This window comes from Pseudomonas grandcourensis (genome assembly GCF_039909015.1).
GTDB lineage: Bacteria > Pseudomonadota > Gammaproteobacteria > Pseudomonadales > Pseudomonadaceae > Aquipseudomonas > Aquipseudomonas grandcourensis.
The window spans coordinates 1,481,973-1,937,227 of sequence record NZ_CP150919.1; the positions used below are offsets into that span (position 1 = coordinate 1,481,973).

Here is a 455,255-nt window from a genome sequence, read left to right on the forward strand (position 1 = left end):
CCAGCCGCCAGCCACCGACCCATCCGGCCGGGCATGTGTTGCTTGGCGGGTTGTTTGCGCAGTTCGAAGGGTTCAAGGCTGAGGTGAATGAGGCGCTGGCCGAGGGGCCGTCGGAGTGGGCGGCGATGTGGCAGCGGGATCAGGCGGTGATGGATTTGGCGGCCGGGGCGCGGGGCAAGCGGTTGGTGAAGGCACTGGCGGAATCTTCACTGCCTTGACTGGCCTCATCGCGAGCAAGCTCGCTCCCACAGGGATTTCGCTCACACCAAAGATCCTTTGTAGGAGCGAGCTTGCTCGCGATGGCGGCCTGATTGGCAACATGAACTTCTGAATTGTCATCAACCTCGACTAGGCTCAGCAGGTTCAATCTCCGAGCCCTCGCCATGCCCAAAGGCTTGTCCCTGATTTTCCTGCTATTGCTCAGCCTCACGGTCCAGGCCGAAAACTGGCCCGCCGAGCAATGGCCGACCGCCCCGACGCCGACGGGGCCGGCACTTCAAGCCCTGGAGGCCTATGCCTTCCCATCCCGCGATGAGACCACTCGCCAGGGCATTCGCACCGATGCCTTGCTGGTGATTCGCGACGGCCAATTGATCTACGAACGCTACGCCGGCCCGACGACGGCCGAGACGCCGCACCTGACCTGGTCGATCAGCAAGAGCCTGATGGCCACGGTCCTCGGCGTCGCCTACGGCGAAGGCTTGTTCAAACTTGGCGACCCTGTGGCGAAGTTTTATCCGCCCCTGCAAAAATACCCCGACATGACCATGGCCGACCTGCTGCACTGGGCCTCGGGCCTGGACTGGCAGGAAGACTACGAATACGCACCGCTCAAGTCATCGGTGGTGGCCATGCTCTACACCCGTGGTCATCACGACATGGCCGCGTTCACCGCGGCCCATGCGGAGTACGCAGCGCCCGGCCAGGCGTTTCGCTACTCCAGCGGTGACAGCAACCTGTTGTCCGCCGCGCTGAAAACCATCGTTGGTCCCAGTCGTTATCCCGACTATCCGTGGACTGCGCTGTTCGAGCCGCTGGGCATTCGCCATGCCGTGTGGGAAACCGATGCCACGGGCACTTTTGTTGCATCGTCCTATGCCTACCTCACTGCAAGGGACCTGGCCCGGGTCGGTCTGTTGATGGCCCGCGAGGGGCGCTGGGCAGACAAACAACTGTTGCCCAGGGACTGGGTGGCGTTCAACCGCGAGCCGTTTGCTCACTATCATGCCGATCAAGACGATGCCGTCCCCGGTGGCCAGTGGTGGCTCAATCGAGCCGTTGAGGGGGCATCACGACCCTGGCCCGATGCCCCCGCCGATACCTTCGCCGCACTGGGTCATTGGGGCCAGGCAATGTACGTGATCCCAAGTGAACAACTGGTGATCGTCCGCTACGGCGATGACCGCGACGGCAGTTACCGGCACAACCAATTGCTCCAGCTCGCGCTCAAGGCCTTTGCCGGGAAGGTGCAGCCATGAGCGGTTTCATTCGCCGTCGACCGGTCAGTTCCCTGTTGCTGATCCTGCTGATCGCCTTGCTCGGCTGGATCTGGCACGAGCGGGTGGCGCTGTGGGCGTTTCCTGACATCATCAGCGCCTACACCGCCAAGGAATACTGTTCGTGCCGCTACGTGATGAACAACGACGCCGAGTACTGCCATAGCTATGTGAAACAGTGGCTGCCCGCCAGCGGCTTTGTCGATGACCCGGCCGGCAAGCGTGTCACGGTCAGCGGCATGGGCCGCAGCAACAGCGCGGTGTGGATCGGCGAGCGCCAGGGCTGTCGCTTGCAGCCCTGACTGCGATGAAATTGTGAGGCCGTGCGAGGGCTCCCTCGCCACTAAGGCAGGTTTGGGGTAATAGACGGCTTGCAATGCGCTGAAGGCCGGTTAAGGTTCAGCACAGGTTTATCTGCCCCACGAGTCTCTATGTTCAAGCGCTCCACCGTCCAAACCCTCACTTTCCTGCTGCTGGCCGGCGCCGCATTGTCGGCCCGCGCCGACTGGTACCTCGATGGCGAATCTTCGCGCCTGTCGTTTGTCAGCACCAAGAATGCCAATGTTTCCGAAGTGCAGCGCTTCCTGGTGCTGCACGGCAAGGTCGACCCCGAGGGGCTTGCGCAGGTCGAAGTCGAACTGGAGTCGATCAACAGCGGCATCCCGTTGCGCGATGAACGCATGCGCAAGGAGCTGTTCCAGATCGACCGGTTTCCCGACGCCTTGATCACCACGAAAATCGATCTGCGCCCGATCAACGACCTCGCTCCCGGCGCACAGCTGGAGTTGCGCCTGCCGCTGACGGTCGACCTGCACGGCAAACAACATCAGTACCAGGCCGAGCTGCTGGCGACCCGTCTCGATGACCGGCGCTTTCAGGTGGTGAGCCTCGAACCGCTGGTGATCAACGCCGAGGATTTCGATTTGGCTCCAGGGTTGGAGGCGTTGCGCAAAATGGCCGGTCTGTCGGCGATCAGTCTTTCAGTGCCGGTGAGTGCGGTGCTGATTTTCACGGCGCGCTGACATGGCCGGAGCGATCTTTCCCTGGCGTGAAGGCAACCATTTCGAACTGCTGATCGACGGTCCGCAGTTTTTCCCGCGCATGCTGGTGGCGATTGCCCGGGCTGAAGAACAGGTCGAACTGGAGCTGTATCTGGTGGAGGCGGGCGCCTGCGCCGAAGCCATGGTCCAGGCCTTGGTGCAGGCCGCCGAGCGTGGGGTGCGGGTGCGCTGCCTGTTCGATGATTACGGCAGCCTCGCCTTCACCCTGACCTTGCGTCAGCGGCTGATGGCTGCCGGGGTGGAACTGCGTTTCTACAACCGGCTGAGCTGGCGGCGCTGGGTCGGCAACTTCTACCGCGATCATCGCAAGCTGTTACTGGTGGACCAGAGCCTGGCTGTGGTCGGCGGCACCGGAGTCACCGACGAGTTCTGGACACCGGGCGAAGACGTCAGCGAATGGCACGAAGTGATGGTGGAAATCACCGGGCCGCTGGTGCTCGACTGGCAACTGCTGTTCGACCGGCAATGGATCGCCAACCGCCATCGGCGTGCCTGGCGACCGGCCTCGCATTTCGGTCTGCCGCGCCTGCCACGGGTGCCGTCCATAGGCGAGGGCATGGGCCGGGTGGCCTATGCCGACGCCCGTCAACACCGGGACATTCTGCAATCGCTGGTGCGCGCCCTGAACAGCGGTCAGCGACGGATCTGGCTGGCCACGCCGTACTTTCTGCCGACCTGGAAAGTCCGCCGCTCCCTGCGTCGGGCGGCTGCCCGGGGCGTCGATGTGCGGTTGCTGTTGACCGGGCCCCGTACCGATCATCCATCCGTACGCTATGCCGGCCATCGCTACTATCCGCGACTGCTCAAGGCCGGGGTGAAGATTTACGAATACCAGCCGTGCTTCCTGCACTTGAAAATGGTCTTGATCGATGACTGGGTGAGCATCGGCTCGTGCAATTTCGATCACTGGAACCTGCGCTTCAACCTGGAAGCCAACCTGGAAGCCCTGGACCCCGGATTGACCCGCTCGGTGGCGGCGAGTTTCGAACGGGACTTCGGGTTGAGCGAGCAAGTCAGCCTGGAGGAATGGCAACGCCGGCCACTGTGGCGGCGGGTCAAGCAGCGGGTGTGGGGATGGGTGGATCGGGTGGTGGTGAATCTGCTGGATCGAAGGGGTTGAACCCGATTTTCTGAACACTGAAAACCACTGTGGGAGCGAGCTTGCTCGCGATGGCGGCCTGACAGCCAACAGAGATGTTGAATGTTATGGCCTCATCGCGAGCAAGCTCGCTCCCACAGGGTTATTGCGGTGTTTGATTAATTACAGCAACTCAAAACTCTGCTGCGTCACGCCCTCTGAATCCAGGCCGATCTGCACGTTGAACTTGCCCGGTTCCGCCGCGTACTTGAGCTGGGTGTTGTAGAACTTCAGGTCGTCCTCGGTGATGGTGAAGTGCACGACTTTCTGTTCGCCGGCCTTGACCATTACTTTCTGGAAGTTCTTCAGTTCCTTGATCGGGCGGATCATCGAGCCTGCCACGTCCTGGATGTACAACTGCACCACGGTTTCGCCGTCGCGTTTACCGGTGTTTTTCACCGTGACGCTGGCGTCGAGCTTGCCGGTCTTGTTCAGCGTGGTCGACGACAGCGCCATGTCGCTCAGGCTGAATTCGGTGTAGCTCAGGCCGTAACCGAACGGGTACAGGGGACCTGTGGTGTCATCGAAGTACTGCGAGGTGTAGTTGCCCGGCTTGCCCGGGGTGAACGGCCGGCCAATGGTCAAGTGGTTGTAGTAGGTCGGAATCTGGCCGACCGAACGCGGGATGCTGATCGGCAGTTTGCCCGACGGGTTGTAGTCGCCGAACAGCACATCGGCGATCGCGTTGCCGCCCTCGGTGCCGGTGAACCAGGTTTCCAGGATCGCGTCGGCCTGCTCTTTCTCTTCGAGAATCGACAGCGGACGACCATTCATCAATACCAGTACCAGCGGTTTGCCCGTGGCTTTCAGGGCACGGATCAGCTCGCGCTGGTTTTCCGAGATGTTCAGGTCGGTGCGGCTCGACGATTCGTGGGACATGCCACGGGACTCGCCGACGGCGGCAACGACCACATCAGCATCCTTGGCCGCTTTCACCGCTTCGTCGATCAGCACGTTTGCCGGGCGCGGATCATCCACTACTTCCGGGGCGTCGAAGTTGAGGAAGTTCAGGTAACCGAGGATTTTCGGGTCGCTGGTGATGTTGGCGCCACGGGCGTAGATCAGTGTCGATTTGTCGCCCAGGGCGTTGGTCATACCGTCGAACAGGGTCACCGATTGCGCCGGCTTACCGGCGGCGGCCCAGCTGCCCATCATGTCGATTGGCGCCTTGGCCAGCGGACCGACCAGGGCGATTTTCGCGGTCTTCTTCAGTGGCAGGGTGTCATTCTGGTTTTTCAGCAGCACCTGGCTGCGGCGTGCCACATCACGGGCCTCGGCGCGGTGCAGGCGGCTGTCGGCGTAGGTGTCGACCGGGTCATCCTCGGCCTTGCCGATGCGCAGGTACGGGTCCTTGAACAGGCCCATGTCGTACTTGGCGCCCAGTACCGCACGCACGGCGTTGTCGATGTCGCTCTGCTGGATCTCGCCGGCCTTCAGCAGCCCTGGCAGCTCTTTGCCGTACAGGGTGTCGTTCATGCTCATGTGGATGCCGGCCTTGATCGCCAGCTTCGCCGCTTCGCGACCGTCGGCGGCGACGCCGTGCTTGATCAGCTCGAAAATCGCCCCGTGGTCGCTGACCGCCAGCCCCTTGAAGCCCCACTCCTTGCGCAGCAGGTCGTTCATCAGCCAGGTGTTGGCCGTGGCCGGCACGCCGTTGATCGAGTTCAGCGCGACCATGACCCCGCCAGCGCCGGCATCGATGGCGGCGCGGTACGGTGGCAGATAGTCCTGGTACATCTTGATCGGGCTCATGTCGACCACGTTGTAGTCGCGGCCACCTTCGACCGCGCCGTACAGGGCGAAGTGCTTGACGCTGGCCATGATGCTGTCGGCGGCGTTGGCGCCTGTGCCCTGGAACGCCTTGACCATCACGCCGGCAATGCGCGACACCAGGTAGGTGTCTTCGCCGAAGCCTTCGGATGTACGGCCCCAGCGCGGATCGCGGGAGATGTCGACCATCGGCGCGAAGGTGATGTCGAGTCCGTCAGCCGCGGCTTCCTTGGCGGCGATGCGCCCGGACAGGCCGATGGCGTCCATGTCCCAGCTCGAGGCCAGGGCCAGCGGGATCGGGAAAATGGTGCGGTGGCCGTGGATCACGTCGTAGGCGAAGAACATCGGGATCTTCAGGCGGCTGCGCATCGCCGCGTCCTGCATCGGGCGGTTTTCCGGGCGGGTGATCGAGTTGAACGTACCGCCGATGTTGCCGGCCGCGATTTCCTTGCGGATCATTTCGCGGGGCATTTCCGGGCCGATGCTGATCAGGCGCAGCTGGCCGATTTTTTCATCGAGGGTCATTTGCTTCATCAGGTTGCTGACGAAGGCTTCCTTGTTCTCCAGGGGTGCGGGTGTCGTGGCGGCCAATACGTTATGACTGGCCAGGCTGACGAACAGGCCCAGCAAACACAGCTTCTTCATGAATAGTTTTCTCAAGGGCCCAAACGGCGATGTACACGCCGGCCAGCCAAAATTTAGGGAACGTCTATTGTTGTTCGGGTGCCGGCTCAAAAGACCAGAGCCAAAAAAACACAGCCAGATGGCGGATGCGTTTTCGCGCAGGGCCTCTTTTTAGCCCATCGGCCCGCTGCAATCCAGAGGCGCGGGCGATTATGCCCCAAGAGCCGGTCCAGAAGGTTTCACGGTCGGTTTTTTCATGAAATGCACAAGGGAGCATCATCCTGATGAATGTAAGTCCAACCTACCGTTCGCGTTTGCAGGTCGCCACGCTGCTGATGCTGGCCACGTTGCTGACCGCCTGCGGTATCAACAACATCCCCACCCTCGATGAACAGGCCAAGGCCGCCTGGGGCCAGGTGCAGAACCAGTATCAGCGCCGCGCCGACCTGATTCCCAACCTGGTGGAAACCGTCAAGGGCTATGCCAAACATGAAGAAGAGACGCTGACGGCGGTCATCGAGGCCCGGGCCAAGGCCACGTCGATCCAGGTGGATGCCTCGACCCTCGACAATCCGGAAAAGCTCAAGCAGTACCAACAGGCCCAGGACCAGCTCAGCGGTGCCTTGAGCCGTTTGATGGTGGTCTCCGAGCGTTATCCGGACCTCAAGGCCAACCAGAACTTCCTCGCCTTGCAATCGCAGCTTGAAGGCACCGAGAACCGCATCAGCGTGGCCCGGCGCGATTTCATCCTCGCGGTGCAGAAGTACAACACCGAGATCCGCACGTTCCCCGGTCGCCTGTGGCACACCGTGATGTACAGCGACCTGCCGATGCGCGAGACCTTCGAAGCCACACCGGGTTCTGAAAAGGCCCCCGAGGTCAAATTCTGAACAGCGGTCATCGGCGTCACCACGCAAGAGGTTGCCCATGCGCGTCCTGAAAACAGGCCTGTTGCTGTTGTTGTGGGTAGTGACGATCGCTGCCCGGGCCGAGCTGAGCTTCCCGGCGCTGACCGGGCGGGTGGTCGACGATGCGCAGATGATCGAGCCATCGGTGCGCCAGCAGCTCACCCAACAACTTCAGGCCCATGAACAAGCCACCGGCGAGCAGCTTGTGGTAGTGACTTTGCCGGATCTGCAAGGCACCGACATCGCCGACTTCGGTTACCAACTCGGCCGCCACTGGGGCATCGGGCAGAAGGACAAGAACAACGGCGCCTTGCTGATCATCGCCCGGGACGAGCGTCGGTTGCGCATCGAAGTCGGTTACGGTCTGGAGGATCGCCTGACCGATGCCCAGAGTTCGGTCATCATCAACCAGGTCATCACCCCGGCATTCAAGACCGGCAACTTCAGTAAGGGTATCAGTGACGGCGTGGCGGCGATGCTGGTGGTGCTGGGTGGCAACCCTCTGGACGAACCCTCCACGGCCTATGAATCCAGAGGTGATCCGGGGGACGATTTCATCGCGCGGCATCCCGGTTTGTTCGTGTTTTTGGTGATGTTGCTCATCCTGACTGTTTTTGTGTGCCAGATGCTCGGTATCCTTCCCGCCGGCCGGGGCGGCTCCGGTGGATCCGGGGGCGGCTTTGGCGGTGGTGGATTTGGCGGCGGCGGTGGAGGGGGAGGCTTCAGCGGCGGCGGGGGCAGTTTCGGCGGGGGCGGTTCGTCCGGCGGCTGGTGATAATAAAAATGAGCAGGCACTTCACGACATGGCATTACTGACTGAACACGAGCAACGCAAGGTGGCCGAGGCCATTGCCCGGGTCGAGCGCGAGACCGACGCAGAACTGGTGACCGTGCTCGCGGCCCGCGCCGACGACTACGCGTACATCCCGTTGCTGTGGGCCAGCCTGCTGGCGCTACTGGTGCCGGGCATCGTGCATTACTTCACCGGTTGGCTGACCCTGCACAGCCTGCTGCTGGTGCAATGGGCCATCTTCATCGTGCTGTGCCTGGTGTTCCGCCTGCCGAAAGTCACCACCCATCTGATCCCGCGTTCGGTGCGCCACTGGCGCGCCTCGAACCTGGCGCGCCGGCAGTTCCTGGAGCAGAACCTGCACCACACCGAGGGCAGCACCGGCGTGCTGATTTTCGTTTCCGAGGCTGAGCGTTACGTGGAGATCCTGGTGGATGAGGGGATTTCCAGTCGCCTGGACAACAAAAACTGGGACGCGATCGTCGCGACGTTCACCCAGCAGGTTAAACAGGGGCAGACGCTGCAGGGCTTTGTCAGTTGTGTCGAGGCCTGTGGAGAGTTGCTCAAGGTGCATGTGCCAGTGACCCATGTGCGCAACGAACTGCCGAATCGTCTGGTGGTGCTGGGTTAAGCCAGGGCTTCATCTGCTTTTGTAATGCGCCGCGACACAGTTCCGGAACGTTGTCCGCCGCGGAGCTTGTCTTCAACATCTCTCTCATGGTGCACGCCCTGCAATGGGCGTTCTGTGTAGAGGGAGTTCTTATGAAAACGCAACAATCGCTGGATACCTCGGTGGAGGATGCACCCGGTAACGCAATGTTTACTCCGCCGGTGCAACTGACAGCGAAAGAGACACAAGCCCTGGAGTGGTGCCTCAAAGGCAAAACGTCCTGGGAGATCGCGAGGATTCAGAGTTGCTCGGAATCCACCATCAACTTCCACTTCTCCAATATCCGCCGCAAGTTCGCCGTCAGATCTCGCAACGCTGCGGTGTTCAAGGCGCTGAAGTCGGGAGCCATCACTGTTGATCCATCGCAGTCGCGAGATATCCATGAGCCTGACTGATTCGACCTACAACAGTATCAGCGGGCTCATGGTGGGGTTGGGTATTGCGACGTTGCCGGTTATCGATGGAGAAGCCCTGTTCGGCGCGACGCTCGGCGCGTGGCTGGTCACGACCACTCGCGCCAACTTCAAGGCCTGGCAGCGCATCGGTTCCTGGCTGTTGTCAGCAGGTGTCGGTTACCTGTTCACCCCCGTCGCCCAGCCTCTGGCGCCTTTCCTGACAGCCGGTGTGACGGCCTTTCTGTGCGCGTTGCTGGTTATTCCCATCAGTATCAAGCTCATGCAGTGGATCGATGGCGCCGGGCTCGGTGACATCCTTCGTCATCTCAGAGGGCGAGGGCAATGACCTTTGAGATGGAGGCTCTGGTGTGGGTGACGGGGGTGGCTCACCTGATCAGTGCGTTCAGGCTGGCGTGTTACCAGCGCGACGAGCAACGTTACAGCTGGCGCGACAGGATATTGATCAGTTTGTGTGGCGTGGTGTTTTACGTTGCCGGCGTCGATGTATTGCTGACATTCCTGCCAGTGAGCCCATGGCATGCAGTGGTGAGTGTTTTTTCATGCGTAATGATTGTTCGCAGTAGTGGCAACATTATTGTTTTGTGGCATGCCTTCAAGCATTGAAACTTTGGATTTCAAGTCAGGTTTTGTTCGAGTGTCCAAGTGTTGCCAGGATAGCGGCCATTTCCGAAAGTTGTGTTTCCAGATCCCGCAGGCGTCGCTTTTCCTCCAATGCGCTTTGTATTGCGCAGCGGTCATCCTCATCAAGCAATCGCCACAGCGAAAGGATGGTGCTTTCCTGCGTTGTTGCAGTTTGCGCAGCATTTGCAGGGGTGTTGACTTGCGTTTGTCGCAGCATCGGCCCCTCGCCCAGCAGCAACCAGTCAAGGGATATGCCGTGTGTTTGTGCAATATCTACGCATAATGAGTATGGCGTGCTGTCGCGGCCTTTCCAGCTACTGAGTGTCTGCGGGCTGATCTGAAGCGCAGAAGACAGGGATGCGTCAGTTTTTGTGCCTGTAATTTGCTTCAGGCGGGCCAAAACAGCTTGTGATTTTTTGCTACGCAATTTGAGCCTCTTCCTTTTGACATATGCTTTTTGAGTGCTTAACGTATGCGTAATGAGTACTTTTTTTCTTGTAAGTAATCAATCATTAACTATGAATCAGAAGAATACGATGTCGAAACTTCCTAATGGTATCAGGGTGATTTCCTACGAGCTTGGCTCGTATCTATTACGTGTCCACCCGTTGCACTTCCTTTTGTCTGGCGGACGTTATTTGCAGCGCCGGTTTTTTACGAATTGTGTTTCAAACAGTATTGCGTTTGATCAATTCGATTACCACCGGATGGCCCAAGGGAAGCAGGTATGAGTACTTACAAGATGGTGTGCCCGCACTGCTTGAGCAGGATGCGCATACGTACCAGTGAAGGACGGCATATTTTCCTGCGGGTGGCGTACCTGCAATGTACGTCGGAGGCCTGTGGCTGGTCTGTGCGGGCCGAGTTCGAAATGACCCATGAGCTTTCCCCCAGTGGCATGCCAAATCCGGCCGTGCACTTGCCGTGCGCCGGACCAGACTTGCGTCGCGCCGCGCGGCCTGTCGCTGAGAGTGCTCCGGCGGCGCAAGCGCAACAGGAGTCTTGAGCATGAACGAGGTTGATGAACAGACCCATTTGAATGAGGAGTTGTTGACCATAGCGCAGGCGTTTCTGGCCCGTCATGAAGGCGAGGGTGTGATTGATGATCAAGTGCTGTTCTGCCGTGCGGTGAGGCATTTGCAGAGTCTGGATATGCCGATGCACCAGGCGGAGCGGCTGGTCAGCCACGCCTATGGATTACTCAAGTCCAGCAACGATCGCCGACGTCTGGATCTGGCTGCAAGTTCCGAAACTGTCGCCGTGGTCACTGATCCGGCCAACGGTCTGACGTGGGCGGTGCCGGTAGGGTTGATCGTCAAGTTCGTCATCAACTCGCCGACCAATCGCAAGCTTCGACTGGTGGAGCCATGAGGTAGCGACGGATGGATTCAGGTCCCGATCGGCGGGAACGGGACCTGGCGCAAAATTACCCCGTGCCCAAAACCCTCGTCCCCCCTAAAATACCCGGCATTCCCCGATTCGTATTGCCGAGGCCGTTTTTCCATGTCCGTCACCGCCACTCCCGCCAGCCTCGCGCCGGATCATCACGCCCAGTTCATCGACCTGCTGCAATCCAGCATCGAGCACAACGCGTTCATCAAACTGGTGCTGGCCAAGTACGTGGGCGATGAAACGGACCTGCAGCGGATCATCATTAAACCGGTGACGGTCAAGGCGCAGCCATGCCTGTCTTTTGTCTACCGCTACAAGACCCGCGATATCACCAAGAACCTGCCGCTGGTCGAAGGTGTGGAGAGCATTACCGGGCTGCTGCCGGCGTCGTTCAAAAATGCGCATTTGTTGTCGCTGACCGACGAAGCCCAGCTCGAATACAGCAAAAAGGGCAAGTCATCGCTGTTCAAGAGTCAACCTCAGCAATTGCGCGAAGTGCCATCAGCCGAGCACAACCGTGAGAAAAACCGTTTTCTTGACCTGAACCGGCCTTTTCTCGCCGACCTGGGTGTGACCAACAAGCAGCATGAGCTGATCCCGGCGATGTCGCGCAAGTGGAAGCAGATCAACAAGTTCATCGAAGTGTTCAGCCATGCGCTGACGTCGTCACCCCTGGCGCTGGACAAGCCGGTGCGGGTGGCGGACTTCGGTTCGGGCAAGGGCTACCTGACCTTCGCCATCCACGATTACCTGCGCAACACCTTGAAGGCCGAAGGCGAGGTAACCGGTGTCGAGCTGCGCGAAGACATGGTCACCCTGTGCAACGCCGCCGCCGCCAGGCTTGAACACCCCGGCCTGGTGTTCAAGTGCGGTGACGTGCGTAGCGTGGCGCCGAGCGAGCTGGACGTGATGATCGCCCTGCATGCCTGCGATATCGCCACCGACTATGCGATCCACACCGGCATCCGTTCCGGCGCTTCGATCATCATGTGCTCGCCGTGCTGCCACAAACAGATCCGCCTGCAAATCCAGAGCCCGGCGCTGCTCAAGCCGATGCTGCAATACGGCTTGCACCTGGGCCAGCAGGCCGAGATGGTCACCGACAGTTTGCGCGCGTTGTTCCTTGAGGCCTGCGGCTACGAGACCAAGGTGTTCGAGTTCATCTCGCTGGACCACACCAACAAGAACAAGATGATCCTGGCGGTCAAGCGCGCCGAGCCGGTGGACCCGGCCCGGTTGCTGGCGAAGATTCAGGAGCTGAAGGATTTCTATCACATCAGCGAGCATTGCCTGGAAACACTGTTGCGCGCTGACGGTTTCCTCGGCGCTAAGGCTTGAGCTGAACCCCTGTCGGTAAGGTGCCCGGTTGTGCCGGGCGCACTGCTGTCTTGCGTCCCAGCATCACCGTCACGATCACCCCGCCCGCGAACAGCCAGGTAATCGGCTCCACATGTTCACCGAAGAACAGCGCCGAGAAGGCGATGGTGAAGAAGATCTGCAGCAACTGGATCTGACTGACCCGGGCAATGCCGCCCATGGCCAGCCCGGCGTACCAGGCGAAGAAGCCGATGAACTGCGAAAACAGCGAGACGTAGCCGAAGGCCCACCAGGTCTTGGCGGAGATTTCGCCCTGATACTGCAGCGCCAGATACACCACCGGGCCGATCAGCAGCGGCGTCGACAGCACCAGCGCCCAGCAGATCACCTGCCAGCCGCCCATTTCCCTGGCCAGTCGGCCTCCCTCGGCGTAGCCCAATCCGCCCACTGCAATGGCGCCAAGCATCAGCAAGTCACCGGCCTGAATGCTGCCGGCACCGCTGATCAGTGCATAGCCGAGCACCAACGCACTGCCCAATGCGGCGCAGGCCCAGAAGGCTTTCGAAGGCCGCTCATGGGACAACCATGCGGCATACAGCGCCACGCACAGCGGCTGCAAGCCGTTGACCAGCGCCCCGTGGGACGCCGGCAAGGTTTGCATGGCCCAGGCCGACAACACCGGGAAACCGAGGATCACCCCGGCCATCACCAGCGTCAGGCCTTTGATCTGTTTCCAGGTCGGCCATTTTTCCCGGTGCCACAGCAACAGCAAGGCCGCCGGAACCGCCGCAAACAGTGCCCGGCCCAGGCCGTTGAGCAGCGGGTGCAGTTCCTGCACGACGATCCGCGTGAAGGGCAGGGTGAGGCTGAAGATCACAACGCCGAGCAGGCCCAGGGCCATGCCGGTGTTTTCGCGCGAGGACATGATGGCAACCAGAATCGTAGTAGGTGGATGATGTTGTTATCTAGCCATAAACCCGGTGTAAGTCGCTGTTACAGCTAGGTGTAGAGTTATCCGTACAGTTGCAAACAAACCCTCGCCACAAGGTAGTAGCCGGTTGTTACCCAGCCCACCGGATAAGGACTACCTTGAATACTCCTGCAAGCCCACTTCCAGAGGAGTCCTCCCCATGGCTGCGAAAAAAATTCTGATGCTGGTCGGCGATTACGTCGAAGACTATGAAGTGATGGTGCCGTTCCAGGCGTTGCTGATGGTTGGCCACACGGTGCACGCCGTTTGCCCGGACAAGGCTGCCGGCCAGACCGTGCGCACGGCGATCCATGACTTTGAAGGCGACCAGACCTACAGTGAAAAGCCCGGTCACCTGTTTGCCCTGAACTTCGATTTCGCCAAGGTCAACGCCGCCGATTATGACGCCGTGCTGATTCCGGGCGGCCGTGCGCCGGAGTACCTGCGCCTGAACGAAAAAGTCCTGGAGCTGGTGCGCGCATTCGACCAGGCCGGCAAGCCAATCGCTGCCGTGTGCCATGGCGCGCAGTTGCTGGCGGCCGCGGGGGTTCTCGAAGGTCGCGAATGCAGCGCTTATCCGGCCTGCGCTCCGGAAGTGCGACTGGCGGGCGGTACGTATATCGATATTCCGGTGACGGACGGCCATGTCCAGGGCAATCTGGCCACGGCTCCGGCCTGGCCTGCGCACCCGAACTGGCTGGCCGGTTTCCTGGGGTTGCTGGGTACCAAAATCACGCTGTAACGAGGGACACGTCCATGTGCGAGCTGTACGTCAAAGCCGACCCGATACTCTATGAATCGCGCTCCCGCTCGCTGCGCATCTGCGGGGTGGTCACCACCCTGCGGCTGGAGAATCAGTTCTGGGACATCCTCAGCGAAATTGCCGAAGTCGACGGCATGACCACCAATCAGTTGATCGCCAAACTGTATGAAGAGGTGATGGACTATCGCGGCGAGGTGGTCAATTTCGCTTCGTTCCTGCGGGTGAGTTGTACGCGGTATCTGAGCCAGCGGCGGAATTCGACGCCGGAGTTGTCGGTGGTGCGGGCAGTGGTGAAGTAAGGAAGATCGTGTTGACGCCATCGCGAGCTTGCTCGCGATGGCGATGGTGCAGGCGACAGAAATCCCGGCTTGGTCTTTACTGTGAAGCGCGCAACCTCTCAATCGCCAAGGAGAAAGAGCATGTCCGGATGGTATGAAGTGAGCAAAAGCAGCAATGGCCAGTTCAGGTTTGTCCTCAAGGCGGCCAACGCCGAGACCATTCTGACCAGCGAGCTGTACACCACCCACGCCGCCGCCGACAAAGGCATCGCCTCGGTCCAGGCGAACAGCCCGCTGGACGAGCGCTACGAGAAGAAAACCACCAAGGATGGCCACCCGTATTTCAACCTCAAGGCGGGCAACCACGAGATCATCGGCAGCAGCGAAGCCTATTCCTCTGATGCCGCCATGGAGAAAGGCATTGCCAGCGTGAAGGCTAATGGCACGAGCAAAGTGGTCAAGGACAAGACTTTGCCGGTGCTTTGAGTACAGCTTTCAAATCCAGCACAAATCCCTGTGGGAGCAGGCTCGCTCCCACAAGGGTAATGCACTCCAATGTGGGAGCGAGCCTGCTCGCGAAGGCGTCAGATCAGTCGCCGCTAAACCTCGACCGGAACCGCCAGCTTCGTGCCACCCAGTGCATGGCTCTTGGAATCAAAAAACCGCAACTCAACCCCCGTCCCCTCGAACACTTTCGCGTAATGCCGTTTCTGGTGCTGGATGAACGCCTTGCTGCGCGGGTAAATCGAGATCGCCAGCACCTGCGGTTTTGCCTGGCGCAAGGCATGGATGATGTGGCTGTCCTGCTCCCCCAGCGCATGGCCGAAGATGCACAGCGCCTGGCCGTGACCGAGTAGTTGCTCGTAGCAGAACGACAGGTAGTCCGAACTGCGGATGGTCTTGAGCTTGTCCGCACTCGGCCCTTCGTTGACGAACAGCGGCACGTCGTCGAGGGTCTTGATCGTGTTGTTGATGGCGAAACTGCCCAGCAACGTGCCCTCGGTCGACATCAGCTTGCGCGCCGTACCGTCCTGGTTGCGCACCAGATGCAGACCGCCGTGCAGGTACAGCAAACGGGTTTTATCGGTGTCCGTGTCGCTCAGGTCGAAACCGGGTTCGGCGCCCTGGAACAGATCGCTGATTGCCTCAGGCTGGTGTTGCACCGCCCAGTAGTTGAGCAAGTCGTAGTTGGTGGTGAACACCGTGCGATAGCTGGCCAGTTCCTGATTGATGGTAACCAGCGTCGAAGGCACCACCAGCCGCCACGGGATATGCACCGCATGCACGGTATTGATCAGCGCTTCCTTGATCGCGTAGTAGCGATTGCGCGGGGCGGCGGAGCTGACAGCCAGGGCCTTGTTGACCCGGCTGGTGGTTTTCAGGGCGCTCAGCACCTGCTCGAAACTGCGGGTCTGCATCGCATCGAACACGCTCAGCTCGGATTGGCTCAGGGGTTTTTCTTCAACGGTGCGGGCGTTTTCGAACAGTGACTCGTAGCCGAAATCGTCCCACACCGCGCGACTGGCCCCGTTGCCTACCAGCAAACCACTGAACGAAGCGGTGTTGCGCAAGGCGTTCCAGTCTTCAAGTTGAGCATCGACATCCTGGAAATCGGTCATTGCGGTCTTCGTCTCACGGCAAAAGGTCTGTGGGCGGCGACTTTATCACGACCGGGTGCCCGGACCACGGTACGACTGGGGTGAACAACGCTATGCTGCGGTTTCGCCTGAGCCGACTTCGCCGAGTACCCGATGCTGCAAAAAAGCCTGATCCGCCGTCTCGACCTGATCACTCTGCAACTGTTCGTCGCCGTGCATGAAGAAGGCACGCTGACCCGTGCCGCCTCGCGCGAAGCAATTGCCGTCTCGGCGGCGAGCAAGCGCTTGATGGAGCTGGAGGAGGCGCTGGGCATCAGCCTGTTCGTGCGTCAGGCCAAGGGCATGTCCCTGACGCCGGCCGGTGAAACCCTGCTGCACCACGCCCGGCAGATGTTGTTCAACGTCGAGAAAATGGGGCTTGAACTGGGGGAGCACAGCCACGGTGTGCGCGGCTATGTGCGGATGCTTGCCAACCTGTCGGCGATCATTCAGTTTTTGCCCGAGGACCTGCGGGATTTTTCCGAGCGTCACCCACAGGTCAAGACCGACCTCGAAGAGCGCCCCAGCGGCGGGGTGATTCAGGGCGTGCTCGACGGGGTGGCCGACCTCGGGATCTGCTCCATCGACAGTGACATCAAGGGGCTGCACAGCGTGCTGTATCGCCAGGACAAACTGGTGGTGTTGATGCCACCGCACCATCCATTGGCGAGTCGGTCGAGTGTGGCGTTCGCCGACACGCTGGACAGCGATTACGTTGGCTTGCATGCCGCCAGTTCGATCAACATGCGCACCCACGCGGCGGCGCGCGAGGCCGGCAAGGTGTTGCGGGTTCGTATTCATGTGCCGGGGTTTGATGCGATGTGCCGGATGGTCCAGGCCAACATGGGCATCGGCATCCTTCCGCAGCGCGCCTTTGAATTGTTTGGCCGGGCACTGGGATTGCACGCGGTGCCGTTGACGGACGAATGGTCCGATCGGGCGTTGATTTTGGTGGTGCGCGATGAGGCGTTACTGTCGCCGGTGAGCCGGATGTTGTTTGAGCATTTGCGGGGTCCAGCCTGATAGTTCTCGGCTGAATGGGCGGGGCCTCTTCGCGAGGCCACGACAATCTTCCAGAGCGTTCGCATTTCGCGAACGCTCGTTGCCAACTGAAGGTTGGATTCCCGAGCCCCCTGTCCTCTAGCCTTGGCGAACATTCCAAGAACAAGAGGTACCCCGCGATGACTGCCCCCTTGAGTGCGATCAAAGTGATCGAGATCGGCACGCTGATTGCCGCGCCGTTTGCGGCGCGCATGCTGGCCGAGTTCGGCGCCGAAGTGATCAAGATCGAAGCCATGGGGCAGGGCGATCCCCTGCGCAAATGGCGCAAGCTGCACGAAGGCACCTCGCTGTGGTGGTACCTGCAATCGCGCAACAAGAAGTCCCTGGCGCTGAACCTCAAATCTCCCGAAGGCATCGAACTGGTCAAGCAACTGGCGACCAGCGCCGATGTGCTGATCGAGAACCTGCGCCCCGGCGCCCTGGAAAAACTCGGCCTCGGTTGGGACGTGTTGCACGCGCTCAATCCCAACCTGACGCTGGTGCGGATTTCCGGTTACGGCCAGACCGGTCCGTACCGTGATCGTCCAGGTTTCGGTGCCATAGGCGAAGCCATGGGCGGGATTCGCTACACCACCGGCACCCCTGGTTCGCCACCGGCACGGGTCGGTGTCAGCCTTGGCGATTCCCTGGCGTCGCTGCACGCGGTGATCGGCGCGCTGATGTCGCTGCTAAGGGTCAAGACCGGGCAGGGCGGCGGGCAAATCGTTGATGTGTCCCTGGCCGAAAGCGTATTCAACGTCATGGAAAGCCTGGTGCCGGAATACGACATGCTGGGCCATGTGCGCGAACGCAGCGGCGGTGCCTTGCCGGGCATCGCGCCCTCCAACACCTACTTGACGGCCGACGGTGCCTACGTGGTGATTGCCGGCAACAGCGATCCGATCTACAAGCGCCTGATGCAAACCATCGGCCGCCCCGATCTGGCCGAGGCGGCGGAATTCGCCCACAACGACGGGCGTGCAGCCAAGAGCAATCTGCTCGACGCCGCCATTACCCACTGGACCAGCAGTTTGCCCATCGACGAGGTACTGGCCGCCCTGGAAACCGCCGAAGTCCCGGCCGGCCGCATCTACTCGGTGGCCGACATCGTCGCCGATCCGCACTATCAGGCGCGGGACATGCTGCTCAATGCCGAGCTGCCCGGTGGCGCCACGGTGAAGATGCCGGGCATCGTGCCGAAACTCTCCGAGACACCCGGAGGCGTGAACTGGTCCGGCCCCGGGTTGGGCCAGCACACCGACGGCATCCTCGCGCAATTGGGCCTGACCGCGATGGACATCGAACGCCTGAAAGTCGAAGGAGTGGTGCAATGATCAGCGATTATTCCGACAGCCTGATCGTGCAGGAAGTGTCCCCGCGCGACGGTTTGCAAATCGAGCCGAGCTGGGTTGAAACCGACGACAAGATAGCCCTGATCGATCAACTGTCGCAGGCCGGGTTCAGCCGTATCGAGGCCGGTTCGTTCGTGTCGCCCAAGGCCATTCCGGCACTGCGAGATGGCGAACTGGTGTTCAAGGGCATCGCCCGGCAACCGGGGGTGATCTACGTCGCGTTGATCCCCAACCTCAAAGGCGCGCAACGGGCGCTGGCGTGCCGTGCCGATGAGCTGAACCTGGTGATGTCCGCCAGCCAGACCCACAACCGGGCGAACATGCGCATGAGTTGCGAAGAATCATTGGCCGCGTTCGGCGAAATTGTGCAGTACGTCGGCGACAGTCCCGTGCGGCTCAACGCCAGCATCGCCACCACATTCGGCTGCCCGTTCGAAGGCAAGATCGATGAGGATCGCGTACTGCAAATCGTCGAGGCCTATCAGGAACTCGGCATCCGGGGCATCACCCTGGCCGACACCACCGGCATGGCTAATCCGCGTCAGGTCGACCGGCTGGTGCGCCAGGTGCTGCAGCGTGTGTCCTCGGCGGACCTGACCCTACACTTTCACAACACCCGCGGCCTTGGACTGTGCAATGTGCTGGCCGCTTACGAGGCCGGTGCCCGGCGCTTCGACGCGGCCCTCGGCGGCCTCGGCGGCTGCCCGTTTGCGCCGGGGGCATCGGGAAACATCTGCACCGAGGATCTGGTGAACCTGTGCGATGAAGTCGGCATTCATACCGGTATCGATTTGCCGCTGCTGCTGAAACTGTCCCGAGGACTACCGGCGCTGCTGGGTCATGAAGTGCCCGGACAACTGGCCAAGGCCGGGCGCAATTGCGACCTGCACCCGATCCCCACCTGACACCAATCCCCTGTAGGAGCGAGCCTGCTCGCGATAGCGGTGAGGCAGTCGACATCAATGTTGGATGTGACTCAGTCATCGCGAGCAGGCTCGCTCCTACAGTAAAAAGCACCTCAACCAGACAACAAAAACAATCGGACACCCACGGGAAGTCCGCCTGGAGAAACGCAATGAGCCTTAATGCACTGGAGGCCGGCGCGAGCCCGGCCGTTAGCCACGACGAAGAAAAAGCCCTGGTCAGCAAAGTCGCCTGGCGCCTGATGCCGCTGATCATGGTCTGCTACCTGTTCGCCTTTTTCGACCGCATCAACATCAGCTTCGCCAAGTTTCAGCTGCAGACCGACCTGAGCCTGAGCGACACCGCTTACGGCCTCGGTGCCGGGTTGTTCGTGGTTGGCTATGTGATTTTCGAAGTGCCGAGCAACATGATGCTGTACAAGGTCGGCGCCCGGCGCTGGATCGCCCGGATCATGATGTCCTGGGGCCTGGCCACGGCGGCCATGGTGTTCGTCAACAGCGAATGGCAGTTCTACGTGCTGCGCTTCGTAATCGGCGCGATGGAGGCGGGTTTTGCCCCGGGCGTGCTGTATTACCTGACCCTGTGGTTCCCGCAGCACTATCGCGGGCGCATCACCTCGATGCTGTTCCTGTCGTCGGCATTCGCCGGCCTGGTGGGCGCGCCGTTCTCCGGCCTGGTGTTGCAACACCTCGACGGTGTGCTGCAAATGCGTGGCTGGCACTGGCTGTTCCTGCTCGGTGGCGTGCCGTGCATCGGCCTCGGATTGCTGGTGCTGACACTGCTCAAGGACCGCATCGAAGACGCCCATTGGCTGACGCCTTCGGAGAAGACCCTGCTGGCCAGCCGCATCGCCCAGCATGAGCCGCACAAGAGCGGTGGTTCGCTGCTCGCCGCACTCAAGATTCCGGGTTTTCTGACCTTGGGCCTGATCTATTTCCTGATTCAGGTGGCGTCCTACGGCCTGAACTTCTGGGCGCCGCAACTGATCCGCAGCGCTGGCACTGAAAGTCCGGTGATGATCGGCTTGCTGACAGCCATCCCTTATATCTGCGGTGCCATCAGCATGGTGGTGATCGGACGCCTGTCCGATGCTTCCGGTGAGCGACGCAAGTTTGTCGCCGGTCTGGTGGCAGTTGGCGCGGTCGGGTTCTTTTGCGCGGGGATCTTCGCCAACCACACCACCTTCCTGATTGTTGCGCTGGGCCTGCTCGGTGCCGGGATCATCGCCTCCATCCCGAGCTTCTGGACCCTGCCGCCGAAACTGCTGGCCGGTGCCGGTGCAGGCGCTGCCGGCGGGATCGCGGTGATCAACACCCTGGGCCAGTTCGGCGGCATCGTCAGCCCGGTGATGGTCGGCCGGATCAAGGACCTGACCGGCAGCACCACACCGGCGCTGTATGTCATTGGTGTGTGTGCATTGATCGCGGTGGCGCTGTTGATGTGGGGACTGCCGCAGAAGCTGCGCACACTCGACAAGTTTTAAAAGATCGCAGCCTTCGGCAGCGCCTGCTCGGACCACGCATCCCGGTAGGAGCTTCCGGAGGCTGTGATCTTTTGATCTTCAAGAAGTCGCTGTCATCGCTTTTTGCGCCGCGTCACTGAACTGAATCAACACCACCCCGGCCATCAACAGCACCGCCCCAAATACCTTGGGCAAGGTGACCTGACGCTCCACCAACCCAAACCAGCCATAGTGATCCAGCAACAACGACGCCACCACTTGCCCCGCCAGCGCCAATGCCATGAACCCCGCGGCACCCAGCTTGGGCAGCAGCACCAATGCCAGGGAAATAAAGATCACCCCAAAAGCGCCACCGGCCCACATCCAGAGCGGCGCCTTGCTGATGAAGGCCAGTGACGGCAATGGCAAGCGCATCGCAACGATGATCGGCAACAGCACGATAACGCTCACCAGCAACGAGGCGAGCGTCGCCCACAACGGATTGCCCAACCCGCGCCCGAGGTTGACGTTGATCGCGCTCTGAAACGGCACCACCGCCCCGGCGATCATCGCCAGCCCCATCAGACCGGCCCAATGCAACGTACTCATGATCGATCTCCAACAGGTTTTGCTGGACTCTAGGGTATTCGTCGCGCAGATTTAAATTCCGTTTTGTTATCCAGAACATGCAGCGAATGAATGATCTACGACGCATCGACCTCAACTTGCTGGTAATCCTCGACGCCTTGCTCAGCGAGCAACACGTGACCCGGGCGGCCGAGCGTCTGCACTTGAGCCAGCCAGCGGTCAGCCATGCGCTGGCGCGGTTGCGTGACCTGCTCGGCGATCCGCTGCTGGTGCGCGCCGGTGCCGGCCTTGTACCGACTCCGCGAGCGCTGGAACTGGTGGCACCGTTGGCCGAAGCACTGGCCCAGGTGCAAGCGCTGCTGGCGCCGAACACCTTCGATCCCGCGACCACCCGGCGGACCTTCCGCCTGGCGATGTCCGACTACGGCGCCGCCATTGTCTTGCCGGGACTGATCCGCACCTTGCGCCGCGAAGCGCCGGGCATCGACCTGCAAATCAGCCATGGCAGCCGCGAAAGCATGCTCGAAGGGGTGCTCAACGGTGACATTGATGTCGCCGCCGGTGTGTTCCCGGAAATGCCCAATGAATTGCGCAGCAGCCCTCTGTTCGAAGAGCGCTACGCCTGCCTGGTTGACCGCAACAGCTTGTCCGCCGATGGTGTCCTCGACCTGCCCACCTATCTGGCACGCCCGCACGTCCTGTTGGAAATGCGCGGCAGCGGCACCCCGGAGATCGAGCGCGCGTTGACCGCCCTGCGCGAACGCCGGCGTGTCGCCATCAGCCTGCCGCACTGGAGCGCCGCCCCGCAGTTCATCAGCGGCACCGACCTGATCCTCACCGTCGCTTCTCGAGGTCTGCGCGATATCCATGAGTCGACATTGGTCGTCGTGCCGCCACCCTTTCAGATTCCGTCGTTCACCTTTGTACTGGTCTGGCACAAGCGTCGGGGCGGGGATCAGGCGTTGAACTGGTTGAATGAACGGATCGTGCAGGGGACCCACCGGTGAAGAATTTCTGTCGAGATCAGGCAGTCGACAGCTGAAGACCTGATATAGACTGGTGGCCATTCACCATGCCGTTCATAAGGACTTCCCATGACCCCATCGTTGCTAATGGCCGTGCTTGCCTCGGGCTTTATCTACGGCATCACCCCGGGGCCGGGTGTGCTGGCGGTGTTCGGCATTGGCGCGGCCCATGGGCGACGGGCCGGGGCGGGGTTTCTGTGCGGGCATTTGCTCGGTGATGTGGTGTGGTGCAGCACGGCGCTGATCGCGATTGTCGGTGCGCGGGAGATCGGCAGTACCGCGTTCGACGTGCTCGGAGTGCTCAGCGGCCTGTACCTGTTCTGGCTCGGCTGGCGTGCGGTGCGCGCCCGACGCAGCAGCGCTGATGCGCCCCAGGGCCCGGCGCGGCAGCCGTTCTGGCACGGTATTCTGTTTGGCTTGACCAATCCCAAGGCCTATCCGGTGGCGGTGGCGACGTTCACGGCACTGTTGTCGAGCCGCGCGGAACTGCTCAACTGGTCAATGCTGCCGGCGCTGATCGCCCTGAGTTTCGTTGGCGGGTTGCTCGCCTACGCTATTCTCATTGGCGTTGTCGGTGCGCGGCGGGTGCGCAGCTTGTACCAGCGTCATGAACTGGCAATCACCCGGTTGTGCGGGGTGATGTTCATCGGTTTCGCCATCAACGCGCTGGTACATGCGTTGCCGGGGCTGATGCCGAACAAGGCATGAATGTAATCACAAGGATGCAAGACTGACAGGGCATGGATGATTGATGAGCGCTGCATTATCGGGACACCCACCCTGAACCATGGAAAACCGGAATTCCGCGCCGCTGGCGAGCTATATCGATCTGTTGCTGGACGCCGTCTGTGCGGTGGATAAACAGGGCCGCTTCGTCTTTGTCAGCGCGGCGTGCGAGCGCATTTTCGGCTACAGCGCCGATGAGATGATCGGCGAGGCGATGATCGACATGGTGCACCCGGGCGATCGCCAGCGCACCCTCGACGCCGCCCGGGAAATCATGGGCGGCGAGCCCAAGCTCAACTTCGAAAACCGCTACCTGCGCAAGGATGGCAGCGTGGTGCATATCCTCTGGTCGGCACGCTGGTCCGAGGACGATCAGTTACGCATCGCGGTGGCTCGCGACATCACCGAACGCAAGCAGGCCGAATCCCGGCAGGCGGCGCTGTATGCGATTTCCGAAGCGGCCCATGCGGCAGAGGATCTGCTGGCGTTGTTCAAGCGCATCCACATGATCATCGGCGAATGGCTGCCGGCACTGAATTTTTCCGTGGCGCTGTACGACGAGCACTGCGCACAGCTGAATTTCCCTTATCACGTCGATGACCACGAGCCACAGCCCGAACAGCCCGGAACCATGACCGGGCGCCTGTGCGCCGAGGTTATCCGCACGGGGCAGCCGATCCTGTTGACCCCGGACCAGTGCTCACCTCCCGCCGGCTTCGAAATGCTGCAAACCGAGCAGAACGCACCCTGTTGGCTGGGTGTGCCGCTGAACTCGCAAAACGGCACCATCGGTGCGTTGATCGTCAAAAGCATTCCGGGCGGCGAGCGCTACACCGAGCAAGACAAGGAGCTGCTGCAATACGTCTGCGCCCAGGTGGCGACCGCCATCGAGCGCAAGCAATTGCACGCCCGCCTGCAACACATGGCCCAGTACGACCAACTGACCCAGTTACCCAACCGCGAGCTGCTGCGCGACCGGCTCAAGGTATCGATGCGAGCGGCCCGGGAGGACGGCGGGCGCATGGCGCTGTTGTACGTCGACCTCGACCGCTTCAAGCAAGTCAACGACACCCATGGCCACGCGGTCGGCGACATGCTGCTGCAAGCGGTGGCCAACCGGCTCAAGGGCTGTGTGCGGGAAACCGACACCGTGGCCCGCATCGGCGGCGATGAATTCGTGGTGTTGCTGCACAGCATTCACGCGGCGGACGATACTGACATCGTGGTCGAGAAAGTCCGTCAGGTACTGGCCCAGCCCCTGCGGCTGGACGGGCACAGCCTGAGCATCCAGCCAAGTATCGGCGTCGCCCGATACCCCGATCACGGCACCGAAGAGAAGCAATTGCTCCGGCATGCCGACGAGGCGATGTACTGCGCAAAACGCGAGCATCACCTGCGACTGGTCTGAAAACCCGGGCACCGTTCGTCGTGTTATCCACGTAATTTTCTAAACCTTTTGGGACGCGCAAATTCAGATTCTATGCGGGCCACAGCTCGCCGCGACTACCACCAAGAGGAAGAGAATCATGCCCAATTCAAGAAACTCGAACTCGGGGAACTTTACCAACGATCGAACGAAGGCTTCTGAAGCCGGTCGCAAGGGTGGGAAAACCACTACCACGACCGTCGATAAAGACCCGACGAAACCCGACATGGGTCGCAAAGGCGGTCAGAAATCCCGCTAAAGGATGCCGGTGGTTTTGATTGAGAGGCGGGGGCGAAAGCTCCCGTTTGAATTTAAAGAGGAGGGCGCGACCATGAACCGGATGGCCACCCGATTATGTAATACCAGTCTTGCCACGTTACTGGGCCTGTTTGCCAGCGGCGTCTTTGCCCAGTCGACTGCCGAATTCATCGACGAGGCCTCGGCAAAAGCGATCGCCGATATTGAAACGAGTCGCCTGGCGCACCAGAAGGCCGAGTCCAAAGAGGTCAAGGACTACACCATTATCGTCATCAACGACCGCACCACGGCGAACCAGCACCTGGCGAAAATCGCCAGACAACTGGATATACCGGTCGCCCCCCGGGAAGAAATTGTCGAAAAGGCCAAGGCCCTGATGCCACAAGTCATGGACGGGGCGACCTACGACGAGGCCTATACCGCCAGTCAGGTGAAGACCACCCAGGAAGCCATCGATCAGTTGCAGCAGGAGGCGCAAACCACCGACGTGCCGCAAATCAAGGCATTCGCCGAAGAAACCCTGCCTAAATTGCAAAATCATCTGCAAATGGCCAAGGCGTTGCAGGCCAAAAGTTGAGTGCAAGGTTTGAACACAAACGGCGCGGGGCTTCAGTCACGCGCCGTTTTTCTGTTCAGCACTGATCCAGGTGCGGCTTGGGGGTGTGAATGAAAATTCGACGTGACCGAAAAGGTGATCCTCTGAAACCTTTAGCGGTGCTCGCCGCGGTATCGTAGCGTCCCGAGGACAACGTACCGACAGGAGAACGCAATGAGTTGGTCCGCCAAACAGTACGTCGCTTTTGAAGATGAACGCACCCGTCCCGCCCGTGACCTGCTGGCGGCCGTCCCCGCCGGGGATGTGCGCTCGGCCATCGATATCGGTTGTGGGCCCGGCAACTCCACCGAGTTGCTGGTGGAGCGTTTTGCCGATGCCACGGTGCGTGGGCTGGACAGTTCCAGCGACATGATCGAAGCCGCTCGCAAGCGCTTGCCGCAGGTGCAGTTCGATGTTGCCGACATCGACACCTGGAATGACAGTGGCCCGTTCGACGTGATTTTTGCTAACGCGGTGTTGCAGTGGCTGCCTGATCACGCGACGTTGTTGCCTTCATTGGTGAGCAAACTATCGGCGGGTGGCAGCCTGGCCGTCCAGATGCCTGACAACCTGAATGAACACTCGCACCGCTTGATGCGTGAAGTCGCCGCTGATGGCCCATGGGTCGGCAAACTGGCGGGCGCCGCCGGGCAGAGGACCGAAATGGCCGATGCCAGTGGCTACTATTCGATACTCAAAGCCTGTTGCACCCGCGTCGATGTGTGGCGCACCACTTACCATCATCCGCTCGCGGGCGGTGCGTCTGGTGTGGTGGAGTGGTTCAAGGGCAGTGGCTTGCGGCCGTTTCTCGATCCGCTGGACGAGGCGGAACGGGCGCAGTATCTGAAGCAATATCAGACTGCTATCGAACGGGCGTATCCGGCCCTGGCCGATGGTTCGGTGCTGTTGCCATTCCCGCGACTGTTTATCGTCGCGACCCGCTGATGCGAAAAAGGGACAGATGATCTTGGGCGTCATCTGTCCTTTTTCTTGAGCACCAAAAAACATCACTGCGGCTTGTTCTTTCTCGAGCGCCGGGCACTCAGGTATTCAAAGGCAAACGAGGTAAAGCCGAACAACCCGATCATTGAAATGATCATGAGTCCCAACTCTGAGTTGTGCATGTTGATCTCGGGGCGAAGGGTGAGCCGGGAGCATAAGGGATCAATTGCCGGGCTCAACGCAGCTCGACGGTTTCTTTACTCGCTTGCGGTGATCTATACGCAAAAGATATGAGCGTCTGGGTGGCGACGTGTAATTGCAACCTGTGGCGAGGGAGCTTGCTCCCTCGCCACTATCGACCACGCTATCTCTTAGCTGGCCGCGTTTGGCCGATGTGACGTCAGGACGGTGCTGCGTCCATGCGTCGAGCGATTACATCCAGCACATCGCAACCGTCTCGCAATGGCACGCAGCACAGTAATGCGAAGTCACTGAGTACAACCGAGTCAGAGGTCAGGTCGCCGCGCATCGCGAGGTTTTCAAGAAGCTGCGTCACGGCGCGAATTCTGTAGCTGGCGGTGCTGAGCAGGGAGTGCAGGGGTTGGGTGGTGTTGACGTAGAGGGAGGGGAGGTCGTCGGCGTTGCTGGTTAAAGCCATGTATTCGTTCATGAGTGATTCCTTGAATTGAGGTGAACTACCACTCAGCGTCGCCAAACAAAGGGTGGTAGCTGTACGCAGGTTGGCGAACCGGGACAAGGCAAACCGGCAGACCCAAAGGTCTCCCACGCACAGCGACCATAAACAGGTAGCCAAGTGCGCTCAGAAACGCTCCGAGATTGCTCGGAGGTTCCTATGCTTTGCCATCAAGTCGCCAAACCCGATACGCCATTTGGGCGCGGTCGGACTATAGGTCTCATGACAAAGGCACAGCAATGCGCAAGTCTACGGACATTTCCCAGTGTCGTGTAGGACGTTGCTTTTTCTTGCGATGATCCCTGCTGGGCCCTTAAAAGTAGGGCATTAACGCTAGCGTTGGCAGGCGCATCACCAGATCCCGCGCACAAAAAATCCGGTCACCCGGACCGGTTTTCTCCTGAGTTGCAGATGTACGCTATCCAGTTCTACCGGAGATCACTCTTCACCGGCCCCCATCAATCGATCTTCAAACGCCGAACGCACTGCATCCACAACACGTTGCGCCATGCGCTCATCTTCAAGTATTGGGTACCCTTTTTTCAGCTTGCCGGAGACCTTCCAACCGTTTTCCTTGATCGAGCGGATGATGTGATTGGCATCCTGATCCGGCATTTCGATCACTTCTTTGAGTTGTTCCTGCGCTCGCTGAAAGATCACCAGTACTCTGGCCTCATCTGCCATCTCCGTACGAATCGTATGTTCGACAACGCGTGCGGTGTAGAGAACGTGCTCGGTCAGGTCCGGGTACCGCCAGGCAAAGCTTGCGTCTACGTATTCATCGAAGTTGAAATTGCTAAGCGTTCCGTCCTCGTAGGTCACGAGTTCGCCAAACCGATAGGCTGCCGCGTAACGGCGCATGAACGGTCGTGAGAATACTTCAAGCGTACGATCGTAGCCGGCCCTGAAATCGATAGAGCTGGTGATCGTGGCTGACACGGGCAGAATCACTCCGTCGGGCACTGCCTTATCCCGGATCAAGGTGTCATTGATTAGAAAGCGATGGATCCGACCGTTGCCGTCACGCATGGGATGGATGTACACGAATCCGAATGCAAGCACCGCGGCGCGTGCCACTGACTCGGCACCACGCGTTGCGACCTCGAACTCGTTGAGGCCTTCCAGTAGCGGGGTAAGTTCTTCAAAGTGCGGGGCAATGTAATGCACGATGTCTTCGCGCATTGTGGCTTGTCCCACGAAGACAGGGGAGCGTCGCAAGCCTAGTCCGATGGCATCGTGGCCCAGAATGCCGGCTTGCAGGGATCGAAGGGTGTCGTTGCTCAATGGGGCATCTATATGGCCGCAGTGCTGGGCAATGACATGCGCAAACCGCTGGATGCGATCGGCCTGGTCGGCTTCCTTTTCGATGAGAAAGCTCGCGCGCGATTCCTTGAACGTCAGCCAACTGGCCGTTCGCATCAGGATGTCGGAACCAAAGGCTTGATCCAACTCATCCAATGCCGCACGCAGATCGAATTGCAAGGCCTCCCGCACTGGCTCGGTACGACGAACCAAGGGGCAGAAGTCGGGTGTCCCCGGCAGATTGTTATTGATTCGCCAGCGCCGCGTTCGCAACGACTCACGACGAGTCAGGTAATTTTGTGGTGAAAGTACATCAACATAGGCGCCATTGGTCACATCAGGCACCTCCAGACGTTCCCCTGTCAGCCATTCGTAGAGGAATCCTGTGCGACGGGCATACTGGCCAAAAGGCTCCCGTCGACACCAGTCTTCAACAGGCTGCGGGCCTATGGCCGCAAACAGGCGAGCAAAGAACTCGAGATGAATCTCTTCGTATTTGAGACCGAACTCGAAATGCCCTGCGAAATCGTCTGCAGGGCGGTAGCGTGGCGGATACCTGTTCTCCACCTTTCCTGCACTTTCACGGCTGACACGTACGGTGCCGATCATCGACTGTACGCGCAGAGGCTGTGCCAATGCGATGTTGTAGCGATTCGCGAGGGTCTGGAAACCGACTTGCATTGACGAAATCCTTTACGGGGACAGGAAAAACGCTAACAGAACTTCCATATTATGGCGAAACGATAATTTCGTGGGTGGAAAAATACTAATGCTGGATGAAATTTGATACTGAATTCGTACTTTTGGAGAAAAACGCTAATAGCTTTCAGAGTAGTCGCCACAGCCGCGAAAGAAAGAATGTACTCTCCGATAACCGGAAAGTGACCGACCAAGCTATCCACAAATCCGACGCCATCAAATTACGCCCACAAAAAAACCGGCCACTTGGGCCGGTTTTTTCTGTCTCTACATCCCCCGTCAAAAACACCCTGACGTGAGATCAAAATTCGATTGGAGCGGGTGAAGGGAATCGAACCCTCGTTATCAGCTTGGGAAGCTGGAGTAATGCCATTATACGACACCCGCTCAGAGCGGTGACTTTGTACCAGATACGGCCGCGGATTTGAAGTTTTTCTTTACGTGGAGCGGGTTTAACGCAGATGTGACAAAAAAGCCCGGAGCGCATGACGGTCGATCGCGGGCAAGCCTCGCGCCTGCAGAATACGTTTAACGCAGCAGGGCGGGGCTTGCTCGCGATGACGCTACTTCAGCTTGCCAATGCATGGTGTTCCTGGACGTTGTGGTAACGCGGTCGGCTTTCGAGTTGCGCTGGTTTCAGGAAGCCCATCAGTGCGTTGCGGCTGTCTCGGCAGGCGGCTTTGTGCTCCATGTCGAGAAAGTGGCCGGTGGCCTGAAGGGTGCTGAACGTGCTGTGTTGCACGTGGCCGGCGAACAGCCGGGCGTCGTCAGCGGCGGTGTATTCGTCCCATTCGCCGTTGAGGAACAGCACCGGCACGTCGATTTTCTTCGCCGCGTGCAGGTAGCACTGGCGATCGCTGTGCAGCACGTCGCTGATGTGGAAGTGCATCTGCCCGTACTCATGTTCGGCCAGGGAGCTGACGTGGCGATAGTTGAAGCGCTTGAACAACGACGGCAGGTGTTTGCCGATGGTGTCGTTCACCAGGTGCCCGACCCGGTCGCGGTCCAGGTTGCCGAGGTGTTCGACGCCGCGCTCGAGGTAGTCGAGCATGTGCGCATTGACCACCGGGGAGAACGAGCTGATCACGGCTTTTTCGATGCGCCGTGGCCGTTGCGATAACGCCATCATGGTCGCCGCACCGCCCCAGGAAAACGACAGCACGTGTTCGGCGGCGAAGTGGTCGATCAGCTCCAGCAGGATCTGCCCTTCGATTTCCTTGGTGAGCATTTTTTCATGCAGGTTGTGGGCTTTTGACCGGCCCGCGTAGGGCTGGTCGTAGCAGACGACGTTGAACTGCGGATGGAGGTTTTTCACGGTTTGTGCAAACGACGCAGTCGTGGCCATCGAGCCGTTGACCAAGATAATGGTCTTCTCTGCGGCGTCTGCGCGATAGAACTCCGTGTAAACCCGATACTGACCCTGTATATCCAGCACAGCGATTTCTGGCCTCATGTCATAAGACTCCTGGCAAGCGGGTATGCGCGCAAATGAGATTGCACGAGCTTTGTGACAGGTAGGCATACGCCTGGAATTTGAGAGGCCCATGTCGATCCATTGCAGTCCGGTCGACGGGTATTGTTATTGGCGGGCAGTCTGCCGGATGAGGCCGGAACCCAAGGGTTCCTACCGGCAAAAAGTTTCTTAGAAGTATGGGGTGACTCGTCGGTCACATTTCGGCCGACGTCCTGATTCAAGCAGGGGTCACGTCATCGCGCAAGTGCCGTTGGTAAATTGTTCGACAACTTCTGCTGAGCGGTCGCTGGCTTAGATCGATCCGATCTCTTCAGCGCTCAGTGGGCGGTATTCGCCCGGTTTCAACGCGTCGTCGAGCTCCAGCGGCCCCATGCGTTCGCGGTGCAGGCGCATCACCTTGTTGTTGAAGTGGCCGAACATGCGCTTGACCTGGTGATAGCGGCCTTCGACGATGCTCAGGCGTGCGCATTTTGGCCCGAGCAGCTCTAGCCCGGCCGGTTGCGTGGTGAGGTCTTCGAAGGCGAAGTACAGCCCCTGGCTGAAGGTGATCGCGTATTCGGGGCCGATGTCCTGCTCGGTTTCGACGTAATAGACCTTGGGCAGCTTGGTCTGCGGTTGGGTCAGGCGCCGCGACCAGCTGCCGTCGTTGGTGATCAGCATCAGGCCGGTGGTGTTGAAGTCCAGGCGTCCGGCGATGTGCAGTTCGTCCTTGTCCGGTTCATGGATCAAGTCGAGCACGGTCGGGTGTTGCGGATCCCGTGTGGCGCTGACGCATCCGGCGGGCTTGTGCAGCATGAAGTGGCGCAGGGGTTTACCGACTTGCAGCACCTCGTTGTCGACTTCGACGCGGCTGAATTCGCGGACTTCGCTGTGTGGGTCGCTGACGACTTTTCCGTCAACCCTGACGCGTTTTTCCACCAGCAACAGGCGCACCTGCTTACGGTTGAAGCACGGCAGGTTGCTGAGGAAACGGTCGACACGCATGACTTAAAGATCGGTAAGGAAAGGGGCGCGCATCTTACTTGATCGACCCGGACGCTGCTTGCAACTGCGCCTCGACCTCGGCGCAGCGCGGGCACAGGCACGAGGCGTTGCGCAGTTCCGCCGGCAGCGCCTGAAGCACGACCGGGTCGATGCTGACGCCATAGCACCAGCAGGCGCGGTCCGCGGTTCGCGGATCGGCCAGGGTGCAGTCGTTGGGGGCGCCGCAGGCGGGGCAGAGGTCAGGCTGGTTCATGGACGGAGTGAGACATTTCCACGCAGGTTCGGTTACGGCCACTTTGCTTGGCCCGATACATCGCATGATCCGCCCGTGACAGCAGGCTGTGCAAGGTGTCATCAGGCTGCAGGGTGGTGAGGCCGATGCTTACGGTCAGTTGCAAGGCCTTGTCGTTGTAGGCATAGCGCTGTTGTTCCACGTGCTGACGAACTTTCTCGGCAATCATCAGACCGGTCCTGCCGTCTGTGTCCTTGAGCAGCACGATGAACTCTTCACCGCCCCAGCGGCAGACGATGTCGGAGTGCCGCAGGCAACTTTCCAGATCCCGGGCGAAACCGATCAGTACCTGGTCGCCGGCCAGGTGGCCGTAGGTGTCGTTCAACGCCTTGAAGTGGTCGAGGTCCAGCAGCAAAGCGGTCAGGGGCTTGGGCTCGCGCCGGGCTTCGTGCATGGCCTGTGCGGCCAGCAGGTCGAAGCCGCGACGGTTGGGCAGTTCGGTCAAGCTGTCGAGGATGGCCTGGGCCTGGATCTTGTCCTGATAGCGTTTGATCACCCGGTTGAGCAGGGCCAACACGATCAAGGTCACCAGCAGGCAGATCAGCAGGTTGAGGTACAGCGACTGGCGGATTTCACCAAGGGCGCTGTCTTCGCGTTTGTCGACGAACAGGTACCAGTTCAGCTCCGGGATAAACCGCACGTTGAGGAAATGCCCCTGGCCCTGCACGGAGTATTCATAGCTGCCGCTGTGGGGTTTTGGTAGCTGGCTGACCAGGTCTTTCATGCTGTCGAGTTCACTGAGTTTTTGCCCAATGTGCGCACCCTGCGGACCCCCTTCGGCGCCGGTGAGCACCAGGCGCCCGAAGTTGTCGACGAAAAACACACTGCGCTGATAGCGCTGCTGGTACTTGTCGATCAGCTTGATCACGGCGTCGACGGTCAGGCCAACCCCGGCCGCGCCGATGAATCGGCTGTTGTAGTCGTAAACCTTGTAGTTGATGAAGAAGGTCAGGTTGTCCTTGTTGGCGAGGTCCGGGTCGACATTGATCTCGTACGGATCCTTCATGTCCCGCACGCGAAAGTACCAGGCGTCGCGGGGCTCGGTGGCCTTGACCTGCTTGAGCACACCCTTGGCGTGGTAGTAGGTCAGGCTGGTGTTGGAGACGAAGAACGCGGTGTAGGCGCCGTAGTGGGTCATGACCTCGTTGAGGTAACGGGTCATCTGGTCGGAGTCTTTTTCACCATTGACCACCCAGTCGCGCATGAAGGTGTCGCGGGCCATCATCGAGGAAATCAGGATCGGCCTGACAAGGTCTTTCTGGATTTCCGAGTAGACCGTATCCGACGTCAGCGGCAGTTCGGTGTTGACGATGTTGTCGCGGATCGAGGCCCGGGAGGCGTAGTAACTGAGGAAGGAAGTGGCGAGGAAACCTGCGCCCAGCAACGCGACCAGCGTGAGCACCAACGAACGTTGAGAGTACAGCGGCGAGCGTAGCGGCATGGCAGTTCCATTGGCGGTCATCCGATGGTCGCATTCTAATGGCACTGCGGGGAAATAACTGCTTCATGTGTGCCGCGAATGGTCGTAAATTTTTCCTGGACCTTGTGGGAGCGAGCAAGCTCGCGATGGCGGCGTGTCTGCCACTTCAAGGCTGAATGTCACACCGCTATCGCGAGCAAGCTCGCTCCCACAGGTTCAGTGTTGCTCGTGAGCCTGGCGTTTATGCCAGTGTATTGAGATACGCACGCCACCCGCCCAAATCGCTGATGTTCACCGCGCCCTCCAGCCCATACGCCTCGCAGATAAAGCCGCTCTCCCAGCGACCGTCCGCCAGTTGCACCTTGCCCAACCCCAGTGGCGCCGGAATCCCGGTCAGGAACGAACCCAACTCGCTGCTCGGCAACTCCCAGACTTCCACTGCAATCGCTACGCCGCCATCCTTCACGCGGACCATTCCCGGACGAAACGGCGGGCCGCCGGCCAGGGCATGGAGTTGATAATCGGGTGAGCTGAATGTCGTTTCCACCAAACGGGCACCGCGCTGCTTGAGCTGCCAGTTCAACGCCAACCCGTCCAGATGCGCACCACAGACCACCAGTCGCGCCCGATCATGGCGGGCAACCGTCGCCGGTGCAGGCGCGGCCAGGCCTTGCTGACGCTGCAAGGCGTCCGCGACGCTCAACAGATACTGATCGGTAAAGGCCCGGCCAAACAGCGTCACGCCCCAGGGCATGCCGTTGTCCATGAACGCGTTGGGCACGGCGACAGCTGCGTAGTCGAGCAGGTTCATGAAGTTGGTGTAGTAGCCCAGTTCCGAATTGCGCAGCACCGGTTCGGCCTCGAGTTCCGCCAGCGTCACCGGGCGGCCGATGGTCGGCGTGACGACGCAATCCAGGCCTTCCAGCGCTGTGTCGCACAGGGCTTTGAGCGCTTGCAGGCGGTATTGGGCGCGGAAAGTTTGCACGCCATCGACGGCGGGTGCCTTGGCCAATACGGCGCGAATCACCGGCAACACGGCCTCGGGGTTTTGCGCCATCAACTCGCCGGCCACGCTGTAGCGCTCGGCCACCCACGGGCCTTCATAGAGCAAGTGTGCGGCCTCCAGAAACGGCGACAGGTCCAGTTCCACCGCTTCGCCGCCCAGGGCCTTGAGGCGGTCGATAGCATCACCGAACAACAGCGGGCCTTCAGGGCAACCGAAGAATTGCAGGTCCTGTGCACGGGGTACGCCGAAACGGAAGGGGCGTGGTGTGCCGAACGCCAAGCCGTCGTTCCACAGCGGGTTACTGCGGCTGTATTCGTCCCGTGGGTCGAGGCGCGCGGTGAGCGCCAGCAACTGGCTGGCTTCCCGCGCCGTGGCGGTGAAGGTGGTGACGCAATCCAGCGTACGACAGGCCGGAACCACGCCGGCCGTCGAGATCAGGCCTTTGGTGGCTTTCAGGCCGACCAGGTTGTTCAATGCCGCCGGCACGCGCCCGGAGCCGGCGGTGTCGGTGCCCAGCGCAAAACTCGCGACCCCGAGCGCCACCGCCAGCGACGATCCGGCGCTGGAACCGCCCGAGGGATACTCCGGCAATACGCTGTTGGGGCACGCGCCGTACGGTGAGCGGCTGCCGTTGAGCCCCGTGGCGAACTGGTCAAGATTGGTCTTGCCCAGCGGGATTGCGCCAAGGGCCAGCAGTTGTTCGACGATGGTCGCCGAACGCTCCGGCACGTAGGCAAATGCCGGGCACGCCGCCGTGGTCGGAATGCCCGCCAGGTCGATGTTGTCCTTGATCGCGAACGGCACGCCATACAGCGGCAGGCTGTCGAGGTCGCGACCGTCGAGGGCGGCGAGGTAGGGCTCCAGTTCATCGACACTGAGCAAGTGGATGAACAGGTGATAGTCCGGGTTCAGCGCGGCGGCTTTGTCCCGCAGTTGCAGCAGCAATTGCCGTGGCGTGGTGCGGCCGTCGCGATAAGCGCCGCGCACTGCGTCGAGTTGCAGATTGATATTCATGGCATGAGTCCTTTTCAACATGGGTTCAGTCAAGTTCCAGCACCACGACGCGCTGCCCGGCGCGCACCGCCGAACCCGGTTGCACACGAATCTCGCGCACCACGCCGGCCATTGGCGCAAGCACGGGGATTTCCATCTTCATCGACTCCAGGATCACCAGCACATCACCGGCCGCGACGCGGCTGCCGGCTTCGACCTGGACCTGCCAGAGGTTGCCGGCGATGTGGCTGTCGACGCTCTGTTGGCCGTTTTCCAGTGGTGCATCTTCGGTGGCCTCCGGGGCCAGTTCTTCACTGTCGAAATGGGCCTGACCACTGGCGATCCAGCGTTCGCGCTCGGCATTGAATGCGTTTTTTTGCTGATCGCGAAACGCGTCGATGGTCGCGGCTTCCCGGGCCAGGAACACCTGGTAATCCGCCAGGTTCAACTGACTGTGCTCGATGTTCAGGTCGAAGCGCCCGAGTGGGAAATCCCGGCGGATGCGCAGCAATTCATCGGCGCTGACCGGGTAGAAACGGATCTGGTCGAAAAACCGCAGCAACCAGGGTTTGCCATCGAACGCGGCGACTTCGCGGTAGCGGTTCCACATCTGCAACGTGCGCCCGACAAACTGATAGCCACCGGGGCCTTCCATGCCGTAGACGCACATGTAGGCGCCACCGATGCCCACCGAGTTTTCCGCGGTCCAGGTGCGCGCCGGGTTGTACTTGGTGGTCACCAGGCGATGGCGCGGATCGAGCGGGGTGGCGACCGGTGCGCCTAGGTAGACGTCGCCCAGGCCCATCACCAGATAGCTGGCGTCGAACACCGTGCGCTGTACTTCATCGAGGTTCGGCAGGTCGTTGATGCGGCGGATGAACTCCAGGTTGCTCGGGCACCACGGCGCGTCCTTGCGCACCGTAGTCATGTATTTTTCGATGGCCAACTGGCACGCCGGGTCGTCCCAGGACAGCGGCAGATGCACGATGCGCGAGGGTACTTGCAGGTCCTTGGCGGCGCACACGGCGTCCCATTCGCCAGCGACGATGCCGAGCAGGTCGGACAGCGGCAGTTGTTCGGGTCGGTAGTGGATTTGCAGGGAACGGATGCCAGGTGTCAGGTCGATCACGCCGTGCAGGTCTTTGCTTTCCAGCGCCTGCATCAGGGCGTGGGCGCGGAAGCGCAGGACCAGATCGAGTTCCGGGGCGCCGATTTCCAGCAGCAGGTGGGTGTCGCCGGAAAGGCGCGCCACCAACCGCGTATCGTCCTGCCCAATGTCCAATACAACAGGCGACACAATTCCCTGTAGGAGTGAGCTTGCTCGCGATTGCGGTGTTTCAGTCACAGAGATGTCGGATGTGATGCCGTCATCGCGAGCAGGCTCACTCCTACAGGAGGGATCCCATTTCAAGGCCAGGGTGCGGGCGGTCTTGAGGTCGACGGGGGAGAACTGCACCTTGTCCCCAGCCTTGAGCTGCCCCAACTGCCAAAGGTCCGCCTCGATCACCGTAACCGGGCACACGAACCCGCCAAGGCTCGGGCCATCCGGGCCGAGGATCACCGGCATGTCACCGGTAAAATCCACCGCGCCGATCGCATACGGATTGTCGTGGATGTTCGACGGATGCAAACCGGCTTCACCACCGTCGGCACGCACCCACTCAGGCTTCGGCCCGATCAGGCGAACGCCGGTGCGGCTGGAGTTGAAATGCACTTCCCACTGCGTGGCGAAGAAGGTGCCGATGTAGTTTTCCGTGAAGTATTCCGGCGCACCGTGGGGGCCGTAGATCACCCGAATCCGCCGAACTGCCGGCAACTCGGTAACCTGCTCTCCAGCCAGTTGCCGGCCGGCACTGCGGTCATTCAGGGCTGGCAGGTGCAACACATCGCCGGCTCGCAATGCGCGACCGCCGTGACCACCAAACTGGCCGAGGGTGAAGGTGCTTTTGCTGCCCAGATAGTCCGGCACTTGCAGGCCGCCACGCAGGCACAGATAGCTGCGGGCGCCCGCGCCGGCAATGGTGCCGAGGCTGAAGGTGGATCCTGCGGCGACCAACAGCGCAGTGTTCATCGGCACGGCTTCACCGTTGAGCAACAATGGAATCACCGCGCCAGTCACCGCCACCACCGCTTCGCAATTGAAGCGCAGCAACGGCCCGCTCATGGTGACTTCCAGCGCCGCCGCGCCTTCGTCATTGCCCAGCAAACGGTTACCCAGACGCAGCGCCTGACTGTCCATCGGCCCCGATGGTGGCACGCCGACCGCCCAGTAACCGAGACGTCCCGGATAATCCTGAACGCTGGTTTGCGTACCGGCGCTGAGTACCTCGAATGTGTTGGCCTGATAGACCAGTCCTTCCAGGCAACGGGTCCAAGGCTGGCCGCTGGCGAAAGGCGCATCGAGCAGAATTTGCCGCAGGTAATCGCGGTTGGTTTCCACGCCGTAGAGCAGACTGGCCCCCAGCGCCTGATGCAGATCCGCGGTAGCCTCTTCGCGAGTCGGCGCCCAACTGATGACCTTGGCGATCATCGGGTCGAAGTAGGGCGGGATCTCGCAGCCAGCCTCGACCCAGGTGTCGATGCGCAGCTCAATGCCATTGGCCACCGGGAAATCCACGGCGGTGAGCAAGCCCGGGCTCGGTTGAAAGTCGCGGCCCGGATCTTCGGCATACAACCGTGCCTGGATCGCATGGCCTTGCGGTTTCAAACCCTGTACCAGATCGCTCAGGGGCGGCAGATCGCCGGCCGCCAGTTGCACCATCCAGCGCACCAGATCGACGCCCCACACCTGTTCGGTGACACCGTGCTCCACCTGCAAACGGGTGTTCACTTCCAGGAAGTAGAAGCGCTGGGCCTTGCTGTCGAACACAAACTCCACGGTGCCGGCGCTGCGGTAATTCACAGCCTTGGCCAGTTTGACCGCCGCCGCGCACAACTCATCGGCCATGCCGTCGGGCAGGTTCGGCGCCGGGGTTTCTTCGAGGACTTTCTGGTTGCGTCGTTGCACCGAGCAATCACGCACGCCGAGGGCGATCACTTCACCGTGACCGTCGCCGAACACCTGCACTTCCAGGTGCCGGGCGCGCTGGATGTACTTCTCGATGAACACTCCGGCGTCGCTGAAATTGTTCTGGCCCAGGCGCTTGACCGCTTCGAAGGACTCGCTCAAATCGGCCGCGCTACGGCACACGCGCATGCCGATGCCGCCACCGCCGGCGGTGCTCTTGAGCATCACCGGGTAGCCGACTTGTTCACCGGCCAGCAGCGCGGTATCGAGGCTGTCGAGCAGTTCGGTGCCTTCGAGCATCGGCACGCCGTGTTGTTTGGCCAGGGCGCGTGCGGTGTGTTTGAGGCCGAACACCCGCAGTTGTTCGGGCGTCGGGCCGATGAAGGCAATGTTGGCGGCCTCGCAGGCTTCGGCGAATGCGGCGTTTTCCGAGAGAAAGCCGTAGCCGGGATGGATCGCGGTGGCGCCGGTGGACTTGGCGATGGCGAGGATCTTGTCCACCGCAAGATAAGTTCCAGACGCTGCACCTTCACCGAGGCTGTGGGCATCATCGGCTTGCAGGATGTGCAGGCTGGCGGCATCGGCTTCGGAGTACACGGCAACGCCCTGCACTTGCAGCTCCCGCAAGGTCCGCAGGATGCGGCAGGCAATGGCGCCACGGTTGGCAATCAGGACTTTTTCGAACATGGCATAACCCCCGGAGGCGATGGCGCATCAGCCTCGACTGGGATGCGGGCCGTCCCGCAGTTTTTCTTGATGCACCGGGGCCGTCCCCGGTGAAAAATCAGTTCACTTCGCAACACTGCCGATCGCCTGTAGGAGCGAGCCTGCTCGCGAAAGCGTCGGCACATTCAAAATGGATGTACCTGACCCTCCGCCATCGCGAGCAGGCTCGCTCCTACAGTTGGGATGCGGTGTATTTACTTCTTGAGGCACTGGCCGGAACGGGCCTGACACAGGGCAAACAACCAACGCCGCAACCGCGAAAGTTTCAGTTCCATACCAGTAGCTCCGCAGGAGTGGGGTTGTAGGCGTTGCAGGGGTTGTTCAGTTGTGGGCAGTTGGAGATCAGCACGATCACGTCCATCTCGGCCCGCAGGTCGACGTACTTGCCCGGTGCCGAAATGCCGTCTTCGAAAGTCAGCCCGCCGTCTGCGGTGACCGGTACGTTCATGAAGAAGTTGATGTTCGGCCCGATGTCGCCCTTGCCCAGGCGGCCATCGTGAGCACAGGCGCGCAGGTAGTTGTCGCGGCAGCTGTGCATGTAGCGTTTTTCCAGGGCGTAGCGCACGGTGTTGCTCTCTTGTGCGCAGGCGCCGCCCAGGGTGTCGTGACGCCCGCAGGTGTCGGCGACGATGGTCAGCATCGGCTTGCCGAGGTTGGAATACAGCACGCTGCCAGTGCTCAGGTACACGCTGTTCTGCCGACGCAGGGTGCGCTGCACGTCGTAGCGCTCCCTGGGGTTGGCAACGCTGTAGAACAAGGTGTCGACAGCCTGGTTGCCCTCAAGGTCGAGGATGCGCAGGGTCTGGCCGGCCTTGACCTCCATCAGCCAGGGTTCGCCGGCGGGGATGGTGGCGCGGTAGACGGCCGTTTCAGGCGACTGTGGAACGGTGGCGATTGCGAGTGACATGGCAGCGATCCTCAGGCAAACAAACGGTCGGTGTTGATGAAGCCGCGCTCGTTTTCCGGGCGCGAGGTGCGGCAGTGTTCGGCGACGCTGGCGTCGGCGTTCATCCAGCTGAGCTTCAGCGGTTTCGGTGCATATTCCGGCGCTGGGTCCATCGGGTGCTGCAGGGCTGTTAGCACCACCAGGGTGTCCATCGGCGCGTACAACTCGATGTAGTCGCCAGCCTTGGAATTGCCCTCGACGAAATGGAAGCGCCCGGCCTCATCGACGTTCACGCGGCTGAACAGGTTGAGGGTCATCAGCAGGTCGGACAGGCCCAGCCCCCACTTGCCCAGTTCCACCAACAGGTTGTCGGTACCGTTGCGGAAGAAGCCGTTGCGCAGTTCCTGATAGCGCCCCGCGCCGTACTTTTGCGCCACTTCTTCAGCGCAGAGCACGCCGCCCAGGCTGTCGCTCCAGCCGCAGGTGTCGGCGGTGATGGCGGCCAGCACGCGGCCCATGTCCGAGTACAGGCAGTGGCCGGTGGTGAGCTTGGCGGTGTGTTGGCATTTGAGGCTGTCGGGCAGGTTCAGGCGTTCGGTTTTTTCATTGGCGTTGAGCAACGTCAGGCTGACGTTGGCGCCGCCACGCAGATCGGTCAGGCGCAGCAATTGGCCGCGTTTGAGCACGAAGGAACGATGGCCGCCACCGGGGAGCATTTCCTCGGCGAAGGGCGGGAACAGTCGGGTCGAATCAGTCATGGGCAAAACCCTCTCAAGCGGTTCGAAGTGAGCCCGCCAATTGCACTGGCAGGGCGTCGACGGCGGCACGGTGGGTGCGGCGGTCGCTGTTCAAAGGGATGTCGTAGGTGATGCGTGCGCCATAGCGGCCGGGTGCATGCGGGTCGAGGCGGACCTTGTCGAACACCAGCAAGCGTGTGCCGAGGCTGAAGCCTTCGGACAGGTCATGGGTGACCATGAACACCGTCAGTCGGGTCTCGCGCCACAGGTCCAGGAGCAAGGCGTGCATGTCTTTGCGGATGCCCGGGTCGAGGGCGCCGAACGGTTCGTCGAGCAGCAACACCCGCGGCTTCATGATCAGCGCCTGGGCAATGGCCAGCCGTTGTTGCATGCCGCCGGAGAGCTGCGCCGGGTATTTGTCCAGTGAGTGGCCCAGGCCGACTTTGTGCAGCAGCACCGAAGCCTGTTCGCGGGCCTCTTTTTTCGCGCTGCCGAACAGACGTCCAAGCAAACGCGAACGGGGTAGTTCAAGGCCGAGGGCGACGTTGTCCAGCACGCTCAGATGGGGGAACACCGAGTAGCGCTGAAATACCACGCCACGGCTGGCGTCCGGTTCAGCGACCAGCGGTTGGCCGTCGAGCAGGATCTCGCCGCGACTGGCGCGTTCCTGGCCGAGCAGCAGGCGCAGGAAGGTCGATTTGCCGCAACCGGAGGCACCCACGAGGGTGCAGAACTCACCTTCGTTGACGGACAGGTTGAGGCCTTCGAGCACGACCTGATCGGCGTATTGCTGCCAGACGTTTTTCACCGTGATGAAGCTCATTTGGCCGCTCCTTCATACCAGGGGAACGCGTGGCGGGTCAGCTGCTTGAGCCCCCAATCCATCAGCCAGGCGAGCAGGGTGATCCACACCACGTAGGGCAAAATCACGTCCATCGCCAGGTAGCGGCGCACCAGGAAAATCCGGTAGCCGAGACCGTCGGTGGAGGCGATGGCTTCGGCGGCAATCAGGAACAGCCACGCCGAGCCGAGCAACAGTCGCAGCGAGATCAACAGGCGTGGCAGCAGTTGCGGCAATACCACCCGCAGCATCAGGGTCCAGGTAGACGCGCCGAGGGTCTGGGCCTTGATCAGCAGCTCCACGGGAATTTCCCGGGCACGCTGTTCCAGGTCACGGGCCAGCGCCGGAGTAATGCCGATCACGATCAGCATCACTTTCGACAACTCACCCAGGCCGAAGACGATGAACAGGATCGGCAGGATCGCCAGCGGTGGCACCATCGACAGCACGGTCAGCAAGGGTGACAACGGCGCACCGAACAACGGCAGGGTACCGGCGGCGATGCCCAGGCACAGCCCGGCCAGGGCGCTGATGCCCAGGCCAATGGCCAGACGCTGCAGGCTGGACGCCGTGTCCTGCCAGAGCAGGTATTCGCCGGTGCGGCTGTCGGCCACGAAGGCCAGGCGTTTCACCGCGTCGGTCATCTGCACGGCGCTGGGCAGCAGCTTGTCGTTGGGGTTGTCCGCCAGTCGCTCGGCCGAGCCCATGAAGTAGGCGAACAGCACCAAGGCGAACGGCAGGATCACCAGCAACAGGCGACTCGGGCGGTCCGGGTGACGGTTGATCAGGCGCATGGCCAGTTCTCCTGATTACAGCTTGGCGTCGGCGGCCATCTGCACGTAACTCGGGTCGAAGCGCAGCTTGAGGTTGCCCTTGTCGCCGCTGGTCACGCCGTTGGCGAAGGCCATGCCGACCGCGCTGGTGTCCTTGGCGCCTTCGCCTAACAAGCCGTGCTGGAAGGAGAACTCGGCGACCTTGCGCATGGTTTCCGGCAGTTGCTTGCTGGTGCTGAACGCCAGGGCTTCTTTCGGAGAGGCGAACAGCTTGGTGGTGTCCAGTTGCGCCTGGAAACCCGCCAGGTCGGTGCCAGAGGCTTTGGCCATGTGCTCCAGGGCGGCTTTGCTGGCGGCGTTTTTCGCGTTCATCAATTCGACGACCTCGAACCAGGCGCCGGTCAATGCTTTGCCCAGGGCCGGGTTGTCTTTGAGTGTGGCGCTGTTGACCACCATCATGTCCATGATTTCGCCGGGGATCTGGCTGGAGTTGAACACCTCGGTCACCGCAGGCTTGGCCTTGATGTCCGAGAGCATCGGGTTCCAGGTGGTGACGGCGTTGACCTGATCGGTGTTGAAGGCGGCCGAGATATCGGCGTCGGAGGTGTTGACCACTTTCAGGTCTTTCTCGGTGAGGTCCACCGAATCCAGGGCCCGTGCCAACAGGTAGTGGGAGACCGACAATTCCACGAGGTTGACGTCCATGCCCTTGAGGTCGGCGACCTTCTTGCCTTCACCCTTGAGCACGATGCCGTCATTGCCGTTGGAAAAATCGCTGACGATCAGCGCAGTGCTGTCAACGCCGCCAGCGGCCGGAATGGTCAACGCGTCCATGTTGGTCATGGTGCAACCGTCGAACTGGCCGGCGGTGTACTGGTTGATGGATTCGACATAGTCATTGAGCTGTACCACGTCGATCTTGATGCCGTACTTCTTCGCCCATTTGTCGACGATGCCTTGGCTGCCGGCGTATTCCCAGGGCATCCAGCCGGCGTAGATCGTCCAGCACACGCTGAAGTGGTCTTTTTGTGCAGCCTGGGACGAGAAGCTCACGAGGGCGGCGAATGCAGCAGCGAGCAGGGCGGGTAAACGAAGCTGGGACATGGTGGTTCTCCAGTTGATCAAGGACGGACAGGAAGGCAGCGGCACCGCTAACGGTGGCTTGTCTCCCGGGCTTTTGTCCCGCCGTGTAACCTCAACTGGAGGTCGCCAACTCTCGGACCAGTCACTCGCGATTGCGAGCCGGAACCCTAGTCAGCCATTGCAAATTGTGGTGCCGCGAACCTGTAGTGACTCCTGCACGGTTTTACTAAAGCGAGAGGCGTGCCAAGTTGGCCCGAGCGCTCTAGCGTGGGGGACAGGGAGGTCGACGGTGTTGATTGGAATGACGCACTGCCTTGTGATGGTGCGCTGGTGCACCGCATTGGAACCTGTCCGCCGCTGATCAGAAGGTGGGTGCAACGTCGCACTTGGCAGGGGATTTCCAGTCAAAACAGGTGTAAGTCGGTGTGTGCCGACTGCTGTCACAGGTCTTTACGGAGGCCGCCATGTTGCGTCGATTGTTGTTTGGTGCCGTGCTCGGTCTCGGATTGTCTGGCTGCTACTACTACGACGGTCCTGCCGACCCCTACGGGGGATCTTATTACTACCCCGGCTACTACTCGCCCTATTACTCCGGTTACTACGGTCCGCGTTATTACGGTGGCTATCGCTCCTATTACTACGGTGGGCACGGCTATCACGGTGGGGGGTATCACGGAGGTGGATATCACGGCGGTGGATATCGCGGTGGCCACCGTTAATCAGGGCGTGAATGAATGAAAAACCTTTCATCGGCCAGATGTTTCTACTTGTTTCAAGGACGCACCAGATTCCGAATTCGGTGTCTGATATTTCGACAGTCACCGAACATTTGACTGTCGCCTGCCAGCGTCGCTGGTGTGGTTTACCCGCGGTCCAGGAGGCCGCTATGTATCTCCGAATTCTTCTGCTAGCTGTGTTGGGATTGTCCCTGGGTGGATGCGTGCCTTATTACGACGAAGGAGGCAGTTACTACAGTTCCGAGGTCTATACCTCGCCATCGCCAGCCTATTACGCCGGGGGGAGTTCCTACTACTCCAATGGTGGCGGTTACTACACACCGCCGCCCCGGTACTACGCACCGCCAGCGCGGTATTACCAGCCGACACCGCGCTATTACTCGCAGCCGCGGATGTATCAACCGTCCCCACGCTATTACCAGCCATATCGGGGCGATTACCGAATGCATCAGAACCATGGCTGGGACGGCCGTAACCGCGGGGGCTGGAACAATGACAATCGCGATCACGACTGGCGCAACCATCGTGGCGGACGTGGCGATCACAACTGGCGGGGTAACCACCGCTAATCATTCAGTCAAATACAATGCCTGAGGGAGCGAGCAGGCTCGCTCCCTCATTTTTTATGCCCGGACTTTAGTACTCGGACAAATCCGCCAGCGGATGCCGACCTTCCCACGCCTTGTGAAAATGCGCCTCTACCACCGTGTCCGGCACGTTGTTGATGTCCGGCCAGTGCCAGTGCGGCTTCTGGTCCTTGTCGATCAGGCGGGCACGTACGCCTTCGCTGAATTCCGGATGCCGACAGCAGTTGAGGCTCAGGGTGTATTCCATCTGGAACACTTCGGCCAGCGACAGGTGGCGGGCCCGGATGATCTGCTCCCACACAAGATGAGCGGTCAGCGGCGCGCCTTCGCTCAGGGTCCTGGCTGCGCGGCTCAGCAACAGATCGGTGTGATCGCGCAAGGCGCTGATGGCCTTCCAGGCGCAACGCACGTCGCTGACATCCAGCAGTTCGTCGATCTGCTGTCGACGCGGCAGCCACTGGGCTTCGGGCATCTGTGCCACGGCTTCCTGCTGCAAGGCCTTGAGCAGGCTGTTGAGCTGCATGGGGGTCTGTTCCTGCCAGTTCAATTGCAACAGGCCTTCGATCAATTCCGGCTGCTGCTCATCGAGCAGGAAGCGATCGGCCAGGTCCAGGTCGATGGCATCGCGGCCGTTCATGTGCGCACCGGTCAGGCCCAGAAACAACCCCAGCTTGCCGGGCAGGCGCGACAGAAACCAACTGGCGCCAACGTCCGGGTACAGGCCGATGCTGATCTCCGGCATGGCCAAGCGGCTGCTCGGCGTGACGATGCGGATGCTTGCGCCTTGCAACACCCCCATGCCGCCGCCGAGCACATAGCCGTGACCCCAGCAGATCAGCGGTTTCGGGTAGGTATGTAGTTTGAAGTCCAGGCGATATTCCGCCGCAAAAAACTGCGCGGCCAGTGGCGGTACTTCGCCCGGGTGGACGCGACAGGCTTCCACCAGGCTGCGCACTTCGCCGCCGGCGCAAAAGGCCTTGGCGCCGTTGCCGCGCAACAGCACGCAGACGATCTGCGGGTCCTTGGCCCAGGCCTCCAGGCGGTCGCGCAGGGCGTTGATCATCGGCAGAGACAGGGCGTTCAGGGATTTTTCGGCATCCAGGCTGGCGATGCCGATGCGTGCGCCGTCGGTGCCGGTGAGTTCTTCGAAGTGCAGATTCATCGTGACCTCGATCGGGAATTTGAGGGTTAAGTATGATCGCTGTGTGGGAAAGTGCCGGATCTGCATCAGATCAATTGACAAGCGTGATGCGCTTTCCTAGGGTTCGCCCCATTGTTTTTGCCGGATGTAACCATGACTGCTGACGACCGTATCAAACTCGAACCGGGCTGGAAGGAGGCACTGCGTGCCGAATTCGACCAGCCTTACATGGCAGAGTTGCGAAACTTCCTGCAACAAGAGCGGGCGGCCGGCAAGGAGATCTATCCGCCGGGGCCAATGATCTTCAACGCGCTCAATTCCACGCCGCTGGACAAGGTCAAGGTGGTGATCCTCGGCCAGGACCCTTATCACGGCCCGGGCCAGGCCCATGGCCTGTGCTTCTCGGTGCAGCCGGGCGTGCCGGCGCCGCCGTCGCTGGTGAACATTTACAAAGAGCTCAAGCGCGACCTGAACATCGACATCCCCAACCATGGATACCTGCAGAGCTGGGCCGATCAGGGCGTGCTGATGCTCAACACCACCATGACCGTCGAGCGCGCCAACGCCAATGCGCACAAGGACAAAGGCTGGCAGTTTTTCACTGATCGAGTCATTGAAGTGGTCAGCCAGCAGCAACCGCACCTGGTGTTCATGCTGTGGGGCGCCCATGCCCAGAGCAAACAGAAACTGATCGATGCCACCAAGCATCTGGTGTTGACCTCGGTGCACCCGTCACCGCTGTCGGCCTATCGCGGCTTTCTCGGTTGCGGGCACTTCAGCCGGACCAACAAGTTTCTGGAGCAGAATGGCGAGACGCCGATCGAGTGGCGTCTTCCATCGGTTTGAAAAAAGCATCGCGAGCAGGCTCACTCCTACATTGAAATGCGTTCCCTGTAGGAGTGAGCCTGCTCGCGATGAAGTCGACTCGGTCTTTACTCTGGATCGCGGTTCCAATATTTGAACAACGGCTCCGCCAGAAACAGCACAAACAACAGCCGCATCACCTGCATCGCCGTCACCAGCGGCACCGACAGTTGCAGGGTTTCTGCTGTCAGGCTCATCTCGGCAATACCGCCCGGCATCATGCCCAGTGTCAGTGAGCGCAGATCCAGATGGGTCAGCGCACTCAAACCCAAGGCCGCTGCAGTCGCAATCAACATGGTCAACACCGTGCCGATCAGGGTGCGCCCCATGAACGATGGCGCACGCCGGAAAAACTGCCGGTTGAAGTGACAGCCCAGACCGCTACCGATCAACCATTGGCCAATCTGGCTGCCGCCATTGGGCAAACCGATGTGCAGATCCCAGCCGATGCTGACTGCTGCGCTGACCAGCAAGGGCCCGAACAGCCAGGGGTTGGGTTGACGCAGACGTTCCCAGATCCAGGCCGCCAACGCGCCAGCGGGAAACAACACTGCCAGCCAGCGCCAATCGATGCTGCCAACGTGGGAAATCGGCGCACCGTCGCCCAACAGATACTTGAAGGCTGCCGGTACGCATAGCACGACCACCAACACCCGCAAACTCTGCCCCGCCGCCACACGGCTGAGCACCGCACCGTTGCGGGCGCCGAGGTTGACCATCTCCCCGGAACCGCCGGGCATGCTGGAAAAGAATGCCGTGGCGCGATCTTCACCGGTACGGCGCATCAGCCACACGCCGACGATCGCCGACAGGCTGGTGACCAACGCACCGAAGAAGATCAGGCCGAAATGACTGAGTACCTGCTCCATCACCACTGGAGTGAAATGCAGGCCGATACCGATACCGACGATCCACTGGCCGCACTTGCGGCCGCCAGGGATTTCGGCCAATTGCCAGGGTGTCAGACAACGCACGAGGATGATCGCCAGCAACGAGCCGACCATCCACGGCAAAGGCCAGCCGACCTGGCTGGCGAGGAAACCGCCAAGCAGGCCGACCAGCGGGGTTCCCCACCAGAGTTTGAGGGGGGACCGATCAGACATCGGCGATAACGCGTTGCGCGGCCGAACGTTTGCGCCAGATGCGGATAAGCGGCATCAGCAGCATGATCGCCGTCAGGACCCAGCAACCGAAGGTGATCGGGCTCGACCAGAGGATTTCCAGCGCACCGTTGGAAATCGACAGGGCGCGGCGCAGGTTTTGTTCCATCAAGCCGCCGAGGATGAAGCCCAGCAATACCGGCGACAGCGGGAAGTCCAGCTTGCGCAGGATATAACCGAAGATGCCGATACCGATCATCAGGAACAGGTCGAACGTGGTGGCATGCACTGCGTAGACACCAATCCCCGTAATGATCGCGATCACCGGCACCAGTGCCCAGTTCGGCACGGCGAGGATGCGGGTGAAGATGCGGATCATCGGGATGTTGAGGATCACCAGCATCACGTTGGCGATGAACAACGAAGCGATCAGGCCCCAGACGATGTCCGGTTGCTGTTGGAACAGCAGCGGGCCCGGGGTGATGTTGTACAGCGACAGGGCGCCGATCATCACCGCCGTGGTGCCGGAACCTGGAACGCCGAGGGTCAGCATCGGCACCAGCGCACCGCAGGCCGCGCCACCGATGGCGGTTTCCGGCGCCGCGAGGCCGCGCATGTCGCCCTGGCCGAATGTACCCTTGGCACCGGCGATGCGTTTTTCGGTCATGTAGGCCACGGCACTGGCCAGGGTCGCACCGGCACCCGGCAACACGCCCATGATGAAACCCAGTACGCCGCAACGGATGTTCACCACGAACACCGACGCCGCTTCCTTGAAGTTGAACATCATCCGGCCGGTGGCTTTCACCGCTTCCTGGCCGTGGTGGGTTTTTTCCAGCAGCAGCAGGATTTCGCTGATGGAGAACAGGCCCAGCACCAGCACGACGAACTGGATGCCGTCGGTCAGGTGGATGTTGTCCCCGGTGAAGCGATACACACCGCTGTTGGCGTCGATGCCGACGGTTGACAGGAACAGACCGATCAGCGCCGCGATGAACGTCTTCAGCGGACGGTCACCGGCCATGCCGCCGAGGCAGACAATCGCAAACACCATCAGTACGAAATATTCCGCCGGGCCGAAGGCAATCGCCCATTTCGCCAGCAGCGGGGCGAACAGCACCATGCCGCAGGTCGCGATAAAGGCACCGATGAACGAGCTCCATGCCGACAGCGACAGCGCTACACCGGCCAGGCCTTTGCGGGCCATCGGGTAACCGTCGAGGGTGGTCATCACGGTGGACGCTTCGCCCGGAATGTTCAGCAGGATCGAGCTGATCCGGCCTCCGTATTCGCAACCCAGGTACACCGCCGCCAGCAGGATCAGCGCCGACTCCGGTGGCAGGCCGAGGGCGAATGCGATCGGGATCAACAGTGCCACGCCGTTGATCGGCCCCAGGCCCGGCAACAGGCCGACCACGGTGCCGATCAGGGTGCCGCACAGTGCGGTCACCAGGTTGTACGGGCTCAGCGCGACGCCGAAACCCTGACCCAAATAGCCAAGAGTATCCATATCAGTTCTCCAGAACGTCGAGCACGCCAAGCGGCAGCGGCACGTCCATCAACTTGTCGAACAGCAGGTAGAGGCCGACGGCCATCAGGCTGATGATCACGATGCTTGGTACCCAGCGACCGCCATACAGACGGGCCATGGGCACGCCGATCAGGATGCTGGCGACGATGAAACCCAGGGGCTCGAAAGTGCCGGCGAACACCAGCAACAGCACCACGCAGATGCCGATCTTGGTCAGGGTTTCGCGATCCAGCGGCGGCTCGTCAGCGCTGTGCTTGATGGGTGCCGGACGGAACACCATGTACAACAGTGCCGAGCCCATCAGGCCAAGCATCAACAGCGGAAAGGCCCGAGGCCCCACCGGTTCGTAGGAAAAAGCCGCTTGGTACGGCCATGCCATGAGCGCGAGGCCGAGGCAGACCAGCAACAGCACCGAAGCAAAAATGCGTTGTAAGAGCATGGGGAACTCCTGTGCCGCGACTCCGCCAAACGGAGCCGCGGCCGCTAGACAGAGGCGATCACTGGATCAGGCCGAACTCTTTGGCCAGCACTTTGTAGTCCGCAACCTGCTTCTTCACGTAGGTGTCCAGCTCCGGGCCGGTCATGGCGAACGGGAAGAGCTCGCGCTGATCGCGCAACTTGGCGAAGTCTTCGGAAGCCAGCAGTTTGTCGAAGGCTGCTTTCCACCAGGCATAGTCTTCGTCGCTGACTTTTGGCCCGAGGTAGAAGCCGCGCACCACCGGCCAGACGATGTCGTAGCCTTGCTCGCGTGCTGTCGGAATGTCCTTCATTTCCGGTTCGTCCAGACGCTTGTCGGAGAACACCGCCAGCAGGCGCATGTCGCCGCTCTGGATGTGCGGCATGGAGTCGGAAATGTCGGTGCTGCCGACCTGGATGTGGCCGCCGAGCAGGGCGGTGGCGATTTCGCCGCCACCTTCGAGGGCTACGTAACGCAGGTCACGGGGGTTGATCCCGGCGGCCTTGGCGATCAAGGCAGTCTGCATCCAGTCCTGGCTGCCGACGGTGCCGCCGGAACCGATTACCACTTTGCTAGGATCTTTTTTCAGTGCCTGCACGAGGTCGTCGAGGGTCTTGTAGGGTGAATCGCTCTTCACCGCGATGGCGCCGTAGCTGGTACCGACGGCGGCCAGCCAGCGCACGTTGGTTTCATCGAAACGACCGAACTTGCCTTGGGCCAGGTTCAGCAGCGAACCGCTGGACCAGGCCACCAGGGTGCCGGCATCGGCCGGACGCTGGGCGACCACCGCGTTGTACGCCACCGCGCCGACACCGCCGGGCATGTAGGTCACGCGCATCGGTTTGGTCAGCAGTTTTTCGTTGACCAGCGCGCTTTGCGCCAGTTTGCAGGTCAGGTCGAAACCACCACCGGGCGAAGCCGGGGCGATGCATTCCGGGCGTTTGGGTTCGGCAAGCGCTTGGCCGGTGATCAGCAGGACGCTGGCGGCGAGAGCTAGTTTACGCATTGACAGGTTCATTCAAGTCTCCTTGGGAGTTGTTGTTATTGACGTACTGAATTACCAAAGGGCAACGCTATAGCTCACCAGCAGACGCACTTCATCGGCATCGCGAGCGGAGTAGTTGGAACGGTAGGTGGCATTGCGCAGGCGCACGGCGACATCCTTGAGTGCGCCGCTTTGTACAACATATTTAATCTCGGAGTTACGTTCCCACTCTTTGCCTTCGTCACCGTTCTTGAGCTTGATGTTGTCACCGCTCACGTAACGGCTCATGAAGGTCAGGCCAGGGACACCAAGAGTGACGAAGTCGAAGTCATAACGCGCTTGCCAGGAGCGTTCTTCGGCCCCGGCAAAGTCGTTGATCTGCACGAAGTTCACCAGGTACGGGTCGGCGCCATCCACATACGGGAACGTGCTGTCGCCAGACATGTGCTGGTAGCCCGCGCTGAGCTTGTGCCCGCTCAGGGCGTAACTCACCAGGCCGTTGAGGGATTTGTTGTCGATATTGCCGCCACGGGCCTCGCCCTGGTCGTCACTGATGGCAAACCGCAGGTCGGTGCCAAAGGTGCCGGGGCCGAAGGGCTGCGAGGCGATCAACCCGAGAAAGTGCTGGTTGTAGACTTCACCGAGTTGCGCGAAGTGATAGCTGCCGGTGATCTTGTCGGTGAACTTGTAGTCCAGGCCGCCAAAGTCAAAGTGGTCGCCCGCCACGGTGCCAGCGAAACGGCCGTTCTTGTTGTTGAGGGCAATGTCCTCGAAGTCGGTGCTGTCGCGGTCCTTGGCTTTGTCCAGACGCCCGCCGGTGAAGGTCAGGTTCTTGATCTCCTTGGAGGTCAGCATGCCGCCTTCAAAGGTCTGCGGCAGGATGCGCCCGTCGTTGGGCTTGAGGATCGGCAGTTCCGGAATCAGGGTGCCGATTTTCAGCTCGCTGGCGGAGATCTTCATTTTGCCGGTCAGGCCGAGCTTGGAGTATTCGTCCACGGCGCGCCCATCGTCAGTCGGCAGCAGGCCGGTACCGGTACGGTCCGGGCTCGAATCGAGCTTGACCCCCAACATGCCCAGCGCATCGACACCGAACCCCACGGTGCCGTCGGTGTAGCCTGATTTCAGATTGAGCATGAACCCCTGGGCCCACTCGTCACGCTTGGACTGTTGGGCGCTGGTGCCGTCGCGAAAGTCGCGATTGAAGTACATGTTGCGGGTTTCGAAAGTGGCCGAGCTGTCTTCGAAGAATGCGGCCTGGCTCAAGGGTGAAAAGCCGGCAAGGGCGGCAGCGCTGGCAAGCGCAGTGTGGCTGAAACGGGAGAGGCGGGCAGGCGCGATAGCCTGGGTCTGCAGGGACTGCATGGATGACTTACTCCGTTTATTGTTCTTATTTGTCGAAAACGCTTCGAGGCGTTTTTCGTATCGCTGTGTGGCTGCAGCGACGGCAGTCGAAACTGTCCGTGGTCCGACTCTAACGGGCTAACCTTTCGCTAACCTTTCAGAAGGCTTTCACGATTTTTCGGGCTTCACAGCGACGGATGCCGCTGTAAACTCCGCGCCAAAGAATGGCGTCGACCATCCCTGAATGAGGTAAAGATCCATGCGTGTCCTGCTCGTCGAAGACCATTTGCAGCTCGCCGAAAGTGTCGCCCAGGCGCTCAAGAGCACCGGGCTGACGGTGGACGTTCTGCACGATGGCGTGGCAGCCGACCTGGCGCTGGGCAGCGAGGAATACGCCATGGCGATCCTCGATGTCGGATTGCCGCGCATGGATGGTTTCGAAGTGCTGGCGCGTTTGCGGGCCCGGGGCAAGAACCTGCCGGTGCTGATGCTGACCGCCCGCAGCGACGTCAAGGATCGGGTCCACGGCCTGAACCTCGGCGCCGACGACTACCTGGCCAAGCCGTTCGAACTGACCGAACTCGAAGCCCGGGTCAAAGCCTTGTTGCGCCGCAGTGTGCTGGGCGGTGAGCGCATTCAGCGTTGCGGTGTGCTGGCCTACGACCTGGAAACCCGGCGCTTCACCCTCGGTGAAGAATTGCTGACCCTGACCTCCCGCGAACAGGCCGTGCTCGAAGCCCTGATCGCGCGCCCCGGTCGGGTGATGAGCAAGGAGCAACTGGCATCGCAAGTGTTCGGTCTCGATGAAGAGGCCAGTCCCGATGCCATCGAAATCTACGTGCACCGCCTGCGCAAGAAACTCGACGGCCAGCCGGTCGCCATCGTGACCTTCCGCGGCCTCGGTTACTTGCTGGAAAGCCGTGATGCATAAGCCGAGCAGCCTGCGCTGGCGGTTGCTGTGGAACCTGGCGCTGCTGCTGGTGGTGTTGATGCTGGCCAGTGGCTTGAGCGCCTACTGGAACGGGCGCGAAGCTGCCGATACGGCCTATGACCGGACCTTGCTGGCATCTGCACGGACCATTGCCGCCGGTGTCTCCCAACGCGACGGTTCTCTGAGTGCCGATGTGCCCTACGTGGCCCTTGATACGTTTGCCTACGACAGTGCCGGGCGAATTTTCTACCTGGTCAATGACATCAATCAGAAGCTGATTTCCGGTTACGAAAACCTGCCGGCGCCACCGCCGGGAACGCCGCGCACCGATGATTATCCGGCGCTGGCGCGCTTCTATAACGCGACCTATCGCGGGCAGAACGTGCGCGTGGTGAGCCTGCTCAAACCTGTGAGCGAGCCGAACATGAACGGCATGGCGGAAATTCGCGTGGCCGAAACCGATGAGGCGCGGGTGAGCATGGCCCGCAGCCTGGCGACAGATACGTTGCTGCGTCTGGGCATGCTGGCGGGTGGGGCCTTGATGTTGGTGTGGTTCGCGGTGAGTGCCGCATTGCGCCCGCTGGAGCGCTTGCGCACGGCAGTGGAAGAGCGTCAGCCCGACGATCTGCGGCCCTTGCCGTTGGTGGAAGTGCAGCGCGAATTGTGGCCGCTGGTGCGCGCACTCAATCACTTTACCGAGCGCTTGCGCGGGCAGTTCGAGAAACAGGCGCAATTCATCGCCGATGCCGCCCACGAACTGCGCACGCCGCTGGCGGCACTCAAGGCGCGCCTGGAATTGGGCATGCGCTCATCTGAGCCTGAAACCTGGCGCAGCACGCTGGAGACTGCCGCTCAGGGCACTGATCGCTTGACCCATCTGGCCAATCAGTTGCTTTCCCTGGCACGGGTCGAAAATGGCGCCCGGGCGATTGCCGAGGGTGGCGCGCAGTTACTCGACCTGAGTCAGTTGGCCCGGGACCTGGGCATGGCCATGGCGCCGTTGGCCCACAAGCGTGGTATCGCGCTGGCACTGGAGGCGGATGAACCGGTCTGGCTGCGGGGTGAACCGACGCTATTGAACGAACTGCTGAGCAATCTGGTGGATAACGCACTGGCCCACACGCCGCCGGGTGGCAACGTGATTCTGCGGGTCTCGGTGCCCGCCGTGCTGGAAGTCGAAGATGATGGCCCCGGCATACCGCTTGAAGAGCGGGATCGGGTGTTCGAGCGCTTTTACCGACGCAATCAGCAAGTGGCCGGTTCCGGATTGGGTCTGGCGATTGTCGGTGAGATCTGCCGCGCGCATCTGGCGCAGATCAGCCTGCATGACGGTGAGCACGCGGGGTTGAAGGTGCGGGTGAGTTTTGTTGCGGGGGATTGAGGATCAGTAAAACATCGTGCGCGTTTCTTCCAGGTCGGCGCACATCGCCTTGTCGTCAAAGTCGATTCCGAGTGCCTTGTAGGCCGGTACATTCAACGCGTCGGCAAGGGCGAGCGGGTGATCGGTGTCCTGCAGGCAATACAGGCTGGCCACCTGCACCAGATCCACATAGTCGACCTGCGCAGACTGACGCTTGAAGTTCAGGTATAGCCGTGGCACTTGCACCAGCATGTCGGGAAAATCCCAGACCTTGAGCAGTTTTTCGCCAATCAGCGGATGAATCCGGTCGATCACATGATTGAGGCTGACCGGGTCGGACAGCAGTTCATAGTGATCTTCGGCGTAGGTCAGGATCGGCAGCACGCCGATCTGGTGCACCAGCCCGCCAAGGGCCGCCTGATCGGGCTTGAGTCGGGTGTAGCGGCGGCACAAGGCGTAGCTGACGCCGGCGATTTCCAGGCTTTTACGCCAGACATCGCGCATCTTCTGCTCCACCACGTCGGAACGGGCATGGAAAATCTGCTCCATGACCAGGCCGATCGCCAGGTTACAGCTGTAGTTGATGCCCAGGCGGGTGATCGCGGTATGCAGATCGGTCACTTCCTGGGCTGCGCGCAACAGTGGGCTGTTGACCACTTTAATCAGGCGTGCCGACAGCGCGGTATCACGGCCGATCACTTTGCTCAGGGTACTGACGCTGACTTCCGGGTTTTCCGCGGCCTTGCGAATCTGCAGGGCCACTTCCGGTAACGTTGGCAGAACCAGGTCATCGTTATTGATGGCCTCAACCAAATCCTGTTGGACCTTTTCCGCCAGCTTGCTCATTTAGTCTCTCTAGGTGTCGCGCCAAGTGCTGCCGTTACTGCTGGATTTCGCGGTCGCGGTCCAGTTCATAAGGCAGGTCGAGCAGCTGCAAGGACGGCCCTTCGAGCGCGCCCATGTGGATGTCTCCACTTTCTGCTGCTTCGGCTTGCAACACAGCCAGGAGTTCAATGTTCTGTCCGGCGCGGGCAGCCAGCACCACTTCGCCGATGGAGCTGCCGTGGGTCGGGGAAAACAACGGGGTACCCGGTTCAGGCAGTTCGCCGGCAGCCAGTTGCAGGCGATACAAGCGGCGCTTGAGTTTGCCCAGGTACTGCATTCGCGCGACGATTTCCTGCCCGGTGTAGCAACCTTTCTTGAAGCTCACGCCACCGATCGCTTGCAGGTTGAGCATCTGCGGGATGAACAACTCGCGGGTGCCGGGCATGACCTGGCCGATCCCAGCGCGGACCTGGCCCAGCAGCCATTGATTCAGATCGCCTTCGCTCAGTACTGCCGAAAGCTTGCCTTTGATCGCATCGACTTGACCGGCGGCGACCCACAGTTCGGCGCGTTCAGGCGAGACACGGATGGCAATCAGCCCATCGTTGCGCACGACGCTGTCGGTTTCTGCCGGCAGGTCCAGGCCGAGGCTGACCAGTGCGGCGTCGCCATGGTCAACTCCGAAGCGGACCCAAGCGGCACTTTCGTCGGTCAGTTTCGACTTGGAAAACACCGCGTATTTTTTCAGGTCCGCCAGTTGCGGTTCGAGCAATTCGGTGGCCATGGCCAGGACCACGCCGTCACCCTCGAGCAGGATGCGGAAACTCGACTGCATCCGGCCTTTTTGTGTGCAGCGGGCACCGAGGCTGGCCCGGGAATCACTCAGGTAGTTGAGGTTGCAGGTCAGTTGGCCTTGCAGGAATTTGCTGGCGTCCGCGCCGCGGACCGCGAGAACACCTTCATGAGAAAGGGTGCAGAAAAAAGCAGAATCGGCCATGGGTCATCGCAGGGTAAAAAGTCTGGTGGACATCATAAGGGGCCGCCTTCGAAATGGGTAGTTAACAAAGGCTCGCAGTGCCCGACCAAAGCCGACTGTTCGACCGGGCGCGGGCCTGTATACTTGCCGCCTATTTGAGGAGCGCTCCATGGTCGAAGATGTTGAACTGAATCGCCTCTACTGGCACAGCCGCCGTGGCATGCTTGAGCTTGACGTGTTGCTGGTGCCGTTCACGAAAGAGGTATACGCAACGCTCAACGAGGTGGATCGCGCGTTGTACGTCCGACTGCTGACGTGTGAGGATCAGGACATGTTCGGCTGGTTCATGGAGCGCAACGAATCGGAAGATCCTGAGCTGCAACGCATGGTTCGCATGATCCTGGATCGTGTCCAGCCCAAGTAATGGGTTCGAATGCCGCTGGCATGCCTCACGGCAGTTGCTGGCGGCGTATCTTCTGGCCCAGCTGTTCGCGTTGGGTTCTTTGTTTTTACTGTCGATTCCGCTCTGGGCCAGTTCGCTCGGCGTCGTGCTGTGCGTGGCTCACGGAGTCTGGCTGTTGCCCCGGCAAATCCTGCTGACCCACCCGCAGGCCTTTTGCGGCTTGCGGCGCGATGCCGATGGCTGGCAGTTGTGGAGTCGGGCCAGGGGTTGGCAGCCCGTGCAACTGAGACCGGACAGCCTGGCGCTGCCATTGGTGGTGGTACTGCGTTTTCGATTGCGTGGCGAGCGCCGGGTCAGGGCCATTTGCGTGCCCCGGGACGCGCAGGCGGCGGATGTGCACCGACGCCTGCGGGTCCGGCTCAAGTTCAGCCGACGTAGGTGGGCGGCACCAGAATAGTGTCCAGCGCGACCGGCAACATGTCCGGGTAGTCGAGGGTGTAATGCAGGCCACGGCTTTCCTTGCGCTCCATGGCTGACAGAATCATCAGCTCGGCCACTTGGGCCAGGTTGCGCAGCTCGATCAAGTCCCGGCTGACCTTGTAGTTGCTGTAGAACTCGTCGATTTCATCGAGCAACAGTTGCACGCGGTGTTGCGCCCGTTGCAGACGCTTGTTGGTGCGCACGATGCCAACGTAGTCCCACATGAATCGCCGCAGTTCATCCCAGTTGTGCGCAATGATCACGTCTTCATCGGAATCGGTGACCTGGCTCGCATCCCAGACGGGAAGGGGGGCCGGCATCGGCACCCGGGGCAGCTGTTCAAGAATGTCTGCCGCTGCGGAGCGGGCATAGACGAAACATTCCAGCAGCGAGTTGCTGGCCATGCGGTTCGCGCCGTGCAGGCCGGTGAAACTGGTTTCGCCGATGGCGTACAGCCCTGGCACATCGGTGCGGCCCTGTTGATCGACCATCACGCCGCCGCAGGTGTAGTGCGCCGCCGGAACCACCGGAATCGGCTGTTTGGTGATGTCGATGGAAAATTCCAGGCAGCGTTCGTACACCGTCGGGAAGTGCGCCTTGATGAAGGCTTCGGGTTTGTGGCTGATGTCCAGATAGACGCAATCAATACCCAGTCGCTTCATTTCATGGTCGATGGCCCGGGCGACGATGTCCCGTGGTGCCAGTTCGGCCCGTGGGTCGAAGCGTGGCATGAAGCGCTCGCCGTTGGGCAGCTTCAGGTGCGCACCTTCGCCTCGCAGGGCTTCGGTGACCAGGAAACTCTTGGCTTGCGGGTGATACAGGCAAGTAGGGTGGAACTGATTGAATTCCAGGTTCGCCACCCGGCAGCCCGAACGCCAGGCCATGGCGATGCCATCGCCGCAGGCGCCGTCAGGGTTGCTGGTGTAGAGGTAAACCTTGGCCGCACCACCGGAGGCGAGGATCACAAAACGCGCGCCGTAGGTGTCGACTTCGCCGGTGCCGCGATTGAGCACATAGGCGCCGAGGCAACGATCACCTTCGAGCCCCAGGCGTTTCTCGGTGATCAGGTCAACCGCAACCCGCTGCTCCAGCAGTTCGATGTTCGGTCGTTTCCTTGCCTGATCGAGCAGCGTGGTGAAAATGGCCGCGCCGGTGGCATCGGCGGCATGGATGATGCGCCGATGGCTGTGACCGCCCTCGCGAGTGAGGTGGAACTCGAACCCGCCATCTTCGTTACTCGACTGTTCATCGCGGGTAAAGGGCACGCCCTGGTCGATCAGCCATTGAATCGCTTCCCGGCTGTGCTCGACGGTAAAACGCACGGCGTCCTCATGGCACAGACCGCCGCCGGCATTGAGGGTGTCATCGACATGGGATTCAACGGTGTCGGTGTCGTCCAGCACGGCCGCAACGCCACCCTGGGCCCAGAACGTCGAGCCATTGGCGAGGTTGCCCTTGCTCAGTACGGCAATGCGCAAATGACCGGGCAAGGTCAGCGCAAGGCTCAAGCCGGCAGCACCGCTGCCAATTACCAGAACATCGTGTTGAAACTGTTGGCTCATTTCAGGATTCCGCTCAAAGCGACCCGGGTCGGGGTTGGCGCAGCTGGACTGTCGAGTCGATGCAGCCGCACAGCCCACTAGTATATAGAGGGGGGGAGCGGCACAATACCCGAGCTGGCATGGCATTGTGAAACTACCGTGACCCAAAACATCGGACGCTTCGTCGGATGTTTTTCTGCCCGTTGGGCGCCAGAATGACTGTATCGCCGATTTAACAGTCATTTTCCCTTCACGGTTGCACAATGTCGGGTTGGTACGGCTATAAATATTTGGAACTTTTGCCAAAGGGCCAAGATCAATAGGCGGTTGCCTGAAACAAGGGACAGTGTCGGTTTCAGTGAGGGATTGCAGTTCGATCCTTGCTGAAGAATCCGATGACAAGATTATCCGCGCAGCCGGGTCAACTCGTGCTGCGCTTTTCGTGCGTGCCAAATCAGAGCCCGCAGGAAACTTGCCTGGAGGGGGAGAACTTTTGCGAAAAGCACGAGTCTATGTTTGCAAGTCTGGTGGTTTACTTCTGCAAGCCTCCTCCGAGCTCATCGAGGAGTGTTCATGCTAACCCAGGAAGAGGATCAGCAACTGGTCGAACGCGTTCAGCGCGGCGACAAGCGTGCTTTCGATCTGCTAGTGCTGAAATACCAGCACAAAATTCTCGGGTTGATCGTGCGTTTCGTGCACGACACCCATGAAGCCCAGGATGTGGCACAAGAAGCCTTTATCAAGGCATACCGTGCACTTGGAAATTTTCGCGGAGACAGCGCGTTTTATACGTGGCTTTACCGCATCGCCATCAACACGGCGAAAAACTATCTGGTTTCACGCGGCCGTCGGCCGCCGGATAGCGATGTCAGTTCCGAGGATGCAGAGTTCTACGATGGCGATCATGGCCTCAAGGATCTCGAGTCGCCAGAGCGGGCCTTGCTGCGGGATGAGATCGAAGGCACCGTCCATCGAACCATTCAGCAACTGCCGGAAGATTTGCGTACGGCTTTAACTTTACGTGAGTTTGATGGTCTGAGTTACGAGGACATTGCGAGTGTCATGCAATGTCCGGTAGGCACCGTGCGCTCCCGGATCTTCCGCGCCCGGGAGGCCATCGACAAAGCCCTGCAGCCGTTGTTGCAGGAAAACTAAAGACAGCGGCGACAGCCAAGAGAGGAACGCCATGAGTCGTGAAGCCCTGCAGGAATCGCTGTCCGCAGTGATGGATAACGAAGCGGACGAATTGGAATTGCGTCGGGTATTGAATGCCTGTGACGATGTTGAAACCCGTGATACCTGGGCTCGTTATCAGATCGCTCGGGCAGTGATGCACAAGGATCTGCTGCTTCCACGCCTGGACATCGCCGCGGCTGTTTCTGCTGCCCTGGCTGACGAAGCCGTACCGGCAAAAGCCTCCCGTGGTCCATGGCGCAGCCTGGGTCGTCTGGCGGTCGCAGCTTCCGTGACCCTGGCGGTGCTGGCCGGTGTACGTCTGTACAACCAGGATGAGATCGCCGGTGTCGAATTGGCCCAGCAATCCACTCAACCCGGACTGGCAGTTCCTCAGGTAAAAGGCCCAGCCGTTCTGGCAGGCTACAATGAGAGTTCGGACGCTACTGGCCCAATGGCCAACGGCGTATTGCAAGGTCAGCCAGGCTGGCACGATCAGCGTCTGCCAGGTTACTTGCGTCAACACGCACAACAGGCTGCACTGAAAGGCACTGAGAGCGCTCTGCCGTACGCTCGTGCCGCAAGCCTGGAAAACCGTTAAGGAGGAGCATGCGCGCCATACCTCTACTTTCGCTTCTGCTCAGCGGCTGGTTCATTGTTCCAGCCCAAGCCGATGAAGCCCAGGACTGGTTGACCCGCCTGGGCCAGGCAGAGCAACAGCAAAGCTTTCAGGGTACTTTCGTCTACGAGCGTAACGGTAGTTTTTCTACCCATAACATCTGGCACCGCGTCCAGGATGGAAAGGTCCGCGAGCGATTGATCCAGCTCGACGGTTCCGCTCAGGAAGTCGTTCGCATTGATGGGCAAACCCAATGCGTCAGCGGCACACTGATAGCAGGGCTTGGGGACTCCCCGAACTCCGCTGCCCGTGCACTCGATCCTCAAAAGCTCAAGAATTGGTATGACCTCGCCGTCATCGGCAAGTCGCGTGTCGCCGGGCGTTCGGCGGTGATCGTATCGCTGACACCCCGCGATCAGCACCGCTACGGTTTTGAACTGCATCTGGATAAAGAGACCGGCCTGCCTTTGAAGTCCTTGCTACTGGACGACAAGGGGCGGTTGTTGGAGCGTTTCCAGTTCACGCAACTGGATACCGCTGACGTCCCTTCCGAAAAAGACCTGCAGGCCAGTAATGATTGCAAGCCGGTCAACCTCGAGAGTGACAAGGCTTCTGCCGTCAAGTCTGCTCAGGTCTGGCGTTCCGACTGGTTGCCGCCCGGCTTCGAGCTGACCAGCAGCACCGCTCGCAAGGATCCGGAGACCAAGACCCAGGTCAACAGCCTGATGTATGACGATGGCCTGACGCGCTTTTCGGTATTCCTCGAGCCGTTGAATGGCGCAACAGTCACTGACACCCGTACTCAGTTAGGCCCGACCGTTGCGGTATCCCGGCGCCTGGCCACGACACAGGGCGACATGATGGTGACCGTCGTCGGCGAGATACCGGTCGGTACTGCTGAACGGATAGCGCTTTCGATGCGCACCGACGCCGCTGCAACCAAGCAGTGAGCTGAATTCGAAATGTTTCGTGAGCATTTCAATTTGCAAAAGCCCCGTAAATTTCTTATAGGTCAGAGCCCCTCGGCTCTGGCCTTGTTTGTTGTTCCCGGAACAAAAATACCGGCGTATTGTTCCCGGTGTTCCTTGCTCCATATCGCTTAACCATGCTCGTCGTAACGGGAGCCGTATGTCGATACCTCGCTTGAAGTCCTACCTTTCCATTTTTGCCACCGTGCTGGTGCTCGGTCAGGCGGTCACCGCCCAAGCGGTCGAATTGCCTGATTTTACGCAACTGGTCGAACAGGCCTCGCCTGCGGTCGTGAACATCAGTACTACGCAAAAGCTGCCGGATCGCAAAGTCAGCCAGCAAATGCCCGACCTCGAAGGCTTGCCGCCGATGCTGCGCGAATTCTTCGAGCGGGGCATGCCGCCACAATCGCGCTCACCTCGTGACCGTCAGCGCGAGGCAACCTCCCTGGGCTCGGGATTCATCATCTCTACCGATGGCTATATCCTGACCAACAACCACGTGATCGCCGATGCTGACGAAATCCTCGTCCGCCTGGCTGATCGCAGCGAAATGAAAGCCAAGCTGATCGGCACCGATCCACGTTCCGACGTGGCGCTGCTGAAAATCGAAGGCAAGGATCTGCCCGTGCTCAAGCTCGGTAAATCCCAGGACCTGAAGGCCGGCCAATGGGTTGTCGCGATCGGTTCTCCATTCGGCTTTGACCACACCGTGACCCAAGGCATTGTCAGTGCCGTCGGTCGCAGCCTGCCGAACGAAAACTATGTGCCGTTCATCCAGACCGACGTGCCGATCAACCCGGGTAACTCCGGTGGCCCGCTGTTCAACCTGAACGGTGAAGTGGTCGGGATCAACTCACAGATCTATACCCGCTCCGGTGGCTTCATGGGCGTGTCGTTTGCAATCCCGATCGACGTGGCCATGGATGTTTCCAATCAGCTGAAGTCCGGTGGCAAGGTCAGCCGTGGCTGGCTGGGCGTCGTGATTCAGGAAGTGAGCAAGGACCTGGCCGAGTCGTTCGGCCTGGAGAAGCCGGCTGGTGCGCTGGTTGCCCAGATCCAGGATGATGGTCCGGCTGCCAAGGGTGGCCTGCAAGTGGGCGATGTGATCCTGAGCATGAACGGTCAGCCAATCGTCATGTCGGCCGACCTGCCGCACCTCGTTGGCGCGTTGAAGGCTGGCACCAAGGCCGATCTGGAAGTGATTCGTGACGGCAAGCGCAAGAATGTCGAATTGACGGTCGGCGCGATTCCGGAAGAAGGCAAGGAACTGGACGCGCTGCCAAAATCCGGCATCGAGCGCAGCAGCAATCGCCTCGGAGTTTCGGTGGTCGAGTTGACTGATGAGCAGAAGAAAACCTACGACCTCAAGGGTGGTGTGGTGATCAAGGAAGTGCAGGACGGTCCTGCCGCTCTGATCGGCTTGCAGCCGGGTGATGTGATCACCCACCTGAACAACCAGGCCATCGGCTCCACCAAGGAGTTCGCGGACATCGCCAAGGCGCTGCCAAAGAACCGCTCGGTGTCGATGCGGGTACTGCGTCAGGGGCGTGCGAGCTTCATCACCTTCAAGCTGGCTGAATAACCCGGTTTTTGGTTGAATAAAAAACCGCCTCGAAAGAGGCGGTTTTTTTGTGTCCGGACTTTTGTCGCCGGGGCGTCAGCCCATCATGTCCTTGATCATGCGCTCCTGTTCCATCAGCTCGCGTTGCCGTGCGTCGATCCGCGAAGACAGCGGGAAGTTGCTGCCAGCCCTGCGTTTGGCGAAGTCCAGTTGCTGAATGGCCTGTTTGTAGTCCCCGACCAGCGCAAAGTATTCGGCGCGAGCCTGATGCAGGCCGATGATATTGCCCGACAGGCCGCGCGTTTCGGCAATCTGATACCACACGTCCGGATCATCCGGGCGCGACTTGAGCAGGCCTTCGAGGGCTTTCTCCGCGTCCGCAGTACGGTTCTGCTTCAGCAACAGGTCGACGCGCACCTGATTCAGCGGGTAGTTGCCAGGGTACTGGGCCATCAACCGGTCAACCCGGGACTGGGCGTCCGCCAGGCGATTGTTGGTGATGTCCAGGTCGACCTGAGCCAGGTTGTAGATGATCTCGTTGGGTGACTTGACCAGCAACAGCTTGAGGTTTTCCCGTGCTTCGTTCAGTTGGCCGCCCTTGATCTGGGCAATCGCCAGGCCGTAGCGCGCCACGTCGTTTTTCGGGTTTTCGTCGAGCTGGGCACGGAAGCGCTTGGCACCGAGCCCCGGGGTTTCTTCATAGATCAACTGGACGCGCGCGCGGATCAGTTGATAGCGCATGCTGTCTTCGATGCCGCCCTGTGGTGCCTGTTCGGCGCGGTTGCGGGTGTCGGCGATACGCGATTCGGTGACCGGGTGAGTCAGCAGGAATTCCGGTGGCTTGGCATCGTAGCGGTACTGACGCCCCAGGCGCTCGAACATGGTGGGCATCGACCGTGGGTCATAACCGGCTTTTTGCAGATTGAGAATGCCGATGCGATCGGCTTCCTGTTCGTTCTGGCGGGAGAATCGCCGTTGTTCCTGAATGGCCGCAGCCTGTGTACCGGCAATGGCCGCGATCCCGGCGTTACCGCCGCCCGCGGCTGCAACCACGATACCGGCCAGCAATGCCGCCATCATGGGTACTTGCATGCGTTGCTGCGCTTCGACGCCCCGGGCAAAGTGGCGTTGCGACAAGTGAGCCAATTCGTGCGCCAGTACTGAAGCGTATTCGCCTTCGGTCTGGGCGCTGAGGAACAAGCCACCATTGACCCCGACGATCCCGCCCGGCGCCGCAAAGGCGTTGAGCTGCGGGCTGTTGATCAGGATGAACTCCAGGCGCCGGTCAGTGACCTGGCTGGTCTCGACCAGTCGGTAAACGCTGGATTCCACGTAATCCTTGAGTTGCGGGTCGTTGAGCTGTGAAACCTGACTGCGCAACATGGCCAGCCAGGCGCGGCCGAGCTGATATTCCTGTTGCGGTGAGACAATGGCAGAACTGGCGTCGCCGAGTGACGGCAGGTCGTCGGCGAAGCCCGGTGAGGCGAGCAGGCAAGCGAGCGTCAGCAGGGTAGGGCGCAAAAATGTCATGCACAAAGCCTTAGTCGACAAAGACCTTACTGTAGCCGGACACCAGCGTTGCGACCAGATATTCTAGGCCACTCAACCACCTGACCCGGAGTGATGCAATGACCGACGCTGTAGAGCATGACGTTGAACTGGACGCCAGTGGCCTGAATTGCCCGTTGCCGTTGCTCAAGGCCAAGATGGAGCTCAACCGACTGGCCAGTGGTGCGGTACTCAAGGTCATCGCCACCGATGCGGGTTCGCAGCGCGACTTTCGCACCTTTGCCCGTTTGGCCGGTCATACCCTGCTTCGTGAAGAAGATGACGCGGGTGTTTACCGCTACTGGTTGAAAAAGGCCTGAAATCGGCTGCGTTTGCTCCTAAGGATTATTGATGTTCAAAGTGTTACGCGACTGGATTCAGCGCTATTTTTCCGATGAAGAAGCGGTGGTTCTGGCTGTCCTGCTATTTCTGGCATTCACCGTCGTACTGACCCTGGGCGGTATGCTCGCGCCGGTGCTCGCCGGCATGGTGCTGGCGTACCTGATGCAGGGGCTGGTGGTGGCCCTTGAGCGCCTGCGCGTGCCGGGTTGGGCAGCGGTGGGGCTGGTCTTTGCGTTGTTCATGGGGTTGTTGCTGGTATTCATCGTGGTTGTCGTGCCCTTGCTATGGCACCAACTGATCACGTTGTTCAACGAGTTGCCCGGCATGCTTGCCAAGTGGCAGTCGCTGTTGCTGTTGTTGCCCGAGCGCTATCCGCACCTGGTATCCGACGAGCAAGTGTTGCGGGCCATCCAAGTGGCGCGGGGCGAAATCGGCAAGTTTGGCCAGTGGGCACTGACGTTCTCGCTGTCGAGCCTGCCATTGCTGGTGAACATCATGATCTACCTGGTGCTGGTGCCGATCCTGGTGTTCTTCTTTCTCAAGGACCGGGCCATGATCGGCCAGTGGGTGCGTGGTTACCTGCCCCGTGAGCGGGCGTTGATCACCCGGGTCGCCCATGAAATGAACCGGCAGATTGCCAACTACATTCGTGGCAAGGTCATCGAAATCTTCATTTGCGGAGGCGTGACCTACATCGCCTTTGTTGTTCTTGAACTCAACTACGCGGCGCTGCTGGCACTGCTGGTGGGGATTTCAGTGGTGGTGCCTTATGTTGGTGCCGTGGTGGTGACCGTGCCGGTGTTTCTGATTGCGCTGTTCCAGTGGGGCTGGAGCGATCAGTTCATATACTTGATGGCGGTCTACGGGATCATTCAGACGCTGGATGGCAACGTGCTGGTGCCATTGCTGTTCTCGGAGGCGGTCAACCTGCACCCGGTGGCGATCATCTGCGCAGTGCTGTTGTTTGGTGGGTTGTGGGGGTTCTGGGGGGTGTTCTTCGCGATTCCCCTGGCGACGCTGTTCAAGGCCGTGCTGGACGCCTGGCCGCGCAAGGAGCCGGAGGTGGCGCCGCTGCTTTAATTCACGAAGTGGATTTATGAGCTGTAGCGAAGGGCCTCATCGCGAGCAAGCACGCTCCCGCAGGTGGTTTGTGGTGGACACAAAACCATTGTGGGAGCGAGCTTGCTCGCGATGGCGTCCGAAAGGGCGCTCAAAAATCAGGCTTTGCTCAGGGCCTGAGCTGCTGCCAAAACGGCATCAACATGCCCCGGCACCTTCACGCCGCGCCATTCCTGACGCAGCACGCCGTTGGCGTCGATCAGGAACGTGCTGCGATCCACGCCCATGTATTCCTTGCCGTAGAGCTTTTTCAGCTTGATCACGTCGAACAGCTGGCAGATGGCTTCGTCTTTGTCGCTGATCAGCTCAAAGGGGAATTCCTGTTTGCACTTGAAGTTCTCGTGGGATTTCAGGCTGTCGCGAGACACGCCGAACACTTCAGTGTTGGCGGCCTTGAACGCAGCGTGCTGATCACGAAAGCCTTGCCCTTCGGTGGTGCAGCCCGGGGTGCTGTCCTTGGGGTAGAAGTAGATCACCACCTGCTTGCCTTTCAGGCCGGCGAGGCTGACGGTTTGCCCGCTGGTGGCGGGGGCTTCGAAATCGGCAACCGGTTGGTCGATGGCAACGGCCATGAAAGCTTCCTTACATTGGGTTCTGTGGGCGCCAGGGTTCGATCAGGGCATCGAGGTTCAATGCGTCGGCAAAATCCAGGAACTGATCGCGCAACCAGCTGATTTGCACGCCGGCCGGCAAGGTCACGGTAAACGTGGCGTTGAGCATGGTGCCGCCGGTCTGCGGAGCCTGGTAGGTGTCGCAGGTCAGGTTTTCCAGCTCGACATTGTGGTCCATGAAGAACTGGCACAGCTCGTTGATGATGTCCGAGCGGTAGGCCGAGCTGACATAAGCGACGTACGGCAGGGCCTGGGGGCGGTTTTCCAGGGCCGCGCTGCGTACCACGTTGACCGTGAACGCATGCCGCTTGGCCAGCACTGGCAGGCTGCCTTCCAGGCGCGCCAGGGCATCCCAGCTACCGGAGATTTCCAGCACCAGGGCACTGCATTCGCCATGGCGGGTCAGGCGAGAGGTGACAACGGCGCAGCGGTTTTCATGGCTGGCGCGGCACAGGACGTTGGTCAGCTCCATGGGGTTGGCGCCGAGGGCACTGATAACAAGGAATTGTTCGCGAACTGTGGGGGTGGACATGCAGCATTCCTAAAGCGATGAGCGGTCGGTACGTCCAGAGGGCGTTTTGCCGGGGGCGAGCCTGCGGATGCGAATTCAGAAAACCCCAAGCGGCAGGTTGCTGCGTGCTCCGGCTGGGCGGGAGCGAGAGGCGGCAACGCTGGATCAGGGCTTGTGATGCCGAAAATGGAGGCTGAAACCCGACGCACGAGCTTGTCTGTACCGATCAAAGTCTGAAGGGTAGCGAAAACCGGCGCCAAGGGGAATGGCGGCAGCACAGTACTTCGCTTGTGCAAGCATCTTGGCGCCAGTACCATTACGGCTCTCTTTTTCCGGCAGGAGCGGTTTCATGATTGCGGGCAGTATGGTGGCACTGGTCACACCCATGGATGCACAGGGGCGTCTTGACTGGGACAGCCTCAGCAAACTCGTGGACTTCCACCTTGAAAACGGCACCCATGCCATTGTCGCCGTCGGTACCACCGGCGAATCGGCAACCCTCGACGTCAACGAGCACATCGCAGTCATCCGCGCGGTGGTCAAGCAGGTCAATGGCCGTATTCCGGTGATCGCCGGTACCGGCGCCAATTCGACCCGCGAAGCCGTCGAATTGACCCGCAATGCCAAGGAAGCTGGCGCCGACGCCTGCCTGCTGGTCGTGCCGTACTACAACAAGCCGACCCAGGAAGGCCTGTACCTGCACTTCAAGCACATCGCCGAATCGGTCGACATCCCGCAGATTCTCTATAACGTTCCCGGCCGCACCTCCTGCGACATGCAGGCCGAAACCGTGATCCGCCTGTCCACCGTGCCGAACATCATCGGTATCAAGGAAGCGACCGGCGACCTCAAGCGCGCCAAGGCAATCCTCGACGGCGTAAGCAAGGACTTCATCGTCCTTTCCGGCGATGATCCGACCGCGGTCGAACTGATCCTTATGGGCGGCAAGGGCAACATCTCCGTCACCGCCAACGTCGCGCCGCGTGAAATGGCCGATCTGTGCGAGGCCGCCCTCAAGGGCGACGCCGAGACTGCACGGGCAATCAACGAAAAACTGATGCCACTGCACAAGGACCTGTTCATCGAAGCCAACCCGATTCCGGTGAAGTGGGCTTTGGTTGAAATGGGCCTGATGCACGAAGGCATTCGCCTGCCGTTGACCTGGCTGAGCACACCTTGTCACGAAACGCTGCGCACGGCCCTGCGCCAGTGCGGCGTCCTGGTTTAATTGAGGAAGTACAACGCATGAAGCGAATGGCCGGACTTTCCGCACTTGCCTTGATTATCTCCAGCACCAGTGGCTGTGGATGGGTCTGGGGCCCGGAAGGTTATTTCCGTGACCGTGGTAGCGATTACCTGGAAGCGCAACAGACTGCACCGATGCAAATACCGCAGGATGTCCGTACCGCCAAGCGTCTGGATCCGCTGTTGCCGATCCCGCGCAACGTGGCCGATGACACTGTCAAGGGCGAATACATCGTTCCTCGGCCGCAGCCGCTGACCGCGGGTGCCGACGCCAGTGCCTACTCCCTGCAGAAGAGCGGCGGCTCCAGCTCCATCCTGGCGCAGAATCCGCCGGCTGAAGTCTGGCCCGTGGCCGTTCAGTTCTTCCAGGACAACGGTTTCCGTCTGGATGAACAGCGTCCGCAAACCGGCGAATTCACCACGACCTGGCAGCATTCCGATGAACTGTCCGCGGCCATGGCCAAGCGCCTGAGCGCGGCCGGTATCAGCACGGACAGCGAAACCCGCGTGCGGGTGCGCATCGAGCCGGGCGTGCAGCGCAACACCAGTGAAGTCTATGTGGTCAGCGCCGAGCGTCCTGCCGGTAGCACCGCCGACGTGGCCTTCACCAACCGTTCGGTCAACACTGGCCTGGACGCGGCATTGGTCGACGACATGCTCGCGAGCATGAGCCGTATCTCCGAGAAGGGCGGTTCGGTCTCCATGCTGGCTTCGCGTGATTTCGACGCGCCTAGCCGTGTCAGCCTGAGTGAAGACGGCAGCGGCAACCCTGTGCTGAACGTCGGTACCGACCTGGATCGTGCCTGGTCGAGCGTCGGTCGTGCACTTGAACAAGGCGAGTGGCGTGTTGAAGACATCAACCGCAGCCTGGGCCTGTACTACATCAACCTGGCCGAAAAAGCCGAGAGCAAAGACGACAAGCCAGGCTTCTTCAGCAGCCTGTTCGGCAGCGCGCCGAGCAAGGAAGAGCTTGAGGCCCGCGCCGAGCGTTATCAGGTTCGCCTGAGCAAGGTTGGCGAGAACGTCCAGGTCACCGTCGAGAAAAACATCAATACCGTGGCGCCAGCAGATGTGGCGCGTAAAGTGTTGAGCAAGATTCAGGACAACCTGGGCTGATCCTATGCGTTTTGCCGTTCTCGGCAGCGGTAGTCAAGGGAACGGCACGCTGATAGCCAGCGCTGATACGTACGTATTGGTGGATTGTGGTTTTTCCCTGCGGGAAACCGAAAAACGCCTGCTGCGCCTGGGTGTGAACCCTGCGCAGCTGAGCGCGATACTCGTGACCCACGAACATGCCGACCATGTGCATGGCGTGGGTTTGCTGTCTCGGCGCTACAATCTGCCTGTCTACCTCAGTCGCGGGACCTTGCGCGGGATGCGCAAACCTATTGAACCCGCAGGCTTTCTGGCCGGCGGCGAGCAGCTGCAAATCGGCGACTTGAGCATCGGTGTCATTGCCGTGGCCCACGATGCGCAAGAACCGACGCAATATGTCTTCAGTGACGGTATACGGCGCTTCGGCCTGTTGACCGACCTGGGGTCGTATTGTGACAAGGTGCTGGACGGCTATCGGGACCTCGATGCATTGATGATCGAGTCCAATCACTGCCGTGACATGCTGGCTCGCGGTCATTACCCGTACTTTCTCAAGCAGCGGGTGGGCGGTGAACTGGGGCATTTGAATAACCACCAGGCGGCATTCCTGGTGGCCGAGCTGGGCTGGAAAGACCTGCAACATCTGGTCCTGGCCCATCTGAGCAGCAAGAACAACCTGCCGCGGCTGGCCCGGCAATGTTTTGTCGACACCCTCGGGTGCGACCCGGACTGGCTGCAACTGGCCGATCAAGATTCAGGGCTCGACTGGCGCCACATCGCCTAGCCCATCTACTTAGCAAGCGGAGCCCATCATGGAAAAACGTGAAGAACTCTACCGCGGCAAAGCCAAGTCGGTTTACAAGACCGACGACGCTAACCGTTTGATCCTGCTGTTTCGCAACGACACCTCGGCGTTCGACGGCAAGCGCATCGAGCAGCTCGACCGCAAAGGCATGGTGAACAACAAGTTCAATGCTTTCATCATGCAGAAGCTCGAAGCTGCTGGCGTGCCGACCCAATTCGACAAATTGCTGGGCGACAACGAATGCCTGGTGAAAAAACTCGACATGATCCCGGTCGAATGCGTCGTGCGTAACTACGCCGCCGGCAGCCTGGTCAAGCGTCTGGGTGTCGAAGAGGGAATGAAGCTCAATCCTTACACCTTCGAACTGTTCCTGAAGGACGACGCCAAGGGCGACCCGTTTATCAATGAATCCCACGTTGTGGCATTTGGCTGGGGCACCGCCGAGCAACTGGTTCGCATGAAAGAGCTGTCGCTCAAGGTCAACGAAGTCCTGAGCAAGCTGTTCGACGACGCCGGCCTGCTGCTGGTCGACTTCAAACTGGAATTCGGCGTGTTCCACGATGGCTCCATCGTGCTGGGCGACGAATTCAGCCCGGACGGCTGCCGTCTGTGGGACAAGGCCACCGGCAAGAAAATGGACAAGGACCGCTTCCGTCAGGGCCTCGGTGACGTCATCGAAGCCTATGAAGAAGTCGCCAATCGTCTGGGCGTACCGCTTTAACCGACGCAAGCATCTGATAGCACAGAAATATTTCGCTTAGGGGGTTCGCTTCCTGCGAAAGTGTTGTTATGATGCGCGCCGTTGGAGAGATGCCAGAGTGGCCGAATGGGACGGATTCGAAATCCGTTGTACCTTCACCGGTACCTAGGGTTCGAATCCCTATCTCTCCGCCATTATTGAATAAGACTAAGCCCCTGAAATGGTTAAACATTTCAGGGGCTTTTTCGTTTCTGTCATATTGGTCGGGGCGTTTCGTGCCCTGCATGTCGCGCTAGTCCGCTCCAGGCCCAAGCATTTTCGACGCGATACCAGTCATGCTCTCGGGATCCCTGGGTGTCCATATGCCGTAGTGTTTTCTCACCGTCGTTGTACCTGCATGTCCAGGCGAGGTGGTTTGGGTTCTCTGCTGCCTCGATGCCTTATATAGACGCTGGAGGTTTTCATGGTGGCAACCCGGGCGCTTTGGTAAGGAATAAGAATTTTTCAGGTGGGGGGTTGACCACGTATTTTAATACTGTACTATTCGCCTCCCGCTAACGAGCAGTTTGATGTTGCTCTTGGTTTAAGTAGTTGATTTTGTTGAAAAATCAGAAACTTTTAAGGTTGCAAATTGAAAAGATGCGCTGTAAGATGCGCACCTCGGTTGAGACGAAAGATCTTAACCAACCGCTCTTTAACAACTGAATCAAGCAATTCGTGTGGGTGCTTGTGGGGTCAGACTGCTAGTCAACAGATTATCAGCATCACAAGTTACTCTGCGAGAAATCAAAGATGTAACCAACGATTGCTGAGCCAAGTTTAGGGTTTTCTCAAAACCCAAAGATGTTTGAACTGAAGAGTTTGATCATGGCTCAGATTGAACGCTGGCGGCAGGCCTAACACATGCAAGTCGAGCGGATGACAGGAGCTTGCTCCTGAATTCAGCGGCGGACGGGTGAGTAATGCCTAGGAATCTGCCTGGTAGTGGGGGACAACGTTTCGAAAGGAACGCTAATACCGCATACGTCCTACGGGAGAAAGCAGGGGACCTTCGGGCCTTGCGCTATCAGATGAGCCTAGGTCGGATTAGCTAGTTGGTGAGGTAATGGCTCACCAAGGCGACGATCCGTAACTGGTCTGAGAGGATGATCAGTCACACTGGAACTGAGACACGGTCCAGACTCCTACGGGAGGCAGCAGTGGGGAATATTGGACAATGGGCGAAAGCCTGATCCAGCCATGCCGCGTGTGTGAAGAAGGTCTTCGGATTGTAAAGCACTTTAAGTTGGGAGGAAGGGCATTAACCTAATACGTTAGTGTTTTGACGTTACCGACAGAATAAGCACCGGCTAACTCTGTGCCAGCAGCCGCGGTAATACAGAGGGTGCAAGCGTTAATCGGAATTACTGGGCGTAAAGCGCGCGTAGGTGGTTCGTTAAGTTGGATGTGAAAGCCCCGGGCTCAACCTGGGAACTGCATTCAAAACTGACGAGCTAGAGTATGGTAGAGGGTGGTGGAATTTCCTGTGTAGCGGTGAAATGCGTAGATATAGGAAGGAACACCAGTGGCGAAGGCGACCACCTGGACTGATACTGACACTGAGGTGCGAAAGCGTGGGGAGCAAACAGGATTAGATACCCTGGTAGTCCACGCCGTAAACGATGTCAACTAGCCGTTGGGAGCCTTGAGCTCTTAGTGGCGCAGCTAACGCATTAAGTTGACCGCCTGGGGAGTACGGCCGCAAGGTTAAAACTCAAATGAATTGACGGGGGCCCGCACAAGCGGTGGAGCATGTGGTTTAATTCGAAGCAACGCGAAGAACCTTACCAGGCCTTGACATCCAATGAACTTTCCAGAGATGGATTGGTGCCTTCGGGAACATTGAGACAGGTGCTGCATGGCTGTCGTCAGCTCGTGTCGTGAGATGTTGGGTTAAGTCCCGTAACGAGCGCAACCCTTGTCCTTAGTTACCAGCACGTAATGGTGGGCACTCTAAGGAGACTGCCGGTGACAAACCGGAGGAAGGTGGGGATGACGTCAAGTCATCATGGCCCTTACGGCCTGGGCTACACACGTGCTACAATGGTCGGTACAGAGGGTTGCCAAGCCGCGAGGTGGAGCTAATCCCACAAAACCGATCGTAGTCCGGATCGCAGTCTGCAACTCGACTGCGTGAAGTCGGAATCGCTAGTAATCGCGAATCAGAATGTCGCGGTGAATACGTTCCCGGGCCTTGTACACACCGCCCGTCACACCATGGGAGTGGGTTGCACCAGAAGTAGCTAGTCTAACCTTCGGGAGGACGGTTACCACGGTGTGATTCATGACTGGGGTGAAGTCGTAACAAGGTAGCCGTAGGGGAACCTGCGGCTGGATCACCTCCTTAATCGACGACTCAGCTGCTCCATAAGTTCCCACACGAATTGCTTGATTCATTGAAGAAGACGAGATGCCAGCCTTTAAGGTGGTCTGCTTCGTTAGAGTTTAGAAATGAATATTCCAGCGTGAATATTGATTTCTAGTCTTTGACTAGTTCGTTCTTTAAAAATTTGGGTATGTGATAGAAAGATAGACTGAACGTTACTTTCACTGGTGACGGATCAGGCTAAGGTAAAATTTGTGAGTTGCTCTTAGGAGCTCAATCGAATTTTCGGCGAATGTCGTCTTCACAGTATAACCAGATTGCTTGGGGTTATATGGTCAAGTGAAGAAGCGCATACGGTGGATGCCTTGGCAGTCAGAGGCGATGAAAGACGTGGTAGCCTGCGAAAAGCTTCGGGGAGTCGGCAAACAGACTTTGATCCGGAGATGTCTGAATGGGGGAACCCAGCCATCATAAGATGGTTATCTTGTACTGAATACATAGGTGCAAGAGGCGAACCAGGGGAACTGAAACATCTAAGTACCCTGAGGAAAAGAAATCAACCGAGATTCCCTTAGTAGTGGCGAGCGAACGGGGACCAGCCCTTAAGTGGCTTTGAGATTAGCGGAACGCTCTGGAAAGTGCGGCCATAGTGGGTGATAGCCCTGTACGCGAAAATCTCTTAGTCATGAAATCGAGTAGGACGGAGCACGAGAAACTTTGTCTGAATATGGGGGGACCATCCTCCAAGGCTAAATACTACTGACTGACCGATAGTGAACTAGTACCGTGAGGGAAAGGCGAAAAGAACCCCGGAGAGGGGAGTGAAATAGATCCTGAAACCGTATGCGTACAAGCAGTGGGAGCCCACTTTGTTGGGTGACTGCGTACCTTTTGTATAATGGGTCAGCGACTTATTTTCAGTGGCGAGCTTAACCGAATAGGGGAGGCGTAGCGAAAGCGAGTCTTAATAGGGCGTCTAGTCGCTGGGAATAGACCCGAAACCGGGCGATCTATCCATGGGCAGGTTGAAGGTTGGGTAACACTAACTGGAGGACCGAACCGACTACCGTTGAAAAGTTAGCGGATGACCTGTGGATCGGAGTGAAAGGCTAATCAAGCTCGGAGATAGCTGGTTCTCCTCGAAAGCTATTTAGGTAGCGCCTCATGTATCACTGTAGGGGGTAGAGCACTGTTTCGGCTAGGGGGTCATCCCGACTTACCAAACCGATGCAAACTCCGAATACCTACAAGTGCCGAGCATGGGAGACACACGGCGGGTGCTAACGTCCGTCGTGAAAAGGGAAACAACCCAGACCGTCAGCTAAGGTCCCAAAGTTATGGTTAAGTGGGAAACGATGTGGGAAGGCTTAGACAGCTAGGAGGTTGGCTTAGAAGCAGCCACCCTTTAAAGAAAGCGTAATAGCTCACTAGTCGAGTCGGCCTGCGCGGAAGATGTAACGGGGCTCAAACCATACACCGAAGCTACGGGTATCATCTTCGGATGATGCGGTAGAGGAGCGTTCTGTAAGCCTGTGAAGGTGAGTTGAGAAGCTTGCTGGAGGTATCAGAAGTGCGAATGCTGACATGAGTAACGACAATGGGTGTGAAAAACACCCACGCCGAAAGACCAAGGTTTCCTGCGCAACGTTAATCGACGCAGGGTTAGTCGGTCCCTAAGGCGAGGCTGAAAAGCGTAGTCGATGGAAAACAGGTTAATATTCCTGTACTTCTGGTTATTGCGATGGAGGGACGGAGAAGGCTAGGCCAGCTTGGCGTTGGTTGTCCAAGTTTAAGGTGGTAGGCTGGAATCTTAGGTAAATCCGGGATTCTAAGGCCGAGAGCTGATGACGAGTGTTCTTTTAGAACACGAAGTGGTTGATGCCATGCTTCCAAGAAAAGCTTCTAAGCTTCAGGTAACCAGGAACCGTACCCCAAACCGACACAGGTGGTTGGGTAGAGAATACCAAGGCGCTTGAGAGAACTCGGGTGAAGGAACTAGGCAAAATGGCACCGTAACTTCGGGAGAAGGTGCGCCGGTGAGGGTGAAGGACTTGCTCCGTAAGCCCACGCCGGTCGAAGATACCAGGCCGCTGCGACTGTTTATTAAAAACACAGCACTCTGCAAACACGAAAGTGGACGTATAGGGTGTGACGCCTGCCCGGTGCCGGAAGGTTAATTGATGGGGTTAGCTAACGCGAAGCTCTTGATCGAAGCCCCGGTAAACGGCGGCCGTAACTATAACGGTCCTAAGGTAGCGAAATTCCTTGTCGGGTAAGTTCCGACCTGCACGAATGGCGTAACGATGGCGGCGCTGTCTCCACCCGAGACTCAGTGAAATTGAAATCGCTGTGAAGATGCAGTGTATCCGCGGCTAGACGGAAAGACCCCGTGAACCTTTACTATAGCTTTGCACTGGACTTTGAATTTGCTTGTGTAGGATAGGTGGGAGGCTTTGAAGCGTGGACGCCAGTTCGCGTGGAGCCAACCTTGAAATACCACCCTGGCAACTTTGAGGTTCTAACTCAGGTCCGTTATCCGGATCGAGGACAGTGTATGGTGGGTAGTTTGACTGGGGCGGTCTCCTCCTAAAGAGTAACGGAGGAGTACGAAGGTGCGCTCAGACCGGTCGGAAATCGGTCGTAGAGTATAAAGGCAAAAGCGCGCTTGACTGCGAGACAGACACGTCGAGCAGGTACGAAAGTAGGTCTTAGTGATCCGGTGGTTCTGTATGGAAGGGCCATCGCTCAACGGATAAAAGGTACTCCGGGGATAACAGGCTGATACCGCCCAAGAGTTCATATCGACGGCGGTGTTTGGCACCTCGATGTCGGCTCATCACATCCTGGGGCTGAAGCCGGTCCCAAGGGTATGGCTGTTCGCCATTTAAAGTGGTACGCGAGCTGGGTTTAGAACGTCGTGAGACAGTTCGGTCCCTATCTGCCGTGGACGTTTGAGATTTGAGAGGGGCTGCTCCTAGTACGAGAGGACCGGAGTGGACGAACCTCTGGTGTTCCGGTTGTCACGCCAGTGGCATTGCCGGGTAGCTATGTTCGGAAAAGATAACCGCTGAAAGCATCTAAGCGGGAAACTTGCCTCAAGATGAGATCTCACTGGGACCTTGAGTCCCCTGAAGGGCCGTCGAAGACTACGACGTTGATAGGTTGGGTGTGTAAGCGCTGTGAGGCGTTGAGCTAACCAATACTAATTGCCCGTGAGGCTTGACCATATAACACCCAAGCAATTTGCGCTTAAAAGCCAGATTGCGGTGTGTGAAGACGAAACGAACCGAAAGTTCGGCTGTACTCACAAAAGCAGCACAAAACACCGAAAGCTATCACATACCCAATTTGCTGAAGCGAGGCCAGCCGGCCACGACTCAGTACCCGAATTTCTTGACGACCATAGAGCGTTGGAACCACCTGATCCCATCCCGAACTCAGCAGTGAAACGATGCATCGCCGATGGTAGTGTGGGGTTTCCCCATGTGAGAGTAGGTCATCGTCAAGATTAAATTCCGAAACCCCTATCTGCGTATGCAGGTAGGGGTTTTGTTTTTGTCCGCAGGAAAGTTGGTACACGGTTATTCAGGGTCGTCAGTGCGAAATACCCCCTGACATTGAAAGTAATCGCCCTGGAAACTCCTCCTTTACTCTGGTTTCGCAGATCCACTGATCTGCAGTCACCAGCAATCGCAAGGAGCGAGCAATGTACTTTGAGATTTACAGACAATTCCGCGGCACTGTTCTGACTGGCAAGGGCCAATGGCGTTGGCGGTTGAGGGCAGGCAATCATGAAACGATTGCCAGCGGGGAGGCTTACGTCAATAAGGCTGATTGCCTGCATGCAATCAGTTTGATCAAGGGGACCGGCGACCAGACCCCGATCAAGGAAATCTAGTTTGAGGATGATGAAGTTGCTCGTTCAGGACAGCTTCGTTTCAACCCGTGTCAGGCAGTTGGACCTGAGTCGGATAGACGGCAGTCGCATCCCCTACCTAAACTGTCAGCAGATTTGGGGATCGGGGTGCAGTGGATGAATCGCAATGAACTTCGCAAGGCGGATATCAACCTGATGGTGGTGTTCGAAACGCTGATGCTCGAGCGCAATGTCACTCGGGTGGCGGAGAAGCTGTTTCTCGGCCAGCCGACCATCAGTTCGGCGCTCAACCGCTTGCGTGCGATGTTCAACGATCCGCTGTTCATACGCGTTGGCCATCGCATGGAGCCGACAGCGCGAGCCGAGGAGATCATCAGGCACCTGTCGCCGGCGCTGGACTCCTTGTCCGTGGCCTTGAGCCTGACCCATGATTTTGACCCGGCCAGCAGCACGATGTCGTTCCGCATCGGTTTGTCCGACGATGTCGAGTTCGGTCTGTTGCCGCCTTTGCTGCGAGCGCTGCGCCAGGAAGCGCCCAACGTGGTGTTTGTGGTGCAGCATGTCGATTACTGGCGAATTCCCGACTTGCTCGCGTCCGGCGATATCACTGTGGGTATCAGCCAGACCCGTGGCTTGCCGGCCAATGCCAAGCGCAAGTTGTTGCGGCATATCCAGCCCTGCATTTTGCGCGCCGATGCCTCCGACACACCGCTGACCCTCGATGAATATTGCGCGCGACCGCACGTGCTGGTGTCCCATACCGCCAACGTCAGTGGCTACGCCGACGAGTGGCTGGCGGACATCGGCCGCACGCGCCAGGTGGTGCTCTCGGTCCCGCAGTACAGTTCTTTGCCGGCCCTGCTTGCCGGGACGGACCTGATTGCCAGCCTGCCGGACTACACCGCCGAGGCGATGGCGGCATCGGGAGTGCTGTTCAAGGAACCCTTTCCCATCCAGACACCCACCCTGGACCTGTCCATGGTCTGGCTCAGTCATGTCGATTCCGACCCTGCCGAGCGCTGGTTGCGCTCGCGCCTGGAAGCGTTCATGAGTGAGCGTGCCGTTTTGCCACTGCCCGAATGAACAGGGCGGCGCTGTGCTATATGTACGACCTTTCCACCCACTTACAGGAACTGACTCATGCCTCACCTGCACATGGAGTACACCGCCAACCTGACTGACCTGAATGCCGATGTGGCATTGATGCGGTTGAACAATACATTGGTGGGTTCCGGTCAGTTTGCTGCCGAATTCGACATCAAGAGCCGCGCGGTCAAGGTCGAGACGTTCAAGGTCGGTACGGCACTGGCTGAACGGGCGTTCGTGCATGTGAAACTGGCGCTGTTGAGTGGTCGTTCCGCAGAGATCAAGAAACAGCTGTCTGAAAGCCTGCTGGCGGTGGTGCGGGAGCTGTGTGAATGGCCGAGTAGCATCGAGGTCCAGTTGTGCGTGGAAATTCTCGACATCGATCGCGATTCCTACAGCAAGACCGCCATCAACAACTGAACATCAGGTTGATTCCTGCTCGATGCAGGCCTGGATCACTTGCGTTCGCAACCAGGTGCTGGCGCTGTCCTGATCGGCACCCAGGCTCCACTGCATGTCGAGGGTGAAACCCGGCAAGCCTTCGGGCGCTTCACAGTGATTGAAGGTGTCTGCACTGGCCAGCAATCGCTGGATACGCCGGGGCAGGGTCAGGACATAGTCGGTGCCGGTAATCAGCTTCAGTGCTGCACTGTAGCTGTTGGCGCGTGCGACGATCTGGCGTTGTTGTGCCTGCTGCGCGAGCCAGCCGTCGACCATGTTGGTGGCGGACGTCCAGGGTGTCGGGAACACGTGTCGACGTTCGACATAGGTTTGCAGGCTCAAGCGTGGTTCTGCCGGCGTGGCGCATTTGTCGAAAACACACACAAGGTCATCTTCGAGCAGCGTCTGCGATTTGAAATCGACGTGACTGCGATGAAAGTCAGGGCCGAAGCACATCACCACGTCGAGGCTGCCTTCGCGCAACGCTTCGGCAGGGATATCGGATTCGAGTTTGAATACATTGACCATCACCGGAAGATCGGCGAGGTCGAAGGTTTTCAACAAGCGCGGCAGGATCAATTGCTCGAAGTATTCCGGTGCGCAGATGTTGAAGGTCACGGGCTGCAGGCCCGGGTCGAACGTGGGTAAACCGGCGTGACACAGGTTGATGCTTTCGAGGATTTTCAGCACATGAGGGTACATCGTGCTGGCCTTGCCGGTGGGCTGCATGCCGCCGGTACGGGTATTGATGAACAGTTCGTCTTCGAAACTGGTGCGCAGTTTTTTCAGGCAGTAACTCACCGTGGACTGGCTGACGCAGAGCGTCTCGGATACGACGGTGACGCTGTTCTGCTCATACACGGCGACGAACACCATGAGGTCCTGCATGTCGAGTTTTCTAAGCGAATTACTGTTCAGCATCCATTGCGTCTCGCTACGTCCCTTGCGCTGACCGTGTGCAAGGGTGAATGAATTATCCTAACGGAATGAGCGAGCAGGGAAAATGCCTTGCAGGACGTTTCGCCCAAGACCCTGTCAGCCCTGGACAATCGCCGACACGACGCGGCGGCTGGACATCATGAGCGCGAACATGCCGAGGCCCACCAGCACCGCGCCGGCCATTTCCAGTGGCAGCGGTATCTCGTGCCCCCAAAGCCAGTGAAACAAGGTGATGAACAGCGTGCTCAGGTAGATGTAGGAAATCACCGAGGACGGCGCGATCACGCCGATGGCCCGGTGCAGCAGCCAGAACGTCGCCAGGGTGGCGAATACCGCCAGGTACATCAGCCAATAGAAATCGTTGAGCGTCAGTAATGATGCCGAGCGCCAACCGCCACTGAATCCACAGAACACCAGCAGAAACAGCGCACCGAACAGCATATTCCAGAACGTCAAGGACACCGGCCCGCGTCCCTTGAGGCTATCGGCTTTCAGGCGCTGGCTGAGGGGGGCGTAGAGTGCCATCGCCAGGCAACCGATGCCGTACACCGTCAATGCATAGGGTGATGGCAACTCGCCGGGGCTGGTGCCTTTCATGATCAGTAACACTGCTCCGGCAGCGGCGAGCAGCATCGGCACAATCCGTTGTTTCAGACGGCCGTCAGGTGTCAGCACGGCTTCGAACCCCAGGGTCATCAGCGGCACCAGCGTGAACATCGTCCCGGTGTTGACGGCCGAGGTGTAGCGCAATGCTTCGAACAGCGAACCGAAGTACAGCGCCAGCAGCAGGCCGAGCGCTGCGTGACCCAGCAGCGCGCGGGCGGTCATGACGGCATCGGCTTTTAGCAGCAACAGCGGCAGAAACACCAAGGCGCAAAACAGCAGGCGCAAACCGGTCAGCAGGATCGGGTCGATGGCTTGGCTGACTTGTGCCGCCGCGGAAAATGATGCGGCGATCAACAAGGCCCAAAGCAGCATGCTGGCGTGAGCAACGGCGAAACCGGTGATTTTCATGGCAGGCTCCGGGTCAATGGATGTGGCGGGTGTAGTACCTTGGGTTGAAGCGCAAAACCATCAGCATCATCAGCGCCATGACTGCCGTCAGCGACCACCAGGCCCATTCAAAGCTGCCGAGCCGGTCGCGGATGATCCCCGCCAGCAGCGGCGACAGGCCGGCGATCAAGTAGCCGACGCCTTGCACGAATGCGGTCAGGCCACCGGCACGCGATGGATTGTCCAGGTGGTCCAGCGATACGATCAGGCTCATCGGGAACAGGCCGCCAATGCCCAGCCCCAGCAAGCATGGCCACATCAGGCTCAAATGCTGCGGGCTTAGAATCAGTCCGCAGAAACCGGCGATGATCAGTGCCAGCAATGCCATCAGTACGATGCGGCGGTCGAGGCTGCGATTGGCGATCACGGGCGTCAACAGACCCGAGAGGACTTCCATGGCGGTCAGAAACCCGAGCAGCAATCCGGCGTGCTGCTCGCTCCAGCCTTTTTCCACGTAATACGGCGCCAGCCAGGCCAGAACACAGGTGTAGGACGCAGTGCCCAGGCCAAAAAAAATAGCGAGTAACCACGCGCGGGAATTGGCGAAGTACGAATCTTTGCTGGATGCCTTCGAATCCAGTGTTGGCATCCCCGCGCTTTGGCTGCGCCAGAAGAGCAACGCCAGCACGGCGAGAACGGCCCAGATCGCCAGGCCCATACGCCAGCTGCCGGTACGCTCCATCACCAGCGGCGCAAAGGAAGCCCCCATGGCGGCACCGCCCATGATCGATGTGACATAGAGCCCCATGCACAGGGCCACGTGGTCGCTGAAGCGGGATTTGATCAGCGCCGGCATCAGGGCCTGGATCAGGGCGATCCCGATACCAGCCAGTACTGCGCTGAGGAGCAGCTCAGCGGCTGAATCAAGGAACAGCCGCGAAACCGTGGCCACGCCGATGATCAGCAACGAGAACACCACCGTGCGCTGCTCACCGAGTCGCTGGCTGACGCGCAGGCCGGCAAACATCGCCAGTCCCATGGCCGTCACCGGCAACATTGTCAGCAGTGAAGCTTGGCTGAAGCTCAGCGCAATGTCGTCGCGAATCGCCGAGAGCAGAGGCCCGATAGCGGCCATGGAAGGGCGCAGGTTCAGGGCAATCAGGACAATGCTGAACATGAGCCAGAGGGCAGGGCGGGACGTGGCTCGGGTGTTTTCCATGATCGGACCTTGAACAATAGGGTTCCGATTAGGCGCGCGAGGCCTGGAGGCGGCAAATCAGAAATTCCGGCAAAGTATTTAGAAATTAAATACAAGTCGTAGCCAAATGTTTAGCCAGACGACATCCAAGGTTCTTCAAATCCTGATTTAACGACTTAAGCCATCGTGTGACGCTGCGGGTCATCTGTTTTCTGCGGTTCTCTCTATGGACGGTTGGCCAGTCGCAATCCACTTCAAGGCATCCATCGACGTTCGGGCGTCGAGCCTTGGTCGTCGATTCACGCCCGCCACCGCGCCAAACCTCTCTGCACTTCCTTCTGAACTGGCTTTCTGGGCGCTGTGGCATTGCCGTCATGCGCGCCCGCCGGATTCCTGCTTTTTCCGCTGATTGTTCCTAAATATTCCGGTTGATGCCGGGATTAAAGTGCGGGTGCTTTTGCGTACCCGTCTGACACGGAAAAAGAGAGTTCCCATGAGTAGTGCCACGACCTCGTTTGCCACCCGGCAAGAAGCCCTGACCTTTCTGGAGCAGAACCCGGACATTGAAATGTTCGAGCTGTTCATCCTCGACAATAACGGTGTGCCACGGGGCAAGTTGCTGCATCGTGACGAGTTGCTGGCGGTGTATGAAAGCGGGCGGCCATTGCCGAGCACCATCCTCGGCCTGACCATCAACGGCGATGACGTCGAAAACTCCGGGCTGGTCTGGGACGTCGGTGATATCGACTGCCGGGCTTACCCTATCAGCGGCAGCCTCACGCGTATGCCGTGGCGCCTGATACCGACCGCCGCCGTGCAGGTCAGCATGCACCCGACGGAGGGAATGCCCGCTACCATTGCCGATCCCCGTCATTTGCTGGCCAAAGTCATCGAAGGTTTGCAGGCAGACGGTTATTACCCGGTCATGGCGGCGGAATTGGAGTTCTACCTGCTGGATCAGCAACGCGACAGCAATGGCCGGCCGCAACCGGCACGGGATGTCGATGGTGGGCGTCCGCACGGCACTCAGGTCTATGGTTTGCGCGAGCTTGAACAGATCGAGCCGTTCCTGGCCGATCTTTACAGTGCCTGCAAACTCCAGGGGATTCCTGCGCGCACGGCCATTTCCGAATACGCGCCGGGGCAAGTGGAAATCACCCTCGAGCACCGCTCCGACGCACTACAAGCGATGGATGAGGCGGTGCGCTACAAGCGTCTGGTCAAGGGCGTGGCGCACAAGCACGGCATGACAGCCTGCTTCATGGCCAAGCCTTTCGATGACCTGGCCGGCACCGGGATGCACATGCACGTGAGCCTGGCGGACAAGGACGGCAACAACCTCTTCGCCAGCGAAGCCCCGGATGGAACGCCACTGCTCAAGCAGGCCGTCGCCGGCATGCTCAGTACCTTGCTCGATTCGCTGTTGCTGTTCTGCCCCAACGCCAACTCCTACCGGCGATTCCAGGCCAACAGCTATGCACCCCTGGCGGCCACCTGGGGCGTGGACAATCGCACCGTGAGCCTGCGAGTGCCTGGCGGGCCGGCGTATTCCCGGCACATCGAACATCGAATCTGCGGCGCAGATGCCAACCCCTATCTGGCGGCAGCGGCGATTCTGGCCGGTATTCATCGCGGTATCCGCGAACAGCTCGACCCTGGTGCGCCGGTGGAAGGTAACGGCTACGCCCAGGCCACGACACTGTTGCCGACAGACTGGCTGACCACCTTGCGATCGCTGGAAGGTTCAAGTTGGGCCAGGGAAGCCTTCGGCGGCAAATTCCTCGGCGTCTACCTGGCGGTGAAACGCGCCGAGTATCGTCAATTCATGGGGGAGGTCGGCGATCAGGACTGGCGTTGGTATTTGCACCAGGCTTGAGTCGAGGCCGTACTGGAGCTGTACCGTTCTCAACCAGCCTGGAAGTTCCTGGCTGGTTTTATAAGCCAACTAATTGTTGGCTTCTTTTTCACAAAAAATTGATGGTTGACTACCTAAAATTAGAGATATCTCGGTAAATGAAATTTTCACATTTGCCGAAGACACCTTTTTTCAGGACCCGCCGAAACTCATGCTTAAGATTAAAGCCGTGCGCCCCGAATGGGTGACACTGATTGCCAGCGCATTTTTGTTGTTTGGCTTCAATTTTGTACTCTGGCAACACCTGTTCGAAATCACCGCATCCGACGGCAAGGGCATCGTCATGCGCGTGGCCTTTGGGGTGATGATTTTCGCGGCCTTCAACATTGTGCTGACCCTGCTGGCCTTCCGGCCGGTGCTCAAGCCGGTCCTGACCCTGCTGTTCATGATCAGCGCGGGCGTGGCGTATTTCATGAGCCAGTATGGTGTTCTGATCGACACCGGCATGTTGCGTAACTTCGCTGAAACCAATGCCACGGAAGTGCGTGACTTACTGTCGCTCAAGTTGTTTGTTTATATTTTGCTGCTCGGCGTTTTACCGTCCTTGCTGTTGTGGAAGACGCCGATTAATTATCGTCGTTGGCACCGTGAACTACTCAGTAAAGTTCTGGTGACTTTTGCCTCGGCAGCGGTCATTGGCGGTGTTGCACTGGTTAACTATCAAGGCCTGTCTTCGCTGTTTCGCAATCACCACGAGTTGCGCCTGATGGTGGTACCAAGCAACTACATTGGTGCCACGTCCGGTTTCTTGCGCGAGAAAGTGGCGACTGCGCGGCAACCCTTTGTCAAGATCGGTGAAGATGCCCAGCGCAATCCGGCCTGGCAAACTCACGGACGAAAATCCCTGACGGTGCTTGTCGTGGGTGAAAGTGCCCGGGCGGAGAACTTCGGCATCCTTGGTTATAGCCGCGACACCACTCCGAAACTGAGTAAGGAAGATGGCCTGATCGCTTTCACCGATGTGCATTCCTGCGGTACTGAAACCGCCGTATCAGTGCCCTGCATGTTCTCCAACATGGGGCGCAATGACTACAACGCCAGCAAGGCAAAGAACGAAGAAGGCCTGCTGGACGTACTCAAGCATGCGGGTATCGACGTGATCTGGCGTGACAACCAGTCAGGCTGCAAAGGTACCTGCGATCGCGTCACCATTCAGGACGTCAGCAACCTGAAAGATCCGGCGCTGTGCAACAACAGCGAATGCCGCGACGAAATCCTGTTGCAAGGCCTGCAACATTTCATCGATACCCTGGACAAGGACACTGTACTGGTATTGCACCAGATGGGCAGCCACGGTCCGGAGTACTTCAAGCGTTACCCGAAAGAATTCGAGCGCTTCACCCCGGTTTGCGAGAGTAATGCCCTGAACAATTGCAGCCGCGAAAGTATCGTCAATGGTTACGACAACACCCTGGTCTATACCGACCATGTGCTGTCGACCTTGATCGACCTGCTGCGCAGCAACCAGGGCAAAGTGGATACCGCGATGCTGTATCTGTCTGACCACGGCGAGTCCCTGGGTGAATACAACTTGTTCCTTCACGGCACGCCTTACATGCTGGCACCGGAGCAGCAAAAACATGTAGCCATGTTTGCCTGGTTCTCCGACAGCTATAAAAAGTCCTTTGCGGTAGATACCCACTGCCTGCAACAGGGCCGTGAAAAGCCCCTGAGCCAGGACAACCTGTTTCATTCGATGCTTGGGCTACTAGAGATCAACAGCAAGGTCTACAACCAGGATCTGGACATGTTTGCCGGATGTCGTGGTCCAGTGACCGACGGTGTGTTGGCCAAGGATTGAGTGCTCCGATTCTGTTTCACACGGCGGCCGCCGACCTGCGGCCTGTAGAACTTTTACCAAGAGCCATTGCACATGTCCGCTCAGCCTCCATCCGCCATCGAGCTTGAGATCGCCCGGCGCTACGACCAGGAGCACGCGCGCGTCTGCCTTCAGCCGCAAGCGCCGAGTCTGGCCGGGCGTCTGGCGCTCTGGCGTGAGGAGCGTCTGGTGCGCAATGCACTCAAGGTCGCTGGCGAGCCGGGTCTGATCCTTGATGTGGCTTGTGGTGTGGGGCGTTTCTGGCCAGTGCTGGCCGAGCACGCGAATCGGGTGATCCTCGCGACGGATCCGTCCCAGGACATCCTCGATCATGCCCGCACTCATCACCCGCAAAGCCTGTTGAAGCGGGTCAAGACCTTTCAAAGCTCCGCGTTCTCGATTGGCTTGTCGGAGAACGCGGTTGACTGCATTTTCTGCATGCAACTGTTTCAGCACCTCCATAACCCTGAACATCGTCTGGCGATGCTGGGCGAGTTTTACCGGGTCAGTCGCGATACGGTGATAGTTGCGGTACGCCTCGATGGCCTTTTCAAGAGGGCGCACTCAGGCGTGGAGGGCGTTGCGGACCGGCCGTTGCCTGGCAAGACCGAATTGGAAAGCGAGTTCAGGCAGGCGGGATTTCGTTTGCTTAGTCATCAGGACTTTTTCCCCGGTTGTGCGCAGATGCGGGTCTACGTGCTGGGTAAGACCAGCTAGCCCGACGTTGTCGGACTATTCTTTATGTCACGCAGTAATTTTCGCTAATGCTCTTGTTCAGTGGATGCGCGGAAATCGCCGGGGGCGATATATACTGCGCGCCATTCTTCAAGGGAGAGCCGTGTGGCCATCGATATTCACTGGATTCGCGACAACGATAGCCTCGGACGGTTGTGCGCCGAGTGGCAACAGTTGCCATTCGTTGCCCTCGATACCGAATTCATGCGGGTCGACACCTTCTACCCGATCGCTGGTCTGCTGCAGATCGGTGATGGCGTTCGCGCCTATTTGATCGACCCGCTGACCATCGACAACTGGCAGCCATTGGCCGCTTTGCTGGAAAACCCGGCGGTACTCAAAGTTGTCCACGCGTGCAGCGAAGACCTCGAAGTCCTGCTACGCCTGACCGGCAGCCTGCCGGCACCGCTGTTCGATACGCAGCTGGCTGCCGCTTACCTGAACCTTGGTTTTTCCATGGGCTATTCACGGCTGGTGCAGGAAGTGCTCGGCATCGACCTGCCCAAGGGTGAAACCCGTTCCGACTGGCTGCAACGTCCGCTTTCCGAAACCCAGATCAGCTATGCCGCCGAAGACGCCGTGCATTTGGCTGAAGTCTTCGTAAAGCTGCGTCCCAAGCTGTCTGACGACAAATACGTCTGGGTCCTGGAGGACGGCGCCGAACTGGTGGCCAACCTGCGCCGCGAGATCGATCCGTACGAGGTCTATCGCGATGCCAAGCTGGCCTGGAAGCTGTCCCGCGCCCAACTCGCCGTTTTGCGTGAGCTCTGCGCCTGGCGCGAAAAGGAAGCCCGGGCCCGCGACCTGCCGCGCAACCGGATTATCCGCGAGCATTCGTTGTGGCCGCTGGCGCGTACGCAACCGGACAACCTCGGCGCCTTGGCGAAAATCGAAGACATGCACCCGCGTACCGTGCGTCAGGACGGCGAGTTTCTGCTTGATCTGATCAAGCGCTCTGGCAGTGTGTCGCCTGACCAATGGCCGCCAGTCGTGCCGGAGCCGCTGCCGGTGGATGCCGCTGCGCTGCTCAAACAAATGAAGGCCATAGGCCAGGCCGAAGCCGAGCGCCTGAACATCGCGCCGGAACTGATGCTGCGCAAGAAAACCCTGGAAGCGCTGCTCAAGAGCGGCTTCCCCAATGGTCCCTACCAATTGCCTGATTCGTTGCGTGGCTGGCGCCGCGAATTGATGGGCCAGGCGCTGCTCGACAGCCTGGCCACCGCCGGAGAACAGCCTTGAAACGTATTTGTTCCATTTATCGCAGCTCGAAGAGAAACGAAATGTACCTGTATGTGCTCAAGAGCGATGCTCTGGAGCGCGTGCCGGAGCCCCTGATGACAGCCTTCGGCAAGGCCATCCATGCGTTCGACCTGGTGCTGAGCCCCGAGCGCAAGCTGTCGCGCGAGGACATCACGGTCGTGCTGGAAAACCTCGAAAAACAGGGCTATCACCTGCAAATGCCACCTGCCGAAGACGAGTACATCGAGCACCTGCCGGAAGAATTGTTGCGTCGCAACGATCCGATATGAGCGGCAGACAGGCTCTGTTCAGCGTGGTTATGAAACACTGATTGATTTTAGCGATGGCAGCATCGGCGGAGCATTGCTCCGTGGGCGGCCGTCTGCACCGTTTTTGAAAGGTTTGAAGCATGCGCGTCCTGATTGCTGAACACGACCACCCCGTGTACGCCCAACTGTTGCGCGAGGCGGCACCGGATCTGGAGGTGCTGACCAGCGGTGATTCCGCTGAACTGGCCAGTCAGGCCGCCGATTGCCCGGTGTGGCTCGGCCAGCCTGATTTGCTGGCGACCCTGTTGCGTCAGGGCCATCAACCGCAATGGCTGCAATCGACCTGGGCAGGCATCACGCCACTGCTGGCCGATGGCTTGCCGCGGCACTATCGGCTGACCCGTGCAGTCGGAATCTTCGGCCAGGTCATGGCCGAGTACGTGCTCACGTACATGCTCGGTCACGAACGTGAAGTACTGGCGCGACTGGTCAGCCAGGTCGAACGCAAGTGGGACAGTCGCCATGGCCAGAGCCTGGCGGGGCGCAAGGTGTTGATCGTCGGCACCGGTGATATCGGCCAAAGTGTCGCGCAGTTCCTCGTACCGTTCGGCGTCGAGTTGTATGGCGTGGCCAGCAGCGCGCGGGAGCAGGCACCGTTTATCGAAGTCGGTTCACTGGCGGATCTGCCGCGGCTGGTCGGTGAAGTCGATCACGTGGTCAATCTGCTGCCGAACACCGTGGAAACCCACGATATCTACGACGCGGCGCTGTTCAAGCAATTCAAGCCGACCGGGTTGTTCATCAACGCCGGGCGCGGTGTGGCGGTGGTCGATGCTGATCTGGTGGATGCCTTGAAGGAAGGGCATCTGGCGGGCGCAGTGATCGACGTGTGCCGTCAGGAACCCTTGCCCCAGCGTCATCCGTTCTGGACGGCCTGGGGTCTGCTGCTGACCGGCCACAGCTCGGCACCGACTTCGCCTTCGATGATGGTGAAGCTGTTTGTCGAGAACCTGCGGGCGTATCAGGCGGGAGAGGCATTGCGCGGGGAAGTGGATTTCGATCGCGGGTATTGAGGCGCAGCGAAAAAAGATCGCAGCCTGCGGCAGCTCCTACAGGGTGATGTGTACACCTGTAGGAGCTGCCGCAGGCTGCGATCTTTTGCTATTAGAGGGTGAAGTCACCCTCAGCCGCCAACTCGCTCAATGGACGACGCGGGCTTGGCTCTTCACGGGCTTGCAGGTAATCCGCCAGGCTCGCCTTGTCCCCCAGCTTGCCCACCGCGACGGCGGCGTGCAGGGCGTAACCTTCAGGAATGTTCAGCTCCTTGCGGGTGAGCTCCTGGTCGAAGCCGGCCATGCCGTGGGTGTGCCAGCCGCTCAGGCTCGCTTGCAAGGCCAGGTGGCCCCAGGCTGAACCGGTGTCGAAGGTGTGCCACAGGGCCGGGGTTTCTTCGGTGGCGCCAGGTGCGGTGAAGGTGGTTTTCGAAATCACGATCACCAGGGCAGAAGCATGTTGCGCCCAGCTGCGGTTGAATTCATTCAGCAGGCCCAGGTAACGCTCCCAGTTCGGCGTGTCGCGACGAGCGTAGAGGAAACGCCAGGGTTGCGAGTTGTAGGCCGAGGGTGCCCAACGGGCGGCTTCGAAGAAGCTCAGCAGGGTTTCCTCTGGAATCGTTTCGCCAGTGAAGGCGCGGGGCGACCAGCGATCGGTGAACTGAGGGTGAATGGCGTAATCGGCAACGCGTGGGTTGGCACTCATCAAGAGATTCCTGGCTACGTTTGAAAGTGGGAGCAACGCAAAACCCTACTTGGCAGCGCAAAAACTGACAAGCCCGTTCTACCGACAGTCGCCAATGCTTGGCCCGCAGGGCTACGGGCACTAGACTGGCGGCCTTTTCACCACCTGATGTCGATACTCGAACCATGGCCGCCAAAGTAGAACCGTTCTGGATACGCAAGACCCTCGATCAACTCGATCAAGAGGAATGGGAGTCGCTGTGCGACGGCTGTGGATTGTGCTGCCTGCAAAAGCTTGAAGACGAAGACGACAACAGCGTCTATTACACGCGCATCGCCTGCAAACTGCTGGACCTGAAAACCTGCCAGTGCAAGGACTATCCCAACCGCCGTGACTCCGTGCCGGACTGTATCCAGCTCACGCCGGGCAAGGCCGACGAATTCAAATGGCTGCCGCCGACCTGCGGCTATCGCCTGGTCAGCGAAGGCAAGGACCTGCCGTTGTGGCATCACCTGGTGTGCGGTGATCGCGATGCCGTTCATCACGAGCGGATTTCCCAGTCCGGGCGCATGCTCGCCGAAGGCAGCGTGCCGGAAGATGACTGGGAAGATCACCTGATTTTCCGCGCAGGCTGATTGCCAACGTTCAACGTTTCACGAAGGAGTGTGTATGGCTGTGGGATGGCGGCAGGCGTGGGTCGTTGGATTACTGGCCATGAATTCGCCCGCATGGGCTTCGAACAAGGTCAACCTGGACTATCACGTGCGCTTGTTACCCCAGAGCGATCAGGCCGAAGTGCGCCTGACGCTCGCCCAGGGTTCGGCGGTACGCAGCCTGGATTTCGACCTCGGCGACGGCAGCCACTACAGCGACTTCAAGGCTGACGGCCAATGGCAGCTGACCCCAGGCAATGCGGCGCGCGGTGTCTGGCATCCGGCTGCCGACAAGGCCAGCCTGACCTACCGCGTGAACATCAGTCACGGGCGCAAGAGCGGCAGTTTCGACACGCGCATGACGCCGAACTGGGCGTTGATGCGCGGCGACGATCTGGTACCGGCTGCCAGACTCGATCAACAGGACGGCATCGAACTGGTTGCACGCCTGGAGTTCGAACTGCCCGGTGGCTGGAAAAGCGTTGAAACCGCGTGGCCACGAATCGGCCCGAATAAATTCCGTATCGACAACCCTTCCCGACTGTTCGACCGGCCCACGGGCTGGATGCTCGCTGGCCAGCTCGGCAGCCGCCGTACTCGTCTGGGCGAGACCGAAGTCACCGTCGCCTCGCCGCTGGGGCAGGGCATGCGACGTATGGATGTGCTGACGCTGCTGACCTTCGTCTGGCCTCAAGTGCAGGCGCTGTATCCGCGACACCCGGGCAAACTGCTGATCGTCGGGGCCAATGATCCTATGTGGCGCGGCAGCCAGTCGGCGCACGAGTCGATCTACCTCAACAGTCGTCTGCCGTTGGTCAGCGAAAGCGGCACCAGTGCCCTGGTCCGCGAGTTGGCCCAGATGTTCGGGCGGATCAACGGCACGCAGCGCAGTGACTGGATCAGCGAAGGCTTTGCCGAGTATTACGCCATCGAACTGGTGCGCCGGGCCGGAGGCATGAGTGATGAGCGCTTTGAGAACCTGCACGGCAAGCTGGTCAAGAGCAGCCAGAAAGTCACCACGCTGCGCGGCGAGCAGATCAGCCCGGCGCAGGTGGCCAGGGCGGTGGTGTTGCTGCAGGAACTGGATCGCGAGATTCGACTGAAAACCCACAACAAGCGTTCGCTGGATGATGTGCTGCGCGGGGCGATGCGGGTGGGGGATATCGATACCCAGGCGTTTGTTCAGCTCAGCGAGAGTGTGATCGGTGGCTCTTCAAAGGTACTGAGTACCGAGTTGATTCAGTGAGTCCGTCATCGCGAGCAGGCTCGCGATAGGGCCATCAGCCCCGCCAGACGATCCGGATCAAACCCCGGCTTTCGGCGACTTTAACGAATCATTGCCGGTAACGGTGGCGGTTTTGGTTGCTGCCTCGGCATTGGCCTTCAACTGGCTCAGTTCTTCACCCGCCCGCTGGATTTTCGCCCGTACGTTGTTCATGTCCTGACGGCCTTTCTCCAGCAGGCTTTTCGCCGAACTGTGGCCGGTAATACCGCGCGCCAGGGCCGCGCCGCCGATGGCCACCTGGATCAGGCCAAAGATCCCGCCACGCCGCAGGCCCTTGCCCACCATCACCACGCCGCCGGCCAGGGAGCCGATGCGTTCCCAGCCCTGCACGTTCTGCTCGGAAGGGCTCTGGAACGGGGTGGATTCGATACGCTCGACACGTTTGAGTTCGCTCATGGTCTGTCTCCAGGCTTCAGGGATCGATAGTCAAGCTGACTGCCTGGGCGGGCAGCTCGTTCAATCGGATGTGCGGTGATTAGCGGAATTTTGGCCCGGAGCGGGTATTGAGCCCTTTGGACATGCGGTCGTAGAGCACGACGTTGACCGTGGCGGCCAGGTTCATGCAACCGGTGGTCGGAATGTAGACCACGTCTTCACACCAGTCGCGAATTTCTTTATCCAGCGATCCGTCTTCCGGGCCGAAGATGTAGAGCGCGCGATCCGGGTGGGTGTATTCCGGCAACGGGCGGGCGCCCTCGACCAGTTCCACGGCGACGGGCACACAATTGAGGGGCAGGATTTTCTTCAGGTCGTCGATGCCGATCAGCGGGATGTCGTAGTGCACGCGCTTGGTATCGGTGACGAAGTCGGCGGCGCGTTCATAGCGCTTGCCGGTGTAGAACACCGACGCCACGCCGTAACAGCCAGCGGCGCGCATCACCGAACCGACGTTCTCCGGTGATTTGGGGTTATACAAACCAATGCAGCTGTACCGTTTGTCTGCCACGAGCGGGGTGCCTTTCGGGAAAAAAGCGCAATTATACGGGGATTGGGGCAGGGGTGGTCAGTTTGAGATTGGTGGTGTCTGAGCGATTGCTATCGCGAGCAGGCTCGCTCCCACAGTTGACCGAGGTGTCCTGACGGACGCAGAACAATGTGGGAGCGAGCTTGCTCGCGATGAGGCCAGATCAGGCGCTGAAAATCTTCAGTCTTCTTTTTTCATGAGGCCCGCCAAGGCAGCAAACGGGTTATGCGTGGCCTTGGCGATTTTCGGCGTGCTCAGCGAGCCTTCGTCGAAATACTGCTGGTCGGTATAACGCGAGTGCTCGTTATCGTGGCAGTACAGGCACAACAGCTCCCAGTTCGAGCCGTCCTGTGGGTTGTTGTCATGGTTGTGATCGCGGTGGTGCACGGTCAGTTCGCTCAGGCGTTTGCCGGAGAACTCACGGGCGCAGCGGCCACAGACGTGCGGGTACATCTTCAGGGCTTTGTCGCGGTAGCCCATTTCCTTGTCGCGCTGGTTGTCGGCGAGGATGCGATCCAGCTTCGAAGTGTTGGTCGGGGTGGACGAACTCATGGGTTCACCTTTGTAGAAAGACTAATGACGGTTATAGGGTGAAGTTTAGCCTAGCCCTTGAGCTTCTCGGCAATCCAGATGGTGTGGCGGGTGCCCTTGTTGCCGTGGGCGAAGACCTGTACTTCCTCGGCCTTGAAACCGGCTTTCTTCAGTTTGTCGGAAAATTGCCGGTCAGCGCTGGCCGACCACACGGCCAGCACGCCTTTTGGTCTCAGGGCCTTGGCGCAGGCGCTCAGGCCGCCGGCAGAGTACAGCCAGCTGTTGGCTTTCTGGGTCAGGCCTTCGGGACCGTTGTCGACGTCGAGCATGATGGCATCGAAACCCTGGGGCTCGGCCTGCAGTACTTTGGCCACGTCTTCCATGCGAATCACGGTCCGCGGGTCTTGAAGCGGGTTTCCGGCTTTCTCGCCGAGTGGCCCGCGATTCCATTCCACAACGCCCGGCACCAATTCAGCCACCACCACTTCGGCGGTCTTGCCCAGGTGCTTGAGCGCCGAAGCGAGGGTGAAACCCATGCCCAAGCCGCCAATGAGTACTCGTGAATTTGGTCGGCCGGCGACCTTGCGACACGGGATCTCGGCCAAGGCATCTTCGGAGCCGTGCATGCGCGTGTTCATCAATTGTCCGCCGTCGCCGCCCTGGATCTTGATGACAAAATCCTCGCCGTATTCGAACAGGCACAGGGCGCCGCCGTTTTCAGGGATGGGGGTGGTGTCCAGCAGAACGAAACGTTTCATGGGGCTCACTTGAAGAAAATTGGCAGAACTCGGGAGGGCAAACAGACGCAGTTGGGAGTAGCCTGTTTATGACGACAAGGCCAACGGAGCCATTGATGAAGCGCACCATTCTAACGGTCATTGCCCTGGCCGCGCTCTCGATAACTGCAGTGCAGGCTCAACAGCTGCAATCGATTCCCGTCAGCCCCACGCCGATGCCCGGTTCGCCCGGCACCGCGACGCCCACGCCGTACCCGCAGATCAGCCCGGCGCCTTTGCCCAAAGTCGGCCCCGGCAGCAGCGGTCCGCCGTTGGTGCCGATCGAAATGCCGAGCCCGCCGACCAAGGACCAACCCGTGCCGGGCCTGGAGCCCAATCCGCCGAAAGCCAAGTCGCCGGGCGGCTAGACCTGCTGCGAAAGCAGTTGGCCGTCGGCCATGCGCAGGCGTTTGGAGAGGGACACGGCGAGGGCGCGGATGATCTTGGCGGCGATCTTCGGTGCGTCGTTGAGCATCTTCTCCAGCGAGTCCTTGCCCAGGTTGAGCAACTGGCAGTTGCTCGCGGCCACGCAACTGGCCGAGCGCCGTTCGCCATCAAGCACGGCCATTTCGCCGAACGAGCGGCCGCTGCGCAACGTGGCGATGGTGACTCGTTGCCCGTCAGCGTTGGTTTTCTGCACCGCCACCTGGCCGGTGTGGATGATGCACATGAAACTGCCGGCATCGCCCTCCTGAAAGATCTCCTCGCCCTGGGCAATGGTGCTGATACTGAAGTAGCCCGAAGCCGCGGCGAAGTCCGCCGGCAACAGCTGATTGAACAGGCCGCAATCCATCAGCCAGTCGCGAATTTCGTTGTTCAGAAAGGTTGGTTCAGACATGTCGTCACGGTCTTTTTGTAGTGTCTGTTGTTCCGGGTATTGATTGGCCTTTGTAGGAGCGAGCCTGCTCGCGATGAGGCCGGCACATTCGATATTGATGTTGAATGCGCCACCGCTATCGCGAGCAGGCTCGCTCCCACAAGGGATACGGGTTGTATCGGCCGCCGGTGCGTGGAGTTAAGACCGGCACACCGCGCCAGGTTCCTCAGGCAATACCCAATACCTTGAACAAAAATGCATATTCGAGTGCTACGTCACGCAATCCCTGATATCGACCACTCATCCCGCCATGCCCCGCGCCCAGTTCAGTCTTGAGCAGCAGCGGGTTGCTGTCGGTCTTGGTCGCGCGTAGTTTCGCCACCCACTTGGCTGCTTCCCAGTACTGCACGCGGCTGTCGTTGTAGCCGGCGATCACCAGGGTCGCCGGATAAGCTTGCGCGGTGACGTTTTCGTACGGGGCGTAGGCTTTGATCCGATCATGGACGTCCGGCGCTTCAGGGTTGCCCCACTCGTCGTATTCCGTCACGGTCAATGGCAGGTCAGGGTCGAGCATGGTGTTGAGTACGTCGACGAACGGCACTTCGGCGATGGCGGCGCCAAACAGGTCTGGCCGTTGATTGAGCACCGCACCGATCAGCAAGCCACCGGCGCTGCCGCCACTGATCGCCAACTGCGGTGCAGTGGTGAAGCCTTGGGCGATCAGGTGTTCGGCGCAGGCGATAAAGTCGGTGAAGGTGTTGTGCTTGTGCTCCTGCTTACCGGCGCGATACCAGGCTTCCCCCAGTTCGCCGCCGCCACGCACGTGGGCAATGGCAAAGGCCATGCCGCGATCGAGCAGGCTCAGGCGCGCATGGGAAAACCACGGGTCGAGGCTTTCGCCGTAGGCACCATAGCCATAGAGGTACAGTGGCACGGGTTTGCCCAGGTCTGCGCGTTTGATCACCAGGCTGATGGGCACTTGCGTGCCGTCCGGCGCAGTGGCCCACAGGCGCTGGCTGACGTAGGCGTCGGCATCGAACGGGCCGAGCACCGGGGTTTGCTTGAGGACTTTCTGCTCGCCGCTCGCCAGTTCAAGCTGGCGGATTTGCGCCGGACGGTTCAAGGCTTCATAGCGCAGGCGAATCCGGTCGCTTTCGAACTCCAGGCTGTTTTGCACGTGCAGGCTGTAGGCCGCATCCGGCAGTTGCACGCGATAAGGCGCCAGGCCTTGTGGGTGAACTTCAATAACCGGCAAGCCGCCAACCCGCAGGCTCAGGGTCATGACCCCGGTGTTCAGGCTGATGCCGTCGATCATCACCGTGTCGCTGTGGGGGATCAGGTTCTGCCAGTCAGCCTCGGTGGGCGCGGCGCCGGTATCGACGGCCGTGTACAAGGCGAAATTGATGCCGTCACGGTTGCTGCGAATGAACCAGGTCCTTTGGCCGTCGAGTACGCCGTGGTCGACGTCGTACTCATGATCCTCGACCCGTGGCGCGATGCAGGTAAAGGCTTGCTGCGGCTGGTTGGCGTCGAGGACCCAGGCTTCGCTGGTGGTCTTGCTGCCCACGGACAGCAGCAATTGCTGCTCGGAGCTTGAACGGTAGCAATGCATGAAGAAGCGCCCGTCCGGCTCATGGAACACTTCCTCGGCCGCCGTGCCGTCCAGGCGATAGCGATGCAGCTTGTGCGGGCGATGGGTGTCGTCCAGCTCGCCGAAGAACAGCGTCAGGCTGTCGTTGGCCCAGGTCATGCTGCCGTCGCAGTCCTGGAATTCCAGCTCGCTGACACGGCCGTCGGACAATTCCTTCACGAACAGCGTGTAAATCTCGTCGCCGCTGGAGTCGATGCTGTAGGCCAGACGCTGATGGTCCGGACTGATGCTGAACGCACCCAGGGAAAAGAAGCCGCCATTGGCCAGTTCGTTGGGGTCCAGCAGCAGTTGTTCGCGGCTTTCGTCGAGGGTCAGGCTGTCATCGGCCGGACGCGGGCAGCGGTAGTGCCGGGCGTACTCATCGCCCGCCGTGGTGCGGGTGTAGTACAGATAGGGTCCCCACGGCGAGGGCAGGGACAGATCGGTCTCGAGAATCCGTCCCTTGATCTCTTCGAACAGGGTTTCGCGCAATGCGGCCTGGTCGGCGGTTTGCGCTTGCTGATAGCTGTTTTCGGCTTTCAGGTAGTCGAGCACTGCCTCGGTGTCGCGCTCTTGCAGCCAGGCATACGGGTCGGAGCCTTCAGCCTTGTGGGCAATCGGAGCGTCATGAATGTTGGCGGATAGGGGCATGAAGGGCTCTCGAACAGTGTACGGAATAGGGGGCTGGCAACTTGGATAGCGCCCAACAGTCAGGCATTGATGCAGCCTGATGGGCGAAAAGCCGTTATCATAAGCGCCTCTTTGCCTGCCTTGCCATGGACACCATGACCGAGAACGACTATCTGATCGCTTGGGGCCTCTACGCCTTCGCCGCTTTGGGCTGCCTGTTGGTGTGGATGCGCTTGACCCGCTGGATGTGGCGTTGGCTGCGTGAGCCACTGCGCCTGGCGATGGCCGTGCTGCTGTTCAGCCCGACCATCATCGACCCGGTGAAGGACAAAGTCGCACCGGCTGTCGCCATTACCGCGCTCGATCTGCTGTTCAAGGTCGGCAACAACGCCTGGCGGGCTATTTCCGATTTGTTCATGTACGGCATGATTGCATTCGGCCTCTATCTGGTGCTGGTGGCGATCCGTTTCCCTATCGAACGCGCCTCTAAAGCCCGCAAGGAGCGTGAGGCCGCCACCAAAGCCGCCGTCCGTGCCAACGAGCCCGAGGACGATCAACCGTTCGGCGGTGCCGGCGATGATCGTTACGGTCGTCCGCCCGTGCCGAGCAGCCCTCAGCGGATGCGAGTCGAACCCCGTCTGTAACCTTGCCCCTGCGATTGAGCGAGAGTCCGAGCATGTGTGAGTTATTGGGCATGAGCGCCAATGTCCCGACCGATATCGTGTTCAGCTTCACCGGGCTGATGCAGCGCGGCGGACGCACCGGCCCGCACCGCGATGGCTGGGGCATTGCCTTCTATGAAGGCCGTGGGCTGCGGCTGTTCCAGGACCCGGCGGCGAGCTGCGAGTCGGAAGTCGCGAACCTGGTGCAGCGTTATCCGATCAAGAGCGAAGTGGTGATCGGGCACATCCGCCAGGCCAACGTCGGCAAGGTCTGTCTGTCCAACACGCATCCCTTCGTCCGTGAACTGTGGGGGCGCAACTGGTGTTTCGCCCATAACGGCCAGTTGGCGGACTTCCAGCCAGTGGCCAGTTTCTATCGCCCGGTCGGCGATACCGACAGCGAAGCGGCGTTCTGCGATTTGCTCAACCGCGTGCGTGCGGCGTTCCCCGAGCCGGTCGAGGTCGAAGCGTTGCTGCCGGATCTGGTGGCCGCTTGCGCCGAATACCGTAGCAAAGGCGTGTTCAATTGCCTGCTCAGCGACGGCGACTGGCTGTTCTGCTATTGCTCGACCAAGCTGGCGCAAATCACCCGTCGCGCACCGTTTGGCCCGGCGCGCTTGAAGGATGTCGACGTGATCGTCGATTTTCAGGCCGAAACCACGCCTAACGATGTGGTCACCGTCATCGCCACCGAACCCCTGACCGAAAACGAAACCTGGACCCGTTACGAACCGGGTCAATGGAGCCTGTGGCGACGCGGCGAATGCGTCAGCCAGGGCCAGACCTCATAAGGATTCAACCCCCATGTTGCTCAGTTATCTACGGCTGGTGTTGTTTGCGGCGGGCCTGTTGATCGGTGTCCAGGTGCCGGGCTTCATCAGCGATTACGCCAAGCGGGTCGAGGCGCATCTGATCGAGGCGCAGGCCAGCCTGAGCGGGTTCCAGAACACCGCCAATCAGTTCTTCAAGGGTGATATGCAGGCTCTGGTCGGGCATTACCGCGCCAGCGAAGACCCGATCTTTCGCAGCGACGCCGACAGCCTGAGCAACCTGTTGACCCGTCAGGTGGCCTTGGACAAACAGTTCCAGGCAATGCAAGGCCCGTGGTACATCCGCTTCCTGCAAGTGGTGCTGGCCGCCGATCCGGATATCCGCAAGGAAACCTGGAATGGCTACAGCTACCAGATCCTGTTGACGCCCGAAGCGATGGTCTGGGGCATGAGCGGCGCGTTGCTGCTGTCGTTCGGGATTGAGTGCCTGTTCCGTCTGATTGATTGGGTGGTGTTGGGCGGCAAGCGTCTGCGCCAGAGCCGGCCGATCGAAGAGCGTGATTTGCGCGGCTTGTAACACCCTTGAACGTCAAGGAGCCGGCAAGCCGGCTCCTTGCTGGATCACCAATCTATCGAATAGGTCATGCTCAAGGTCCGACCCTCGGCGTTGGGGTAGGGCGCTTTGGCGTTGGCTTGGGCGAACAGGTTGACGTACGTGCGATTGGTCAGGTTGTACACCCCGCCTTCCAGGCGACCGACCGGCAAGTACACGGAGCCGAGCAGGTCCACCAGCGTATAACCTTCGATGTCGCGCCCGTTGTTGTCCTTGGCGGCAGCGTCGTAGCTGGCCAGGTGCATGCCTTGCAGGCGCAGGGTGTAGTCGTCTTCGGTGTAGCCGACGAACAGCGTGGTCTTTGCCGGTGAAATGCGTGTCGCCGGCAGATCGATCCATTTCCCGTTCTGCTGGGTCTCGCCTTTGGCCCAGGCATAGGTGCCACCCACCGACCAGTGATCGGTCGCGCGGTAGGTCAGGCTGTTTTCGATGCCGCGAACCCGCTCTTTCTGGTTGATCAGCCGCAAGACACGGTTATTGGCATCGTAGAACTGGGTCACGTCCGAGGTGTTTTCATAGACGGTGACGTCGGCCTGCCACTGGTCCCAGTCACCACGCCAGCCCAGCTCGTAGCTGTCGACCTTGATGGCCTGGGCGTTGAGACTCTGGATGTCGAAGGTGCTGTTCACGTCCCGCAAGAAGCGCTGGATGTCCGGCAGCGAAAACCCCTGGCTGTAATTGGCGAAGACGTCCTGATGTTCACTCAGGTGATAGACCGCGCCCAGGTTATAGAGCGTGGCGTCGTATTTGAGGGTGTCACCGGGCAGGATGGCGCGCACGCCGGTCTGGACGATCTGACCGTAGGCGATGCTGTCGGAGACCTCGCTTTCGATCCATTCGCGGCGCACACCGCCACGCAAGGTCCAGTCACCGATGTCCCAGGACATCTGTCCGAACAGCGCCTTGGTGGTGGTTTCGATATCCGGGCCCATCTCGTAAGTGGTGCCAGTCTTGGTGTAGGTCAGCCCTTTGAGGGTGTATTGGTCACCGCGCTGGCGGGAGCGTTCGTGATCATAGTCGGCGCCCCAGACCAGGTTGCCCGTCGCGCTGCCGATGGCCGGCAACGGCGTGTCGATGGCCGCACGCAGGCCATACACATCCTGCACGCTGTTGTTGTCGGCGATCCCGGCCTTGCCCCGCGACAGGTCCGGGAAGAACAGCGCGTCGGCCCGGCGCCAGTAGCTTTCCAGTTGCAGGCCCTGGCCGTAGAAGTCGTTGTCGGTGTAGTTGAGGTTGGCCGCCTGGTTATGGGTGTAGGGCTGGTCGTCGAGTTTCAGTCCTTTGACCGCCACGGCCTCTTGCAGGTTTTTCGGGTCTTTTGTGTAGTCAGTGTCCTGCTGGTCTTTGTAGTCCTGCAGCGACAGGCTGAGTTTTTTATCGGCATCCAGTTCGTAACCGAAACGACCTTGCAGGTCATAGGTGTCGGTGTCCATGTTGCTGCCCTGGGACGTGTCCTGAGGGATGCGATTGCCGTTGCCGTCGTACTGATCGTTGCGCTGTGTCAGGTCGGCGGACACGTACCAGTCCAGGGCATCCTTGCGCCCGGTCGCACTCTGAAAGGCCTCGTAGGCGAAACCCTTGCTGTTGAGATTGTTGCCGGTGGTCAAACCCAGTTTGCTGCTGTAGGCAATGTCCTGACCCTGGTTGCGCTTGGTGATGATGTTGATGATGCCGCCCGAAGCACCGGCTCCATAGATGCTGCTGGCACCGGAAACCACCTCGATGCGTTCGATACTGGCCGGTGCGATGCTGTTGAGCTGGCGGAAGTTGTCTCGCGTGGCGTTCTGCGACACGCCGTCGATCAACACCAGCATGTTGCGCCCGCGCAGGGTCTGGCCGAAGTTGCTCATCCCTCCGCTGGATGGCGCCAGGCCGGGAACCAGTTGCCCCAGGATGTCGGAGACCCTGCGCCCGGCGCCACTCTGTTGGCGGATCTGTTGTTCGTCGATCACCTGGACCGAGCCTGGAATCGAGGCAATGGTCGCTTCGCTGCGCGTCGCGGAAACGACGGTGGCTTGCATGTTCAATGTGCCGGGTTGCTGGTCGGTGTCCTCGGCCCAGGCCTGGGCGCTGACGGAGCCGAGCAACGGAATCAACAGGGAAAGTTTGGTTCGGGTCATGAGGTGGTCTTTTTCTTAGTCGTGACAAGTGTGGGTAGAAAAGATTGCGGGGCGCACCCGGATCCTGAGGGCGGCCAGTGCGTAGGCGACGGGGAGCAGCGCGCCTTGCCAGATGCCCCAGAGCAACCGGCTGACGAGAAACCCCAGCCATTCGTTAGCCAGTGCCGTGGCCGCCAGCGTCAGGGCGCAGAGCCAGGCAGCGCCCTCGATGAGGCGCAAGGTGTAAGCCGGATCAGGGATTGGAAGCAGCGCTGCGCGGCGGGCGCCTGGGCATTGCTCAAAGGGTCGAGGGTGATGCGGCGGGACTGGAAGGCTGGAGTGCCGAGGGCTTCGCTCCAGTGTGAGAGCAGTTGCTGCTGTCTTTGCGTGAAAGCGCGCATCAAGTCCGATTCCTTCTGGACAGTGGTTTAGCTGAATGCGCGCAGAGAATACATTTTCAAAATATTAATGCAAATGATAGTAATTGCTTCTTGTGATATGGAAAGCTCCTTTTCAGAGTCTGGCCAGGGGTTTGCTCAAGACCATGTAGCGCTCTCCCACTTTCCGCGCATACTCCTCCAACACTTGCTGACACAACGCCACAATCTCCTCGGCCCACTCCACGCCCACTCGCCACGACACCACCACCTGCAAGTCGGGTGGTCGCTGATCAATGTCCAGCAGGGTCAACTCCCCCCGTGCCAGCTCTTCGGCCACCAGCACCGGCGGCAACGCGCCGATGCCAAAGCCGTCGCGCAGCAGCCGGGTAATCGCCGACACCGAGTTCACGCAGTTCAGACGTGGCGCCGTCACGCCATTGGCCTGCATCAGGGCGAGCACTTCCTGATGCGGGTGAGAGTTTTTCGAGTAGGTAATGATCCGCTCTTTCGCCAGATCGGCGACGCCTGAATACTCACGGTTGTACAGGGAGTTGCTGGCGACAATCCAGCCCATGGGGTGGCTGGCCAGTTCCAGGCTGCGCACGCTTTCCTGACGTAGCAGGTCGGTTTGCAGGATCACGTCGAGAAAGCCTTTTTGCAGCTGATCGCAGAGGTTGAGCGAGGTATCGGCCACCAGTTCGATTTCCACCAGCGGGTAGTGATCGGTCATCTGCGCCACCAGCGGGCTGAGCCAGGTATGGATCACCGTGTCCATCACGCCGATGCGCACCCGTCCGGCCTTGCTCGAGCGAGTCTCGATCGACTGCTTGAGTGCCTGCATGGTGTCCATCATCTGCTCGGCGTAATCGAGCACCTTGAGGCCTTCGGGCGTCAGGCTCACGCCGCGCGAATCCCGCAGAAACAGCTTTACCCCGAGCTCGCCTTCAAGCACTGCGATGCGGCTGGAGATCGAGGCCTGAGTGGTGAAGAGCTTGTCGGCGGTCAGGCGGAAACTCTTGAGTCGGGCGACCCAGACGAAGGTCTCGAGAAACTTCAGGTTCATGGGATAAAGATTTCTTATGTCTAAGGCGGGTTTTTATTAGTTGGACGCAGCTGGGGCGCGCGTCCAAAAATCGACGCATCCGGTTCCCACGATAGGCGTCGTCGGGGCTCAGAACAATACCAATAAAATCAGCGCGGAGATTTGCCATGAGTGCGCCCGACACCACCGCCATCTCGAAAGCCTCGGCCCGCCCGGGACCTTTCGACTGGTATCGCAACATCAATCAGCAGGAACGCCGCACCTTCTGGAGCTGCAAGATCGGCTATGGCCTGGATGGCATGGACACCCAGATGCTCAGCTTCGTGGTGCCGACCCTGATTGCCATGTGGGGCATCACCACCGGCCAGGCCGGGCTGATTCACACCAGCACGCTGATCGCTTCAGCCATCGGTGGTTGGGTGGCGGGGATTCTCTCTGACCGCATCGGTCGTGTGCGCACCTTGCAACTGACCGTGCTGTGGTTTGCCTTCTTCACCTTTCTCTGCGGCTTTGCCCAGAGCTACGAGCAACTGTTGATTGCACGGACCCTGATGGGCTTCGGTTTCGGCGGCGAGTGGACGGCCGGTGCGGTGCTGATGGGCGAGGTGATTCGTGCCCAGGACCGTGGCAAGGCTGTTGGCATGGTGCAGTCCGGCTGGGCGCTGGGTTGGGGGCTGACCGCGATTCTGTATGCGCTGCTGTTCTCGGTATTGCCACCGGAAGACGCCTGGCGCGCGCTGTTCATCCTCGGCATCGTGCCGGCGATTTTCGTGATCTTCGTTCGCCGGTTGGTGAAAGACCCGGAAATCTACCGTGAGGCCAAGGCTAAACAGGAGCCGAGCAATCCGTCGAAGTTCTACGAGATCTTCGCCCCCGGCATGCTGTTCACCACGATTCGCGCTTCGTTGCTGACCACCGGCGCGCTGGGCGGCTACTACGCGATCACGTCCTGGTTGCCGACTTTCCTGAAGAACGAACGCGGTTTGAGCGTACTCAATACCAGCGGTTATCTGGCGATGGTGATCGTCGGGTCCTACGTCGGTTATGTCATCAGCGCCTATTTGACCGACATCCTCGGACGTAAAAAGAACTTCATCCTGTTCGCCGTGGGCTCGTTCACCATTGTCTTGCTGTACACACAACTGCCGGTCAGCAACAGCGTGATGCTGTGGCTGGGCTTTCCGTTGGGCTTTTTCGCCTCGGGGATCTTCAGTGGCATGGGCGCATTCCTGACCGAATTGTTCCCCACACGGATTCGCGGTTCGGGCCAGGGTTTTTGCTACAACATCGGCCGGGCGCTGGCGGCGTTGTTCCCGCTGCTGATCGGCCTGCTCAGCCAGACCGTGCCGCTGAGTGTAGGCATCGGTGCCTTTGCGGCGGTTTCCTACGGCGTGGTGATCCTCGCGGCCCTGAGTTTGCCGGAAACCCGTGGCAAGCAACTCGACGCCCAGTAACTGATAATCTGCGGGGCTGTCTTACAGATATGTCCCGCAGCTGAAAAGAATAAAGCCTACAGGAGTGTTCAGCGTGAGCCGCCTGCTATTGAACTGCGACATCGGCGAGAGTTTCGGCAGCTGGACCATGGGTCTGGACGCAGAAATCATGCCCTTCATCGATTGCGCCAACATCGCCTGCGGTTTTCACGCCGGCGACCCGAGCATCATGCGCAAGACCGTCAGCCTCGCCCTCAGCCACGGTGTGCAAGTTGGCGCGCATCCGGCCTATCAGGACCTGGTGGGGTTCGGCCGTCGCTCCATGGGCTATGCCCCCCAGGAACTTCAGGACATTCTGCATTACCAGATCGGCGCCCTCGACGGCATATGCCGGGCCCAGGGTGGGCGAGTCAGTTACGTCAAACCCCATGGAGCGATGTACAACGACATGATGGCTAACCCGACTCTGCTGTGCGCTGTTTTGCAAGCAGTGGCGTCCTATGACCGCAACCTGCCGCTGATGTTGATGGCCACCCGCGACAACAGCGCGGCCCAACAAATGGGCGATGAATACGGCGTGACCCTGTGGTTCGAGGCCTTCGCCGATCGGGCTTACGACAGCGCCGGCAAGCTGGTCTCGCGACAACTGCCGGGAGCGGTGCATCACGACGCGGAAACAATCATCGGGCAGGCGCTGACCATTGCCCGTGGCGATCCGCTCACCGCCAGCGATGGCAGCGCCCTGCATTTGCAGGCCAACACCCTTTGCGTGCACGGCGACAACGCCAGTTCGGTCGCAGCCGTGCAACGCATCCGTGAAGCCTTGAACCGGCAGATCGCGTCATGAAGCTGTGGGTAGAAGTGGTGGCGCTGGATTGCCTGATGGTGCGCCTGTTCGATGAAATTGCCGAAGCCAACATGCCGTGGATGCTGGCGGCCAGTGAAAGTCTGCGCACGGCATTTGCCGGGCATCTGATCGATCTGGTGCCGTCCTACACCACCTTGATGGTGCATTACGACTTGACCGCGCTGAGTCCCGCCCAGGCACGGGAATTGATTGCCCAAGCGCTGATCGATCTGTCGCCCAACGCCCATGACCGCGGCAAATGTCATGTGTTGCCGGTGTGGTACGACTTGAGCGTCGGCCCGGAGCTGAGCCTGTTGTCGCAGCGCAGCGGGTTGGCGGTGGAGCAGGTGATCCGTCGTCACTGCGAGCGTGAATATCAGGTGTTTGCCCTGGGTTTTGCACCGGGCTTCGCCTTCATGGGACTGGTAGAAGAGGTGCTCGCCGCGCCGCGTCTGAACACGCCACGCAAGAAAGTCGCGGCCGGCAGTGTCGGCATCGCCGAACGGCAGACGGCGGCCTACCCGGTGGTGTCGCCGGGGGGCTGGAACCTGATTGGCCGCACGCCGGCCAAATTGTTCGATCGCAACCGTGACGGCTACAGCCTGATGCAACCGGGTGACACCGTACGATTCGAAGCGGTCGGCCATGCCGAATTCATTAACCTGGGCGGTGACGATACGCCACTGGAGGCCATGGCATGAGCCGGCTGGTGATTGAAGCGAGTACGCCACTGTGTCTGTTGCAGGATGCCGGTCGATTCGGCGTGCGACATCTGGGCGTGACCCAGGGCGGAGCGGCCGATTGGCGTTCGATGTCCTGGGCCAACTGGCTGTTGGGCAACGGGCTGGATGCGCCGGTAATCGAAATCACCCTCGGCGGGTTCACTGTCGTGGCCGAGGAAGACTGCGTGCTGGCCTTGGCCGGAGCGGATCTTGGCGCGCAGGTGGACGGCGAAGCGCTGGCGCCATGGCGCAGTTTCAGGCTGCACAAAGGCCAGCGTTTGCAATTCATCCGGCCGCTACTCGGTGCCCGGGCCTATTTGGCGGCGCCGGGTGGGTTTGATGCGCCGAAAGTGCTGGGCAGCAGCGCGACAGTGGTCCGTGAGGAACTCGGCGGCCTGGACGGAATGGGCCATGCGCTGGGTAAAGGCGCGACCTTGAGCTTCTCGGGGAGCTCGCTGGTATTGCTGCGGGAGTTGCCGAGCCAATGGGTGCAGGATTTCACCGGCGAGCCACTGCTGGATCTGGTGCTCGGTGCGCAGATTGGCGAGTTCAGCGGGCAGAGCCTGTTCGATGCGTTCAACAGCGTGTGGAGCCTCGACAGCCGAGCCGACCGGATGGGGGTTCGCCTGTTGGGTAAGGCGCTGCAGTACCAGGGCAAACCGATGATTTCCGAAGGCATTCCGTTGGGGGCAGTGCAGGTACCGCCCGACGGGCAGCCGATTGTGTTGCTCAATGATCGGCAGACCATTGGTGGGTATCCGCGATTGGGAGCGTTGACGCCGTTGGCGCTGGCGCGGCTGGCGCAGTGTTTGCCGGGGGCGCGGGTGCGGTTGCGGCCGGTGGTGCAGGACGTGGCGCACCGCGAACAAGTCGAGTACTTGCAGCGATTTTCGAACAGCTAAAAGCTTCGCGAGCAAGCTCGCTTCCACAATGGAACTGTGTCGTTCACAAGTTTCATGAACAACACAGCCCCCTGTGGGAGCGAGCCTGCTCGCGATGGCGTCAGACCAGGCAAGCGTATTACTTGGATAAAAACCGCATCCCTTCCTCCAACCCCCTCAGGGTCAGCGGATACATCTGGTCCTCGATCAAATCCCGCACGATGTTGGTCGATGAGGTATAGCCCCAGGTGTCCTTCGGATACGGGTTGATCCAGATGAGCTTCTTGTACTTCTCCTTGAACCGCTGCATCCACACGTAACCGGCTTCTTCGTTCCAGTGCTCGACACTGCCGCCCGCTTGGGTGATTTCATAGGGCGCCATGGCGGCGTCGCCGATGAAGATCACTTTGTAGTCGGCACCGTACTTGTGCAGCAGGTCCATGGTCGAGGTGCGCTCGGAGGTGCGGCGCATGTTGTTCTTCCACACCGATTCATAAATGAAGTTATGGAAGTAGAAGTACTCCAGATGTTTGAACTCGGTCTTGCAGGCCGAGAACAACTCCTCGCAAATCTTCACATGGGCGTCCATCGAGCCGCCGATGTCGAACAGCAGCAACAGCTTGACGGTGTTGCGCCGCTCCGGCCGCATCTGGATGTTCAGCAGGCCGGCATCCTTGGCGGTGTGGTCGATGGTGCCATCGATGTCCAGTTCTTCCGCCGCACCTTGCCGGGCAAACTTGCGCAAGCGCCGTAGGGCGACCTTGATGTTGCGCGTACCCAGTTCGACAGAGTCGTCGAGGTTCTTGTATTCGCGCTGGTCCCAGACCTTGGCCGCCTTGCCCTGGCGCTTGCCAGCGTCGCCGACCCGAATGCCTTCCGGGTTGAAACCACCGGAACCGAACGGGCTGGTGCCCCCGGTGCCGATCCACTTGTTGCCACCGGCGTGGCGTTCCTTCTGTTCTTCGAGGCGTTTCTTGAACTCTTCGATCAGCTTGTCCAGGCCACCGAGGGACTGGATCGCCGCTCGCTCTTCGTCGGTCAGCGAACGCTCGAATTCCTTGCGCAGCCAGTCTTCCGGAATCAGCGCCTGCAGGTGATCGTCGAGCTTTTCCAGGCCATTGAAGTAGGCACCGAACGCCCGGTCGAACTTGTCGAAATGCCGTTCGTCCTTCACCAGGATCGTCCGGGACAGGTAATAGAACTCGTCCATGTCGGCGAAGGTCACGCGCTGTTTCAGCGCGTTGATCAGGTCCAGCAGCTCACGCACCGAGACCGGCACCTTGGCTGCGCGCATTTCATTGAACAGGTTGAGCAGCATGGCATCAGCCTCTTAGCGGGTGCCGCGACGGCTCATGAACGCCAGACGCTCCAGCAGTTGCACGTCCTGTTCGTTCTTCACCAAAGCGCCGGCCAGCGGCGGGATGGCTTTGGTCGGATCGCGTTCACGCAGCACCGCTTCGCCGATGTTGTCGGCCATCAGCAGCTTCAGCCAGTCCACCAGCTCGGAGGTCGAAGGCTTCTTCTTCAGGCCCGGCACCTTGCGCACGTCGAAGAACACGTCCAGCGCTTCGCTGACCAGATCCTTCTTGATGTCCGGGTAGTGCACGTCGACGATCCGCTGCATCGTGACACGGTCTGGGAAGGCGATGTAGTGGAAGAAGCAGCGGCGCAGGAACGCGTCCGGCAGCTCTTTCTCGTTGTTGGAGGTAATGATGATGATCGGGCGCTTCTTGGCCTTGATGGTCTCGTCGATTTCGTAAACGTAGAACTCCATTTTGTCGAGTTCTTGCAGCAGGTCGTTGGGGAATTCGATGTCGGCCTTGTCGATTTCGTCGATCAACAGGATGACCCGCTCTTCGGACTCGAAAGCTTCCCAGAGCTTGCCCTTTTTCAGGTAGTTGCGAACGTCGTGAACCTTTTCCGTGCCCAGTTGCGAGTCACGCAGGCGGCTGACCGCGTCGTACTCGTACAGGCCTTGATGGGCCTTGGTGGTGGACTTGATGTGCCAGGTGATCAGCTTGGCGCCAAAGGATTCGGCCAGTTGCTCGGCGAGCATGGTCTTGCCGGTGCCCGGTTCGCCCTTGACCAGCAACGGTCGCTCCAGGGTGATGGCGGCGTTGACCGCCAGCTTCAGGTCATCGGTGGCGACGTAGGCCTGGGTGCCTTCGAACTTCATCTGCTAATCCTCGAACGGTAACGCCGACCTGAACGAGGCAGGGCGGGGGCGCAATAAAATGGTCAGTCCCGACTATAACGCGGTGCCCGGTCGACTGTGAACGCAGACGGCTTATTCAGTCTCTGAATGGGGCGTCACATCTTGACTCGGTCTCGGTAGGTGGCCAGTATTTAGCTATCGCCATTTTGGCGATATCATGTCGGGCATGTCTACAAAATACCGATTTCGAGATACATACCGCATTCAGTTGCGCGAAAAGGATCATCCACCGCCACACGTTCATCTGACGGGTGGCGGGCTGGACGTCATGCTGAGCCTGGAAACTGTCGACGTGATGGTGGGCAAGGCGCCGCCGCTGATTCTCAGGGAAGCTCTGGAGTGGATCAAAGCTAACCAGACTCAATTGCTGGAGGATTGGAAACGATGCTACCCATGAAACGGCCACGGTTATCGGCAGTGCAAGCGTTGTCGGATTATCGTCTGGCGCTGACATTTATCGATGGTCAGCAACTGCTGCTCGATTTGAGCCGCGACCTGCATGCCTATCCAGGCCTGCAACCTTTACAGGGGGGCGCTTTTCAGCATGCAGCGTTGGGTGACGATGGCTGGAGTGTCGAATGGCCTGAGCTTGATATCCAGATTGGTGCAGACACTCTCTATCTGGATGCCTTGGCGCAAAATGCAGCCGACGAGAACACCCGAATCTTCATCGATTGGCGTGCTCGCACCGGGTTACCACTTAATCAGGCGGCTGAAGCGCTGGGGGTCAGTACCCGTAGCATCACCCGATACAGCAGTGGTCGCGAAGCGGTGCCGCGATCGTTAGCCCTGGCCTGCCTGGGTTGGGATTTCCTGCAACAGCAATCGAATTCGCCCCGTGCGGCAGAAGACACTGGCCGGTACATCGTCACGCGCAAAAATTAGCCTGCATCCAGCTTGGCTCGTTCATACCGCGCATTGAACGCCTGGATGAATCCATTGCGTAAAATCTGCAAAAAAGCCTGAAACGCGCTGACATCTTGCTGGTGCACGTTGCCCTTGAGTTCGACCCGTGTCGCAAACTGGTTTTTGCCCTGGTTTTTCAAGACGGTCTCGGTACCGCCGACGAGGGCTTCCCAAATCGAGCGGAACAGCCCTTTGTCCTTGTTTTCCACATCCTGCTGCCAGTTGAACACGTCGACATTGCGTAGCAGCGGCTTGATGTAGTCGGTCAATTGCCCCCTGCTGGCTGAGGCTTCGTTCACCGCGTCGCCATGGCCGGCATTAAAGTCGAACTTGCCGTAGGCCGCGGCGAAGTCGTTCAAACGCTTGAGCTCGGTATTCGTGGTGCGCAAGCGAAACTCGAAGTCTTCAAAGTCGCTCAAGGGGTCGAAGGTGGCCGTGGTTTCCAGTGGTGCGTGCCCTAGCAGCAGGGCTTTACCTTCGAAGCGCGCATCACGCTTGTCTTTGGTGTCGACCACGTTGGTCAGGTTGTAGATGTTGGCACCCACGGCGCACTGACGAAAGGCACTGGCACCTGGCCTTCGATCTTGACGATTTTCAGTCCGTTGATTTTGTAGGCGCCGCGCCACAGGGCCAGGTCCACGTCGGTGATTTGGCCGCGGTAGTCGCCCATGTTCGCCAGCCGCTCATTGAGGTAGTTGCGTACCAGATAGGGCAAGGCGATGTGGAGCGTTATCAGCAGCACAATGAGGCCGATGAGGGGCCCCAGAGGCCAACTGTATCGACGTTTCATGGCGGCAAATCTCTGCCGGTCCAAAGTCATTGACTGCACTGATAAGCGGACGTTCGACCTGACTGGACGCCTGCGGGCAAGAGGGCTTACCTTGATGCCCTATTTCAATGCTGTCGTTAAGGACCCAGCCATGAGCCGCATTTTCGCTGACAACGCCCACTCCATTGGCAATACGCCGCTGGTGCAGATCAATCGTATTGCGCCGCGTGGTGTGACCATCCTGGCCAAGATCGAAGGGCGCAACCCGGGTTACTCGGTCAAGTGCCGGATCGGCGCGAACATGATCTGGGATGCCGAGAGCAGTGGCAAACTCAAGCCGGGCATGACCATCGTCGAACCCACCTCCGGCAATACCGGCATCGGCCTGGCCTTCGTGGCCGCCGCCCGTGGCTACAAACTGATGCTGACCATGCCGGCGTCCATGAGTATCGAGCGCCGCAAGGTACTCAAGGCACTGGGCGCCGAACTGGTGTTGACCGAGCCGGCCAAAGGCATGAAGGGCGCGATCGAGAAAGCCGGTGAAATCGTTGCCGGCGACCCGTCGAAGTACTTCATGCCGGCGCAATTCGATAACCCGGCCAACCCGGCCATCCACGAAAAAACCACCGGCCCGGAAATCTGGAACGATACCGACGGCGCGGTCGACGTGCTGGTGGCAGGCGTCGGAACCGGTGGAACCATCACCGGGGTTTCACGGTATATCAAGAATACCCAGGGCAAGCCGATACTCTCGGTGGCGGTGGAACCGGTGGTGTCGCCGGTGATCACCCAGGCCTTGGCCGGTGAGGAAATCAAGCCAAGCCCGCACAAGATCCAGGGTATCGGTGCCGGTTTTGTGCCGAAGAATCTCGATTTGTCGATCGTCGATCGAGTGGAGCTGGTCAGTGACGAAGAGTCCAAGGCCATGGCCTTGCGCTTGATGCAGGAAGAGGGAATCTTGTGCGGGATTTCCTGCGGCGCCGCCATGGCAGTGGCCGTTCGGCTGGCCGAGACCCCGGAAATGCAGGGCAAGACCATCGTCGTGATCCTGCCGGATTCCGGTGAGCGTTACCTGTCGAGCATGCTGTTCAGTGATCTGTTTACCGAACAGGAGAATCAGCAGTAAGCGCTGAACATTGGCGGGTCGTGGCTGGCGGTGATGGCTGAGGTGTTGTCGCTGGTTGCGATCCATTGAACGGGTCCGGTTGATGATGGATTTGCATCAGTCAGCGTTCAGGCACCTTATGTTAATGAGTGCTTTGTTGCACATTCATTAACATTGAGTGTTGAAAAGTGCAGGTTTTCACCAAGGCGGTAGTCTTTATCATGCTGGCAGCCACGTCGGGCAATGGACGTGGAGCAGTGTCGTTTATCTTCAAAGGAGTTGTTGATGACTTTATCGGTTGCCGCGAAGGCCTCGTTGTTGCTGCTGTTTCTCGGGAGCACTCTCTATGTGCATTTGCGTGGCAAGGCGCGTCTTCCGGTTTTGCGCCAGTTCGTTAACCATTCGGCACTGTTCGCACCCTATAACGCCTTGATGTACCTGTTTTCCGATGTGCCTTCGAAACCGTATCTGGATCGCAGCAAGTTCCCGGAACTGGATCTGCTCAAGGACAACTGGGAGGTGATTCGCGACGAAGCGATGCACTTGTTCGATGAGGGGTATATTCGAGCGGCGGCAAAGAACAACGACGCCGGTTTTGGCTCGTTCTTCAAGAAGGGCTGGAAGCGTTTCTATCTCAAGTGGTATGACAAACCGCTGCCATCTGCCGAAGCCTTGTGCCCGAAAACCGTGGAATTGGTCAACAGCATTCCCGGCGTCAAAGGCGCCATGTTCGCGTTGCTGCCGGGTGGCAGCCACCTCAACCCGCATCGTGATCCGTTTGCCGGCTCCCTGCGTTATCACTTGGGCCTCTCCACTCCCAATTCCGATGACTGCCGCATCTTCGTCGACGGGCAGGTTTACGCCTGGCGCGATGGTGAGGACGTGATGTTCGACGAGACCTACGTGCACTGGGTCAAGAATGAAACGGAAAAGACCCGCGTCATCCTGTTCTGCGATATCGAACGCCCGCTGAGCAATCGCCTCATGACCCGCATCAATCGCAGTATCAGCGCCTGGCTGGGGCGCGCCACAGCCCCTCAGAACCTGGACGACGAGCGTGTAGGCGGGATCAACCAGGTCTACGCCTGGAGCAAGAATTCCAGCGATAAATTCAGTGGTGTGGTGAAGCAGTGGAAACGCCGTAACCCCAAGGCATATCGCGTTTTTCGGCCGGTTTTGGCCGTAGCGGTATTTGGGTTGCTTGTCTATTGGCTGTTTGTCTGAGTTGTCCCGCTAGGTAGGAAAAAAGACCGCCGAACGGCGATCTTTCTTTCGGTTTTTTGGGAACTTTGTTACAGCTTTGTAGTACGATTCGTCCCCGTAAACGCCCTGAGACTACAGTGGAGACCCTGTGTCGGATTTATGTCGTCTTAGGCTTCACTGGCCTTGTTGGTCTGTATTTTGCTTTAAAGGTTGAGTTCGTTTTGCATGGATTTTGCGTACGAGATGTTCGAAACCTCACCTAAATCAGGCTGAAAGCCAAGAAGGTTGTGCTCAAGAACGCAGTCCAAGCCATGTGGAAATACTGCTGATGGCCGGGTGGCAGCGTTGCTTGGGATGCTGTGTGGGAATTCGGATGTGCAGTACTGACTCCTCTTGCGCTGTCTGAATAATCAAGCTCTGAAAACGATTCGAATCCTTATCGTGTTGATTTTAATAAATAAGTACTAATTGACATTACACCTGTCATGTACACGGAAGGAGATTTTGTGGGCATCTTGGGATCCAGCTTTCTTCATTCTTGCGCCGGTACCACGTTGAGTGATTGCCGAACTGAAAAAGTCGCAATACTGATGTGTTCCTACAATGGAGAATCGTTTTTAGCCCAGCAGCTTGAGTCATTTCAGCAGCAGTCTCATTGTGACTGGACTGTCTATGTCTCGGACGATGGCTCCCAGGACCGGACGCTGGACATCCTTCAAGCCACAACGGCTCAGTGGGGGGCGGGGCGTCTCCAGGTTATCGAGGGGCCTGGCCGAGGCTTCGTCGCAAACTTCCTTTCGCTCACTTGTCGGACAGACATTCACGCAGACTTCTATGCGTGGGCTGATCAGGACGATATCTGGAAGCAAGAAAAACTCGAGAAGGCAATAGCCTGGTTGAAGTCAGCCCCGGAGGGTGTGCCGGCCCTTTACTGTGGGCGCACCGAACTGATTTGTGAGTCAGGTTTTTCTTTTGGTTACTCTCCCAAATTTGCTCTTGCGCCGCACTTTTCCAATGCGCTCGTGCAAAATATCGGGGGCGGCAACACAATGGTCTTTAACCAGGCCGCACGCGCGTTACTGCAAGAAGCAGGCGACAATCTGAATATACCTTCGCATGACTGGTGGGCGTATCAGTTGATTTCCGGTGCGGGTGGCGCTGTCCACTATGACCCTGTACCAACGGTGCTATACCGTCAGCACAATGAAAACGTGGTAGGGACCAACTCCAGTTGGCTGGCACGCCTCAAGCGCTTGCGCATGGCGTTCAGGGGGCTTTTTTACGAATGGAATACTCAAAATATTCATGCTTTGGAATCTATGCGTCATCGATTGAGCCAAGAGCATCGGGTGAAGCTTGATCAATTCAAGACGGCGCGTAGCAAACCACTTTTACCAAGGATTCTGGGCTTCAAGCGTGCCGGTCTGTACCGGCAGACGGTCGCTGGGAACCTGGGGCTGATCCTCGCAACTTTACTGAAAAAGATCTGAATCAATGACTATCTTAGTAACTGGCGGTGCAGGCTTCATCGGTGCGAACTTTGTATTGGACTGGCTGGCTCAGTCTGATGAAACTCTGGTCAATCTGGACAAGCTGACCTATGCAGGCAATCTGGATAACCTCAGCAGCCTGGCCGGTAACGAGCGGCACGTATTTGTGCGTGGTGATATCGGTGACAGCGCCCTGGTGGCCCGCCTGCTGGAAGAGCATCAACCTCGCGCGATCCTGAACTTCGCCGCCGAATCGCACGTTGATCGCTCCATTCATGGTCCGGAAGACTTCATTGAGACCAACATCGTTGGTACGTTCCGCTTGCTGGAGGCCGTGCGCGCTTACTGGAAGGGCCTGGCATCCGATGCGCAGCAGTCGTTTCGCTTCCTGCATGTGTCTACCGACGAAGTCTATGGTTCGCTAGCCAAGGATGAAGCCGCGTTCAGCGAAAGCCACCAGTACGAGCCGAACAGCCCTTACTCGGCCAGCAAGGCCGCCAGTGACCATTTGGTACGTGCCTACCATCACACCTATGGCCTGCCGGTGCTGACGACCAACTGCTCGAACAATTACGGGCCGTATCACTTCCCGGAAAAACTCATTCCGCTGATGATCGTCAACGCGCTGGCTGGCAAGGCATTGCCTGTCTACGGTGATGGCCAGCAGATTCGTGACTGGCTGTATGTCAAAGACCATTGCAGCGCCATTCGTCGCGTACTGGAAGCCGGCATCGTGGGTGAGGTTTATAACGTGGGCGGCTGGAACGAAAAGCCTAACCTGGACATCGTGCACACGGTCTGCGCCTTGCTCGACCAGATGCGTCCACGCGCCGACGGTCAGCCTTACAACGCTCAAATCACCTACGTGACCGATCGTCCCGGGCATGACCGCCGTTATGCCATCGACGCTCGCAAACTTGAGCGTGAACTGGGCTGGAAACCGGCAGAAACCTTCGAAACCGGTATCCGTAAAACCGTCCAGTGGTACCTGGATAACCAGGAGTGGGTCAGCAATATCCAGTCGGGTGCTTATCTTCAGTGGGTAGAGAAAAACTACGCCGGGCGTACTGCATGAAAATTCTATTGCTCGGTAAAAACGGCCAAGTCGGGTGGGAGCTGCAACGCAGTCTTGCCCCGCTGGGTGAGTTGCTTGCACTGGACTCCCGCAGCCCGGATTACTGTGGCGATCTGAATGACCTCTCGGGGCTCGCTGCGACCGTACAGCGCTTTGCGCCTGACGTTATTGTCAATGCCGCGGCGTATACCGCTGTCGACAAGGCTGAAAGCGAATCACAGCAGGCACATCGGGTGAATGCCGAAGCGCCAGCAGTGCTGGCCCGGGAAGCGTTGGCTCTGAATGCCTTGCTGGTGCATTACTCCACGGACTATGTATTCGCCGGCGACGGTGAAACCCCTTGGCAGGAAAGTGATCCGGTCGCACCGCTGAGTGTCTATGGCTCCAGCAAACTGGCGGGTGAGCAGGCGATCCAGGCCAGTGGCTGCTCGCACCTGATTTTCCGTACCAGTTGGGTGTATGCCGCACGAGGCAACAACTTCGCCAAGACCATGCTGCGTCTGGCCTGTGAGCGCGAGAGCTTGAACGTCATCGACGATCAGTTTGGTGCGCCGACCGGGGCAGAGTTGTTGGCCGATGTCACTGCCCATGCTGTGCGCAGCACCCTCGCAAGCCCGGAACTGGGCGGGCTCTACCATCTTGCGGCCTCTGGTGAAACCACCTGGTGTCGCTACGCGCGCTTTGTGCTCGAACGAGCCGAGTTGGCAGGCGTGGACTTGAAGGTCTCCCCGACGCTGGTCGGTGCGATTGCTACTGAAGCATACCCAACGCCAGCAAAACGCCCGTGCAACTCCCGCCTCAATACCCAAAAACTGGGAAAGGCCTTTGCGCTAAGCCTGCCTGATTGGCGAGTCGGTGTGGCACGGATGCTTACAGAAATTCTAGAGAAGTGAATATGTTCAATCGTAAAGGAATCATCCTGGCCGGCGGCTCGGGAACTCGACTGCACCCTGCAACATTGTCGATCTCCAAGCAGTTGCTGCCGGTATACGACAAACCGATGATCTACTACCCGCTGAGCACCCTGATGCTGGCCGGTATTCGCGATATCCTGATCATTTCCACGCCGCAAGACACGCCGCGCTTCGAGCAACTGCTAGGGGATGGCGCCCGTTGGGGCTTGAACATTTCCTATGCGGTGCAGGCGTCGCCGGATGGTCTGGCGCAGGCATTCATCATCGGTGAGGACTTCATCGGTAACGATCCGTCCGCCTTAGTGCTGGGCGACAACATCTATCACGGCCACCATTTCAACGAACTGTTGCAGAACGCCATGGAACGGGTCGACGGGGCCAGTGTTTTTGCCTACCACGTCAACGACCCGGAACGTTACGGAGTGGTGGAGTTCGATGCTCAGGGCAAGGCGATCAGCCTGGAAGAGAAGCCACTCAAGCCAAAATCGAACTACGCCGTGACCGGTCTGTACTTCTACGACAAGCAAGTTGTCGAGATTGCCAAAAGCATCAAGCCGTCGCCCCGTGGCGAACTGGAAATTACTGACCTTAACCGCATTTATCTGGAACAAGGCAACCTGTCCGTGGAAATCATGGGGCGCGGTTACGCCTGGCTGGATACGGGCACCCACGACTCACTCCTGGAAGCCAGTCACTTCATTGCCACACTTGAGCATCGCCAGGGCCTCAAAGTCGCCTGTCCGGAGGAGATTGCCTTCCGCCAGAAGTGGATCGATGCCGAACAGCTTGAAAATCTCGCTGCTCCACTTTTGAAAAACGGCTATGGCCAATATCTCAAGCGTCTCCTGCAGGAGACGATTTTCTGATGAAAGCCACACCGTTAGCCATCTCCGATGTTGTGCTGTTCGAACCTAAAGTATTTGGTGATCCGCGCGGGTTCTTCTTTGAAAGTTTCAATCAGCGCGCTTTTGAGGAGGTAGTGGGGCGTTCCGCTCACTTCGTACAGGACAATCACTCTCGCTCAACCAAGGGCGTATTGCGCGGCCTGCACTATCAGGTCCAGCAGCCCCAGGGGAAACTCGTTCGCGTTGTCCAGGGCGAAGTGTTTGATGTTGCTGTTGATATTCGTCGTGACTCCGCGACATTCGGGCAGTGGGTCGGCGCTTATTTGTCTGCGGAAAACAAGCATCAGTTATGGGTGCCCGAAGGTTTCGCCCATGGATTTGTCGTGCTTTCGGACACCGCGGAATTCCTTTACAAGACCACGGACTTCTACGCGCCATCTCATGAGCGGTGCATACGCTGGGATGACCCGGCACTGGGTATCGATTGGCCGATCAATGAGCCCCCGGCACTGTCGACGAAAGATGCGCAAGGTGCTTTTTTGGCGCAGGCTGAGGTGTTTGGTTAATGCAACATTTTTCGACTTCCCCGATAGAAATGGTTGCCAGTTTCTGGCGAAACCGAGCACTGATTGCCGCGCTCACCAAGCGAGAAATATTGGGTCGTTATCGGGGCTCCAGTCTTGGTTTGTTTTGGTCGTTGTTTAACCCGATATTAATGCTTGGGGTTTATACCTTTGTATTCAGCGTTGTCTTCAATGCAAGATGGGGAGGGCACGAGGGCGGATCTAAATCGGAATATGCCTTGGTGTTGTTTGCCGGCCTGATTGTTTTTAACGTGTTTTCGGAGTGTGTCGGGCGTGCCCCAAGCTTGATACTCTCGAATGTGAACTATGTAAAAAAAGTTGTTTTCCCATTAGAGGTTCTTCCTTGGGTATCGATGGGCGCTGCATTGTTTCACAGTTTGATTAGTATTGTGGTGTGGTTGGTGTTTTATTCCGTGTTCTTCGGCGTACCTCATTCAACTGCGTTATTTATGCCTTTTGTCATGTTGCCTTTATTGATGTTTTCGATGGGGGTCTCTTGGGCTCTGGCTTCGCTGGGAGTGTACTTGCGTGACATTACGCAAGTCATCGGTGTCGTGATTACAATGCTGATGTTTCTCTCGGGAATATTTTATTCCGTTTCGTCATTGCCTGTCGAATACCAACAAATCATGCAGATGAATCCACTTGTGCCAATTATTGAGCAAGCAAGGGCTGTGTTGATTTGGGGTGAGGGGCCGAATTACCTGGTATTGCTGAGCTATTCTGCTGGCGCATTGATCTTTTCATGGCTTGGCTTTGCCTGGTTCCAGAAAACGCGAAAGGGATTTGCCGATGTCCTCTGAAGAGAAAGTGCAGGCCGGCGTTAGTCCTACTGAAACAGCGCTGATTCCCGCTATGAGTAGTCAAGTGGCAATTCGGGTAAGCAACCTGAGCAAGTGCTTTCAAATATATGAAAAGCCGAGCGACAGGCTGTTGCAGATGTTAGCCCGCGGCTTCAAGAAATATTATCGTGAGTTCTGGGCGTTGAAGGACGTTTCATTCGAGGTCAGAAAGGGCGAGACCGTGGGTATCGTCGGCCGTAATGGCAGTGGTAAATCAACGCTGTTACAAATGATTTGCGGCACATTGAATCCCAGCGATGGGGATATCAAGGTCAACGGTCGGATCGCAGCGCTTCTGGAACTTGGTTCAGGTTTTAATCCTGAGTTCACCGGGCGTGAAAATGTTTATATGAACGCCGCTGTGCTCGGCCTCACAAAAAAAGAGATCGATGCCCGTTACGCAGAAATCGAAGCGTTTGCCGATATAGGCCAGTTTATCGACCAGCCCGTAAAAACATACTCCAGCGGTATGTCCGTTCGATTGGCATTTGCCGTGGCTATAAACTCGGATCCTGAAGTGCTTGTCATTGATGAAGCCCTGTCAGTAGGCGATGAATTATTTCAGCGTAAGTGCTATTCGCGGATTGAAAGTATCAAGGCGAAAGGCACGACCATTTTATTTGTATCGCACTCTGGCAATATTGTCGTGGAGCTTTGCGATAGGGCAATTCTGATGGACGCTGGAGAATTGCTATTGGTGGGCGAGCCAAAAGAGATTGTCGGTAAATATCAGCAGTTGCTCTATGCGCCACAGGAAAAGCGAGCTGATATTCGCTCTAATATCGCGTTGGCTGCAGTTGTTCCTGTATTGGGTGTCGATAAGGCTTTGCCGGTACCAGTAAAAGAAGCTGAAGACTATTTCGATGCTGGATTGAAGTCCGATTGCATGATTGAAACGACCTCGCAAGGTGCCCTCATTCAGAACCCAGGGATAAAGACGCTGGACGGTCGTCCGGTCAATACGCTGGTGCGTGGTCGAAAATACAAATATGGCTATCAGGTACATTTTTCCCAATCAGCGACGTTGGTCAGATTTGGTACGGTAATAAAGACAAAGTCAGGTTTCCGACTAGGTGGTGTTTTGTCGGTACCGTCGCAAGATCTAACTATTCCCTATGTCCGCGCCGGTACAGTAATTGACGTGGAGTTTGAGTTTAATTGTATCTTGAGTTCGGGAGTGTACTTTTTTAATGCCGGAACATTTGGTGCGCTGGGGCAAGATGAAACGGTATTGCATCGGTTGATAGATGCCGTGGCATTTCGCGTGCTGCCGATTAAACAGGACATAGTGACGGAAATCATTGATTTTGGCTTTTCTCCTAGGATTTTGATAAATGAGTAACTTTTTTTCGGGACTTTTGGTTTCCAGTCCTAACGAAGGCGGTTTATTTTTAGTCAATGAAAATAAAGTTCATAAGCTGGATGGCACTAGTGCAACAGGCTTGGGGCGCGCATCCAGGAACTTTGTAAGGGGGCTGCAACCTGCCACTTTGTTGATTCACGGCGAGCAGACACTTGAGGTAACCGAGTCGACTGTAAAGTTTCATGATATTCACGACGCGCTTATCGTCGACACTCATATTTATATCGTTGCCACGACAGGGAACGAAATTGTCAAGTTGAACCTTGATGGCGAAGAGGAGCAGCGTTGGGTCTTTCCAGGTGAGAATGATTCGCTGCATATAAACTGTCTCGCTGTATGGGATGGTGCTGTTGTATTTTCTGCGTTCGGAAAATTCGCCGAACATCGTGGCTACAAAGGCCATACCCGGAACTCGGGCTACGTGCAGGATTTGAATACCGGGAAGCATTTGATCACAGGGCTTTCACAACCTCACAGCCTCACTGCGTTTGGTGAGAACCTTCTGATCGCCAACTCTGAAGAGCAAGGGCTTTGCGAATATTCTCCGGCGGGTGAATTGCTCCGCTCCAAGGCGCTGGGAGGGTATGCACGCGGTATTTACGTAAGCGAAAAGTACATTTATGTCGGTCTAAGCAAGTCGAGAAATATCAGTACAAACGGTGTCGAAACGGCAACGCTCCTCTGCCTGGATGTTGACTCGTGGGAGGTGTTGGATCGTATACAGGTTCCTAGCGCAGAGATTTACTCAATTGAACTGATCTCTGATCAGGCCGAGTTATTGAACCTTGTTGCTAAAATTTCGAGTAGTACTGCGTCAAGGTACTCAGCCACGATTACCCAGCAGGCAAACCAGATTGGTGACCTCAGTCAGATCCTTGGCGAAAAGGAACGGAATGTCGAGGGACTAGGCAGGATAGTCGCTGAGCGCGAAAAACATATTGAAATACTGAAAGAGTCGGTACTGGCTTACGAAAATCAAATACACCACCTTAGCCAATCCGTTGGCGAATGCGACCAAAGGTTGTTGGAGTCGAAGCAGCTCTTGAGTGAACGAGAGACGCAGATTCAGACGATTGAGGCCTTGGTGCTGGAGCGCGATGCGAAAGTTGTTCAACTGAATCAGCTCGTCGAAAGCCGGGAAGCCGAACTGTCGGATCAGAGCGCGATGCTCAAGCAGCGCGATAGCAAGATTGCCGAATTCAATGACGCGTTACTCAAGCGTGATCAGCAAATTGCTAGCCTTGATCAAAGTCTTATCGCTCGGGATAAAAATCTGTTTGACCTGAGCGCAGTCAGAGGCGAAGAGCAGGAACGACTAAAGGTTCTTGACCGCCTGCTGCTCGAGAAGGAAAACCAGGTTGCGAGTCTTGATCAGAGTCTGGTCGAACGTGATATCAGGCTGACGGAGCTCAATCGAGCATTGAGCGATGCGCAGGAAAAGCTGGCGGAACTTGATGAGTTACTGCTCCAGCAAGATCAGCAAATTGCTAGCCTGGATACTGCAAGAGACAAGAATCTGTCTGAGTCGAGTGAGGCCCTGATTGCGGAGCAATTAAAGCTCAAAGCGCTCGAAAAATTATTGCTTGAGCATGAGGAACATACTGCAAGCCTCATCCAAGCGTTGGCTGAACAAGCTGAGCATCTTTCTACTTCAAATGAGGCTCGCTCTGTGCGTGATGCCCAAGTCGCCAGCCTGAATAGCCAGGTTTCTGCAAGTGCTGAAAAAATTGCGCACCTCGAACAGAGCGTAGCCGATTGCGATAAAAAACTGCTTGATCTGGATATGAAACTGGTCGACCACGAAGCTCAAAAGGAAGAGATCGTTCGTCGCGGACAGTGGGCACTGAGGTTGACCGAAGAGCTGAAAGAAGCTCGGGAGCGGATTGCGGAACTGGAAGGTAGCAGTTCTTGGCGTTTGACTTTGCCACTTCGCGAAATTAGCCGTTGGGTGTTTTCGCCGATAAAGCAGACCAAGCGTTACATAAAGTTTTTGCTCAGGAACGTTAAGCGTGTATATCAGAAGTTACCGTTTAGCCCGAAAACCAAGGCGTCACATAGAAGTTTGTTGATTAATAAATTTCCATCCGTGATTGAGGCGGCAGATGTTCAGGTTGAATACAAGCAGGTCTCGGTCGAGCCTTCGACATTGAATGAAAGTTTCGCCGAATGTGCAGACGGTTCGTTCGGTGAAATAAGCATCGAGACCTCATCGCAGCCGCTCGTCTCTATCATTGTACCTATCTACGGTAAGTGTGATTACACGCTGCGCTGTCTGGCTTCTGTGGCTGAAAACACGACTGGAATTCCTTTTGAAGTCATCGTTGTCGACGATTGCTCGCCAGATAACTCCGTTGAGTTGCTTAAGTCAGTGAACGGAATCCGCCTGGTTTGCAACGAAGTTAACCAGGGGTTTATTCGCTCTTGCAATAATGGTGCACTTGCAGCGAAAGGAAAATATCTGTGTTTCCTGAATAACGATACAAAGGTGTTGCCTCGCTGGCTCGATGAGCTGCTCAGGACTTTCCAGGAGTTTCCTGGCACCGGACTGGCGGGTTCGAAGCTTATTTATCCAGATGGTACTCTGCAAGAAGCCGGTGGGATAATCTGGCAAGATGGCAGTGCGTGGAATTTTGGTAGAAACCAGAATCCGGATTTGCCTGTCTATAATTATGCGCGTGAAGTTGATTACTGCTCGGGGGCTTCGATTTTAGTCCCGAAAGCTCTATTCGAAGAGTTGGGTGGTTTTGATGAGCATTATTTGCCAGCTTATTGTGAGGATGCCGATCTGGCTCTGAAGATCAGAGACCGGGGCTATCGCGTTATCTATCAACCGCTTTCAGTCGTAGTGCATTATGAGGGTGTGACTTCAGGGCGGGATGAAACCCAGGGAGCCAAGTCTTATCAGGTTGTGAACATGCAAAAAATGTTCGCTCGCTGGAAGGCACGTCTGCAGACATATCAAAAGAACGGGCAAAACCTTGATCTTGCAAAGGATCGTATGGCCACTCGACGGGTTTTGATTCTGGATCACTGCACCCCAACGCCCAATGAGGATGCTGGCTCAGTATTGGCTTTCAATACGTTCCTGTTGCTGCGAGAAATGGGCTTTCAGGTAACATTTATTCCGGAAGATAACTTCCTGTATATGCCAGGCTACACTGAGGCTCTGCAACGGGTAGGCATAGAGGTGCTTTACAGGCCTTATGTCAAGACTGTTGAAGAACATTTGCTAGAAGCCAAAGATCGTTATGATCTTGTTTACTTGTTACGCCCTAAAGTAGTTGAGCGAAATCTGGACCTGGTTCGTAAGCACTGCCCCCGTGCCAAGGTCTTGTATCATACGGTAGACCTGCATTTCCTGAGAATGGAGCGCGAGGCCAAGTTGCTTGATGATCCGGCAAAGGCCAGTGCAGCGAAAGACATGAAGGAAGTGGAGTTCTCGGCGATCAAGGGGGCGGATGCCGCAATTGTGGTCAGCACAAATGAACTTGAATTATTGCGCCCTCAATTGCCGAATGAAAAGATTCACCTGTTCCCTTTGATCATGGATGTCACAGGTACTGAAGTAGGCTACAAGTCTCGACGAGACATCCTGTTTGTTGGCGGTTACCAGCACACTCCGAACGTCGATGCCGTTCAGTATTTTGTTGCCGAGGTCATGCCGTATTTGCGAAAGCGATTGCCAGGTGTGCGTTTCTACGCGGTTGGCAGTAAGCCTCCGGCAGAAATTTTGGCACTCGAAAGTGAAGACGTAGTCATCACTGGTTTTGTTGAAGATTTGCCACCACTGCTGGACAAGATGCGGGTGTCCGTCGCGCCTCTGCGCTACGGTGCTGGCATCAAGGGCAAAATCGGTACTTCAATGGCTCACGGTTTGCCAGTTGTAGCTACATCGTTGGCGGCTGAGGGGATGTTGCTGACGGCCGATAAAAATATTCTTGTGGCCGACGATGCTCAAGCTTTCGCCGAGGCAATTGTGCGGGTTTATGAAAATGAATCACTTTGGAATGAGTTGAGTGAGTCGGGGCAACGCTTCGCACTGCAGGAATGGGGAGTAGAAGCCGCGTGGGTATCACTAAGCAATATTCTTAATGATATCGGCTTCAGCACAACCCGCTCCGAATTGCCACTAAGTTCGTACTCGTTCGCCGAAAAAAACTTGGCGTAAAGTAGATCTTGGTACGCCTCTTGGTCGATGTTTGAGTTGTTGGAACTTGACAGCTCAAGCATTGAAGCCTGTGGCGAACTCTGAAGAGGTGGCCTGTAGTGAAGTGCAGGTTTATTGAATGGACGGGCTGTTGTTTGGCTTATTGGTGCTGGGTAGGGATTGATGCGTAGTTCGAAATCTATAAGTGATGTCTATCGGCCAGATATTGATGGTTTGCGAGCAATCGCTGTCCTGTCCGTAGTGCTCTATCATGCAGGTCTTAATGTTTTCAGTGGCGGCTTCGTAGGCGTCGATATTTTTTTTGTCATTAGTGGTTTTTTGATCACTCGGCTTCTGTTGAACGAAATTGAAGAAAAGGGCAAGCTGGATTTCGGACGGTTTTATCTGCGTCGTGCCAGGCGGTTATTACCGGCGTTCTTTTTTACCCTGACCTTTTCTGGTTTCTTTGCGGTTCTTGTGTTTTCTCCTCAGTTGTTGGAAAGCTTTGGTGGCTCGCTGATCAACGCTGTTTTTTCGATTTCCAATATCTATTTTTTTTCAAATAGTGGTTACTTTGATACGGCCTCTGCACTGAAGCCGTTGCTGCATACATGGTCGCTAGGGGTTGAAGAGCAGTTTTACGTGCTCTGGCCAATTTTTCTTTGTCTGTTGGCTCCACGAAAATGGCTAGCCCCTGTTACGGTAGTCGTGGTGGGTTTGATTAGCCTTTGTTTCGCACAGACGATGTTGGCGAAGCAGCCTGACGCTGTGTTTTTTTTGATGCCTTTTAGAGTGTTTGAATTTTCAATCGGGGCTATTACGGTCTGGTTGTTGCGGGTTCAGATAAAAAACAAGGTTGCTTTGGAATTTTTATTTTGTGGCGGGGTTGCGTTATTAGTTTATTCGATTTTTTTCTATAGTGAGAAAACACAATTTCCTGGTGTTAATGCATTGCTTCCGTGTGTTGGCGCGGCACTGTGTATTTATGCAGGTAGTGTGAGTTTTGCCGGTAAACTGTTGAGTAACAGGTTGTTCGTGGCAATTGGTTTGATTAGCTATTCGTTGTACTTGGCCCATTGGCCAGTCATTGTGTTTTATAAATATTGTTTCGGTGGCTCTGAACTGTCTACATGGGAAGCCTGTCTGCTTACAGTCGCTTCATTTGCCATTGCTATATTTATGTATTTTTGCATCGAAAAGCCTTTCAGACGAACCAGGGCTACCAATTCTAACTTTTTAACAGGCGGTGCGTTCGTTGCGCTTTCGATCAGTTTTTTGGCGGTTTCAATGTGGGCTCAAGAAGGCTGGGGATGGCGTGACTGGGCTACTTCGGGCAGCATTTCCACTGAGATTGTTAAAAACGGTAAAGAACAGCGGTTTAAAATCAGGCAGGAAATTTGCGTACGTAAAGGCTGGGCTGAATGCGATAGCTTGATTTCGGGGCGAGTCAATGCGTTGATCCTGGGTGATAGCCATGCAATTGATGCATTGAATGCTTTTGAAAAGATATATCCGGATCACAGTTTTGTGATGTCGGAGTTGGGTGGGTGTCCGCCGTATCGCGATATAGAAAAAATTACGCAGCCTAATTATCCTAATCGTGAAAATTGCAAAAAACTTAATGCCAGCAGGTTTGATGTCGAATACTTGAGAAAGTTTGATTATATTGTGATTAATCTTCTTTTTACTTGGTATACACCTGAGTATTTGCGTGAATATCTTGATTTTCTCAAAGAGAATGAAATCAAGAGGGTTGTCGTCATTGGTGACTACCTGGTTATGAAAAAAGATATGTACGAATTGCTCAATGAGTATGGTTTCAATTCCAAGGCACTGTCGGAGTGGGTCGACCGAAGTAAAAGCGTCGAATCGGTATTGAGGTCGGAAGTGAGTGAGGAAGGTTACTTTTACTTGAGTAAGCGAGCGGCACTTTGTAATGGTGATGTTTGCGAAATTTTTGATGGCAATAAAGTTCCATTTACTTACGATAAGGACCACTTGTCCTATGAGTTTGCTGCACGACTTGCTGTCGGCGAAAAAGACTCTCTAGATCAATATTTGGGATTTAACGGAAAGCGCGAGGCCGGCACATTAAGTGGTGCTGCTAAAGCAGCTGCGACTGTAGTGAAGTCTGACTTACGGAGCGTGCATCCGGCAAAAGTTTCGATGATATCGTTAATCCCGGCATCTATAAGCTCATGTCAGGGCGCTGCAACGGTCAAGGTACGTTGGGATGCCCATGGTCAAAGTGGTGTCGGCCAAACGACTGAGGTCTGGGTAAGAGATGTCAATGGCAAGGAGAAGTTATTTTTTTCCGGGCATAATGCTGGAGAAGGCATTACGGGCAGCTGGGCTCGCCCTGGCATCTTGTTTACGTTGAAAGATGCAAGTAATGGGGCTGTTTTGGATAGTGTCGAGTTAGAGGGGCAAGCCTGTGTCAGGTCTTGAATATGCCCAAGGCTTTTGCGTAAGCATTGTGCCGCGTTCAAAGCGCATGAGGTCACTAAATGTGAAAAATCCAACATGAAAAAACTTCTTGTTACAGGTTTGACCGGCTTTGTCGGCGGGCATCTTCAAACGTTGTTAGAGACGGCTGAAGTTGGATCGTGGCAGGTACTTGCACCTAAGCCTTATAATCTGCTGGATAGTGCTTCTCTAGATGCCTGGCTGCAGGAAGAGTGTCCCGATGCTGTCGTTCATCTGGCCGGACAGACCTTCGTTCCTGAGGCTTTTCGTGATCCGCAGCGGACACTGCAGGTTAATTTGCTGGGTACCTTGAACTTGCTGCAAGCGCTCAAGCGCCGCGGCTTTTGCGGCACGTTTCTATATGTCAGCTCGGGTGACGTTTATGGTCAGGTCGAGGAAAAGAATCTGCCGATCAGTGAGTGCCTGGCACCACGCCCGCGTAATCCCTATGCCGTGAGCAAGGTTGCGGCTGAACTGCTTTGTCAGCAGTGGAGTTACAGCGAACCTTGGCGAATTGTTATTGCCCGTCCGTTTAACCATATCGGTCCGGGGCAGGGTGAATCTTTCGTTATTCCGAGTATGGCGCGCCAACTGATTCGCGTGCGCCAAGGCTTGCAGCCGGCCCAATTGGAGGTCGGTGATGTTGATGTAACCCGTGACTTTCTCGATGTTCGTGATGTGCTACAGGCCTATCTGGGGTTGTTGGAACATGGACGTAACGGTGAAATTTACAACGTCTGCTCGGGAGTGGAGTGGCGAGTGCGCGATCTGATCACGCAAATGGCTGGTTTGACCGGAGTTGAGGTTGAACTGGTGCAGGATGCAAGTCGATTGCGTTTGTCTGAACAGCGCAGAGTAGTTGGCTGTTCAAACAAATTACAAAAAGAAACTGGGTGGAAGCCTGGAGTGTCAATCACGAAAACTCTTCAGAGTGTGCTCTCTGAATGGGAAGCAAGAGAACTAAAAAATGTCTAAATCTGCATTGATCACTGGTGTTACCGGGCAGGACGGCGCTTACCTGGCCAAGATGTTGCTCGAAAAGGGTTACGAGGTTCACGGTCTCGTGGCAAGACGTAGTAGCGATACGCGCTGGCGGTTGCGCGAACTGGGCGTTGAGGATCAGATTCGCTATCACGAAGGCGATCTGGCCGACGCCTGTTCGATTCAGCGTGCCGTAATCAAATCCAAGCCAGACGAGATCTACAACCTTGGCGCTCAGAGCTTTGTCGGCAGCTCTTGGGACCAGCCGGTAACAACGGCTGTTGTAGATGGCCTGGGCGTTACGCATTTGCTTGAAGCCATTCGCCAGTTTTCTCCGGACACGCGTTTTTACCAGGCATCGACCAGTGAGATGTTTGGTCTGATTCAGGCCGAGCGCCAGGACGAGAACACTCCGTTCTATCCGCGTAGCCCCTATGGCGTGGCCAAGCTTTATGGCCACTGGATTACCGTTAACTATCGTGAAAGTTTTGGCCTGCACGCTTCCAGCGGGATCCTGTTCAACCATGAGTCGCCACTGCGCGGCATCGAATTTGTCACCCGAAAGGTTACTGATGCTGTCGCGCGGATCTCGATGGGCAAGCAGAAAGAACTGCGACTGGGCAATATCGACGCTAAGCGTGACTGGGGCTTTGCCGGTGACTACGTCGAAGCCATGTGGTTGATGCTGCAACAAGAGCAAGCCGACGATTACGTGGTAGCCACCGGTGTAACCACCACAGTACGTGATATGTGCAAATTGGCCTTCGAGCATGTTGGTTTGAACTATCAGGATTATGTTGTCATTGATCCGCAATTTTTCCGTCCGGCTGAGGTTGAAGTGTTGTTGGGCAATCCGGGCAAGGCCGAGCAGAAACTTGGCTGGGCACCAAAAACCAGTTTGAACACTTTGATTCAGATGATGGTTGAAGCTGACCTGCGCCGCGTTGGTAGGGAGTAAGTCCCATGATTATCCCCGTCATTCTTTCCGGTGGCGCCGGCACCCGTTTGTGGCCCGTGTCGCGCGAGGATCATCCGAAACCCTTTATGCGTTTACCGGGTGGCCAGACGCTGCTCGAGAAAACCTACCTGCGCGCCGCCAGTTTGATTGCCGAGGGTGGCGAGATAGTTACGGTGACCAACCGTGAACACTACTTCGAGAGCCGTGATCATTTCGCCAGTACCAAGCTTGGCCATCACCAGGCGCGTTTTCTGCTGGAGCCTCAAGGTCGCAATACCGCATCGGCACTTGCCGTGGCTGCTTTGGTACTGGCCGAAGAGCAGGGTGACGATGCGGTAATGGTGGTAATGGCCGCCGATCACCTGATACATGATTTACCCGGGTTCAAGGTTGCTACCGAGCAAGCCGTAGCGCTGGCTCGACAAGGCTATCTGGTCACCTACGGAATTCGCCCTACCGCGCCAGAAACCGGCTTTGGTTATATCGAAGCTGGAGAAGGACTGGATGAACGTGGTGGTTGTCGAGTACTGCGTTTCGTCGAGAAGCCTGATCAGGTCACTGCGCAAGAGTATCTTGAGAGTGGTTGCTTTCTCTGGAACTCGGGGATGTTCTGCTTCACCACCGGCGGCCTGATTAGCCAATTGCAAGAGCATGCGCCTGAACTGCTCGAACTGGCCCGTGCCTGTGTTGCGCAAAGCCCGCGTTCGACGGGAGCCAATTCGCAAATGCACGAGTTGCACGCGCAAAGTTTTGCGGCCATGCCTGATATTTCCATCGACTATGCGTTGATGGAGCGTTCAGCCAAGGTGGCGGTGGTTCCAGGGATATTCGACTGGAACGACATTGGCTCATGGACTGCACTTCGCGATCTGGTGGCGTGTGACGCAGAGCAAAACCGTGCTCAATGCGATGCAATCTTTATCGATAGTCGCAACACTTTTGTACAGAGCCAAGGGCGCCTGGTTGCAACTGTCGGTGTAGACAATCTGATCGTGGTGGAGACTGCTGACGCCGTGCTCGTTGCACATGCTGATCGGGCGCAAGAGGTAAGACAGGTTGCCAAGCGTCTGAAGTTGCAGAACCATCAGGCATATCGCCTTCATCGTACAGTGTCTCGTCCCTGGGGTACTTATACCGTGCTCGAGGAAGGTCCGCGCTTCAAGATCAAGCGCATTGTGGTTAAACCCGGCGCAGCACTGTCACTGCAAATGCATCACCACCGCAGTGAGCACTGGATCGTCGTGCAGGGGATGGCCAAGGTAGTCAATGGCGGCGAAACTCGATTGATCAATACCAATGAGTCGACATTTATTCCTGCGGGGCACCAACATCGCCTGGAAAATCCTGGCGTTATTGATCTGATGATGATCGAAGTGCAAAGCGGTGAATATCTGGGCGAAGACGATATTGTGCGTTTCGAAGATCAATACGGACGGGTTCAGTAATGGTGGATGGATTCTTGACTGCTCCTATGGCAACGAATCCGTCAACGCCAACCTGGATGAATTCTCGGTTCTCGTGGGAAGTGCAAAGCCGGGTAGCCAATTCTGTAAGTGCTCGCAATAGTAAGTTTTATTGAAATTATTATAATCAATTAAAGAGGTGATTTGTGCGCGTAAAAGTTCTAGTACTCTCAGTCCTGACATTGGCTTTGGTTGCATGCGGTGGGGATAATGTCCCGAAAAAAACAGAGGTCGCCAGGGCCGAAATAAAAGCGGGTCAGAATTTTGGTATCATCAAAGTAACTCGTGACTCTTCTGTCGAGCTGAGCTGTGCTGGCTCTGTTGTCAATGTCGCGTGGGATGCCAATAAACCAGGTGTCGAGCAAAAAAACGCAGAAATACAAATTTGGATTGAGCCAATTGCCGGTGAGCCGATTCTCTTCGTTGAAGGTGGGCTGGCAGGTGAAGCCAAAACTGGAAATTGGGTGAATCCTGGGCTTAAATTTGTTGCTAAATTGAAGAAGGATAATTCAATTGTTGATGAGTTTATTGTTGCCGGTAAGAAGTGCTAGTTTTTTGGTTTGAGCGTTTAACGTGTTTCATGTTTTAGGCTAGGGGCTGCGCCTTTATAAAAATAATCGGCGCAGCTACTGGGCTTTATATTTTGTATGAAGGATTTTTTTGGGTAGGCAGCGCAAAAAAAGCAGATAAAAAAATGAAGTTTTAGCTGTTGCGATGCCACGAGGATGTCGCCAGGGAAATGCCATAAGACGCTGTAAGGCGCATCGGCTTTTCACAGATTTTGTGACTTCGATATGTTGGTAGGTTTTACGTTGTGATATCGCGATTGCTGTTTGTAAGTTTAAAGTTTTCCCTGTTTTCAGGGGCTCGGGAGTAGTGAATGAGTGTTCAACCAATATTTGTCATCGGTAGTTATCGCTCCGCAACAAGTCTGATGGGATGGGTGTTGGGGCAGCACACTAATATCTTCCCTTTGGAAGAGACTCATTATATTTATAAAATGAGTGCTGATGCGGCAGCACAGCATGATCTCGGGACAAAAGGCCTGGCACGTTCGTTTCTTTTGTCGGCTAACATCTCACGCAGGTCTTATTGTATTGCGGCCGGGGTTTCCTGCAATGATTTGATCCTCAAATCGCGTAGCAATATTGTTGAAAATGCTGCGCAGCCGCAACATGCGGCAGACGCATCCGAGTTTGTCAAGTTTTCCACCAGTCCAGACAAGAAACGCTGGTTGGATGCGACACCAGAAAATGCGCATTTTGTGTACTCCTTGTTGCGTATGTTTCCTAATGCAAGGTTCATACATGTATTGCGCAATCCGAAGTTGGTGGCGAGCTCTCTGATGAACTTCAGTGGTGTGGGCGCCGATGACTATGAAGAGGAAAATGCCTACAATACCTGGACTCGTCTGGTGACTGCATGCCAACTTGCAGAGAAAGCTTTCGGCGCCGACGTCGTAAAACGGATTTATTATGATGATATTGTTGCGAATCCGGAGCTGGTCGTCAGGGAGTGTCTCGAGTTTGTTGGTGAAGACTATCAGGCCGACTGCCTGGGCCCATTTTCGGTTAAGGTGAACTCGTCCAAACATAAGCAGCCAATGGATATATCCATCGAAGGCAATATTAACGATTCCAAGCCTTATGTTAGAAAAGCTTTTTTACTCTATCAGCAGTTACTGCGAGATAAAGATATCGCGCCCAAAGGGGATTTGGGATCGCTGCGTCTGTGCAAGTCACAAGACGCAGAATATATTTTTTCACGGAGTCAAAAGGGTATCGAAGTTCACAATGATAACGTAGCCCGCCTATACGCTGAAAACCAGCGGCTGAAAGCCGAAAGTGCACAACTTAAATCTGATTTGATGCGGGCACGCTTTGAGGTTATTGATTGGGGGCCAAAACAGATCTATGCAGGGCAACCTTTTAATAGTCAAGAGAATGGGTCTTCAGCCCTTTGGCTTAAGGTTTGTGGCGTTGAAGATGATGTCTTGGTTGAGCTCGGCGGAAATGTATTGCCTTCAGTATTATCCAGTGACTTCAGTGTGATCACTCTCGAAGTGCTCCCTGGCTTGACCTGTACGCCTTGCAGTATGCCGTTGGTAATAAAAGGTAAAGCAAGTGGCGACATTGTCGGCGGTATTGAGTTATCAATTTTGCCGGTTGCCGAAATTCCCGTTACGGATTCAGATGAGGGTCGTGCGTTCGACAGTCTGGAAGTGGCTACGTGACAAGAGGGTGATTCACGGGGGCCTCCCGTAGAAATTACTGCGCGCTATTCGTCGACAGCTGCGTCAAGTATCCAAAGGGGTTGTTTTAACCAGATGGAATTGGTGCCATGGAAGGGATACTACTGATCGAGTCAGGGGGGGCTGCCGTCCCTGACTCGATAATCACTATTGAACAATGGGCTGCATGTTCATTTTTTTATAGTTTCTACGACTTTTGCAATCGTTTCTCTAATCGTCATTCCGTCTGACCCCACTTCAATCTCTGCCGCAAGCGGCGCTTCGTACGGACTCCCCACCCCCGACAAATTCGGCAGCTGCCCGGCCCGGGCCTTCTTGTACAACCCCTTCACATCCCGTTGTTCGCAGACCTCCAACGGTGTGCTGACGTAGACCTCGACAAAGTTCTCTTCCCCAATCAGTTCCCGTGCCATCTGCCGTTCTCTCCTGAACGGTGAGATGAATGCGGTCATGACCACCAGCCCGGCATCCATCATCAGCTTGGCCACTTCGGCGATTCGGCGGATGTTTTCCACGCGGTCGGCGTCGGTAAATCCCAGATCCTTGTTGAGGCCCTGGCGGACGTTGTCGCCGTCAAGCAGGTAGGTGCGATAACCATTGGCGTGCAGTTCGACTTCGAGGGCATTGGCCAGTGTCGATTTGCCCGAACCGGACAGGCCGGTGAACCAGATGACCTTGCCCTTGTGGCCGTTGAGTTTCTCGCGGTTATCGCGGCTGATCGAGAGGGCCTGTTTATGCACGTTCTGCGCGCGCCGCAGGCTGTGGGTGATCATGCCGGCGGCAACGGTGGCGTTGCTGATGCGATCGACCAGGATGAAGCTGCCAAGGGTCTTCGAGTGTTGATAGCTGTCGTAGACCATTGGTTTGCTGATGGCGAGCGTACACACGCTGATATCGTTCAGCAGTAACTGGGTGCTGGCGTCGTGGGCCAGGGTGTTGATGTCCACCCGGTATTTGATGGTGGTGATGGAAGCGCTGGCCCATTGCGAGGCGAGCTTGATGTCGTAGTTGCGGCCGTGCAGCCCGGCTTCTTCGTCCATCCATACCAGCGTTGCTTCAAACTGGTCGGTGGTTTCCAGCGGGCTCTTGCTCAGTGAAATGATGTCGCCGCGGGATGCATCGATTTCCCGGTCGAGCTTCAAGGTGACAGCGTCGCCACACTCGGCCTGTTGCATCGAGCCGTCCATGCTGACAATTTCCGCCACCGTTGCGGTTTGACCGGAGAGGGTCACGCGGATCTCGTCGCCGACTTTGACCTTGCCTTCGCCAACGTAGCCGCTGAACCCGCGGAATGAGGCGTTTGGCCGATTCACCCACTGCACGGGAAACACCAGGCGTTCGGCTTGCGGTGCGTTGATTTCCGCGGTTTCCAGGTAACCCATCAGCGTTGGGCCGCTGTACCACGGCGTGTGAGCCGAGCGCTGGGTGATGTTGTCGCCCTTGAGCGCACTGACAGGAATGGCCGTGACCTTCTCAAAGCCCAGTGTCTGGGTGAATGCCTGGAAGGTCTCGACGATACGCTGGAAGGCGTCCTGATCAAAGTTGACCAGGTCCATCTTGTTCACGGCCAGTGCCACGTGACGGATACCCATCAGTGATGTCAGGTAGGCGTGACGCCGGGTCTGGGTCAGGACGCCTTGCCGCGCATCAACAAGGATGATTGCCACGTCGGCAGTGGACGCACCGGTCACCATGTTGCGCGTGTATTGCTCATGGCCCGGCGTATCGGCCACGATGAATTTGCGTTTGGCGGTCGCGAAATACCGGTAGGCCACATCGATCGTGATGCCCTGTTCACGCTCCGCCGACAAGCCGTCGACCAGCAACGCAAAGTCGATGTCAGCACCTTGGGTGCCATATTTTTTCGATTCGTTTTTCAGGGTTGCCAGTTGATCGTCGGTCAATTGCCGAGAGTCCCACAGCAGGCGACCGATCAGGGTGCTTTTGCCATCGTCGACGCTGCCGCAGGTGATAAAACGCAGCAGGTCCTGGCTTTGTTGCTGTTCGAGGTAAGCCTCAATGGTCGAGGGTTGTTGCGGGGCGATTGCCAGGGCTTTAGGGGACATCAGAAGTATCCTTCTTTCTTTTTCTTTTCCATGCTGGCGGAGCTGTCACTGTCGATCGCTCGGCCTTGCCGTTCGGAATGACTGGAGTCCAGCAGCTCAAGCAAAATGTCAGCCACGGTGGTGGCATTCGAATCCATTGCGCCGGTCAGCGGGTAGCAACCCAGGGTGCGGAAGCGAATGTTCCTGGCTTCGATTTTCTCGCCAGACAGCAGGGGCATGCGGGCGTCATCGACCATGATGGTCATGCCGTTGCGCACCACGACGGGACGTTCCTTGGCGAAGTACAGGGGGACCAGAGGAATGTTTTCCTGGTAGATGTATTGCCAGATATCGAGTTCGGTCCAGTTGGATAACGGGAACACGCGAATGCTCTCGCCCGGTTTTTTGCGCGTGTTGTAGAGGTTCCACAGCTCAGGGCGCTGCTGCTTCGGGTCCCATTGGTGGCTCTGGGTGCGGAACGAAAAGATGCGTTCCTTGGCCCGGGATTTTTCTTCATCGCGGCGTGCGCCGCCGAACACCAGGTCGAACTTGTATTTGTCCAGCGCCTGCTTGAGGCCTTCGGTCTTGGTGATGTCGGTGTGCAGTGCCGAACCATGATCAAAGGGGTTGATGTCCTTGCTGATGGCTTCCGGATTGATGTGCACCAGCAGGTCCATACCGCTTTCTCGCGCCATCAGGTCGCGGAAAAGGTACATCTCCTGAAATTTCCAGCGCGTATCGACGTGCAGTAAAGGCAGTGGCGGTGGAGAAGGGTAAAAGGCCTTGCGCGCCAGATGCAGCATCACCGCGCTGTCCTTGCCCATCGAGTACAGCATCGCGGGGTTTTCCGCCTCGGCCACCGCTTCGCGGATGATTTGCAGGCTTTCGGCTTCAAGATGCTTGAGGTGGGGCGTGCGCACTTTCAACGCATCGACCGGACCGATCTGGCTGCTGGTGTCCAGTATGGCCGGGTACCCCAACAGTCCAAACTCAACCTGTTCTGGCGCTGTGGCCTGCCTGCAAACATTGACCAGGCGACCACTGGGGAAGATGACGATGCTCTTGGCGATGTGGGCCTGCAGGCGACGCAGTGCAGCGCTAAGCGATTGAGCGTCAAGCGGTTCGATCCCGAGTGGCAACCAGTAGCGCGCACCTCGGGCGTCGTTGGCGTGCAAGACGTCCGTGCCGTCAGCCGTGCGATGCAACTGGGCATATAGCACCAGCTTGCGTTTGATCCGGGCCTTTTCAATCTCCCAGTCCAGAACCGAGGGTGTAGGACTGCGTCCGGATTCGTCGCTCAGGTTTTGCGCATTAAGCGTATCGGGCAGAAGTGCGAGCTCATGCAGGCGTCGTTCGGCGGTGCGCTTGGTGTCAGCTTGATTGAGTTGATTGAGATGGACGAAGGCCTGCTGCGTATCCCATACAACCGGGGCATCGAGGCCAAGAAGATCGGGGTTTGCCACTGGATATCTTCCTTGTCGCAAAATGTTTATTTTTCTTTTTTGGATTCTGGTTTTTATGTTTTATCGAGGGTTTTCGATTTATTTCGCAATTAAATCACAAATTGCGACATTGGTTCATTGAAAGTTTATGTGTCTGCACTACAACGTCGTGTCGGGCAGTAATCCATTGCCATTCTTGTGCAGCGCTGGTTATAGTCAGCCCTCGGCAGGTTCATGACCTGCTTTTCTACTCCTGAAAAAGATCAGCCCAATGCCTGCATCCCTCATCAACGCGGTAGTCGATTCAGCGGTCAACGCTGGCGTCGTGCCGTGCGGGAACCAGCAGCCCGGGCAGATCAGTCACTACCCCCCTCCTGTCAGTCGCACGCCAGTGTGCGCGGTGGTCTCACCGCCAGGTGTTGGCATTTCGGGCTGATCAGCTGCTTTCTGCTGTTCCCAAGCACGTCTGAAAAAGCGCCCGCCTGAAAAAACGACTGAATTTCAGCTTTTTTGCTGAGTTGGCTTTTTGCCTGACTACAGGTGGTATTCATGTTTGTCCTTTCGAAAAAGTCCGCGCTCGCGGCGGCGTCCACGAGCCTGTTTGTTCTGCTGTGGAGCAGCGGGGCGATTTTCTCCAAATGGGGGCTGGCTCACGCGTCGCCCTTCGCCTTCTTGATGTTTCGTTTCGTCATCGCCCTAGGTGGTCTGGTGCTGCTGGTGCCGTTGCTCAAGCTGAAGTTGCCCAAGGGCGGCAAACCGATGTTGTATGCGATGGCCACCGGCGTGGTGTTGTTGGGGGCTTATCAGATTTTCTACCTGCTGGCCCTGGACCTTAAAGTCACGCCCGGGGTGATGGCGACCATCATGGGCGTGCAGCCGATCCTCACCGTAGTGCTGATGGAGCGCCAGCGTACCTGGAGCCGGATGTTCGGTCTGGCACTGGGGCTGACCGGGTTGGTCATGGTGGTCTATCAGGGCATCGGACTGGCCGGGATATCGCTGGCCGGGATGCTTTTCGGTTTACTCGCGCTGGCGAGCATGACGTTTGGATCAATCATGCAGAAACGCATCACCGACAATCCCCTCGGCACACTGCCGGTGCAGTATCTGGCCGGACTGCTGTTGTGCGGGATTTTCGTACCCTTCCAGCCGTTTCACTTCGAGCACAGCAGCGGTTTCATTCTGCCGGTGTTGTGGATGGGGCTGGTGGTGTCGGTGCTGGCGACGCTGTTGCTGTACCGCTTGATCGCCCGGGGCAATCTGGTGAATGTCACCAGTCTGTTTTACCTGGTGCCGGCGGTAACGGCGGTGATGGACTATTTGATCTTTGGCAATCGCCTGGCAATGTTGAGCCTGTTCGGCATGCTGTTGATCATTGTCGGTCTGGTGTTTGTGTTCCGTAAATCTGCATAAACCCGAGAAGGCCTGGAGCAATGCTCCGGGCCTTTGTGATTTTTGGCGTCTGATCAGCCGCCTCGCAACAATCCTACCGGTCAGCCACCAGGCCCGGTTTCACCGCAGCCGGCTTCAACACCAACCACAACGCCAGCGCAATCAACAACCCGCCATAGATATGTGCCATCGACAGCGGTTCATCGAGAAACAGCGCCCCCCACAACACGCCGAACAGCGGGATCAAAAAGGTCGTAGTCATCGATTTCACCGGACCAATCGAACTCAGGAGCCGGAAGTAAATAATGTACGCAAACGCTGTGCATCCCAGACCCAACCCCAGCAACGAGAGCCAGACACCCCAGCCGCCCCAGCTCGCCGGTGGCTGGCTGATCACGCTGTAGCCGAACAGCGGCAGCAGGAACAACGTCGCGCCGAGCATGCTGCCCAGTGCCGACAAACGGCTGTCGAGACCTCCGGCCTGATCGAGCCAGCGGCGGGCCAGAAACCCTGCAAATCCGTAGCAAGTAGTCGCGAGCAGGCAGGCGACGGCACCCATCAGCAGTTGCATGTCGAACGCCACCGGACCGGCACGGGTCAGCACGCCCACGCCGAACAGGCCCAGGAACACGCCGCCCAGTTTGGCGCCAGTGAGCCTTTCATGGAAAAACAGGCCGCCGATCAGCACACCCATCAAGGGTGTCGTGGCATTGAAAATCGACGAGTAACCGGCTGGCAGCACCTGTGCGGCCACCGAATAGAGCGTCGCCGGAATCCCGGAGTTGATCACCCCGAGCAGCATCACGGTCTTGAGTTTGCCCTTGAAATCCCAACTGATGCGCATCAGCCCGAGAATCACCAGCAGTCCGGCAGCGGCTATCGATACACGGAAAAAAGCGGTGGGAATGCTGCCGATCACCGGGGCGATGATGCGCATGAACAGAAAACTGGCCCCCCAAATGGCCGCTAGGGACAGTAAACGGAAAATATCGACGGGGTTCACAGCGCGGTCCTTCCTTGGGGGAGGGGCGAAAGTGTTGCTGAGTGTGTGATCGATGGCAACCGAAAATCGGGCATTTAATTCACCCGGAAAATTACGCTTCTCCTGCACCCGGTTCACTGGCTAAGCTCAAGCCTCCCGAATTCCCGCAGAGGTCTCCCCATGCCGCAGCAATGGCCAGCCGCCGACATCGCTCGCTTGATCCTCGATGGCTTTGACGATTACCGCGAGCATTTTCGCCAGATCACCGACGGCGCCCGGGCCCGCTTCGAGCAAGCCAAGTGGCAAGAGACGCAGTCGGCGTCCGCGGCACGGATCAATCTGTACGAAGACAAGGTCGGTGAAACGGTGGAGCGACTGCGCACCGCGTTTGACGCCGACACGCTGGACGTCAGTTGCTGGCCGCTGGTCAAAAGCGCCTACATCAGCCTGATCGACCTGCGCTTCGACGATGAACTGTCCGAGACCTGGTACAACTCGATCTTCTGCGGGCTGTTCAGCCATGACCTGATCAGCGACGGCTGCATGTTCATCCACACCACCCGGCCGAGCCTGCGCCGAGCCCGGGCCGCGCAAACCCGCACCTACAAACCGCAAGGCCAATTGTCGGCGATGCTCGCCAGCATCTTCGCCGACTACCGCTTCAGCGAGGATTACGCCGACCTGTCCGGTGACCTGAAGCGCCTCGAAGCGCAACTGCGCGAGAACCTGCCGGACTGGGTGTGCAAGGACCCGGAGCTGAGCGTCGAGCTGTTTTCCTCGGTGTTGTACCGCAATAAAGGCGCGTACCTGGTGGGGCGCATCTACACCGCTGACGAGCAATGGCCGCTGGCAATTCCATTGCTGCACCTGGAGGGGCGCGGCATCCAGATCGATGCGCTGATCACCGACGAAGCGGACGTGTCGATCATCTTCTCGTTCACCCGCTCGTATTTCATGGTGGATGTGCCGGTGCCGGCGGAGTTCATCGGCTTCCTGCGGCGTATCCTGCCGGGCAAGCACATTGCCGAGCTGTACACCTCGATTGGCTTCTACAAGCACGGCAAGTCGGAGTTCTACCGGGCGCTGATCAATCACCTGGCCAACACCGACGACCAGTTCATCATGGCCCCCGGCGTGCGCGGCATGGTCATGAGCGTGTTCACCCTGCCGGGTTTCAACACCGTATTCAAAATCATCAAGGACCGTTTCTCGCCGTCGAAAAACGTCGACCGCGCCACGGTGATCGAAAAGTACCGCCTAGTGAAAAGCGTCGACCGGGTCGGGCGCATGGCCGATACCCAGGAGTTCGCCGATTTCCGTTTTCCCCTGAGCAAGTTCGATCCGGCATGCCTGGAGGAACTGCTGGAAGTCGCGCCGTCGACGGTGTCGGTGGAAGGTGACACGGTGCTGATCCGTCACTGCTGGACCGAGCGCCGCATGACCCCGCTGAACCTCTACCTGGAAAACGCCAACGAGGCGCAGGTGCGCGAGGCCCTGGAAGACTACGGGCTGGCGATCAAGCAACTGGCGGCGGCCAACATCTTTCCCGGCGACATGCTGTTGAAGAACTTCGGGGTGACCCGTCACGGTCGTGTGGTGTTCTACGACTATGATGAGATCTGCTTTCTGACTGAGGCCAACTTTCGCCATATCCCGCTACCGCGTACACCCGAAGATGAAATGGCGTCCGAACCGTGGTACTCGATCGGGCCGCTGGACGTGTTTCCGGAAGAGTTTCCGCCGTTCCTGTTTGCCGATTTCGGGCAACGCAAGTTGTTCGATCAGCTGCATGGCGAGTTGTACAACGCCGATTACTGGAAAAGCCTGCAGGAGGCGATTCGGGCGGGGAAGGTGATTGATGTGTTTCCGTATCGGCGCAAGGGTTTGGACAACGAGTAGTTCTCACCGACGCCATCGCGAGCAAGCTCGCTCCCACAGGGACAGCGCTTGACCTGTGGGAGCGAGCCTGCTCGCGATCGGCCGCGCAGCGGTCGTAAAATCTGCGACAATCCGCACCCTGCGCCACTAGACGACTGAATTGCGTACCCGATGACCGACGAATCGCCCTCCATCGACAAGCTGCTGAAAAACCTCGATCACGCCATGCTCGCCGACCGCCACCGGCTGCGGCGGCAGTTGCTTGAGCTGCGCAAGAAACCCGACGAGGCCAAACTGGGCCAGTGGGTAACGCGGATGCAGGCGTCCTGCGATCAGGTGCTGGCGCGCAAGGCCAGCCTGCCGGTGATTCGTTACGACGACAGCCTGCCGATCGCCGCCAAGCGCGACGAAATCAAAAAGGCGCTGGAAAAGCACCAGGTGCTGATCATCGCCGGTGAGACCGGCTCGGGTAAAACCACCCAGTTGCCAAAGATCTGCCTGGAAATCGGTCGCGGCCAGCACGGCCTGATCGGCCACACCCAGCCGCGCCGGATCGCTGCGCGCAGCGTCGCCAGCCGGGTCGCCGAAGAACTTGGTACGCCGCTGGGCGCGCTGGTCGGTTATCAGGTGCGCTTCGAGGATCAGAGCGATTCCAGCACCCTGATCAAGCTGATGACCGACGGCATCCTGCTGGCGGAAACCCAGAATGACCGGTATCTGGAACGCTATGACACGATCATCGTCGACGAAGCCCACGAACGCAGCCTCAACATCGACTTCCTGCTCGGTTACCTGAAAACCCTGCTGCCGCGCCGTCCCGACCTGAAGGTCATCATCACTTCGGCGACCATCGATCTGGAGCGTTTCTCCAAGCACTTCGATGACGCGCCGATTGTCGAGGTGTCCGGCCGCACCTACCCGGTGGACACCTGGTATCGCCCGCTGACCCTGGAGCAGGACGAAGAGGGCAACCGCGTCGAGGACGACCTGACGGTGGATCAGGCGATCCTCGCCACCCTCGATGAAATCGCCGCTTATGAGCGCAGTGAGCGCCGCAGTCCCGGTGACGTGCTGGTGTTCCTGCCCGGTGAGCGCGAGATTCGTGACGCTGCCGACATGCTGCGCAAGGCCCAGCTCAAACACACCGAAATCCTGCCGTTGTACGCGCGGTTGTCGCCGGCCGAGCAACAGCGGATTTTCCAGTCGCACCCAGGGCGTCGCGTGGTGTTGGCGACCAACGTCGCGGAAACCTCGCTGACCGTGCCGGGCATTCGCTATGTGATCGACAGCGGCACCGCGCGCATCAGCCGCTACAGCTACCGGGCCAAGGTCCAGCGCCTGCCGATCGAAGCCATTTCCCAAGCCAGCGCCAACCAGCGTAAAGGTCGATGCGGGCGGGTCGAGCCGGGTATCTGCATCCGCCTCTACAGCGAAGAAGATTTCCTCGGGCGCCCGGAATTTACCGATCCGGAAATCCTCCGTACCAACCTCGCGGCGGTCATTTTGCAGATGCTGCATCTGCACCTCGGTGAAGTCACCGCGTTCCCGTTCATCGAGCCGCCGGATGGCAAGGCCATCAGCGACGGATACAACCTGCTGCAAGAACTCTCGGCGGTAGACCGCAACAGCCAGTTGACCCCGCTTGGTCGCCAATTGGCGCGGCTGCCGGTGGACCCGCGCATGGGGCGTATGTTGCTGGAAGCGGCGAAGCTCGGCAGCTTGCAGGAAGTGCTGATCGTCGCCAGCGCCATGTCGATCCAGGATCCGCGCGAGCGTCCACCGGAGCGTCAGCAAGCGGCGGATCAGGCTCATGCCCAGTGGAAAGATGCCGACTCGGACTTTGCCGGGCTGGTCAATTTGTGGCGCGGTTTCGAAGAACAGCGCCAGGCGCTGACCGCCAGTCCGCTGCGCAACTGGTGCCGCAAGAATTTCCTGAATTACCTGCGCCTGCGTGAGTGGCGCGACTCCCATCGCCAGTTGAGCCTGATCTGCCGCGACATGCAGTTGAGCCTCAACAAAGAGCCGGCGGACTATCCGAAACTGCACAAAGCGGTGTTGGTGGGGTTGCTCAGTCAGATCGGGCAGAAAACCGAAGAGGGCGATTACCTCGGCGCCCGTCAGCGGCGGTTCTGGATTCATCCGTCGTCGGGCATCGGCAAGAAGCGCCCGCAATGGCTGATGACCGCCGAACTAGTGGAAACCACCAAGCTCTACGCGCGTATGGTCGCCAAGATCGACGCCGACTGGATCGAGCCGCTGGCCGGGCACCTGATCAAGAAAAACCACTTCGAACCCCACTGGGAGAAGAAGCGTGGGCAGGTCGTGGCGTTCGAGCAGATCACCCTGTTCGGCTTGATCGTGGTCGGGCGCAGGCCGGTGCATTACGGCCCGGTCGACCCGGTGGTGTCCCGCGAATTGTTCATCCGCGAAGGTCTGGTGCGCGGTGAGATTCAGTCCAGGGCCACGTGCCTGACGGCCAACAAGCAATTGCTGGAACAGCTCGACGAACTGGAGGCCAAGGCCCGTCGCCGTGACATCCTCGCCGACGAAGAAACCCTGTACGCCTTCTACGACGCACGGCTGCCGGCTGAGATCCACCAGACCGCGACCTTCGACAGCTGGTACCGGATCAACAGCCAGAAAGACCCGCAGCTGCTGATCATGCGCGAAGAAGACGTGCTGGCCCGCGAAGCCAGTGAAGTCACCGCCCAGCACTACCCGGATACGCTGCACATCGGCGATCTGGAATTGGCTCTCAGCTACCACTTCGAACCGAATCACCCGCGCGACGGCGTGACCCTGCGCGTGCCGGCACCGCTGTTGCCGATGCTGCCACCGGAACGCCTGGAATGGCTGGTGCCGGGCGTCATCGAAGCCAAGTGCATTGCCCTGGTGCGCAACCTGCCCAAGGCTTTGCGCAAGAATTTTGTGCCGGTGCCGGATTTCGTCAAGGCGGCCTTGCAACGCATGACTTTTGCCGAGGGCTCGCTACCCCAGGCCCTGGGGCGCGAGCTGCTGCGCATGACAGGTGCGCGGGTCAGCGATGAAGCCTGGGCCGAGGCGGTACAGCAGGTCGAAAGTCATCTGCGGATGAACCTGGAAATTGTCGACGCCCAGGGCAAGTTCCTCGGCGAAGGCCGCGATCTGGCCGAGCTGACTGCGCGTTTCGCCGAGGCCAGCCAAGCGGCGTTGGCGGTGCCGCAAACCGCGAAGAGCCAGCAGCCGGTGGAGCCGAAAGTGTTCGCCGCCGTGGCCGAGAAAACCCAACAGAAGATCGCCGGGCTGTCGATGACGGTCTACCCGGCGCTGGTGGAAGAGGCCGGGACGGTCAAGGAAGGGCGTTTCTCGACGCCGGCCGAAGCCGAGTTCCAGCATCGCCGTGCCCTGCAACGCTTGCTGATGCAGCAACTGGCCGAACCTGCGAAGTTCCTGCGCGGCAAGTTGCCGGGCCTGACCGAACTGGGCCTGCTGTACCGCGACATGGGGCGCGTCGATGCGCTGGTGGAAGACATTCTGCTGGCCAGCCTCGACAGTTGCATTCTTGAAGGTGAAGACCCGTTGCCCCGTGACGGCGCCGCTCTGGCGTCCCTGGCCGAGCGCAAGCGTGGCGCCTGGACCGAGCACGCCGAGCGTGTGGCGAAGCTGACCCTGGAGATCCTCAAGCTTTGGCATGGCCTGCAAAAACGCTTCAAGGGCAAGATTGATCTGGCGCAAGCCGTGGCCCTGAACGACATCAAGCAGCAGCTCAGCCACTTGGTGTATCCGGGATTTGTCCGGGAAACGCCGATGCAGTGGCTCAAGGAATTGCCGCGTTACCTCAAGGCGATTGAACAGCGCTTTGAAAAAATCGGTGCCCAGGTGCAGCGCGACCGGGTCTGGAGTGGCGAGTTGTCCGGCCTGTGGACGCAATACCAGACCCGCGCCAACAAACACGCCCAGGAAGGCAAGCGCGATCCGCAACTGGAGTTGTATCGCTGGTGGCTGGAGGAATACCGGGTTTCGCTGTTTGCCCAGCAATTGGGGACCAAAGTGCCGATTTCCGACAAGCGCCTGAACAAGCAGTGGTCGCAAGTCGAACCGTAGCACCTGAGACCAATGCAATACCTTGTGGGAGCGGGCGGTGTGTCAGCGGGAGTTTGATCCAGCAAAAGGGGCGAAATGCCCACGTTTATGGCAAACTTCGCGCCTATAAACGCCGGCCCCGTGGTTTTGAGCCTTCGCGCTACGGGCAGGTCGGAATAAAGCGATGCCAGGTTTGCGTCCCCCGGATGGGAATAGACCCTTTGTGTATTGGTACGACGGTGCCAATGCTTTCTGCCTGAACAGATTAGAGACACGACCATGCATAACGTCGTCATCAGCGGCACCGGCCTGTACACCCCGGCCAACAGCATTTCCAACGAAGAGCTGGTGCAGTCTTTCAATACTTACGTCGGGCAATTCAACGCCGACAACGCCGATGCCATCGCGCGCGGTGAAGTGGAAGCATTGACCGAGTCCAGCGCCGCGTTCATCGAAAAAGCCTCGGGCATCAAGAGCCGCTTTGTCATGGACAAGGAAGGCATCCTCGACCCGCAACGCATGGCCCCACGCCTGCCGGAGCGCTCCAATGACGAGTGGTCGGTGCTTTGCCAGATGGCCATCGGCGCGGCCGAACAAGCCTTGCAGCGCGCCGGCAAGACCGCGGCGGACATCGACGGCGTAATCGTCGCCTGTTCCAACCTGCAGCGCGCCTACCCGGCCATTGCCATTGAAGTCCAGGAAGCGCTCGGTATCCAGGGTTTCGGCTTCGACATGAACGTGGCGTGCTCGTCCGCAACCTTCGGCATCCAGACTGCCGCCAACAGCGTGCAACTGGGCCAGGCCCGGGCGGTCCTGATGGTCAACCCGGAAGTCTGCACTGGCCACCTGAACTTCCGTGACCGCGACAGCCACTTCATCTTCGGCGACGCTGCCACAGCAGTGATCATCGAGCGTGCCGACCTGGCGACGTCCAAGTACCAGTTCGACATCGTCAGCACCAAGCTGCTGACCAAGTTCTCCAACAACATCCGCAACAACTTCGGCTTCCTCAACCGCGCGGCGGAAGAGGGCATCGGTGCCAGGGACAAACTGTTCGTGCAGGAAGGCCGCAAGGTGTTCAAGGAAGTCTGCCCGTTGGTTGCCGAGCTGATCAGTGAGCATCTGCAAGAGAACCAGTTGAACGTCAGCGACGTTAAGCGCTTCTGGCTGCACCAGGCCAACCTCAGCATGAACCATCTGATCGTCAAGAAGCTGCTGGGCCGCGACGCCACCGAACAGGAAGCGCCGGTGATTCTCGACACCTACGCCAACACCAGTTCCGCCGGTTCCGTGATTGCGTTCCACAAGAACCAGGACGATCTGGCCGCCGGTTCGCTGGCCGTGCTCAGTTCGTTTGGTGCCGGTTATTCGATTGGTAGCGTGTTGCTGCGCAAGCGCTGAGTCTGCGGCTTAAAAAGATCGCAGCCTGCGGCAGCTCCTACAGGATTGGATTTCAACGTGATATCGCGATGAATCCGGTCAGCGTAGGAGCTGCCGAAGGCTGCGATTTTTTTTGCAGGAGGTTATTGCGGGAGAGAAAACAGACTCGCGTTGATGCATCGGAGGATGATGGGGACCGACACACCAACGCCAGGCTGTAAAAGTGGCCCGGGCTTCCTTGCCCGAGTCGTGTAGCGGGGTGAATCAGAACTTCGCTTCGGCATCCAGTTGCAGGGTGTTGATGTCCGAATCGGTTTTCTTGATGTTGGCGTTGGTCTGGTCCGAGGTCGCCATGAAGTAGGTCGCGCCCAGGGCAAAGTTCTTGTCCAGGTCGTAGCTCACTTTCAGCTTGCTGCCGCGCGAACCGGTGAAGCCGTTGGCGAAGTCGGAGTCGGTGAAGGCGCCAACCACAGCGTTACGCTGCACGTCGCGGTAGTTGTAGTCCAGGTTGAAACCGTAGACCTTGGACTTCACACCGGCCAACCAGCCGGTGTCCTGGTCGTTGCTGGCATCGGTGTTGTTGACGTACTGACCGTAGATCGACAGCGGTACTGGCAGGTTGCTGAAGTCCAGCTGACCGAAGCCTTCGTACAGTTTGAAGGTTTCGCCCGGGCTGTTGCCGTTGACGGCCAGGGCGCATGGCGCAGTAACGGTGCCGCTGGTAGGGCAGGCACTGCTGCTGTCGTTGTCGTAGGAGTAGAGACTGCCGCCCAAGGTCATTTTCATGCTGTCGGTGATGGCGAAGCGCGCACCCAACTGGCCAGCGTACAGACGCAGGTCGTGCTTGAACTGCACGCCTTCACCGTCGACGTTGTCCTTGAGGGTGTAGTGACCGGCGCTACCGAACAGCTCGGTGCTGCCGCTCAGTGGGTATTTGTAGGTGACGGCCAGACCTTCCGGGTTGATGTCGCTATCCCAGATGATGTCGCCCATGCTCACCCATTGTTGTGGCATCTTGCCGCCCACCAGGTGCAGGTTCTTGATCGCGTCCGGGTGGTAGTCGATGTAACCCTGGTCCAGCCAGATCTGCTTCTTGTCGAAGTAGTTGTTCAGGTCCTGGTTGGTGGAGCGAGCGTCGTCGTTGCTGCCGGTGGCGATACGGATACCGGTGTCGACCTGCGGGTTGATTTCGCTGTAGGCACCCAGGCGGGCACGAATGCGCTGACGATCCTGGTCCTTGTTGTTCGGCACGCCATCGTTGTGGACGTTTTCCTGACGGAAGCGCACGTCGCCTTTGAACTGAGTCTTTGCCGCCCATGCAAGCTTCTGGTCGAAAGCGCTCAGTGTGTCGGTTTTCTTCGCGGTGGCCGCGATTTGCTCGTTGGTCTCTTGCTGAGCCTGACGGGCGATCTGTTGGTCTTTCTGATCCCTGGCCAGCTCGGCTTGCAGTTCGCTGTACTGCGCGTTGGTGATCGAGCCGTTAGCTTTGAGCATGTCGAGCAGTTTGGCGTCGACTGCGGCACTGGCCGGAACACTCATGGCCAGCAACAGGCCACCGCACAAGGCCGCCGCAGTTTTCGTGGAAGCAAGACGCATATCAATCTCCGAAGATGAGAGGGGATGACAGAGCCATCCGGGACACAACCGACCATAAGGGGCGGAAAACAGTGGCCGGGTATAACCCGGCGCTCTAAAAACAGGCGCCAGTATCGCGATGGTTTATTACAGAGCGGTGGCAATGTGATGTCATGTCGATGACGATACAAAGCCGTCGTGAACTATTGAGTTAGAGCACTGTCGTCGTTTTGCCCGTGTGCATTGCAGAGCGATAGGCGATACTCGCGGGGCTTTCACGCCATGAAGAGTGAGGACGGTGATGCCGTTGCAACGCCTGCAAAAACTGTCAGAAATCGCCCCGCAGACGTGGGACGCATTGGTGCCCGAGACTCAGCCTTTTCTGCGTCACGCCTTTTTGAGCGCACTGGAAGACAGCGGCAGCGTCGGACCCCATACCGGCTGGCAGCCCGAGCATTTATTGCACGTCGAAGGTGAGCGCTTGATCGCCGCGCTGCCCGGTTATCGCAAGTGGCATTCCTACGGCGAGTACGTGTTCGATCACGCCTGGGCCGATGCCTGTGAACGTGCCGGCATCGATTACTACCCCAAACTCTTGACCGCGGTGCCGTTCAGTCCGGTCACCGGGCCGCGGCTGTTGGCGGCCACGGTCGAAGACGGTTTCGAGCTATTGAAAAGCCTGCCGGGCTACCTTGAGCTGGAAGGGCTCTCCAGCGCCCACATCAATTTCACCGATCCGTTCACCGACGCGGCACTGAGCGAGCAACCGGGCTGGCTGCAGCGCGTTGGCTGTCAATACCACTGGCAGAATCGCGGCTACCGGGATTTCCAGGACTTCCTCGACGTGCTCAGTTCGCGCAAGCGCAAACAGATGCGCAAGGAGCGCGAGCAGGTGGCCGGGCAGGGCTTCGAGTTCGAATGGCTCGAAGGTCGGGAACTGAGCGAGGCGCAATGGGATTTCGTCTATGCCTGCTACGCCAATACCTACGCGGTGCGTCGGCAAGCGCCGTACCTGACGCGGGAGTTTTTCAGCCTGTTGGCCGAGCGCATGCCGGAGTCGATTCGCGTGGTGCTGGCCAGGCAAGGTTCACGGCCGGTGGCGATGGCGTTCAGCCTGGTGGGGGGCGACAGATTTTATGGCCGTTACTGGGGATGCCTGGCGGAATTCGATCGCCTGCATTTCGAGACCTGTTTCTACCAAGGCATGGACTATGCCATTGCCAACGGTTTCCAGCGTTTCGATGCCGGGGCACAGGGCGAGCACAAACTGATTCGCGGATTCGAGCCGGTCATTACGCATTCCTGGCACTACTTGCGGCATCCGGGATTGAAAGCGGCGGTGAAAGACTTCCTGGATCAGGAGCGGTTGGGAGTGCTGGCTTATGCAGAGGAGGCGAAGTCAGCCTTGCCTTATCGACAAGGCTGATCTTCAGCGTTTCAGCTTTCTTCCTTGCCCAGCCAGCGATACAGCACGCCGCCGACCACTGCACCGAGTAGCGGTGCGACCCAGAACATCCACAGTTGTTGAATCGCCCAGCCGCCGACGATCAGCGCCGGGCCGGTGCTGCGCGCCGGGTTGACCGAGGTGTTGGTGACCGGGATCGAAATCAGGTGGATCAGCGTCAGCCCCAGGCCGATGGCAATGGGTGCCAGTCCTGCCGGTGCACGTTTGTCGGTGGCGCCGAGGATGATCAGGATGAACATCGCGGTCATCACCAGTTCACAGACAAACCCTGCCGCCATCGAATAGCCGCCAGGCGAGTGTTCGCCGTAACCGTTGGACGCCAGGCCACCCGCCAGTTCGAAACCGGGTTTGCCGCTGGCGATGAAGTACAGCAGGGCGGCTGCAATCACGCCGCCGATGACCTGGGCAACGATGTAGGCCGGCAGCTCATTGGCCGGAAACCGCCCACCCACCACCAGACCGAGGGATACCGCAGGGTTGAGATGGCAGCCGGAAATATGGCCGATGGCGAAAGCCATGGTCAGCACTGTCAGGCCAAACGCGAAGGACACCCCGAGCAGGCCTATCCCCACCTCCGGAAAAGCCGCGGCCAACACTGCGCTGCCGCAACCACCCAACACCAGCCAGAACGTACCTACCAACTCAGTCGCCGAACGTTTTAACAGAGACATAAGAGAGTGCCCTTTCGAGATTATGCTGCCTTTAGCATCCAGCCGATGGACTGCAGAACCACCTCCAGAACGTTGAAGTGAGTACAGCACGGTTTTTTTCAGAATTCCAGCGGGCATAAAAAACCGCCAGCACCCGTTGTTGACGGGGGCTGGCGGTTTTTTCGATCTTCGGTATGGCGCTTATCCCTGTGGGAGCGAGCTTGCTCGCGATGACGGAACATCAGTCGACAATGATGTTGTCTGACGCGCCGCAATCGTCGGAACGCCGCCCGGAGCAAGCTCGCTCCCACAGGGATTGGTGTGTTGTTCGGGGATCAATCGATCCCGACAAACCCACCGGTCTGGTGTTGCCACAACCGCGCATACAAACCGCCATGGGCGAGCAACTCGGCGTGGGTTCCGGTTTCGGCGATCTTGCCGTTTTCCAGCACCACCAGCCGGTCCATCCGGGCGATGGTCGAGAGCCGGTGAGCGATGGCGATCACGGTTTTACCCTGCATCAGGGTTTCGAGACTTTCCTGGATCGCCGCTTCGACTTCCGAATCCAGTGCCGAGGTGGCTTCGTCCATGATCAGGATCGGCGCGTCCTTGAGCAGTACCCGGGCGATGGCGATGCGCTGGCGCTGGCCGCCGGAGAGTTTTACCCCGCGCTCACCGACGTGGGCATCGAAGCCGGTGCGGCCCTCAGCGTCCGACAGCGAAGGAATGAAACCGTCAGCCCGGGCCTTGTGCACCGCGTCCCAGAGTTGGGCGTCGGTGGCGTCGGGTTTGCCATACAGCAGGTTGTCGCGGATCGAGCGGTGCAGCAGCGAGGTGTCCTGGGTGATCATGCCGATGCGTTCGCGCAGGCTTTCCTGGCTGACGTCGGCGATGTTCTGGCCGTCGATCAGGATGCGTCCGCCTTCGACGTCGTACAGGCGCAGCAGCAGGTTCACCAAGGTCGATTTGCCGGCACCGGACGGACCGATCAGGCCGATTTTCTCGCCTGCCTTGATGGTCAGGTTGAGGTCGCCGATGATCCCGCTCTGCTTGCCGTAGTGGAAATCCACCTGTTCGAAGCGCACTTCGCCACGGGCCACCGCCAGAGGTTTGGCCTGGTCGCGGTCGGTGACGCTGACCGGTTGCGAGATGGTCTGCAGACCGTCCTGCACCATGCCGATGTTTTCGAAGATGCCGGTCACCACCCACATGATCCAGCCGGACATGTTGACGATGCGGATCACCAGGCCGGTGGCCAGGGCAATCGCCCCCACGCTGATCAACGACTGCGTCCACAACCACAGGGCCAGGCCGGTGGTGCAGACGATCAGCAAGCCGTTCATGCTGGTGATGACCACGTCCATGCTGGTGACCACGCGCCCGGCAAGTTGCGCCTTCTCGGTCTGTTCCTTGATCGCTTCGCGAGCGTATTGCTGCTCGAAGTTGGTGTGGGCGAACAATTTGAGGGTGGTGATGTTGGTGTAGCCGTCGACAATCCGCCCCATGAGTTTGGAGCGCGCATCGGACGCCACTACCGAGCGGTCCTTGACCCGCGGCACGAAGTAACAGAGGGCGCCGATGAAGGCAAAGATCCAGGTCAGCAACGGGATCATCAGGCGCCAGTCGGCTTCGGCGAACAGCACCAGGGAGCTGATGGCGTAGATCAGTACATGCCACAGCGCATCCACCGCCTGCACGGCGGAATCGCGCAGTGAGTTGCCAGTTTGCATGATGCGTTGGGCGATGCGCCCGGCGAAGTCGTTCTGGAAGAAATTCAGGCTCTGCTTGAGCACGTAGCTGTGGTTCTGCCAGCGGATCATGCTGGTCATGCTGGGGCTCAGGGTCTGGTGCACCAGCAGGTCATGCAGGCCCACGAATATCGGGCGCAGCACCAACGCAACCACCACCATCCAGGTCAGTTCGAGGGCGTGGTCCTTGAACAGACTGACGTTCGGCGTGCCCTGGGCCAGGTCGATGATGCGGCTCAGGTAGCTGAACAGCGCCACCTCGATCAATGCACCGATCAGGCCGACGATCAGCAGGGCGGCGAAGCTCGGCCAGACCTGCTTGAGGTAATAGGTGTAAAAAGGGAAAACCCGGTCCGGCGGAGACGCCGTCGGTGCTTCACGGAAAACATCGATCAGTTTTTCAAAGCGACGATAAAGCATTGGTTGTTCGCCCGCGAGCGGGCTCTCCTTTTAACGTTTTGAGCGTTGCCGGCAAACACCGGCAACGGCTCGGACATCCTTGTCCAGCTTAGTCTCAGTCGATGCGCTTGGCCGACTTGATGAACACCGGATCGGCCGGCACATCCTTCATGCCGCCACGGACGGTGGTTGGCGAATTGACGATGATGTCGACCACATCCATGCCTTTGACCACTTTGCCGAATACCGCGTAACCATCGCCCTGGTCAAGGAAGTCGTTGTCCTTGACGTTGATGAAGAACTGGCTGGTGGCCGAGTCAGGCACCGAGGTACGGGCCATGGACAAGGTGCCGCGCACGTTATGCAGACCGTTTTTCGATTCGTTCTTGATCGGATCCTTGGTTTCTTTTTGCTGCATCTGTTGAGTGAAACCACCACCCTGGACCATGAAACCCGGAATCACCCGGTGGAAAATCGTGTTGGTGTAGAAGCCGCTGTCGACGTACGCAAGGAAGTTCTTGGTACTGATCGGGGCCTTGACCGGGTCCAGTTCGATTTCGATCTGGCCGTTGGTGGTGTCCAGCAGCACATGCGGTGCCTTTTCCGGCGTCGCGGCCATCAGGTTGGCGGCAAACAGGACGGTACCTGCGGCGAGGGCGATTTTTTTCAGCATGGGTCAGTGATCCTGAGTGGTGGTGTCGACTGCGGCCAGAAACTCCAGCAGTGTTTGGTTGAAGTGCTCCGGCTGGTCCAGCGGTGTGGCGTGGCGTGAATCGGCGATCACCACCAGTCGCGCGTCGGGCAGCAGTTTTACGTAGTTTTCCTTCAGCGCCACCGGTGTGTAGTCCCGGTCGGCGCTGACGATGAGGGTTGGACAGGTGACCTTCGAAAGTCGTTCCTGGACCCCCCAGCCGACAATGGCATTGAAGCTGGCGAGATAAGCATGTTTGTCGTTTTTTGCCCAGCGCTCGGCCATCTTTTGTCGTAAATCGGCCTGCTCGGGTTTCGGGAACAGCTTGCCGCCCAACGCCTTGCCGATGGTACGCAGGCTGAGTGCGTGCATCAGGCTCCAGCGCTTGAACCACTGCCAGTAGTCATCACGGCTGCGCAGTTTGACCTCGGGCGCGCTGTTGACGATGCACAGGCTCTTGAGCAGTTGCGGCTGATCCACGCCCAGCTGGAAGCCGATCATGCCGCCCATGGACAGGCCGACATAATGTGCCGGACCGAGATTGAGGTGCTCGATCAATGCAATCAGGTCGGCGCTGAATCCGGCAATGCTGTAGCGCTCCCGGGGTTTGTCCGAACGGCCGTGACCGCGCACATCCGGGACGATCACCCGGTAGCGAGTGGCAAGTGTCGGGATCTGTTTTTCCCAGTCCAGCGTGCTGGAGCCCAGGCCGTGGACCAGCAGCAGCGGCGTGCCGTGGCCATATTCCTCATAGTGCAGGTTGCAACCTTCGTGTTCGAAATAGGCCATGCATACACTCCGTGTCAGGCTTGTTCGGGGGCGGCGAACGGTGCGTCCAGTGGTGCGGTGTCAAACGTACGCAGCAGTTCGATGAGAATCTGCGTGGCCGGCCCCAGCGGTTTGTCCTTGTTCGAATACAGGTAAAAGCTCGGGTTACGGCTGCCGCCCTGATCCAACGGTAGCAGCTTGAGCGTGCCTTCCTTGAGTTCCCGTTCGATCAAGTGCCTGGGCAGCCAGGCAAAACCCAGGCCGCTGCTGACGAAGGTCGCGGCGGTGGCCAGGCTGCCGACGGTCCAGCGCTGTTCGGCACCGAGCCAGCCGACGTCCCGTGGCTGCTGGCGGCCCGAGTCGCGGATCACCACTTGCATCTGGCTTTCCAGGTCCTGGAAGCTCAGTTCGCGGTTGAGGCGGTGCAGGGGATGCTCCGGGTGGGCGACCGCGACGAACTCGACGTCGCTCAACTCCGCGCCCAGGTAACCGGGAATACTGAACCCGGTGATGGCCAGGTCGGCCACGCCTTCGAGCAGGACTTCCTCCACACCCGACAGCACTTCCTCACGCAGGCGCACCCGGCAGCCACGGCTTTGCGGCATGAACGCGGTCAAGGCGCGGACGAGGCGGGCGCTTGGGTAGGCGGCATCGACCACCAGGCGCACTTCGGCTTCCCAGCCCTGCTCCATGTGATGGGCCAGATCTTCGAGTTGGCTGGCCTGTTTCACCAGTTGCCGGGAACGGCGCAACAGCACCCCGCCGGCTTCGGTCAGCACGGCTTTGCGTCCGTCGATGCGCAGCAATGGCACGCCGAGCTGATCCTGCATGCGGGCCACGGTGTAGCTGACTGACGATTGCGAGCGATGCAGCGCCTCGGCGGCCTGGGCGAAACCACCGTGATCGACCACGGCCTGCAGCGTTCGCCATTGATCAAGGGTCACGCGGGGCGCTTTCATGTTGAGCTCCTCTTGTCCTAAGCTGGCAGCCCTTATTGGAGGCTGCTGAATGAAAAAATTCTGTTGTGTGCTGCTGGCGCTGCTGCCGCTGACGGCGATGGCTTATCCGATTGATGTGCAGAAGAACCTCAACGGAATGAAGATCGACTACGAAACCTTCGACACCGATAGCGATATCGGATCCATCCGGGTCGCCAACTACGGCGACGTCGATGCGAGTTGCAAGGCGGTTTTCAGCAATGGCCCGGAAGCACCCCGCACTCGCAAGCTCGATGTACCGGCCGGTAAACACAAAAACGCCACGGCCAAATTCAGCCGCAATATCATCAAATTGCGCATCCAGCTGACCTGCACCCCGAAATGACAGCAATCTCCTGTTGGAGCGGGCTTGCTCGCTCCAACAGGGGGGCATGGCTTGCTTATAAACGAATTTCTTGATGGGTTATACCAGTTATTTGCGCTTTTTCATCGATATGACTCTGTTTAACCTTCACTCCATCGACCTACCGCATTCTCAGATGGAGGCTACATCCCATGTCCCGCGTTCTGATCATCGAAAGCAGTGCCCGTCAGCAAGACTCGGTTTCCCGCCAACTGACCCAGACCTTCATCAGCCAGTGGAAAGCCGCTCACCCGAATGACCAGATCACCGTCCGTGACCTGGCCGTCAAGCCGGTGCCGCACCTGGACATCAACCTGCTGGGTGGCTGGATGAAACCCGCCGAGCAGCGCAGCGACATCGAGCAGGCGTCCCTGGAACGCTCCAACCAGTTGACCGATGAATTGCTCGCCGCCGATGTTCTGGTCATGGCCGCGCCGATGTACAACTTTGCGATCCCCAGCACCCTGAAAGCCTGGCTCGACCATGTGCTGCGTGCCGGCGTGACCTTCAAGTACACCGAAACCGGCCCGCAAGGCCTGCTCAGCGGCAAGCGTGCCTATGTGTTGACGGCTCGCGGCGGCATATATGCCGGCAGCACCGCCGATCACCAGGAACCGTACCTGCGTCAGGTCATGGGCTTCATCGGCATCCACGACGTGACGTTCATCCATGCCGAAGGCATGAACCTGGGCGGCGACTTCCAGGAGAAAGGTCTGAACCAGGCGAACGCCAAGCTTTCGCAAGTGGCCTGACCGGTTAATCGCCAGATAATCGCTGGGTGGTCTAGTGACCTGGCGCAACCCTTCAAGCCTGTACGCGCATCGAACCTCCCTTCGCACTTGTTGCTCCTGAGTGCCCTGGCCCGATTGAACGCTTTAGCGAGATCGGGCTTTTTTTTGCCTGCGATTCAGGAAACACCGATAAACCCTGTGGGAGCGAGTTTGCTCGCGATTGCGGTGGTTCAGTCAACATCACTGTCGACTGACACTCCGTCATCGCGAGCAAGCTCGCTCCCACAGGTTTTTGCGTGTTTTCCGACAGCTTTCGGGGATCGCGATTCAAAGCAAAACCCGCTATCGTCGCCACCATTCGAAATGAGGCGAGCATGGGCTATCTACTTTTTGTCACGCTGATCCAGGCGTTTTCCTTCAGTTTGATCGGCGAATACCTGGCCGGTCATGTCGACAGTTATTTTGCAGTCTTGGTACGAGTGCTGCTGGCGGGGCTGGTGTTCATCCCGCTGACCCGCTGGCGCTCGGTTGAGCCGGCATTCATGCGCGGCATGCTGTTGATCGGCGCGTTGCAGTTCGGCGTGACGTACGTCTGCCTGTACCTGAGCTTTCGCGTACTGACGGTGCCGGAAGTGTTGCTGTTCACCATCCTCACGCCGCTGCACGTGACCCTGATCGAAGATGCGCTCAATCGTCGCTTCAATCCCTGGGCCCTGGTCGCGGCGCTGGTGGCGGTGGCGGGGGCGGCGGTGATTCGCTTTGACCGGATCAACCCGGACTTCTTCATGGGATTCCTGTTGCTGCAACTGGCCAACTTCACCTACGCCGCCGGGCAGGTGCTCTATAAACACCTGGTCGCGCGCCACCCGAGTGATCTGCCGCATTACCGGCGCTTCGGCTACTTCTACCTCGGCGCACTGGCGGTGGCGTTGCCGGCATTTCTGTTGTTCGGCAAACAGAACTTCCTGCCCGAAGCACCGCTGCAATGGGGCGTGCTGCTATTCCTCGGCCTGGTCTCGACCGCTTTGGGGCTCTACTGGTGGAACAAAGGCGCGTGCCTGGTCAACGGCGGGACGCTGGCGGTGATGAACAACCTGCATGTGCCGGTGGGGTTGCTGATCAACTTGCTGATCTGGAACCAGCATGAAGAACTGGGGCGGCTGTTGCTCGGCGGTTCGGTGATTTTGCTGGCGGTGTGGATCAGCAGGTTGGGTATACGCAGGCCTTTGGCCGTTCACTAAACCCTGGGTAACCCGATATCCCTGTAGGAGTGAGCCTGCTCGCGATTGCGGTGGATCAGGCAACATCATCGTCGACTGACACTCCGCCATCGCGAGCAAGGGATTGTGTGATCTCCGAAAATCACTTCGGCGCCAGTTGCTCCACCAGGAACTCGATAAACGCTCGGGTCTTCTGCGGCACTCGCCGTGCCGACGAATACACCGCGTTGATGGTGATCGCCGGAGCCAGCCATTCGCACAGCACCGGCACCAGTCGTCCGGCCACCAGCGCATCCTCGACGATGAAGTCGGGCAGCAGGGCGATGCCCATGCCGGCTTCGGCGGCTTGGGCGAGCAGGTCGCCGTTGTTGGCGTGCAGTGGGCCGGTAACGTTCACTCGCTGGGTTTCCTTGCCATTGCACAGTTGCAGGCTGACACCGCTCTGCAGATACCCGTAGTTCAGGCATTGATGGGTGCGCAGATCCTGCGGAGTCTGCGGAACGCCCGCGCGCTCGAGATAAGCCGGGGACGCCACCATGATCCGTGGTGCGGGGGCCAGTTGCCGGGCGATCATCGTAGAGTCGGGCATGCTGGCGATACGAATGGTCACGTCAAAGCCGCCCCGCACCGGATCGACCTGCTGGTCGCTGAGCACCAGTTGCAGCTCTATGTTCGGGTGCTGTTCATGAAACAGCGGAATCAACGGCCCCAGCCGCCGAAGACCGAACGACATCGGCGCATTGACCCGCAACACACCGCGTAACTCGCCGATGCCGTCACGGGCGCGTTGCTCGGCCTCGTCCAGTGCCGCCAGCACCTCCCGTGCTGCGTCGAAATACTCGGCTCCGGCCTCGGTCAGGTGCAGGCTGCGGGTGGTGCGTTGCAGCAATTGCACGCCGATGGCTTCTTCCAGCGCCTGGATCTGTTTGCTGACTTTCGAGCGCGGTACGTCCATGGCCCGGGCGGCTGCGGCGAAGCCGTTCTCGCCGACCGTGACGACGAAGGCGCGCATGCATTCGATGCGATCCATATTGTCCCTATTTTGGAATCAATGATTCTCTATTTTAGGTAATTGTCCCTTTAATCGCCAGCCCCTAAAGTGACATCCAAGCCGACAACAACGCCGCTGAAGGCATCGTCGACTAACCCCTGACCCATTCGAAGTATCGACATCAAAAGGAACGCGCCATGTCTATTCGTGAACTGCTCAACCCAACCAACTCCGCCCTGATCCTGATCGACCACCAGCCGCAAATGGCATTCGGCGTTCAGTCCATCGACCGTCAGACCCTGAAGAACAACACCGTGGGCCTGGCCAAGGCGGCGAAGATCTTCAACGTGCCGACCATCTACACCTCGGTCGAAACCGAAAGCTTCAGCGGTTACATCTGGCCTGAATTGCTGGCGGTGCACCCGGATCAGAAGCCGATCGAGCGCACTTCGATGAACTCCTGGGAAGACAAGGCACTGGTCGACGCGGTGAAAGCCACCGGCCGCAAGAAGCTGATCATTGCCGCGCTGTGGACCGAGGTGTGCCTGACTTTCCCGGCACTGGAAGCCCTGGCTGAAGGCTACGAGGTGTACATCGTCACCGACGCTTCCGGTGGTACCAGCAAGGAAGCCCACGACATGTCGGTGCAACGGATGATTCAGGCCGGCGCGGTACCGGTGACCTGGCAACAAGTGTTGCTCGAGTACCAGCGTGACTGGGCGCACAAGGATACTTACGAGGCGGTGATGGAACTGGTGCTGGAACACAGCGGCGCGTACGGCATGGGCGTGGACTACGCCTACACCATGGTGCACAAGGCACCGCAGCGGCAGGTCAAGTAACCCGCAAATTCTGAAAACGATGTAACCCCTGTGGGAGCAAGCTTGCTCCCACAGGTTTTTTGGGTGTTACACCCTTCGTTTTTCCGCTTCGGGAATATGGCTTGCGCCCAGTACCGCCGGCAGTATCCCCGCCCGCAAATCCGTTCCGCTCGGCTGCTGATAAAGACTCAACCCAAACTCCGGCAGCACCGCCAGCAGATAGTCGAAAATATCCCCCTGGATCCGCTCGTAGTCGGCCCACGCCGTGGTTCGGGTAAAGCAGTAGATTTCCAGCGGAATACCCTGGGCCGTGGTCTGCATCTGGCGCACCATGCAGGTCATGTTCGGCTGGATCCCCGGGTGACTCTTCAGGTAGGCCAGCGCATAGGCGCGGAAAGTGCCGATGTTGGTCATCCGCCGACGGTTGGCCGACATGGCCGCGACGTTGCCCTGGGCTTCGTTCCAGGCCTTGAGTTCGGCCTGTTTGCGGGTCATGTAGTCGGTGAGCAAGTGCACTTGGGACAGCTTCTGCTCTTCGTCGTCACGCAGAAAACGTACGCCGCTGGCGTCGATGAACAGGCTGCGTTTGATTCGGCGGCCACCGGAAGCCTGCATGCCGCGCCAGTTCTTGAACGACTCGGACATCAGGCGCCAGGTCGGGATCGAGACGATGGTCTTGTCGAAGTTCTGCACCTTGACCGTGTGCAGCGTGATGTCCACCACATCGCCGTCGGCGCCCACCTGTGGCATCTCGATCCAGTCACCGACCCGCAGCATGTCGTTGCTGGTCAGTTGCACGCTGGCGACGAACGACAGCAGGGTGTCCTTGTAGACCAACAGAATCACCGCCGACATGGCGCCCAGACCCGACAGCAGCAACAGCGGCGAGCGGTCGATCAGCGTAGCGACGATGATGATCGCGCCAAACACGTACAGCACCATTTTCGCCAGTTGCACATAGCCCTTGATCGAGCGGGTGCGGGCGTGTTCGGTGCGGGCGTAGATGTCCAGCAGGGCGTTGAGCAGGGCGCTGACCGCCAGCAGCAGAAACAGGAAGGTGAAGGACAGGGCGACGTTGCCGAGGAAATTCAGGCTGGTTTTGCTCAGGTCCGGCACCAGATTGAGACCGAACTGGAGCACCAGCGAGGGCGCGATCTGCGCCAGGCGATGGAACACCTTGTTCTGTAGAAAATCATTGACCCAGTGCAGGGCCGGCTGGCGACCTAGCATTTTGGCCGCGTGCAGAATGAGGTAACGCGCCACCCGTCCGAGGAACAGAGCAATCGCCAACAGCAGCAACAGCGACAGGCTGGAGTGTACGAGCGGATGCTGGTCGAGGGCACCCCAAAGGTCCAGGGCATTGGTCCAGAGCTGTTTGATATCCATGGTCGAAAACGATTCTTCTGTAAGGCGCGAGAGGGGATTAGAGCATTTAAGACGCTTTGTATTACGTTCCGGGAAAAATCAGGCAACAAAAAACCAACTGTTTACCGCCATTTGTATAAAGAAACTCGGCCTGAGCGCTCGAAACCGTTACCCTATGCAGCTGTTTTTTTGCATTTCTTCGAGGTAGCACCCGTGTTTTCCCAATTCGCCCTGCACGAACGCCTGCTCAAAGCCGTGGCCGAGCTGAAATTTGTCGAGCCAACGCCTGTGCAAGCCGCGGCCATCCCGCTGGCGCTCCAGGGGCGTGACCTGCGGGTGACGGCGCAAACCGGTAGCGGCAAAACCGCAGCATTCGTTTTGCCCATCCTCAACCGTCTGATCGGCCCGGCGAAAATCCGCGTCAGCATCAAGACCCTGATCCTGTTGCCGACCCGCGAACTGGCCCAGCAGACCTTGAAAGAAGTTGAACGCTTCTCGCAGTTCACTTTCATCAAGTCCGGCCTGATCACCGGCGGTGAAGACTTCAAGGTCCAGGCCGCGATGCTGCGCAAGGTGCCGGACATCCTGATCGGTACCCCGGGCCGGATGATCGAGCAATTGAACGCCGGCAACCTCGACTTGAAAGAAGTTGAAGTACTGGTGCTCGACGAAGCCGACCGTATGCTCGACATGGGCTTCGCCGATGACGTTCAGCGTCTGGTCGATGAGTGCACCAACCGTCAGCAAACCATGCTGTTCTCCGCCACCACCGGTGGTTCGGGCCTGCGCGAGATGATCGCCAAGGTCCTGAACAACCCTGAGCACTTGCAGCTCAACGCGGTCAGCCAGCTGAACGAAACCACCCGTCAGCAAGTCATCACCGCTGACCACAACCAGCACAAAGAACAGATCGTCAACTGGCTGCTGGCCAACGAGACCTATCAGAAGGCCATCGTCTTCACCAACACCCGGGCCATGGCCGACCGTATCTACGGCCGCCTGGTGGCGCAGGAATACAAAGCGTTCGTGCTGCACGGCGAGAAAGACCAGAAGGATCGCAAACTGGCGATCGACCGCCTGAAGCAGGGCGGCGTGAAAATCCTCGTGGCCACCGACGTCGCCGCTCGCGGTCTGGACGTGGATGGCCTGGACCTGGTGATCAACTTCGACATGCCGCGCAGCGGCGACGAATACGTGCACCGCATCGGTCGTACCGGTCGCGCCGGTAACGATGGCCTGGCCATCTCGCTGATCTGCCACGGTGACTGGAACCTGATGTCGAGCATCGAGCGCTACCTCAAGCAGAGCTTCGAGCGCCGCACCATCAAGGAAGTCAAAGGCACCTACGGCGGACCGAAAAAGGTCAAGGCCTCGGGCAAGGCCGTCGGCGTGAAGAAGAAAAAGGCCGACGCCAAGGGCGACAAGAAGAAAACTGCCGCCAAGACCCCGACCAAGCGCAAGAGCGCCAACCGGCCCAAGAGCGATTCCCTGGTCAGCAAGGACGGCATGGCCCCGCTCAAGCGCCGCAAGCCGGAAGCGCCGGCGGCTGAGTAAGTCGTTGTCGTGACCCAAAAAAACCGGACTGATGTCCGGTTTTTTATGTGCGCCCAGCCCGCTTCCACAGGGGGCTGGTGTGAACACATATCTTGTGTACGACACAAAACCTGTGGGAGCGTGGCTTACCCGCGAAGGCCGCGCCTCGGTGTCTGGGGCTAACCACCATGACAGCAGCTCGACTTCTCCTGTTCCTCATATTTGTCGTGATGCCGCACCCACTCCATGATTTCGTCTTCGTTGCGACCCTTGGGCGTCAGGTCGAGGTAGTTGTAGGCGCCGACCAGCATGTCCAGGCCCCGGGCATAGGTGGAGTAGGTATGGAAAATCTCTCCGGCGTCATTGCGATAAAACACGCTCAGACCGGGAAGTTCTTCCTCGGCTCCGTCAGTTTTTTCGTAGTTGTACGTAGCCTTTCCGGCTGCGACCTCTTCGGCCCGGGCACAGATGCCAAAGTCGTAGTTGAAATCGCATCCTGCCGATGACACCCAGTCGAACTTCCAGCCCATGCGCCGTTTGAAGGCCTGGAATTCGGCGAACGGTGCGTGGGAAACCGCTACCACGGCCACATCATGGTGGGCCAGGTGCTGGTTGGCGCCGTCGATGTGATCGCTCAGGTACGAGCAACCGGGGCAGCCCTCGTCCCAGCCCTCGGCGAACATGAAGTGGTAGATGACCAACTGGCTGCGCCCCCCGAACAGGTCCGCCAGTTTCAGTTCGCCGTCGGGCCCCTGGAAGTGGTAGTCCTTGTCGATTTTTACCCAGGGCAGGGCGCGGCGTTCGGCGCTGAGCCGGTCTCTTTCCTTGGTGAAGGCTTTTTCGTGGGCAAGGTGCTGTTTGCGGGTGGCGAGCCATTCTTCCCGCGATACGACGGGATGATTCTGAATATTCATGTTGTTTTCTCCTGCGTGGGGCGGGGAGGTGACTTACACAGCCTAGTCGTTTGGCTCGCTTGGATTTCGACATACCGCCGGTCGGTCGTCAGCAAATGCCCGTCTGATCGACAGCAGTATTCCCGGCAATGATCACCCGCGACAGGTGCCGGACGAGCAGGCTCGCACACAGGGGACTTGTGTTGCAGTCAGCCTTGTTTCGCCGCTTTCAGGCACTTCAAGTCGCTGAAGTCCTTCCTCACGCCTTCAATTTTCTTTAGTAGTCGTGCGCGTTGGTTCGGCGTGCTTTCAGCCATCAGATCTACGAACAGCGAGCGCGCCTGGGCCTCGGTGTTGGCAAAGGCCTGACGGTAGGCGGGCGTCCACAAGCTCTCGCGATTGACCAGAAGTGTCTCGATGCGTTGTGGGAATTGGGGGCTCTGGCGTTGGGCAACGGCCGCGCTGAACTGCTTTTGCCAATGGGCCCGATTGGCAAGCCACTGGGAGTTCTGCTCGCCCAGGGCGTTGGACCATGTGGCTACCCGCTGTTGCTGGGTAGTGCTCAGTGGCCCGAGCCAGTCATTCAGGCGCTTCTCCATGCGCGCGCCGCGTTCCTTGATCTGCTGGTCGAGGGAAGGCTTGAGGTATTCCTCCTGGCGTTTGCGCTGGTCCTTGGCAAAGGCATCGTTCATTTCGGCGACTTGCTTGTCATCCAGCCCTTGCAGCAACTCGATGGCCGACGGGGTGATTTCCCGCGCGGTCTCGGCGATCGCCTGTTCGGCTTCACGGGCGCGGGCCTGCAAGGCGGCATCGGTGACCTGATTGGTGGCAATCATGGTTTGCAGGCGGTCCAGCCAGTCGAGGTAGCCGGGTAGTTGGGTGGTGCAGTGCCAGCTCAGGTGTTCCTTCAGGCGTTCGTCCAGCCAGCTTTTCTGCTCGCCGTTCATGTCCAGGTAGTCGCTGAGCGTCCACGGGATGATCACGTCGAGATTGCGGTAGGCCAGGCCCACGCGGCTGCACGCGCCGAGGGCGAGGGCGAGGGCGATGGTCAGCACAAAGGCGATATGTTTGAACCAGCGGGACATGGGCGAATCCTTGCGAAAGCCAGTCTTCGGGGTCTGATTCTCATGTGAACCCGGGAAGAGCCCGGCAGTTCAGCCGATCAATAGAACGCGTGTTCGGCCTTGAGTGTCACCAGCCCGTCGCATTGGCTATTGTGTCCGGCATAAGCCGAGCAACCGCTGCCGCTCAGGCTGGAGTCACTGTAGATCAGGTCGAGGTCGATGCCCATGAACGGACGGGTCAATTTCAGCGACCAATCGGTAAAACTGCCTACATACCCGCCATCCACCGCCACTGGCGTATTGAATTGGTGAGTGGTGTATTTCAGGCTGACGCCGACACCAAACGGTTGATTGCCGCTCAAGTCAGCGAACAGGGTGTTGTTCTGTTTGTCCGGGTCATTGCTGAAGGCGATGCCGAAACGGCTGCCGAGCAAGGTCAGGCCGCCGAACAGTTCCTGGCTGTCAGGGGTCGTGACTTCGGGGTAGCTGTAGCGGATCAGGCCCACTTCGTAGCCGAGGGTTTGGTCGAAGGGTTGTTTAAAGCCCAAGTAGGAATCGAGCTCGAGGTTTTTCCCCGGGCTGATGCCCATGCTGGGCGACCATTGGCCCACGTAGAAACCGCTGTCGTGGCTTAGGTCCAGGCCACCGTGGAACGAGCCGACGGCCGAGGGTTTGACCAGGCCCTGGGCCATGCTGCGGGTGGGGGTGGTGCCGAGCTTGAGGTCGAAGCCCCCCAGCTCACGCTGAAAGATTTGTGCGTGTGCCGCGGAGCAGACCAGCAGGCTGGTGAGCAATGCCGATAGATAGAAAGGTTTGAACATGCGTCACTCCATGAACAGCGAGGACAGGCTGGTGGGCCCGCTGAAACGCTTGATCCAGACGTGTGCAAGGATACCGGCGAATGATCGGCAATGAAGGCCGTTCGTCGATTTCTAAACGATTTGAAGGGGGGGCGCGGGAGTATCGAGGGTTCCAGTCCAAGCGCTTCGAAGCTCAAAGCGCTTTGGGACCAGGTGACGCGAGGGGATTACTTTTTGCCCAAAGTGATCTGCTTGGACGGGCCGAACGTCTGGCCGCTGACGCCTTTGGCAATTTGCTGGATTTCACCGCCGGACTTGAGGAACGCAGCGATCTGGCTGTTGATCGATTCGCTGGTTTCGACGGCTGGAGCTGGCTTTGCTTTGCTGGTGGATGCTTTTACGCGCATGGCGGCCATTAACCTGTAGAAAATTAACTTGGCCAGGCATCGTACAGGAATTACCTGATAATTGCTTGGCAAATATCCCCTCGGCATATTCGTGGGGGCGGGGTAATTAGTCACCGGCCAATATTCGAAATATGCACCTAAGTCGCTGTTTTAAATAATAACATTGCCTTGGAAAATACCGCGTGACGCCTGCCTGGGCATGGCGTAAATGCCCGGAACGGCCTGACGAGCGGCCGAGCGCGGGATGAAACCCCGGGAAAATTAAGGGTTTCAGAGGATTTTCTCGCGCCACCGGGCCGGCTGCCGAACGCGGCGCTTAAAACCGGGTAGAATGCCGCCCACGCAATGAGGGTATTGGACATGGCTTTAGTCGGGCGTTACAACAGTTTGCAAGTGGTTAAACACACTAACTTCGGTTTATATCTGGACGGTGGCGCGGATGGCGAAATTCTTCTGCCTAATCGTTATATTCCAAAAGATATTCCTACCGAAGATGAAGACTGGCTCAACGTTTTTATTTATCTGGACAGCGATGACAAACTCATCGCAACTACTGAAAAACCGAAAGTTCAAGTCGGTGAATTCGCCAGTTTGAAAGTTGTTGAAGTCAACAGTATCGGTGTATTCCTGGACTGGGGGTTGCCGAAAGACCTGTTGCTGCCGTTCTCCGAAGAGAAGCGCCAGATGACGGCGGGCGAGTATGTGGTGGTGCACGTCTATCTGGACAAGCACACTCGTCGCATCACCGCCACCGCACGTCTCGACCGCTACCTGGACAAGACCCCGGCCAACTACACCGCGGGCCAGGAAGTGGATCTGCTGGTGGCCGAGGCCACGGACATGGGCTTCAAGGCCATCATCAACAACAAGCACTGGGGCCTGATCCACAAGAACGAAATCTTCAAGTTCATGCGCGCCGGTAAAGAAGAAAAGGGCTTCATCAAGGAAGTTCGCGCCGACGGCAAGATCAGCCTGAGCCTGCAACCGGTCGGCCAGGAAGCGGCCACCAGCCTGAACTCGAAGATCCTCGCCAAGTTGCGCGAAAACAACGGCACCCTGCCGGTCAGCGACAAGAGCGATCCGGCGTTGATCAGCAGCCTGTTCGGTGTCAGCAAGGGCAACTTCAAGAAGGCCATCGGTGCGTTGTACAAGAATGGCCAGATTGTCATTCATGCCGATCGCATCGAACTCAGTTGATACGCTGACAATACAGAGGGCCAGGATGGCGCAAGCAGAGAAGTAGAGGTCTCTGGCAGGCGGCATTTTCTGGCCTTCTGGTTAATAATCGACAACATGATTCTTCGCCCCGGTGATTTCTTTTCAACGAGAAGGCCGGGGCTTTGCTTTTACTGCCGAGTCTTTGCCATGGATTGTGTCTTCGAGGTGTTCCGGTGAGCGCCACCCGGCGCAGCGCCGACGGGTTTGCCCTGCAAGTGATGGTCGGGTTGTGCCTGGTCTGGGGCGTGCAGCAGGTGATGATCAAGTGGGCGGCGGCCGATATCGCGCCGGTCATGCAGGCGGCCGGACGTTCCGGTATGTCGGCGTTGCTGGTCGGGCTGCTGATCTGCTGGAAGGGCGGCTGGAACCAGGTGGGTGCGACCTGGCGCGGCGGTCTGTTGGCCGGTGCCTTGTTCGGCCTGGAGTTCTTCTTCATTTCCGAAGGCCTGCAACTGACTACGGCTGCGCACATGTCGGTGTTCCTCTACACCGCGCCGATCTTCACCGCATTGGGTGTGCACTGGTTGCTGCCCAGTGAGCGATTGCGGCCGTTGCAATGGCTGGGGATTGTCCTGGCCTTTATCGGGATTGCCATTGCGTTTGCCGGCGGGGTGTCCTGGGACAACCTTGATTACCGCATGTTGATGGGCGATGCCTTGGGTGTGCTGGCGGGTGCCGCCTGGGGCGCGACCACGGTGGTGGTGCGCGCCTCGCGCCTGTCGGAAGCGCCGGTGACCCTGACGCTGTTCTATCAGTTGATTGTCGGCTTCTTCGGCTTGTTGTTGATTGCGCTGCTCAGCGGCCAGATCACCCATGTCAGCCTGACCAGCGTGGCGGTGACCAGTGTGCTGTTTCAGGGCGTGGTCGTGTCGTTCTTCAGTTACCTGATCTGGTTCTGGCTGCTGCGCCGTTACCTGGCAGCCAACCTCGCGGTGTTTTCGTTCATGACGCCATTGTTCGGCGTCACCTTCGGTGTGGTGCTGCTCGGCGAGGAACTGAGCCTGAACTTCGTCATCGGTGCCGTGCTGGTATTGGCGGGCATCACTTTTGTCAGCGCCGAGCAGTGGTTGCGCCGTCGTTTGCGCAAAGCCCTCGGGCAGCACTGACCGGCGCGAGCAGCAGACCGCCGGCGATCAACAGACCGCAACCGGCGACCACCAGTGCCGGCTGCAAACCGCCACTGAAATGACTGCTCAGCGCCGCCAGCAATGGCCCGCTGAGCTGGCCCACGGCAAAGCAGGCCGTCAGCAGGCCGGCATTGCGCTGGGTGGCGTGGGGCGCCAATTCCCGGGAGCGTTGCATCACCAGTTGCATGCAGGCCAGGAACGGCGTGCCGCACAGGATCACACCCAACGCCAGGCCTGGCCCGTTGCCCAGCAGGCAGGCGAACACACCAGCGGCTTGCAGCCATAACGTCGCCATCAACCAGTGACTCGTGGTGCCAGGTTTTTGCCGCCGCAGACTCACCAGCACCACGCCGGTTGCCGCCGCCAAACCAAAGCATGGCCAGAACAGGTCGGCCTGCCATTGGCCATGAAATTGCGCATTGGCCATTTGCGACAAAAAGGTCGCTGGAATGATGTAGCCCAATCCGTACAAGGCATAGATCCAGCCCAGGCGAGCGATGCCTTGATTGCCCGACGCGCTGGCGCTGGGCGCAGCCGTCGCGGTGGCACCCGGTTGTGGCAGGAACGGCAGGATCCCCAGCAACATCGCCAGTCCTGCGGCGGCATACACCAGCCACAAGGTGGCGGAAGTCTGGCCCAGCAGATTCGAGCCCAGGGCCAACAGACCTGTCAGAAAAATCCCCAAACCCGGTCCGGCGAAGACCAGGGCGCCGAGCCGAGGACGACCGGCCGCTGCCGCGAGCGGTTGGCTCAGGGCGGTAATCATCACCAACACCCAGGCGCTGGCCACGCCGGTGCCGAAGCGCAGCAGCAGGTGCGACCAGAAACCATTGGCCCAGAACGACGCCATGGTCAGCAATACGCAGAGCCACAATCCGCCGAGCAAGCGCCGGCGCACTTGCGCCGGCCGCCGGGAAAACATGGCGTCCACCGCGCCGATGAAATACCCGAGGTAGTTGGCGGCGGCAATCAGCCCGGCGGCGGTCAGGTCGATCTGGCCTTCGCTGAGCAGGTGCGGCAGTTGCGGTGTCAGGGCAAAACGGCCGATGCCCATGGCCATCATCAGGGCAACGAAACTGGCGGATAAGCGGATCAGGGGAGACATGGTCTGGATTCCGTCTGGAGGATCAATGACCGTCAGGCTAGGACTGATTGACTTTCTTTAAAAATGAATAATAGTGAGTAACTTGTTCTTTTTTGGAGAATATCGTGGAGTTCAGCCAATTGCGCATCTTCCAGGCGGTGGCGGAAGAAGGGTCCATCACCCGGGCCGCTGAACGGCTGCATCGAGTGCCGTCGAACCTGTCGACCCGACTCAAACAGCTGGAAGAGCAACTGGGCGTCGAACTGTTCCTGCGCGAACGTCAGCGTTTGCAGCTGTCGCCTGCGGGAAAAGTGTTGCTGGACTACACCGCCAGGTTGTTTGCCTTGCGCGACGAAGCCAGCGCGGCAGTGCAGGGTGGGCAGCCGGCGGGCGACTTCGTGCTCGGCACCATGTACAGCACGGCGGCGATTCACCTTCCGGGGCTATTGGCGCACTACCACCGCCTGTATCCGGCGGTGAACCTGCAAGTACAGTCCGGGCCCAGCGGTGAATTGCTCGATGGCCTGCTCACCGGTCGGCTCGATGCGGCGCTGGTGGATGGCCCCCTGGAACTGGCCGGGCTCGACGGGGTGCCCTTGTGCGACGAGCGCCTGGTGCTGATCAGCGAGGCCGACCATCCACCCGTGCGCAGCGCACTGGATGTGCAAGGTCGCTCGGTGTTCACCTTTCGCCAGGGCTGCTCCTACCGCATGCGCCTGGAAGCCTGGTTCGCCCATGACCATGCGGCCATGGGCCGGGCGATGGAGATCGAGTCCTATCCGGGGATGCTGGCATGCGTGATTGCCGGTTCGGGAGTGGCGCTGATGTCGGAGTCGATGCTCGCCAGTCTGCCGGGTCGTGAGAGTGTGGCCGTGCATCCGTTGGCCGAACCGTTCGCCAGTGCTACCACCTGGCTGATGTGGCGCAAGGGCATGGTCGGGGCCAACCTGAATGCCTGGATCGAGCAGCAACAGGTGGTTTTTCCGCCGGCACGGGTGCGGGTACAGGAAATTGCCTGAACACAGGCTGATTGTGATGGATTCAGTAACAGATCATTGTGACTTTGCGCGAGCATTGAGTAGGACTTCGGACTATTATCTGTACGAAGGGGCTACAGAACTTTGGCCGCTCGGCATTACCCTGAAGGGGGCACCATGAAAGAGAAAATCCAAAACTGGCTGCATGACTTGGGCGTCGCTCTCGGCTTGATCGAACCGCCACTGCAACCCGTGCCTGTTCGTACTGATGACGAACAACGTCGGCGCCAGCAGCGACGCCGGTAATGGCAGAAATCATCTGACAGGTGAAAGGTTTCCCGTGGCGAGGGAGCAAGCTCCCTTGCCGCTTCGTGTACGTTTGATCACCAGCCTTAGTACTGTTCGATCTCAAGCAAGAACCGGCTCAAATCATTCGCTGTCCTGGCGGTCTTGAGCATCCGGTCCTCCTCAGCCGTAAACGCCGTGACACCCAGTTCATCTTCCAGATGGAAGATCAGCTCCTCGATATCATTTTTATCCAATCCCAACTGCGCCAGGCTGGCGTTGTCGTCGAAGTCATCCCGACCTTCCAGCAGGCGGCTGATGTAGCGATGTACGACAGCACGTAGGGCGGCTTCTTTCATGATCGTTCTTCGAGGAAGTGGGTGTCGTTCTTCCTGCCGGTGCAGTTCCTGCCGTTGAGTACAGCAGGCTTTAGCTGTGTGAGCGCTGCCACTCGTCAATCATGTTGCGCAAGTGCTCCCCGGAAAAACTGCCGAAATGCCCGCCATGCACCGTGCGGATCGATAGTGCGTGCAAGCGTTGCAGGCTGCGGGCGTAGTCATCGAGGTTGGAGTGGTAGGCGTCTTCGATCAGCGGGCCGTCGTAGATGATGTCGCCGCTGAACAAGGTCTCAGTGGCGGCTTCGTACAGGCAGATGCCACCCGGTGAGTGTCCCGGTGTGTGCACGACCTGCAATACCCGATTGCCCAGGTCCAGCACATCTCCATCTTCTACAAACCCCGTGGCCGGTGCGGCCTTGACCCGGTATTCGGCGTAGCACAGCGGACAATCGGGATGCGCCTCGAACATGTCGTCGCCGACGAAGGCTTTGCTCAGGTCGTTGTCGCCATCGGGCGCGGCGAGAATGTCCGCCTCGGCCGGGTGCACCAGCCGTTCAGCGAATTCGTGATGACCGGCGATGTGATCGAAATGGCAGTGGCTGGCCACGGCCACCAGCGGCCGCTCAGTGATCCACGGCAGTTGCTCGCGGAGGCTGACCAGGCCGGAGCCGCTGTCCAGCAGCAGGTCTTTGTCACGGCCCTGGATGTGCCAGAGGTTGCAGCGGTAGAAGGGGCGGATGTACGGCTCGTGAATCAAGCGGATGCCGTCGCTGAGATGTTTGACTTCGAACCAATGATCGCGGCTGACGATCTTCATCAGTAGTTTTCTCCAGACGAAAAAAAACGAGTGTGGCAACCGACGCCACACTCGTCGAAGAAAGCATCAAGTCGTTATGTTCAGCTTAGGCAGCGCTGGCCACTGCTGCCGGGCGGCGGGACATCAAGCTCACCACCACGAAACTTACCAGGCCTACACCGAGGCTGTAGTAGATCGGGCTGTTGGCATCCAGACCATCCTTGAACATGAACAGCAGGGCAGTGGCAAAGCCCATGCCCATGCTGGCGATGGCGCCGGCGGTGGTGGCGCGTTTCCAGAAGATCGCACCGATCAGCGGGATCAGCATGCCGCCTACCAGCAGGTTGTACGCCAGGGTCAGGGCGCTGATCACGTCGTTCACGACCAGAGCGATGCCCAGTACCACGATGCCGGTCAACAGGGTGAACAGGCGGTTGATCGCCAGGCTCGACTGTTTACCGCCGCGCAGTTTCGGCAGCAGGTCTTCGGTCAGGGTGGTGGCAGCGGCGAGCAGGCCGGCGCTGGCGGTGGACATCATGGCGGCCAGTGCAGCAGCAATCACCAGACCACGGATACCGTCCGGCAGGGACAGTTTGACGATGGCGGCGAAGGCGTTGTTGACGTTATCCAGATCCGGGATCAGCACGTGAGCGGCCATGCCGATCAGGGCGCAGGCCAGACCATAAACGATGCAGTAGATACCGGCAGCAGTACCGGCAACCTGAGCCACTTTAGCGGTCTTGACGGTGAACACCCGTTGCCAGATGTCCTGACCGATCAGGATCCCGAAGAAGTAGATCATGAAGTAGGTGATGATGGTGTCCCAACCGATGGTGGTGAAGCTGAAGGCAGTTGCCGGCAGTTTCAATACCAACTCATCCCAGCCGCCAACGCGGTACAGGCAGATCGGCAACAGGATGAACATCAGGCCGACTGTCTTAATGACGAACTGGACGATGTCGGTCAGGGTCAGGGACCACATGCCGCCGATCGCCGAATAAATCACCACCACGCCACCGCCGACCAATACCGACAGCCAGAACGGCAGGTCGAACAGCACTTGCAGCACGGTGCCAATGGCCAGGATCGAGACCACGCCGATCATCAGCGCATACGCCAACATGATCACCGCGCTCGCGGAGCGGGCCATCGGGTTGTAGCGTTTTTCCAGCACCTGGGTAACGGTGTAGATCTTCAGTTTCAGCAGCGGCTTGGCGAGGAACAGGTTCAGCGCCACGATCCCGCAACCCAGGGCCGCACACAGCCAGAAACCGGAAATGCCATGCACGTAGCCCAGACGCACGGTGCCCACGGTGGACGCGCCACCCAGGACGGTGGCAGCCATGGTGCCCATGTACAGGCTCGGGCCGAGGTTACGACCGGCGACCAAAAAGTCTTCGTTGGTCTTGGCCTTGCGCATGCCGTAGTAGCCGAGTATCAGCATCGCGGCGGCGTAGATGAGTACGACGAATAAATCCAAAGCCATTGTTGCGTGTCTCCGATTGTCTTTTTTATGTGAGGCTGAAAATCAACCTGTGGGAGCGATCTTGCTCGCGAAAGCGGTCTGTCAGTCACATCAATGTTGGATGTGCTGCCGTCTTCGCGGGCAAGTCGAATCGTCGCACCGCCGCTCCCACAGGTAGTGCGTTTAGTTCGTTGAATCAGACGGCTTGACGCGTCGCCGGTTGAGCGAGCGAATCCGTGCTCTGGCTGCGAGGGTCGTTCGGACCGAACACTGCGCTCGATTCCGGGAACAGGCTCAGCAGCGCCAGGTACACCAGCGAGGCCAGGCCCAGGGTCACCGGCAGGCTGATGTCGATACCACCGGCCATTTCGCCCAGCGGCCCGACAAACTGACCCGGCAGGTTCACGAAGCACAGGCCGACGGCCGCGCTCGGGATCCAGGCACCCAGGCCACGCCAGTTCCAGCCGTGGGTGAACCAGTAGCGGCCACCTTTCTCGCCGCGGGTGAACACTTGCAGGTCATCCGGGCAGTAGAAGCCGCGACGCACCAGCAGGCCGATGATCATGATCACCATCCACGGGGTGGTGCAGGTGATGATCAGCACGGCGAAGGTCGACACGCTCTGCACCAGGTTGGCCGCGAAGCGCCCGATGAAGATGAAGGCAATCGACATCACGCCGATCAGCAACGTGGCCTTGACCCGCGACAGCACCCGAGGGAACACGCTGGACATGTCCAGGCCGGTGCCGTAGAGCGAGGTGGTGCCGGTGGACATGCCGCCGATGACCGCGATCAGGCACACCGGCAGGAAGAACCAGCTCGGCGATACCGCCAGCAGGCCGCCGACGTAGTTGTTGGCCGCGATGTAGTCCGGTGCCTTGACCGCTACGATGGTGGCGGTGACGAGGCCGAACAGGAACGGAATCAGCGTGGCGAGTTGCGCGGCAATCACCGACACCATGATCCGGCCTTTGGGCGTATCACGCGGGATGTAGCGCGACCAGTCGCCGAGGAACGCACCGAAGGAGATCGGGTTGCTCATGGCGACCAATGCTGCCCCGATGAACGCAGCCCAGAAACCGGCCTGGCCCATGGCGACGGTGCCGGCGTACTGGCTGTCGAATGCAGGGGCGAAAGCGAAAACCCCCAGCAGGAACAGCAGACTGGCCGCCCACACCGCAATGCGGTTGACCCACAGCATGAAGCGGAAGCCATAGATGCACACGGTCAATACCAGCAGCGCGAACAGACCGTAGGCCAGGCCCAGGGTCAGATCGGTTTCCGGCAGATCGATCAGGCGTTTGGCACCGCCCACCAGCGCATCGCCCGAACTCCAGACGGAGAGCGAGAAGAAGGCGATAGCGGTCAGCAGCGACAGGAAGGAGCCGACGATTCGCCCGTGCACGCCGAAGTGCGCACCGGAAGAAACGGCGTTGTTGGTGCCGTTGATGGGGCCGAACAGGCCCATCGGCGCCAGGATCAGCGAGCCAAGTACCACGCCCAGCACAATCGCCCAGACGCCAGCCTGAAAGGACAGGCCGAACAGTACCGGGAAACTGCCGAGCACGGCGGTGGCAAAGGTATTGGCGCCGCCGAAGATCAGGCGAAACAGATCGCTGGGCTTGGCGTCACGCTCATTGTCCGGGATCTGTTCGACCCCGTTTGTTTCGATGCTGCTAAGGCTTTTTTCGTTGTTTTTGTTATTCATGATCTGCTCCGATCATAAAGGCGCGCTCATCGTGCGTGAGCATCACCTGTGTTGGCTAAGGGGTTGGCAGCCCTTCCGGCATCGCGGACAAATGTTCGTGGCAGGCCAGCCATAGGCCTTGTTGTTCTTGGCCAGACGCTTGTTTCTTGAAAACAATCGTCTCGCGCTCCTGGCTGAAGTGTTGCTCCCCTTGCATGCGCAACTCGGTGGCTACGTCATGGATGAAAATCGCCACGTCACCCCGCAGGCTGACGAAAGCGTTGCTTGAGGTGCACGAGAGCACCTCGAAGCCATCCTCGGAGCGCCAGCCGTCCCACATCGCCTGATAGGCGTCGCGCGACAGCAGGGGTTGTTCGAGGGTGTAGAAGACGAAGCTGGCATCGGCGCTGAACGCACCGAAGTAGGCTTCGCGATCGTTACGGGCAAAAGCGGACACCAGGTCGGCGGCGGCTTTGAGCACCTGATCACGTTCATTCATGACCAATCCTCAGCGGTGGACTACGCCAGGCAGTACGCAGAGCATTTCGTACAGCAGGTTGGCGGCCAGCAGCGAGGTGTTGCCGGTGGTGTCGTAAGCGGGGGAGACTTCTACCAGATCGCAACCGACCAGGTCGAGGCCTTGGCAGCCACGAACGATCTCGATCGCCTGAATGGTCGTCAGACCGCCGATTTCCGGGGTGCCGGTACCCGGTGCCCAGGCAGGGTCGATGCCGTCGATGTCGAAACTGAGGTAAACAGGACCGCCGCCGACTTTTTCGCGGACTTCAGCCATCAAAGGCTCCAGCGATTTGTGCCAGCACTCTTCGGCCTGAACCACACGGAAGCCCTGGTTGCGGCTCCAGTTGAAGTCGTCAGCGGTGTAGCCCTGGGCGCGCAGGCCGATCTGCACGACACGGTCCGGGTCCAGCAGGCCTTCTTCGACGGCGCGGCGGAAGGTGGTGCCGTGGGCGATTTTCTCGCCGAACATGTGATCGTTTACATCGGCGTGGGCGTCGATGTGCACCAGGCCGACCTTGCCGTGCTTTTTATGAATGGCACGCAGGATAGGCAGGGTGATGGTGTGGTCGCCGCCCAGGGTCAGGGGGATCACATCGTGTTCGAGGATGTTGTCGTAGGACTCTTCGATGATCCGTACGGCATCCAGCAGGTTGAAGGTGTTGATCGCGATGTCGCCGATGTCGGCAACCGACAGCGAGTCGAACGGCGCAGCGCCGGTCGCCATGTTGTACGGGCGGATCATTACCGATTCAGCGCGGATTTCGCGAGGCCCGAAACGGGTGCCGGGACGCAGGGAGGTACCGATGTCCAGGGGCACGCCTACGAAGGCAGCGTCCAGACCGGCAGCGGTATTCAAATGGGGGAGTCGCATCATGGTGGCGATGCCGCCGAAGCGCGGCATTTCGTTGCCGCCCAGTGGTTGGTGAAGAATCTTGTCCACGGGTAGGGCCTCATCGTCGTTGTTTTATTTATTGGGTTGCGCCGTTCACGGAAGGGACGGGCACCGTTGTGGGCCGATTCTGCGAAATGTAGTGGCCGGGAAGAATCGCTACGGGCAAATACTTAGTTCAGATTTTTCTAAACTAATGGCTGGGACAGCGATAGACTCACGGACATCCGCAGAACCAATGTGGCGAGGGGGCTTGCCCCCGTTCGGCGGCGCAGCCGCCGTAAATCACGTTGACGCGGTTTGTCTGATGCATCCCGGATGACGGGTTTGGGGCCGCTGCGCAGCCCAACGGGGGCAAGCCTCCTCGCCACAGTGATGTGCATTCCACCTAGAGCAGCGTGTGACCTTTGTATTTGGAGTGTCTGATGGCCAACGCTTTACCCGACCTGAAACTATTGCGCATCTTCGTCAGCGTGGTGCGCCATCAGGGGTTCGCCAACGCCCAGCAGGAGCTCAATCTCTCGACGTCGGCCATCAGCACCTACATGAGCCAGCTCGAAGCAGCCCTTGGCCTTGTGCTGTGTCATCGCGGCCGTGGCGGTTTCAGCCTGACCAGCAAGGGCGAGCTGTTCCATCAGGAAACCCTGCGTCTGTTGGGCGAACTCGAAGGCTTCGAGCAGTACGCCGCCGCCCTCAAGGGCGAGTTGCGCGGTACCTTGAACCTGGGAGTGATCGACTCCACCGTCAGCGACAAGGCCCTCCCGTTCGCCGAAGCCATCGGCGCCTACAGCCAGGAACACCCGGCCGTGCACTTGCACCTGTCGGTGATGAGCCCTTACGAATTGCAACTCGGCGTGCAGGACAACCGCCTCGACCTGGCCATCGGTGCGTTTTCCACGCGCATGAGCGGTCTTGTTTACATGCCGCTGTACCGTGAACAACACTGGTTGTATTGCAGTACGCGGCATCCGCTGTTCAACGAGCGGCGCATTCCCGAGCAAGTCATCACCCAGCAGCGCATGGTCGGTCGTGGCTACTGGAGCCAGGCCGAACTGGCGCGGCATGGCTTCAAGCACAGCGCCGCGACGGTGGAAAGTATGGAGGCCCAGTTGATTCTGGTGCTGTCCGGCGCCTACATCGGCTACCTGCCGGAGCACTACGCCCAGGCCTGGGCCGACAAGGGTGACTTGCGGGTGTTGCTGCCGGCGACCTTCGGTTATCAGGCGCCGTTCTCGATGATCGTGCGTCGGGGCCGTAGCCGCGAGCCGCTGATCCAGACCTTCCGTGATCTGCTCAAAGCACAACTGAATCAGGCGTAAAGACGATGTCCAGAATTCAATGTCCGCGCTGCCTGCGCCCGCAAAGCCACTGCCTGTGCCCATTGATCCCGAGCCTCGACAGCCGCACCCGGGTGTTGCTGTTGCAGCATCCGAGCGAAGTGAACCATGCGTTGAACACCGCGCGCCTGGCGGCGCTCGGGTTGAAAAATGCCGAGTTGATCGTCGGCGAGGTGTTTGAGGATTTGCCGGCGCTGTTGAATCAGCCGGGGTATCGGGCGCGGTTGCTGTTTCCCGACGAAGATGCCCAGCCGATGCAGGCTTGTGCCGCGACAGACGAACCCTTGTTGCTGGTGGTCCCCGACGGCACCTGGCGCAAGGCGCGCAAGATGTTGCACCTCAATCCGCTGCTGGCGGCGCTGCCGAGGGTGACGCTGGCCGAGGGCGGTGTATCCCGCTATCGCTTGCGCAAGGCGCCGGGACCGGGGGCGTTGTCGACGGTGGAGGCGATTGTGCAGGCGCTGGAAACCCTCGAAGCGCCGGCGACGTTTGCGCCGTTGCTGAAGCCGTTCGAGGCGTTGATCGAGGGGCAGATTGCGGCGATGGGGGAGGAAATTTTTCAGCGTAACCATGGGCCGAAATAGTCGGTGCCTGTCATGGCCCCATCGCGAGCAAGCTCGCTCCCACAGGTTTACTGGCGTTCTCAGAATTTGCGTTCGACGCGGACACTGTGGGAGCGAGCTTGCTCGCGATGGCGGCAGATCAGTCACCGCAGATTCTGGATACTGCCTACCGCTCCCGCATCGCCTCGGTCCGCGCTTTCAACACCGGTTTAAGCAAGTAATCCAGCACCGTTTTCTCCCCGGTAATAATGTCCACCGTCGCTACCATCCCCGGGATGATCAGCAGCGGTTTCACATCCCCGCCCAAATGGTTTTTGTCGGTACGCACCTGAATCAGATAGAAACTGTTGCCCTTGTCGTCGGTGATGGTGTCGGCGCCGATCAACTCCAGTTTGGCGCTCAGGCCGCCGTAGATGGTGTAGTCGTAGGCACTGAACTTGACCATGGCTTTCTGGCCCGGGTGCAGGAATGCGACGTCCTGTGGCCGCACCTTGGCTTCGATCAGCAGGTTGTCTTCCAGCGGCACGATTTCCACCATGTCACTGCCGGGCTGGACCACGCCGCCAATGGTGTTGACCTTCAACACCTTGATGATGCCGTGCACCGGCGAGACCACGGTGGTGCGGGTCACGCGGTCGTCGATGGCAATGCTTGAGGCTGTGATTTTCGACAGGTCTGTGCGTTTCTCGTTCAGCTCTTTGGCGGCTTCCGAGCGGAAGGTTTGCTCCGACTCGTCGATCTTGCTTTTGATCTCGTTGATCGCCGATTCCGCCCGGGGAATCGCCAGTGTGGTGGCGTTCAATGAGCCGCGAATCTCCACCGCGCTGCGTTTGAGGCGCAGGATTTCCACGGGTGACACTGCACCTGTGCCCACCAGCGGTGTGGACATGTTCATCTCTTGTTGCAGCAGCGCCAGGCTTGAGCTGAACTGCCCCTGTTTTGAACGAAATTCCGCCAATTCCTGGGTTTTTTGCCGAAGTTGTTCGCTCAGGGTGCGTTGTTCGCTGGCCAGCCGCCGTTGCCGCTGCTCGTACAGCGAGCGCTCGTCTTCGGCCACTTGCGGAGCCTTGGCGATCACTTCTTCTGACAGCTTGAACGGCCTGCCTTCGGCTTCGGCCGAAAGCCGTTCGACTTGCGCGGTCAAGGCGTAGCGATCGGCTTCGCTTTCACCCTTGTTCGACAGGTAGCGGGTGTCATCCAGACGCAGCAAGGTGTCGCCCTTGTTCACCATTTGTCCTTCACGGACGAAAATTTCAGTGACGATGCCGCCCTCCAGGTTCTGGATCACCTGGACCTTGCTCGAGGGAATCGCCTTGCCTTCGCCCATGGTCACTTCCTGCAACACGGCGAATTTGGCCCAGACCAGTGCGCTGACTACCAGCGCGGCGGCCAGCCACACGGTGATTCGCGACCAGCGCGGTGAGTCCTGCAAGGAAGCACCGGCGGTTTCCGGCATGAACTCGGTTTCGGCACTTTTGTTGAAACTGTCGAAGTAGCCACGGGATCCTTGATCGGCAGACATGGGCTACTCCTAGACGGCCGCAGAGCCGACACGGCCCTTGCGCAGTGCATCGATGACCGCTTCCTTCGGACCGTCGGCGACGATCCGTCCGTTGTCCAGCACCACCAACCGGTCCACCAGGCTCAGCATCGAGGTGCGGTGGGTCACCAGCAGGATGGTCTTGCCCTGAACCCAGCCGTGAAGTTTTTGCCGCAATACGTCTTCGCTGCTGTTGTCCATGGCGCTGGTGGGCTCGTCGAGCAGCATGATCGGCGGGTCGAGCAACATCGCCCGGGCCAACAATACGGCCTGGCGCTGGCCACCGGACAGCAGTTGCCCGCGTTCGCCCACGGGCCGGTCGAAGCCTTGCGGGTGTTGTCGGGCCAGTTCGGTCACGCCGGTCATTTCTGCCACTTCGAGCATGCGTGAGTCGCTGATGTAGCGCGCGCCGAGGGTCAGGTTGTCACGCAGGCTGCCGGCCAGAAGCGGCAGGTCGTGGGCGACGTAACCGATTTGATGGCGCAGGTCGGCGACGTCCAGTTGCCGCAGGTCCAGGCCATCGAGCAGCAGCTGGCCTTCATCCGGTTCGTAGAAGCCCATCACCAGTCGCGCCAGAGTACTTTTGCCTGAGCCGCTGCGGCCGATGATGCCGACGCGCTCGCCGGGTTTCACGCTGAAGCTGACATTGGCCAGGGCGGGAGAGCTCTGGCCGTTGTAGTGGAAGGTCACGCCGACAACATCCAGCGCGCCTTGCAGTTGGGTGCGCTCCAGCGGCCGTTGTCTGGGGTCGCGCTCCTGGGGCAGGCCCATCAGCGCGTCGGTGCTTTTCATGGTCAGTTGCGCTTGCTGGTAGCGGGTGATCAGGCCGGCGATCTGCCCCAGTGGCGCCAGCACCCGACTGCCGAGCATGTAGCTGGCCACCAGGGCACCGACGCTGAGGTTGCCGGCGATGATGCTGTAGACCCCGGCGACGATGGTTGCCATGCCGGACAGTTGCTGGATGAACAGCGTGCCGTTGGTGGCCAGGGCCGAGAGGTTGCGCGCGTGGCTGTCGAGGCGGGTGAGGGCGCCGTGGGTGCTTTCCCATTTGTGCTGGCGTTCGCTTTCGGCGCTGCAGGCCTTGAGGGTTTCCAGGCCGCTGAGGGTTTCGATCAACAGTGCCTGGCGTTCGGCGCCGAGGCTGAGGCTTTTCTGCACGGTATCGCGCAGGCGCACCTGGATCACCATGGCGAAGAGGATGGTGATGGGAAACGCCAGTATCGGGATCACCACCAGCCAGCCACCGAGCAAGCCGATCACCAGCAGCATCAGCAGGCAGAAGGGCAGGTCGATCAGGCTGGTGAGGGTCACGGCGGTGAGGAATTCCCGCAGGCCCTGGAAGTCATGAATGCTTTGGGCGAAGCCACCGATGGTCGCCGGCCGCGCTTTCATCGCCATGCCGGTGATGCGCTCGAACAGGGTGGCCGACAGAATTACATCGGTTTTCTTGCCGGCGGTATCCAGCAAGTGCGCGCGCACGACCCGCAGCACCAACTCGAATGCGGTGCCGATCAGCAGACCGATCGCCAGTACCCACAAGGTCGAAGTGGCCTGGTTCGGCACCACGCGATCGTAGGTCTGCATCACGAACAGCGGCACCATCAGGCCCAGCAGGTTGATCAGGAAGCTGGCCAGGATCGCATCGCTGTACAGCCATTTCGACAACTTCAGCGTATCGCGGAACCAGGCCTGGACCCGAGGTACCAGCGGCGAGCGCAAGTCTTCGAGTTCGTGGCGTGGCCGGGCAAATAACGCCTGGCCACTATAGTGTTCAGCCAGCTCCTCGGGGCTGAGCCATTGTTCGCCGCCGTCGGCTTCACTGGGCAGGATCAGCACCTTGCCGTCCTCGCCATAACGGCGCAGGACGGCCGTTCGGCCGTTGTTGAGCAACAGCAACACGGGCAGGTTGAGCGCGGAAATGTCCTTGAGGTCACGGCGCAGCAAGCGCGCCTGCAAACCGGCCCGGGCCGCTGCACGGGGCAGCAGGTCCAGGCTCAGGCGTTGGTGTGCCATTGGCAGCCCGGCACTGAGGCTGGCGCGACTGACCGTCGCGCCGTGGAGTTTGCAGAGGATCAACAGACCGTCCAGAAGCGGGTCATCGAAGCTCAGGCGCGGATCGACACCGGTGTTGCCGGGTTCCATGCTGGTCATTGAACGCTCCCGCGCACTACTTCATTTCAGGCAGATGAGCTTCGTTTTTCACTTCGGTCTGGGCGATCGCGTCGGCGGGCAGTACGACCCGTTGCTTGCTCAGCAACTGGCCCATGTTCGCCAGGACACGGTACATCGAGAACTCTTCGGTGTAGCGCACTTCGGTGTAGCGACGGTTGGCGTTGTAGAGCTCGTTTTCACTGTCGAGCAGGTCAAGCAGGGTCCGTTGGCCGAGGCCGAACTGATCCTGGTAGGCGATGCGCACGCGCTTGCTGGTGTCGGCGTATTCACGGGCGGTCGGAGTTTGTTTCTTGGCATTGACCATGGCGTTCCAGGCCAGGTGAATGTTCTCGTTGAGCTGGCGCAGGGCATTGTTGCGGATATCCATGGCCTGGTTGATCTTGTGCGAGTCGGAGGCCAGGCGCGCCTTGTCGCTGCCGCCGCGGAACAGGTTGTAGTTCATCACCACGCCGACCCGCCATTCGTTGTCGTGACCTTCGTCACCCTGCACGTTGTTGTTCGCGCCCACTGCCGCCTCGGCGTCGAGGCGCGGGTAGAACGGCGACTTGGCGACTTCGTACTGGCTTTCGGCCGATTGCACGTCGGCCTGGGCGGATTTCAGGTAAGGGTTGTTTTCCACCATGCTCTGCTGGGCTTCGGGCAGGGAGGTGGGGACTTCCCCGCGAATCGATGGCGGGGTTTCGAGTTCATCGGGCATGCGCCCCACAACGGCATAGAAGTTCGACTCGGCATCGGCCAGATCGACTTCGGCGGTGTCGAGGTTGTTTTCCGCCAGTGCCCGGCGAGCGCTGGACTGGTCGGCATCGGCGTTGCTGCCCACGCCGCGCTGGGTGCGCAGGCCGATCTGGTCGTTGACCCGCAAGTGCGCTTGCAGGTTGTTCTTGGCCAGTGTCACCAGTTCGCGGCGCTTGAGGACTTCCAGGTAGACCTCGGTGGTGCGCAGCGCCAGGTCCTGAGCCGTACCCTGAGCGTAATAGGCTCGCGAGTTGACCACGCCTTTGGTGCGTTCGACTTCATTGGATGTGTTGAAACCGTCGAAGAGCATTTGCCGCAGGCGCAATTCGGACTGGGTGTAATTGAGCGTTTCGGTGTGGTGATTGCCGAGCGCCCGGGTATTGGTGTTATCGCTGTACCCGCGCCCGTAGGCGGCGTTCAAATCAACCGATGGATAAAAGCCCCCTTTGGCGACCTTCACGTCTTCATCCGCCGACAGTCGGCTGTCCACCCGTGACGCCAGTTCCGGGTGGGTCGCAATGGTGCTCTGGATCGCTTCGGTCAGCGTCATGGCCTGAGCCTGGGACGAGCAGGCCATGGCCAAAAGAACCGCGCTGCAGAGGGGGGTTAATAGGCGCATGTACATCTCCCTGATTCCTTATGGTGCTTATCTGTCGCCAATTATTTGACGATATTTATAAGTAAAGTTGTTTCACATCTTTAACAACAGAGCTAAGAACATTCTGGAGCGTAGCTAAGAAATTTTTTTCATAACGCTTATGTCAAAAAAAACTTATGCGGTATGCGAAATCCAGCACATTGTTCAACTCGAAAGCCCTTGTTTTACGAGCTCTAGGGCGCTCATCGAGGGCTTTAGGAAAGTTCCAATCCACTTATCGACAAAGAGCGGAGAAGTGCTGGAGGGGAGGGACGCGAGCGATCTAGTGGTGACGGTTTTTTGTCACTTGAGTGATTCAAGATCGTTACGCATCGCTCACAGGCAAGGTTGTTGCGCACAGGGATCCGATGCCATTGATTGCAGAGGGGTTTTCCCGAAATCGTAAACAGCGCCGTGAGCGACTGGCTGGGCGAGATCGGTGCCGGGGCCACGGCTTACTCAAGTAAACCGGCACCCGGAACACGATCCGCCAGACAACCCGCTCGAGCCATGAGCACGTTCTTCGCACAATCAAGGTGCCGACAGCGGTTGGCAGCGGAGGAAGTGCACATGGCAACGCTCATCGGAATCGTCAGTAAGGTCATCGGTCAGGTGTTCGCAGTTGCGAGCGACGGCACCCGGCGTGCTTTGGTCGAGGGAGACCGGCTGTTCGCTGGCGACCAACTGACCACTGGCGCTGAAGGCGCGGTGGCGGTGCATCTGCAAAATGGCCAGGAACTGACCCTCGGGCGCGACAGCAGCATGCAGATGACGCCGCAGCTGCTCGCCAATCAGATTCCCCATGTGGATTCACCTGAAGCGCTGACGCCGAGCGAAGCGCAACTGACCGATGTCGAAAAGCTGCAAAAAGCCATCGCGGCGGGCGACGACCCGACCCAAACCGCTGAAGCCACCGCTGCGGGGCCTACCACGACTGCCGGTGTACCGGGTGGCATCGCGGGCAGCGGCCATAGTTTCGTCCTGCTCGAAGAAGTGGGCGGGCGAGTCGATCCGGTCATCGGCTTCCCCACTGCCGGGTTCAATGGCATCCCCGAACTTCCCGAAGAACGCCTGAACGCTAATCCGGACAACACTGTTGCGGCCGAAGCCCCTGTGGTGCCGTCTGTGGTGCCGCCGGTGGTTCCGCAGGTGCCGAACAATCCGGTGACCTTCGACGGCCTGTCGCAGCAGAATGGCGAGCGGACGGTCAATGAAGCCAACCTGACCGACGGCTCGGCGAGGAACGAAGGCTCGCTGACGCGAAGCGGAACCTTCACCATCAATGCGCCAGACGGGCTGAGCAGCCTCAGCATCGGCGGGATCAACTTGATCAGCGGTGGCGTGGCGGCAGGTTTCCCGCAGTCGCTAACCTCCCCGTTGGGCGGCACGCTGACCGTCACCAGTTACAACCCGGCCACGGGCGTGGTCAGTTACAGCTACACCCTCAACCATACCGAATCCCACGCGAGCGGCGAGGGTGCCAATAGTCTTGTCGAACACGTCACCGTGGTGGCCAGCGACAGCAATGGCGACAGCACTACCGGCACAGTGACAATCAACATCATCGACGACGTGCCGCAAGCAGTTGATGACAACAATGGCACCGCCTCGGAATCCTTGCTCACGCTCAATGGCAACGTATTGGGCAACGACGTACAAGGCGCCGACCGGGTGCCGCTCGGTGAAAACAGCGGACCAATTACTCCCGGCACCTTCACCGGCACCTACGGCACCCTGGTGCTCAATGCCAACGGCACCTACACCTACACGCTGAACACCAGCGATGCCGATTTCAACGCCCTGCACGGCGGTGGCAATGGCACCGAAACCTTCACCTACACCCTCACCGACTCGGACGGTGACAGCAGCACTGCCAACCTGGTGCTGCAAATCCACAACAACGATGACCCGATCACGATTGGCGGATTGAACGCTGGGGGCGGCGAGCTCACCGTCTTCGAGAAAAACCTCAGCGACGGCAGCGCACCGGACGCACCAGCCCTGACCCAGAACGGCACCTTCACCGTCGCTGCACTTGACGGCGTCACCACCCTGACCGTAGGCGGCATTGCCGTGGTCACCGCTGGTGTGGCCGCGGGCTTCCCGCAATCGATCACCACCCCATTGGGCAGCACGCTGACCATCACCGGGTTCAACGCGGTAACCGGCGTCGTCAGTTACAGCTACACCCTGGTGGACAACGAAGCCCATCCGACCGCCAACGGCGCCAACACCCTGCCTGAACAGTTCGCCGTGACCGTGGTCGACGACAACGGCACCACTGCCACCGGTTCGCTGGACGTGAACATCGTCGACGACCTGCCCAACGCCGTGAACGACAGCAACGCCGGTACCGCTTCGGAAACCTTGCTGACCCTCAATGGCAACGTGCTGGGCAACGACGTGCAAGGCGCCGACCGCGTGACGATTGGTGAAAACACCGGCCCGATCACCCCCGGCACCTTCACTGGCACCTACGGCACCCTGGTGCTGAATGCCAACGGCACCTACACCTACACCCTCAATACCAGCGATGCCGATTTCAAGGCATTGCACGGCGGCGGCAATGGCACCGAAACCTTCACCTACACCCTCACCGATGCCGACGGTGACAGCAGCACCGCGAACCTGGTGCTGCAAATCCACAACAATGACGATCCGATCACGATTGGCGGTTTGAATGTTGATGGCGGCGAACTCACCGTCTTCGAGAAAAACCTCAGCGACGGCAGCGCACCGGATGCCACGGCGCTGACCCAGAGCGGCACCTTCACCGTCGCTGCACTCGACGGTGTCACCACCCTGATCGTCGGCGGCATTGCCGTGGTCACCGCTGGCGTGGCGGCGGGCTTCCCGCAATCGATCACCACGCCGCTGGGCAGCACCCTGACCATTACCGGGTTCAACGCCGCGACTGGTGTCGTGAGTTACAGCTACACCCTCAACGACAACGAAGCGCACGCTAATGCCAACGGCGCCAACACCCTGCCTGAACAGTTCGCCGTGACCGTGGTCGACGACAACGGCACCACCGCGACTGGTTCGCTGGACGTGAACATCGTCGACGACCTGCCCAACGCCGTGAACGACAGCAACGCCGGTACCGCTTCGGAAACCTTGCTGACCCTCAATGGCAACGTGCTGAGCAACGACGTGCAAGGCGCTGACCGCGTGACGATTGGTGAAAACGCCGGCCCGGTCACCCCCGGCACCTTCACCGGCACCTACGGCACCCTGGTGCTGAATGCCAACGGCACTTACACCTACACGCTGAACACCAGCGATGCCGACTTCAAGGCGTTGCACGGCGGCGGCAACGGCACCGAAACCTTCACCTACACCATTACCGACTCCGACGGTGACAGCAGCACTGCGAACCTGGTGCTGCAAATCCACAACAACGATGATCCGATTACGATTGGCGGTTTGAATGTTGAGGGCGGCGAGCTCACCGTTTTCGAGAAAAACCTCAGCGACGGCAGCAACCCGGATACACCAGCCCTGACCCAGAACGGCACTTTCACCATCACCGCGTTGGATGGCGTCACCACCCTGACCGTGGGCGGCATTGCCGTGGTCACCGCTGGCGTGGCGGCGGGCTTCCCGCAATCAGTCACCACGCCGCTGGGCAGCACCCTGACCATCACCGGGTTCAACGCGGCGACCGGTGTGGTCAGCTACAGCTACACCCTCAACGACAACGAAGCGCACGCTAATGCCAACGGCGCCAACACCCTGCCTGAACAGTTCGCCGTGACCGTGGTCGACGACAACGGCACCACTGCCACCGGTTCGCTGGACGTGAACATCGTCGACGACCTGCCCAACGCCGTGAACGACAGCAACGCCGGTACCGCTTCGGAAACCTTGCTGACCCTCAATGGCAACGTGCTGAGCAACGACGTGCAAGGCGCTGACCGCGTGACTATTGGTGAAAACGCCGGCCCGGTCACCCCCGGCACCTTCACCGGCACCTACGGCACCCTGGTGCTGAATGCCAACGGCACTTACACCTACACGCTGAACACCAGCGATGCCGACTTCAAGGCGTTGCACGGCGGCGGCAACGGCACCGAAACCTTCACCTACACCATTACCGACTCCGACGGTGACAGCAGCACTGCGAACCTGGTGCTGCAAATCCACAACAACGATGATCCGATTACGATTGGCGGTTTGAATGTTGAGGGCGGCGAGCTCACCGTTTTCGAGAAAAACCTCAGCGACGGCAGCAACCCGGATACACCAGCCCTGACCCAGAACGGCACTTTCACCATCACCGCGTTGGATGGCGTCACCACCCTGACCGTGGGCGGCATTGCCGTGGTCACCGCTGGCGTGGCGGCGGGCTTCCCGCAATCAGTCACCACGCCGCTGGGCAGCACCCTGACCATCACCGGGTTCAACGCGGCGACCGGTGTGGTCAGCTACAGCTACACCCTCAACGACAACGAAGCGCACGCTAATGCCAACGGCGCCAACACCCTGCCTGAACAGTTCGCCGTGACCGTGGTCGACGACAACGGCACCACTGCCACCGGTTCGCTGGACGTGAACATCGTCGACGACCTGCCCAACGCCGTGAACGACAGCAACGCCAGTACCGCTTCGGAAACCCTGCTGACCCTCAATGGCAACGTGCTGGGCAACGACGTGCAAGGCGCCGACCGCGTGACGATTGGTGAAAACACCGGCCCGATCACCCCCGGCACCTTCACTGGCACCTACGGCACCCTGGTGCTGAATGCCAACGGCACCTACACCTACACCCTCAATACCAGCGATGCCGATTTCAAGGCATTGCACGGCGGCGGCAACGGCACCGAAACCTTCACCTACACCCTCACCGACTCCGACGGCGACAGCAGCACCGCCAACCTGGTGCTGCAAATCCACAACAATGACGATCCGATCACGATTGGCGGTTTGAATGTTGAGGGCGGCGAGCTGACGGTTTTCGAAAAAAACCTCAGCGACGGCAGCAACCCGGATACACCAGCCCTGACCCAGAGCGGCAACTTCACCGTCACCGCGCTGGACGGCGTCACCACCCTGACCGTTGGCGGCATCGCCGTGGTCACCGCTGGCGTGACGGCGGGCTTCCCGCAATCGATTACCACCCCACTGGGCAGCACGCTGACCATTACCGGGTTCAACGCGGCGACCGGCGTGGTGAGCTACAGCTACAGCCTCAACGACAACGAAGCGCACCCGACTGCCAACGGCGCCAACACCCTGCCTGAACAGTTTGCCGTGACCGTGGTCGACGACAACGGCACCACTGCCACGGGCAGTCTCGACGTGAACATCGTCGACGATCTGCCAAAAGGCGTGTACGACAGCAATGGCACCGCCTCGGAAACCTTGCTGACGTTGAACGGCAACGTACTGAGCAACGACGTGCAAGGCGCCGACCGCGTGACTATTGGTGAAAACGCTGGCCCGATCACCCCTGGCACCTTCACCGGCACCTACGGCACCCTGGTGCTGAATGCCAACGGCACCTACACCTACACCCTCAACACCAGCGATGCCGACTTCAAAGCCCTGCACGGCGGCGGTAACGGCACCGAAACCTTCACCTACACCCTCACCGATGCCGACGGCGACAGCAGCACCGCGAACCTGGTGCTGCAGATCCACAACAACGACGATCCGGTGGTCCTCAATGGCCTCGACGTGTATGGCGGTGAGCTGACGGTCTACGAGAAAAATCTCAGCGATGGCACTAACCCGGATACACCGGCCCTGACCCAGAGCGGTACCTTCAACGTCACCGCCCTCGATGGCCTGCAAACCCTGACCGTGGGCGGCATCACGGTCGTCAGCGGTGGCGTGGCCGCCGGCTTCCCGCAAACCGCCGTCACGCCACTGGGCAGCACCCTGACGATCACCGGTTACAATCCGGTCACCGGGGTGATCAGCTACAGCTATACCCTCAACGATAACGAAGCCCATCCGACTGCCGATGGCGCCAACAGCCTGACCGAGAACATCAACGTCGTGGCCACCGACACTGATGGCGACAGTGCGACCGCGCAGATCAACGTCAACATCATCGATGACCTGCCGAGCGCCAATCCCGACGCGGATTCGGTGCGGGAGGGCGGCACGGTCAGCGGCAATGTGCTGGACAACGACATCGGCGGGGCTGATGGTCCGGCTGTCACTGGGGCGGTGGTCGGTGTGCGTGCCGGTAGCGACACATCAACCTCGGCCATCGGCGGGCTCGGTGACCACATCACCGGCACCTACGGTTACCTGACCCTCGATGCCAACGGCAACGCCGTGTATCACAGCACGCCTAACGCAGTAAGCGGTCCCGGCGCGGTGGATGTGTTCACTTACACCGTGCGCGATTCCGATGGTGACGAAAGCACCACCACCATCACCATCGACGTCTACAACAGCTGCCTGAAAGCCGTCAGCGACAACGACGTGACGGTTCTGGAAAAAGCCCTCGACCTGAACCAGGACGGCCAGGACCTGGTGCCCGGTTCGGTCACCGGCAGCGATCCGACCAGTACGGGCGAAACCGCGTCCGGCACGTTGGTGGGTTCGGTCACCCATGCAGTCGGCGCGATCACATACGCCCTGGTCGGCAGCGATGTCGGGGTATACGGGCAGATTCAGCTCAACGCCAACGGCACCTACACCTACACCCTGACGACGCCACCGAGCACCACGCCGCACGCCAATGACGGCCCGAACGTGATGCACGAAACCTTCACCTACCAGGCCACAGATTCGTTGGGCAACATTGTCACCAGCAACATCGTGGTGAACATTGTCGATGACGTGCCCAAAGCGATGAACGACAGCAACCTCGGCACCGCCTCGGAGACAGTGCCAAGCCTCAGCGGCGATGTGTTCGGCAACGACGTGATCGGCGCCGATAAAGTCGCCATCGGCCCGGATGCCGGCCCGGTCACCCCAGGCACCTTCACCGGTACCTATGGCACCCTGGTGCTCAATGCCAACGGCACCTACACCTACACGCTGGATCCTGATAATGCGGACTTCAAAAACCTGCACGGCGGTGGCAATGGCACCGAAACCTTCACCTATACCCTCACCGACTCCGACGGCGACAGCAGCACCGCCAACCTGGTGCTGCAGATCCACAACAACGATGATCCGGTGGTCCTCAATGGCCTCAACGTGTATGGCGGTGAGCTGACGGTTTACGAAAAAAACCTCAGCGACGGCAGCAACCCGGATGCACCAGCCCTGACCCAGAGCGGCAACTTCACCGTCACCGCGCTGGACGGCGTCACCACCCTGACCGTGGGCGGCATCGCCGTGGTCACCGCTGGCGTGACGGCGGGCTTCCCGCAATCGGTCACCACACCGCTGGGCAGCACCCTGACCATCACCGGGTTCAACGCGGCAACTGGCGTGGTCAGTTACAGCTACACCCTGGTGGATAACGAAGCCCACCCGACCGCCAACGGCGCCAACACCCTGCCTGAACAGTTCGCCGTGACCGTGGTCGACGATAACGGCACCACTGCCACGGGCAGCCTCGACGTGAACATCGTCGATGACCTGCCAAAAGGCGTGTACGACAGCAATGCTTCGACGGCCTCGGAAACCCTGCTGACCCTCAACGGCAACGTGCTGAGCAACGACGTGCAAGGCGCCGACCGCGTGACGCTCGGTGAACACGCCGGCCCGATCACCCCCGGCACCTTCACCGGCACCTACGGCACCCTGGTGCTGAATGCCAACGGTACTTACACCTACACGCTCAATACCAGCGATGCCGACTTCAAGGCGTTGCACGGCGGCGGTAACGGCACCGAAACCTTCACCTACACCCTCACCGATGCCGACGGCGACAGCAGCACCGCCAACCTGGTGCTGCAAATCCACAACAACGACGATCCAGTGGTCCTCAACGGCCTCGACGTGTATGGCGGTGAGCTGACGGTTTACGAAAAAAACCTCAGCGACGGCAGCAACCCGGATGCACCAGTCCTGACCCAGAACGGCACCTTCACCATCACCGCGCTGGACGGCGTCACCACCCTGACCGTGGGCGGCATCGCCGTGGTCACCGCTGGCGTGACGGCGGGCTTCCCGCAATCGGTCACCACACCGCTGGGCAGCACCCTGACCATCACCGGGTTCAACGCGGCAACTGGCGTGGTCAGTTACAGCTACACCCTGGTGGATAACGAAGCCCACCCGACCGCCAACGGCGCCAACACCCTGCCTGAACAGTTCGCCGTGACCGTGGTCGACGATAACGGCACCACTGCCACGGGCAGCCTCGACGTGAACATCGTCGATGACCTGCCAAAAGGCGTGTACGACAGCAATGCTTCGACGGCCTCGGAAACCCTGCTGACCCTCAACGGCAACGTGCTGAGCAACGACGTGCAAGGCGCCGACCGCGTGACGCTCGGTGAACACGCCGGCCCGATCACCCCCGGCACCTTCACCGGCACCTACGGCACCCTGGTGCTGAATGCCAACGGTACTTACACCTACACGCTCAATACCAGCGATGCCGACTTCAAGGCGTTGCACGGCGGCGGTAACGGCACCGAAACCTTCACCTACACCCTCACCGATGCCGACGGCGACAGCAGCACCGCCAACCTGGTGCTGCAAATCCACAACAACGACGATCCAGTGGTCCTCAATGGCCTCAACGTGTATGGCGGTGAGCTGACGGTTTACGAAAAAAACCTCAGCGACGGCAGCAACCCGGATACACCAGCCCTGACCCAGAACGGCACCTTCACCATCACCGCCCTCGATGGCGTCACCACCCTGACCGTGGGCGGCATCGCCGTGGTCACCGCTGGCGTGACGGCGGGCTTCCCGCAATCGGTCACCACCCCATTGGGCAGCACGCTGACCATCACCGGGTTCAACGCGGCGACCGGCGTGGTGAGTTACAGCTACACCCTCAACGACAACGAAGCGCACCCGACTGCCAACGGCGCCAACACCCTGCCTGAACAGTTCGCCGTGACCGTGGTCGACGACAACGGCACCACTGCCACGGGCAGCCTCGACGTGAACATCGTCGACGATCTGCCAAAAGGCGTGTACGACAGCAACGCCAGTACCGCTTCGGAAACCTTGCTGACCCTCAATGGCAACGTACTGAGCAACGACGTGCAAGGCGCTGACCGCGTGACGGTCGGTGGAAACGCCGGCCCGATCACCCCCGGCACCTTCACCGGTACCTACGGCACCCTGGTGCTGAATGCCAACGGCACTTACACCTACACGCTGAGCACCAGCGATGCCGACTTCAAAGCCCTGCACGGCGGCGGTAACGGCACCGAAACCTTCACCTACACCCTCACTGATTCCGACGGCGACAGCAGCACCGCGAACCTGGTGCTGCAGATCCACAACAACGACGATCCGGTGGTCCTAAACGGCCTGAACGTGAATGGCGGTGAGCTGACGGTTTACGAAAAAAACCTCAGCGACGGCAGCAACCCGGATACACCGGCCCTGACCCAGAGCGGTACCTTCACCGTGACCGCCCTTGATGGCCTGCAAACCCTGACCGTAGGCGGCATCACGGTCATCAGCGGTGGCGTGGTCGCCGGCTTCCCGCAAACCGCCGTCACGCCGTTGGGCAGCAACCTGACCATCACCGGGTTCAACGCCACCACCGGGGTGATCAGCTACAGCTACACCCTCAACGATAACGAATCCCATGCAACGGCCAACGGTGCCAACAGCCTCACCGAGAACTTCAACGTCGTGGCCACCGACACCGATGGCGACAGCGCGACCGGGCAGATCAACGTCAACATCATCGATGACCTGCCGAGCGCTAAACCTGACTCGTCGTCGGTAGTGGAGGGCGGCACCGTCAACATCAGTGTGCTGGGCAACGACGTCAGCGGTGCCGATGGTCCGGCGACAGTGGTCGGCGTGCGTGCCGGCGGCAACACCTTGACGTCGGCCATCGGCGGGCTGGGCAGCCAGATTAACGGAACCTATGGCTACCTGACCCTCGATGCCAACGGCAACGCGGTGTATCACAGCAACCAGAATTCCGTCGGCGATTCGGGCGCCACTGACACGTTCACCTACACCGTGCGTGATTCCGATGGCGATGAAAGCACCACCACCATCACCATCGACGTCGCCAACAGCGCGATCAAGGCCAACCCCGACAGCGACGTGACGGTCTACGAAAAAGCCCTCGACCTGAGCCAGGATGGCCAGGACCTGGCCGCCGGTACGGTCACCGGCAGCGACCCGGGCAATACGGGCGAAACCGCTTCCGGGACCCTGGTCGGTTCGGTCTCAGGTGCCAGCGGCGCGCTCACCTACACCCTGGTCGGCAGCGCCACCGGCACCTACGGGCAGATTCTGATCAACCCCGACGGCAGCTACACCTACACCCTGACCTCGGCACCGAAAACCTTGCCGAACGCCAACGACGGGCCGAACAGCCTGAGTGAAAGCTTCACCTACAAAGCCACCGATGCGCTGGGCAACAGCAGCACCAGCACCATCGTGGTCAACATTGTCGATGACCTGCCCAAGGTGGTGGCAACGGATCGCTCGGTGGCGGCGGTGGAGATCGATTCCAACCTGCTGATCGTGCTCGACGTCTCCGGCAGCATGGCCGACGCTTCAGGCGTGTTTGACACATCGGGCGCGAGTCTGTCGCGCCTGGCCCTGGCCAAGCAGGCCATCAGTGCCTTGCTGGATAAATACGATGACCTGGGTGATGTGAAAGTGCAGCTCGTCACCTTTAGCAGCAGCGCCACCGACATGACCACGGTGTGGGTCGATGTAGCGACCGCCAAGTTACTGCTCGCCGGCCTCAATGCGAACGGCGGTACCAACTACGACGCGGCCGTGGCAACCATGCAGACCGCGTTCAACACCTCGGGCAAACTGACCGGTGCGCAAAACGTCGGCTACTTCTTCTCCGACGGCAAGCCCACTACCGGCCAGGAAATCGGCACCGCCGACGAAACCGCGCTGAAAGCCTTCCTCGATGCCAACAACATCAAGAACTACGCGATCGGCCTGGGCAGCGGCGTGAGCAACGCCAACCTCGATCCGCTGGCCTATGACGGCAACAGCCACACCAACACCAATGCGGTGGTGGTCACCGACCTCAACCAACTCAACTCGGTGCTGTCCGGCACCGTGGTCGGCGCACCGGTCACCGGTTCGTTGCTGGGTGAGGGCGGCACGTTTGGCGCTGATGGCGGTTTCATCAAATCCATCGTGGTCGACGGCACCACCTACACCTACGATCCAAAAGCCCTCAGCGGTCAGGGTTCGTTGACGCCAAGCGGCACCAACCACGGCACCTTCAACACCGTGAACAACACAGTGAGCATCGCCACCAACAACAGCGGCACGTTGGTGATCAATCTCGACACTGGCGACTACAACTACACCTCGCAGAAAACCACGTCGGTGTTGATCACCGAAAACATCGGCTTCACCGTCAGCGACAACGATGGCGACCTCACCAGCTCTACGCTGACCGTGAAAGTGATTCCCAACGCGCCTCCGGTGGCGGTGGACGACCACGTCATCACCAACGTGCTGTCGAGCAACATCGTGGTGCCGGGCGAACTGTTGCTGGCCAACGACACCGATCCCAATGGCGACCAACTTTCGGCAACACCCACCTCGTTCAACACCGGCTGGGCCGTGAAAGGCTCGGACTTCACCGGCACCGGCGCGATCGACTTCGCCGGTTCCGATAACATCGCTGCCAACAAGAGTCTGGCCAACGTGCGCAACGCCTTTGCGGCTAATACGGCGACCATGACGGCGCTGCTGGTGGTCAGTGGCTATCTCGGCGCAGTGAACAACTCCAATGGCAACAATGAAGACCTCATCACGGTCAAGCTGAATCAAGGTGAAACGCTCAACCTCAATCACGACCTGGGTGCCGGGCACATCACGATGGAGTATTCGCTCAATGGTGGGGCGTTCGTAAGCATCGCCGATGGTGGCACCATCACCGCAGGCGCGGATGGCACTTACCAGATCCACGTGACCAACATCGCCAACGCCAGTGGTGGCAATAAGAATGGGGCAGAAAACTACGACCTGACCATGACCGTCAACTACGCCGGAGCACACGACGTCACCACGGACTACCATGGCACCTACACCGCCAACGACAACCACGGCGGCAGCGACTCGGCCAACCTGACCATCAGCTATCAGGACGGCCACACCCTCACCGGCACCAGCGGGGATGACGTACTGGTGGCGGGCACGGGCAACAACATCATCAATGCCGGCGACGGCAACGATGTGCTCACTGCCGGTTCCGGCAACAACGAACTGCATGGCGGTGCCGGCAATGATCTGCTCTTCAGCGGCCAGGGCACTGACATCCTCGATGGCGGCACGGGTATCGACACGGCAAGCTACGCCCACGCCACGGCCGGGGTGACGGTTGACCTCAGCCTGCTCGGTGGACAAAACACTCTCGGTGCCGGCACTGACACCCTGACCGGTATCGAAAACCTCATCGGCTCGAACTTCAACGACACCCTGACCGGAGACACCACCAACAACGTGATCAATGGGGGGCTTGGCAACGACATCCTCAGGGGCGGGGGCGGCGATGACTTGCTGATCGGTGGCCTGGGCAATAACAACCTGACCGGCGGGACGGGGGCCGATACCTTCCAGTGGCTCAAGGACAACAGTGGCCATGACCTGATCACCGACTTCACGCCCGGCACCGACAAGCTCGACCTGTCGCAACTGCTGCAAGGGGAAAACGGCACCACGGCTTCGCTGGATGACTACCTGCACTTCACCGTCACCGGCAGCGGGCCGTCGACCGTGACCAGCATCGACGTCAGCGCCATGGCCGGCGCCGCGCCGAACCAGACCATCGACCTGGCCGGCGTCGATCTCGCCAGTCATTACGGTGTAACGCCGGGGGCAGGAGGGGTGATCGCAGGCGGGCATGACACGGCGACCATCATCAACGGCATGCTCAACGATCATTCGTTGAAGGTGGATACGGTGTGAGCTGAAAACCCACTGAGAAACCCGCCATCCCTGTGAAGGGGGGCGGGTTTTTGTTGCCCGGGACAAAGCTCGATGTCCGATCAGGGGTTACAGAACCTCGATGTACCCATCATCACATCGGCTCTGGCGCCCCGATCAATCGACCCATGGCCCCGAATACTCCCAACTCCTTGATCACCTCCAGCTCACCCTGGGTCTCGACCATCTCCGCAATCAGCGGCAAATCTATGCTGTGGGTCGCACGAAAGATCGCATCGATGAACATCCGCTTGTCAGGCTGCTCGTCGATGTCGCGAATGTAGGCTCCATCGATTTTCAGGTATGCCAAGCCCAATTGGGTCAGATTGCCGATCTGGCTGAAACGCCCGCCAAAGTGTTGCAGGCCGATTCGATAACCGGTCTTGAGCAATGTGCTGCAAAGGTTCTGCAGCACTTCGGGGGCCGGCAACTGGCGCTCGTCGATTTCCAGGGTCAGCAGCGGCGCCAGTTCGGGAAGGGAATCAAGCAAGTCGTGGATTGTTTGCCATTGCTCCGGGTCGCGCAGGGTGCTCCCGGACAGGCTCAATGCCAAGGGCCTGCGGTTGACCACCAGGTCGTCCAGCGTGGCTTCGAGCATCGCCAGGTCGAAGCGTGCCGACCAGCCGAGACGCTCGATCCACGGCAGGAAATGCCCGGCGGCAATCGCCTCGCCCTGCGGGTCGAGCAGGCGTGCGAGCACTTTGTGATGCAGCACCTGGCGGGTGTCGGCACATTGCACGACAGGCTGGAAGTACAGCTGCATTTTGCCTTCGGTCAAGGCATCGTCGATCCAGGTGCGCCAGTCGTGCTGGGAGTGATTCGGTGCCATGTCACGATGGCTCAAATGAACCCAGGGGCGTTCGGGATGTTGCCGGGACTCCGTCAGCGCCTGATCAAGGCGCAGGAGTACGGTGCTGATCGGCTCACCGGGGCGGTAGGCGACAACGCCCAGATGGGCGACCGGCATGCAATCGCTTGCGCCGGTCAGGCGCAGGTTCTCCAGGCTGACGCTGATATCGGCCGCCAGGCGCGCGGCACTTTCCGCGTCCAGGCCCGGTGTCAGCAGGCTGAATTCGCCGCCACGATTGCGCGCCGCCAGCCAGGTTCGACGCTCCGGTAGTTGAGTCAGGCGCTTGAGCAATTCGCCGACGGCAGTGATCAGCGCGTCAGCCCGTTGGCCACCCAGGCGCTGATTGAGGCCGTTCAGGTCGTTGATTCGCAACATCAGCAAATGACCATCGCGGCTCTGTTCGCATATGCGTAAATGGTCGGCCAGTTGCTCGTCGAGCAGGCGCCGGTTGGCGAGGCCGGTGAGGCTGTCCAGATAGGATTCGGCCCGCAGTTTTTCGCTACGCGCAGCCTCCTCGACGAACAGCGCCTTGAGCTTCTCTACCATCTGGTTCATCGCCAGCACCACCCGTTTCAATTCCGGTGTGCGCGGCAGTTTCGGCAGGCTGAGAAATTCGCGTTTGCTGATGGCCTCGGCTTGTCGGACCATGCTGTCGAGTGGGCGAAATTGCCGGCGCAGCATCCATCCTCCAATCACGGCGCTGAGCAGCCCGCACAGCAGCAGCCAGATCAGGCTGCCGAGGGTGCTGTCCCAGAGCTTGGCCAAGGCGAATTGCGGATTGCTCAGCACTTCGACCCGTGCCAGTTGTTCCCAGCCGCGCATGATCAGGGCATCGCCACCTTCCGGGCGCAGGTCGACCAGGTTGACGAACCAGTCAGGTACACCGTCGATTTTCGTCGGCGCGGTGCGTTCCACCAGGGTTTGCTGATCCTTGAGCCTGATGACGTGGATGCTGCTGAAATAGCCGCTGTCGAAAATCGAACTGACCATCAGTTCCATCATCGCCGGGTCATCGACCTGCGCCGTCAGCGACAGCCCCAGCGCGGTGGCCGCGTCCTGGGCATGGGCGCGCAGTTGGCTGAGCGTTTGTTCGCGGGAGCTTTCCAGGCTGGCAAAAAAACTGCCGCTGAATGCCACCAGCAGGAACAGGCAGATGGCCAGGAACAACTGTTTACGCAGTGTCATGCTTCGCTCCTTGCCAAGGCGGTTAGCCGTCGCCGATGTCGAACCCTTCGGCCTGCATCTTTTTCAACACATCCTGCCAGCGCGACAGCTTTTTCGAGTCGCTGCTGCGCTGGCCCCCGTTCTTGCCTGGCAGGTACAGGCCTTCGGCGTTGAAGGCGTACACCGGTAGCAAGTCTTTGCGTTGGGAGGCGGGGCGGATATCGCCGATCAGGTTGTCCAGCACCAGTGGGTCGCTCGTGGGGGTGCTGTAGAACGTCAGCACCATGTGCGCCTGGTTCTGGCTCAGGGCCTTGACGTAGGTGATGCGCAGCTTTTCGCTGGGAATACCGAGTCGGCGCAGGCTGAAATACTTTGCCAGCGCGTAGTCCTCGCAATCGGCGGCACCCTTGATCAGGGCTTCGACGGGCGTGGCCCAGTAATCGGTCTGTTGCCAGATGCGCGTGTCATCCTGGAAGTTCAGCTGCTGATCGAAGAAACGGTTCACCGCGTTGAGCTGTTCGCGTTCGGGGGCGCCGCGTGCACTTTGCAGCATTTGACTCCACGCCTCGATCCGACTTCGCGCCGGTCCGAGCGGGCCGTAGCGTTTTTCAACGGTTTGCAGAATCTGCGCAAAATCCCAGTCGGCCCGGACCCCGTTGAATAGAGTCAGTAGCAAACCAGCCAGCAGCAACCAGCCTCCGAGCCGAAGTCGGAGCGTTGGCCATCCTGGACTACGCAGACTGCGGGCCATGTCTGGCTGCTCGAATGTAGGTTTGTGAAGTTTAGGTGGAGTTTTTGCGGGGGGAGGGCAGGTCGTCGGGTTGCCTGCGCCACAAATACCTCTGGGCAAACTCAGGATTTGCGCAGGGTTTTCTGCCTGAGGATGTAGATCGTCACGAGTACCGCACTGGTCAGCATGAAGCCCCGTGCCCAGGGCTGCGCTACCAGGTAGCAGGAGAGCAGGATGCTCGCCCACATCAGGCCGATGGCGTAGACCTTGCTCTTGAGTGGGATGCCGTTGCCGTCGAGGTAATCGCGAATCCAGGGGCCAAGCCGTGGATGCTCGACCAGCCATTGATAAAAGCGCGGCGAACTGCGGGCGAAGCAGGCGGCCGCCAGTAGCAGGAAAGGGGTGGTGGGCAATACCGGCAGGAAAATCCCGATCACCCCCAGCGCCACGCTCAGCCAGCCGATGGCCAGCAGCACGTAGCGCAACATCAGGGGGCGGTTGCCTATGGGGTTGTCCATAGGCAGAACCTTAGTGGTGGCGTGGCTTTAGAATCGCCGGTTTTTCGTCTGGCGCGTTGCACAGCAGGTACAGCGCGGTCAGGGCTTCCGGGATCTGCACGATCATGTCGTCCATCAGGTTGGCATCTTTGGCGATGTCTTCGAACTCCGGCTGCTCGTCGAACAGGCCCGAGCCGACCATGATCGGCAGCAGCATTTCGCTGACTTCTTCTTCGGCGCTTTCGAACCAGGCCGCTTCGCGCAGGAATACGCCTTCCATGAAGCCGATGCACCAGCCGCGCAGGTCGGAATCGTCCGGGTCGTCGCCCAGGTCCAGGTCGCACGGCAGCTCGAACTCTTCATCGGAGGCCAGCTGGCGCGCGATGTGGGCCTTGAGGCCGAGCAGGGTGGCTTCGATCTCTTCGCGCTGGGCTTCACTGCTGTAGTGCGGCTCCTCGGCGAAGAGGGCATCGATCCACTCACGATCAGGAACGACTTCGGAACAGATCGACAGCGCGGTGAGGTAGCCGTGGGCGGCCACGTAGTCCAGCGCCTCGTCATGCAGTTCATCAGCGTCGAGGAAGACTTGCAGGCGGGTTAGTTGCTCAGCGAAGGACATTAAAGGACTACCTTGGGGAATGTTCGATGCGGGAATTCTAGGCCTTCTTGAGCACTTGGGCCAGCCGCACGGCATATTTGCCTCCCGACTACACCGCCTTTCCCTGTAGGAGCTGCCGGAGGCTGCGATCTGTTGATTTTGTTTTTTAAAGCCAGGATCAAAAGATCGCAGCCTTCGGCAGCTCCTACCGGATCAGGTTTGACTTATCAGCGGTGCCCTTTGCCGGACGGGGCTCGGGTATACTCGCGCGTTTTGTGATGCCCTGCTGGCGTCACGGCTGAAATGAGAAGCGTCATGCAATGCGCACTTACGATTTGTCGGTGCAGCGTCGCGGGTTCTGAACCAGCCTTGCAGGGATGTTTCGGTGATTTTTGGAGTTTCTATGCTCGAACAGGCTCAACGCGTCCTCAAGGACATCTTCGGCTACGACAGTTTCCGTGGCCGCCAGGGTGAAATCATTGAGCGCGTGGCCAGCGGCGGCGATGCCCTGGTCCTGATGCCTACCGGCGGCGGCAAGTCCCTGTGCTTCCAGGTCCCGGCGCTGTTGCGCGAAGGCCTGGCAGTGGTGGTCTCGCCACTGATCGCACTGATGGACGATCAGGTCGCCACCCTCGAAGAGCTAGGCGTTGCGGCCGCCGCGTTGAACTCCACCCTCAGCGCCGAGCAACAGCGCGACCTCGCCGTCCGCATCCGCCGCGGTGAAGTGAAAATGCTCTATCTGGCGCCGGAACGTCTGGTCCAGCCGCGCATGCTGTCCTTCCTGCAGGGGCTGGACATCGCCCTGTTCGCCATCGACGAAGCACACTGCGTGTCGCAATGGGGCCACGATTTCCGCCCGGAATACCTGCAACTGGGTCAGTTGGCGGAAATGTTCCCCGACGTGCCGCGCATCGCCCTGACCGCCACGGCCGACAAGCGCACCCGGGAAGAAATCGTCACCCGTCTGCACCTGCAAGACGCCGAGCGCTTCCTGTCGAGCTTCGACCGCCCGAACATTTTTTACCGCATCGTGCCCAAGGAACAGCCGCGTAAGCAGTTGCTGGCGTTCCTCGCCGAGCGGCGCAGCGATGCCGGCATCGTCTATTGCCTGTCACGCAAGAAAGTCGACGAAGTGGCGGTGTTCCTTAGTGAGCAAGGCTTCCCGGCGCTGCCGTACCACGCCGGCCTGCCCAACGACACGCGGGCCCACCATCAGAAACGCTTCCTCAACGAGGAAGGCCTGATCATGGTCGCGACGGTGGCGTTCGGCATGGGCATCGACAAGCCCAACGTGCGTTTTGTCGCGCACCTCGATTTGCCGAAATCCCTCGAGGCCTATTACCAGGAAACCGGTCGTGGCGGCCGTGACGGCCTGCCGGCGGATGCCTGGATGGCCTACGGCCTGCAAGACGTGGTGATGCTCAAGCAGATGCTGCAGAACTCCGAGGGCGACGAGCGTCACAAGCGCCTGGAACAGCACAAGCTCGACGCCATGCTCTCGCTCTGTGAAGAAACCCGCTGCCGTCGGCAAACACTGCTGGCCTACTTCGACGAAGACATGCCCGAGCCCTGCGGTCATTGCGACAACTGCGTCGACGGCGTGCAGACCTGGGATGCCACCGAGCCGGCGCGTCAGGCGCTGTCGGCGATCTACCGCACCGGTCAGCGCTATGGCGTCGGGCATCTGGTGGATGTATTGCTGGGCAAGGACAACGAAAAAGTCCGCAGCTTCGGCCATCAGCACCTGTCGGTGTATGGTGTTGGCAAGTCGATGGCGGAGGGCGAGTGGCGCTCGTTGTTCCGCCAACTGGTGGCCCGTGGTCTGGCGGACATCGACCTCGAAGGCTACGGTGGCCTGCGCCTGAGCGACAGTTGCCGGCCGCTGCTCAAGGGCGAAGTGACCCTGGAACTGCGTCGTGATCTCAAGGCACAAACCGTGGCGAAAAGCAGCAAGAGCCAGGCGAGCCAACTGGTCCGTGGCGAGGAGCGCGAACAATGGGAAGCCTTGCGCGCCCTGCGTCGCAAGCTCGCCGAAGAACACGGCGTGCCGCCGTACGTCATCTTCCCCGACTCGACCTTGCTGGAGATGCTGCGCAGCCAGCCGACCTCGCTGGCGGAAATGGCCACGGTCAGCGGTGTCGGCGCGCGCAAGCTGGAGCGCTACGGCGAGGCCTTCCTCGAAGTGCTCGGCGGCCAGGTCGAGGCACCGAAACCGGTGGCCGACGTACGTCACGAGCTGATCACGCTGGCGCGGGCCGGGATGACACCGGTGCAGATCGCCGGTCAGTTGCAATGCTCGGAAAAGAACGTCTACACCATGCTGGCCGAAGCGATCGGCAAACAGCAGTTGTCGTTGGAACAGGCGCTGGATCTGCCTGAAGACCTGATGGGTGAAGTCCAGGACGCGTTCCTCGACGGCGAAGGCGAGTTGCCGCCGGTTTCCGAGATCGCCGCGTTGTTCGCAGGCAGGGTGCCGGAAGGGGTGTTGTACTGCGTTCGCGCTGCCTTGCAGTCGGAATTCGAGATTTGAGACATCTGTAGTGCTGATGTAACGATTCACTACAGATCAAGCCTTGCCTCAAGTCGAGGCTCATGCTTAGCTGACTAATAATTAGTTTTTATTTATTTCAGTCTAATCATGAGTGTTTTATGCCGTTAACCGATCAACACCGCTTTGGCATGCAATTGGCCCAGATGTCCCGTGGCTGGCGTGCCGAACTGGACCGCCGACTGGCGGGCTTGGGCTTGTCCCAGGCGCGCTGGCTGGTGCTGTTGCACCTGGCCCGTTTCGAAGAAGCACCGACCCAGCGTGAGCTGGCGCAAAGCGTTGGCGTCGAAGGACCGACCCTGGCCCGTTTGCTCGACAGCCTGGAAAGCCAGGGCCTGGTGCAACGCCAGGCAGTGCTGGAAGACCGTCGGGCGAAGAAAATCGTGCTCTGCGCCCCGGCGCGTCCCCTGATCGAACAAATTGAAACCATTGCCACGCAACTGCGTCACGAACTGTTCGAAGGCGTCGATGAGGCGGATTTGAAGGTGTGCATGCGGGTTCACGGGTACATCCTGGGCAACCTTGAAAAGTCTTGAGGCATAACCGAACGCCAGGCTTCTGAGAGACCGCATTGGGCAGACTATAAGAACTACTCGGCAATATCGTGTTCGTAACGGATGTACGAACCCGTGCGGATGGTTTCTGTAGATCTCAAGGATGCTCATGCTCAAGTGTTGGCGATTGGTTTTACGCGGCGGTTCTCAGTGGTTGCTGGCCGGGGCCGCTGTCACTTACTCGGCATGGGCGCCTGCGTTGGGCCTGGGTGAAATCACCCTGCATTCGGCGCTGAATCAACCGCTGCGTGCCGACATCGCACTCGTGGATGCCGCTGGCGTGGAGGAAAACCAGCTGTCGGTGAGCCTGGCAACGGCGGACGAGTTCAGCCGTGTCGGGGTCGACCGGGTATTTTTCCTCAACAACCTGAAGTTCACCCCGGTCCTGCGCGGCAATCGCAGCGTGATCCAGGTGACCTCCAGCAAACCGGTGAGTGAACCCTTCCTGAATTTCCTCGTGCAGCTCAATCAGCCTAATGGACGATTGCTGCGCGAGTACACGGTTCTGATCGATCCGCCGGGTGCGCCAGGGGTTGTTCCGGCCAGCGATGAAGCGGTATCCAGCTCCCCGGCGTCCGCATTTCCCCGTGTTCAACCGGTCGTGGTGCCGTCACCCGTGGCCAAGGTACCGCCAGAAACGGACGTCGCCGTGGTTGATCCCGCTGTCGAGCAACTGGCTGCCAGTGCCCTGCAAAACCACCAGTTGCAAACCACTCTCGATGAGCTCAACGCGAAGCTTCAAGACCAGGATGAACTGATCGTCGGCCAGAAAAAACAGTTGGCCGAGCTGCAAACCCAACTGGCGGAACTCAAGAAGGTAAAGGCGCAACCCATTGCATCCGAAGCCGTGGCGCCAGCCCCCGCCAGTGCTGAAAATCCCGGGATTGGCTGGCTGCCGATTGCCGGTGCGTCGGCGCTGATAGCGTTGCTGGCGCTGGGCTGGTTTGTTCGCCGCCAGCAACATCAAGCCACAGCGTCAGAGGCCCAGCCGTCGCAGGATGAACCGCTGGCTGAGCTCTTTGCCGAGCCAATGGTGTGGCCCTCCGTCATGCAACCATCCACTGTGCATCGCGACGGGGTGCTGTCCAACGATGAGCTTGAGCGGGTTGATAGCGGTCATTCCATCCCGGTCGCTGCTGCCACTGACGATGAGTACCGGCTCAACCTGGAGGAGCTGTCCATGGCGTCGAGTTGGGACGAGATCAGCCCAAGCGGGAACCCGCAGCCGACGGTTCTGGCCATGATCGAGCCTGCGTTCGAGTTGGAAACGCAAGCCGCTCCGCCGTCTCGACAGCCACCGGTCGGGCTATCATAGCGGCGTCGTCAAACTCTGGAGTCAGGCCCCATCATGACCGTCAGCAAACCTGAAATCATCATCACCTATTGCACACAATGCCAATGGCTGTTGCGTGCGGCCTGGCTGGCCCAGGAACTGCTCAGCACCTTTGGTGATGACCTGGGCAAAGTTTCCCTGGTGCCGGGCACCGGCGGGGTCTTTCATATTTACTGTGACGCCGTGCAGATCTGGGAGCGCAAGGCGGACGGTGGCTTCCCCGAGGCCAAAGTACTCAAGCAGCGGGTCCGCGACCAGATCGACCCGGACCGCGACCTGGGGCACAACGACCGCACTCAGTGAGACGCGGCTTCGGCTGCAACGGCCTTCTTGCTTGTACCGCTTGAGAACCGGCTGGACACTACAATCGCCACAATGATCAGCGCGCCCCCCAACAACATGCGCAGGGTCGGGTTTTCGTTGAACAGCAGCCAGGCGACGGTGATGCCGTAGACCGGCTCCAGGGCGAACACCACGGCGGCAGTGCGTGCCTTGATCACCGCGAGGCTGGCGACGAACAGGCTGTGGGCGACACCGGTACAGAACACACCGAGCAGGCCGATCCACAGCCAGTCGATGGCGCGCACTTCACTCAATTGAGGCGCCGCCACCGGCAGCAGGCACAGGGCAACCACCACGTTCTGGCACAGCGCCGCCTGTACCGGCGGGACTCGCCCGGAGCTGGCACGGTTGGTCAGTGACAGCAGGGCGAACAACAATCCGGAACCCACGGCCCACAGCAGGCCGGTGGTGGCGCCGCTGGCCAGGTCAAAATCAGGCGTGACCAGCACCAGGCCGACACTCACCAGCAGCACCAGCACAATTTCATTGGCGCGAATGCGCTCGCGGAAGATCAACCCTTCGAGGATCACGGTAAAGGCCGGGAAGCTGGCGAAACCAAGCGTCGCAATCGCCACGCCTGCGACCTTCACTGCAATGAAGAAGCTCACCCAGTGTCCGGCCAGCAACAAGCCGCTGAGCAGCAGTCGACGCCAGTCCACTGCCTCGAGTTTCTGCCAGCGCGTCTGGCTGGCGAACCGTGCAAAAAACGCCAGCGCGAGCACGGCAAAGGCGGCACGGCCGAACACGATGATCGCCGGGGACGCTGCAGCCAGTTTGCCGAATACGCCGGTCAGGCCGAACATCAATGCGCCTATATGCAAGGCGCCAAGGGCGGTACGGGGAGTCATTGCAATCCTTAACGACAAACGAACAGAGGCCTCATTGAAGCGCGTAATGGCCCATCAAGTCTGTCGGCAAACTCGCGTTATTTGTCGCCAGCCTCGCGCCGCAGTTTTCCGGGCGATGCCCCGAACTCGCGCAGCACCGCCGCCGCGAAGGCACTCTGGGAGCTGTAGCCGACGCGGCTGGCAATCTCGCCGATGGGCAGCGCCGAATTGCGCAGCAAGCCCACCGCGATGTGCAGGCGTCGGCTGCGGATGTAGTCCATCGGCGTTTGCCCGCACTCGGCCACGAACCGTGCATGCAAACGGGCACTGGAAAGGCCGGCGATCCGGGCCAGGTCGGCCACTTGCAACGGGTATGCTGCGTACTGATCGATGTGTGCGTTCAGCGCCGCATAGGGCAGGCGCCGACCGCCGACGGCCTCGGGCCTGGCGTTGTTGAGACTGGCCAGCAACAGCACTGCGCCTTGTTGAGCGATCAGCGGATCATCGACCGGACTGTTCGCCAGCCAACTGACCAATTGGCTTTGCCCGGCGTCCAGGGGCAGGCGACCGGCGTTGTCGAGCAGGAGTCGGCTGGACTCGGCGTGATCGCCCAACGACTGGGCTACCCATTGTTCGCTGGGCACATCCAGTACCAGGCAGCGGCTGCCATTGGCGCTGCCACACGCGTGATGCGCTCCGGAGGGCACCACCACGAAACTCTGTTGGACCACCTGGCTGCCACGGCCGTCGACCTCGAAATCCAGGGCGCCCGAGAGCCCGAACACCAGTTGCGCGTGTTCGTGGCTGTGGACGATCAGGTCGTGGCTGTATTGGCGAAGCGTGAGGATCGGTCTCATCGCGGGTCTCCCGGTTCAGGGCGTCAGTCTACACCTAGCGGGCCTACAAGCGCTGTCACAGAACTGACTTGGCGCTGTCATGGACCATTAACCGGCTCGGGGCAGACTTGGCAAAACTTGCCAGAGGGTTGCCCATGACCAGCGCCGAGCTCGCCAAACCCACCCGTAAGCAACGCGTACGGACTTTATGGATTTCCGACGTGCATTTGGGCACCCGGGATTGCCAGGCTGAACACCTGTCGCAGTTTCTCAAGGGCTACCACGCGGACAAGATCTACCTGGTCGGCGACATCATCGACGGTTGGAAACTGCGCGGCGGCATGTACTGGCCGCAAGCGCACACCAACGTCATCCGGCGCCTGCTGACCATGAGCAAGCGTGGCACCGAGGTGATCTACGTCACCGGCAACCACGACGAATTCCTGCGCCGCTATTCGAAGCTGATCCTGGGCAACATCCAGTTGGTCGACGAAGCCGTGCACGTCACCGCCGACGGCCGGCATCTGCTGGTGATCCATGGCGACCAGTTCGATGTGATCACCCGTTACCATCGCTGGCTGGCGTTTCTCGGTGACTCGGCCTACGAATTCACCCTGACCCTCAACCGCTGGCTCAATCATTGGCGCGCGCGATATGGCTACGGCTACTGGTCGCTGTCGGCCTACCTCAAGCACAAGGTGAAAACTGCGGTCAGCTTCATCAGCGACTTCGAAGAAGCCATCGCCCATGAATGCGTCAAGCGCGAGCTGCACGGGGTGGTGTGCGGGCACATTCACCATGCCGAGATTCGCAAGGTCGGCGAGGTGGACTACCTCAATTGCGGCGACTGGGTGGAATCGTGCACCGCGCTGATCGAGCACTGGGATGGCACGATCGAGTTGTATCGCCTGGCGGATGCCCAGGCGCGTGAGGCGCAGTTGAAGGCGGCCAAGGTTGCTGAGCTGGCCTGAAAACAACTGCGCCTGTGTGGGCCTCATCGCGAGCAGGCTCGCTCCTACAGTAGATTTGTAGTGGACACAGAATCTGTGGACGCCGCAAAACCTGTAGGAGCGAGCCTGCTCGCGATGGACCGCGCAGCGGTCCCGAAATGACTCACGCCGGAGCCTGTTCTTCCATCGCCGCCTTGTAGATCGAGTCCCTGGGGTGCGCAAACAAGCGCTCCATCATCGGCTCGAAAAAGCTCAACGGCAGCGTGTCGTACGCCGGGTCAAACGCCGCAGCATCGTATTTTGCGCAGAATTCGATGGTCGCCTGGTACTGCGGATGGTCCTGGAATTGTTCACGCAGATGCCGGTCCATGCCCAGGTGATGGAAGAAGTAGTAGCCCTGGAAAATCCCGTGCTTTTCCACCATCCACAAGTTCTCGGCGCTGACGAACGGCTTGAGGATCGCCGCCGCGATGTCCGGGTGATTGTAGGTACCCAGGGTGTCGCCGATATCGTGGAGCAGGGCGCAGACCACGTACTCTTCATCGCGGCCATCACGCCAGGCGCGGGTGGCGGTTTGCAGGGAGTGGGTCAGGCGATCCACCGGGAACCCGCCAAAATCCCCCTCCAGCAACTTCAGGTGCGCCACAATCCGTGCAGGCAATTGTCTTGCGTAGACACTGAAGTCCGCGGCGATGATCGCCCAGTCTTCCTGAGTGCCGTCCTTCATGTGGGTGAAGCGGGCATTGGCATTCATCGGCAACTCTCTTGTGACGCAAGTCAGCTAGAACGGAACGCGCCCCAGAACCATGTCCCGGTACATGACAAAATCGCCGAGCAGGCTATAGAAGGGGTGTTGGAACGTTGCCGGGCGGTTCTTCTCGAAGAAGAAATGTCCGACCCAGGCAAAGCTGTAGCCCGCCAGTGGCAGGGCCCACAACAGCATCCAGGCTCCGCGACCAATGGTCAGCGTCAGAATCAAGATAACCAGGGTCGTGCCGATAAAGTGTAAACGGCGGCAGGTACTGTTGCTGTGCTCACTGAGGTAGTAAGGATAGAACTCAGCGAAGCTGTTGAATCGTTTGACGTTTTCCACGACAGCGATCTCTGTGGTTATTGTTCTTGCTGCAAGTTGTTCTGCGGGTAGCTTATTTGAGTCTAGAGTGATCATTGGCATCAGCCACTGACAATAGGCGCCACTTTAGTATCCTTCGGTCAATAGCCGTAGCACGCGGCCACCATGTAAGAAAACGCCATGAGCGAACGAACGACTTCTGCAAGCTGGGCGATGGGGATTGTCAAAGCGCTGGAGATGGACGGTCTGGATTGCCGCGCTCTGTTCAAACAGCTGGGCCTCGACTACGCGGCACTGGATGATCCGGACGCACGCTTCCCGCAAGATTCCATGACACGGCTGTGGCAGCGTGCGGTCGATCTGTCCGGCAACCCGGCCATCGGCCTGAACATGGGCAAGGTGGTGCGACCGGCGCAGTTTCATGTGACCGGTTACGCCTTGATGTCCAGCCAGACTTTGGCCGAAGGCTTTCAGCGTCTGGTGCGCTATCAACGGATCATCGCCGAAAGTGCCGACCTGAGTTTCCAGTTGCTGGAAGAAGGCTACGCGCTGATTCTGACAGTGCATGGCGATCATCTGCCGCCGACCCGGCAAAGCGCCGAAGCTTCACTGGCCTGTGCCCTGGCGCTATGCAGCTGGTTGACCGGGCGTACATTGCAGCCACGCAAAGTGTTGCTGCAAGGCGCCGAGCCGGCCAACCCGGAACCCTATAGACAAGCCTTCCATGCACCGCTGGTGTTCAACGCGCCTTACGATGCGCTGATTTTCGAACGTGCCGATATGGAAGCCCCACTGCCGACGGCCAACGAGGCCATGGCGTTGCTGCATGACCGCTTCGCCGGCGAGTACCTGGCGCGCTTTTCCGAAAACCGCGTGACCCACAAGGCGCGGCAGGTGTTGTGCCGCCTGCTGCCCCAAGGCGAGCCCAAGCGCGACACCGTGGCGCAGACGCTGCATCTTTCCCAGCGCACCTTGCAACGGCGCTTGCAGGAAGAGGGCACGAGTTTTCAGGCGCTGCTGGACGATACCCGACGCGAGCTGGCCGAGCAGTACCTGGCGCAACCGAACATGACCTTGCTGGAAATTGCCTACTTGCTGGGGTTTGCCGATCCGAGCAACTTCTTCCGTGCTTTCCGCCGCTGGTTCGATGCCACGCCCGGCGAGTACCGGATGCGGCTGATGCAAACATCCGAAGCGGTCAATGACGCCAAAATGCCGGAATACAAAGCACAAACACCGTAATGATCTCCAATCGGCCCAGCAGCATGCCGAACGAGAGAATCCACTTGGCGGCATCCGGCAGGGTGGCGAAGTTGCCCGCCGGGCCGATGGTTTCGCCGAGCCCCGGGCCGACGCCGGACACGGTACTGGCCGCGCCGGTGAGGGCGGTCATCCAGTCCACGCCGAGTAGCGACAGCAGCAGCGCAATCACGCAGATGGTGATTGCAAAGAAAAACGAAAAGGTCAGGATCGACCGCACGATCTCTTCGTCGAGGCGGTGACCGTTGTACTTCTGCTTGATCACGGCGCGCGGGTGAATCAGCTGGTTAAGGTTGGCCTTGAGCAGGATATAGGCCACCTGGAAGCGGAAAATCTTGATACCGCCCGCGGTCGAGCCGGAGCAACCGCCGACAAACCCCAGATAGAAGAACAGCATCAGCGAGAAATTGCCCCACAAGCTGTAGTCCCCCAACGCGAAACCGGTCGTCGTCACCACTGACGTCACGTTCAGCGCCACATGCCGCAACGCCTCCAGCCAATGCAGCTGGGTGGTCCACCAGTACCAGGTGCCGAGCACCAGCCAGGTCACCAACAGCATGCCGAGCAGGCCTTGAACCTGTTCATCCTTGATCAGCGCCCGACGGTTACCACGCAACATGGCGACATACAGCGTGAACGGCAGGGCACCGAGAATCATGATGACGATCGCGACCCAATGCACCGCCGGTTGCGGCCACTTGGCCAAAGACTGGTCGGAGGTGGAGAAACCACCGGTGGAAATCGCCGACATCGCATGGTTGATGGCGTCGAACAGGCTCATCCCGGCCCACCAGAACGCCAGGCTGCCGACAATGGTGATGCCGACGTAGGTCGCAACGATCAGCCGCGCCACCATGTGCGAACGGGGCATGACTTTTTCCGAACGGTCCGACGATTCGGTCTGGAACAGCCGCATGCCACCGATGCGCAACAGCGGGAGAATCGCCACCGCCATGCCGATGAAGCCGATGCCGCCGAGCCAGTGCAGCAACGAGCGCCACATCAGGATGCCGGGGGACATGGTGTCCAGGCCGCTGAGCACGGTCGAGCCGGTGGCGGTGATGCCGGACATGCTTTCGAAGAATGAATCGGTGTAGCTGATGTGCTGGGTCAGCAGGAACGGCAGCGCGGCGAAGATGCACACCACCAGCCAACTGCTGACGGTCAGCAGGTACATGTCCCGGGGGCGCAGGTGAATGTGTTCGGGGCGCCCCGGAATCACGAGTGCCAAACCGGCGACAAAGGTGATCATGCTGGCCCAGAGGAACGACGGCAGGTCGCTGGTGCGGTCGAAAATGACCAGCGTGGCCATGGGCACGACCATGGAGATCGCCAGCGTGATCAGGAAGATGCCGATGATGAAACCAATGATCCGTAAGGTCGGCAACGCCATGAGGTCCGCTCGGCTGATAGTGGAAAGGGCGCCATTCTACCTGCGAGGCAGGGCATGTAAACCGGCACTGCTGCGGCAGTTACCGCTAGAATAGCCGCACAAATTTTTCAGGAGGTGGCCGATGCAGGCTCTCGACGCTTTGCTCAACCGTGTTTCCGTTCCACGACTGATTGACCCTGCACCCACTGCCGAGCAGCGCGAGGTGCTGTTTGGCGCCGCCATGCGCGCCCCGGATCACGGTCACTTGCAGCCTTGGCGCTTCCTGACGGTGGAAGGCGCGGCGCGTGAGCAAATGGGCGAGTTGCTGGCCGAAGCGGCGAAACTTTCGGACAGCGAAGTCAGCGAAGCGGCCATCGACAAGGCGCGCAGTGGTCCGCTGCGGGCACCGTTGGTGGTGGTGGTGATCGCTCGCGTGCAGGATCACGTCAAATATCCGAAGTCCGAGCAGTTGCTGGCGGCGGGCTGTGCGGCCCACGGGATTTTGCTCGCGGCCTACGCGCAGGGCATTGGCGCGGTGTGGCGTACCGGTGACCTGGCATACTCGGCCCATGTGGCCAAGGGTTTGGGTTTGGCGGAGGGGGAAGAGGTGATTGCTTTCCTGTATCTGGGCACGCCGCAGAAAGAACCTCGAGTGGCCGAGAAGGTTGATCTCGCCGAATTCGTCAGTGCCTGGCCCGGTAAAGCCTGACACCGCAAAACCTGTGGGAGCGAGCTGTGTAGTTCAAACCGGGGTCAGGGCTGTACGGCAGCCCCCGGCAACAACGGCAATTCCAGGCTGGCAATGAACCCGCCTTCCGGGTGATTGGCCAGCACCAGGCTGCCGCCATGTCGCTCCGCCGCGCGCCGGGCGATGGCCAGGCCCAGGCCGTGTCCGGCCGCGGTCTGCCCCGGTGCCCGATAGAACGGCTCACCGAGCTGGCTCAAATATTCGGCACTGACCCCCGGTCCATGATCGCGCACGGTCACGACGATCCGCTCCCCCTGACGCAGCGCCTGCATTTCGATCGGCAGGCCGCCCACCGGATTGAAACGTTGGGCGTTGCGCAGCAGGTTGTCCACGGCGCGTTCGATCATGGTCGGCCAGCCCTTCAGATTCAGTTGCGATTCGGCCTCGAGGTGGACCAGTTGCTCGGGTGAACCGAGTTGCGCATCCTTTTGCAGGGTATTGAGCAAGGCGTTCAGGTCCACCTCTTCGGCACTGGCGTTATCGGAGTCGACCCGCGCCAGTACGAGGATTTCGCTGATCAGCGCTTCCAGTCGGTCGCACTCGCGGGTCAGGCGCGGCCAGAGTTGTTCCCGTTCTTGCGGGGTGGCCCGTTCGGCCAGTGCCAGCGCGATACGCAGGCGGGCGAGGGGCGAGCGCAGTTCGTGGGACACATCCCGCAGCAGTTGCCGCTGACTGCCAATCAGGCTTTGCAGGCGCGCGCCCATGCGGTTGAAATCGTTGGCCAGGACGCCGAACTCATCGCGCCGGTTCGCCAGCTTGACCAGGCTGTTCTGTTGATACGTGGTTTGTCCCAGGTCATGCACCGCTCCGCGCAGACGGCTGAGCGGGCGAGTGATGGAAAAGGTCACCAGCAGGCTGAACAGGGTTAGCACCACCAGGGCGATCCCCAGGGCACTGAGCGGCCAGAGCAGGCTCTCGCGGTGCCAGGCGTCCAGTTCCGGGTGTGGAATGCGGTAGATGAACAGGAAGGTGTCACCGGTTTTTTCGCTGGTGAACTCATCGGTCAGACGCCGCCATGGCAGGCGCCGGTCCTCGTTGTTCTGTCGCGCCTCAAAGGCCGCCGCACGTTTCGGGAAGGTGCCGCGCACCACCGGATCGCCGCTTTCGTTAAGCACCTGAACGTCGATGTGATACTGGCGTTTGCGTTGTTGGAGTATGTCCTGGGCGGCGTCTTCGCCCTGGCTTTCGTAGGTTTGCGTCCACTCTTCGGCTAGTGTGTTGAGGCCCGGATGGCGGCTGAGAATCCAGGCGTCCTGGTTGAGCATGTGCCCGAGCAGGATGGAAAGCCCTGCAACCAGAGCGATGGCCAGCCAGAAGCTGGCCAGGATACGCCAGAACAATGAACGCACGGAAAATCCTCAAACAAACGTCAATCCATGTGGGAGCGGGCCTGTGGCGAGGGGGCTTGCCCCCGTTCGGCTGCGAAGCAGTCGTAAACCCGTTACATGCGGTTTAACGTTGAAATGCCGGGGCCGCTTCGCGACCCAACGGGGGCAAGCCCCCTCGCCACACAAGCCCGCTCCCACATTAAATCGGGTGGTGCCAGACCCAGCGGTGCTAGGCCGCTGGGTCCGGGGTTAGTGCATTATTGCGCCTTTTGCGGTTGTTGCGCTTTCCAGGCCTTGAATTCGGCCCACTCGGCGCGACGTTCAGCCTGTTTTTTCTGGATCTCGTCGAATTTCTTCTGTTGATCCGGTTTCAGCAAGGCGCGCACGTCCGCTTCAGCTTTCTTGTGGTTGGCGGCCATCTCGTCCTTCATGGCTTTCTGGTCGGCTGGCGAGAGCTTCTCCAGATACTTCTCGACCAGTTGCTTACGCTCGTGCATCTGTTCGCCCATGATCTTGCGGATCTGCTCGCGCTGTTCGCGGCTCAGGTCCAGTTCACTGTACGGGCCTTTGCCGTGCATGCCGTGCATCTGACCGCCGTGGCGCGAACCGTCCATCGACCCATCCATAGGGCCTGAGCCTTCAGGCATGGCCATGGCAACGGTCGGCAGGGCAGCAGCGAACATCAGAGCGATAAGAGTCTTGCGCATGGTGTATCTCCTTGTCTCGTTCCCGGTACGTTCCGGATGAGTACAGGTTACGCAGATCAAGGTCAGCGGCGGTCAGCGGAGGGTAAAGCTTGGGTAAAGACGACTTCCCGCCGACCTGACAAACCCTACAGGGATCAGAGGCTGTAGTAGTAGCCGCGGCTGCGCAGGGCCACGATGCGCGGTCGGCCATCGGGGTGTGGGCCGATCTTCTTGCGCAGGTTGCTGACGTGCATGTCCAGGCTGCGGTCGTACAGAGTCAGCTTGCGGCCGAGGGCGATCTGCGCCAGTTCTTGTTTGTCCAGGGGTTCGCCGGGTTGCTTGAGCAGGGCTTCGAGCAGGCGGCTTTCGGAGACGGTGAGGGTGAATTCCTGTTCGTCGATGCTGACCACGCCACGCACCGGGCTGAAACACAGGTCGCCCAGTTCCATCTGGCTGGACACCGCCGTCGGGTGGCTACGCCGCAGGACTGCGCGCAGGCGGGCGGTCAGTTCCCGTGGATCGCAGGGTTTGGCCAGGTAATCGTCGGCGCCGAGTTCCAGGCCGAGGATACGGTCCAGCGGTTCGCCCCGGGCCGAGAGCATCAGCACCGGCAAATCCGGGTGATCGCTGCGCAACTGCTTGAGCAACTCCAGGCCGCTGCCATCGGGTAGCATCACATCCAGCACCACGGCCGCCGGGGCGGTTTCGGCCAGTGCACGGCGTGCGCTCTTGCCGTCGTGACAGGCACGAACCTGAAACCCTTCCTGGCACAGCCAGCTGCTCAGGAGCTCACACAGCTCCTGGTCATCATCAATAAGTAACAGCTCGCTCATGACTCACTCAATTTAGCCATTGTCGACGTTTTCGACTTGCTCCACTGGCGAAGATACCGCAGAGCAGAGCCAATAGCGCTACCCCGGCGCCAATGACGAACCATTGTTGCTGGTCGGTCAGCAGGCGCGGCAGGGGACTGCTGGCCTGGGCTTCCTTGAGTTGCAGCTTCAAGCGCTGGTTCTCCTGGCGCAACCGGGCCAGCAGTGGGCTTTCGCGTTCGCCGTCGGCAGTTTGCAATTGCTTGTTCAGTTCTTCCCGTTGCCGTTCGCTTTCTTTCAAGCGTTGCTGCAGCACGGTGATCTGGCTGCCGGCGCTCAAGGAAAGCGGCGTCGAGTTGCCACCCTCGGCGTATTCTTCACCGTGGGCGGGCGCCACGATCGACAACGTGACCAACATCAGGCACAACGGACCCTTGCGCATGGCGACTCCTGGTTCCAATACGAGTATTGGGAGGTTGTCGGCCGGCAAACGAGAATAATGAGCGATTGAGAACGCGATGAACCGATATGGTTCACCGCGTCGGGGCAGTGAAAGAAGAAAGTTACGGCAGGACTTGCTTGAACGGCTTGACCAGAACGTTGGCGTAGACGCCTGCGGCGATGTACGGATCGGCGTCGGCCCAGGCCTGGGCGGCACTCAGGGAATCGAATTCGGCGACGATCAGGCTGCCGCTGAAACCCGCAGCGCCTGGATCATTGCTGTCGATCGCCGGGTGTGGACCGGCCAATACGATGCGACCTTCGCCCTTGAGCACTTGCAGGCGCTCCAGGTGTGCAGGCCGTGCGGCCAGGCGGGCTTCCAGGGAGTTGGCGACGTCTGTGGCAATGATTGCGTAAAGCATGTCAGTCCTCGGTTTTTGGCGTTGTGGTGTCGGCATCGTGCAGATGGCGGGACAGGTAGATGCCCTGGCCGACCAGGAACAGCAAAGTCATGCCCAGGCTGCCGAACACCTTGAAGTCGACCCAGTAGCTCTGGAAGGTGAACGCGACAAACAGGTTGGCGGCACCGCAAAACAGGAAGAAGACGATCCAGGCGATGTTCAGGCGCGTCCAGACCGGCTCCGGCAGGGTCAGCGCGTGGCCCATGATGCGTTTGATCAGCAGGCTGTCACCGACGAAGTGGCTGCCGATGAACGCCAGGGCGAACAGCCAGTTGACCACCGGGGCTTTCCACTTCAGGAACGTCTCGCTGTGGAACGCCAGGGTCAGGCTGCCGAAGACCAGACAGGCGATCAGGGTCAGCCACTGGCTCTTCTCCAGCTTGCGCTGCTTGATGAACAGTGTGCCGTAGACCACCAGGGAACTGACGATCAGCATCGCGGTGGCGCTGTAAATACCGCCTACAGTGAACTCATGACCGGCGATGTCGACGACCCGTGGATCGATTTTGAAGACGATGAAAAACAGCAGGAGCGGGATGAAATCGATGAATTGTTTCACAGTGGCAGCCAGAAGCAGGATGTGGCGGCATAATAACAAACATATGGGCGCGCGATAGCGCCAGCTGATTTGAGGTTACAAAGCCCTGTGAATGTTGATTTGCACTGCCATAGCACGGCCTCCGATGGCGCCCTGGCGCCTGCGGTTCTGGTGGCGCGGGCGTTCGAGAAAGGCGTGCGAGTCCTGGCCTTGACCGATCACGACACCCTCGAGGGCCTCGACGAGGCCCGGCACGCGGCTACCGCGCTGGGGATGCAACTGGTCAACGGCGTCGAATTGTCCTGCACCTGGGGTGGTGCGACCATTCATGTCCTGGGCTACGGTTTTGACGTGAGTGCAGCGCCGTTGGTCGAGGCTATCGCCAGATTGCATGATGGCCGTTGGCTACGCTCCGAAGAAATCAGCCGCAAACTGGCGCTCAAAGGCATGCCGGGGGCGCTGGATGGCGCCCGGGGGATCCAGCAGGAGCTGGGCGACAGCGGTAACGCGCCGGCACGCCCGCATTTCGCCGACTGGATGGTGCGTGAAGGTTTCGTAAAGGACCGCGCCGAAGCGTTTCGCAAATGGCTGGGCGCCGGCAAACTGGGCGACGTCAAGCAACACTGGCCGACCCTGGAGGAAACTGTCGAAACCCTGCGCGCGGCCAAGGCCTGGGTCAGCCTGGCACACCCATGGCACTATGAATTCACGCGCAGCAAGCGACGTCGTCTGATTGCCGACTATATTCAAGCAGGGGGCCACGCCATCGAAGTGGTCAATGGTTACCAGCCTGCCGAGCAAGTGGGCAGCCTGGCCATTCTGGCCCGCGAGTTCGGTCTGCTGGTCAGCGCCGGCAGTGATTTTCATGGCCCTGGAGGCTGGTCAGAGATCGGTGAATACCGGCCACTCCCGGAGGATCTGCCGCCGCTATGGTGTCGATTCAAACATGACCCAGTTATTGCCGCCGTCTGAACAGGTAGAGAATGTGAGTCAATTTTTCCAGATTCATCCGGAAAACCCGCAAGCGCGCCTGATCAAACAGGCAGTCGAAATCATCCGCAAGGGCGGGGTGGTGATTTATCCCACGGACTCTTCCTACGCCATAGGTTGCCAGATCGGCGACAAGGTGGCCGTGGAGCGCGTTCGGCGCCTGCGGCAGCTGGATGAAAAGCACAACTTCGCGCTGATCTGCAGCGACCTGTCGCAACTTGGCCTGTTCGCCAAGATCGACACCGGCACGTTCCGCATTCTCAAGGCCCATCTGCCGGGGCCCTATACCTTCATCCTCAACGCTACGCGCGAAGTGCCGCGGTTGTTGTTGCACCCGAAGAAACGCACCATCGGCCTGCGCGTGCCGAGCCACCCGATTGCCCTGGCGTTGCTGGCTGAACTGGGTGAGCCGTTGATGAGCGTGACCCTGATCATGCCCGGCGATGAAGACCCGTTGAGCGACCCGCACGAAATGCGCCAGTTGCTCGAACACCAGGTCGATCTGATCATCGACGGCGGTTTCGGCGGGATCAAGGCGTCCACGGTGATCAGCCTCGCCGACGGCGAGCCGGAAGTGATTCGCGTTGGTTGCGGCGACCCTGCGCCGTTCATGGTCGAGGCCTAGATGTCCGCAGTAGAACCCGTCGACAGTCAGGCCGGAGCCCAGCAAGAACTGCCCTTCGCCATGGTCTATGGCCAGGCGGTCATGGAAATGCCGCTGGACCTGTACATCCCGCCGGATGCCCTCGAGGTCTTCCTCGAAGCCTTCGAAGGGCCCCTCGACCTGCTGCTGTATCTGATCCGTAAACAGAACATCAACATCCTCGACATCCCGGTGGCGGAAATCACTCGCCAGTACATGGGCTACGTCGAATTGATGCAGTCGGTACGCCTGGAACTGGCCGCCGAATACCTGGTGATGGCCGCGATGCTGGCCGAGATCAAGTCGCGGATGCTGCTGCCACGGGCCGAAACCGTCGAAGACGAAGAGGACGACCCGCGCGCCGAACTGATCCGCCGCTTGCAGGAGTACGAACGCTTCAAGGCTGCCGCCGAAGGCATCGATGGCCTGAGTCGCGTCGGCCGTGATGTGGTGGTGCCCAAGCTTGACGCTCCGGAAGCCCGGGCACGCAAGCTGCTGCCGGACGTGCGCTTGTCAGAGCTGCTGTTGTCCATGGCCGAGGTCTTGCGCCGTGGCGACATGTTCGAAAGCCATCAGGTCAGCCGCGAAGCGCTGTCGACCCGCGAGCGCATGAGCGATGTGCTGGAACGCCTCAAGGGCGGCGGTTTCGTGCCGTTTGTCGAGCTTTTCACCGCAGAAGAAGGGCGCCTGGGGGTGGTGGTGACCTTCATGGCGATCCTTGAACTGGTCAAGGAATCCCTGGTCGAGCTGGTGCAGAATGAGCCATTTGCCGCGATCCATGTGCGAGCCCGAGCCGAATAACGAGTCGAAACATGAACCTGACTGAACCCCGTGATCTGGCACCCTTGCTTGAAGCCTTTCTGTTGGCCTCGGGAAAGCCGCAATCTTTGGAAAGCCTGTTCGAACTCTTCGAGGAAGGCGAGCGCCCGGAACCGCCGGTCTTCAAGAAGGCCCTGACGATTCTCGCCAAGTCCTGCGATGGTCGTGCGTTTGAACTCAAGGAAGTGGCCTCGGGGTATCGCCTGCAAATTCGCGAGAAGTTTGCGCCGTGGGTCGGGCGTCTGTGGGAAGAGCGCCCGCAGCGTTACTCCCGGGCCATGCTGGAAACCATGGCGCTGATTGCCTATCGCCAGCCGATCACCCGTGGCGAAATCGAAGACGTGCGGGGCGTGGCGGTCAACAGCAACATCGTCAAGACCTTGATGGAGCGCGAGTGGATCCGCATCGTCGGCTACCGCGACGTACCCGGCAAACCGGCGATGTTCGCCACCACCAAGGCGTTCCTCGATCACTTCAACCTGAAGAACCTCGATGACCTGCCGCCGCTGGCGGAACTGCGCGAGCTGGAACCGGATCCGGTGCTCGAATTCGACGACGCCCCCGTACCCGCCGGGCTGCAAGAGTTGGCCGACGCCAGCGCCGAGCCGGAAGAGCCCAAGGAAGAGACCAGTTTCCACACGCTGTTGCTGGAACTGGACAGCATGGAAGAAGGGATCAAGACCGACTTCGACGACTTGTTGCGTGATGGGGCGTCGCCTGAATTCGATCCGGAGCAGTCGGTCGTCGAGCCAGAAGTCGAAGCGGCACAGCCCGAGCCTGAACCGGAAGGTGAGCCAGAGCCCGAGATCGAGCCGGAGCAGGACGACGACATCCTCGGCGTTGCCGAAGCCCGGGAAAAACTCCTGGCCGCCGTGGCTGCGCTTGAGCAGCCAAAGCCTGAGCCTGAACTGAGCGACGAAGAAGCCGAAGCATTGGCCCTGGCCGAAGCGATCGAGGCCGAACGCCGCGAATTCGAAGACTGACGCAAACCCTGTGGGAGCGAGCTTGCTCGCGATGACGGCAGCACATTCAACATTAAAGTGACTGATAAACCGCTATCGCGAGCAAGCTCGCTCCCACAGGGACTTGTACTTGCCGGAAGACCTTGTGTCACCGGCCAGCGGAAAAACAAATAACCTTGCCTTGATCAGCTAGTCTCTGATGCGCAAACGCCCTCATGCGCGTATGATTCGCGACCCTTCGGCGATCCCTTCGCCCAAGTACCCAGTTTTCAGACCACACCGGGAGGTGCCCAGATGAGTATCAAAGACCAGCAAGACGACCAGCCAATCGGCCCAGCAGGCGAAAAACTGCAGAAAGTCCTCGCCCGTATCGGCGTCGGCTCGCGCCGTGACGTGGAAGCCTGGATCAGCCACGGCCGCATCAAGGTCAACGGCAAAGACGCCACCCTTGGCCAGCGCGTCGACATGCACGACGCCATCACCATCGATGGCAAGGTGATCAAGCGCGAAGAAGCCGCCGAGTCGGTGCGCCGCGTGATCATGTACAACAAGCCCGACGGCGAGATCTGTACCCGTGTCGACCCGGAAGGCCGTCCGACCGTGTTCGACAAGATGCCGCGCCCTAAAGAGGGTCGCTGGATCAACATCGGTCGCCTGGACATCAACACCACCGGTCTGCTGATGTTCACCACTGACGGTGAGCTGGCCAACCGCCTGATGCACCCTTCCTACGAAATGGACCGTGAATACGCGGTACGTGTGCGTGGCGAAGTCGATGACGAGATGATCGAGCGTCTGAAAGCCGGTGTTGTCCTCGAAGACGGCCCGGCCAAGTTCACGGACATCAAGCAGGCACCTGGTGGTGAAGGTTTCAACCACTGGTACCACTGCGTGGTGATGGAAGGTCGTAACCGCGAAGTTCGTCGCCTGTGGGAGTCCCAGGGCCTGGTGGTCAGCCGTCTGAAGCGCGTGCGTTTCGGCCCGGTGTTCCTCAACTCCGACCTGCCGATGGGCCGCTGGCGCGAAATGAGCCAGTACGAAGTCGACATCCTGAGTGCCGAGGTCGGCTTGACGCCGGTCGCGATGCCGCAGATGAACGCCAAGAGCAAAGACAAGCTTGACCGGATGCAGCGCAAGTCGTCGCGTCCGATGGCCAAGACCGAGCGCGTTCGTACCCTGCGTCCAGCCACTGGGACAGCCGCCGCACCTGCCGCGCCGCGTGCCAGCCGCGAGCCGCAGATCGAAGGCGAGCGTCCAGGGCGCAAGCCTGTTGCCCGTCAGGACGGCGAACGCGGTCCACGCACGCCACGTCCGGCCAATGGCCGTACCGAGCGTGGCGAAGGTCGTGGTACGCCGGTAGCCGATCGCCCGGCCGACACCAAGCGCCCGGCCAAGCCTGCGCCTAAGCGTCCGGGGATCAAGCTGGTCGACGGCGACACGCCATCGGGCAAGCGCCGTGGCGCACCGGCCGGTTCCGGCCAGCGTCCGGGCTTTGGTCGTCGCAAGCCGGAGTGAGGCAGCGGTAAGCTTCGAGCTGCAAACTGCAAGTAAAACGCCAACCATCGGGTTGGCGTTTTTTTTTGCAGTCCCTGTCAAAAGCGGTCAGTGAAACAGGCCCGCTACTCTCTCCATAAATGGGGCATTTCACCCACCCAATCGGGGGTTTACCACCTAATTTGAGGAATCTTCCCTTCCTCACCTTTCTCTCTCTTGAAACACTCAAAAACAGCCTGTTAATTCATTTGAACTTTTTCTTCGCTTTATTGAAATGGCTCATTAGTTGCACCACCCCAAGGTACTCGCAACCGCTGTCGTCCCGGACATCATGGAGACGGCGGGGCCTGCCGGATTCGGCATGACGCGAGGGTGAAAAATGAAACGTGCGACACCAACATGCAGCTCCATCGCCTCCTATGAGGAGTTCCTATGAGTTCCATGATCAAGATTGGCATCGTTGATGATCACCCGCTGTTAAGGGATGGGGTCACAATGGCGCTGAAGAAAGTCGCTGACTTTCAGGTGGTCGAGCAGGGGGCGTCTGCGGAGGATGCCCTGGAAATTGCCGCTCGTTTTGCTCCGGATGTTTTGCTGATGGATGTAAATATGCCGGGCGATAGCTTTGCTGCCGTGCGAGCGATCTCAGCTTCTTCGCCGACAGTTAAAGTTTTGATGCTGACGGTGTCCGAGTCCATCGAGGATGCCTATTCCGCCCTCGAGGCGGGTGCGCAGGGATATGTGCTGAAGGGCATAAGCGGTCGTGAGCTTGTGCAAGCCATCAGAAATGTTGCCGGTGGTGAAACCTTCATTACACCCAAGCTTGCCAGCAAGCTGTTGAGCAATTTCGGAAAGCACGCGGCTGATAAGCAAAAGATCGAGCTGACCCATCGCGAAGAACAAGTTATCCGGGAAGTATCGAAGGGCCTGACAAACCGCGAGGTTGCTATCAAGCTTGAGCTCTGCGAGAAGACCATCAAGCACTACATGACGAATGTCATGTACAAGCTACGCGTTCGTAACCGGACGCAGGCAGTCGCAGCAGTGAGACGGCATTGGGAGAGTGACCATATACCTGGCTTATGTGGTGTTCTTCAACGCCGTGACTTGAATGACAGCGGTAAGACAAGTAGCGGGCGATAAGCGCTTGCGGTTACTTGAGTGCAACGCTCATTCTGGCACGGGTGATCAGATTTTGAACTGCGCCCTGGCTTTGGTTCCGGCATGGGGCGCCGATTCAATGATGAATATTCCGCCGAGGGATTCGACGCGATAGCGCATGCCGATAAGGCCCAGACGAGTTCTACCTCGACTTGGCACACTTGGTTTTTCGGTTGAAATACCCACTCCCGCATCTTCGACTTGCACTTCCAGTAGTCCTTCGCAATGAGAGGCGCTGAGCTTTTGGCCTTTTCCACCGGCGTGAATATAGGCATTGTTCAATGCTTCCTGGGCGAAGCGGTAAATACAAATTTTATGCGCTATCGGTACATCGTCTGGAAGCGTATCAAGCTCCAGTTCTACTCGCGTCTCGGTTCGCTCTTCGTGCCGCTCGGCAAGCAATACCAGCGCATCGTGCAGGGTCAGGTCATTGACTTCCGGAAGAGCCAGGCCGAGTGATATTTCCCGCACTTCGTTTAAAGCATCCTCGCCGGCGCGCCTGATCATTTCGAGGACTTCTCCATCCGAGGCTCCTTGCGAATCTTCGAGCTCTTCAAGGCGAAGGAGAATAAGTGACAACAGCTGGGCAGGACCATCATGAAGATCTGCCCCGATCCGCCGAAGAGTGAGTTCATTGATTCTGGAAAACTCGCGATTGGCTGTAGTGACTTTGTGCTGAAGGGCGGCATTGTTCGAGTGCAACTTTGCTTGCTCATCCATTCGCCATTCAAGTACTGTTTCATGCTGCTTTATTATCTTGTCATCGCGCCGAACGATAAAAAATAACAACAAAAGCATGGCTGTCGTTGCTGTACCGACAATCGCCCATACTTTCTTGCGAACATTATTGATTTCGCGCTGTAACGCTTCCGCTGTTTCGTAGAACTCTCCAACCGCAACAATCTTTCCAGTACCTGTTTCGCGCAGGGGAGCAAAAATTTCATAGAGCGGAATATTCAGGCTTCGCTCGAAAGCGTCCTCCGTATCATCCTCAAAATCATTGTCCAGTTCTGTATAGATCTTGCCCGTCAGCGCCTGTGAGATCTCTTCTGTCGGAAAAGTTTTCTGGACTGTGGATTTGTCGGCGCTGTAGACAATCGTGCCGTCTGGAAGCCAGATTTTTACCGAGACTACATGTGTACTCAGCGAGGTGTTGGACAGCAGGTGATCAATGGCCTGAATGGTTCCATTGGGGAGTTCTTTGGCAGTGGTCAGTCCCTGGACGAAAGGTTCGAGAAAGTTCTGCATATAACGCGCACCGGTCTCTGCCGCCGTTTGAATCGTTGCATCTTCGATACTTTGGCTTACGAGGTTTCCAACGAACGTCATGGTCAAGCCCAGAATGATTGTGGCGCAGATTACGAACTGGGTTGAGCGGCTTGAATGGCGCAGTTTCGCACGGGTGCTCTGTCTCCCGGGGGCTGCGCCACTGGACGTTTGGCCAGCCTCTGATCCGACCAAGGTCTGACCCGGTTCTTCGACCAAAGTCTCAGAATTTGATTGGGCTTTTGTCTCTGTACACATCCGGGTAGCCCCTCAATACTCATTTTCAATGGAGTGTAAAGCTTGCGTTGGAGGTTGAAGGCGGGAGGCGCGATGAATAGTTTAAAAAGATTCTCAATCCATCTGGATAATCGCTATTTCCGGCAACAACAGCTGTCGGTTATTTCCAATAGTGTGGTCGGCCATTCGCACCCTGGCACTCAAGTCAAACTCGGCTCACTTGAAATTTCTGTTGAGAAAACGCTCCAGTACAACGGTGCGGGTGTACCACTCAATCAGAACCAAACCTATGGTTCCAAGGGTTTCCTGACTCCGCCACCGAGCGTGCGGAGCCGGTCTCCAATACATACTAGTCAATTCGTAGTCGATACCAGTTTTCTCAAGGATAAAAGGCTTGTTGACGAAGCCGCATGGACGCAGAACCGTGCCATCACCCCTCAGGAAGTCCCGGAATATGCCGATCTTCACGCGCATATTCCGGCCAATACCTCTGTTCTCTGGATGTGTGGCATCTGTGACAAGCCCCCAATGTCTGAGAGAACACCATGTACAAATGCATAGAGCCCCGATACGTGACGGGGCCGTTGGTAAGTTGCACCTTCCATTCGACCTGGGTTCATGGGCCTTCGCCTCCTTGAGGCGCAATACCTGCCTGTAAGTACGGTTGTCATGGGGAATTGATCCTCAGTCGAGCTCTGCTGATTGCTTGCAATTCAGTAGGGGCTCGGTGCGGCCGTGGTACCGGGTCCCGTCGTTCTAATTTCGATTTTCATTTATGGGGTTAAGCACTAAACCACGCGTTTGCAGCGGTGTTTTATGCGTGTGGTTTCCTGATTGGTTAAGCATCGAGGAAACAGCCATGGCCAGCTTCATCAAGTCCGATCTAGAGTTCATTCTCGAACAAATTTTCATCGCTGAACGGAATGCGTCAGGCACGAGTCTGGCTGACTTGCTGCAGAACGTAGAAGTCCCCTTCGGTCTGCGCACCGTCACCGGCATCGACAACAACCTGGCCAATCCCCAGTTCGGTGCCGCCGACAATTTCTTTCCTCGCATGACGACACCGGTGTTCAATACCGCGCAGGTCCAGCCGGTCGGCTTCTTCGGCCCTGCCGATCCTGGCGGAACCACGCCTACCTCATACCTGCAGACCAGCGGGTTCGTCTTCGACTCGCAGCCGCGCACCATCAGCAACCTGATCGTGGACCAGACCGCCAACAATCCGGCGGCGGTCGCGGCCGCAGCGGCCAATCCGGGATCACAGGTGGTCACCAGCCCCGGTCTGGATGGCTTTTTCGGCACCGCCGACGACGTTGCCGTTTTCCAGATTCCCAACATCACGCCGGACGCGGGCCTGACCGTGCCGTTCAACCAGTGGATGACGTTCTTTGGACAGTTCTTCGACCATGGCCTGGACCTCGTCACCAAGGGCGGCAGCGGCACAGTCTTCATTCCGTTGCAGCCTGACGATCCGCTCTTCGTGCCGGGCAGCCCGACCAACTTCATGGTGCTGACGCGCGCCACCAATCTGCCCGGCCCTGACGGCATCCTGGGCACCGCCGATGACATCCACGAGCAGAGCAACACCACTTCGCCCTTTGTCGACCAGAACCAGACCTACAGCTCGCATCCTTCGCACCAGGTGTTCCTGCGTGCCTATGAACTCAACGCCGCCGGCGATCCGGTGGCCACCGGCAAGCTGATCACCAATCGTGACCTGGGCGTCGATGGGCATTTCGGCACCGCTGATGACGTCGAAATCGGCGGCATGGCCACCTGGGCTGTCGTCAAGGCCCAGGCCCGTGATCTGCTGGGCATCAACTTGACCGATGCGGACGTGTTCGACGTCCCCCTGCTGGCGACCGATGCTTATGGCAACTTCATCAAGGGGCCCAATGGCCTCCCCCAAGTCGTGATGAAAGGCGCGGACGGCATAGCCGGTACGGCCGATGACGTGCTCGTCGAGGGTAATCGGGCCGCGCCCATCAGCCTGACGAACGCTGTGCGCACCGGTCACCAGTTCCTCATCGACATCGCCCACAGTGCCGATCCGACCGGGGGCCTGACGGCGGACCTGGACACCGTCATTGGCGGCCCGCAAGCCCCCGGCACCTATGACAACGAACTGCTCGACAAGCACTACATCGCTGGCGACGGCCGGGTCAACGAGAACATCGGCCTGACCACGGTGCATTCCATCTTCCACAGCGAGCACAACCGGCTGATCGACCAGACCAAAGCGACGGTGCTGGCCTCTGCCGACCTCGCCTTTCTCAATCAGTGGCTGCTGCCTGACGCCCAACTGGCGGCATTGCCGGTAACGGCGGCCGACATTGCGGCCCTGCACTGGAACGGCGAGCGGTTGTTCCAGGCGGCCAAGTTCGGCACCGAGATGCAGTACCAGCACCTGGTGTTCGAGGAGTTCGCGCGCACCATCCAGCCGCAAGTGGACGTCTTCCTGGCGCCTATGGGTAACGACACCACGATCAACTCGGCGATCGTCGCCGAGTTCGCGCACACGGTCTTTCGCTTCGGCCATTCGATGCTGCTGGAGACGGTCGATCGTTTCGACCCCAACTTCAACGTCGTCGGCGACGGCAATCCGGTTGACCCAGGCAATCAACAGACCGGCCTGATCGCGGCCTTCCTCAACCCTCTCGCGTTTGCTGCGAGCGGCCCTACCCCGGAGCAGGCGGCTGGCGCCATCGTGCGCGGCGTCACACGGCAAGTCGGCAACGAGATCGACGAGTTTGTCACTGATGCTGTGCGCAATAATCTGGTCGGCCTGCCGCTTGACCTTGCCGCACTCAACCTGGCGCGCGGCCGAGACACCGGCATCCCGTCGCTGAACGCGGCGCGCCGCGAGTTCTACCACATGACTGGCGACAGCCAGTTGACCCCCTATGTGAGCTGGGCCGATTTCGTGCAGCACATGAAGCACCCGGAATCGCTGATCAACTTCATCGCCGCCTACGGCACGCATTCAACCATCACCAGCGCTACGACGGTGGCGGACAAGCGCGCCGCGGCGGCGGATCTCGTGCTTGGCAGCGCTACGGCGCCGGCTGATCGCCTGGACTTCCTGAACAGCACCGGAGTCTGGGCCAGCAATGCCGGTGCGGACGGTATTCTGCACACCGCCGACGACGTGACCATCACCGGCCTGGACTCCGTCGACTTCTGGATCGGCGGCCTCGCCGAGGAGAAGATGCCCTTTGGCGGCCTGCTGGGTTCGAGCTTCAACTTCGTCTTCGAAACCCAGTTGGAAAACCTGCAGAATGGCGACCGCCTCTACTACCTGGCCCGCACCGCAGGACTCAACTTCGGAACCGAGCTTGAGAACAATTCGTTCGCCAATCTGGTGATGCTCAACAGCGACGCAGTACACCTGCCGGCCAACATATTCCAGACACCGGCCTTCACCCTGGAGGTCGACCCGACGCACCAGTTCAATCAGAGTGTGATTGCCGGGCCGGATGGCATACTGGTCGACAATCCGTTGACGCTAGTCAATGAGGCTGCCGACAACCTGCCAGCCAACGCCGACCCCTTTGGCCCGTCGGTCCACGCGATTGGCTCGCCACGGATTGACCATTTCACGCCGCTGGTGATCCGCGACAACCCCGACACAGTGGGCCCGGATACCAACTATTTGCACTACACCGGCAGCGATACGGTCGTGCTGGGTGGCACGGCCGGCGACGACATCCTGATTGCCGGCGACTCGGACGACGACACCGTCTATGGCGACGCCGGCAACGACCGGATCGACGGCGGCTACGGCAACGACAATCTCTTTGGCGGCGCCGGTGACGACATCATCACGGACATCGGCGGTGCCGACGTCATCCACGGCGAGGACGGCAACGACGTCATCCAGGTCGGTAACTCGATCCTCGGCGCCAACAACCTGGTCCACGCTGGTGCGGGCAAAGACTTCGTCATCACCACTGAAGACATCACGATGACCTTCGGCGGAGCGGGCGACGACTTCATCCTCGGCGCCAAGGTCAACCTCGCGCCGACCGGCAACGAAGGCGACGACTGGATCGAGGGCGGCACCCAGGACGGTGCACCCGGCGATAACATGAGCCCGACATTGTCCGACGATGTGCCCGGCAACGACATCTTCATCGGCACCGGCGGATTCGATGAAATGATCGGTGAAGGCGGCGACGACACCTTCGTCGCCAGTGACGCCCAGGACAAGATGGACGGCATGTCCGGGTTCGACTGGACCACCTACAAGAACGACAAGTACGGCGTGACCGTCGACATGGTCGTTCCCTTCTTCAGTCCGTATCACGCGGTGCCCAATGCCGCGGGCGATATCGTGGGCGCAGTGGCGCAATCGGCCGATTCGATCTATGACCGGTTCGCGGAAGTGGAGGGCCTGTCGGGGTCGGCCTTCGCCGACTTCCTGCGCGGCGATGAACAAAACGCGGCCATCATCGCCAATATCACGGCCAGGGGCAGCATCCTCACCAACTTCGATCTGGTCAGCGGCCTGCGGGCCTTCGTCGGCAGCGCCGGATTCGGTGCCGACGGTATCGGAGGGACGGCCGACGATCAATTCGGCGCGGGCAACATCATCCTCGGCGGCGATGGCAGCGACATCATCGAAGGCCGTGGCGGCAGCGACCTTATCGACGGCGACAAGTGGCTCAACGTGCGCATCAGCGTGCGTCAGAACATCGATGGCACCGGGCCGGAAATCGCCACCTTCGACAGCATGACGCCGATGATCCCGCTCATGCTGAACGGTACCTACAATCCAGGCCAGCTCGTCGCCGTGCGTGAGATCCTGCCAGGCGTGGGCGGCTTCGACACCGTCAACTTCCTGGGCCCAATGGCGAACTACACAGTCACGGTCAACGATAACGGCACCCCGCTTAACTTTGCCGACGACATCGTCACCGTGACCGACAATGTCGGCAAGGAAGAAACCGACCGTCTCACCAACATCGAGCGGCTGCAGTTCTCCGATCAGTCCTTGGTCCTCGTGCCCGGGCTCAACGCTGAGCCGGTGGGCGCGCTGACGGTGGATAACACCGCGCCGACCGTTGGCCAGATACTGACCGTGTCGGCGGCCGGCCTCACCGATGGCGACAACGCGGGTGGGGCGATCCACAATTCCATCAGTTACATATGGCAGTTTGAAGCGGCACCGGGCTCGGGCGTCTTCGAGGACATCATCCTCGGGCCGGGCCGCATCGGTATCGGATTTGTAAGAGCGGACGCGCCCACGTTCACGGTGACGTCGGATCTTGCCGGTCTGGCAATTCGCGTCAAAGCCATCTATGCGGACGATCATGGCGTGACCGAGCAGGTATTCTCGGCACCGACCACGGCCGTCGTGGCCGGGGCGCCGGCCCCCGTAGCGGCGCCTTCGCTGATCGATCCGCAGACCACGGCCCCCAGCAACGGTGTGCGTTACACGCAATCCGACCTGGCGTTCATCCTTGACCAGATCAAGATTGCGGAACACCACGCGGCGGGTGAGAACCTGAACTCGCTGCTGCCGAACATACGAGTGCCGTACGGTTTGCGCACGGTCGAAGGGACGGAAAACAACCTGCTCCATCCCGAGTTCGGTGCCGCCGATAACGTGTTCCCGCGCCTGACCACGCCGGACTTCCGCCCGGCCGATGCCGGCACGAGCTACACCCAGACCAGCGGCTTGGTGATCGACTCGCAGCCGCGCACCATCAGTAACCTGATCGTCGACCAGACCGCCAACAACCCGGCGGCGGTCGCGGCCACCTTCGATCCCGGTCTGGATGGCATCCTCGGCACCGCTGACGATGTCCTCAAGGCCGGTGCGCAGGTGGTGACCGGAACCCGTACCGATGGCACGACGTTCCAGACCTTCTTCGACCCGAACGTGAGCCCCGACGCGGGTCTGACCGCGCCCTTCAACCAGTGGATGACCTTCTTCGGCCAGTTCTTCGACCATGGCCTGGACCTCGTCACCAAGGGCGGCAGCGGCACAGTCTTCATTCCGCTGCAGCCTGACGATCCGCTCTTTGTACCGGGCAGCCCGACCAACTTCATGGTGCTGACGCGCGCCACCAATCTGCCTGGCCCTGATGGCATTCTGGGCACGGCCGACGACATCCACGAGAACACCAACACCACCTCGCCGTTTGTCGACCAGAACCAGACCTACAGCTCGCATCCTTCGCACCAGGTGTTCCTGCGTGCCTATGAGTTCAACGCCGCCGGCGATCCGGTGGCCACCGGCAAGCTGATCGAGAATCGTGATCTGGGCGCCGATGGTGTGTTCGGTACGGCCGATGATGTCGCGATCGGTGGCATGGCCACCTGGAAGGTGGTCAAGGCGCAAGCTCATGATCTGCTCGGGATCAATCTCACCGATGCCGATTTCAACAACGTGCCATTGCTGGCGACTGACGCCTACGGCAATTTCATCAAGGGTCCGAACGGTTTTCCTCAGGTGGTGATGTTGGGTCCGGACGGTATTGCCGGCACGGCCGACGATGTGCTGGTTGAAGGCAATCCGGCGGCGCCCATCAGCCTGGTCAACGCCGCGCGCACCGGCCATGCCTTCCTCAACGACATCGCGCACACCGCTGTTCCGTTGGACGACCAGACCGGCGCGGCACTCCTGCCCGATGCGGACAATGTCATTGGCGGAACGCCTGCGCCGGGCTTCTACGACAACGAACTGTTGGACGCGCACTACATCGCTGGTGACGGCCGGGTCAACGAAAACATCGGCCTGACCACCGTCCATTCGATCTTTCACCATGAGCACAACCGCTTGGTCGATCACACCATGGCGGTGGTCCTGGCGACAGCGGCAAGCGGCGATGTATCGTTCCTGAACGAGTGGCTGCTGACGCCTGTCACTGCGGTTCCAGCTGACACCTCGACCCTTGACTGGAACGGCGAGCGTCTGTTCCAGACCGCGAAGTTCGGCACCGAGATGCAGTACCAGCACCTGGTGTTCGAAGAGTTCGCGCGCACTATCCAGCCGATGGTCGATCCGTTCTTTGCACCGGGCCAGGTGTACGACACCGCGATCGATCCGAGCATCGTTGCCGAGTTCGCGCACACCGTCTATCGCTTCGGGCACTCGATGCTGCTGGAGCAGGTCGACCGGCTGGATCCGAACTTCGCCTCGAGCGATATCGGGCTGATCCAGGCCTTCCTCAATCCGCTCGAGTTTGCGGGCAGTGGCGCCACTCCGGAACAGGCGGCCGGTGCCATCGTGCGCGGCGTGACCCGTCAGGTGGGCAATGAGATCGACGAATTCGTCACCGAAGCCCTGCGTAACAACTTGCTGGGTCTGCCGCTCGATCTGCCCGCCATCAACCTGGCGCGCGGCCGCGATACCGGCGTTCCGTCCCTGAACGCGGCGCGGCGGGAGTTCTATGGGCCCACCGGCGACGCAGAGCTCAAGCCCTACACCAGTTGGGCTGATTTCGTGCAGCACATCAAGCATCCGGAATCGCTGATCAACTTTATCGCCGCCTACGGCACGCACTCGACCATCACCAGCGCCATCACGCTGGCGGACAAGCGCGCCGCGGCTGCGGACCTGGTGCTCGGCGGCGCGACCGCACCGGCCGACCGTGTCGACTTCCTCAACAGCACGGGTGCCTGGACCAGCACCGCTGGTGCGGACGGCGTTTTGCACACGGCAGACGATGTGACCATCACCGGCCTGGACAACGTCGACTTCTGGGTTGGCGGGCTGGCCGAGGAGAAGATGCCCTTTGGCGGCATGCTCGGCTCGACCTTCAACTTCGTCTTCGAGAACCAGATGGAAAAACTCCAGGACGGAGACCGCTTCTACTATCTGGAACGCACCGCCTCGATGGACTTTGGCGCCGAGCTTGAGAACAACACGTTCGCCACGCTGGTCATGGCCAATACCGACGCAACACACCTCTCGGCCAGGGTTTTCCTGACGCCGGCCTACACTCTGGAGGTCAACCAGGCGAACCAGTACAACCCAAGTGTGATTGCCGGTCCCGACGGTATTGTCGGCACGCTCGACGATCTGCCGGCCAATGCCGATCCGTTTGGTCCGTCGGTCCACCCGATTGGCTCACCGCGCACTGACTTCCTCACGCCGCTGGTGATCCGCGACAACCCCAACACGGTAGGGCCGGATAGCAACTACCTGCACTACACCGGCGCCGAAACGGTCGTGCTGGGCGGCACGGCAGGCAACGATATCCTCATTGCCGGCGACTCGGACGACGACACGGTCTATGGCGATGCCGGTAACGACCGGATCGATGGTGGCTACGGCAACGACCAACTCTTTGGCGGTGCCGGTGACGACATCATCACGGACATGGGCGGCGACGACGTCATCCACGGCGAGGACGGCAATGACGTCATTCAGGGCGGCAATGGCCTTAACCTGATCCTCGGCCAGGCCGGCCAGGACTTCATCGTCACCGGCGAGGACGCGGCTGACACCAGCGGCGGCCTGGGCAATGACTTCATCCTCGGCAGCAAGGCGAATGAATTCGCGCGCGGTGGCGAAGGCGATGACTGGATCCAGGGTGGATCCGCCGATGGCGTTGCCGGCGACAACTTCGACCCGTTCGGCAACGATCCGATCAATGGCAACGACGTCTTCATGGGCGATGGCGGACCGGACAACTTCGACGGGGAGGGCGGTGATGACATCATGATCGGCAGCCCCAGCGAGGCGGACCGATTCATCGGGTTTTCCGGTTACGACTGGGCGACCTACAAGGACGATCCGGTCGGCGTGACCATGGGCCTCAACTCCAGGCTGCGCTTCTTCGATCAGCCGGCGGTGCCTGGCTCCAACGCGTCGATCCTTGCACGGTTGGACCTGGTGGAAGGGATGTCGGGATCGTCCCACGCCGATTTCCTCAGCGGCGATGACTCCACTGCCGACTTGCTCGCCATCGCTGGCGCCAAAGGCAGCGTGCTCACCAACTTCGACCTCATCAGCGGCCTACGGGCGTTCGTCGGCAGCGCCGGCAATGGCGCGGATGGCATCGCCGGCACAGCCGACGATAAGTTCGACGGGGGCAACATCATCCTGGGTGGCGACGGCAGCGACTTCATCGAAGGCCGTGGCGGCGATGACCTCATCGACGGCGACAAATGGCTCAACGTGCGCATCAGTGTGCGGCAGAACATCGATGGCACCGGGCCGGAAATCGCCAGCTTCGACAACATGACACCGCTGGTTCCGCTCATGTTGAACGGCACCTATAATCCAGGCCAGCTCCAGATCGTCCGTGAAATCCTGACGGCGACCGGTCCTGACTTCGACACGGCGCTGTTCTCCGGCAATCTGGCGGATTACACCGTGGTCAACAACGTCAACGGCACCGTTACGGTTACCGACAATGTCGCTGCCAGGGACGGGACCGACACCCTCAGCAATATCGAGCGGCTGCAGTTCGCTGATCAAGCGGTGGTGCTCGGCGGTTTGAACTCGGCGCCAGTCGGTTCACTGAGGATCGACGATGCCACACCCGCCGTCGGCCAGGTGCTGACGGTCTCGGCGGCAGACATCACCGATGCCGACAATACTGCGACTGGTGGCGCGATCACCAGCCCCATCAGTTTCTTCTGGCAGTTCGAAGCGCGCCCAGGCTCGGGCGTGTTCGAAGACATCACCTTCTTTGCCGCCGGTGAGGTCGCACGCGCGGAGGGCACGACCGTCACGGTGGGCTCGGAACTCAGGGTCGCACCACCGGCGACCCTCATCGGCGCCGTGCCGGCCATTCCGCAACTCGTCGTGGCAGCCGGGCTGGCGCTGCGCGTCAGGGCGGTATACATAGACGCCAATGGCGTGCTGGAGGAGGTGTTCTCGGCGCCGACCGCGGCGATCGCGCCGGCCGGTACCGGTACCGTCAATGTCCTGCCGGTCGGAACGGTGCTGATCAGCGATACGACCCCGACGGAAGGCTCGGCCTTGACCGCCACGGATGCGTTCACCGACGCCAACGGGACCACGACCTCGGTGATTGCCCATCAGTGGCAGGTGGGGAGCGGTGCGATCTTTGCCGACATCGCCGGCGCGACGGGCACGATTTTCACGCCCGACCAGCTGCAGGTCGGTCAGCAACTGCGTGTCGTCGCGAGTTACACCGATGACCTCGGCACACTTGAGCGAGTCACCTCTGCCGCAACGACAGTGGTCGGTGATCTGTTCGTCGGTACCGCCGGTGTCGACACATGGATCGGCACGGCCGGCTCGGACGTTGCCAGCGGAGGTGATGGCAACGACTTCATGAATGGCCGGGCTGGCAACGACATCATCAATGGTGACGCGGGCAATGACATTCTCATCGGTGGTAACGGTGACGATACGATGGCCGGTGGTGCTGGCAACGATGTCTACGAAGTCACCAACCTAGGGGACGTGGTGACCGAACTCGCCGGTGGTGGTACCGATACTGTCTGGACCTCGCTCGCGACCTACACCCTGGGTGCCAACGTCGAGAATCTGTATTTCGGCGGTAGCGGCAGTTTCAGGGCCATCGGTAACGCGCTCGCCAACACGCTTGTGGGTGGTGCGGGTAACGACGTCATCATCGGTGGCGCAGGTGCCGACACGATGGTCGGCGGTGCCGGCAACGACGTCTACGAAGTCACCAACCTAGGGGACGTGGTGACCGAGCTCGTCGGTGGCGGCATCGATACGGTCTGGACCTCGCTCTCGAGCTACACCCTGGGTGCCAACGTCGAGAATCTGTATTTCGGCGGTAGCGGCAACTTCGCGGGCACCGGTAATGCGCTGGCCAACACGGTCGTGGGCGGTGCGGGTAACGACGTTATCCGAGGTGGCGGAGCTGCCGACACGATGGCCGGTGGTGCTGGCAACGATGTCTACGAGGTCACCGACCTTGGGGACGTGGTGACCGAACTCGCCGGTGGCGGTACCGATACGGTCTGGACCTCGCTCGCGACCTACTCCCTGAGTGCCAACGTCGAGAATCTGTATTTCGGCGGTAGCGGCAACTTCCGGGGCATCGGTAACGGGCTGGCCAACACGCTTGTGGGCGGTGCGGGTAACGACGTCATCATCGGTAGCTCAGGCGCCGACACGATGGTCGGCGGTGCTGGCAACGATGTCTACGAAGTCACCGACCTCGGGGACGTGGTGACCGAGCTCGCCGGTGCCGGTAACGATACGGTCTGGACCTCGCTCTCGAGCTACACCCTGGGGGCCAACGTCGACAGTCTGTTCTTCGGCGGCAGCGGCAACTTCACGGGCACGGGTAACGCGCTCAACAACACGATCGTGGGTGGTGCGGGTAACGACGTGCTCACCGGTGGTGGTGGTAACGACCTGTTGAGTAGCGGTATCGCCGGCAACGATACCTTCGTGTTTGCTGCCGCGGGTTTCGGCAACGATGCGATCTTTAACTTCGGAACCAATCCGGCCGCAGGGCAGGACTTGCTCGATATCGCGGGGCTGGGGATCACCAGTGCGACGTTCGCGGCCAACGTGCACATAACGACTGACGGTGCGGACACGATGGTCGGGATCGGGACGGACACCATCCGCCTTGTGGGTGTCGCCAGTGCGACCGTTGATCAGACGGACTTCCATCTGGCGGGATGAGGAGGCCTTCTCGATAAAGTTGAACTGAAAGCAATTGGGTGTGTGGCGGTTGCCACACACCTTTTTTTTGTGCGCCAGGAAGGTCAGCCGCCACACCGGGAGGTTCGGGGTTGGAAAGCCAGAATTACGCGCTGTAAAGAAAACATGACGAAATCATCGGATTAACCCCGTGAAACCGCCACTTCCTGAATATTGTAAGAAAACTCTTACGAATCATTATGTTTTTGCCCACTTCCAGCGCTCTGGCCCGCTTGTTTCACCGCCCCATGCAGGGTGTTATGCGCGCCATGCCTGTCGTGCAGGTGCATAACAAAAAGGAGGCGCAATGAACGCCGTATTCCATCTCCATCTCTCTGCGAGGGGCGGTTTTCCTGCCTTTCCCGTCGATGATCCGCAAGGGTCCGATCCATTTTTTGCAGCCGCCCGAGCCTCTCGGGGCGGACACAGGCAATCCCGGCCATAGACACGCTTGTCCAGCGGGTCTGGCAGCAGGGGGTTAGGGGTGTACAATGCGCCGCGTTTTACCTGTGACCTCCTGCGCATCTGCGCAAACTACAAGGCTATCCGCCTTGTTCACTCCGTCGCGTCACGAGCGTGTCGGGTTCGATTTCGTCACAGATAAAAACAAACAGGTGACGCATGACCGTTGTAATTACGCTGAACTCCTGGTGCCTGCGCTGGGGTTTGATCGGTGCCGCTTAACGCCTTTCTTGAGCAGCAACGTCTACTGAACATCATCAAACCTTGCGTGAGACCCTTTTCATGAGTGGACAAAACCCGCAATCAGGCGAGCTGAAACGCGGCCTGAAAAATCGCCATATTCAATTGATCGCCCTCGGTGGCGCGATCGGTACCGGCTTGTTCCTCGGCTCGGCCGGGGTACTGAAATCCGCCGGTCCGTCGATGATCCTCGGCTACGCCATCTGCGGCTTCATCGCCTTCATGATCATGCGCCAACTGGGCGAAATGATCGTCGAAGATCCGGTGGCCGGTTCCTTCAGCCATTTTGCGCACAAGTACTGGGGCGGCTTTGCCGGCTTCCTGTCGGGCTGGAACTGCTGGATTCTGTACATTCTGGTGGGTATGTCCGAGTTGACCGCGGTCGGCAAATATATCCACTACTGGGCGCCGGACATTCCGACCTGGGTCTCCGCAGCGGCCTTCTTCGTGCTGATCAACGCGATCAACCTGGCCAACGTCAAAGTGTTCGGCGAGGCCGAGTTCTGGTTTGCGATCATCAAGGTCGTGGCGATCGTCGGCATGATTGCTCTGGGCAGCTACCTGCTGGTCAGCGGCAATGGCGGCCCGCAAGCGGCGGTCAGCAACCTGTGGTCCCACGGTGGCTTCTTCCCGAACGGTGTCACGGGGCTGGTGATGGCCATGGCGTTCATCATGTTTTCCTTCGGTGGTCTGGAAATGCTCGGTTTCACCGCTGCCGAAGCCGACAAGCCGAAAACCGTGATCCCCAAAGCCATCAACCAGGTGATCTACCGGATCCTGATTTTCTACATCGGTGCCCTGGTCATCCTGCTGTCGTTGACGCCATGGGACAGCTTGCTGACCACCCTGAACGCCTCCGGTGATTCCTATAGCGGCAGTCCGTTCGTGCAAGTGTTCTCGATGCTGGGCAGCAACACTGCCGCGCACATCCTCAACTTCGTGGTTCTGACCGCGGCGTTGTCGGTGTACAACAGCGGCACCTACTGCAACAGCCGCATGCTGCTGGGCATGGCCGAGCAGGGCGACGCGCCGAAGGCGCTGGCGAAGATCGACAAGCGCGGCGTGCCGGTGCGTTCGATCCTGGCCTCGGCGGCCGTGACCCTGATCGCGGTGTTGTTGAACTACCTGATCCCGCAAAACGCGCTGGAACTGCTGATGTCGCTGGTAGTAGCCACCCTGGTGATCAACTGGGCGATGATCAGCTACTCGCACTTCAAGTTCCGCCAGCACATGAACAAGACCAAACAGACGCCGCTGTTCAAGGCCCTGTGGTACCCGTACGGCAACTACATCTGCCTGGCGTTCGTGGTGTTCGTCCTTGGTGTGATGCTGTTGATCCCGGGGATTCAGACATCGGTGTATGCGATTCCGGTGTGGCTGGTGTTCATGTGGGTCTGTTACGGCATCAAGAACAAGCGCAGTGCGCAGCGTGCCTTGCAGGCCGCAGTGGAGTAACTCCGCGCAGAAACAACAAACCCGGCCAAGTGCCGGGTTTGTTGTTTTTGCACTTCACACACATCCCCTTGTAGGAGCGAGCCTGCTCGCGATGAGGCCGTATCAGTCAACATAACCTTTGCTGACCCACCACCATCGCGAGCAGGCTCGCTCCTACAGGGGCCGCATTCCTCCAATCGTTTCGCGGTATCCTGCACGTTCTGAATACGGACGCTTTTCCATGCTGGTGATTTCCAACAACGTGCAACTGCCGGATGCCGAGATCGAGTTGACGGCCATTCGCGCCCAGGGCGCCGGTGGGCAGAACGTCAACAAGGTCTCCAGTGCCGTGCACTTGCGTTTCGACATTCCAGCATCGTCCTTGCCCGAGTTCTACAAGGAGCGGCTGCTGGCGCTGCGCGACAGCCGCATCACCAGCGACGGTGTGTTGATCATCAAGGCCCAGCAGTACCGTACGCAGGAGCAGAATCGCGCCGATGCGCTGTTGCGGCTGACCGAGTTGATCCAGAGTGCCACCAAGGTCGAGAAAAAGCGCCGTCCGACCAAGCCGACCCTCGGCTCGAAGACCCGTCGCCTCGAATCCAAATCCAAGCGCGGCAACATCAAGGCCGGGCGCGGCAAGGTCGATTTCTAGCGGGCGTCCCGTGCCTCGCGCTGCTTCGGTGCCTGCCGGTACAAGTAAAGGCTCAGCATCAAACCGCTGAGGGCGGCGAGGGCGGCGAACAGGAAGATCGATGCAAAACCAAATCCTGCCGCAATCGCACCGGCCAATGGTCCGGTAATGCCCAGCGACAAGTCGATGAACAGCGAATAGGCACCGACGGCTGCGCCACGGCTGGACGCCGGGACCAGGTTGACCGCCTCCACGCCCAGTGCCGGAAACACCAGCGAGAAGCCGAAGCCGCTCAGCGCCGCGCCCGCCAGTGCCCAATGGGCATCCGGTGCAAGCCACAGCAACAGCAATCCCAGGGTTTCCACTGACAGGCAGGCAATGGCCACGCGAAAGCCGCCGAGGCGGTTGATCAGGTTGCCGAACAGCAAGCGCGCACCGATGAAGCTGGCGCCGAACAGGCTCAGGCACAGCACCGCGTTGTCCCAGTGTTGCGTGGCGTAATACAGGGTGATGAAGGTCGCGATGGTGCCAAAACCGATGGAGCCCAGGGCCAGGCCGCAGCCGTGGGGGAAGACCCGCCCGAGTACGTGCATGAATGGCAGGCGCTCACCGGCAACGATCGGCGCGGCGGTTTTCGGCCAGGCCAGCAGCAGGCCGAGAATGGCCAGCAAAACAATGCTCACCCCCATGCTCCACAAGCCCAGTTGATGGACGAGCAACACGCCCAAGGGCGCGCCGACAGCCAGTGCGCCGTAGCTGGCGATACCGTTCCAGGAGATGACTTTGGCCGTGTTTGCCGCGCCGACCCGGCCGATGCCCCAGCCAATCGAGCCCGAACCCACCAGGCTTTCGGCGCTGCCGAGCACCAGGCGGCCGATCAACAGGCTGATCAGGCTCAAGATCGGCAGGCTCTGGGTCCAGGCCGAGACCAGCATGAATACACCGCTCAAGCCGCAACCGGCCAGGCCATACATCACAGCCAGCTTGCTGCCCTTGTTGTCGATGATCTTCCCGGCATAGGGGCGGCTGAGCAGGGTGGCCAGGTATTGCACGCTGATCACCAGACCCGCGATCACCGCGCCGAAGCCCAGGTCGCTGTGGACGTAACCGGGCAATACGGCCAGGGGGATGCCGATGTTCAGGTAGCCGATGAAGGTGAAAAGGACGATGGAAACAACTTGCAGCGTGACCGCCAGGGGGCGCTGGTTTTCGGGCATGGGTAAAAGTCCACGGTAAAGCAGGATAGATAGGCTGCTTATGATAGCGGTGTGGACGGTTACAGGTTGTGAAAAAGTAAAACTATTTGCCGGGGGGGGGGCATTCAGATTTGACAGGGGCGACCAGTTGCGTGGTGACCAGGGCGGCCAACGCATTTTCCTGGGTGCCGAAGCGGGCGAGCAAGACGGCTTGTTTCTCGGGGGAGAGGCGATTCCAGATCTCGATCATTTTCTCGGCGGTGCCGATCAGGACGCTGGCCTGCGCTTCACTGAATTCATCGGTCATGGTCAGGCTCATTTCAGGCAGTGTGGAAAGCGCATGTTAGCGCTTTCCACACGGTCTGTGCGGCGGGTGTTTCAGTCTTCGCTGTCAACCTTGCGGCTGTCAGGTGCTTCTTTCGGCTCGGGCTGTTGGGCGCCGGCTTGTTGCGTGGTCGTCTGCTCAGGTACGTGCAGGCTTGGGAAGGGGAGATTAGGAATCTCGTGCATGGTTGCGCTCCTCGCTAAGTCTGTTGATAGATCTGGTAGATCCGCGCTTTAAAAAAGCCTGGGCAGGATACAGCACTGAAAATGACAAACGGACTTTTATATCCATTTGTTTCGACGGATGGGGTTGTATAGACAGATCGGTAACAGTCCGCAGAAAAAACTGTAGGAGCGAGCCTGCTCGCGATGGCGGAGTGTCATTCGACGTTGATGTCGACTGATGCGCCGCTATCGCGAGCAGGCTCGCTCCTACAGGGGATCTGCAGTGTTTGAAGGTTATTTGCAGACTTTGGCGATCGCCTCGGCCAGCAGATCCAGGCGCGTGGCATCAATACCCGCGACGTTGGCCCGGCCGGAGCTGACCATATACACGCTATGGTTGTCCCGCAGGTTCTTCACCTGCGCAGGCGACAGGCCGGTGTAGGAGAACATCCCGCGTTGCACGCCAATGTGCGCAAAACGCTCGCGCAAACCGTGAGGCTCCAGCGCCTCCACCAGACCGCTGCGCAATTGGGCGATACGCAGGCGCATGGCTTCCACTTCGTCAGCCCAGAGGTTTTTCAGCTCCGGGTCGCCGAGGATGGTTGCGACCACGGCCGCACCATGATCCGGCGGCGTCGACCACAGGTTGCGGGCGATGTTGGCCAGCTGGCTGCGGATGTCGGTGAGCTTGTCGGCGGTTTTCGCGCAGACAATCAGCGCGCCGATGCGGTCGCGGTACAGGCCGAAGTTCTTCGAGCAGGAACTGGTGATCAGCAGTTCCGGCAACTCGGCGGCGAACAGCCGGGTCGACCAGGCATCCTGGTCCAGGCCATCGCCGAATCCTTGATACGCGAAGTCGATCAGTGGCAGCAGTTCGCGCTTGCGTACGACCTCCAGCACCCGCTGCCAGTCATCCTGGGACAGGTCGAAACCGGTCGGGTTGTGGCAGCAGGCGTGCAGCAAGACCACGTCACCCTTGGGCGCTTCATTGAGCGCCGCCAGCATGCCATCGACGTCGAGACGGTTGTCGCTGCCCACGTAGGGGTAGTGGCTGACCTTGACCTTGGCTGCCGCGAAAATCGTTTCGTGGATCGGCCAGGTCGGGTTGCTCAACCACACGCCACGCCCAGGCAGGCACTGGGCGATGAAGTCCGCGCTCAGGCGCAAAGCCCCGGTGCCGCCCGGAGTCTGGGTGGCGCCGGCGCGTTGTGCGCTGATCAGCTTCGAGTCGGCACCCAGCACCAGCTCATTGATCGCTTTGCCGAACGCCGGTTCGCCGTGACCACCGATGTAGGTCTTGGTGGACTGGCGATCCACCAGGCGCTGCTCTGCAAGCTTCACCGACTGGAGAATCGGCGTCAGGCCCTGGGCGTCCTTGTAGACGCCCACGCCCAAATCGAACTTGCGCGGGTTCGGGTCCTGCGCGTAGGCCTCCATCAGGCCGAGGATCGGGTCGCCAGGTACTCGACCGATGGCGTCGAAATGCATTACTTGCGCCCCTCGGCGTCCTTCGCCACTTCGTCAGTGCGCGCGGCCATGATGAAGTCGTTGCGGTGCAGGCCCTTGATCGAGTGGCTCCACCAGGTCACGGTCACTTTGCCCCACTCGGTCAGCAGGCCCGGGTGGTGGCCTTCGGCCTCGGAGATTTCACCGACGGCGTTGGTGAACGCCAGGGCGTGCTTGAAGTTCTTGAACAGGAAGACCTTTTCCAGCTGCATGATGCTGTCACGTACTTCGATGTTCCAGTCCGGGATCTGCTTGATCAGGATCGGCAGTTCTTCGTCGCTGACTTGTGGGGCGTCGGCGCGGCAGGCTTCGCAATGGGCTTGAGTTAATGCGGTCATGATGTGTTCCTGAAATCGAATGTTGGGAAATCGGCCCTCAGTGCTACCACGCTAATCCAAAGCGATGGTTTCTGACAGGCTCACTTGATTCTAAAAGCGGCGGATCACGCGGCTTTTGGTTTTGGCGGAAATTTCGGTGCGTGCAGACCCATCTGCATCGCTTGCTTGACCATGCCCATGATGTCTTCGTGAGCGAGGTCGAACAGACGCTTGAGATTTGGCAACGCGAAGTACAGTGGCTGCAAGATGTCGATGCGGTACGGCGTGCGCATGCATTCCAGCGGATCGAACGCCTGATGCTCAGGCTCGTCCGACAGGCAATACACGGTCTCTTTCGGCGAGGACAGAATGCCGCCGCCATAGATGCGCTGGCCTTGCGGGGTGTCGACCAGGCCGAACTCGATGGTCATCCAGTATAGGCGCGCCAGGTACACGCGTTCTTCCTTGGTCGCCTTGAGGCCGAGTTTGCCGTAGGTGTGGGTGAATTCGGCGAACCACGGGTTGGTCAGCAGCGGGCAGTGACCGAAGATCTCGTGGAAAATGTCCGGCTCTTGCAAGTAGTCCAGTTCTTCGCGGGTACGAATAAAGGTCGCCACCGGAAACTGCTTGCTGGCGAGCAATTCGAAAAAGGTCTGGAAGGGAATCAGTGCGGGAACCCGGGCAACCTGCCAGCCGGTGGTTTCACCGAGGACCTTGTTGATTTCGCCGAGTTGAGGAATGCGGTCGTGGGGCAGACCGAGTTTTTCGATACCGTCCAGGTACTCCTGGCACGCACGCCCTTCGATCACTTTCAGTTGGCGAGTGATCAGCGTGTTCCACACCGCGTGTTCTTCGGCGGGGTAGTCGATAAAACCTTGCGCATCGGGCTCGCGAGCCACGTATTGCGTCTGCTTCATGCTGCTCTCCTGCTAGGGATTTCGTTCTTGTTATGTACTGCTATGGACCTAGAAATACCCCAAGGATTGCACTGTTGCAGCAGGTGTCTGGCGTCATGCGTAGGAAAAATCTTCGATAATCGTAAAGTTTTCGTTACGTGTTGGGCGTCGGTGCGCAAATGTTGAGATTGGCGGGTGGGAAAAGCCCTCCACCTGTCACATAATCTTGACGACTATCTGAGTGCCTCAGCAGAAATTATCCCTGCGCACCTTACTCACAGTTTTTTTGGGTCTTTATATGCGTATCAAAGTCCACTGCCAGAACCGCATCGGCATACTGCGCGACATTCTCAACCTGTTGGTGGAATACGGGATCAACGTGGCCCGCGGCGAGGTGGGCGGTGAGCATGGCAATGCCATCTACCTGCATTGCCCGAACCTGATCAACATTCAGTTCCAGGCCTTGCGTCCGAAATTCGAAGCGATTGCCGGGGTCTTTGGCGTCAAGCGTGTAGGGCTGATGCCCAGCGAGCGTCGGCACATGGAGCTCAATGCACTGCTCGGTGCGCTGGAGTTTCCGGTGCTGTCGATCGACATGGGCGGCTCCATCGTCGCGGCCAACCGGGCAGCGGCGCAGTTGCTTGGGGTGCGGGTCGATGAGGTGCCGGGGATTCCTCTGTCGCGGTACGCCGAAGATTTCGATTTGCCGGAACTGGTGCGCGCCAACAAGTCGCGGATCAACGGGCTGCGGGTCAAGGTCAAGGGCGATGTGTTCCTCGCCGACATCGCGCCGCTGCAATCGGAGCATGACGACAGTGAAGCGATGGCCGGTGCGGTGCTGACATTGCATCGCGCCGACCGGGTGGGCGAGCGCATCTACAACGTGCGCAAGCAGGAGTTGCGCGGCTTCGACAGCATCTTCCAAAGCTCGAAAGTCATGGCCGCCGTGGTACGCGAAGCGCGGCGCATGGCGCCGCTGGATGCGCCGCTGTTGATCGAAGGTGAGACCGGCACCGGCAAGGAATTGCTGGCGAGGGCCTGCCATCTGGCCAGCCCGCGTGGGCAGTCGCCATTGATGGCGCTCAATTGCGCGGGTCTGCCGGAGTCCATGGCCGAAACGGAATTGTTCGGCTATGGCCCGGGTGCCTTCGAAGGGGCGCGGGCCGAAGGCAAGCTCGGGCTGCTGGAACTGACGGCGGGCGGCACGTTGTTTCTCGATGGCGTCGGGGAAATGAGCCCACGCTTACAGGTGAAGTTGCTGCGCTTTTTGCAGGACGGTTGCTTCCGCCGTGTGGGCAGTGATGAAGAGGTCTACCTCGACGTGCGAGTGATCTGCGCGACCCAGGTCGACCTGTCCGAATTGTGCGCTCGCGGCGAGTTCCGCCAGGACCTCTATCACCGCTTGAATGTGTTGTCGCTGCACATCCCGCCGTTGCGCGAATGCCTCGACGGTTTGACGCCGCTGGTGGAGCACTTCCTCGATCAGGCCAGCCGGCAGATTGGATGCCCGCTGCCCAAACTCGCCCCGGCGGCGATGGAGCGGCTCAGCCACTACCATTGGCCGGGCAACGTGCGGCAACTGGAGAACGTGCTGTTCCAGGCGGTTTCCCTGTGCGACGGCGGCACGGTCAAGGCCGAGCACATTCGCCTGCCGGATTATGGTGTGCGTCAGCCCCTTGGCGATTTTTCGCTGGAGGGTGGGTTGGACGAGATCGTCGGGCGTTTCGAGAAGGCGGTGCTCGAGCGGCTGTATTCCGAGCATCCGAGCAGTCGGCAACTGGGCAAGCGGCTCGGGGTTTCGCATACCACCATTGCCAATAAGTTGCGCGAGTATGAGGTGGGCAAGGACAACAGCATTTAAGATCAAAAGATCGCAGCCTTCGGCAGCTCCTACGTCGAACCCTGTAGGAGCTGCCGAAGGCTGCGATCTTTTGATCCGTTGCCGCGAAGCGGCATGACACCGCCGGTTTTTCGTCTCTGATACAAATCACAAATCCCCTCTGAATTCCCCAAGTCCCCTGTTTGCCGGGCCCCGCGCCGTCAAAAACAAGTTGGTCTGCAAATTGCTTATGGCTCAGCAGTACAGCAGTGGGCGGCAAACGTCCGGCAGGCAGAGGAACAATTGTGGACAAGTACCTTTATGTGGCAATGACCGGCGCCAGCCAGAATGCACTGGCGCAAAAGGCTCATGCCAACAACCTCGCGAACATCTCCACCAACGGCTTCCAGAAAGACCTGGAGCAGGCCCGTTCGATGCCGGTGTTCGGTGACAGCTTTCCGGCGCGTGCGTTTGCCATGTCCGAACGTCCGGCCACGGACTTCTCCCCTGGCTCACTGGTGGAAACCGGCCGCGACCTCGACGTTGCCGTGCAAGGCGGCGGCTGGATTGCCGTACAGACGCCCGATGGCGGTGAAAGCTACGTGCGCACCGGCAGCCTGAACGTTGACGCCCTGGGCGTGCTGCGCGCCGGCAATGGCATGCCGGTCATGGGCAATGGCGGGCCGATTGCCGTGCCGCCGGAGCAGCAGATCGAAGTCGGCGAGGACGGCACCATCAGCATCCGCGCGATGGGCGAAGGTCCCCGGGTGATGGCTGAAGTCGACCGTATCAAGCTGGTCAACCCGGACCTCAAGAACATGACCAAGGGCCTGGATGGTTCGATCCACACCAAGGACGGCAAGCCGGCGCAGGCCGATGCCAACGTCAAGCTGGTGTCCGGGTTCCTCGAGTCGAGCAACGTCAATGCCGTGGAAGAGATGACCTCGGTTCTGGCCTTGTCCAAGCAGTTCGAACTGCACATCAAGATGATGAACACCGCCAAAGACGATGACCAGGCCATGGCTCGGGTCTTGCAGATCAGCTAATTACCAGAACGTCGCGCCGTAAAACAGGCGCACGAGGAGAATCGAATGCTTCCGGCTCTATGGGTTGCCAAGACAGGTCTGTCCGCCCAGGACACCAACCTGACCACCATTTCCAACAACCTGGCCAACGTGTCGACCACGGGTTTCAAACGTGATCGCGCCGAGTTCCAGGACCTGCTCTACCAGATCAAGCGTCAACCAGGCGCCCAGTCGACCCAGGACAGCGAACTGCCGTCGGGCCTGCAACTGGGTACCGGTGTGCGCATCGTCGGCACCCAGAAAAACTTCACCGCCGGCAGCCTGCAAACCACCGAGCAGCCACTGGACATGGCCATCGACGGTCGCGGTTTCTTCCAGATCCTGCAACCGGATGGCACCACGTCCTACACCCGTGACGGTACGTTCCACCTGGACTCCAACGGCCAGATCGTCAACGCCAGCGGCTTTGCCTTGGAGCCGGCCATTGTCATTCCGAACGACGCGCAGACCTTCACGGTCGGCCGCGACGGCACCGTGTCCATCACCGTCGCCGGCAACCCGGCCGCCCAGGTGATCGGTAACCTGCAAACCGCCGACTTCATCAACCCGGCCGGCCTGCAGGCCGTGGGCAACAACCTGTTCCTGGAAACCGCCGCCAGTGGTGCGCCGCAAGTCGGCACCCCGGGCCTGGCCGGTTTCGGCACCACGCTGCAGAACACCCTGGAAACGTCCAACGTCAGCACCGTTGAGGAGATGGTCAACATGATCACCACCCAGCGCGCCTACGAGATGAACTCCAAGGTGATCTCCACCGCCGACCAGATGCTCTCGTTCGTAACGCAGAATCTGTAATCAAGTCTATGAGGCAGCCATGAGGCTGCCTGCTACACCGTGAGGTAGGGTCATGAATCGCTATGTAACTGTTCTGGCACTGAGTGGGGTCACCGCGCTCGCAGGTTGCGTGCCTTCGACGCCCAAACCCAATGACCCTTACTACGCTCCGGTGTTGCCGCGAACGCCGTTGCCGGCGGCGGCGAACAATGGCTCGATCTATCAGGCCGGTTTTGAACAGAACCTCTACGGCGACCGCAAGGCGTTCCGGGTCGGTGACATCATCACCATCACCCTGAACGAAAGGACCCAGGCCAGCAAAAACGCCAACTCGCAAATTGGCAAGAACAGCAAGGCCAGCATCGGCCTGACCTCGCTGTTCGGCTCCACACCCAACACCAACAACCCGTTTGGCAGTGGTGACCTGAGCCTGGACGCCAGCTATGAAGGTGACCGCGCGACCAAGGGTGACAGCAAGGCGGCGCAGGGCAACACCCTGACCGGTTCGATCACGGTCACCGTCGCCGATGTGTTGCCCAACGGCATCATCGCGGTGCGCGGCGAGAAGTGGATGACCCTCAACACCGGCGATGAACTGGTGCGGATTGCCGGCCTTGTTCGCGCCGATGACATCTCTACCGACAACACCGTGTCGTCGACCCGTGTTGCCGATGCGCGCATCACCTACTCGGGCACCGGTTCGTTTGCCGATGCGAGTCAGCCAGGCTGGTTCGACCGTTTCTTCCTCAGCCCGCTGTTCCCTTTCTAGGTGGCTTTCCAGTTGAGCATGTTGAACTTCAAACACCTTTTGGTGGCCGCCCTGATGTTGTCTGCAGCCTTCAACGCTCAAGCCGAGCGCCTGAAGGACATCGCCAGCATTTCCGGCGTGCGTTCCAACCAATTGATCGGCTACGGCCTGGTGGTCGGGCTTAACGGCACCGGCGACCAGACGACACAAACTCCGTTCACCCTGCAGACCTTCAACAACATGCTCTCGCAGTTCGGCATCAAGGTGCCGCCGGGTTCGGGCAACGTGCAGTTGAAGAACGTCGCGGCGGTATCGATCAGCGCCGATTTACCGGCGTTCGCAAAGCCGGGTCAGCAGGTCGACATCACCGTTTCCTCCATCGGTAACTCCAAGAGTTTGCGCGGCGGCACCTTGCTGCTGACGCCGCTCAAGGGTATCGATGGCAATGTCTATGCGGTGGCCCAGGGCAACCTGGTGGTTGGCGGTTTCGATGCGGAAGGGCGAGACGGCTCGAAGATCACCGTCAACGTTCCATCGGCTGGTCGCATCCCCGGTGGTGCGTCGGTGGAGCGTGCGGTGCCGAGCGGTTTCAACCAGGGCAACAGCCTGACGCTGAACCTCAACCGTTCCGACTTCACCACCGCCAAGCGCGTCGTCGACAAGATCAACAACATGCTCGGCCCAGGCGTGGCCCAGGCCATCGACGGCGGTTCGATTCGCGTCACCGCACCGCTCGATCCAAGCCAGCGCGTCGACTACCTGTCGATCCTGGAAAACCTCGAAATCGATCCGGGCCAGGCGGTGGCGAAAGTCATCATCAACTCCCGTACCGGGACCATCGTGATCGGCCAGAACGTCAAGGTGTCCCCGGCCGCCGTGACCCACGGCAGCCTGACCGTGACCATTACCGAAGACCCGATCGTCAGCCAGCCCGGCCCTCTGTCCAATGGCACGACGGCGGTGGTGCCGCGTTCGAAGGTCAACGCCCAGCAGGAAGCCAAGCCGATGTTCAAGTTCGGCCCGGGCACCACCCTCGACGAGATCGTGCGGGCGGTGAACCAGGTCGGCGCGGCACCGGGTGACTTGATGGCGATCCTCGAAGCGCTGAAGCAGGCCGGCGCCCTGCAAGCCGATCTGATCGTGATCTGAGGACGGCCATCGTGGATATGCGCAAGAGTGGTCTGGTCAGCAGCAGCGATTCGGGCTCCTATTCGGACCTCAATCGTCTGAATCAGCTCAAGGTCGGCGACAAGAACAGCGACGGCAACATGCGCAAGGTGGCGCAGGAGTTCGAATCGCTGTTCCTCGGTGAGATGCTCAAGTCCATGCGCTCGGCCACCGAAGCGCTGGGGCAGGACAATCCGCTGAACACGCCGGCGGCCAAGCAGTACCAGGAAATGTACGACCAGCAGTTGGCCGTTTCGATGTCCCGCGAAGGCGGTGGTATTGGTCTGGCGGACGTGCTGATGCGCCAGATGTCGAAGAACAAACCAATGGCCCCAGGCGAGGCCGCCGCTGCATCGCTGGCCAAGCAAGAGGCTGCCATGGCGGCTGTGCAAACGCCGGTGGCGGCAGGCACGGTCGCAATCAATGGCCCGTTGTCGCGGGTCAATGGCCAGCGTCCGTTGTGGGCTTCGCGCTCGGTCCATGCGCCGCAAGAGGCGGGCGAGGGTACTCATCGCAATGACATGGCGCTGATCAATCAGCGGCGCTTGGCATTGCCGCCGAAACTGGCTGATCGGTTGTTGGCCGGGCTGGTGCCTTCGGCGACGACCACTGCCGCCACAACACTCAACAAGACACCGTTGCCAGAGCGCACCACAAGCGCCGGCACGGGACCGTTGTACAACGGCGACTGGCTGGCGACCGCGCAACAATCCTCTACTGGCGGCATGCAGATCTATGGTCGCGCCATGGCGCAGATTCCTCTGGCGCCGGCAAAGAAAGCCTTCAGTTCCGCCGATCAGTTCGTCAACACCATGTTGCCGATGGCCAAGGAAGCGGCGGCCCGCATTGGTGTCGATCCGCGTTACCTGGTGGCCCAGGCAGCCCTGGAAACCGGCTGGGGCAAGTCGGTCATGCGCGCCCAGGACGGCAGCAGCAGCCACAACCTGTTCGGCATCAAGGCCGGCAATAGTTGGCAGGGCAATTCGGCGCGGGCGATCACCAGCGAATTCAGGAATGGCGAGATGGTCAAGGAGACGGCCGAGTTCCGTTCCTACGACTCCTACAAGGACAGTTTCCATGACCTTGTGACTTTGCTGCAGACCAACAATCGCTATCAAGATGTCGTGAAGTCGGCCGATAACCCAGAACAGTTTGTACGCGAGTTGCAGAGAGCCGGTTACGCAACCGATCCGAACTACGCGAGCAAGATTTCGCAGATAGCCAAGCAGATGACGAGTTACCAGAACTACGCTGCGGCGGGCGTTTCCACCACGCCTTTATAGGCACAAGGTATAAGGTCTGAACCATGAGTTTGCTCAACATCGGGATGTCGGGGCTGAGTGCCAGCCATAACGCCTTGGCGACTACCGGCAACAACATTGCCAACGCCGACACCGCCGGTTACTCGCGCCAGCAAACCGTGCAGGGCACCAAGGGGTCGATTCAGTACGGCAACGTCTACATCGGCACCGGCACGACGCTGGCCGATGTGCGCCGGGTATACAACAGCTACCTCGATGCACAGTTGCAGACCACGACGTCGCTCAACAGTGATTCGGCTGCGTACCTTGGGCAAGTCACGCCACTCGATACCTTGCTGTCCGACAGTGGCACCGGTCTCAATGGTGCCTTGACCAAATTCTTCGCCTCGGTACAGAACGTCAATGCCAAACCGGGCGACGACGCCTCCCGCCAGTTGTTGCTCAGCGATGCACAAGCCCTGAGCAACCGTTTCAATTCCGTGTCCAGCCAGTTGAACACGCAGAATGCGAACATCAACGGCAACCTGACGAACATGGCCGATCAGGTCAACAAACTGGCCACGACCCTGGCGCAGTTGAACCAGAAAATCAGCGAGATTTCGAGCTCCGGCGGTACGCCGAATGAACTGCTCGATGCCCGCAACGAAACCATGCTCCAGCTGTCGACCTTCACCGGTGCGCAGTATGTCGAGCGTGACGGCAACGTCGATGTGTACCTGGGTAGCGGTCAGCCACTGGTGATTGGCAATACCGTCAGCAAGCTTGAGGCCGTGCCGGGTAAAGATGATCCGGGACGTTTGTCGCTGCAGCTCAATCGTGGTTCGAGCACCATCGACATCACCTCGATCATGACCGGTGGTGAAATCGGCGGCCTGCTGCGTTATCGCAGCGAAGTACTCGATCCGGCCATGAACGAGTTGGGTCGAGTGGCGCTGGTCGTCGCCGATCAGATGAACAGTATCCAGGCTCAGGGCATCGACAAGAACGGCGATTTCGGTTCGAGCCTGTTCAACAGCATCAACAGTGCCGCGCAGATGTCTCAGCGCAGTATCGCTTCCACCGGCAACAGTGCCGGCTCCGGTAACTTCGATGTGAGCATCGAGGACACGGGCAAACTGACTATCAACGATTACAAGGTCACGTTCACGACCGCTACCGACTACACCGTTCAGCGCCTTCCCGACAACACACCGATGGGCAGCTTCAGCACCACGACGACACCGGCGCCGGTGATCGACGGGTTCTCCATGACGTTCAACGGTGGGGCTGCCCAGGGCGACACTTTCAAGCTCACCCCGACACGTAACGCATCGGCCAATATCAAAACCGAGATGACCGACTCCAAGCGTCTGGCCATCGCCGCACCGCTGGGTGCAGCGATTGCAGCGGGGGGCAGCGGTACGCTGACGATTCCGGCCAGCGGTCAACCGACCCTGACTACGAAGTTCGACCTCTACGACGCGGCCACCACCACCGCGATGCAGAACGGTATGAAGTATTCGACGCCGGTTAAAGTGGTGTTTGGCGATCCGTCGGCCGACGGCACGACCCAGAGCTATCAATTGCTGGACGCCAAAGGTGGCGTTCTCAGCAGCGGTACCATCCAGCCAGGCCAGAACAACACCATGAACCTGAGCATCCCGCTCAAGGATTCGACCGGTGCGCCGATCCCGCCAGCGCCTGCCACGCAGTACACCGTTGACTTCAACATGAGCGTCGCCGGTTCACCAGGCAAGGGCACGGCGATCAACGTCAGCCTGAGCCAGCCAGGTTCCCTGGACAATCGAAACGGTACGGTTCTGGCGGGTTTGCAGACTGCGCAAACGGTCGACACCGGGTCGGCCAGCAAAGGTATTTCGCTGAATGATGCCTACGGCAAACTCGTCGAGGGCGTCGGCTCCAAGGCGGCCCAAGGCAAGCTGGACAGTGCTGCGACCACCGCCATTCTGGCGAACGCCAAGGGCGCACGTGACTCGCTTTCGGGTGTCGACCTCGACGAGGAAACCGGCAACCTGGTCAAGTACCAGCAGTACTACACCGCCTCTTCGCAGATCATCAAGGCTGCGCAGGAAATCTTCAGCACACTGATCAACAGTCTTTAAGGAGTCGTAGCCCATGCGCATTTCTACCGCCCAGTTTTACGAGTCCTCGGCAGCGAACTATCAGAAAAATTTCTCCAACGTGGTCAAGAGCAGCGAAGAGGCGAGCAGCCTGGTTCGCGTCAACACCGCAGCGGATGATCCGGTTGGCGCGTCGCGTTTGCTGCAATTGGGTCAGCAGGCTTCGATGCTCGACCAGTACTCGAGCAACATAACCACCATCAAAGGCACGCTCGGTCAGACCGAGGCGGTGATGACCAGCATCGGCAACGTGTTGCAGCGGGCCAAAGAGCTGGCGCTGGGTGCGGGCAACGCCGGTTTTACCGATGCCGACCGTCAGGCGAACGCATCCGAGCTGGGTGAGATCGAGGAGCAATTGCTCAGCCTGATGAACAGCAAGGACGAAAACGGCAAATACATCTTCGCCGGCTCCAAGGGTGATGTGGCTCCGTTCAGTCGCAACACCGATGGCACCTACAGCTACAACGGCGACCAGGTGACCCTCGACCTGCCAATTGGCGACAATCAATCGATGGCGACCAACAGCACCGGTTGGGACGTGTTCCAGCAGGCGATCAACACCAACCGTACGTCCGCCACGCTCACTTCGCCAGCGGTGGATGACGGTCGTGTAGCGTTGTCCAACGGTCAAGTCGCGTCGGATGTCACCTACAGCGCCAAGTTCCGTAGCGGCGAACCTTACACCGTGGCGTTCTTGAGCAGCACTCAGCTGAAAATCACCGATGCGCTGGGTAACGACGTAACGTCTGAAGTGAGCCAGAACGGCGTGTTCAACTCCAATAACGCAGTCACGCAAACCGTGAGCTTCCGCGGTGTCGATCTGAAGCTCAATATTAACCTCAAGGCTGGTGACAGTGCCGACCCGGACGCGGCAATTGCCGGCCACAGTTTCACCCTGGCGGCCAAACCGGACAGCTTCAATACCTCGCGCAGCCCGGGCAATCCTTCGAGCGCCCTGGTGACAGGAGCCTCGGTGACCAACAGCACTGACTACCAAGCCAGCTTCCCGGGCGGCGGTGCTGTGCTCAAGTTCACCAGCGCTACGGATTTCGAGCTGTATGCGGCGCCGGTGACGGCTGACAGCACGCCCGTCTCGACCGGCACCATGGCTGGCACTACCGCAACCGCATCGGGTGTTTCGTTCACCGTCGCCGGCACACCGGGCGCAGGTGACCAGTTCTCGGTAGCGGTCAACACGCACCAGACCCAGAACGTTCTGGATACGGTCAGCCAACTGAGAATGGCCTTGTCGACACCGACCAACAACAATCCGATCGCCATTCAGAAAATGAATGCGGCAGTCACGGCCGGAATCGGCAACCTGGCCAGTGGCATCGATCAACTGGCCTCCGGTGTCAGTTCTGTGGGTGGGCGCGGTGCATCGCTGGTGACTCAGGCTGACATCAACCAGAGTCTGGTACTGGCCAACACGCAGACCCAGGGCGCCATTCGCGACTCCGATCCGGCTGAAGTAATGACCCGCCTGACCCTGCAGCAAACCATGCTGCAGGCATCGCAATTGGCGTTCAGCAAGATCGCTCAGTTGGGCCTGTTCAACAAAGTCTGAGTCAGGGCCTTCCCGATGACCTCGCGAAGGCTTTCGACAACCGAGTGAAAACCGTCTTTTTTCTGCGGTTCAGGGAGTCTTGCTTCATCCAGGCAAGCTCCCGCCGCTCGCGAGTTCCCCCGCCGTGAAACCAGCACCTCTTGTCACCGTCGCCATTCCCGCCTTCAACCCGCAGTTCTTCCTCGTGGCACTGGAAAGCGCTCTGAGTCAGACCTACGCCAATCTTGAAGTGATCGTCTGCGATGACAGTGGCGGTGACGAGATCCGCGAGATCGTCGATGCCTGTGAAGTGCCTGCCTCGATTCGTCTGCGTTATGTGCGCAATCCGCAGCGCCTGGGTTTTCAAGGCAACCTCATCGCGTGTGCGCAGGAAGCCAGCGGCGACTATCTGAAATTGTTGTGCGATGACGATCAGTTGCTGCCTGAGTGCATTGCGCAACAGATCGCCGGATTCATCGATCACGACGACGTCAATCTGGTCATCGGTCAACGGCAGTTCTACGACGAAGACTGCATCCTGTTATCCGATCGTGTGGAAAATAGCTGCTTCTCCAAAGGTGTCACCTTGTTCAAGGGTGAGGATCTGTTGGGGATTCTGGAAACCAGTGTCTTTAATTTTCTCAGTGGCCTCAGTGGGGCCTTGCTGCGAACTCAGCATGCACTGGAATACTTGCCGGCCTTGACGCAGATCGGCGAGGGCTTTGTTGCGAACCTGGATTTTGCTTTGTTCGCATGTCTGTTGCGACGCGGCAATCTTGTCGTGGTCGGGCAGATACTGAGTCTTGAGCGTTTGCATCCGGCGCGTCTGAGCAACCAGCCGGCGGTCAAGGCTGCGGTCGTGACCGAGCTCGACTGGCTCAAGCAAATGCTCGCTCTGCGCAGTGGCGAGCCAGCGCCGGCACCCGGCTGGGTGCGTCATGTTGCGCTGGCCGATGCCATTGAAGGGCAGGCTTATGCGTGGGAAGAGGCCGCCCTTGGCCGACAACTGGGTTTCATTCAAACCCTGGTGAATTCACGGGTCGGCCCGGATTGCGACAGTTTCGCTGACATGTACCGGCAATGGCTGTCCTGTCGCCATCTGAATCCGGCCCAGCAACGCCTGCTTGATGCTCGCGTGCAGAGTTGGAGCTGGCGTCCGCGCGTCGTGCCGATCGTGCTCGACAGCGAAGGTGATTTGTCGGCGTTGGAGGACACCCTCAAAAGTCTGCGTCAGCAAGCCTACAGCGCTGAGCAAGTGGTGGTGCTTTCCCCATTGCAGCACGCACCTGTCGACGGCGAGCGTCATGTGCCACTGGAGGCGGACACGGTTGCCCAGTTCAACCACCTGCTGGCCGAGTTGGACAACGCGGACTGGATCTATCTGGTTCGCGCCGGTGACCGCGTGCATGAACTGGCGTTGCTCTTGCTCGCCGAGCGCATGGTGGAGATGCCGGATGTGCGCTGCCTTTACAGCGACGAAGGCGGCTTGCGTGACGAGATCTCGATCGAGCCGGTGTTCAAGCCGGATTTCAATCTCGACCTGATGCGCAGCTTTCCCTATGTCGGCCGTGTGCTCGCGCTACAGCGCCAGCGCCTGTTGGAACTTGGCGGGATGGCGGCGGGCTTTGGTGAGCTTGGCGTGCACGATCTGCTCTGGCGCCTGGTCGAAAACAACGGGCCACACACGATCGGGCACATTGCCGAAGTTCTGGTGGAGTCCACCCTGCGCCTGTCCCAGTGGCTGACACAGCCACAGGTCATTGATCAGGCCCCGGTAGTGTTGGCGGCGCATCTGACGCGCCTGGGTGTTCCTCACCGAATCCGCACCGGCAGTCAGCTGATGATCAGTCGTGTGGATTACCTCCATGTTCAACCGGCCATGGTGTCGATCATCATCGCGACCCGTAATGAGCTGGCGTCTCTGGAGCGTTGCATTGAAAGCCTGCTGGAGAAAACCACCTGCCAGCGATTTGAAGTGCTCATCGTCGATAACGGCAGCACGGCACCGGATGCCTGCAACTGGTTGTCGGCCGTGGAGCAAATGGGAAGCGACAAACTGCGCGTGCTTCGTTGTGATCATGGCGACAATCTGGCAGCTGTGCACAACTTCGCCGCCAGCCAGGCTCGCGGTGACTACCTGTTGTTTTTCAGTCCGTGCAACAGCGTGGTCAATCCGGACTGGCTCGACGAGCTGCTCAACCATGCCCGGCGTCCGGAAGTCGGCATCGTCGGTGGCCGTCTGGTGAGCCCGCAAGGGCGCATCGAAGGGACTGCGCTGGTGTTCGGGCTGCGGGGGGCAGTGGGGGTGCCCAATCGTGGCGAGCTACTGAATACGCCGGGTTACATGCAGCGTCAGCAGACCGTGCAGAACTTCAGCGCGGTGGGCATCGACTGCCTGCTGGTGCGCAAGAAGGTCTTCGATGAAGTGCTCGGCCTCGACGAAAAAGATCTGTCGCAGGCACTCAATGGCGCAGACTTCTGCCTGCGGGTGAAGCAAAACGGATACCTCGTGGTATGGACGCCGTACGCCGAACTGATGCGAGTGCCAGTGGCTTCCTATGCGGAGCCGGCCCCGCGCATCCTGCTGGACGAGCAGAAAAGCTTTTATCAGCGTTGGTTGCCTCTGGTCGCCAGAGATCCGGCTTTCAACCCTAACCTGAGTCTGGGCAGCAGTAATTTCAGTCTCGAGCCCGGATTCAAAAACGGCTGGGATCCGTTCTTCCGTCAGATGCTGCCCAAGGTGCTGGCGATCCCGATCAACACGTCCGCCGTGGGCCATTACCGGGTTGCCCAGCCGTTTCTTGAACTGGAAGCGGCCGGGCGAATAGTCGGACATTTGAGTTACCACACACCGACGAACATCGAGCTTGAGCGCAGTTCGCCGGACGTGATTGTGTTGCAGGGTCGCTATAGCCAGAACGCGGTCGACGAAGTGGAGCGCGTCAAAGACGCTTCCCGGGCATTCAGGATTTTCGAGCTGGATGACTATGTGATTGATGTGCCGAAAAAGAACGCGCACATTCGCAAGGCTGAAGTCGGCGTCGACAATATCGTGCGTCGTGGCATCAGTATGTGTGACCGGGTGGTGGTATCGACCCAGCCACTGGCCGATGCATTGCGTGACATGCACCACGACATCCGGGTCGTCCCGAACATGCTGGCTCCACACCTGTGGGCCGGCCTGAGCAGTCGTCGACGTACTTCGCGCAAACCTCGCGTCGGCTGGGGGGGCGGGACCAGTCATGACGGCGACCTGGCGATCATTGCCGATGTCGTCCGTCTGCTGGCCAACGAAGTCGAGTGGGTGTTCTTCGGCATGTGCCCGCCGGCACTGCGTCCTTTTGTCCATGAATTCCATCCAAGCGTTGGCCTCGACGCCTACCCGGCCAAACTGGCCAGCCTGAACCTTGACCTGGCACTGGCGCCGCTGGAATTTCATATCTTCAACGACTGCAAGAGCAACCTGCGCCTGTTGGAATACGGTGCCTGCGGCTATCCGGTGATCTGCACCGAGACTGAAGCCTATCGCGGCTATCTTCCGTGCACCAAGGTTGTGAGCAACAGCGCCGAGGAATGGCTTGAGGCGATCCGCATGCATCTGTCCGATCCGGAGGCCAGCTACCGCATGGGCGATGCGTTGCGCGAGGAAGTGCTGCGCGATTACATGCTCAAGGGCAACAACCTCAATTACTGGGTCGAGGGTTGGTTGCCCAACTGATCCGAAGTGAATATTGGTGTTTGAGCAGGCGGCCTTGGGCCGCCTGTTTTGTTTGTGTCGAAAGCGTCGTAGATCCCGCTGATGGATTCATCCCTTTTTTCATGGCCGATTACGCCACCGACATAGAGCCTGCGCGGCTGGCGCGTTTCCTGCACGTCCCCCTCAAATCGCCATAAAACGAGCGCTCGCGGTCATTCCACCAGCGCCCGGAACGGTAGAAGGTTTAGCCAGAAGGCCCGCAAAGCTCAAGAAAGCTGCGCGCAGCCCGGTGAAGAACAAGAGGGGAGACGATGAAGGCAGTTATTTTGGCGGGTGGCCTCGGCACGCGCATCAGTGAAGAGTCGCACCTCAAGCCCAAGCCGATGATCGAGATCGGCGGCAAGCCAATTCTCTGGCACATCATGAAGCAGTATTCCGCCCACGGAATCCACGACTTCGTAATCTGCCTTGGCTACAAGGGGTACGCGATCAAGGACTTCTTCGCCAACTACTTCCTGCACACCTCCGACGTCACCTTCGACATGCGCAACAACCGCATGGACGTGCACCAGAATTACAGCGAGCCGTGGAGCGTCACCCTGATCGACACTGGCGAAGAAACCATGACCGGTGGCCGTCTGCTGCGTGCCGGTCGTTACCTGAAGGATGAAGAGGCGTTCTGCTTCACCTACGGCGATGGCGTTTCCGATCTGAACATTCGTCAATTGGTGGACTACCACCGAGCCCATGGCCGTCTGGCAACCGTCACTGCCGTGCAACCCCCCGGTCGTTACGGCGCGCTGGATCGTCACGGTGATCAGGTGCTCGGGTTTACCGAGAAACCGCGTGGCGATGGTGGCTGGATCAATGGCGGATTTTTCGTTCTGTCACCCAAAGTGCTGTCGTATATCGCCGGTGACGGGACTACATGGGAAGCCGAACCCTTGGCGCGTCTGGCCCAGGAAGAACAGTTGAAAGCGTTCGAACACAATGGTTTCTGGCAACCGATGGACACCCTGCGTGACAAGAACCATCTCGAAGCGCTGTGGCAGAGCGGGGAGGCCCCATGGAAGCAATGGGCCTGAGTGCGGATTTCTGGTGCGGCAAGCGCGTCCTCGTTACCGGCCACACCGGTTTCAAAGGCAGCTGGCTGACTCTGTGGCTGCAAAGCCTTGGCGCACAAGTCAGCGGTTTTGCCCTTGATCCTTCAACCGAGCCGAGCCTGTTCGAACTGGCGCGCGTCCACGAAGGCATCAACGATCAGCGCGGCGATCTGCGGGACCTCGGCGCCTTGCTGGAAATCATCGCCGAAACCGAGCCTGAGATCGTCCTGCACCTGGCCGCTCAGCCGCTGGTGCGTGAAGGTTATCGCGATCCGCTCGGCACCTATTCCAGCAACGTCATGGGCACGCTCAACTTGCTCGAAGCGATTCGACAGGTCGGCTGTGTGCGTGCCTGCGTGCTGGTGACCACCGACAAGGTCTACGCCAACAAGGAATGGCTGTGGCCGTACCGCGAAGACGAAGCCCTCGGTGGCCACGATCCTTACAGCAGCAGCAAGGCCTGCTGTGAACTGTTGGCGCAGTCTTATGCCGCGTCGTTTTTTCCGGCCGACAAATACGCCGAGCACGGTCTGGCCCTGGCTACTGCGCGTGCCGGCAATGTCTTGGGCGGTGGTGACTTTGCGCCTGAGCGACTGATTCCCGACGTGCTCAGAGCCTGGACGGCAGACGAGCCGGTGACCCTGCGCTACCCGCAAGCCGTGCGCCCGTGGCAGCACGCGCTGGAGCCACTGGCCGGTTATCTGCAATTGGCCGCCGGCCTCTACGAGCAAGGCCCGGAATACGCCGGTGCGTGGAACTTCGGCCCGGGCGAAGCGGACATGTGCAGCGTCGGCGAAGTCGTCGAATTGCTTGCCAATCGCTGGCCACAAGCCCGTGGTCTGCGCATTGAGCCGAGTGAATTGCACGAGGCCGGTCTGCTGCGTCTGGACAGCAGCCGCGCGCGCCAACTGCTCGACTGGCAGCCGCGCTGGACCTTGCAACAATGCCTGACCCAAACCCTCGACTGGCATCTGGCATGGCAGAACGGCGATGACATGCGCGCCGTGACCCTTAGCCAATTGAACCTGTACCGAGGCGCGCTGTGAGCGAGTTTTCCTTGCACTCGTTACCGCTGGCCGGGCTGTTCAGCGTCCAGCACAAGCGCTTTGAAGATCAGCGCGGGCACTTCGCCCGATTGTTCTGCGAGGGCAGTCTGAGCGCGTTTGGCAGCGAATTTCACATTCGTCAGATCAACCATTCCTGCACCCGCGAAAAGGGCAGTGTGCGCGGTCTGCATTATCAGAATGCCAATGCGCCGGAAGCCAAACTGATCACCTGCCTGCGCGGTGAAGTGTGGGATGTGGCGGTCGATCTGCGCCCCGAGTCCGAGACCTTTTTGCATTGGCACGCTGAGCATCTGAAGGCGGGTGACGGTCGCAGTCTGCTGATTCCGGCGGGGTTCGCCCACGGTTTCCAGACGCTGACTGAAGACGCCGAATTGCTTTACCTGCACAGCGCCGATTACGCGCCGGAGCACGAGGGCGGTCTGTCGGTGAACGATCCACGGCTGGCCATTGCCTGGCCGTTGCCTGTCAATAATTTGTCAGTGCGCGATTCCAGCCATCCCGCGCTCGATCAACACTTTGCTGGAGTGCATCTATGAACTGCCGTGGGTGCGCCGCACCGCTGAGCCTGCCGCTGATCGACCTTGGCACCTCGCCACCGTCCAACGCCTACGTGCATACCGATCGCCTGGAGCAGGCCGAGCAATGGGTACCGCTGAAGGTCGCCGTGTGCCAGCAATGCTGGCTGGTGCAGACCGAGGATTACACCCGCGCCGACAGCCTGTTTGATGCCGAATACGCTTATTTCAGTTCGTTCTCCAGCACCTGGCTGGCCCATGCCGAGCGCTATGTCGCCGAAATGGTCGAGCGTTTCGGCCTGACTGCCGACAGCCGCGTGGTCGAAGTCGCGGCCAACGATGGTTATCTGCTGCAATTCGTAGCGGGTCGCGGCATCCCTTGCCTGGGTGTCGAGCCAACTCGCAGCACTGCGCAAGCAGCGCGGGAGAAGGGCCTGGAAATTCGTGAGCTGTTCTTCGGTCGTGAAACTGCCGCGCAGTTGAACAGCGAAGGCTGGGGTGCCGACTTGATGGCCGCCAATAACGTGCTCGCGCATGTGCCGGACATCAATGATTTCCTTGGTGGTTTCGCAACGCTGCTCAAGCCAGCCGGCGTGGCCACCTTCGAATTCCCGCAACTGCTGACGCTGATGGCCGGCGCGCAGTTCGACACGCTGTATCACGAGCACTATTCCTACCTGTCTTTGACTGCCGTGCAGACCCTGTGCGAGCGCAACGGCCTGGAAGTGTTCGACGTCAGCCAATTGAGCACTCATGGCGGCTCGCTGCGCGTGTTCGTCCAGCGCAAGGACGGCGAGCGCCGTCCGATGCAGCCTGCCGTGAAGCAACAGCTGCAAGCCGAACTCTATGCCGGGGTGAAAACCGCCGAGTACTACGCGACCCTTGCGCCCGCCGCTGAACGCATCAAGCATGAACTGCTGCGCTTCCTGTTGCAGGCCAAGGCCGATGGCAAACGGGTGGTGGGGTATGGCGCGGCAGCCAAGGGCAACACCTTGCTCAACTACGCCGGCGTCAAACCGGACTTGCTCGCCTGGGTGGCCGATGCCAACCCGCACAAGCAAGGCAAGTGCTTGCCGGGCAGCCGAATCCCGATTGTCGCGCCGGCGCAGATCGATATCGAGAAACCGGATTACGTGCTGGTGCTGCCGTGGAACCTGCTGCACGAAGTCAGCCAGCAACTGGCGCAGGTGCGTCAGTGGGATGGGCGCTTCGTGATCGCCGTGCCTGAGTTGAAAGTGCTGTGAAGGTTCTGGTCACTGGCGCCACGGGTTTCGTCGGCCGGCATCTGGTCGCGGTATTGCTCGCCCGTGGCGACGACGTTCGCGCCGTGGCGCGTAACGCGCAAACCGCGCAAGGCATGCCGTGGATCAATGATGTCGAGTTCGTCACGGCGGATATTCACGCCGCCGATCTCGATGTGGCCGCGCTGACCGATGGCATCGATGCGCTGGCGCATCTGGCCTGGCCAGGCTTGCCGAACTATCGGGCACTGTTCCATTTCGAGCACAACCTGATGGCCGATTACCGCTTTATCAAAAGCGCGGTGGAGGCGGGCGTGAAGCAGGTTCTGGTCACCGGCACCTGCTTCGAGTACGGCATGCAGAGCGGCCCGCTCGGCGAAACCAGCGAGCCACAGCCGAGCAATCCCTACGGTCTGGCCAAACACACGTTGCACCTGTTTTTGCAGAACCTGCAGCAGGAACATCCGTTCACCTTGCAGTGGGCGCGATTGTTCTATCTGCATGGCGAAGGACAGAACCCCAACAGTCTGCTGGCGGCGCTGGACCGTGCGATCGATGCCGGTGAGCAATCGTTCAACATGTCCGCCGGTGAACAGCTACGCGATTTTCTACCGATTGAAACCGCGGCCGGTTACCTCGCCGCAATCGTGCATCAGCGCGATTTCGACGGCGTTATCAATTGCGCCAGTGGTCAACCGGTGTCGGTACGGACGCTGGTCGAACAACGCCTGCGCGAACGCGGCGCGACGCTGAATCTGAACCTTGGCCACTACCCATACCCGAGCCACGAACCGATGGCGTTCTGGGCCGTGACCGAGCGTTTGCAACAGTTATTGGGAGAGCCGCAATGAGGCACGAGTTGTATCGGGTCACCGACCTGCCGGTGCTGCAGAATCGCACTTTTGCCGATGCCGGGTCGGCGCGAGCCTCTGCCAGTGCCGACATGCTGCTGGTGCAGGACGAGCGCAGCGGCCTGATCTTCAATGCCGCCTTCGACGCCGACAAGCTCAGCTACGACGCTGACTATCAAAACGAGCAGGCACATTCAGGCCAGTTCCAGAAGCACCTGAGCGATGTCGAAGGCATCATCGGCAGGCACTTCAAGGACCAGGAGCTGATCGAAGTCGGCTGTGGCAAGGGCTACTTTCTTGAACTGCTCAAGGGCCTGGGCTATTCGATCACCGGCATCGATCCGGCTTACGAAGGCGATAATGCCGACGTGATCAAAGCGCCGTTCACTCGCGGTCTCGGTCTGGCTGCGGACGCCATCGTCCTGCGGCATGTTCTGGAGCACATTCAGGATCCGGTGAGCTTCCTCGCTGAAATTGCCAACGCCAATCAGGGCGGGCAGATCTACATCGAAGTGCCGTGCTTCGACTGGATCCTTGAGCATAAAGCCTGGTTCGATCTGTTCTACGAACACGTCAATTATTTCCGCCTCGATGACCTGCGCCGGATGTTCGGCACTGTGCACGAGGCGGGTCACCTGTTCGGTGGCCAATACCTGTACATCGTCGCCGATCTTTCCACGTTGCGCCTGACCCCGGAACAACCGATACCGCGCCTGACGCTGCCGCAAGATTTCACCGCCAGCCTCGACCGCGCGGTGCAGATCGTTCAATCCGCGCCCGAGCAGGGTTCGGCGATCTGGGGCGCCTCGTCCAAAGGCGTGATCTATTCGCTGTTCCTGCAGCGCGCGGGGGTGGCGGTTGATCGAGTGGTGGATATCAATCCGGCCAAGCAGGGACGTTATCTGCCGCTGAGCGGTGCCCGCGTGTCTTCGCCACAAGAGGCCATGGACGCCTTGCCCGAAGGCGCCAACCTGTTTGTGATGAACTCCAATTACCTCGAAGAAATCAAGCGGATGACCGGTGGACGCTACGTCTATCACGCCGTTGACAGCGCTTCGTTCCAGTGACCCCTGAGATTTTGAAAATGACCGACAACAGCATCAATAAAGCCTTCGAAGCCGAGTGCCGGGAACAGATTGCCCAGCAGGGTGACGACCAGAAACTCACTGGCCTGGCCCGTGATTTCTTCAACGAATCGGCCAGGCACAAGTACAGCTATCACTTCTCGTGGATGGGCCGTCCGATCATCCAGTTGCCACAAGACATGATGGCGATGCAGGAGATCATCTGGCAGGTCAAACCGGACCTGGTCATCGAGTGCGGCATCGCCCACGGTGGTTCGATCATCTACTACGCCTCGTTGCTGGAGCTGCAAGGCCACGGCGAAGTACTGGGCATCGACCTCGACATTCGCCCGCACAACCGCGAAGCGATCGAAAGCCATCCGATGGCCAAGCGCATCAAGATGATCGAAGGTTCCAGCATCGACCCGGCCATCGCCGCTCAAGTGCAAGCTGCCGCCAAAGGCAAAAAAGTCATTCTGGTCCTCGACTCCAACCACACCCACGACCACGTACTCGAAGAGTTGCGCCTGTACGCGCCGCTGGTCTCGGTCGACAGCTACTGCGTGGTGATGGACACCGTGGTGGAAGACATGCCGGCCGACTTTTTCCCGGATCGTCCATGGGGTCCGGGCGACAACCCGAAAACCGCGGTATGGAAATACCTGGAAGAGAACAAGGATTTCGAGATCGACCAGCAGTTGCAAAACAAGCTGCTGATCACCGTGGCGCCGGACGGCTATCTGCGTCGCGTTCGTTAATCAAAAACAGTTTCAGGCGTCAGGCGACTGGCCGGTTGTGGGGATAGGAAAATGCAGGTTCAAAGCAGTACGCAAACCAACGTGACACCGCTGAACGAGCTGTTCACGGTGGTGCTGATCACCCACAACCGCAAGGCGTTCCTGCGACGCGCGTTGCAGTACTACAGCAGTTGTTCCGCCAAGGTGCTGGTGCTGGATTCATCGGTGCAGGGCGATGACAGCATCGCGGGCGATTTTCCTTCGGTCGATTATCGCCATTTGCCCGATTACACCTATCTGGGGTTTCAGCAAAAGCTTGCCTATGGGGTCAGCCAGGTTACTACGCCCTACATGGTGCTGGCCGCTGACGACGATTTCATGCTGCACGGTGCATTGACCGACTCGGTCAATTTTCTGGAAGCCAACCCCGATTACGGCATGTGCCACGGCTATTGCCTGATGTACCTCACGCACGCCAACTTCGTGCAGTACTATCGCCGTGACAAGAAGGTGCAAGAGGACTACAACGCCGAGCGTGCGCAGGATCGTATTCTCGACTACATGGGGCAATACATACCGCCGTTCTATGCAGTGCATCGCACCGCACTGTTGCAGGACTGGTATGCGGCGATGCCGCAAGGCACGATTTTCGAGTGGCAGGAAATTGGCCATGTGTATTACGTGCTGGCGCGGGCCAAGGCGCGGATTCTGCCGATTCCTTATGTGGTGCGGGAGGTCAACTATGGTCGCTCGGATCACAACACCGAGATCATTCACGTCCTCAGTTTCAAAGATGCCCGTTCCGTCGCCGAGCGTGAGCGCTTTGCCGGTTTCCTCGCCACGTTGCCAACCGAAATAAACGAGCCGAACGCGGAGCAAACCGCAGCCTTTGCCCTGCAGAGTTTCCAGGCGCTGGCGGACAGTCTCGCCACGCGCAATGCACTGACGATCGAGCCGATCTTCGAGTCCTGGTGGAAAGACCCGACCACGGGTCCGAAACGAGTCTTCGGCCCCCAGCAATACGTCGAAATGCCGTTCTACAATCAGGCGTTTTTCGATCAGTTGACCGAGTTTGAATTCCTCCTGCATGCGATGCCTGCAGGACGCTTGCAGCGGGAAGAAATGGAAGGTGCATTGCTCAAGCAGCACACGCTGCTGAACACCTATTCCAATGACACGCCGGAGACTGTCCAGAATCGCTTGCTGGAAGCCGTGCAGTTGGGGCCATTCAACCGTCGTGTTGTACAGAAAATGCATCGGCAACTGCTTGATCTGGGCCAGAACAGTGATGCGCAAGTACTCGCAGACTGGATGGCGCGGCTGGACAGCGTGCCGACGTACGACAGCCTTCAAATGCTCGACAGCACGCGCTCAGGTCAGTTGATGAACTGGTTGCAGGCACGTCAGCCGAACGAGACCGCCATCCGCAAGATCAATCAGCAACTGGCGACTGTCGAGGGCGGGCCACGGTTCGGCATTCTGTTGCTGGATCTCGAAGCTGACATGGACAAGCTTCAGGTCACCTTCGACAGCCTGATGGAAAGCGCTTTCCGCGCGTTCAAGGTGGTGGTCTTCACGACGGGGGATCTGCCGGCTGTCACGACCGAACAGAGCACCGTGCATTTCGTCAAAGTCAGCACCGCTAACTACGTCGACAAGCTGAACCAGATCGCCCGGCGCTCGAACGCCGATTGGCTGCTGCTGGCCGAGGCCGGTGACGAGTTCACTCGCAGCGGTTTCCTGCGTGCCGGCCTTGAGTTGCAGAACGCTGAAGGTTGCCGTGCAGTGGCCATGGATGAGATCCATCGTCGCGCTGACGGTACGTTGAGCGACATGTTCCGTTCGGCGTTCAACCTCGATCTGCTGCAAAGCATGCCATCGCTGACGGCCCGGCATTGGCTGATTCGCCGCGAAGTCATGGTCGAGGCCGGAGGCTTTGCCCGCGAGTACAGCGATGCGCTGGAGTTCGACCTGCTGTTGCGCCTGATCGAAGCCGCAGGCCTGGCCGGTCTGGCGCATCTGGCCGAGCCGTTGCTGATCACCCCGGCCGTGGCGCTGGCGCCGAACGAGCATCAACGTCAGGCCCTCGTGCGGCATCTGACAACCCGCGGTTATCAGGCGCAAGTGAGTGCCGAGGCATTCGGTGGCCTGCGCGTCGATTACCGCCACGCCGACCGACCGAAAGTGTCGATCATCGTCTGCAGCGATGACAATCAGGAACACCTGCAACGTTGCCTGGTGAGTGTGTTGCAACGCACTCGATATCAGAACAACGAGATCATCATTGCCGACAACAACAGCCAGTCGAGTGAGCTGCTGGCCTGGCTGGAAAGCCTTGAGCAGAACGGGCGTGGGCGTATTCGCCTGGTCAGGAGCGAGCAGCGTCTGAGCGCTTCGGCGCTGATCAATCACGCTGCCGCGCAAGCTCAGGGTGAGTATGTGGTCTTGCTGGCTGCGGACGCCGAAGTGCTCAACGCCAGTTGGATCGAAGCCTTGCTGAACCAGGCTCAGCGCCCGGAAGTCGGCGTGGTCGGCGCCAAACTGGTGGATCGCGAAGGCTCTGTCACCGGCGCCGGATTCATCCTGGGCCTTGGCGAAGGTTTGGCTTCACCGTTCCTCGGCGAGAAAAAGGACGCTACGGGTTACATGCACCGGTTGCTGGTCGAACAGAATTGTTCGGCGGTCTCCGGCGCTTGCCTGATGGTGCGCAAGGAGATTTTCGAGGCCTTGGGTGGACTGGATCAGGAACATTTCGAGGAGGCGTTCGCCGATGTCGACCTGTGCCTGAAAGCCGCAGATGCCGGGCTGTTGACCGTATGGACGCCGCAGGTGCAGATCGTCCACACCGGCACGTTGCCGGACCAGGCACAGGCCGCTGCCGCGTTGCAGGACAAGTGGCATGCGCGCTTTGCTCATGACGTTGCCTACAACCAGAACCTTTCCCTGACCGGCAAGGGCTTCACCCTCGACCAGGCCTCCAGTATCGACTGGGCGCAGTTGCTCGCCTAAGCCTGACGATCAGGAAAAAGGACTCAAAACATGTTCAACGGTAAATCGATTTTCATCTCCGGCGGCACTGGCTCGTTCGGTCGCAACTTCATTCGCCGCTTGCTGGAGCAATACCAGCCCAAGCGCGTAGTGGTGTTCTCGCGGGATGAACTCAAGCAATACGAAATGCAGCAGACGTTCAATGCGCCGTGCATGCGTTACTTCCTCGGAGACGTGCGCGACGCCGACCGTTTGCGTCAGGCGATGCGCGGCATCGATTATGTGGTGCACGCGGCCGCACTGAAGCAAGTGCCGGCGGCGGAATACAACCCGACCGAGTGCATTCGCACCAACGTCAATGGCGCGGAAAACATCATTGCCGCCGCCATCGACAATGGCGTGAAGAAAGTGGTGGCGTTGTCGACCGACAAGGCGGCCAGCCCGATCAACCTGTACGGCGCAACCAAGCTGCTGTCGGACAAACTGTTCGTGGCGGCCAACAACATTGCGGGCGAACAGCAGACCCGTTTTGCCGTGGTGCGCTATGGCAACGTGGCCGGTTCGCGGGGTTCGGTGGTGCCGTTCTTCAGCAAACTGATTGCCGATGGTGCTGAGCAATTGCCAATCACCGATGAGCGCATGACGCGCTTCTGGATCACCCTCGACCATGGTGTGCAGTTTGTTCTCGACAGCTTTGCACGCATGCACGGTGGTGAAGTATTCGTGCCGAAGATCCCGTCGATCCGCATCGTCGATCTGGCGCGCGGCATGGCCGAACATCTGCCGCACAAGAACGTCGGGATTCGTCCGGGCGAGAAGCTGCACGAGCTGATGGTGCCGCTGGACGATGCGCGGATGACGCTCGAGTTTGCCGATCACTACACCATCCAGCCGTCGATCCGCTTCACCAGCGTCGATGTCGATTTCGCTATCGACAAACTGGGCGAGCGCGGTCAACCGGTGGGTGAAGAGTTCGAATACCGTTCCGACACCAACCCGCACTTCCTCTCGGTCGGGCAGATCGCCGACCTGCACGCGAAGCTGTCGAAATGATCCCGTACGGTCGGCAGAGTCTCGATCAGGCCGATATCGATGCCGTGGTCGACGTGCTGAAATCCGACTGGTTGACCCAAGGGCCGACCATCGAGCGTTTCGAACAGGCGATGGCCGAACGTTGCCAGGCGGATTACGCGGTAGCGGTGTGCAACGCCACGGCGGCGCTGCACATTGCTTGTCTGGCGGCAGGGCTTGGCGCGGGTGATCGCTTGTGGACGACGCCGAACACTTTTCTGGCCTCGGCCAACTGCGGTCGTTATTGCGGCGCCGAGGTTGATTTTGTCGATATCGATCCGCTGACCTGGAACCTCGATGCGTTCGCGCTGGCCGCGAAGCTGGAGCGGGCCGAGCGCGACGGTACGTTGCCGAAGGTTTTAGTGGCGGTGGCGTTCTCTGGGCAAAGCTGCGACATGCGCCGGATCGGCGAACTGGCCGAGCGCTACAACGTCACCGTCATCGAAGATGCTTCGCATGCGGTCGGCGCCTCATATGCCGGTCGTCCTGTGGGTTGTGGTGAATTCGCGGCGATGACCGTGTTCAGTTTTCATCCGGTGAAGATCATCACCAGTGCCGAGGGCGGCATGGTGCTGACCAATCGTGCGGAACTGGCCGAGCGCTTGCGGCGCTTGCGCAACCACGGCATGACCCGCGATCCGCAACAGATGGGCGAGCCCAGTCACGGCCCGTGGTATTACCAGCAGGTGGAGTTGGGCTTCAATTACCGGATCACCGATTTGCAAGCCGCGCTCGGGCTGTCGCAGCTTGGCAAGCTGGATGAGTTTGTCGCCCGTCGACGTGAGCTGGCGGCGCGCTATGGGCGCTTGCTGGCCAACCTGCCAGTGACATTGCCGAGCGCACAGTCCGAAGCCGAATCCGCCTGGCATTTGTACGTGGTGCGTTTACAGAGCGAGCGCATCAACCTCAGCCACCGTCAGGTGTTCGAAGGCTTGCGCGCGGCCGGGGTCGGGGTGAATCTGCACTATATTCCGGTGCACTTGCAGCCTTACTATCACGACCTGGGTTTTGCCGAGGGAGACTTTCCCGAGGCCGAACGTTATTACGCAGAAGCGATCAGCCTGCCGCTGTTTCCACTGCTGACTGATGAGCAACAGGACTACGTGGTCGAGCAATTGCGACGGCTGGTTCTTGAGGAGTAGGACAAGGTGAGCTGCGTTGCGATCATCCCCGCCCGTGGTGGCAGCAAGCGCATTGCGCGCAAGAACCTGAAGCCGTTCGACGGCGTGCCGATGATCGTCCGTTCGATTCGCACGGCACTGGATTCGGGATTGTTCGAGCGCGTGGTGGTCAGCACCGACGACGAAGAGATTGCCCAGCTAGCGCGAGCGCATGGCGCCGACGTGCCTTTCCTGCGGCCGGCCGATCTGTCCGACGATTTCACCGGTACCGCCGCAGTGATCGTCCACGCCTTGCAGCAGTTGCCGGGCTTCGATTACGCCTGTTGCGTGTACGCCACCGCGCCGCTGTTGCAGGTGCGGTATTTGCGTCAGGGTTTTGATTTGCTGGAGCAGCATGCGGACAAATCCTTTGCCTTCTCCGTCAGCAATTTCGGTTTCCCGATCCAGCGTGCGCTGACCCTCGACGGGCAGGGCGCGCTGACCGCGTTGTACCCGGAGTTTCGTAATACCCGCTCGCAGGATCTGCCCGAAGCGTTTCAGGATGCCGGCCAGTTCTATTGGGGGCGCAGCGAAGCCTGGTTGCGCGGCGAGGTGTTGTTCTCACCGGCCAGTCTGCCGGTGATCGTACCGCGGCATTTGGTACAGGACATCGACACGCCAGAAGACTGGACGCGCGCCGAGTATCTGTACGCCGCGCTCAAGGCGGGCGGAGAACTCTCATGAGAGTGCTGATCCGTGCCGACGCCTCGCCGACCATCGGCAGCGGCCACATCGCTCGTTGCCTTACGTTGGCGCGAGTGTTGCGCAAGCAGGGCAGTCATGTGGCGTTTGCCTGTCGACGCTTGCCGGGGCATCGGCTCGACGTTTTGCGGGCCGAAGGTTTCGAGACGTTCGCGCTGCCCGAGTGCTATGCCGATGAAGACCCGCAGCAGGTCATCGAAGCGATGCTGCCTTGGCAGGTCGACATCGATGCGCTAGCCGAATTGCTTGGTGGTCACGCCGGGTTCGACTGGGTCATCGTCGATCACTATGGCCTCGATCATCACTGGCAAACGGCAGCCCGGCGCTGGGCACCACGGATTGCCGCGGTGGATGATCTGGCGACTCGGCGCTACAGCGTCGATCTGCTGCTCAATCAGAACTTGTCGGGCCTGACCGAGAATTACCCACCACTGCTGCCTGAAGGATGCCGCACGCTGCTCGGCCCGCGCTACGCCATGCTGCGTGAAGAGTTCAGTTGCCCGGCCATCGCGATCAAACCCACGGCGCTGCGGGTGCTGGTGAACTTCGGTGGTTTCGACGCGGCGATGCAGACCCATCACGCCATGTTGGCGCTGGCCGATTTTGCAGCGCTGGAAGTGGACTTTGTCGCCGGCGCCGATAACCCGGCGTGGGCGCAGATGCAGGCGCTGGCCGAGACTCGGCCGAACTGGCATCTGCACAGTTTTGTCAGCGATTTTTATCAGCGCATGACCGCGGCGGATCTGTTTATCGGCGCGGGTGGCGGTACGAGTTGGGAGCGCGCGGCCATGGGCCTGCCGACAATTTGTATCGCTGTGTCGAACAACCAGCAGGCCAACGGCGAAGTGATGGCGGCAGCGGGGGCGCATGTGTTCATGGGCGCTCGCGAGCACGTCAGCGTCGAGCAACTACGCCAGGCCATCGGCTTTGTCACCGGGAATTTTTATTTGCGTCAAAGCCTCGCCGAGCGTTCGCGGCAACTGGTCGATGGTCGCGGTGCGCTTCGCGTCGCTGTAGCGCTGGCCGGTGCAGTGCTCAGGCTGCGCATGGCGACTACGCAAGATGCTCGGTTGTTGTTCGAAGGGCGCAATGCCGAGGCAGTGCGGCGCTGGTCGAAAGATCAAGGCTTGATCGACTGGGCGCAACACCTGAACTGGTTGAACGCAAATTTGCGCAACCCGCAGCGTCTGTTGTTGATTGCCGAGGCCGATGACGGTCCGGTGGGGGTCTTGCGTTATGACTTGCGCGGGCTCGAAGCCGAAGTGTCGATTTATCTGCTTGAGGGGCGTTTTGGGCTCGGCTGGGGCAGGGCGTTGCTGGCTCGCGGCGAATCGTTCGTCAGCGAATACTGGCCGCAACTGACGGCCATTACGGCCCAGGTGCTGCCCGCCAATCGCCCCTCATTGAATGTTTTTCGTGACGCCGGGTTCACTCAAAGTGCCTGTGTGTTCACCCGTGTCTTGAAGGAACATCTGCATGCCTAGTTTCAAGATTGGCGACCGCCTGATCGGTGCCGACGCGCCGCCGTTCATCATTGCCGAGATGAGCGGCAACCATAACCAGTCGCTGGACGTTGCCCTGCAAATCGTCGAAGCGGCGGCCAAGGCCGGCGCGCATGCCTTGAAACTGCAAACCTATACAGCCGAGACCATGACGCTGGATATTGCTGAGGGTGAGTTCTTCATCAAGGATCCGGGCAGTCTGTGGGCGGGCACCTCGCTCTACGATTTGTATGAAAAGGCCCATACGCCGTGGGAATGGCATGCGCCGATTTTCGCCCGGGCCAAGGAGCTGGGGATGCTGGCGTTCTCGACGCCGTTCGATGACACGGCGGTGAATTTCCTCGAAAGCCTCGATGTGCCGGCCTACAAGATCGCCAGTTTCGAAAATACAGATTTGCCGTTGATCCGCCGTGTGGCCGCCACCGGCAAACCGCTGATCATCTCCACCGGGATGGCCAGCATCGCCGAGCTTGACGAAACCGTGCGCGCGGCCCGTGAGGCCGGTTGCAAGGATCTGGTGCTGCTCAAGTGCACCAGTACTTATCCATCGACCCCGCTCAACAGCAACGTGCGCACGATCCCGCATCTGCGCGAATTGTTCGGTTGTGAAGTGGGGCTGTCCGACCATTCCATGGGCGTTGGCGTGTCCGTCGCCGCTGTGGCGCTCGGCGCGACCGTGGTGGAAAAACACTTCACCCTCGACCGCGCGGCCGGCGGGGTGGATGCCAGTTTCTCGCTGGAACCTGCGGAAATGGCCTGTCTGGTGCTCGAGACCGAACGCGGCTGGCAGGCCATGGGGCAGGTGCAATACGGCCCCACCGAGGCCGAGCGCAAGTCGCTGGTGTATCGCCGTTCGCTGTACGTCAGCGCTGACATGGCTGCCGGTGAGCCGTTCACCGAGGACAATTTGCGCGCCATTCGTCCGGGTCTCGGTTTGCCGCCCAAGCACACCGACGCGCTACTCGGTCGCCGCGCTCGCGCCCCGATCAAGCGCGGCACGCCGCTGGACTGGTCGTTGGTCGAATAACCCGAACTGCAACCGATTCGGCAAAATAGCGTGACCTGCGAGTCATAACGCGCATCTTCACTGTATTGTATTGTATTGATTGGGGAGATGGCGCCTGGCCCTTTATCGGATCCAGTGATAGCCCTTTGCGCTCCCGTGGTTGTCCGTTGTGGCGGCCGTTCTCTGTTTGTCGGCGCCCCTCGAATCCTTTGCGAGCGGTGGTCTTGGGCTGTTTTTTATTGGGAAGCCGTAATGATTGGCATAAAAAGCATTGCGAGCTACGTTCCTGTAGCCGGCGTGGACAATTACGCACAAGGTGCAAAATTCGAGAAGGATGAAGAATTCATCCTCGGCAAGATCGGTTCGGCATTCCTGCCGCGCAAAGGCGCTGAACAGGAAACCTCCGATCTGTGCGTGGAAGCGGCCAACGCGCTGTTTGCCAGCAACCCTGATCTGAAACGTGAATCGATCGACGCACTGATCGTCGTCACCCAGAACGGTGACGAAGAAGGCCTGCCGCACACCGCGGCGATCGTGCAGGACAAACTCGGTCTGCCGACCAATGTCGCTGCGTTCGATATTTCCCTGGGCTGCTCCGGTTACGTTTACGGCATCTACGCGATCAAGGGCTTCATGGAAGCCGCTGGCCTGAAGAACGGCCTGCTGATTACCGCTGACCCCTATTCGAAGATCGTCGACCCGGAAGATCGCAACACCACCATGCTCTTCGGTGATGCCGCTACCGCGACCTGGATGGGCGAAGATCCGTCCTGGGCGCTGGGCAAGGCCAAGTTCGGCACCGACGGTTCTGGCGCACCGCACCTGAAAGTCACCGATGGCGTGTTCTTCATGAACGGCCGTCAGGTGTTCAACTTTGCACTGCTCAAAGTACCGGCACACTTGCACGAATTGCTCGACGACTCAGGCCTCACGGCCGATGACATCGATGCGTTCTGCATTCACCAGGGCAGTGCGGCGATTGTCGATGCCGTGGCGCGGCGTTTCGAAGGCGAGCCGGAGAAGTTCATCAAGGACATGGTCGAGACGGGTAATACCGTGTCGTCGAGTGTTCCGCTGCTGCTGGAAAAACACGTGCTCGATTCTGACTGGAAGCGCATTGCGATCAGCGGTTTTGGCGTGGGCCTGTCGTGGGGTTCGGCGATCATCTATCGTCCCTGAAAAAGCTCTTTATCGGTAAATCGCGGCACAAAAAAGCGCTCAAGGTGTAACCTTGAGCGCTATTTTTTTGCCCGAATTTTTACGAGGCGCCATGAGCGAGTTTTTTCAATCGAATGCCGAGGTTATCCAGCGTCGCTGGCCTCTGGTGGCTGCCCGTCTGTTGGCGGAGGATACGTCATCGCTGCAGGCTGATCTGGTGGAAGGGCTGGGTTCGACGTTGAGCATCAACGGCATTCAACTGACCAGCTGCCATGACCGGACGCGCGAGGCGCAAATCCAGGCGGCGAGCCTGACGGAGAGTCTGGTGCTGCACGTCTACGGCACCGGGCTGGGTGATCTGCAGCTGGAACTGTTGATGCGTCCGCAGCTCAAGCAATTGCACGTGCATCTGCTCAACGGTGCGGTGTTTGCGTTGGTTCTGCAGTTGCTCGATCAACAGCCGTGGCTCAATGATCCTCGCATCGAATTGCATTACGCCGGCGATCTTGCGGAAATCTGCCTGCCGTTTTTTGCGTTGCCCTCGGAGTTGGTATTGGCCGATGACTACAACGCCAAGATCCGTGATCGGCTGATCAGCGAAACCCACCTGACCTTCAATAATCGCGAGTTCGACCCGCAATCGCCGGAAGTCATCGAGCGCTTGCAAGCCAGCAAGACACTGCTGCAGGGCGATGGCGATGTGGCTGAACTTTTTGGTTCGCAGACCGGGCGCGATGTTTTCGTGATTGCCACGGGGCCGAGTCTGGAGCTGCACTTCGAGCGCCTGAGAGCCATTCGCGAGCAAGCCGGGCGGCCGTTGTTCATTTGTGTCGATACGGCGTATCGCCCCTTGCTGGAACACGGCATTCGTCCAGACTTTGTGGTCACCATCGATCAGCGCATTTCGGCCCGCCATCTGCCACCGACGGACACTGCTTCAATAGCGCTGGCCTATATGCCCATGGTCGATCCGCACGTGCTCGAGGACTGGCAAGGAGTGCGCTACGCCGCTTATTCGGCCAGTCCGATCTATCAAGTGATTCGCCAGCAACTGCCTCGCGGCGAACTGTATGTCGGTGGCAGTGTGATTCATCCGGCGGTGGATCTGGCGGTGAAAATGGGCGCGACGCAGATCACTCTGTTCGGCGCCGACTTTGCTTTTCCTGGCGACAAGACCCATGCCGGTTGGGGCGACGGTGATCTGGGGCCGCAACTGGTCGCAGCCAGGCACTGGGTGCTCGATGGCCATGGGCAACGAATCAAGACCCAGCTCAACTTTCGCAGTTATCTGTGCGAGCTGGAGCGCTACATCGCCAGGCATCCGCAGGTGCGTTTCTATAACACCAGCCGGGCAGGAGCGATGATTGCCGGAACGGCGTTTGACCCGGAGTGGGCAGTATGAGTGTGTGCGATTCGTTTGTTGTCAGGGCGCGCGAGTGCGCCGTCCTGTTTCGCCTGGGGCGGGACGTGGAGGCCGGGGTGGTGATGATTGATCTGGTGACTGATATACAGCCGTCATTCGATAAGGCATCGCAGCAAAGTCAGCAGCAGTGGTTGCAGGTGCTTGCTCAGATGCTGCAATGCCAGGAAACCCAGAATTGGTTGGCGTTGGCCGACTATCTGGAATACGAGCTGGTACAGGTGGTGACTGACAATCTGTCCATTTGAACAATGTTGCTCTGTCGCGGCTGACAGGGGGGCATTGTTCTGAGTGAGTGGCGAATTCCTGACGCCATTTATTCGCTGTTGGGCGGTCGCCAAGACCTTGATTTACGGGGGGGTGGCCACCTGATGGCAAAAATTTTTGAAATTCTGCTAAAGCAACCTGCGTTGGCGACGATAACTATTACGAAGGTTCTCTAGGCCATACCGGGCGGTTGCCAGGGCCGGAAGCCGTAGTACCCAACCAACGAGGAATTCGTCATGGCTTTAACAGTAAACACCAACACTACTTCCCTGGGTGTTCAGAAGAACCTGAACCGTGCGTCCGACGCACTGTCGACCTCGATGTCCCGTCTGTCCTCCGGCCTGAAAATCAACAGCGCTAAAGACGACGCCGCTGGCCTGCAGATCGCTACCCGCATGACTTCGCAAATCCGTGGTCAGACCATGGCTATCAAAAACGCCAACGACGGTGTTTCGATCGCTCAGACCGCTGAAGGCGCTCTGCAAGAGTCGAGCAACATTCTGCAACGTATGCGTGAAATCTCGCTGCAATCGCGAAACGACTCGAACGGTACTGCTGACCGTACCGCTCTGGACAAAGAATTCCAACAGTCCGTTGCTGAACTGACCCGTATTGCTCAATCGACCAACCTGAACGGTAAGGCTCTGATCGACGGTACTGCTGGTGCGATGGAGTTCCAGGTAGGTTCGAACACAACTTCCGACAACCAGATCACTCTGACCCTGTCGACCAGCTTCGACGCCAGCGCCCTGGGCATGACCGGTCTGGTCATCTCCGGTGTGGACAACGCTACCAACCACACCAACGTTGACGCTTCGATCTCGGCGATCGATGCTGCCCTGGCAAACATCAACGCCACTCGCGCTGACCTGGGTGCTGCTCAGAACCGTTTCTCCACCACCATCTCCAACCTGCAGAACATCAACGAAAACGCCAGTGCTGCACTGAGCCGCGTACAAGATACCGACTTCGCTGCTGAAACTGCACAGCTGACCAAGCAACAAACTCTGCAACAAGCTTCCACCGCAGTTCTGGCTCAGGCCAACCAACTGCCATCCGCTGTACTGAAACTGCTTCAGTAATAGCCGATGAGTTTTGGCGGGGGAGTGCGCTTGCGTGCTCTCTCGCTTTTTCACTTTGAGAGGTGATGGACATGGATATGAGCGTCAAGCTGAACTTGTCTTATCCTGCGGCACAGCAGGCGACGACTGTTGCCGACAAGCCAGCGGAGAAGCCTCGAGCGGAAACTGCGCAAGTGGTAGCCGTCAAGGAAGAAAGTAAAAGCGCAAAAACCGAACAGGAAAAACTGAAGATGGCCGTTGAGGAAATCGAAAAGTTCGTACAGTCGGTCAAGCGTAACCTGGAGTTTTCGATTGATGAGCCCTCAGGCAAAGTAGTGGTCAAAGTGATTGCCGGCGACTCCGGTGAGGTGGTCCGCCAGATCCCCAACGAAGAAGTCCTGAAACTGGCAAACAGTTTGAATGATGCAAGCAGCCTGTTGTTCAGCGCAAAAGCCTGACAGCTGGCACGAATTTTGTTGCTATGTTCTTTTGGGCGTTGTCGTGGTCAAAAGGCCGGCGACACACTGAAGGGAGCTCCACATGGCAAGTCCAATTCTACCGGGTCTGGGTTTAGGCTCCGGCCTCGATACCACCGCCATCGTCAAAGCATTGGTGGATGCAGATAAGGCCGCCAAACAGAATCAGATCACTCGTCAGACGACTATCAACACTTCGCAGATATCCGCGGTTGGTAGTCTCAAAAGTGTCCTGGCGAACTTTCAGACTGCGATCAAGAATCTGGGCGATACCAAAAACACGCAATTCCTGGGTTTCACTGCGACGTCCGCCGATCCAAAAGTGCTGACAGCGGTAGCCAGCAATACGGCCGTCAACGGTACGTATTCGATCAAGGTCACCAACCTTGCGACCTCTTCCAAAGTGGCGACTGCCGCTTTTGCTGGTGGTGCAACCAGCCCTATTCCTGCAGGTACGCTGAATATCACGCAAAATGGCGTCAGCAGTCCCGTGACCATTCCGGCGGGCGCAACGTTGCAATCAGTGCGTGATGCGATCAACACCCAGCAGGGCGCCAACGGCTTCAGCGCCAACATCGTGACCGACCAGTTCGGTTCGCGTCTGGTGATGGGGTCGACGACGACCGGTGCCGGTTCCGATATCACCCTCAGTGGTATTGCAGGCCTGGAAATTACAGCCGGCCAGAAAATGGACACACCGCCGACGGGGGCCTCGGCCGGTGCCATCGGTGAGTTCGCGATGGATGCGAGCTTCAGCGTGGATGGTCTCGCGCTGACCAGCAAGAGCAACACGGTTGATAAGGCGATCTCCGGCTTGACCCTTAATCTGGTCGCCGGTGGTAATGCAACCACAACGGTAACGGTTGGTCCGAACAACGATGGCTTGAAAAAATCCATTCAGACGTTCGTAGACGCTTACAACCAGGTCGTGACCAGCGTGAATGCCTTGACCAAGCCAACTCTGGATGACGACGGCAAACCGACCGTTGCGGCAGCGTTGACCGGTGATCCTCTGGCGCGCGGTATTCTGGCGTCGATTCGTGAGCCGCTGGCCACGACGGGTGCGGGTGACAAACTCACGGTTCTGTCGCAGTTGGGTATTACCACCAACCAGAAGACCGGTGCGCTGGATTTCGACAGTACCAAGTTTACAACCGCGATGGGTACGCAGCAGCTCGGTGGTGAGGTTCAGAAGCTGTTCCTGGGCGACCCGGCAGCAACCGGTGCTGCCTCCAAAGGCTTGCTGGATCGTATGAACGATGCCATCACACCTTATACCGTTACCGGCAAGGACGGCATCCTGGATGCGCGCTCGACCAACCTGGCCAAGGCCAAGACCAATCTGTCCAACCAGCAGGTAGCTCTGGATCGTCGGGTTGAAACGCTGACTGCCGTGTTGACCAAAAAGTACAACGACATGGACACTCTGGTCGGAAAGCTGAAGGCCACTGCCAGCAACATTACTTCGATGTTCGAGGCAATCTCGGCACAGCAGAGGAACAGCTGATAGCGCTGTAAACGCCAAAAGCCCGGCGACGTTTTCGGCGTTCCGGGCTTTTTGCATTTGCATCTAAAGTTTTTTGACGCGTCGTCGATATGCTGGTTATACGAACCAAAGATTTCAGATGAGGTACAACATGAATCCAATGTTAGCCCTTCGCCAATACCAGAAGATTGGCGCTCAGGCCCAGACTTCCGAAGCCAGCCCTCATCGTCTGGTGCAAATGCTGATGGAGGGAGGCCTGGATCGAATTGCCCAGGCCAAAGGTGCGATCGAACGCAAAGACATCCCGAACAAGGGTGTGTTCATCAGCAAGGCTATCGGCATTATCGGTGGTCTGCGTGAAGGTCTGGATCTGGATAACAAGGCTGAGTCGGTGGGCGAACTGGACAGTCTCTACGCTTACATGATGAAGCGTCTGGCGCAAGCCAACGTCAATACCGATCCAAAGATCCTCGATGAAGTCGCTGACCTGCTGAGCACGGTCAAGGACGGCTGGGATGCCATCGGCACGCCAGGCCCTCAGTTTTAAGGAGATCACCATGAGTCTTGTATTGCAGCGAATCGAACAAACCCGAGAAGGTCTTGTAGGCGCTCTGGCCGAGCGTAACTGGGAAGCCATCGGGGAGTTGGACCAGGCTTGCCGTTCCTGCATGGAAGACGTCTTGAGTGAACCTTCGGTGGACGAGGCGGCGTTGCGCGATAATCTTGAAGAGTTGCTGGGGGTCTACAAGCAGCTGCTTGAGGCGGCAACGGGAGAGCGGCAGGCGATAGTCGATGAGATGTCGCAGATCACCCAAGCACAAAACGCGGCAAAGGTTTACCATCTGTTTGGTTAATTGACGCCAGTTAATCCAGATATAGTGCGCCATAAATTTGACTGTGCACGGTTTTTTGACTTAACTAGTGGCTGTTCCAGATTTCAGTCGTCTTCAGGCATATTTGTGCCTGCAAGCGTTTAGCTTGCCCCAGCATTTTGGGCATCGAGTTGACTAGGGAAGTTGCTATTGCATGTGGCGTGAAACCAAAATTCTGCTGATTGATGACGATAGCGTCCGTCGCCGCGACCTGGCGGTGATTTTAAATTTTCTCGGCGAAGAAAATTTACCCTGCGGTAGCCATGACTGGCAGCAGGCTGTCGGCTCTTTGTCGTCAAGTCGTGAAGTGATCTGTGTCCTCATCGGGACGGTCAACGCTCCTGGTGCACTTCTGGGCTTGCTTAAGACACTCTCGACATGGGATGAGTTCCTTCCGGTTTTGTTAATGGGCGATAATTCTTCCATTGACCTGCCGGAAGACCAGCGTCGGCGAGTGCTTTCGACCCTCGAAATGCCGCCCAGCTACAGCAAATTGCTCGATTCGCTGCACCGTGCCCAGGTCTATCGCGAGATGTACGACCAGGCCCGCGAGCGCGGTCGTCATCGCGAACCCAATCTTTTCCGCAGTCTTGTCGGCACCAGTCGGGCGATTCAACACGTCCGCCAGATGATGCAGCAAGTCGCCGATACCGATGCCAGCGTGCTGATCCTCGGTGAGTCCGGCACCGGCAAGGAAGTGGTTGCGCGCAACCTGCATTACCATTCCAAGCGCCGCGAAGCGCCGTTCGTGCCGGTCAACTGCGGGGCGATCCCGGCCGAGCTGCTGGAAAGCGAATTGTTCGGTCATGAGAAGGGCGCCTTCACCGGGGCGATCACCAGCCGCGCCGGTCGATTCGAACTGGCCAACGGCGGCACCCTGTTCCTCGATGAAATCGGCGACATGCCGCTGCCGATGCAGGTCAAGTTGCTGCGCGTGTTGCAGGAGCGCACCTTCGAGCGCGTGGGCAGCAACAAGACCCAGAGCGTCGACGTGCGCATCATTGCGGCGACCCACAAAAATCTCGAAAGCATGATCGAGATCGGCACCTTCCGCGAAGACTTGTACTACCGCCTGAATGTGTTCCCGATCGAGATGGCGCCGCTGCGTGAGCGCGTCGAAGACATTCCGCTGCTGATGAACGAACTGATCTCGCGCATGGAGCACGAGAAGCGCGGTTCGATCCGGTTCAACTCGGCGGCGATCATGTCGCTGTGCCGGCATGGCTGGCCGGGCAACGTCCGTGAACTGGCCAACCTGGTGGAGCGCATGGCGATCATGCATCCATACGGCGTGATCGGCGTGGTCGAGTTGCCGAAGAAATTCCGCTACGTCGACGATGAAGACGAGCAGATGGTGGACAGCCTGCGCAGTGATCTGGAAGAGCGTGTGGCCATCAACGGTCATACGCCGGACTTCACGGCCAACGCCATGTTGCCTCCGGAGGGCCTGGACCTGAAGGACTACCTCGGTGGTCTGGAGCAAGGCTTGATTCAGCAGGCGCTGGATGATGCCAACGGCATTGTGGCGCGCGCGGCCGAGCGCCTGCGCATCCGTCGTACCACGCTGGTGGAAAAGATGCGCAAGTACGGCATGAGCCGTCGTGATGGAGACGAACAGGCGGATGATTGACGCCTGTTTTCCAATCCATTCATTTATAAGCAGTTTTTTTTAGGCACGGGTATTGCTACGTCCCTCGCAACGTTCCGTTTAACTGACGGTCAGCCAAGCGAGAGAGCACGATGCCCCAAGCCGCCCAGATGTCTCCTGTCCCTGATGCTTCGCGGCAACCGTCGTCCGTAGAGCAGGCGAGCCGGCTTGGCCTTGAGCAGGCATTCGCGCTGTTCAATCAGATGTCCAGTCAGTTGACCGACTCCTACAGCATGCTTGAAGCCCGGGTGACCGAGCTCAAGGGTGAATTGGCCGTGGTCAGCGCCCAACGCATGCAGGAGCTCGCGGAAAAAGAACGCCTGGCCAACCGCCTGCAAAACCTCCTCGATCTGTTACCCGGCGGAGTCATCGTCATCGACGCCCAAGGCATCGTGCGCGAAGCCAATCCGGCGGCGTGCGAGTTGCTGGGGCTGCCGCTGGAGGGTGAGTTGTGGCGCCACGTCATTGCCCGCTGTTTTGCACCGCGCGAAGACGATGGCCATGAAGTTTCCCTCAAGGATGGTCGGCGCCTGTCGATCGCCACGCGCTCGCTGGACGCCGAGCCTGGTCAGTTAGTGTTGCTCAACGATCTGACCGAAACCCGCCATCTGCAGGATCAACTGGCCCGTCATGAACGCCTGTCGTCGCTGGGGCGCATGGTCGCTTCGTTGGCGCATCAGATACGTACGCCGTTGTCCGCCGCGTTGCTGTATGCCAGTCATTTGACCGAGCAAGAGCTGCCGGTCGCTACTCAGCAGCGCTTCGCCGGCCGCCTCAAGGAGCGCCTGCACGAATTGGAGCACCAGGTGCGCGACATGCTGGTCTTCGCCCGGGGCGAATTGCCGCTGACCGACCGCGTGACGCCAGGCCAATTGATGCAATCTTTGCAAGCGGCGGCGCTGACCCATGTACAGGATTTGCCGATCCGCTGGCAGTGCGACAGTCACTCGGGGGAGTTGCTGTGCAATCGCGACACCCTGGTCGGTGCGATCCTCAATCTGATCGAGAACGCCATTCAGGCCAGTGCCGGCCAATTGCGCCTCAAGATTCATCTCTACACTCGCGGCAATAACTTGCGCCTGTGCGTCAGCGACAGTGGCTGCGGTATCGATGCCGCCGTTCTGGCGCGATTGGGTGAGCCCTTTTTCACCACCAAGACTACCGGCACTGGTCTTGGCCTGACCGTGGTCAAGGCAGTGGCGCGTGCTCATCAGGGAGAATTGCAGTTGCGTTCGCGGCTCGGTCGCGGCACCTGCGCGCAGGTGACCCTGCCGTTGTTCAGCAGCGCTCAAGGAGCGGAGTGAAACAGATGGGTATCAAGGTTCTGCTGGTCGAGGACGACCGCGCGTTGCGCGAGGCGCTGGCCGATACGCTGTTGCTCGCGGGGCACGATTACAAGGCGGTGGGTTCGGCAGAGGAAGCGTTGCTTGCCGTCGACGGCGAGGCCTTCAGCCTGGTGATCAGCGACGTCAACATGCCGGGCATGGACGGCCATCAGTTGCTGGGTATGCTGCGAGCGCGGCAGCCGCAGTTGCCGGTGTTGCTGATGACGGCTCACGGTGCGGTCGAGCGTGCGGTCGATGCGATGCGCCAAGGTGCGGCGGACTACCTGGTCAAGCCATTCGAGCCCAAGGCGTTGCTCGATCTGGTAGGGCGTCATGCCCTGGGCAGTCTCGGCCAGGCCGAGGGCGAAGGGCCGATAGCATTCGAGCCAGCGAGCGCGCAGTTGCTCGAATTGGCGGCGCGGGTCGCACGCAGTGATTCCACGGTGTTGATCTCGGGCGAGTCGGGCACGGGCAAGGAAGTGCTGGCGCGATACATCCACCAGCATTCTCATCGCGCCAGCCAGCCGTTCATTGCGATTAATTGCGCAGCGATCCCGGACAACATGCTCGAAGCGACCTTGTTCGGGCACGAGAAGGGCTCCTTCACCGGCGCCATAGCCGCGCAGGCCGGCAAGTTCGAACAGGCCGACGGCGGCACCATCCTGCTCGACGAAATTTCCGAAATGCCCCTGGGGCTCCAGGCCAAACTGCTGCGTGTGTTGCAAGAGCGCGAGGTCGAAAGGGTTGGGGCGCGCAAGCCGATCACCCTGGATATTCGTGTGGTCGCCACCACCAATCGAGATCTGGCGGGTGAGGTGGCGGCGGGGCGCTTCCGCGAAGATCTTTACTATCGCCTGTCGGTGTTTCCCCTGGCCTGGCGCCCGTTGCGCGAGCGTACCGCCGACATCCTGCCGTTGGCCGAGCGCCTGCTGGCCAGGCACGTCAATAAAATGAAGCATGCGGCAGCCAGATTGTCCCCCGAGGCCCAGGCGTGTCTGATCGGTTATCCGTGGCCGGGCAATGTGCGTGAACTGGACAACGCGATTCAGCGTGCGCTGATACTGCAGCAGGGTGGCGTGATCCAGCCGCAGGATTTCTGCCTGACCGGACCGGTGGCTTGTGCGCCACTGCCTGCGTTGGCGCAGGCGCCGGTGCGTCCTGTGGAAGTCGAGTCCGAGCCGGCCGGTGCGCTGGGCGATGACCTGCGTCGCCGTGAATTCCAGATGATCATCGATACCTTGCGCGCCGAGCGCGGTCGTCGCAAAGAGGCGGCCGAGCGCCTGGGTATCAGCCCGCGAACCCTGCGCTACAAGCTGGCGCAGATGCGCGATGCCGGCATGGATGTGGAAGCCTTTTTGTTCGCGACCTGATTTGTTGACGACGCAAGGCTCGGGAAGGGCTTTTGTTCAGAGTGGCCATGGAGCTGGCACCCTTGTTGCTAACACCTCACTACCCGCCGAGTGAGTGTCAAAAAATTGCGGGTCGCCAAAGAGAGAGACCATGAGCCAAGGTATTGAATTCAATCGGTTGATGCTGGATATGCGTGCCATGCAAATGGATGCCATGTCTGCGCCGAAATCGACTGCCGTCCCTGAAATGACGGGCAGCAGCTTTTCCGACATGTTCGGTCAGGCCATCAATAAAGTGAACGACACCCAGCAGGCTTCCACGCAGTTGGCCAGTGCGTTCGAAATCGGCAAAAGCGGTGTCGACCTGACCGATGTGATGATTTCTTCGCAGAAGGCCAGCGTGTCGTTCCAGGCGTTGACCCAAGTGCGCAACAAAGTGGTTCAGGCCTACCAAGACATCATGCAGATGCCGGTTTAAAGGACGAGATTGAGTCATGGCAGAAGCAGTCGCCGATAACGTTCCGGCCAAGGCCACTCCAATAGACGGCAAACCGCCGCTGTTCGGGTTGTCCTTCCTGGAAAACCTCTCCGAGATGACCATGTTGCGTCAGGTGGGCCTGTTGGTCGGCCTGGCGGCGAGCGTGGCGATTGGTTTTGCCGTGGTGTTGTGGTCCCAGCAACCGGACTACCGGCCTCTGTACGGCAGCCTTGCCGGCATGGACGCCAAGCAGGTCATGGAAACCCTGGCCTCCGCCGATATCCCGTACACCGTCGAACCCAATTCCGGTGCCTTGCTGGTCAAGGCCGATGACCTGTCCCGTGCGCGCCTCAAGCTCGCGGCCGCTGGTGTCACTCCCAGCGACGGCAACATCGGTTTTGAAATCCTCGACAAGGAACAGGGACTGGGCACCAGCCAGTTCATGGAAGCGACCCGCTATCGTCGCGGCCTCGAAGGCGAACTGGCCCGCACCATTTCCAGCCTGAACAACGTCAAGGGTGCCCGTGTGCACTTGGCGATCCCGAAAAGTTCGGTGTTCGTGCGCGACGAGCGCAAGCCAAGCGCTTCGGTTCTGGTTGAACTCTATTCCGGTCGCTCCCTCGAACCCGGCCAGGTCGTGGCCATCATCAACCTGGTGGCGACCAGCGTTCCCGAACTCAGCAAGTCGCAGATCACCGTGGTCGACCAGAAGGGCAACCTGCTCTCCGATCAGGCGGAAAACTCCGAACTGACCATGGCCGGCAAGCAGTTCGACTACAGCCGTCGCATGGAAAGCATGCTCACCCAGCGTGTGCACAATATTCTGCAGCCGGTGCTGGGCAACGACCGTTACAAGGCCGAAGTCTCGGCCGATGTGGATTTCAGTGCGGTCGAATCGACTTCCGAGCAATTCAACCCGGATCAACCGGCGTTGCGCAGCGAGCAGTCGGTCAACGAACAGCGTACCGCCAGCAATGGCCCGCAAGGCGTGCCGGGTGCCTTGAGCAACCAGCCTCCAGCGCCGGCCTCCGCGCCGCAGACCACCGGCGGCACTCCGGGGGCAGCCGGCATGGTGCAGCCGGGCCAGCCGCTGGTTGATGCCAATGGCCAGCAGATCATGGACCCGGCCACCGGTCAGCCGATGCTCGCACCGTACCCGGCGGACAAGCGTCAACAATCGACCAAGAACTTCGAGCTCGACCGCTCCATCAGCCATACCAAGCAGCAGCAGGGCCGGTTGAATCGCCTGTCGGTGTCGGTCGTCGTCGACGATCAGGTCATGATCAACCCGGCCAACGGTGAAACCACCCGCGCGCCATGGAGCGCCGATCAATTGGCGCGCTTCACTCGCCTGGTGCAGGACGCGGTCGGCTTCGATGCCAGTCGTGGTGACAGCGTCAGCGTGATCAACATGCCGTTCTCCGCCGAGCGCGGTGAAGTGATTGCCGAAACTCCGTTCTACTCCCAGCCGTGGTTCTGGGACATCGTCAAGCAAGTGCTGGGCGTGCTGTTCATTCTGGTGCTGGTGTTCGGTGTGCTGCGTCCGGTGCTCAACAACATCACCGGTGGTGGCAAGGGCAAGCAGCTGGCCGGTATCGGCAGCGACGTCGAGTTGGGTGGCATGGGCGGTCTGGATGGCGAGTTGGCCAACGACCGTGTCAGCCTCGGTGGCCCGACCAGCATCCTGCTGCCGAGCCCGAGCGAAGGCTATGACGCTCAGTTGAACGCAATCAAGAGTCTGGTGGCAGAAGACCCGGGTCGTGTGGCCCAGGTCGTGAAAGAGTGGATTAACGCAGATGAGTGATAACCGAGCCGTTGCCGCCAAACTGTCCAAGGTCGACAAAGCCGCAATCCTGTTGCTGTCCCTGGGCTCCACCGACGCTGCCCAGGTGCTGCGCCACATGGGCCCCAAAGAGGTTCAGCGCGTGGGTGTGGCCATGGCCCAGATGGGTAATGTGCACCGTGAGCAAGTCGAGCAGGTGATGAGCGAGTTCGTCGATATCGTCGGCGACCAGACCAGCCTGGGCGTCGGCTCCGACGACTATGTGCGCAAGATGCTCACCCAGGCCCTGGGCGAAGACAAGGCCAACGGCCTGATCGACCGCATCCTGCTCGGTGGCAACACCAGCGGCCTCGACAGCCTGAAGTGGATGGAGCCGCGCGCCGTCGCCGACGTGATCCGTTACGAGCACCCGCAGATCCAGGCGATCGTAGTGGCGTATCTCGATCCGGACCAGGCCGGTGAAGTGCTCGGCAACTTCGACCACAAGGTTCGGCTGGACATCATCCTGCGGGTGTCCTCGCTGAACACCGTACAGCCAGCGGCCCTGAAAGAGCTCAACCAGATTCTCGAGAAGCAGTTCTCCGGCAACTCGAATGCCTCGCGCACCACCCTGGGTGGCATCAAGCGCGCGGCGGACATCATGAACTTCCTCGACAGCTCCATCGAAGGCCAGCTCATGGACTCGATCCGCGAAGTCGACGAAGACCTGTCCGGTCAGATCGAAGACCTCATGTTCGTGTTCAACAACCTGGCCGATGTCGACGACCGCGGGATCCAGGCGCTGCTGCGCGAAGTGTCCTCCGATGTGCTGGTGCTGGCCCTCAAGGGGTCGGACGAAGGCGTCAAGGAGAAGATCTTCAAGAACATGTCCAAGCGTGCGGCCGAGCTGTTGCGCGACGACCTGGAAGCCAAGGGCCCGGTGCGCGTCAGCGACGTGGAAACCGCGCAGAAGGAAATCCTCACCATCGCCCGCCGTATGGCCGAAGCCGGAGAAATCGTTCTCGGCGGCAAGGGCGGCGAGGAAATGATCTAACACCATGGTCAAGAATGATGATGCACCCACTGACCTGATCCGGGCCAGGGATGTCAGTGGTTTCGAGTCCTGGGCGCTGCCCAGCTTCGACCCGCCGGAACCCGAGCCGGAACCAACGCCTGAACCCGAACCGCCGGAAATGGAGGAAGTGCCGCTGGAGGAAGTCCAGCCACTGACCCTCGAAGAGCTCGAAAGCATTCGCCAGGAGGCCTACAACGAAGGCTTCGCGGTGGGTGAGAAGGAAGGCTTCCACAGCACCACGCTCAAGGTCCGTCAGGAAGCCGAAGTGGCCCTGGCCGCCAAGATCGCGGGGCTGGAACAATTGATGGCGCATCTGTTCGAGCCTATTGCGGAACAAGACACCCAGATTGAAAAGTCCCTGGTCGACCTCGTGCAGCACATCACCAAACAAGTGATCCAGCGCGAGCTGGCTATCGACTCGACGCAGATCGAGCACGTGATGCGCGAAGCCCTCAAGCTCTTGCCGTTGGGCGTGGGCAATGTGCGGCTGTACATCAATCCGCAGGACTTCGCACAGGTCAAAGCCCTGCGCGAGCGTCATGAGGAAACCTGGCGCATTGTCGAGGATGAGTCGTTGTTGCCTGGCGGTTGCCGGGTCGAGACCGAGCACAGCCGCATCGACGCCACGGTCGAAACCCGTGTCGCGCGGGTGATGGACAAACTGTTCGATCAGTTGCACGAGCAGGCCTTGCACCCGGCCGCGCCCGACCTGAGCCTGGAACTACCGATCGACAGCAAACCTGCGACCGCGCCAGAGCCGGATGCATCTGATGCGCCTTGAACGCACCAGCTTCGCCAAGCGCCTGGGCAGTTACGCCGAGGCGACTGAACTGGCCGGTGCGCCGATCCTTGAGGGCCGCTTGCTGCGCATGGTCGGCCTGACCCTCGAAGCCGAAGGCCTGCGCGCCGCCATGGGCAGCCGCTGCATGGTCATCAACGACGACAGCTATCACCCGGTGCAGGTTGAAGCCGAAGTCATGGGGTTCTCCGGCAGCAAGGTCTTTCTGATGCCGGTCGGCAGTGTCGCCGGCATCGCCCCCGGTGCCCGAGTGGTGCCGTTGTCCGATACCGGTCGCCTGCCCATGGGCATGAGCATGCTCGGGCGCGTGCTGGACGGTGCCGGTCGTGCGCTGGACGGCAAGGGCGGGATGAAGGCCGAAGACTGGGTGCCGATGGATGGCCCGACCATCAACCCGCTCAAGCGCGAACCGATCAGCGAACCGCTGGACGTGGGTATCCGTTGCATCAACGGCATGTTGACCGTCGGTCGCGGTCAACGACTCGGGCTGTTCGCCGGTACCGGTGTCGGCAAATCCGTGCTGTTGGGCATGATGACCCGCTTCACCGAGGCCGACATCATTGTCGTCGGACTGATCGGTGAGCGGGGTCGCGAAGTTAAAGAGTTCATCGAGCACATCCTCGGTGAAGAAGGGCTCAAGCGTTCGGTGGTGGTGGCGTCCCCGGCGGACGATGCGCCGCTGATGCGACTGCGCGCAGCGATGTATTGCACGCGCATCGCCGAATATTTCCGTGACAAGGGCAAGAACGTCCTGTTGCTCATGGATTCGCTGACCCGTTTCGCCCAGGCCCAGCGGGAAATCGCCCTGGCCATCGGTGAGCCGCCCGCGACCAAGGGCTATCCGCCGTCGGTGTTCGCCAAGCTGCCGAAACTGGTGGAGCGGGCCGGCAACGCGGAGAAGGGCGGTGGTTCGATCACCGCGTTCTACACGGTGCTGTCCGAAGGCGACGACCAACAGGATCCGATTGCCGACTCGGCGCGGGGCGTGCTCGACGGGCACATCGTGCTGTCCCGGCGTCTGGCCGAGGAAGGACATTACCCGGCCATCGATATCGAAGCGTCCATCAGCCGGGTGATGCCGGCGGTGGTGTCGCCGGAACACATGGCCCGTGCGCAGTATTTCAAGCAGTTGTGGTCGCGCTATCAACAGAGCCGCGACCTGATCAGTGTCGGCGCCTATGTCGCCGGTGGAGATCGCGAGACCGACCTGGCGATTTCCCTGCAACCGCAATTGGTCAAATACCTGCGCCAGGGCCTCAACGACAGCATCAGCCTGGGCGAAAGCGAGGCGTATCTGGCCTCGATCTTCGCACCCGCGGCAGGCGGTTAAGCGGTCATGGCCCTGAGTCGGGCGGGACGGCTGGCGCCGGTGGTGGAAATGGCCGAAAAGGCCGAGAAAACCGCGGTCCAGCGCCTGGGGCACTTTCAAGGTCAGGTTCGTCTGGCACAAAGCAAACTCGCCGACCTCGAAGCCTTCCGTCTCGACTATCAGGAACAATGGATTGTGCGCGGCAGCGGCGGCGTCTCGGGCCAATGGTTGCTGGGCTATCAGGGCTTTCTCGCGCAACTGGGCACGGCCATCGACCAGCAGCGGCAAAGTCTGGCCTGGCATCAGAACAACCTGAACAAGGCCCGGGAGACCTGGCAGCAGGCGTTTGCCCGGGTCGAAGGCTTGCGCAAGCTGGTTCAGCGCTATGCCGACGAGGCGCGGGCGCTTGAAGACCGGCGCGAACAGAAATTGCTGGATGAATTGTCCCAGCGCTTGCCGCGTGAGAACCCCTATTGAGCGTGCTTTCAAAAAACAGGCTGGCTTGCCCTCATTCCCTCCTGATGCTAAACCTTCTAAACGTTTTCCAAAGACAAGGAAGCCATTAAATGTCAGTCGTTACAGAAATGTCCCAGGACGGGCAAAAGCTGACGATCTCGGTCAAGGGTCGTTTCGATTTCGCCAAGCATCAGGAATTTCGTCAGTCCTACGAAGATAAACAGCTGTCGGCGGTCGTGGTCGACCTGAAAGACGCCACTTACCTCGACAGTTCGGCCCTGGGCATGCTGCTTTTGCTGCGCGATCACGCCGGTGGCGACGACTCCGATGTGCGCGTCGTCAACAGCAGTACCGACGTGCGCAAAATCCTCGCCATCTCCAACTTCGACAAACTGTTCGACATCAGTTGATTGCCATGCAGCCACTGGAGCCGCTGACGATCCTGATTGCCGAGGACAGCGCCGCCGATCGCCTGCTGTTGTCGAGCATCCTGCGCCGCCAGGGGCACGACGTGCTGACGGCGGCCAACGGCGCCGAAGCGGTCGAGGTGTTTCGCCTGCAACAACCGCACCTGGTGTTGATGGATGCGATGATGCCCGTCATGGACGGCTTCGAGGCGGCTCGGCAGATCAAGGCCCTGGCCGGGGAAACCCTGGTGCCGATCATCTTCCTCACGTCGTTGTCCGAAAGTGAAGCCCTGGCCCGTTGCCTTGAAGTCGGCGGCGACGATTTTCTGGCAAAGCCCTACAACCAGGTGATTCTCGCTGCCAAGATCAAGGCGATGGATCGCTTGCGGCGGTTGCAGGACACCGTGCTGCAACAGCGCGACCAGATCGCCCGGCACCACGACTACCTGCTCAACGAACAGCGCGTGGCCAAGGCCGTTTTCGACAAGGTGGCGCACTCCGGCTGTCTGAATGCCGCGCCGAATATCCGTTATCTGCAATCGCCCTATGCGCTGTTCAACGGCGACCTGTTGCTGGCCGCGTTCACCCCTGCCGGAGACATGCACGTGCTGCTGGGCGACTTCACCGGCCACGGTCTGCCGGCGGCAGTGGGCGCCATGCCCCTGGCCGAAGTCTTCTACGGGATGACCGCCAAGGGCTACGGCCTGGCGGAAACCCTGCGCGAGATGAATGCCAAGCTCAAGCGCATCCTGCCGGTGGACATGTTCTGCTGTGCCACGTTGCTGTGCCTGAGTTTTCAGCGCCGTTCGGTGGAAGTCTGGAACGGCGGCATGCCCGACGGTTACCTGCATCGCATTGCCAGTGGCGAGCGAATGCCTCTGCCGGCGCGGCACCTGCCTTTGGGGGTGCTGAGCCCGGAATCCTTCGATGAGCGTACCGACGTGTATCCCATGGCCCTCGGGGATCGGGTGTTTCTCCTGTCCGATGGGGTGATCGATACCTGCGACGCCAATGATCAGTTGTTTGGCGTGCAGCGATTGCAGTGGGTGTTTGCCGCCAATCGGCAGCCGGATGCGCTGTTCGAAGAGATCGAGCAGGCGCTGCGTCATTTCGGTGGAGAGGCGCGCGACGATGTCAGCATGGTCGAAATCAGCCTGCTGGAGACGGCACAGATCACTCCGCCGGCGTTGGTCTACTCCGACAGCGGCCAGTCCTGCCCGCTGGACTGGTCGGTGAGTTTCGAGTTTCGCGCCGCCACGCTCAAGCGTTTCAATCCGTTGCCCTATCTGTTGCAGTTGCTGCTTGAGGTTCATGGTCTTCGGGCTCAGAGCGGTGCGCTCTACAGTGTGCTGGCGGAGCTCTATTCCAATGCGCTGGAACATGGCGTGCTGGGGCTGGACTCGAGCCTCAAGCGCGATGCCTCGGGGTTTGCGCGGTATTATCAAGAGCGCAATACCCGGCTGGACGAGCTGCAGGAAGGCTATGTACGGCTGCATTTGCAGGTGACGCCAACGGACGATGGCGGTTGCCTGACCATTCACATCGAAGACAGCGGCAAGGGTTTCGATGTCGAGCGGGTCATGGCAAGACCGTTGGAAGACGTCCGCCTGTCGGGACGTGGAGTCAGTCTGATCCGCCAGTTGGGGCGTAATGCCCGCTGGAGCGACAATGGTCGAAGTGCACGCGTGGAGTTTAACTGGGAGGCTCTGGCATAATCCGCGCATTCTTGATCAAGGAGTGAGCAAGTGGACGACACACATGTGGATCGCAGCGTGCTGAGTGTATTGCAGGAAGTGATGGAAGAGGGTTATCCAGATCTGCTGGATATCTTTCTTGCAGACTCCGAAGAGCGCCTGAAAGTCTTGAGAACGGCTGACAGTGGCGACCTGCTCGTTGAAACTGCCCATAGCTTCAAAGGCAGCAGCAGCAATATGGGCGCCCTCAGGCTGACCGAGCTCTGCCATCAGCTTGAGCTGCAAGCCAGAAGTTCGCCATGGGCCGCCGTTCAGGAACTGGTCCGCGAAATCGACCGCGAATTCGCCGGTATCCGGCCTCTGTACGAAGCTGAGCGACAGCGTTGCCCGGCGAAAATCTGAGCAGCACGCTGCATTTTGCCTTCTTCGAGTGAAACTGGCTCGACCTTTGCAGATAACTCATCCAACTGTACTTACGAGCCCTGTGCAGCGGAGACCGTTTCATGCCCGTTACCCCCGATATTCTGCTTCAGGCCTCCAGGCAGGCCAAGACTCAAGCCGGCTCCGCCAATCCTGCGGCCCAGACCGCTGAGCCCGGGGACAAGGCCGCAAGCTTCGCTCATGTCTATGCCAGCCAGGCCCAGAGCAAGCCCAGTGCGTTGGCGGATGCCTCGGTCAAGCCGGGTCGCGACACAACCGGCGATGTTGTCGGAAAAAAAGACGCTGGTGACGACAAGTCTGCCGCCGAGGAACCGGTGGTTGCCGATGGCGGCAAATCCTTGCCTGCCGACCCATCTGTGCAGGCTGACGACAAGGCCGCCGGCGATGACGTGTCGGATGCCGTTCCAGCTCCGGCCGTTGATGCCGCACTGCTGGATCTGGCGCTTGATCCTTCATTGCAGCCCGTCGTACCGGCACCGGTAGCCCCCACCGTGGTCGGCACCGTGCAACCTGTCGTTGAAGCGCCGGTAGCCGCAGCCGTCTCCGCGGCTACGGCTGCAATCCCTCCAGCGCCTGCCACTGCCGACGGTGATTTCGATCCCTCGACCGATCCGCTCGACGCATTGCCGGCGGTGCGCCTGGCGATGGAACAGGGCGGTCACGTATCGGCTTCCAGCCAGGCGCAGCCCAAGGCTACACCGACACAGACGCAAGCCCAGGCTGACGGCGAGCTGACGTCGGCGCAAAACTTTGCCGCCGGCATGGCGAGCATGCTGGATGTTCAGGGCGACAAGAGCAGCAGCGGACAGGGCGACGACAAGGCTTTCAGTGGCTTGATCGATGACGGCCTGAAGGATCTCAAGTCCGCCAGCAGCGACACCCGTGTCGATGATTTCGCCAACCGTCTGGCAGCGCTGACCCAGGCGGCCACTCCGAAGACAGCCAATGCCTTGCCGGTGAACCAGCCGATCGCCATGCACCAGAGCGGCTGGACCGAAGAGGTGGTGAACCGGGTCATGTACCTGTCCAGCGCCAATCTCAAGGCGGCGGACATCCAGTTGCAGCCCGCTGAACTCGGGCGTCTGGACATTCGGGTGAACATGGTTCCCGATCAACAGACCCAGGTCACGTTCATGAGTGCGCATCCGGGCGTCCGTGAGGCGCTGGATGGCCAGGTCCATCGCTTGCGCGACATGTTCGCGCAACAGGGCATGGGGCAGGTCGATGTCAATGTTTCGGACCAGTCCCGTGGTTCGCAGCAAGGGCAGGACCAAGCCCGGCAAAGCCAGACCGGACGGACCAGTGCCAGTGGCGGTCGCCTCGATTCAATGGATGACGACGTGGCCCCGGGCATTGCCGAAGTGGCTGCCAATACCACGAGCGTGATCGGCTCCAGCGCGGTCGATTACTACGCCTGACCAACACAGCACTGAACCCTGTGGGAGCGAGCTCGCTCCTACATGGCATAACACTTGCTCTTGCCTTGCCGTGCGACTGTGAAAACCCGAATAGTGACGGATTATTGGCATGGCGAAGAGCGACGCAGCAGTAGTAAAAGACCCCGCAACCAAAGGCAAACTCAAGCTGATCATCGTGATCGTGGTGGCCCTGCTGCTGGCGATCGGTGTGTCCGTGGGGGCGACCTGGTACTTCATGCACAGCGCTCAGAGCAAGCCTGCCGCCGCAGTGGAGCAGACGGCTCCCGTCGGTAAGCAGCCAGCGATTTTCGAATCGATGGCGCCAGCTTTCGTGGCCAACTTCAACCAGAACGGCCGCCAGCGCTACATGCAGGTGAGCATCACCATGCTCGCGCGCAATCAGGCGGACCTGGAAGCACTCAAGGTCCACATGCCGGTGATCCGCAATAACCTGGTCATGCTGTTCTCCGGGCAGGACTTTGCGACCCTCGCCTCGCCGGTCGGCCAGGAAATGCTGCGGCAGAAAGCCACCGCCAGCGTCCAGGAAGTGGCGCAGAAAGAGCTCGGCAAAGTGGTGATCGAACAGTTGCTTTTCACTAATTTCGTACTGCAGTAGGAACACGACATGGCCGTGCAGGACCTGCTGTCCCAGGATGAGATCGACGCGCTGTTGCATGGCGTCGACGATGGTCTGGTACAGACCGATAACGCTGCCGAACCCGGCACCGTCAAAAGCTATGACCTGACCAGCCAGGATCGCATCGTCCGCGGACGCATGCCGACCCTGGAAATGATCAACGAACGTTTCGCCCGCTACACACGCATCAGCATGTTCAACATGCTGCGGCGCTCGGCGGACGTGGCGGTCGGCGGCGTGCAGGTGATGAAGTTCGGCGAATACGTGCACTCGCTGTATGTGCCGACCAGCCTGAACCTGGTCAAGATCAAACCCCTGCGCGGTACTGCGCTGTTCATCCTCGACGCCAAACTGGTGTTCAAGCTGGTGGACAACTTCTTCGGCGGCGACGGCCGCCACGCCAAGATCGAAGGGCGTGAATTCACGCCGACCGAACTGCGCGTGGTACGCATGGTGCTGGAGCAGGCGTTCGTCGATTTGAAGGAAGCCTGGCAGGCGATCATGGAAGTCAATTTCGAGTACATCAACTCGGAAGTGAACCCGGCCATGGCCAACATCGTCGGCCCGAGCGAAGCCATTGTGGTGTCGACCTTCCACATCGAGCTCGATGGCGGTGGCGGCGACCTGCACGTGACCATGCCGTACTCGATGATCGAGCCGGTGCGCGAAATGCTCGACGCCGGCTTCCAGTCGGACCTCGACGACCAGGACGAGCGCTGGGTCAATGCGCTGCGCCAGGACGTGCTAGACGTCGACGTGCCGATCGGCGCGACGGTGGCTCGTCGTCAGTTGCGCCTGCGCGACATCCTGCATATGCAGCCGGGGGATGTGATCCCGGTCGACATGCCGGAAGAAATGATCATGCGCGCCAACGGCGTGCCGGCCTTCAAGGTCAAGATGGGCTCGCACAAGGGCAACCTGGCGTTGCAAGTGATCGAGCCGATCGAGCGCCGTTGACCGGCGTTCGTACTCATTCGCGATTAACCGAATTCTGAATTTTTGCTCGCCGAGGACACTGACAATATGAACACCCAAGACGACCAGGCTCTGGCCGATGAGTGGGCAGCTGCCCTGGAAGAGACCGGTGATGCCGGGCAGGCCGATATCGATGCCTTGCTGGCCGCCGATTCCGGCAATTCCGCATCCAACCGCCTGCCAATGGAAGAGTTCGGCAGCGTGCCGAAAAACAACGAGCCGGTCACTCTCGACGGCCCGAACCTGGACGTGATCCTCGATATCCCGGTGTCGATTTCCATGGAAGTGGGCAGCACCGACATCAACATCCGCAACTTGCTGCAACTGAACCAGGGGTCGGTGATCGAGCTTGATCGCCTGGCCGGCGAGCCGCTGGACGTGCTGGTCAATGGCACGCTCATCGCCCACGGCGAAGTGGTGGTGGTCAACGAGAAGTTCGGCATCCGCCTGACGGACGTGATCAGCCCAAGCGAACGCATCAAGAAGCTGCGCTGAGTGAAAAAGGTTCTCGGGTTTGTGTTGGCAATGCCGTTCAGTGTGCTGGCGGCCGAACCGGTCGCAACGGCGGCCACGGCTGCTGCGCCGGCGGTGAGCAGCGGCGTGGCGGGCCAACTGACGCAACTGGTGTTCGGCTTGTTGCTGGTGTTGGGGTTGATCTTCCTCCTCGCCTGGTTGCTGCGTCGGGTCCAGCAGGCCGGTCCGGCCGGTAAAGGGCAGGTGATCGAGATTGTCGGCTCCCGCGCGCTGGGGCCTCGCGATCGCCTGATGCTGGTGCAGGTGGGCAACGAGCAGATTCTGTTGGGGCTGAGCCCCGGCAACATCACTGCGCTGCACGTCCTCAAGGAGCCGGTGCAAGTGCCGAGCACCGAGAAGCCAACGCCGGAATTTGCCCAGCGCCTGTTGGAGATGCTGGGTAAAGATCAGAAGGATAAGAAGTAATGGGTGCGCTGCGCATCGTCTTGACGCTGACCCTGATGCTGGCCGCGCCGCTGGCATTCGCCGCCGATCCGTTGTCGATCCCGGCCATCACCCTGGGCACCAATGCGCAGGGTGCGCAGGAATACTCGGTCAGCCTGCAAATCCTGCTGATCATGACCGCGCTGAGTTTTATCCCGGCGTTTGTCATGCTGATGACCAGTTTCACCCGGATCATCATTGTCTTCTCGATCCTGCGTCAGGCCCTGGGCCTGCAGCAGACACCGTCGAACCAGATCCTCACCGGCATGGCGCTGTTCCTGACCCTGTTCATCATGGCGCCGGTGTTCGACCGGGTGAACCAGGACGCCTTGCAGCCGTATCTGGCGGAAAAGCTGACGGCCCAGGATGCGGTTGCCAAGGCCCAGGTGCCGATCAAGAACTTCATGCTCGCCCAGACCCGCACCAGCGATCTGGAGCTGTTCATGCGCCTGTCCAAACGCACTGACATCGCGACGCCGGATCAGGCGCCGTTGACCATCCTGGTGCCGGCCTTCGTGACCTCTGAGCTGAAAACGGCGTTCCAGATCGGCTTCATGATCTTCATTCCGTTCCTGATCATCGACCTGGTCGTGGCCAGTGTGTTGATGGCCATGGGTATGATGATGCTCTCGCCGCTGATCATTTCCCTGCCGTTCAAGATCATGTTGTTCGTGCTGGTCGATGGCTGGGCGCTGATCATCGGCACACTGGCCAGCAGCTTCGGCGGTGTCTCGCCATGACCCCGGAAGTTGCGGTCGATATCTTCCGCGAAGCGCTGTGGCTGACCACCATGATGGTGGCGGTGCTGGTGATTCCGAGTCTGCTGGTCGGCCTGCTGGTGGCGATGTTCCAGGCCGCCACCCAGATCAACGAACAGACCCTGAGCTTCCTGCCGCGTTTGCTGGTGATGCTGGTAACCCTGATCGTGGCCGGCCCGTGGCTGGTGCAGACCTTCATGGAATACATCCTGCAGTTGTACGGCAGCATTCCTCATGTCATCGGCTGAACCATGTCGCTGCTAGCGCTGACCGATACCCAGATCAGCACCTGGGTGGCGACGTTCATGCTGCCGCTGTTTCGCGTCGGCGCCTTGCTGATGGTCATGCCGGTGTTCGGCACGACCCTGCTGCCCCGGCGCATCCGCCTGTACTTCGCGTTGGCCATTACCGTGGTCATCGCGCCGGGCCTGCCGCCCATGCCACCGGTCAATGCCCTGGATTTGAGCGGGCTGTTGCTGATTGCCGAGCAGATTCTCATCGGCGCGGTAATGGGTTTTTCCTTGCAGCTGTTCTTCCAGGCCTTTGTGGTCGCCGGGCAAATCGTCGCCATCCAGATGGGCATGGGCTTCGCCTCCATGGTTGACCCGACCAACGGTGTATCGACGGCGGTGATCGGGCAGTTTTTCACCATGCTGGTGACGCTGCTGTTCCTGTCCATGAACGGTCATCTGGTGGTGTTCGAGGTCCTCACCGAGAGTTTCACCACGTTGCCGGTGGGGGGGGGGCTGATGGTCAATCACTATTGGGAACTGGCCGGCAAGCTCGGCTGGGTACTCGGTTCGGCGTTATTGCTGGTGCTGCCGGCGATCACCGCGTTGCTGGTGGTCAACATCGCGTTTGGCGTCATGACCCGGGCGGCACCGCAACTCAATATTTTCTCTATCGGCTTCCCGCTGACCCTGGTGCTTGGGCTGTTCATTGTCTGGGTCGGGTTGGCGGACATTCTCAACCAGTATCAACCGCTGGCCACCGAGGCCTTGCAGTTGTTACGCGAACTGGCACGGGCGAGCTGAGCCATGGCCGAGAGCGAAAGCGGTCAGGACAAAACAGAAGACCCCACGGAGAAGCGCAAGCGGGACTCCCGTGAAAAGGGTGAGATCGCGCGTTCCAAGGAGCTCAACACCCTGGCGATCATGCTGGTCGGTGCCTCGGCGCTGCTGATTTTTGGCGGCGCCATGGCGCAGGACATGATGGAACTGATGCGCATCAATTTCTCGCTGCCGCGGGAAGTGATCCTGGATCAACGCTCCATGGCCACCTACCTGATGCGCTCGGGGCAAATTGCCCTGTGGTCGATCCAGCCGGTGATGATTGCGTTGGTGCTGGCCGCCATCATCGGTCCGATTTCCCTGGGTGGCTGGCTGTTCGCGGCGGGTTCCATGGCGCCCAAATTCAGCCGCTTGAACCCCGGCCCCGGCCTCAAGCGCATGTTCTCCACCAAGTCGCTGGTCGAACTGCTCAAGGCCCTGGCCAAGTTCATCATCATCCTGTTCGTGGCGCTGGCGGTATTGTCGTCGGACATCGATGACCTGCTGCGCATCGCCCATGAGCCCGTGGACATGGCGATCATTCACAGCCTGCAAGTCGTGGGCTGGAGCACCTTGTGGATGGCGTGCGGGCTGATCCTGATCGCTGCGGTGGACGTGCCGGTGCAGCTCTGGGAAAGCCACAAGAAACTGCTGATGACCAAGCAGGAAGTGCGCGACGAGCACAAGGACCAGGAGGGGCGGCCGGAGGTCAAGCAGCGGATTCGACAACTGCAACGCGAGATGTCCCAGCGACGGATGATGGCGGCCATTCCCGAGGCCGACGTGGTCATCACCAACCCGACCCACTACGCCGTGGCCCTCAAGTACGACCCGGAAAAGGGTAATGCGCCGGTATTGCTGGCCAAGGGTAGTGACTTCCTGGCCCTGAAGATCCGCGAGATCGCGGCGGCCAATGAGATTTTGCTGCTGGAATCGCCGGCGCTGGCGCGGTCGATTTACTACTCCACCGAGCTTGAGCAGGAGATTCCGGGTGGGTTGTATCTGGCGGTTGCGCAGGTGTTGGCTTACGTTTATCAGATTCGACAGTACCGGGTGGGTAAGGGCAAGCGACCGGATCCGCTCAAGGATGATCTGCCGATTCCGCCGGATTTGCGGCGGGATTCCTGATGCGATTAAGCGCTGGAAAGATCGCGGCCTTCGACAGCTTCTACAAGTAATACGTGCATCTGGAGTTGCCGAAGGGGGCGAAATTTTTTCCTGTCATTATGATGGGTCTTGATAGTTTCGAAGCGCGTGATCTCGAATGTATTGTGCTCTTCTGATTAAAGTCTTACCTGCGGCTTCACTCATAATCGTTTTATAAGGTTCTGGTCCGTTACCTTGGGCTTGATGGTGAAAGAAACTGAAACTATCATCGAAGAAATCGGTGCGTAACGTTTCCTGTCCTAGAGCGTTGGTCATCGTTATGGAGGTTTTGGGATTGGGGATACCATTCTTGTCGAATGAGACTCCCTGTTTTTGATGCTGAAAATATTGGGCTGTGGAAAGTTTTGGATCTGTTGTAAATGTTAATGGCTTGATATCGCCAGAGTCTTTTACGGCTTTCTCCAATAGGGCTCCTTCTCTGGTTGATGTCTGTATTTTTTCGGCGACTTGCTTCTTTATGAGCTCGCTTTTATAGCGCATTTTTTTAGGCAGTTTTGATAGTGAAACGCTATTTTGTATTTTATGTAATATTGATTTCTTTAAATAAGTTGGGATGGCAGTCATGAAAGAATACGGGGTGTGCCCATTTCGATCGTGACGGTTGATCGGATCCCCCATGCAATATGCATACGAATTCAATCCACCTCTCCCAAACGGACTCCAACTATCCGGACTGTTAAACCGCATCAAAACCGGATTAAACGCCCGATACCCATTCCCCAGCAAATAATGCCCGGTCACCGGATCCGGCCGTTCACCGTTGAAACCAAGCAGGCTGAGTAGCCCGTTCTCGTCAGGGCGATGGCCATAGGGTGAATAGGCAATGGGTTGAGTTGGACGATCCGCCTTGAGCGTCTGTAACACCGAGCGCTGCTGATCGGTGACCAGTAGCTTGGTATCGGGTATATCACCCTCACTTCGCTGCTGCGCCAACAACTGATCACCGTGCTGAACGATCGAGTAGCGCATCGCCCCCTGTACCTCGGTAGCCAACCTGCTTTTGCAGTAAAAGCGCTGGCGCTCGGGGGTATCTGGCAGTGCGTGGCTGGTCAGTTGATCAAGAGGGTCGTAGTGGTATTGGCAGAGTACGGTCTCGCGCAGCCCGTCCTGAGAGGTGCGGCGGCAGTACCGACCCCATCGCGGGCAAGCCCGGCTCCCACAGGTTTTGTGTTGGTCGTGAGATGGGCGGCAGCGGGGACGGCCTCTTCGCGCAAGCAAAAAGGGGACCAAGCAAAAAGGAGCAAAAAGAGCAAAAAGGGGACAGAGCAAAAAGAGAGCAAAAAGGGGACGCCCATTAGCCGGTCTCAAGTCAAGGCTAATGGGTGTCCACTTTTTCCTTTAACCATGACCCGAGATCGGTTAATGGGTGCCTCCTTTTTCTATGGCTCGCTTCACTAAGCGGTCGAAGCTATCCCCCCCGGACTTGATTGTTGGAGGCGCTTGGTGAGCCAGATCTACTAGGGAAAAGTTGCTCTTCATAATGGGGTGGAGCGCCACTCGTGTAATTAAGAACATTATTCCTGTTGAAGCGTTTGATTCTTATCTCGGTAACTCGCAAAGCCTCGTCGTTCAGGAATTGGTTGGCTCTATCGAGGGTCTTATTAGCATTGGCTAGTGTGTTGTCGTTTAGTAAATATTTATTTTTATGTCTAAGTTCACGAAGGACCTCGACATGCTTGTATACATCTGCCGTGGTTTCGAGGTAGATACGGTGTATTGTTTCAGTATCGGTTATTTTAAACCCGGGATTTTCAAGATATCTGAATTCTAGACCTATACGCTGCAGCTGCGAATTGATAGTCTGTTCAATTAAAATCTTTTCGGGTGAGGTGCCTTGGGCTGCCGCCACTTTTCTTAACTCTTTTGTGGTGTTAAAATTTACTTTTTTTGTCCGGCGTAATGAATCTATTGTGTTTTGTGCTATTGGGGTTGTGTTCCGTGACATAACGTTAACAAGGTTTTTTATAAATCCATGTCCTGTCGGATCCGCCCTGTTGATAGGGTCTCCTGCGCAATACGCATACGCATTCAACCCTCCCTTCCCAAACGGACTCAAACTGTCCGGACTATTGAATCGCATCAACACCGGATTAAACGCACGATACCCATTCCCCAACAAACAACACCCAGTCACCGGATCCGGTCGTTCACCGTTGAAGCCGAGCAGGCTAAGTAACCCGTTTTCCAGTGGACGATGACCGTAGGGCGAATAGGCGGTGGGCTGAGATGGATGATCCGCCTTAAGCGTACGCAATACCGAGCGCTGCTGATCGGTGGCCAGCAGCGTTGAATCGAGTAAATAACCCTCACTTCGCTGTTGTGCCAACAGCTGGTCGCCATGCTGAACGATCGAATACCTCATCGTCCCATGTATCTCGGTGGCTAGCCTGCTTTTGCAGTAAAAACGCTGGTGGATAGGGGTGTCCGGCTCTAATTGGCTGATCAGGCGATCCAGAGGGTCATAGCTATAGCGGCAGAGCAGGATGGGTTGTGTGGATTCCATGGAGGTCGCTCCAGATTCTCAAAGGGAGGGCGATTGAGTATCGGTCGGTCAGTCGCAGGTGGGTACTAGCAGAACTGATAGGTTCGGTAGTCTTTGTGACGGGTGGGCAGTCCGGAACGCCGCAATTCCTGTGGGAGCGAGCTTGCTCGCGATAGCGCTGGGTCTGCCAACAAGTATGTTTGTTATGCCGATGTCATCGGGAGCAAGCTCGCTCCCACAGGGTTCTCCGTTGTTTTGAAATTTACCCTTTTTCTGAAGCCGCACAGGCTTGCGCCATACGCACAATCCCCCTCCAGGCAAAAGTTGGAAAGCTTCTTGCAGTAGCCGCTCTGCGCCTGCTTCAGGCGTCAAAAGTTTGCTTTAAAGGAACGGGGAAAACCGGTGGATCGCTCTCAGTTAATCAACAGTGCCCGCAGCAACATTGCCGACCTCAGTCGAGGCAATCTGGGCGTGCCGCTGTTGCTGCTGGTCATGCTGGCGATGATGATGTTGCCGGTGCCGCCGTTCCTGCTGGACGTGTTCTTCACCTTCAACATTGCCTTGTCCATCGTCGTGCTGCTGGTGTGCGTTTATGCCTTGCGGCCGCTGGATTTCGCGGTGTTCCCGACCATTTTGCTGGTGGCGACGCTGTTGCGCCTGGCGTTGAACGTGGCCTCCACCCGGGTGGTGATGCTGCACGGCCAGGACGGCCATGCCGCCGCCGGCAAGGTGATCCAGGCCTTCGGCGAGGTGGTGATCGGCGGTAACTACGTGGTTGGTATCGTGGTCTTCGCGATCTTGATGATCATCAACTTCGTCGTGGTGACCAAGGGTGCGGGGCGGATTTCCGAGGTGAGCGCGCGTTTCACCCTTGATGCGATGCCCGGCAAGCAAATGGCGATCGACGCCGATCTCAACGCCGGCCTCATCGATCAGAACCAGGCCAAGCTGCGCCGGATGGAAGTGGCCCAGGAAGCCGAGTTCTACGGTTCCATGGACGGTGCCAGCAAATTCGTTCGTGGCGACGCCATCGCCGGCCTGTTGATCCTGTTCATCAACCTGATCGGCGGCATGGCGGTCGGGATCTTCCAGCACAACATGAACTTTGCCGACGCCGGCAAGGTGTACGCGCTGTTGACCATCGGTGACGGTTTGGTGGCGCAATTGCCATCACTGTTGTTATCGACAGCTGCAGCGATCATGGTGACCCGAGCTTCCGGTTCGGAAGACATGGGCAAGCAAATCAATCGCCAGATGTTCGCCTCGCCCAAGGCGCTGGCGGTGGCGGCGGGGTTGATGGCGGTCATGGGGCTGGTGCCCGGCATGCCGCACTTCTCGTTCCTGAGCATGGCGGCCCTGGCGGCCGGTGGCGCTTACCTGTTCTGGAAAAAGCAGAACGTCGCCAAGGTTCAGGCCCTGCAAGAGGTCAAGCGCCAGCAGGAACTGCTGCCGTCGCCGGCCCGCGCCCAGGAAACCAAGGAGCTTGGCTGGGATGACGTGACGCCGATCGACATGATCGGCCTGGAAGTGGGTTATCGCCTGATTCCGCTGGTGGACCGCAACCAGGGCGGCCAGTTGCTGGCGCGGATCAAGGGTGTGCGCAAGAAGCTGTCCCAGGATCTGGGCTTCCTGATGCCGACCGTGCATATCCGCGACAACCTCGACCTGGCGCCAAGCGCCTATCGCCTGACCCTCATGGGGGTGATCCTGGCCGAGGCGGAGATCTACCCGGATCGCGAGCTGGCGATCAATCCGGGGCAGGTCTACGGCACGCTCAACGGCATTACCGCCAAAGATCCGGCTTTCGGCCTGGAGGCGGTCTGGATCGAAATCAGCCAGCGCGCCCAGGCGCAATCCCTCGGTTATACGGTGGTCGATGCCAGTACAGTAGTGGCTACCCACTTGAACCAGATACTCTACAAGCATTCCAGTGAACTGATCGGTCACGAAGAAGTGCAGCAACTCATGCAATTGCTGGCCAAAAGTTCGCCAAAACTGGCCGAAGAGCTGGTGCCGGGTGTGGTTTCGCTGTCGCAACTGCTCAAGGTGCTGCAAGCGCTGCTGGCCGAACAAGTGCCTGTGCGCGATATCCGCAGCATTGCCGAGGCGATCGCCAACAATGCCGCCAAGAGTCAAGATACCGCCGCGCTGGTGGCTGCCGTGCGGGTTGGCGTATCCCGCGCAATCGTCCAAAGCATTGTAGGCACTGAGTCGGAGCTGCCAGTCATCACGCTGGAGCCAAGGTTGGAACAGATATTGCTCAATAGTCTGCAGAAGGCAGGACAAGGCTCGGAAGAGGGCGTTCTGCTGGAGCCAAGCATGGCTGAGAAGCTGCAACGTTCTTTGATCGACGCGGCGCAGCGTCAGGAGATGCAAGGTCAGCCGGTGATTCTGCTGGTGGCTGGTCCGGTTCGCGCGATGCTCTCGCGATTTGGCCGGCTCGCAGTCCCGGGTTTGCATGTGTTGGCTTACCAGGAAATCCCTGACAACAAGCAAGTGACCATCGTTGCGACAGTAGGGCCCAACGGCTGAGGTAGTGGTTTATGCAAGTTAAGCGTTTTTTCGCCGCCGATATGCGTCAGGCCATGAAGCTGGTTCGCGACGAGCTGGGCGCTGATGCGGCCATTATTGGCAACCGCCGGATCGCCGGGGGTGTCGAGCTGACGGCTGCGCTGGATTACAAGCTGTCGGCGCTGGCGCCGCGGGTTCCGAACATGGAGCTCGAAGACGAGCTGCGCAAGACTCAGTCGCGGATCGTCACCGCCCAGGCCGAATTGAGCCTGCGTGGCGATGGCGAGAGCGACAATGCCACCAATCGCCAGTTGTTCGCCGGCTTGCCGTTGACCGCCGCCGAGCCGCTGATCGAGCCGACCTACGCCGAACCCCGTCGCCCCGCGCCGGCCGCTGCGCCAACGTCCGGTGGCGTGGATCCACGTGCGTTCGACTCGATGCGTTTCGAACTCAACAGCCTGCGCGAACTGATGGAAGTCCAGTTGGGCTCCCTGGCCTGGAATCAGCTGCAAGGCAGCCGTCCGGACCAGGCCAACCTCTGGCGTCGCCTGCAACGCATCGGCCTGTCCGGTCCGCTGTCGCGTGACCTGCTGGCGATGATCACCGATATCGAAGAGCCTCGTCAGGCCTGGCGCATGTTGCTGGCGCACCTGGCGCGCATGATCGTTACTCCGGAAGTCGAGCCGCTGGAAGAGGGCGGTGTGATCGCCATGGTCGGCCCTGCCGGCATGGGCAAGACCACCACCCTGGCCAAGCTGGCCGCCCGTTACGTGCTCAAGTATGGCGCGCAGAACATTGCGCTGGTGAGCATGGACAGCTTCCGCATCGGTGCCCAGGAGCAGCTCAAGACCCTGGGGCGCATTCTCAATGTGCCGGTGACCCACGTCGATCCGGGCCAGTCCCTGGTGCAGGCCCTGGAGCCATTGCTGCGCAAACGCGTGGTGCTGATCGATACTGCCGGCCTGCAGGCCAGCGATCCGGCCCTGCGCATGCAGCTCGAAAGCCTGGCCGGTCGTGGCATCCGCTCGAAAAATTATCTGGTCCTGGCAACCACCAGCCAGAAACAGGTTCTAACGGCCGCTTATCACAGTTACAAGCGTTGTGGGCTCGCAGGCTGCATCCTGACTAAACTGGATGAAACGGCAAGTCTGGGCGAGGTGTTGAGCCTTGCCATCAGTCATGAACTGCCGGTGGCTTACCTGACCGATGGCCCGCGGATCCCGGATGATTTGCATCTGCCGCGTCGTCACCAGTTGGTCAGCCGCGCCGTGAGCGTGCAAATGCAGGAAGAACCCAGCGAAGAAGCCATGGCTGACATGTTCGCTGACATCTACCACAGCCCGACCAAGCAGGTTGGCTGAGGTAAAAATGAACAGTTTTTGTACCTACATCGATGGTCTGCCATGCATTGTTCCGTTTGTGAACGCGCAGCCAGTAATGTGGCCTCCGTCTATGCAAGACAAGGTAAAGAAATAACATGGGCAGCATGCATCCCGTACAGGTGATCGCGGTGACCGGCGGCAAAGGTGGCGTCGGGAAAACTAATGTGTCAGTGAACTTGTCCCTGGCTTTGGCCGAGCTTGGCCGGCGCGTCATGCTGTTGGACGCCGACCTGGGACTGGCGAACGTCGACGTTCTGCTGGGCCTGACACCCAAACGTACCCTGGCCGACGTGATCGAAGGCCGCTGCGAACTGCGCGATGTACTGCTGCAGGGACCCGGCGGCATCCGTATCGTTCCGGCCGCATCCGGCACTCAGAGCATGGTGCATCTGAGCCCCGCGCAACACGCCGGCCTGATCCAGGCCTTCAGTGATATCGGCGACAACCTCGACGTATTGGTGATCGACACCGCTGCGGGCATTGGTGAGTCGGTAGTCAGTTTCGTCCGTGCAGCCCAGGAAGTGCTGCTGGTGGTGTGCGACGAGCCGACCTCGATCACCGATGCCTACGCCTTGATCAAGTTGCTGAACCGCGACTACGGCATGAACCGCTTCCGCGTCCTGGCCAATATGGCCCAGAGCCCGCAGGAAGGACGCAACCTGTTCGCCAAGTTGACCAAGGTCACGGATCGCTTCCTCGACGTCGCCCTACAATACGTCGGTGCGGTGCCTTACGACGAAAGCGTGCGCAAGGCCGTGCAGAAGCAACGCGCCGTCTACGAGGCCTTCCCGCGTTCCAAGTGCTCGCTGGCGTTCAAGGCCATCGCGCAGAAGGTCGATACCTGGCCGCTGCCTGCCAACCCGCGCGGGCACCTGGAGTTTTTCGTCGAGCGGCTCGTGCAGCAGACAGCAGGACCTGTTCTATGACAGCCAGCGGCTACAACCTCTACAAGAAGTCGGCACGTGATGCGCAGTACGAGCTGATCGAGCGTTACGCGCCGCTGGTTAAACGCATTGCCTACCACTTGCTGGCGCGTTTGCCGGCCAGTGTCCAGGTCGAAGACCTGATCCAGGCCGGGATGATCGGCCTGCTTGAAGTGTCGACCAAATATGACGCCAGCAAAGGCGCCAGTTTCGAGACGTACGCGGGCATACGAATCCGCGGCGCCATGCTCGATGAAGTGCGCAAGGGGGATTGGGCGCCACGTTCGGTTCACCGCAATACGCGCATGGTCAGCGATGCCATTCGCTCGATTGAAGCTAAAACCGGCCGTGACGCTAAAGATCACGAAGTTGCGGCCGAACTCCAATTGAGTCTCGACGATTACTACGGGATTTTGAACGACACCCTGGGCAGCCGGCTGTTCAGTTTCGACGACCTGTTGCAGGACGGCGAACATGAAGGGCTGCACGAGGATGGCGCGAGTGCTCATCTCGAGCCGTCACGCGACCTGGAGGATGAACGCTTCCAGGCTGCGCTGGCGGATGCGATTGCCAATTTGCCGGAGCGTGAGCGACTGGTGTTGGCGCTGTACTACGACGAAGAGTTGAACCTCAAGGAAATCGGTGAGGTCCTGGGGGTCAGCGAATCGCGGGTCAGCCAGTTACACAGCCAGTGCGCGGCCCGTTTGCGGGGGCGTTTGGGGGAGTGGCGAGCGCGCTGAAGGCAGTGTGGGGACACTGCGAACGAGGCTGGTGTGGTGTTGAACTGCGCCGGTCGCGATCTGTTGTGCTCCAGACAGTCATTGAGTGCTTTGCCGGATTGATTGAAATGGCGCGTCCAGGTGCTGGGCGCGTTTAAGACTGCTTGGAGGTCGAATTGGACAAGAACATGAAAATCCTCATCGTTGATGACTTCTCAACGATGCGGCGGATCATCAAGAACCTGCTGCGTGACCTTGGGTTCACCAACACCGTCGAGGCCGACGATGGCACTACCGCCATTCCGGTGCTCAACAGCGGAAGCATCGACTTTCTGGTAACGGACTGGAACATGCCTGGCATGACCGGTATCGATCTGCTGCGCCACGTGCGTGCCGATGAAAAGCTCAAGCACCTGCCGGTACTGATGGTGACCGCTGAAGCCAAGCGCGAGCAGATCATCGAAGCGGCCCAGGCCGGCGTTAACGGCTATGTGGTCAAGCCCTTCACGGCCCAGGCGTTGAAAGAAAAAATCGAGAAGATTTTCGAACGCATCGGTTGATGAGTGCGCCACGGGGGAGCTATGGGCAATAACGAAACTTCATTGGGCGATTTTGAATCGACCCTGAAAAAACACGCCGTCGAATTGGTCGCGAGCCTTGAAAAGGGCAAGTTCGGCGACGCGGTGCAATTGATCCATGAGCTCAACCAGACCCGTGACCGCGGCCTGTATCAGGAAGTGGGCAAGCTCACTCGCGAACTGCATAGCGCGATCGTCAATTTCCAGATTGACCCGCACATGCCGCAAGCCGAAGAAGTGTCGCAGATCACCGACGCCACCGAGCGTCTGGGGTATGTGGTCAAGCTGACCGAGGCCGCGGCCAACCGCACCATGGATCTGGTGGAAAGTGCCACGCCGCTGGTCAATGGCCTGGCCGATGAAGCCAAGGTGTTGAGCGCGGACTGGGGGCGTTTCATGCGTCGCGAAGTCGGCGCCGAAGAGTTTCGTGAACTGGCCCGGCGGGTCGACGGGTTCCTGACGCGCAGCGTCACGGACAATCGCGCGGTGTCGGGCAACCTCAACGACATCCTGCTCGCCCAGGATTACCAGGACCTCACGGGCCAGGTGATCAAGCGTGTGACCCAGTTGGTCACCGAAGTTGAAAGCAACCTGCTCAAGCTCGTGCTGATGGCCAGTCAGGTGGACCGCTTTGCGGGCATCGAACATGACCGTGAAGCGATGCTTGCTGAAAAAGATCCACAAAAACATCTCTCTCAGGGTGAAGGTCCGCAGATTCATGCCGATAAAAGAGAAGACGTTGTGTCCGGTCAGGACGATGTGGACGATTTGTTATCCAGCCTGGGATTTTAGAGTTTTAGAATTTTAGGTTTTTTGGGTTTTTAGACCTGTAGGAGCACCCCCTTAATGAGCTTCGGCGCCGATGAAGAGATCCTTCAGGATTTCCTGGTTGAGGCCGGCGAGATTCTAGAGCAACTGTCCGAGCAACTGGTCGAGCTGGAAAGCCGTCCGGATGATGCGGATCTGCTCAATGCAATTTTTCGCGGTTTTCACACTGTAAAAGGGGGCGCCGGCTTCCTCCAGCTCAACGAGCTGGTGGAGTGCTGCCACATCGCCGAGAACGTGTTCGACATCCTGCGCAAGGGTGAGCGTCGCGTCGACTCGGAACTGATGGACGTGGTTCTCGAAGCGCTGGACGCGGTGAACAGCATGTTCAGCGAAGTCCGCGAACGCAGCCCGATCACGGCCGCGACACCGGAACTGCTCGCGGCGCTGGCCCGTCTGGCCGAGCCGCAATCGGCTGACGAGGTGGCTGCGGCACCTGTCGCCGCCGTGGTCGAAGCGCCTGTGGCTGAAGCCGAATCGGGCGATATCACCGACAATGAATTCGAACAGCTGCTGGATTCGCTGAACGCAGTAAAGGCCCAGGCCGAGGCCCCGGCGGCTGCTCCAGCGCCTGCCAGCAATGCCGCCGGCAGCGATGAAATCACCGATGCCGAGTTCGAGTCGTTGCTCGATCAGTTGCACGGTAAAGGCCAGTTCGCCATCGATGCAGTGGTCCCGGCGTCCGCTGCGCCAGAAGCCCCGAAAGCGGCCGGCGACAGTTCCGATATTACGGACGACGAATTCGAAGCACTGCTCGACCAGTTGCACGGCAAGGGTAACTTTGCTGTCGAGGCTTTGGAGTCGGCCATTGCTTCGGTGCCTGCACCCGCGGCACCAAGCGCGATGGCGGCCGGCAGCGATCTGATTTCCGATCACGAGTTCGAAGCGCTGCTCGACGAATTGCACGGCAAAGGCAAGTTCACTGAAGTCGGCACAGCGACTGCGGTCAGCGGTTCGAGCGCTTCCGTTGCGGCACCGGCAGCCAAGGCTGCAGCGCCGAAACCCGTGGCCAAGGCTCCTGAGCCAAAAGCCGAAACACCGGCCCCTGTGCCCGCCGCTGCACCGGCTGCTGCCCGTGCCCCGGCCGCGCCACCGGCGGAAAAACCGGCGAGCGAAGCCGAGACCACCGTGCGTGTCGATACCGCGCGTCTCGACGAGATCATGAACATGGTCGGCGAGTTGGTGCTGGTGCGTAACCGCCTGGTCCGCCTGGGCCTCAACAGCGGCGACGAAGCCATGTCCAAGGCCGTGTCGAACCTCGACGTGGTCACCGCCGACCTGCAGACCGCGGTCATGAAGACCCGGATGCAACCGATCAAGAAAGTCTTCGGGCGCTTCCCGCGCCTGGTTCGAGACCTGGCTCGCCAGCTCAAGAAAGAGATCAACCTGGAACTGGTCGGCGAAGAAACCGATCTCGACAAGAACCTCGTCGAGGCCCTGGCCGACCCGCTGGTCCACTTGGTGCGCAACGCGGTCGACCACGGCATCGAGTCGCCGGAAGAACGTGAAGCCTCGGGCAAGACCCGGGGCGGCAAGGTGATTTTGGCGGCCGAGCAGGAGGGCGATCACATCCTGTTGTCGATCTCCGATGACGGCAAAGGCATGGACCCGAATGTCCTGCGTTCCATCGCGGTAAAACGCGGTGTGATGGACAAGGATGCCGCCGATCGCCTGAGCGACACCGAATGCTACAACCTGATCTTCGCCCCGGGTTTCTCGACCAAGACCGAGATCTCCGACGTATCGGGTCGCGGCGTGGGCATGGACGTGGTGAAAACCAAGATTTCCCAGCTCAACGGTTCGATCAACATCTACTCGGCCAAGGGCCAGGGTTCGAAGATCGTCATCAAGGTGCCGCTGACCCTGGCGATCATGCCGACGCTGATGGTCATGCTCGGCAACCAGGCGTTCGCGTTCCCGCTGGTGAACGTCAACGAGATCTTCCACCTCGACCTGTCGACCACCAACGTCGTGGACGGCCAGGAAGTGGTGATCGTGCGGGACAAGGCGCTGCCATTGTTCTATCTCAAACGCTGGCTGGTCAGCTCCGCCGCTCACGAAGAGCAGCGCGAGGGCCATGTGGTGATCCTCTCGGTGGGCACGCAGCGGATCGGCTTTGTCGTCGATCAACTGGTGGGCCAGGAAGAAGTGGTCATCAAGCCATTGGGCAAAATGCTCCAGGGAACTCCGGGCATGTCCGGCGCCACCATCACCGGTGACGGCCGCATCGCGCTGATTCTCGATGTTCCGAGCATGCTCAAGCGTTACGCCACACGGCGTATTTGATTCTGGTGGAGCGGGGCGCCTGGCCTCGCTCCATCTAATGGAGTGTTTATGGCAGTCAAAGTCCTGGTGGTGGACGATTCGGGGTTTTTCCGCCGCCGCGTCTCGGAAATTCTTTCAGCGGATTCCAATATCCAGGTCGTCGGCACGGCGACCAACGGCAAAGAGGCGATTGATCAGGCGCTGGCCCTCAAGCCCGACGTGATCACTATGGACTACGAGATGCCGATGATGGACGGCATCACCGCCGTGCGGCACATCATGCAACGCTGTCCGACCCCGGTCCTGATGTTCTCCTCGCTGACCCACGAAGGCGCGCGGGTCACCCTCGATGCGCTGGATGCCGGCGCGGTGGACTTCCTGCCGAAGAATTTCGAAGACATCTCGCGCAACCCCGAGAAGGTCAAGCAACTGCTGTGCGAGAAGATCCTGAGCATCTCGCGCAGCAATCGTCGCATCAGCACTTACAGCGCTCCGGCCCCTGTGTCCGCACCTGCTCCAGCACCTGCGCCTTCGAGCATCGGCAGTTACGGCAGCAGCGCGCCCGTGCGTCCGGCACCGGCACCGATCCCTGCGCGTACCCATGGGGCCACCGCGTCGTCGCCCGCGCCGAAACGCAAAGCCTACAAGTTGGTCGCCATCGGTACGTCCACCGGCGGCCCGGTCGCCCTGCAGCGGGTCTTGACCCAACTGCCGGCCAACTTCCCGGCCCCGATCGTGCTGGTCCAACACATGCCGGCCGCCTTCACCAAGGCCTTCGCCGAGCGCCTGGACAAGCTGTGCCGCATCAGCGTCAAGGAAGCCGAGGATGGCGACATCCTGCGTCCGGGCCTGGCGCTGCTGGCACCGGGTGGCAAGCAGATGATGATCGACGGCCGCGGCGCGGTGAAAATCCTCCCGGGTGACGAGCGTCTTAATTACAAGCCGTGCGTGGACATCACCTTCGGTTCGGCAGCCAAGACCTACGGTGACAAAGTTCTGGCGGTGGTCCTGACCGGCATGGGCGCCGACGGTCGCGAAGGCGCGCGCCTGCTCAAGCAGGGCGGCAGTTCGATCTGGGCACAGGACGAAGCCAGTTGCGTGATCTACGGCATGCCGATGGCCATCGTCAAAGCCGAGCTCGCCGACGCGGTGTACAGCCTGGACGACATTGGCAAGCACCTGGTCGAGGCCTGTATCTGATGGATGTTCTAAGCCTGATTGGCATCATCATGGCCTTTGTCGCGATCATCGGCGGCAACTACCTTGAAGGCGGTCACCTCGGCGCCCTGGCCAACGGCCCGGCAGCGCTGATCGTGCTTGGCGGCACCATTGGCGCCGCGCTGCTGCAATCGCCGATGAGCGCCTTCAAGCGCGCCATGCAGATCCTCGCCTGGATCCTGTTCCCGCCCCGTGTCGACCTGGCCGGTGGCATCGACCGCGTGGTGAACTGGAGCCTGACCGCCCGCAAGGAAGGCCTGCTGGGCCTTGAAGGCATCGCCGACGCCGAGCCCGACAACTACGCGCGCAAAGGCCTGCAATTACTGGTTGACGGCGCCGAGCCGGAAGCGATCCGCAGCATTCTGGAAGTGGATTTCTACACCCAGGAAAGCCGCGATGTCGAAGCCGCGAAGGTCTTCGAAAGCATGGGCGGTTACGCGCCGACCATCGGCATCATCGGTGCGGTGATGGGGCTGATTCACGTCATGGGCAACCTGGGCGATCCGTCGCAATTGGGTAGCGGCATCGCCGTGGCCTTCGTCGCCACCATCTACGGCGTGGCCAGTGCCAACCTGGTGCTGCTGCCGATCGCCGCCAAACTCAAATCCATTGCGTTGCGCCAGTCGCGTTATCGCGAAATGTTGCTGGAAGGGCTCCTGTCGATCGCCGAAGGTGAAAACCCACGCTCCATTGAGTTGAAGCTTCAGGGCTTCATGGATTAAGGGAATAAGCTCATGGCTCGTCGTCGCCAGCATGATGAACACGTCAATCACGAACGCTGGCTGGTTTCCTACGCCGACTTCATCACCCTGCTGTTCGCCTTTTTCGTGGTGATGTACTCGATCTCTTCGATCAACGAAGGCAAGTACAAGGTCATTTCCGAAGCGCTGATCGGGGTCTTCACCGATTCCGATCGTTCGCTCAAACCGATCCCCATCGGTGACGAGCGGCCGAAGACCGTGACCCCGGCCAAGCCGCTGGTCAAGGACAGTGATCAGGTCGATGCCGGTGTTGCCGGTGCCAGTGATCCCCTCAAAAGCATTGCCGACGACATCAGTGCCGCGTTCGGTGACCTGATCAGCTCCAACCAGATGACTGTGCGCGGCAACGAGTTGTGGGTCGAGATCGAGCTCAATTCCAGCCTGTTGTTCGGCAGCGGCGACGCCATGCCCAGCGACATCGCGTTCAACATCATCGACAAGGTCGCGGCGATCCTGAAGCCGTTCGACAACCCGATCCATGTCGAAGGTTTCACCGACGATCAGCCGATTCGCACCGCGCAGTACCCGACCAACTGGGAGCTGTCCTCGGCCCGCTCGGCCAGCATCGTGCGCATGCTGGCGATGCAGGGGGTGAACCCCGGTCGCCTGGCTTCGGTGGGCTACGGCGAGTTTCAGCCGGTGGCCAACAACACCACCGCTGAAGGCCGCGCCCGCAACCGTCGCGTGGTGTTGGTGGTGTCACGCAACCTCGATGTTCGCCGCAGCCTGACCGGCACCGGAACCGCCCATGCGCAACCGGATGCCGCATTGAAGCGTGCTGGCACACAAACTGCACCGACCCCGGTCAAGTCGCCGGTACGAGAGAACGCCGTCAATTCTCCGTCACCCGCATTAACACGTTGAGCTATTTCTCGGTCGATCCGGTCGGCCGGGAGGAACAATCCGAATGAGAGTCTGGGCAGTCGCCAATCAAAAGGGTGGTGTCGGTAAAACCACTTCCTCCATCGCTTTAGCCGGTTTACTGGCGGAGGCGGGCAAGCGCGTGGTCGTGGTCGATCTCGACCCCCACGGCTCGATGACCAGCTACTTCGGCTACGATCCCGACACCCTGGAGCACAGCAGCTACGACCTGTTCCTGCACAAGGGAAACGTCCCCCAAGGCCTGCCGGGTCAATTGCTGCTGTCGACCAGTGACGAACGCATCTCCCTGTTGCCCTCCAGCACCGCGCTGGCCACCCTTGAGCGCCAGTCGCCAGGGCAGAGCGGCTTGGGCCTGGTGATTGCCAAGAGCCTGGCGCAACTGTGGCAGGACTTCGATTACGCCGTGATCGACAGCCCGCCCTTGCTCGGCGTGCTGATGGTCAATGCCTTGGCGGCGAGCCAGCAACTGGTGATCCCGGTGCAGACCGAACACCTGGCGGTCAAGGGCCTGGAGCGCATGGTCAACACCCTGGCGATGATCAACCGCTCGCGCAAACAGGCGTTGCCCTTCACCATCGTGCCGACCCTGTTTGACCGACGCACCCAGGCGTCCCTCGGAACCTTGCGCGTGCTGCGCGACAAATTCCCCGAGGAAATCTGGCAAGGCTACATCCCGGTGGACACCCGCCTGCGCGATGCCAGCCGTGCCGGTCTGACGCCTTCGCAATTCGACGGCAAAAGCCGTGGCGTTCTCGCCTACCGTGCGTTGCTCAAGCATCTGCTGGCGGCGCAACTTGTTGCGCAGGTGGCGTGACATGAGCCCAATGCCCGTAGCGCCCGCGCAGGTGTGCCAATGAATCGGCCGCTGAAGACGACATCGCGCCCGCAACTGGCGTTGCAGTCGTATCTGGACAACCTGCTGCAAGACGCAACCGAGGACGTGGCACCAGAGATCGAGGTGCTGGCCGAAGTTGTCGAAGAGCAAGCGGTGCTGGACGAGTTCCAGGCCGCGGTGCTCGAAGAGCAGGCCCGGGATGCACAGAAAACCGCACCTTTGGTTGCGCCAGTAGCACCGGTGGCCAAGGCTCCGGTTGCTGTGGCCGAAGCCCCGGAACCCGTTCTGGCGTCGGTATCGACCCTTGCGCCGCTGTTGCAAACCCTGGTGGCTCCCGTCCTTGAAGAGCCGGTAGCGCTGGAGGCTCCCGTTATCGAGGAGCCTCAGGCGCTGGTGCCGCCCGTCGTCGAAGTGCATCTGCCGCCGAGCAATACGCCCCCACCGGTGGAAACCGATGGTCGTCCGTCCTGGGCTGCCGAGCCGTTCGAGTGCCTGCTGTTCGATGTCGCCGGCTTGACCCTGGCGGTGCCGCTGGTGTGCCTGGGGTCGATTTACTCCCTGGCCGGTCACGAGCTGACGCCGTTGTTCGGCCAGCCGGAATGGTTCCTGGGGATCCTGCCGAGCCAGGCCGGCAACCTCAAGGTGCTCGATACCGCGCGTTGGGTCATGCCCGACCGTTACCGCGACGATTTCAAGCAGGGCCTGCAATACGTGATTTCGGTGCAAGGCTACGAGTGGGGGCTGGCGGTGCATCAGGTCAGCCGCTCGTTGCGCCTGAACCCGAATGAAATCAAATGGAGAAGTCACCGAGGTCAGCGTCCATGGCTCGCCGGCACGGTGATTGAACACATGTGCGCCTTGCTCGATGTCGCCTCGTTGGCCGAGTTGATCGCAAGTGGCGGCGCCAAGCACATGTCCGGCAGCAAACCGGGCCACAAACCGACATCAGTCAAATAAACAAAACAAGTGACGTCACTCTGATGACGTTGCACGGAACACACACCGCCAGGGCGGTTTCTTGAGGGGTCAGGGTATGAATGACAAGGCAACGGCGGCAAAAGGTTCCGAAGATCCGATCCTGCAATGGGTCACCTTCAAGCTGGACAACGAGACCTACGGCATCAACGTGATGCGCGTCCAGGAAGTCCTGCGCTACACCGAAATCGCCCCGGTCCCGGGTGCCCCGAGCTACGTGCTGGGCATCATCAACCTGCGCGGCAACGTCGTCACCGTGATCGACACCCGCCAGCGCTTCGGCCTGATGAATGCCGAGATCAGCGACAACACCCGTATCGTCATCATCGAAGCCGACAAGCAGGTGGTCGGGATCATGGTCGACAGCGTGGCCGAAGTGGTTTACCTGCGTCAGTCGGAAATCGAAACCGCGCCGAACGTGGGTAACGAAGAGTCCGCCAAGTTCATTCAAGGCGTGTGCAACAAGAACAACGAATTGCTCATCCTGGTCGAGCTCGACAAGATGATGAGCGAAGAAGAATGGTCGGAACTGGAGAGTATCTGATTGATTCTCGAGGTTGCGGTCATTGTCCTGTTCCTGTTTTGGGCAGGCACGCTGGCAATGTTCCTGGCGTACATTCGCAGTCAAAAGCAGGTCGCCGCGCAACAGGCCAAGGGTGATGCGCTGCGCGATCAGCGCATCAAGGACATGGCCAAGCGCGTCGACGACTACCAGAACGGCAATGTGCGCATGGGCGAAGACCTGCATGAACTGCGGGCAATCGTTGCGCCCTTGCCGGACAAACTCGCTCAGCTGGAACAACGCGACCCTACAAGCCTGTCGTTCGCTCAGGCGGCACGACTGGTCGGGATGGGCGCCAGCGTCAACGAACTGACCCAGTCCTGCGGCTTGACCCAGGCAGAGGCGGAGTTGATGAGCAAGTTGCACAAGAGTTGATGTTGCGACGGCATTGAGGCAGCCGCAGCTTTGAGCAATACCCGCAGGTGTCAAAAACACTCAGCTGGTATTGTTCAAAGCTGCGGCTTTTTGTGGCCTATACACATTTGCCAGACAAGGGTGTCAGATGTCCGGGTGACCCTCGTAAGCGATCCGTCGATAAAGAGTTTTTTGTTCGCCAGTCCCTCCCTTATGCGGATCGCCCCAGGCTATAACCCGGTTGTCGCTAAGCAAGGCTGCAAATGTGTTGGTTCCGCTATAGACCGCCCTCACATTGACGAGCAGGTGGGAGATGCCGCTGGAATCACCGCCGAGTTCCGGATCTCCCCAGGCAACGGCTTTACCATTGCTGCGCAATGCCACGGCTGCATCATGGTTGGTGCTGATTGCTACAACATCCGTCAGTTGAGCGACTTCGGGGGGCAGAATGACAGTGGCCCCTTGTCCCCAGGCGACAATCTGCCCCGTAGTCCGCAGGGCAATAAAAGCGCCCGAAGTGCAAGTGAGGTGCACGATATCGGTGAGGTTGGCGATTTCTCTTGGCGGTGTAGCATCGGCTAGTAAACCCCAGCCCACGACTTGCCCATTTCTGCGCCGCGCTGCGTACGCGCTACTGTTTCCCACCAGGTCAATGATATCGTCCAGTTCGTCAATCTCTGGCGGGATAGTCGCGTAAGCCGGATTTCCCCAGCACGCAATGTGTCCATTGCTCCGACGCAATGCCAATGTATAGCCGGAACTCGCCAGTTGCACGACATCCGTCAATGGGCGGATATCGTCGGGGATTTTGCCACCAAAGCGCGAGTCTCCCCAAGCGAACACCTTTCCGCTACGGCTCAGTGCCGCAAAGGCGAATTCGGAACCCATGGCTGAGACAAAGTCGCTGCGCTGGGCAATGTAATCGGGAAGCCTTCCACCTGTTTCGTCCAGTCCCCATGCGACGATGTGGCCAGAGGCCTGTAGAGCGACAAACACGTAGGCACCGCCATAGACGGCAACAATGTCCCTCAGAGCGGCAATGTCGGGGGGGACAAGGGAGCTTGGATTATCCGGGCTGCCCCATGCCATCACCTGGCCTGTCGCGCGCCTCACTGCGAAGGCGGCCATTGAGGCCGATATTTGCGTCACGTCCTTCAGTTTCGCGATGTCCGAAGGGAGCTCACCGCCATTCTCGGCCCAGCCCCAGGCATGAAGGGAGCTTTCGCTAGTCAAGGCGCAGAATGCGGGGAAATTGCCAATGATGTTCAACGGATTGAGTGTGAGCTGCGCAGCGCCGGCGCTTACCAGCAAGCGGGCATAGGGATCAGTATCAATAAAGGACTTGGCGGTGACCGACGTGTCCTGGCCCTTGTAGCGCCACGTAGCCGTGATGGGTTGAAGAGTTGCAGCATCCAGTGCGACCAGTCGCCAGCGCTGCGGTCTGAAGACGCCGATCACGCTGTGGTTGGCGCGCGCACCCATAATCAACAGCTTTCCTGATACGGCGTTATCTTCGGCACTTTTGGAATCGTTGTTCATGTCAGTCTCTGATGTGGTGTTTGGGCCTACTATCAGAGACTCGGGGCGATATCTACGCTACTGTCAGATCTGACAGTCGCGATGTACGGACAACCAGAGTTTTGCAATTCCTTTGAGAATGCTATCGCGAGCAAGCTCGCTCCCACAGTAGTTCTATCTCGTACACAAAATACGTGTTCACTGAAGATCAAATGTGGGAGCGAGCTTGCTCGCGATGGCGTCTTTGAATGCGCAGCAATCTTCCCTGCGATCCGACCCATTCCTCTCTATCCTCGGGCGGGGCATACGCTGCTGTAGTCTCCTGCCTATAGCTTTTTCAGATCCCGCTATCTTGTGAATGCAACCAGCCATCAGTAGGTTGAGTATCTTGTTCAAACCTGTTCAGTGCCAGGAAGGCTTATGATCGACATTTTGCGCGGTACACCGCTGTGGGTTTATGCGGTTTTTCTGATCCTGACTTATTACGGTGTCATTGCCTGCTTCAAGAATCACGTGTCGAAAAGGTCATTGCAAATCACGCCGGTGATATTCGTGACCCTGTCCCTGGCTTCTCTGAATCTCTCCCAAGGTGTAGTCATTCCACTCTCGGTCTATGTAATCGGGTTATTGGCGGGATGGTTACTCGCATTGCGTTTTTACACGTACACGAATGTGACGTTCGCAGGGGGCAATTTGGTGTTGGGCGGTACAGTCAAGGTACTGATTGTGTATTGGGGCTTTTTTGCCTGGCGTTACTACCTTGGCTATCACGCAGCGATGTATCCGGAAAGGGTCAATGAGTTGCCGATGACGGCATGGTCGGCATTGGGGGCTGGCCTTATCAATGGATTGATTATTGGCCGCAGTCTCAAGCTCTTGAGCTTACTCAAGGGGGAGAGCGTGACTGCGCAGTAGTTGACGGGGGAGCTATCGCAGGCTGTCGAGTGATCAGTGGTCGTCGCCGCGATCCGATACATCCTTCTCCACCCTTGGTGCATCCGGATCATGCCCCGCCGGAAACTTCCCCTTCAAACTCCACGCAAACGCAATGATCTCGGCAATCGTCAGATAGAGCTCCTGCGGAATGCTGTCCCCCAGCTCCATTCGCGCTAGCAGTCTCACCAGCTCGGCATTTTCATAGATCGGCACTTCGCAGTCGCGGGCAATGCGCAGGATTTCTTCCGCCAGCGCTTCGTCGCCCTTGGCGGTGAGGGTAGGGGCGGTTTGCCAGGTGATTGGGGGCTTTGATCAAAAGTAGTTATCAGATGATTAATCGATTGGTAGATAAAACACGTCGCCTTGAGTGTTGCAGAATGATTCAAGAAATTTCCTTTTCAGGGAAATTAAGTCCTACTTTAAAAAGTCCTAAATAGACCGTTGCGGCCAACTAAGTCCTACACGGTAAAGTATGATATTTCCTACATCTAAAGCTGTTTTTTAACGACTTGTTTGTGTCGGTGATAATAGGCTTGTCGTTTGTGCGTTGACAGGAGGAAACATAATTCTTTAAGTTTGTTTTGTTGGTGAGCGGGGGTGTTCAAAAAAATAATCGATAAAGAAAAAGGACGTTTTATGAAAAAAATATATATTCTGGGCGCTGGACATATGGGTGGCGCGATATTATTCGGGTTAAGAGGGAAGTATGGAACTAGCCATCTAATGGCAGTTGAAACTAACGCAAGTCGAGCCGCATACCTCACGGCCTGTGGGTTCGAGGTTGGTGAGCGGATTGAAAAGATTGAATGCGGTGATATTGTTGTTTTAGCTGTCCCGCCCCAGCAATTTCAGATTGCAGTTCGGGATAACAAGGTACTGCTTTCTCACAATGGCCCGGTTATATCCGTAATGGCTGGCGTTACGACTAAATCGCTTCGCAGGACTTTAGGTCATGCACGACTCATCCGTTCGACTCCAAACACGGCATCAGAGGTACGGGAAGGAATTACTATTTACTACGCTCAAGAAAATGCTGACAGTGATTTGATTGCAGCTGCACAGATGATTTTCGGTGCGATCGGGAGCTATATACAAGTTGATAATGAATGCCTGATTGATTCAGGCACTGCACTCGCAGGGGGTGGACCCGCGCTGGTCGCTTATTTTGCTAACGCATTACAGCAGTACGCGGAGAGCGAGGGTTTTGACTCCAAGGTCGCTTGGGAAATTTGTACGCAGTTGTTATACGGGACTTCATTGTTGATGAGGTCGACTGGAAAAACGTCGATGCAATTATGTAAAGAGGTGCAAACGGCTGGCGGTACAACTGAGCGGGCAATCCAGGTTTTCGAACGGAATGACTTAAATAGGACTATTGCACTGGCTTTAACAGCTGCTGCTAAACGGTCGGTAGAGTTGGGTAGGTAGTGTTTTGTAAGGGGGTTGTTATGAATGGTGAACAACTGCGGTCCCGATTCAATCGAGTCAGTACCACTAGCATGGATGGGGATTCATATAGTGTTTATTTTGGAATGGGGCACTGTTTCAAACTTATTGATGAGCCTGGAGTTTTTAAAGTCAGTCTCGCCGGATTGGCGTTTGGGTCGTTGTTGGCGCGCTATTTAAATAAAGAATGCATTAATTCCAGATTTTTGGATCTTGGAACTGGGAGTGGCGTGCATTCTTTTTTGCTGAAATGTATGGGTGTTAAGTCCGTGACCGCAACTGATATCTCCGAGGAAGCAGTTTTCGTAGCACAGAGGAACGAGTTATATAATTTTGGAGAGAAAACTATCGAGTTTGCATTTGGTGACCTTTTTCAAGGGCTTCCAGACGGTTCAACAAAATACGATGTTATTTTGTTTAATCCGCCTGGCTGGAGGACTCCTTCTGCTTCCTTTCTAAAAGCTCTCAAAAAATCAGTCGGCGTAGAAGGGCTTCCAATTGGTTCCATGTTTTATGGCGACAGAACATTGGAGAGGTTTTTTGAAGAGTTGCCTGATCATTTGAGCGATGGTGGCAAGGTCATAATAGGGCTAAATTCATTGGTCGGTATCCGGCAGGTGATGAACAGGCTTCAAGAGTTGCACGCAGAAAAATATGTGATCGATTGTAGGCTTTTGGAGCGACATGACTTTCCACTGCTTTTTTATACCGAAGAGTGGGCGCAAATACGAAATCTTTTGGTTGATGAAGTAATGAGTTGGACAAGGAATGGCGAAGCCTATTGCTGTATGCAGGAGGATGGCCAAATAATATGGTCGTATGAAATAGTTGAATTAACTTTGTGGAAAAGGTAGGGGTATGCTGCCTTTAAATAAACATCGACATTTTTTTGTCGGTGTGCTCAGTGGGGTATTGGCGAATGTGCTGTTGGGTCTATCTTCGGTTTTTTGGAAATATATTGGGTCTTTGAGTGCAGTGGCGTTGCTCAGCTATAGGGTCTACTTATCCTTGCTGACGGTTTTTCTTGTCGTGTACGCTGGTCGGGAATTAAGACCGCTTTTTGCTCAGCTTAACATTAGGCTACTATTTCTACATACAGTCGCAGCCATGCTGATTGCGATCAACTGGGGGACGTTCATATGGGCCTCTGTCCACGGGCGGGTACTTGAAAGTAGTCTCGGTTATTTGGTAGCACCAATTTTAAGTATCACGATTGGTATCATTGTTTATAAAGAGCCTGTCACTGTGTTTAAAGCCATAGCCGTGGTGCTTATGCTGATTAGTGTGATGAGTCTTTTGGCGTTGAGTAACGATCTTGATGTACGAGTTTACTTGGGTATCGGTCTTGCCTGGGGCTTTTATTCGTGCATGAAGAAGATGACGTCTTTGAATGTTTTTAGTGGTTTGTTGTTGGAGTCTCTTGTGCTTTCATTTTTTTGCACTTTGATTTTTGTTTTTTCAGATCTCAGTATGACGATTCCTGATGATTTTGGTTTGTGGCGTACGCTTCTGATTTTTAGTTGCGGGGTGGTATCAATTGTTCCGCTGGCGCTGTTTTCGTTTTCGGCCAAAAGACTTTCTGTAATGTCTATGGGGTTGTCGCAGTTTGTATTGCCAATCACGCAGTTTTTTGTGGCGACGATGATTTACAAACAAACCGTTTCGCCAGTAACTATAGTCGCTCTTCTAGCTGTGATAATTGGGTTGTTAATGGTTCTGCTTGAGCCGATTCTGGGAAAGCTGTGTTGTTTTAGTGGGAGGGGGCGAAATGAAGTGTAAATACAAAGTGGTCGTAATTGGTCTGGGTATTGTTGGAAGTGCTTCGCTTTGGAGGCTTTCGTGCTCTGAGTGCGATGTGCTTGGCATCGATTCTGGTGCACCTATAAACCTGTCGGGATCATCGCATGGCGCTTCCCGAATTTTTAGGCGTGCTTATTGGGAAGGTCAGTCTTACCTGCCTTTGCTTTCCCTGTCAGATAAGTTGTGGCGTGATCTTGACAGAACTTGTAGCAGGCATCTGATCTTTCAAACCGGAGGGCTATTTATTGGGCCGATTGCTTCGGGTATTGTACCCAAAAGTGCGGCGACCGCCCAACAAGGTAATATCAAGCACGAATTTTTTCCTGCGGAGCGGATTGCTGAGTCTTTTCCCGTATTTCATATTCTTGAGGGTATGGAAGCGGTTTATGAAAGCGGTGCATACACTATTGCAGCAGATGATTCAAAGTTACATATGATTAATTTGGCTGTGAGGAACGGGGCTGAAACCCGGTTTGGAACTTCAGTGACGAGCATTCTTAAAACCTCGCAGGGCTTGGCAATACAGTTGGATGGGGGTGAGTTTGTTTACACAGAACGAGTTGTCTTGTCGACAGACGCTGCCATAGGTGCTCCCCTGATTAGCGATCTATTGGGATTGCTGCAACCTAAAAGCGTACCTGTTTACTGGTTCAAACCGAAGTCCAAGGGGGATTTGGGTTTCTTAAAGGATTTTCCCGCTTTTTTGTATCAATTGCCAGACGGGCGCTTGCTTTATGGTACACCGGAAATCGGCACGGAAGAACCAGGGGTCAAAATTGGATTTCATAATTATCAGCAATTCCGGTTTGATGCTAGTACCCACACCCAGCCGGTAAAGGATAGTGATGTTGAGCAAATTTCTGCTTGTGTTGAGCAGATTTTTCCCGGTTTGAATTCGATTCCATATGCATCTAAAAAGTGCATATATACGATGAGTCAGGATGAGTCTTTTATACTCGGTGAGTCAGTGGATTTTCCTGGCGTGTTTTATGTTTCCGCATGCTCTGGGCATGGGTTTAAATTCGCAACTGGTTTGGGGGATGTGCTTGCGAGAGCCGCGTTAAATGGCTTTCTTTCAGAAGAAGTGTCGATGTTTTACGCGAGCAGGTTTTCTGTTAACAAAAAGTAATTTTAATCAATAGTTATTACGGGTATGTGCTGGGCTCTGTTATTGAGTGTTTTCAGCATTGATCAATAGTCGTCCCCATGATCCGTCACATCCTTCTCCACCCTGGGCGCATCCGCATCCTGCCCCGCCGGAAACTTCCCTTTCAAACTCCACGCAAACGCAATGATCTCGGCAATCGTCAGATAGAGCTCCTGCGGAATGCTGTCCCCCAGCTCCATGCGCGCCAACAATCTCACCAGCTCGGCATTTTCATAGATCGGCACTTCGCAGTCGCGGGCAATGCGCAGGATTTCTTCCGCCAGCGCTTCGTCGCCCTTGGCGGTGAGGGTGGGGGCGTGGGTACCGTCGTACTTGAGGGCGATGGCCTGGCGTGGGGTGTTGGGGTTTTTCATGCGGTTTCGTCGACCCAGCGTTGTTCGAGGCGGGTTTGCGGGCCTTGGGGTGGTGTGCCGAGGTGGCAATCGAGGTCGCCGACGTTCAGGCCGGCGGATAGCAAGCGGTCACGCAGCCCTGCGAGGTTGCTTTCGATCAGGCTGGCGGTGTAAGGCCGCTCGGCCCAGAGCTGGCTGGAGAGGCTGCCCTTGATCAGTTGCGCCTGGATTTGCAGCGGCCCCAAAGGCTCCATGGCGAAGGCCAGTTCCACACGCCACAGCTGTTGCTTGGGTTCGCGTTCTTCGCGACGTTCCTTCGGCTGTTCTCTTTCGGGTGAGTCTTCACGCTGGAACTTGACCTGCAAGGGCACGATGTCTTGCATGTTGCGCATCGGGATTTCCAGCTGCCAGGTGCTCATCAGCCGTCCGTCGGCGGTTACGCCGGTCTGTTCCAGGCTCGACAGTTGATGGCTTTGCAGGCGTGAAACCGCGGCGGCGGCCAGGCGCAGCAGGTGTTCGAGGTCGTTTTCACCGTCGGCGCCTTGCAACTGGCGTTCGGGCAGCGGGAAACCGGTCGGCGACGGCTTGGCACTCACCTGGCCGAGCATGCCCAGGGCATTGCGGACAAAGTTCGGCATGGTCTGGGCCAGGGTATTGGCGTCGATGATCGCGCCGAGGCTGGTGTTGGCCGGCAAGCCCTGACTCAACTGCGCAACCAGTTTGAGCAGATCGCCCTTCATGTCCGGCGCGAGCGTCGGGTTTTGCCCGGTCAGCAATTTGCTTTCGAGAAACACACCGCTGCTGCCCAGGGCCTGGGCCAGACCCTTGGGGGTGCTCAACTGTTGAACATCCGGCAAGCCGGCGAGCAACCGGGCAGCGGCGCTGCGCAAATCAACGGATGTCTGGTCCGAGGGCGCAAGGTTCTGCAGGAGCTTGAGCAAGCCGTCCAGCGATCCCTGGCGGCTTTGCTGGTCGACCAGTTGCCGGGTCACCGCCAGTTGTTCCTGACGGCTGCTCAGGGGGACGAATTTCACGGTCTGGGCGTCCTGCACCTGCGCGCTCAGCAAGGTGCCGATGCGCAAGGGCTGCGGACTGTCGATGCTCAGGGTGCTGCCGCTCAGTGCGGTGTTGAGCAGGCCTACCATCGAGCGAAACACCATGGGCTGGCCGGGCAGCTGGGGCAGCACTTGCGAGGTCAGCACTTTGCCCTGCAAGAGGGTGCCAACGGGCAGTTGCGCGGTGTCGAGGCGGGTGAGGGTGGCGACGTTGGAGGCAATGGCCTGTTGCACCGTCACGGCCAGGTTGCCGGCCGAGGGTTGGCTGACGACCAGCGTGGTGCCCTGGGCCAGCGGTTGATTGCTGGTGGTCTGGACCGTGGTCTGGCGGCCGCTGTCGAGGGTGACCTTGAGCAGCATCTGGAAAGTCTGGTCCGCCTGCTTGAGCGACAACACTTCGGCCTGGGCGGTTTGACCGACGCTGATCAGCCCCTCCACCGGTGTCAGCAATTTGAGCAGCTCGCCGCTGACCACCTGCGGGCGCGAAGACGCCGGGAGGGTTTGCGGTAGCGGGAGGATGTTCATTTCGCCTGTCATACGCGGTCACAACCTGAGGAAAATGCACTCTTTAGAGTAAGGCATGGCATGTATAATGCCGCGCTGTTGTATCCAAAAATGGCGAAAACTTTGCAATTGTTTGACGCAGCTCTCTAGAACAAGACGTCATTGCATCTATGCTGCATCTCTTTAACGGCCGCGCCAGAGCCGACTTGAACCGTATAAGGCCCGTGAACCCTTGACCAGTCCTGTCCTGCAAACCGTTGCCCTTGCCTGTGAGCGAGACCTTCGGCTGCTCTTCGAAAATCTCGATTTGAGACTGGCCAGTGGCGAAATGATGCAAATCAGCGGCCCCAACGGCAGCGGCAAGACCAGCCTGTTGCGCCTGCTCTCGGGGCTGATGCAGCCGACCGCCGGTCAGGTGCTGCTCAACGGCCAGCCGCTGAACGAACAGCGCGGTGAGCTGGCGCGCAACCTGCTGTGGATCGGCCACGCTGCCGGGATCAAGGATTTGCTGACGCCGGAAGAGAACCTGAGCTGGCTGTGCGCCTTGCATCATCCGGCGACTCACGAGGCGATCTGGCAGGCGCTGGCCGCGGTCGGGCTGCGCGGATTCGAGGATGTGCCTTGCCACACCCTGTCTGCCGGTCAACAGCGTCGCGTCGCCTTGGCGCGCCTGTATCTGGACAGTCCGCCGTTATGGATCCTCGATGAACCCTTTACCGCCCTCGACAAGCAGGGCGTGGCACAGCTTGAATCTCATCTGGCCGGCCACTGCGAACGCGGCGGCATGGTGGTGTTGACCACCCATCACACGCTGAGCCGGATGCCGGCCGGTTATCGCGATATCGATCTGGGGAGCTGGGCCGTATGAGTGTTTTCGGCCTGCTGGTCGCCCGTGAGGCCCGTCTGCTGTTTCGCCGTCCGGCGGAACTGGCCAATCCGTTGGTGTTCTTCGCCATCGTCGTTTCGCTGTTCCCGCTGGCGGTCGGACCCGAGTCTCAATTGTTGCAAACCTTGTCTCCGGGGCTGGTCTGGGTGGCAGCGCTTTTATCGGTTTTGCTCTCGCTGGACGGGCTTTTCCGCAGTGATTTCGAGGACGGATCCCTCGAGCAGTGGGTCCTTTCGCCGCACCCCCTGGCTCTTCTGGTTTTGGCCAAGGTGCTGGCACACTGGGCTTTCTCGGGCCTGGCACTGGTTTTGCTCGCGCCCTTGCTGGCGTTGATGCTCGGTTTGCCTGCCGCCTGTCTGCCAGTGTTGCTGCTTTCGTTGCTGCTCGGTACACCGGTACTGAGCCTGCTCGGTGCGGTGGGCGCGGCGCTGACGGTGGGCTTGAAGCGCGGTGGCCTGTTGCTGGCACTGCTGATACTGCCGCTGTACATCCCGGTGTTGATCCTTGGCAGTGGCGCCTTGCAGGCCGCCTTGCAGGGGATGCCGGCGACCGGTTATCTGTTGTGGCTTGGTAGCCTGACCGCCCTGGCGATAACCCTGACACCTTTTGCAATAGCTGCTGGCCTGAAGATCAGCGTCGGCGAATAATAATGAGGCCTGGTCATTTTTTGATCACTTCTTTTGAAGAAAGGCAGACCCTGGCTCTTCACAGTAAAGAGCAACCGTGATGGAAACAGTATGAACTGGACGTGGTTTCACAAGCTTGGCTCGCCCAAATGGTTTTACGGCATCAGCGGCAAAATGCTGCCCTGGCTGAGCGTCGCGGCGTTGCTGTTGATCAGCGTTGGCGTGGTCTGGGGCCTGGCCTTCGCGCCGCCGGACTACCAGCAGGGCAACAGCTTCCGCATCATCTATATCCACGTCCCGGCCGCCATGCTGGCGCAGTCCATCTACGTGATGCTGGCGGTGTGCGGCATCGTCAGCCTCGTTTGGAAGATGAAACTGGCCGACGTCGCCCTGCAATGCGCGGCGCCCATCGGTGCCTGGATGACCGCCGTGGCGCTGATCACCGGGGCGATCTGGGGTAAGCCGACCTGGGGCTCGTGGTGGGTCTGGGATGCACGCCTTACGTCCATGCTTATCCTGCTGTTCCTGTACTTCGGTCTCATTGCGCTGGGCAACGCGATCAGCAATCGTGACAGCGCGGCCAAGGCCTGTGCGGTGCTGGCGATCGTCGGCGTGATCAACATCCCGATCATCAAATACTCGGTGGAGTGGTGGAACACCCTGCACCAGGGCGCGACCTTCACCCTCACCGAAAAACCGGCGATGCCGGCCGAAATGTGGCTGCCACTGCTGCTGACGGCGTTGGGTTTCTACTGTTTCTTCGGCGCGGTGCTGTTGCTGCGTATGCGTCTTGAAGTGCTCAAGCGCGAAGCCCGGGCCAGTTGGGTCAAAGCCGAAGTGGAAAACAGCCTGGAGGTCGCTCGATGAGTTTTGCTTCATTCGGCGACTTCATCGCCATGGGTCATCATGGCCTGTATGTCTGGTCAGCCTATGGCATCTGCCTGGCGGTACTGACCCTCAACGTGGCGGCGCCGATCCTGGCCCGCAAGCGGTATCTGCAACAAGAGGCGCGTCGTCTGCGCCGGGAGAACGGCAAGTGAATCCGCTGCGCAAAAAGCGTCTTATCATTATTCTCGCGATCCTGGTCGGGGTCGGCGCTGCCGTCGGCCTGGCCCTGAGCGCCCTGCAGCAGAACATCAACCTGTTTTACACACCGACCCAGATCGCCAACGGCGAAGCCCCGCTGGACACGCGCATTCGCGCCGGCGGCATGGTCGAGAAGGGTTCGCTGGAACGTTCCAGCGACTCCCTGGATGTGAAATTCGTCGTCACCGACTTTAATAAATCCGTGACCATCACTTATCGCGGCATCCTGCCGGACCTGTTCCGCGAAGGGCAGGGCATCGTCGCTCTGGGCAAGCTCAACGCCGACGGCGTGGTGGTGGCCGATGAAGTGCTGGCCAAGCACGATGAAAAGTACATGCCGCCGGAAGTGACCAAGGCCTTGAAAGACAGCGGCCAGTCGGCACCCACTCCCGCGAAAGAGGGCTAACTGATGACAGCTGGAATCTTCATTCCCGAGTTGGGCCACCTGGCCATGATCCTGGCGCTGTGTTTCGCGCTGGTTCAGGCCGTGGTGCCATTGGTCGGTGCCTGGCGCGGTGACCGCTTCTGGATGAGCCTGGCCCAGCCGGCCGCGTGGGGGCAGTTTGCGTTCTTGCTGTTCGCCTTCGGTTGCCTGACCTACGCCTTCATGGTCGACGATTTCTCCGTCGCTTATGTGGCCAACAACTCCAACAGCGCCTTGCCGTGGTACTACAAGTTCAGTGCCGTGTGGGGTGCCCACGAAGGTTCCCTGCTGTTGTGGGCCTTGATTCTCGGCGGCTGGACCTTCGCGGTGTCGGTGTTTTCCCGGCAGTTGCCTCAGGTCATGCTGGCCCGCGTGCTGGCGGTTATGGGCATGATCAGCACCGGTTTCCTGCTGTTCCTGATCATGACCTCGAACCCGTTCAAGCGCATCCTGCCGCAAATGCCCAGTGACGGTGCCGACCTCAACCCCTTGCTGCAAGACATCGGCCTGATCGTTCACCCACCGATGCTGTACATGGGCTACGTCGGTTTCTCGGTGGCCTTCGCCTTCGCCATCGCCGCGCTGATGGGTGGTCGCCTGGATGCCGCCTGGGCGCGCTGGTCGCGTCCGTGGACCATCGTGGCCTGGGCGTTCCTCGGTATTGGCATCACCCTGGGTTCGTGGTGGGCGTACTACGAACTCGGCTGGGGCGGCTGGTGGTTCTGGGACCCGGTGGAAAACGCCTCGTTCATGCCATGGCTGGTGGGCACCGCACTGATTCACTCGTTGGCAGTCACGGAAAAACGTGGCGTGTTCAAGAGCTGGACCGTGTTGCTGGCCATCGCTGCATTCTCCTTGAGCCTGCTGGGCACCTTCCTCGTGCGTTCCGGCGTGCTGACCTCGGTGCACGCCTTTGCGTCCGACCCGGAGCGCGGGGTGTTCATCCTGATTTTCCTGTTGTTCGTGGTCGGTGGTTCGCTGACCCTGTTCGCCCTGCGCGCGCCGGTGGTCAAGAGCCAGGTGGGCTTCAACCTCTGGTCCCGGGAAACCCTGCTGCTGGGCAACAACCTGGTGCTGGTGGTGGCGGCTTCGATGATCCTGCTCGGCACCCTGTACCCGCTGATTCTGGATGCCATGACCGGGGCCAAGCTGTCTGTCGGCCCGCCGTACTTCAACGCGCTGTTCATTCCGTTGATGGCGTTGCTGATGGTGGTGATGGCGGTCGGCGTGATCGTGCGCTGGAAAGACACCCCGGTGAAATGGCTGGTGAGCATGCTCACCCCGGTCCTGCTCGGCAGCGCCGCGCTGGCGGTAGTGGCCGGCGTCGCCTACGGCGACTTCAACTGGGCCGTGCTCGCGACCTTCATGCTCGCGGCCTGGGTGTTGCTGGCCGGTGTGCGTGACATCTTCGACAAGACCCGCCACAAAGGCCTGATCAAAGGCCTGCCAACCCTGACCCGCAGCTACTGGGGCATGCAGGTAGCGCACCTGGGCATTGCCGTGTGCGCGCTGGGTGTCGTGCTGTCGAGCCAGAACAGTGCCGAGCGTGACCTGCGCCTGGCGCCGGGCGAATCCATGGACCTGGGCGGCTATCAGTTCGTCTTCGAAGGCGCCAAGCATTTCGAAGGCCCGAACTTCACCTCCGACAAGGGCACCGTGCGGGTGATCAAGGGCGGCAAGGAAGTCAGTGTGCTGCACCCGGAAAAACGCCTGTACACCGTGCAGAACTCGGTGATGACTGAAGCGGGCATCGACGCCGGTTTCACCCGCGACCTCTATGTTGCTCTCGGTGAACCACTGGGTAACGGCGCCTGGGCTGTGCGCGTGCACGTCAAACCGTTCGTGCGCTGGATCTGGTTCGGCGGTTTGCTGACCGGCTTCGGCGGTTTGCTGGCGGCGCTGGATCGGCGTTATCGGGTCAAGGTCAAAAGCCGCGTGCGCGAAGCACTGGGCATGTCGGGAGCCACTGCATGAAGCGTTGGTTGATGTTGTTGCCACTGGCGATTTTTCTGGTAGTCGCTGTATTCCTTTACCGTGGGTTGTACCTGGATCCGGCCGAGCTGCCCTCGGCCATGATCAACAAGCCGTTCCCGGAGTTTTCCCTGCCGTCGGTGCAGGGCGACAAGACCCTGACCCGCGCTGACATTCTGGGCAAGCCGGCGCTGGTCAATGTCTGGGGCACCTGGTGCATTTCCTGCCGGGTCGAGCACCCGGTGTTGAACAAACTGGCCCAGCAGGGCGTGGTGATCTACGGCATCAACTACAAGGACGTCAATGCCGACGCCTTGAAGTGGCTGACGGACTTCCACAATCCGTATGTGCTGGACATTCGTGACGATGAAGGCTCGCTAGGTCTGAACCTGGGTGTGTACGGCGCACCGGAAACCTTCTTCATCGACGCCAAGGGCATCATCCGTGACAAGTTCGTCGGTGTGATCGACGAACAGGTCTGGCGCGAAAAACTGGCGGCCAAGTACCAGGCGCTGGTCGACGAGGCCAAGCCATGAAGCGCTGGATTGCTGCCGTTGCCCTGGGCTTGAGCCTGGCGGGCGTGGCCCACGCGGCCATCGACACCTACGAGTTCGCCAAGGAAGGTGACCGCGAACGTTTCCGCGAGTTGACCAAGGAGCTGCGTTGCCCCAAGTGCCAGAATCAGGATATCGCCGATTCCAACGCACCGATTGCCGCCGACCTGCGCAAAGAGATTTTTCGCATGCTCGGCGAGGGCAAGGACAACCAGCAGATCATCGATTTCATGGTCGATCGCTACGGTGATTTCGTCCGCTACAAGCCTGCACTGAACGCCAAGACCGCCGTGCTCTGGTTCGGCCCTGCCGGCCTGCTGCTGGGCGGTGTCGTGATCATCGCGGTGATCGTCCGCCGTCGTCGCGTGCAACGCGCCGGTACCCAGGCTGAGCTTTCTCCCGAGGAGCGCTCGCGCCTCGACAACCTGTTGGATAAAACCAAGAATGATTGATTTCTGGCTCGCTGCAGGTCTGCTGCTTCTGGTTGCCCTGAGTTTTCTGTTGATCCCGGTGCTGCGCAGCCGTCGCGCCCAGCGCGAAGAGGATCGTACCGCCCTGAACGTCGCGCTGTATCAGGAGCGTGTGGCTGAGTTGCAGACTCAGCAGGAAGAGGGCGTGCTCGATGTGGCGCAAATGGACGCCGGTCGCGCCGAAGCTGCCCGTGAGTTGTTGGCGGACACCGAGGGCGCTGAAGCGCCGCGGGTGTCGCGCCTGGGCAAACCCTTGCCGTTGCTGGCGGCCATACTGGTGCCGGTGCTGGGCCTGGGGCTGTACATGCATTACGGTGCCAGCGACAAGGTCGAACTGACCCGCGAGTTCGCGCAGGCACCCCAGTCGATGGAAGAGATGACCCAGCGCCTGGAGCGCGCGGTCGCCGCTCAGCCGGATTCCGCTGAAGGCATGTACTTCCTCGGTCGCACCTACATGGCTCAGGATCGCCCGGCGGATGCGGCGAAGATGTTCGAACGCACCGTGAACCTGGCCGGTCGTCAGCCCGAACTGCTCGGTCAATGGGCCCAGGCCCAGTACTTTGCCGATGGCAAGAAGTGGTCGGACAAGGTTCAGACACTGACCGACGAAGCGCTCAAGGCCGACCCGAAAGAAGTCACCAGCCTTGGCCTGCTCGGCATTGCCGCGTTCGAAAGCGGGCGTTATCAGGACGCCATCGATTACTGGAATCGCCTGTTGGCCCAGTTGCCGCCGGAAGACCAGTCCCGCGAGGCGCTGCAAGGCGGAATTACCCGGGCCACGGAGAAACTGGTGGCCAGTGGTGGTAAGGTTGCGCAAGCACCGGCGGCCAAGGCCTCAGCGTTGCTCAAGGTCAGCGTCGATCTGGCGGCGGACCTTAAATCCAAGGTCCAGCCTGGCGACAGCGTGTTCATCTTCGCCCGTGCAATCTCCGGTCCTCCGGCCCCGCTGGCGGTCAAGCGCATGACCGTGGCCGACCTGCCGGTGACCGTCGAACTGGGCGATGCCGACGCAATGATGCCGCAATTGAAACTGTCGAACTTCCCTGAAGTCCAACTGGTTGCGCGCATTTCCCGTGCCGGCAAACCGACCGCCGGCGAATGGATCGGTCGCAGCCAGCCCCTGGCCAGCAGCACCACCGCGCCGCAAACACTGACCATCGACAGCCCGGACAAATAACAGGAAACGCCACCATGACCGCCATTGCTCGTATTGCCCTGCTCAGCGCTGTTTTGGGGTTAAGCGCTTGTGCGGTCCAGCCACCAACGGAACATCAGGCACCAACACCGTTCCCGCCGTCGCAGCCGAGCCCCACGCCATCGACGTCGCCCGTACCGAGCAAGCCGACCATCCCGGCCAAGCCTTCCAAGCCGTTGCCGCGCACTTCTGCGAGCTTCGCGCCACCACCTGGGGGCAATAGCCATTGGGATCCGAAGCTTGGGGTGTATGTGCTGGATGATCAGCCCAATACCTTTTATCGCCAGCGTACCTATTACCGCTGGGATAACGGCTGGAGCCGGTCGATCGGTCCGAACGGGCCGTGGGAGGAGACGGATATCCACGGTGTGCCGGGTGGCTTGGGGCGGCAATTCGGGCAGTGACGCAAAGAGGCGGCCTTCGGGTCGCCTTTTTTGTGCCTGCTGAATAGTTTGGTTCAACCCCAATTCTTGTGAGCTGGCTTGCCAGCGAAGGCGGCCTTCGAGCCGACCTGTCTTTTGTTGACCGTGTACATATCCATTCCTGCGGTAACGGCGGCTGGCGGTTTCGCCCTTACGGCCAGCCCTTTCAAGGTGTTTTCCCTTTATGGGCTTTGAGCACCCGGTCGGTCGACACATGAGCATGCGCAGCTTTGCCGTCCAGCCACTCCTTGGGTTTGGCGATTTTGGGACCACGTATGCTTTTGGCGACCTGTTTGGGCTTGATGTTCCTGGCCAGCGCCAACAGACGCTCCGCCAGCGTTTCCGAGGTCGTTTGGAGTGATAGATAGTCCGAGGGCAACGCGATCTGCATGCCCTCATAACCGCTGCGTACTTGCACGGCCAGATGGAAGATCGAAGCTTCCCAGCCTTCGGGCAATGTCTCGCGATGAGCCTGCTCCACGCTGCGTTTGAGCACTGCCAGGACGTTGTAGGCCAAGATCGCTGAAGCAAAACCCAGCAACGCCGCCCGCGGAGCGCCAAGGCTTTCGATTTCACTGTCCAGCACCGATTCCAGGCGCTGGAACATCCCTTCGATACTCCAGCGACGACGGTATAACTCGGCGATCTGCCCGGCGCTGACGGTGTCTGGCAAGTTGCTCCAGAACCACATCACAGTGTCGCCTGAGTCAGTAGGTGCCTGTAGGTTCAGTTCAACTCGGCGCCAGCGGTGACCACCTTTGAGTTCGATGATTTGCTCGCGCACCGTTCCGGATTCGATGGCCACAGATTCTTGCCAGCCGCCTTCCTCAATCAACCGTGGATGCTTGCTTTGCTGGCGAATAATGAAAGAAGCGCCCGCTTCCTCGCAGGCTTGCATGACGGGCAGCGTGCAGTACAACCGATCAGCCATCCACAGCTGGCCCTTAGTGGCGCAGGCCAACAACGGCAGCACGCTGACGCGCTCACTCGCGTAGGCATCCTCGCATGGCTGCAAGTCGACAATCTGATCCCGGTCCGGGTCGTAGACCACTACTGAAAACCCTGGTCGCGCCGCACCTCGTTCACGCCGCAAGGCCCCCAAGCGTTTTTCGGTAGATGGCAGGTGATTGCCGTCAACGATGCGCAGCTGCCAGCCGGGCAAAATGGCTGAACAGCCCAACTCTTTTATCGTCGGAGCCAAGCGCTCGGCGCTTCCTGTAACCAACGCCCGCAGCAACGCGGGCTCTGTGCGGCTGACCTTGTCATAGAGCGCCGCCAAGGTAACCGGTAGCCCCTCCATTTGCCGGGCAGCGGCATGCAAAGAAGGGCGCAAACCTAATGAAACAAGGGACATCAGCTCAACGATGGTCGAAAACAAAAGCTCACGCGGGTATTGGCGTTGACGGTGTTCTTCAAACACCTGATCAACCCATTCGGCAGGAACAGCCTGCTCCAGTATCAATTTAGTCATGACACTGGCCGGTGTCTTTTTTTCAAACCGCGCTAGAACTTCTGCCCACATCGTTTTCGTCACCCTGACTGGAGTTTTGGGGGGAGTTTAAACGAAGACCTTGAAAGGGCTGGCCCTTACGGCGAGTCACTTTTTTTACAAGCGCCTAAAAAAAGTAACCAAAAAAACGCTCGCCCCGAACGTACGGCCCCTCGCCTAGGCTCGGCGTTCCTTCGCTGCGGTATCCATCCGGGGGCATTGCCCTCCGGTCGGCTTCGCTTCGACCTACATGCAATGAGTTCGGCTGCGCCGAACGGCGCTGCGCGCCCATCCCCGGATGAACACCTCCGCTCAGCCTCCCGAGGGGGCGGGTGGATCAAGATCAAAAGCTGCAGGCGAGCTAACGCTCGGCCTGATGAGTGGTGAGAAGCTTGGTGTACGCCGCTCTGCTTTTGCTCTTCTGTAGGAGCGAGCCTGCTCGCGAAGACGGCCTGCCAGACGGTCGAAATCTTGCGGATGTACTGAGTACCTGTGGGAGCGAGCTTGCTCGCGAAGGCGGCTTGCCAGACGGCCAGATATCCCACAGACGAACGAACCCAACAAACAGGCCGGCCGGTAGGCCGCCTCGGACGCTGTTGCGGTGTACGCCCCATCGTGAGGCCGAGTGGAGGTTCTGCGCAGTGGGCAACCCGGCATGGATGCCGGGTTAGTCGCCCCCGGCCATGGATGGCCGATGGCGACGGGCCCACGGAGCAGGACCGGAGCGAGGGCATGCCGAGCCACAGCGAGGCACCGAATGTAAGGGGCAGAGCGCTTTGGTTACTTTCGCGCTCTTCGAAAGTGACCCGCCGTAAGGGCGGAACCAATCGCGGCCGTTACCGCAGCAACGGATATGTACACCCTCAAAAATCCATTTCGCCTGCCAAGCAGCCATCGCGAGCAAGCTCGCTCCCACAGGGTTCCTTAGCGTCCACAACAATGGCTATAACCGCGACCAAATGCGCAAACCTCCAGCTCAACCTTTCACAAAAGCTTCATCAAATGGTCCATCCAGCGACATGTGCAAGTCATAGGGCTGACATGCCCCATGCCTAAAGTCTGTTGAACTCAAATGCAGCCACGGATGGCTGTTCAACCAGACAGAGAAGCCCATGAACGCAGCTATCCATGTCGATCATCTGAACAAGACCTTTGCGCGCAAAAGCGCACTGGTCGACCTCGAACTGACCATCGCGGCCGGTGAGATGGTCGCGCTGATCGGCGCGTCCGGCTCCGGCAAATCCACATTGCTGCGCCATCTCGCGGGCCTGGCCTGTTGCGATAAAAACAACGGTGGTAGCGTCAAGGTGTTGGGCCGCGAAGTGCAGTCCAGCGGACGACTCAACGGCAAGGTACGCCGCCTGCGCGCCGACATCGGCTACATCTTCCAGCAGTTCAACCTGGTCAACCGTTTGAGCGTGCTCGACAACGTGCTGCTCGGTTGCCTGGGGCGCATGCCGCGCTGGCGTGGCAATTTGAGCCTGTTCAATGCCGAGGAAAAGCAATTCGCCATGGAGTCCCTGGACCGTGTCGGCCTGGCTGACCTGGCGGCGCAACGTGCCTCGACCCTGTCCGGCGGTCAGCAGCAGCGCGTGGCGATTGCCCGTGCGCTGACCCAGCGGGCCGAGGTGATTCTGGCGGATGAGCCGATTGCCTCCCTCGACCCGGAATCGGCGCGCAAGGTCATGGAGATCCTCGCCGACATCAATCGCCGCGACGGCAAGACCGTGGTGGTGACCCTGCATCAAGTCGACTACGCCACCCGTTATTGCCCGCGTGCCGTGGCGCTCAAGGCCGGCCGGATTCATTTCGATGGGCCCGGCGCTCAATTGAGCGGCCAGTTCCTCAACGATTTGTACGGTGCCGACATCGACACCAGCCTCATGTGTTCCGAGTCATCCCGTCACAGCGAAGCGGCGCCGCGTCTGGTGCTGGCGCGCGCGTGATCAACCCTGGATTCCCCCACCGTTCACCCTCAGGAAGCCTTTCCATGTTGAACCGTATCGGTCGCGTTTTTGCTGGCGCCGCATTGCTCGCCAGTTGTTTATTGGGCACCGCCCAGGCGGAAGAAAAAGTCATCAACTTCGGCATCATGTCCACCGAGTCTTCGCAGAACCTCAAGAGCATCTGGCAGCCATTCCTGGATGACATGCAGAAGCAGACCGGCCTGAAGATCAACGCCACGTTTGCCTCCGACTATGCCGGCCTGATCCAGGGCATGCGCTTCAACAAGGTCGATGTGGCCTGGCTGGGCAACAAGGCCGCCATCGAAGCGGTGGACCGCTCCAACGGTGAGATCTTCGCCCAGACCGCAGCCGCCAGTGGCGCCGCCGGTTACTGGAGCGTGTTGATCGTACGCAAGGACAGCCCGATCAACTCCGTCGACGACATGCTGAAAAACGCCAAGAACCTGACTTTCGGCAACGGTGACCCGAACTCCACCTCGGGCTACCTGGTGCCGGGCTACTACGTGTTCGCCAAGAACCACGTCGATGCCGCCACCGCGTTCAAGCGCACCCTGAACTCCAGCCATGAAGTCAACGCGCTGAGCGTGGCCAAGGGGCAAGTGGATGTGGCGACCTTCAACACCGAAAGCTGGGATCGCCTGGAAGTCACCCAGCCGGACAAGGCGGCACAGCTCAAGGTGATCTGGAAGTCGCCACTGATTCCGGCCGACCCGCTGGTGTGGAGCAAAGCGCTGAGTGACAGCGAAAAAACCAGGATCCGCGATTTCATCTTCAGCTACGGCGACACCGACGAAGAGAAAGCTGTGCTCAAGGGCATGCAACTGGGCAAGTTCCTGAAATCCAGCGATGACCAGTTGCTGCCGATTCGCCAGCTGGAACTGTTCAAGCAGCGCACCACCGTCAGTGCCGACGACAAGCTGGAAGCCGCGGACAAGGCCAAAAAACTGGCCGACATCGATGCCGAGCTGGCCAAGCTGCAAGAGCGTCTGACCTTGCTGGAAAAGACCAACACCGAGAAGAGCGCGGCCAACGCCGGTTGATTCATGGCGCACTAACTGTGGGAGCGAGCTTGCTCGCGATGAGGGCAGCACATTCAACATTGATGTCGACTGATTCATCGCTATCGCGAGCAAGCTCGCTCCCACAGGTTTTTGCACCAGGCATAACCTTTTTAGAGTAACCCTCATGACCACTCTGCACGCTGAAGCTGTCGGCAAGCGCACCTGGCCGCAGTACGTCGGTTGGGGCCTGTTCCTGGTCCTGCTGGCCTGGGCCTGGCACGGCGCCGAAATGAATCCGATGGCGCTGTACCGCGACTCGGGAAACATGGCGACCTTCGCCGCGGATTTCTTCCCGCCGGACTTCCATGAATGGCGCATGTACCTCAAGGAAATGATTGTCACCGTACAAATCGCCCTGTGGGGCACGGTGCTGGCGATTGTCTGTTCTGTGCCGCTGGGCATTCTCTGCTCGGAAAACATCACGCCCTGGTGGATTCACCAGCCCCTGCGCCGGGTGATGGACGCGTTCCGTTCGATCAACGAAATGGTCTTCGCGATGTTGTTCGTGGTGGCCGTCGGCCTGGGACCGTTTGCCGGGGTATTGGCACTGTGGATCAGCACCACCGGTGTGCTCGCCAAGCTGTTCGCCGAAGCCGTGGAAGCGATTGATCCAGGCCCGGTCGAAGGTGTTCGCGCCACTGGCGCCAGTGCCTTGCAAGAAGTGATCTTCGGGGTGATCCCGCAAGTCATGCCGCTGTGGGTGTCCTACGCGCTGTATCGCTTCGAGGCCAACGTACGTTCGGCAACGGTGGTGGGGATGGTCGGGGCCGGCGGGATCGGGGTGATCCTGTGGGAGAACATCCGCGCCTTCCAGTTTGTTCAGACTTGCGCCGTTTTGCTGGTGATCATCGTCGTCGTCAGCCTGATCGACATCCTCTCGCAACGCCTGCGCAAGCAGTTCATCTGATTTTTCGGAGGGGTGCCTGCGGGCGCTTTTTTTAAAGCATGCAGTTGTCTAGACAAGACGAGCCGGTGTACCGCGAGTTGGCCGACATTCTGCGTCGAGAGTTGGCGGATTACCGCGCCGGCGATTTCCTGCCGGGCGAGGTGATGTTGGCTGAACGCTTCGGGGTCAATCGCCATACCTTGCGCCGCGCCATCGATGAACTGGTGTTCGAAGGCAGCCTGTTGCGTCGCCAGGGCAAGGGCACCCAGGTGCTGGAACGGCCGCTGATTTATTCGATGACCGCCGACAGTGCCTACAGCCAGTCGCTGTCGGCCCAGGGACATGGCGTCGAAGCGGTGTTGCTCAAGCGCCGCTACTGCTTCGCCAGTCGTGAAGAGGCGCAGCAACTGGGCATTGCCGAGATGGCGCCGATGATCGAGCTGCAGACCTTGCGCAAACTCGACAATCAACCGGTCAGCCTGATCCGCCATCGCTACTGCGCCAGCCACGCGCCGCTGCTGGCCGATTACAACGGCGGTTCCCTGCGCCAGTACCTGCGCGAGCGGGACCTGCCGCTGACTCGCACCCAGAGCCTGATCGGCGCTCGCTTGCCCAACCGCGAGGAGGCCGCGTTGCTACTGATGCCCCGGCATCTGCCGGCCCTGAGCGTGTTCACCCTTTCCCGCGATCGCGACGGCCGTGCCGTGGAGCTGGCCCAGTCCACCAGCCGTTCGGATCGCTTCCAGTACCAGGTCGTCACCTGATGGAGAACGCAATGCAAAACCCTGTTCCTCATACCGAACGGCAGCACTGGATCGGTGTGCTGGCCCGCGCCAGCCGCAGTGAATTGCAACCGTTCGAAGCCGCTTTGCGCGATGTCGAGTTCCAACTGATCCGCGCCCCGGAAATCGGCATGGCCCTGGTCCGTGGCCGCATGGGCGGTAACGGCGCGCCGTTCAACGTTGGCGAAATGAGCGTGACCCGCTGCGTGGTGCGCCTGGCCGATGGCCGAACCGGCTACAGCTATCTGGCGGGTCGGGACAAGGTCCACGCCGAACTGGCCGCCCTGGCTGACGCGCATTTGCAGGGCGCGCAACAGCGTCATTGGCTGGCGGAAATGATCGCGCCGCTGGCGACCGTTCAGGCCGGACGCCGGGCACAAAAAGAAGCGGAAACCGCCGCCACCAAAGTCGAATTCTTCACCCTCGTGCGAGGAGAAAACTGATGAGCGCACAGCTGTTGCAACCGGCGTTCGCCGACCCGGTGCTGGATGCCCAGCGCGGATTTCGCGCGGCACTCAAGGCATTGGCCGTCCCCGGTCTGATCCAGACACTGCACACCTCGCCGAGCCTCGAAGGCCTGGCGCCCGCGACCTATGCACTGTGCCTGGCGCTGCTCGATGTCGACACGCCGCTGTGGCTGGCGCCGTCGTTCGACACGCCGCTGATCCGCGCCAACCTGGCGTTCCATTGTGGTTGCCCGTTGACCGCCAAGCGTGAAGACGCACGTTTTGCCTTGCTTGCTGCCGAGGATCTGCTCGACCTGAGCGGCTTCGATACCGGCAACGATCGTTACCCCGATCAATCCTGCACCCTGCTGGTTCAGCTGCCAAGTCTCGACGGCGGGGTAGGGCTGCTCTGGCGCGGGCCGGGCATCGAAAACGAACACGGTGTCGCGCTGCCGCTGGCCGATGGCTTCTGGCGCGAACGCGAACTGCGCAGCGAATTCCCCCGTGGCCTGGACCTGTTTTTCACCGCAGGCCACGAGCTGATCGGCCTGCCCCGCAGCACCCGCATCGCAGAGGAGCGCGCCTGATGTACGTAGCCGTCAAGGGTGGCGAACAGGCCATCGACAATGCCCATCGACTGCTGGCGAAAAAGCGCCGGGGCGATACCTCGGTCGCTGAGCTCGGCGTCGAGCAGATCCGTCAGCAACTGCCGCTGGCGGTGGCGCGGGTGATGAGTGAAGGCTCGCTGTACGACGAAGAACTCGCTGCGCTGGCCATCAAGCAGGCGGCGGGGGATCTTGTGGAAGCGATTTTCCTGCTGCGCGCCTACCGCACCACGTTGCCGCGCTTCAGCCCGAGCCTGCCGATCGATACCGCGAACATGCAGCTCAGCCGTCGTTTGTCCGCGACCTTCAAGGACGTGCCGGGCGGGCAACTGCTGGGCCCGACCTTCGATTACACCCATCGTCTGCTGGACTTTGCACTGCTAGCCGAAGGCGAATATCCGGGGCCGCAAGTCACCCCGAATGCGAGCCTCGAGTCGTGCCCGCGAGTCCTCGGCTTGCTGGCGCAGGAAGGCTTGATCAAGACCGAATCGGACAACGGCGAAAGCGTGGCCGACATCACCCGCGATCCGCTGGAACTGCCCGCCAGTCGCGCCCAACGCTTGCAAGCGCTGGCCCGTGGTGACGAAGGTTTCCTGCTGGCGCTGGGCTATTCGACCCAGCGCGGTTACGGGCGCAACCATCCGTTTGCCGGGGAAATTCGAATCGGTGAAGTCGAGGTCTGGATCGACCCTGAAGAGCTGGGTTTCCCGATCAACCTGGGCTGCATTGAAGTCACCGAGTGCGAGATGGTCAACCAGTTCGTCGGCTCGGCCACGGAGCTGGCGCAGTTCACCCGCGGCTACGGCCTGGCCTTCGGACACGCCGAACGCAAGGCCATGGGCATGGCGCTGGTCGACCGTGCGCTGCGCGCCGACGAATACAACGAAGAAATCGTCTCGCCAGCCCAGCAGGAAGAGTTCGTGCTGATGCACTGCGACAACGTCGAGGCCGCAGGCTTCGTCTCGCACCTCAAGCTGCCTCACTACGTCGACTTCCAGGCCGAACTGGAACTGATCCGCAAACTGCGCAAGCCTGCCGAGGGGCAAAACCATGAATGACTTGAGCCAGGCCCCGGTGCGCGATGCGGCGTACAACTTTGCCTACCTCGATGAGCAGACCAAACGCATGATCCGCCGCGCCTTGCTCAAGGCCGTAGCGATCCCCGGGTACCAGGTGCCGTTCGGTGGCCGCGAGATGCCATTGCCCTACGGCTGGGGTACGGGCGGCATGCAGTTGACCGCCGCGATTCTCGGCGACGATGACGTGCTCAAGGTGATCGACCAGGGCGCGGACGACACCACCAACGCTGTGTCGATTCGCCGCTTCTTCGCCCGCACTGCTGGCGTCGCGACGACCGAAAGCACGCCGGAGGCAACGGTGATCCAGACCCGTCACCGCATTCCGGAAACCCCGCTACACGCCGATCAGATCATGGTCTATCAGGTGCCGATTCCCGAGCCGCTGCGCTTTATCGAACCGTCGGAAACCGAGACCCGGACCATGCACGCCCTCAACGATTACGGGGTCATGCACGTCAAGCTCTACGAAGACATCGCCACCTTCGGCCACATCGCCACGGCGTACGCCTATCCGGTGATGGTCGACGAGCGCTATGTGATGGACCCGTCGCCGATCCCCAAATTCGACAACCCGAAACTCGACATGAGCCCGGCGCTGATGCTGTTCGGCGCCGGCCGTGAGAAGCGTCTGTACGCGGTGCCGCCGTACACCAAAGTCACCAGCCTCGACTTCGAAGATCACCCCTTCGAAGCGCAGAAGTGGGAAGAGTGCTGCGCGATCTGTGGCAGCCGAGATTCGTTCCTTGATGAGTTGATTCTCGACGACGCCGGCACCCAGAGCTTCGTCTGTTCCGACACCTATTACTGCGCCCAGCGCGTCAGTCAGCAGGAGCAGGGCCAATGAACCAGGCGCTGAAAAACCAATTGTTCGTGTCCACCGAACCCTTGCTGCGGGTGCGCGATCTGTCGCTGTTGTACGGCCCGGAGAAGGGCTGCCAGGACGTCAGTTTCGACTTGTATCCCGGTGAAGTGCTGGGGATTGTCGGCGAGTCCGGCTCGGGTAAATCCACCTTGCTCTCGCTGCTCAGCGGGCGCCTGCCACCGCAGCGCGGACACATCGGCTACCGCGACAAACAGGACCAATGGCTGGACCTGTACAGCGCCAGCGAAGCCGAGCGCCGCACCTTGCTGCGCACCGAATGGGGATTCGTCGAACAGAACCCCCGCGACGGTCTGCGCATGGGCGTGTCCGCCGGCGCCAACATCGGCGAACGGCTGATGGCTCAAGGCGTGCGCAATTACCAGCAACTGCGTGGGGCCGGACTCGATTGGCTGAGCCAAGTGGAAATCGATCCGCAGCGCATCGACGACTTGCCCCGGACCTTCTCCGGCGGCATGCAACAGCGCCTGCAAATCGCCCGCAACCTGGTGTCCAGTCCACGGCTGGTGTTCATGGACGAGCCGACCGGTGGCCTCGATGTCTCGGTGCAGGCGCGCTTGCTCGACCTGCTGCGCGGGCTGGTGCGTGAGCTGGACCTGGCCGTGGTGATCGTCACCCACGACCTCGCTGTTGCGCGTCTGCTGGCCGACCGCTTGATGGTGATGCGCCGCTCGCGGGTGGTGGAAACCGGGCTGACCGATCAGATCCTCGACGATCCGCAGCACCCTTATTCGCAACTGCTGGTGTCGTCGGTGTTGCAGCCGTGAAGCCCCGTTCAATAGTGGAAAGCCCTGCGATGAATACCTTGATCGAGGTCCGTGACCTCTCGAAAACCTTCACTTTGCATCAGCAGAACGGCGTGGTCCTCAACGTGCTGCGCGCCGTGGATTTCAGTGTGGCGGCCGGCGAATGCCTGGTGCTGCATGGTCAGTCCGGCGCGGGCAAGAGCACCTTGCTGCGTACTCTGTACGGCAACTACCTGCCGGCGGGCGGCAGTATCCGCGTGCAGCACGACGGCCAATGGCGGGAGCTGGTCGGCGCCGAGCCCCGGGACATCCTGCAAGTGCGCCAGCGCACTCTGGGTTATGTCAGTCAGTTCCTGCGGGTGATCCCGCGGGTGGCGTGCCTGGACGTGGTGATGGAGCCGGCGCTGGCCCGTGGCTGGTCGAAAGAACAGGCGCAAGCGCGCGCCGAATCCTTGCTCAGTCGCCTGAACATCCCGCAACGCCTCTGGCAACTGGCGCCCGGCACCTTCTCCGGTGGCGAGCAGCAGCGGGTCAACATCGCCCGGGGCTTCATGGTGGCGTGGCCGGTGATGTTGCTCGATGAACCGACGGCATCACTCGACGACAGCAATCGTCAGGTGGTGCTTGAACTGATGAATGAAGCAAAAGCCGCTGGTGCCGCGCTGATCGGCATTTTCCACGACCGCATCGCCCGCGAGGCGGTTGCCGACCGCCATCTCGACATGACTCCCGCCGCCGTGAACCAAGAGGAATACGCCGATGTCCGTTGAACAGATCCTCAGCAATGCCCAACTGGTGACCGCTGACCGTGTGTTCTACGGCACCGTGGTGCTGCGCGACGGTTTGATCGCCGAGGTCGCCGAGGGCCCGAGCCGTTTACCCCAGGCCCTGGACCTCAATGGCGATTACCTGCTGCCGGGTCTGGTGGAGTTGCACACCGACAACCTGGAACGCCACATGACCCCGCGTCCCGGGGTGGACTGGCCGTCGGTGCCGGCGGTGCTCAGTCACGATGCGCAGATCATCGCGGCGGGCATCACCACGGTGTTCGATGCGGTGTCCATCGGCGACGTGAACCCCAAGGGCAATCGCATGCAGAAACTGCCGGCGATGCTAGACGCCATTTCCAAAGCCTCCGACGCCGGACTGACCCGCGCCGAACACCGCCTGCACCTACGCTGCGAACTGTGCCACCCCGACACCCTCAGCGTGTTCCGCGATCTGGTGGAAAACCCGCTGGTGCGGTTGGTGTCGGTGATGGACCACTCGCCGGGTCAGCGCCAGTTCGTACTGGAATCCAAGTACCGTGAGTACTACATGGGCAAGTACCACCTGACCACCACACAGATGGATGAATTCATCACGCTGCAAATGGCCAACTCGCGCACCTACAGCGATCGTTACCGCGCAGCGATTGTCGAGCACTGCCTGGCCCTCGGCCTGTCGGTGGCCAGCCATGATGACGCGACGCTGGCCCATGTCGAGGAGTCGGCGCGCTACGGCATGACCATCGCCGAGTTCCCGACCACCGTCGAGGCCGCACGCGGTTGCCGGGAGCGCGGCATGAGTGTGTTGATGGGCGCACCGAACATCGTGCGCGGCGGGTCGCACTCGGGTAACGTGGCCGCGGCAGAACTGGCCGCCGAAGGTTTGCTGGATATTCTGTCCAGCGACTACTACCCGGCGAGCCTGCTGCAATCGGCGTTCGCGCTGGCGGCACAGAGTGAGCGGATTGGTCTGGCCGAAGCGGTACGCATGGTCAGCCTGAATCCGGCCCGGGCGGCTGGTTTGACTGATCGCGGTGAAATCGCTCCGGGATTATGTGCCGACCTGGTGCAGGCCCGCAGTCAGGACGGTCTGCCGGTGGTCCAGCAAGTATGGCGACAAGCGAAGAGGGTGTTTTGATGGCGGGCAGGTTGATTTATCTCATCGGGCCTTCAGGTTCGGGCAAGGACAGCCTATTGGATGCGGCGCGAGAGCCGTTGGCAGAACGCGGCTGCCGTATCGTGCGGCGGGTCATCACCCGTTCGGCGGAAGCGGTGGGCGAGGCGGCACTCGGTGTCAGCCCGCAGCAGTTTGCCGAAATGGAGGCAGAAGGCGCGTTTGCCCTGAGCTGGCACGCCAATGGCCTGTCCTATGGCATCCCGCGGGAAATCGACGACTGGCTGGCCGCCGGGCACGACGTGCTGGTCAATGGCTCGCGGGGGCATTTGCAGAAAACCCGCGAGCGCTATCCGAATGTGCTGGTGCTGTTGCTGACCGTGAATCAGGCCGTGTTGTGCGAGCGCTTGCTGGCGCGCGGGCGGGAATCCGTGGCCGAGATTGATGCCCGGCTGGCGCGCAATGCCCGCTTCAACCAGTGTGTGCTCGCCGACAATGACCCGACGCTGCATGTGCTGGATAACTCCGGGGCACTGGAGCATACGGTGGAACACATGCTTGCCTGCATTGATGGCCAGGCTGCATGCGCCTGACGTTGCTGGGCACCGGCGATGCCCGGCAAGTCCCGGTCTACGGCTGCGAATGTGTGGCTTGTGAAGCGGCCCGCCACGACCGGCGCTTGCAGCGTCGACCGTGCAGCGCGCTGATCGAGTGCGGTGATCAGCGCTGGTTGATCGACAGCGGGTTGCCTGACCTGTGCGAACGTTTTGCGCCCCGCAGTTTCAACGGTATTTTCCAGACCCACTACCACGCCGATCACGCCCAGGGCCTGTTGCATATGCGCTGGGGCCAGGGCCTGGTGATTCCGGTTCACGGTCCAGTGGACCCGGAAGGCCTGGCCGACCTCTACAAACACCCCGGCATTCTCGATTTCAGCCAGCCCTTCAACGGCTTCGAAACCCGGCAGTTCGGCGCGCTCAGCACCACCGCGCTGCCGCTGCAACACTCGAAACCGACCCTCGGTTATCTGCTGGAAGGAGAGGGACGGCTAATCGCCTACCTGACCGACACCGTAGGCCTGCCGCCAGACACGTTGAGCTGGCTGCGGCGTGAACCACTGGATGTGCTGGTGCTGGATTGCTCCATGCCACCTCAACCCCAGGCCCCGCGTAATCACAACGACCTGAACCTGGCCTTGCAGTGCATTGAGGAGTTGCAGCCGAAGACGGCGGTATTGACCCATGTCGGGCATACCCTGGACGCCTGGTTGATGGAGCATCGGGGTGAATTGCCGGCGAATGTCAGGGTCGGGTTTGATGGGTGTGTGTTGTAGCTGCGGGTGCATTCGTGCACCTAAAGCATCGCTCGGAAATCGTTGAGTGCCTTGACCGACTGAACCAAACCCTGGCGCAACAGAAGGTCGAGATAATGGGTGACGTCCATCGGCGGCGTCTTCAACTGCTCGCGTTGACGCTGAGCGGCAGCGACCACTGCCGCAGGGTCGAGGTCAAAGAGGTTATCGACGAACTCGTCAGGATGCTGAGCCTCAATTCCGTAAGGCGCCAATGCCGTTGCGGGGAAGTCCTTGTGATTGAACGTGACGATGACACTGGCATTGCAACGGATCGCAGCAGCCAGGACGTGTCGGTCGTCCACATCTGGCAGAGACAACCCTCCAACCAATTCCTCGTACCCGCAAACGCAAGCGTCAGGTATGGCCAGATCCATTAACCCGGATGTGCGATCCAGTTGCTCTGTCGTCAGGTCTGGGCGGTTTTTCAGTAGATTACGTTTCCATTCATCGTGTATTTCCACCGACCATCGCGCCCTGAACCGCCCGGAGAGCGCGAGCCACATCAGAAAGTCTCTCAAGGGAGCGGGGTAAAGCACGCAAGCGTCATATACAGCGGTAAATGAAGTGTGCCTCACTCGTATCCTGTCCTTAACGCCTGTGCCTGCTCGGCGAGAAGCATCATTGCCTGCTCGCTGGCAGCGTCGCGCCGGGTTTTATAGTCCATCAAATCGGCAAAGCGCACACGTCGGTGCTTGCCGGTTTTGTGGTAGGACAGTTCACCGGATTCGAGCAGTTTGATCAGGTGTGGACGTGAGACATTGAGCAGGTCCGCCGCTTCTTGCGTAGTCAGTTCAGCGTGGACCGGGACTACTTTCACAGCGTTACCGGCTGCGAGCTCCGCCAGAATATCGACCAGCAAACGGAGTGCCGAGGTGGGCAGTTCGATGTTATGCGCTTCGTTCTGCTCATCGAATATCTGGATGTGCTGAGTTTCGAACTGGGTGGCGAGATAGGCCGCCAGGGTGCGTTGACCCTCGATTGCGGCCTGTATTTCGTGTTTCGCGGGCAAATTGATTGGCGGGTGAAGGACGGTCGACATGACGGTTACCAATATTCTGAATAATCGATGTTGGCAGGCTATTCGAATTAATCGAAAATCGCAATAAACGAAACGGATGCTTTCAAACCTCGTTCATCAACAACCCCTGCACATACTCCACAAACGCCCGAGCCTTGGCGCTGGCCATTCTCCCGGTGGGGAACACCGCCCACAGGTCCAGGTTCGGCAGTGCCCAGTCCTTCATCACTTCCCGGACCGAACCGTCGGCCAGTTCCGGCGCGAACATCCATTGCGAGGCCATGGTCAGCCCTTGATGGGCCAGCACGGCTTCACGCAGGCCTTCGGCGGCGTTGACGCGGATCCGGCCGCTAATGTTCACCGACTGCTCCTCGCCGGCCTTGTTGAACTGCCAACCGGCACCGCCACCGAGGGTGTAGAGGATGGCCTGATGTTTGCGCAGGTCGGCGGGGCAGGTGGGCTCGCCGTGTTTCTCAAAGTAGGCCGGTGTGCCCAGTACCATGCGCCGGCATTCGGCGATCTTGCGGGCGGTCAGGCCCGAGTCGCTTAGCTCGCCCATGCGCAGGGCGACATCGACGCCTTCTTCTACCAGGTTGACGTTGCGATCATCGAGCATCATGTCGATGTTCAGCGCCGGGTTTTGCTCCAGGAAGGGGCCCAGGTGCGGAACGATGTGCAGCCGGCCGAAGGTGACAGGCGCGCAGATGCGCAGGTTGCCACACAGCCCGCCGGCGGAACCCCGCGCGGCGTTATCGGCCTCGTCGGCTTCTTCGATGGCGCGCCTGGCCCGTTCGAAAAAGGCCAGCCCTGCCTCGGTGGGCGTCAGGCCTCGGGTCGAGCGCAGCAACAGCCGCACCGCCAACCGCGACTCGAGTTGCGCGATGGTTTTCGACACGGCCGGCTGGCCGATATTCAAGCGCCGGGCGGCGGCGGAAAACGAACCGGTTTCCACCACGTAGACGAAGGTTTCCATTGCGCCGAGGCGGTCCATTGAGGGTCCTTGTGCAAAGTCTGGAGGATGTCGCAAGTCCATTGTAGGAGCGAGCCTGCTCGCGATAGCGGCCTAACATTCAACATTGATGCTGACGGTCATGCCGTCATCGCGAGCAGGCTCGCTCCTACAAGGGATATGTGGCGACAGTCAAAACGCGGCCTTGCCCACCGAAGCACCACCATCGACAAACAGCGTCTGCCCGGTGATGAACCCGCTCTGCTCCGACAACAGAAACGTAATCGCCGAGGCGATTTCCTGTGGTTGTCCCAGACGGCCCATCGGCACGCTGGCCAGGTACCGCGCTTCACCTTCGCTGCCCGGGGGATTGTTGGCGCGGAACAGTTCGGTTTCGGTCGGCCCCGGCGCCACGGCGTTTACCGTGATACCACTTTGCGCCAGCTCCAGCGCCCACGAGCGGGTGAAGCTGACCAGTGCAGCCTTGGCCGCCGCATACGCCGTGCGCTGGGTAATCCCGAGTACCGTCAGGCTGGAGATGTTGACCACCCGGCCCCAACCCTTGGCGCGCATATTCGGCAACAGCGCCTGGGTGGCCTGCAAGGCCGAATGCAGATTGACCCGCATCACGTCGTCAAAGGTATCCAGATCGATTTCACCGAGTGCTTGCGGGCGTACCAGGCCGACGTTGTTCACCAATCCGTCGAACTCGTACGTTTGGGCCAGGTCCGCCAGTACTTCCTTGGTCAGTGCCCGGTCACTCAGGTCCATCGGAAACAGAATGCCGGGGAACGTCAGGTCGGGTTTACGGGCAATACCCACCACGCGATGGCCCGCGCGGTCCAGGTGCTCGGCCACCGCCCGGCCAATGCCTTTGCTGGCGCCGGTGATGAGAAAGGTACGTCGGGTCATGGCAACTCCTTGCAAGGGCATGCCGCCGGCCGGGCGGCACTTGAACGGGTCAGCCGCGAATCGCATCCAGCATCGCTTCAGGCTCTGGACGCTGAGTGTAATCTGGGTTGACCTCGGCGTAACGGATCATCGTCGATCCTGGGCAGACACCGGCGGAACAGGGTTGTGCGGCATAGCATTCATGCTTTTAGCGATTTACGCCGTCGCCAGCGAAGCTTTCTGCGAAACACCCAGGAACCGCAACAACGCCAGCAGTGGAAACGCGCTGCCGACGATCACGATCCACAACCAGCCGCCGTGTTCGTACACCGCGCTGGCCACCGAAGAGCCGAAGGCGCCGCCGATGAAGATGCTGGTCATGTACAGCGCATTCAGGCGGCTGCGGCTTTTGCCGTCGAGGGCGTAGACCGCGCGCTGGCCGAGGACCATGTTCATCTGCACGCAGAAGTCGAGCACCACGCCGGTCACGGCCAGGCCGATGACGCTGTAGGCCGGATGGATAAACGCCGGCATGAAACTCAGGCTGGCGAACAGCAGGGCCAGCAACGAGGCGATGCGGGTGTGACCGGCATCGGCCAGGCGCCCGGCGATGGGGGCGGCAATCGCGCCGATGGCGCCCACCAGGGCGAAAATCGCGATCTCGCTTTGCGACAAACCGTGATTGCGCGCCAGTTCCAGCGGTACGGCGGTCCAGAACAGGCTGAAGGTGGCAAACATACAGCCCTGGTAAAACGCCCGCTGGCGCAGGACCGGTTGCTTGCGCAACAGCGTCCACAGTGAGCCCAGCAATTGGCCATAGGACGCACTGTGATCAGGTTCGCGCTTGGGAATGGTCACGGCCAGCACGATGCTGATAGCCGCCATCAACACCGCGGCAAACATGAACATCGCCCGCCAGCCGAAGTGATCGGCCACCACACTGGACACCGGCCGGGCCAGCAGAATGCCGAGCAACAAACCGCCCATGATCCCGCCCACCACACGGCCACGGGTTTCTTCCGGCGCCAGATGCGCGGCCAACGGGATCAGGATCTGCACCGAAACCGAACTGAACCCCACCAACAGCGAAATCAGCAAAAACACGTTCGGCTGATCGGTGAACGCGGCGCCCAGCAGGCTGACAATCGCCACCAGGGTGGTGATGATCATCAACCGGCGGTTCTCCAGCAGATCCCCCAGCGGCACCAGGAAAAAAAGCCCCAGCGCATAGCCGATCTGGGTCAGGGAAACGATCAGGCTGGCCATGGTGTTGGTCAGGCCGATGTCCGGGGCGATCAGGCCGATGATCGGCTGGGCGTAGTAGAGGTTGGCGACAATGGCGCCGCAACAGAAGGCGAACAGCAGCACCATGCCTCGGGTCATTGTCGCGGTGCCGTGGGACACCTGGGTTGCTGGGTTCATAATGGGTCTCGCTGTACGGAAAGGAATACGCGCAGGCTAATGGGCTGACTGAAACGGCGGAAGTGGGGTTGGAGTGATAGTAATCATTCCATTGCGGAATGACTGACGAACGCGTGTGTCGCCCGTCGCAGAGCCTTGCGTCAGAACTATGCAGGTGAATGATACATTCACCTGCATCTTGTTCGATAGCGTGCTTATGTTCTCTCAGACTGTCTTTTGAAGATCGTGACCTTTGTGACCCAGGGCGCTGACGGCACGCCCACCGCTCAATCCATCTCGGCGGGCAAGGATGGCGTGACGCCGCCGATGTAGTCTTTGCAGGCCTGACCGACTATCCGAAGAAATGCCCACATTTGCCTGACAACTAGAATCAACAGGGGGATCACTTCAACGCGTCCTTTCAAGCGGGAGTCTCACGATGAAAATCGTATCTTCGCTGGCGTTGGTGGTAGCGGTTGGGTCGATCTCCGGGTGCTCGACGGTGCCTGATCGTCAGGTCACCAACGTTCCCCTGAACGCTACTTCCATCAATGCCGGGAATATCGCTCGGCCCATCATGATGTCCGACGGTAATGTAACGGTGTTCTGGTTCGCGGTCAGTGGTGAAAGCATGGGTAGTGCTTTGCCGGGCCGTTTGCAGGCTTATATCTATCCGGGCAGCTGTGCGAGCCTGGGTGCGAAACCGGCCTATGACATGAACGACGGGCCGAATGCGCGTTTCTATTCAGCGGCGTCGCACCAGTATTTCTGGAAAAGCGCACCGGTCGCCTACGAGACTCTTCGAGCGGGTGGCTATTCGTTGGTGGTGCGTGAAAGCCCGGCCGACGGGAACCAGAATATTTTCTGCGGCAATCTGAGCTGAAATGGCAGGTGAAAAAACTGTGGGAGCGAGCTCGCTCGCTCCCACAGGCGTTGCAGTGTTCAGGTAATTACTGACCGCTGTAGATCTGGTCGAAAACCCCGCCATCATTGAAGTGGGTCTTCTGCACGGTGCGCCAGTCGCCGAAGGTCTTCTCGACGGACAGGAAGTCCACTTTCGGGAAGCGGTCGGTGTACTTGGCCAGCACGGCCGGGTCACGCGGGCGCAGGTAGTTCGCCGCGGCAATCTCCTGGCCTTCCGGTGACCACAGGTACTTAAGGTATTCCTCGGCCGCCGCGCGGGTGCCTTTCTTGTCGACGGTTTTGTCGACCACCGACACCGGTGGCTCGGCTTCGGCGGAAACGCTTGGGTAGATGACTTCGAATTGATCACGGCCGAACTCGCGGGCAATCATTTCCGCTTCGTTCTCGAAGGTCACCAGCACGTCGCCGATCTGGTTGGTCATGAAGGTGGTGGTAGCGGCACGGCCACCGGTATCGAGTACCGGCGCTTGCTTGAACAGTTTGCCGACGAAGTCTTTGGCCTTGTTCTCGTCGCCGCCGTTTTTCAGCACGTAGCCCCAGGCCGAGAGGTAGGTGTAGCGACCGTTACCGGAGGTTTTCGGGTTCGGCACGATGACTTGTACGCCATCCTTGAGCAGGTCCGGCCAGTCTTTCAGGGCTTTCGGGTTGCCCTTGCGCACGATGAACACGGTGGCCGAGGTGAACGGCGCGCTGTTGTTCGGCAGGCGCGTGACCCAGTTGTCCGGGACCAGTTTGCCGTTGTCCGCCAGGGCGTTGATGTCGGTGGCCATGTTCATGGTGATGACATCGGCCGGCAGGCCGTCGATGACCGAACGCGCCTGTTTGCTGGAGCCGCCGAAGGACATCTGCAGGACGATGTTTTCGTTGTGCTCGGCTTGCCAGTGTTTCTGGAACGCAGTGTTGTAGTCCTTGTAGAAATCTCGCATCACGTCGTAGGAAACGTTGAGCAGGGTCGGTGCAGCCTGGGCGATATTGCCCAGGGCCAGGCCAGCGGCGAGAAGCGAGGCGCCAAAGAGTTTTTTCACTGCGAATTCCTTGTTCTATTAAAAGTGGGGCAATTTGCCAGCGACTATAACTGGGCTCGTTTAGTCCCTTAAAGATTAAAAAGCTCTTTGCTTATTCCAGTTTTTTGAACAATGCATTGCCACAACGGGAGCAGAACGACGCCTCGGTTTCATGGCTGTCCTTGGCACACACCGGGCAGTCGCGATGCAACTGGCCGCCACGCATGGCCGTGGCCAGTTCGGCGGTGAAGATCCCGGTGGGCACGGCGATGATCGAGTAACCGGTGATCATTACCATCGACGAGATGACCTGGCCCAGTGCGGTCTTGGGCACGATGTCGCCGTAACCGACGGTGGTCAGGGTCACGATAGCCCAGTAAATGCCCTTGGGAATGCTGGTGAAGCCATGTTGCGGGCCTTCGACCACATACATCAGAGTGCCGAACACCGTCACCAGGGTGCAGACGCTGAGCAGGAACACGAGGATCTTCTGCTTGCTGCCACGCAGGGCATCAAGCAGGTAATGGGCTTGCTTGAGGTACGGGCCGAGCTTGAGCACGCGGAAGATCCGCAGCATCCGGATGACCCGGATGATCAGCAGGTACTGGGCATCACTGTAGTACAGCGCGAGGATGCCGGGCACGATGGCCAGCAGATCCACCAGACCATAGAAACTGAAGGCATAGCGCAGGGGCTTGGGCGAGCAGTACAGGCGCAGGATGTACTCGCCGAGGAAGATCACCGTGAAGCCCCACTCGATGTACGCCAGCAGGCTGGCGTAGTTCTGGTGGACGTCATCGATGCTGTCCAGGATCACCACCACCAGGCTGGCGAGGATGATCAGCAGCAGACTGGAGTCGAAGCGTCGACCGGCAACGGTGTCGGTCTGGAAAATAATCACGTACAGGCGATTACGCCACGTGTCGTTGCTGTTCATGCACATCGCCTTGGCCGCAAATCAGCGCAGCCTAGGTTGATTCTCCCCGGGAGCGCAAGGCGCGCTTTCGACCGTGGCTTTGCCGAGCATTTGAACAACGCTGCGAATCAGCCAGCCGGCAAGAATGAACGGCGCGGTCAGCGTGGGCAGACCGATGGCGGCAAACACCGGCGTCAGCAACAGTGCCAGGCCGATGCCGACCAGCGGCAGCCACGGTTGGCGACGCTGAGCGCTGAAGGCGAGGGCGGCCAGCACGGCGTTATAGCCACCGAGGCCGAGCAGTGCGGTATAGAAGTCGTGGTTCAGCAGGCTCCAGCCCATGCCCGCGACAGAGGCCAGCAATGCCCAGCAGAAGGCGCGGCGATCAGCGATCAGCAAACCGGCGGCAATCATTGCACCAGCCAGCGGATGACCGAGGAACATCACCTGGCCGAGGCCTTTGAGTGGCGCGGCGAGCATGTTCAGGGTGCTGACTTCGATCAGATGCGGCTCTGTCGAGGGCGTGGCGAAGCACAGCAGCAGCCAGCCAAGTCCGACGAAGGGCGCGGTGTAGGCCGGCAGGCATTGGCTGAACCGGACGCGCTTGAGCCACTGCTGGGTGACCATCGCGCTCAGGCCGCCGGCGGCCAGAATCAGTGGCGGCATCATCGCCGACCAGGGGAAATACAGGCTCAGTAACAGTCCGAGCAGGACGCCGTTGTAGCTGAACAACCCGGCCTGACGATCAGCCTTGGCATAGTTGCGGCGTTGCGCGGTGAGCAGCCCGGCGACACCACCGAGCAAAGCGCCGCCGAGCAAGGCGGGCGCAGTGAACAGAATGGCCAGGACGCACAGCAGGCCGCACAGCGGATTGCGCTGGAGAAAGATCTGGCTGAAGCCGTTGAGCAAGGCTTCGGCCCAGTCGGGGCAGTGGGTGTTGAAATGGTTGGCAGGCATGGCAGTTCTGAAAGTCAGTGGGACCGGGTTGCCTGCATCGCGAGCAAGCTCGCTCCCACATTGAGTCTTTGCTCAGTCATTGTATTTGTGCCGTACACAAATCAACTGTGGGAGCGAGCTTGCTCGCGATGAGGCCGGTATGGGCGCTAGATCAATGTCTCGATGCGCAAAGAGTTAGTCGACCCCGGCTGCCCAAACGGCACACCCGCAGTGATCAATAACGTGTCGCCACGCTGCGCCATGCCCTGGGCCTGTGCGATCTCCAGTGCGGTGGAGCAGACTTCATCGACCTGACGCAGGCGGTCGTTGACCACCGAGTGCACACCCCACGCCACGCTCAGGCGACGGGCGGTCTGCAGGTTCGGCGTCAGGTTGAGGATCGGCACCGTCGGCCGCTCCCGCGCCGCACGCAGGCTCGACGCACCGGACTCGCTGTAATTGACCAGTACCGCCACCGGCAGCACGTTACTGATGCGGCGAATGGCGCAGCTGATCGCGTCGGAAACAGTCGCTTCGGCTTTCGGTCGGCTGACGTCGAGTTGAGTCTGATAGTCCGGACCGTTTTCCACCTGGCGGATGATCTTGCTCATCATTTGCACGGCTTCGAGAGGGTATTCGCCGGACGCGGTTTCCGCCGACAGCATCACCGCGTCCGCACCTTCGGCCACTGCGTTGGCCACATCGGTGACTTCGGCGCGGGTTGGCGCCGGTGAGAAGCGCATCGACTCCAGCATCTGCGTCGCCACCACCACCGGTTTGCCGAGCTGGCGGCAGGTGCTGATGATGTTCTTCTGGATCTGCGGCACGCTTTCGGCCGGCACTTCCACACCCAGGTCACCCCGGGCGACCATGATCGCGTCGCTCAATTCGGCGATCTCGCGCAGTTGTTCGACGGCCGAGGGCTTCTCGATCTTGGCCATCAGGAACGCCTTGTCGCCGATCAGGGAGCGGGCTTCACGGATGTCGTCGGGACGTTGCACGAACGACAGCGCCACCCAGTCCACGCCCAGCTCCAGACCGAAGGTCAGGTCGCGGCGATCCTTGGCGGTCAGCGGGCTCAGGTCGAGCACCGCTTGCGGCACGTTCACGCCTTTGCGGTCCGACAGTTCGCCGCCATTGAGCACGGTGGTGTCGATGGCGTCGGCGTACTTGGTCACTACCCGCAGACGCAGCTTGCCGTCGTCCAGCAGCAGGTCCATGCCCGGCTCCAGCGCGGCGATGATTTCCGGGTGGGGCAGGTTGACCCGGCGCTCATCGCCCGGCGTAGTATCGAGGTCCAGGCGCAAGGCCTGGCCGCGCACCAGTTGCACCTTGCCTTCGGCGAACTTGCCGACCCGCAGTTTCGGGCCTTGCAGGTCCATCAGGATGCCCAATGGATAATTGAGCTGGCGCTCGACTTCACGAATCCACTGGAAACGCTGGGCGTGGTCGGCGTGATCGCCATGGCTGAAGTTCAGGCGGAAGATGTTGACCCCGGCCAGCACCAGCTCACGGATGGCGTCGATGCCATCGGTGGCCGGGCCGAGGGTGGCGAGGATTTTGACCTTTTTATCAGGCGTCATGTTTAGTGCTCTCAAGGATCAGAATGGCGCGGAAGTCGTTGACGTTGGTACGGGTCGGTTCAGTGACGATCAGGGCGTCCAGCGCCTCGAAGTAGCCGTAACCGTTGTTGTTGTCCAACTCGTCGCTGGCGCTCAGGCCCAGGGCGGCAGCACGGGCGTAACTGTCCGGGGTCATGATCGCGCCAGCGTTGTCTTCGGAACCGTCGATGCCGTCGGTGTCACCGGCCAGCGCGTAGACGCCGGGCAGACCCTTGAGGCTGTCGGTCAGGCTCAGCAGGAACTCGGCATTGCGTCCGCCTCGGCCATTACCGCGTACGGTCACGGTGGTTTCACCGCCAGAGAGAATCACGCAGGGCGCCGCCAGCGGCTGACCGTGCAGGACGATCTGTCGTGCGATGCCGGCGTGGACTTTCGCCACCTCGCGGGATTCGCCTTCCAGGTCGCCGAGGATCAGCGGACTGAACCCGGCCTGACGGCATTTCACCGCCGCTGCTTCAAGGGATTGCTGCGGGCGGGCGATCAACTGGAAATGACTGCGGGCCAGGCTCGGGTCGCCGGGTTTGACGGTTTCCGACTCGGGGCTTTGCAGCCAGGAGCGCACCGAGGCCGGAACCTCGATGGCGTAGCGCTTGAGGATCGCCAGCGCTTCGGCCGACGTGCTCGGGTCGGCCACGGTAGGGCCGGAGGCGATGACCGTGGCGAGGTCGCCCGGCACATCGGAAATCGCATAGGTGTAGACCGTGGCAGGCCAGCAGGCTTTGCCCAGGCGGCCGCCCTTGATCGCCGAGAGGTGCTTGCGCACACAGTTCATCTCGCCGATGGTCGCGCCGGACTTGAGCAGGGCTTTGTTGATCGATTGCTTGTCGGCCAGGGTGATGCCTTCGGCCGGCAATGCCAGCAGGGCAGAGCCACCGCCGGAGAGCAGGAAGATCACGCGGTCGGATTCGTTCAGGTCGCTGACCAGTTCCAGCACACGCTTGGCCACGGCCAGGCCAGCGGCATCAGGCACTGGGTGCGCGGCTTCGACCACTTCGATTTTTTCGCAAGGTGCGCCGTGACCGTAACGGGTCACCACCAGGCCGCAGATTTCACCCTGCCAGCAGCGCTCGACCACCTGGGCCATGGCGGCTGCGGCTTTGCCGGCGCCAATGACGATCACGCGGCCGCTGCGGTCGGCAGGCAGATGGGCTTCGAGGACTTGTTGCGGATGCGCCGCGTCGATGGCTGTGGCAAACAGCTCGCGCAGCAATTGTTGCGGATCGACCGACATGGCGGGCTCCCGGAATTCTTGTTATTCGAAAGGGCAACTCTGATCTCTGTAGGAGTGAGCCTGCTCGCGATCCAGGCACCGCGGTGTATCAGGTACACCGCGGTGATTTAATCGCGAGCAGGCTCACTCCTACAGGTTTGAAGCGGTGTGGGGCAGGACTTACTTCTTGTCGCGAATCGAGAAGTTCGCCATGTGTTCCAGACCCTTGATCAGCGCCGAGTGGTCCCAGTTGCTGCCACCGATGGCCGCGCAGGTGCTGAACACTTGCTGGGTGTTGGCGGTGTTCGGCAGGTTGATGTTCAGCTCCTTGGCGCCTTGCAGGGCCAGGTTCAGGTCCTTCTGGTGCAGGCTGATGCGGAAGCCTGGATCGAAGGTGCCCTTGATCATGCGCTCGCCGTGCACTTCGAGGATCTTCGAGGACGCGAAACCGCCCATCAGTGCTTCACGCACCTTGGCTGGATCGGCACCGTTTTTCGAAGCGAACAGCAGGGCTTCAGCCACGGCCTGGATGTTCAGGGCCACGATGATCTGGTTGGCCACCTTGGCGGTTTGACCGTCGCCGTTGCCACCGACCAGGGTGATGTTCTTGCCCATGGCCTGGAACAGCGGCAGGGCGCGTTCGAAAGCGTCGGCATCGCCGCCGACCATGATGCTCAGGGTCGCCGCCTTGGCGCCGACTTCACCACCGGATACCGGGGCGTCGAGGTATTGCGCGCCTTTTTCGTTGATCTTTGCCGCGAAAGCCTTGGTGGCGGTCGGCGAGATCGAGCTCATGTCGATGACCACTTTGCCCTTGCCCACGCCAGCAGCGATGCCGTCGGCACGGAACAGCACGTCATCGACCTGTGGGGTATCAGGCACCATGACGATGATGAACTCGGCTTCCTGGGCGACTTCCTTCGGGTTCGCCAGGGCAACGGCGCCAGCGGCGACCAGGTCGGCAGGCGCAGGGTCGTGGTGGGCCGACAGGAACAGGCTGTGACCGGCTTTCTGCAGGTTCGCCGCCATTGGGTGGCCCATGATGCCGGTGCCGATAAATCCGATTTTAGCCATGAGAAAATCCTCTTGTTTTTATTGCTGCTTCAAGCAAATAGGGGAGTGCTGCTTTTTTGTGGGAGCGAGCTTGCTCGCGATTGCGGAGTGCCAGGCGACATAGATGTTGGATGTGCCGGCCTCATCGCGAGCAAGCTCGCTCCAACAGGGATTTGGGTCAGATTGCGTTATGGGTTTTCAACCAGCCCAGGCCCGCTTCAGTGGTGGTCAGCGGCTTGTATTCGCAACCGACCCAGCCCTGGTAACCGATGCGGTCCAGGTGTTCGAACAGGAAGCGGTAGTTGATTTCACCGGTACCTGGTTCGTTGCGCCCCGGGTTGTCCGCGAGCTGCACGTGGTTGATCTCGCCCAGGTGCGATTGCAGGGTGCGGGCCAGATCGCCTTCCATGATTTGCATGTGGTAGATGTCGTATTGCAGGAACAGGTTGGCGCTGCCGACCTGCTCGCGAATCGACAGGGCTTGCGCCGTGTTGTTCAGGTAGAAACCCGGAATGTCACGGGTGTTGATCGCTTCCATCACCAGCTTGATACCCGCCGCTTGCAGCTTGTCGGCCGCGTACTTGAGGTTGGCGACGAAGGTTTTCTCCACGGTGGCATCGTCAAAGCCCTGCGGACGTATACCGGCCAGGCAGTTGACCTGGGTGTTGCCCAGCACTTGCGCGTAAGCGATGGCCAGGTCGACACCGGCACGGAACTCTTCGACCCGGTCCGGCAGGCACGCGATACCGCGCTCGCCCTTGGCCCAGTCACCGGCCGGCAGGTTGAACAGCACTTGGGTCAGACCGTGGGCGTCGAGCTGGGCCTTGATTTCGGCGGAGCTGAAGTCGTACGGGAACAGGTATTCGACACCACTGAAGCCGGCCTTGGCGGCCGCTTCGAAACGGGCGAGAAAGTCCTGTTCGGTGAACAGCATGGACAGGTTGGCTGCGAAACGCGGCATGGTGGTCTCCCGTAAATGTGTGAGTGCCCCCTGTAGGAGCGAGCTTGCTCGCGAAAGCGGTGGTTCAGTCAACATCACTGTTGGATGTGAAGCCGCCTTCGCGGGCAAGCCCGCTCCCACAGTGGGAGCGATCAGCTATCAATCAAGCAACGAAATCGCAGTCGGTGCGTCGTCGCCAACCAGCGCCAGGTCTTCGAATTCGTTGACGGCGTTGATCTCGGTGCCCATGGAAATGTTGGTCACACGCTCCAGGATGATCTCGACAATCACCGGCACCTTGAACTCTTCGATCAGCTCCTGGGCCTTGCGCAGGGCAGGCTGGATCTGGGACGGTTCGAACACACGCAGTGCCTTGCAGCCGAGGCCTTCGGCAACTGCGACGTGGTCGACACCGTAGCCGTTGAGTTCCGGCGCGTTCAGGTTGTCGAAGGACAGCTGCACGCAGTAGTCCATGTCGAAACCGCGCTGCGCCTGACGGATCAGGCCCAGGTACGAGTTGTTCACCACAACATGGATGTACGGCAGCTTGAACTGCGCGCCCACCGCCAATTCCTCGATCATGAACTGGAAGTCATAGTCCCCCGACAGGGCCACGACTTTACGGTTCGGATCAGCCTTGACCACGCCCAGTGCTGCCGGAATGGTCCAGCCCAACGGGCCGGCCTGACCGCAGTTGATCCAGTGGCGCGGCTTGTAGACGTGCAGGAACTGCGCGCCGGCAATCTGCGACAGACCGATGGTGCTGACGTAGCAGGTGTCTTTGCCGAACACCTGGTTCATCTCTTCGTAAACGCGTTGCGGCTTGACCGGCACGTTGTCGAAGTGAGTCTTGCGCTGCAGGCTGGCTTTACGCTGCTGGCAGTCTTGCAGCCAGGCACTGCGGTTCTTCAGCTTGCCGGCGGCTTGCCATTCGCGAGCGACTTCGATGAACACGGTCAGCGCGGCAGCGGCGTCGGAAACGATGCCCAGGTCCGGGGTGAACACGCGGCCGATCTGAGTGCCTTCGATGTCGACGTGGATGAACTTGCGGCCTTCGGTGTAGACGTCAACGGAGCCGGTGTGACGGTTGGCCCAACGGTTACCGATGCCCAGCACCACGTCCGACTTGAGCATGGTCGCGTTGCCGTAGCGGTGCGAGGTCTGCAAGCCAACCATACCCACCATCAGTGGGTGATCGTCCGGGATGGTGCCCCAGCCCATCAGGGTCGGGATGACCGGGATGCCGGTCAGTTCAGCGAACTCGACCAGCAGATCGCTGGCATCGGCGTTGATGATGCCGCCACCGGCGACCAGCAATGGACGCTCGGCCTGATCCAGCATGGCCAAGGCTTTTTCAACCTGAACGCGGGTAGCGCTCGGCTTGGCCAATGGCAGCGGCTGGTAAGCATCGATGTCGAATTCGATTTCGGCCATCTGCACGTCGAACGGCAGGTCGATCAGCACCGGGCCTGGACGGCCGGAGCGCATTTCATAAAAGGCCTTCTGGAACGCATAAGGCACCTGGCCCGGTTCCATGACGGTGGTTGCCCACTTGGTCACTGGCTTGACGATGGTGGTGATGTCGACAGCCTGGAAGTCTTCCTTGTGCATACGGGCGCGGGGTGCCTGGCCGGTGATGCAGAGGATTGGAATCGAGTCGGCCGAGGCGCTGTAGAGCCCGGTGACCATGTCGGTACCGGCAGGGCCGGAAGTGCCGATGCATACGCCGATGTTGCCGGCCTTGGTGCGGGTGTAGCCCTCGGCCATGTGCGAGGCGCCTTCAACGTGGCGAGCGAGTACGTGATCGATGCCGCCGACCTTTTGCAGGGCGGAGTACAGCGGGTTGATGGCGGCACCCGGGATGCCAAAAGCGGTATCGACCCCTTCACGGCGCATCACCAGAACGGCGGCTTCGATTGCTCTCATTTTGCTCATGGTTTTGTGCCTCTTTACGTTTTGTAATTGTATACAAGTGGCTTTGCGCAGAGTGTATTCACGGCGGACGGCGCAGGTCAATCCATTTTCTCAAGCGCTTGTTTCATTCGTCGGAAGCCCGTTCTGCTGTGGCTTTTCGTCGCATGTGGCGCCTTTCGAGAATTATTGTATACAAAAAAATAATTCATTGTGTTCTATTTGTTGCATCGGGCTGCGACGCAAGCGCGCACTTGTGCCGCAGCCCACCGACTTTCCGAAAAACAAAATGAGGACGGCACCATGAGCGCTTTAACCTTGAAAGTCGCAGTCAACCTGGTCAACGAGGCCATCACCGCAGGGCGTGCAATCGCTGCGGCACCCTTGACCATTGCGGTACTGGATGCCGGAGGGCATCTGATCACCCTGCAACGCGAAGACGGCGCCAGCCTGCTGCGTCCGCACGTCGCCATCGGCAAAGCCTGGGGCGCCATCGCACTGGGCAAGGGTTCACGCCTGCTGGCGCTGGACGCCCAGCAACGCCCGGCGTTTATCGCCGCGTTGAACAGCCTGGGGCAGGGCAGCGTCGTGCCGGCACCGGGTGGTGTGCTGGTTCGCGATCAGGACGGGAACGTGCTGGGGGCGGTGGGGATCAGCGGCGATCTGTCGGATGTCGACGAGCAGTGCGCGATCAATGCCATCGAGGCGTTGGGGTTGGTGGCGGATGCGGGGGTGGCGGCTTGATCTGTAGCGCCTGATCTAATGCCATCGCGAGCAGGCTCGCTCTTACAAGGATCGATGGTGCTCACATATTTTATGTGCGCCAACAGACCCTGTGGGAGCGGGCTTGCCCGCGATTGCTATCGACGAGACACATCCAGCTAAAAGTCTGCATTACCTTCCAGCATTTCCGGGGCTAGCCTTCTCATGACTTCATCATGAGAGTGGCAAGGGAATGCCTTATTCACCTGCTTCACATCGCCTGCGCACGGGGCGCTATGCCGAACCCAATCGAATCTATTTACTGACCACCAATACGCTTGGCCGTGAACCGGTTTTTGCCGATCACGCTTTGGGCAGATTGGTGGTGCATCAGTTTCGGCAGGCACAAAGCCTGGGATTGGCAAACTCATTGGCTTGGGTTGTCATGCCTGACCATTTCCACTGGTTGGTGGAATTGGAGAAATGCTCACTCAGTAGTCTGATGCGGAAAACCAAGTCACTCACTACTCGGGAGGTGAACCTTTCCAGTGCCAGGCGCGGGCCACTCTGGCAACAGGGATATCACGATCGAGCACTGAGGCGAGATGAGGATTTGGTGAAGATGGCGCGGTATGTTGTGGCCAATCCGTTGCGGGCTGGGCTTGTAGAGCGTCTTGGCGAGTATCCGTTGTGGGATGCGATTTGGGTCTGATCCACTCCTGAGTTGCCACCATCGCGGGCAAGCCCGCTCCCACAGGGATATGTGTCGTTCACAGAATTTGAATTCAACACTGAAAACTGTGGGAGCGGGCTTGCCCGCGATTTGGATTCACTCATTCTACCGCTCCGGCTCACACCCCTTGAGCACCAACCGGATAATCGTCTGTGCCGCCGCTTCGTAATCTTCTTCATCCAGCCGGGCCTTGCCGGTGATGGCGGTGATTTGCCAGTCGAAGTCGGCGTAGGTCTGGGTCGCGGCCCAGATGCTGAACATCAGGTGGTTGGGGTCGATGGGGGCAATTTGGCCGCGGTCGATCCAGGTCTGGATGCACTCGATATTGTGTTTGGCCTGGCCATTGAGCTGTTCGACCAGATCGCTGCTCAGGTGGGGGGCGCCGTGCATGATTTCGCTGGCGAACACCTTGGAGGCGAAAGGCAGGTCGCGGGAGATGCGGATCTTCGAGCGAATGTAGCCGCTGAGCACTTCACCGGGCTCGCCGTCCGGATTGAACGGGGTCGAAGCCTGCAGGATGGGCTCGATGATGCTTTCCAGAACCTCGCGGTAGAGGTTTTCCTTGGACTTGAAGTAGTAGTAGACGTTGGGCTTTGGCAATCCCGCCTTGGCTGCGATGTCGCTGGTTTTGGTCGCAGCGAAGCCTTTGTCGGCGAATTCCTCACTGGCGGCACGCAGGATCAGTTGTTTGTTGCGCTCGCGGATAGTGCTCATAAACCGGGTGATTCCTTGCCTGTTCTGGCGGTTGCGCATGGTATCACCGGCCTCGCGCGGCGCTCAAGAATGCACCGAAGGCTCTTGTGTCGCGCTATGCTGCTGCGCATTCATTGCAGAAGGAAACCCGATTCATGGCAGGAAGCAGTTTGCTGGTGCTGATCGACGACATCGCGGCCGTGCTGGATGACGTGTCCTTGATGACCCAAATGGCCGCCAAGAAAACCGCCGGCGTACTCGGCGACGACCTGGCACTCAATGCCCAGCAAGTCAGCGGCGTGCGTGCCGAGCGGGAAATCCCGGTGGTCTGGGCGGTCGCCAAGGGTTCGTTCATCAATAAACTGATCCTGGTGCCGTCGGCGCTGGCGATCAGTGCATTCATTCCGTGGCTGGTCACACCGCTGTTGATGGTCGGTGGCGCCTATCTGTGCTTCGAAGGCTTCGAAAAACTCGCCCACAAGTTCCTGCACAGCAAGGCTGAAGACGTCGCCGAGCATGCGCAGTTGGTCGAGGCCGTGGCCGACCCTGCCACCGACCTGGTGGCGTTCGAGAGGGACAAGATCAAAGGCGCGATCCGTACCGATTTCATTCTTTCGGCGGAAATCATCGCCATCACCCTCGGCACCGTGGCCGGCGCTCCATTGACCCAGCAAATCATCGTGCTTTCGGGCATTGCCATTGTCATGACCGTCGGCGTTTATGGCCTGGTAGCGGGTATCGTCAAGCTCGACGATCTGGGCCTGTGGTTGACCCAAAAGCCTGGGCAGATGGCGAAAAGCATCGGCGGCGGGATTCTGCGTGCGGCACCGTACATGATGAAAAGCCTGTCGGTGATTGGTACGGCGGCGATGTTTCTGGTGGGCGGCGGGATCCTTACGCACGGTGTGCCGGTGGTGCATCACTGGATCGAAAGTGTCGGTGCGGCGGCGGGTGGCGGCGGGTTTGTCGTGCCGGTGTTGCTCAATGGCGTGGCGGGGATTGTCGCAGGGGCGGTGGTGTTGGTTGGCGTGATGGCTGTCAGCAAGATCTGGAAGACGCTGAAGGGCTGAAGGCAACACATAACAACTGTGGGAGCGAGCTCGCTCCCACAGTGTTTTTCGGCTGCCTTATTTATTCGGCGATCTGCAACTTGCGCGCTTCGGTGTACACGTAACGCACTTTCTCGTACTCGAATGGCGAGTTCATCTGGCCATAGCGGAAGTTGGTCTGGTGGCGCTTGTCGATGCCGCGCAGGATCCAGACTTCCGGATGGTTGGAGCTGACTTCGGCGACGTTGAGGAAGTTGATCGCATTCTCGGCCGTGTAATCCACCGCCAGGCCGCCGGTGTCACGCAGGTTCGACGGACCGAGGATCGGCAGCATGAAGTAAGCGCCGGCCGGTACGCCGTAGAAGCCAAGGGTCTGGCCGAAGTCTTCGCTCTGGCGCGGCAGGCCCATGGCGGTGGCCGGGTCCCACAGGCCGGCGATGCCGATGGTGGTGTTGAGCAGCAGTCGCCCGGTGGTTTCCAGCGAGCGCTGGCCCTTGAGTTGCAGCAGGCTGTTCAACAGGTTCGGCACGTCGCCAAGGTTGTTGAAGAAGTTGCTGACGCCGGTACGCAGGAAGCTCGGAGTGACGTAGCGGTACCCATTGACCACCGGCAGGAACACCCATTGGTCAAAGCGGTAGTTGAAGTGATAGACGCGCCGATTCCACTCTTCCAGCGGATCGTAGACGGCCAGCGCGTTGAGCGTCGAACGCTCGAACTCGCGCTGATCCAGGCCCGGGTTGAATTTGAGTTTGCTCAGCGGCTCCTTGAAGCCATCGCTGTCGACGACCACGGGGGCATTGGCCTTGCTGTTGTCGGCATTGGCGACGCCTGCACAGAGTAACGCTGCGAAAAGCAGGAGATATTTAGCCACGGAAGAACTCCAGCATGGCGTCGCTGTTGACGCGGTAGTTAATGTTGCCGCAGTGGCCGCCGTACGGGTAAACGGTCAGGCGATCACCGAAGGTCTTGCGCAGGAAGCCCAGGTCGCCAGGGCCGAGGATCACGTCATCGGCGTTGTGCATCACAGCGATTTTCGGGCTTTCGTGCAGGTAGTCCTTCAGCGCATACAGGCTCACCTGGTCAATCAGTTGCAGCAGGCTGCCGCCGTCGGTGCGGGCGCGCCACATCGGGATCACTTGTTCAGTGATGTAGCAGTCGAAGTCGCATTGCAGCGCACGCTTGAGGAACGGCGTGAGGCTGGTGCCCTCGGTGATCGGGAACTTGGGTGGGGTGATCAGGCCGCGACGGTTGATCAGGTCCGAAGTGAAGGCAATGTCGGCCGCCGAAAAGCGGAACGAGGTGCCGATCAGCATGGCCATCTGTTCGTTGGTCAGGTGTTGCTTGGACTGCTGGAAGTCGTAGAGCAGGGCGTCGTTGAGGTCGATGTAGCCCTTCTGCTGGAAGTAGCGGGTCAGTTTGTTCAGTACCAGTTCATAGAACGTGGTGCTGCTGTTGATGCCCTTGACTTCCGTTTGCACAAGCTTGTCGAGGTTGGTGATCGAGGTGTAGAGGTTGACCGGCGGGTTGAGCAGCAGGACTTTCTTGAAGTTGAAGCTGCGGCGGGTTTCGTCCAGGTGCGCGACGAAAGCGGCGTCCAGTGCACCCAGGCTGTACCCGGTCAGGTAGTAATCGGTGACCGGCATTTTCGGGTTCTGTGCCCGTACGGCCTGCATCACCCGGTACAGGTCTTCGGCGTCTTCCTTGGTAACACCCGGCGTGGCGAAGCGTGATGCGGCGCTCATGAAGTCATAGCTGGTGGGCGATGACAACTGCACCACGTGGTAGCCGGCTTTGTAATAGAGCTTCTTCAGGTATTCGTTCAGGGTGCTGTCATAGCGCGCGCCGGTGCCTGCGATCAGGAAAATCAGCGGTGCGGCGTGATCCTGCGTGGCAATACGGTAGTCGAGTTTCTTGACCGCCCAGAAATTGTCCGGCAATTCGAACGCACGTTCCGGGCGCAAGGTAACGCTACGCACCGTCTGATCGATGTCGTTGTCCAGAGGCAACTCCGGACGCAGGTCCGGCGGCGTGGTCGCGATGGTCGCCTCGAACGGGTTGGTCAGGGGGTAGCCATAACTGGCGGCGTCAATGTCGACCGCCAGTGCGGACGCACTCAGTATAAGGCTGCCAAACAGGGCAGCGAAGCGCAAGGAACGGAGCATGACTAGATCCCTTAGAAGAAGGTGCCGAATGAATTTCGCAGGCTATGACCACCGGATTTGCGCCAAAGTGCCAACCCTCGGCACCAAACAGGCCTGATTTCGAAGTAATAGTAGCTGGACGATACACTTTGCAGCGATTGAATGACCAGTTAACAGTTGTTATCGCTTGCGAAACCCTTGAGGGCGATTAAGCTGGCCGCCGTTTTTCGCCAATTGGAGTGTTTCATGTCCCGCCGCCTGCCCGTGATCCTGCTGCTTGTTTTACAGCCTGTCTGGCTGGCCGCCAGTTATGGCGCACGTTACAGCTTCATGGAGGATGCGCAGTGGGTCGGCATTTGCGTGGATGAAGCGAGTCGTTGGGAATGCCAGGTGCGTTCGAACCTGGGGCTGATGATTCACTTCGCAGTCCTTGGATGGGCTGCGTTGGCGGCTGCGATCGTCGGCTTCGTTGTGCCTGGGCGGGCAGGGTGGTTGCTGGCGGTGCTGGCGCTGGTGTTCGGGTTTCCGGCGCTGGCGTTGTACAACACCACGCTGGCGGTGTTTGCGGTGGTGATAGCGGGGTTGCGGTTGGTTCGGGCTTCCCGGAGCGCCTGATAGTCCGTCATCGCGAGCAAGTCGGATCGCCGCACCGTCGCTCCCACAGTAGATCTTCAGTGAACACAAAATTTGTGTGCGACAAAGATCAATTGTGGGAGCGAGTTTGCTCGCGATGAGGCCGGTCGGGTCGCTAAAGAGTTAAACCTTGCGAACCCGCAGGCAACGCCACAACGCAGCCACCATCAACACACTCACCAGCGCCCAGCCCCAGGCCTGCTGGTTCTGCAAGCCTTCGCGGAACAGCTGTGGTGCAATGCCGGCACCGATGATGAAGGTCAGCAATGCAATCTCGCGGCGCGGCACGTTCACCGGGCGGCACAGATACACCAGCGCCGGCACGATGAACGCGACACTCGGGAAGCTGCGATAACGTGGATCGAGCACCAGTTCCAGCATCATCACGGCTGCCGCGAAACCTGTCGTTGCAACCAGCCAGCCAGCACGGCGCTCAAGCAGGTTGAAAGCCCGTCCGCGCCAACCGCCACGAGGGCTCAGTGCCAGCGCGGCATGGGTCAGCACCAGCAGATTCAGAGCGGTCAGCAATCCGACCCATAGCCATTCACTGGTAAAGCGCGTGGTCACCCGTGCCAGGTCGCCCCAGGCGCCAATCGAGCACGCCGCCAGCGCACCGAGCAGGGGTAGCACCAGTGCCGAACGCGTCGTGCGGACCCGGCCACCGAGCAGCAAGGTACCGATGAAGATCAAGCCGCCCACCGCCAGCCACTGCGACCAGTACGGTACGTTTGTCACTGGCCCGGCCAGCACGCCCTTGTCCTGGCGATCGGCGTCGAATAGCCCCCAGTAACCCCCAACCGCACCCTCACTGGCGCGTTTCCAGGGCTGGTCGAAGGCTTCGATCAGGTTGTAATGCCAGCCCTGTTGCTCGGCCATGGCGACAAAGCCGCGAATGAATCGGGCTTCGTTGACCCGGCTCGGCAGGGCGGTTTCACGCTGGCGACCTTCGCTTGGCCAGCCGGTTTCGCCGATCAGCACATCCTTGGGCGCGAACTTGTTGCCGAACACCTGGCGTACGTCGGCCACGTGTTGCAGGGCGGCGTCGATGTTCGACGGATCATCTTCCCAGTACGGCAGCAAGTGAATGGTCAGGAAGTCCACGGCGGGGGCGATTTCCGGATGCTTGAGCCAGAACTCCCAAACGTCGGCGTAGGTGACAGGCTGTTTGACCTGGCTCTTGACCTTGTTGATCAGCTTCACCAGTTGCGCGCCAGTGACTTCCTTGCGCAGCAGGGTTTCGTTGCCGACGATCACCGCGCTCACCACATCCGGGTTGGCGTTGGCCGAGGCGATCAGCAGGTCGACTTCTTTCTCGGTGTCCACCGGGTTGCTGTTGACCCAGGCGCCGATCATCAGCTTCAAGCCATGCTTGCGCGCCAGATCCGGCAGGGCTTCGAGGCCGGTCATGGAATAGGTGCGGATACATTCGAAGCTTTTGGACAGCAGCGCGAGGTCGGCATCCATACGCTCGGGGCGCAAGTTGAATGGCACGTCAAACGGCGATTGATCCTTGTCGAACGGGGTGTAGGAGGCGCATTGCAGTTTGTGCGTCGCGCTGGCGACGTCCGGCAGGATCACCGGTTTGCCGAGGCCGTACCAGAATCCGCCAAGGGCAAACAGCCCGAGCAGGCAAGCGAATAGATAAGCAGCAAAAGGGAAGCGGGAGATCGCGGACATGGTCAGGCCGTGTGGGAACAAAGCGGCGCATGTTACCTGCATTTACCGCGTGCTTGGTGGCCTGCATGATTTTGACATGCAAAGTTCGGGCGGATTGGCGGGGGGTGTTTGTTGCGCTGAGGATTAATGGCTTTCTGATGTCGTTTCTCGATGCCTTGAGGTCGCTGGCAGAGCAGGTCGCCATGAGCGTCAGGTTGATTATCGCAAGTGTCAGTACTCCGCTGATGTTCGAACGAGTTTGCGGTGGGCGTGATGGGGGCGCTGTGCACCATAACAATACGTTTAAGCGACTCGGCATCCGTCGAGCGCAGCACTTTCGGGGAAGTAACGATGAAGATGCGACGACTCTTGGGCGCAGGTGCGGCTTTGGTGCTGGCGATCAGTTCGACCGTGGCGAGCGCGGCCGGCAAGGACGTGACGATCGGTTATGTCGACGGCTGGTCGGACAGTGTCGCCACGACCAACGTGGCGGCTGAAGTGATCAGGCAGAAACTCGGTTATGACGTGAAGCTGCAAGCCGTCGCTACCGGGATCATGTGGCAGGGCGTGGCCACCGGTAAACTCGACGCCATGCTGTCGGCCTGGCTGCCGGTGACCCACGGTGAGTACTGGACGAAGAACAAGGATCAGGTCGTCGACTACGGCCCGAACTTCAAGGACGCGAAAATCGGCCTGATCGTGCCGGAGTACGTCAAGGCCAAGTCCATCGAGGACCTCAAGACCGACGACACCTTCAAGAACCGCATTGTCGGCATCGACGCCGGTTCAGGCGTGATGCTCAAGACCGACCAGGCAATCAAGGACTACGACCTGACCGGCTATCAACTCAAGGCCAGTTCCGGCGCTGGCATGATCGCCGAGCTGACCCGTGCCGAGAAGAAAAACGAATCCATCGCCGTCACCGGCTGGGTACCGCACTGGATGTTCGCCAAGTGGAAACTGCGCTTCCTCGAAGACCCGAAAGGCGTGTACGGCGCGGCTGAAACCGTGAACAGCATCGGCAGCAAGGGCCTGGAGGCCAAGGCGCCGGAAGTGGCCAAGTTCCTGAAGAACTTCCAGTGGGCCTCCAAGGACGAAATCGGTCAGGTCATGCTGGCGATTCAGGACGGTGCCAAGCCTGAAGCCGCTGCGAAGGATTGGGTCGCCAAACACCCTGAGCGTGTGGCTGACTGGATCAAGTAACAATCGCCTCGCTTTAACCTGTGGGAGCGGGCTTGCTCGCGAAGCGTTCTGTCAGTTGACTGAGTTGTCGACTGATTAGACGCCTTCGCGAGCAAGCCCGCTCCCACATTTATTTTGTACGTGCTGGAAATTGGCGAATCTGTCATGGGGTTCTAAGACTAAGGTCGTCTGGAACCTGCCCCGCAGCCGCATAGAGTGGATACCGTTCCAACTAAATCTGTGCTGCGAGGATAAAAACAATGAACGACAGCATTTACCTCTCGATTCAAAACAGCCCGCGCTTCAAGGAGCTGGTTAGCAAGAGGGAACGATTCGCCTGGATTCTTTCAGCGATCATGCTAGGGCTTTACTCCGGATTCATCCTTTTGATTGCTTACGGGCCGCATGTACTGGGGGCGAAAATCAGCCCTGAATCATCGATAACCTGGGGCATTCCGATCGGTGTCGGTCTGATTCTCTCGGCCTTCATCCTGACCGGTATCTACGTACGACGCGCCAACGGCGAGTTCGACGACCTGAACAATGCGATTCTCAAGGAGGCTCAGCAATGATCCGGCGTCTAATGGCTCTGTTGAGCATCGCAGCGTTCGCACCTGGCGCTTGGGCCGCTGATGCCCTGACCGGCGCTGTGCAGAAACAACCCCTTAACGTGTCGGCGATCTTGATGTTTGTCGCCTTCGTCGGTGCCACCCTGTGCATCACCTACTGGGCTTCCAAGCGTAATAATTCGGCAGCCGACTACTACGCAGCCGGCGGCAAGATCACCGGTTTCCAGAACGGTCTGGCGATTGCCGGTGACTACATGTCGGCTGCGTCCTTCCTGGGTATTTCCGCGCTGGTGTTCACCTCCGGCTACGACGGCCTGATCTACTCGATCGGCTTCCTGGTGGGCTGGCCGATCATTCTGTTCCTGATCGCTGAGCGCCTGCGTAACCTGGGTAAATACACCTTTGCCGACGTGGCGTCCTATCGCCTTGGGCAAACCCAGATCCGCTCGCTGTCCGCCTGCGGTTCGCTGGTGGTGGTGGCGTTCTACCTGATTGCGCAAATGGTCGGTGCCGGCAAGCTGATCCAGTTGCTGTTCGGTCTCGATTACCACGTTGCGGTGATCCTGGTCGGTATCCTGATGTGCATGTACGTGTTGTTCGGCGGCATGCTGGCGACCACCTGGGTGCAGATCATCAAGGCTGTGCTGCTGTTGTCCGGCGCCTCCTTCATGGCACTGATGGTGATGAAGCACGTCAATTTCGACTTCAACATGCTGTTCTCCGAGGCGATCAAGGTTCACCCGAAAGCTGAAGCGATCATGAGCCCGGGCGGCCTGGTGAAAGATCCGGTCTCGGCGTTCTCCCTCGGTCTGGCGCTGATGTTCGGTACCGCTGGCCTGCCACACATCCTGATGCGCTTCTTCACCGTGAGTGACGCAAAAGAAGCCCGCAAGAGCGTGCTGTACGCAACCGGCTTCATTGGTTACTTCTACATCCTGACCTTCATCATCGGCTTCGGCGCGATCCTGCTGGTCAGCACCAACCCGGCCTTCAAAGATGCGGCTGGCGCCTTGCTGGGCGGTAACAACATGGCGGCGGTGCACCTGGCCAACGCGGTGGGCGGCAGTATCTTCCTGGGCTTCATCTCGGCGGTGGCGTTCGCGACCATTCTGGCAGTGGTTGCCGGTCTGACCCTGGCCGGTGCTTCGGCGGTGTCCCACGACCTGTACGCCAGCGTGATCAAGAAGGGCAAGGCCAACGAGAAGGACGAGATTCGCGTCTCGAAAATCACCACCATCGCCTTGGCGGTGCTGGCAATTGGTCTGGGTATCCTGTTCGAGAGCCAGAACATTGCGTTCATGGTGGGCCTGGCGTTCTCCATCGCGGCGAGCTGCAACTTCCCGGTCCTGCTGCTTTCCATGTATTGGAAAAAGCTGACCACACGCGGTGCGATGATCGGTGGCTGGATGGGCCTGATCAGTGCTGTGGGCCTGATGGTGCTTGGCCCGACCATCTGGGTGCAGATCCTGCATCACGAGAAGGCCATCTTCCCGTATGAGTACCCGGCGCTGTTCTCGATGATGATTGCCTTTGTCGGGATCTGGTTCTTCTCGGTTACCGATAAGTCGACGGCTGCTGATAACGAGCGCGCGTTGTTCTTCCCGCAGTTTGTTCGTTCGCAGACTGGCCTGGGTGCAAGTGGTGCTGTTTCGCACTAAGCGTTTGGGTTTGACTGTTTAAGTTGTGTTGAATGGAAATGCCCTGGTCGAGAGATCGGGGCATTTTTTTATTGGGCGGTAATCGACCTGAATTTCGTGGGTGTGCCGATTTACTGTAGGAACTAGCCAGCTCGCGAAGGCGGCCTGACAGCCGACCTGTCTTTTGTTGACTGTGTACATATCCATTCCTGCGGTAACGACGACTTATGGTTCCGCTCTTACAGCCAGCCCTTTCAAGGTCTTCGTTTAAACTCCCCCCAAAACTCCAGTCAGGGTGACGAAAACGATGTGGGCAGAAGTTCTAGCGCGGTTTGAAAAAAAGACACCGGCCAGTGTCATGACTAAATTGATACTGGAGCAGGCTGTTCCTGCCGAATGGGTTGATCAGGTGTTTGAAGAACACCGTCAACGCCAATACCCGCGTGAGCTTTTGTTTTCGACCATCGTTGAGCTGATGTCCCTTGTTTCATTAGGTTTGCGCCCTTCTTTGCATGCCGCTGCCCGGCAAATGGAGGGGCTACCGGTTACCTTGGCGGCGCTCTATGACAAGGTCAGCCGCACAGAGCCCGCGTTGCTGCGGGCGTTGGTTACAGGAAGCGCCGAGCGCTTGGCTCCGACGATAAAAGAGTTGGGCTGTTCAGCCATTTTGCCCGGCTGGCAGCTGCGCATCGTTGACGGCAATCACCTGCCATCTACCGAAAAACGCTTGGGGGCCTTGCGGCGTGAACGAGGTGCGGCGCGACCAGGGTTTTCAGTAGTGGTCTACGACCCGGACCGGGATCAGATTGTCGACTTGCAGCCATGCGAGGATGCCTACGCGAGTGAGCGCGTCAGCGTGCTGCCGTTGTTGGCCTGCGCCACTAAGGGCCAGCTGTGGATGGCTGATCGGTTGTACTGCACGCTGCCCGTCATGCAAGCCTGCGAGGAAGCGGGCGCTTCTTTCATTATTCGCCAGCAAAGCAAGCATCCACGGTTGATTGAGGAAGGCGGCTGGCAAGAATCTGTGGCCATCGAATCCGGAACGGTGCGCGAGCAAATCATCGAACTCAAAGGTGGTCACCGCTGGCGCCGAGTTGAACTGAACCTACAGGCACCTACTGACTCAGGCGACACTGTGATGTGGTTCTGGAGCAACTTGCCAGACACCGTCAGCGCCGGGCAGATCGCCGAGTTATACCGTCGTCGCTGGAGTATCGAAGGGATGTTCCAGCGCCTGGAATCGGTGCTGGACAGTGAAATCGAAAGCCTTGGCGCTCCGCGGGCGGCGTTGCTGGGTTTTGCTTCAGCGATCTTGGCCTACAACGTCCTGGCAGTGCTCAAACGCAGCGTGGAGCAGGCTCATCGCGAGACATTGCCCGAAGGCTGGGAAGCTTCGATCTTCCATCTGGCCGTGCAAGTACGCAGCGGTTATGAGGGCATGCAGATCGCGTTGCCCTCGGACTATCTATCACTCCAAACGACCTCGGAAACGCTGGCGGAGCGTCTGTTGGCGCTGGCCAGGAACATCAAGCCCAAACAGGTCGCCAAAAGCATACGTGGTCCCAAAATCGCCAAACCCAAGGAGTGGCTGGACGGCAAAGCTGCGCATGCTCATGTGTCGACTGACCGGGTGCTCAAAGCCCATAAAGCGAAAACACCTTGAAAGGGCTGGCCCTTACGGCGAGTCCCTTTGGCAAACGCCCCAAAGGAACCAAAGGTCTCGCCCCTTGCGTCCGGCCCCTCGCTAAGGCTCGGCGTTCCTTCGCTCCGGTATTCATCCGGGGGCATTGCCCTCCGGTCGGCTTCGCTTCGACCTACATGCAATGAGTTCGACTGCGTCGAACGGCGCTGCGCGCCCATCCCCGGATGAACACCGGAACGAGGCCTCCCGAGGGGGCGGGTGAGTCAAGATCAAGAGCTGCAGGCGAGCTAACGCTCGGCCTGATGAGTGGTGAGAAGCGTGGGTGTGCGCCGATCTGCGTTTGCTCTTCTATGGGAGCGAGCTTGCTCGCGAATGCGGCCTGACAGCCGACCAATTTCTCTCAGATGTCCCCGGCCCAACTGTGGGAGCTGGCTTGCCTGCGATGGCGATCTGTCAGCCAACATCAATATTGGATGTACCGGCCTCTTCGCGGGCAAGCCCGCTCCCACAGGTTTGATGTCGTATAAAAAAATTGTGTTCGACGCAAATACTGTGGGAGCGAACCTGCTCGTGAAGTTGGTCTGCCGGCTAACCGAAACTTTGCAGAGCATCACGTCAGCAAACAGGCCGGCCGGTAGGCCGCCTCGGGCGCTGTTGCGGTACACGCCCCCCCGAGAGGCCGAGAGGAGGTTCTGCGCAGTGGGCAACCCGGCATGGATGCCGGGTTAGCCGCCCCCGGCCATGGATGGCCGATGGCGGCGGGCCCACGGAGCAGGACCGGAACGAGGGCATGCCGAGCCACAGCGAGGCACCGAACGAAAGGGGCAAGAGCGTTTGGTTACTTTGCGCTTTTCAAAGTAACCCGCTGTAAGAGCGGAACCATAAGCCGCCGTTACCTAAACAACGAATATGCCCGCGATCAAAAAACGAGGCACAAACAAAAACGGCCCCTATATAAATAGAGGCCGTCTCCGGTACATCTCAACACGCTACAGCAAGAAAAATCTTACTTGCGGTCTTCCAGCTTGGTGATATCACGCGACTCGTAGCCGGTGTACAACTGGCGCGGACGGCCGATCTTGTACGGGCTGGAGAGCATTTCCTTCCAGTGGGAGATCCAGCCGACGGTCCGCGCCAGGGCGAAGATCACGGTGAACATGCTGGTTGGAATGCCGATCGCCTTGAGGATGATCCCCGAGTAGAAGTCGACGTTCGGGTACAGCGAGCGCTCGATGAAGTACGGGTCGGTCAGGGCGATCTCTTCCAGGCGCATGGCCAGTTCGAGTTGCGGATCGTTCTGGATGCCCAGTTCCTTCAACACTTCGTCGCAGGTCTGCTTCATTACCGTGGCGCGCGGGTCGCGGTTTTTGTAAACGCGGTGACCGAAGCCCATCAGTTTGAACGGATCGTTCTTGTCCTTGGCCTTGGCGATGAACTTGTCGATGTTCGAAACATCGCCGATTTCATCGAGCATGGTCAGTACGGCTTCGTTGGCACCGCCGTGGGCAGGGCCCCACAGTGCAGCGATACCGGCGGCGATACAGGCGAACGGGTTGGCGCCCGAAGAGCCGGCCAGGCGTACGGTGGAGGTCGAAGCGTTCTGCTCGTGGTCGGCGTGGAGGATGAAGATCCGGTCCATGGCCTTGGCGAGCACCGGGCTGATCGGTTTGATCTCGCACGGGGTGTTGAACATCATGTGCAGGAAGTTTTCCGCGTACGACAGGTCGTTGCGCGGGTACATCATGGGTTGGCCCATGGAGTACTTGTAAACCATCGCTGCCAGGGTCGGCATCTTGGCAACCAGGCGGATCGCGGAGATTTCGCGATGCTGCGGGTTATTGATGTCCAGGGAGTCGTGGTAGAACGCCGAGAGGGCGCCGACTACGCCGCACATGACGGCCATCGGGTGGGCGTCGCGACGGAAGCCGTTGAAGAAGGTCTTCAGCTGCTCGTGAACCATGGTGTGGTTCTTCACGGTGCTGACGAACTGGGCCTTCTGTTCTGCGGTCGGCAGTTCGCCGTTGAGCAGCAGATAGCAGGTTTCCAGATAGTCCGACTTTTCAGCCAGCTGTTCGATCGGGTAGCCGCGGTGCAGCAGAATGCCGTTGTCGCCGTCGATATAGGTGATCTTCGACTCGCACGAAGCGGTCGACATGAAGCCTGGGTCAAAGGTGAAACGGCCCGTGGCCGTCAGGCCCCGAACATCGATAACATCGGGACCAACGGTGCCGGTTAAAATGGGCAGCTCGACGGGGGCTGCGCCCTCGATGATCAACTGCGCTTTTTTGTCAGCCATGTGGCCTCCTATTTATGCTTGAAATCATCAGACAGACCCCCCACGCAGGGCCCGCACCACTATAGTGAGATAAATTCGAATGTCAATTTGCCTAAAGTCTTGCTCCAGAAGGCTTTAACCGGACTTTTTTCTCGAAATTGGCTGCCATTTACGCCTTTTATGTCAGTTGCGCAATCAGCTGTTTGGGTTAGGTGTTTGCGTTGTCATTAGTAGCCTAACTGTCTATACTCGGCCACCGACCGCCAAGGGCTTTTGGGCTTGCTTTCATTGGGGGTCGCATCCCTGGGTGGTGGTTACCTGACCAGTGCACTCCCCAACAACTTTGCCCTGATTGTTAGGGGCTCTTCAGTGTGAAAAAAAAGCCGTGAAAAGCCAACGACCTGTAAACCTAGACCTAAGGACCATCAAACTCCCAGTCACTGCTTACACGTCCATCCTTCACCGAATTTCCGGTGTCATCCTCTTCGTGTGCCTTGCCATCATGCTTTACGCATTGGACAAGTCGCTGAGTTCCGAGGAAGGCTTCGGTCAGGTGAAAGCGTGTCTGACCAGTCCGCTAGCCAAGCTAGTGACATGGGGCATCCTGTCCGCTCTGCTTTATCACCTGGTAGCCGGTGTGCGCCATTTGATCATGGACATGGGCATCGGTGAGACGCTGGAAGGCGGCAAGCTGGGCTCGAAAATCGTTATCGCCGTTTCCGTGGTGGTAATCGTTCTGGCAGGAGTTTGGATATGGTAACTAACGTCACGAACCTGTCGCGTTCGGGCCTCTATGACTGGATGGCGCAACGTGTGTCTGCGGTCGTTCTCGCGGCTTACTTCATCTTCCTGATCGGATACATCGTGGCCAACCCTGGCCTCGGGTACGCCCAGTGGCATGAACTGTTCGCCCACAACGGAATGCGTATCTTCAGCCTCCTGGCCCTCGTTGCCCTCGGCGCTCACGCCTGGGTCGGCATGTGGACCATCGCGACCGACTACCTGACGCCAATGGCGTTCGGCAAGTCCGCGACCGCTATACGTTTCCTTTTCCAGGCGGTATGCGGCGTTGCGATGTTCGCTTACTTCGTCTGGGGCGTGCAGATTCTCTGGGGTATCTGAGTCATGGCTAACATTCCAACGATTTCTTTCGACGCCATCATTATTGGTGGTGGCGGTGCCGGCATGCGCGCAGCGCTGCAACTGGCACAGGGCGGTCACAAGACTGCCGTGATCACCAAGGTTTTCCCGACCCGTTCGCACACTGTATCCGCCCAGGGCGGCATCACCTGCGCGATCGCGTCCGCTGACCCGAACGATGACTGGCGCTGGCACATGTACGATACCGTCAAGGGTTCCGACTACATCGGTGACCAGGACGCTATCGAATACATGTGTCAGGAAGGCCCGGCTGCCGTTTACGAGCTGGACCACATGGGTATGCCATTCTCGCGTACCGAGCAAGGTCGTATCTACCAGCGTCCATTCGGCGGTCAGTCCAAGGACTACGGTAAAGGCGGCCAGGCTGCGCGTACTTGCGCTGCGTCCGACCGTACCGGTCACGCTCTGCTGCACACCCTTTATCAGGGCAACCTGAAAGCCGGTACCGTGTTCCTGAACGAGTACTACGCTGTCGATCTGGTGAAGAACGGCGAAGGCGAGTTCGTCGGCGTGATCGCCATCTGCATCGAAACCGGCGAAACCACCTACATCCGTGCCAAGGCCACCGTACTGGCTACCGGCGGTGCAGGTCGTATCTACGCTTCGACTACCAACGCCCTGATCAACACCGGTGACGGCGTTGGCATGGCGCTGCGTGCCGGCGTGCCGGTACAAGACATCGAAATGTGGCAGTTCCACCCGACCGGTATCGCCGGCGCTGGTGTACTGGTTACCGAAGGTTGCCGTGGTGAAGGTGGATACCTGATCAACAAGCACGGCGAGCGTTTCATGGAGCGTTATGCTCCGAACGCGAAAGACCTTGCCGGTCGTGACGTTGTTGCCCGTTCGATGGTTAAAGAGATCATCGCTGGCAACGGTTGCGGTCCGAACGGCGACCACGTGATGCTCAAACTCGACCACCTGGGCGAGGAAGTGCTGCACAGTCGTCTGCCAGGCATCTGCGAATTGTCGAAGACTTTCGCGCACGTTGACCCGGTTGTTGCTCCGGTTCCCGTTGTTCCAACCTGCCACTACATGATGGGCGGTGTTCCGACCAACATTCACGGTCAGGCAATCACCCAGAACGGCGAAGGCGTCGACGAAATCATCCCTGGCCTGTTTGCAGTGGGTGAAGTGGCTTGCGTATCGGTTCACGGTGCCAACCGTCTGGGCGGCAACTCGCTGCTCGACCTGGTGGTATTCGGCCGCGCTGCCGGCCTGCACCTGGAAAAAGCACTGACCGACGGCATCGAATACGACGACGCTACCGAAGCCGATATCGAAGCTGCCCTGTCGCGCCTGAACGCTCTGAACAACCGTACCGAAGGCGAAGACGTAGCTACCCTGCGTCGCGAGCTGCAGAACTGCATGCAGAACTACTTCGGTGTATTCCGTACCGGCGAATACATGCAGAAGGGTATTGCCCAGCTGGCTGACCTGCGCAAGCGCATCGCCAACGTGAAGATCAACGATAAGTCGCAGGCGTTCAACACTGCACGTATCGAAGCTCTGGAACTGCAGAACCTGCTGGAAGTGGCCGAAGCCACCGCCATCGCTGCAGAAGTACGTAAAGAGTCCCGTGGTGCTCACGCCCGTGAAGACTTCGAAGATCGTGACGACGAAAACTGGCTGTGCCACACCCTGTACTTCCCGGGTGACAAGCGCGTGACCAAGCGTGCCGTGAACTTCTCGCCGAAGACTGTTCCGACTTTTGAACCTAAGATTCGGACTTATTAAGGGTGGCCGCCATGTTGCAAGTCAGCGTTTATCGTTACAACCCTGATCAGGACGCCGCGCCGTTCATGCAGGAATTCCAGGTTGATACCGGTGGTAAAGACCTGATGGTGCTGGACGTGCTGGCCCTGATCAAAGAGCAGGACGAGGGTTTCTCCTATCGTCGCTCTTGCCGTGAAGGTGTTTGCGGTTCCGACGGCATGAACATCAACGGCAAAAACGGCCTGGCGTGCGTCACGCCGCTGTCTGCTGTCGTAAAAGGTAACAAGTTGATCGTTCGTCCTCTGCCAGGTTTGCCGGTTATCCGTGACCTGGTCGTCGATATGAGCATCTTCTACAAGCAATACGAAAAGGTTAAGCCATACCTGCAGAACGACACGCCGGCTCCGGCCATCGAGCGTCTGCAGTCCCCTGAAGAGCGTGAAAAGCTGGACGGTCTGTACGAGTGCATCCTGTGCGCTTGCTGCTCGACTTCCTGCCCGTCCTTCTGGTGGAACCCGGACAAGTTCCTGGGTCCAGCTGCCCTGCTGCAAGCGTACCGCTTCCTGGCAGACAGCCGTGATACCAAGACGTCCGAGCGTCTGGCTTCGCTGGATGACCCGTTCAGCGTATTCCGCTGCCGCGGAATCATGAACTGCGTCAACGTATGTCCGAAAGGCCTGAACCCGACTAAGGCCATCGGTCACATCCGTAACATGTTGCTCTCAAGCGGCGTGTGATTCAGCTGCTGTACCCGTTGTACCCGTTGTACCCGTAGATGCTGCGGCGCAGGCTTCAACCGGCGCCGTAGTTTTAACCTGAGCAGCAGCCTAAAAGGCTGCGGCTCTTATTTTGAAGAAATGAGACAAGCAGGGGCATCCGGGCTGGTACCCGGACTATCAGTGTGATCCTAGTGGCTTGTTTTGGTCGCTGCATTCGGACTTCTGCAAGTTTGCTCGGTGTCGACACCGATGGTGTTCCCCTAACCGAGGGTGACCAAGCATGCAAGAAAGCGTGATGCAGCGCATGTGGAACAGTGCCTACCTATCCGGTAGTAACGCTGCCTATGTGGAAGAGCTTTACGAGCTCTACCTGCACGACCCTAACGCTGTGCCAGAAGAGTGGCGCACCTACTTCCAGAAGTTGCCTGCTGACGGCAACACTGCCACCGATGTTTCGCACTCCACAATTCGCGATCATTTCGTCTTGCTGGCAAAGAACCAGCGCCGCGCCCAACCGGTTTCCGCCGGCAGCGTGAGCAGTGAGCACGAGAAGAAGCAAGTTGAAGTGCTGCGATTGATCCAGGCCTACCGTATGCGTGGCCACCAGGCAGCCCAGCTTGACCCGCTGGGACTGTGGCAGCGTCCTGCACCTGCAGACCTGTCGATCAATCATTACGGCTTGACCAATGCCGATCTTGATACGACCTTCCGTGCCGGCGACCTGTTCATCGGCAAAGAGGAAGCGAGCCTACGCGAAATTCACGAAGCGTTGCAGCAGACATATTGCCGCACCATCGGCGCTGAGTTCACGCACATCACCGATTCCGAGCAGCGCCAGTGGTTCCAGCAGCGTCTGGAAAGCGTGCGCGGTCGTCCGACGTACTCCGCCGACATCAAGAGCCACCTGCTCGAGCGCGTGACCGCCGGCGAAGGTCTGGAAAAATACCTGGGCACCAAATACCCGGGTACCAAGCGTTTCGGTCTGGAAGGCGGCGAAAGCCTGATTCCGATGCTCGACGAGCTGATCCAGCGTTCCGGTTCCTACGGCACCAAGGAAATCGTCATCGGCATGGCCCACCGTGGCCGTCTGAACGTGCTGGTCAACACCTTCGGCAAGAACCCGCGCGAGCTGTTCGACGAGTTCGAAGGCAAGAAGAAGGTCGAGCTGGGTTCCGGTGACGTGAAATACCACCAGGGCTTCTCGTCCAACGTGATGACCAGCGGCGGTGAAGTTCACCTGGCCATGGCGTTCAACCCGTCCCACCTGGAAATCGTTTCCCCGGTGGTCGAGGGTTCGGTTCGCGCCCGTCAGGACCGTCGTAACGATCCGACCGGTGAGAAGGTTCTGCCGATCTCCATCCACGGTGACGCTGCGTTCGCAGGTCAGGGCGTGGTCATGGAAACCTTCCAGATGTCGCAGACCCGCGGTTTCAAGACCGGCGGTACCGTGCACATCGTGATCAACAACCAGGTCGGTTTCACCATCAGCAACCCGCTGGACTCGCGCTCCACCGAGTACGCGACCGACGTTGCGAAAATGATCCAGGCGCCGATCCTCCATGTGAATGGTGATGATCCGGAAGCCGTATTGTTCGTGACCCAGCTGGCCATCGACTACCGCATGCAGTTCAAGCGTGACGTGGTGATCGACCTGGTCTGCTACCGTCGTCGCGGCCACAACGAGGCCGACGAGCCAAGCGGCACCCAGCCGATCATGTATCAGCAGATCACCAAGCAGCGCACCACCCGTGAGCTGTATGCCGATCGTCTGACCCAGGGCGGTGTGCTCGACGCAGAGCGTGTTCAGGCGAAAGTCGACGAATACCGCAACGCGCTGGACAACGGTCTGCACGTGGTGAAAAGCCTGGTTAAAGAGCCGAACAAAGAGTTGTTCGTGGACTGGCGTCCGTATCTGGGCCACGCCTGGACCGCGCGTCACGACACTCGCTTCGACCTCAAGACCTTGCAGGAACTGTCCGCCAAGCTACTGGAAATCCCGGAAGGCTTCGTGGTTCAGCGCCAGGTTGCCAAGATCTACGAAGACCGCCAGAAGATGCAAGCCGGCGGCCTGCCGATCAACTGGGGTTACGCCGAAACCATGGCGTACGCGACCCTGGCGTTCGAAGGTCACCCGATTCGCATGACTGGCCAGGACATCGGCCGCGGTACGTTCTCGCACCGCCATGCTGTCCTGCACAACCAGAAGGACGCGGGCACCTACATCCCGCTGCAGAACCTGTACGACGGTCAGCCACGCTTCGACCTGTACGACTCGTTCCTGTCCGAAGAGGCCGTACTGGCGTTCGAATACGGCTACTCGACCACCACGCCGGATGCGCTGGTGATCTGGGAAGCCCAGTTCGGCGACTTCGCCAACGGTGCCCAGGTGGTTATCGACCAGTTCATCACCAGTGGCGAGCACAAGTGGGGCCGTCTGTGCGGTCTGACCATGCTGCTGCCGCACGGTTATGAAGGTCAGGGGCCGGAGCACTCCTCGGCTCGTCTGGAGCGTTACCTGCAACTGTGCGCCGAGCACAACATTCAGGTCGCGGTACCGACTACGCCGGCACAGATCTACCACTTGCTGCGTCGTCAGGTAATTCGCCCTCTGCGCAAGCCGTTGATCGTTCTGACTCCGAAGTCGCTGCTGCGCCACAAGCTGGCCATCTCGACGCTGGAAGATCTGGCCGAAGGTTCGTTCCAGACCGTCATCCCGGAAATCGATGCCCAAGACCCGAAAAAGGTCGAGCGCGTTGTTCTGTGTAGCGGCAAGGTCTACTACGACCTGCTGGAAAAACGCCGTGCCGAAGGTCGTGACGACATCGCTGTCGTGCGTATCGAGCAGCTGTACCCATTCCCTGAGGACGACTTGAAAGAAGTCCTGGCGCCTTACACCAACGTCAAAGCTGCCGTTTGGTGCCAGGAAGAGCCGATGAACCAGGGTGCGTGGTACTGCAGCCAACACCACATGCGTCGCAGCATCAGCAACCTCGACAAGTCTCTCGTACTCGAGTACGCGGGCCGTGAGGCTTCTGCTGCACCAGCATGCGGTTACGCATCGATGCACGCCGAACAGCAGGAAAAACTGCTGCAAGACGCCTTTACTGTTTAACGCCTTCGCGCACCTGAAACCGAATTTAAGGAACCACAGACAATGGCTATCGAGATCAAAGCCCCCACTTTCCCGGAATCGGTTGCCGATGGCACCGTTGCCACCTGGCATAAACAACCGGGCGACGCGGTCAAGCGCGACGAACTGATCGTCGACATCGAAACCGACAAAGTCGTGCTCGAAGTGCTGGCTACCGCTGACGGCGTGCTGGGCGCTATCGTCAAGAACGAAGGCGAAACCGTTCTGTCCGACGAAGTCCTGGGCTCCATCGTAGAAGGCGGCGCTGCTGCCGCTGCTCCAGCTGCTGCTCCGGCCGCTGCTGCCGCTGCTCCAGCTGCCGGCGCTGACGAAGACGCTATCGCAGCTCCAGCTGCTCGCAAGCTGGCCGAAGAAAACGGCATCAACCTGGCTTCCGTCAAAGGCACCGGCAAAGATGGTCGTGTAACCAAGGAAGACGTGGTTGCCGCTGTCGAAGCCAAGAAATCTGCTCCTGCTGCCGCACCTGCCAAGGCTGCTGCTCCGGCTGCCGCTGCTCCTGTGTTTGCCGCTGGCGACCGCATCGAGAAGCGCGTACCGATGACCCGCGTACGTGCCACCGTGGCCAAGCGTCTGGTTGAAGCTCAATCGAACATGGCGATGCTGACCACTTTCAACGAAGTCGACATGACCGAAGTCATGGCGCTGCGTTCGAAGTACAAGGATCTGTTCGAGAAGTCCCATAACGGCGTGCGCCTGGGCTTCATGTCGTTCTTCGTGAAAGCAGCCACCGAAGCGCTGAAGCGCTTCCCGGCTGTCAACGCCTCGATCGACGGCGGCGACATCGTTTACCACGGCTACGCTGACGTCGGCGTTGCAGTTTCCAGCGATCGCGGCCTGGTTGTACCGGTTCTGCGTAACGCCGAACTGATGAGCCTGGCTGAAATCGAAGGCGGCATCGCCACCTTCGGCAAGAAAGCCCGCGACGGCAAACTGTCGATGGACGAAATGACCGGTGGTACTTTCACCATCACCAACGGTGGTACTTTCGGTTCGATGATGTCGACTCCGATCGTCAACCCGCCACAAGCCGCCATCCTGGGCATGCACAACATCATCCAGCGTCCGATGGCCATCAACGGTCAGGTCGTTATCCGTCCGATGATGTACCTGGCACTGTCCTACGATCACCGTCTGATCGATGGCAAAGAAGCTGTGACCTTCCTGGTGACCATCAAGAACCTGCTGGAAGATCCGGCTCGTCTGTTGCTGGATATCTGATAGAAGCAGCCATGAGCTGCAAGCCCGTGCTGTCGGAAAACCCGCAGCCTGGCTTGCCGCTCGCGGCTTGAAGCTTTTCGCTAAAGAGGATTTTTTGAATGTCGCAGAAATTTGACGTAGTAGTGATCGGCGCGGGCCCTGGCGGTTACGTGGCTGCCATCAAGGCCGCTCAGCTGGGCCTCAGCACTGCCTGCATCGAGAAGTACACCGACAAGGAAGGCAAACTGGCTCTGGGCGGTACTTGCCTGAACGTCGGCTGCATTCCATCCAAGGCCCTGCTGGACAGCTCGTGGAAATTCCACGAAGCCCAGGACGGTTTCGCGATCCACGGTATCAATCACGCTGGCGTGACCATGGACGTGCCAGCGATGGTCGGCCGCAAGGCCAACATCGTCAAAGGCCTGACCTCCGGCGTTGCAACCCTGTTCAAGGCCAACGGTGTGACCTCGATCCAGGGTCACGGCAAGCTGCTGGCCGGCAAGAAAGTCGAAGTCACCAAGCCTGATGGCTCGGTAGAAATCATCGAAGCCGAAAACGTCATCCTGGCTCCAGGTTCGCGTCCGATCGACATTCCGCCGGCTCCGGTTGACCAGAATGTGATCGTCGACTCCACCGGCGCCCTGGAATTCCAATCCGTACCCAAGCGTCTGGGCGTGATCGGCGCTGGTGTGATCGGTCTGGAGCTGGGTTCGGTCTGGTCGCGTCTGGGTGCAGAAGTGACTGTCCTGGAAGCCCTGGACACCTTCCTGATGGCAGCCGACGCCGCTGTTTCCAAGGAAGCGCTGAAAACCCTGACCAAACAGGGCCTGGACATCAAGCTGGGCGCTCGCGTAACCGGTTCCAAAGTGAACGGCGACGAAGTCGTGGTGAACTACACCGATGCCAAGGGCGAACAGAACATCACTTTCGACAAGCTGATCGTAGCCGTTGGTCGCCGTCCGGTGACCACTGATCTGCTGGCTGCCGACTGCGGCGTGACCCTGGACGAGCGCGGTTTCGTGCACGTTGACGATCACTGCGCCACCACCGTACCAGGCGTTTACGCCATCGGCGACGTGGTTCGCGGCATGATGCTGGCGCACAAGGCCTCGGAAGAGGGCATCATGGTTGTCGAGCGCATCAAGGGCCACAAGGCCCAGATGAACTATGATCTGATCCCTTCGGTTATTTATACTCACCCGGAAATCGCGTGGGTCGGTAAAACCGAGCAGGCCTTGAAAGCTGAAGGCGTTGAAGTTAACGTCGGCACCTTCCCGTTCGCAGCCTCTGGCCGTGCCATGGCTGCCAACGACACCGGTGGTTTCGTCAAGGTCATCGCAGATGCCAAGACAGACCGCGTACTGGGCGTCCACGTGATTGGCCCAAGCGCTGCAGAACTGGTTCAGCAGGGCGCGATCGGTATGGAATTCGGCACCAGCGCTGAAGACCTGGGCATGATGGTTTTCTCCCATCCGACCCTGTCTGAAGCCTTGCACGAAGCTGCTTTGGCAGTGAATGGCGGCGCCATCCACATCGCCAACCGCAAGAAGCGTTAAGACAATAAGAAACCACGGCGGAATGGCCCGTCGTGAGCCTTGCATGCAAGACTCACCGCGGAATATCCGCTGGACGCAGTCTTGCATAGCTGCACCGGGTATCCGGAAAAGCTATGCAAGCAGCAGTCACAGGTGGTGCGGCACTTGAATGAGTGCAGCACCGAATGCGCAGTACCTAACGAAGACGGTAATAAGCATGAATCTTCACGAGTATCAGGGTAAGCAGCTGTTCGCTGAATACGGCCTGCCAGTTTCCACCGGTTACGCGGTAGACACCCCGGAAGCAGCAGCAGAAGCTTGCGACAAAATCGGCGGCAGCGAGTGGGTTGTCAAAGCCCAGGTCCACGCCGGTGGTCGCGGTAAAGCGGGCGGCGTAAAGCTGGTTCGCAGCAAAGAAGACGCCAAAGCCTTCGCACAGCAGTGGCTGGGCAAGCGTCTGGTGACTTACCAGACTGACGCCAATGGTCAGCCAGTCACCAAGATCCTGGTTGAATCGTGCACTGATATCGCTAAAGAGCTGTACCTGGGCGCTGTCGTTGACCGTTCGAGCCGTCGTATCGTGTTCATGGCTTCCACCGAAGGTGGCGTGGACATCGAGAAAATCGCTCACGACACTCCAGAAAAAATTCTGAAGGCCACTATCGATCCACTGGTTGGCGCTCAGCCATTCCAGGGTCGCGAGCTGGCATTCCAGTTGGGTCTGGAAGGCAAGCAAGTTGCCCAGTTCGCCAAGATCTTCGTAGGTCTGGCCAAACTGTTCAAGGATCACGACCTGGCCCTGCTGGAAGTGAACCCGCTGGTGATCAAGGCTGACGGCGATCTGCACTGCCTGGACGCCAAGATCAACATCGACGCCAACGCCATGTACCGTCAGCCTAAGCTGAAGACTTTCCACGATCCGTCGCAAGACGATCCGCGCGAAGCGCACGCTGCCAAGTTCGAACTGAACTACGTAGCACTGGAAGGCAACATCGGTTGCATGGTCAACGGTGCTGGCCTGGCCATGGGTACCATGGACATCGTCAACCTGCATGGCGGCAAGCCAGCCAACTTCCTCGACGTTGGCGGTGGTGCTACCAAGGAACGCGTTACTGAAGCGTTCAAGATCATCCTGTCCGACACTAACGTCGCTGCAGTACTGGTCAACATCTTCGGCGGCATCGTTCGTTGCGACATGATTGCCGAAGGCATCATCGGCGCTGTGAAAGAAGTCGGCGTGAAAATCCCGGTTGTTGTTCGCCTTGAAGGCAACAACGCTGAGCTGGGCGCTAAAGTACTGGCAGAAAGCGGTTTGAACATCATCGCTGCTACCAGCCTGACCGACGCTGCTCAACAAGTTGTCAAAGCTGCGGAGGGCAAATAATGAGCGTCCTGATCAATAAAGACACCAAAGTTATCTGCCAGGGTATTACCGGTTCGCAAGGTAGTTTCCACACCCAGCAAGCCATCGAGTACGGCACCAAGATGGTTGGTGGTGTAACTCCAGGCAAAGGCGGCACCGAGCACCTGGGCCTGCCAGTGTTCAACACCGTGAAAGATGCCGTAGCTGCCACTGGCGCCACCGCCAGCGTGATCTACGTTCCAGCTCCTTTCTGCAAGGACTCGATCCTGGAAGCTGCCTTCGGCGGCATCAAGCTGATCGTGTGCATCACCGAAGGCATTCCTACCCTGGACATGCTGGACGCTAAAGTTAAGTGCGACGAGCTGGGCGTAGTCCTGATCGGCCCTAACTGCCCAGGCGTGATCACCCCAGGCGAATGCAAGATCGGCATCATGCCAGGTCACATTCACTTGCCAGGCAAGGTCGGTATCGTTTCCCGTTCCGGCACCCTGACCTACGAAGCTGTGAAGCAGACTACTGACGCCGGTTTCGGTCAGTCGACTTGCGTCGGCATCGGTGGTGACCCGATCCCGGGTTCGAACTTCATCGACATCCTGAAGCTGTTCCAGGAAGACCCGAAGACCGAAGCGATCGTGATGATCGGTGAGATCGGCGGTTCGGCTGAAGAAGAAGCGGCTGCCTACATCAAGGCACACGTGACCAAGCCGGTTGTTTCCTACATCGCTGGTGTGACTGCTCCTCCGGGCAAGCGCATGGGCCATGCTGGCGCAATCATCTCTGGCGGCAAAGGCACTGCAGACGAGAAGTTTGCTGCCCTGGAAGACGCAGGCGTTAAAACCGTGCGTTCGCTGGCAGACATCGGCAAGGCTTTGTCCGAGTTGACCGGTTGGGCTGTCAAGTAAGCCTCGCGCTTGGCTGACGCTTCACCAAGCAAAGGCCACCTTCGGGTGGCCTTTGTCGTTTCCGGCATTTGGAAAGTGATCGCTTTTGTGGCGAGGGGGCTTGCCCCCGTTCGGCTGCGCAGCAGTCGTCAATCAGGCTAACGCGGTGCACCTGACATTAGTCGAATGCAGGGTTTTACGGGTCGCTTCGCAACCCAACGGGGGCAAGCCCCCTCGCCACAGAGGTCCGCGTAAATAAATTAGGTATGTAAACGCGACACAAAAATGTCGTGCATCGGAATGTTCGCCCTCTAACAGTGCGTTTCTGATCCAAATTCGTTAGGCTACTCGCCATTTTTGCGTCTGCGGCCCACAAGGCGGCAACGCGCTAAAAGGGTCGGTCTTATACGGACTGACAGCATTTCCCTCACCCATAGGGAAATCCCTCTCTAAATTCCGATTCAGTAGTGTGGTATTTCCTTAATGAAAGTGTTGAAAGGCCAGGACATCCTGGCACTTGGTTTTATGACGTTTGCCCTGTTCGTCGGGGCCGGCAACATCATCTTCCCGCCTATCGTCGGTTTGCAGTCCGGGCCTAATGTCTGGATGGCGGCGCTGGGCTTTCTGGTCACGGCGGTCGGTCTGCCGGTGATCACCGTTGTGGCGCTGGCCAAGGTCGGCGGTGCCATGGATGCCTTGAGCAGCCCGATCGGTAAAGTCGCCGGTGGCCTGCTGGCAGCGGCTTGCTACCTCGCTGTCGGCCCGCTGTTCGCGACGCCACGTACCGCGACGGTATCCTTCGAAGTGGGCCTGGCACCCCTGACCGGCGAGAGCCCGCTGGCGCTGTTCCTGTACAGCTCGGTGTACTTCCTGCTGGTGTTCTTCATCTCGCTGTATCCGGGCCGTTTGCTGGATACCGTAGGGCGCTTCCTCGCGCCGCTGAAGATCATCGCCCTGGCCGCGCTGGGTATTGCAGCATTCGCCTTGCCGGCCGGTGACATTGGCCAGGCAACCCCTGAATACGTGGCGGCGCCGTTTTCCCAAGGTTTCATCAATGGTTACCTGACCATGGATACCCTGGGCGCCCTGGTGTTCGGCATCGTCATCGTCAACGCCATCCGCTCCCGCGGCGTCGAGTCGCCGGCACTGATCACCCGTTATGCGATCATCGCCGGCCTGATTGCCGGTGTCGGCCTGGCGCTGGTGTATGTCAGCCTGTTCCGTCTCGGTTCGGGCAGCCATGAAGTGGCCGCTGGCGCTACCAATGGCGCGGCGGTATTGCACGCTTATGTGCAGCACACCTTCGGTTCGCTGGGCAGTGGTTTTCTTGCGGTGCTGATCTCCCTGGCGTGCCTGGTGACCGCGGTCGGCCTGACCTGCGCCTGCGCCGAGTATTTCAGCCGTGTGGTGCCGCTGTCCTACAAGACACTGGTGATCATCCTCGCTGCGTTCTCGCTGCTGGTGTCCAACCTGGGCCTGACCAAGCTGATTGCGTTCTCGATCCCGGTGCTGACCGCGATCTACCCGCCGTGCATCGTTCTGGTGGCGTTGAGCTTCTGCAAGGACTTCTGGCATGAGCAGGGTCGTATCCTCGGCCCGGTCATGCTGGTGTCGTTCATCTTCGGTCTGATCGACGCCCTCAAGGGTGCAGGCCTGGCGGACTGGATGCCGACGCAAATGGCCCACCTGCCGCTGAGCGAGCAGGGCCTGGCCTGGCTGGTGCCATCGGTGATGACACTGGTAGTCGCGGTGGTTTGCGATCGCCTGCTGGGCAAGCGCGCCGAAGCCTTGGCTTAAGTCGCTTTACGGCCCGCCACAAGCGGGTCTTGAGCCGAAACAGAAATGCCTCGTATCAATCGATACGGGGCATTTTTTTTGTGAGGGATGCGGTGTCTTTTCCGTTGAGCTAACGTCGAAGCACTGCAACACCCTTTGTGGGAGTGAGCTCCCACAGGGTGTGTGTAATCCGCATTTACATCACAAGGACCTGCATGTCGTTCATCCAAGCCAACCTGATCCACATTCTTGCCGCCGTCTGGTTCGTTATCTGCTGGGGCGGGTACACCCGCTATGCCACATGGAAAGGCCGCGACACCGCGTGCCTGGCCAGTGTGCTGCACCTGTATCGTGAAGACTGGATGCGTCGCATGCTGCTGCGCGACAACCGCATCGCCGATGCCAGCGTGATCGGCAATCTGGAGCGCAATGCTTCGTTCTTCGCCTCGAGTACATTGATTATCCTGGCCGGTATTCTCACGGTGTTGGGGGCTTCGGAGCGGGCGGTATCCTTGCTGGCGGATATCCCGATGGTGCAACAAGCGTCCCAGGGCATGTCGGAAATCAAGTTGCTGTGCCTGGCGCTGGTGTTTGTCTATGCGTTCTTCACGTTCAGCTGGTGCATGCGCCAATACAACTTTGCAGCCGTATTAGTGGGTTCGGCGCCGATGGTCGGCGAGCGTCATGTGTCGGAGCAGGAGCGCAAGGCGTTCGCTTTACGCGCCGCCCGCGTCATCTCCATGGCCGCCAACCAGTTCAACTTCGGGCTGCGCTCCTACTACTTCGGCATGACCATGCTGGCCTGGTTTGTCAGCCCATGGTTGTTCATGTTGATGAGTGCCGGCGTCGTGTTCGTGTTGTACCACCGCGAGTTTCATTCCGACGTACTCGACGTGATGGTCTATACCCCTACAGAGGCGCCGTTGCCGGAAGTAATCAAAGAGGCAGCTTGATGAGTATTCCATTCTGGTGCGTGTTGATCAGTGCGGTGTTGATTTACCTGGCGCGAATGCCCGTGACCACTGCCATGAAAGAGCAGGGCGGTTACGACAACCACCTGCCGCGCCAACAGCAGATGCAACTCACAGGCCTGGGTGCCCGGGCACTGGCGGCGCATCAGAACAGTTTCGAAGCGTTCATATTGTTCGCGGTGGGTGTGTTGATGGCGCATACCACGCAGACGGCGGGCTGGCTGATCGACTGCCTGGCGATCATCTTCGTGATCACGCGGGTTATTTACCTGGTGTGTTACTGGAAGGACCTGACCTGGCAACGCAGTCTGGTTTGGCTGGTGGGATTTATCTGTTCGCTCTTGTTGATGATTAGTCCGACTTTTCGAACGATTTTGCTCTAACCACTTTTTTCAAGGCAAAAGAAAACCCGCACTTGGCGGGTTTTCTTTTGCCTCGCTAAAAACCGTATTAGTTCTTAGGTGCTTCCGGAGCGGCTGGAGTGGCCGGAGCGGCCGGAGCGGCCTCTTTTGCCGCTTCTGCGTTCGATTCAGCCTGATCTTTGGCGGCTTCGGCGTTTTCTTTCGCCGCGTCGTTCACTTTATCCTGAGCTTTGCTCATGTCTTGCTGAGCTTGCTCAGCATGTTTGGTAGCATCTTGAGCTTTGTCCTCGGATTTTTTATCGCAGGCAGCGAGACCGAGGGAAGCGGTCAACATCAAGGCAATAGCTAAAGTCTTACGCATGGGGTGTTTCTCCTGATGAAAAGCATCTACTGGCATTAAGAGCCCACGCATCAGGGTTAAGTTCCTTAAGTCTTTCAGATATATAAGTTTGTTCTAATGCGGAACTTTTACCCAGACCGCCACCGCACTGTACAGACATAAACAAGGGCTTTTATCAAATGGCTGAAAACCCCGTTTTTGAGCGTGCGAAGCGCTTTCTGTCGGCGCTGCGACATTGTCAGGTACTTGGACTAAGCGTTCACAGCGCCAGCAACGAAGGGCTGACGATTGTGCTGCCGTACAGCCCGCAGATCGTTGGTAATCCCGAAACGGGCGTGATTCATGGCGGGGCGCTGACCTCACTGATGGACACCGCCTGCGGCATGGCCACCCTCTGCGTGCTCCCGGAATTCGAAGTCTGCCCGACCCTCGACCTGCGCATCGACTATATGCACGCCGCTGAGCCGCATAAGGATGTCTACGGCTTTGCCCAGTGCTATCGGGTCACCACCGACGTGATTTTTGCCCGTGGCTTCGCCTATCAGGATGACCCCGGACAACCCATTGCCCATGTGATGGGCACTTTCATGCGCATGGGCAAGAACATCAAAGGCACCAAGGGTTTTGGTGGCGCCGTCGCCGGAGGTGCGCAATGAGCGAGTCGCTGAAGGATCAATTGCAAAAGGCCCACGAACAGGGCGATTACGCCTCGCTACTGGAATTGATTCCCTATGCCCGGCTGATCGGCGTCGAGTGTTCGCGGGTGGGAGATGAGCTGCTGTTCAAGCTGCCAGCGAACAAGGACAACATCGGTAACCCTTTGTTGCCGGCGATTCATGGCGGTGTGATCGCCGGTTTCATGGAATTGGCCGCGGCGCTGCACCTGTTGGTGTTCACCGGGTCGCCCGGGGTGCCGAAGATCATCGACTTCTCCCTGGATTACCTGCGAGCCGGGCAGTTTCGCGATACCTGGGCCCGATGCCAGGTCTGGCGCCAGGGTCGCCGGGTCGCCAATGTGGCGATTACCGCCTGGCAAAGCACCGAAGCCGAACCCATTGCCACGGCCCGTGCACATTTCAAACTCGAAGAGCCCTTGAAATCCTGAACTCAGCCCCAAACTCTGATGACAACCCGCCGTCGACCCTCATGGTCGCGGCTTATGCCATCTGATTGGAGTTTGATGACCATGAGTGTGGAAACTCAAAAGGAAACCCTGGGCTTCCAGACCGAGGTGAAGCAGCTGCTGCATCTCATGATCCATTCGCTGTATTCCAACAAGGAAATTTTCCTTCGCGAATTGATCTCGAACGCCTCTGACGCTGTCGACAAATTACGTTTCGAAGCCCTGGCCAAGCCAGAGCTGCTGGAAGGTGGCGCCGAACTGAAAATCCGCGTGAGCTTCGACAAGGACGCTAAAACCGTCACCCTCGAAGACAACGGTATCGGCATGAGCCGCGAAGACGCGATCACCCACCTGGGTACCATCGCCAAGTCCGGCACCGCCGATTTCATGAAGCACCTGAGCGGCGACCAGAAGAAAGATTCGCACCTGATCGGCCAGTTCGGTGTCGGTTTCTACTCCGCATTCATCGTCGCTGACAAAGTCGATGTGTACAGCCGCCGTGCCGGCAGCGCTGCCAGCGAAGGCGTGCACTGGTCGTCCAAGGGCGAAGGTGACTTCGAAGTGGCGACCATCGACAAGGCCGAACGCGGTACTCGCATCGTCCTGCACCTGAAATCCGGTGAAGACGAGTTCGCCGATGGCTGGCGCCTGCGCAACATCATCAAGAAGTACTCCGACCACATCGCCTTGCCGATCGAGCTGCCGAAAGAAGTGGCCGCTACCGAAGGCGAAGAGCCGCCGGCCGTTGAATGGGAAACCGTCAACCGCGCCAGCGCCCTGTGGACCCGTCCGCGTACCGAAGTCAAGGACGAGGAATACCAGGAGTTCTACAAGCACATCGCTCACGATTTCGAAAACCCGCTGAGCTGGAGCCACAACAAGGTCGAAGGCAAGCTCGAATACAGCTCGCTGCTGTACGTGCCGGCCCGTGCACCGTTCGACCTGTACCAGCGTGAAGCGCCGAAAGGCCTGAAGCTGTACGTACAGCGCGTGTTCGTCATGGATCAGGCCGAGTCCTTCCTGCCGCTGTACCTGCGCTTCATCAAGGGCGTGGTCGACTCCAACGACCTGTCGCTGAACGTGTCGCGGGAAATCCTGCAGAAAGACCCGATCATCGACTCGATGAAGTCGGCGCTGACCAAGCGCGTTCTGGACATGCTGGAAAAACTGGCGAAGAACGAGCCTGAGCAATACAAGGGCTTCTGGAAAAACTTCGGCCAGGTCATGAAAGAAGGCCCGGCAGAAGATTTCGCCAACAAGGAAAAAATCGCCGGCCTGCTGCGTTTCGCATCGACCCACGGCGACGACGGCGAACAGGTTGTTGCCCTGGCCGAGTACCTGGCACGCGCCAAGGAAGGTCAGGACAAGATCTACTACCTGACCGGCGAAACCTACGCACAGGTCAAGAACAGCCCGCACCTGGAAGTCTTCCGCAAGAAAGGCATCGAAGTGTTGCTGCTGACTGACCGTATCGACGAGTGGCTGATGAGCTACCTCAGCGACTTCGACGGCAAGAGCTTTGTCGACGTGGCGCGCGGTGATCTCGACCTGGGCAACCTGGACTCGGAAGAGGACAAGAAAGCTGCGGAAGAAGTCGCCAAGGCCAAAGAAGGTCTGGTTGAACGTCTGAAGGCAGCCCTGGGCGAATCCGTTGCAGAAGTCCGGGTGTCCCATCGCCTGACCGATTCGCCGGCGATCCTGGCCATCGGCGAGCAGGACCTGGGCTTGCAGATGCGCCAGATCCTGGAAGCCAGCGGTCAGAAGGTTCCGGATTCGAAGCCGATCTTCGAATTCAACCCGGCTCACCCGCTGATCGAGAAGCTCGACAACGAGCAGAGCGACGAGCGCTTCGGCGACCTGTCGCACATCCTCTTCGATCAGGCGGCCCTGGCGGCCGGTGACAGCTTGAAAGACCCGGCGGCCTATGTGCGCCGACTGAACAAGCTGCTGGTCGAACTATCGGCTTAACCGTGTTGCAGAAAACCCGCTTCGGCGGGTTTTTTCATTCTGGTGTTCAACAATCAGGAGTCAGAAATGAGCCAAATCACTGTACGTTCCGTTGCCTATCAGATTGATGGCCAGGCTTACGAAAGCCGTCTGGCGTTCGATGCCGACCATAAAGGCCCACGCCCGGGTTTATTGATGGCGCCGAACTGGATGGGCGTCAGCGCCGGTGCCGAGGAGATCGCCAGGTCGGTGGCCGCCAAGGGTTATGTGGTACTGATCGCAGACCTTTACGGTCAATCGGTTCGTCCGACGAACAATGACGAGGCCGGCGCGGCCATGATGCCGTTGAAGAATGACCGCCCATTGCTGCGCAAGCGCATGCAGGCGGCGTTCGAACAGCTGCAAAGCCAGGGTGAAGTGGCTGTCGATACTTCGAAACTGGCCACTTTCGGTTTCTGTTTCGGCGGTTGCTGCGCCCTGGAGTTCGCCCGTACCGGCGCGCCGGTGAAGGCTGCGGTGTCGTTCCACGGCACGCTGGACACACCGAATCCGGCTGATGCGAAAAACATCAAGGGTAAGGTCCTGGTGCTGCACGGTGCTTCCGATCCATTGGTGCCGAAGGAGCAGTTACCGGCGTTCGAAGATGAAATGAACGCGGCCGGTGTGGATTGGCAGTTGCTGAGCTACGGTGGTGCGTTCCACTCGTTCACCGACCCGCACGCCAACGTGCCGGGCATGATGATGTATGACGCCAAGGTGGCTGCCCGGGCCTTCACGTCGATGCATAACTTGCTGGATGAAGTGTTCAAGGGTTGATAGCTGGTTTCAGTTCTGGTTAGTCGGTGCCTCTACCGGCCCCATCGCGAGCAGGCTCGCTCCTACAGTTGACCGTGTTTCAATGTGGGAGCGAGCCTGCTCGCGATGGCGGCATAACTGGCGCTGAAAGTTTCAGGGCAATTCGATCCTCTCGACTTCCCCCGGCACCGTCGGCCAGTCCCCGGCCGCCCAACGCCGGCGCGCTTCATCAATCGCTGCCGGATCGCTTGCGACAAAATTCCAGTTGATCCGCCGTGGCCCGTCCAGCGGTGCGCCGCCAAACAACACGGCGTGACTATCGCTTTCAGCAAACAGTGTCATTTCTTCCCCGGCAGGCAGTACCACCAGCGAGTACGGCTCTATCGGCTCGCCATCGAGTTGCACCTCGCCGCTCAACATATACAGCGCACGTTCTTCATGCTCGGTGGGAATCAGCAATGTCGTCGCCGTTTGCAGGTGCAGTTCCGCGTACAACGTAGGAGAAAGCACCGGCACGGGTGATTCCAGGCAAAAGCCTGCCCCGGCAATCATGCGAATCTTCACCCCCAGGTTTTCGCTGACCGGCAATGTGGACGCCGGATGGTGACTGTAATGCCCCGGGCCTTGTTCTTTATCCTTGGGTGAAGCCAGCCAGATCTGCAAGCCGTGCATCGTGAAGCCGCTTTCTTTCAGGGCCTCGGGCGTGCGTTCGACGTGGGCGATGGCACTGCCGGCCGTCATCCAGCTGACGTCGCCAGTCCCGACCACTTGATCGGAACCGAGGCTGTCCTTGTGCTGGATCTGCCCCTGGAACAGGTAGGTGAGGGTGGACAGGCCAATGTGCGGATGCTGGCGGATGTTCATGCCTTTGCCCGGTGGATAACGGGTTTCCAGCATATGGTCGAAAAACACGAATGGCCCGACGCTGCGGCACTTGGCCGATGGCAGCGGGCGGAGAATCGGCTGGCCCTCGACATCTTCGGTGCGGGGGCGGATCACGAGCGGAGTGTTCATGGTGCGTTCCAGGCTGAGCGGGTAATGCGTTCGAGCATAACCCGCTTGCGCAGCCCTTGCCGCTATTGGCTGAAAGCGCCTTCGGACAAATGTGTTTCGATGCTGACTTCAGAGGTGGTCATCAGCTTGTGGATCGGGCAGCGATCGGCCACGCGGTGCAGTTCATCGCGCTGGGCGTCGGTGAGTACGCCTTTGAGGGTCAGTTTGACGTGCAGCGCGTACTGGCCTTTCTGTTCCAGGCTGTTGTCGCGCTTTACCTCCACACCGACACCGGTCAATGGGATGTTCTTCTTTTTGGCATACAGCTTCAGGGTCAAGGCTTTGCAGGCACCCAGCGCGGCATCGAAATAATCGTGCGGCTCCGGTGCCGAGCCTTCACCACCCGCCGTGACGGGCACGTCGGCGAAGAGTTCGTGGTCATCGATCTGGACGCTATGGCGAAAGCCTTCGGCAGAAACGGTGTTGACAGTAACGGACATGGGGAACCTCGCAAGCAACAGGATATTGATTCGATCAAAAAAAGACCTTGAAGGTATAGAGCATGGTGCCGGATGTGCGTTCCGGTTTTCTTGTATCGGTGAGTCTTTTGGGTGAATCGTTACCGTAGCAGTAGTGGTGTTTTGATATCACATTTTCGTCTTACGCAAATTTTCAACAGTCCGATACCGTCTAAAGAGCCTGCTGCCTGAAGCAGCGTTTTTGGAAGGAACCAGATGTATGAGCATCAGAAGTCTCAATATTGCGCCACGCGCGAGTCTCGGTTTTGGCCTGTTGGCGTTGATGGTTTTTGGCCTGGGGGCGTTCGCCCTGCTGCAAATGTCGAATATGCGGGCGCAGTCCGATCAGGTCGATGACAACTGGCTGCCCAGCGTGATGGCGGTCGGTGATATGAGTCAGGACATGTTGCGGTTGCGGGCATTGACCATGCGTTTGCTGATCAATCGCGATCCACAGGCACAGACGCAGAACGTCAGCAAAATCAACGATCTCAAAAATGTTCTCGACCAGGCCCAGCAGCGCTATGACAAGTTGATTGTGCTGCCTGAAGAGCGGGTGTTGTTCGATCGCTTCAAGGCGGCCGAGAGCAAATACCTGCAGTTTCAGAGTCAGGTGATGGCCCAGGCTACCCAGGGACAGGTGGAAGAGGCGGCGGCCATTCTCAATGGCGAGATGAATCCGCTGGCCGATGAGATCACGGTCACCCTCAGGGAGTTGGTCGAACTCAGCAGGCACAACGCCAATCTGGCGACTGAGGCGGGGCGCCTGGTGTTCAACCAGTCACGGATCTGGGTCGGGGTGATGATCGGTGTGACTGCGCTGATCACCATTGGCCTGGCACTGTTGCTGACGCGCAGCATCGTGTTGCCGCTGTCACAGTCGTTGAAAGTGGCCGAGGTGGTCGCCGGTGGGGACCTCACCGCAAGCATCAGCATTACCGGCAAGGACGAACCCGCGCGGTTGCTGCACGCGCTCAAGAGCATGCAGCAGAGTTTGCGTGAAACCATTCAACGTATCTCCGATTCATCCCGTCAATTGGCCTCGGCTTCGGAGGAGCTCAGTTGCGTCACGGAAGACGCCACCCGTGGCCTGCATCAGCAGAGCCTGGAGATTGAGCAGGCCGCCACGGCGGTCAACCAGATGACTGCCGCCGTGGAAGAAGTGGCGAGCAATGCGGCCGCAACGTCGCAAGCTTCCCGCGAGTCCGACCGCATTGCCCAGCACGGGCGAGAACAGGTGCACCAGACGGTGCTGTCGATCGAGTCGCTGGCTGAAGATGTCACCACCAACGTCGCTCAGGTCGAAGACCTGGCGCAGAAGGTGTATGGCATCACAACCGTGTTGGACGTGATTCGCGCGATTGCCGAGCAGACCAATCTGCTGGCCTTGAATGCGGCCATCGAAGCCGCGCGGGCCGGGGACGCCGGGCGCGGGTTTGCGGTAGTGGCCGATGAGGTGCGGGCCCTGGCGCATCGTACCCAGCAATCGACCCGGGAAATCGAACAGATGATTACCGGTATCCAGCAGGGCACTGACCTGGCTGTCAGCTCGATGCAGCAAAGCAACACCCGGGCGCGCTCGACACTGGAAGCGGCGAAAGCGGCGGGCGTTGCCCTGGAGGATATCGCTTCGGCATTCACCGTGATCAATGAGCGCAACATCGTGATTGCCAGCGCCTCGGAGGAGCAGGCGGCGGTGGCGCGGGAGGTGGATCGCAACTTGATGAATATCCGTGACCTGGCGCAACAGAGCTCGGCCGGGGCGAACCAGACCAGCGCGGCGAGTCAGGAGTTGTCGCGCCTGGCGGTGGATCTGAATACCTTGGTGGCGCGGTTTTCGGTCTGAATGACAGGCGAAAAAAAGCCCCGCGACTGCGAGGCTTTTTCGTATCGATCCGGATCAGCTGCCTTTGACTGGCTTGCCGTTGACCGTACCGTCCAGGAGCATGATGTTGTATTCCTTGCCGTCGGTTTCGACTTGTTGCAGGCGGACCAGCAGGTAATCCCAATCCTTGGCGAACCACATCACGGTGATGCGTTTGTTTTGTGTCGGGTCGCGTACACGTTCAACCTTGATCGCATCGATCTTGCCGGCCTTGGTGTCGACCTTTTCAGCGCCCAGCACGCGGAAGTCATAGGTATCGACTTCACTGCCGTCGACCACCTGATAACTCATGCTTTTTTTGCCGGCGGCGACGTCGTGCTGCAGGGCCAGTTGGTAGCTGGATTTGTCGAGCATGCCGCGGTTCAGCGGAACCTTCACCGCGTCGCCGCGATCGGTACCGGTGACCATTTTGGTATTCCAGTCGAAATCCAGATCCGATTTCTTGGCCTTGCCCAAGCCGCCACGTTCAAAGTGGTACGACTCTGGAAGAAGCATGTCCTTGTCCAGGGTCAGTGTGCTTTCCTCGGACAGGCTGGCGATCATCATCGATGCCTTGAAACTCAGTTTCCATTTGCCATCGCTGGTTTTTTCGAGGCTGCGCTCGGCAGTGCCGCTCATGGGCAACTGCTTCCAGTCGGCGGTGTAGCTGGCGGAGAAAGGTTGAAGTTCTGCCGCCTGGGCGAAGGGCAAGGCGAGCAGAGCGCAAGCGAAGAGCAGGGCGCGACGCATAAAATCTCCTAGTTTCGAATCAAGTGGCCGCTGGCCGCGAGTAACTGTCCATCCAGTAAAGCACCTTGCTCGCCGAGGGCCAGACGACCTTCGGCAAACCAGCGTACGGCCATCGGGTAGATCAGGTGTTCCTGAACATGGACCCGCTGCGCCAGACTCTGCGGCGAATCCTGTAACTCTACCGGTATTACAGCCTGTACGACCAGTGGTCCGCCATCGAGTTCCTCGGTGACGAAGTGCACGGAGCAGCCGTGCTCGGTGTCGCCAGCCTCCAGCGCACGCTCATGAGTGTGTAACCCTTTGTATTTGGGTAGCAGCGAGGGATGGATATTGAGCAGGCGACCCTGATAGTGGCGTACGAAACCGGCGCTGAGAATGCGCATGAATCCGGCCAGTACCACGAGTTTGGGATTGAAGGCGTCGATCAGTTCGATCAGCGCGGCATCGAAGGCCTCGCGACCTTCGAAAGCCTTGTGATCCAGGGCGCGGGTATCGATACCCGCGTCTCTGGCGCGTTGCAGGCCGTAGGCATCGGCACGGTTGGAAATCACCGCAGCGATGCGGACCGGGCTGTCGCCGGTCCGCGTGCTGTCGATCAAGGCCTGCAAGTTACTGCCGGTGCCGGACAACAGCACCACGACATCACAGGTCTTAGGCATCAGTGAGCCTTGAGGTTCTTCAGTTCAACCTGGGCCGCGCCTTCGGCAGCGGTGGAGATCTGGCCGATGACCCAAGGCTGCTCGCCCGCTTCGCGCAGAACGTTCAGGGCCGTTTCAACGTGCTCTTGAGCGACGCAGATGACCATGCCCACGCCGCAGTTCAGCACGCGGTGCATTTCGTTCTCGTCAACGTTGCCTTTTTCTTGCAGCCAGTCGAACACTGCAGGGCGATTCCAGCTTGCCACGTCAACCACGGCTTGAGCGCCTTTTGGCAGAACGCGCGGGATGTTGTCCAGCAGGCCGCCACCGGTGATGTGGGCCATGGCTTTGACCGCGCCGGTTTCCTTGATCAGCTTGAGCAGCGGCTTCACGTAGATACGGGTCGGGGCCATCAGCAGATCGGCCAGCGGCTTGCCGTCGAGCTGGGTGTTCTCGATATCGGCGCCGGACACTTCGATGATCTTGCGGATCAGCGAGTAGCCATTGGAGTGCGGGCCGGAGGACGGCAGGGCGAGCAGGGCATCGCCGGCAGCGACCTTGGAGCCGTCGATGATTTCGGATTTTTCCACGACGCCGACGCAGAAACCGGCCAGGTCGTAGTCTTCGCCTTCGTACATACCCGGCATTTCAGCGGTTTCGCCGCCAACCAGCGAGCAACCCGACAGTTCGCAGCCGGCGCCGATGCCGGTCACAACCTGGGCAGCGGTGTCGACGTTCAGTTTGCCGGTGGCATAGTAGTCGAGGAAGAACAGCGGCTCGGCGCCGCACACCACCAGGTCGTTGACGCACATGGCAACCAGGTCGATGCCGATGCTGTCGTGCTTGTTCAGGTTCAGGGCCAGGCGCAGCTTGGTGCCGACGCCGTCGGTACCGGAAACCAGCACGGGCTGCTTGTAGCCGGCCGGGATTTCGCAGAGGGCGCCGAAACCGCCCAGGCCGCCCATGACTTCCGGGCGCGCAGTGCGCTTGGCGACGCTCTTGATGCGTTCGACCAATGCTTCACCGGCGTCGATGTCTACACCGGCGTCCTTGTAGCTCAGGGAGGGTTGCTTGCTCATGATCCAGGCCTTTAGGGGGGGGATTTCTGGGTAACGACCGAGTCCGTCGGGAGCGCCGAAACTGCGTAGGCGAGAACCATGCGCGCTATTCGGACACTACCCGGCTGTTGCCGGTCTGCGAAGGCGCGCGATTTTATCAGGCTTGAGCCGCAGCGGCCATCCTCAGGCCGACAGCAGGGCCATTTCCGGTCAAAAAAAACCGTTAATGCGCGGTGTCAGTGGCATCCTGCATGGCTGTATAAGGTATCGCGATTAACCGTCTATCGTTATGACAGTGCGAAAACTTACCCGGGACGTGTGAATGTTTTGCGTCGGGCAACGGTCACAGTCTTGCTCGATCGTCTTCATGCGGTCTGTTCCAGCCGCTCTTGTCGTCAGGAATCTTCCATGCGTTTTTGTAAATTCTTGCTTGTGAGTTGTTTGTCAGTGGTCAGCCTGGTCAGTCACGCCGAAACCGTCAAAGGCCTTTATCAGGTTCGCGAGCCGGTGAATGGCCAGTCGCCCGAGGAGCGCGACCAAGCGACTCAGCGTGCGTTGGACACGCTTGTATTGCGCCTGACCGGCGACCCCAAGGCCGCTCAAAGTCCGGGGCTGGCGGCGATTCGCAAAGACCCGCAACAGATCATCAGCCAATACGGCTTTGAGGCCGGGCCGCCGGAAGTCCTGAAGGTCGATTTCGATCCGGGTACCACCGAGCAGGCCTTGCGCCGCGCCGGTCTGGCCATGTGGGGCGCCAATCGGCCGTCGATCCTCGGCTGGTGGTTGAATGATTCCACCGAGGGTTCAAGCCTGGTGGGCGACGGCCAGGCCAGCGCGGCGCCACTGCGTCGGGCTGCCCAGCACCGTGGCTTGCCATTGCGCTTGCCATTGGCGGATTTGAATGAGCAGATCGTCGCGACCGCGCCGAATCTGGAGGGCGCAGATCCCGCGCCTTTACATGCGGCGTCGGAGCGCTACAACGCCGACGCCCTGCTCGCGGTACACGCCAAGGAAGAGGGCGGGCAGTGGCAAGCCAAGTGGCAATTGTGGCTGGGGGATAAAAAAGAGGCCGGCAGTGTGCAGGGCGCCGATCAGGCCGCCGTGGCCGACGCGGTGATGCTGGCGGTCAACGAGCGCCTTGCGCCACGGTTTGTTGCCAAACCCGGTGCTTCGAGCGAGCAGTTGCTGGAAGTGCAGGGCATGAATCTTGAACACTACGCGTCGCTCGGGCGTTTGCTGGAGCCATTTGGCGGGCGCGTACAAAGTGTCGAGGGCGACCGGATTCTCTATCGGGTCAATGGCAGCGTCGATCAGCTGCGTGCACAACTGTCGCTGGCGAGGCTGCAGGAAGCGCCGGCGGGGCAAGCCCCGGCACCGGTAGCGCCCGTTCAGCCAGCCACCGGCAGCCCGGTGCCCGTCGCCGCGCCGGCCCCAACCCCGCAACTGCGTTATCGCTGGTAGTTTTTCTTTCTTTATATAGAAGCAATGGAGTGGTTCATGGCCGATTCGCGGCGTTGGTTCTGGCTCGGTGGGGTGGTCCTGCTGTGTGTGTTTGTCTGGTTGTTGCATCCGATCCTGACGCCGTTCCTGGTGGCGCTGCTGTTGGCCTACCTGTTCGACCCGCTGGTGGATCGGCTGGAGAAGGCAGGCCTGTCCCGAACCTGGGGTGTCGTGGCGGTGTTTACCCTGTTTACATTGATCTTCACCGCGCTGCTGTTGGTGTTGGTGCCGTTGCTCGCCAGGCAGTTGTTTCGTTTGTATGAGCTGGCCCCGCAGATGCTCGACTGGCTGCAGCACACGGCATTGCCGTGGGCACAATCGAAGTTCGGCCTGTCGGAAGGTTTCTGGAAGTTCGACAAGCTCAAGGCCGCCATCAGCGAGCATATGAGTCAGACCACTGATGTGGTCGGCGTGGTGTTGAGCCATGCCACGGCCTCGGGGCTGGCGTTGATCGGCTGGCTGGCAAATCTGGTGCTGATTCCCGTGGTGAGCTTCTACCTGTTGCGCGATTGGGATCTGATGATGGCCAAGCTCCGCAGCCTGCTGCCCCGTGATCGTGAAGCGCGAGCGGTGTCGCTGGCGGGTGAATGCCATGAAGTGCTCGGCGCCTTCGTGCGCGGACAGTTGCTGGTGATGGTGGCCTTGGGTGTGATCTACGCAGCCGGCCTGATGCTGGTCGGGTTGGAACTGGGCCTGTTGATTGGCCTGATTGCCGGCCTGGCGGCGATTGTGCCGTACATGGGGTTTATCATCGGCATTGGCGCGGCGCTCATTGCGGGGTTGTTCCAGTTCGGCGGTGATCTTTATCCGATGCTCGGCATTGTCGCGGTGTTCATGGTCGGTCAGGCGCTGGAGGGTATGGTGCTGACCCCCATGCTGGTCGGTGACCGGATTGGCCTGCACCCGGTGGCGGTGATTTTCTCGATCCTGGCCGGTGGTGAGCTGTTTGGCTTTACCGGTGTTCTGCTGGCGTTGCCGGTCGCTGCGGTGATCATGGTGCTGGTGCGCCATGTGCATGATTTGTATAAGGATTCTGAAATTTACGGAAGAAGCGACGAGCCGCAGGTGTAAGGGCTGTCGATAGGCGATTGTGGGCTGCCCGGGTTCGTACCGGATCAGCCTGCTGGCGTCGCCCGACTGTCACATGCACCGCCAAAGAATCTGTCACAAAACCGATGCATTAACGCAAACCTTTGATTTTGCTTGTGGTCTGTCGCATTGTGCGGTCCGCCTCACGGGTATAAACTTCGCAAACTTTACACAGAGGCCACTAACGGTTCCTTTTGGAACTGTTCAGTCAGCATGAAACCGATTCAGCTGCCCCTAGGTGTGCGTCTGCGTGACGACGCCACCTTTATCAACTACTACCCAGGCGCCAATGCCGCTGCACTCGGCTATGTCGAGCGGCTGTGCGAAGCCGACGCCGGCTGGACCGAAAGCCTGATCTACCTTTGGGGTAAAGACGGGGTAGGGCGTACGCACCTGTTGCAGGCCGCCTGCCTGCGCTTCGAGCAAATGGGGGAGCCTGCGGTGTACCTGCCGTTGGCGGAGCTGCTTGATCGCGGCATTGAAATCCTCGACAACCTCGAACAGTACGAACTGGTCTGCCTGGATGATTTGCAAGTGGTTGCCGGGCGAGCGGACTGGGAAGAGGCGCTGTTCCATCTGTTCAATCGCTTGCGTGACAGCGGTCGACGTTTGCTGATTGCCGCATCGACATCCCCGCGTGAGCTGCCTGTGAAGCTGGCGGATCTCAAATCCCGCCTGACCCTGGCCTTGATCTTCCAGATGCGCCCGCTGTCCGATGAGGACAAATTGCGTGCCCTGCAATTGCGCGCATCCCGTCGCGGCCTGCATCTGACCGATGAAGTCGGGCATTTCATTCTGACTCGCGGTACCCGCAGCATGAGCGCACTTTTCGAGCTGCTCGAGCGTCTCGACCAGGCCTCCCTCCAGGCTCAGCGCAAGCTGACAATCCCGTTTTTGAAAGAAACCCTCGGCTGGTAAACCCGCTGAAACCGGGGCTTTTAGCCGGCTCGGCATCTTTCAGGCGCCAGAAATCCCGCTTTCCTGCCAGGTTGCAGGCCGCGCGTATGTTTAAAATGGGCTTAAGCGCTTAGATGTAAACGAGAAACGGATAAGTCACAAAAAGATCGATTGAATTTGCAAATGAGGTTGATAGCGGGCATAGTCTCGGCTTCTTTACAACTATCAGCCACGGTCGTGCCCATGCTAAATCGCTTCGCACCCCTCGTGCCTCTCGCACTCGTTACCCTGTTGTTCGGTTGCGCCGCCCACACTCCGGTGGCCCAACAAGCTCCGCAACAGCAGGTTCAACACTCGGCCACTGCCCAGTCTTCCGCTCTCTTTCAGGAAGAGCTGGCCACCGAAAAAGAACTCGCAGATTTCGCTGGCGGCAAGTCCTACCAGCTTCCGGTCCTGGCCGACAGCATCCTCGAACGTGGCATGTCCCTGATCGGTACCCGTTACCGTTTCGGCGGTACTTCTGAAGCCGGCTTCGATTGCAGTGGTTTCATCGGTTACCTGTTCCGCGAAGAAGCAGGCATGAACCTGCCACGCTCCACCCGCGAAATGATCAACGTGGACGCTCCGCTGGTCTCGCGCAGCAAACTTGAGCCGGGTGACCTGCTGTTCTTCGCCACCAATGGTCGTCGTGGTCGCGTCAGTCACGCCGGGATCTACCTGGGTGACAACCAGTTCATCCACTCCAGCAGCCGCCGCAGCGGTGGTGTACGCATCGATAGCCTGGGTGACAGCTACTGGAGCAAGACCTTCATCGAAGCCAAGCGCGCCCTGGCAATGGCACCTAACGCGTCGCCAATCGTCACTGCACGTAAATAAGCGGACATTTTGTAAGGCGAACTTAAAGTCTTACTTGAAGTTTGTCGCGTAGCCGCTAGAATCTTGATCTACAAATGATGGCAAACCGCCTGCGTCCAACGCAGGCGGTTTTCTTTTCTGCGCTCCCCGCAGAAAAAGCCGCAGCCAGATCAGGATGTTCTGCTTATGACGATGTCGGCCCGCCTCGCAATCATGTTCTTCGCAGCGCTGCTCAGTGCCTGCGCCAGCCGCACACCGCCTCCTGCGCCGGTGGTTCGCGCTCCCATCGTATTTGGTTCCTCACAAGCGTTTTCGCCCGAAGCGGAAGACGTGCTGTTTCGCGCGCTCGGACTGGTGGGCACGCCTTATCGCTGGGGTGGCAACACACCGGATTCCGGGTTTGATTGCAGCGGCCTGATCGCCTACGTGTACCGTGATGTTGCCGGCATTGCCTTGCCGCGCACCACTCGCGAGATGATCTCCATGCAAGCGGCGAATGTGGGCAAGGAAGGCCTGCAGACCGGCGACCTGCTTTTCTTCGCCACCAATGGCGGCTCCCAGGTCAGTCATGCCGGCATCTACGTGGGAGAAGGACGCTTCGTCCACGCGCCGGCCACCGGTGGCACTGTGAAGCTCGACAGCCTGTCCAAGGCGTATTGGCAAAAGGCTTACCTGAGCGCCAAGCGTGTTCTGCAGCCTGAACATCTGGCGCGCAATCCGTAACGTTCGGAGCTGGTGACCATGACTGCTCGCACGCTTAATCTCGACGACGACCTGTACCAATACCTGCTCGATGTTTCCCTGCGCGAAACGCCTCTGCTCAAGCGCTTGCGCGATGAGACCCAGGCGCTGCCCATGGCGCGTTGGCAGGTGGCGCCTGAGCAGGGGCAGTTTCTTGCTTTGCTGGTGAAACTGACGGGGGCCAGGCGCTTGCTCGAAGTCGGCACCTTTACCGGTTACAGCGCACTGTGCATGGCGGCGGCATTGCCCGCTGACGGTTCGCTGATTTGCTGTGACATTCCCGGTGACTACAACGCCACCGCACGGTGCTACTGGCAAGAGGCGGGGCTCGCCGGGCGGATTGACCTGCGACTGGCCCCGGCGCTGGAAACCCTCGCCGAGCTTGAGCGACAAGGGCAGGGCGGGCAGTACGACCTGGTGTTCATCGATGCCGACAAGGCCAACTACCCGGCTTATCTGGAGCACGCCCTGCAATTGCTGCGGGTCGGTGGGCTGGCGGTGTTCGATAACACACTGTGGAGCGGGCGCGTGCTCGAGGCCAGCCCCGAGAGCGCGGACACCCGGGCGATCCAGGCACTCAACCGGGCGTTGAAGGATGATGCGCGGGTGGATCTGTCGTTGTTGCCGATCGGTGATGGTTTAACTCTGTGCCGCAAAAGGTAAGCGCTGACACCGATCCAATGTGGGAGCGAGCTTGCTCGCGATGGCGGTGGGTCAGGCAACATCAAAGTTGAATGTGCAGGCCTCATCGCGAGCAAGCTCGCTCCCACAGGTGGCTTGGCAGCCATTATTTAGCAGCCGAAACCCGCCACACCTTGTTCCCCACATCATCGGCCACCAGCAGGTCACCCTGCCGATCGATCACCACGCCCACCGGGCGGCCCATTGCCTGTTCCTTGTCGTTGAGAAAACCTGTGAGCACTTCAACGGGCTTTCCGACAGGTTTGCCGGCGCTGAACGGCACGAAAATCACTTTGTAGCCGCTGTGGGGGTTGCGGTTCCATGAGCCGTGCTGCCCGATGAATGCCCCTTGGGTGAAGGGCGGCGGCAACTTGCTGTTTTCGGCGAAGGCCAGGCCCAGTGATGCCGTGTGCGGGCCGACGGCGTAGTCCGGGGCGATAGCCTTGGCCACCAGGTCCGGGTTTTGCGGCTCGACGCGAATATCGACGTGCTGACCGTAGTAACTGTACGGCCAGCCATAGAATGCGCCGTCCTTCACCGAGGTGATGTAGTCCGGAACCAGGTCGCTGCCGATTTCATCCCGTTCGTTGACCGCAGTCCACAGAACGCCACTGTGCGGTTCCCACGCCATGCCGTTGGGGTTGCGCAGGCCGGAGGCAAAAATCCGCTGCCGACCCGTGGCACGATCCACTTCCCAGATAGCCGCGCGACCTTCTTCCTTGTCCATGCCGTTTTCGGCGACGTTGCTGTTGGAACCCACGGTGACGTACAGCTTGCTGCCGTCCTTGCTGGCGATGACGTTTTTGGTCCAGTGATGGTTCAGCGGGCCGCCCGGCAGGTCGACAACCTTGACCGGCGGCGACTTGATCTGCGTATCGCCACTTTCATAGTGAAAGCGCAGCAGGCGATCAGTGTCGGCCACATACAGGTCATTGCCGACCAGGGTCATGCCGAAGGGCGAGTTGAGATTTTGCAGAAACACCGTGCGGGTTTCCGCGACGCCATCGTGGTCCTTGTCGCGCAGCAAGGTGATGCGGTTGGCGCTGGGCACCCTGGCCCCGGCGCGGCCCATGACTTTTTTCATGACCCAGCCGCGAATGCCTTTGCCGTCTTCGGGTTTGGGTGGTGCGTTGGTTTCCGCCACCAGCACATCGCCATTGGGCAGCACATAAAGCCAGCGGGGGTGATCCAGGTCTTCGGCAAAAGCGGCCACTTGAGTGCCCGTGGCGGCGACGGGTTTCGCACCCTGTGGCCAGCCGATGGCCGGGGCGATGTTCACCGTCGGAACCAGTGTCTTGTTGGGTTCCGGTAGTTGAGGTGACGGGCCGGTACCGTCGGAGACTTGCAGCCGGGAGGTCTCGCCACAAGCGGCGAGCCCTCCGCAGAGCGCGATAACGAGAACGAGCGGGGACGTGCGCATGCTGGTCTTCCCTATGAATGCCTTGTTCTATTCATAGAGGAGGGGTGTCGTGCGATGGTTCAACTCTCAGCCGCGTGCTTCCTTGAACAGCACCGCAATGCCGGGGTGATAGTTGCCGGCTTCGTTGCGCAACTTGCGGTAGGCATAAGGGAAATACCAGGCGACAGCGCAGGTGTGTTCCTTTTGCAGGTCGTCGACCATGTCCTGGAGTTCTTCCGGCGTTGCGCCTTGCTGGGCTTTTTGCGGGGCGACGAACAGGCAGCCGAGTTTCAGGTCGCTGGCGTGGCTCACGCGCTTTGCATCGCTGGCGATGTCGAGCAGGGCCTGGGTCAGATTGAGGCTGTTGACCCGTGGCCAACGCTGGCTGGTCTGGATGTAGGCGCGGGTTTCGGGCGAGGCCAGGAGCAGGTCGGCGCGGCTGTTGCGTTCGCCTTCTTCGGTCTGCTTGCGGGTGGGCGTCTGCTGCAGCGTGACCATCTCGGCCATCCAGGCCGCGGCAGACAGCAGTCCGAGATTGGCCTTTTCGTCATGCCAGTACGGTGTGTCGCCATCACCGCGGACGGCGTTGTAACGGTCGATGCATTCGAACCAGTGCTCGAGCACCGGGCGCAGGAATTCCAGCTTTGGATTGCTGATGATCATGCCTTGCATGGGCTCACCCTTGTTATTGTGTTGTGAGATTGTGGCTCTTTGATATCACTGCTGAGAGCGTGGCACAAGATTGACGTCAGTTTATTGATGGATGGCAGTTATTCGCTCGATGGCCTCCCGGCTTTAATTGACGCTCCACCCCCAACCCTCTAACCTTCGCGGCTTGTTTCAGGTGCTCTGTGGCTTGGGTCGACAGAGTGAAACAGGGAAGCCGGTGAGTGAGTCCTTCTGTTGGTCGAAGGCCCGCAATTCCGGCGCTGCCCCCGCAACGGTAAATGAGTGAAAACTGTGTGTGATGCCACTGTGTCGATTCGATGCGGGAAGGCGCACAGTCCGGCCCCGCGCCACTCATGAGCCCGGAGACCGGCCTGATTCATCCAGCGGCATCACGGTGGGCGATGCCAGGCTTTTTGCCTTCTATTCTTGTGCCTGCCCGCCGTTATTCCTGCCTCAACGGAGAGCTCCCCCATGACTGATACCCCCGATCGTGACGAACGCCACCTGGCGCGCATGCAGCGCAAAAAAGCCGTGATCGACGAGCGCATCGCCAATTCCCCGAACGAGTGTGGCCTGCTGCTGGTGCTGACCGGCAATGGCAAGGGCAAGAGCAGTTCGGCCTTCGGCATGCTTGCCCGCGCCATGGGGCACGGCATGCAATGCGGCGTGGTGCAGTTCATCAAGGGCCGCAACAGCACGGGCGAAGAGTTGTTCTTCCGGCGCTTTCCCGAGCAGGTGCGCTTTCACGTGATGGGCGAAGGTTTTACCTGGGAAACCCAGGACCGTCAGCGCGACATCGCCGCCGCCGAAGCTGCCTGGGCGGTGTCGCAGCAACTGCTGCGCGATCCGTCCATCGGTCTGGTGGTGCTGGATGAGCTGAACATCGCCCTCAAGCACGGCTACCTCGATCTCGATCAGGTGCTCAGCGACTTGCAGGCCCGGCCGCCGATGCAACACGTGGTGGTCACCGGTCGTGCCGCCAAGCCGGAAATGATCGAGATGGCTGACACCGTCACCGAAATGGGCGTGATCAAACACGCCTTTCAAGCCGGGATCAAAGCGCAGAAAGGCGTCGAATTGTGAGTCAGCCTCGACACTGTCCGGCGGTTCTGATTGCCGCGCCGGCTTCCGGCCAGGGCAAGACCACCGTCACCGCGGCGCTGGCCCGATTGCATCGCAATCAGGGGCGCAAGGTCCGTGTGTTCAAGTGCGGTCCCGACTTTCTCGATCCGATGATCCTCGAGCGCGCCAGCGGTGCGCCGGTGTATCAGCTGGACATGTGGATGGTCGGCGAGCAGGAGAGTCGCCGGTTGCTGTGGGAGGCTGCCGCTGAAGCGGACCTGATCCTGATTGAAGGCGTCATGGGGCTGTTCGACGGTACGCCGTCGAGCGCCGATCTGGCGCGGCATTTCGGTGTGCCGGTGCTGGGTGTGATCGATGGCACCGCCATGGCCCAGACCTTCGGCGCACTGGCCCTGGGGCTGGCGCGTTATCAGCCGGACTTGCCGTTCGCCGGGGTATTGGCCAATCGTGTCGGCACGCTGCGCCACGCGCAACTGCTTGAAGGCAGCCTGACTGAAGGTTTGCGCTGGTACGGCGCGCTGTCCCGGGAAACCGGGATCGAATTGCCGAGCCGGCACCTGGGGCTGGTGCAGGCCAGTGAGTTGAACGATCTCGACCTGCGCCTTGATGCGGCCGCTGATGCCCTGGCCAGCAGTTGCGAGGTTGCGCTGCCGCCGGCGGTCGAGTTTGCCACCCCTGATGTGATCGTGGCCGAGCCGCTGCTGGCCGGTGTGCGCATTGCCGTCGCCCGGGATGAAGCCTTTGCGTTCACCTACGGTGCGAGCCTGGATCTGCTGCGGGCGATGGGCGCCGAGTTGTCGTTCTTCTCGCCGATCCGCGACAGTGGGTTGCCGGAGGCGGACAGCCTGTATCTGCCGGGTGGTTACCCGGAGCTGCACCATGTTGCGCTGGCGCAAAACACCGCGATGCTCGACGCGATCCGCGCCCACCACCGCGCAGGCAAACCCTTGCTCGCCGAGTGTGGCGGCATGCTGTATCTGCTCGATTCCCTGACCGATGTCGAGGGCACTCGCGCCGAACTGGTTGGCTTGCTGGCCGGTGATGCGGTGATGCAAAAGCGTCTGGCAGCGCTGGCGTTGCAAGCGGTGGACCTGCCGGAAGGTTCGCTGCGCGGGCACACCTATCACCATTCGCTGACCACCACTGAACTGGCGCCAATTGCCCGTGGCTTGAGCCCTAACGGCGGGCGCGGAGCGGAGGCGGTCTACCGTGAGGGGCGGATGACGGCCTCTTATGTGCACTTTTATTTTCCGTCGAACCCCACGGCGATTGCCGCGCTGTTTGCGCCAGACCTTGAGACCGTCATCGCTTCCATAATGGATCACCTGACTCCTGTGGGCGCGAGCCTGCTCGCGAAGCGGCCATGACCGACAACGCATTTTCCGAAGCCGAACGCGCAGCGGTCTATCGCGCCATCGCCGAACGCCGCGACATGCGCCACTTCAGTGGTGGCACCGTCGAGCCCGAATTGCTCCAGCGCCTGCTCGAGGCCGCACACCAGGCACCCAGTGTCGGCCTGATGCAGCCCTGGCGCTTCATTCGCATCAGCGATCGCGCCTTGCGCGGGCAAATCCAGGCCCTGGTGGAAGAAGAACGCATCCGCACCGCCGAAGCCCTCGGTGAGCGCAGCGATGAGTTCATGAAGCTCAAGGTCGAAGGCATCAACGATTGCGCCGAGGTACTGGTCGCCGCGCTGATGGACGACCGCGAGCAGCATATCTTCGGTCGCCGCACCTTGCCGGAAATGGACATGGCCTCGCTGTCCTGCGCGATCCAGAACCTGTGGCTGGCGTCCCGCGCGGAAGGGTTGGGCATGGGCTGGGTTTCGCTGTTCGAGCCGCAAGCCTTGGCCGATTTGCTGGGGTTGCCTCCTGGCGCCAAACCACTCGCGGTGCTGTGCATGGGGCCTGTCAAAGAGTTCTACCCGGCACCGATGCTGGTGCTCGAAGGCTGGGCGCAGGCGCGTCCGCTACATGAATTGCTGTATGAAAATTATTGGGGAGTGAATCGATGAGTGTGGCGTTGTTGAGTGTCGCCGCGGTTGCGCTGGATGCGCTGCTGGGTGAACCCAAGCGCTGGCATCCGCTGGTGGCGTTCGGCCGTTTTGCCGAGCGCATCGAGCAACGTTTCAACGGCGGCGGTCGTGGCTGGCGCAGCCATGGCGTCACCGCGTGGGTGATTGCCGTGTTGCCGCTGACATTGTTGGCCACGGCATTTTCCTGGGCGCCTTATGTCGGCTGGATCGTCGAGATTCTCGCGCTCTATTGCGCCCTCGGCATGCGCAGCCTCGGTGAGCACGTCGAGCCTGTGGCCAAGGCCCTGCGCGGCGGTGATCTTGATGAAGCACGCAAGCGTGTGAGTTATCTGGTCAGCCGTAAAACCAGTGATCTGGATGAAACCGAAGTCGCCCGTGCCGCTACCGAGTCGGTGCTGGAGAACGGTAGCGACGCGGTGTTCGCCGCATTGTTCTGGTTTGCCGTGGCGGGCGCGCCGGGCGTGGTGCTCTACCGCCTGAGCAATACGCTGGATGCGATGTGGGGTTATCGCAATGAGCGTTTCGAACGGTTCGGCTGGGCGGCGGCGAAGGTCGACGACGTGCTCAATTACATTCCTGCGCGCCTGGTGGCACTGACTTACGCGCTGTTGGGCAAAACCCGACTGGCGTTGAAATGCTGGCGCACCCAAGGCCCGACCTGGGACAGCCCGAACGCCGGCCCGGTGATGGCGGCAGGGGCGGGCGCCCTTGGCGTCGAATTGGGTGGGGCGGCGATTTATCACGGCGAACTGCATCAGCGTCCGCAGTTGGGCGAAGGCGTGGCGGCGGATGCCGACTCCATAGACCGGGGCTGGCAATTGGTCCAGCGCGGGGTATGGTTATGGCTGCTGATTCTCTGCCTGGGGGCCGAATTTTATGCTTGAGCACGGTGGGCGACTGCGCAAGGCAGCGCTCGAATACGGCATAGATGAAGCCGACTGGCTGGACCTGTCCACGGGCCTTGCGCCCTGGCCGTTCCCGGTGCCGGATATTCCGCTGCGGGCCTGGGCTCGTTTGCCGGAGGCGGACGACGGTCTGGAGCAGGCCGCCTGCGATTACTACGGCACCTTGCAGGCATTGCCGGTGGCCGGCTCGCAAATGGCGATTCAACTGCTGCCGCGCTTGCGTCGGGCGGGCAAGGTCGGCGTGCTGTCGCCGTGTTACGCCGAGCACGCCGAAGCGTGGCGTCGCAACGGCTACATCGTGCGTGAAGTGCTGGAGCAGGAAGTCGACTTCTTTATCGACAGTTTCGACGTGCTGGTGGTGGTCAATCCGAACAACCCCACGGGCCTGAGCCTCACCCCCAGTCGGCTGCTCGACTGGCATACGCGGCTGGCCCAGCGCGGTGGCTGGCTGGTGGTGGACGAAGCGTTCATGGATAACACGCCGCAACTGAGCCTGGCGCCTTTTGCCCATCAAGTCGGGCTGATCGTCTTGCGCTCCTTCGGCAAGTTTTTCGGCCTGGCCGGTGTGCGCCTCGGGTTTGTGCTGGCCGAGCGCAAGTTGCTCAAGTTGCTCGCTGAACAAGTGGGGCCCTGGGCCGTGAGCGGGGCAACCCGGGTAGTGGGCCAGGCCTGTCTGCGCGATACGCAAGGGCAGACGCGGCAACGGGAGCGCACCGAAGCAGCCAGCGAGCGCCTTGCGTCGTTGCTGGAACAACACGGCTTCGAGCCTCAGGGCGGTTGTGCGCTGTTCCAGTGGCTGATCACCGAGCGCGCCGAAGCACTGCATGGGTTCATGGCCCGGCGCGGCATTCTCCTGCGGTTGTTCACGCACAACAGCAGCCTGCGATTCGGCTTGCCCGGTGACGAAATCGCCTGGGTACGACTGGCGCAGGCGTTCGAAGATTTCGCCAAGGAAAACCAATGACCACGCTGATGGTGCAGGGCACCACCTCGGATGCCGGTAAAAGCACGCTGGTGACCGCGCTGTGCCGTTGGGCCACACGCCAGGGCGTCAGGGTGGTGCCGTTCAAGCCGCAGAACATGGCCCTCAACAGTGCGGTGACCGCCGACGGTGGCGAGATTGGCCGTGCCCAGGCGGTACAGGCCCAGGCCGCGAACCTTGAGCCGCACACCGACATGAACCCGGTGTTGCTCAAGCCCAACAGTGACACCGGTGCCCAGGTGATCATCCATGGCCGCGCCGTCACGACCATGAACGCCGTCGCCTATCACGACTACAAAACCATCGCCATGCAAGCGGTGCTGGCCTCCCACGAGCGCTTGAGCGCGGCGTATCCGCTGGTGATGGTCGAGGGCGCTGGCTCGCCGGCGGAAATCAATCTGCGGGCCGGCGACATCGCCAACATGGGCTTCGCCGAAGCGGTGGATTGCCCGGTGCTGCTGATCGCCGATATCAATCGTGGTGGGGTTTTTGCGCACCTGGTAGGCACCCTCGAACTGCTGTCGCCGAGCGAACAGGCGCGGGTCAAAGGTTTCGTCATCAATCGCTTTCGTGGCGACATCGCGTTGCTGCAACCCGGTCTCGACTGGCTCGAAGAGCGCACCGGCAAACCGGTGATCGGCGTGCTGCCGTACGTGATGGACCTGCACCTTGAAGCCGAGGACGGCATCGATCAACGCCAGACCGACAAAGCCGAACAGGTGCTGAAGGTGGTGGTGCCAGTGCTGCCGCGCATCAGCAATCACACCGATTTCGATCCGCTGCGCCTGCATCCGCAAGTGGACCTGCAATTCGTCAGCCCCGGCCAGGTGATTCCGCCCGCCGACCTGATCATTCTTCCTGGCTCGAAAAGTGTGCGCAGCGACCTCGCGTACCTGCGAGCCAACGGCTGGGAGGCTGCCATCGCCCGGCATCTGCGTTACGGCGGGAAACTGCTGGGGATCTGTGGCGGCCTGCAGATGCTCGGTGAGCAGGTGCATGATCCGTTGGGCCTCGAAGGTGCGCCGGGTTCCAGTGCCGGTTTGGGGCTGCTGGCGTTCCAGACCCGGCTCGAACAAGAGAAGCAGTTGCGCAACGTGCGTGGCCGCCTGGCGCTGGAAGATGCGCCAGTGGCGGGTTATGAAATTCATGCCGGCGTGACCACAGGGCCGGCCCTGGAAAACGCCGCCGTGCAACTGGATGATGGCCGCTGTGATGGTGCGCAAAGTGCTGACGGGCAGATTTTCGGCACCTATTTGCACGGACTGTTCGAATCGCCGGCGGCGTGCAGTGCACTGCTGCGCTGGGCGGGTTTGCAGGAGGTGCAGGACGTGGATTATCACGGCTTGCGCGAGCGTGATATCGAGCGGTTGGCGGATCTGGTGGAGAAGCATCTGGATACTTCTCTGCTGCGTCAGCTCTGTGGGTTCTGAGGCGGTTCTAACTCCGCTATCGCGAGCAGGGCTCGCTCCCACAGTTGACTGCGTTTCCATGTGGGAGCGAGCCTGCTCGCGATGACTTAAGTTGCCTCACCGAAGATTTTAGGGAAACAACCATGCTCCAACTGATCCTCGGCGGCGCCCGCTCCGGCAAGAGCCGTCTGGCTGAAAAGCTCGCCATCGACAGCGCCCTGGCCGTGACCTACATCGCCACCAGCCAGCCACTGGATGGCGAAATGAGCGAGCGGGTGGCCCATCACCGCGCCCGTCGTCCTGCCGAATGGGCATTGATCGAAGAACCGCTGGAGCTGGCCCGTGTGCTGCGCGAATCCGCCCGTGCCGATCGTTGCCTGCTGGTGGATTGCCTGACCCTGTGGTTGACCAATCTGCTGATGCTCGACGATGCCGAGCGCTTGCACGCCGAGCGTGATGCCTTACTGGACTGCCTGGCGTCGCTGCCGGGTGAAATCATTTTTGTCAGCAACGAGACCGGAATGGGTGTCGTGCCGCTGGGCGAATTGACTCGCCGCTATGTCGATGAAGCCGGTTGGCTGCATCAAGCTCTGGCCGAGCGTTGTCAGCGTGTCGTCCTGACCGTCGCCGGCCTGCCCCTGACTCTGAAAGGAACTGCGTTATGACTCAATCCTGGTGGCTGAACCCGTGCAAGCCGGTCGATACCCAAGCGGTCGAACAGGCCCTGGCGCGGCAACAGCAACTGACCAAACCGGCCGGCTCCCTCGGCCAGTTGGAAGCGCTGGCGGTGCAACTGGCGGGTTTGCAGGGGCGGGTCAAGCCGAGTCTGGAGCAGGTATGGATCGCGATTTTTGCCGGCGACCATGGTGTCGTCGCCGAGGGCGTGTCGGCGTTTCCCCAGGAAGTGACCGGGCAGATGCTGCTCAACTTCGTCAGCGGTGGAGCCGCGATCAGCGTATTGGCGCGGCAGCTGGGCGCTTCCCTTGAGGTGGTTGACCTTGGCACGGTCACGCCGTCGCTGAGCCTGCCGGGCGTGCGTCACCTGAACATCGGTCCGGGCACGGCAAACTTTGTACAGGGACCGGCCATGACTGAAGCCCAGGGGCAACTCGCCCTGCAGGCCGGTCGTGACAGCGTGCAGCGGGCAATTGCCAGCGGTGCGCAGTTGTTTATCGGTGGCGAAATGGGCATCGGCAACACCACCGCCGCCAGTGCCCTGGCGTGTGCTTTGCTGGATTGCCCAGTGGTGCATTTGACCGGACCTGGCACCGGGCTCAATGCCGAAGGTGTCAGCCACAAGGCCCAAGTGATCGAGCGCGCCCTGGCATTGCATGGTGCGCAGCGTGGCGATGCCTTGCAGACCCTGTTCAACCTCGGCGGTTTCGAGATCGCCGCGCTGGTCGGTGCCTATCTCGCCTGTGCCCAGGAAGGTGTCGCGGTGTTGGTGGATGGCTTCATTTGCAGCGTCGCGGCGCTGGTTGCGGTGCGCTTGAATCCAGAGTGTCGTCAGTGGCTGTTGTTCGGTCATCGCGGCGCCGAGCCGGGGCATCGTCATGTGCTGGAAACCCTGAATGCGCAACCCTTGCTCGATCTCGGCCTGCGTCTGGGTGAAGGCAGTGGCGCGGCGTTGGCTGTGCCGCTGCTGCGCCTGGCTTGCGACCTGCACGGGCAGATGGCGACCTTCGCCGAAGCCGCCGTGGCAGATCGCCCGGCATGACCTTGCGCGTGGATCTGTTGCGTCACGGTGAAACCGAACTCGGCGGCGGCTTGCGCGGCAGTATCGATGATGCGTTGACCGATTTTGGCTGGGCGCAGATGCGCGCCGCCGTGGTCGGGCAAGGGCCGTGGGATCGGCTGGTCAGTTCGCCGTTGCAGCGTTGTGCACGGTTTGCCGAGGAACTCGGAGCGCAACTGGGAGTGCCGGTGCAACTGGACAAAAACCTGCAAGAGTTGCATTTCGGCGCCTGGGAAGGGCAGAGCGCGGCGGCCTTGATGGAGACCGACGCGCAGGCCCTGGGCTTGTTCTGGGCCGATCCTTATTCGTTCACGCCGCCTCAGGGTGAGCCGGTTGCGGAGTTTTCGGTACGGGTGCTGGCAGCGCTGGAGCGTTTGCAGGCGACCTTTGCCGGTGAGCGCATTCTGCTGATCAGCCATGGCGGTGTGATGCGTCTGTTGCTGGCACAAGCGCGCGGGCTGCCGCGGGAGCAACTGCTCAACGTTGAGGTCGGGCATGGCGCGCTGTTTTCGCTGACGGTGGAGCCTGCGGGCTTGTTGAAGGAAATGCTCTGACCATGCTGCCATTCTGGATCGCCCTGCAATTTCTCAGCAGCCTGCCGATTCGCCTGCCCGGTATGCCTGAGCCCCGGGAACTGGGGCGGTCGCTGCTGTTTTATCCGCTGGTGGGATTGCTCTTTGGCGCGATTCTGTGGGCAGTCAACTGGCTGTTGCTGGGCACGCCGACCTTGCTGCACGCGGCGCTGTTGCTGAGCCTTTGGGTGCTGCTCAGCGGCGGGCTGCATCTGGATGGCCTGGCGGACAGCGCCGATGCCTGGCTCGGTGGTTTTGGCGACCGCGAGCGTACGCTGACCATCATGAAAGATCCGCGCAGCGGGCCGATCGCCGTGGTGACGCTGGTGCTAGTGTTGCTGCTCAAGTTCACCGCGCTGCTGGCGCTGATCGAACAGCCGCACTCGCTGGCATTGATCATCGTGCCGTTGATCGGTCGCAGCGCATTGCTCGGCTTGTTCCTGACCACGCCGTACGTGCGTGCCGGTGGCCTGGGTCAGGCATTGGCCGATCATCTTCCGCGTTCGGCGGGCAAGCAGGTGCTGGCGGTCAGCGCGCTGGCTTGTGTGCTGATTGCCGGTTTGAGTGGTGTGGTGGCGGTGGTGTTGGCGGCACTGGGGTTTGTCTGGCTGCGCCAGGTGATGTTGCGGCGCCTGGGCGGCACGACGGGGGACACGGCGGGTGCGATGCTGGAGCTGCTGGAAGTTGCAGTGTTGGTAGGTTTGGCGCTGTTTTAACTGTTATTCCGGTTCTGTAACTTGATTTAACCGACTCGCGGGTATATACACGCACCATGCTCGATTCCCAATGTTTATGCATCAACCTGCGTCGCGCCGCCCGTGGCGTCAGCAGGCACTACGACGGCGCTCTCGACGGCTTCGGGATCAACGTTGCGCAGTATTCTTTGCTGTGCAATCTGCAGCGTCTTGATCAGCCGAGCATCTCGATCCTGGCCGAGGCCATGGGCCTGGATCGCAGCACCCTGGGGCGCAATTTGCGGGTGCTGGAGGGTGATGGCCTGGTGACGCTGGTCGAGGGCGAGGACATGCGCAACCGCATCGTCCTGCTGACCGAGGCCGGGGCAGAGCGCCTCAAGGCTGCCTTGCCGGCCTGGGAAGCCGCGCAGCAACGCTTGATCGATCGCCTGGGCGCCGAGAAGCGCGAAACCTTATTGAAGCTGCTGGACGAACTGGCGTGATGCCGGTTTTTCCGATCATAAGCGGGTATATACCCGCTACCGGAGAACAACAATGACATCGATGTGGCGTACTTGCGGCTGGGTTCTTTTGGGGAGTGCGCTGATCCTTGCGCTGTCGCTGGGCGTTCGCCATGGCTTCGGGTTGTTTCTGGCGCCGATGAGCGCCGAGTTCGGCTGGGGCCGTGAAGTCTTTGCCTTCGCCATCGCCCTGCAGAACCTGATCTGGGGCCTCGCTCAGCCATTCACCGGCGCCTTGGCCGACCGCTTCGGCGCGGCGAAAGTGGTGCTGATCGGTGGCGTCCTGTATGCGGCCGGGCTGATCTGCATGGGGCTCTCCGACTCGGCGATGACCCTGTCCCTGAGTGCCGGCCTGCTGATCGGCATAGGACTGTCCGGTACATCGTTCTCGGTGATCCTGGGGGTGGTCGGGCGCGCGGTGCCGCCGGAAAAACGTAGCATGGGCATGGGGATCGCCAGTGCGGCCGGTTCGTTCGGCCAGTTCGCGATGCTGCCCGGCACGCTCGGTTTGATCGGATGGCTTGGCTGGTCCGGGGCGCTGCTGGCGCTGGGCATGCTGGTGGCGTTGATCGTGCCGCTGGTGAGCATGCTCAAGGACAAGCCGCTGCCCGTCCTGGGCCACGAACAGACCCTTGGCGAAGCGCTGCGCGAAGCCTGCTCCCATTCCGGATTCTGGCTGCTGGCGTTCGGCTTTTTCGTGTGCGGATTCCAGGTGGTGTTCATCGGCGTGCACCTGCCGGCCTATCTGGTGGATCAACACCTTCCGGCGACGGTTGGCACCACGGTGCTGGCGCTGATTGGCCTGTTCAACATTTTCGGCACCTATACCGCTGGATGGCTCGGCGGGCGCATGTCCAAGCCGCGTTTGCTCACCGGTCTGTACTTGCTGCGGGCGGTGGTCATTGCGTTGTTCCTGTGGGCGCCGGTGACGACCACCACAGCCTACCTGTTCGGCATGGCCATGGGCTTCCTGTGGCTGTCGACGGTGCCGTTGACCAACGGCACGGTGGCGACCTTGTTTGGTGTACGAAACCTGTCCATGCTCGGTGGGATTGTTTTCCTGTTTCACCAGCTCGGCTCATTCCTGGGCGGCTGGTTGGGCGGGGTGGTGTATGACCGAACCGGGAGTTATGACTTGATCTGGCAAGTGGCAATTCTCTTGAGCCTGTTGGCCGCTGCCCTCAATTGGCCGGTGCGTGAGCGGCCGGTAGCGCGCCTGCAATCACAAATGAGTGCGATATGAGCAGTCTTTGGCCGCGGATCGCTGTAGCCGCCGTCTGCGCCTTATTGCTGGCGTTGTCGTGGTGGGGCTGGCATCAGGGCGGTCTGGCGCTGATGCAGTTGGGCATGGGTGCTTGCTAGCGAGCGGCGAGGGCGAGTAACGTCGCTTTTGACGAATTATCAAGGATGCACCGACATGCTGATGCGCTGGATTGCAGTCCCCGCGTTGCTGCTGACGTTTACCGGGCTGGCCTACGCGGCCGAGTGCCCGGAGCTGTTGCAAGGATCACTGCAAAAGCTGCGCGCCAAGGAATCCATCGACCTGTGCCAACGGTATGAAGGTAAGCCGCTGGTGGTGGTCAATACTGCGAGCTTCTGCGGTTTCGCCCCACAGTTCAAAAGCCTTGAGGCGCTGAACCAGCGTTACAAAGGGCAGGGGCTGGAAGTGCTGGGTGTTCCGTCCAATGACTTCAAGCAGGAGTCCAGGGACGGTGCCGAAACCGCCAAGGTTTGTTACGTCAACTATGGCGTGACGTTCACTATGACCGAGCCGCAGTCGGTACGTGGCGCCGACGCAACCCATCTGTTCAAGGTGCTGGCCGAACAGAGCAGTGCGCCGAAGTGGAATTTCTACAAATACGTGGTTGATCGCAAGGGTAAGGTGATCGCCAGTTTTTCCAGCCTGACCAAGCCCGATGATCCCGAGTTCATTGCCGCTGTGGAGCAGGCCTTGGCTTCCCAGCCTTGATCCGCATCCACTAAAAAGCCCCGCCTCCGTGAGGAGAGCGGGGCTTTTTTGATTCCGGTGGCGAGCGGTTCAGGCTCGCCGGGAATTATCAGAAGCGGTAGGTCGCACCGACACCGAAACCGTTGGCGCTGTTTTCGTACTTGGCGCTGTAGCTGTCTACCAGGTTGGAGTGATCCACCTTGACAGCTTCTTCCTTCAGGTAGGAGTAGGCGACGTCAATGGTCAGATCATCGGTGACGTTGTAGCCGGCACCAAGGCTGAAGATTGTGCGGTCACCTGTAGGAATACGAGGGGATCGGTCGGTATTGTTGGTAGGCGACTGGTCAAAGCTCAGGCCGGTGCGCAATACCCACTGCTTATTCAGCTGGTAGGAGGTACCGATGGCGTAGGCCCAGGTATCGTGCCAGTTCTGCTCTTCCGTAATGGTGCCGAACAGGGCTGGGGACAATGCACCGCCTTGTGCCGCCGTTACGCCGTCGTTGTTGACGGTGATGTCTTTCAAACGGCTCCAACGAGTCCAGGTGGAACCTGCATAAAGGGTCCACGCATCCGTCAGCTGTTGTGTCACGGAGAAGTCGACAGATTCAGGTGTTTCGATTTTCAGCGAAGCATCGTATCGATTGCTTTTCAGGAGGGCGGAAGGTGAATTTGCGCCTGCGCTGATATCGGTATGACCTTCAATCTTGTATTTCACTTTCGAGTGATAGGTCAGGCCGACACGAGTGGTGTCTGTTGCTTGTACCAGGACCCCGAAGTTGTAGCCAAGAGCGACATCATCCCCTTTGATTTTGACGTGGGTATCGCCAAAAAGAGGTACATCCGACTCCAGAGTGCCGCCAATGCGGTTGATGGTCGGGCCGAAACCAATCGATACTTTGTCGTTAAAGGCGTAGCTGACGGTAGGCTGGAAGGTGACAACCTTGACTTCACTCTTGCTGCCGAAGCCGGCACCCTGGAAGCCATTTTCATAGTCGGTAATCAGACCAAAAGGTGCGTAGACACCGAGGCCGAATGCCCAGTGATCATCAATCGGCTTGACGTAATAGCCCATCGGAACGGCTGTGAATGGCACCATGTCGCCTTTGTTGGTACCCGGGTGGGCGCCTTGGGCGTCTTTGATATCAGACGAGGCATCGATAGCCGCGATCCCGCCAGTGACTTCCTGGCGCTTGATTCGCGACATGCCGGCAGGGTTGCCAAAAACAGTGCTTGCATCATCGGCAGATGAAGAGCGTCCCGCAAAACCAGTCCCCATTCCACTGATGCTCTGTTCGTTGAGGGCAAAGCCACTCGCGAAGATCTGGGTGGATGCCAAGGCAACGGCGAGGCTAATGGTGGTTTTGAGCATGACTTTTTTCATTATTAGAACTCCTGGTGATCACCGGGGCGAAAATTACCAACATTTTCGTCCCGGCGCCATAGGCTGTATGCCTTGATTTAGAGCGGTTTTGTAGGACAATCCGACCAAATTCGCGGCGTGTTGCGCGATCTTTGGATCCAGAGGTGTCAGCAGGCTACCTGATTCAGCGGTGAAACACAGGTCTGCCAGGCGCAAGTGAAATCACGCAGACGTCCCTGGGGCTGAAATGTCTGGCGCCAGATTCTGGCCATGCCCAGCAAATCATCAGGGGCGGGGAGGGGGGTGTTCTGTTCTTCCACCAGCAGCCAGGCGATGGCTGTGGCGTAACGCAGGTTGACGGTCAATTCGAGGTGCGGGCCACTGAGAAACGCATGCTGGCTGGCCAGGCCGCGGACGAGGCTTGCACGGTCCGGATCAAGGGCCAGGTAGTGGTCCCAAAGGGCCTGGTGGCGGGGCTCGGCAATGCGGTACAGGCCGTGCCCACGGCGGTCATGCAGGGCGGAACCAAGGGCGGACTGGCTGGCGGCAATGCCCAGCAGCAGGGATTCGGCAGTAGCGCTATGTTGTCCGAGGTAGATCAAGGTCGGACGAATCACATAACGGCACAGTTCGCTGGCAGCGATACCCATAAAACCCTCGAAACCTGAAATGGACGGCGATACCTGAAGGGGGGCTTGGCAGCAGTGAATCGACTCAGGCTCGCCGCAAGCGGGTCAAGCCGCTTGAGTTGAAGTGTAGTGTCATATTCGCGCTGTAAAGGCCTGTTTTTAAAATATTTCCAGCGACCAGTTATAACCCTTATATCGGATCGTGCTTAGTCGTGATTCGAGGGCAAGGAAATATCAGGCAATAAAAAGCCCCGCTTTTCGGGCAGGGCTTTCGGGTTTTTCAGCCTTTCTGGCGTTTCAGGCAACCAGTGCCTGACGGGTACGCTCGATCACGGCCTGCAGCGGCTCGGCGCTGGAGTATTGATCGGGGTACAGGCGTTCGCTGTGACGAGCGATACCGTGTTCGTTGACCAGAGTGAAGCTGAAGCAGCCTTTGCGAGCGGCCATGATCAGGCAGTTCATTGGTGCAAAAGCGTTGGTTAGGGTGCGAATGGCATCCTGAGTGTGGATTTGAGTAGACATTATTGGGTGTTCCTACAAATGACACGGATAAGAACCGTGCAACGTTAAAACGTTCCAGTAACGTCGATCACCATTGATCGAACGAAGAACCCGACTGGAACAAAGCAGCCAGTTTGAAGCGCTGATAAATTGGCGCGCTTGGGCTGGCAGGTAGGTACTTAGGAGGGCAGGCAGCACATCAAGGGCAAAGGTTCTGGGCCCGGGGTGAAGATCCTGATCAATTTGCAGGTTGGTTCGAGCAGAGTAGGCAGGCGGAGCAACACCCTTTGCTTTCGATTCAAAGGTTGTGTTGGCGCAAGATTTACCTGGAAACCATCGAGGTGGTCGATCCCGCTTGTTCGGTGGAGGCTTCCGTCGGGAAGGCTGACCGGGGGGATTTGTTCGACCAGAATTGACTTTCAGCTTGGTACTAACGCCGCGGATACTAACGGATTGAACTGGCCAAGGGAAGTGTGATAGCGAAAAGAATTTCCCGGCGGGTGCCTGATCGGGCTGTTTTGCCTTGCAGAGGCGCATACAGAGCTACGCGGCCAGGGATTGATACGCCCTGTTTCAGGACATAATCCGCCCACCGGTCATCGACGTTTGTAGCAACGAAGGCGCCTGGATACCGGGTTTGCCAAGGCTTATCCCCAGGCTCGACAAAAAAATGCGCCGAAAAAGGGCGTCGATATAACCATCGCAAAGGCACTTGTGCACATTAGTTGCGCGGTCTGTCACCCCGCTGTCATCTCACGTTCAAGCGTAATGGCTGCCTGTAACCAAAATTTAAGTCAATGAAAAACATCGCTTTTTTTTACTGGTGAAAAAATCGTCAGTTTGACTGCGAGCCCCATTCCACAGGGCTTTGAGCGGGTTCGAAGGCGGTTGTCCACTGAGTTATCCACAGCTTCTGTGGATTGTCCCGAGCGCTTGCTCTAGGACGGGCGTGCCGGGATATTTTCAGCTTTACCTGTAAGAAAAAGAGAGTAAAGTTGCGCGCCTTCCGATCTGCCCCACAGTGCTTTATGAAGTTTCGCTCAGCCTCTGTTTCCTCTTCCTCCACACAGCCCTCTGTTGCCCCTACCAAGCGCTTTTCCATGCGCGTGGCGGAGTGGCTGTTGGACAGTCCGCATCTGGGCGAAAACCGTAACGTCAAACACATCGCCGGACATTTGCTCAAGCAACCGGCCCGTGAAGGCGTGGTGGCTGCGCAAAGCCGTCTTGGCCAGTTGATGTGCCGCGAATGCGGGAATGCCCGGGACCGCCGGATCGGTCAGGACCTGTTGCGTCAGGCCGCTCGGGCAGGCGATCACCGCGCTCAACAGGAACTGGGGCTGATCGAAGACTGAGCTGTCCAAGACTGGACGCCTTGGTTAACCTTCAGGCTTTATCCGAATGGCAGGAGTGGCTATGGCAATGGACTTGACCAGCGTATTGCTGGGTCTGGCAGGGGCAGCGTTGCCGTTGCTGGTATTGGCCTGGCAACTTCAGCGTCGGGCCAGCACCACGCAAGCCGATGTCGCGCTGCTGCAAGAACGCCTGGCCATGGCGCAACTGGCGCAGGACGGATTGAATGCCCAGCTGGAATCCAGCCGCGATGAAGCGGCTGACCTGACCCAGGCCAACGCCGCCAAACAGGCTGATCTGGCTGCGCTGCGTCGTGAAGTCGAACTGTTGCAGATCGAGCGCGACGACGCCCGGGACGCCGCCCATGCGTGGAATATCGAACGCGCCGGCAAAGAAGCCGAGTTGCGCCGTCTGGATGCCCAGGCCGCGTCGCTCAACGCCGAATTGCGCGAGCAACAGGACAGTCATCAGCAACGCCTCAACGACCTGCAAGGTTCGCGGGACGAGTTGCGCGCGCAGTTCGCCGAGCTGGCTGGGAAGATTTTCGATGAGCGCGAGCAGCGTTTTGCCGAAACCAGCCAGCAGCGCCTGGGGCAGTTGCTTGATCCATTGAAGGAACGCATCCAGTCCTTCGAAAAACGTGTTGAGGAAAGCTATCAGAACGAGGCTCGTGAGCGCTTCTCCCTGGCCAAGGAGCTGGAGCGCCTGCAACAGCTGAATTTGCGCCTGAGCGATGAAGCCACCAACCTGACCCGCGCCTTGAAAGGGCAGAAGACCCAGGGCAATTGGGGCGAACTGATTCTTGAGCGCGTGCTCGAGCATGCGGGGCTGGAGAAGGGCCGCGAGTACCAGACTCAGGTCAATCTCAAGGGACCGGACGGCGAGCGCTTCCAGCCGGACGTGATCATTTATCTGCCGGGCGACAAGCAGGTGGTGGTCGATTCCAAGGTCAGCCTGACGGCCTATCAGCAATACGTCGCGGCTGATGACGAGGCTATCGGCCAGATCGCCATCAAGCAGCACGTGCTGTCGTTGCGCAATCACGTCAAGGGCTTGGCCGGCAAGGATTACAAGCGCCTCGATGGCTTGCACAGCCTGGATTTCGTATTGCTCTTCGTACCGATCGAGGCGGCGTTTTCTGCCGCGTTGCAGGCTGAGCCGACGCTGTTCCAGGAGGCGTTCGACCGCAACATCGTGATCGTCAGCCCCACCACGTTGCTGGCGACCCTGCGTGTCATCGACAGCCTGTGGAAGCAAGAGCGCCAGAGCCAGAATGCCCGGGAAATCGCCGAGCGGGCCGGGTGGCTGTACGACAAGTTCGTGCTGTTCATTCAGGATCTGGACGAAGTCGGCAATCGTCTGCAGCAACTGGACAAGGCCTACAGCTCGGCACGCAACAAGCTGACAGAGGGACGCGGCAACCTGGTCAGTCGCAGTGAACAACTCAAGCTGCTGGGCGCGCGGGCGAGCAAGAGCCTGCCGGCGGACTTGCTGGAGCGGGCGATGACCGATGTGGATGGGCTGGTCGAGTTGCCGGAGTAGCCCCCTCGCCACAGGAGGCTGTGTTGATCCGCGCTACAAAGGTATGTACCTACTCAACAACGCCCTCAACGCCGCCGGTTTCACCGGTTTGGCCAGGTAATCCAGCCCCGCGGCATGCACCAGGTCGACCGTCTCCGGCCGGCCATCGGCGCTGATCACCACCCCCGGAACCGGTTCGCCCATCTGCGTGCGCAACCAGGCCATCAAGTCGGTTCCGGTCTCGCCATGATCGAGGTGGTAATCCACCAGCGCCAATTGCGGGCGCATGCCTTCGCCCAGCAACGCGGCGCATTCCTCGCGATTGCGCGCGGTCCAGACCTGGCAACCCCAGCGGCTGAGCAGGCTGTTCATGCCGATCAGGATGCTGTCCTCGTTGTCGATACACAGCACCTGCGCGCCATTGAGTAACTTGCCATTGAGCTCGGCGACCTTGACCGGCGCTGCGGTTTGCACCCGGGCCAGCGGCACGCTGACGCTGAACACGCTACCGCGTCCCGGCCAGGAGCGTACGCGCAAGGTATGACCGAGCACGCGACATAGCCCGTCGGCAATCGCCAGCCCCAGGCCGAGGCCTTTTTCGGCCCGTGTCTGGTGGCTGTCGAGGCGCTTGAACTCTTCGAATATCACCTGCAGTTTATCTTCCGGAATACCTGGCCCACGGTCCCAGACTTCCAGGCACAGTTGATCCTTGTGTCGGCGAACCCCCAGCAGCACCGGCCCTTTACCGTAGCGGAAAGCATTGGTCAGGAAGTTCTGCAAGATCCGCCGCAGCAGTTTGATGTCGCTGTCGACCCGCAACGTGCTGGCGCGAACCCTGAACTCCAGTTTTTGTTCTCGCGCCAGCGCCTTGAACTCTGTACCGAGGGTATCGAACAGTTCATTGAGGGCGAATGGCTGGCGATTGGGGTTGATTTTGCCGTTTTCCAGGCGGGAAATGTCCAGCAGGTCGCTGATCAAGTCCTCGGCCGAGCGCAGCGAACTGTCCAGGTGTTCGACCAGTTTCTGCGCTTCGCCGGACAACCCGTCGTCCTGATGGGAGAGGGCGGCGGAGAACAGCCGCGCCGCATTCAAAGGTTGCATCAAGTCATGGCTGACGGCCGCGAGGAAACGGGTCTTGGACTGGTTGGCGGCCTCGGCGGTGCCCTTGGCCTCGGTCAGGGCAACGTTGAGCTGCGACAGTTCGTGGGTGCGTTCGGTCACTCGCTGTTCCAGGCTCTCGTTGGCCTCGGTCAGCGCCTGCTCGGCTTCGCGGAACGGGGTAATGTCGGTGAAACTCATGACGAAGCCACCGCCCGGCATCGGGTTGCCGATCAGCTCGATCACCCGGCCATTGGGGAACAGGCGCTCGGAGGTATGCGCGCGGCCCTGGCGCATCCAGTGCAGGCGACGGGCGACATGCACTTCGGCTTCGCCCGGCCCACACAGGCCGCGCTCGGCATTGTGGCGAATGATGTCGGCGATGGGCCGGCCGACGCTGATCAATCCGTCCGGGTAGTTGAACAGCTCCAGGTATCGACGGTTCCAGGCCACTAGCTTCAGCGACTGGTCGACCACGCTGATGCCCTGGGTGATGTTCTCGATGGCGCCTTGCAGCAAGGCACGGTTGAACTGCAGCACCTCCGAGGCTTCGTCGGCGATGCGCACGACGTCTTCCAGTTGCATCTCCCGGCCTTCAATGGCGGCCTTTACCACCGCGCGGGTCGAAGAGGCACCGAGCACACCGGCCAGCAAGCGTTCGGTATGGGCGATCCATTCATTGTCGGCGTTCTGGTTCGGGTTGAAGCCCTTGCCCTGGCGATAGGCAAAACGGATGAAGCTTTGACGGGCGCGTTCTTCGCCGACGAAGCGCGCCGCCAGTTGCAGCAGGTCGTCGATCTGCACTGAAAGCATCGAGCGTGCGCTGGGTCGGGCGCTGATTTCCTGGCCGATGAAGCGGCCCGCCTGCCAGTGCTCGGAAACCCGGGTGCGCGACAGCACCGAGACCCAGGCGAACAACGTGAAGTTGCCTGCCAGCGACAGCACCACGCCCTGGGTCAGCGGGGTGATCGGCAGGTTCAGTGGATTGCTGTGCAACCAGGCCAGCCCCGGGAAGGTGCTCAAGGACAGGCCGAGACTGAGGGCGGCAATCGGCAGGATCAAGGTGTAGAACCACAGGAAGGTGCCTGCGGCGAGGCCGGCGAAAACACCACGGCGGTTGGCCTGTTTCCAGTACAGCGCACCGAGCATGGCGGGGGCCAGCTGGGTCACGGCGGCGAAGGCGATCTGGCCGATTGTCGCCAGGCTGGCAGTCGAGCCCAGCAGGCGATAACTGACATAGGCCAGCAGCAGAATCACCACGATGCTGACGCGGCGCACCGACAGCATCCACTGGCGGAACACTTCGAACGGGCGCTCGGCGTTATTGCGACGCAGCAGCCAGGGCAGCAGCATGTCGTTGGACACCATGGTCGACAGCGCCACGCTGGCCACGATCACCATGCCGGTGGCCGCCGATGCGCCACCGATAAACGCCAGCAGGGCCAGCGCCGGATGCGCCTGGGCCAAGGGCAGGCTGATGACGAACGAGTCCGGCAACACCGAGCTGGGCAGCAGCATCTGGCCGGCCAGGGCGATCGGCACGACAAACAAGGCGGCGAGGGCGAGGTAGGCGGGGAATACCCACTTGGCCAGGCGCAGATCCTGAGGGTCGATGTTCTCGACAACGGTCACGTGGAACTGCCGTGGCAGGCAAATGATCGCCATCATCGCCACACCGGTCTGCACCACCATCGACGGCCAGTTGATGGTTTCCTTCCAGTACTGCTCAAGTCGCGGCGCCAGCATGGCCTGGTCGAACAGGTCGTCGAAACCGTCGTACAGGCCGTAGGTCACGAAGGCGCCGACGGCGAGAAACGCGAACAGCTTCACCAATGATTCGAAGGCGATGGCCAGCACCATGCCGCGGTGGTGCTCCGTGGCGTCGAGGTTGCGGGTGCCGAAGACGATGGTGAACAGCGCCAGCACCAGCGACACGATCAGCGCGGTGTCCTGGGCGCGGGTGCCCATGGCGTCGGCGCCGGCGCCGATCAGCAGGTTCACGCCGAGCACGATGCCCTTGAGTTGCAGTGCGATGTAGGGCAATACACCGACCAGGCAAATCAGCGCCACCACCACCGCCAGCGACTGGGATTTGCCATAGCGCGCGGCGATGAAGTCGGCGATCGAGGTGATGTTCTCCTGTTTGCTGATCATCACCATTTTCTGCAGGACCCACGGCGCGCCGACCAGCAACAGGATCGGCCCGAGGTAGATCGGCAGGAACGACCAGAGTTGTTCGGCGGCCTGGCCCACGGCGCCAAAGAAAGTCCAGCTGGTGCAGTAGACCGCCAGCGACAGGCTGTACACCCAGGCCCGCACACGCGGCGGCAAGGGCGCGCTGCGACGGTCGCCATAGAAGGCGATGGCGAACATGATGGCCATATAGGCCAGGGCGACGGCGGCGATCAGCCCGGTGGACAGCGACATGGGGACTCCAGACAAAAGACACCCGGGCTCCCGCCCGGACAGACAGTCTCGCACGACCGCCAGCGTTAGTCAGTGTCGACCAAGGTCGTGGCGTGGCGGGGTGTCGCAGGGGGATTTGCAGTGTCTGGACTGGCCCCTTCGCGAGCAGGCTCGCGATGGGGGCCTCACTGACTGAACGCGATCTCGATCAACCGATGCAACTCTTCAACCTCCAGCGGCGCCTCGGCAAACAGGATGCGAAACACCGTCGGCGCGGCGATCAGATTGATCAGCCGATCGACACTGGGCTTGGGCTGATCCGGATAGCGATCCAGAATCGTCTGCAGTTGCCCGCCAATGATGGTCGCGCAGTAACTCGGCTTCAACGCTGCCTGCACGTCGCACAGCATGTTGCGGCCGGGCTCGGAGCTCATCTCGTCCAGATACTGCTCGGCCCAGGCCCGCACGTCACCGTGAAGGCTGCCGGTATTGGCCGGCTCGTTGTCGGGCTGCATGCGGGCGAGGGCGACGTCGGCCAGAAGTGCCGACACATCGCCCCAGCGTCGATAGATGGTGGACGGTGTGACACCCGCGCGCGCCGCAATTTGCGGCACCGTCACGCTCGCGCGGTCCTGCTCCTCAAGGAGTTGACGCACGGCCGAATGAATCGACTCTTGTACCCGGGCGCTGCGGCCGCCGGGGCGTAATGTGGGAGCTGTCATCCTGTGTTTCCTGTCTCGCGCCGGGTCTTGCGGCTGGCACCCGGTCCTGAAAGTCATGTTTCGGACCTTAACACAAAGAATTTGCTTTAAGAGGGATCCAGTAGCACACTCCGCAAAAGCGAAAAGTTAGCTTTTGTGGAGTGTGTCCATGCCCGGTTCTTCTTCAAATCGTGCCAGCCTGTGGTTTCTCGCCGTTACCTTGCTCAGCTTCCTGGCGGCCTCCACTGCGCCGACGCCGCTGTATCACCTGTATCAGGAACAGATGCAGTTTTCGGCCGCGACCCTGACCCTGATTTTCGGCGTCTACGCCCTCAGCCTGTTGGCGGCGTTGCTGACGGTCGGCTCGCTGTCGGATTACCTGGGGCGCAAACCGGTGATCTTTACGGCGGTGATGCTGAACATCCTGGCGATGTTGCTGTTTATCTACGCCGACAGCGTTGCGTGGCTGATCAGTGCCCGGGTCCTGCAAGGGTTTGCCACCGGCATGGCGACCGCCGTGTTGAGTGCAACCTTGCTGGACACCGATCGCCAGCAAGGCCCTCTGGTCAATAGCGTCGCACCGTTGCTCGGCATGGCTCTGGGTGGACTGGGCTGCGGTTTGCTGGCCGAGTTTGCTCCGGCGCCGTTGCACCTGACCTATTGGCTGCTACTTGCTCTGTTCGCGATGCAGGCTGTGTTTGTCTGGCGTTTGCCAGAGAGCGTCACGCGCCAGTCCGGGGCCTGGGCATCATTGCGACCCACCTTGCATGTGCCGGTCCAGGCGCGCGCAACGTTATGGCGGGTGTTGCCGCTCAACACGGCGACTTGGGCGCTGGGCGGATTTTACGCGTCGCTGGCACCTTCACTGGTTCGTACGGCGACCGGTTCAACGTCGAACCTGATTGGTGGGGCGACCGTCGCCGCATTGACGGTGACCGGCGCCCTGATGATTTACACACTGCGCAATCAAGCTGCGACCAAGGCGCTGCAACTGGGCGCCAGTTCGCTGCCGGCGGGTGTCGTCCTGATCTTACTGGGCGTGCACAGCGCCAGTTTGCCCCTGTTTTTCCTTGGCACTCTGGTCGCTGGTTGTGGCTTCGGCGCCGGTTTCCTCGGGGCGGTGCGCAGTCTGGTGCCGCTGGCCTTGCCCCATGAGCGTGCCGGGTTGATGTCGGCGTATTACGTGCTGAGTTATCTGGCGTTCTGCCTGCCGGCGCTGCTGGCCGGGAACCTGGCGCGCACTTTTGGTCTGGTGGCAACCACCGATGGGTATGGTGCGGTGCTGATGGTGCTGGCCCTCAGTGCAATGGCGGGTTTACTGCGATCACGTTCGGTCAGGGCCTGCGAGGCCAACCGGTAAAATTGAGTTAGCCTTGGCACCCACTCAGCTCACTCGAAGGATCGGACCATGAAGATCATCCGCAGCAAATCGTTCACTGGCGAGCGTGCCTGGGCCGCGCTGGACATCGCCAACATGAACGGCATCACCACGCGGCTGCACTGGACCGATCAACCCTACAAGTGGCACGTCAACGATGGCGAGGAAGTGTTCGTGGTGCTCGATGGCCAGGTGCGGATGCGTTATCGCGAAGAGGGGCTGGAGCGGGAAGCCTTGCTGGAGGTCGGTGACATTTTTTATGCCTCGGTTGGCACTGAGCATGTGGCGCATCCGGTAGGACCGGCTCGGATATTGGTGGTCGAATCGGAAGGGAGTGTCTGACGATATATAAGTAATATCGATAAGATATAGAGATATTACCCGTTATATAGATATTCTATTCGGATCTAACATGGGCTCTACCTCACGAGAGGACAGGAGTTCGCCATGACATGCGCCAATAGCATCAAGCCCGGAATCAAACCTTTCAGTCATTTGCAGCATCCCCGCGAGGTGATCCGCCAGTTCACCCCCAACTGGTTCGCGGCCACCATGGGCACCGGGGTGCTGGCGTTGGCACTGGCGCAATTGCCGGTCGCCACACCTGCCTTGCACGCCTTTGCCGAAGCCCTCTGGCTGTTCAATATCGCGCTGTTCCTGCTGTTTACGGCGCTATACACAGTGCGTTGGGTGCTGTTTTTCGACGAAGCGCGGCGGATTTTCGGCCACTCCACGGTTTCGATGTTTTTCGGCACCATCCCCATGGGCCTGGCGACCATCATCAATGGCTTCCTGGTGTTTGGCCTCCCGCGCTGGGGCGAAGGGGTGATTCACCTCGCCGAGGTGCTGTGGTGGCTGGATGTGGCGATGTCGCTGGCCTGCGGCGTGCTGATTCCCTACATGATGTTCACCCGTCAGGAGCACAGCATCGACCAGATGACTGCGGTCTGGTTGTTGCCGGTGGTCGCGGCTGAGGTGGCGGCCGCCAGCGGGGGGCTGTTGGCGCCGCATTTGGTCGATGCTCATTCGCAACTGGTGGTGCTGGTGACCAGCTATGTGCTCTGGGCCTTTTCCCTGCCGGTGGCCTTCAGCATCCTGACCATTCTGTTGCTGCGCATGGCCCTGCATAAACTGCCCCACGAAAACATGGCCGCCTCCAGCTGGCTGGCCCTTGGCCCGATCGGCACCGGTGCACTGGGCATGCTGGTACTGGGCGGCGATGCACCGCTGATTTTCGCGGCCAACGGTATGCCGGGAGTCGGTGAGATTGCCGCAGGATTGGGTCTGGTGGCCGGCATCACCCTGTGGGGCTTCGGCCTGTGGTGGATGCTGGTGGCGCTGCTGATCACTGTGCGCTACCTGCGTGACGGCATTCCCTTCAATCTCGGCTGGTGGGGCTTCACCTTCCCGTTGGGCGTCTATTCTCTGGCGACGTTGAAGCTGGCCAGTACCCTGAACCTGACGTTTTTCAGTGTATTTGGCTGTGTGCTGGTGGCGTTGCTGGCGGTGATGTGGCTGATCGTCGGCAAGCGCACGGTGCTGGGCGCCTGGCGTGGCGAGCTGTTTGTCTCGCCATGCATTGCCGGATTGAAGAAATAACGGGCAAAGATTAGGTAAGGTGTGGCCTGGATCGACTTTTGATAATCCAATAAGAATCCAGGCCACTCGCTACCTAACATCAGGGACACATGGAAGATGAGTCACCCCTCACAGTTCACCTTGCTGCGCACCCGGCGCTTCCTGCCGTTCTTCATCACCCAGTCCCTCGGGGCGTTCAACGACAACGTGTTCAAGCAGTCGTTGATCCTCGCCATTTTGTACAAGCTGACCATCGAAGGTGACCGCTCGATCTGGGTCAACCTGTGTGCGCTGCTGTTTATCCTGCCGTTTTTCCTGTTCTCGGCCCTGGCCGGGCAATTCGGGGAAAAGTTCGCCAAGGACGCGTTGATCCGCCTGATCAAGCTTGGGGAAATCGCCATCATGGCGGTCGGCGCCGTCGGCTTCATGTTCGATCACTTGTCGTTGATGCTGGTGGCGCTGTTCGCCATGGGCACCCACTCGGCGTTGTTCGGGCCGGTGAAGTACTCGATCCTGCCGCAAGCCCTGCATGAAGATGAGCTGGTAGGCGGCAACGGCCTGGTGGAAATGGGCACCTTCCTGGCGATCCTCGCCGGCACCATTGGCGCCGGGGTCATGATGTCTTCGGCGCATTACGCGCCGGTGGTGTCCATGGCGATCATCGGCACTGCTGTGCTCGGTTACCTGGCCAGTCGCAGCATTCCCCGGGCGGCGGCCGCCACGCCGCAATTGCGCCTGAACTGGAACATCTTCAGCCAGTCCTGGGCCACGTTGAAACTGGGCCTTGGGCAAACGCCGGCGGTGTCACGCTCGATAGTCGGCAACTCGTGGTTCTGGTTTGTCGGGGCGATTTACCTGACGCAGATCCCGGCCTATGCCAAGGAATGGATGCACGGCGACGAAACCGTGGTGACGCTGATTCTGACGGTGTTCTCGGTCGGCATCGCATTGGGTTCGATGCTGTGCGAGAAGCTCTCCGGGCGCAAAGTCGAGATTGGCCTGGTGCCGTTCGGATCGTTCGGCCTGACCGTTTTCGGTCTGCTGCTGTGGTGGCATTCTGGTGGAATTCCGGACAGCGCCACCGGCCATGGCTGGATCGAGATCCTCGGTTTCGGCCACGCCTGGCTGGTATTGCTCGACATCCTCGGCCTGGGCGTCTTCGGCGGTTTCTACATCGTGCCGCTGTACGCGCTGATCCAGTCACGCACGGCGGAGAACGAACGGGCGCGGGTGATTGCCGCCAACAACATCCTCAATGCGTTGTTCATGGTGGTGTCGGCGATTGTCTCGATCGTCTTGCTGAGTGTGGCCAAGCTGTCGATCCCGCAGTTGTTCCTGGTGGTGTCGTTGCTGAACATCGGCGTCAACGCCTACATCTTCAAGATCGTCCCCGAGTTCACCATGCGTTTCATGATCTGGCTGCTCAGCCATTCCATGTACCGCGTCGAGCACCGCAATCTGGACTTGATCCCCGATGAAGGCGCGGCGTTGCTGGTGTGCAATCACGTGTCATTCGTCGACGCCTTGCTGATTGGCGGCGCGGTGCGTCGGCCGATTCGCTTTGTCATGTACTACAAGATCTACAACCTGCCGGTGCTGAACTTCATCTTCCGTACCGCGGGGACGATTCCGATTGCGGGGCGTCAGGAAGATATCCAGATATATGAACAAGCCTTCACGCGCATCGCCCGGTACCTGAAGGACGGTGAGCTGGTCTGCATCTTCCCCGAGGGTAAATTGACCGCCGATGGCGAGATCAACGAGTTCAAGGGCGGGTTGACGCGGATTCTCGAAGAGACACCGGTGCCGGTGATTCCGTTGGCCTTGCAGGGGTTGTGGGGGAGTTTCTTCAGCCGCGATCCGGGCAAGGGGCTGTTTCATCGCCTGTGGTCACGGGTGACCTTGGTGGCAGGGCCAGCGGTGGCGGTTGAAGTGGCGGAACCGGCGAAGTTGCAGGCGATGGTGGGGGAGTTGCGTGGGGCCGTTAGATAGCGGTTGTTTGTGCGGGCCTCTTCGCGAGCAGGCTCGCTCCTACAGGTTTTGTGTTGTGCCACACACAGTAGGCACGCCTTCAATCCCTGTGGGAGCGAGCTTGCTCGCGATGGCAGTCTGAAAGCTAAGCGCTGACCTTCAGGCCAACGAGCCCGAAAATGATCAACGCCACACTCGCCAACCGCACCAGCGCCATGGATTCGCCAAATAGAATGATCCCGGCGATCACCGTGCCAACGGCACCGACACCGGTCCAGATCGCATAGGCCGTGCCCAGCGGCAATTCCTTCATTGCAAGGCCGAGCAAGCCAAGGCTGATAGCCATGGCCGCAATGGTCAACACAGTGGGGAGCGGGCGGGTGAAGCCGTCGGTGTACTTGAGGCCGACGGCCCAGCCGACTTCGAACAGGCCGGCGAAAAACAGAATGATCCAGGACATGAAGACCTCCATCGTCTGACGGGGTCGTCCCCTGATTAATGACTCGATCGAGCCGCGAGGTCGTCCTCGCGTTGCGCAATATAGTGCCCAGCATTAACCCGGGGATCAAGTTTTCAGATCAAGATCGCGAATCAGTCACTGACCTGTTGCGCCGCCATTTCCCGATCCTGTTTCTCGCTCATGCGGCGGAAGTAGGTGGAGAGCAATGCCCCGGAAATGTTGTGCCACACACTGAACAGTGCACTGGGCACTGCCGCCAGCGGCGAGAAGTGTGCACTCGCCAACGCGGCACCCAGCCCGGAGTTCTGCATGCCGACTTCCAGGGCCAGGGATTTGCGCTGGGCCAGGGGCAGCTTGAACAGGCGCCCGGTGAAGTAGCCCAGCAGGTAGCCAAAGCTGTTGTGCAGCATGACCACGGCCATGATCAACAGGCCGGACTCTGCGATCTTCGCCTGGCTGGCGGCCACTACTGCGGTGACGATGATCACGATGCTGACCACCGACACCAGCGGCAACACGTCCACGGCGTGGCGAACCTTGTCGCCGAGTACCCGTTGGGCAACCACGCCCAGCACGATCGGCAACAGCACCACCTGCAGGATCGACCAGAACAACTCCATGAACGATACCGGCAACCAGGCCGAGGCCAGCAGCCAGATCAGGGCCGGGGTCAGCAGCGGGGCGAGGAGGGTGGTGACGGCGGCGATGGCCACCGACAGCGCCAGGTCGCCACGGGCCAGCCAGGTCATCACGTTCGACGAGGTGCCGCTCGGGCAGCAACCGACCAGTATCACGCCGACGGCGATTTCCGGAGGCAAGTGGAACGCCTGGCAGAGCAACCACGCCACGCCCGGCATGATCACGAAATGGGCAACCACGCCCAGGGCCACGCGCCATGGATGGCGAGCGACTTCGGCGAAGTCTTCGAGTTTGAGGGTCAGGCCCATGCCGAACATCACCAGCCCCAGCAAGGGCACGATGGCGCCCTTGAGGCCGAGGAACCATGCCGGCTGCAGAAACGCCACGACAGCGAAAATCAGTACCCAGTAAGCGAAGGTGTTGCCGACAAAACGACTCAATGCAGCCAGTGCGCGCATGGCTTGATCCTTGTTATATGAAAGCGTTAGGGAGCTAAGCATACGCTGCTCGCAAAAAAAGATCGCAGCCTGCGGCAGCTCCTACAAGGAAACGCATTCCAGATGTAGGAGCTGCCGCAGGCTGCGATCTTTTTACAGAGGCTAACGATTCAGGCGATCAGATGCCTTGGGGAGTCTCTTCACCACCCAGCGCTTCAACCAGCGCCGGCAGGAAGTCGCCGAAGGTCAGCATCATCAGGGTGAAGCTGGCGTCCAGTTGGCCGAGGGCTTCGTCGCCGCCGTCCTGTTCCGCCTGGTCTTGCAGCAGGTCTTCGAACTTCAGGCGCTTGACCACCATTTTATCGTCGAGGACGAACGACAGTTTGTCCTGCCAGGCCAGGGACAGTTGAGTGACCACTTTGCCCGTGCTCAGGTGCAGCTGGATTTCTTCGCTGGTCAGGTCCTGGCGCTTGCAACGCACGATGCCGCCGTCTTCGTGGGTGTCGCGCAGTTCGCACTCGTCCAGCACAAAGAAATCGTCCGCGGCTTTCTGGGTGGTGACCCACTCGGTCATGGTCGCGGTCGGGGACATCTTCACGGTCAGCGGACGCACCGGCAGGGTGCCGATCACTTCGCGCAGGGTCGACAGCAGGTCTTCGGCGCGTTTCGGGCTGGCCGAGTTGACCAGGATCAGGCCCTGTTTCGGCGCGATGGCGGCGAAGGTCGACGAGCGACGGATAAAGGCGCGGGGCAGGAAGGCCTGGATGATTTCATCCTTGATCTGATCGCGTTCCTTCTTATAGACCTTGCGCATTTGCTCGGCTTCGATCTCTTCGACCTTTTCCTTGACCGCGTCACGCACGACGCTGCCCGGCAAAATACGTTCTTCCTTGCGCGCGGACACCAGCAGGAAGTCACCGCTGACGTGCACCAGTGGCGCATCTTCGCCCTTGCCGAACGGCGCGACGAAACCGTAGGTGGTCAACTCCTGGCTTGCACATGGGCGCGCCAGTTTGGTGGCCAGTGCAGTTTCCAACGCCTCGGCATCAACAGGCAGATCTTGGGTCAGGCGATAGATAAGCAGGTTTTTGAACCACATGGGGTGAGTCTCTCCTTTATACAAAGGGGGGCATTATTGTCTTCGCCGTGCCATAGGCCAACCTTTCTCTAAGCCTTTGGAAGGCCTGAGAAAATTATTTTAAAAAGTGCTTGCCAGAGGTTGGGTCGCTCCGTAGAATGCGCGCCACACCGAAGCGAAGGGTGATTAGCTCAGCTGGGAGAGCGTCTGCCTTACAAGCAGAATGTCGGCGGTTCGATCCCGTCATCACCCACCATTCGTTTTCAGTGTTACGCGCAGCGGTAGTTCAGTCGGTTAGAATACCGGCCTGTCACGCCGGGGGTCGCGGGTTCGAGTCCCGTCCGCTGCGCCATATTCGGTAACCTGGAACACTGAACGCCAGGTCACCACGGAAAAGCCCGCTTAGGCGGGTTTTTTTCTGCCTCAAGTTTGACTGTTGTTCCTGTGGGTTGCATCGTTTCACCGGTTTTTAGATTTTTTGAAAAAAACTTCAAATAAATCAACACTTTATAAAAACCTGTGGCATAATGTGCCCCGCAACGAAGGTAAAGGGTGATTAGCTCAGCTGGGAGAGCGTCTGCCTTACAAGCAGAATGTCGGCGGTTCGATCCCGTCATCACCCACCATTTACTTTCAACGCTACGCGCAGCGGTAGTTCAGTCGGTTAGAATACCGGCCTGTCACGCCGGGGGTCGCGGGTTCGAGTCCCGTCCGCTGCGCCATATTCGGTAACCTGGAACACTGAACGCCAGGTCACCACAGAAAGCCCGCCTAGTGCGGGCTTTTTGCTGTCTGGCGTTTGGCCAGTCAATAGAGCGATCCGAGGATCACTTTTTTGTGCCTGCCCGATTATTGCTCGGCGTTGCGCCTGTGGCGGTAGTCGCTGACGGCTTCATACACGGCCTTGCGCAGGCGATTGATCCCGCCGATGGGGCGGTGCGCCTCGATGCCGAACCAGGGATTGAACGACTGGTTGTCGCATTGCAGGTTCAGCGCCGGTGTATCGAAGTCCTGCGCCGGCACCCTGATCCGCGCCACCGTCTCGAAGGGCGCATCGCTCTCGCGCCACTCAATGCTGGTGTCTTCGATCGGCATGTACTTGTTGGCGTCCTGTCGCTGGATCTGCAAGGCGAAGCACGCAGGCATCCGGTCGGTCGACAGCTGTTGGTTCAGCGCATTGCGCAGAAAGTTTGGCAGCTTGCGATTCTGTTCCGGCAGGTTGTAGGCCGGGCAGCTATCCGGATCGGGCATGACCCGGAACTTCGCATTGGCTTCACCGAATTTGTAGGGAGAAACCGAAAAATACGTCGTCTGGGTCGGGCTCGACGGGGCAGGGGCCAGTGTCGCCAGGGCAATGAACAGGTGGCGAAGCTGCCAGGCGCGTGGATCCCAGCCCGGAAAGAACGCCAACATCTTTTTACCGTCGGCCTGGGCGGCGACGTTCTGACGGTATTCGGCGACATTACTGACAAAGAAGTTCGGGTGGCTGAACATCACAAAGTCCTGTTCGCCTGGCCCCTGCCGGTCGCTCAACAGTTGCTTGCCCGGCACATCGAGCAGTTTGATCGCCATGCCCCGGGCGTCGCGGATGCTGTCGAACTGCGGGTAGGCATTGCCGTTGGACAGGCGCATCGTCGCTTGCCAGGTTTTGCCCGGTTCACTGAACACGCCCTGGCGCAGTTCGCCTGGCAGTTCCGGCAGCACCTGAACCTCGGCCTTCACACAGCCGTGGGCCTTGGCATGGGCGTCGCGCAGGTAGCGGGTGCTTTCACGGTGCTGATCGACGATGCGCACGGCGGTCTGGATGACGTCCCGGGTCATCGCGGCTTCGTCGTCCGCAATCAACTCCTGCGCCGAGACCGGCCCGCGATGCTGCCAGGCAAACCAGGCGCTGGCCAGGGCCCAGCCCAGCACGCCGAGACCCAGAAGCCACAGCAACAGCTTGGCGAGGAAGGCGCCCAGGCGCAGCCAGAGTGTTATCAGCATGGGAGCGTCCTTTTGGCTGCGGTTGTGGTCATGGCAATTGCGCTTCCAGCGGACCGCCAAGCACTTTCAGGTATTCGAGCAGTGCCCGGCGTTCCTCCGGCTGCAACCAGCGGCCGATCACGCCATTGCCGATTTTGCCGGCACGGAATTCATGGCCGCCGTTGTGGTTTCCGGTGATTCGCGTGTCGAACAGGAAACCGTTGGCAAAGGCTTCGGGGCGGTAACCCAGGTGTCCCGGGTCGTACTCGAACGTGCCTTTATAGAAGGTGGTCGCACGCTCATCCTGAGGCGACAGCAATTGATAAATGCTCGGGACCGAACCGTTGTGCAGGAACGGAGGTGTCGCCCATACCCCCGCCAATGGCCTGGCCTTGTACGAACGCAATTCGCGCACGCCGATTGGCAGGCCGAAACCGTCCATTGCAGGGCGCTCGGCAGCGCTGACGTTGGCGTCTTGATAGGCGCGGTCCTGGACAAATGCGGTGACGTAGGCCAGCCCCTTGGCCACGGACATCTTGCTCAGGTCCAGCGGTTCGTCGGGTTTTGGCTCGACATCGAGTTTTTCCAGTTCCGCCTGCTTCCATTGCAGCGCTGTCAGGTCGAAGCGGTGGTCGGCGATGTTGTTGGCCGCGCCGGGGTCGGTGCCGATGTAATCCACCGGGAGCATTTTCAGGTGCTGGACGTATCGCCCTTCGCCCTGGCTGGTGCGCGGTACATGACAACCTGCGCAGTTTTCGGCGAACAAGGCGCGGCCCTTGGCTGCCAGGGGCTTGTCGACCGCGCCCAACAGGTCTTCCGGCCAGGCCGGCGGCGCGAGTCGTTGCAGGGTTTGTTCGATCAGGTGCAGATCGCGCACGCGGACACTGGAGGGATAGCGGGTGTCCCCCGTCAGCGGCTGGCCGTTCTTGTCGAAGAAGTTCAGCGTGGCGCCGACGCCCAACGCCTCGCCGATGTTGCGGGCCATGGGTTGTTTCGCCGAGCCGTTCCACTGCACCCATTCGAACGTCCACATGTCCCACAACTGTGGATAATCGACCGGGGCATTGGCCACGCGGTAGTTGTCGGGGGAAATCGCATCACCGAAGCTGGCATTGGCGATGCGCCCGAAGGCGTCTGTGCGCCCCGGGCCTTCCTCGGTCGGATAGAGCCCGCGATGGGTGTCGTTCCAGGCCACCTTGAGGAACGTATCCAGTGAAGATTTGAAATCTTTGCGCAACTGTTGGTGACGCGTCTCGTAGTCCTGGCCTAACGCGTTGCGTGCGAAGCGCTCGAATTTCCACGGGTTGTAGTAAGTGGAGGCGAGGCTGGCCACCAGGGCCTGTCCGAAACTGCCCCCTTTGAGCGTAGGAACACTGGACGGCAGCACATGCTGCGCCGAGCCGCCGTCGATACGCACGGCCTGGCCCTTGTAACGCAGTTCACCGGTGTGGCAGGCCGCACAGGTGATATCCAGAAACACCTCCGGGCTCCCCGCATTCTGGTGCCGGGTAAAGCCTGCGGGGAGGTTGCCGGGGTTGTTCGGTGTCGGTTTCTGGCCGGGGTCCACCAGAAAACCGAAGCGGGCGAGGTATTCGGGGGCGGCGAAGCGTTGTTGCGAGAAGGGCAGTTCGAGGGCGGTGAACCAGTCGTAGCGCAAGCCTTTGACCTGAGTACCTTGGGGTGTGAAGTAATAGGTCTCGCGATCGGCGGCGCTCCATTGCTCCAGGTAATGCACTTGTTGCGCAGGCGACCAGGCCGGCAGTTTCGGGTTGGCGACGTAGTAAAGCACCACGGCAATGATCAGCCCGAGCAGTACTGCGACGAGAACCAGCAAGCGAAGGAAGAGGCGCAAGATAAACGTCCTTGTCGAATTATCATGCAGTTATGCCCCAGTACCCAGGGTGCGGCAAGAGGCCATTACGCCAGATGCTGTAGTTCCGGAATCCGCCTGCGTCGGCGTAAAGTGAAAGAAGCTTCATCAGCCGGATGGTGAAAAGCGTTTAAACACCTGAACTTATCAATTGTTTCTGGCTCTCATGCCGGTAGCCATTGGTCGTGGCGGCCTGATAAGCTCGCGGCTTTACTCGATTGCCCTTTAGGCGCATGAACAAGGAAATAGCATGAAACAGCATCGGTTGGCGGCGGCGGTAGCCCTGGTTGGCCTGGTACTCGCGGGTTGTGATTCGCAGACCAGCGTAGAGCTGAAAACTCCGGCGCAAAAAGCTTCCTACGGTATTGGCCTGAACATGGGCAAGAGCCTGGCTCAGGAAGGCATGGATGACCTGGATTCCAAGGCTGTAGCCCAGGGCATCGAAGACGCCGTCGGCAAGAAAGAGCAGAAGCTCAAAGACGAAGAATTGGTCGAGGCGTTCGCCGCACTGCAAAAGCGTGCCGAAGAACGCATGGCCAAGATGAGCGAAGAGTCGGCCGCTGCCGGCAAGAAATTCCTCGAAGAAAACGCCAAGAAAGCCGGCGTGACCACCACCGCTTCGGGCTTGCAGTACGAAGTCGTGCAGAAAGCCGATGGCCCTCAGCCAAAGCCGACTGACGTAGTGACCGTTCACTACACCGGCAAGTTGACCAACGGCACCGTATTCGACAGCTCCGTCGAGCGCGGCAGCCCGATCGATCTGCCGGTCAGCGGTGTGATCCCGGGTTGGGTCGAAGGCCTGCAACTGATGCACGTTGGCGAGAAGTACAAGCTGTACATCCCTGCTGACCTGGCTTACGGCGCTCAAAGCCCGAGCCCGGCGATTCCAGCCAACTCGGTGCTGGTATTCGACCTGGAACTGCTGGCCATCAAGGATCCGGCAAAAGAAGACGCCGCTGCCAAGTAACCAGCGCCTGCTTCGATAACAACGCCTCGCTCATGCGGGGCGTTGTTGCATCTGGCGTTCGGCACGGGTAAACAAAACGAACAGACGCTCTAGGCCGGAGTCTTAGGCATAGTGGTGTCGGCGGTAGACGCACAAGGCCGCCAAGTCAATGAAATTATGGGTTTTTTTTGATGAGTAAAAAACGCCCGATCTGAACGCAGGCCTTGTAAAACGGGGCTTACAGCGGTGAAAAGCAGCTCTGTTCACAAGGTTATCCACAATTTGTGTGGATAACATTTCAACGGGAAGAATGATGAAAGCACCCTGGAGTTTCGCTCGTTTCCTGCCACTGGCCGGGCGCCTGCTGGCACGCGGTCGATTGCCGACCCTGTTGTTCGCAGTCGCCGGCAAAGTCGCAAGCCAGGGCAACCGGTTGGGCAAGATCAAAGACGACTTGAAGCTGTTGCAGGCACTCTGCCTGGCCTACTGGCGTGGTGAGTATCGCGCCATCAGCCCCAAGGCGCTGATTTCGGTGGTCGCGGGCCTGATGTACTTCCTAAGCCCGGTGGATGCGATCCCGGATTTCATTCCAGTGTTTGGCATGTTCGATGACATCGCGGTACTGGCATGGCTGATGAAAGTGCTCGACGACGAGCTCAATGCCTTCCGTGCCTGGCGCAAACGGCAGGTGCCGGAGACGCTCGCGGTGGTTGAGCGTCTGCCTGCTACTCCCGAGCAACTTCAACTTCAAGGCCCGAAAAAACACTGAGTCGATTTTGACGAGTTCACAGATTGATGTCCCCCGCGACCTTGGCCGCTGTTAGGATTACACTTCTAGGGAAAAGTGCCGACTCGCTAAGTGTTGTTGTCCTACGGGGTAGTGATGGATATTCAGATAATTACACGCGAAGGCGAGCCCGAATATGCGGTTTTGCCATGGGCTCAGTATCAGGCGTTACTGAAAGCGGCGGGTATCAAGGAGCAAGCGTCGCCTCAAGCCACGAAGCCTCAGGCGGCAACACCAGACGCGATTCTTCCGGGTCTGGATCAACTACGCAGTTTGCGCGAGGGGAAGGGCATCGCCATAGAGGCGTTGGCCCGCACGGTAGGCATCAGCCCGTCTTACCTGGCCATGATCGAAAGTGGCGAGCGTCTGCCCGACGCTGCGATTCGCCGCAGCCTGGCCTGGGAATTGACGGTGCCAGGGTGGAGGGATGAATCGTGAGCGTACGCATCAGTCGTCACCATTGGGACGGGTTGCTGGGCGAACTGGATCAGGCGCGTCGCCAGCGCCATCTGTTGACGTATCGGGCATTGCTGGAGCGTTTGCAGCTGCCGACCCCGGCCATGCAGACCCTGACGGCGGCCCTCGAGCATCTGGCGGCCCTGGATGCCAGGGCGGAGCAGCCATTGCGCAGTTCACTGGTGATCAGTCAGGGCGCCAGCCGTTTGCCGCGCACCGGGTTCTTTGAATGTGTCGAGCGTCTGGGGCGTTTCTCCGGGCCGTCGGACGGTGTTGCCGCCGCGTCCTGGCATGCTTCGGAAGTGGTGCGGGTGTTCGAGTACGAATACCCTGAATCGGCCGAGGCCTGAGTGTTCTTGCAGCTCAAGGCGCGGGCCGGTTACTGGCTCGCGCGCCGACTGTTTCACTGGTCATGGTTTGTCCGTCAGCCACGAGGCTGGCGCTGGCTCGAAGGCCAGTTCGCACGCATGGCCAACCTGGGCAATGTCGGTGCCCAGAGCTTCTATGGGCACATCCTGGCGTTTCGCGGCGTCGGCCTCGGAGCTCGTGAGGAGGGCGTGCGTTTGTTGCGCCTGGCGGCGTTGGCGGGCGATGGCAAGGCGGCGTATCAAATGGGCGTGATCACCCTGGCCGGGACGGCGAGCAAGGCACCGGATCCTGTCGAAGCCGCGCGGTTCTGGGAGATCGCGGCGAAGGCCGGGCATCCGTTGGCGCCGATCAAGCTCGAAGAGCTGAAGTCTTCCTCGGCGCCTCGTTGATTGGAGTGATGCCGAAAAGCTCCCTTATCGATGCCCGGAAACGAGCACCTCATCTACAGTCGAAACCACCAGGCTATCAATCACATGCACGCTGTAGCCCTGCACATTCTTGGCGTGGTGCTTGGCCTGTGATGCCATCTCGGCCAACTGGCTCGCATCGAGTTGTTCACAGGCCTGTGGATGCAGGTGCACCACGCCGATCGACAGCGACAACAACGCAAACTCCTGGCGCTGACCCTGGCGATTGGGTGCGATGAAGCAGCCGGCTTCCAGGTGTTCGCTGCGGTAGAAGCGCCGGCACTGGCTCTGGAAGTCGTCGAGCAACTGGTTCAAACGTTTGCGCCAGTCTTCCGGGCCGAGCACCAGCAGGAAATCATCGCCGCCGATGTGGCCGACGAAGTCGCGGGAGGGGTCGACGCGGTCGTTCAGGCATTGCGCCAGGCACAGCAGGACTTCGTCGCCGCGACCATAGCCGTAGATGTCGTTGAAGGGTTTGAAGCTATCAATGTCCACGTAGCAGATCACCGATTCCCGTCGCTGTTGCAGCAGCCGCGTCAGGCATTGCTGGATCGGCACGTTGCCCGGAAGCAAGGTCAGCGGGTTGGCGTAGCGGGCCTGCTGGATCTTCAGTTCGGTGATCAGCTTGAGCACGTCGATCACCCGGCCCAACCCCAGGTAACCGCCGTTGAGGGTGATGATGAAGTCTTCCTCGATGCGCTGGCGGGCGCGGCTGGTGATCAGGCGGCTGACCTGTTGCAGGGACTGGCTCAGTTCGACGGCGAGGAAGTCATCGTTCATCAGGCGGCTGATGGGCTTGCGGGCGAACAGGTCGGTGGCAAAGGGCTTGAGCAGGACATCAGAGAGCGAATGACGATGAACAATGCCGCAGGGCTGACCCTGTTCATCCAGGACCGCCAGTGAGTTCAGATTGGCCTGGCGGCGAAAGGCTTCGAGCACCGTGGCGGTCGGGGTGTCCCGGTTCACCGCGGGTAGTTCGTTGAGCAGGGCGCTGAGGTCGCTGCCGTCTTCGCTCAGGACAACGGCGGTGCTGTCCTGTCGGGGCATCAATGCCCGGGCATCCCGTGGCGGGTGTTCCTGGGGACGGCAGAGCAGATAGCCCTGCACCAGGTCCACGCCCATTTCGGTCAGCACCGTGAGTTCTTCGGCCAGTTCGATACCTTCGGCGATGACTTTCGCCCGCGAGGCCTTGGCGATTTGCAGGATCGAGCCGACGAACTCGCGCTTGAGCGCATCCTGATGAATGCCATCAATGAAATGCCGGTCGATTTTCACGTAATCGGGCCGCAGCTCGGACCACAAGCGCAAACTCGAATAGCCCGCTCCCAGATCATCCAGCGCAATCGAAAACCCCATCGCCCGATAGTGATGCAGGGCGGTTTGCAGCAGCTGGAAATCATCCGTCGGCGTCTGTTCCGTGAGCTCGATGACCACCTGGCTCGGCGGTATGCCGAAATCCTGCAGCAATTGCAGGGTGCGCCCCGGTTGATGGGCCGCTTCGAGCAGGGACTCCGGGGACACGTTAAGGAACAACATGCCAGGCAGTTGTTGCTCATTGAAGCGTCGGCAAGCGCTTTCGCGGCAGGCAATTTCCAGCTCGCTCAAGCGCCCGGCCTGGCGTGCGACGGCAAACAGGGCGACAGGGGAGTGCAGAGGACTGTTGGAGGGGCCGCGACTGAGGGCTTCGTAACCGAGGATGCGTCGTTCAGAAAGGCTGATGATCGGTTGGAACAGACTGTGTAAACCGCTTTGACTCAGGATCGAGCCCAAGGCACTCAGCTGTTCGGTTGTGGTCATGGCGATCTCTGGCAATAAAAAAAGGACCGGGCGTGCCCTTGGTAAAAGAGCACGCCCGGTCCTTTATTTCACGACAGAATGATGACTGTATGATGACGCTACCGGGGCGTCAGCATTAAATTGCCATCAGTTGTTTGTACAAACTCAGTGCTTGGCCACTGCCGTGTTGAGTTTCAGGTAGTCCAGCAGAATCCGCCCTGTTTCGCTGAGGTAGGCGTCGTCTTCCGGTTTGGTCTTGTCATCCTCGGCCGCAATGGCGTCCTCGTCTTCTTTCTTCAGCTCTTTGAGCGGTTCTTCGCCCTTGGCCTTGCGACGGATGTTTTCCATGGCCAGCTGTTTGGCTTCGATGTCGGCGTGCTGGGCACGACGGTCGACTTCATTGAGGCTGACGGTTTTCTCGGCCATCAGTTTCTGCGCCAGGGCCAGCTTGTCGCGGATGAACACGAACTCCGCATCTTTTGCCGTACGCACGTCATGCTCGGACTGGAGCTGCGAAATGTACGGTTTGAACGGGTCGACCGAAGGCTTGATCGCCGCCTTGATGGTGTCCCACGGCATGGCTTCCGGCAGGGCGCTCTCACCGATTTCCTTGGTGTCGATGATCGACGGGTAATCGATGTCCGGCAAGACGCCCTGATGCTGGGTGCTCTGCCCGGAAACCCGGTAGAACTTGGCCAGGGTCAGTTTCAGTTCGCCATGGTTGAGCGGCTGAATGGTCTGCACGGTGCCTTTGCCGAAGGTCTGGCCGCCGATGATCAGCGCGCGGTGGTAGTCCTGCATGGCGCCGGCAAAAATCTCCGAAGCCGAGGCCGACAGGCGGTTGACCAGCAATGCCATCGGGCCCTTGTAGAACGCGCCCGGGTTTTCATCTTCCAGGACATCGACCCGGCCATCGGCGTTACGCACGAGTACGGTCGGGCCCTTGTCGATGAACAGGCTGGTCAGCTCGGTGGCCTCCTGCAAGGAACCGCCGCCGTTGTTGCGCAGGTCGATGACCACGCCGTCGACTTTATCTTTCTGCAACTCGGTCAGCAGTTTCTTGACGTCGCGGGTGGTGCTCTTGTAGTCCGGATCGCCGGCACGGAAGGCCTTGAAGTCCAGATAGAACGCCGGGATCTCGATGACGCCGAGCTTGTAGTCCTTGCCGTCCTGCTTCAGGTTCAAGACCGATTTCTTCACGGCCTGGTCTTCGAGCTTCACCGCTTCGCGGGTGATCGGCACGATCTTGGTGGTCTGGTCGTTCGGCGCATTGCTGGCCGGGATGACTTCCAGGCGCACCACGGTGCCCTTCGGACCACGGATCAGCTTGACCACTTCGTCCAGGCGCCAGCCCACGACGTCGACCATTTCCTTGTTGCCCTGGGCAACGCCGATGATCTTGTCGGCCGGTGCGACCTGCTTGGTCTTGTCCGCCGGACCTGCTGGCACCAGGCGCACGACTTTCACCTGATCGTTATCGCTCTGCAACACGGCGCCGATACCCTCGAGGGACAGGCTCATGTTGATGTCGAAGTTCTCCGCGTTATCCGGCGACAGATAGTTGGTGTGCGGGTCGTAGGACATGGCGAAGGTATTGATGTACGCCTGGAAGATGTCTTCCGCGCGGGTCTGATCCAGGCGCGCCAACTGGTTCTTGTAGCGCTTGGTCAGGGTTTCCTGGATTTGCTTGGAATCCTTGCCGGCGATCTTCTGACGCAGGACTTCGTCCTTGACGCGTTTGCGCCACAGGTCGTCGAGTTCTGCGGTGGATTTGAGCCAAGGGGCGTCCTTGCGGTCGATCAGCAAGGATTCCTTGGTGGTGAAGTCGATCTTGTCGACGCCCTTGTTCAACTCGACAAGGGCGAAGTCCAGACGCGCTTTGACGCGGTCCAGGTAGCGCTTGTAGATGGTGAACCCGGCGTTCAGGTCGCCGCTCTTGAGGAAATCGTCGAACTGCGTCTTCCATTTGTCGAATTCGGCAATGTCGCTGGCCATGAAGTAGCTGCGCGACGGATCCAGCAGCTTGAGGTAGCTGTCATAGATGATCACCGAGCGTGCGTCATCGAGTGGCGGTTTGCTGTAGTGGTGGCGCTTGAGCAACTCCACGACGTTCAGGCTGGCGATCACTTCGTCACGATCGGGTTGAAGCTTGTCCCAGCTATTGGCTGCGAATGTATTGCTCGACATCGGCAGCAAGCCGATACCGATGAATAAGGCGAGGGCAGTGCTGGGGAACAGATGCTTCATGCTGATTCGACGCGGGGACAATTGATAACGCATATTAGGCCGTCTTTGAAGTCGCCGGTTCTTTGGGAGCCGGTCGCATAATGCAAAAAGCCCGACGCTATAGCTTCGGGCTCAGTCCAGACTCACTATGGAGGCACTGTGAAAGCATTGCAAGGCGTTGACGGTCAAGTGGTGTGGGTTGAAGAGCCGAGTCCTACGTGCGATGTAGGACAAGTTCGTATACGAGTGGCGGCAGCTGGCCTCAACCGTGCCGATTTATTGCAGAAAGCCGGCCTTTACCCGCCACCACCGGGGGCCAGTCAAGTGCTCGGTCTAGAGTGCTCGGGGGTCATCAGCGAGGTGGGCGCCGGGTCCTCCTGGCAGGTTGGCGATCGGGTTTGCGCCTTGCTGGCCGGGGGCGGGATGGCCGAAGAGGTAGTTGTCGACGGGCGGCATGTGCTGCCGGTTCCCGACGGAGTGTCACTGGTCGAGGCGGCGGCATTGCCTGAAGTCTATGCAACAGTCTGGTTGAATTTGTTTCAACTGGCTGCGCTCAAACCGGGTCAGAAAGTTCTTCTGCATGCCGGGGCAAGTGGAATCGGTTCAGCGGCCATTCAGCTGTGCAAGGCCTTCGGTAACCCCTGTTGGGTCAGTGTCGGCTCCGCCGAGCGATTGGCGTACTGCGAAGCGCTGGGCGCCCAGGGCGGCGTGGTGCGTAATGGCGATCTGGAGAGCTTGCGGGATCTGGGGCCGTTCGACGTGATTCTCGACCCGGTGGGCGGCAATTACTCGGCATTGAACCTCAAGCTGCTGGCCCAGGATGGCCGTTGGGTGTTGATCGGTCTGATGGGCGGCCGTGAGGCCAAGCTGGATCTGGCCCAGGTGCTGGCCAAGCGCGTGCAGTTGCTGGGTTCGACCCTGCGCAGCCGTGACGATCAATTCAAGGCGGATCTGTTCAGCGATTTGAGCCAGCACGTGTGGCCGCTGTTTGCCGAGGGCCGATTGAGTCCGCAACTGGCCAGGACATTCCCGATCAAGGATGCCGAGGCGGCGTTTGCCGAGTTGGCGAGCAATACCGTGGCGGGGAAGGTGGTGTTGGTGATTGATGAAAGCCTGAACTGACAACACGGAACCTGTAGGAGCGAGCCTGCTCGCGATGGCGGCTTAACATCCAACGCAAATGCTGAATGACACGCCGCTATCGCGAGCAGGCTCGCTCCTACAAGGGGGGCCTCGATTACTTCCAGATATGGATCGGCCAGCCAGCTTTTTCAGCCTGTTCGCGCAACACCGGATCCGGGTTGACCACGTGGGGGAAATCCACCTTCAGCAACAGCGGCAGGTCATTGCGTGAGTCGGAATAGAAACTCGCGCCTTCGAGGTTTTCCTCCTCTGCATCCAGCCACTCCAGCAAGCGGGTGATCTTGCCTTCGCGGTAGGTCAGGGTGCCGACGGTATGGCCGCTGTAAACGCCATGAGCCACTTCCAGTTCGATGCCGAGAATCTCGTCGATGCCCAGGCGCTCGGCGATGGGGCCGACCAGATGGGTGCCCGAGGCCGAAATCACCAGGATCCGGTCGCCGGCCTTGCGATGGGCAGCGATGGTTTTGGTGGCGTCGCTGAAAATGATTGGTTCGATGAAGTCTTCCACCCACGGGCCAACCAGATGCGCGACTTCTTCAGGCGTACGACCAATCAACGGTTCCAGGCTGAAGGCCATGTAGTCCTCCATGGCCAGATGGCCCCTGCCGTAGGCATCCATCAGTTCTTTGTCGCGACGCAGGAACGATTCGCCATCGACCCAGCCGAGGCGGACCATTTGCTCGCTCCACAGTGAGGCGCAGTCACCGTGGATCAGGGTTTCGTCCAGATCAAAAATTGCCAGGGCCATCAGTGCAGTTCTCTCTTCAGCGTCAGCAAAGTCATCAGGCTACCTCACACAGGGCCGCCGGATCGATGGAAAGCGCCAGGCGCTGACCATCGGGATGCAAGTCGGCCGCCGAGCGGTTCAGCACATCCACCACCAATTCCACGCCCCGGGCTTCGACCCGGTAGCGAATCACATTGCCCAGCAGGCTGTGGCTGCGTATCTGCGCGTCCAGTTCGCCATTGAGGCTCAGTTCGATGGCTTCCGGGCGAATGGCGATGCGCTTGCTGATCGGTCGCTGCAACAGCTTCGAAGCGCTGTCGGCATCCAGCAGGTTGTAGTTGCCGATGAAACCGGCGGCGAACACATCCACCGGTGCGGTGTAGAGGGTTTCGGCGTCGCCGCTTTGTACGATTTTTCCCTGATTCATCAGGAAAATCCGGTCAGACATGGTCAGGGCTTCTTCCTGATCGTGTGTGACGAAAATCGTGGTCAGGCCCAGTTCGCGCTGGATCTGACGAATCTGTTCACGCAGGTGCTTGCGAATCCGCGCGTCCAGGGCCGACAACGGTTCGTCGAGCAGCAACAGGCGTGGCCGGGTCACCAAAGAGCGGGCGAGGGCGACGCGCTGGCACTGCCCCCCAGAGAGCTGATGCGGGTAACGCCCGGCAAAGTCATTGAGCTCTACCAGTTTGAGCACTTCGGCGACGCGTTTGCGGCTGTCATCGGCATTGACCTTTTGCATGCGCAGGCCGAAGGCGACGTTTTGCTCCACAGTCATGTTTGGGAACAGTGCATAGCTCTGGAACACCATGCCGATCCCGCGTTTCTGCGGGCTCACCGGCACGATGTCCTGGCCATCGAGCAGGATCTTGCCGCCATCCACCGAAGTCAGGCCGGCGATGCAGCGCAGCAGGGTGGATTTGCCGCAACCGGACGGGCCGAGCAGGGTGACGAACTCACCTTTCTGGATTTCGCAATTGATGTCGCTGAACACCGTGGTGCCCGCGTAGTTTTTCTGAAGATGTTGGACGCTGACATAGCTCATTCGCTTTTGTCCCTGTTCAAAATATTGGCAATCCAGGTCAGAACCAGCACAAAGAAGAAGTAGGAGATCACCAGCGCACTGGTGAAATGACCACTGCTGTTGCGCATGTTGTTGAGGTAGACCTGCAGGGTTTCGTAGCGGGTACCGACCAGGATGTTGGCGAACACGAACTCACCGAACAGGAACGAGAACGACAGCAGCAACGCTACCATCAGGCCTTTGCGCAGGTTCGGCAGCACCACCAGGAAGGCGGCTTGAAAGGTGCTGGCGCCAAGCAACTGGGCGGCGTCCATCAGGTCGCGCAGGTTGATCGCCTGCAGGTTGTTGGTGATCGCCCGGTACATGAACGGCAGCGCCACGGTGAAGTAGCAACCGATCAGGATCCATGGCGTCCCGACCATGGCGAACGGTCCGGAGCCGTAGAGCTGCAACAGCCCCACCGACGACACCACCGGCGGCACGGCGAAGGGCAGCAGGATCAGGATGTTCATCAGCGCGTCGAGTTTCGGGAAATGGTAATGCACCACGAACAGCAGCGGCAGAATCAGCACCACCGAAAGAATCAACGAACCGACGCAGACCAGCAGCGATTGCCCGAACGCATGCAGGAAGCGCGGATCGCTCCACAGCTGGATGTACCACTTGAGGGTGAAACCGCTGGGCAGGATGGTCGCCGACCAACTGCTGGCGATCGAGTAGATCAGCGTGCCGGCCAGCGGCAACAACAGGATGGCAAACAGCAGGTACACCACGACGCGGTGGTAGGCACCGGCGGGCCCCAGTTCAGCGCGAGACATGGTAGCTCCTCTTCAACAGCAACTGATGCACGATGGTCACCAGGGTCATCAAGGCCACCAGCACTACGGCCAGGGCGCTGGCCAGGTTCGGGTCCAGGGAAATGTCACCGGACACCATCGCCGCGATACGGATCGGCAGCACGTTGAAGTTGCCGGTGGTCAGGGCGTACACCGTGGCGTAGGCGCCGAGGGCGTTGGCCAGCAGGATCACGAAGGTGCCCAGCAGTGCCGGCGTCAACACCGGCAAGCCGATGTGCCGCCAGTACTGCCAACCGTCGGCGCCGAGTAACTCAGCCGACTCACGCCAGTCTTCGCGCAGCGCATCGAAGGCCGGGTACAGCAGCAGCACGCCGAGGGGAATCTGGAAGTAGGTGTAGAGAATGATCAGCCCGGTTTTCGAGTACAGGTTGAAGTCCTGAATGATTCCGGCCTGCTTGAGCATGATGGTGAAGCTGCCGTTGAAGCCGAGCAAAATGATGAACGCGAAGGCCAGGGGCACACCGGCGAAGTTGCTGGTCATGTTGGCGAAGGCGTTGACGAAGTTGCGCAGTTTCGAATCGACCCGGCGCAGGGAGTAGGCGCCCAGTATCGCGATGACGATCCCGAACACGCTGGACCAGAAGCTGATCTCAAGGCTGTACTGGATGGCCTGCAGGTAAAACTTCGAGCTGAAGATTTTGCTGAAGTTGGCCAGGCCCCAGCCGAATTCTTCCGATTGCAGGCTGTTGATCATCACCCAGGTCAGCGGTGCGATCTCGAACACGATGAAGAACAGCGCGAACGGGACCAGGCATAAGGCTGCCAGCCATTTACTGCGGGTCATGGCATTCACTTCAACAGCTCCCGGCAGACCGGTTTGTCGTGGGGCACGCCGAGCAGTTGGCAGACGGTGCCGCAGATCTCGGTCTGTTTCGGCGCGGCACCGGCGTCGAGGCTGAACGCATCACCCAGAACGAACAGCGGCACTTCACGTTCTTCCGGCAGCAGGCCGTTGTGGGAGCGGTCGTTGTTCATGCCGTGGTCGGCGGTGACCAGCACCTGGTAACCGGCATCGAGCCAGCCTTGCAGGTAGTCGGCCAGGATGATGTCGGCCGAGCGGGCGCTGTTGCGGTACTGCGGGGTGTCGAGGCCATGCTTGTGCCCGGCGTCGTCGATGTTCATCGGGTGGATCAGCAAAAAGTTCGGCGTGTGGCGCAGGCGCAGGTTTTCGGCGTCGGCGAACAGGTGCGAGTCGGGGTAGTGATCGTTCCAGTAGAAATGCCCGTGCTGGATCGGCAGTTGCGGGTCATCGGTGTGACGGTCCCGGGCCGCCACGAAGGGCGAACGGTTGTACAGCTCGCTGACCCAGTGATAGGCCGCCGCCGCAGTCACGAGACCGGCGTCGGTGGCGTAGTGATAGATGCTGCGCTGGTTGGACAGGCGCGAGACGTTGTTGTGGACGATACCGCTGTCGATGGGCGTAACGCCGGTCAGGATGCATTCGTACAGCGGGCGGGACAGGGCTGGCAACTCGCACTCCAGTTTGTAGAGTGCGGCGCGTCCGGCGCCGACGTACGCCTGCAGGTGCCCCATGGCGTGGCGGGCAACCTCGTAGCTGAGGCCGTCGAGCACGACAAGGATGACGTTGTGCTTCATAGGGGCGATGACTCCGTGAAACAGATATTCGGAACTCACTCGATCCACTGTGGGAGCGAGCTTGCTCGCGATGAGGGACTACCAGTCAACATCCATGTTGAATGCCAGTTCGCTATCGCGAGCAAGCTCGCTCCCACAGGGATTCTCATTGGCCCATCAAAAAATGGTGGGCCACAGGGTTACTGCATATTGATGATGACTTCTTCCTGCCACTTCTGAGGAAGGGCCTTGGAGGTCTTTTCCCAGGCGTCCGCGTCCTTGATCGGCGTGACCTTCTTGTACTGCTCGTTAGGCAGCAGCTTGGCCTGCACCTCGGCTGGCAGGGTCAGGTGTTCGGCACGGATCGGACGGGCGTTGCCCTTGGCCAGGTTGATCTGGCCGGCGTCGCTGAAGATGTACTCGCGAGCCAGCTTGGCGGCATTCGGGTTTTTCGCGTACTTGTTGATGATGGTGGTGTAGCCGGAGATCACCGAGCCGTCGGACGGGATCAGCACCACGTAGTCATCCGGGTTGGCCATCTTGGCCTTGTAGCTCAGGCCGTTGAAGTCCCAGACCACGCCGACTTCGATCTCGCCCTTTTCCATCGTGGCGATGGTCGGGTTGGACATCGACAGGCGACCTTGCTTGGCGATGTCGGCGAACAGATCCAGGGCGGGTTTGAGGTTTTTCTCGTCGCCACCGTTGGCCAGTGCCGCTGCCAGTACGCCGTTGGCGGCCTGGGCTGCGGTGCTCACGTCACCGATGGAGACCTTGTATTTACCGCCCTTTAGGTCAGCCCACTTGGTTGGGGCTTCGGAGCCGTGCAGCAACTTCTTGTTGACGATGAAAGCGATGGTGCCGGTGTAGGCCAGCGCCCAGTTGCCGTCCTTGTCCTTGGCCCAGGCTGGAACCTGATCCCAGGTCGAAGGCTTGTATGGCTGGACCACGCCCTGCTTGACCGCGATCGGGCCGAACGCTGCACCGACGTCGCCGATGTCGGCACTGGCGTTGTCTTTTTCCGCGGCGAACTTGGCGATTTCCTGGGCTGAGCTCATGTCGGTGTCGATGTGCTTGAGGCCGTACTTGTCGCTCAGGTCTTTCCAGGTGCCGGCCCAGTTGGCCCAGTCATCGGGCATGCCGACACTGTTGACGGCGCCTTCCGCTTTTGCAGCGGCTTCCAGGGTTTTCAGATCATCGGCCGCCATGGCGGCGGTGCACATTGCGATGGTCGAGCCTAACAGTGATGCCAGGAAAAGCTTTTTCATTCCGAAGCTCCTTGGGTCGTGTTCAACGCTGCGATTGCGGTTTGTGTTGGTCTAGGTCAGCAATACCTGAGCCAATTTAAGGGGGCTGGATGACACTTTGATGTCGTTCGTCGCCCGAAATGACTTTTTGTTCAGCGGTATCGCGACTGGCCTGCTAAGCGTAGACCATGGTCAAGGCCCCGGAAGGCAAGGGACTTGGCCGGTGAATTGCAGGTTGTTGAGGCCAGAGAATGGCGACCGTTGGGCGGCTTTGTCACATCTCGGTCATCTGCGCTGCCTACGCTTGCAGACTATTGAATGAGCCGGTTTACGCTGTGGTTCTGCCCTGAAATGGTGCTGGTCTAGTCCAGAAAGGAAACGTCGATGCGTGAAGAGGCAACAAAAGCGGTAACAGCCATCGGCCAGGTGCTTCAGGAGCAGATCGACCACGGACTGTTGACCCCCGGCAGCAAATTGCCGGCCGAGCGCAAGCTCAGTGAATTGTTCGGCACCACGCGGATCACTTTGCGTGAAGCGTTGTTGCAGTTGGAGTCACAGGGGCAGATTTATCGCGAGGAGCGTCGCGGCTGGTTCGTCTCGCCGCCACGCCTGGCCTACAACCTCATGCAGCGCAGCCACTTTCACGCGATGGTCAGCGCCCAGGGGCGGGTGCCCTCCACCGAGGTGATTTCGGCGCGATTGCAACCGGCATCGGCGGCGGTGTGTGCCTGGCTGCAATTGCCGGCGCTGTCGAGCGTGATCCAGATCTGCCGCGCACGGCGGATCGACGGGCGACTGGTGCTGTATGTGGAGCACTATCTGAACCCGCAGTACTTTCCCGGGATCCTCGATTTCGATTTGAATCAGTCGATCACCGAGTTGTATGCGCGGCATTACGATTTGCACTACGGGCGGGTGCGCTTCGAGATTGTGCCCACGGCATTGTCAGTGGATGCGGCGGCGGCGTTGAAGGTGTCAACAGGCAGCCCGGGCTTGCAGATTGCCCGGGTCAACTATGACCAGCATGAGCGGTTGATCGATTGTGATCTGGAGTTTTGGCGGCATGATGCGATTCATGTGGGGGTTGATGTTGTATAAGTTTGGCTTTGATGATCGCAGATTAATAAAGTTGATCCAGAGTTGAGTGTGCTGACTAAATATACTGAAATTATAAGTTTGTTGTTTGTCTTGTGTGTTCTGTCTTGCTTTATGTAAGGTTGTCTTGGGTCGCTATTGTGTTGCGATCTTGATAGGGTTTTTATATAGGGATATTAGTATGTTTAATAATAGGGTTGATGAGTTGGATTTATCGTTTCGTGCAACCATGAGTATTTTTGGGAGACCTGTTTCAGTTCTTTCTCCCGGAAGAGTCGGCACTCAAGTGGCTCAGGTTAAGCCGACAACGTTTCATTTTTACTGTTTCGCTAATCAGTATATTGTCTCTGTTGGGGATATAGCAGGGAAACAATATGTTGTTTTGGACGATGACGGATACCTTGGTATTGGAAAGCGCGCAGAGCATTTCGGTATTTTCGATCTCGAAAACAGTTCTCCGTTGAGTAGAAATCATCCTCAAGGTGAGGTGGATATTTACTTGTACTCATCCAAGACTGAACGGGTTATGCAGTTTGAGGGGGATAATGCTTTTGATGATCAGGAAACACTTTACAATTTCTTGATTGCGGGGCGGAAAGTCAGGAGGGAAAATTTAAGTGGTGAAGTTAGTTATATGGTGCCAGATGGGCGAGGCGCGTGGATGCGATATCCAGCCAATAAGCCCTTCACGCCTAAACCAGTACCCATCGTATTGAATATCCAATAATCGTAAAAAGCTTGTGAGGCTTTTTGCCGAGGTCTGTTCCACTGAACTAAAGAATATTTAAGCGAAAGCAGCTCGGGGTTCCTCCCCGAGTTGCACCTTGTTCGTTATTCCTTTTCCTGCCCACTGCCCTCCGTTACTACCTGAATACTCATCCGCGGCATCGCCAGATCCATCCCGGCTTCATCCATGTGCCGCTTGAGTGACAGGTTGAACGCTCGCGACACCTCCCACTGTTTGATCGGCGCAGTCTTGAAGCGGGCGCGCAGGATCGCGTTGCCCGACTCGAAACTTTCCACCCCCTGGAACTCCAGCGGCGACCAGATGTTGCGTCGCTGCAATGGATCGGTGCGCATTTTCTGGCCGACCTCGCGCATCAGTTTGATGGCGTTGTCGATGTCCATGTTGGCCGGCACCGCTACCCGGAAGATCGCGTAGCCGAATTCCCGGGAGTAGTTCTTGATGCTTTTGATTTCACTGAACGGAATGGTGTGGACGATGCCGTCGATGTCCCGCAGGCGCACGGTGCGGATGGTCAGGCCTTCGACTGTGCCGAGGTGGCCGCCGACATCCACGTAGTCGTCGATGGCCAGGGAGTCTTCGATGATGATGAACAACCCGGTAATCAGGTCGGCTACCAGTGACTGCGCACCAAAACCGATGGCCAGGCCGATCACGCCGGCACCGGCCAGCAGTGGCGTGACGTTCATGCCCATGTTCGCCAGGGCAACGATCAGCGCGACGATGAAAATGGCCACGAACAGCACGTTGCGGATCAGCGGCATCATCGTTTGTGCGCGGGCATTGGCCAGGCCTTTGCGCGAGCGGGTGAGTGCGTGATGCACGGCGGTGTCGCTCAGAATCCAGATCAGCCAGGCAAACAGCAGCGTGCCGGCGAGGCTGAACAATTTGACGCTGACTTCATGGCCATCGCCTTCGGTAAAGCGGATCAACGACATGCCCCAGACCCGCAGGCCGAGCTCGATAAACCCCAGCCACACCAGCAGGTGGGCGATGGTGTAGAAGAAATTTCTCAGCCGTTCCGAATACACGGCGTAGCGCCGGATACCGCGTTGGGGTTTGAGGCCGTGGCGGCGTACCAGGCCGTTGATGACCATGCACAGCACCAGCAACACGGTACAGATCAGCGACTGGCGCAGGGCGGTGCTGGTGTCGCCGGCGGAAATGAACGTCGCGAACAGCGAGATGGCCACCAGCACCAGCGCCGGTACGTACCAGAAGGTGCCGAGAATCGACAGGGTATCGTTGAGCGCGCGACGGGTCAGGCGCCGGGACAGCGGCTGGTTGCGGATCAGGTGGGCGATCGGCCGGCGGAAGCGCAGGATAAAGCGCCCCGTGGAGAGCGCGGCCAGGACATTGGCAACCGTCGCGGCGGTATGGGCCAGATGGCTGCCGAGGCTGTTGACCAGTTGCGGATCGCTCAGGGCTTCGCCAAACGCGGCGAAGCTGCCGATCAGCCACAGCGGCCGAAACGCCTGGTGCCGCAGGATGTACAAGGCACGGTGGCGGTGTGGGCCGTCGAGCAGGGAAAAGGCAATCACGCAGATGGCCGAGAAGCAGGTGCCGACCACCAGCGCATAGGCCAGCACCATCGCCAGGCTCTTGCCCAGGGACGAGGGCAGGGCGTAGCTCATGTAGACCGTGATCACCAGGGCGATCAGCCATGGCCCGAGTTTGCGCAGCGCAAAACGCAGCATGTCCAGGGCCCGGGGGTGCTGCGGCAGTTCTTCGGTCAGGCCGAAACGCATCCGCACGCGGTGGCTGATCCAGATCAGGGCGGCGGCCAGCAGGCTCCAGACCATCAGGATCATGGCAAAGGCGAACAGCATGGGCAGCCATTCATTGGCCGGCAGCGCCAGCGCCACCAGTTCTTCCCTGGCCTGCTCGAACTCACTGGACCAGCGCATGAGCGGACTGTCGTCGCCGGAAAACTTTTTCTCGAAATTGGCCAGAGTTCCGCCGATCAGGCCCAGCACGCCTTCTTCGGTAATCGGCTGGGCCTGTTTGGTGGTGTCACGGAGCTTTTTCAGGTCGGCCAGCAGCTTGGTGCGTTGCTGGTCGTTTTCCAGTGACTTGATCACTTCGTCCAGGGACTGCCCCAGCGGTATCTGTGCTTCGGGCTGCGCCTTGGCCTGGTTGAGCAGGCCAGGCAGGCCGGCCGCCTGGGCAGGCGCCACTGACAGCAGCGTCATCAGGCAGACAAGGAAAAAACAAGGGAGGGCAAAAAGACGAGCGAACACTAGGCGGTCAACCTCGCAGGGAGCGGATCGACCG

At 59.6% G+C, this 455,255-nt stretch carries 412 protein-coding genes, 6 tRNA genes, 3 rRNA genes, 3 pseudogenes and 2 riboswitches (1 of these 426 only partly in view); of the genes and pseudogenes, 277 read left to right on the top strand and 147 right to left on the bottom strand.

Features of this window, described 5'->3' with window-relative positions:
* From AABM52_RS06510 to AABM52_RS06530, 5 genes are all read left to right on the top strand, one after another.
* A protein-coding gene (locus AABM52_RS06510; RefSeq protein ID WP_347910980.1) for an acyl-CoA dehydrogenase family protein crosses the window boundary here: on the top strand, positions 1-218 show its 3' portion. It extends 670 nt beyond the left edge of the window; 218 of the gene's 888 nt are visible here — the last part of the coding sequence; its start codon lies beyond the left edge, outside the window; it ends in the stop codon at positions 216-218.
* Between the two features lie 165 nt (positions 219-383).
* A complete protein-coding gene (locus AABM52_RS06515) occupies positions 384-1,478 on the top strand; it encodes a serine hydrolase (RefSeq protein ID WP_347910981.1) in 1,095 nt (364 codons plus the stop codon).
* Entirely contained in the window at positions 1,475-1,798 is a 324-nt protein-coding gene (locus AABM52_RS06520) for an amidase (protein ID WP_347910982.1), read from the top strand. Before AABM52_RS06515 ends, AABM52_RS06520 begins: the two co-directional genes overlap by 4 nt.
* A gap of 129 nt (positions 1,799-1,927) precedes the next feature.
* Entirely contained in the window at positions 1,928-2,518 is a 591-nt protein-coding gene (locus tag AABM52_RS06525) for a YceI family protein (RefSeq protein ID WP_347910984.1), read from the top strand.
* A gap of 1 nt (position 2,519) precedes the next feature.
* Positions 2,520-3,677, top strand: a complete 1,158-nt coding sequence (locus AABM52_RS06530) for a phosphatidylserine/phosphatidylglycerophosphate/cardiolipin synthase family protein (RefSeq protein ID WP_347910986.1) — start codon at positions 2,520-2,522, stop codon at positions 3,675-3,677.
* A 141-nt stretch (positions 3,678-3,818) separates the two neighbouring features.
* On the opposite strand, the gene bglX is transcribed toward AABM52_RS06530, so the two are convergent.
* The gene (gene bglX / locus AABM52_RS06535; RefSeq protein ID WP_347910987.1) at positions 3,819-6,110 is read right to left on the bottom strand and encodes a beta-glucosidase BglX; all 2,292 of its coding nucleotides are present in this window, start codon (positions 6,108-6,110) and stop codon (positions 3,819-3,821) included.
* A 263-nt stretch (positions 6,111-6,373) separates the two neighbouring features.
* Here bglX and AABM52_RS06540 point away from each other — a divergent pair, with 263 nt between their 5' ends.
* The 6 genes from AABM52_RS06540 to AABM52_RS06565 all read left to right on the top strand — a co-directional run bounded on the left by AABM52_RS06540 (position 6,374) and on the right by AABM52_RS06565 (position 9,476).
* Positions 6,374-6,979, top strand: coding sequence for a LemA family protein (locus AABM52_RS06540; RefSeq protein ID WP_347910988.1), 606 nt, complete (start codon positions 6,374-6,376; stop codon positions 6,977-6,979).
* Positions 6,980-7,016: 37 nt separating this feature from the next.
* On the top strand, positions 7,017-7,772 hold the full coding sequence (locus AABM52_RS06545) for a TPM domain-containing protein (RefSeq protein ID WP_347910989.1): 756 nt from the start codon (positions 7,017-7,019) through the stop codon (positions 7,770-7,772).
* 28 nt (positions 7,773-7,800) lie between these two features.
* Positions 7,801-8,418 (top strand): TPM domain-containing protein, encoded by a 618-nt coding sequence (locus tag AABM52_RS06550; RefSeq protein ID WP_150727578.1) that lies wholly within the window; start codon positions 7,801-7,803, stop codon positions 8,416-8,418.
* 131 nt (positions 8,419-8,549) lie between these two features.
* A complete protein-coding gene (locus AABM52_RS06555; RefSeq protein WP_347910990.1) occupies positions 8,550-8,852 on the top strand; it encodes a helix-turn-helix domain-containing protein in 303 nt (100 codons plus the stop codon).
* Positions 8,839-9,198 (top strand): putative holin, encoded by a 360-nt coding sequence (locus AABM52_RS06560; RefSeq protein WP_347910991.1) that lies wholly within the window; start codon positions 8,839-8,841, stop codon positions 9,196-9,198. The genes AABM52_RS06555 and AABM52_RS06560 overlap by 14 nt, the downstream gene beginning before the upstream one ends.
* Complete coding sequence (locus AABM52_RS06565) at positions 9,195-9,476, top strand: phage holin family protein (RefSeq protein WP_347910992.1); 282 nt, start codon at positions 9,195-9,197, stop codon at positions 9,474-9,476. Before AABM52_RS06560 ends, AABM52_RS06565 begins: the two co-directional genes overlap by 4 nt.
* Before the next feature lie 16 nt (positions 9,477-9,492).
* Here the strand turns inward: AABM52_RS06565 and AABM52_RS06570 are convergent, their stop codons facing one another.
* Positions 9,493-9,921 (bottom strand): helix-turn-helix domain-containing protein, encoded by a 429-nt coding sequence (locus tag AABM52_RS06570; protein ID WP_347910993.1) that lies wholly within the window; start codon positions 9,919-9,921, stop codon positions 9,493-9,495.
* 300 nt (positions 9,922-10,221) lie between these two features.
* Here AABM52_RS06570 and AABM52_RS06575 point away from each other — a divergent pair, with 300 nt between their 5' ends.
* From AABM52_RS06575 to AABM52_RS06585, 3 genes are all read left to right on the top strand, one after another.
* Positions 10,222-10,500 (top strand): ogr/Delta-like zinc finger family protein, encoded by a 279-nt coding sequence (locus AABM52_RS06575; protein ID WP_090453593.1) that lies wholly within the window; start codon positions 10,222-10,224, stop codon positions 10,498-10,500.
* 2 nt (positions 10,501-10,502) lie between these two features.
* On the top strand, positions 10,503-10,865 hold the full coding sequence (locus AABM52_RS06580) for a hypothetical protein (protein WP_347910994.1): 363 nt from the start codon (positions 10,503-10,505) through the stop codon (positions 10,863-10,865).
* Positions 10,866-10,997: 132 nt separating this feature from the next.
* On the top strand, positions 10,998-12,224 hold the full coding sequence (locus AABM52_RS06585) for an SAM-dependent methyltransferase (RefSeq protein ID WP_347910995.1): 1,227 nt from the start codon (positions 10,998-11,000) through the stop codon (positions 12,222-12,224).
* On the opposite strand, the gene AABM52_RS06590 is transcribed toward AABM52_RS06585, so the two are convergent.
* Positions 12,214-13,128: a DMT family transporter gene (locus AABM52_RS06590; protein WP_347910996.1), complete on the bottom strand. Its 915-nt coding sequence runs from the start codon at positions 13,126-13,128 to the stop codon at positions 12,214-12,216. The genes AABM52_RS06585 and AABM52_RS06590 overlap by 11 nt on opposite strands.
* A gap of 205 nt (positions 13,129-13,333) precedes the next feature.
* Here AABM52_RS06590 and AABM52_RS06595 point away from each other — a divergent pair, with 205 nt between their 5' ends.
* The 3 genes from AABM52_RS06595 (at position 13,334) to AABM52_RS06605 (ending at position 14,700) form a co-directional block, all read left to right on the top strand.
* Positions 13,334-13,915, top strand: coding sequence for a DJ-1/PfpI family protein (locus AABM52_RS06595; protein WP_347910997.1), 582 nt, complete (start codon positions 13,334-13,336; stop codon positions 13,913-13,915).
* A 14-nt stretch (positions 13,916-13,929) separates the two neighbouring features.
* Entirely contained in the window at positions 13,930-14,235 is a 306-nt protein-coding gene (locus AABM52_RS06600) for a ribbon-helix-helix domain-containing protein (RefSeq protein ID WP_347910999.1), read from the top strand.
* Between the two features lie 120 nt (positions 14,236-14,355).
* Positions 14,356-14,700: a YegP family protein gene (locus AABM52_RS06605; RefSeq protein WP_347911001.1), complete on the top strand. Its 345-nt coding sequence runs from the start codon at positions 14,356-14,358 to the stop codon at positions 14,698-14,700.
* Between the two features lie 113 nt (positions 14,701-14,813).
* On the opposite strand, the gene AABM52_RS06610 is transcribed toward AABM52_RS06605, so the two are convergent.
* Complete coding sequence (locus AABM52_RS06610) at positions 14,814-15,833, bottom strand: DUF4917 family protein (protein ID WP_347911002.1); 1,020 nt, start codon at positions 15,831-15,833, stop codon at positions 14,814-14,816.
* A 132-nt stretch (positions 15,834-15,965) separates the two neighbouring features.
* Here AABM52_RS06610 and AABM52_RS06615 point away from each other — a divergent pair, with 132 nt between their 5' ends.
* The 4 genes from AABM52_RS06615 (at position 15,966) to AABM52_RS06630 (ending at position 20,651) form a co-directional block, all read left to right on the top strand.
* Complete coding sequence (locus AABM52_RS06615; protein WP_347911003.1) at positions 15,966-16,874, top strand: LysR family transcriptional regulator; 909 nt, start codon at positions 15,966-15,968, stop codon at positions 16,872-16,874.
* Between the two features lie 158 nt (positions 16,875-17,032).
* Positions 17,033-18,226, top strand: a complete 1,194-nt coding sequence (locus tag AABM52_RS06620; RefSeq protein WP_347911004.1) for a CaiB/BaiF CoA-transferase family protein — start codon at positions 17,033-17,035, stop codon at positions 18,224-18,226.
* On the top strand, positions 18,223-19,149 hold the full coding sequence (locus tag AABM52_RS06625; protein WP_347911005.1) for a hydroxymethylglutaryl-CoA lyase: 927 nt from the start codon (positions 18,223-18,225) through the stop codon (positions 19,147-19,149). Before AABM52_RS06620 ends, AABM52_RS06625 begins: the two co-directional genes overlap by 4 nt.
* Positions 19,150-19,319: 170 nt before the next feature.
* On the top strand, positions 19,320-20,651 hold the full coding sequence (locus AABM52_RS06630; RefSeq protein WP_347911006.1) for an MFS transporter: 1,332 nt from the start codon (positions 19,320-19,322) through the stop codon (positions 20,649-20,651).
* Positions 20,652-20,729: 78 nt separating this feature from the next.
* Here the strand turns inward: AABM52_RS06630 and AABM52_RS06635 are convergent, their stop codons facing one another.
* Complete coding sequence (locus tag AABM52_RS06635; RefSeq protein ID WP_347911007.1) at positions 20,730-21,218, bottom strand: DMT family transporter; 489 nt, start codon at positions 21,216-21,218, stop codon at positions 20,730-20,732.
* A gap of 77 nt (positions 21,219-21,295) precedes the next feature.
* Between AABM52_RS06635 and AABM52_RS06640 the strand changes: the two genes are divergently transcribed.
* From AABM52_RS06640 to tam, 6 genes are all read left to right on the top strand, one after another.
* Positions 21,296-22,204: a LysR family transcriptional regulator gene (locus AABM52_RS06640; protein WP_347911008.1), complete on the top strand. Its 909-nt coding sequence runs from the start codon at positions 21,296-21,298 to the stop codon at positions 22,202-22,204.
* An 87-nt stretch (positions 22,205-22,291) separates the two neighbouring features.
* Positions 22,292-22,930 carry a LysE family translocator gene (locus AABM52_RS06645; protein ID WP_347911009.1) on the top strand — a complete coding sequence of 213 codons (639 nt, stop codon included), beginning with the start codon at positions 22,292-22,294 and terminating at the stop codon, positions 22,928-22,930.
* Between the two features lie 79 nt (positions 22,931-23,009).
* Positions 23,010-24,356, top strand: a complete 1,347-nt coding sequence (locus AABM52_RS06650; RefSeq protein ID WP_347911010.1) for a diguanylate cyclase — start codon at positions 23,010-23,012, stop codon at positions 24,354-24,356.
* Positions 24,357-24,474: 118 nt separating this feature from the next.
* On the top strand, positions 24,475-24,633 hold the full coding sequence (locus tag AABM52_RS06655) for a KGG domain-containing protein (protein WP_223446049.1): 159 nt from the start codon (positions 24,475-24,477) through the stop codon (positions 24,631-24,633).
* A 72-nt stretch (positions 24,634-24,705) separates the two neighbouring features.
* The gene (locus AABM52_RS06660) at positions 24,706-25,209 is read left to right on the top strand and encodes a DUF4142 domain-containing protein (protein ID WP_347911011.1); all 504 of its coding nucleotides are present in this window, start codon (positions 24,706-24,708) and stop codon (positions 25,207-25,209) included.
* A 192-nt stretch (positions 25,210-25,401) separates the two neighbouring features.
* Positions 25,402-26,172, top strand: a complete 771-nt coding sequence (gene tam, locus AABM52_RS06665) for a trans-aconitate 2-methyltransferase (protein ID WP_347911012.1) — start codon at positions 25,402-25,404, stop codon at positions 26,170-26,172.
* 397 nt (positions 26,173-26,569) lie between these two features.
* Here tam and AABM52_RS06670 read toward each other — a convergent pair whose 3' ends face one another.
* The 14 genes from AABM52_RS06670 to AABM52_RS06735 form a co-directional block, all read right to left on the bottom strand.
* Positions 26,570-26,839 (bottom strand): short-chain dehydrogenase, encoded by a 270-nt coding sequence (locus AABM52_RS06670; RefSeq protein WP_347911013.1) that lies wholly within the window; start codon positions 26,837-26,839, stop codon positions 26,570-26,572.
* A gap of 462 nt (positions 26,840-27,301) precedes the next feature.
* The gene (locus AABM52_RS06675) at positions 27,302-28,846 is read right to left on the bottom strand and encodes a Fic family protein (RefSeq protein WP_347911014.1); all 1,545 of its coding nucleotides are present in this window, start codon (positions 28,844-28,846) and stop codon (positions 27,302-27,304) included.
* Positions 28,847-29,177: 331 nt separating this feature from the next.
* Positions 29,178-29,251, bottom strand: a tRNA-Gly gene (locus tag AABM52_RS06680).
* A 181-nt stretch (positions 29,252-29,432) separates the two neighbouring features.
* Entirely contained in the window at positions 29,433-30,317 is an 885-nt protein-coding gene (locus AABM52_RS06685; RefSeq protein ID WP_347911015.1) for an alpha/beta hydrolase, read from the bottom strand.
* Between the two features lie 312 nt (positions 30,318-30,629).
* Complete coding sequence (locus AABM52_RS06690; protein ID WP_347911016.1) at positions 30,630-31,322, bottom strand: pseudouridine synthase; 693 nt, start codon at positions 31,320-31,322, stop codon at positions 30,630-30,632.
* Positions 31,323-31,356: 34 nt separating this feature from the next.
* Positions 31,357-31,575 (bottom strand): cysteine-rich CWC family protein, encoded by a 219-nt coding sequence (locus AABM52_RS06695; RefSeq protein WP_347911017.1) that lies wholly within the window; start codon positions 31,573-31,575, stop codon positions 31,357-31,359.
* Positions 31,562-33,055 (bottom strand): sensor domain-containing diguanylate cyclase, encoded by a 1,494-nt coding sequence (locus AABM52_RS06700; protein WP_347911018.1) that lies wholly within the window; start codon positions 33,053-33,055, stop codon positions 31,562-31,564. Before AABM52_RS06700 ends, AABM52_RS06695 begins: the two co-directional genes overlap by 14 nt.
* Before the next feature lie 220 nt (positions 33,056-33,275).
* Positions 33,276-35,054 carry an allophanate hydrolase gene (atzF, locus tag AABM52_RS06705; protein ID WP_347911019.1) on the bottom strand — a complete coding sequence of 593 codons (1,779 nt, stop codon included), beginning with the start codon at positions 35,052-35,054 and terminating at the stop codon, positions 33,276-33,278.
* A gap of 25 nt (positions 35,055-35,079) precedes the next feature.
* Positions 35,080-38,727, bottom strand: coding sequence for an urea carboxylase (uca, locus tag AABM52_RS06710; RefSeq protein WP_347911020.1), 3,648 nt, complete (start codon positions 38,725-38,727; stop codon positions 35,080-35,082).
* A gap of 304 nt (positions 38,728-39,031) precedes the next feature.
* Complete coding sequence (locus AABM52_RS06715) at positions 39,032-39,673, bottom strand: urea amidolyase associated protein UAAP2 (protein WP_347911021.1); 642 nt, start codon at positions 39,671-39,673, stop codon at positions 39,032-39,034.
* Between the two features lie 11 nt (positions 39,674-39,684).
* Positions 39,685-40,410 (bottom strand): urea amidolyase associated protein UAAP1, encoded by a 726-nt coding sequence (locus tag AABM52_RS06720; RefSeq protein ID WP_347911022.1) that lies wholly within the window; start codon positions 40,408-40,410, stop codon positions 39,685-39,687.
* Positions 40,411-40,423: 13 nt separating this feature from the next.
* A complete protein-coding gene (locus AABM52_RS06725; RefSeq protein WP_347911023.1) occupies positions 40,424-41,212 on the bottom strand; it encodes an ABC transporter ATP-binding protein in 789 nt (262 codons plus the stop codon).
* Positions 41,209-42,024, bottom strand: a complete 816-nt coding sequence (locus AABM52_RS06730; protein ID WP_347911024.1) for an ABC transporter permease subunit — start codon at positions 42,022-42,024, stop codon at positions 41,209-41,211. The genes AABM52_RS06725 and AABM52_RS06730 overlap by 4 nt, the downstream gene beginning before the upstream one ends.
* A gap of 15 nt (positions 42,025-42,039) precedes the next feature.
* On the bottom strand, positions 42,040-43,107 hold the full coding sequence (locus AABM52_RS06735) for a putative urea ABC transporter substrate-binding protein (RefSeq protein ID WP_347911025.1): 1,068 nt from the start codon (positions 43,105-43,107) through the stop codon (positions 42,040-42,042).
* A gap of 60 nt (positions 43,108-43,167) precedes the next feature.
* Positions 43,168-43,268, bottom strand: a riboswitch (guanidine-I (ykkC/yxkD leader).
* A gap of 282 nt (positions 43,269-43,550) precedes the next feature.
* On the opposite strand from AABM52_RS06735, the gene AABM52_RS06740 reads away from it, so the two are divergent.
* Complete coding sequence (locus AABM52_RS06740) at positions 43,551-43,805, top strand: hypothetical protein (RefSeq protein ID WP_347911026.1); 255 nt, start codon at positions 43,551-43,553, stop codon at positions 43,803-43,805.
* Between the two features lie 167 nt (positions 43,806-43,972).
* Positions 43,973-44,392: a hypothetical protein gene (locus AABM52_RS06745; protein WP_347911027.1), complete on the top strand. Its 420-nt coding sequence runs from the start codon at positions 43,973-43,975 to the stop codon at positions 44,390-44,392.
* A 67-nt stretch (positions 44,393-44,459) separates the two neighbouring features.
* Here AABM52_RS06745 and AABM52_RS06750 read toward each other — a convergent pair whose 3' ends face one another.
* Complete coding sequence (locus tag AABM52_RS06750; protein WP_347911028.1) at positions 44,460-45,572, bottom strand: enoyl-CoA hydratase/isomerase family protein; 1,113 nt, start codon at positions 45,570-45,572, stop codon at positions 44,460-44,462.
* 132 nt (positions 45,573-45,704) lie between these two features.
* Between AABM52_RS06750 and ung the strand changes: the two genes are divergently transcribed.
* The gene (gene ung, locus AABM52_RS06755; RefSeq protein WP_347911029.1) at positions 45,705-46,397 is read left to right on the top strand and encodes a uracil-DNA glycosylase; all 693 of its coding nucleotides are present in this window, start codon (positions 45,705-45,707) and stop codon (positions 46,395-46,397) included.
* Positions 46,398-46,483: 86 nt separating this feature from the next.
* Here the strand turns inward: ung and AABM52_RS06760 are convergent, their stop codons facing one another.
* From AABM52_RS06760 to AABM52_RS06780, 5 genes are read right to left on the bottom strand one after another with little or no spacing between them, the layout of a single operon-like run.
* Positions 46,484-47,518 (bottom strand): AbrB family transcriptional regulator, encoded by a 1,035-nt coding sequence (locus tag AABM52_RS06760; RefSeq protein ID WP_347911030.1) that lies wholly within the window; start codon positions 47,516-47,518, stop codon positions 46,484-46,486.
* On the bottom strand, positions 47,511-49,025 hold the full coding sequence (locus AABM52_RS06765; protein ID WP_046041540.1) for a tripartite tricarboxylate transporter permease: 1,515 nt from the start codon (positions 49,023-49,025) through the stop codon (positions 47,511-47,513). Before AABM52_RS06765 ends, AABM52_RS06760 begins: the two co-directional genes overlap by 8 nt.
* Position 49,026: 1 nt before the next feature.
* Positions 49,027-49,485, bottom strand: a complete 459-nt coding sequence (locus AABM52_RS06770) for a tripartite tricarboxylate transporter TctB family protein (RefSeq protein ID WP_046041541.1) — start codon at positions 49,483-49,485, stop codon at positions 49,027-49,029.
* Positions 49,486-49,543: 58 nt separating this feature from the next.
* Positions 49,544-50,521 carry a tripartite tricarboxylate transporter substrate binding protein gene (locus tag AABM52_RS06775; protein WP_347911031.1) on the bottom strand — a complete coding sequence of 326 codons (978 nt, stop codon included), beginning with the start codon at positions 50,519-50,521 and terminating at the stop codon, positions 49,544-49,546.
* Between the two features lie 39 nt (positions 50,522-50,560).
* Positions 50,561-51,850 carry an OprD family porin gene (locus AABM52_RS06780; RefSeq protein WP_347911032.1) on the bottom strand — a complete coding sequence of 430 codons (1,290 nt, stop codon included), beginning with the start codon at positions 51,848-51,850 and terminating at the stop codon, positions 50,561-50,563.
* A gap of 238 nt (positions 51,851-52,088) precedes the next feature.
* On the opposite strand from AABM52_RS06780, the gene AABM52_RS06785 reads away from it, so the two are divergent.
* Positions 52,089-52,760, top strand: a complete 672-nt coding sequence (locus AABM52_RS06785) for a response regulator (RefSeq protein ID WP_007979804.1) — start codon at positions 52,089-52,091, stop codon at positions 52,758-52,760.
* Entirely contained in the window at positions 52,753-54,141 is a 1,389-nt protein-coding gene (locus AABM52_RS06790; protein ID WP_347911033.1) for a sensor histidine kinase, read from the top strand. The genes AABM52_RS06785 and AABM52_RS06790 overlap by 8 nt, the downstream gene beginning before the upstream one ends.
* Positions 54,142-54,144: 3 nt before the next feature.
* On the opposite strand, the gene AABM52_RS06795 is transcribed toward AABM52_RS06790, so the two are convergent.
* Together AABM52_RS06795 and AABM52_RS06800 are read right to left on the bottom strand one after the other, a co-directional pair.
* Complete coding sequence (locus tag AABM52_RS06795) at positions 54,145-54,966, bottom strand: HDOD domain-containing protein (protein WP_347911034.1); 822 nt, start codon at positions 54,964-54,966, stop codon at positions 54,145-54,147.
* 34 nt (positions 54,967-55,000) lie between these two features.
* Positions 55,001-55,942, bottom strand: a complete 942-nt coding sequence (locus AABM52_RS06800) for a folate-binding protein (protein ID WP_347911035.1) — start codon at positions 55,940-55,942, stop codon at positions 55,001-55,003.
* Between the two features lie 148 nt (positions 55,943-56,090).
* Between AABM52_RS06800 and AABM52_RS06805 the strand changes: the two genes are divergently transcribed.
* Both AABM52_RS06805 and AABM52_RS06810 read left to right on the top strand, forming a co-directional pair.
* Positions 56,091-56,345: a succinate dehydrogenase assembly factor 2 gene (locus AABM52_RS06805; protein ID WP_347911036.1), complete on the top strand. Its 255-nt coding sequence runs from the start codon at positions 56,091-56,093 to the stop codon at positions 56,343-56,345.
* Positions 56,329-56,781, top strand: a complete 453-nt coding sequence (locus AABM52_RS06810) for a protein YgfX (protein WP_347911037.1) — start codon at positions 56,329-56,331, stop codon at positions 56,779-56,781. Before AABM52_RS06805 ends, AABM52_RS06810 begins: the two co-directional genes overlap by 17 nt.
* Here AABM52_RS06810 and nadB read toward each other — a convergent pair.
* Complete coding sequence (nadB, locus tag AABM52_RS06815) at positions 56,750-58,366, bottom strand: L-aspartate oxidase (RefSeq protein WP_347911038.1); 1,617 nt, start codon at positions 58,364-58,366, stop codon at positions 56,750-56,752. The genes AABM52_RS06810 and nadB overlap by 32 nt on opposite strands.
* A 552-nt stretch (positions 58,367-58,918) precedes the next feature.
* Here nadB and rpoE point away from each other — a divergent pair.
* From rpoE to AABM52_RS06835, 4 genes are all read left to right on the top strand, one after another.
* The gene (gene rpoE, locus AABM52_RS06820; protein ID WP_003172477.1) at positions 58,919-59,500 is read left to right on the top strand and encodes an RNA polymerase sigma factor RpoE; all 582 of its coding nucleotides are present in this window, start codon (positions 58,919-58,921) and stop codon (positions 59,498-59,500) included.
* A 31-nt stretch (positions 59,501-59,531) separates the two neighbouring features.
* On the top strand, positions 59,532-60,119 hold the full coding sequence (locus tag AABM52_RS06825) for a sigma-E factor negative regulatory protein (RefSeq protein ID WP_046041550.1): 588 nt from the start codon (positions 59,532-59,534) through the stop codon (positions 60,117-60,119).
* A gap of 8 nt (positions 60,120-60,127) precedes the next feature.
* A complete protein-coding gene (locus AABM52_RS06830; protein ID WP_347911039.1) occupies positions 60,128-61,087 on the top strand; it encodes a MucB/RseB C-terminal domain-containing protein in 960 nt (319 codons plus the stop codon).
* 178 nt (positions 61,088-61,265) lie between these two features.
* Positions 61,266-62,690: a DegQ family serine endoprotease gene (locus AABM52_RS06835; protein ID WP_347911040.1), complete on the top strand. Its 1,425-nt coding sequence runs from the start codon at positions 61,266-61,268 to the stop codon at positions 62,688-62,690.
* 75 nt (positions 62,691-62,765) lie between these two features.
* Here AABM52_RS06835 and AABM52_RS06840 read toward each other — a convergent pair whose 3' ends face one another.
* On the bottom strand, positions 62,766-64,199 hold the full coding sequence (locus AABM52_RS06840; protein WP_347911042.1) for a M48 family metalloprotease: 1,434 nt from the start codon (positions 64,197-64,199) through the stop codon (positions 62,766-62,768).
* Between the two features lie 98 nt (positions 64,200-64,297).
* Here AABM52_RS06840 and AABM52_RS06845 point away from each other — a divergent pair, with 98 nt between their 5' ends.
* The gene (locus tag AABM52_RS06845) at positions 64,298-64,537 is read left to right on the top strand and encodes a sulfurtransferase TusA family protein (protein WP_007996208.1); all 240 of its coding nucleotides are present in this window, start codon (positions 64,298-64,300) and stop codon (positions 64,535-64,537) included.
* Positions 64,538-64,568: 31 nt separating this feature from the next.
* Positions 64,569-65,639, top strand: a complete 1,071-nt coding sequence (locus tag AABM52_RS06850; RefSeq protein ID WP_347911043.1) for an AI-2E family transporter — start codon at positions 64,569-64,571, stop codon at positions 65,637-65,639.
* Between the two features lie 137 nt (positions 65,640-65,776).
* Here the strand turns inward: AABM52_RS06850 and AABM52_RS06855 are convergent, their stop codons facing one another.
* A complete protein-coding gene (locus AABM52_RS06855; RefSeq protein WP_347911044.1) occupies positions 65,777-66,250 on the bottom strand; it encodes a peroxiredoxin in 474 nt (157 codons plus the stop codon).
* Positions 66,251-66,260: 10 nt separating this feature from the next.
* Positions 66,261-66,821: a glycine cleavage system protein R gene (locus tag AABM52_RS06860; protein WP_007979776.1), complete on the bottom strand. Its 561-nt coding sequence runs from the start codon at positions 66,819-66,821 to the stop codon at positions 66,261-66,263.
* Positions 66,822-67,149: 328 nt separating this feature from the next.
* Between AABM52_RS06860 and dapA the strand changes: the two genes are divergently transcribed.
* The 11 genes from dapA (at position 67,150) to AABM52_RS06915 (ending at position 78,393) form a co-directional block, all read left to right on the top strand.
* Complete coding sequence (dapA, locus tag AABM52_RS06865) at positions 67,150-68,028, top strand: 4-hydroxy-tetrahydrodipicolinate synthase (RefSeq protein ID WP_008050749.1); 879 nt, start codon at positions 67,150-67,152, stop codon at positions 68,026-68,028.
* Positions 68,029-68,045: 17 nt separating this feature from the next.
* Positions 68,046-69,161, top strand: a complete 1,116-nt coding sequence (bamC, locus tag AABM52_RS06870) for an outer membrane protein assembly factor BamC (RefSeq protein WP_347911045.1) — start codon at positions 68,046-68,048, stop codon at positions 69,159-69,161.
* A gap of 4 nt (positions 69,162-69,165) precedes the next feature.
* Entirely contained in the window at positions 69,166-69,924 is a 759-nt protein-coding gene (locus AABM52_RS06875; protein WP_347911046.1) for an MBL fold metallo-hydrolase, read from the top strand.
* Between the two features lie 28 nt (positions 69,925-69,952).
* Entirely contained in the window at positions 69,953-70,666 is a 714-nt protein-coding gene (purC, locus tag AABM52_RS06880) for a phosphoribosylaminoimidazolesuccinocarboxamide synthase (protein WP_007944067.1), read from the top strand.
* A gap of 83 nt (positions 70,667-70,749) precedes the next feature.
* A tRNA-Ser gene (locus AABM52_RS06885) sits at positions 70,750-70,839 on the top strand.
* 655 nt (positions 70,840-71,494) lie between these two features.
* Positions 71,495-73,031: ribosomal RNA gene (locus AABM52_RS06890) — 16S ribosomal RNA — on the top strand.
* 312 nt (positions 73,032-73,343) lie between these two features.
* Positions 73,344-76,237: ribosomal RNA gene (locus AABM52_RS06895) — 23S ribosomal RNA — on the top strand.
* Positions 76,238-76,402: 165 nt separating this feature from the next.
* Positions 76,403-76,518 (top strand): 5S ribosomal RNA (gene rrf, locus AABM52_RS06900).
* The 16S, 23S and 5S rRNA genes sit together here, the layout of an rRNA operon.
* 198 nt (positions 76,519-76,716) lie before the next feature.
* A complete protein-coding gene (locus AABM52_RS06905) occupies positions 76,717-76,908 on the top strand; it encodes a DUF1508 domain-containing protein (RefSeq protein WP_347911047.1) in 192 nt (63 codons plus the stop codon).
* Between the two features lie 135 nt (positions 76,909-77,043).
* Complete coding sequence (locus AABM52_RS06910; RefSeq protein ID WP_347911048.1) at positions 77,044-77,970, top strand: LysR substrate-binding domain-containing protein; 927 nt, start codon at positions 77,044-77,046, stop codon at positions 77,968-77,970.
* Between the two features lie 57 nt (positions 77,971-78,027).
* Positions 78,028-78,393, top strand: a complete 366-nt coding sequence (locus AABM52_RS06915) for a 5-carboxymethyl-2-hydroxymuconate Delta-isomerase (RefSeq protein WP_046043840.1) — start codon at positions 78,028-78,030, stop codon at positions 78,391-78,393.
* 3 nt (positions 78,394-78,396) lie between these two features.
* Here the strand turns inward: AABM52_RS06915 and AABM52_RS06920 are convergent, their stop codons facing one another.
* From AABM52_RS06920 to AABM52_RS06930, 3 genes are all read right to left on the bottom strand, one after another.
* Positions 78,397-79,335 (bottom strand): LysR family transcriptional regulator, encoded by a 939-nt coding sequence (locus AABM52_RS06920; protein ID WP_347911049.1) that lies wholly within the window; start codon positions 79,333-79,335, stop codon positions 78,397-78,399.
* Between the two features lie 114 nt (positions 79,336-79,449).
* On the bottom strand, positions 79,450-80,367 hold the full coding sequence (locus AABM52_RS06925; protein ID WP_347911050.1) for a DMT family transporter: 918 nt from the start codon (positions 80,365-80,367) through the stop codon (positions 79,450-79,452).
* A 13-nt stretch (positions 80,368-80,380) separates the two neighbouring features.
* Positions 80,381-81,565 (bottom strand): cyanate transporter, encoded by a 1,185-nt coding sequence (locus tag AABM52_RS06930; protein ID WP_347911052.1) that lies wholly within the window; start codon positions 81,563-81,565, stop codon positions 80,381-80,383.
* 472 nt (positions 81,566-82,037) lie between these two features.
* Here AABM52_RS06930 and AABM52_RS06935 point away from each other — a divergent pair, with 472 nt between their 5' ends.
* The 6 genes from AABM52_RS06935 to AABM52_RS06960 all read left to right on the top strand — a co-directional run bounded on the left by AABM52_RS06935 (position 82,038) and on the right by AABM52_RS06960 (position 88,594).
* Entirely contained in the window at positions 82,038-83,420 is a 1,383-nt protein-coding gene (locus AABM52_RS06935) for a glutamine synthetase family protein (protein ID WP_347911053.1), read from the top strand.
* 190 nt (positions 83,421-83,610) lie between these two features.
* Positions 83,611-85,260 carry a phosphoethanolamine--lipid A transferase gene (locus AABM52_RS06940; RefSeq protein ID WP_347911054.1) on the top strand — a complete coding sequence of 550 codons (1,650 nt, stop codon included), beginning with the start codon at positions 83,611-83,613 and terminating at the stop codon, positions 85,258-85,260.
* A 72-nt stretch (positions 85,261-85,332) separates the two neighbouring features.
* Positions 85,333-85,995 (top strand): class I SAM-dependent methyltransferase, encoded by a 663-nt coding sequence (locus tag AABM52_RS06945; RefSeq protein WP_347911055.1) that lies wholly within the window; start codon positions 85,333-85,335, stop codon positions 85,993-85,995.
* Between the two features lie 123 nt (positions 85,996-86,118).
* Positions 86,119-87,252 carry a ribonuclease D gene (gene rnd, locus AABM52_RS06950; RefSeq protein WP_347911056.1) on the top strand — a complete coding sequence of 378 codons (1,134 nt, stop codon included), beginning with the start codon at positions 86,119-86,121 and terminating at the stop codon, positions 87,250-87,252.
* A complete protein-coding gene (locus AABM52_RS06955; RefSeq protein ID WP_347911057.1) occupies positions 87,249-87,542 on the top strand; it encodes a YcgL domain-containing protein in 294 nt (97 codons plus the stop codon). Before rnd ends, AABM52_RS06955 begins: the two co-directional genes overlap by 4 nt.
* Before the next feature lie 119 nt (positions 87,543-87,661).
* Complete coding sequence (locus tag AABM52_RS06960) at positions 87,662-88,594, top strand: D-2-hydroxyacid dehydrogenase (protein ID WP_347911058.1); 933 nt, start codon at positions 87,662-87,664, stop codon at positions 88,592-88,594.
* A gap of 91 nt (positions 88,595-88,685) precedes the next feature.
* On the opposite strand, the gene AABM52_RS06965 is transcribed toward AABM52_RS06960, so the two are convergent.
* Complete coding sequence (locus tag AABM52_RS06965) at positions 88,686-89,279, bottom strand: nitroreductase family protein (protein ID WP_150717811.1); 594 nt, start codon at positions 89,277-89,279, stop codon at positions 88,686-88,688.
* Positions 89,280-89,443: 164 nt separating this feature from the next.
* On the opposite strand from AABM52_RS06965, the gene AABM52_RS06970 reads away from it, so the two are divergent.
* Complete coding sequence (locus AABM52_RS06970) at positions 89,444-89,893, top strand: YcgN family cysteine cluster protein (protein WP_095945369.1); 450 nt, start codon at positions 89,444-89,446, stop codon at positions 89,891-89,893.
* 34 nt (positions 89,894-89,927) lie between these two features.
* The gene (locus tag AABM52_RS06975; protein ID WP_347911060.1) at positions 89,928-91,157 is read left to right on the top strand and encodes a hypothetical protein; all 1,230 of its coding nucleotides are present in this window, start codon (positions 89,928-89,930) and stop codon (positions 91,155-91,157) included.
* Between the two features lie 57 nt (positions 91,158-91,214).
* Here the strand turns inward: AABM52_RS06975 and AABM52_RS06980 are convergent, their stop codons facing one another.
* From AABM52_RS06980 to AABM52_RS06995, 4 genes are all read right to left on the bottom strand, one after another.
* Positions 91,215-91,592 (bottom strand): DUF2892 domain-containing protein, encoded by a 378-nt coding sequence (locus AABM52_RS06980; protein WP_347911061.1) that lies wholly within the window; start codon positions 91,590-91,592, stop codon positions 91,215-91,217.
* A gap of 79 nt (positions 91,593-91,671) precedes the next feature.
* Positions 91,672-92,142, bottom strand: coding sequence for an RNA methyltransferase (locus AABM52_RS06985; protein ID WP_007993783.1), 471 nt, complete (start codon positions 92,140-92,142; stop codon positions 91,672-91,674).
* 198 nt (positions 92,143-92,340) lie between these two features.
* Positions 92,341-92,712: a YajD family HNH nuclease gene (locus AABM52_RS06990; protein ID WP_007898702.1), complete on the bottom strand. Its 372-nt coding sequence runs from the start codon at positions 92,710-92,712 to the stop codon at positions 92,341-92,343.
* A 50-nt stretch (positions 92,713-92,762) separates the two neighbouring features.
* Positions 92,763-93,449, bottom strand: coding sequence for a spermidine synthase (locus AABM52_RS06995; protein ID WP_046043858.1), 687 nt, complete (start codon positions 93,447-93,449; stop codon positions 92,763-92,765).
* 95 nt (positions 93,450-93,544) lie between these two features.
* On the opposite strand from AABM52_RS06995, the gene AABM52_RS07000 reads away from it, so the two are divergent.
* Positions 93,545-93,835: a hypothetical protein gene (locus AABM52_RS07000; RefSeq protein WP_347911062.1), complete on the top strand. Its 291-nt coding sequence runs from the start codon at positions 93,545-93,547 to the stop codon at positions 93,833-93,835.
* Here the strand turns inward: AABM52_RS07000 and AABM52_RS07005 are convergent.
* On the bottom strand, positions 93,832-94,305 hold the full coding sequence (locus tag AABM52_RS07005) for a cyclic nucleotide-binding domain-containing protein (protein ID WP_056721336.1): 474 nt from the start codon (positions 94,303-94,305) through the stop codon (positions 93,832-93,834). The genes AABM52_RS07000 and AABM52_RS07005 overlap by 4 nt on opposite strands.
* A 205-nt stretch (positions 94,306-94,510) precedes the next feature.
* The gene (locus AABM52_RS07010; RefSeq protein WP_347911063.1) at positions 94,511-96,565 is read right to left on the bottom strand and encodes a S9 family peptidase; all 2,055 of its coding nucleotides are present in this window, start codon (positions 96,563-96,565) and stop codon (positions 94,511-94,513) included.
* Positions 96,566-96,690: 125 nt separating this feature from the next.
* Here AABM52_RS07010 and AABM52_RS07015 point away from each other — a divergent pair, with 125 nt between their 5' ends.
* From AABM52_RS07015 to AABM52_RS07025, 3 genes are read left to right on the top strand one after another with little or no spacing between them, the layout of a single operon-like run.
* The gene (locus tag AABM52_RS07015; RefSeq protein WP_347911064.1) at positions 96,691-97,188 is read left to right on the top strand and encodes an MFS transporter; all 498 of its coding nucleotides are present in this window, start codon (positions 96,691-96,693) and stop codon (positions 97,186-97,188) included.
* 32 nt (positions 97,189-97,220) lie between these two features.
* Positions 97,221-97,997 (top strand): class II glutamine amidotransferase, encoded by a 777-nt coding sequence (locus AABM52_RS07020; protein ID WP_046043863.1) that lies wholly within the window; start codon positions 97,221-97,223, stop codon positions 97,995-97,997.
* Positions 97,998-98,010: 13 nt separating this feature from the next.
* Positions 98,011-98,553, top strand: coding sequence for a DUF2937 family protein (locus AABM52_RS07025; RefSeq protein WP_347911066.1), 543 nt, complete (start codon positions 98,011-98,013; stop codon positions 98,551-98,553).
* A 44-nt stretch (positions 98,554-98,597) separates the two neighbouring features.
* Here the strand turns inward: AABM52_RS07025 and AABM52_RS07030 are convergent, their stop codons facing one another.
* The 3 genes and pseudogenes from AABM52_RS07030 to AABM52_RS07040 form a co-directional block, all read right to left on the bottom strand.
* The gene (locus tag AABM52_RS07030) at positions 98,598-100,709 is read right to left on the bottom strand and encodes a TonB-dependent receptor (protein WP_347911067.1); all 2,112 of its coding nucleotides are present in this window, start codon (positions 100,707-100,709) and stop codon (positions 98,598-98,600) included.
* A 75-nt stretch (positions 100,710-100,784) separates the two neighbouring features.
* Positions 100,785-100,940, bottom strand: a pseudogene (locus AABM52_RS07035) (MFS transporter); the annotation flags it as partial.
* A gap of 261 nt (positions 100,941-101,201) precedes the next feature.
* On the bottom strand, positions 101,202-102,131 hold the full coding sequence (locus tag AABM52_RS07040) for a LysR family transcriptional regulator (RefSeq protein WP_347911068.1): 930 nt from the start codon (positions 102,129-102,131) through the stop codon (positions 101,202-101,204).
* A 146-nt stretch (positions 102,132-102,277) separates the two neighbouring features.
* Between AABM52_RS07040 and AABM52_RS07045 the strand changes: the two genes are divergently transcribed.
* The 4 genes from AABM52_RS07045 (at position 102,278) to AABM52_RS07060 (ending at position 106,014) form a co-directional block, all read left to right on the top strand.
* Positions 102,278-103,564, top strand: coding sequence for an MFS transporter (locus tag AABM52_RS07045; RefSeq protein ID WP_347911069.1), 1,287 nt, complete (start codon positions 102,278-102,280; stop codon positions 103,562-103,564).
* A 73-nt stretch (positions 103,565-103,637) separates the two neighbouring features.
* Positions 103,638-104,390: a 5-oxoprolinase subunit PxpA gene (locus AABM52_RS07050; RefSeq protein WP_347911070.1), complete on the top strand. Its 753-nt coding sequence runs from the start codon at positions 103,638-103,640 to the stop codon at positions 104,388-104,390.
* The gene (pxpB, locus tag AABM52_RS07055; RefSeq protein ID WP_347911071.1) at positions 104,387-105,091 is read left to right on the top strand and encodes a 5-oxoprolinase subunit PxpB; all 705 of its coding nucleotides are present in this window, start codon (positions 104,387-104,389) and stop codon (positions 105,089-105,091) included. Before AABM52_RS07050 ends, pxpB begins: the two co-directional genes overlap by 4 nt.
* Complete coding sequence (locus AABM52_RS07060; RefSeq protein WP_347911073.1) at positions 105,088-106,014, top strand: biotin-dependent carboxyltransferase family protein; 927 nt, start codon at positions 105,088-105,090, stop codon at positions 106,012-106,014. The genes pxpB and AABM52_RS07060 overlap by 4 nt, the downstream gene beginning before the upstream one ends.
* Before the next feature lie 118 nt (positions 106,015-106,132).
* Here the strand turns inward: AABM52_RS07060 and AABM52_RS07065 are convergent, their stop codons facing one another.
* Entirely contained in the window at positions 106,133-107,311 is a 1,179-nt protein-coding gene (locus AABM52_RS07065) for a VWA domain-containing protein (protein WP_347911074.1), read from the bottom strand.
* Between the two features lie 12 nt (positions 107,312-107,323).
* Positions 107,324-108,169 carry a MoxR family ATPase gene (locus tag AABM52_RS07070; RefSeq protein WP_007984829.1) on the bottom strand — a complete coding sequence of 282 codons (846 nt, stop codon included), beginning with the start codon at positions 108,167-108,169 and terminating at the stop codon, positions 107,324-107,326.
* Between the two features lie 205 nt (positions 108,170-108,374).
* Here AABM52_RS07070 and AABM52_RS07075 point away from each other — a divergent pair, with 205 nt between their 5' ends.
* Both AABM52_RS07075 and AABM52_RS07080 read left to right on the top strand, forming a co-directional pair.
* Complete coding sequence (locus tag AABM52_RS07075; protein ID WP_347912591.1) at positions 108,375-108,605, top strand: DUF4160 domain-containing protein; 231 nt, start codon at positions 108,375-108,377, stop codon at positions 108,603-108,605.
* The gene (locus AABM52_RS07080) at positions 108,593-109,093 is read left to right on the top strand and encodes a DUF2442 domain-containing protein (protein WP_347911075.1); all 501 of its coding nucleotides are present in this window, start codon (positions 108,593-108,595) and stop codon (positions 109,091-109,093) included. The genes AABM52_RS07075 and AABM52_RS07080 overlap by 13 nt, the downstream gene beginning before the upstream one ends.
* Here the strand turns inward: AABM52_RS07080 and AABM52_RS07085 are convergent.
* Positions 109,090-109,904: pseudogene (locus tag AABM52_RS07085) on the bottom strand (hypothetical protein). The gene AABM52_RS07080 and the pseudogene AABM52_RS07085 overlap by 4 nt on opposite strands.
* Positions 109,905-110,034: 130 nt before the next feature.
* Here AABM52_RS07085 and cysK point away from each other — a divergent pair.
* The 16 genes from cysK to AABM52_RS07165 all read left to right on the top strand — a co-directional run bounded on the left by cysK (position 110,035) and on the right by AABM52_RS07165 (position 131,552).
* Positions 110,035-111,009 (top strand): cysteine synthase A, encoded by a 975-nt coding sequence (cysK, locus tag AABM52_RS07090; protein ID WP_347911076.1) that lies wholly within the window; start codon positions 110,035-110,037, stop codon positions 111,007-111,009.
* A 264-nt stretch (positions 111,010-111,273) separates the two neighbouring features.
* A complete protein-coding gene (locus AABM52_RS07095; protein ID WP_347911077.1) occupies positions 111,274-112,212 on the top strand; it encodes an aspartyl/asparaginyl beta-hydroxylase domain-containing protein in 939 nt (312 codons plus the stop codon).
* A 485-nt stretch (positions 112,213-112,697) separates the two neighbouring features.
* Entirely contained in the window at positions 112,698-113,681 is a 984-nt protein-coding gene (locus AABM52_RS07100; RefSeq protein WP_347911078.1) for a glycosyltransferase family 2 protein, read from the top strand.
* Positions 113,682-113,685: 4 nt separating this feature from the next.
* Positions 113,686-114,756, top strand: coding sequence for a dTDP-glucose 4,6-dehydratase (gene rfbB / locus AABM52_RS07105; protein ID WP_347911080.1), 1,071 nt, complete (start codon positions 113,686-113,688; stop codon positions 114,754-114,756).
* Positions 114,753-115,649: a dTDP-4-dehydrorhamnose reductase gene (gene rfbD / locus AABM52_RS07110; protein WP_347911081.1), complete on the top strand. Its 897-nt coding sequence runs from the start codon at positions 114,753-114,755 to the stop codon at positions 115,647-115,649. The genes rfbB and rfbD overlap by 4 nt, the downstream gene beginning before the upstream one ends.
* A gap of 2 nt (positions 115,650-115,651) precedes the next feature.
* The gene (gene rfbA / locus AABM52_RS07115) at positions 115,652-116,536 is read left to right on the top strand and encodes a glucose-1-phosphate thymidylyltransferase RfbA (protein WP_347911082.1); all 885 of its coding nucleotides are present in this window, start codon (positions 115,652-115,654) and stop codon (positions 116,534-116,536) included.
* Positions 116,536-117,081: a dTDP-4-dehydrorhamnose 3,5-epimerase gene (gene rfbC, locus AABM52_RS07120; protein ID WP_347911083.1), complete on the top strand. Its 546-nt coding sequence runs from the start codon at positions 116,536-116,538 to the stop codon at positions 117,079-117,081. Before rfbA ends, rfbC begins: the two co-directional genes overlap by 1 nt.
* Positions 117,081-117,902: an ABC transporter permease gene (locus tag AABM52_RS07125; RefSeq protein WP_347911084.1), complete on the top strand. Its 822-nt coding sequence runs from the start codon at positions 117,081-117,083 to the stop codon at positions 117,900-117,902. Before rfbC ends, AABM52_RS07125 begins: the two co-directional genes overlap by 1 nt.
* Before the next feature lie 52 nt (positions 117,903-117,954).
* Complete coding sequence (locus AABM52_RS07130; RefSeq protein WP_347912592.1) at positions 117,955-119,283, top strand: ABC transporter ATP-binding protein; 1,329 nt, start codon at positions 117,955-117,957, stop codon at positions 119,281-119,283.
* Positions 119,276-123,472, top strand: coding sequence for a glycosyltransferase (locus tag AABM52_RS07135; RefSeq protein ID WP_347911085.1), 4,197 nt, complete (start codon positions 119,276-119,278; stop codon positions 123,470-123,472). The genes AABM52_RS07130 and AABM52_RS07135 overlap by 8 nt, the downstream gene beginning before the upstream one ends.
* Positions 123,473-123,634: 162 nt before the next feature.
* Positions 123,635-125,899 (top strand): acyltransferase family protein, encoded by a 2,265-nt coding sequence (locus tag AABM52_RS07140; RefSeq protein WP_347911086.1) that lies wholly within the window; start codon positions 123,635-123,637, stop codon positions 125,897-125,899.
* 75 nt (positions 125,900-125,974) lie between these two features.
* Complete coding sequence (locus AABM52_RS07145) at positions 125,975-126,892, top strand: GDP-mannose 4,6-dehydratase (RefSeq protein WP_347911087.1); 918 nt, start codon at positions 125,975-125,977, stop codon at positions 126,890-126,892.
* A complete protein-coding gene (gene gmd / locus AABM52_RS07150; protein ID WP_347911088.1) occupies positions 126,885-127,856 on the top strand; it encodes a GDP-mannose 4,6-dehydratase in 972 nt (323 codons plus the stop codon). The genes AABM52_RS07145 and gmd overlap by 8 nt, the downstream gene beginning before the upstream one ends.
* A 5-nt stretch (positions 127,857-127,861) precedes the next feature.
* A complete protein-coding gene (locus AABM52_RS07155; protein ID WP_347911089.1) occupies positions 127,862-129,301 on the top strand; it encodes a mannose-1-phosphate guanylyltransferase/mannose-6-phosphate isomerase in 1,440 nt (479 codons plus the stop codon).
* Between the two features lie 164 nt (positions 129,302-129,465).
* Complete coding sequence (locus AABM52_RS07160) at positions 129,466-129,870, top strand: hypothetical protein (RefSeq protein WP_347911090.1); 405 nt, start codon at positions 129,466-129,468, stop codon at positions 129,868-129,870.
* Between the two features lie 329 nt (positions 129,871-130,199).
* A complete protein-coding gene (locus tag AABM52_RS07165) occupies positions 130,200-131,552 on the top strand; it encodes a sulfotransferase (protein ID WP_347911091.1) in 1,353 nt (450 codons plus the stop codon).
* 188 nt (positions 131,553-131,740) lie between these two features.
* Here the strand turns inward: AABM52_RS07165 and cysN are convergent, their stop codons facing one another.
* From cysN to AABM52_RS07180, 3 genes are all read right to left on the bottom strand, one after another.
* Positions 131,741-133,636 carry a sulfate adenylyltransferase subunit CysN gene (gene cysN, locus AABM52_RS07170; protein ID WP_347911092.1) on the bottom strand — a complete coding sequence of 632 codons (1,896 nt, stop codon included), beginning with the start codon at positions 133,634-133,636 and terminating at the stop codon, positions 131,741-131,743.
* Positions 133,636-134,577 (bottom strand): sulfate adenylyltransferase subunit CysD, encoded by a 942-nt coding sequence (cysD, locus tag AABM52_RS07175; protein ID WP_347912593.1) that lies wholly within the window; start codon positions 134,575-134,577, stop codon positions 133,636-133,638. The genes cysN and cysD overlap by 1 nt, the downstream gene beginning before the upstream one ends.
* Positions 134,578-135,434: 857 nt before the next feature.
* A complete protein-coding gene (locus AABM52_RS07180) occupies positions 135,435-135,608 on the bottom strand; it encodes a hypothetical protein (protein ID WP_347911093.1) in 174 nt (57 codons plus the stop codon).
* Here AABM52_RS07180 and AABM52_RS07185 point away from each other — a divergent pair.
* Positions 135,607-136,470, top strand: a complete 864-nt coding sequence (locus AABM52_RS07185) for a DMT family transporter (protein ID WP_347911094.1) — start codon at positions 135,607-135,609, stop codon at positions 136,468-136,470. The two genes, AABM52_RS07180 and AABM52_RS07185, sit on opposite strands and share 2 nt — an antisense overlap.
* Before the next feature lie 73 nt (positions 136,471-136,543).
* On the opposite strand, the gene AABM52_RS07190 is transcribed toward AABM52_RS07185, so the two are convergent.
* Positions 136,544-137,452 (bottom strand): DMT family transporter, encoded by a 909-nt coding sequence (locus tag AABM52_RS07190; RefSeq protein WP_347911095.1) that lies wholly within the window; start codon positions 137,450-137,452, stop codon positions 136,544-136,546.
* 159 nt (positions 137,453-137,611) lie between these two features.
* Between AABM52_RS07190 and aceK the strand changes: the two genes are divergently transcribed.
* From aceK to AABM52_RS07205, 3 genes are all read left to right on the top strand, one after another.
* Positions 137,612-139,330, top strand: a complete 1,719-nt coding sequence (gene aceK, locus AABM52_RS07195) for a bifunctional isocitrate dehydrogenase kinase/phosphatase (protein ID WP_347911096.1) — start codon at positions 137,612-137,614, stop codon at positions 139,328-139,330.
* Between the two features lie 150 nt (positions 139,331-139,480).
* Positions 139,481-143,392 carry an ATP-dependent RNA helicase HrpA gene (hrpA, locus tag AABM52_RS07200; RefSeq protein WP_347911098.1) on the top strand — a complete coding sequence of 1,304 codons (3,912 nt, stop codon included), beginning with the start codon at positions 139,481-139,483 and terminating at the stop codon, positions 143,390-143,392.
* A gap of 258 nt (positions 143,393-143,650) precedes the next feature.
* Positions 143,651-144,772, top strand: a complete 1,122-nt coding sequence (locus AABM52_RS07205; protein ID WP_347911099.1) for a beta-ketoacyl-ACP synthase III — start codon at positions 143,651-143,653, stop codon at positions 144,770-144,772.
* Between the two features lie 243 nt (positions 144,773-145,015).
* On the opposite strand, the gene AABM52_RS07210 is transcribed toward AABM52_RS07205, so the two are convergent.
* Positions 145,016-146,347, bottom strand: coding sequence for a putative porin (locus AABM52_RS07210; protein WP_347911100.1), 1,332 nt, complete (start codon positions 146,345-146,347; stop codon positions 145,016-145,018).
* A 280-nt stretch (positions 146,348-146,627) separates the two neighbouring features.
* Between AABM52_RS07210 and AABM52_RS07215 the strand changes: the two genes are divergently transcribed.
* Positions 146,628-147,752, top strand: a complete 1,125-nt coding sequence (locus AABM52_RS07215; RefSeq protein WP_347911102.1) for a GNAT family N-acetyltransferase — start codon at positions 146,628-146,630, stop codon at positions 147,750-147,752.
* A gap of 11 nt (positions 147,753-147,763) precedes the next feature.
* On the opposite strand, the gene aqpZ is transcribed toward AABM52_RS07215, so the two are convergent.
* The 5 genes from aqpZ to AABM52_RS07240 form a co-directional block, all read right to left on the bottom strand.
* A complete protein-coding gene (gene aqpZ / locus AABM52_RS07220; protein ID WP_046043691.1) occupies positions 147,764-148,462 on the bottom strand; it encodes an aquaporin Z in 699 nt (232 codons plus the stop codon).
* A 314-nt stretch (positions 148,463-148,776) separates the two neighbouring features.
* Complete coding sequence (locus tag AABM52_RS07225; protein WP_347911103.1) at positions 148,777-150,609, bottom strand: ABC transporter ATP-binding protein; 1,833 nt, start codon at positions 150,607-150,609, stop codon at positions 148,777-148,779.
* Between the two features lie 94 nt (positions 150,610-150,703).
* Positions 150,704-151,261: a peptidylprolyl isomerase gene (locus AABM52_RS07230; RefSeq protein ID WP_347911105.1), complete on the bottom strand. Its 558-nt coding sequence runs from the start codon at positions 151,259-151,261 to the stop codon at positions 150,704-150,706.
* A gap of 3 nt (positions 151,262-151,264) precedes the next feature.
* Positions 151,265-152,068, bottom strand: a complete 804-nt coding sequence (locus AABM52_RS07235; RefSeq protein WP_347911106.1) for an alpha/beta hydrolase — start codon at positions 152,066-152,068, stop codon at positions 151,265-151,267.
* 14 nt (positions 152,069-152,082) lie between these two features.
* Positions 152,083-153,006: a LysR family transcriptional regulator gene (locus tag AABM52_RS07240; protein WP_007972479.1), complete on the bottom strand. Its 924-nt coding sequence runs from the start codon at positions 153,004-153,006 to the stop codon at positions 152,083-152,085.
* A 49-nt stretch (positions 153,007-153,055) separates the two neighbouring features.
* Here AABM52_RS07240 and AABM52_RS07245 point away from each other — a divergent pair, with 49 nt between their 5' ends.
* The 4 genes and pseudogenes from AABM52_RS07245 (at position 153,056) to AABM52_RS07260 (ending at position 155,360) form a co-directional block, all read left to right on the top strand.
* Entirely contained in the window at positions 153,056-153,370 is a 315-nt protein-coding gene (locus AABM52_RS07245; RefSeq protein ID WP_347911107.1) for a 3-phosphoglycerate kinase, read from the top strand.
* A 170-nt stretch (positions 153,371-153,540) separates the two neighbouring features.
* Entirely contained in the window at positions 153,541-154,140 is a 600-nt protein-coding gene (locus tag AABM52_RS07250; RefSeq protein WP_046043697.1) for an FMN-dependent NADH-azoreductase, read from the top strand.
* A 144-nt stretch (positions 154,141-154,284) separates the two neighbouring features.
* Positions 154,285-154,410: pseudogene (locus tag AABM52_RS07255) on the top strand (metal ABC transporter ATP-binding protein); the annotation flags it as partial.
* Between the two features lie 83 nt (positions 154,411-154,493).
* A complete protein-coding gene (locus AABM52_RS07260) occupies positions 154,494-155,360 on the top strand; it encodes a carboxylate/amino acid/amine transporter (RefSeq protein ID WP_347911108.1) in 867 nt (288 codons plus the stop codon).
* 121 nt (positions 155,361-155,481) lie between these two features.
* On the opposite strand, the gene AABM52_RS07265 is transcribed toward AABM52_RS07260, so the two are convergent.
* Positions 155,482-156,369, bottom strand: coding sequence for a LysR substrate-binding domain-containing protein (locus AABM52_RS07265; protein ID WP_347911109.1), 888 nt, complete (start codon positions 156,367-156,369; stop codon positions 155,482-155,484).
* 158 nt (positions 156,370-156,527) lie between these two features.
* On the opposite strand from AABM52_RS07265, the gene AABM52_RS07270 reads away from it, so the two are divergent.
* Positions 156,528-157,172 carry a hydrolase gene (locus AABM52_RS07270; RefSeq protein ID WP_008018228.1) on the top strand — a complete coding sequence of 215 codons (645 nt, stop codon included), beginning with the start codon at positions 156,528-156,530 and terminating at the stop codon, positions 157,170-157,172.
* 66 nt (positions 157,173-157,238) lie between these two features.
* Here the strand turns inward: AABM52_RS07270 and AABM52_RS07275 are convergent, their stop codons facing one another.
* The gene (locus AABM52_RS07275) at positions 157,239-158,537 is read right to left on the bottom strand and encodes a mechanosensitive ion channel family protein (RefSeq protein ID WP_347911110.1); all 1,299 of its coding nucleotides are present in this window, start codon (positions 158,535-158,537) and stop codon (positions 157,239-157,241) included.
* A gap of 192 nt (positions 158,538-158,729) precedes the next feature.
* Between AABM52_RS07275 and AABM52_RS07280 the strand changes: the two genes are divergently transcribed.
* Positions 158,730-160,070, top strand: coding sequence for a DEAD/DEAH box helicase (locus AABM52_RS07280; protein ID WP_347911112.1), 1,341 nt, complete (start codon positions 158,730-158,732; stop codon positions 160,068-160,070).
* 158 nt (positions 160,071-160,228) lie between these two features.
* On the opposite strand, the gene AABM52_RS07285 is transcribed toward AABM52_RS07280, so the two are convergent.
* The 4 genes from AABM52_RS07285 to AABM52_RS07300 all read right to left on the bottom strand — a co-directional run bounded on the left by AABM52_RS07285 (position 160,229) and on the right by AABM52_RS07300 (position 163,222).
* Entirely contained in the window at positions 160,229-160,963 is a 735-nt protein-coding gene (locus tag AABM52_RS07285; RefSeq protein ID WP_347911114.1) for a thioredoxin family protein, read from the bottom strand.
* Positions 160,964-161,151: 188 nt separating this feature from the next.
* A complete protein-coding gene (locus AABM52_RS07290; RefSeq protein ID WP_347911115.1) occupies positions 161,152-162,027 on the bottom strand; it encodes a DUF6279 family lipoprotein in 876 nt (291 codons plus the stop codon).
* A 77-nt stretch (positions 162,028-162,104) separates the two neighbouring features.
* A complete protein-coding gene (locus AABM52_RS07295; protein ID WP_347911116.1) occupies positions 162,105-162,827 on the bottom strand; it encodes a TorF family putative porin in 723 nt (240 codons plus the stop codon).
* 206 nt (positions 162,828-163,033) lie between these two features.
* On the bottom strand, positions 163,034-163,222 hold the full coding sequence (locus AABM52_RS07300) for a hypothetical protein (RefSeq protein ID WP_015096330.1): 189 nt from the start codon (positions 163,220-163,222) through the stop codon (positions 163,034-163,036).
* Between the two features lie 351 nt (positions 163,223-163,573).
* Here AABM52_RS07300 and AABM52_RS07305 point away from each other — a divergent pair, with 351 nt between their 5' ends.
* Entirely contained in the window at positions 163,574-164,410 is an 837-nt protein-coding gene (locus AABM52_RS07305; protein WP_347911117.1) for a S1-like domain-containing RNA-binding protein, read from the top strand.
* Between the two features lie 194 nt (positions 164,411-164,604).
* Entirely contained in the window at positions 164,605-165,537 is a 933-nt protein-coding gene (locus tag AABM52_RS07310) for a DMT family transporter (protein ID WP_347911118.1), read from the top strand.
* Here the strand turns inward: AABM52_RS07310 and AABM52_RS07315 are convergent.
* Entirely contained in the window at positions 165,482-166,663 is a 1,182-nt protein-coding gene (locus AABM52_RS07315; protein ID WP_347911119.1) for an MFS transporter, read from the bottom strand. The genes AABM52_RS07310 and AABM52_RS07315 overlap by 56 nt on opposite strands.
* 104 nt (positions 166,664-166,767) lie before the next feature.
* On the opposite strand from AABM52_RS07315, the gene AABM52_RS07320 reads away from it, so the two are divergent.
* Together AABM52_RS07320 and AABM52_RS07325 are read left to right on the top strand one after the other, a co-directional pair.
* Positions 166,768-167,661, top strand: coding sequence for a LysR substrate-binding domain-containing protein (locus tag AABM52_RS07320; RefSeq protein ID WP_347911120.1), 894 nt, complete (start codon positions 166,768-166,770; stop codon positions 167,659-167,661).
* A gap of 135 nt (positions 167,662-167,796) precedes the next feature.
* A complete protein-coding gene (locus AABM52_RS07325; protein ID WP_007972508.1) occupies positions 167,797-167,925 on the top strand; it encodes a PA1414 family protein in 129 nt (42 codons plus the stop codon).
* An 86-nt stretch (positions 167,926-168,011) separates the two neighbouring features.
* Here the strand turns inward: AABM52_RS07325 and AABM52_RS07330 are convergent, their stop codons facing one another.
* The 6 genes from AABM52_RS07330 to speB form a co-directional block, all read right to left on the bottom strand.
* Positions 168,012-168,263 carry an acyl carrier protein gene (locus AABM52_RS07330; protein ID WP_347911121.1) on the bottom strand — a complete coding sequence of 84 codons (252 nt, stop codon included), beginning with the start codon at positions 168,261-168,263 and terminating at the stop codon, positions 168,012-168,014.
* A gap of 70 nt (positions 168,264-168,333) precedes the next feature.
* Positions 168,334-169,059: an MBL fold metallo-hydrolase gene (locus AABM52_RS07335; protein WP_347911122.1), complete on the bottom strand. Its 726-nt coding sequence runs from the start codon at positions 169,057-169,059 to the stop codon at positions 168,334-168,336.
* Positions 169,060-169,144: 85 nt separating this feature from the next.
* The gene (locus AABM52_RS07340; RefSeq protein WP_347911123.1) at positions 169,145-170,524 is read right to left on the bottom strand and encodes a sodium:solute symporter; all 1,380 of its coding nucleotides are present in this window, start codon (positions 170,522-170,524) and stop codon (positions 169,145-169,147) included.
* A gap of 175 nt (positions 170,525-170,699) precedes the next feature.
* Complete coding sequence (locus AABM52_RS07345; RefSeq protein ID WP_347911124.1) at positions 170,700-172,211, bottom strand: cytosine permease; 1,512 nt, start codon at positions 172,209-172,211, stop codon at positions 170,700-170,702.
* Between the two features lie 55 nt (positions 172,212-172,266).
* Entirely contained in the window at positions 172,267-172,689 is a 423-nt protein-coding gene (locus AABM52_RS07350) for a nuclear transport factor 2 family protein (RefSeq protein WP_347911125.1), read from the bottom strand.
* Between the two features lie 9 nt (positions 172,690-172,698).
* Complete coding sequence (gene speB / locus AABM52_RS07355; RefSeq protein WP_007984912.1) at positions 172,699-173,649, bottom strand: agmatinase; 951 nt, start codon at positions 173,647-173,649, stop codon at positions 172,699-172,701.
* Between the two features lie 374 nt (positions 173,650-174,023).
* On the opposite strand from speB, the gene AABM52_RS07360 reads away from it, so the two are divergent.
* Together AABM52_RS07360 and AABM52_RS07365 are read left to right on the top strand one after the other, a co-directional pair.
* Positions 174,024-174,917: a LysR family transcriptional regulator gene (locus AABM52_RS07360; RefSeq protein ID WP_007972518.1), complete on the top strand. Its 894-nt coding sequence runs from the start codon at positions 174,024-174,026 to the stop codon at positions 174,915-174,917.
* A 5-nt stretch (positions 174,918-174,922) separates the two neighbouring features.
* Positions 174,923-175,519 (top strand): DTW domain-containing protein, encoded by a 597-nt coding sequence (locus AABM52_RS07365; protein ID WP_347911126.1) that lies wholly within the window; start codon positions 174,923-174,925, stop codon positions 175,517-175,519.
* Between the two features lie 145 nt (positions 175,520-175,664).
* Here the strand turns inward: AABM52_RS07365 and AABM52_RS07370 are convergent, their stop codons facing one another.
* From AABM52_RS07370 to AABM52_RS07380, 3 genes are read right to left on the bottom strand one after another with little or no spacing between them, the layout of a single operon-like run.
* The gene (locus AABM52_RS07370) at positions 175,665-177,020 is read right to left on the bottom strand and encodes an HlyD family type I secretion periplasmic adaptor subunit (RefSeq protein WP_223458075.1); all 1,356 of its coding nucleotides are present in this window, start codon (positions 177,018-177,020) and stop codon (positions 175,665-175,667) included.
* A 9-nt stretch (positions 177,021-177,029) separates the two neighbouring features.
* Positions 177,030-179,189, bottom strand: a complete 2,160-nt coding sequence (locus AABM52_RS07375; RefSeq protein WP_347911127.1) for a type I secretion system permease/ATPase — start codon at positions 179,187-179,189, stop codon at positions 177,030-177,032.
* Between the two features lie 16 nt (positions 179,190-179,205).
* On the bottom strand, positions 179,206-180,564 hold the full coding sequence (locus AABM52_RS07380) for a TolC family outer membrane protein (protein ID WP_347911128.1): 1,359 nt from the start codon (positions 180,562-180,564) through the stop codon (positions 179,206-179,208).
* Positions 180,565-181,152: 588 nt separating this feature from the next.
* On the opposite strand from AABM52_RS07380, the gene AABM52_RS07385 reads away from it, so the two are divergent.
* A complete protein-coding gene (locus AABM52_RS07385) occupies positions 181,153-193,590 on the top strand; it encodes a retention module-containing protein (protein WP_347911129.1) in 12,438 nt (4,145 codons plus the stop codon).
* Between the two features lie 112 nt (positions 193,591-193,702).
* On the opposite strand, the gene lapD is transcribed toward AABM52_RS07385, so the two are convergent.
* The 4 genes from lapD to AABM52_RS07405 all read right to left on the bottom strand — a co-directional run bounded on the left by lapD (position 193,703) and on the right by AABM52_RS07405 (position 197,468).
* Positions 193,703-195,643 (bottom strand): cyclic di-GMP receptor LapD, encoded by a 1,941-nt coding sequence (lapD, locus tag AABM52_RS07390; protein ID WP_347911130.1) that lies wholly within the window; start codon positions 195,641-195,643, stop codon positions 193,703-193,705.
* A gap of 22 nt (positions 195,644-195,665) precedes the next feature.
* Positions 195,666-196,373 carry a cysteine protease LapG gene (gene lapG / locus AABM52_RS07395; protein WP_347911131.1) on the bottom strand — a complete coding sequence of 236 codons (708 nt, stop codon included), beginning with the start codon at positions 196,371-196,373 and terminating at the stop codon, positions 195,666-195,668.
* Between the two features lie 101 nt (positions 196,374-196,474).
* A complete protein-coding gene (locus AABM52_RS07400) occupies positions 196,475-196,870 on the bottom strand; it encodes a YbaN family protein (RefSeq protein WP_347911132.1) in 396 nt (131 codons plus the stop codon).
* Between the two features lie 10 nt (positions 196,871-196,880).
* On the bottom strand, positions 196,881-197,468 hold the full coding sequence (locus AABM52_RS07405; protein ID WP_046037755.1) for a YecA family protein: 588 nt from the start codon (positions 197,466-197,468) through the stop codon (positions 196,881-196,883).
* Positions 197,469-197,850: 382 nt separating this feature from the next.
* Here AABM52_RS07405 and recQ point away from each other — a divergent pair, with 382 nt between their 5' ends.
* The 4 genes from recQ to AABM52_RS07425 all read left to right on the top strand — a co-directional run bounded on the left by recQ (position 197,851) and on the right by AABM52_RS07425 (position 202,185).
* Positions 197,851-199,977, top strand: a complete 2,127-nt coding sequence (gene recQ, locus AABM52_RS07410; protein ID WP_347911133.1) for a DNA helicase RecQ — start codon at positions 197,851-197,853, stop codon at positions 199,975-199,977.
* A gap of 119 nt (positions 199,978-200,096) precedes the next feature.
* Positions 200,097-200,531, top strand: coding sequence for a MarR family transcriptional regulator (locus tag AABM52_RS07415; protein ID WP_347911134.1), 435 nt, complete (start codon positions 200,097-200,099; stop codon positions 200,529-200,531).
* Between the two features lie 127 nt (positions 200,532-200,658).
* Positions 200,659-201,864, top strand: a complete 1,206-nt coding sequence (locus tag AABM52_RS07420; RefSeq protein WP_347911135.1) for a hypothetical protein — start codon at positions 200,659-200,661, stop codon at positions 201,862-201,864.
* Between the two features lie 33 nt (positions 201,865-201,897).
* The gene (locus AABM52_RS07425; protein ID WP_056721456.1) at positions 201,898-202,185 is read left to right on the top strand and encodes a SelT/SelW/SelH family protein; all 288 of its coding nucleotides are present in this window, start codon (positions 201,898-201,900) and stop codon (positions 202,183-202,185) included.
* Here AABM52_RS07425 and AABM52_RS07430 read toward each other — a convergent pair.
* Positions 202,179-203,072, bottom strand: coding sequence for a DMT family transporter (locus AABM52_RS07430; RefSeq protein ID WP_056721458.1), 894 nt, complete (start codon positions 203,070-203,072; stop codon positions 202,179-202,181). The two genes, AABM52_RS07425 and AABM52_RS07430, sit on opposite strands and share 7 nt — an antisense overlap.
* Before the next feature lie 77 nt (positions 203,073-203,149).
* Complete coding sequence (locus AABM52_RS07435; RefSeq protein WP_347911136.1) at positions 203,150-203,908, bottom strand: AraC family transcriptional regulator; 759 nt, start codon at positions 203,906-203,908, stop codon at positions 203,150-203,152.
* 134 nt (positions 203,909-204,042) lie between these two features.
* On the opposite strand from AABM52_RS07435, the gene AABM52_RS07440 reads away from it, so the two are divergent.
* Positions 204,043-204,858: a UDP-2,3-diacylglucosamine diphosphatase gene (locus AABM52_RS07440; RefSeq protein WP_347911137.1), complete on the top strand. Its 816-nt coding sequence runs from the start codon at positions 204,043-204,045 to the stop codon at positions 204,856-204,858.
* Between the two features lie 142 nt (positions 204,859-205,000).
* Here the strand turns inward: AABM52_RS07440 and AABM52_RS07445 are convergent, their stop codons facing one another.
* Positions 205,001-205,591 (bottom strand): phosphohydrolase, encoded by a 591-nt coding sequence (locus AABM52_RS07445; protein ID WP_347911138.1) that lies wholly within the window; start codon positions 205,589-205,591, stop codon positions 205,001-205,003.
* A 27-nt stretch (positions 205,592-205,618) separates the two neighbouring features.
* The gene (locus tag AABM52_RS07450) at positions 205,619-205,930 is read right to left on the bottom strand and encodes a DUF962 domain-containing protein (RefSeq protein WP_008051185.1); all 312 of its coding nucleotides are present in this window, start codon (positions 205,928-205,930) and stop codon (positions 205,619-205,621) included.
* 159 nt (positions 205,931-206,089) lie between these two features.
* Between AABM52_RS07450 and AABM52_RS07455 the strand changes: the two genes are divergently transcribed.
* Positions 206,090-207,151: an AraC family transcriptional regulator gene (locus AABM52_RS07455; protein WP_347911139.1), complete on the top strand. Its 1,062-nt coding sequence runs from the start codon at positions 206,090-206,092 to the stop codon at positions 207,149-207,151.
* Here AABM52_RS07455 and AABM52_RS07460 read toward each other — a convergent pair.
* Entirely contained in the window at positions 207,108-208,562 is a 1,455-nt protein-coding gene (locus AABM52_RS07460; protein WP_347911140.1) for a TrkH family potassium uptake protein, read from the bottom strand. The two genes, AABM52_RS07455 and AABM52_RS07460, sit on opposite strands and share 44 nt — an antisense overlap.
* Before the next feature lie 121 nt (positions 208,563-208,683).
* On the opposite strand from AABM52_RS07460, the gene AABM52_RS07465 reads away from it, so the two are divergent.
* Positions 208,684-209,250, top strand: a complete 567-nt coding sequence (locus AABM52_RS07465; protein ID WP_347911141.1) for an NAD(P)H nitroreductase — start codon at positions 208,684-208,686, stop codon at positions 209,248-209,250.
* 44 nt (positions 209,251-209,294) lie between these two features.
* On the opposite strand, the gene AABM52_RS07470 is transcribed toward AABM52_RS07465, so the two are convergent.
* The 6 genes from AABM52_RS07470 to AABM52_RS07495 all read right to left on the bottom strand — a co-directional run bounded on the left by AABM52_RS07470 (position 209,295) and on the right by AABM52_RS07495 (position 213,576).
* Complete coding sequence (locus AABM52_RS07470) at positions 209,295-210,638, bottom strand: HAMP domain-containing sensor histidine kinase (protein WP_347911142.1); 1,344 nt, start codon at positions 210,636-210,638, stop codon at positions 209,295-209,297.
* Positions 210,639-210,874: 236 nt separating this feature from the next.
* Positions 210,875-211,324 carry an LTXXQ domain protein gene (locus AABM52_RS07475; protein WP_347911143.1) on the bottom strand — a complete coding sequence of 150 codons (450 nt, stop codon included), beginning with the start codon at positions 211,322-211,324 and terminating at the stop codon, positions 210,875-210,877.
* Positions 211,325-211,458: 134 nt separating this feature from the next.
* Positions 211,459-212,136 (bottom strand): response regulator transcription factor, encoded by a 678-nt coding sequence (locus tag AABM52_RS07480; RefSeq protein WP_347911144.1) that lies wholly within the window; start codon positions 212,134-212,136, stop codon positions 211,459-211,461.
* Between the two features lie 7 nt (positions 212,137-212,143).
* A complete protein-coding gene (locus tag AABM52_RS07485) occupies positions 212,144-212,557 on the bottom strand; it encodes a translation initiation factor 2 (protein ID WP_347911145.1) in 414 nt (137 codons plus the stop codon).
* Between the two features lie 121 nt (positions 212,558-212,678).
* Positions 212,679-212,978, bottom strand: a complete 300-nt coding sequence (locus AABM52_RS07490) for a YciI family protein (protein WP_056721480.1) — start codon at positions 212,976-212,978, stop codon at positions 212,679-212,681.
* A 1-nt stretch (position 212,979) separates the two neighbouring features.
* Positions 212,980-213,576, bottom strand: a complete 597-nt coding sequence (locus AABM52_RS07495) for a septation protein A (protein WP_347911146.1) — start codon at positions 213,574-213,576, stop codon at positions 212,980-212,982.
* An 87-nt stretch (positions 213,577-213,663) separates the two neighbouring features.
* Between AABM52_RS07495 and AABM52_RS07500 the strand changes: the two genes are divergently transcribed.
* The 6 genes from AABM52_RS07500 (at position 213,664) to AABM52_RS07525 (ending at position 219,606) form a co-directional block, all read left to right on the top strand.
* Positions 213,664-214,527 (top strand): PHP domain-containing protein, encoded by an 864-nt coding sequence (locus AABM52_RS07500; protein ID WP_347911147.1) that lies wholly within the window; start codon positions 213,664-213,666, stop codon positions 214,525-214,527.
* A gap of 13 nt (positions 214,528-214,540) precedes the next feature.
* Positions 214,541-215,170 carry an L-threonylcarbamoyladenylate synthase gene (locus AABM52_RS07505; RefSeq protein WP_032829738.1) on the top strand — a complete coding sequence of 210 codons (630 nt, stop codon included), beginning with the start codon at positions 214,541-214,543 and terminating at the stop codon, positions 215,168-215,170.
* A 60-nt stretch (positions 215,171-215,230) separates the two neighbouring features.
* Complete coding sequence (locus tag AABM52_RS07510; protein WP_173862173.1) at positions 215,231-215,989, top strand: ScpA family protein; 759 nt, start codon at positions 215,231-215,233, stop codon at positions 215,987-215,989.
* An 11-nt stretch (positions 215,990-216,000) separates the two neighbouring features.
* Positions 216,001-216,990, top strand: a complete 990-nt coding sequence (scpB, locus tag AABM52_RS07515; RefSeq protein ID WP_347911148.1) for an SMC-Scp complex subunit ScpB — start codon at positions 216,001-216,003, stop codon at positions 216,988-216,990.
* 273 nt (positions 216,991-217,263) lie between these two features.
* Positions 217,264-218,484, top strand: a complete 1,221-nt coding sequence (rluB, locus tag AABM52_RS07520) for a 23S rRNA pseudouridine(2605) synthase RluB (protein ID WP_347911149.1) — start codon at positions 217,264-217,266, stop codon at positions 218,482-218,484.
* 411 nt (positions 218,485-218,895) lie between these two features.
* Positions 218,896-219,606, top strand: coding sequence for a response regulator transcription factor (locus AABM52_RS07525; protein ID WP_347911150.1), 711 nt, complete (start codon positions 218,896-218,898; stop codon positions 219,604-219,606).
* A 45-nt stretch (positions 219,607-219,651) separates the two neighbouring features.
* On the opposite strand, the gene AABM52_RS07530 is transcribed toward AABM52_RS07525, so the two are convergent.
* Complete coding sequence (locus AABM52_RS07530) at positions 219,652-221,148, bottom strand: histidine kinase (RefSeq protein ID WP_347911151.1); 1,497 nt, start codon at positions 221,146-221,148, stop codon at positions 219,652-219,654.
* A gap of 72 nt (positions 221,149-221,220) precedes the next feature.
* On the opposite strand from AABM52_RS07530, the gene AABM52_RS07535 reads away from it, so the two are divergent.
* From AABM52_RS07535 to arfB, 4 genes are all read left to right on the top strand, one after another.
* Positions 221,221-221,688, top strand: a complete 468-nt coding sequence (locus tag AABM52_RS07535; protein WP_347911152.1) for a hypothetical protein — start codon at positions 221,221-221,223, stop codon at positions 221,686-221,688.
* Positions 221,689-221,986: 298 nt separating this feature from the next.
* On the top strand, positions 221,987-232,723 hold the full coding sequence (locus AABM52_RS07540; protein ID WP_347911153.1) for a peroxidase family protein: 10,737 nt from the start codon (positions 221,987-221,989) through the stop codon (positions 232,721-232,723).
* Positions 232,724-233,485: 762 nt separating this feature from the next.
* On the top strand, positions 233,486-234,898 hold the full coding sequence (locus tag AABM52_RS07545; protein ID WP_347911154.1) for an amino acid permease: 1,413 nt from the start codon (positions 233,486-233,488) through the stop codon (positions 234,896-234,898).
* A 220-nt stretch (positions 234,899-235,118) separates the two neighbouring features.
* Entirely contained in the window at positions 235,119-235,532 is a 414-nt protein-coding gene (arfB, locus tag AABM52_RS07550) for an alternative ribosome rescue aminoacyl-tRNA hydrolase ArfB (RefSeq protein ID WP_056721500.1), read from the top strand.
* Here the strand turns inward: arfB and AABM52_RS07555 are convergent.
* The 6 genes from AABM52_RS07555 to phhA form a co-directional block, all read right to left on the bottom strand.
* Positions 235,529-236,728: an MFS transporter gene (locus AABM52_RS07555; protein ID WP_347911155.1), complete on the bottom strand. Its 1,200-nt coding sequence runs from the start codon at positions 236,726-236,728 to the stop codon at positions 235,529-235,531. The genes arfB and AABM52_RS07555 overlap by 4 nt on opposite strands.
* Positions 236,729-236,810: 82 nt before the next feature.
* The gene (locus tag AABM52_RS07560) at positions 236,811-237,014 is read right to left on the bottom strand and encodes a hypothetical protein (protein WP_347911156.1); all 204 of its coding nucleotides are present in this window, start codon (positions 237,012-237,014) and stop codon (positions 236,811-236,813) included.
* A 71-nt stretch (positions 237,015-237,085) separates the two neighbouring features.
* The gene (locus tag AABM52_RS07565; RefSeq protein ID WP_347911158.1) at positions 237,086-237,217 is read right to left on the bottom strand and encodes a hypothetical protein; all 132 of its coding nucleotides are present in this window, start codon (positions 237,215-237,217) and stop codon (positions 237,086-237,088) included.
* 273 nt (positions 237,218-237,490) lie between these two features.
* Positions 237,491-238,684, bottom strand: a complete 1,194-nt coding sequence (locus tag AABM52_RS07570) for an amino acid aminotransferase (RefSeq protein WP_347911159.1) — start codon at positions 238,682-238,684, stop codon at positions 237,491-237,493.
* On the bottom strand, positions 238,684-239,040 hold the full coding sequence (locus AABM52_RS07575; protein WP_046037728.1) for a 4a-hydroxytetrahydrobiopterin dehydratase: 357 nt from the start codon (positions 239,038-239,040) through the stop codon (positions 238,684-238,686). Before AABM52_RS07575 ends, AABM52_RS07570 begins: the two co-directional genes overlap by 1 nt.
* A 104-nt stretch (positions 239,041-239,144) precedes the next feature.
* Complete coding sequence (gene phhA / locus AABM52_RS07580) at positions 239,145-239,936, bottom strand: phenylalanine 4-monooxygenase (protein WP_223547430.1); 792 nt, start codon at positions 239,934-239,936, stop codon at positions 239,145-239,147.
* Between the two features lie 277 nt (positions 239,937-240,213).
* Here phhA and AABM52_RS07585 point away from each other — a divergent pair, with 277 nt between their 5' ends.
* From AABM52_RS07585 to flhB, 51 genes are all read left to right on the top strand, one after another.
* Positions 240,214-241,776 carry a sigma-54-dependent transcriptional regulator gene (locus AABM52_RS07585; protein ID WP_056721509.1) on the top strand — a complete coding sequence of 521 codons (1,563 nt, stop codon included), beginning with the start codon at positions 240,214-240,216 and terminating at the stop codon, positions 241,774-241,776.
* Between the two features lie 263 nt (positions 241,777-242,039).
* Entirely contained in the window at positions 242,040-242,780 is a 741-nt protein-coding gene (locus AABM52_RS07590) for a flagellar basal body rod protein FlgF (RefSeq protein ID WP_007983443.1), read from the top strand.
* Positions 242,781-242,825: 45 nt separating this feature from the next.
* The gene (flgG, locus tag AABM52_RS07595) at positions 242,826-243,611 is read left to right on the top strand and encodes a flagellar basal-body rod protein FlgG (protein ID WP_047532060.1); all 786 of its coding nucleotides are present in this window, start codon (positions 242,826-242,828) and stop codon (positions 243,609-243,611) included.
* Between the two features lie 52 nt (positions 243,612-243,663).
* On the top strand, positions 243,664-244,359 hold the full coding sequence (gene flgH / locus AABM52_RS07600) for a flagellar basal body L-ring protein FlgH (protein WP_347911161.1): 696 nt from the start codon (positions 243,664-243,666) through the stop codon (positions 244,357-244,359).
* Between the two features lie 18 nt (positions 244,360-244,377).
* Entirely contained in the window at positions 244,378-245,487 is a 1,110-nt protein-coding gene (locus tag AABM52_RS07605; RefSeq protein ID WP_347912594.1) for a flagellar basal body P-ring protein FlgI, read from the top strand.
* A gap of 11 nt (positions 245,488-245,498) precedes the next feature.
* Positions 245,499-246,788, top strand: coding sequence for a flagellar assembly peptidoglycan hydrolase FlgJ (gene flgJ / locus AABM52_RS07610; protein ID WP_347911162.1), 1,290 nt, complete (start codon positions 245,499-245,501; stop codon positions 246,786-246,788).
* A 23-nt stretch (positions 246,789-246,811) separates the two neighbouring features.
* A complete protein-coding gene (flgK, locus tag AABM52_RS07615) occupies positions 246,812-248,869 on the top strand; it encodes a flagellar hook-associated protein FlgK (protein WP_347911163.1) in 2,058 nt (685 codons plus the stop codon).
* Positions 248,870-248,882: 13 nt separating this feature from the next.
* Entirely contained in the window at positions 248,883-250,454 is a 1,572-nt protein-coding gene (locus AABM52_RS07620; RefSeq protein WP_347911165.1) for a flagellar hook-associated protein 3, read from the top strand.
* A 124-nt stretch (positions 250,455-250,578) separates the two neighbouring features.
* Entirely contained in the window at positions 250,579-254,151 is a 3,573-nt protein-coding gene (locus tag AABM52_RS07625; protein ID WP_347911166.1) for a glycosyltransferase, read from the top strand.
* 290 nt (positions 254,152-254,441) lie between these two features.
* Positions 254,442-255,215: a glucose-1-phosphate cytidylyltransferase gene (gene rfbF / locus AABM52_RS07630; RefSeq protein ID WP_008052842.1), complete on the top strand. Its 774-nt coding sequence runs from the start codon at positions 254,442-254,444 to the stop codon at positions 255,213-255,215.
* A complete protein-coding gene (rfbG, locus tag AABM52_RS07635; protein WP_347911167.1) occupies positions 255,197-256,279 on the top strand; it encodes a CDP-glucose 4,6-dehydratase in 1,083 nt (360 codons plus the stop codon). The genes rfbF and rfbG overlap by 19 nt, the downstream gene beginning before the upstream one ends.
* On the top strand, positions 256,276-256,836 hold the full coding sequence (locus AABM52_RS07640) for a dTDP-4-dehydrorhamnose 3,5-epimerase (protein ID WP_347911168.1): 561 nt from the start codon (positions 256,276-256,278) through the stop codon (positions 256,834-256,836). Before rfbG ends, AABM52_RS07640 begins: the two co-directional genes overlap by 4 nt.
* Positions 256,833-258,059, top strand: a complete 1,227-nt coding sequence (locus AABM52_RS07645; protein ID WP_347911169.1) for a class I SAM-dependent methyltransferase — start codon at positions 256,833-256,835, stop codon at positions 258,057-258,059. Before AABM52_RS07640 ends, AABM52_RS07645 begins: the two co-directional genes overlap by 4 nt.
* Positions 258,056-258,907 carry an NAD(P)-dependent oxidoreductase gene (locus tag AABM52_RS07650; RefSeq protein WP_347911170.1) on the top strand — a complete coding sequence of 284 codons (852 nt, stop codon included), beginning with the start codon at positions 258,056-258,058 and terminating at the stop codon, positions 258,905-258,907. The genes AABM52_RS07645 and AABM52_RS07650 overlap by 4 nt, the downstream gene beginning before the upstream one ends.
* Positions 258,904-259,974 (top strand): class I SAM-dependent methyltransferase, encoded by a 1,071-nt coding sequence (locus AABM52_RS07655; RefSeq protein WP_347911171.1) that lies wholly within the window; start codon positions 258,904-258,906, stop codon positions 259,972-259,974. The genes AABM52_RS07650 and AABM52_RS07655 overlap by 4 nt, the downstream gene beginning before the upstream one ends.
* 17 nt (positions 259,975-259,991) lie before the next feature.
* Positions 259,992-260,729 carry a cephalosporin hydroxylase family protein gene (locus tag AABM52_RS07660; protein ID WP_347911172.1) on the top strand — a complete coding sequence of 246 codons (738 nt, stop codon included), beginning with the start codon at positions 259,992-259,994 and terminating at the stop codon, positions 260,727-260,729.
* 51 nt (positions 260,730-260,780) lie between these two features.
* Complete coding sequence (locus AABM52_RS07665; protein ID WP_347911173.1) at positions 260,781-263,717, top strand: TIGR00180 family glycosyltransferase; 2,937 nt, start codon at positions 260,781-260,783, stop codon at positions 263,715-263,717.
* Between the two features lie 30 nt (positions 263,718-263,747).
* Positions 263,748-264,749, top strand: coding sequence for a UDP-N-acetylglucosamine 4,6-dehydratase (inverting) (gene pseB, locus AABM52_RS07670; protein ID WP_347911174.1), 1,002 nt, complete (start codon positions 263,748-263,750; stop codon positions 264,747-264,749).
* Positions 264,746-265,909 carry a UDP-4-amino-4,6-dideoxy-N-acetyl-beta-L-altrosamine transaminase gene (gene pseC / locus AABM52_RS07675; protein WP_347911175.1) on the top strand — a complete coding sequence of 388 codons (1,164 nt, stop codon included), beginning with the start codon at positions 264,746-264,748 and terminating at the stop codon, positions 265,907-265,909. The genes pseB and pseC overlap by 4 nt, the downstream gene beginning before the upstream one ends.
* Before the next feature lie 6 nt (positions 265,910-265,915).
* On the top strand, positions 265,916-266,611 hold the full coding sequence (gene pseF, locus AABM52_RS07680) for a pseudaminic acid cytidylyltransferase (RefSeq protein ID WP_347911176.1): 696 nt from the start codon (positions 265,916-265,918) through the stop codon (positions 266,609-266,611).
* Entirely contained in the window at positions 266,608-268,113 is a 1,506-nt protein-coding gene (gene pseG / locus AABM52_RS07685; RefSeq protein WP_347911177.1) for a UDP-2,4-diacetamido-2,4,6-trideoxy-beta-L-altropyranose hydrolase, read from the top strand. Before pseF ends, pseG begins: the two co-directional genes overlap by 4 nt.
* Entirely contained in the window at positions 268,106-269,158 is a 1,053-nt protein-coding gene (gene pseI / locus AABM52_RS07690) for a pseudaminic acid synthase (protein WP_347911178.1), read from the top strand. Before pseG ends, pseI begins: the two co-directional genes overlap by 8 nt.
* A gap of 231 nt (positions 269,159-269,389) precedes the next feature.
* Positions 269,390-270,316 (top strand): ketoacyl-ACP synthase III, encoded by a 927-nt coding sequence (locus AABM52_RS07695; protein ID WP_347911179.1) that lies wholly within the window; start codon positions 269,390-269,392, stop codon positions 270,314-270,316.
* A 91-nt stretch (positions 270,317-270,407) separates the two neighbouring features.
* Positions 270,408-271,697 carry a 6-hydroxymethylpterin diphosphokinase MptE-like protein gene (locus AABM52_RS07700; protein WP_347911180.1) on the top strand — a complete coding sequence of 430 codons (1,290 nt, stop codon included), beginning with the start codon at positions 270,408-270,410 and terminating at the stop codon, positions 271,695-271,697.
* On the top strand, positions 271,694-271,963 hold the full coding sequence (locus AABM52_RS07705) for a hypothetical protein (RefSeq protein WP_347911181.1): 270 nt from the start codon (positions 271,694-271,696) through the stop codon (positions 271,961-271,963). The genes AABM52_RS07700 and AABM52_RS07705 overlap by 4 nt, the downstream gene beginning before the upstream one ends.
* Positions 271,964-272,218: 255 nt before the next feature.
* Positions 272,219-273,064, top strand: a complete 846-nt coding sequence (locus tag AABM52_RS07710; protein WP_008052859.1) for a flagellin domain-containing protein — start codon at positions 272,219-272,221, stop codon at positions 273,062-273,064.
* A gap of 71 nt (positions 273,065-273,135) precedes the next feature.
* Positions 273,136-273,501 (top strand): flagellar protein FlaG, encoded by a 366-nt coding sequence (locus AABM52_RS07715; RefSeq protein ID WP_347911182.1) that lies wholly within the window; start codon positions 273,136-273,138, stop codon positions 273,499-273,501.
* 82 nt (positions 273,502-273,583) lie between these two features.
* Complete coding sequence (gene fliD / locus AABM52_RS07720) at positions 273,584-275,026, top strand: flagellar filament capping protein FliD (protein WP_347911183.1); 1,443 nt, start codon at positions 273,584-273,586, stop codon at positions 275,024-275,026.
* Positions 275,027-275,156: 130 nt separating this feature from the next.
* Positions 275,157-275,552: a flagellar export chaperone FliS gene (gene fliS / locus AABM52_RS07725; protein ID WP_008052862.1), complete on the top strand. Its 396-nt coding sequence runs from the start codon at positions 275,157-275,159 to the stop codon at positions 275,550-275,552.
* Between the two features lie 10 nt (positions 275,553-275,562).
* A complete protein-coding gene (gene fliT / locus AABM52_RS07730) occupies positions 275,563-275,859 on the top strand; it encodes a flagellar protein FliT (protein WP_008052864.1) in 297 nt (98 codons plus the stop codon).
* 172 nt (positions 275,860-276,031) lie between these two features.
* The gene (locus AABM52_RS07735; protein WP_077045767.1) at positions 276,032-277,507 is read left to right on the top strand and encodes a sigma-54 dependent transcriptional regulator; all 1,476 of its coding nucleotides are present in this window, start codon (positions 276,032-276,034) and stop codon (positions 277,505-277,507) included.
* Between the two features lie 128 nt (positions 277,508-277,635).
* Entirely contained in the window at positions 277,636-278,829 is a 1,194-nt protein-coding gene (locus tag AABM52_RS07740; protein ID WP_347912595.1) for an ATP-binding protein, read from the top strand.
* 5 nt (positions 278,830-278,834) lie between these two features.
* Positions 278,835-280,220: a sigma-54 dependent transcriptional regulator gene (locus AABM52_RS07745; protein ID WP_347911186.1), complete on the top strand. Its 1,386-nt coding sequence runs from the start codon at positions 278,835-278,837 to the stop codon at positions 280,218-280,220.
* Positions 280,221-280,350: 130 nt separating this feature from the next.
* Entirely contained in the window at positions 280,351-280,677 is a 327-nt protein-coding gene (fliE, locus tag AABM52_RS07750) for a flagellar hook-basal body complex protein FliE (RefSeq protein ID WP_008052868.1), read from the top strand.
* Positions 280,678-280,693: 16 nt separating this feature from the next.
* A complete protein-coding gene (gene fliF / locus AABM52_RS07755; RefSeq protein ID WP_347911187.1) occupies positions 280,694-282,481 on the top strand; it encodes a flagellar basal-body MS-ring/collar protein FliF in 1,788 nt (595 codons plus the stop codon).
* Entirely contained in the window at positions 282,474-283,493 is a 1,020-nt protein-coding gene (gene fliG / locus AABM52_RS07760) for a flagellar motor switch protein FliG (protein ID WP_007983391.1), read from the top strand. The genes fliF and fliG overlap by 8 nt, the downstream gene beginning before the upstream one ends.
* Before the next feature lie 4 nt (positions 283,494-283,497).
* Entirely contained in the window at positions 283,498-284,295 is a 798-nt protein-coding gene (fliH, locus tag AABM52_RS07765) for a flagellar assembly protein FliH (RefSeq protein WP_347911188.1), read from the top strand.
* Complete coding sequence (gene fliI, locus AABM52_RS07770; protein ID WP_150724464.1) at positions 284,285-285,643, top strand: flagellar protein export ATPase FliI; 1,359 nt, start codon at positions 284,285-284,287, stop codon at positions 285,641-285,643. The genes fliH and fliI overlap by 11 nt, the downstream gene beginning before the upstream one ends.
* A 6-nt stretch (positions 285,644-285,649) precedes the next feature.
* Entirely contained in the window at positions 285,650-286,099 is a 450-nt protein-coding gene (fliJ, locus tag AABM52_RS07775) for a flagellar export protein FliJ (RefSeq protein WP_223456448.1), read from the top strand.
* Positions 286,100-286,188: 89 nt separating this feature from the next.
* The gene (locus AABM52_RS07780) at positions 286,189-286,488 is read left to right on the top strand and encodes an STAS domain-containing protein (RefSeq protein WP_347911189.1); all 300 of its coding nucleotides are present in this window, start codon (positions 286,189-286,191) and stop codon (positions 286,486-286,488) included.
* Between the two features lie 5 nt (positions 286,489-286,493).
* Positions 286,494-288,200, top strand: coding sequence for a fused response regulator/phosphatase (locus tag AABM52_RS07785; protein ID WP_347911190.1), 1,707 nt, complete (start codon positions 286,494-286,496; stop codon positions 288,198-288,200).
* A 30-nt stretch (positions 288,201-288,230) separates the two neighbouring features.
* Positions 288,231-288,581, top strand: coding sequence for an Hpt domain-containing protein (locus tag AABM52_RS07790; RefSeq protein ID WP_347911191.1), 351 nt, complete (start codon positions 288,231-288,233; stop codon positions 288,579-288,581).
* A gap of 101 nt (positions 288,582-288,682) precedes the next feature.
* Positions 288,683-290,038 carry a flagellar hook-length control protein FliK gene (locus tag AABM52_RS07795; RefSeq protein WP_347911192.1) on the top strand — a complete coding sequence of 452 codons (1,356 nt, stop codon included), beginning with the start codon at positions 288,683-288,685 and terminating at the stop codon, positions 290,036-290,038.
* Between the two features lie 109 nt (positions 290,039-290,147).
* Positions 290,148-290,654, top strand: a complete 507-nt coding sequence (fliL, locus tag AABM52_RS07800; RefSeq protein WP_347911193.1) for a flagellar basal body-associated protein FliL — start codon at positions 290,148-290,150, stop codon at positions 290,652-290,654.
* 9 nt (positions 290,655-290,663) lie between these two features.
* A complete protein-coding gene (fliM, locus tag AABM52_RS07805) occupies positions 290,664-291,632 on the top strand; it encodes a flagellar motor switch protein FliM (RefSeq protein WP_046037701.1) in 969 nt (322 codons plus the stop codon).
* 66 nt (positions 291,633-291,698) lie between these two features.
* A complete protein-coding gene (gene fliN / locus AABM52_RS07810) occupies positions 291,699-292,145 on the top strand; it encodes a flagellar motor switch protein FliN (protein ID WP_347911194.1) in 447 nt (148 codons plus the stop codon).
* Positions 292,146-292,589, top strand: coding sequence for a flagellar biosynthetic protein FliO (fliO, locus tag AABM52_RS07815; protein WP_347911195.1), 444 nt, complete (start codon positions 292,146-292,148; stop codon positions 292,587-292,589).
* A complete protein-coding gene (fliP, locus tag AABM52_RS07820) occupies positions 292,589-293,347 on the top strand; it encodes a flagellar type III secretion system pore protein FliP (protein ID WP_008052881.1) in 759 nt (252 codons plus the stop codon). Before fliO ends, fliP begins: the two co-directional genes overlap by 1 nt.
* Entirely contained in the window at positions 293,344-293,613 is a 270-nt protein-coding gene (gene fliQ / locus AABM52_RS07825; RefSeq protein WP_347911196.1) for a flagellar biosynthesis protein FliQ, read from the top strand. Before fliP ends, fliQ begins: the two co-directional genes overlap by 4 nt.
* 3 nt (positions 293,614-293,616) lie before the next feature.
* Complete coding sequence (gene fliR / locus AABM52_RS07830) at positions 293,617-294,399, top strand: flagellar biosynthetic protein FliR (RefSeq protein ID WP_347911197.1); 783 nt, start codon at positions 293,617-293,619, stop codon at positions 294,397-294,399.
* Positions 294,400-294,402: 3 nt separating this feature from the next.
* Positions 294,403-295,542, top strand: a complete 1,140-nt coding sequence (gene flhB / locus AABM52_RS07835; protein ID WP_347911198.1) for a flagellar biosynthesis protein FlhB — start codon at positions 294,403-294,405, stop codon at positions 295,540-295,542.
* 96 nt (positions 295,543-295,638) lie between these two features.
* On the opposite strand, the gene AABM52_RS07840 is transcribed toward flhB, so the two are convergent.
* Together AABM52_RS07840 and AABM52_RS07845 are read right to left on the bottom strand one after the other, a co-directional pair.
* Positions 295,639-296,550 carry an RHS repeat-associated core domain-containing protein gene (locus AABM52_RS07840; RefSeq protein WP_347911199.1) on the bottom strand — a complete coding sequence of 304 codons (912 nt, stop codon included), beginning with the start codon at positions 296,548-296,550 and terminating at the stop codon, positions 295,639-295,641.
* Between the two features lie 439 nt (positions 296,551-296,989).
* Positions 296,990-298,084, bottom strand: coding sequence for an RHS repeat-associated core domain-containing protein (locus tag AABM52_RS07845; protein ID WP_347911200.1), 1,095 nt, complete (start codon positions 298,082-298,084; stop codon positions 296,990-296,992).
* Between the two features lie 381 nt (positions 298,085-298,465).
* Here AABM52_RS07845 and flhA point away from each other — a divergent pair, with 381 nt between their 5' ends.
* The 14 genes from flhA to AABM52_RS07915 all read left to right on the top strand — a co-directional run bounded on the left by flhA (position 298,466) and on the right by AABM52_RS07915 (position 312,874).
* Complete coding sequence (gene flhA, locus AABM52_RS07850) at positions 298,466-300,595, top strand: flagellar biosynthesis protein FlhA (protein ID WP_347911201.1); 2,130 nt, start codon at positions 298,466-298,468, stop codon at positions 300,593-300,595.
* An 11-nt stretch (positions 300,596-300,606) separates the two neighbouring features.
* On the top strand, positions 300,607-301,935 hold the full coding sequence (flhF, locus tag AABM52_RS07855; RefSeq protein ID WP_347911202.1) for a flagellar biosynthesis protein FlhF: 1,329 nt from the start codon (positions 300,607-300,609) through the stop codon (positions 301,933-301,935).
* Between the two features lie 116 nt (positions 301,936-302,051).
* Entirely contained in the window at positions 302,052-302,882 is an 831-nt protein-coding gene (fleN, locus tag AABM52_RS07860; protein ID WP_007975361.1) for a flagellar synthesis regulator FleN, read from the top strand.
* Positions 302,879-303,619: an RNA polymerase sigma factor FliA gene (gene fliA, locus AABM52_RS07865; RefSeq protein WP_007894214.1), complete on the top strand. Its 741-nt coding sequence runs from the start codon at positions 302,879-302,881 to the stop codon at positions 303,617-303,619. The genes fleN and fliA overlap by 4 nt, the downstream gene beginning before the upstream one ends.
* A 167-nt stretch (positions 303,620-303,786) precedes the next feature.
* Positions 303,787-304,158 (top strand): chemotaxis response regulator CheY, encoded by a 372-nt coding sequence (locus tag AABM52_RS07870; RefSeq protein WP_003183998.1) that lies wholly within the window; start codon positions 303,787-303,789, stop codon positions 304,156-304,158.
* A gap of 21 nt (positions 304,159-304,179) precedes the next feature.
* Positions 304,180-304,968: a protein phosphatase CheZ gene (locus AABM52_RS07875; RefSeq protein WP_347911203.1), complete on the top strand. Its 789-nt coding sequence runs from the start codon at positions 304,180-304,182 to the stop codon at positions 304,966-304,968.
* A gap of 54 nt (positions 304,969-305,022) precedes the next feature.
* Complete coding sequence (locus AABM52_RS07880; protein WP_347911204.1) at positions 305,023-307,287, top strand: chemotaxis protein CheA; 2,265 nt, start codon at positions 305,023-305,025, stop codon at positions 307,285-307,287.
* Between the two features lie 48 nt (positions 307,288-307,335).
* Positions 307,336-308,466 (top strand): chemotaxis response regulator protein-glutamate methylesterase, encoded by a 1,131-nt coding sequence (locus AABM52_RS07885; RefSeq protein ID WP_347911205.1) that lies wholly within the window; start codon positions 307,336-307,338, stop codon positions 308,464-308,466.
* Complete coding sequence (locus AABM52_RS07890) at positions 308,466-309,206, top strand: flagellar motor protein (protein WP_223467195.1); 741 nt, start codon at positions 308,466-308,468, stop codon at positions 309,204-309,206. The genes AABM52_RS07885 and AABM52_RS07890 overlap by 1 nt, the downstream gene beginning before the upstream one ends.
* Before the next feature lie 12 nt (positions 309,207-309,218).
* On the top strand, positions 309,219-310,109 hold the full coding sequence (gene motD / locus AABM52_RS07895; protein WP_347911206.1) for a flagellar motor protein MotD: 891 nt from the start codon (positions 309,219-309,221) through the stop codon (positions 310,107-310,109).
* Between the two features lie 43 nt (positions 310,110-310,152).
* Entirely contained in the window at positions 310,153-310,941 is a 789-nt protein-coding gene (locus AABM52_RS07900) for a ParA family protein (protein ID WP_347911208.1), read from the top strand.
* Positions 310,942-310,980: 39 nt separating this feature from the next.
* Positions 310,981-311,919 carry a chemotaxis protein CheW gene (locus tag AABM52_RS07905; protein ID WP_347911209.1) on the top strand — a complete coding sequence of 313 codons (939 nt, stop codon included), beginning with the start codon at positions 310,981-310,983 and terminating at the stop codon, positions 311,917-311,919.
* A 76-nt stretch (positions 311,920-311,995) separates the two neighbouring features.
* On the top strand, positions 311,996-312,481 hold the full coding sequence (locus AABM52_RS07910) for a chemotaxis protein CheW (RefSeq protein ID WP_007980742.1): 486 nt from the start codon (positions 311,996-311,998) through the stop codon (positions 312,479-312,481).
* Positions 312,482-312,874 (top strand): DUF2802 domain-containing protein, encoded by a 393-nt coding sequence (locus tag AABM52_RS07915; RefSeq protein WP_347911210.1) that lies wholly within the window; start codon positions 312,482-312,484, stop codon positions 312,872-312,874.
* A 123-nt stretch (positions 312,875-312,997) separates the two neighbouring features.
* Here the strand turns inward: AABM52_RS07915 and AABM52_RS07920 are convergent, their stop codons facing one another.
* Entirely contained in the window at positions 312,998-314,392 is a 1,395-nt protein-coding gene (locus AABM52_RS07920; RefSeq protein WP_347911211.1) for a hypothetical protein, read from the bottom strand.
* 399 nt (positions 314,393-314,791) lie between these two features.
* Between AABM52_RS07920 and AABM52_RS07925 the strand changes: the two genes are divergently transcribed.
* Positions 314,792-315,286 carry a hypothetical protein gene (locus tag AABM52_RS07925; RefSeq protein WP_347911212.1) on the top strand — a complete coding sequence of 165 codons (495 nt, stop codon included), beginning with the start codon at positions 314,792-314,794 and terminating at the stop codon, positions 315,284-315,286.
* Between the two features lie 33 nt (positions 315,287-315,319).
* Here the strand turns inward: AABM52_RS07925 and AABM52_RS07930 are convergent, their stop codons facing one another.
* Positions 315,320-315,607: an EscU/YscU/HrcU family type III secretion system export apparatus switch protein gene (locus AABM52_RS07930; RefSeq protein WP_347912596.1), complete on the bottom strand. Its 288-nt coding sequence runs from the start codon at positions 315,605-315,607 to the stop codon at positions 315,320-315,322.
* Between the two features lie 297 nt (positions 315,608-315,904).
* Here AABM52_RS07930 and AABM52_RS07935 point away from each other — a divergent pair, with 297 nt between their 5' ends.
* From AABM52_RS07935 to solA, 4 genes are read left to right on the top strand one after another with little or no spacing between them, the layout of a single operon-like run.
* Entirely contained in the window at positions 315,905-316,735 is an 831-nt protein-coding gene (locus AABM52_RS07935) for a pyrroline-5-carboxylate reductase dimerization domain-containing protein (protein ID WP_347911213.1), read from the top strand.
* 20 nt (positions 316,736-316,755) lie between these two features.
* Positions 316,756-317,607, top strand: a complete 852-nt coding sequence (locus AABM52_RS07940) for a methyltransferase (protein WP_347911214.1) — start codon at positions 316,756-316,758, stop codon at positions 317,605-317,607.
* Positions 317,608-317,611: 4 nt separating this feature from the next.
* Positions 317,612-318,532 (top strand): hypothetical protein, encoded by a 921-nt coding sequence (locus AABM52_RS07945; protein WP_347911215.1) that lies wholly within the window; start codon positions 317,612-317,614, stop codon positions 318,530-318,532.
* Positions 318,522-319,682, top strand: a complete 1,161-nt coding sequence (gene solA, locus AABM52_RS07950; RefSeq protein WP_347911216.1) for an N-methyl-L-tryptophan oxidase — start codon at positions 318,522-318,524, stop codon at positions 319,680-319,682. Before AABM52_RS07945 ends, solA begins: the two co-directional genes overlap by 11 nt.
* A 62-nt stretch (positions 319,683-319,744) precedes the next feature.
* Here the strand turns inward: solA and AABM52_RS07955 are convergent, their stop codons facing one another.
* Both AABM52_RS07955 and AABM52_RS07960 read right to left on the bottom strand, forming a co-directional pair.
* Positions 319,745-320,074, bottom strand: a complete 330-nt coding sequence (locus AABM52_RS07955; protein ID WP_347911217.1) for an EscU/YscU/HrcU family type III secretion system export apparatus switch protein — start codon at positions 320,072-320,074, stop codon at positions 319,745-319,747.
* The gene (locus tag AABM52_RS07960) at positions 320,071-321,645 is read right to left on the bottom strand and encodes a flagellar hook-length control protein FliK (RefSeq protein ID WP_347911218.1); all 1,575 of its coding nucleotides are present in this window, start codon (positions 321,643-321,645) and stop codon (positions 320,071-320,073) included. Before AABM52_RS07960 ends, AABM52_RS07955 begins: the two co-directional genes overlap by 4 nt.
* A 199-nt stretch (positions 321,646-321,844) precedes the next feature.
* Between AABM52_RS07960 and ccmA the strand changes: the two genes are divergently transcribed.
* The 10 genes from ccmA (at position 321,845) to AABM52_RS08010 (ending at position 329,228) form a co-directional block, all read left to right on the top strand.
* Positions 321,845-322,480: a cytochrome c biogenesis heme-transporting ATPase CcmA gene (gene ccmA, locus AABM52_RS07965; RefSeq protein WP_046037681.1), complete on the top strand. Its 636-nt coding sequence runs from the start codon at positions 321,845-321,847 to the stop codon at positions 322,478-322,480.
* Positions 322,477-323,145 (top strand): heme exporter protein CcmB, encoded by a 669-nt coding sequence (ccmB, locus tag AABM52_RS07970; protein WP_007980754.1) that lies wholly within the window; start codon positions 322,477-322,479, stop codon positions 323,143-323,145. The genes ccmA and ccmB overlap by 4 nt, the downstream gene beginning before the upstream one ends.
* A gap of 90 nt (positions 323,146-323,235) precedes the next feature.
* Positions 323,236-323,991 carry a heme ABC transporter permease gene (locus AABM52_RS07975; RefSeq protein ID WP_347911220.1) on the top strand — a complete coding sequence of 252 codons (756 nt, stop codon included), beginning with the start codon at positions 323,236-323,238 and terminating at the stop codon, positions 323,989-323,991.
* Positions 323,988-324,164 (top strand): heme exporter protein CcmD, encoded by a 177-nt coding sequence (gene ccmD / locus AABM52_RS07980; protein WP_060541438.1) that lies wholly within the window; start codon positions 323,988-323,990, stop codon positions 324,162-324,164. The genes AABM52_RS07975 and ccmD overlap by 4 nt, the downstream gene beginning before the upstream one ends.
* On the top strand, positions 324,161-324,616 hold the full coding sequence (gene ccmE, locus AABM52_RS07985; RefSeq protein ID WP_008020317.1) for a cytochrome c maturation protein CcmE: 456 nt from the start codon (positions 324,161-324,163) through the stop codon (positions 324,614-324,616). Before ccmD ends, ccmE begins: the two co-directional genes overlap by 4 nt.
* A 3-nt stretch (positions 324,617-324,619) precedes the next feature.
* On the top strand, positions 324,620-326,608 hold the full coding sequence (locus tag AABM52_RS07990; RefSeq protein WP_347911221.1) for a heme lyase CcmF/NrfE family subunit: 1,989 nt from the start codon (positions 324,620-324,622) through the stop codon (positions 326,606-326,608).
* Positions 326,605-327,141 carry a DsbE family thiol:disulfide interchange protein gene (locus AABM52_RS07995; RefSeq protein WP_347911223.1) on the top strand — a complete coding sequence of 179 codons (537 nt, stop codon included), beginning with the start codon at positions 326,605-326,607 and terminating at the stop codon, positions 327,139-327,141. The genes AABM52_RS07990 and AABM52_RS07995 overlap by 4 nt, the downstream gene beginning before the upstream one ends.
* The gene (locus AABM52_RS08000) at positions 327,138-327,611 is read left to right on the top strand and encodes a cytochrome c-type biogenesis protein (RefSeq protein WP_347911224.1); all 474 of its coding nucleotides are present in this window, start codon (positions 327,138-327,140) and stop codon (positions 327,609-327,611) included. Before AABM52_RS07995 ends, AABM52_RS08000 begins: the two co-directional genes overlap by 4 nt.
* Positions 327,604-328,806, top strand: coding sequence for a c-type cytochrome biogenesis protein CcmI (gene ccmI, locus AABM52_RS08005; protein ID WP_347911225.1), 1,203 nt, complete (start codon positions 327,604-327,606; stop codon positions 328,804-328,806). The genes AABM52_RS08000 and ccmI overlap by 8 nt, the downstream gene beginning before the upstream one ends.
* A gap of 14 nt (positions 328,807-328,820) precedes the next feature.
* A complete protein-coding gene (locus AABM52_RS08010) occupies positions 328,821-329,228 on the top strand; it encodes a hypothetical protein (protein WP_347911226.1) in 408 nt (135 codons plus the stop codon).
* 184 nt (positions 329,229-329,412) lie between these two features.
* On the opposite strand, the gene AABM52_RS08015 is transcribed toward AABM52_RS08010, so the two are convergent.
* Positions 329,413-330,717 (bottom strand): IS4 family transposase, encoded by a 1,305-nt coding sequence (locus AABM52_RS08015; RefSeq protein ID WP_347911227.1) that lies wholly within the window; start codon positions 330,715-330,717, stop codon positions 329,413-329,415.
* A 1,130-nt stretch (positions 330,718-331,847) separates the two neighbouring features.
* Here AABM52_RS08015 and phnC point away from each other — a divergent pair.
* The 13 genes from phnC (at position 331,848) to phnP (ending at position 342,401) form a co-directional block, all read left to right on the top strand.
* The gene (gene phnC / locus AABM52_RS08020) at positions 331,848-332,681 is read left to right on the top strand and encodes a phosphonate ABC transporter ATP-binding protein (RefSeq protein ID WP_347911228.1); all 834 of its coding nucleotides are present in this window, start codon (positions 331,848-331,850) and stop codon (positions 332,679-332,681) included.
* Positions 332,682-332,725: 44 nt separating this feature from the next.
* Positions 332,726-333,742 (top strand): phosphonate ABC transporter substrate-binding protein, encoded by a 1,017-nt coding sequence (phnD, locus tag AABM52_RS08025; protein ID WP_347911229.1) that lies wholly within the window; start codon positions 332,726-332,728, stop codon positions 333,740-333,742.
* 145 nt (positions 333,743-333,887) lie between these two features.
* A complete protein-coding gene (phnE, locus tag AABM52_RS08030) occupies positions 333,888-334,670 on the top strand; it encodes a phosphonate ABC transporter, permease protein PhnE (RefSeq protein WP_347911230.1) in 783 nt (260 codons plus the stop codon).
* Positions 334,671-334,708: 38 nt separating this feature from the next.
* Entirely contained in the window at positions 334,709-335,413 is a 705-nt protein-coding gene (gene phnF, locus AABM52_RS08035; RefSeq protein ID WP_347911231.1) for a phosphonate metabolism transcriptional regulator PhnF, read from the top strand.
* 11 nt (positions 335,414-335,424) lie between these two features.
* A complete protein-coding gene (gene phnG, locus AABM52_RS08040; RefSeq protein ID WP_347911232.1) occupies positions 335,425-335,874 on the top strand; it encodes a phosphonate C-P lyase system protein PhnG in 450 nt (149 codons plus the stop codon).
* A complete protein-coding gene (phnH, locus tag AABM52_RS08045; protein ID WP_347911233.1) occupies positions 335,874-336,464 on the top strand; it encodes a phosphonate C-P lyase system protein PhnH in 591 nt (196 codons plus the stop codon). The genes phnG and phnH overlap by 1 nt, the downstream gene beginning before the upstream one ends.
* On the top strand, positions 336,464-337,540 hold the full coding sequence (locus AABM52_RS08050) for a carbon-phosphorus lyase complex subunit PhnI (protein WP_347911234.1): 1,077 nt from the start codon (positions 336,464-336,466) through the stop codon (positions 337,538-337,540). The genes phnH and AABM52_RS08050 overlap by 1 nt, the downstream gene beginning before the upstream one ends.
* Complete coding sequence (locus tag AABM52_RS08055) at positions 337,533-338,405, top strand: alpha-D-ribose 1-methylphosphonate 5-phosphate C-P-lyase PhnJ (protein ID WP_347911235.1); 873 nt, start codon at positions 337,533-337,535, stop codon at positions 338,403-338,405. The genes AABM52_RS08050 and AABM52_RS08055 overlap by 8 nt, the downstream gene beginning before the upstream one ends.
* A complete protein-coding gene (phnK, locus tag AABM52_RS08060; protein ID WP_347911236.1) occupies positions 338,402-339,208 on the top strand; it encodes a phosphonate C-P lyase system protein PhnK in 807 nt (268 codons plus the stop codon). The genes AABM52_RS08055 and phnK overlap by 4 nt, the downstream gene beginning before the upstream one ends.
* Before the next feature lie 29 nt (positions 339,209-339,237).
* On the top strand, positions 339,238-339,957 hold the full coding sequence (gene phnL, locus AABM52_RS08065) for a phosphonate C-P lyase system protein PhnL (protein WP_347911237.1): 720 nt from the start codon (positions 339,238-339,240) through the stop codon (positions 339,955-339,957).
* Positions 339,947-341,092: an alpha-D-ribose 1-methylphosphonate 5-triphosphate diphosphatase gene (locus AABM52_RS08070; RefSeq protein WP_347911238.1), complete on the top strand. Its 1,146-nt coding sequence runs from the start codon at positions 339,947-339,949 to the stop codon at positions 341,090-341,092. Before phnL ends, AABM52_RS08070 begins: the two co-directional genes overlap by 11 nt.
* On the top strand, positions 341,092-341,661 hold the full coding sequence (gene phnN / locus AABM52_RS08075; RefSeq protein ID WP_347911239.1) for a phosphonate metabolism protein/1,5-bisphosphokinase (PRPP-forming) PhnN: 570 nt from the start codon (positions 341,092-341,094) through the stop codon (positions 341,659-341,661). Before AABM52_RS08070 ends, phnN begins: the two co-directional genes overlap by 1 nt.
* Complete coding sequence (gene phnP / locus AABM52_RS08080; RefSeq protein WP_347911241.1) at positions 341,652-342,401, top strand: phosphonate metabolism protein PhnP; 750 nt, start codon at positions 341,652-341,654, stop codon at positions 342,399-342,401. Before phnN ends, phnP begins: the two co-directional genes overlap by 10 nt.
* Before the next feature lie 20 nt (positions 342,402-342,421).
* On the opposite strand, the gene AABM52_RS08085 is transcribed toward phnP, so the two are convergent.
* The 5 genes from AABM52_RS08085 to AABM52_RS08105 form a co-directional block, all read right to left on the bottom strand.
* Positions 342,422-342,997, bottom strand: a complete 576-nt coding sequence (locus AABM52_RS08085) for a PIN domain-containing protein (protein ID WP_347911242.1) — start codon at positions 342,995-342,997, stop codon at positions 342,422-342,424.
* The gene (locus AABM52_RS08090) at positions 342,994-343,461 is read right to left on the bottom strand and encodes a helix-turn-helix domain-containing protein (RefSeq protein WP_347911243.1); all 468 of its coding nucleotides are present in this window, start codon (positions 343,459-343,461) and stop codon (positions 342,994-342,996) included. Before AABM52_RS08090 ends, AABM52_RS08085 begins: the two co-directional genes overlap by 4 nt.
* An 82-nt stretch (positions 343,462-343,543) precedes the next feature.
* On the bottom strand, positions 343,544-344,431 hold the full coding sequence (locus tag AABM52_RS08095) for a LysR family transcriptional regulator (protein ID WP_347911244.1): 888 nt from the start codon (positions 344,429-344,431) through the stop codon (positions 343,544-343,546).
* A gap of 150 nt (positions 344,432-344,581) precedes the next feature.
* Positions 344,582-345,301 (bottom strand): SDR family oxidoreductase, encoded by a 720-nt coding sequence (locus AABM52_RS08100; RefSeq protein ID WP_347911245.1) that lies wholly within the window; start codon positions 345,299-345,301, stop codon positions 344,582-344,584.
* Positions 345,302-345,496: 195 nt separating this feature from the next.
* The gene (locus AABM52_RS08105) at positions 345,497-346,702 is read right to left on the bottom strand and encodes an MFS transporter (RefSeq protein WP_347911246.1); all 1,206 of its coding nucleotides are present in this window, start codon (positions 346,700-346,702) and stop codon (positions 345,497-345,499) included.
* Positions 346,703-347,120: 418 nt separating this feature from the next.
* Here AABM52_RS08105 and AABM52_RS08110 point away from each other — a divergent pair, with 418 nt between their 5' ends.
* Positions 347,121-347,564 carry a hypothetical protein gene (locus AABM52_RS08110; RefSeq protein ID WP_347911247.1) on the top strand — a complete coding sequence of 148 codons (444 nt, stop codon included), beginning with the start codon at positions 347,121-347,123 and terminating at the stop codon, positions 347,562-347,564.
* A 67-nt stretch (positions 347,565-347,631) separates the two neighbouring features.
* Here the strand turns inward: AABM52_RS08110 and AABM52_RS08115 are convergent, their stop codons facing one another.
* The 8 genes from AABM52_RS08115 to gcl form a co-directional block, all read right to left on the bottom strand.
* Entirely contained in the window at positions 347,632-348,630 is a 999-nt protein-coding gene (locus AABM52_RS08115) for a sulfate ABC transporter substrate-binding protein (RefSeq protein WP_046037670.1), read from the bottom strand.
* Between the two features lie 91 nt (positions 348,631-348,721).
* A complete protein-coding gene (locus AABM52_RS08120) occupies positions 348,722-349,546 on the bottom strand; it encodes an ion transporter (RefSeq protein WP_347911248.1) in 825 nt (274 codons plus the stop codon).
* Between the two features lie 21 nt (positions 349,547-349,567).
* Positions 349,568-350,482, bottom strand: coding sequence for an urea transporter (locus AABM52_RS08125; protein ID WP_347911249.1), 915 nt, complete (start codon positions 350,480-350,482; stop codon positions 349,568-349,570).
* A gap of 146 nt (positions 350,483-350,628) precedes the next feature.
* Positions 350,629-352,044, bottom strand: coding sequence for a pyruvate kinase (pyk, locus tag AABM52_RS08130; protein ID WP_347911250.1), 1,416 nt, complete (start codon positions 352,042-352,044; stop codon positions 350,629-350,631).
* Entirely contained in the window at positions 352,034-353,314 is a 1,281-nt protein-coding gene (locus tag AABM52_RS08135; protein ID WP_347911251.1) for a glycerate kinase, read from the bottom strand. Before AABM52_RS08135 ends, pyk begins: the two co-directional genes overlap by 11 nt.
* Positions 353,315-353,473: 159 nt before the next feature.
* Positions 353,474-354,367 carry a 2-hydroxy-3-oxopropionate reductase gene (locus tag AABM52_RS08140; protein ID WP_151213349.1) on the bottom strand — a complete coding sequence of 298 codons (894 nt, stop codon included), beginning with the start codon at positions 354,365-354,367 and terminating at the stop codon, positions 353,474-353,476.
* Positions 354,368-354,524: 157 nt separating this feature from the next.
* Positions 354,525-355,307, bottom strand: a complete 783-nt coding sequence (hyi, locus tag AABM52_RS08145; protein WP_046037664.1) for a hydroxypyruvate isomerase — start codon at positions 355,305-355,307, stop codon at positions 354,525-354,527.
* Between the two features lie 138 nt (positions 355,308-355,445).
* The gene (gene gcl / locus AABM52_RS08150) at positions 355,446-357,221 is read right to left on the bottom strand and encodes a glyoxylate carboligase (protein WP_347911253.1); all 1,776 of its coding nucleotides are present in this window, start codon (positions 357,219-357,221) and stop codon (positions 355,446-355,448) included.
* Between the two features lie 279 nt (positions 357,222-357,500).
* On the opposite strand from gcl, the gene AABM52_RS08155 reads away from it, so the two are divergent.
* Entirely contained in the window at positions 357,501-357,941 is a 441-nt protein-coding gene (locus AABM52_RS08155) for a heme-binding protein (protein ID WP_015096201.1), read from the top strand.
* Positions 357,942-358,152: 211 nt separating this feature from the next.
* Positions 358,153-358,611: a transposase gene (locus AABM52_RS08160; RefSeq protein WP_347911254.1), complete on the top strand. Its 459-nt coding sequence runs from the start codon at positions 358,153-358,155 to the stop codon at positions 358,609-358,611.
* A gap of 126 nt (positions 358,612-358,737) precedes the next feature.
* Here AABM52_RS08160 and AABM52_RS08165 read toward each other — a convergent pair whose 3' ends face one another.
* Positions 358,738-359,346 (bottom strand): TetR/AcrR family transcriptional regulator, encoded by a 609-nt coding sequence (locus AABM52_RS08165; RefSeq protein ID WP_015096199.1) that lies wholly within the window; start codon positions 359,344-359,346, stop codon positions 358,738-358,740.
* A 134-nt stretch (positions 359,347-359,480) separates the two neighbouring features.
* On the opposite strand from AABM52_RS08165, the gene AABM52_RS08170 reads away from it, so the two are divergent.
* Positions 359,481-360,395, top strand: coding sequence for a DUF808 domain-containing protein (locus AABM52_RS08170; RefSeq protein WP_347911255.1), 915 nt, complete (start codon positions 359,481-359,483; stop codon positions 360,393-360,395).
* A gap of 61 nt (positions 360,396-360,456) precedes the next feature.
* On the opposite strand, the gene AABM52_RS08175 is transcribed toward AABM52_RS08170, so the two are convergent.
* Positions 360,457-361,245 carry a VacJ family lipoprotein gene (locus AABM52_RS08175; RefSeq protein ID WP_347911256.1) on the bottom strand — a complete coding sequence of 263 codons (789 nt, stop codon included), beginning with the start codon at positions 361,243-361,245 and terminating at the stop codon, positions 360,457-360,459.
* Positions 361,238-362,536, bottom strand: coding sequence for a serine/threonine protein kinase (locus tag AABM52_RS08180; RefSeq protein WP_347911257.1), 1,299 nt, complete (start codon positions 362,534-362,536; stop codon positions 361,238-361,240). Before AABM52_RS08180 ends, AABM52_RS08175 begins: the two co-directional genes overlap by 8 nt.
* 225 nt (positions 362,537-362,761) lie before the next feature.
* Here AABM52_RS08180 and AABM52_RS08185 point away from each other — a divergent pair, with 225 nt between their 5' ends.
* The gene (locus tag AABM52_RS08185; RefSeq protein WP_347911258.1) at positions 362,762-363,130 is read left to right on the top strand and encodes a hypothetical protein; all 369 of its coding nucleotides are present in this window, start codon (positions 362,762-362,764) and stop codon (positions 363,128-363,130) included.
* A 141-nt stretch (positions 363,131-363,271) separates the two neighbouring features.
* Here AABM52_RS08185 and AABM52_RS08190 read toward each other — a convergent pair whose 3' ends face one another.
* Positions 363,272-364,867 carry a beta (1-6) glucans synthase gene (locus AABM52_RS08190; protein ID WP_347911259.1) on the bottom strand — a complete coding sequence of 532 codons (1,596 nt, stop codon included), beginning with the start codon at positions 364,865-364,867 and terminating at the stop codon, positions 363,272-363,274.
* 288 nt (positions 364,868-365,155) lie between these two features.
* On the opposite strand from AABM52_RS08190, the gene AABM52_RS08195 reads away from it, so the two are divergent.
* The 4 genes from AABM52_RS08195 to AABM52_RS08210 all read left to right on the top strand — a co-directional run bounded on the left by AABM52_RS08195 (position 365,156) and on the right by AABM52_RS08210 (position 369,855).
* A complete protein-coding gene (locus tag AABM52_RS08195) occupies positions 365,156-366,007 on the top strand; it encodes a glycine betaine ABC transporter substrate-binding protein (protein WP_347911260.1) in 852 nt (283 codons plus the stop codon).
* Between the two features lie 239 nt (positions 366,008-366,246).
* Positions 366,247-366,558 carry a DUF485 domain-containing protein gene (locus tag AABM52_RS08200; RefSeq protein WP_056721673.1) on the top strand — a complete coding sequence of 104 codons (312 nt, stop codon included), beginning with the start codon at positions 366,247-366,249 and terminating at the stop codon, positions 366,556-366,558.
* The gene (locus tag AABM52_RS08205) at positions 366,555-368,213 is read left to right on the top strand and encodes a cation acetate symporter (RefSeq protein WP_347911261.1); all 1,659 of its coding nucleotides are present in this window, start codon (positions 366,555-366,557) and stop codon (positions 368,211-368,213) included. The genes AABM52_RS08200 and AABM52_RS08205 overlap by 4 nt, the downstream gene beginning before the upstream one ends.
* 337 nt (positions 368,214-368,550) lie before the next feature.
* Positions 368,551-369,855: an IS4 family transposase gene (locus AABM52_RS08210; protein WP_347911262.1), complete on the top strand. Its 1,305-nt coding sequence runs from the start codon at positions 368,551-368,553 to the stop codon at positions 369,853-369,855.
* Positions 369,856-370,840: 985 nt separating this feature from the next.
* Here the strand turns inward: AABM52_RS08210 and gltA are convergent.
* Positions 370,841-372,130, bottom strand: a complete 1,290-nt coding sequence (gene gltA, locus AABM52_RS08215; protein WP_007977501.1) for a citrate synthase — start codon at positions 372,128-372,130, stop codon at positions 370,841-370,843.
* Positions 372,131-372,494: 364 nt separating this feature from the next.
* On the opposite strand from gltA, the gene sdhC reads away from it, so the two are divergent.
* The 12 genes from sdhC (at position 372,495) to AABM52_RS08275 (ending at position 386,962) form a co-directional block, all read left to right on the top strand.
* Positions 372,495-372,869 carry a succinate dehydrogenase, cytochrome b556 subunit gene (sdhC, locus tag AABM52_RS08220; protein ID WP_032829628.1) on the top strand — a complete coding sequence of 125 codons (375 nt, stop codon included), beginning with the start codon at positions 372,495-372,497 and terminating at the stop codon, positions 372,867-372,869.
* Positions 372,863-373,231, top strand: coding sequence for a succinate dehydrogenase, hydrophobic membrane anchor protein (gene sdhD / locus AABM52_RS08225; RefSeq protein ID WP_347911263.1), 369 nt, complete (start codon positions 372,863-372,865; stop codon positions 373,229-373,231). The genes sdhC and sdhD overlap by 7 nt, the downstream gene beginning before the upstream one ends.
* A gap of 3 nt (positions 373,232-373,234) precedes the next feature.
* A complete protein-coding gene (gene sdhA, locus AABM52_RS08230) occupies positions 373,235-375,007 on the top strand; it encodes a succinate dehydrogenase flavoprotein subunit (RefSeq protein WP_347911264.1) in 1,773 nt (590 codons plus the stop codon).
* An 11-nt stretch (positions 375,008-375,018) separates the two neighbouring features.
* Positions 375,019-375,723 carry a succinate dehydrogenase iron-sulfur subunit gene (locus tag AABM52_RS08235; protein WP_008063297.1) on the top strand — a complete coding sequence of 235 codons (705 nt, stop codon included), beginning with the start codon at positions 375,019-375,021 and terminating at the stop codon, positions 375,721-375,723.
* Between the two features lie 262 nt (positions 375,724-375,985).
* Positions 375,986-378,817 (top strand): 2-oxoglutarate dehydrogenase E1 component, encoded by a 2,832-nt coding sequence (locus AABM52_RS08240; protein ID WP_347911265.1) that lies wholly within the window; start codon positions 375,986-375,988, stop codon positions 378,815-378,817.
* Positions 378,818-378,859: 42 nt separating this feature from the next.
* Entirely contained in the window at positions 378,860-380,074 is a 1,215-nt protein-coding gene (gene odhB / locus AABM52_RS08245; RefSeq protein WP_347911266.1) for a 2-oxoglutarate dehydrogenase complex dihydrolipoyllysine-residue succinyltransferase, read from the top strand.
* Between the two features lie 98 nt (positions 380,075-380,172).
* Positions 380,173-381,609 carry a dihydrolipoyl dehydrogenase gene (gene lpdA / locus AABM52_RS08250; protein WP_053156817.1) on the top strand — a complete coding sequence of 479 codons (1,437 nt, stop codon included), beginning with the start codon at positions 380,173-380,175 and terminating at the stop codon, positions 381,607-381,609.
* A gap of 196 nt (positions 381,610-381,805) precedes the next feature.
* On the top strand, positions 381,806-382,972 hold the full coding sequence (sucC, locus tag AABM52_RS08255; protein ID WP_007919879.1) for an ADP-forming succinate--CoA ligase subunit beta: 1,167 nt from the start codon (positions 381,806-381,808) through the stop codon (positions 382,970-382,972).
* Positions 382,972-383,853 carry a succinate--CoA ligase subunit alpha gene (gene sucD / locus AABM52_RS08260; RefSeq protein ID WP_053156820.1) on the top strand — a complete coding sequence of 294 codons (882 nt, stop codon included), beginning with the start codon at positions 382,972-382,974 and terminating at the stop codon, positions 383,851-383,853. Before sucC ends, sucD begins: the two co-directional genes overlap by 1 nt.
* Positions 383,854-384,315: 462 nt before the next feature.
* Positions 384,316-385,629, top strand: coding sequence for a branched-chain amino acid transport system II carrier protein (brnQ, locus tag AABM52_RS08265; protein ID WP_150724530.1), 1,314 nt, complete (start codon positions 384,316-384,318; stop codon positions 385,627-385,629).
* A 194-nt stretch (positions 385,630-385,823) separates the two neighbouring features.
* The gene (locus tag AABM52_RS08270; RefSeq protein ID WP_046037647.1) at positions 385,824-386,561 is read left to right on the top strand and encodes a DUF599 domain-containing protein; all 738 of its coding nucleotides are present in this window, start codon (positions 385,824-385,826) and stop codon (positions 386,559-386,561) included.
* Positions 386,561-386,962: an MAPEG family protein gene (locus AABM52_RS08275; RefSeq protein ID WP_347911267.1), complete on the top strand. Its 402-nt coding sequence runs from the start codon at positions 386,561-386,563 to the stop codon at positions 386,960-386,962. Before AABM52_RS08270 ends, AABM52_RS08275 begins: the two co-directional genes overlap by 1 nt.
* 67 nt (positions 386,963-387,029) lie before the next feature.
* Here the strand turns inward: AABM52_RS08275 and AABM52_RS08280 are convergent, their stop codons facing one another.
* A complete protein-coding gene (locus tag AABM52_RS08280; protein WP_347911268.1) occupies positions 387,030-387,302 on the bottom strand; it encodes a hypothetical protein in 273 nt (90 codons plus the stop codon).
* Between the two features lie 158 nt (positions 387,303-387,460).
* Here AABM52_RS08280 and AABM52_RS08285 point away from each other — a divergent pair, with 158 nt between their 5' ends.
* The 4 genes from AABM52_RS08285 to AABM52_RS08300 all read left to right on the top strand — a co-directional run bounded on the left by AABM52_RS08285 (position 387,461) and on the right by AABM52_RS08300 (position 391,167).
* Entirely contained in the window at positions 387,461-387,937 is a 477-nt protein-coding gene (locus tag AABM52_RS08285; RefSeq protein WP_095946359.1) for a PaaI family thioesterase, read from the top strand.
* On the top strand, positions 387,934-388,386 hold the full coding sequence (locus AABM52_RS08290; protein WP_347911269.1) for a PaaI family thioesterase: 453 nt from the start codon (positions 387,934-387,936) through the stop codon (positions 388,384-388,386). Before AABM52_RS08285 ends, AABM52_RS08290 begins: the two co-directional genes overlap by 4 nt.
* An 81-nt stretch (positions 388,387-388,467) precedes the next feature.
* Positions 388,468-390,372, top strand: coding sequence for a molecular chaperone HtpG (gene htpG / locus AABM52_RS08295; RefSeq protein WP_347911270.1), 1,905 nt, complete (start codon positions 388,468-388,470; stop codon positions 390,370-390,372).
* A gap of 66 nt (positions 390,373-390,438) precedes the next feature.
* Entirely contained in the window at positions 390,439-391,167 is a 729-nt protein-coding gene (locus AABM52_RS08300; protein WP_347911271.1) for a dienelactone hydrolase family protein, read from the top strand.
* Positions 391,168-391,299: 132 nt separating this feature from the next.
* Here the strand turns inward: AABM52_RS08300 and AABM52_RS08305 are convergent, their stop codons facing one another.
* Positions 391,300-392,160 (bottom strand): pirin family protein, encoded by an 861-nt coding sequence (locus tag AABM52_RS08305; protein WP_347911272.1) that lies wholly within the window; start codon positions 392,158-392,160, stop codon positions 391,300-391,302.
* A gap of 62 nt (positions 392,161-392,222) precedes the next feature.
* Positions 392,223-392,639 carry an OsmC family protein gene (locus AABM52_RS08310; RefSeq protein ID WP_347911274.1) on the bottom strand — a complete coding sequence of 139 codons (417 nt, stop codon included), beginning with the start codon at positions 392,637-392,639 and terminating at the stop codon, positions 392,223-392,225.
* Positions 392,640-392,877: 238 nt separating this feature from the next.
* On the opposite strand from AABM52_RS08310, the gene AABM52_RS08315 reads away from it, so the two are divergent.
* Positions 392,878-394,503, top strand: coding sequence for a methyl-accepting chemotaxis protein (locus AABM52_RS08315; protein WP_347911276.1), 1,626 nt, complete (start codon positions 392,878-392,880; stop codon positions 394,501-394,503).
* Between the two features lie 54 nt (positions 394,504-394,557).
* On the opposite strand, the gene AABM52_RS08320 is transcribed toward AABM52_RS08315, so the two are convergent.
* From AABM52_RS08320 to purM, 3 genes are read right to left on the bottom strand one after another with little or no spacing between them, the layout of a single operon-like run.
* Positions 394,558-395,271, bottom strand: coding sequence for a DUF3108 domain-containing protein (locus tag AABM52_RS08320; RefSeq protein ID WP_347911277.1), 714 nt, complete (start codon positions 395,269-395,271; stop codon positions 394,558-394,560).
* Between the two features lie 8 nt (positions 395,272-395,279).
* On the bottom strand, positions 395,280-395,930 hold the full coding sequence (purN, locus tag AABM52_RS08325; protein ID WP_102671757.1) for a phosphoribosylglycinamide formyltransferase: 651 nt from the start codon (positions 395,928-395,930) through the stop codon (positions 395,280-395,282).
* Positions 395,930-396,988 (bottom strand): phosphoribosylformylglycinamidine cyclo-ligase, encoded by a 1,059-nt coding sequence (gene purM, locus AABM52_RS08330; RefSeq protein WP_347911278.1) that lies wholly within the window; start codon positions 396,986-396,988, stop codon positions 395,930-395,932. The genes purN and purM overlap by 1 nt, the downstream gene beginning before the upstream one ends.
* A 387-nt stretch (positions 396,989-397,375) precedes the next feature.
* Here purM and AABM52_RS08335 point away from each other — a divergent pair, with 387 nt between their 5' ends.
* The 6 genes from AABM52_RS08335 (at position 397,376) to AABM52_RS08360 (ending at position 402,712) form a co-directional block, all read left to right on the top strand.
* Positions 397,376-398,428, top strand: a complete 1,053-nt coding sequence (locus AABM52_RS08335) for a DUF2066 domain-containing protein (protein WP_347911279.1) — start codon at positions 397,376-397,378, stop codon at positions 398,426-398,428.
* Positions 398,429-398,464: 36 nt separating this feature from the next.
* Entirely contained in the window at positions 398,465-399,538 is a 1,074-nt protein-coding gene (locus AABM52_RS08340) for an AI-2E family transporter (RefSeq protein WP_347911280.1), read from the top strand.
* 231 nt (positions 399,539-399,769) lie between these two features.
* Positions 399,770-400,474 (top strand): DnaA regulatory inactivator Hda, encoded by a 705-nt coding sequence (gene hda / locus AABM52_RS08345; protein ID WP_046037635.1) that lies wholly within the window; start codon positions 399,770-399,772, stop codon positions 400,472-400,474.
* A gap of 222 nt (positions 400,475-400,696) precedes the next feature.
* Complete coding sequence (locus AABM52_RS08350) at positions 400,697-401,329, top strand: C40 family peptidase (protein ID WP_056721709.1); 633 nt, start codon at positions 400,697-400,699, stop codon at positions 401,327-401,329.
* A gap of 165 nt (positions 401,330-401,494) precedes the next feature.
* Positions 401,495-402,031, top strand: a complete 537-nt coding sequence (locus AABM52_RS08355) for a C40 family peptidase (protein WP_347911281.1) — start codon at positions 401,495-401,497, stop codon at positions 402,029-402,031.
* Between the two features lie 18 nt (positions 402,032-402,049).
* Positions 402,050-402,712, top strand: a complete 663-nt coding sequence (locus AABM52_RS08360) for a class I SAM-dependent methyltransferase (protein WP_347911282.1) — start codon at positions 402,050-402,052, stop codon at positions 402,710-402,712.
* 124 nt (positions 402,713-402,836) lie between these two features.
* Here AABM52_RS08360 and AABM52_RS08365 read toward each other — a convergent pair whose 3' ends face one another.
* Together AABM52_RS08365 and AABM52_RS08370 are read right to left on the bottom strand one after the other, a co-directional pair.
* A complete protein-coding gene (locus AABM52_RS08365; protein WP_347911283.1) occupies positions 402,837-404,150 on the bottom strand; it encodes a sorbosone dehydrogenase family protein in 1,314 nt (437 codons plus the stop codon).
* Positions 404,151-404,216: 66 nt separating this feature from the next.
* Positions 404,217-404,801 (bottom strand): hypothetical protein, encoded by a 585-nt coding sequence (locus AABM52_RS08370; protein WP_347911285.1) that lies wholly within the window; start codon positions 404,799-404,801, stop codon positions 404,217-404,219.
* A gap of 153 nt (positions 404,802-404,954) precedes the next feature.
* Positions 404,955-405,188, top strand: a riboswitch (cobalamin riboswitch).
* Positions 405,189-405,269: 81 nt separating this feature from the next.
* Between AABM52_RS08370 and cobO the strand changes: the two genes are divergently transcribed.
* From cobO to AABM52_RS08440, 14 genes are all read left to right on the top strand, one after another.
* Positions 405,270-405,881, top strand: a complete 612-nt coding sequence (cobO, locus tag AABM52_RS08375; protein WP_057715808.1) for a cob(I)yrinic acid a,c-diamide adenosyltransferase — start codon at positions 405,270-405,272, stop codon at positions 405,879-405,881.
* Positions 405,878-407,248 carry a cobyrinate a,c-diamide synthase gene (locus AABM52_RS08380; protein ID WP_347911286.1) on the top strand — a complete coding sequence of 457 codons (1,371 nt, stop codon included), beginning with the start codon at positions 405,878-405,880 and terminating at the stop codon, positions 407,246-407,248. The genes cobO and AABM52_RS08380 overlap by 4 nt, the downstream gene beginning before the upstream one ends.
* Entirely contained in the window at positions 407,245-407,895 is a 651-nt protein-coding gene (gene bluB, locus AABM52_RS08385) for a 5,6-dimethylbenzimidazole synthase (RefSeq protein WP_347911288.1), read from the top strand. The genes AABM52_RS08380 and bluB overlap by 4 nt, the downstream gene beginning before the upstream one ends.
* A complete protein-coding gene (gene cbiB, locus AABM52_RS08390; RefSeq protein WP_347911289.1) occupies positions 407,892-408,800 on the top strand; it encodes an adenosylcobinamide-phosphate synthase CbiB in 909 nt (302 codons plus the stop codon). The genes bluB and cbiB overlap by 4 nt, the downstream gene beginning before the upstream one ends.
* Complete coding sequence (gene cobD, locus AABM52_RS08395) at positions 408,793-409,785, top strand: threonine-phosphate decarboxylase CobD (protein ID WP_347911290.1); 993 nt, start codon at positions 408,793-408,795, stop codon at positions 409,783-409,785. The genes cbiB and cobD overlap by 8 nt, the downstream gene beginning before the upstream one ends.
* Positions 409,782-411,233 carry a cobyric acid synthase gene (locus tag AABM52_RS08400; RefSeq protein WP_347911291.1) on the top strand — a complete coding sequence of 484 codons (1,452 nt, stop codon included), beginning with the start codon at positions 409,782-409,784 and terminating at the stop codon, positions 411,231-411,233. Before cobD ends, AABM52_RS08400 begins: the two co-directional genes overlap by 4 nt.
* Before the next feature lie 122 nt (positions 411,234-411,355).
* Positions 411,356-411,877, top strand: coding sequence for a bifunctional adenosylcobinamide kinase/adenosylcobinamide-phosphate guanylyltransferase (cobU, locus tag AABM52_RS08405; protein WP_347911292.1), 522 nt, complete (start codon positions 411,356-411,358; stop codon positions 411,875-411,877).
* Positions 411,874-412,929: a nicotinate-nucleotide--dimethylbenzimidazole phosphoribosyltransferase gene (cobT, locus tag AABM52_RS08410; RefSeq protein ID WP_347911293.1), complete on the top strand. Its 1,056-nt coding sequence runs from the start codon at positions 411,874-411,876 to the stop codon at positions 412,927-412,929. Before cobU ends, cobT begins: the two co-directional genes overlap by 4 nt.
* On the top strand, positions 412,926-413,501 hold the full coding sequence (gene cobC / locus AABM52_RS08415; RefSeq protein ID WP_347911294.1) for an alpha-ribazole phosphatase family protein: 576 nt from the start codon (positions 412,926-412,928) through the stop codon (positions 413,499-413,501). Before cobT ends, cobC begins: the two co-directional genes overlap by 4 nt.
* A gap of 2 nt (positions 413,502-413,503) precedes the next feature.
* Entirely contained in the window at positions 413,504-414,235 is a 732-nt protein-coding gene (locus AABM52_RS08420) for an adenosylcobinamide-GDP ribazoletransferase (protein WP_347911296.1), read from the top strand.
* A 56-nt stretch (positions 414,236-414,291) separates the two neighbouring features.
* Positions 414,292-414,696 (top strand): MarR family transcriptional regulator, encoded by a 405-nt coding sequence (locus tag AABM52_RS08425; RefSeq protein WP_347911297.1) that lies wholly within the window; start codon positions 414,292-414,294, stop codon positions 414,694-414,696.
* Between the two features lie 52 nt (positions 414,697-414,748).
* A complete protein-coding gene (locus AABM52_RS08430; protein ID WP_347911298.1) occupies positions 414,749-415,957 on the top strand; it encodes an MFS transporter in 1,209 nt (402 codons plus the stop codon).
* Positions 415,954-416,076 carry a hypothetical protein gene (locus AABM52_RS08435; RefSeq protein ID WP_347911299.1) on the top strand — a complete coding sequence of 41 codons (123 nt, stop codon included), beginning with the start codon at positions 415,954-415,956 and terminating at the stop codon, positions 416,074-416,076. The genes AABM52_RS08430 and AABM52_RS08435 overlap by 4 nt, the downstream gene beginning before the upstream one ends.
* A gap of 55 nt (positions 416,077-416,131) precedes the next feature.
* A complete protein-coding gene (locus tag AABM52_RS08440) occupies positions 416,132-416,683 on the top strand; it encodes a glutathione peroxidase (RefSeq protein ID WP_347911300.1) in 552 nt (183 codons plus the stop codon).
* A gap of 88 nt (positions 416,684-416,771) precedes the next feature.
* Here AABM52_RS08440 and AABM52_RS08445 read toward each other — a convergent pair whose 3' ends face one another.
* The 3 genes from AABM52_RS08445 to AABM52_RS08455 form a co-directional block, all read right to left on the bottom strand.
* Positions 416,772-418,043, bottom strand: coding sequence for an outer membrane protein transport protein (locus tag AABM52_RS08445; protein ID WP_347911301.1), 1,272 nt, complete (start codon positions 418,041-418,043; stop codon positions 416,772-416,774).
* 146 nt (positions 418,044-418,189) lie between these two features.
* Positions 418,190-418,672, bottom strand: coding sequence for a hypothetical protein (locus tag AABM52_RS08450; protein ID WP_347911302.1), 483 nt, complete (start codon positions 418,670-418,672; stop codon positions 418,190-418,192).
* 276 nt (positions 418,673-418,948) lie between these two features.
* Positions 418,949-419,173, bottom strand: coding sequence for a hypothetical protein (locus AABM52_RS08455; RefSeq protein WP_007898912.1), 225 nt, complete (start codon positions 419,171-419,173; stop codon positions 418,949-418,951).
* Positions 419,174-420,180: 1,007 nt separating this feature from the next.
* Here AABM52_RS08455 and AABM52_RS08460 point away from each other — a divergent pair.
* Positions 420,181-420,504, top strand: coding sequence for a sel1 repeat family protein (locus AABM52_RS08460; RefSeq protein WP_347911303.1), 324 nt, complete (start codon positions 420,181-420,183; stop codon positions 420,502-420,504).
* A gap of 175 nt (positions 420,505-420,679) precedes the next feature.
* The gene (gene rmuC / locus AABM52_RS08465) at positions 420,680-422,044 is read left to right on the top strand and encodes a DNA recombination protein RmuC (protein ID WP_347912597.1); all 1,365 of its coding nucleotides are present in this window, start codon (positions 420,680-420,682) and stop codon (positions 422,042-422,044) included.
* A gap of 33 nt (positions 422,045-422,077) precedes the next feature.
* Here the strand turns inward: rmuC and AABM52_RS08470 are convergent, their stop codons facing one another.
* Entirely contained in the window at positions 422,078-425,548 is a 3,471-nt protein-coding gene (locus tag AABM52_RS08470; RefSeq protein ID WP_347911304.1) for a NahK/ErcS family hybrid sensor histidine kinase/response regulator, read from the bottom strand.
* Positions 425,549-425,712: 164 nt separating this feature from the next.
* Positions 425,713-426,249: a TetR/AcrR family transcriptional regulator gene (locus AABM52_RS08475; protein ID WP_347911305.1), complete on the bottom strand. Its 537-nt coding sequence runs from the start codon at positions 426,247-426,249 to the stop codon at positions 425,713-425,715.
* Positions 426,250-426,397: 148 nt separating this feature from the next.
* Between AABM52_RS08475 and AABM52_RS08480 the strand changes: the two genes are divergently transcribed.
* The 4 genes from AABM52_RS08480 to AABM52_RS08495 all read left to right on the top strand — a co-directional run bounded on the left by AABM52_RS08480 (position 426,398) and on the right by AABM52_RS08495 (position 431,176).
* Entirely contained in the window at positions 426,398-427,588 is a 1,191-nt protein-coding gene (locus AABM52_RS08480; protein ID WP_347911306.1) for an MFS transporter, read from the top strand.
* A 48-nt stretch (positions 427,589-427,636) separates the two neighbouring features.
* Positions 427,637-427,948, top strand: a complete 312-nt coding sequence (locus AABM52_RS08485; protein WP_347911307.1) for a cupin domain-containing protein — start codon at positions 427,637-427,639, stop codon at positions 427,946-427,948.
* A gap of 105 nt (positions 427,949-428,053) precedes the next feature.
* A complete protein-coding gene (locus AABM52_RS08490) occupies positions 428,054-429,205 on the top strand; it encodes a TDT family transporter (protein WP_347911308.1) in 1,152 nt (383 codons plus the stop codon).
* A 96-nt stretch (positions 429,206-429,301) separates the two neighbouring features.
* On the top strand, positions 429,302-431,176 hold the full coding sequence (locus AABM52_RS08495) for an MFS transporter (RefSeq protein WP_347911309.1): 1,875 nt from the start codon (positions 429,302-429,304) through the stop codon (positions 431,174-431,176).
* A gap of 124 nt (positions 431,177-431,300) precedes the next feature.
* Here the strand turns inward: AABM52_RS08495 and sugE are convergent, their stop codons facing one another.
* The 3 genes from sugE to rdgC all read right to left on the bottom strand — a co-directional run bounded on the left by sugE (position 431,301) and on the right by rdgC (position 433,790).
* Positions 431,301-431,615, bottom strand: coding sequence for a quaternary ammonium compound efflux SMR transporter SugE (sugE, locus tag AABM52_RS08500; protein WP_347911310.1), 315 nt, complete (start codon positions 431,613-431,615; stop codon positions 431,301-431,303).
* Positions 431,616-431,746: 131 nt separating this feature from the next.
* Positions 431,747-432,712 carry a bile acid:sodium symporter family protein gene (locus AABM52_RS08505; RefSeq protein WP_007977600.1) on the bottom strand — a complete coding sequence of 322 codons (966 nt, stop codon included), beginning with the start codon at positions 432,710-432,712 and terminating at the stop codon, positions 431,747-431,749.
* A 157-nt stretch (positions 432,713-432,869) separates the two neighbouring features.
* Positions 432,870-433,790: a recombination-associated protein RdgC gene (gene rdgC, locus AABM52_RS08510; RefSeq protein WP_007969735.1), complete on the bottom strand. Its 921-nt coding sequence runs from the start codon at positions 433,788-433,790 to the stop codon at positions 432,870-432,872.
* A 159-nt stretch (positions 433,791-433,949) separates the two neighbouring features.
* Here rdgC and AABM52_RS08515 point away from each other — a divergent pair.
* From AABM52_RS08515 to AABM52_RS08530, 4 genes are all read left to right on the top strand, one after another.
* A tRNA-Val gene (locus tag AABM52_RS08515) sits at positions 433,950-434,025 on the top strand.
* Between the two features lie 19 nt (positions 434,026-434,044).
* Positions 434,045-434,121: transfer RNA gene (locus AABM52_RS08520), tRNA-Asp, on the top strand.
* Between the two features lie 198 nt (positions 434,122-434,319).
* A tRNA-Val gene (locus AABM52_RS08525) sits at positions 434,320-434,395 on the top strand.
* Positions 434,396-434,414: 19 nt separating this feature from the next.
* Positions 434,415-434,491, top strand: a tRNA-Asp gene (locus tag AABM52_RS08530).
* Between the two features lie 127 nt (positions 434,492-434,618).
* Here the strand turns inward: AABM52_RS08530 and AABM52_RS08535 are convergent.
* Positions 434,619-435,755, bottom strand: a complete 1,137-nt coding sequence (locus tag AABM52_RS08535; RefSeq protein ID WP_347911311.1) for a catalase family protein — start codon at positions 435,753-435,755, stop codon at positions 434,619-434,621.
* Between the two features lie 28 nt (positions 435,756-435,783).
* Positions 435,784-437,586 (bottom strand): di-heme-cytochrome C peroxidase, encoded by a 1,803-nt coding sequence (locus tag AABM52_RS08540; protein ID WP_347911312.1) that lies wholly within the window; start codon positions 437,584-437,586, stop codon positions 435,784-435,786.
* 268 nt (positions 437,587-437,854) lie between these two features.
* On the opposite strand from AABM52_RS08540, the gene AABM52_RS08545 reads away from it, so the two are divergent.
* From AABM52_RS08545 to AABM52_RS08565, 5 genes are all read left to right on the top strand, one after another.
* A complete protein-coding gene (locus AABM52_RS08545) occupies positions 437,855-438,571 on the top strand; it encodes an FKBP-type peptidyl-prolyl cis-trans isomerase (protein WP_046037603.1) in 717 nt (238 codons plus the stop codon).
* Between the two features lie 292 nt (positions 438,572-438,863).
* Positions 438,864-439,319: a DUF1232 domain-containing protein gene (locus AABM52_RS08550; RefSeq protein ID WP_347911313.1), complete on the top strand. Its 456-nt coding sequence runs from the start codon at positions 438,864-438,866 to the stop codon at positions 439,317-439,319.
* Between the two features lie 114 nt (positions 439,320-439,433).
* The gene (locus AABM52_RS08555) at positions 439,434-439,775 is read left to right on the top strand and encodes a helix-turn-helix transcriptional regulator (RefSeq protein ID WP_007974980.1); all 342 of its coding nucleotides are present in this window, start codon (positions 439,434-439,436) and stop codon (positions 439,773-439,775) included.
* Positions 439,772-440,143, top strand: coding sequence for a hypothetical protein (locus tag AABM52_RS08560; RefSeq protein ID WP_347911314.1), 372 nt, complete (start codon positions 439,772-439,774; stop codon positions 440,141-440,143). Before AABM52_RS08555 ends, AABM52_RS08560 begins: the two co-directional genes overlap by 4 nt.
* The gene (locus tag AABM52_RS08565; RefSeq protein WP_347911316.1) at positions 440,144-440,551 is read left to right on the top strand and encodes a sel1 repeat family protein; all 408 of its coding nucleotides are present in this window, start codon (positions 440,144-440,146) and stop codon (positions 440,549-440,551) included.
* Between the two features lie 24 nt (positions 440,552-440,575).
* Here AABM52_RS08565 and AABM52_RS08570 read toward each other — a convergent pair whose 3' ends face one another.
* Both AABM52_RS08570 and AABM52_RS08575 read right to left on the bottom strand, forming a co-directional pair.
* Complete coding sequence (locus AABM52_RS08570) at positions 440,576-442,366, bottom strand: bifunctional diguanylate cyclase/phosphodiesterase (RefSeq protein WP_347911317.1); 1,791 nt, start codon at positions 442,364-442,366, stop codon at positions 440,576-440,578.
* Between the two features lie 144 nt (positions 442,367-442,510).
* Positions 442,511-444,592, bottom strand: a complete 2,082-nt coding sequence (locus AABM52_RS08575) for a carboxy terminal-processing peptidase (RefSeq protein WP_347912598.1) — start codon at positions 444,590-444,592, stop codon at positions 442,511-442,513.
* Positions 444,593-444,730: 138 nt separating this feature from the next.
* Here AABM52_RS08575 and AABM52_RS08580 point away from each other — a divergent pair, with 138 nt between their 5' ends.
* On the top strand, positions 444,731-445,693 hold the full coding sequence (locus AABM52_RS08580) for a zinc-binding dehydrogenase (RefSeq protein ID WP_347911318.1): 963 nt from the start codon (positions 444,731-444,733) through the stop codon (positions 445,691-445,693).
* Positions 445,694-445,808: 115 nt separating this feature from the next.
* Here the strand turns inward: AABM52_RS08580 and AABM52_RS08585 are convergent, their stop codons facing one another.
* From AABM52_RS08585 to AABM52_RS08610, 6 genes are all read right to left on the bottom strand, one after another.
* A complete protein-coding gene (locus AABM52_RS08585; RefSeq protein ID WP_347911319.1) occupies positions 445,809-446,462 on the bottom strand; it encodes an HAD family hydrolase in 654 nt (217 codons plus the stop codon).
* Between the two features lie 34 nt (positions 446,463-446,496).
* On the bottom strand, positions 446,497-447,486 hold the full coding sequence (locus tag AABM52_RS08590) for an ABC transporter ATP-binding protein (protein WP_347911320.1): 990 nt from the start codon (positions 447,484-447,486) through the stop codon (positions 446,497-446,499).
* A complete protein-coding gene (locus AABM52_RS08595; RefSeq protein ID WP_347911321.1) occupies positions 447,483-448,283 on the bottom strand; it encodes an ABC transporter permease in 801 nt (266 codons plus the stop codon). The genes AABM52_RS08590 and AABM52_RS08595 overlap by 4 nt, the downstream gene beginning before the upstream one ends.
* Positions 448,270-449,106: an ABC transporter permease subunit gene (locus AABM52_RS08600; RefSeq protein WP_347911322.1), complete on the bottom strand. Its 837-nt coding sequence runs from the start codon at positions 449,104-449,106 to the stop codon at positions 448,270-448,272. The genes AABM52_RS08595 and AABM52_RS08600 overlap by 14 nt, the downstream gene beginning before the upstream one ends.
* Positions 449,107-449,111: 5 nt before the next feature.
* The gene (locus tag AABM52_RS08605; RefSeq protein WP_347911323.1) at positions 449,112-449,918 is read right to left on the bottom strand and encodes an alkaline phosphatase family protein; all 807 of its coding nucleotides are present in this window, start codon (positions 449,916-449,918) and stop codon (positions 449,112-449,114) included.
* A gap of 179 nt (positions 449,919-450,097) precedes the next feature.
* The gene (locus AABM52_RS08610) at positions 450,098-451,162 is read right to left on the bottom strand and encodes an ABC transporter substrate-binding protein (protein WP_347911325.1); all 1,065 of its coding nucleotides are present in this window, start codon (positions 451,160-451,162) and stop codon (positions 450,098-450,100) included.
* A gap of 363 nt (positions 451,163-451,525) precedes the next feature.
* Between AABM52_RS08610 and AABM52_RS08615 the strand changes: the two genes are divergently transcribed.
* Entirely contained in the window at positions 451,526-452,239 is a 714-nt protein-coding gene (locus AABM52_RS08615) for a UTRA domain-containing protein (protein ID WP_347911327.1), read from the top strand.
* A gap of 178 nt (positions 452,240-452,417) precedes the next feature.
* Positions 452,418-452,963 (top strand): hypothetical protein, encoded by a 546-nt coding sequence (locus AABM52_RS08620; RefSeq protein WP_347911328.1) that lies wholly within the window; start codon positions 452,418-452,420, stop codon positions 452,961-452,963.
* Between the two features lie 104 nt (positions 452,964-453,067).
* Here AABM52_RS08620 and AABM52_RS08625 read toward each other — a convergent pair whose 3' ends face one another.
* The gene (locus AABM52_RS08625; RefSeq protein WP_347911330.1) at positions 453,068-455,173 is read right to left on the bottom strand and encodes a mechanosensitive ion channel family protein; all 2,106 of its coding nucleotides are present in this window, start codon (positions 455,171-455,173) and stop codon (positions 453,068-453,070) included.
* Between the last annotated feature and the right edge of the window lie 82 nt (positions 455,174-455,255).

What these genes read in the sequence shown, in the direction of transcription:
- ccmB (WP_007980754.1), top strand. Translation starts at nt 322,477, where the DNA reads ATGAGTGTTTTCGGCCTGCTGGTCGCCCGTGAGGCCCGTCTGCTGTTT.
- sdhA (WP_347911264.1), top strand. Translation starts at nt 373,235, where the DNA reads ATGGCTAACATTCCAACGATTTCTTTCGACGCCATCATTATTGGTGGT.
- AABM52_RS07665 (WP_347911173.1), top strand. Translation starts at nt 260,781, where the DNA reads ATGCAGGTTCAAAGCAGTACGCAAACCAACGTGACACCGCTGAACGAG.
- AABM52_RS06520 (WP_347910982.1), top strand. Translation starts at nt 1,475, where the DNA reads ATGAGCGGTTTCATTCGCCGTCGACCGGTCAGTTCCCTGTTGCTGATC.
- AABM52_RS06645 (WP_347911009.1), top strand. Translation starts at nt 22,292, where the DNA reads ATGACCCCATCGTTGCTAATGGCCGTGCTTGCCTCGGGCTTTATCTAC.
- AABM52_RS06875 (WP_347911046.1), top strand. Translation starts at nt 69,166, where the DNA reads ATGCGTTTTGCCGTTCTCGGCAGCGGTAGTCAAGGGAACGGCACGCTG.
- ccmD (WP_060541438.1), top strand. Translation starts at nt 323,988, where the DNA reads ATGAGTTTTGCTTCATTCGGCGACTTCATCGCCATGGGTCATCATGGC.
- AABM52_RS07705 (WP_347911181.1), top strand. Translation starts at nt 271,694, where the DNA reads ATGAGTGTGTGCGATTCGTTTGTTGTCAGGGCGCGCGAGTGCGCCGTC.
- AABM52_RS07920 (WP_347911211.1), bottom strand. Translation starts at nt 314,392, where the DNA reads ATGAACAACGATTCCAAAAGTGCCGAAGATAACGCCGTATCAGGAAAG.
- phnH (WP_347911233.1), top strand. Translation starts at nt 335,874, where the DNA reads ATGAGCGCACAGCTGTTGCAACCGGCGTTCGCCGACCCGGTGCTGGAT.
- AABM52_RS06545 (WP_347910989.1), top strand. Translation starts at nt 7,017, where the DNA reads ATGCGCGTCCTGAAAACAGGCCTGTTGCTGTTGTTGTGGGTAGTGACG.
- AABM52_RS07225 (WP_347911103.1), bottom strand. Translation starts at nt 150,609, where the DNA reads ATGCTTTATCGTCGCTTTGAAAAACTGATCGATGTTTTCCGTGAAGCA.
- lapD (WP_347911130.1), bottom strand. Translation starts at nt 195,643, where the DNA reads ATGACACTGCGTAAACAGTTGTTCCTGGCCATCTGCCTGTTCCTGCTG.
- atzF (WP_347911019.1), bottom strand. Translation starts at nt 35,054, where the DNA reads ATGAATATCAATCTGCAACTCGACGCAGTGCGCGGCGCTTATCGCGAC.
- AABM52_RS07870 (WP_003183998.1), top strand. Translation starts at nt 303,787, where the DNA reads ATGAAAATCCTCATCGTTGATGACTTCTCAACGATGCGGCGGATCATC.
- AABM52_RS06585 (WP_347910995.1), top strand. Translation starts at nt 10,998, where the DNA reads ATGTCCGTCACCGCCACTCCCGCCAGCCTCGCGCCGGATCATCACGCC.
- AABM52_RS07265 (WP_347911109.1), bottom strand. Translation starts at nt 156,369, where the DNA reads ATGGATCGCATCGAATGCATGCGCGCCTTCGTCGTCACGGTCGGCGAG.
- AABM52_RS06625 (WP_347911005.1), top strand. Translation starts at nt 18,223, where the DNA reads ATGATCAGCGATTATTCCGACAGCCTGATCGTGCAGGAAGTGTCCCCG.
- AABM52_RS07845 (WP_347911200.1), bottom strand. Translation starts at nt 298,084, where the DNA reads ATGGAATCCACACAACCCATCCTGCTCTGCCGCTATAGCTATGACCCT.
- AABM52_RS06915 (WP_046043840.1), top strand. Translation starts at nt 78,028, where the DNA reads ATGCCTCACCTGCACATGGAGTACACCGCCAACCTGACTGACCTGAAT.
- fliI (WP_150724464.1), top strand. Translation starts at nt 284,285, where the DNA reads ATGCGCCTTGAACGCACCAGCTTCGCCAAGCGCCTGGGCAGTTACGCC.
- AABM52_RS06800 (WP_347911035.1), bottom strand. Translation starts at nt 55,942, where the DNA reads ATGGCCGATTCTGCTTTTTTCTGCACCCTTTCTCATGAAGGTGTTCTC.
- AABM52_RS06580 (WP_347910994.1), top strand. Translation starts at nt 10,503, where the DNA reads ATGAACGAGGTTGATGAACAGACCCATTTGAATGAGGAGTTGTTGACC.
- fliD (WP_347911183.1), top strand. Translation starts at nt 273,584, where the DNA reads ATGGCAAGTCCAATTCTACCGGGTCTGGGTTTAGGCTCCGGCCTCGAT.
- AABM52_RS07245 (WP_347911107.1), top strand. Translation starts at nt 153,056, where the DNA reads ATGAAAAAATTCTGTTGTGTGCTGCTGGCGCTGCTGCCGCTGACGGCG.
- AABM52_RS08135 (WP_347911251.1), bottom strand. Translation starts at nt 353,314, where the DNA reads ATGTCGGTCGATCCGCAACAATTGCTGCGCGAGCTGTTTGCCACAGCC.
- flhB (WP_347911198.1), top strand. Translation starts at nt 294,403, where the DNA reads ATGGCCGAGAGCGAAAGCGGTCAGGACAAAACAGAAGACCCCACGGAG.
- AABM52_RS08315 (WP_347911276.1), top strand. Translation starts at nt 392,878, where the DNA reads ATGAGCATCAGAAGTCTCAATATTGCGCCACGCGCGAGTCTCGGTTTT.
- motD (WP_347911206.1), top strand. Translation starts at nt 309,219, where the DNA reads ATGGCTCGTCGTCGCCAGCATGATGAACACGTCAATCACGAACGCTGG.
- fliR (WP_347911197.1), top strand. Translation starts at nt 293,617, where the DNA reads ATGTCGCTGCTAGCGCTGACCGATACCCAGATCAGCACCTGGGTGGCG.
- AABM52_RS06970 (WP_095945369.1), top strand. Translation starts at nt 89,444, where the DNA reads ATGGCCGCCAAAGTAGAACCGTTCTGGATACGCAAGACCCTCGATCAA.
- AABM52_RS08615 (WP_347911327.1), top strand. Translation starts at nt 451,526, where the DNA reads ATGCGTGAAGAGGCAACAAAAGCGGTAACAGCCATCGGCCAGGTGCTT.
- AABM52_RS08485 (WP_347911307.1), top strand. Translation starts at nt 427,637, where the DNA reads ATGAAGATCATCCGCAGCAAATCGTTCACTGGCGAGCGTGCCTGGGCC.
- AABM52_RS07485 (WP_347911145.1), bottom strand. Translation starts at nt 212,557, where the DNA reads ATGCGCAAGGGTCCGTTGTGCCTGATGTTGGTCACGTTGTCGATCGTG.
- AABM52_RS07740 (WP_347912595.1), top strand. Translation starts at nt 277,636, where the DNA reads ATGTCTCCTGTCCCTGATGCTTCGCGGCAACCGTCGTCCGTAGAGCAG.
- cobD (WP_347911290.1), top strand. Translation starts at nt 408,793, where the DNA reads ATGCTTGAGCACGGTGGGCGACTGCGCAAGGCAGCGCTCGAATACGGC.
- AABM52_RS08495 (WP_347911309.1), top strand. Translation starts at nt 429,302, where the DNA reads ATGAGTCACCCCTCACAGTTCACCTTGCTGCGCACCCGGCGCTTCCTG.
- AABM52_RS06990 (WP_007898702.1), bottom strand. Translation starts at nt 92,712, where the DNA reads ATGAGTTCGTCCACCCCGACCAACACTTCGAAGCTGGATCGCATCCTC.
- fliM (WP_046037701.1), top strand. Translation starts at nt 290,664, where the DNA reads ATGGCCGTGCAGGACCTGCTGTCCCAGGATGAGATCGACGCGCTGTTG.
- AABM52_RS08420 (WP_347911296.1), top strand. Translation starts at nt 413,504, where the DNA reads ATGCTGCCATTCTGGATCGCCCTGCAATTTCTCAGCAGCCTGCCGATT.
- AABM52_RS07475 (WP_347911143.1), bottom strand. Translation starts at nt 211,324, where the DNA reads ATGCGCAAGACTCTTATCGCTCTGATGTTCGCTGCTGCCCTGCCGACC.
- AABM52_RS06925 (WP_347911050.1), bottom strand. Translation starts at nt 80,367, where the DNA reads ATGAAAATCACCGGTTTCGCCGTTGCTCACGCCAGCATGCTGCTTTGG.
- AABM52_RS06600 (WP_347910999.1), top strand. Translation starts at nt 13,930, where the DNA reads ATGTGCGAGCTGTACGTCAAAGCCGACCCGATACTCTATGAATCGCGC.
- AABM52_RS07875 (WP_347911203.1), top strand. Translation starts at nt 304,180, where the DNA reads ATGGGCAATAACGAAACTTCATTGGGCGATTTTGAATCGACCCTGAAA.
- AABM52_RS06920 (WP_347911049.1), bottom strand. Translation starts at nt 79,335, where the DNA reads ATGCTGAACAGTAATTCGCTTAGAAAACTCGACATGCAGGACCTCATG.
- AABM52_RS08090 (WP_347911243.1), bottom strand. Translation starts at nt 343,461, where the DNA reads ATGTCGACCGTCCTTCACCCGCCAATCAATTTGCCCGCGAAACACGAA.
- AABM52_RS07230 (WP_347911105.1), bottom strand. Translation starts at nt 151,261, where the DNA reads ATGCTGAAAAAAATCGCCCTCGCCGCAGGTACCGTCCTGTTTGCCGCC.
- AABM52_RS06660 (WP_347911011.1), top strand. Translation starts at nt 24,706, where the DNA reads ATGAACCGGATGGCCACCCGATTATGTAATACCAGTCTTGCCACGTTA.
- rfbA (WP_347911082.1), top strand. Translation starts at nt 115,652, where the DNA reads ATGTTCAATCGTAAAGGAATCATCCTGGCCGGCGGCTCGGGAACTCGA.
- flhF (WP_347911202.1), top strand. Translation starts at nt 300,607, where the DNA reads ATGCAAGTTAAGCGTTTTTTCGCCGCCGATATGCGTCAGGCCATGAAG.
- AABM52_RS07290 (WP_347911115.1), bottom strand. Translation starts at nt 162,027, where the DNA reads ATGTCCCGCTGGTTCAAACATATCGCCTTTGTGCTGACCATCGCCCTC.
- AABM52_RS06540 (WP_347910988.1), top strand. Translation starts at nt 6,374, where the DNA reads ATGAATGTAAGTCCAACCTACCGTTCGCGTTTGCAGGTCGCCACGCTG.
- AABM52_RS06930 (WP_347911052.1), bottom strand. Translation starts at nt 81,565, where the DNA reads ATGGAAAACACCCGAGCCACGTCCCGCCCTGCCCTCTGGCTCATGTTC.
- AABM52_RS07340 (WP_347911123.1), bottom strand. Translation starts at nt 170,524, where the DNA reads ATGGCTTTGGATTTATTCGTCGTACTCATCTACGCCGCCGCGATGCTG.
- AABM52_RS06565 (WP_347910992.1), top strand. Translation starts at nt 9,195, where the DNA reads ATGACCTTTGAGATGGAGGCTCTGGTGTGGGTGACGGGGGTGGCTCAC.
- AABM52_RS07940 (WP_347911214.1), top strand. Translation starts at nt 316,756, where the DNA reads ATGAATGGTGAACAACTGCGGTCCCGATTCAATCGAGTCAGTACCACT.
- rfbG (WP_347911167.1), top strand. Translation starts at nt 255,197, where the DNA reads ATGGAAGCAATGGGCCTGAGTGCGGATTTCTGGTGCGGCAAGCGCGTC.
- AABM52_RS07250 (WP_046043697.1), top strand. Translation starts at nt 153,541, where the DNA reads ATGTCCCGCGTTCTGATCATCGAAAGCAGTGCCCGTCAGCAAGACTCG.
- AABM52_RS08140 (WP_151213349.1), bottom strand. Translation starts at nt 354,367, where the DNA reads ATGGCTAAAATCGGATTTATCGGCACCGGCATCATGGGCCACCCAATG.
- htpG (WP_347911270.1), top strand. Translation starts at nt 388,468, where the DNA reads ATGAGTGTGGAAACTCAAAAGGAAACCCTGGGCTTCCAGACCGAGGTG.
- pseC (WP_347911175.1), top strand. Translation starts at nt 264,746, where the DNA reads ATGATCCCGTACGGTCGGCAGAGTCTCGATCAGGCCGATATCGATGCC.
- AABM52_RS07365 (WP_347911126.1), top strand. Translation starts at nt 174,923, where the DNA reads ATGTCCAGAATTCAATGTCCGCGCTGCCTGCGCCCGCAAAGCCACTGC.
- AABM52_RS08600 (WP_347911322.1), bottom strand. Translation starts at nt 449,106, where the DNA reads ATGACCCGCAGTAAATGGCTGGCAGCCTTATGCCTGGTCCCGTTCGCG.
- phnK (WP_347911236.1), top strand. Translation starts at nt 338,402, where the DNA reads ATGAACCAGGCGCTGAAAAACCAATTGTTCGTGTCCACCGAACCCTTG.
- AABM52_RS06770 (WP_046041541.1), bottom strand. Translation starts at nt 49,485, where the DNA reads ATGCTCTTACAACGCATTTTTGCTTCGGTGCTGTTGCTGGTCTGCCTC.
- AABM52_RS08620 (WP_347911328.1), top strand. Translation starts at nt 452,418, where the DNA reads ATGTTTAATAATAGGGTTGATGAGTTGGATTTATCGTTTCGTGCAACC.
- AABM52_RS07990 (WP_347911221.1), top strand. Translation starts at nt 324,620, where the DNA reads ATGACAGCTGGAATCTTCATTCCCGAGTTGGGCCACCTGGCCATGATC.
- AABM52_RS06515 (WP_347910981.1), top strand. Translation starts at nt 384, where the DNA reads ATGCCCAAAGGCTTGTCCCTGATTTTCCTGCTATTGCTCAGCCTCACG.
- AABM52_RS06940 (WP_347911054.1), top strand. Translation starts at nt 83,611, where the DNA reads ATGCTTAAGATTAAAGCCGTGCGCCCCGAATGGGTGACACTGATTGCC.
- AABM52_RS06675 (WP_347911014.1), bottom strand. Translation starts at nt 28,846, where the DNA reads ATGCAAGTCGGTTTCCAGACCCTCGCGAATCGCTACAACATCGCATTG.
- AABM52_RS07440 (WP_347911137.1), top strand. Translation starts at nt 204,043, where the DNA reads ATGACCAGCGCCGAGCTCGCCAAACCCACCCGTAAGCAACGCGTACGG.
- AABM52_RS08505 (WP_007977600.1), bottom strand. Translation starts at nt 432,712, where the DNA reads ATGCGCGCACTGGCTGCATTGAGTCGTTTTGTCGGCAACACCTTCGCT.
- AABM52_RS07890 (WP_223467195.1), top strand. Translation starts at nt 308,466, where the DNA reads ATGGATGTTCTAAGCCTGATTGGCATCATCATGGCCTTTGTCGCGATC.
- AABM52_RS07295 (WP_347911116.1), bottom strand. Translation starts at nt 162,827, where the DNA reads ATGTTCAAACCTTTCTATCTATCGGCATTGCTCACCAGCCTGCTGGTC.
- AABM52_RS06605 (WP_347911001.1), top strand. Translation starts at nt 14,356, where the DNA reads ATGTCCGGATGGTATGAAGTGAGCAAAAGCAGCAATGGCCAGTTCAGG.
- AABM52_RS08280 (WP_347911268.1), bottom strand. Translation starts at nt 387,302, where the DNA reads ATGCGTAAGACTTTAGCTATTGCCTTGATGTTGACCGCTTCCCTCGGT.
- AABM52_RS07145 (WP_347911087.1), top strand. Translation starts at nt 125,975, where the DNA reads ATGAAAAAACTTCTTGTTACAGGTTTGACCGGCTTTGTCGGCGGGCAT.
- AABM52_RS06805 (WP_347911036.1), top strand. Translation starts at nt 56,091, where the DNA reads ATGGTCGAAGATGTTGAACTGAATCGCCTCTACTGGCACAGCCGCCGT.
- AABM52_RS07905 (WP_347911209.1), top strand. Translation starts at nt 310,981, where the DNA reads ATGAATCGGCCGCTGAAGACGACATCGCGCCCGCAACTGGCGTTGCAG.
- AABM52_RS07060 (WP_347911073.1), top strand. Translation starts at nt 105,088, where the DNA reads ATGAGCCGGCTGGTGATTGAAGCGAGTACGCCACTGTGTCTGTTGCAG.
- AABM52_RS06555 (WP_347910990.1), top strand. Translation starts at nt 8,550, where the DNA reads ATGAAAACGCAACAATCGCTGGATACCTCGGTGGAGGATGCACCCGGT.
- AABM52_RS06850 (WP_347911043.1), top strand. Translation starts at nt 64,569, where the DNA reads ATGTTCAAAGTGTTACGCGACTGGATTCAGCGCTATTTTTCCGATGAA.
- phnC (WP_347911228.1), top strand. Translation starts at nt 331,848, where the DNA reads ATGAACGCAGCTATCCATGTCGATCATCTGAACAAGACCTTTGCGCGC.
- AABM52_RS06700 (WP_347911018.1), bottom strand. Translation starts at nt 33,055, where the DNA reads ATGCCGCTACGCTCGCCGCTGTACTCTCAACGTTCGTTGGTGCTCACG.
- AABM52_RS07325 (WP_007972508.1), top strand. Translation starts at nt 167,797, where the DNA reads ATGAAAGAGAAAATCCAAAACTGGCTGCATGACTTGGGCGTCGCTCTC.
- AABM52_RS06845 (WP_007996208.1), top strand. Translation starts at nt 64,298, where the DNA reads ATGACCGACGCTGTAGAGCATGACGTTGAACTGGACGCCAGTGGCCTG.
- AABM52_RS07560 (WP_347911156.1), bottom strand. Translation starts at nt 237,014, where the DNA reads ATGACCGATGAATTCAGTGAAGCGCAGGCCAGCGTCCTGATCGGCACC.
- AABM52_RS07040 (WP_347911068.1), bottom strand. Translation starts at nt 102,131, where the DNA reads ATGAACCTGAAGTTTCTCGAGACCTTCGTCTGGGTCGCCCGACTCAAG.
- AABM52_RS07525 (WP_347911150.1), top strand. Translation starts at nt 218,896, where the DNA reads ATGAGTTCCATGATCAAGATTGGCATCGTTGATGATCACCCGCTGTTA.
- AABM52_RS06690 (WP_347911016.1), bottom strand. Translation starts at nt 31,322, where the DNA reads ATGCGTGTCGACCGTTTCCTCAGCAACCTGCCGTGCTTCAACCGTAAG.
- AABM52_RS07535 (WP_347911152.1), top strand. Translation starts at nt 221,221, where the DNA reads ATGAATAGTTTAAAAAGATTCTCAATCCATCTGGATAATCGCTATTTC.
- AABM52_RS08050 (WP_347911234.1), top strand. Translation starts at nt 336,464, where the DNA reads ATGTACGTAGCCGTCAAGGGTGGCGAACAGGCCATCGACAATGCCCAT.
- AABM52_RS06620 (WP_347911004.1), top strand. Translation starts at nt 17,033, where the DNA reads ATGACTGCCCCCTTGAGTGCGATCAAAGTGATCGAGATCGGCACGCTG.
- AABM52_RS08055 (WP_347911235.1), top strand. Translation starts at nt 337,533, where the DNA reads ATGAATGACTTGAGCCAGGCCCCGGTGCGCGATGCGGCGTACAACTTT.
- purM (WP_347911278.1), bottom strand. Translation starts at nt 396,988, where the DNA reads ATGAGCAAGCAACCCTCCCTGAGCTACAAGGACGCCGGTGTAGACATC.
- pyk (WP_347911250.1), bottom strand. Translation starts at nt 352,044, where the DNA reads ATGACGCCTGATAAAAAGGTCAAAATCCTCGCCACCCTCGGCCCGGCC.
- AABM52_RS06760 (WP_347911030.1), bottom strand. Translation starts at nt 47,518, where the DNA reads ATGTCTGATCGGTCCCCCCTCAAACTCTGGTGGGGAACCCCGCTGGTC.
- AABM52_RS08095 (WP_347911244.1), bottom strand. Translation starts at nt 344,431, where the DNA reads ATGGACCGCCTCGGCGCAATGGAAACCTTCGTCTACGTGGTGGAAACC.
- AABM52_RS08300 (WP_347911271.1), top strand. Translation starts at nt 390,439, where the DNA reads ATGAGCCAAATCACTGTACGTTCCGTTGCCTATCAGATTGATGGCCAG.
- hda (WP_046037635.1), top strand. Translation starts at nt 399,770, where the DNA reads ATGAAACCGATTCAGCTGCCCCTAGGTGTGCGTCTGCGTGACGACGCC.
- AABM52_RS08170 (WP_347911255.1), top strand. Translation starts at nt 359,481, where the DNA reads ATGGCAGGAAGCAGTTTGCTGGTGCTGATCGACGACATCGCGGCCGTG.
- AABM52_RS07785 (WP_347911190.1), top strand. Translation starts at nt 286,494, where the DNA reads ATGCAGCCACTGGAGCCGCTGACGATCCTGATTGCCGAGGACAGCGCC.
- phhA (WP_223547430.1), bottom strand. Translation starts at nt 239,936, where the DNA reads ATGAAGCAGACGCAATACGTGGCTCGCGAGCCCGATGCGCAAGGTTTT.
- AABM52_RS07305 (WP_347911117.1), top strand. Translation starts at nt 163,574, where the DNA reads ATGGCTTTAGTCGGGCGTTACAACAGTTTGCAAGTGGTTAAACACACT.
- pseB (WP_347911174.1), top strand. Translation starts at nt 263,748, where the DNA reads ATGTTCAACGGTAAATCGATTTTCATCTCCGGCGGCACTGGCTCGTTC.
- sugE (WP_347911310.1), bottom strand. Translation starts at nt 431,615, where the DNA reads ATGTCCTGGATCATTCTGTTTTTCGCCGGCCTGTTCGAAGTCGGCTGG.
- lapG (WP_347911131.1), bottom strand. Translation starts at nt 196,373, where the DNA reads ATGGCCCGCAGTCTGCGTAGTCCAGGATGGCCAACGCTCCGACTTCGG.
- ccmI (WP_347911225.1), top strand. Translation starts at nt 327,604, where the DNA reads ATGATTGATTTCTGGCTCGCTGCAGGTCTGCTGCTTCTGGTTGCCCTG.
- AABM52_RS07345 (WP_347911124.1), bottom strand. Translation starts at nt 172,211, where the DNA reads ATGAATAACAAAAACAACGAAAAAAGCCTTAGCAGCATCGAAACAAAC.
- AABM52_RS08370 (WP_347911285.1), bottom strand. Translation starts at nt 404,801, where the DNA reads ATGCAAGGCATGATCATCAGCAATCCAAAGCTGGAATTCCTGCGCCCG.
- AABM52_RS07135 (WP_347911085.1), top strand. Translation starts at nt 119,276, where the DNA reads ATGAGTAACTTTTTTTCGGGACTTTTGGTTTCCAGTCCTAACGAAGGC.
- AABM52_RS07185 (WP_347911094.1), top strand. Translation starts at nt 135,607, where the DNA reads ATGTTTGTCCTTTCGAAAAAGTCCGCGCTCGCGGCGGCGTCCACGAGC.
- bamC (WP_347911045.1), top strand. Translation starts at nt 68,046, where the DNA reads ATGAAGCGAATGGCCGGACTTTCCGCACTTGCCTTGATTATCTCCAGC.
- AABM52_RS07555 (WP_347911155.1), bottom strand. Translation starts at nt 236,728, where the DNA reads ATGCCCGAAAACCAGCGCCCCCTGGCGGTCACGCTGCAAGTTGTTTCC.
- AABM52_RS07425 (WP_056721456.1), top strand. Translation starts at nt 201,898, where the DNA reads ATGACCGTCAGCAAACCTGAAATCATCATCACCTATTGCACACAATGC.
- AABM52_RS08595 (WP_347911321.1), bottom strand. Translation starts at nt 448,283, where the DNA reads ATGTCTCGCGCTGAACTGGGGCCCGCCGGTGCCTACCACCGCGTCGTG.
- AABM52_RS06575 (WP_090453593.1), top strand. Translation starts at nt 10,222, where the DNA reads ATGAGTACTTACAAGATGGTGTGCCCGCACTGCTTGAGCAGGATGCGC.
- AABM52_RS07235 (WP_347911106.1), bottom strand. Translation starts at nt 152,068, where the DNA reads ATGGCCTATTTCGAACACGAAGGTTGCAACCTGCACTATGAGGAATAT.
- nadB (WP_347911038.1), bottom strand. Translation starts at nt 58,366, where the DNA reads ATGAGCCAACAGTTTCAACACGATGTTCTGGTAATTGGCAGCGGTGCT.
- gltA (WP_007977501.1), bottom strand. Translation starts at nt 372,130, where the DNA reads ATGGCTGACAAAAAAGCGCAGTTGATCATCGAGGGCGCAGCCCCCGTC.
- AABM52_RS07070 (WP_007984829.1), bottom strand. Translation starts at nt 108,169, where the DNA reads ATGAAGTTCGAAGGCACCCAGGCCTACGTCGCCACCGATGACCTGAAG.
- AABM52_RS07565 (WP_347911158.1), bottom strand. Translation starts at nt 237,217, where the DNA reads ATGCACGAGATTCCTAATCTCCCCTTCCCAAGCCTGCACGTACCTGAG.
- AABM52_RS07315 (WP_347911119.1), bottom strand. Translation starts at nt 166,663, where the DNA reads ATGTCTCCCCTGATCCGCTTATCCGCCAGTTTCGTTGCCCTGATGATG.
- AABM52_RS07140 (WP_347911086.1), top strand. Translation starts at nt 123,635, where the DNA reads ATGCGTAGTTCGAAATCTATAAGTGATGTCTATCGGCCAGATATTGAT.
- fliG (WP_007983391.1), top strand. Translation starts at nt 282,474, where the DNA reads ATGAGTGATAACCGAGCCGTTGCCGCCAAACTGTCCAAGGTCGACAAA.
- AABM52_RS06725 (WP_347911023.1), bottom strand. Translation starts at nt 41,212, where the DNA reads ATGAGCTTCATCACGGTGAAAAACGTCTGGCAGCAATACGCCGATCAG.
- AABM52_RS07360 (WP_007972518.1), top strand. Translation starts at nt 174,024, where the DNA reads ATGGCCAACGCTTTACCCGACCTGAAACTATTGCGCATCTTCGTCAGC.
- AABM52_RS07125 (WP_347911084.1), top strand. Translation starts at nt 117,081, where the DNA reads ATGCAACATTTTTCGACTTCCCCGATAGAAATGGTTGCCAGTTTCTGG.
- AABM52_RS07880 (WP_347911204.1), top strand. Translation starts at nt 305,023, where the DNA reads ATGAGCTTCGGCGCCGATGAAGAGATCCTTCAGGATTTCCTGGTTGAG.
- AABM52_RS06730 (WP_347911024.1), bottom strand. Translation starts at nt 42,024, where the DNA reads ATGCGCCTGATCAACCGTCACCCGGACCGCCCGAGTCGCCTGTTGCTG.
- fliA (WP_007894214.1), top strand. Translation starts at nt 302,879, where the DNA reads ATGACAGCCAGCGGCTACAACCTCTACAAGAAGTCGGCACGTGATGCG.
- pseI (WP_347911178.1), top strand. Translation starts at nt 268,106, where the DNA reads ATGCCTAGTTTCAAGATTGGCGACCGCCTGATCGGTGCCGACGCGCCG.
- AABM52_RS08155 (WP_015096201.1), top strand. Translation starts at nt 357,501, where the DNA reads ATGAGCGCTTTAACCTTGAAAGTCGCAGTCAACCTGGTCAACGAGGCC.
- AABM52_RS07715 (WP_347911182.1), top strand. Translation starts at nt 273,136, where the DNA reads ATGGATATGAGCGTCAAGCTGAACTTGTCTTATCCTGCGGCACAGCAG.
- AABM52_RS08190 (WP_347911259.1), bottom strand. Translation starts at nt 364,867, where the DNA reads ATGCAGGTAACATGCGCCGCTTTGTTCCCACACGGCCTGACCATGTCC.
- rpoE (WP_003172477.1), top strand. Translation starts at nt 58,919, where the DNA reads ATGCTAACCCAGGAAGAGGATCAGCAACTGGTCGAACGCGTTCAGCGC.
- AABM52_RS07205 (WP_347911099.1), top strand. Translation starts at nt 143,651, where the DNA reads ATGCATAACGTCGTCATCAGCGGCACCGGCCTGTACACCCCGGCCAAC.
- AABM52_RS07415 (WP_347911134.1), top strand. Translation starts at nt 200,097, where the DNA reads ATGCCGTTAACCGATCAACACCGCTTTGGCATGCAATTGGCCCAGATG.
- purN (WP_102671757.1), bottom strand. Translation starts at nt 395,930, where the DNA reads ATGCCTAAGACCTGTGATGTCGTGGTGCTGTTGTCCGGCACCGGCAGT.
- phnD (WP_347911229.1), top strand. Translation starts at nt 332,726, where the DNA reads ATGTTGAACCGTATCGGTCGCGTTTTTGCTGGCGCCGCATTGCTCGCC.
- AABM52_RS08570 (WP_347911317.1), bottom strand. Translation starts at nt 442,366, where the DNA reads ATGACCACAACCGAACAGCTGAGTGCCTTGGGCTCGATCCTGAGTCAA.
- AABM52_RS07465 (WP_347911141.1), top strand. Translation starts at nt 208,684, where the DNA reads ATGCAGGCTCTCGACGCTTTGCTCAACCGTGTTTCCGTTCCACGACTG.
- AABM52_RS07540 (WP_347911153.1), top strand. Translation starts at nt 221,987, where the DNA reads ATGGCCAGCTTCATCAAGTCCGATCTAGAGTTCATTCTCGAACAAATT.
- AABM52_RS06635 (WP_347911007.1), bottom strand. Translation starts at nt 21,218, where the DNA reads ATGAGTACGTTGCATTGGGCCGGTCTGATGGGGCTGGCGATGATCGCC.
- AABM52_RS08425 (WP_347911297.1), top strand. Translation starts at nt 414,292, where the DNA reads ATGCTCGATTCCCAATGTTTATGCATCAACCTGCGTCGCGCCGCCCGT.
- fliS (WP_008052862.1), top strand. Translation starts at nt 275,157, where the DNA reads ATGAATCCAATGTTAGCCCTTCGCCAATACCAGAAGATTGGCGCTCAG.
- AABM52_RS06630 (WP_347911006.1), top strand. Translation starts at nt 19,320, where the DNA reads ATGAGCCTTAATGCACTGGAGGCCGGCGCGAGCCCGGCCGTTAGCCAC.
- AABM52_RS07645 (WP_347911169.1), top strand. Translation starts at nt 256,833, where the DNA reads ATGAACTGCCGTGGGTGCGCCGCACCGCTGAGCCTGCCGCTGATCGAC.
- AABM52_RS06780 (WP_347911032.1), bottom strand. Translation starts at nt 51,850, where the DNA reads ATGCAGTCCCTGCAGACCCAGGCTATCGCGCCTGCCCGCCTCTCCCGT.
- AABM52_RS07605 (WP_347912594.1), top strand. Translation starts at nt 244,378, where the DNA reads ATGTTGAACTTCAAACACCTTTTGGTGGCCGCCCTGATGTTGTCTGCA.
- AABM52_RS07155 (WP_347911089.1), top strand. Translation starts at nt 127,862, where the DNA reads ATGATTATCCCCGTCATTCTTTCCGGTGGCGCCGGCACCCGTTTGTGG.
- AABM52_RS07445 (WP_347911138.1), bottom strand. Translation starts at nt 205,591, where the DNA reads ATGAATGCCAATGCCCGCTTCACCCACATGAAGGACGGCACTCAGGAA.
- AABM52_RS07165 (WP_347911091.1), top strand. Translation starts at nt 130,200, where the DNA reads ATGAGTGTTCAACCAATATTTGTCATCGGTAGTTATCGCTCCGCAACA.
- AABM52_RS07735 (WP_077045767.1), top strand. Translation starts at nt 276,032, where the DNA reads ATGTGGCGTGAAACCAAAATTCTGCTGATTGATGACGATAGCGTCCGT.
- rfbF (WP_008052842.1), top strand. Translation starts at nt 254,442, where the DNA reads ATGAAGGCAGTTATTTTGGCGGGTGGCCTCGGCACGCGCATCAGTGAA.
- AABM52_RS07420 (WP_347911135.1), top strand. Translation starts at nt 200,659, where the DNA reads ATGCTCAAGTGTTGGCGATTGGTTTTACGCGGCGGTTCTCAGTGGTTG.
- phnG (WP_347911232.1), top strand. Translation starts at nt 335,425, where the DNA reads ATGCAAAACCCTGTTCCTCATACCGAACGGCAGCACTGGATCGGTGTG.
- AABM52_RS07585 (WP_056721509.1), top strand. Translation starts at nt 240,214, where the DNA reads ATGCGTATCAAAGTCCACTGCCAGAACCGCATCGGCATACTGCGCGAC.
- AABM52_RS07435 (WP_347911136.1), bottom strand. Translation starts at nt 203,908, where the DNA reads ATGAGACCGATCCTCACGCTTCGCCAATACAGCCACGACCTGATCGTC.
- lpdA (WP_053156817.1), top strand. Translation starts at nt 380,173, where the DNA reads ATGTCGCAGAAATTTGACGTAGTAGTGATCGGCGCGGGCCCTGGCGGT.
- AABM52_RS07380 (WP_347911128.1), bottom strand. Translation starts at nt 180,564, where the DNA reads ATGCGCCTATTAACCCCCCTCTGCAGCGCGGTTCTTTTGGCCATGGCC.
- cobC (WP_347911294.1), top strand. Translation starts at nt 412,926, where the DNA reads ATGACCTTGCGCGTGGATCTGTTGCGTCACGGTGAAACCGAACTCGGC.
- AABM52_RS07180 (WP_347911093.1), bottom strand. Translation starts at nt 135,608, where the DNA reads ATGAATACCACCTGTAGTCAGGCAAAAAGCCAACTCAGCAAAAAAGCT.
- AABM52_RS07370 (WP_223458075.1), bottom strand. Translation starts at nt 177,020, where the DNA reads ATGTCTGCCGATCAAGGATCCCGTGGCTACTTCGACAGTTTCAACAAA.
- AABM52_RS08470 (WP_347911304.1), bottom strand. Translation starts at nt 425,548, where the DNA reads ATGTCGCTGTCCACCGGGCTGATCGCCGCCGTCGCCCTGGCCTATATG.
- aqpZ (WP_046043691.1), bottom strand. Translation starts at nt 148,462, where the DNA reads ATGTCTCTGTTAAAACGTTCGGCGACTGAGTTGGTAGGTACGTTCTGG.
- AABM52_RS07275 (WP_347911110.1), bottom strand. Translation starts at nt 158,537, where the DNA reads ATGGATATCAAACAGCTCTGGACCAATGCCCTGGACCTTTGGGGTGCC.
- AABM52_RS07745 (WP_347911186.1), top strand. Translation starts at nt 278,835, where the DNA reads ATGGGTATCAAGGTTCTGCTGGTCGAGGACGACCGCGCGTTGCGCGAG.
- AABM52_RS08545 (WP_046037603.1), top strand. Translation starts at nt 437,855, where the DNA reads ATGAAACAGCATCGGTTGGCGGCGGCGGTAGCCCTGGTTGGCCTGGTA.
- fliJ (WP_223456448.1), top strand. Translation starts at nt 285,650, where the DNA reads ATGGCCCTGAGTCGGGCGGGACGGCTGGCGCCGGTGGTGGAAATGGCC.
- AABM52_RS06785 (WP_007979804.1), top strand. Translation starts at nt 52,089, where the DNA reads ATGCGTGTCCTGCTCGTCGAAGACCATTTGCAGCTCGCCGAAAGTGTC.
- AABM52_RS07910 (WP_007980742.1), top strand. Translation starts at nt 311,996, where the DNA reads ATGAATGACAAGGCAACGGCGGCAAAAGGTTCCGAAGATCCGATCCTG.
- AABM52_RS07010 (WP_347911063.1), bottom strand. Translation starts at nt 96,565, where the DNA reads ATGCCCCTATCCGCCAACATTCATGACGCTCCGATTGCCCACAAGGCT.
- cysK (WP_347911076.1), top strand. Translation starts at nt 110,035, where the DNA reads ATGAGCCGCATTTTCGCTGACAACGCCCACTCCATTGGCAATACGCCG.
- AABM52_RS07065 (WP_347911074.1), bottom strand. Translation starts at nt 107,311, where the DNA reads ATGCTGCTCAACCTGTTCAATGAAATGCGCGCAGCCAAGGTGCCGGTC.
- pseG (WP_347911177.1), top strand. Translation starts at nt 266,608, where the DNA reads ATGAGAGTGCTGATCCGTGCCGACGCCTCGCCGACCATCGGCAGCGGC.
- AABM52_RS08105 (WP_347911246.1), bottom strand. Translation starts at nt 346,702, where the DNA reads ATGAACCCAGCAACCCAGGTGTCCCACGGCACCGCGACAATGACCCGA.
- AABM52_RS07075 (WP_347912591.1), top strand. Translation starts at nt 108,375, where the DNA reads ATGTCTACAAAATACCGATTTCGAGATACATACCGCATTCAGTTGCGC.
- AABM52_RS08430 (WP_347911298.1), top strand. Translation starts at nt 414,749, where the DNA reads ATGACATCGATGTGGCGTACTTGCGGCTGGGTTCTTTTGGGGAGTGCG.
- arfB (WP_056721500.1), top strand. Translation starts at nt 235,119, where the DNA reads ATGCTGGTGATTTCCAACAACGTGCAACTGCCGGATGCCGAGATCGAG.
- AABM52_RS08550 (WP_347911313.1), top strand. Translation starts at nt 438,864, where the DNA reads ATGAAAGCACCCTGGAGTTTCGCTCGTTTCCTGCCACTGGCCGGGCGC.
- AABM52_RS08590 (WP_347911320.1), bottom strand. Translation starts at nt 447,486, where the DNA reads ATGAGCTATGTCAGCGTCCAACATCTTCAGAAAAACTACGCGGGCACC.
- AABM52_RS07795 (WP_347911192.1), top strand. Translation starts at nt 288,683, where the DNA reads ATGCCCGTTACCCCCGATATTCTGCTTCAGGCCTCCAGGCAGGCCAAG.
- AABM52_RS06825 (WP_046041550.1), top strand. Translation starts at nt 59,532, where the DNA reads ATGAGTCGTGAAGCCCTGCAGGAATCGCTGTCCGCAGTGATGGATAAC.
- AABM52_RS06670 (WP_347911013.1), bottom strand. Translation starts at nt 26,839, where the DNA reads ATGAACGAATACATGGCTTTAACCAGCAACGCCGACGACCTCCCCTCC.
- AABM52_RS08575 (WP_347912598.1), bottom strand. Translation starts at nt 444,592, where the DNA reads ATGAAGCATCTGTTCCCCAGCACTGCCCTCGCCTTATTCATCGGTATC.
- AABM52_RS08360 (WP_347911282.1), top strand. Translation starts at nt 402,050, where the DNA reads ATGACTGCTCGCACGCTTAATCTCGACGACGACCTGTACCAATACCTG.
- fliQ (WP_347911196.1), top strand. Translation starts at nt 293,344, where the DNA reads ATGACCCCGGAAGTTGCGGTCGATATCTTCCGCGAAGCGCTGTGGCTG.
- AABM52_RS07695 (WP_347911179.1), top strand. Translation starts at nt 269,390, where the DNA reads ATGATTGGCATAAAAAGCATTGCGAGCTACGTTCCTGTAGCCGGCGTG.
- AABM52_RS08010 (WP_347911226.1), top strand. Translation starts at nt 328,821, where the DNA reads ATGACCGCCATTGCTCGTATTGCCCTGCTCAGCGCTGTTTTGGGGTTA.
- fliT (WP_008052864.1), top strand. Translation starts at nt 275,563, where the DNA reads ATGAGTCTTGTATTGCAGCGAATCGAACAAACCCGAGAAGGTCTTGTA.
- AABM52_RS08210 (WP_347911262.1), top strand. Translation starts at nt 368,551, where the DNA reads ATGACTAAATTGATACTGGAGCAGGCTGTTCCTGCCGAATGGGTTGAT.
- AABM52_RS06795 (WP_347911034.1), bottom strand. Translation starts at nt 54,966, where the DNA reads ATGAGCAAGCTGGCGGAAAAGGTCCAACAGGATTTGGTTGAGGCCATC.
- AABM52_RS08000 (WP_347911224.1), top strand. Translation starts at nt 327,138, where the DNA reads ATGAAGCGCTGGATTGCTGCCGTTGCCCTGGGCTTGAGCCTGGCGGGC.
- flgG (WP_047532060.1), top strand. Translation starts at nt 242,826, where the DNA reads ATGCTTCCGGCTCTATGGGTTGCCAAGACAGGTCTGTCCGCCCAGGAC.
- AABM52_RS06830 (WP_347911039.1), top strand. Translation starts at nt 60,128, where the DNA reads ATGCGCGCCATACCTCTACTTTCGCTTCTGCTCAGCGGCTGGTTCATT.
- AABM52_RS08200 (WP_056721673.1), top strand. Translation starts at nt 366,247, where the DNA reads ATGAACGACAGCATTTACCTCTCGATTCAAAACAGCCCGCGCTTCAAG.
- AABM52_RS08015 (WP_347911227.1), bottom strand. Translation starts at nt 330,717, where the DNA reads ATGACTAAATTGATACTGGAGCAGGCTGTTCCTGCCGAATGGGTTGAT.
- AABM52_RS07780 (WP_347911189.1), top strand. Translation starts at nt 286,189, where the DNA reads ATGTCAGTCGTTACAGAAATGTCCCAGGACGGGCAAAAGCTGACGATC.
- sdhD (WP_347911263.1), top strand. Translation starts at nt 372,863, where the DNA reads ATGGTAACTAACGTCACGAACCTGTCGCGTTCGGGCCTCTATGACTGG.
- cobU (WP_347911292.1), top strand. Translation starts at nt 411,356, where the DNA reads ATGCTCCAACTGATCCTCGGCGGCGCCCGCTCCGGCAAGAGCCGTCTG.
- AABM52_RS06720 (WP_347911022.1), bottom strand. Translation starts at nt 40,410, where the DNA reads ATGACTGATTCGACCCGACTGTTCCCGCCCTTCGCCGAGGAAATGCTC.
- hyi (WP_046037664.1), bottom strand. Translation starts at nt 355,307, where the DNA reads ATGCCGCGTTTCGCAGCCAACCTGTCCATGCTGTTCACCGAACAGGAC.
- AABM52_RS08270 (WP_046037647.1), top strand. Translation starts at nt 385,824, where the DNA reads ATGTCGTTCATCCAAGCCAACCTGATCCACATTCTTGCCGCCGTCTGG.
- AABM52_RS06595 (WP_347910997.1), top strand. Translation starts at nt 13,334, where the DNA reads ATGGCTGCGAAAAAAATTCTGATGCTGGTCGGCGATTACGTCGAAGAC.
- AABM52_RS07900 (WP_347911208.1), top strand. Translation starts at nt 310,153, where the DNA reads ATGAGAGTCTGGGCAGTCGCCAATCAAAAGGGTGGTGTCGGTAAAACC.
- sucD (WP_053156820.1), top strand. Translation starts at nt 382,972, where the DNA reads ATGAGCGTCCTGATCAATAAAGACACCAAAGTTATCTGCCAGGGTATT.
- AABM52_RS06980 (WP_347911061.1), bottom strand. Translation starts at nt 91,592, where the DNA reads ATGAGCGAACTCAAACGTGTCGAGCGTATCGAATCCACCCCGTTCCAG.
- AABM52_RS08445 (WP_347911301.1), bottom strand. Translation starts at nt 418,043, where the DNA reads ATGAAAAAAGTCATGCTCAAAACCACCATTAGCCTCGCCGTTGCCTTG.
- odhB (WP_347911266.1), top strand. Translation starts at nt 378,860, where the DNA reads ATGGCTATCGAGATCAAAGCCCCCACTTTCCCGGAATCGGTTGCCGAT.
- AABM52_RS07620 (WP_347911165.1), top strand. Translation starts at nt 248,883, where the DNA reads ATGCGCATTTCTACCGCCCAGTTTTACGAGTCCTCGGCAGCGAACTAT.
- bluB (WP_347911288.1), top strand. Translation starts at nt 407,245, where the DNA reads ATGACCGACAACGCATTTTCCGAAGCCGAACGCGCAGCGGTCTATCGC.
- AABM52_RS08125 (WP_347911249.1), bottom strand. Translation starts at nt 350,482, where the DNA reads ATGCCTGCCAACCATTTCAACACCCACTGCCCCGACTGGGCCGAAGCC.
- phnE (WP_347911230.1), top strand. Translation starts at nt 333,888, where the DNA reads ATGACCACTCTGCACGCTGAAGCTGTCGGCAAGCGCACCTGGCCGCAG.
- cbiB (WP_347911289.1), top strand. Translation starts at nt 407,892, where the DNA reads ATGAGTGTGGCGTTGTTGAGTGTCGCCGCGGTTGCGCTGGATGCGCTG.
- rluB (WP_347911149.1), top strand. Translation starts at nt 217,264, where the DNA reads ATGAGTATCAAAGACCAGCAAGACGACCAGCCAATCGGCCCAGCAGGC.
- AABM52_RS07350 (WP_347911125.1), bottom strand. Translation starts at nt 172,689, where the DNA reads ATGAATGAACGTGATCAGGTGCTCAAAGCCGCCGCCGACCTGGTGTCC.
- pxpB (WP_347911071.1), top strand. Translation starts at nt 104,387, where the DNA reads ATGAAGCTGTGGGTAGAAGTGGTGGCGCTGGATTGCCTGATGGTGCGC.
- AABM52_RS07080 (WP_347911075.1), top strand. Translation starts at nt 108,593, where the DNA reads ATGCTACCCATGAAACGGCCACGGTTATCGGCAGTGCAAGCGTTGTCG.
- AABM52_RS06995 (WP_046043858.1), bottom strand. Translation starts at nt 93,449, where the DNA reads ATGAAACGTTTCGTTCTGCTGGACACCACCCCCATCCCTGAAAACGGC.
- AABM52_RS07405 (WP_046037755.1), bottom strand. Translation starts at nt 197,468, where the DNA reads ATGTCCTTCGCTGAGCAACTAACCCGCCTGCAAGTCTTCCTCGACGCT.
- uca (WP_347911020.1), bottom strand. Translation starts at nt 38,727, where the DNA reads ATGTTCGAAAAAGTCCTGATTGCCAACCGTGGCGCCATTGCCTGCCGC.
- AABM52_RS06840 (WP_347911042.1), bottom strand. Translation starts at nt 64,199, where the DNA reads ATGACATTTTTGCGCCCTACCCTGCTGACGCTCGCTTGCCTGCTCGCC.
- AABM52_RS07480 (WP_347911144.1), bottom strand. Translation starts at nt 212,136, where the DNA reads ATGAGCGAGCTGTTACTTATTGATGATGACCAGGAGCTGTGTGAGCTC.
- AABM52_RS06960 (WP_347911058.1), top strand. Translation starts at nt 87,662, where the DNA reads ATGCGCGTCCTGATTGCTGAACACGACCACCCCGTGTACGCCCAACTG.
- AABM52_RS06775 (WP_347911031.1), bottom strand. Translation starts at nt 50,521, where the DNA reads ATGAACCTGTCAATGCGTAAACTAGCTCTCGCCGCCAGCGTCCTGCTG.
- AABM52_RS08290 (WP_347911269.1), top strand. Translation starts at nt 387,934, where the DNA reads ATGAGCGAGTCGCTGAAGGATCAATTGCAAAAGGCCCACGAACAGGGC.
- AABM52_RS08435 (WP_347911299.1), top strand. Translation starts at nt 415,954, where the DNA reads ATGAGCAGTCTTTGGCCGCGGATCGCTGTAGCCGCCGTCTGCGCCTTA.
- AABM52_RS08305 (WP_347911272.1), bottom strand. Translation starts at nt 392,160, where the DNA reads ATGAACACTCCGCTCGTGATCCGCCCCCGCACCGAAGATGTCGAGGGC.
- fleN (WP_007975361.1), top strand. Translation starts at nt 302,052, where the DNA reads ATGGGCAGCATGCATCCCGTACAGGTGATCGCGGTGACCGGCGGCAAA.
- AABM52_RS06905 (WP_347911047.1), top strand. Translation starts at nt 76,717, where the DNA reads ATGTACTTTGAGATTTACAGACAATTCCGCGGCACTGTTCTGACTGGC.
- AABM52_RS08490 (WP_347911308.1), top strand. Translation starts at nt 428,054, where the DNA reads ATGACATGCGCCAATAGCATCAAGCCCGGAATCAAACCTTTCAGTCAT.
- AABM52_RS07285 (WP_347911114.1), bottom strand. Translation starts at nt 160,963, where the DNA reads ATGAATATTCAGAATCATCCCGTCGTATCGCGGGAAGAATGGCTCGCC.
- AABM52_RS07510 (WP_173862173.1), top strand. Translation starts at nt 215,231, where the DNA reads ATGGTCTATGGCCAGGCGGTCATGGAAATGCCGCTGGACCTGTACATC.
- cobO (WP_057715808.1), top strand. Translation starts at nt 405,270, where the DNA reads ATGACTGATACCCCCGATCGTGACGAACGCCACCTGGCGCGCATGCAG.
- fliE (WP_008052868.1), top strand. Translation starts at nt 280,351, where the DNA reads ATGAGCCAAGGTATTGAATTCAATCGGTTGATGCTGGATATGCGTGCC.
- AABM52_RS06935 (WP_347911053.1), top strand. Translation starts at nt 82,038, where the DNA reads ATGAGTAGTGCCACGACCTCGTTTGCCACCCGGCAAGAAGCCCTGACC.
- AABM52_RS07530 (WP_347911151.1), bottom strand. Translation starts at nt 221,148, where the DNA reads ATGTGTACAGAGACAAAAGCCCAATCAAATTCTGAGACTTTGGTCGAA.
- AABM52_RS08605 (WP_347911323.1), bottom strand. Translation starts at nt 449,918, where the DNA reads ATGAAGCACAACGTCATCCTTGTCGTGCTCGACGGCCTCAGCTACGAG.
- AABM52_RS06740 (WP_347911026.1), top strand. Translation starts at nt 43,551, where the DNA reads ATGTTGCGTCGATTGTTGTTTGGTGCCGTGCTCGGTCTCGGATTGTCT.
- solA (WP_347911216.1), top strand. Translation starts at nt 318,522, where the DNA reads ATGAAGTGTAAATACAAAGTGGTCGTAATTGGTCTGGGTATTGTTGGA.
- gcl (WP_347911253.1), bottom strand. Translation starts at nt 357,221, where the DNA reads ATGAGCAAAATGAGAGCAATCGAAGCCGCCGTTCTGGTGATGCGCCGT.
- AABM52_RS08160 (WP_347911254.1), top strand. Translation starts at nt 358,153, where the DNA reads ATGCCTTATTCACCTGCTTCACATCGCCTGCGCACGGGGCGCTATGCC.
- AABM52_RS08070 (WP_347911238.1), top strand. Translation starts at nt 339,947, where the DNA reads ATGTCCGTTGAACAGATCCTCAGCAATGCCCAACTGGTGACCGCTGAC.
- AABM52_RS08310 (WP_347911274.1), bottom strand. Translation starts at nt 392,639, where the DNA reads ATGTCCGTTACTGTCAACACCGTTTCTGCCGAAGGCTTTCGCCATAGC.
- AABM52_RS07960 (WP_347911218.1), bottom strand. Translation starts at nt 321,645, where the DNA reads ATGACAGGCGAAATGAACATCCTCCCGCTACCGCAAACCCTCCCGGCG.
- AABM52_RS06655 (WP_223446049.1), top strand. Translation starts at nt 24,475, where the DNA reads ATGCCCAATTCAAGAAACTCGAACTCGGGGAACTTTACCAACGATCGA.
- AABM52_RS06835 (WP_347911040.1), top strand. Translation starts at nt 61,266, where the DNA reads ATGTCGATACCTCGCTTGAAGTCCTACCTTTCCATTTTTGCCACCGTG.
- AABM52_RS08535 (WP_347911311.1), bottom strand. Translation starts at nt 435,755, where the DNA reads ATGCTGATAACACTCTGGCTGCGCCTGGGCGCCTTCCTCGCCAAGCTG.
- AABM52_RS06650 (WP_347911010.1), top strand. Translation starts at nt 23,010, where the DNA reads ATGGAAAACCGGAATTCCGCGCCGCTGGCGAGCTATATCGATCTGTTG.
- AABM52_RS07460 (WP_347911140.1), bottom strand. Translation starts at nt 208,562, where the DNA reads ATGGCGTTGCCGACCTTACGGATCATTGGTTTCATCATCGGCATCTTC.
- AABM52_RS08165 (WP_015096199.1), bottom strand. Translation starts at nt 359,346, where the DNA reads ATGAGCACTATCCGCGAGCGCAACAAACAACTGATCCTGCGTGCCGCC.
- AABM52_RS07490 (WP_056721480.1), bottom strand. Translation starts at nt 212,978, where the DNA reads ATGCTTTACGCAATCATTGCCACAGACGTCGCCAACTCCCTGGAAGCC.
- flgK (WP_347911163.1), top strand. Translation starts at nt 246,812, where the DNA reads ATGAGTTTGCTCAACATCGGGATGTCGGGGCTGAGTGCCAGCCATAAC.
- AABM52_RS08440 (WP_347911300.1), top strand. Translation starts at nt 416,132, where the DNA reads ATGCTGATGCGCTGGATTGCAGTCCCCGCGTTGCTGCTGACGTTTACC.
- AABM52_RS08460 (WP_347911303.1), top strand. Translation starts at nt 420,181, where the DNA reads ATGAAGTTTCGCTCAGCCTCTGTTTCCTCTTCCTCCACACAGCCCTCT.
- phnN (WP_347911239.1), top strand. Translation starts at nt 341,092, where the DNA reads ATGGCGGGCAGGTTGATTTATCTCATCGGGCCTTCAGGTTCGGGCAAG.
- AABM52_RS08195 (WP_347911260.1), top strand. Translation starts at nt 365,156, where the DNA reads ATGAAGATGCGACGACTCTTGGGCGCAGGTGCGGCTTTGGTGCTGGCG.
- AABM52_RS07545 (WP_347911154.1), top strand. Translation starts at nt 233,486, where the DNA reads ATGAGTGGACAAAACCCGCAATCAGGCGAGCTGAAACGCGGCCTGAAA.
- tam (WP_347911012.1), top strand. Translation starts at nt 25,402, where the DNA reads ATGAGTTGGTCCGCCAAACAGTACGTCGCTTTTGAAGATGAACGCACC.
- AABM52_RS07330 (WP_347911121.1), bottom strand. Translation starts at nt 168,263, where the DNA reads ATGAAAGAAGCCGCCCTACGTGCTGTCGTACATCGCTACATCAGCCGC.
- AABM52_RS07000 (WP_347911062.1), top strand. Translation starts at nt 93,545, where the DNA reads ATGAAGCGCACCATTCTAACGGTCATTGCCCTGGCCGCGCTCTCGATA.
- AABM52_RS07885 (WP_347911205.1), top strand. Translation starts at nt 307,336, where the DNA reads ATGGCAGTCAAAGTCCTGGTGGTGGACGATTCGGGGTTTTTCCGCCGC.
- ung (WP_347911029.1), top strand. Translation starts at nt 45,705, where the DNA reads ATGACTGCTGACGACCGTATCAAACTCGAACCGGGCTGGAAGGAGGCA.
- AABM52_RS08555 (WP_007974980.1), top strand. Translation starts at nt 439,434, where the DNA reads ATGGATATTCAGATAATTACACGCGAAGGCGAGCCCGAATATGCGGTT.
- AABM52_RS06765 (WP_046041540.1), bottom strand. Translation starts at nt 49,025, where the DNA reads ATGGATACTCTTGGCTATTTGGGTCAGGGTTTCGGCGTCGCGCTGAGC.
- AABM52_RS08365 (WP_347911283.1), bottom strand. Translation starts at nt 404,150, where the DNA reads ATGCGCACGTCCCCGCTCGTTCTCGTTATCGCGCTCTGCGGAGGGCTC.
- scpB (WP_347911148.1), top strand. Translation starts at nt 216,001, where the DNA reads ATGAACCTGACTGAACCCCGTGATCTGGCACCCTTGCTTGAAGCCTTT.
- AABM52_RS08235 (WP_008063297.1), top strand. Translation starts at nt 375,019, where the DNA reads ATGTTGCAAGTCAGCGTTTATCGTTACAACCCTGATCAGGACGCCGCG.
- AABM52_RS08480 (WP_347911306.1), top strand. Translation starts at nt 426,398, where the DNA reads ATGCCCGGTTCTTCTTCAAATCGTGCCAGCCTGTGGTTTCTCGCCGTT.
- aceK (WP_347911096.1), top strand. Translation starts at nt 137,612, where the DNA reads ATGCCGCAGCAATGGCCAGCCGCCGACATCGCTCGCTTGATCCTCGAT.
- AABM52_RS08285 (WP_095946359.1), top strand. Translation starts at nt 387,461, where the DNA reads ATGGCTGAAAACCCCGTTTTTGAGCGTGCGAAGCGCTTTCTGTCGGCG.
- AABM52_RS08455 (WP_007898912.1), bottom strand. Translation starts at nt 419,173, where the DNA reads ATGTCTACTCAAATCCACACTCAGGATGCCATTCGCACCCTAACCAAC.
- AABM52_RS06975 (WP_347911060.1), top strand. Translation starts at nt 89,928, where the DNA reads ATGGCTGTGGGATGGCGGCAGGCGTGGGTCGTTGGATTACTGGCCATG.
- AABM52_RS07430 (WP_056721458.1), bottom strand. Translation starts at nt 203,072, where the DNA reads ATGACTCCCCGTACCGCCCTTGGCGCCTTGCATATAGGCGCATTGATG.
- AABM52_RS07215 (WP_347911102.1), top strand. Translation starts at nt 146,628, where the DNA reads ATGCCGTTGCAACGCCTGCAAAAACTGTCAGAAATCGCCCCGCAGACG.
- AABM52_RS08275 (WP_347911267.1), top strand. Translation starts at nt 386,561, where the DNA reads ATGAGTATTCCATTCTGGTGCGTGTTGATCAGTGCGGTGTTGATTTAC.
- AABM52_RS08585 (WP_347911319.1), bottom strand. Translation starts at nt 446,462, where the DNA reads ATGGCCCTGGCAATTTTTGATCTGGACGAAACCCTGATCCACGGTGAC.
- rfbB (WP_347911080.1), top strand. Translation starts at nt 113,686, where the DNA reads ATGACTATCTTAGTAACTGGCGGTGCAGGCTTCATCGGTGCGAACTTT.
- bglX (WP_347910987.1), bottom strand. Translation starts at nt 6,110, where the DNA reads ATGAAGAAGCTGTGTTTGCTGGGCCTGTTCGTCAGCCTGGCCAGTCAT.
- recQ (WP_347911133.1), top strand. Translation starts at nt 197,851, where the DNA reads ATGCTCGAACAGGCTCAACGCGTCCTCAAGGACATCTTCGGCTACGAC.
- AABM52_RS06860 (WP_007979776.1), bottom strand. Translation starts at nt 66,821, where the DNA reads ATGTCCACCCCCACAGTTCGCGAACAATTCCTTGTTATCAGTGCCCTC.
- AABM52_RS07955 (WP_347911217.1), bottom strand. Translation starts at nt 320,074, where the DNA reads ATGAAAAACCCCAACACCCCACGCCAGGCCATCGCCCTCAAGTACGAC.
- AABM52_RS08350 (WP_056721709.1), top strand. Translation starts at nt 400,697, where the DNA reads ATGCTAAATCGCTTCGCACCCCTCGTGCCTCTCGCACTCGTTACCCTG.
- AABM52_RS06525 (WP_347910984.1), top strand. Translation starts at nt 1,928, where the DNA reads ATGTTCAAGCGCTCCACCGTCCAAACCCTCACTTTCCTGCTGCTGGCC.
- sucC (WP_007919879.1), top strand. Translation starts at nt 381,806, where the DNA reads ATGAATCTTCACGAGTATCAGGGTAAGCAGCTGTTCGCTGAATACGGC.
- AABM52_RS07335 (WP_347911122.1), bottom strand. Translation starts at nt 169,059, where the DNA reads ATGAAGATCGTCAGCCGCGATCATTGGTTCGAAGTCAAACATCTCAGC.
- AABM52_RS07575 (WP_046037728.1), bottom strand. Translation starts at nt 239,040, where the DNA reads ATGACCGCATTAACTCAAGCCCATTGCGAAGCCTGCCGCGCCGACGCC.
- fliH (WP_347911188.1), top strand. Translation starts at nt 283,498, where the DNA reads ATGGTCAAGAATGATGATGCACCCACTGACCTGATCCGGGCCAGGGAT.
- AABM52_RS08205 (WP_347911261.1), top strand. Translation starts at nt 366,555, where the DNA reads ATGATCCGGCGTCTAATGGCTCTGTTGAGCATCGCAGCGTTCGCACCT.
- AABM52_RS06610 (WP_347911002.1), bottom strand. Translation starts at nt 15,833, where the DNA reads ATGACCGATTTCCAGGATGTCGATGCTCAACTTGAAGACTGGAACGCC.
- AABM52_RS08100 (WP_347911245.1), bottom strand. Translation starts at nt 345,301, where the DNA reads ATGACCCGACGTACCTTTCTCATCACCGGCGCCAGCAAAGGCATTGGC.
- cysN (WP_347911092.1), bottom strand. Translation starts at nt 133,636, where the DNA reads ATGTCCCCTAAAGCCCTGGCAATCGCCCCGCAACAACCCTCGACCATT.
- AABM52_RS06965 (WP_150717811.1), bottom strand. Translation starts at nt 89,279, where the DNA reads ATGAGTGCCAACCCACGCGTTGCCGATTACGCCATTCACCCTCAGTTC.
- AABM52_RS06945 (WP_347911055.1), top strand. Translation starts at nt 85,333, where the DNA reads ATGTCCGCTCAGCCTCCATCCGCCATCGAGCTTGAGATCGCCCGGCGC.
- AABM52_RS08475 (WP_347911305.1), bottom strand. Translation starts at nt 426,249, where the DNA reads ATGACAGCTCCCACATTACGCCCCGGCGGCCGCAGCGCCCGGGTACAA.
- AABM52_RS08355 (WP_347911281.1), top strand. Translation starts at nt 401,495, where the DNA reads ATGACGATGTCGGCCCGCCTCGCAATCATGTTCTTCGCAGCGCTGCTC.
- AABM52_RS08240 (WP_347911265.1), top strand. Translation starts at nt 375,986, where the DNA reads ATGCAAGAAAGCGTGATGCAGCGCATGTGGAACAGTGCCTACCTATCC.
- fliL (WP_347911193.1), top strand. Translation starts at nt 290,148, where the DNA reads ATGGCGAAGAGCGACGCAGCAGTAGTAAAAGACCCCGCAACCAAAGGC.
- AABM52_RS07030 (WP_347911067.1), bottom strand. Translation starts at nt 100,709, where the DNA reads ATGACCCGAACCAAACTTTCCCTGTTGATTCCGTTGCTCGGCTCCGTC.
- AABM52_RS08450 (WP_347911302.1), bottom strand. Translation starts at nt 418,672, where the DNA reads ATGGGTATCGCTGCCAGCGAACTGTGCCGTTATGTGATTCGTCCGACC.
- AABM52_RS07095 (WP_347911077.1), top strand. Translation starts at nt 111,274, where the DNA reads ATGACTTTATCGGTTGCCGCGAAGGCCTCGTTGTTGCTGCTGTTTCTC.
- AABM52_RS06530 (WP_347910986.1), top strand. Translation starts at nt 2,520, where the DNA reads ATGGCCGGAGCGATCTTTCCCTGGCGTGAAGGCAACCATTTCGAACTG.
- AABM52_RS06615 (WP_347911003.1), top strand. Translation starts at nt 15,966, where the DNA reads ATGCTGCAAAAAAGCCTGATCCGCCGTCTCGACCTGATCACTCTGCAA.
- AABM52_RS06550 (WP_150727578.1), top strand. Translation starts at nt 7,801, where the DNA reads ATGGCATTACTGACTGAACACGAGCAACGCAAGGTGGCCGAGGCCATT.
- AABM52_RS07700 (WP_347911180.1), top strand. Translation starts at nt 270,408, where the DNA reads ATGAGCGAGTTTTTTCAATCGAATGCCGAGGTTATCCAGCGTCGCTGG.
- fliF (WP_347911187.1), top strand. Translation starts at nt 280,694, where the DNA reads ATGGCAGAAGCAGTCGCCGATAACGTTCCGGCCAAGGCCACTCCAATA.
- AABM52_RS07375 (WP_347911127.1), bottom strand. Translation starts at nt 179,189, where the DNA reads ATGACCAGCATGGAACCCGGCAACACCGGTGTCGATCCGCGCCTGAGC.
- AABM52_RS08320 (WP_347911277.1), bottom strand. Translation starts at nt 395,271, where the DNA reads ATGCGTCGCGCCCTGCTCTTCGCTTGCGCTCTGCTCGCCTTGCCCTTC.
- AABM52_RS06715 (WP_347911021.1), bottom strand. Translation starts at nt 39,673, where the DNA reads ATGTCACTCGCAATCGCCACCGTTCCACAGTCGCCTGAAACGGCCGTC.
- AABM52_RS07005 (WP_056721336.1), bottom strand. Translation starts at nt 94,305, where the DNA reads ATGTCTGAACCAACCTTTCTGAACAACGAAATTCGCGACTGGCTGATG.
- AABM52_RS07385 (WP_347911129.1), top strand. Translation starts at nt 181,153, where the DNA reads ATGGCAACGCTCATCGGAATCGTCAGTAAGGTCATCGGTCAGGTGTTC.
- purC (WP_007944067.1), top strand. Translation starts at nt 69,953, where the DNA reads ATGGAAAAACGTGAAGAACTCTACCGCGGCAAAGCCAAGTCGGTTTAC.
- AABM52_RS07975 (WP_347911220.1), top strand. Translation starts at nt 323,236, where the DNA reads ATGAACTGGACGTGGTTTCACAAGCTTGGCTCGCCCAAATGGTTTTAC.
- fliP (WP_008052881.1), top strand. Translation starts at nt 292,589, where the DNA reads ATGGGTGCGCTGCGCATCGTCTTGACGCTGACCCTGATGCTGGCCGCG.
- AABM52_RS07925 (WP_347911212.1), top strand. Translation starts at nt 314,792, where the DNA reads ATGATCGACATTTTGCGCGGTACACCGCTGTGGGTTTATGCGGTTTTT.
- AABM52_RS06750 (WP_347911028.1), bottom strand. Translation starts at nt 45,572, where the DNA reads ATGAATCTGCACTTCGAAGAACTCACCGGCACCGACGGCGCACGCATC.
- AABM52_RS07455 (WP_347911139.1), top strand. Translation starts at nt 206,090, where the DNA reads ATGAGCGAACGAACGACTTCTGCAAGCTGGGCGATGGGGATTGTCAAA.
- hrpA (WP_347911098.1), top strand. Translation starts at nt 139,481, where the DNA reads ATGACCGACGAATCGCCCTCCATCGACAAGCTGCTGAAAAACCTCGAT.
- AABM52_RS07995 (WP_347911223.1), top strand. Translation starts at nt 326,605, where the DNA reads ATGAAGCGTTGGTTGATGTTGTTGCCACTGGCGATTTTTCTGGTAGTC.
- AABM52_RS08120 (WP_347911248.1), bottom strand. Translation starts at nt 349,546, where the DNA reads ATGAACAGCAACGACACGTGGCGTAATCGCCTGTACGTGATTATTTTC.
- AABM52_RS07570 (WP_347911159.1), bottom strand. Translation starts at nt 238,684, where the DNA reads ATGCATTTCGACGCCATCGGTCGAGTACCTGGCGACCCGATCCTCGGC.
- AABM52_RS06790 (WP_347911033.1), top strand. Translation starts at nt 52,753, where the DNA reads ATGCATAAGCCGAGCAGCCTGCGCTGGCGGTTGCTGTGGAACCTGGCG.
- AABM52_RS07260 (WP_347911108.1), top strand. Translation starts at nt 154,494, where the DNA reads ATGGGCTATCTACTTTTTGTCACGCTGATCCAGGCGTTTTCCTTCAGT.
- phnF (WP_347911231.1), top strand. Translation starts at nt 334,709, where the DNA reads ATGCAGTTGTCTAGACAAGACGAGCCGGTGTACCGCGAGTTGGCCGAC.
- AABM52_RS07840 (WP_347911199.1), bottom strand. Translation starts at nt 296,550, where the DNA reads ATGCGCTACTCGATCGTTCAGCACGGTGATCAGTTGTTGGCGCAGCAG.
- cobT (WP_347911293.1), top strand. Translation starts at nt 411,874, where the DNA reads ATGACTCAATCCTGGTGGCTGAACCCGTGCAAGCCGGTCGATACCCAA.
- AABM52_RS07300 (WP_015096330.1), bottom strand. Translation starts at nt 163,222, where the DNA reads ATGGCCGCCATGCGCGTAAAAGCATCCACCAGCAAAGCAAAGCCAGCT.
- rdgC (WP_007969735.1), bottom strand. Translation starts at nt 433,790, where the DNA reads ATGTGGTTCAAAAACCTGCTTATCTATCGCCTGACCCAAGATCTGCCT.
- AABM52_RS07240 (WP_007972479.1), bottom strand. Translation starts at nt 153,006, where the DNA reads ATGAAAGCGCCCCGCGTGACCCTTGATCAATGGCGAACGCTGCAGGCC.
- AABM52_RS07015 (WP_347911064.1), top strand. Translation starts at nt 96,691, where the DNA reads ATGGACACCATGACCGAGAACGACTATCTGATCGCTTGGGGCCTCTAC.
- rfbD (WP_347911081.1), top strand. Translation starts at nt 114,753, where the DNA reads ATGAAAATTCTATTGCTCGGTAAAAACGGCCAAGTCGGGTGGGAGCTG.
- AABM52_RS07025 (WP_347911066.1), top strand. Translation starts at nt 98,011, where the DNA reads ATGTTGCTCAGTTATCTACGGCTGGTGTTGTTTGCGGCGGGCCTGTTG.
- AABM52_RS07020 (WP_046043863.1), top strand. Translation starts at nt 97,221, where the DNA reads ATGTGTGAGTTATTGGGCATGAGCGCCAATGTCCCGACCGATATCGTG.
- AABM52_RS07945 (WP_347911215.1), top strand. Translation starts at nt 317,612, where the DNA reads ATGCTGCCTTTAAATAAACATCGACATTTTTTTGTCGGTGTGCTCAGT.
- AABM52_RS08335 (WP_347911279.1), top strand. Translation starts at nt 397,376, where the DNA reads ATGCGTTTTTGTAAATTCTTGCTTGTGAGTTGTTTGTCAGTGGTCAGC.
- fliN (WP_347911194.1), top strand. Translation starts at nt 291,699, where the DNA reads ATGAACACCCAAGACGACCAGGCTCTGGCCGATGAGTGGGCAGCTGCC.
- gmd (WP_347911088.1), top strand. Translation starts at nt 126,885, where the DNA reads ATGTCTAAATCTGCATTGATCACTGGTGTTACCGGGCAGGACGGCGCT.
- AABM52_RS07710 (WP_008052859.1), top strand. Translation starts at nt 272,219, where the DNA reads ATGGCTTTAACAGTAAACACCAACACTACTTCCCTGGGTGTTCAGAAG.
- AABM52_RS06910 (WP_347911048.1), top strand. Translation starts at nt 77,044, where the DNA reads ATGAATCGCAATGAACTTCGCAAGGCGGATATCAACCTGATGGTGGTG.
- AABM52_RS08185 (WP_347911258.1), top strand. Translation starts at nt 362,762, where the DNA reads ATGTCCCGCCGCCTGCCCGTGATCCTGCTGCTTGTTTTACAGCCTGTC.
- AABM52_RS08400 (WP_347911291.1), top strand. Translation starts at nt 409,782, where the DNA reads ATGACCACGCTGATGGTGCAGGGCACCACCTCGGATGCCGGTAAAAGC.
- AABM52_RS07130 (WP_347912592.1), top strand. Translation starts at nt 117,955, where the DNA reads ATGAGTAGTCAAGTGGCAATTCGGGTAAGCAACCTGAGCAAGTGCTTT.
- AABM52_RS07655 (WP_347911171.1), top strand. Translation starts at nt 258,904, where the DNA reads ATGAGGCACGAGTTGTATCGGGTCACCGACCTGCCGGTGCTGCAGAAT.
- phnL (WP_347911237.1), top strand. Translation starts at nt 339,238, where the DNA reads ATGAATACCTTGATCGAGGTCCGTGACCTCTCGAAAACCTTCACTTTG.
- AABM52_RS06745 (WP_347911027.1), top strand. Translation starts at nt 43,973, where the DNA reads ATGTATCTCCGAATTCTTCTGCTAGCTGTGTTGGGATTGTCCCTGGGT.
- AABM52_RS06590 (WP_347910996.1), bottom strand. Translation starts at nt 13,128, where the DNA reads ATGTCCTCGCGCGAAAACACCGGCATGGCCCTGGGCCTGCTCGGCGTT.
- brnQ (WP_150724530.1), top strand. Translation starts at nt 384,316, where the DNA reads ATGAAAGTGTTGAAAGGCCAGGACATCCTGGCACTTGGTTTTATGACG.
- AABM52_RS07270 (WP_008018228.1), top strand. Translation starts at nt 156,528, where the DNA reads ATGTCTATTCGTGAACTGCTCAACCCAACCAACTCCGCCCTGATCCTG.
- AABM52_RS06560 (WP_347910991.1), top strand. Translation starts at nt 8,839, where the DNA reads ATGAGCCTGACTGATTCGACCTACAACAGTATCAGCGGGCTCATGGTG.
- AABM52_RS07210 (WP_347911100.1), bottom strand. Translation starts at nt 146,347, where the DNA reads ATGCGTCTTGCTTCCACGAAAACTGCGGCGGCCTTGTGCGGTGGCCTG.
- AABM52_RS07400 (WP_347911132.1), bottom strand. Translation starts at nt 196,870, where the DNA reads ATGGACAACCCCATAGGCAACCGCCCCCTGATGTTGCGCTACGTGCTG.
- AABM52_RS07660 (WP_347911172.1), top strand. Translation starts at nt 259,992, where the DNA reads ATGACCGACAACAGCATCAATAAAGCCTTCGAAGCCGAGTGCCGGGAA.
- rfbC (WP_347911083.1), top strand. Translation starts at nt 116,536, where the DNA reads ATGAAAGCCACACCGTTAGCCATCTCCGATGTTGTGCTGTTCGAACCT.
- AABM52_RS06640 (WP_347911008.1), top strand. Translation starts at nt 21,296, where the DNA reads ATGCAGCGAATGAATGATCTACGACGCATCGACCTCAACTTGCTGGTA.
- AABM52_RS08340 (WP_347911280.1), top strand. Translation starts at nt 398,465, where the DNA reads ATGGCCGATTCGCGGCGTTGGTTCTGGCTCGGTGGGGTGGTCCTGCTG.
- AABM52_RS08180 (WP_347911257.1), bottom strand. Translation starts at nt 362,536, where the DNA reads ATGCTCCGTTCCTTGCGCTTCGCTGCCCTGTTTGGCAGCCTTATACTG.
- AABM52_RS06695 (WP_347911017.1), bottom strand. Translation starts at nt 31,575, where the DNA reads ATGAACCAGCCTGACCTCTGCCCCGCCTGCGGCGCCCCCAACGACTGC.
- AABM52_RS06855 (WP_347911044.1), bottom strand. Translation starts at nt 66,250, where the DNA reads ATGGCCGTTGCCATCGACCAACCGGTTGCCGATTTCGAAGCCCCCGCC.
- phnP (WP_347911241.1), top strand. Translation starts at nt 341,652, where the DNA reads ATGCGCCTGACGTTGCTGGGCACCGGCGATGCCCGGCAAGTCCCGGTC.
- dapA (WP_008050749.1), top strand. Translation starts at nt 67,150, where the DNA reads ATGATTGCGGGCAGTATGGTGGCACTGGTCACACCCATGGATGCACAG.
- flgH (WP_347911161.1), top strand. Translation starts at nt 243,664, where the DNA reads ATGAATCGCTATGTAACTGTTCTGGCACTGAGTGGGGTCACCGCGCTC.
- AABM52_RS06735 (WP_347911025.1), bottom strand. Translation starts at nt 43,107, where the DNA reads ATGTCCCAGCTTCGTTTACCCGCCCTGCTCGCTGCTGCATTCGCCGCC.
- AABM52_RS08610 (WP_347911325.1), bottom strand. Translation starts at nt 451,162, where the DNA reads ATGAAAAAGCTTTTCCTGGCATCACTGTTAGGCTCGACCATCGCAATG.
- AABM52_RS08625 (WP_347911330.1), bottom strand. Translation starts at nt 455,173, where the DNA reads ATGACGCTGCTGTCAGTGGCGCCTGCCCAGGCGGCCGGCCTGCCTGGC.
- AABM52_RS06685 (WP_347911015.1), bottom strand. Translation starts at nt 30,317, where the DNA reads ATGAGGCCAGAAATCGCTGTGCTGGATATACAGGGTCAGTATCGGGTT.
- AABM52_RS08110 (WP_347911247.1), top strand. Translation starts at nt 347,121, where the DNA reads ATGAAAATCGTATCTTCGCTGGCGTTGGTGGTAGCGGTTGGGTCGATC.
- AABM52_RS07045 (WP_347911069.1), top strand. Translation starts at nt 102,278, where the DNA reads ATGAGTGCGCCCGACACCACCGCCATCTCGAAAGCCTCGGCCCGCCCG.